Source organism: Shouchella sp. JSM 1781072 (genome assembly GCF_041949915.1).
Classification (GTDB): domain Bacteria; phylum Bacillota; class Bacilli; order Bacillales; family Bacillaceae_D; genus Shouchella.
This window is the reverse complement of sequence record NZ_JBHFQE010000003.1, coordinates 340,105-801,477: the sequence shown is the minus strand read 5'-3', so window position 1 is coordinate 801,477 and position 461,373 is coordinate 340,105. Positions and strand designations below refer to the sequence as shown.

The following is a 461,373-nucleotide window of genomic DNA, read 5'->3' as shown; positions in this document are numbered from 1 at the left end:
CGCTTTTAGCGTTTGTCTTAACGTTTGTTCAGCAACGTATGATGATGGTGCAAAATAATCCACAAGCTAAGATCTTACTATACTTAATGCCATTTATGATTTTAATCATTGGGGTCTTTTTGCCAGCCGCAGTTATTTTATACTGGGTAGTCGGGAATATCTTTATGATCCTGCAAACCTACTTTGTGACAGGTCCGAATGCAGGAAAAAGAGGACTAGAATCGACTGTAGGGGTTAATCAAGGCGCTCAAAAGGGTAAGAAGTCATCAAGTAATCAATCTAAGAGTTCAACGAAGAAGAAGAAAAGTAAAAAGAAAAAACGGAAATAGGAAAGGGGCATATGATGGCAACAAAAACGGTGAAAGGTCGAACTGTAGACGAAGCTGTTCAAAGAGCGTTAGTAGAATTGAATGCAGAAAAAGATCAATTAATTTATGACGTTGTTGAAGAACCGCAAAAAGGGTTCTTAGGATTATTTGGTGGAAAGCCAGCAGTGATTGAAGTTCGTTTAAAACCAAAGACCGTGGATGTTGCTGAGTCCTTTCTATTAAAAACAACGGAACTGATGGGGATCAATGTGAAGGTCACTCATCAAAAGGATGGAAAACATCTATCTGTTAATTTAGAGGCGATAGAAACCGAGGGCCAAGGAAAGTTAATTGGAAAAAAGGGGCAAACCTTAGATTCTTTGGAACACCTGACAAACCTCGTTGTTTCAACTAAACAAACAGCTGATGGTTCACGTATTCGCTTGAATGCTGGAGGCTATCGTGAAAAGCGGGAAGAGACGCTTAAACAACTGGCGCTGCGTGTAAGTAAAAAGGCAACGTCTACGAACGAAAAAGTTGTGTTAGAACCAATGCCTGCTAGAGAGCGGAAGGTTATTCATACAACGCTAGCGAATAGCAAGGACGTTACAACTGAATCACAAGGCAACGGATCGAAGCGGCACGTTGTCATTGAACCTAAGAAATAAGGAGTGCAACTCGATGCACTTCTTATTTTTTTCGAACTAAAAAATCTGGAAAAGAAAGTTCACTGTCAAGCAATGGCTTTTCGACTATGCGTATGCTATTCTTATTAGTTGAAGCTGTAATTTACGGAGGTGATTAATGTGGATACAATCGCAGCAATATCAACAGCACTTGGTGAAGGAGCAATCGGGATTGTCCGGCTCAGCGGAGATCAAGCTATAGATATTAGTGATAAACTTTTTAAAGGCACATCAAAACTAAATGAAGTGAACACACACACCATTACTTATGGACATTTAGTAGAAGGAAATGACGTAATAGAAGAGGCCATGGTTACGGTGATGCATGGACCTAAGACCTATACACGTGAAAACATTGTTGAGATCAACTGTCATGGTGGGTTGGTTTCGGTTAACCGTGTTTTGCAAGCAGCGTTAGCACATGGAGCTCGATTGGCTGAGCCGGGAGAATTCACAAAACGTGCCTTCTTAAATGGTAGAATTGATTTGTCGCAAGCAGAGGGTGTTATGGATTTAATTCGATCTAAATCGGATCAAGCCATGAACGTAGCAATGCGCCAAGTGGAAGGGCGATTATCGGGAAAAATCCAGCAACTTCGACAGCAATTACTTGAAACAGTTGCTGCGGTGGAAGTAAACATTGATTACCCCGAATATGATGCGGAAACAATGACTCAAGCCATTATTCAAGAAAAGATGGTGCCTGTCATAGAGGAAATAAATAAATTGCTTGTCACAGCTAAACAGGGAAAAGTCTTACGTGAAGGACTGGCTACGGCGATCATTGGCAGGCCAAACGTGGGGAAATCATCGTTAATGAATAGCCTTGTTCATGAATCAAAAGCGATTGTGACAGATATACCAGGAACTACGCGAGACACACTAGAAGAGTATGTCAATGTACGTGGTGTGCCCCTTAGGCTAATTGATACAGCAGGCATACGTGAAACGGAAGACATTGTTGAAAAAATAGGTGTTGAACGATCCAGAAAAGCATTAAAAGAAGCTGAATTAATCTTGCTTGTATTAAATAATAGTGAAGCATTAACGATTGAAGATGAAGCACTTTTTGAAGCTGTTATGGATATGGATGTTGTGATCATTGTAAATAAAACAGATCAAAAACAAGCAATTGATTTAGAAAAAGTCTATCAATATGCTAACGGTCGCCCTGTCGTGACAACTTCTTTAATTCATGACGAAGGCGTTGATCAATTGGAAGAAGCCATTAATCAATTATTCTTTGCTGGCGACATTGAAGGACAAGATCTTACGTATGTGTCGAATGCAAGGCATATTGGTCTTTTAAATGAAGCCAAACGTCGAGCGGAAGAAGCTTTACAAGCGACAGAGGCCGATGTACCGGTTGATTTGATTCAAATTGATGTCACGCGCACATGGGAATTATTAGGTGAAATTATTGGAGAAGATATACAAGATAGCTTAATTGATCAATTGTTTTCTCAGTTTTGCTTAGGAAAATAAATCGCTTATGAAAGGAAGGGAGACTAGGATAAATCTAGTCGAAACAAACATGAATTACCAAGCCGATTCATTTGACGTAATCGTCATTGGCGCTGGTCATGCAGGCGTAGAAGCCGGACTTGCTGCCGCAAGAATGGGTTCAAATACCCTTATGCTTACGCTAAATTTGGACGCCATTGCGTATATGCCATGTAATCCATCAGTAGGTGGTCCTGCCAAAGGAATCGTTGTCCGAGAGGTTGATGCACTAGGCGGCGAAATGGCTCGTAATATTGATAAAACGCATATTCAAATGCGTATGTTGAATACGGGAAAAGGTCCTGCAGTCCGCGCGTTACGCGCGCAAGCAGATAAATTTCAGTACCAACATGAGATGAAAAAAACGCTTGAAGAACAAGAAAATCTCTTAGTACGTCAAGGAATGGTTGACCGCCTGATCATTGAAGAGGGTGAGTGTCGTGGTGTGATTACGAACACTGGCGCTGAATACCGGTCAAAAGCTGTTGTGATTACAACTGGAACCTATTTAAAAGGAAAGATCATTTTAGGTGAACTTTCTTATGAGTCTGGTCCAAATAATATGCAGCCTTCTATTAAATTATCCGACCATTTAAAAGAGCTAGGTTTTGATATCGTTCGGTTTAAAACCGGCACGCCACCACGAGTGAACGGAAATACGATTGATTATACAAAAACAGAAATTCAGCCTGGTGATGAGACGCCAAGAGCCTTTTCGTATGAGACTACAAAGTATATTACGGATCAGCTACCTTGCTGGCTAACGTACACTGGCTCAGAAACACATGAAGTAATCGGTGAAAATCTTGGACGTTCCCCGATGTATTCAGGTATGATAGAAGGAACAGGACCAAGGTATTGCCCATCTATTGAAGACAAGATTGTCCGCTTTAACGACAAGCCACGACATCAAATTTTTCTTGAGCCAGAAGGCCGAAATACGACAGAGGTATATGTGCAAGGACTTTCTACTAGTTTACCTGAAGATGTTCAATTATCGATGCTGAAAACAATTCCTGGACTTGAAGCGGTAAAAATGATGCGTCCTGGTTACGCGATTGAATACGATGCGATTGTTCCAACTCAGCTATGGCCAACATTAGAAACAAAAGCAGTTCCAGGTCTTTTTACAGCTGGTCAAATTAACGGAACGTCTGGATATGAAGAAGCAGCTGGTCAAGGTGTCATTGCAGGTATTAATGCTGCTAGAAAAGTTTCAGGCAAAGAACCGCTTATTTTAGACCGATCAGATGCTTATATTGGCGTCATGATTGATGATTTAGTAACAAAAGGGACGAATGAACCATATCGTTTATTAACATCAAGAGCAGAATTTCGCTTAATCTTGCGTCACGATAATGCAGATTTGCGTTTGACCGAAAAAGGCTATGAGCTTGGCTTGATTTCTGAAGCACGCTATGCACAATTTTTGCGTAAGAAACAAGCTGTTGAAGAAGAAATTGGACGCATTAAAAGTCTAATTGTTAAGCCATCAGCAGACGTTAATGAGCTGTTGGAACAAGTAGGCTCCAAGAAAATGAACGAAGCATTAAAAGCAGAAGCCATGTTAAAACGTCCAGAGATGACTTATAAGGACTTATTAAAAGTGATCCCTCAGCCGGAACAGGAACTTGATGACGAAGTATGTGAACAAGTAGAAATTCAAGTCAAGTATGAAGGGTATATCGAAAAACAATGGCAGCAAGTTGAGCGATTAAAGAAAATGGAACGTAAACAAATTCCTGAAGACCTTGATTATGATGCCATACAAGGCCTAGCGACGGAAGCTCGGCAAAAATTACAACTGGTTAGACCATTATCTGTAGGACAGGCTTCTCGTGTCTCTGGTGTAAATCCTGCAGATGTATCGATTTTGCTCGTGTATTTAGAGCAAGGCCGTCTTGCCAAAACATCATCGTGAGGTTGTTTATATGAGTTACGAGAAGTTTCCAGAATTACTTGCAGAAAAAAATATTATCCTTTCTTCTACTCAAAAAGAGCAGTTCAACCGTTACTTCGAACTGCTCGTTGAGTGGAATGAAAATATTAATTTAACGGCAATTGTTGCTAAAGATGACGTGTATTTGAAGCATTTTTATGACTCCATTACACCGAGTTTTTATTTCCCGTTTACGAATCAGTCTATTTTAGATATTGGCGCAGGAGCTGGTTTTCCAAGTCTTCCATTAAAAATTCTTTATCCTGATTTACAGGTATCCATTATTGATTCTTTAAATAAAAGAATAGGATTTTTGACGTTTTTAGCAGATGAGTTAGGCCTCACAAATGTGTCTTTTTACCACGATCGTGCAGAATTAGCAGGTAAAAGCAGCTTGCATAGAGAAAAATATGATATTGTGACAGCTAGAGCCGTTGCACGAATGTCAGTTCTTGCAGAACTATGTTTACCTTTTACGAAAGTGGATGGTTCTTTTATTGCTTTAAAAGCAGCAGGTACGAATCAAGAGCTTAATGATGGGGAAAAAGCAATTAAACTATTAGGTGGACAAATTGAACATAATCATTTCTTTTCTTTACCAGTTGAAAAAAGTGACCGTCATATCGTAACGATAAAAAAAATAAAATCAACGCCGAAAAAGTATCCTAGAAAGCCTGGAACGCCTAATAAGCAGCCAATTGTTTAAGCAGGCAAATGTACGATACAGCTGTTTCACGTGGAACACATTCGTTTCAACAGAGGAATGACTTTTAAAGGTGTCGAAATACAAATGATGGTTATTTAATAAAAGGTGGTGTCTGAGGCGATGAAGCAATCGTTTTCACGCCTATTTGGCTTTAATGATAAAAATGACGATGCTGATCTAATTGAGAATGAGGAAGTAAAACAAATTCCAATTCAAGACATTGTACCAAATCGCTTTCAGCCAAGAACGGTTTTTGATGAAGAGCGAATCACAGAATTAGCACAAACAATTCGTACACATGGTGTCATTCAACCAATTGTTGTCCGAATTAGAGAAGAAAAATATGAAATCATTGCAGGGGAGCGTCGGTTTAGAGCTGTTTCTTCTTTAGGATGGGAAACCATACCTGCAATTATAAAAGAGTTTAATGATTCACAAACAGCATCGATCGCTTTAATAGAAAATTTACAACGAGAAGGCTTAACTGCGATAGAAGAAGCAGTCGCTTATGCGAAATTAATTGAAATTCATCAATTAACACAAGAAAGCCTTGCGCAACGATTAGGTAAAGGTCAGTCAACGATTGCAAATAAATTGCGTTTATTGAATTTGCCAGAAAAAGTACAGGACGCCATTTTAAACCGCTCCATTTCTGAAAGACATGCACGAGCACTTATTGGATTGAAAGATAACCATGAAGCACAAGAGATGATTTTAGAACAAATCGTTGAAAATCAACTTAATGTGAAACAAACTGAGGAACTTGTTCAACGTTTTTTATATCCTGAAGTAGAAGAACAGGAAGAAGTTAAGAAGAAAAAATCGACACGAAAGTCATATCCAAAAGATATGCGTATTGCGATGAATACGATTCGTCAATCTGTTGATATGGTGATGAAGACAGGCTTGAAGGTCGATACAGACGAAGAAGATAACGATGATTTCTATCAATTTACCATTAGAATACCTAAAAAGTGATCTATCTATTACAAAAGATAGGTCTTTTTTTTAATAGGATTATGAAGAATCTATGCTAAAATAAAGATAATCTATTTGTTTTACGTATAGAAAGTTTTTGCAACGAAGGAAAGTAGGTGTCCAAGTGTCAAAGATAATCGCTGTCGCAAACCAAAAAGGCGGCGTAGGAAAAACAACTTCTTCAGTGAATTTAGCAGCATGTTTAGCACATTTAGGCAAAAGAGTTCTGTTAGTCGATATAGATCCGCAGGGGAATGCAACAAGTGGTGTTGGTGTTGAAAAAGGGGATGTTGATGAATGTATTTACGATGTCCTTATTGAAGATGTACCAGCAGAAAACGTCATTTTTTCCACGGATGTAATCAATTTAGATGTGATTCCGGCAACAATTCAATTATCTGGAGCGGAAATTGAACTTGTTCCAACGATTTCAAGAGAAGTTCGGTTGAAAAAAGCATTAACGCCTTTAAGAGAGACGTACGATTATATCTTTATTGATTGTCCACCTTCACTTGGGTTGCTTACGATCAATGCTTTAACTGCTTCAGATTCAGTTATTATTCCCGTACAATGTGAATATTACGCGTTAGAAGGGTTAAGCCAACTTTTAAATACGGTCCGTTTAGTACAAAAGCATTTGAATACGTCCTTGGCGATTGAAGGAGTACTTTTAACAATGCTGGATGCGCGTACAAATCTCGGTATTCAAGTCATTGAAGAAGTGAAAAAGTATTTTCGCGATAAAGTATTCGATACCATTATTCCAAGAACAATTCGCTTAGGTGAAGCCCCGAGTCATGGCAAGCCAATTATTGAATACGATGCCAAGTCACGTGGAGCAGAAGTGTACATAGACTTAGCAAAGGAAGTGGTTGCGAATGGTTAAATCGGTTGGAAAGAAGGGACTAGGTAAAGGATTAGAAGCTTTTTTCCCAAACGAGAAGGACAACACTCAGGAGCAGGTTACACTTATTTCTGTGTCTGAAGTTAGACCAAATCCATACCAGCCGAGAAAGACTTTTTCTGAAGAATCATTGAAAGAATTAAGTGATTCCATTAAAGAACATGGAATTTTACAACCAATCACAGTAAGAAAATCAATAAAAGATTATGAGATTGTAATGGGAGAGCGTCGTGTTCGTGCAGCAAAACAAGCCGGCTTGGAGCAAATTCCTGTAATCATTCAAGATTTAGATGAAAATAAAATGATGGAAATTGCGCTGATTGAAAATTTACAGCGAGAAGATTTAAACCCGATTGAAGAAGCCATTGCATATGAAAAACTAATGACTCATACAAAAAGTACGCAAGAGCAAGTGGCAAAGCGTTTAGGGAAAAGTAGACCACATATTGCAAATCATATGCGTTTATTGCAGTTACCAAAAGTCGTTCAAGAGTTTATCTCGGTTGGTAAATTGAGTATGGGGCATGGACGAGCTCTTTTAGGCCTACAAAATAAAGACAAATTGTCGCAAGTACTCGAAAGTGTTTTACAGGAGAAATTAAGCGTGCGTGAAGTGGAAAAACTTGTTCAACAAATAAATGAGCATGTTCCACGTGAAACGAAGGAAGTGAAAGTGAAATTGTCGCCGTTTCTTAAAGATCATCAGGAGCGGTTACGAGATTCACTAGGTACATCGGTTATGATTAAACCTGGTAAGAAAAAAGGAAAAATTGAGATTGACTATTTTTCAGAAGACGATCTAGAAAGAATATTAGAGATTCTCATTCAAACGAAAGAATAAGAAGCTAGCCTGTATTAGGCAGCTTCTTTTTTGAAAGGAGCAAGGAATGTATTATTTTGATCAAGCAGCAACATCGTTTCCGAAACCTAAATCAGTTATTGAGGCAGTTGCAAACACAATGGAGCACTACGGGGCAAACCCAGGAAGAAGTGGGCATTTACTATCTAGGCAAGCTGCTGAAATTGTTCAAGAGACGAGGGAAAAAGTAGCATCTTTTTTTCATGCTCCGGCAGCAGAACATGTTTGGTTTTATGCTAATGCTACGTATGCGCTTAATCAAGCGATCTTAGGGTTTCCATTTGATGAAGGTGATGAAGTAGTTACTTCTTATTTTGAACATAATTCTGTTCTGAGGCCTCTTTACACACTCGAAAGTAAGGGAATTAAGTTGAATTTTGCAGGAGGGAAAACAGGGGAAGAGACGGCTGATGCCATCGTTGAGTCAATTACTGAGCGAACGAGATTTGTTGTCATTAATCATGCTTCAAACGTGACTGGAGATATTGTCCCCCTGTCGACGATTGCACAAAAAGCACATGCAGTAGGTGCTATACTGTGTGTAGATGCATCACAAACGGCTGGAGTCATAGATATTGATATGGATAGAGACGGAATTGATTTACTAGCTTGCCCAGGTCATAAAGGCTTACTTGGTCCTCAAGGGACAGGGATGCTTGTGTCAAAAAAAGATTATCAGCTAAAGCCGTTAACGTACGGTGGGACAGGTCATACATCTGAAAGCAAAGACCAACCACGCACATGGCCGGAACGATATGAGGCAGGAACATTAAATACGCCTGCACTTGCTGGACTTGGCGCCGGCTTAGATGAAATCGAGCATTTAGGCGGTACCGAAGCAATCTACAAACATGAAATGGATCGATTAGACCAATTGCTTACTGGATTAAAGAACACGAATGTGACACTAGTGGGTACCGATTCAACAGAAGGACGTTTAGCTGTTGTCTCCTTCGGCTTACCAAGTATGAGCAGTCAGGAAATCGCAATTATTTTAGACCAACACTATCAAATTGCAGTTCGCGCTGGCCTTCACTGTGCCCCTAAGCTACATGAATGGTATGGCTCAATTGATGAGGGGCTTGTACGTGTAAGTTTTGGACCTTACACGACCAAAGATGAGGTTGATTTGCTCTTACAAGCCATTCAAGATATTTCAGAGGCCATGTAAATTCAAAATGACATGCCTTTCTTTTTAAAAAGAGAGGTGTGTTTTTTTAAAGGGACTTGTTCCTGTTGAAGATGTCGATCAGCAAATGTAAAAAGCGTACTCATTTTTTCGGCCATACACATAACTTCATGCAGCCTTGTGCTTTGTAATGTGTGAAAATCCATTAGACCAGCCACGTTCACAACACCTGTCAGAGAGCAATCTCCAACTTCAGGCAAAGTCTTTCCCATTGCAGCGCCCGGCTTCAACGTTCGATTTGAGAGAGTGATGGAGCCGACGTTAACTTGTCTTCCTAAGCACGCATCAACGGCAATTAAAAATGCATTTGGGTGCGCGAGGTGAATGATACCTAAACGGGTTTCTAAATTAACAGCATGCAGCGGTTCAGCGAGTGTACCATACACGGTAAAATGGTGTAAGTTTTGCTCGATAAGCATTGATCCTAATATGGGCCCTAGTGCATCTCCTGTGGATCGATCTGTTCCAATACAAGCGACAACGAGCTCTTTTGAAGATGATCGTTGACATTGGGATAAGAGCGCATTTCCTAATTCTTCTGTAAAATCTTGTTCATCTATATGCATTCGTTGGGAAAATACTCTTTTTTTAAAAGGCCAGAGGTTTGTACTCATATTTTTAACTCCTTCGCCATACTAGTAACAGTATAGTAGATTTGTAAAAAATCTATACATTGAAATATGGCGAGGGTGAGAGCTTTGTGGGGCAATGGACTAAAATGGATGTTTTTAATAGTAGGGACAATCATTGGTGCAGGCTATGCATCAGGCAGAGAATTATGGGAGTTTTTTGGAGCTGAAAGCGGACTAGCTATCATCCTATTTTCAATCCTTTTTTCCATAAGTTGTGCGGTCATATTAACCGTCTCAAAAAGAGAAAAGACGACACATTATTTACCTGTTCTTGAAAAAATTTTAGGGAAGCGATTAGCGAAAGCTTACGATGTCATGATTGTGCTGTATTTGTTTTCGGTAACGGTTATTATGCTGGCTGGGGCAGGGGCAACGCTTGAAGTGTATCATATTCCTTTTTGGCTCGGGATTGTATTAAATAGTGTTCTAGTAGTTCTTATGTTCATAAAAGGGACAAGTGGGATGACAAAAATAAACGCTATTTTAATTCCTATTTTAATTGCTTGTCTAATGGCGGTTTTAATTGTTTATCAAGAATCAGTAGGGTTTTCATTCTCGTTTCAATTAAATGAGCAGCGGAATTGGCCATCTGCGTTAACGTTCACTTCATTAAATATTTTACCTATTATTGCGGTACTTGGGGCAGTAGGGCATCAAGTGAAGCATCGGGGAGAAATTTACATCGCCAGTATTGGGAGTGGGTTAATTCTAGGTTCTGTTTCTTACATTTATAATGAATCGTTATTAACTGTTGCACAAGAAATCATTTTTTATGAGATTCCGTTATTTGTTATTTTGAAACATTATCCATCTGTTATGGTTCTAGCCATATCTCTTGTTCTATGGTTAGCGATCTACACAACGGCTACTTCGGGTGTGTTAGGTTTAATTTCTCGATTGCAAGTAAGAGTACAAGGGGAACCATGGTTAATTGCGATGTTACTAGTGGCGATGATGGCACCGTTAACTCTTTTTGGATTCTCAACATTAATATCAATTTTATATCCTTTATACGGAATTTTGAATTTGTATATCCTTGCTGCACTCTTGTTATATCCAATTTTAAGGCACCCGGCTACAAAAAAGAAACGCTGATACTACAAAGGGAGCATTCCTTCGTGTATAATACAAGCAGAAATACCCGGAGGAGGAAAGAACAGTGGCAGATAAGGAATTTGCGTTACATGATGTCGTAGAGATGAAAAAACAGCATCCTTGTGGAGAGAATCGATGGAAGATCATTCGCATGGGGATGGATGTGCGTATAAAATGCTTAGGTTGTCAACATAGTGTCATGCTACCACGTCGGGATTTCTCAAAAAAACTAAAAAAAGTGATTGAATCTGAGAAAGAGTAACTATTACTATTCGGATTTGAGAATCGATAAATAAAAAGGACGTGACGGAAGTGGCTTTAACGACAGGAATTGTTGGTCTACCAAATGTTGGGAAATCAACGTTATTTAATGCAATTACTCAAGCTGGTGCTGAATCAGCAAACTATCCGTTTTGTACAATTGACCCGAATGTGGGAATTGTTGAAGTACCGGACGATCGTTTAAATAAACTGACGGAGCTTGTTAAACCGAAAAAAACCATTCCAACTGCATTTGAATTTACAGATATTGCAGGGATTGTTGAAGGGGCAAGCAAGGGAGAAGGATTAGGAAACAAGTTCCTATCACATATTCGTCAAGTAGACGCGATTTCCCACGTTGTACGTTGCTTTGCTGATGAGAATATTACGCACGTATCAGGTGGGGTCAACCCGCTAAGAGATATTGAAGTCATCAATTTAGAATTAATTTTGGCTGATCTAGAGTCTGTTGATAAACGATTAACGCGTGTAGCGAAATTAGCGAGAACAAAAGATAAAGAGGCAGTTGCAGAGCTTGCTGTGCTGGAAATGTTGAAAGAAGCCTTTGAGGATGAAAAGCCTGCTCGTAGTATTGAATTTGATGAAGATCAGCAAAAAATTGTGAAACAGCTTCATTTGTTAACAAGCAAGCCAGTTTTATACGTGGCAAATGTCTCTGAAGAAGATTTAGTAGCAGATGAAGACAATGAGTATGTGAAACAAGTAAAAGAATTCGCTTCCCAAGAAAACAGCAATGTGATTGTCGTATGTGCGAAGATTGAATCTGAAATTGCAGAGCTTGAAGGCGAAGAGAAGGAAATGTTTCTTGAAGAGTTAGGCATTGAAGAGTCTGGTTTAGATCAGCTCATTCGTGCAGCTTATTCTTTACTTGGTCTTGAGACCTACTTCACAGCAGGAGAACAAGAGGTAAGAGCGTGGACTTTCCGCAATGGAACTAAAGCGCCTCAAGCCGCAGGAATTATTCATACAGACTTCGAACGTGGCTTTATTCGTGCGGAAACCGTATCCTATGATGATTTAGTTGATGCTGGGAATATGGGCGTAGCGAAGGAACGTGGGAAAGTGCGTCTTGAAGGGAAAGATTATGTTGTTAAAGACGGAGATGTCATTCACTTCCGCTTTAATGTATAAAAGAATTTTTAAAGGTGCGGAGAAATCCGGGCCTTTTTACTATGCAAAACCTATATGTCGAAAAATATCTTTTTTCCATGGAAGGAAAACGAAGGAAAATGACGTAATAAGTAGGTAACCCCTTAGAACACATCGCAACACTCCAACACCTATATTTCCCTATCTTTCAAAATTATTATTTAAAGGCAGGTGATTTTTATTTGAAGCTTGCTCAATTATAGATGAAATGCTATAATCGTGAAATGTGAGTGAATTGATTTTTGCTCCTTGCTCTGTGTCGAAACAGAGCCGTTTAGACCAAGAGGAGGTGAATGGAATGCGTAAGTACGAAATTATGTACATTATCGCTCCAAACCTAGAAGAGGCAGCAAACAAAGAAATCGTTGAGCGCTACAGCAAAGTGCTCACTGATAATGGTGCTGAAATCTTAAAGGTAGACGAGATCGGTAAAAAACGTTTAGCTTATGAAATCAATGATTTCAAAGACGGCTACTACGTTCTTATTAGCGTACAAGCAAACACTGAAGCAATCAATGAATTTAATCGTCTGATTAAAATTAATGATAATGTTATCCGTGTGCTTGTTACAAAAGACGAACAATAATTACGATAAAAAATAAACGAGCTAGGCTGGAGGGATCGCATTGTTAAACCGTGTTGTTCTTGTAGGCCGACTAACCCGTGACCCTGAGCTTCGTTTTACACCAAATGGTGTGGCTGTTGCGAACTTTACGCTTGCAGTCAACCGACCATTCTCAAACCAACAAGGGGAGAGAGAAGCGGACTTCATTAACTGCGTTGTTTGGAGAAAACCAGCCGAAAACGTAGCAAACTTCTTAAAAAAAGGAAGTTTAGCAGGCGTTGATGGACGAGTTCAAACGCGTAGTTATGATAATAACGAAGGCAAACGGGTATTTGTAACTGAAATAGTGGCAGAGAGCGTTCAATTCCTTGAACCTCGTAATAGCCAAAATAATCAAAACCAAAACGCTGGTGGTTCTCAAGGAAACTATGGTTCAGGATCAGGAAATTCAGGTTCAGGTGGAAACCGTTCAAACGGTTACGACAACGATCCGTTTTCAAATGATGGCTCAATCGATATTTCCGATGATGACTTACCATTTTAATGGTTGATAGAAAGGAGAATGTATTATGGCACGTCGCGGTCGTCCAAAGCGTAGAAAGGTTTGTTTCTTTACAGCAAACAAAATCACGCATATTGACTATAAAGATGTTGATTTGCTTAAACGTTTCATTTCTGAGCGTGGGAAAATTCTTCCACGTCGCGTAACTGGAACATCTGCAAAATATCAACGTAAATTAACTGTTGCTATTAAGCGCAGTCGTCAAATTGCTTTACTTCCATATGTAAACGAAGTAAATTAATTTTGCTATAAAAGAGGGTGGATTAAGCTGGTTTTTTGAAAGCCAACTTGATTGCTCTCTTTTTTTAATTTCAAATTTCGTCGCTTTTACTTTGGAAGTAAGTACGATAAAATAGATAAAGGCTGTGAATGGATTACAGCATGTACGTTAAAAGAGGTGACGAATTGGAAGACAAGAAAGTAGTAACGAGAGGGATTATGAACGGCTTACTTTTTGTGCTGTTATATAGTTTGCTTGTTACGGGCATTCCATTAATAAATATACTTGCATTTATTGCACTTCCATTACCGCTTCTCTATATGACTTCTGTATATGGCTTGAAAACGGGAATTCTTACAGGAAGTCTGTCGAGTATCGTTGCTATACTCATATCGCTTATCTTTTCAAGCATTATTCTGCTACCAATTGGATTTGCGTTGATAGGTGTACTTGGTGGTTATTACCAATACATGAAAAAATCAGCTGTCGAAAGGCTTAGTATGTTCATCATTGCTCCCTTTCTATTTTCAGCGATTATCTATGTTGTGATCGAAGGCTTATATGGCATTTCCATTTTAGGAGCTGTTCGCGATACAATGTATGAAACGCAAAATCTTGCAGAAACGTTTGCAGTGGATGTTTATGATGATGCCTTTATTGACGCGTATATTCAAATGTTACGTGATATGATGCCATTTCTATTGCTTGTTTTTGGTGCCATATACGGCTTTATTGTTTATGGTCTATCTACGCTGATGTTTAAGCGTGTAGGCATCACTTATAATAAACTGCCTCCATTTAGAGATTGGGAATTTCCTAGGTACTTTATTGTTTTCTACTTTATCTTTCTAGTCTTAGGATTATTTCCTTTTGAACAGGGATCTTTTATGGCGAGCGTCTCACTCATAGGGTTTAATATTTTTAGTATCTTCCTTGTCTTACAAGGGCTTTCTTTTATTCAAACCTATATGTATTATAAAAAGGCATCCAAAGCTTCGATGATCATGGTGACAATTGGAATTGTTTTATGTATGCTGTTGATCTCGCTAGCTGTGTTTTTTGTAAGGATTATCGGAATGTTTGATATGATGCTTCGTATAAGAGATCGATTTAAGGAATAATTATTTGGTAGTAATGAGTAGGAGATGACATTCATGCCTAATTGGAACAAGCCGTGGTGGCAGCACACGTATGTCATCACATTGTTTGTCCTTGTTTTGTTTTTAACGACGTGGCTTATGTTTAATCGTTGGGAGGCTGGTTTACTCGTAACGGTGCTGTTGCTTGTGTGGTTGTTTTTCTATTTTCGTGCAAAGAAAAAAGACGATCATTATCTTGATACGTATATCTCGACTTTATCGTATCGAGTAAATAAAGCAAGTGATGAAGCAATAACCAAGCTTCCAGTCGGGATTGTGCTTTATAATGAGAGTGGAACGATTCAATGGACAAATCCATTTATTCAAGAACGATTTGGTACAGGGTTAAATGGACTGGATGTAACGGTTATTCACGAGGATTTACAGCAATTTATTCAAGGTGAAACGACGGAAGAAACCATTCAGTTTGATTCAGGTTATTACCATTTCACCTTTGAACAAAACGAACGACTTATTTATGTTGTTGATGTAACAGAGAAAGAGACGACGCAGAAGCGGTATGACCACATGCTACCGTTAATCGCTCATATCTATTTGGATAACTATGATGAAGTAACACAAAGCATGGACGACCAAATTCGAAGCCGCTTATTGGCCCAAGTCACTACAGCGCTAAACAATTGGGCGAATGACTATGACATTTATTTGCGCCGAACGTCTTCAGATCGCTTTTTAGCTGTGATGAATCACAAGACATTGTTGCTGTTAGAAGAAAATCGGTTTGAACTTCTTGATGAGATTCGTGAGATTACCGCAAAAGAAAAGGCGCCTATCACATTAAGTATCGGTGTCGGTACGGAAGAAGCATCACTGAAGCAGCTTGGTGTTTTAGCGCAATCCAGCCTGGACCTTGCATTAGGTCGAGGAGGAGATCAAGTCGCGATTAAAAAGAAAAATGGTCGTGTTCGCTTTTACGGAGGGAAAACAAACGCCGTTGAGAAACGAACGCGGGTCCGTGCAAGAGTGATTTCCCATGCTTTGCGTGATTTCGTTAAAGAAAGCGAGAAAGTCATTGTGATGGGGCATAATCGTCCTGATATGGATGCGATTGGTGCGTCTATAGGCGTATTAAAGTTAGCGGATTTAAATGATCGTGAGGGCTTTATCGTCTTAGATGAGGAAGATACAAATGCAGATGTTCAGCGCTTGCTTGATGAAGTGAAGCAACAAGATCATTTATGGAATCAATTTGTTTCTCCAGAAGAAGCGATTCAGATTGCAGACAAAGAAACGTTGCTCATCATCGTAGATACGCATAAACCTTCTATGGTTATCGAACCAAAGCTGCTACAGATGGTTGATCGCATCATTGTTCTTGATCACCATAGAAGAAGTGAAGATTTTGTTCATGATCCCGTTCTTGTTTATATGGAACCCTATGCGTCTTCAACAGCAGAGCTTGTAACAGAGTTGCTTGAATACCAACCGATGCAGTTTAAAATGGATCGATTAGAAGCAACGGCCCTTTTGGCAGGCATTACGGTAGATACGAAAAGTTTTGCTGTGCGGACAGGTGCAAGAACGTTTGATGCAGCCTCCTTTTTAAGGGCTAATGGAGCTGATACGGCACTGGTTCAGAAGTTGTTAAAAGAAGATCTAGGAAGCTACGTACGTCGTGCAAAGCTAATGGAAAATGCATATGTTTATCGCGACGGGTATGCGATTGCGATGGCAAAAGATGATGAACCATACGATCAAATTATTATTGCTCAAGCCGCAGATACACTGTTGACGATGAGCGGTGTGCGCGCATCCTTCGTTGTTTGTAAGCGAGGCGATGGTCGTGTCGGAATTAGCGCTCGCTCGTTAGGTGATATTAATGTTCAAGTCATTATGGAGCGGCTCGGTGGTGGCGGGCATCTTTCTAATGCGGCAACGCAATTAGAAGAGACCACACGTGAAGAAGTTAAAGATAGGCTAGAACAAGCGATTGATGAGGGATTTGAAGGAGGTACCGAACGATGAAAGTTATTTTCTTAAAAGATGTTAAAGGAAAAGGAAAAAAAGGTGAAACAAAGGATGTTGCAGAAGGTTATGCACGTAACTATTTGCTACCAAACCACTTAGCCAAAGAAGCAACTACTGGTAATATGAAAGATCTTGAAGCGCAACAGAAGAGTCAAGAAAAGAAAGTTCAAGCTGAATTAGAAGAAGCGCAGGCATTTAAACAGAAACTTGAAGAATTAACGATTACCATTCCTGCAAAAGCAGGTGAAGGTGGTCGCTTATTTGGAGCTGTCTCGACAAAACAAATTGCTGAAGCTCTTCAAAAAGAAGTCAAGAAAATTGATAAGCGAAAAATTCAATTAGATGATCCTATTCGTACTCTCGGCTACACGAAAGTACCAATTAAGATTCATCCAGAAGTAACAGCTGTTTTAAATGTTCATGTAAAGGAAGTATAAGGAAAGGTAGAAGCTGACTCAAAGCGAGTCAGCTTCATTTCCGTTACTACTATAGAAGGGGTAGACACTATGAGTGATCTTCTAAATGATCGGACACCACCGCAGAATATTGAAGCCGAACAAGCCGTTCTAGGCTCTATTTTAATAGAAGTAAATGCGCTAACTACGGCGAGCGAACGGCTCCTTCCTCAAGACTTTTATCGAGCGAGTCATCAGCGAATTTATGAAGCGATGCTGGATATTAGTGAAAAAGGTGATCCTGTTGATTTAGTGACATTGACTGCTGAGCTCCAAGGAAGGCAATGGCTGGATGATGTTGGCGGTGTTCCTTATTTAACAGATATTGCTGAAACCGTGCCGACAGCGACCAACGTTGATTATTACAGCCGAATTGTCGAGGAGAAATCGCTGCTTCGACGTTTGATTCGTGCAGCCTCTGATATTGTCAAAGATGGCTATGCAAATGAAGATGAAGTAGGCGCCATACTGGACCATGCAGAAAAAACGATTCTGGAAGTGGCTCAACAGAAAAACTCTACAAACTTCGTGCAAATTAAAGACGTTTTACTTGAAACGTACGATCAAATAGAAGTGTTGCAACAATCACGCGGAGATATTACAGGGATTGCAACAGGATTCTCTGAACTAGATACAATGACAGCTGGATTTCAGCGAAATGATTTAATTATCGTTGCAGCACGTCCTTCTGTCGGAAAAACCGCATTTGCATTAAACATCGCACAGAATGTAGCAACCAAGACAGAAGAGAATGTGGCTATCTTTTCATTGGAGATGGGCGCAAGTCAGCTTGTCACACGAATGTTGTGTGCAGAAGGCAATATTGACGCCCAGCGAATGCGAACAGGTGCGTTAGAAGAAGAGGATTGGCATAAACTATCCATGGCCATGGGTTCTTTATCAAAAGCAGGAATTTATATTGATGATACACCGGGAGTGAAAGTCGGTGAAATCCGTGCTAAATGTCGCCGGTTGAAGCAAGAGAGTGGTCTTGGCATGATTCTGATTGACTATTTACAGCTGATTCAAGGAAACGGTAGAGGTGGTGAAAACCGCCAACAGGAAGTATCGGAGATTTCACGGACTTTAAAAGCAATTGCACGTGAGCTTGAAGTACCCGTTATTGCTCTGTCACAGCTTTCTCGAGGTGTAGAGTCACGACAAGATAAGCGACCAATGATGTCCGATATTCGTGAATCAGGGAGTATTGAGCAGGATGCAGATATTGTTGCATTCCTCTATCGTGATGATTACTACGATAAAGAAACGGAAAATAAGAATACAATAGAAATTATCATCGCTAAACAACGAAATGGTCCAGTGGGAACGGTTGAGCTTGCATTCGTTAAAGAATACAACAAATTCGTGAATCTAGATCGAAGACACGATGAAAGCGATATGCCACCAATGTAATAAGAGTTTTAAACGAATGATAGTAATATTAAATCTATAAACGTTCGGATTTTATTGACGCTCATGGATGGAACTGCTATACTTACAATGGTTTTTAATGAGCGCGGAGGTGTTAACATGTCTTCAGTTGTTGTTGTAGGAACACAATGGGGCGATGAAGGTAAAGGGAAAATTACGGATTATTTATCCGAAAAAGCCGAGGTTGTTGCTCGTTATCAAGGTGGGAACAATGCAGGACATACAATTGTTTTCGGTGGAAAGAAGTATAAGCTTCACTTAATTCCTTCAGGTATTTTTTATAAAGATAAAACATGTGTAATTGGAAATGGCATGGTGATTGATCCAAAGGCACTTGTAGAGGAACTTGCTTATTTGCATGAGCGAGATGTCGATACGAGTAACTTACGTATTTCAAATCGTGCGCATGTGATTTTACCTTATCATATAAAATTAGATGTAGTAGAAGAAGAGCGCAAAGGTGCAAATAAGATCGGGACCACCAAAAAAGGAATCGGTCCAGCTTATATGGATAAAGCAGCACGTATTGGGATTCGTATTGCTGATTTGCTCGAAAAAGATACATTTGCAAGCAAAGTTGCATCTGTTCTTAAAGAGAAAAATCGTTTATTTGAAAAGTATTATGAAACAGAAGGATTTTCGGTTGATGAGATCGTTGAAGAATACTTTGAATATGGACAGCAAATTGCGAAGTACGTTGTTGATACATCGGTTGTTTTAAATGACGCTCTTGACGAAGGACGTCGCGTTCTGTTTGAAGGTGCACAAGGCGTTATGCTTGATATCGATCAAGGAACCTATCCGTTTGTTACGTCTTCAAATCCGATTGCTGGTGGTGTCACAATCGGTTCTGGCGTAGGCCCTTCTAAAATTCATCATGTAGTAGGTGTTTCTAAAGCGTACACGACTCGAGTAGGCGATGGACCATTCCCTACAGAGCTTCATGATGAAATTGGTGACCAAATCCGTGAAGTTGGAAGAGAATACGGAACGACTACCGGTCGTGCGAGACGTGTTGGCTGGTTTGACAGTGTTGTTGTACGTCATGCAAGACGTGTAAGTGGCATTACAGATCTTTCATTAAATTCAATTGACGTATTAACAGGGATTAAAACGTTGAAAATTTGTACAAGCTATCAGTACAAGGGTGAAGTGATGGAAGAGTTCCCTGCAAGTTTAAATGTTTTAGCAGAATGCGAACCGGTCTATGAAGAACTTCCTGGTTGGGAAGAAGATATTACCGGTGCAAAAACATTGGAAGACTTGCCTGAAAATGCACGTCATTATATTGAGCGTGTAAGTCAATTAACAGGAATTCCATTAACCGTTTTTTCTGTTGGCCCAGATCGAAATCAAACGAATACGGTTCGTGGTGTATTTGCATAATTGAACGTGTGGAAAACGTAAGGAAAAGCTTGCGTTTTCCCTTTACTTTCAGTATGCTTAAGACTGGCTTTCGTGGTAAAAAAAGTTTTTGTAAAAAAAGTTTTTAAAAAGTGTTGCGCAGATGATTTATGTATGATATTATAAATCTTGTCGTCGAGAGGATATGACGAAACACGGCTTGCTTATTGCACCGTCTGCTCAGTTTTAATATTTGAGCCATTAGCTCAGTTGGTAGAGCATCTGACTTTTAATCAGAGGGTCGAAGGTTCGAATCCTTCATGGCTCACCATTTCTACAGTGGCCCGTTGGTCAAGCGGTTAAGACACCGCCCTTTCACGGCGGTAACACGGGTTCGAATCCCGTACGGGTCACTTTTATATAAATACATACACAAAATGGTCCGGTAGTTCAGTTGGTTAGAATGCCTGCCTGTCACGCAGGAGGTCGCGGGTTCGAGTCCCGTCCGGACCGCCATTTTTTCTTAGTAATTTTTAAAATAATCATGATGTTATAGCAAGGCTCAGTAGCTCAGTTGGTAGAGCAACGGACTGAAAATCCGTGTGTCGGCGGTTCGATTCCGTCCTGAGCCACCACTTGCCGGTCTAGCTCAATTGGTAGAGCAACTGACTTGTAATCAGTAGGTTGGGGGTTCAAGTCCTCTGGCCGGCATCGAAAGAACTTTATGTGTATGCATAAAGTTCTTTTTGTTTTTGGTAGATATGTTAAACTAGAATGAGGGACAAATTATTCCCCAGGCAATTTTTTTGTGGATAAACATCAGCAGGCGCTGGTGTTTTGTTTAAGTAAACGGTTCTTATACGTGATGATTTAAGATTGATTTACGTTTCAGGAGGAAAAAATAATGGATAAATATATATTAGTTGTAGATGATGAAAAACCAATTGCAGATATATTGAAATTTAATTTGGAAAAAGAAGGCTTTAGTGTTGATTGTGCATATGATGGAAATGAAGCATTGGAAAAAGTGAGCGAGCGAAAACCAGATTTAATGTTACTGGATATTATGCTGCCCTTTAAGGATGGAATGGAAGTTTGTCGCGAAGTGCGGAAGCAATACGACTTACCGATTATTATGCTCACTGCAAAAGACTCAGAAATTGATAAAGTTCTAGGCTTAGAGCTAGGCGCGGACGACTATGTAACGAAACCGTTTAGTACACGCGAACTATTAGCACGAGTAAAAGCCAATCTAAGAAGGCAGCAAGCTGCAACAGACGACACAGGCTCGTCTTCAAAAGAAATGCATATTGGCGATCTATCGATTCACCCAGACGCTTATCAAGTGCGAAAACGTGGAGAAGCGGTTGACTTAACACATAGAGAGTTTGAGTTGATTCACTATCTTGGAAAGCACCTTGGACAAGTCATGACCCGTGAGCATTTATTACAAGCAGTATGGGGCTATGATTACTTTGGTGACGTGCGAACAGTCGATGTAACAGTAAGACGGTTAAGAGAGAAAGTTGAAGATAATCCAAGCTATCCTACGTGGATTATGACCCGCCGAGGTGTCGGGTACTTCCTAGCGTCGCAGGATAATCAGGAGTAATGGTGTAGATGGATCGAAACGTAGGTTTCTTCAAATCAATACGGTTTAAACTCATTATTATTTATATGCTTCTTATTGTCCTGGCCATGCAAATTGTTGGCTTTTATTTCTCGAATTCACTTGAGAGAAGCTTAATGGATAACTATGAAACGGTAATTAGTGACCGGGTAAATTTATTGACCGTGAGCGCGGCAAGAGAATTAATTGACGAGGATTCAGACACACAGGAAAATTTAAATACACTTCTAAACGAAACATTTCCGCAAACAGACGATAATATTCGGTTTGGGAAAGCACAAATTATCGGAAATGATTTTGTGTTGCTAGCTAGCTCTGATCCAAGTGACCAAAGTAGAATTGGTCAATTAACAGAACAAACCATTGTAAGAAGAGCCATTACCGGTGGTTCTTCTCTAAGCGATCAACGGATTAACGAACAGAACCAGGAGCGCTATTTTGTTAAAGCACAGCCGATTCGACCGAATGAGGATTTTTCGAGTGCTTCTATTGATGGAGAAAGCCCTGAAGCAAGTGAAATTCAAGGCGCTGTCTATGTAGAAGCGTCAATAGAAGAAGTGACAGATCAAGCGCAGTCTATTAACCAAATTTTTATTGTCGCATCGACGATTGCTTTGTTAATTACGTTTTTCGTCATTATTTTAGTAGCGAGGACGATTACGGCACCAATCCTTGATATGAGAAGACAAGCTTTACGTATGGGTCATGGGGACTTTTCTAGACAAGTAAAAGTGTATGGATCTGATGAGCTTGGTCAGCTAGCGATGTCATTTAATGAGTTAACGAATAAGCTTCACGATACAACTTTAATGAGAGACCGGGAGCAGAAGCGACTTCGTTCTGTTCTTGCACACATGACGGATGGGGTAGTAGCGACTGATCAAAGTGGATTAATTATTCTGATGAACCGTCGCGCCGAAGAATTGCTAGGCATTTCGCTCAAACACGTACTTAGGAAACCGATTATTGAAGTGTTGAATATGGATGAAACACAAAGCATCTATGATCTTTACGAAAAAAATGAATCGGTATTGCTAGACTTTAGTTATGGCGATAAGCTCGTGTTATTGGAGGCAAATTTTTCTGCGATTCAAGAAGATGAAGGTCCTATGAACGGTCTAATTACGGTTCTTCATGATGTTACGGAAAAAGAGAAAATTGAAGGGGAGCGTCGTGAGTTTGTTGCGAATGTATCCCACGAGCTAAGAACGCCTTTGACTACGATGAAAAGTTATCTTGAAGCGTTAGCGGATGGAGCAATAGAAGACAAAGAAATTGCGCCGCATTTCCTAAACGTCACTCAAAAAGAAACAGATCGAATGATTCGTTTAGTGAATGATCTGCTACAACTATCACGAATTGATTCACAAGATTACGAGATGGATTTACAATGGGTTGAATTAGGCTCCTTTTTACACAGTATCATCGAACGATTTGAAATGATTGTGAAAGATAAAGATATTGAATTTCATCGTCATATTGTGAAGCAGCCTACGTTCGCTAAAATCGATGAAGATAAGTTGACACAAGTTCTAGATAATATTGTGTCTAATGCGATTAAGTATTCTCCAGAAGGCGGAAATGTGACGATTACGCTTCTGCATCAAGGAAATAAAGCAAGAATAAGCATTTCTGATGAAGGAATGGGGATTCCGACTGAATCGCAGGATAAGATTTTTGAACGTTTCTATCGAGTAGATAAAGCAAGAGCACGTAATGTTGGTGGGACTGGACTTGGTCTAGCGATCGCAAAAGAATATGTGCTTGCCCACGAAGGAGAAATCTGGGTTAATAGTGAATACAATGAAGGAACAACGATCTATATAACATTGCCTTATTCAACGTTTAAAGGAGGTAAAGTGTGAAATACGAACAGTTTAAAACTGTCACTTTAGTTGCTTTAATTTGCTTAAGTTTGTTTTTTACTTATCAATTATGGACGTATCAACCAAGTATGCAAGCACTAGAAAGTGAATCGGATGTAAGTGAAAGTTATGCGAATTCCATGATAGGTGAAGAGCGAGCAGTGACAGAGCTTATTCAGCCAAGCTCAATGATTCTACACAAAGATGATCAAGGATACGCGTTAATGAACCGTGTAGATAATCGATTTGAAGAAACGCTGGGGAGCTTAAGAAGTCACGGATTAGAGCATGCCATATCAGCCGATCCTGTCCAGACAAGTGCACAAGGTATTGAGTTACGTTTCCCTGATGAAATACCGCTTCAATCGCTTCTCGCTTTTTTTGATGAAGATTATGATCAAATGAATACGAATCGTGAAGTCGATCGTCTGCTTATTTATGTAGCGGAGGATGAGCATGTGAATTTAACCTTTGCGTCAGCGGAAAAAGAAGATTTCATGTCGATGCGTTCGTCAATGCCAGCGAGTGAACTGAAAAATTTAATTTACGCGAATGACACAGAAGCAGAGCTAGAAACGGAAGTCGTTAAAGAAAATGACTCTGATTATTTGTTGCTACGAAATGATATTTACGTGCCAGTAGAGAAGCAAGTTGTACGTTTATATGACTATACGCTAAATATGGATAGTGACATGCCCATGCTGATTAATCAGCGATTATTTAGTGGAACGGATGTACCGAGAGCCAATCAATTAAATGGAGAATATTTGTTTACAGATGGCAGTCGAACAGTGACGCACGATAGCACGATCTCGTATTTAAATTACTCGTATCCATATTCTACAGATAGCCAAGAAGAGAGCAGTCGTCATATTTTAGAAGTCGGACAAGAATTTATTAACGCAACAGGTGGATGGACGGATCAATATGCAGTCGATCAAGTAAATAAAAAAGATTCGACTGGCCAAATTGAATTTCGTTTACATGTGAATCATCTTCCTGTTCACGAGTATCGTTTAACGACGGCAAGTAGCGATCAAGATCGAATGAAAATGTACATTACCCGTGCAGGGACACAAGTGATAAGCATGGGTCGACCTTTATTTCAACTTCAAGATTCATATACCCATCAAGAGCGAGAAGTCGCTTCAGGTGTAGATGCAGTGGAATTGTTGAAAAGTAGCTCATCGGTTCTTTGGGAAGACGTGAAAGATGTTCGTTTAGGCTATAAAGCAACGATGACCAGCCGAAATCGTGCTGAGCTAAGCCCGGCATGGTTTTATAAAGCAAATGGAGATTGGAAACCAATTGAAAAACCGGACGAGGAGTTACCAGGATGAATTGGAATCGAACAAAATCGATTTTTATTGTCGTTTTTCTCCTGTTGAATGTGTTTTTAGGTTGGCAGTTTGTTGATCGTGTAATGGAAGGTCAGCTTCAAAGTATTGAGCAAGCCCCGGAAATCGTTGAACGATTAAATGACAACAATATCACGTTACCTGATGGGAATGTAAATACGTCAGATGCGCGAGGCGTTGTGTTAGAGGGCTCTAGAATCAGCTTTACAAGCGATGAAATTGAACAACTTGAAGATGAAGGACACACCGTAGAAGCACAAGGGCAAACGCCTAATGAAATTCGAGTTGAACTAAATGAGCCAATAGATATTCGCTCAGCATTAAGTACGAGTACAGATGAAGGGTTCGCTCCTTTTCTAGCAGAGAACATTTTATATAGTGATCAATATGTGTTCTCAAAAAGAGAGGATGATTTGCTTCACTTCAATCAAACGTATAATCAGGTTGATACATTCATAGATAATGACGAAGCACTCACATTAGAATTAAATGATGATGACGAAGTGGTTGCCTATGAGCAACAGCGCTATAGCTTTGATGAAAACCGAGATGAGCGAGATATCATTCCCTATATGGATGCGTTAAGAGTGCTATTAGATAACCATTATCTATCTATGAATAATAGTGTTGAAAAAATTGAGTTTGGCTACTATAGCCTATCAGATCAAACGCCACGCTTTTTTTCACCGATGTGGGCTGTGACAGTTGATCGATCAAGTGCAGATGCAGAAGAGAAAGATATGCGTGTCTACCTTGTAAATGCGTTGCTGCTGGAGCAACATCAATGGTACCCAGACGAATCACAATCAGATGATGAGATTGATGATGAGTTAAGTACAGATGAGTAAATGAACGATCCTCATGATGAGGGAGTGGATAAATCAAGGAGGACTGAAGATGGCTATGCGTTTCAGTGTACTTGCGAGCGGAAGTACCGGAAATGCGATGTATGTAGAAACACCATCGCAAAGAATTTTAGTTGATGCAGGTTTAACTGGCAAAAAAATGGACGAGCTTTTTAAGAAAATTGACCGTGACCCTAAGCAAATTGATGCCTTACTTGTGACCCATGAACATAGCGATCATATAAAAGGTGTGGGGATTTTTGCTCGTAAGCACAATCTCCCCATTTACGCCAATGAAAAAACGTGGAACGTCATGGAAAAACAGCTTGGTCAGTTAACGATCGATCAGAAATTCCACTTTAATCAAGAAACGGTCAAACAATTTGGGGACCTTGAAATTGAATCGTTTGGTGTGTCGCATGATGCCGTTGACCCCATGTTTTATTGTTTCCGACATGAGGGAAGAAAGCTTGTGATCGCAACCGACATGGGCTATGTTAGCGAACGGATTAAAAAAACGATTGTCGGTGCAAATGCCTATGTATTCGAATCAAATCACGATTTAAACATGCTACGTGTTGGTAGATATCCTTGGAACGTAAAAAGACGAATTTTAAGTGATATGGGTCATGTCTCCAATGAGGATGCAGCACTTGCACTTCATGATGTGGTCGGCGATACACAAAGCCATGTTTACCTTGCACATCTAAGCTTAGATAATAACATGAAGGATCTGGCGCGAATGACGGTGAAACAAGTATTGGAGCAAGAAGGGCATCAAGTCGGAAGTTCGATCCATCTTCATGATACCGACCCTTATTACCCGACCGCACTATCTGTGGTTTAAAAGCTGAGAAAAACGTAAATAAATAGGTAGTAGACCTTTAAAATTTGTTTTTTTCTCATGATTGGTCTCTCTTTCTAAATAATTGTTTAAAGAACTACAAAAATCATTTAAATCATTGCTTTAACCTAGAACAATGAATCTAAATGGGTATAATGTAGGAAAATGAGTAGAGACATGGAAGGGGTTAAGGTAATGGGCTATTACGATGGAAATGATTCTCGTTATAAAGAACCTAAGCAAGGAGCGAGTAATGGAAAAGTCGCTGGTTTTTCTGCTTTTGGTGGAGCAATTATTGGTGCAGTACTTGTATTAGTTGCATCTCCGTTATTGTCTAATCTAGCTTTATTTGATGATCGTGTGGAAGAACCAGGAGAAACAACAGCTGCTGAACCGCAAACAGAGCAAGCGGATTCTAACGTCATTAATTTAGATGTTAATTCGGCCACAACAGATATTGTTAATGAAGTTTCTGACGCCGTAGTGGGCGTGATTAACTTACAGCAAACCGATTTGTTTGGTGAGGGCGATGCAAGCGAGAGTGGAACAGGCTCTGGTGTTATTTATAAATCTGAGGGTGACTCAGCTCACATCGTAACGAACCAACACGTGATTGACGGTGCATCAGAAGTTGAAGTAGCGTTAACAGATGGTACTAGAGTGGAAGCTGAAGTGGTTGGAGAAGATGAACTAACGGATTTAGCCGTACTACGCATTAGCTCGGAGCATGTCGATACCGTTGCATCATTCGGAGATTCTGATTCACTTAGTGTGGGAGAGCCTGCCATTGCAATTGGAAATCCATTAGGACTTGAATTTGCTGGTAGCGTGACACAAGGAATTATAAGTGCAACAGAAAGAAGCATTCCAATTGATACAACTGGAAACGGTCAAGCAGATTGGAACGCAGAAGTATTGCAAACAGATGCAGCCATTAACCCTGGTAACAGCGGTGGCGCATTAATTAATATAAATGGTGAAGTCATTGGCATTAACTCAATGAAGATCTCTGGAATTGCAGAGGGGTTAGGTTTTGCGATTCCAGCGGCAATTGTTCAGCCTGTAATTGAAGAACTAGAAACAACAGGAGAAGTTCGTAGACCATCACTAGGCATTACCTTACGTAATTTGAATGAGCTACCAACAGCCGCCTTACAAGAATCGCTCGGACTACCTGAAGATGTAACAGAAGGGATTCTCGTAGTGAACGTTGCTGGAGGAAGCCCAGCTGCAAATGCAGGCATTCAAGAGCAAGACGTTATTGTTGGCATCGATGGTGAAGACATTACAAATGCGCAAGATTTAAGACATATGCTGTACCGTGAAAATTCAATTGGCGATACAATTTCTGTTACGCTGTATCGAGGTGGAGCGGAAGAAACGGTAGATGTAACATTAAACGAACAACCAGACCTTTAAGTATCGAAAGGATCTCTTTCAACAAGAAAGAGGTTCTTTTTTTTTGTGAGAAGCCTTTGGTCTGTGGATAACATAATGGTATACTTGGAAAATGAGAAATGGAAGGACGTGCATGATGATAGCAGCGTGTGAAGAACATATAGAATTAGCGTTAGACGTGGCTGTGGATGAATGGGAAGCCGCTCCAATCGTTGAAAAAGCAAAAGAGGTAGTCACTTGCCAATTCTGTGAGCAACAAGCAACATACACAGTTACGAAATAATCAGATACTCACACTGTTGATATGTGGATAACTTATGTGGATAAGGTGATTCTTGTTGCAAAAACAGTTATACACATGCGGATAAACCGAAAGCGGAAGGACGTTATTCACAAGTGAACATTAGTATTATTACTGTAGGGAAACTAAAAGAAAAATACTTACGAGCAGGAATAGATGAATATAAGAAGCGACTAGGCGCCTATGCGAAGATTCAAGAGATTGAAGTGGCAGACGAAAAAGCACCTGAAAATTTGAGCGAAGAAGACATGAACATCGTAAAGAACAAAGAAGGCGAGCGAATCCTGGCAAAGATAAGTGCAGATACCTATGTTATTGCGCTAGCAATCGAAGGAAAAATGAAAACGAGTGAGCAGCTAGCAAAATCGATTGAACAGCTAGGTACGTACGGAAAAAGCAAAATCGCTTTTGTGATAGGAGGGTCACTCGGACTTTCTGATGATGTTTATGCTCGTGCAGATGAACTGCTCTCTTTTTCTAAAATGACATTTCCTCATCAGTTAATGAAGCTTGTTTTATTGGAGCAGGTATATCGAAGTTTTCGAATTAATAGAGGTGAACCTTATCATAAGTAGTTGAGCTTAAGGAAATTTATAGTGGGTTTATTGCTGAATAATAATTTTTATAATGATTAATGTAAGATATTAATAATACTTTTCTCTTTTTGAACGGTAATTTCCTGCAATGGTGTATTGAAATATAAAATGAAAAGTAGTCTTAATTAAACACAAAATAGTTGAAAGGAAGTAAAGAATGGATTACTCACGTTTAAAAAATTGGAGCAACAAGATTTACTCAATGCCGGAAATTACCAGAGATGATAATTTTGTTGAATCTATATACACCCATTTAGAACTGTTTAAAAATGAAAGTCTAGATGAAAAGATAGCTTTAAGATTGAGAACAAATGGATTTTTAATTAAAGATGAAGAAAATAATTGGAAACTTACTGATATCTCAAAGGAAATTTTAAACACAAGAAAAAATGAGATATTATTTAAACACTTAAGTAATACGGTAGTCTTTTTTGGAGAGATACTATACTTATTAAATCAAAATAGTATGAGTATAGGCAGCCTATTGAAAATTGCTAATGAGGAGTACTTAATAGTAAATTGGAAGAAGAAAAATCAGATTTATACCCGACTGCAGTGGCTTAGAGATTTGGGAGTAGTGGAATATTCCGATTTTGAAAATCTTTATAAAATAAATAATATAGGTCAGAATTATTTAGAATCAATTATTGATAATCTTGATACATACAAAAAAAATAATTCTACTGAACATACTGAAATTATGAATAGCATCCCAAACTGGATAGTTGAAAATAAAAAGAGAAACATAGACAATTTAGGATATATTGCAGGAAGAAAAGAAAAATTCTTAATTACTATTAAAGAAACTATACAGCTGATACAGAAAGAACAAAATGATCTTTCGAACTTTACAGGGAGCTCAGTCTTTTCAGGTCTGAAAGAAAATAGTATAAAGCACCACATTAAAACATTAACAGATATGGATTTAATTGAACGTCAGTCATTAACTACTTACAAAGTAACACCTATTGGAGCGAAGGTTCTATCTTTAAATGACTTTCAGTTTGTATTTTACCTTGATAACATTTTTACATTTGTTATAGAAATTCTACTGTACTTAAATAAAAAACCACAGACTTTAAAAGAGTTAACAGCAATACCTAAAGAGAAGTATTCTATTAACAAAGACAGTATGAGTAAAAGATTGTACTTTTTAGAAAAAGCTAAATTAATATATAAAGTTGATTACTATACATATGCAACCTCTGCTTTAGGACAATCAGTGGTATCTTACTTTAATATTGAATCGTCCCTTACTAGTAATAATGCAAAAGTTAATGAAAATAATATTGACATAGATAGTTTTACTCCAAAAAGCTCAATTGATTCATTAGTTATAGAGCTTAGGCAGGCAGCTTCAGACTCCACTCTGCCTTCACGATTTGAAAAGGTTATAAATGAGTGCTTTATCAACTTAGGCTATGATAGTAAATGGTTAGGAAAATCAGGTGAAACAGACGTGCTAGCACAAACTAAAACAGCTCCCGTTTCACAGTATAAAATAATTATTGATGCAAAATCCACCTCATCACCTACTGTCAGTGATTCACTAATAGACTTTGATACTTTAAAAGAACACAAACAGAAGTACAAAGCTGACTATATTGTCATTGTAGGAATAAAGTTTGGTCATGGAAGAGTAGTTAAAAGAGCTAATGAGCATGGGGTAGCTTTGTTAGACGTCGATGCGTTATCTGGCTTATTAAAAAATCACAGAGAAGTTCCTTTAGGATATAAAGAATATGAAAAGATATTTTCTAAAGGTGGAATTGTAAATTTAAATAGTTTGGAAGAAGATAGAGCTGAACTAATTTATCAAAAAAAATTAGTATATTCAGTTCTAGATGTACTGACGGAAGAAAGAGAGGACACAGTCACTAAAGGGGAATTGTCTGCTCGTGACATATATATCATGTTAAAAACGAATCAAAATCTTAGTCAATCTCCTACAGTAAATCAGATTGAAGGTGCATTAGAATTTTTATCTTCATCATTCATACGAGGAATTGAAAAAACAAAAAATGGGTACTCTGCAACAGGATCAGTTACTGAAATAAGCAACATTTTGAACTTCTTGTCTAGATAAAGAGGAAAAACATCGTTAGAGAAAAGATAGATTTTTAAATATATTATTTTTAGTTTCGTTCCTTGTAACTATTTCGATACTTAAAAACCTCACTTATATTAGTTACGGTGAACCGTACCATAAGTGAGTGAAGTTTTTAAATAGTGTAGTAGAAAAGTCTATGTTAAAGGGGAGAGTTATAACTACTCCCCTTAATCTGAGATTGATGACGAACCGAACAAGAGGATGAACAACTTGCTTCAGGAATTTAATAAAAATGTCGTCAAGAAATACTTTATTGCGCATTCTCCTTATTATCTATAATTTTTCCTTTATACTTCGTAATCAGCTCAAGCAATGAATAAGCACTAACAAGAATAATGACACTAGCAAAAATAATGAGAGATAATTTTAATGAAAGATAGCTGATTAAAAAGCCAGTTATTAACGATCCAAGAGACATACCACCTACTGTAATAACATCTACTGTCGAAAAGACGCGACCACTCTGTTCACTTGGCGTGATTCGTTGTAAATAGGTCCACATTGGGCCATCGCCGATATTTGCAAAAATCCCTAAGAGTGAAACAAATAAAAAAGAAAGGATCATATATTCATGAAAACCTGATAATGCTAGAGTTAGAGGCAAACCAATCACACCTATACTGATTGCAATGTTTAAAGACTGACTTCCAATCATAGCTCCTATGAGTGCTCCAATAATTGAGCCAACACCAATTGCCGTTAATAAATATCCTATTCCTTGATCACCTAAACCAATTAATTGCGATAACATTGGGATAAAAACAAACGTAGAACCAACAATCACATGGTTCAAAAACATTAAGATTGTTAAACTTCTCATATCCCTCTTTTTAAAGATGGCTTTCACACCAACGACCCACTCTTTATAAGTGGATTTAATTGTTATAGATTCATTATGTTTTATAAGGGTGTTACTCCCAATGTTCTTAGGTAAAAAAGATAAAAGACAAAAGCTTAAAATATAAGCGATCGTATTAAATAAGAAATTCCAAGTTAACACGCCTGTGCCTACTAAAAAACCACCAAAAATAGGTGCTATCATCAAAGAAAAAGTCCCAATTGTATTTAATAAAGAGTTTAAAGCTAATCGATCTTCTTTATCAACTAGATTAGGTACTAATGAAAGCTTACAAATCCTATCTAAAGTTGCTGATAAAACTAATAAGGTACCTATTATTAAATATGTAAGTAAAGATTGGTTTTCTGCAGAGGTCAATATTAAAAGGACGGCCATTAAAAAGGCACTTGAGAGATTTGATAGTAACACCAGTTTCTTCTTTGAATATTTATCAGCCAAAAACCCTGCAACAGGTGCAAAGAACATCCCTGATGTCTGTCTAATGACTGACAATAAACCTATGGCGATCGGCCCGAATTGATTAAATAAAAAAGCCGACATCGCTACAAAATAAATCCAATCTCCTAAACTAGTTAAAAAACCAGAAATCAAAAAAGGTCTTGCACCTTTTGATTTCAATGCCTTTTTCAAACTGAGATATAAAGTCAATAATAACTCCCCCATTATTTCCCTTTTTCTAAAGATATCCTCTTTATAAATCATTCATGAAGCTTGTTTCAATCTTGATTTTTCTTTTTTGAGGAATTGCTAAGTATAAAATTAAAAAATTAACTTTAATCAGAATATTACACAGCTCTTTTCTCTTGATTTATAGATTGATCCAGGTTATTACTCACTTCATCTCCAAACACACTCTTCATCCACATATAGCTTATACGTATATGATACGCATACAGTAGAATGTAGTGTATTTATTCATTCAATAGACTCCATTATACCAGCTAGGATCGAGAAAGTAACAAAACAGGGTACCATTCGTTATCATGATATCGGGCAAACAAAACGCAATGATTTATATCAAGACTATGTATACAGTTGTGTGGGCAAGATCGTAAACGATTTACTTGCAGTGCTACCGTGTGAACGAGTGTTTATTAATGCTGTAATTGATTTCTATGATGATCATCTGCCAATGCTGTCTTCTATTTTTCATCTTATATCACTTTTTACTTAAAAAATCACATTCTTCCACAAAAAGGTGATCCATTTTGACAAAGTATTCGTTCTCTTTGTAAGAGGTTACATATTAGCTAGGTATAAGCGTTGAGATTTTTCGATAAAGGAGGCATGAAAACAGCTAAGTGTGATTTCATTAATCATAAGGGAGCGATTTTTCTATGAAAAAAGCAATGATGTTTCCATTAGCGGCAGTATTGGCTGTCACAACTTTTGCAGGTACGGCATCTGCCGATCACGAGGGTCGTGAGTTTTTAGTTGAGCTTAGTCCAGATAATGAAGTCATGGATGTTGAAAGCGATGCAATGGGAAAAGCGCACTTTGAAGTAAGTGAAGATGGAGATACGCTTGAGTATTGGATTCATGCTGAACATCTAGAGGATGCAACAGCAGGTCACTTGCATAGTGGTCCTGCAGGAGAAGATGGTCCGGTAGAATTGTTCTTATTCCATAATGATGAGCCAATGGATTATAACGGTGAGGTGGCATCAGGAACGTTAACTGCGGATGATCTTGTTGGAGATTTATCGTGGGAAGAGTTTTCAATGGCTCTTGTAGCTGGTGATGTCTATGCAAACCTTCATACGGAAGAATATCCAGATGGTGAGATTCGTGGACAGCTTGATAAAAATGCACAGGATGCTGCAATGGAAGAAGCGAACATGCCAACTGATATGCCTCAAACAGGTATGGGTGGTGCACAATCAGGCAACTGGTTTACATCATTATGGGCGAGTGTTACAGGATTTCTCTTTAAATAAGATGTAATCGAAATAAAGACTTTTTGAGTGATCGTCATCACTCAAAAAGTCTTTTTAATGTTTGCAAAATACTACAGCACGGTATAAAGCAGCACAGCAATCCCCAAAGCGACCGTTGGAACGATGGTACAGACAAGAAAAATTGGCCCATATGCGCGCTTGTGTGTTTCCCCACAGATGGCGCGAACAGTCGTGACGACAAAGCCGTTATGGGGAAGGGAGTCTAACCCACCAGACGCCAAAGCGGAAACACGGTGCATTGCTCCTGGGTCAACGCCTCGCTCCATATAATCTGGAGCAATCAGTGGAAGTGCAATCCCAAGTCCTCCTGATGCAGAGCCTGTAATGCCACAGATAACGGTTACGAAAATCGCTAAGCTAAGCAGAGGCGGTCCTGGCATTTCCGAAAGGGCAGTCAAAAAGACATCAAATGCAGGTACCTGTGCAGCGACTGTTCCAAAGCCGACAACGGCACATGTGTTAGCAATGGCAACAATGGAATTTTGTGCACCAATTCCGAGAGAACCCCAAACCTGCTTCACGAATGAGAGATTGAGTAACCATGTTGAAAACACACCTAAAACAAGCGCCACTAACACCGCTGTTTTGGCGTCAATATACAGCGCTAAAATGTTAAGAGAGACAATGACGAGAACGAGTGGAAGTAGAGCAAAAATAGGTTTTGGTAGAATCGTTTCTTTTGTTGCTGCTAATTCTTCTAATGATTCTTTCCCTGCTTGGAACATAGGACTTTCCTTTGGCATGTCAAAGCGTTCACCATTTTTTACAGCACGTTGTAGCATGAATCGAATCCACAAACCACCGACGACCATAATAAATATTCCCATTGCGGCACCAACCCAGCCACCAGCTAATGGTGTCGTACCGAAAAATTCAGTTGGGATAATGTTTTGAATCTCAGGTGAGCCGGGAGAAGTCATGGTGAACGAGATCGCTCCAAACACAATGGCTACTGGTATAAATCGATGCGGGTAATCTGCGAGACGGAATAAAGACACTGCAATGGGATAGACGGTAAAACCGACCACAAATAAACTGACGCCGCCGTACGTCATAATCGCACAGGCTGCAATAACAGCGAACAGTGCCCATTTTGCACCGAGTCTACGTCTCACCCAGTCTGCAATTGACTCAGCCGCCTTCGTATCTTGCATCACTTTACCGAAAATCGCCCCTAGTAAAAAAATGAGAAACCAAGAAGCAAAATAGTTGGTGAATCCGTCCATATAATAACCGCTCATTGCTGTATTGAGATTTAATCCGCCTGTAAGAGCGAGCACAACAGATGAAGCAATTGCGGCTATAATGATGTTAATTCCACGCAGTGTCATGATAATGAGCATGGCGAGAGAGACAATCAATCCAATCATACTTACCATATGCCTTGCCTCCTTAGTGGGAAACAGTCGATTTTCGATTTATTAACTCTTTATATAACGTCATGATGTCTTCCTTAGAGGGAACTCTTGGATTGTTTTGCGGGCTGCCGCTCATTAGTGCATCATCCGCCATTTTGTCTAGTACGCGATGAAAGGCATCTTGGTCAACACCCCATTCAGATAAGGTAGGGATAGCGAGCTGCTGACATAATGATACAATTCGTTCCACAACGATTTCCGCAAGCTGTTCCTCTTGTGTGGTTTTCTCTTCAGGAAACAACACACGCCCAATTTCTGCTAACCGTTTCGTACAATGATTTTGTGTATACCTCAGAACGACAGGCAACAGCATAGCGTTTGAAATGCCATGGGGGACATGAAAAAGTGCGCCAATTGGCCGAGACATCCCGTGTACGAGACAAACAGAAGAATTTGAAAAAGCCATTCCTGCAAGCATGGATCCATAGATCATTTCGTGCCGCGCTTGGAGGTTTTTTCCATCTTTATAAGCAATGAGAACATGATGGTACAGTTTTTCGATTGCGGACAACGCAAGTGTATCTGTAAATGGGTGTGCTTTTTTACTGAGGTACGCTTCTAACGCATGGGTGAAGGCATCGACACCAGTTGCTGCTGTAATATTAGGCGGTGAGGAAACGGTTAAGACTGGATCCACAATGGCTACTTGAGGCATAAAGGCTTCTTGCTTAATCATCATCTTCACAGCTGTCGTTGTATTCGTAATGACTGTCGCATCTGTTGCTTCTGAACCTGTGCCACCTGTTGTAGGAACAACAAGTAAAGGGAGTGCTTTTTTTCGTGCAATCGATTGGTTATTCATGTAGTCACTGATATCACCACCATTTGTTGAAACGACGGCAACGGCTTTTGCTGTATCAATGCAACTTCCGCCTCCAATCGCAATGATATGGTCACATTGGTTGTGCGTAAGTAGTTCTAGAGCCTGATAAACGTATGTATCTTCTGGTTCAGCGTTCACGCCTGTATAGACCGATGCATGAATTCCGTGTTCCAGTAGAAGTCGTATTGCTTTCTCGATATTCCCTAATTGTTCCATAATCGGATCACTAATAATTAGTGCATGAGTGCCCGCTTTCGCAGCTTCAGCACCTAACTGTTTGAAACTATCTTCACCGTAAACGATGGTTGATGGTAAATGATTGACTCTCATATTCATGTTTAATCCCTCCTACTTACCGACTTGCAAAATCTATGCCATAGTAAAAAGCTTTCAAATAAAGCGCTTACATTTCGATGTGTTGCAAATATGCAACATATGTCGCATAAAAAATCGCTTTCCGTTGAATGGAAAGCGACATCATGAGATGGCATATTCTTTCATCTTACGATAGAGGGTGGCACGGTGAATCCCTAACAATTGAGCTGCTTTTGTTTTACTTCCGTTCGCTTGAATCAGTGCTTCTTTAATACGTTTTTGTTCTTGATTAAGCGTGATGTGTGTAAATAGAGGTTCATGAGCCAGACGAATTGATTCTGGAAGGTCTTCACGATACACCTTCCGATGGTCACAAATCGTCATGACATAATCAACGACATTCACAAGTTCGCGAATATTACCAGGCCAATCATAGGCGAGCAAGGTTTGGATGGCCTCTTCCTGAAATTCTTTTTGTTCAACTTGGTAATCATGAGCAAAAAAATCAAGATAGTGTCGAAGTAAACTAGGAATGTCTTCTTTCCGTTCTTTTAATGACGGTAATTTTAAATGAATGACGTGAATTCTGTAATATAGGTCTTTTCGGAATGTCTCTTGTTCAACCTTTTGTTCAAGGTCATGATTCGTTGCAGCAATCAAACGAATATCTACTTGATGTGTTTGACTTCCACCTACTTTGGTGATTTCTCTTGTTTCCAGTGCACGCAGGAGTTTGGCTTGCATCGCTTGTGACATATCGGCAATTTCATCTAAAAAAAGGGTTCCGCCTGTAGCTTGTTCAAACTTACCGATTGCCCCACCTCGTTTCGCACCAGTAAAAGAGCCTTCTTCGTAGCCGAAAAGTTCGGTTTCTAGGAGTGTTTCCGGCATAGCCGCACAATTTACAGCGATAAAAGGACGTTCTTTTCGTGCACTTAGCTGGTGAATGGAACGAGCAAACAGTTCTTTACCCGTTCCTGTTTCACCAGTAATTAAGACGGACGCTGTTGTTCGTGCTGCTTTGCGCGCAAAGCTCTTCGCTGCTTGTAATGATGCGCTTTTCCCAACCATTTTCTCAAATGTGCACGTCTTGACGCTTGGTGAGAGCGCGTCCACCTTAATCTCTTCCGTTTTGCCACTCATTTGCTTCATAATTTGATAGAGTTCAGACACCCCTTCAAAAATTAGCATGCCAATTGCGCCAACGACCTGTTCATTTTGCCAAAGGGGGATGCGATGAACGACCATTTTTTGTCCTTGTATTAGTTGAACCTTTCCTCGCTCAGGCATCCCTGATTTTACAATGTGATGTAATTGCGTATTTTCAATCACATCTTGTACAGGTTTGCCAATGACGGCTTTTTCTGAAATACCGCCAATGAAATTACGATATGCTTGGTTCATTTGCACAATACGTCCTTGCTGATCGACAATGACAATCCCTTCATATGCGGTTTCAAAGATCGCTTCTAAAATTAAACGCTGTTTCTTATTGTCAGCGAAATCACTTTGCGGCTGATTCCAACAGATGGTGCCGAGCATACGGTTTTCATCTCGTACAACGATAAGTGTAGAAGGAGAATAGGGCAGATCTTTTACTAAACAAGTTGGCGTAACGTATGTGATCGGTGTGAGCCAATCGTCGTTCACGTACGATTCAATCGAGTTGTTCAGTTGATGATATGAAGTAAAGTTAGGTAGGAGCGCACCAAGAGCCTCTCCATTTTCATCGAGCACAAGCACTGAATGTGTAGACTGTTCAACAAGAAGCTTCCACTGCGAGTGAGTCCGCAATTGATTCGTCACTAATGTGAAAGGTTGAACGATGTCCATACAAGAAGTAGATGCTGAGTCGAACAGAATACGTTCCATCATGAAGATCACCTGTTAATCATTAGGATTGGATATGTAACCATTCGCCATTTTCACTGGAACTTCCTTTGCTTACATTTAAAACGGTGTCTTCCCGCCATGTGGATAAGATGATTTCATTTTCTGGTGTCCACTGCACTTCTTCCAATCCAAGAAAATATGTATGCGCACGATCTTGTTTTTCGCGCATGGGAATATAAAAATTGATGCCTTCCTCATTGATTTGTCGTAGAAACAGCCCATTTTTTTCATACACATCCATGGTTAATGAAATATCAAGAAATGAATGATCTTCATAATAAGCAATGATCTCCATGTCTCCATTGTTTGATTGAAGAACTACTTGGCTTGATTCAGTGAACATGTCGATAAGGAAAATCATTGTAGCAGAAAAGAATAGAAAGCCCATGGCGACAATCCCAAATATTGTCCGAATAGCTTTAGGATTTGCTTTCAAAAGACCAATACTCATAAACAAAAGTCCATTTACGAACATAAGAGCAAGAACCATGGGAATGTCCAACGTAATTCGCCAAAAATGAACGGTGTCTAAAGCAAAGAAAAGACTATTTGTAAGAATGATGGCTAAAAGAATAAGTGCGGTGTTGCGTTTTGTCATGTCAGCCCTCCTTTAAAAACGTTAACAATCCTATCAAGCGTAACAAATAGATTTGCACAATGTAAAAGAATTTTCTTAGATATGGACGTAGACTAGTAGAAAATTGTGCAGGTTTTCTTATCTCCTTGCTCTTCTCCTGCTCTCGTTTTATGTTTATAGTGGAGGGGTAGAGCGTATTACCAACTGAATAAATTCCAAGCTGAATTCAGATGAATTGTATCGAGACGCTTAGATAATAGAGGAGGCATGACATAATGGAGTGGAAGAAGTTTCAACAATACGTTGAAGATTTTTGTGAAGAAAAGGGATTCGATGAGGTTTCTGATGAAGAGCGCTATTTGTTTTTTATGAGCGAAGTAGGAGAGATGGCGCAGGAGATGTTGAACTATCGCTACACAGAGAGTTTAGAGAAAAAAGCGGAAATGAAACAAGCGCTTAGCCACGAAATCTTTGATGTGATTTGGAACGCAGTAGAAATTGCCAATCGCTATGAGATTGATTTAACAAAAGCTTTCTCAGAAAAAATGGAAATCAATCGGAAGAGAACGTGGTCATAACGTTCTCTTTCTAGCAACCACACTAGGAAGACGGTTCAAACGTGGCAGTGGCGAGATCGTTGTGTTATTGTCAAAATAGTAAATTCATTTAATGGGAGTGGTCGTATTGAAGTTGATGTTACGGAAAGATGTACCCGTTGAAGAGACATGGGATTTAACGCCAATTTATGCATCGGATCAAGCATGGGAAGATGCTTATGTACAGCAAGAGGCAGAACTAGATCAATTGTTGGCAAATAGCCTGTCTGTCAATACCGCTAGTGAATTAGTCACTTCTTTAAATACGTATAATCTTGTTATGGAAACGCAAAGCCGTTTAGGTAGTTATGCGCTCTACAAATACTCTGAAGACAGTACGGATCAGCACAACCAAAGTCGAATGGGACGTTCACAACTACTGGGGAAAAAAGTGTCTTCTTTAAGTTCACGTCTTGTGAACAAATTGCTCGAGCTTCCCGAAGAGAGATTGGCGACTTTTAAAAAAGAAGAGAAGGAACTTATACAGTATCACCGTTTTATCGAGAAACTAAATCTTTCCCGACCTCATACACTAGAACCCAATGTAGAAAAAGCCCTCTCCGCAGTCATGCAACCTTTAAATGTTGGCAATACGATATACATGTCTATCACATCATCCGATATGCAGTTTGAACAAGTTAAGAATAAGGATGGTCAAGATGTCTCGGTGTCTTTATTTACATACATGACGCAAATCGAAACGTCCCCTGACACTGTGCTTAGAAGAAATGCGTATGATTCTCTTTCCGAAGGGTTAAGCAAGTACCAACATGGCTTGGCTCAAACATTAACGAACGAAATCCAGAAAAATGTCGCAATGGCACATTTACGCCAATATCCATCTACCTTAGATTATTTACTGCACTATGCGTCTCCAGCGAATAATCAATTTTATGCAGGAGATGGGGTTTCGGCAGCTTATTTTGAAGATGTGCTAGATACATTCCAGCAACATCTTGCTCCTCATATGCAGCGCTATGCTCGTTTGAGAAAGAAACAGCTTGGCTTGGAATCACTGAAATTTTCTGATGTAAAAGCACCGCTTGATCCTAATTTTGATCCCTCGATTACGTTTGAAGAAGCAGGTGACATTATTGTTGCTGCAGTGGAACCGTTAGGTAGGGAATACCAAGATTTGATGAGGAAAGCATTTACCGATCGCTGGGTGTATAGAGGCAACAATGTAGGCAGAAGAATGATTGCATTTGGTGGCGGTGTACATGGTGTACATGGGTATTCCTTTTATCCGTGGGGAGGCAACTTATTTGATCTCGTTTTGCTTGGCCATGAACTTGGACATGCAGTACATGCGAATTTATCAGCGGATCAGCAAAAAATAATAAACAATGGGCAGTCTTTATTATTTGTAGAAGCCCCATCAACGTTAGTGGAGCATTTAATTGTGTCTTATTTGAAAAAAAATCGTCGCGATGCGCGTCTTCATCGCTGGCTCAATATGTACCTTATGATGAGTTATCATCATAACTGTGTTACCCATATTTTAGAAGCAGAGTTATTAAGGCGTTTATATAAAATGGCTGATGCGGGAACCCCTCTTTCAACTCATGTTATGAATGAAACGAAGGGTGCGATCTTGAAAGAATTTTGGGGCGATACGGTGGAAATAGACGAAGGTGCAAAGTTGACATGGATGCGCCAACCACACTACTATATGGGGCTTTATCCATTTACGTATTCAATTGGTACTTCCGCTTCTACTGTTATCGCCAACCAAATCGAAACAGAAGGCGAGAAAGTTGGAGCGTCGTTCACCAATGTATTAAAAATGGGCGGAACGTTAAGTGGATTAGAGCTATACAAACAGGCTGGGATTGATATGGCTAATATGAACGTTATTAAAGAAGCGATTCAACATGTCGGGCAAATCGTAGACGAGCTGGAGCAGAGTTTTTAATAAAGAGCAATTGGACCGAATTCAAAATAAATCGAAGCAAAAAAAGAGCGCTAGACGGTGACTCCGGCTTAAGCGCTCATAGATCTTGTTAACGGGCAACTGCTTGTTGTTTGCTCTTTATATCTTCTGCAATTAAATCAGCGGTTAGTTGTCCTGATAATGTGACCATCGGGACACCTCCACCTGGGTGAGTGGACCCACCAACAAAATATAAGTTGGAAATAAGCTCGCTTCGGCTTGGAATTTTAAACCCGCCATTTTTCTTTTTATCAGCGACAACGCCGTATATGGAGCCACCGTTAGCTCCGTAAAGGGATTGAAGGTCATCTGGGGTAAACGTCAGTTCAAACTCAATATCATCGCGAATCGTGGTAAGACCATTTCGTTCTAATTTACTTAGCACCGTCTCTCGGTAGCTTGTTTTAAATTTATCCCATGTTTCGCCTTCTTTTAATGGCGGGACGTGAGTGAGAATAAAATGGTTTTCTTTCCCTTCTGGTGCTTGGCTAGCGTCTGATTTAGACGAAATGCCGATGTAGACCGTAGGGTCATCCGCTGGTCGTTTTTCTTCGAATATTTGTTTGAACTCTAATTCAGGATCTTTTGAAAAAAAGAAGTTATGATGAGCCAGCTGTGGATATTCACGTTTCAGACCAAGAAGTAGAACAAGACCAGAAACACTTGGTTCAAATTTCTCTAATTTCTTTTCTTGTGCTTTATGTTGAGGGTGTTCTTGTAACAAATGACGATAAGTCGGAATGGCTTCTAAATTCGAGACAACGATGTCGGCATGGACTTCTTCTCCATTCGCTAAGCGCACGCCTTTTGCAACAGAGTCAACTTGGATAATACTTTTCACCTGTGCTTCCGTGCGGATGGTTACATGTAGTTCAGTCAGTAATTTTTCCATTCCGCGGACGATGTTGTACATTCCACCTTTCACATAAAAATTTCCGAGCCCAAACTGAACATACGCAAGTTGAGAAAGAACAGCTGGTGCCTGATAAGGGGATGAGCCCACGTACATCACAAGGAAGTTAATAAACTGTTTAATATGAGGGTCTTGAATGTATCGTTCTGTGCCCTCATTCAATGTTTTCATTGGGTCAAAGGCCATCAGTTCACGCAACGTGTGTAGCTTACGTAGTTCACTTAAGCCAGAAATACTTCTGTTATAAAAGCTTTTCATGCAGAGTTCATACATCTGCGCACTGTAATTTAAGTAATTCATAAATGGAGCAGCATCATCTGGAGAAACTTTCTTAATTTCTTCCAGCATATCAGGCAAATCACCTTTTAAGTCAATGGATACCCCATCTTCAAAAAACGTGCGCCATTGAGGTTCCACTCGTTCAATTTTCATGTAATCATGGACATCTCGGCCAGCCCGTTTAAACAAAGCCTCCAGAACCCAAGGCATGGTTAAGATCGATGGACCTGTATCGAAGTGAAAACCTTCACCACTTCGAATGTTACATTTTCCGCCAATACGCTCATTTTTTTCAAGCACGGTTACGTTGTGTCCTTGAGAAGCTAGACTGATAGCCGCAGATAAGCCGCCTAAACCGCCACCTATGATAACTGCTTGTTTTTTCCCCATACCTCACACACCTTTTTCATTGTCTATTAATACACCCAAGGGAACAAAATCCAGCGACTTTGTTTCCATGTTTCGTAGTGATTGGGTAGTGTTGCTGTTAGCATTTTTTCTTCTAAGTGAATTCGTTTCAAGAGCACACTGAGCATAACAACTAATGTGACAAGCACACCTATAACCGTTGCGGTATAAATAGCTACACCAAGGACACATAGAAACAACCCTGTATAAAGTGGATGGCGCATCACGCGATAAGGGCCGTTGCTAACTAGTTTCATGGTAGATGACGTTTGAACATGTCGTGAAAACTGTTTACGGAGTAAGAACATGGACCAATAACGTAAGCCAATTCCTGCGCTATAAATGACAACGCCAGCTATTGAGATAAATGGTGCATCTATGCGTGTCCATTCTAAGTACTGCAGGAGAATACAAGCGCAAATACAGATAACTACGCAAGAAAAGATGAGGTAAAAGCTTCTATTCTCACGCTGCTCTTTCTTTTCATCATCCGCCCTTTTTCCTCTAAAAAGGAAGAACTCGCTTACCCATAAAACGGTTAAACAAATAAATAGTACCTCGACCCACGGCAATGTTACACCTCCATTCCTACAGTTATACGTATGTTCAAAGCAGATAAAATAAAACCGATAACAAAGAAAAACTTGTACAAAACGTATTCATTTACGAGGGCGTGGGTGTGTAAAGAGACACCATGAGCGCAAATAGATGTCACGCTTGTGCCTGTGGTGAAAGTTTCTTTGTTTACTAGCTTCATTTAAATCGAAAGATCTTCAGTCTAGTATAGATCCGAAAACAAATTCATCTTAATAAGGACACGCTAAAACGCATACAGTATAGGGGAGAAGTGGCAATAGGTGTTTTACAGAAATAAGGGCATCCTAAGTTTTTGCTTGCCAAATGGAAGTGAAAAGCACTATGATGTGTATAATCAAATAAGTTGTGGAATACTAAAAAAATCAAGCAAAAAGCCGTTATTTCGGGATTTATGAAGAAAAATACGCAATTTACTTCCTTCACACCTTTTTTATCTGGCTCAAATGGTTTATTATTAGATAATAGAGGTTTTTCTAAAGACTAATGGACATAAGGATGAGCGAAATGAGCTATAGAGAAACTAAGTCAGACGTTATTTTAATTGGCGCTGGAGTGATGAGCGCGACGCTAGGCACGTTATTAAAAGAGTTAGCACCAGACTGGAAAGTAACCGTTTTCGAAAAGTTGAAAAGTGCAGGAGAAGAAAGCTCGAATGAATGGAATAACGCAGGTACAGGTCATGCAGCACTGTGTGAATTAAACTATACGTCGGAAAAACCAGACGGAACACTCGATATCAGTAAAGCTGTTAAGGTCAATGAACACTTTCAACTGTCACGTCAATTTTGGTCCTATCTTGTAAGAAAAAAGCTAATTGAAAACCCGAGAGATTTTATCATGCCAATTCCTCACATCAGTATGGTTCAAGGAGAAAAGAATGGCATCTTTTTAAAAAAGCGTATGGAAGCGTTATCAGACAACCCTCTTTTTGAAGGAATGGAGTTTAGTGATGATCCAGATGTGTTAAAAGAGTGGATGCCGCTTGTGATGGAAGGCCGCAAAGACGAGGATGAACCAGTTGCGGCTACGAAGATTGATACTGGAACAGACGTTAACTTTGGGTCATTAACAAGGATTTTATTTGATCATTTAGAGCAGGAAAATGTCGATGTACGTTATGAACACGCTGTAAGAGATATTAAGAAAGCCTCTGACGGGTCTTGGAAATTAAAAGTCCAAAATGTGCAGACGGGTGAAACGGAGAATCACTCGGCCAAATTTGTGTTTATCGGTGCTGGCGGAGGGAGTTTACCGCTTTTACAAAAAACAGGCATCCCGGAATCGCGCAGAATTGGCGGCTTCCCGGTAAGCGGACTGTTTCTTGTTTGTAATAACCCAGAAGTGGTGGAGCAACATCATGCGAAAGTTTATGGTAAAGCAAAAGTTGGCGCACCGCCAATGTCTGTTCCACATTTAGATACACGATACATTAATAATAAGAAATCATTACTATTTGGTCCGTTTGCAGGATTTTCACCAAAGTTTCTTAAAACGGGTTCTTATTTTGATTTAATTGGCTCTGTAAAGCCGAATAACTTATTTACGATGCTTGGCGCAGGCTTTAAAGAAATGGGCTTGACCCGCTATTTAATTCAACAAGTGATGTTATCCAATGAAAAGCGTATGGATGATTTAAAAGAATTTATTCCAAATGCGAAAAGTGAAGACTGGGAAATGGTTGTAGCTGGTCAACGGGTTCAGGTCATTAAAGATACAGAAGCAGGTGGAAGAGGAACGTTGCAGTTCGGTACGGAAGTGGTTACTGCTGAAGATGGATCTGTAGCGGCATTACTAGGCGCTTCTCCTGGTGCATCCACTGCCGTTCACGTCATGTTAGAAATCTTAGGAAAATGCTTCCCGAATGAAATTGATGGGTGGGAGCCAAAAATTAAAGAGATGGTGCCATCTTATGGAAAGCTATTAATGAGCCATCCAGCGCTTTTAAAAGAAATTCAAACATCAACAGCTAGAGCGCTTCAGCTTGAAGAGACGTATGTACAGACAGAAGAGCATTTAGCATAAAAGAAAACGCCCTCCAACGTAACTCTTTAAGAGTAGTTACGGAGAGGGCGTTTTTTTTATGAGCGGAATAGATTTAAGAAGCGTTGCCAGATGCTAAGTTCTTCTTCCTCTTCTACTTCTTGCGTGGGATCGTCTTTCGTTAACGGTTCAGTCTGAATGACAAACTGTACATTTTCAACGAGGTCATCGTTGTTTTCGTGAACAAAGGAAACGGGTTCGAAATCCGACTTGTCATATTGCGAGATCATCTCATCAATCTCCTGCTGCATTTGTTCTGGTATTTCTGCTGTTGCATCATGAAGTTCATTGATACCTGAATGAAGCGATGCACCGCCATTTGCAAGTTCAGAGGAACCGGCTGCTGACTCTTCAATGCCGTTTTGAATTTGATTATACTCAGAAGCTACTGTGGAAACACCTGATGTATAGGAATTTAACCCTTCATGGAATTGTCCATACTGGCTTGCAAGCTCAGCAATACCAGTCGTTAATTCGTCTAAGCCACTATCAAAGTCAAACGAATCTTCGAGGGAGGATAAGGAATTGGATAGTTCGCTCAAGCCATTTCCCATTTCTGAAGTCGATGTACTCATTTCATTTAGTACAGGTTTTACAGAGGTAAAGGCTTCCTTCACACCTTCAAATGTGCCTTTAACCGTTTGGGCGGCTGTGTATGATGAAACTAATGCATCGAGCGTCTCCGTGTCTTCAGTCGTTGCATATAGGTTTGCGATGTCTTCTTCTGATAACGTTGCCTCAGGAATCGCGTCAACAGCTTCTTCTAGTGCGAGATAGCCTTGTTCATGATGCGTGCCTAACTCAGTCAAGCCTCCTGACAGTTCGTCTAACCCTGTGACAAGTTGATCAATGCCATCTGTTAATTCAGAACCAACCGATAGATCCATATCTGTATTTAAATCAGACTGACTTAAGGCATTGTTTAATTCATTGAGTCCAGTTTGTATTTGACTGGAGGATGTCACGAGCTCATCTCCATTTGAGGACAGCTCACCTAAGCCTGTTTGAAACTGAGCGGAACCAGTCCCTAATTCATTTAACCCGCCAGACAAGCCGTCAATGCCTGTTTTTAATTCACCTACTCCATTTGCTAGGTCACCAATTGCTCCTGTTAAGGAATCGAATTCACCGGTAAGTTCGTCTGTATCAGGCATATCAACGGCAAAGGACGACGGTAATGCCGAAATCTCTATGCCATCAAGTTCTATGTCTGTTGCTTCTGCAGAAATACGTAATTCTGCTTCCTCTTCAGGCATGACCGTGAAAGCCAACTGTTTATTTTTTCCTGCATTTGCAACTGTGGCATCAGGAGCATCAACGTCTTTAAACGCTTCACTGTTTAAAGGAACAGATACTTGAAGAAGATAATTTTCAAAAAAACGCTCATTTCCGTCTTCATTCTGTGTGACATCAATCTCTAGTTCAAATGATCCGTCTTGACCAATAACGTCTTCAGGTTCAACGACGTCTCCGTCAAGAATGTAGCGAATATCAAAGTTCCAAGGCAGTTCAGGATTGTCTTGAATGTTTCCTTGATAGTGAAACGTGCCTGTAGATGCTTCTAGTTTTACTTCGTCACCCTTTTGTTCGATCGTTGAAAGATCGGTTAAATTTGTGATGCTGTCATAGTGACCAAAATCAGAGATGGCTCCGTCTTCTGAAACCGTCAAGGCATTGACGATATAAAGCTCTTCAATGTCCCCTTGTGCAAATAAGTTCGCATAAATGACTTCATCTTTGCTTTCAATCGTTCCTTCTGTTTCAGCGGCCGCGTAAGAAAGAGGTGTCAGCATAAGTACACATACAGCAGCGCCAATGGTCCATCGTTTCTTCATCGATCGGTCTCCTCCTTGTTATCTTCATAAAAATTTGGTTTGTACGTTGTTTTTTTAACAAGTTTATCTCCAACTAGTAACAGTGCCGGCAAGAATACGACGACGAGAACAAAGGCGAGCAATGCTCCACGGCCGAGTAAGAGTCCAATTGATGAAACCGTTGGATTGGACGACGTAATCCATAAAATTAACCCAACACTTGATAGAATCGCTGCGGAAATAATGATGGAAAAGAATTTCTCATCTAATGCTTGCTTCATCGCTGGAAACGCCGGCATGCGTTGACGATGGTGTTTATACGTTTCCATCAGGAGAATGCCGTAATCAATCGTTGCAGCAAGCTGAACGGTACTTACCACCAAGTAGCCGACAAATACAAGTGGGTCATTGGTGATGTATGGAATGGCTAAGTTTATCCAAACAGCCGATTGAATCGTCACAAGCAAAATTATAGGGATTGAAATTGAACGAAACGTAATCATCAGGACAATCGCAATGGTGACAATCGTAATCGTATTGACAACCTGATTATCGACTGTGACGGTTTCCTTCATATCATAAAGCGTGACACTTTCCCCTAATGTATAAGCATCGTCACCATAGTAAGACTCGCTTAATTCACGCACGTCTTCCACTAAACCAAACGGAACATCTCCTTCTACACCAGCATCGGTTGAGACCATAATGCGACTGTAGTTTTCGGATTGAAATTCGCTTATAACCGAATCATCGAGGAACTCAGCTGGAATACCTGTTCCAACGACATTGGCATAAGCCATAACTGAATCAACGTAATCGAGTTCTTCTAATTGATTCACGAGTTCTTCTTCTTTTGCAATATCATCATTTGGAACAAGTACAACAATCGGAGTGGACTCACCAAACGTTTCTTCAATAAGTGCAGCATCTGCGCCAGCTCGGGTTGTATCAGGTAAGTCCCCTAATCCATAGATAAAGGACGTACTTCCTTGAGCAATAAAACTTGGCACGATCAATAGTGACACAAGAATAAGCGCAGGGTAGCGTAATTTTAAGATCTTCGCTCCAATTCCTTTAAAGCTAGGCACAATCGACTTATGGCGTGTTTTTTCAATCCATTTATAGAGTAAGAGCGTGAGTGCAGGTAAAAAGACAACGACAGATATAAAGCTAAATACAATTCCCTTCACTAAGTTAAGACCTAAGTCAGCACCAATTTCAAAGTCCATAAACATAAGAGCCATGAAACCGAAGAACGTTGTAACGGCGCTAACAAAAATAACAGGGAATGAATTTCTCATCGCTGCAGCCATCGCCTGTTCTGGTTTTTTCCCCTTGGCTAGTTCATCGTTAAAACTATGTAGCAAGAAGATGGCATAATCCAGAGAGACGGCCAATTGTAAAATAGGAGCGACGGATTGGGTGACAAACGAAATTTCCCCTAAGAAAATATTTGAACCAAGGTTAATTAACACAGAAACACCAATTGCAGTAAGAAAAAATAAAGGTTCTGCCCATGAATTTGTGGAAAGCACCAAAATAATGATGATGACAGGTACGAGTAATGCCGCTGCATAGATCGTTTCTGTGACAGCCATGTTTTGTGATGTTGCGTTGTTGACTGCTTCACCTGAGATCGCATTTTCATCCCCAATAACTTCGTAAAGCGCGTCTGTCGCTTCGACTTCTTCACCGGTCGTAATCGTTAGCGAAAATAAAGCATCCCCATCTTTGTAGTAGGATTCAAGCATACTGTCATCGACCATCTCTAACGGCACTTGCAGATCCATCATGTCATCTAGCCAGAGGACATCCTCCACACCGTCAATCTCTTCAAATGCTTCTTTATAGGACAATGCCTCTTGAATGGTTACATCTTGTACCATGACATTCGTATTTGGGATCGAGGCAGTAAATTCGTTTTCCATCACATCTAATCCTTCAGTAGAAGGGGCCTCGTCCGGCAAATAATCGGTCATATTATAATTCGTTGAAACAAAAAATTGCGCAACAACAGAGATCATTGTTAATGCAGCAAAAATAATGACAACAGCCTTTTTATGTTTAATAATTCGATCGACAAGCAATTCCATTCCCCACCCTATTGACTTCATCTTCATTTCTTTTAACATTATATCTACACGGTGTTGTCCATACAACAGACAGTTGGAGAAGATCTGTTAGCTGAACAACACAATCAATATTTATGTCGGATAAAATTATGAAAAGGTTGTGAACACGTTGTCTGAGAAGCTTGATCGCCGAAAACAATTCACACGAATGGTGCTAAAAGAAGCGTTAATGGAACTGTTAAAAGGAAAACCAATTTCTTCTGTAACCGTTAAAGAACTATGTGAAAAAGCTAACATTAATCGGTCAACTTTTTATAGCCATTATGTTGATCCTTATGATTTGTTAGACAAGATTGGAAAAGAAGTGTTTGACGATATGTACGAAACGCTCAATAAATATAATTTTCAAAAACAAGACGAAGTTCTGCAAATGTCAACGAAGATTCTAGAGTATGTGGCGGAGAGAAGTGAACTGTGCCAAATTCTTTTAAGTAAGAATGGGGACACCTCTTTTCGAAAGCGAGTCACAAAGATTATTCAAAACTTCATTATGAATAAATGGATGGAAGAACATCAGTTAGGAGATGAACTATCTGAGTATATTCCGTTGCTCGTTGTAAGTGGAGGTGTAGATGCGATTGAAAGCTGGCTTGCGAACGGGAAGAAAGAATCGCCTCAAGAAATGGCCTTACTCATCCACCAGTTTATTAACTATGGGTTATCTGGCTTTCGAAAGGGTGATTGAATGTGGGAGTTAGGTGTTTAATTTGTCAGTTAGGCACGTCCAATTACAGCAAATAATCAATTCCTACTAATCCGGTAAAAATTATTTAATTTACTCAACGATATGGTATGATGAAACGACAACAAGGGTAGAACAGGTGATGAAATGGTAAGAGAAGAGGAGCGAATGAAGAAGCGACAAGATAGAATGATTGAAAAGCTGTTAAAAGCTGGTGTTTATAAATATAAAAATACTCACTTATATGAATTGTCGTATGCAGAAGTGGAGGATGCTTTCTTGCGTTTAATGGAAGAAAAAGAAAAATAAATCAAGGAATCCATAAAAAAGTGGGTTAATTTTCTCTTGAAACGGTTAACAATAAAGATACTAGCTGATTTTTAGCAGTAGTACGAAAAGAAAATTCGTTTCATTAAGGAGATTACCTATGAAAAAGTGGATGGTTTTGGCCGGATTAACGTTATTTTTAACAGCTTGTGGTGGTGGCGATGGAGATGATGCAGAGGCACCGGAAACTGATAATGGAAACGGTGGCGAGGAAAGTTCGGAAATGGGTGATTATGATGTGGCCCAAGCAGAACAAACGTATCAGCAGAGTTGTATCCAATGCCATGCTGGTTTAGACGAGGGTGGATCTGGTCCAGCTCTTGCGAATAATAACTTGGCTCCGGATGAAATTAGAGAAATTATTTTAAATGGACAAGGTTCGATGCCTGCACAATCCCATTTAGAAGAAGATGAAGTAGATAATTTGTCTATGTGGTTGGCAGATCAATAAGATATGAAGGAAACTACTCAAACATTTTGGGTAGTTTTTTTAATGTTTAAAGGGTTTTTGACAAATTTTGAAGACCGTTTTTCTTCGCATTGCTTTTTTTTCCAAGCAAAAAAAGAAAATATACGGTTGTTTTGTAAATTGATCCTGGAGATGAGTGTCGGAGTTAGAAATCTGAGAGAAAAAGTTGAATAAATTAAGCTGATTGTGTCGCTAAATCTGTCTCAAAAAAAATTATTCGTTTCCCAGTTGCTTATCGACGTCTTTCGATGGATTCAGTACAAAAACCTAAGTAAAGTAGGGGAAGTGATTCAAGGGGGTCAAGTTAAATGTATGCATGTGCAAGAGAAGATATGAAACAAAAATTAATGAGGAGGCATTAGAATGAAAAAAAGATGGTTTTTATTCGTTTTAGCACTTATTGTATTTTTTCCGTTTCAATCAAGTTTTGCAAATCAAGGGGTAAAAGATGTGGGGAAAGGCAGTTATTCTTTACAATATCCGCCGATTGATTTTGATTCCATTGGTGATCCTGGTTATGCAGATCAACAAAAGGAGCCACCGGAAACAATTTTCCGAACCTCTAATGTAGATGGGCCAATGCCCACCAATAGGTGGTGGAGCTCATTAGCTGTTGATCCATACGCCAACAATCATTATGCGCATCCTTTTAGTGTGAGGCAAAATGAAAAAGGGCTAAACGTATTTTATGATGCTCCTCATAATGTTGTCGTTCACGAAAACAGTGAGGCTGGTACATGGCATATTGTTGGTGCCATTTCAACGGATTTTACAATTGGCCATTCCAATGAAAATAACTTTAATGACGCGAAAGTCGATGATTACGGTGACTGGCATGTGCGATCCTTAGCGGAAAACGATTCATCGTCCTTAGCGCTTACATATGGTGTCGGCATTCCTTATATATATGCAGAATATACAGGTGGACATGCTGTCATTAATTTTCCGCAAAACCCTCAAATATGGGCAGAACAAGGGCATGTGATTGGTTTTTCCACACATGATAACAAGCATTACGCTGCGTTTGCTCCTGAAGGGTCAAACTGGACGTTAAACGGGCAAACATGGGAAAATCCCTCAGAATTTATTAGTGTAGCCAAATTGCCAGATACACGTGCAGAGACGTTAGCACTTTTCGGTGAACATGCGTATTCAGTCGTGCGTGAAACGCGAGCGGATTATGAAGTGAATCACGAAACCAATGATGTTATAACAACATATTCAGCGGAAACAGAAGAGATCAGTGGTGAGTCAGGGAATGGTACCCTGTTTGCCTTATACCCGCACCAATATCGTCATTTATCAGCTGGGAACGTCATTGAAGGAATGGATCTTTTTACGATTCGAGGCGATATGAAGCTTGTGCAAGGTGAGCAGTTTGAAACGAACCTTACCTATACAGGTGTGCTCCCTAGCTTACCTAATGCAGGGGTTGATGCAGAACGTCTAAGCGGATACTTACATGAAGCGCAAGATGACTATCCAACAGGGCAAGATACGTACGAACTTGGAAAATACTTAGGCAAACTCTCGAATTTAGCGCCGATTGCCGATCAGCTAGGTGAACAGGCATTGGGTGATGACTTTAGAGCGGAACTGCAACAACATCTTGAAGATTGGCTGCAGGCGACGGACGAAAGCAACGCCATAAAAGGAGAAAATCTTTTTTACTATAATCAAAACTGGGGCACCTTACTTGGCTATCATGCGGCACATGGGTCAGCTGTCAGGATCAATGATCATCATTTTCACTATGGGTATTTTGTTAAAGCTGCGGCAGAGGTAGCGAGGGTAAATCCAGATTGGGCGCAGAATGATGAATGGGGTGGAATGGTTAATGAACTCATTCGAGACTTCGCTGCCGGTCGAGATGACCCGATGTATCCATATTTACGAATGTTTGATCCATACTCGGGGCATTCATGGGCAGATGGACTAGCCACATTTGATTCAGGGAACAATCAAGAGTCCTCTTCAGAAGCCATGCATGCGTGGACAAATTTAATTTTGTGGGCAGAAGCGACCGATGATCAAGAACTGTTAGATCGAGCGATTTATTTATATACAACAGAGATGAGCGCCATAAACGAGTATTTTTTTGATGTACACGATGAGATTCATCCTCCAGAATACGAACCTGAAATAGTGACGATTAACTGGGGCGGAAAAATGGATCATGCGACGTGGTGGAATTCAGGAGCAGTAGAGAAGTATGCGATCAACTGGCTCCCGATACATGGAGGAGCCCTCTATTTAGGGCATCATCCTGACTATGTAGAGAATGCCTATCAAGCATTGAAAGAAACAAATGGATCAGAGGAATGGAATTGGTGGTCCAATATGGTCTGGAGCTACCGCGCATTAACCGATCCAGGCGATGCGCAGACGCAAATGGAGCAAAGGATTGACGATTATACGGAGTTCGACCCAGGAGACGAAACCATTATTGAACGTGGAAGTACAAAAGCCCAGACGTATCAATGGATTACAAGTCTAGCATCGCTCGGACAAGTGAATCCTGACATTACGGCAAATATTCCAACGTACGCTGTGTTTGATCAAAACGGTGAGAGCGTCTACGTTGCCTACAATTATGACAGTGACCCTCGCTCAATCATGTTTTCAGATGGACACGAGGCGACTGTGGAAGGGAATAGTTATTACGTTAGTCAAGGTGGGAACGGACCGCCACCGACAACCCCTCCAGAAGAACCGGAGCAACCTGGTGATGACGGGAAAGTAATCGAGCGAGATGATTTTACCGTAACGGTTGATGAAAACGAGGCGGATCGGGTCCTTACGTTTACACCAAATACGCCTGCGCGATATGTAGATCTACATTATCGCTTAGATGATGGAAGTCAAGAAAATGTGCGGATGCAACAAGAAGAGGGCAGGTGGTTCTTAATGATCCCAGACGTGGAAAATAAGTCTCTTTCCTTCCGCTTCACGTATGAGAAAAATGGACCACAATACGAAACGGAATGGTTTAGTTATCCGTGATGTGTTGAGGAAAGCTTCTACTTTTAAGGTAGAGGCTTTTTTTTCTCGTGAAACATTTTCATTATTAATTGAGTTGTTTGAATTTTTACATTAATATAGAGGGAAGCATTATAAAAGGGTGGGTAAGATGAGCAATATAAACAAGTTATTTACAAATACGCTAGTAAATGAAAATGGGCAATTAAATGAATGGAGTATTGGCTGGTCTGCTAAAGATGATCTTATTAGCAACATTAGTGGTCGTTTTCTCAGAAAGAAAATGTGGAACTACTGGTGCGTAACGAGTAGCGAACTACTATTTTCAGCAACCATTTCTCATATCGATTATGCAGCGGTTCTTTTTGTCTATATCTTTGACCGTCACACACATGATTTTCATGAGGAGACGCTACTAATCCCTTTTGGCAAAGGTGTTCACATGCCACAACGTGTAAGGGAAACGATTACGTATTCAAGTCGTAACATGACGCTTGCCTTTATTGAATCTACGGAGAAGACGAGGATTGAGGTAACCTGTCCGTCATTTGGTGCAAAAGGTTCTTTAAAAGCTACCATCGTGATTGAACGTGATCTAGATATGGAATCATTAAACGTAGTGATTCCATGGAGTAGTCGGCACTTTCAATTTACATCAAAGCAACCTGCTCTGCAGGCAACAGGTGACATTCTATGGGCAGAGCAACGGTATACATTGGCTCAAGGCGATGGGTTTGCGTGTCTAGATTTTGGAAGAGGGGTTTGGAAATATCGTTCAAAATGGAATTGGGGTTCCGCATCAGGAATGGTAAATAAAAAGCAAGTTGGCATTAATTTAGGTGGGCAATGGACGGACGGTACAGGTCAGAATGAAAATGGTGTCATCGTTGATGGAAGGTTATATAAAATCGATGATGATGTTGAGTGGTTCTATGATCGGACTGATTATCTGAAGAAATGGGAGATCAAAGCTGCGCACGTTGATCTCACGTTTGAACCAATTTTTGAACGAAAGGCAGAAACCAATGCGTTCATCATTCAATCTTCTGTTCATCAGCTGTTTGGCTATTATTCAGGAGAAATTTTACTTGGAACGGGTGAAATCATACGGTTAGAGCGTTTATTTGGTTGGGCAGAAGACCACGTGGCAAAGTGGTGACAGTGAGGGGGATGGACAAAGGTGACTAAACAACAGAAAGAACAAGTTGAATATTGGTTAGCGAATGCCGAATACAATCGCGCTTATGAAGAACTTCACAGTTGGTTAAAAGAAAATCCCGACGATGCCGATCTTAACTATTTGCTTGCATCGACTTGTGATTCACAGGGCAAAGAAAAAGAAGCATACCCTTACTATGAAAAAGCGATAAAATTGGGATTAGCTGATGAAGATTTAAAAGGAGCTTATTTAGGTCTTGGTAGTACATACCGGACGTTGGGCATGTATGAAGAGTCAAAAGCGACGTTTGAAGCAGGTTTGGCTAAATTTCCAACACATTATGCGTTAAAAGTGTTTTATGCAATGACGCTTTATAATCTTAAGGAATATGAGCAAGCGATGGCGTTGCTATTAACGTGTTTAACGGAAACGACAAAGGATGAAGAGATTTTAGCATACCAAAAAGCAATTTCGTTTTACTCAGGTCGCTTGAATGACGTGTGGGATTAAACAAAATGATTAGGGCCGTTCTGTTCATTCAATTCGATTGATCAAAAGAAAAAAAGCAAGCGTTGCGAGAACATGAATTAAAGATAGACGCGATTCCTTTTGTTTAAGAGACGCAATTAGTAAACATAAGTAACACTCGTTTTTGGAAAAGACGGGTGTTTTTTTTGCATTGATAATAAAATAATCTAAAAATAATATTGACAATGATAATCATTATCAATATTATAGCAGGTAGTACATATAGTGAGGGGAACAACGATATGAAACGGATGATGATGCTTTCTACAGTTGGTTTAGCGATGTTGGCTGCATGTTCAAATGGGACGGATGAGTCAGCTAATCATGAAGTGGAGGAGGAACAAGAGCCGATATCAGTAACGGATAAACTAGGAAATGAAGTCACGGTTCCAGCAAATCCACAACGTATTATTGCTTCTTATCTAGAGGACCCTCTCGTTACACTTGGGGTAACCCCAATACGTCAATGGTCAGTTGCAAGTAGATCCAGCACGCAAGATTACTTAGAAGACCATTTAGAGGGCGTTGAACCAATTGATTCTACGTTGCCATTGGAGGCAATCATGGAGGCGGAGCCTGACTTTATTTTTGCATCAGGTGAAGATTCTTTGGCTGGTGGAAGCTATGATCAATACAATAAAATTGCTCCTACGTACGTCATAGATGGGGAAACAAAAGATGATTGGCGCGCAACGTTATCGCTTATGGGAGAAGTTCTTCAAAAAGAAGACGAGGCAAATCGTGCGATTGATGAGTACGATGCACATGTTGAAGATGTAAAAGCACAGCTCCAAGACGAAATTGGGGATAGTAAAGTAGCTGCGCTATGGGTGATTGGTGGTAAGTATTACGTTGTTGCACCTGATGTGGCAAGCGGTGCGGTGTTATTTGAAGATCTCGAATTGACGCCTGCCAATTTGATTGATGAGTTGCCAGAAGACGTGGGTGCCCATTGGAATCCTGTTTCGCTAGAAGCGATTGCAGAGCTTGATGCAGAGTATTTGTTTTTAATTGACAGTGACCCAGAAACGATCGAAAAATTAGAATCAGAGTCAGTGTGGTCAACGATTCCTGCAGTAGAGCAAGGGAATCTTTATAATCGTGATGGCAGCAGTAGCTGGCTCTACAACGGTTATCAAGCAAATATGCAAACCATTGATTCTGTATATAACGCCATTATTGAAGGCGAGTAGAAAGTGAGAGTAGGTGGAGTACCTACTCTTTTTTTGTGTGCAAATTAAAGATGAAAAATGTCGATAATCTGATGAAAAGATAGAGATTCGGGTATAGTAAGGAGTGCTTCATCACGGGGTAAAGGAATTTTTTGAGAGGAAGGCGATAGAGGTGAGATGGTCGAGTAAGCCGATATTAATCGCTGCACCAATCTTATGGGTTGCGGCAACTGTTTTGTTGTTGCTGTTTTCACCTGATTTAGATCGATTAGTTAGTGAAAAAGGGCAGATCGAGATTCCGGATCATTATCCGACGGAACGCTATGAAGCGTTAATTCAAGAAGATGGAGGGTTTCAAGGACAGCAAGTAATTGTTGCCTATTACGAAGAGGATGGATTAACAGAGGATCAGTACAATCAAATTGAAGAAGTCGTTCATGATATCGAAGAAGATGCAGGCGATATTCCTTTACATAATGTAGTATCCCCGTTTGATGGGGAGCAGCAAGAAAATCAGCTTTTAAGTGACGATGAAGAGCTGGTATTAGTGTTACTCGAGCTCGATATAGAAGATGAAGAATATAGCGAGTATCGAGCAGCGATTGACGAAAAAATGCAAATTGATGAGCTCACTCATTACCAAACAGGAGCGCCGGTCATCAATGAGGATATGGACCAGAGCATTCAAGACGGGTTAGCTGTCTCTCAATGGATTACGATTGCACTTGTTTTTGTCGTCTTACTTATTGTGTTTCGTTCCCCTCTAGCGCCAATTTTTCCGTTATTATTACTAGGAACTGCCTACGTATTTTCCATATCGGCGGTATCAATACTCGTCGAATGGTTTGATTTTCCGATTTCGTCTTATACGCAAATTTTTATTATGGCGGTCGTATTTGGTGTCGGGACGGACTATTGTATTTTACTAATGAGACGATTTCAAGAGGAACTCATTTCTCAAAATGATTCAAAAGAAGCGATGCTTGTTACGTTTAAAGCGTCGTCAAAAACGGTGTTATACGGTGCCATCACAGGTTTTATTGGTTTTGCGACTATTATATTTGCGGAGTTTAATATTTTCCAGTCGGCGGTGGGGGTGTCGGTTGGCGTTCTGGTTCTTGTGCTAGGAATTTGGGCACTGTTGCCAAGTATTATGGCTGGGCTAGGTCAAAAAATGTTTTGGCCAAGTAAGCCAAAAGATGATGGGGAAAACAATTGGCTCTGGCGGAAGATGGGGCGTTTCTCTATCTATCGGCCTGGCTATGCTCTTTTGTTAGTTTTTCTCATCGTAACGCCACTCATGCTCTACTACGATAATGATGTTTCGTTTAACAACGTAGAAGAGATTGATGAAAGTTACGATTCGATTTATGCGTATGATTTAATTGCAGATAAATTCGGTGAGGGTGAAATCTTTTTTACGACACTTGCTGTTGAAACACCTGAAGAGACATGGGCGAACCCGAACTCCCTGCCGTACTTAGAATTAATGGCTTTGAACTTGGAAAAAATTGAAGAGGTTGATCAGGTTCGAACGGTGACAAGACCGGAAGGGGAAAGGACCGATCTATTCACAGTTCCCGAACAAGCCGATCAGCTAGCGGACATGATTCGTGAAGCGATTAATGGATTAGATGAAGTGATGGAAGGTCACGACGATTTAATACAAGGCGTTGAGGAAGCGGATCGTGAACTCGATCAAGTTGGACAAGGAATTACTGACTTGCAGAGCGGTGTTGGTGATGCACAAGATGGTGCAGCGGCCCTCCAATCTGGATTAGCTGAATTAGGAACAGAATTATCAGAGGCTCAAACTGCCGTTTTAACTGTTTCAAATGAGATAACGACTTATCAGGAACAAGTGCAAGGGTTAGCAAATGAATTTCCGGATATGCAAGAGATTGAAACAGCTTTAAATGAAGCCGAAGAGCTAAGAACATCCCTTTTGCAATCCATTGATGAGCGGCAACAGCAATTGGCAGAACTACAAACGATTGTTGCCGGATTGGCGTTTGACCCAAATGTCTTTGACGTTGGGTTGAGGGGGCAGCTAGATTCATGGGAGCAAACCGTAAACGAGTTACGGGATCAAGCAGAGGCAGAGGCTGGAGATACGGAGATTCCAGGCTTGCTGCAGCAGTTGGAGGAAAGTTTACAAACTGGTCAAGGGCAACTGCAAGAAGCAATTACGTTTGTAACCAACGTAGAAGAGACGCGGGCTGCCATTGAAGGTGAATTGGCAAGCGCGGTTGCAGAACTGACCGAATTACGGCAATTGCTCACATTTGATACGCCTCTTAATCAAATTGACGTTCCTTCTCCTGATGGAATTGCGAATGAGATTAACGAAGAACTTGGTGCGATTCAAACACAGACAAATGAGCTTGCAGCTGGCTTAGGAGAAGCTGTGACGGCAATCAGCACGTTAGGAGAAGGAGCCGACGAAATTGGTTCTGGATTAGGTGAAGTTCAGGCAGGATTGAGTGATTTAGCAGCAGGCATGGACAGCTTTGAAGATGCACTGAATGAATTTTCCTCAGGCATTCGTGAAGCGCAGGATGGTGTAGATGACGTTCGGAATGGTCTAACCGATTTAGAATCGTTTACCGATCAAATTGCGAATCAACCTGCACATCCGCTCGAAGGGATTTTTATTTCAGAAGATATGCTGCAAGAGGAAGAGTTTGATCAACTGTGGGAGCATTATGCAACGCCAGATAATAAGGTGGTTTCACTGATTGAAGTGACGCTGCATGTTGATCCGTACCAGCAAGAAGCGATTAATGCAGTAAATGAGATTGAAGACGTCGCGAAGTTTTCATTAAAAGACACACCGTTTGAGGATGCTACTGTACTGGTAAGTGGGATCTCAGCACAAAACCGAGACCTACAAGATATTACGAATCAAGATTTTCTTATAACGGCTTCCATTATGCTTGTGGGGATTTTTATTGCGCTTGTTGTTTTATTCCGCTCGCTTATTATGCCTCTTTATGTATTGTTTTCACTTGTTGCCACGTACTTTAGTGCAGCAGCGATAACAGAATTTATATTTACGGGCATATTGGATTATCAAGGACTGATGTGGCCGGTACCGTTCTTTGGTTTCGTACTCTTAATGGCACTCGGTGTTGATTACTCCATTTTTCTTTTAACCCGTTTTGATGAGGAGTTAAAGGAAGGGCACGGATTTAAAGTTGCCATGCATGAAGGAATGAAGAAAATTGGTGGAACCGTTCTATCAGCAGCGCTTATTTTAGGCGGAACGTTTGCGTCAATGCTCGCTTCAGGCGTGTTGACACTTATGCAAGTAAGTACGCTCGTTGTCATTGGCTTATTGTTTTATTGCGTCATCCTGCTTCCTTTATTTGTTCCGGCGATTGGTTCGGCGATCGGCAGTAAAAATTGGTGGCCATTTAAAAACAAAGTAGAAAATCAAAAGCGAGAAGAGCAATAGTATGTAAAAGAAAGCCCTCCAAAGTAGACGCGTAAAAGTGAAAACGTTGGGGGGTCTTTTATGTAAACAATTCCCTCCTATTTGTCAGAGTGATCTCTTTCCAATGTTATACTGACCGCTTATAATGGAGGAATCAAACCTTTCCACACAGGAGCTGTTGTAATGTGACGGAGCTTATTTGGATAATTGGGATCGTCTTGTTGCTGTTGCTTATTTACAATGCAGCAATTCATCCTCGTGTCATGAAGGCGCGGCGCTTAAAGCGTATTGAAAAAAAGTTAGTAGAAAATGATGCGTATAAGGATCTACTTATCGCAACGTGTAAAGCAATTGAAAAAGAACTACGTCGTGCAGACGATGCTGTAGATGAAATAAAGCGACACTATAATTTAATGGGAACAAAAACGAATCTTAGCCTAGAGCAAAAGAGTATTGTCATTGCGTTCGTACAGGACGATGAACAACTTACTTACTCAAATGGCAACTGGTCCTATATGGATCAAGACGAGAATCATTTTGATATTCCGTTCAACCATTATGATGCAGATTTTTACCATCAAGCATCAGATGTTTTTCGTTTACTGCCTTTATGGTGTCAAGCTGCAAATACGCACTACTTCCTTCCAGAAGATGAAGCGAACGTGAAGCGAGAACAAATTGAAGCGAAACTGTTTAGAGAGATTCGAATTTTTATTGATACATTGGCGTCTAAGTATGAGCCAAACCCTTTATTAAACGTCAATTCTTACCAAGAGAGGAACAGTGTGTAGCTGTTCCTGTTTTCATTGGTCTTGTTCAATTTGAATGGTCGCATGCTTAATTTGTAAGTGATGATGTACATATTCGTTTGCTTCTTGAAGGACTTGTTCGAAGGTTGTTTCGCTAGTTGACTCGATGACGATATGTGCTGTTAAACAGTCCATCCCAGATGTGATCGTCCAAATATGAAGGCTATGAACATCTTTCACACCAGATATGGCGGTTAAATTTGCTTTTACGTCATCGATATCAATGCGCTGTGGCGTTCCTTCCATTAAGACGTGAAGCGTATCTTTTAAAAGTCGAACAGCAGAGATCGAAATCATAACGGCAATGAGAATACTTAAAACGGGGTCCGCAGTGTACCAGCCTGTTAAGAGGATAATCACCCCTGCAAGAACGGCTGCGACGGAACCTAATGTATCGCTAAGTACATGTAAATACGCGCCCCGCATGTTTAAATTGTCTTTCACATCCCCACGCATAAGCACGAACATCGCCCCAAGATTTGCAAGTAAGCCAATAAAAGCGAGGACAATCATTCCTCCACCCATGACTTCCTGTGGTTCAACAAAACGTCCGATCGCTTCACGAACGATAAAGAAGGCAATCACCAATAGCATCACGCTGTTTAATAAGGAAGAGAGCACTTCATACCGATGATTTCCAAATGTTCGCGTTTTTGTTGCAGCACGTGCAGCGAGGGTGATGGCAAGAAAACTAATAAACAGATTAGCGAAATCATTAAACATGTGAACGGCATCGGCTAAAAGCGCTAAACTACCGGTCCATAAACCTCCAATAAATTGAATGAACATCCAGCTTCCGATAATAATCATTGCGAAAACTAAATTCTTTTTGTTTGCTTGCCCGGTTGAATGGTGGTGATGATTATGCCCATGGTGGTGTCCCATTGTTGTTCCCTCCTTAATGTATATATGATCAATTATTCATATATTAAACAAACAACGTCACACAGCTTTTAGTCGTGTGTAGCGTGTTCAATCGTTTTTTCTAAAATATCTAAGACATGTTCGTCTTGCGGCGAGTAGTATATCGTGGTTCCAGCACGTCTTGATTTTACTAGTCGAAGGTTTTTAAGGAATCTTAATTGATGAGATACGGTTGATTGTCCAAGCTCTAAATGTTCAACAATTTCGCCAACAGAGCATTCTTTATTCGCTAATAAATGAAGAATTCGGATCCGGGTAGGATCACTTAATGCTTTAAAACTCTGTGAAACGATAAAAAGTGTTTCTTGATCTAAGTCATATCTCGGTTCAGACATTGTTTTTTCCATCCTTATATGAGTATATGTTCATGTTAGCATTATAAATATGATTTTTCAATCGTGTTCTGAATAAAAATGATATATTCATAAGATTCTAAATAAAGTATAGTGAAAGAAAGACTATTGAATCACTAAGCAGAGCGTTAGGCTAATCTTTTCTGTCCTTCTTTGACATGATAGACTAGAGAAATCGTGTAATAAGGGAGATGGGCAGAACGATGACTGAAAAAAAGAGGTATGGACGAAGATTAGGAAGCGCGACGTTTATTGGCCTTGCATTAGGGCTGTCGTTTGGTTTATTTACAGGTTCTCTTGTGTTGTATGTGGGCGCAGGCTTACTATTAGGTTTAGTTGTTGATTGGAATCGTAAACAAGGAAGGTAACGGATCTGATCAATGCGAGGAGGTGCGCTGGTGCAAGTGAAAATTGGATTAATTGTGTTAATGAGCATCGTCTATATCTTGCTGATGAGTGACCAGTCGAATCAAATTGTAAGCGTTGTCTTTAAAATTGTTCCAATGCTTCTTATTGTTCATTTAGCTTTAAGCAGCGTTCGTACACACAAAGCCAACTTGTGGATCCTAGCTGGTCTTATCGTTTGTACGGTTGCAGATGCTGCCATTGCGTTTTCGTTCTTAGCTGGTTTAGTCATTTTTCTCGTCGGACATCTTTTATATATTCCAGGTTTTTATAAAGCAATGTTAAAAAAGAATCGAAAAAAACGGGTTGTTCTTCCTTATGCCCTATACGGATTCTTAGCGGGTTCCATCCTTATTCATTCAATGCTTCAGTCCGGTGAGGGAGCTTTGGTTGTACCCGTTCTTTTTTACATTCTTGTTATTACGTGTATGGGTATTGTCGCTTGCTGGACAAGGAATCGTTTCGCCTTTTTTGGAAGCGTATTGTTTATTGTTTCTGATACAATCTTGGCGTGGAATCTTTTTGTAAATGCTGTACCTCATTCTACTGTCTGGATTATGACAACGTATTATAGTGCACAGCTGTTTATTGCCTTGAGCATGAAGCGTTTACCATAGAGAAATGAGAGGTGAACAAGGTGCGAAATTTATCGTTAACGCACACCTATCCAAAGAAAGTGATGAATAAAGGAAGTGGTTTTTTAACGGGCTATTCACATACATTAAACCCTTATACCGGATGCTCTTTCGCTTGTTCTTATTGTTATGTACGTGAGATGCCTGTTCAGCGTTTTCGAAATAAGGATTGGGGATCATGGGTCGATATAAAAACGGATATCGCCATGCGGGTAAAAAAAGAAATTCAAAATGGGAAGAAGCATGGACCTGTGACGATTTTTATGGCATCAAGTACCGATCCTTACCAACCGATTGAACATCGTGAACGTATAACACGATCAATTCTTGAAGTGATGGTAGAAGAACCGCCAGATTTTTTACTTGTTCAAACACGAAGCGCTCTTGTGACGCGAGATATTGATTTACTGAAAAAACTAGGAAACCGTGTCAGGGTGAGTATGACGATCGAAACCGATCGTGATGAGATCAGAAGACATTTTGCTCCTCAAGCACCGCCAATTCAAGGGCGAATAAAGGCATTAAAGCGGCTAAGTGAAGAAGGAATCCCAACCCAAGTAGCCGTGGCTCCATTATTACCAAGTTCAAGGTCATTCCCTGAACAATTATCAGATGTGGTGGATCGTGTCTGCATCGATGATTTTTTTATGGGGGATGGATCTGGAGGAAAACGGACGGAAAGGTTAAACATTCAAAATTTGTTTTTTGATATTCAAATGGAGCGGTGGTATCAAAAAGATACCATTGACAAAGTGTACAACCGTTTTTTACAGCATTTTTCGAAGGAGCAGCTTTATCTGAGTCAAGATGGATTTCTACCGTAAGTTAAGGGGGAAAAGGGATGCATGCAGTGGAGCGCAAGTTGAGTAACGGCTGGGTTGAGTATGAATTAGAAAATGATCATGGAATGCGGTTTCGTTTTTTAAACTTTGGTGGAATTGTCATAGAAATCGTCGTACCTGATAAAGAGGGGATACGAGAAAACGTTGTTCTAGGTTTAGAGGATGTAGAAGAGTATAAGGAAAATAAAGCATACTTTGGTGCGCTAATTGGTCCTGTTGCTGGGAGAGTGAAAGGGGCAACATTTCAAAAAGGACGAGATGTGTATCGATTCCAGGCAAATGACGGCGAGCATTTGTTGCATAGTGGATCAGAAGGTTTTCACAAGCAGTTGTTTGACGTGACACTTTTTGAGCATGAAGACCGGGTAGGTGCGCAGCTTTCATTAAAGTCGCAACAGAAGAGCCTTTTTCCTGGAGATATCTCGCCTCTCATTACTTATATCGTAACAAACGAGAATGAGTGGATCATTGACTATCATGCAACAGTAAGCGAAATGACACCTCTTGCGATGACGAACCATACGTATTTTAATTTAGCTGGGAGCGGCAACGAATCCATCCATACTCATATAATGAAAATGAAGAGCGACTGTTATCTTGAGTTAGATCACGCGTTAATCCCTACCGGACATATTTGTTCTGTGGAAGAGCAGCCTGCTTTTGATTTTCGAAAGGGGAAGCGAATTGGAGAGGGACTGGCTGCTTTACATAGGCAGTTAAAGATTGCAGGAGGCTATGATCATTTCTTTTTACTAAATGAAAATCGAAGCGAGGCTGTAAGCGTATGGGATCAGCGCTCGGGACGAGTTATGAAAATGACTACGACCCAGCCTGGCGTTGTATTTTACACAGGCAATGGGTTGGATGGGCGCTTGGCTCTAAACAATCGAAAAACTGCGATCAAACATGGAGGATTTTGCTTGGAAACCCAGGGTCACCCTGCTGCGCTTCACGTCAAAGGGTTCCCTTCAATCTGGGTAAAGCCAGACGAGCACTATAACCATCAAACGCGTTATCAATTTACAACTGAATAAAGGGATGATTGAAGTGGTTATTAGCATACTTTTATGTAGTCTACCAACGGTTTTTCTAATTTTCCTCGTCTTTCGTTTGGTTCAGTCCAACTTAATAATTAAAATAGGCTTATCCATATTGATATGCATACCGGGTGTGGGAATGGGCGTACATTTTAGCGGCATGGCGCTAAACAATATGGCGCTTCTACTATTAAGTTTTTTCATTCCTTGGCTATTTTTATTTGTCGGTGCAAGTTTAATAGGCATTGGCGCACTATTTTTCCATCAAAAAACAAAGTGAGCGTGGGGCTCACTTTCACGCTCTTTGGTAAATAATTTCCCCAGTGCCTTCCACATTATAGCCACCTAAGCGAGAGAGCTCATTTTTAAAAGCACTAGAATTTAGGATGGAGAGGCATGTTTCAATAATTGGTTCGGTACGCTCATTTCGCAGAATGACGAGGTCGTACGATTCTTCAATTAAAGGAATAAACGTTGTGCCAGTGGTTTGTGCGGCTTTTTCAATACCTACTCCAACGTCTGCCTGTTTTTCCTTCACTAAACTCGCTACGCCTAAATGAGTAGATTCTTCGTGATTGTACCCTTTTATACGTGAATGGTTGATCTGGTGTAAAGATAACTGCTCATCTAAAAGCACCCTAGCGCCAGACCCTTTCTCTCGGTTGACCATTGTTAGACCAGCTTGGCCAAGGTCGCGCCAACTGGTTAAATCTTTTGGATTGCCATCTTGAACATAAAATCCAGCTTGTCGTTTCACCACATGAATCATAATATAAGACCGGCCTGTTAATAAACGTTTCACATAAGGAAGATTATACGTTTGGGACTCTCCGTCAAAAAGGTGAAGACTGACGATATCACACTCACCTTTGTACATGGAAACAAGACTATTTAAACTTCCTTGATAGGAGCGCAATGTGCGATAGTGTGATTCTTGGTCAAAATAGCGACTCAGAATATCTAAACAGATGTCTTGTCCACTAATAATAAGTTGGTCATGTTGTCGGCTCGCTTGTTTAGTTTGGCTGTCGCTAAGGGGAGAATCTATTTGCTTTTGCTTGTTTTTATAAGCTTCAAGATCAGCATGATCAATCCGCATTTGCTTGCCTACCCGATAAGATGGAAGCTTCCCTTTCTTAATTAAATCATAGACGGTCAGCTTTGAAACTTTTAAGTGTTTCGCTATTTCCTCTGTTGTATAAGATATTTCGCTCATAAGACTACCCTCACAATCCCTTTCTATTAGTTTAACAGCATTTTGAAAAAACAACAGGTTGAATGAATTCCATCAATCAAGACATTTACTTTTGATTTAATTATAACTAAATAAATTTACATATAACTAGATATAACTTATACTACATGAAAACGCATAGAAAAGAGGCTACTGGATGAAAAAGGGAGTGCTACTTTTACTAGCAGGAGTAGGTTTTGCTGGTTGTTCGCAGGGCTCAGAACAGAATGATGAAGTCATGGTGATGGCTGCAGCTAGTCTTAATGATGCGATGGATGAATTAATTGAAACGTATGAACAAGAACATGATGTGGCGATAACGGTGAACTATGGGTCATCCGGTCAATTAAGGCAGCAAATTACTCAAGGTGCGCCAGCAGATCTGTTTTTATCAGCTTCTGTAAGTGATATGGATGAAGTAGAAGAGCAAGAGGGATTGGAAGCATCAACAACTTTGTTGGAAAACAAGCTTGTTTTGATCACGGCTCCTGAGATTTCTACCGAAGTTACCGATTGGGATGACCTTCTAACTTCAGACTATCAAGGAATGGCAATCGGTGAAACAGACACAGTCCCCGCTGGTCGCTATGCAAAACAAACGCTTGATTCATTAGACTTTTTTAACGAAATAGAGGACAAGCTTATTTATGGAAAAGATGTACGACAAGTACTTACATATGTGGAGACAGGGAATGCGGATGTCGGGATTGTGTATCAGACAGATGCGCTGATTGCAGGGGATGCAATTGAGATTGTAGCCGAGGCTCCTACAAATAGTCATGATCCGATTTACTATCCGATCGGACAGCTGAGCGAGAATGATGCTGCGAGCGCATTTTATCATTGGCTTCAAGAAGATGCGGCACGGACCGTTTTTGAATCTTACGGATTTCAAGCAGGTTCTTAAGTGATTGATTCAAGCTTTTGGACGCCGATTTTTGTTTCCTTACAGGTCGTAAGTGTCGCAAGTGTACTCGCTTTTTTACTCGCTTTATGTGCCGCTTGGTTTTTAAAAAAACGAACGTTCAAAGGAAAAGTGGTTGTTGAGACCCTTTTAATTTTGCCACTTGTGTTACCACCTACGGTTATTGGTTTTGGTTTGTTAGTTGTATTCGGTAGGCGTAGCGTAATCGGACAATGGTATGAGCAATTATTTAATCAACCAATTGTATTTACTTTGGTGGCAGCGATTATAGCCGCAACAGTTGTTGCCTTTCCTTTAATTTATCAGATGCTGATGAATGGATTTGAAGCGGTAGAAGATGATCTTGAAGATGCGGCACGCCAGATGGGAGCAAGTGAGTGGGCTGTGTTTCGTTATGTTAGCTTGCCGTTAGCATGGCGTTCTCTCGTCTCCGGTTTCACTCTTGGTTTTGCCCGTGCTTTAGGAGAATTTGGTGCAACGCTCATGTTTGCTGGCAGTATTGTAGGCGTCACACAAACCATCCCCATCAGTATTTATCTAGCTGTTGAAACTGGAAATACTATAATGGCAACGTATTGGGTACTTTCGATTGTACTATTTTCTTTTGTTCTTCTTGCAACCGTTCAACGATTGAAACGGTAAGATGCTCTATCATTAGGCGCAATCAAAAGCAGATTGCGCCTCTTCTCGTTCTATCGATTTCTACCTGTAACCATTCCCCACATATCGCGACGATGATTGCGATTCTGAGGGTCAACACGGCAGTTCATCAACCACTGCGCATGACGATCTCTTTGCTGAGGTGACACAGGAACACCTAAACACTGGGAAAGCTCATCAATCATAGAGCAACATTTACCATAGTGATTTAAGTCTTGGCGGCGTTTGCAGCAAAGGATTTTACAGACATTGTGAAAATGTCTTGGGTTTTTCATCTTCGAACGAAACGTATTCATTAATTGCGGATCAATTGTACTCATTGGATCTCCTTTCAAAACAAATTAGTCGGTTTAACACGGTTGTGTTCTTATACCTTATGTTTGAAAAGGTGAGTTGGACAGGGCTAGTTCCTTGATTCCTTCGCCTTTGTTTTCACGTATTTTTGTTTATAGCGATTGATGGCGACAAGTGGCCATAAAAGTGGGTAGCTATGATAATGAATATAAAATTGCCCAGGTAATCCGCCGCCAGTTGGATACGTTGTGCGGATGTTTGTTGTACAAACCCAATCTAATAATTTATCAAGGGCATCTTCCATTTGTTTAGTTGGTCGTTCATAAAGCGAGATTAATGCGTCTAACACCCAAGCTGTATGGACGACCGTGGAAAATTGTAACGGAATAAATCGTTGTGCCACATCACTTTTACAAGACTCTCCCCAACCACCGTCTAAAAGTTGAATATTTTCTAGCCAGCGCCGAGCTCGTTGTAAGCTATTTGTATCAATGGGTGTTCCTACTGCGCGTAAACCTGTAACGGCAGCCCAGGTTCCATAAATATAGGAAACGCCCCATCTTCCTTGCCAGCTTCCGTCTTTTTGTTGATTGTTTTCTAACCACTCAACAGCCCGCTTTATAGCAGGGTGCTTGACTGTAAGGTGACCATAGTTCCCAAGACTTTCAAGGGTTCTCCCTGTCACATCAGCGGCAGATGGATCATTGATGGTGTCCGTCGCATTTTGTAGAGGCAGTAACAATGTAGCACCACTATTCTTTTCAAAAGCTGCCCAGCCCCCGTCTCGATTTTGTCGCTCTAATAACCATAAAAAGCCAGAACGCCAGGCGCTGTTCGTATGATTATCGTCTAAGGATGCAGACAGGAATCGTAAGCTAGCTTGGGTATCGTCAACGTCGGGATTTGTTGAATTGCTAGCAGAAAACCCCCAGCCCCCGGAGGCATGTTGATTTGCTAAAACATACTGAGTAGCGGCATTGGTTTGTTCGGTATACGTTGTTGAATCTGCTTGGTGAATAGCTGCAGCGATTAAAGCCGTATCCCAGATAGCGGATGGTGAATTTTGAATATGGCTTTCTTTGTTGTTTTCATGCAAGTAAGCGTGGGCCTGTAAGCCAGCCAATGCTTGGGTCAAGATAGGTGAGTGTTTTTTATAGCCTAATGCGAGTAAGGCATACATCATTAAAAACGTTGCACTTGAGTAGCTGTGAAGCGTGCCATCGTTTTCAATATGCTTTAATAGATAGGCTTCAGCCTTTTGGAAGGTTCGCATGGTTTGTTTTGAGAGGGTGCGTCGATGCTGTTTACGTAGCTGCAAATGCTTGGACGTTTTGTACAAATGTTGAATAAGACGATTATGCTTTCTTTTTACATGAAAGCGCGTGTGACCTAATATAAGAAGAGATGCGAAATGGGTTTTAACATAAGAACTATATCGATAAAAGCTAAAAGGAAGCCATCTTGGCAAGCCGAGTAAAAAAAGGGGAAGTGGAAAAAACGTCGGCCACGGATATAAATGGTGTAGCGCAAGCATGGTCTTTGTAGCAATATGTGCGTTTTCAACGCCACCATGTAGTAAAATAAAGGCTTCAGCTGCTTGCATAGTCGGATCGCTTTTTTTGGCAAACCCTGACACGTAAAGAGCAACATACGCCTCAATCGTAGAAGAGAGATGACCAGCATCATCTTCGTAAAGCTTCCAGTAACCTTCTTTCGCCTGAGTTCGGTGAAGCCGATGTGCTATTTTATGTTGTAAATTGTGAGCACAATCAAAGTGAGCTAAAAGCAAAAGCATATATGCGTCCGTCATTGTTCCTGATTCAAAGCAGAGCAAGTACGATCCATCCTGTTGTTGATGGCTCAATAGCTGGTCGATTATTTCTGATTGCTTTTGAGTCAACCGCGTCATCAGGTTCATAGGAGTACCTCCAAACATTAACAAATTGAAGCGTAAAAAAGAGCTTCTTGCACATCCTATGTAAGAGGACAAAAGTCGGAAAGGTGCTCTACCCAAGTAGAGCAAAAAAAGGAGTTTATCATGTTATATCTTATTTTCATCCTTCTTGCAGCAGTAACCGTCTTTGCTGCAGTAAAGCTATCTACATATGCAGATACGATCCAGTTACGAACAGGAATGACGGGCTTTTTTACAGGTGCCGTCTTGATTGCAGGAGCGACTTCTCTGCCAGAAGTGACAACAAACATTACGGCTGGTGTAATAGGTAGCCCTGATTTAGCTGTAGGAAATGTTATCGGAAGCAATCTATTTAACTTACTCGTACTTGCATTAGGGGATTTATGGTTTCGAAAAAAACGAATGTACACGCATGTATCACAAAAAAATGTCATGCCAGGAACGCTTAGCTTAATTTTGACCCTAATTGTTGCGGTTTCTCTACTAACGCAGTTCTCTGTCTCTCTATTTAGTGTTGGTCTTGATTTGATGCTTGTGGTTGCCGTTTATTTTGGTGGCTTGTACTATTTAAATCGTCGGAATATGCTTCCAGATGAACCACCAGCTGCTAAGGATGTATCCATGTCACTAAAAGGAGCGATTACTCGTTTTGTGATTGCAGCCCTCATTATTTTAGCTGCAGGTTCTTATTTAACCATTATCGGGGATCAAATTGCGATTGAGAGTGGGCTAGGTCAGTCATTTGTTGGGTCATTACTTCTTGCAGGAGCAACGTCTTTACCAGAAGTATCTGTCATTTATTTAGCATTAAAACGTGATCAATTTAGCGCCGCTGTAGGTGTCATTATTGGAAGCAATATGTTTAATTTAAATCTACTTGCTCTAGCAGACGTTTTTTATCGTCAAGATGCTTTGTTATTGAGCGCAAGTACGAGTAATTGGATTACGTTAATTGGTTTACTGGTGCTAACAACAGTTGTATTGCTTGGTATTTGGAGAAATGAGAAGTTAGGTCGTTTGTTTTGGCTACCGTCAATTATTATTGTCATTGGTTACTTCATTTCAATGATTACACTTTACATGTACGGTTAAGCATAGTTCACAAGCTCTTCCTCTTTAGGCGCTTTGTCTGAAGATGGTAGAGCTTTTGTTATGCTTAATGCAGATAAGACAGCGCCAACCGCTTGTATCCAACTGCCGACAGAGTTCACAAGTTCTTCATGGTCATCAACGATAAAATCCGATATAGCTGCGTAAGCTTGGATGGCGTTGCCAACAATCTGCAAAAAGTCACCAATGACTGCATAAAGTGCAGCCGTACTAACATCTTCCATTAGGTCTTCATTAAACGTAACGGCTCCACCAGTGGCTTGAAAGAGGTTCCCTTTTATAATGAGGTTTTGCTCGACAGTTTCATCTAATGGAAGTGCAAGTGCCCCTACAATGATTGTATTTCCTGCGGCTTGAACCGCGTTGCCGACCTGATTCATTGAGCCGGTTTCACTTGTATCCGCCATTAAGCCATTTCCTGTTGCTTGTAGGGCGTTTCCATACAAACCAAGATGATTCACTTGTTCTGGAGTTAACCGTGCTGATGGGGTATCGGCAACCGCTGCTACAATGGTACCGATCGCTTGAGTCCATGACCCAAATAATTCCTTTTCAATATCTGACATGGTCTCACTCCCGTCATCTAGGCTTATAACTAACGTATTCATAAATATGGGAGGTGTACGCCTAGATTTGTATGTAACGAAAATTGAGAAATAGAGCAGCGTTCCAATAGAAAAGATAGCGAAATCCTGTTAGACTAAAATGAAAGCGCTTTTATTTTTTCTTACGATTAAGGAGGTCTCGTACATGAATAAAGTCATTGATTCTTTAGAAGCTGTTATGAACCAGATTCAAGATGGGCAAACACTGGTTGTAGGTGGATTTGGTTTGTGTGGCATTCCTGAACATTTAATTGCAGCAGTAAAAAGCAAAGGGGTTAAAGAGTTAACGGTCGTCAGCAACAATTGTGGGGTAGACGATTTTGGATTAGGATTATTGCTTGAAGATAAGCAGATTAAGAAAATGGTTTCGTCTTATGTAGGGGAAAATAAGCAATTTGAACAACAATTTTTAAAGGAAGAGCTTGAAGTTGAACTTGTGCCTCAAGGGACACTGGCTGAGCGGTTGCGTGCAGGTGGTGCAGGTATTCCAGCATTTTACACGGCAACAGGAGTTGATACGCCGGTTGCAGAAGGTAAAGAAGAAAAAACGTTCGATGGGAAACGATACATGATGGAACGGGGCATTGTGGGAGATGTGGCATTGGTCAAGGCATGGAAAGCAGATCCGTTTGGCAACCTCGTTTTTAGAAAAACATCACGTAATTTTAACCCATTAGTTGCAACAGCGGGAAAAGTGACGATTGTTGAAGTCGAAGAACTTGTCGGTATAGGGGAACTGGATCCAGATGACATTCATCTCCCAGGTGTTTACGTGCAGCATGTGTTCGTTGGTGATACCTACGAAAAACGAATTGAGCGACGTACAGTACGAACTGAGGAGGGGGCATAAAAATGAAGGATACAAGAAAACGTATTTTAGAGCGAGCTGTAAAAGAAGTTCAAGATGGTATGTGTGTGAATCTTGGAATTGGGATGCCAACATTAATTGCGAATTTAATTCCAGAAGACGTCAATGTCATGCTCCAGTCTGAAAATGGTTTGCTTGGAATTGGACGGTATCCGAACGAGGAGGAAGTAGATCCGGACTTAATTAATGCTGGAAAAGAAACCGTGACAGCGAAAAAAGGTGCGTCTTATTTTGATAGCGCTGAATCGTTTGCGATGATTCGTGGTGGCCACATTGATTTAGCGATCTTAGGAGGCATGGAAGTCTCTGAAACAGGCGATCTCGCGAACTGGATGATCCCTGGAAAAATGGTGAAAGGGATGGGCGGGGCGATGGACCTTGTTCAAGGCGCGAAGAAGACGGTTGTGATTATGGATCATACGAATAAATACGGTGAGTCAAAAGTAAAGAAAACGTGTGAACTGCCACTAACCGGGAAGAGCGTTGTGGATTTATTAATTACAGATTTAGCGATCTTTGAATTTAACAACGGCAAGATGACCTTGTTGGAATTGCAAGAGGGCGTGACGCTTGATGAGGTGAAGAATGCAACAGAAGCATCGTTTCAAATGGGGATCGGCGTTTAATACCATACATGAACTGTCTTAAAGATCGTTGCTATAACGATTTAAGGCAGTTTTTTCTTTGCAATGAGGTCGTTCAATCTTTGTCTGTTTGCAATTCCTTGTAAATCCAATTAAGCTTAAGCACAGATAAACGGGTGAGGAAAAGGGTGAAAACGGATGACCGCAATCTTATTAATTGAAGATGATCAAGCACTTTTTGCTGAAATAAAACAACAATTAAAGCAGTGGGATTATCGTGTCTATGGGATTGATGATTGGAATCAAGTAATGGAGACATATACGAAGGTGGAACCTGACCTCGTTTTAATCGATATTCAACTCCCGAAATATGATGGGTTTCACTGGTGTCGTATGATTCGGACCTATTCAACAATCCCGATCTTATTCTTATCTTCAAGAGAACATCCAATGGATCAAGTGATGTCAATGCAGCTTGGGGCAGATGATTATATACAAAAACCATTTCATTTCGACGTTTTAATTGCCAAAATTCAAGCAACATTACGACGCGTCTATAACTATAATAGCGAACAAAAACATGCCTTTCTTATGTGGCATGGAGCAACGATAAATGTTGAAAATAACACTGTTTCTACTGAAGAAAGCAAGATTGAGTTAACGAAGAATGAAATGTTTATTCTTAAGCATTTAGTTTCAAAGAAAAACCAAATCGTTTCGCGAGACGATCTCATCCGTGAACTTTGGGACGATAAGCGTTTTGTTAGCGACAATACATTAACTGTAAACGTTAACCGACTACGTAAACAGCTAGGAGCATTAGGTTTAGGGAGCTACATTGAAACGAAAGTCGGACAAGGATACGTAGCGACCGAAGGAGAAGCGTGATGAAAAGACGGTTTATGAAAGAAAGGGGGGCGTGGATTGCCTTCATCTTCTTTCTGCATGGATTTATTTTGTTTATTGCAGCTATCGATCAAAGTTTAGATGTTGAGCAAATTGGCTATCCATTATTGCTTTCATCCATTTTATTCATCATCTTTATTGTGTTTCGCTATTATAAAGAATCACGATTTTACCAGCAGTTAGAACAGTACGATCAACATGAACAACTCTCCGATTTACCAGATGGTCAATCCCCCTTTGAAACGATGGTAGAAACCGCCTTTGAAGAACAACGAAACCATCTTTTTCAAAAATACATGACTCACCGTCAACAAGTAGACAACGATAAAGATGAAATGATGGCGTGGATTCATGAAGTCAAGACACCATTAACAACAATGGGGCTAATCATTGATCGGCTTGAAGAAAAAGAGGCGAATACAGCTCTTCATCTTGAATGGCTACGCATTCACCTCTTATTGGATCAACAACTTTATCAAAAGCGTATGGATTTTATTGAAAATGATCTTTATTTGGACAAAGTAGAGCTCGAGTCGGTGTTTCATCAAGAAATTCGTACGTTTCAGCAGTGGTGCATGCAAAAAGGGATTGGAATTGAGCTTGAGCTGAAAGAACCTTTTGTATACAGCGATGCGAAATGGCTGGCTTTTCTCATTAGGCAAATCCTTTCCAATGCGGTGAAGTATAGTTATTATGGAGACATTTCCATTTCATCTCAATCCCACAACGGACAAATTGAGCTAGTGGTAAAAGATGAAGGCAAGGGAATTGCGGAGCAGGATCTATCACGTATTTTTGAAAAAGGATTTACCTCGACAACGTTCCACCATGAGCAGGCTGCAAGTGGGATGGGCCTTTATCTTGCAAAGAAAGTGGCAGATGGACTTGCGATTCAATTGACGGTTCAATCAACACTTGGAAAAGGAACGACGGTAACAATGTTGTTCCCCCGAAAAAATCAATTCACGTCGCTCACAAGCATGTGACAAGAGTGTCACATGCTTTCGCATATTGTTCGCTCTTTCGAAGGACTCTATTTGCAGATCCTCCTATACTGAAGTTACAGAAAGACAGGGATAAAAGAGGAGTGTTAACGTGGAAATTCTACATGCAAATAAGTTATCTAAAAGCTACGGGAATAAGTGGAATAAACAAGAAGTACTAAAGAAGATCGACCTGCGCATTTACGAAGGTGAATTTGTCAGTATTATGGGTGCATCAGGTTCTGGAAAGACGACGTTGCTCAACGTATTGTCGACAATCGATCGGGCAAGTGGCGGATCGATTTTAGCCAACGGAATGGAACTTACAGGGATGAAGGAAAAACATCTAGCTGAGTTCCGAAAAAAAGAATTAGGCTTTATTTTTCAAGAATACAACTTGCTCGATTCTTTAACTGTAAAGGAAAATATTATTTTACCTTTAACGGTTCAGAAGGTGAGTAAGAAGGAAGCCTCAAGCCGATTTGAGACAATTGCAAAACAGCTTGGAATTGAAGAGCTGGCAAATAAATATCCAAATGAATTATCAGGCGGACAAAAACAGCGAACATCTGCAGCGAGAGCTTTTATCCATGAACCGAGCATAATATTTGCTGATGAACCGACTGGCGCACTTGATTCAAAAGCAGCCTCTAGCTTGTTGGAAAAGTTAAGTCAGCTCAATGAACAGCGCAAGGCAACCATTATGATGGTCACCCATGACCCGGCTGCAGCAAGTTATGGATCAAGTGTCGTGTTCATTAAAGACGGTGAAATTTTTACGAGATTAACAAAAGGTGGGCAATCAAAAAAGGCATTTTTTAAAGATATTATGCAAACGCAAGCAGTGTTAGGCGGGGTTCATGATGAGTAATGCACTAGCCCTTAAGAATTTAAAAAAACACGCAGGCACTTACGCGATGTACTTCTTCTCCATTAGTTTTAGTGTGGCGCTTTATTTTGCGTTTGTCACATTGCGGTATGCGCCGGCAATGGAAGCCGTTGAAGATACGATGCGTGGTACAGCTGGTATTGGCATAGCTTCTGTACTGTTATTTTTCATCATTGCTTTTTTCCTTCTTTATGCAAATAACCTGATGATGAAGCGCCGAAGTCAGGAGTTAGGGCTTTTGCAATTAATTGGGATGACAAAGCAGCGTATTTTCCGTCTCGTACAGCTAGAGATTCTGTACCTTTACCTTATTGCTCTTGTCGTAGGCATTACAGCTGGGTTTTTGTTATCAAAGTTAGTGACGATGATATTATTAAACATCATCGGTGTAGAAGAAGTGGTTTCGCTTCATTTTTCTGGTACAGCTTTTCTCCAGACGTTGCTGGTGTTTATAGGAATCTACTTGTTTGTAATGCTGACGAATGCCTTTTTCCTAAAACGTCGTACCATACTGCAGCTGTTTCATTTTCGAAAGCGTACTGAAATTGTAGTAAAGAAGTTAAGTGTCTGGGAAGTGATTATTGGCATCTTAGGCATTCTTCTTATTGGAAGTGGTTATTACGTTTCAACGATTCTTTTTAGTGAGGCCATTGCAAGTACTGCAGGAACATTATTTTTAGGCATGGGCTACACGCTAGGTGCCGTTATTTTAGGAACGTATCTATCTTATCGAGGTTCCGTTTCCTTCTTGGCAAAACTTGCCCGTAAAAAACAAGCAGGGTATATGTCTGTCACAAAAGTCTTGTCTCTCTCGTCAATTATGTTTCGGATGAAATCAAGTGCGATGTTGTTAACGATTATTACAACAGTTTCTGCACTAGCAATTGGTTTACTATCGTTGAGCTATATTTCCTACTATTCCGCAAGCGAGAATGCTCAATTTAATGCGCCAAATCATTTTGGTTTTATAGATGAGCAAGATCGAACGGACCTTATCCATTTTCTAGATGGAGAACAAATCGCGTATGAGTTAAAAGAAACCGAAGTAAAAGAAATTTATGCCGATGTAGACGATCTTTTTGTTCAAGAGAATGATTCTTTTTTTGTTGATACGGAAGCGATGCTCCTCCCTATGATAAGTGACAAGGACGTAGAAGGAGTCTCTGTACAAGCTGGGGATGTATTTTTTACACCGATGGCGCCGGTCTTAGAAGTTGTCATGGAGCTTAATGATAGCGGCACGGTCTCCATTCATACGCCTGAAGATCAAATTGATTTGACGTTTATTGGGGAAGGCGAAGAGCCAGTAGTCAACTATATCTTAACAGTCGGTGGGTTACCTGCACTAATTGTGGCAGATGAGGTGTATCAACATGTGGACTCGGAAGAAGCGCCACGAACTGAATACGCCGTAAATATTGCGGATCTATCTGAATTGGAAGAAGCAAACAATTGGTTTATGGACAACACCCATTCATTTAACGAGTTGGCTATATCTCAGCTAGAAAGCGAGCAATCTCAAAAACAACAAATGGGGCTAACCATGTTTATCGTAGGGTTTCTTGGTTTTGCGTTTTTATTTACGTCAGGCTGTATCCTTTATATTAAACAAATGGATGAAAGTGAAGCGGATCAACCAGACTATACCATTTTACGAAAAATTGGATTCACGAAAAAAGATTTGCTCAAAGGGCTAAAAGTGCGCCAACTTTACAACTTCGGCATTCCGTTATTAATCGGTTTATTGCATAGTTATTTTGCCGTACGTTCGGGATGGTTTATGTTTGGAAACGAAATGCACATTCCGATGCTCATCGTTATGATTGTGTACACTGCGCTCTATTCTGTGTTTGCCATTCTTTCTGTTGCACATTCAAAGAAAATCATTGATCAATCATTGTAAGCCGAGAAGACAAGGGTGACGCCCTTGTCTTTTTTAGCATTTAATCCGTTAGCTGTAGCCGAGCTTCCTCGAGTGTTTCCCCTACTAACCGAAAGCGATGGTCTCGATTCTCAACGATTTCGAGTGAAAAAACTTGCTGTAGATCGTACGATTCCTCGTCGACAACAAGAAAGAAGGAGAAGTCATGTTCGTCACTAGATACCCACTCATTATCCTCTGTAAATTCAAACGTCATTTCTTCCCCTTTTTTCATAGGTGATTCATCTGCGTTGGAGACACCAGCTAATCCATCTTCGTATTCAATCTCAAATCCATACATCGGAATAGTTGACTCATTGACAATCGTAACGGACATGAACGTTTCTTCTTCTATAAAAGATTGATTTATACATCCACTAGCAAGTAGAGGCAGGATAAGTAGAGCCAAGATCATTTTTCTCAAAAGGGTTCCTCTTTTCTGTTTTTTCTTATTGTATGACTATATTTATCGATTATCAATAAAAAATTATTATTAAAGGATATATTTTATAAGTGAAGTCTTTCTCCTAATAAGAAAATTGGTTGAAGTTTGACTCGCTTTTGTGAATGCAAGCATAATAGATGCAAGAACAAGCTCTTTGGGAGGTAGCGTAATGTATCAAAGTTTAGAGGAATGCGTGCTCGATCTAGAGCAACATGGTCACCTTGTGCGAATTAAAGAAGAGGTTGATCCTTACCTAGAGATGGCATCTATTCAGCGTAGAGCATACAAAGAGGGCGGACCAGCAATCTTATTTGAGAATGTAAAAGGCTCAAAGTATCCTGCGGTCGCAAATCTTTTTGGCTCCATTGAACGAAGTAAGTTTATGTTTCGAAAAAACTGGGATTCGGTGCAGAACATTATTGCGCTTCGGGATGATCCGATGCAAGCTGTGAAAAGTCCGTTTAAACATATTGGCAATGGATTTTCAGCACTAGCAGCGTTGCCAATGAGAAAGCCAGGCTTAAATGGGTCAAAACTAGAAGAAATTGAATTAACCGATATCCCCTTCATTCAATCGTGGCCAGATGATGGGGGTTCGTTTATTACCTTGCCGCAAGTGTATTCAGAAGATCCGGACAAGCCGGGGATGATGTCTGCCAATTTAGGCATGTATCGCGTTCAGCTTGATGGCAATGAGTATGAGGTCGGAAAAGAAGTTGGGTTGCATTATCAAATTCAACGAGGCATAGGTGTTCACCAAACGAAAGCGGTAAAGCGTGGGGAGCCGCTTAAAGTAAGTATCTTCATTGGTGGTCCACCAGCTCATACACTATCAGCGGTTATGCCGTTACCAGAAGGGCTTAGTGAAATGTTGTTTGCTGGTTTGCTAGCAAATCGACGCTTTCGCTATGGTTACGTTGATGGCTACTGTATTAGTCATGATGCCGACTTTGTAATTACAGGTGAAATTTATCCAGATGATACGAAGCCAGAAGGGCCATTCGGCGATCATTTAGGTTATTATAGCTTGACGCATGAGTTTCCAGTAATGAAAGTTCATAAAGTCTACGGTAGAAAAGGCGCGATTTATCCATTTACGGTAGTCGGCCGTCCGCCGCAAGAAGATACGAGCTTTGGTGCGTTAATTCATGAAATAACAGGGGATGCGGTAACGCAAGAGTTACCAGGTGTGAAGGAAGTACATGCAATTGATGCAGCTGGGGTTCACCCGCTTTTATTTGCTATTGGGAGTGAGCGTTATACCCCGTATGAAAAGGTGAAAGAGCCTACCGAGTTACTAACCATTGCAAACCGTATTTTAGGTTTTGGCCAGTTAAGCTTAGCGAAGTATTTGTTTCTAACTGCAGAAGACGAAGAGCCGATTCATACACATGATGAAGCAGCGTTTATCCAATACATTTTAGAGCGTATTGATTTAAAGCGAGACCTTCACTTCCAAACAAACTCTACCATTGATACGCTCGATTACAGCGGAACAGGCTTAAATCGAGGTAGTAAAGTGACCTTTGCCGCTTATGGTGATGTGAAACGGGACCTTTGTAAACAAGTGCCAAATGGAATGAAGCAGGTTAAAGGCATTCAAGATGCAAATCTTGTCATGCCAGGTGTTGTTGCAGTAGAGCTTACGACTGATTTTGAAGAGTATGAGTCGGTTGAAGAAGAAATGAATCAATTAGCAAATGGATTGAGTGAAGTAAATGTAGAGCGGAGTCCACTCATTGTGGTGTGTGACGATAGTGAATTTCTTAGTGAATCATTGGAGAATTTCTTATGGGCAACATTCACAAGAAGCAACCCATCTCATGATATTCACGGTGTTAATGCGTTCATCGAACATAAACATTGGGGTTGTGATGCAGTCATCATTGATGCACGGTTAAAACCGCACCACGCACCGCCGTTAGTTGAAAATGAAGAGGTGGAAAAGGGTGTTGATCGTTTCTTTGAAGAAGGCGGCGTACTTGCTGCTAAGAAAGAAGAAGTGGGAGAAGTATAGAAGAAGGTCTCTGGCTATTATAGGTAGTCAGAGTTCTTTTTAAAAAGTTGGACATAGTAACAAAAGTGAACGTAAAACGATGTATTGACATTTATCTCGAATTAGTTATAATTGAATTAGAGATATTTTACTTTTTGAGGAGGTTTTCATATGAATCATTTAAAAGGTGTTCACCACGTAACAGCAATTACAAGTAGTGCAGAAAAGAACTATGAGTTTTTCACTTATACTCTTGGTATGAGACTAGTGAAAAAGACAGTCAACCAAGATGATATTCAAACGTACCATTTGTTTTTTGCGGATGATAAAGGAAATGCAGGAACGGATATGACGTTCTTTGATTTCCCTGGTATTCCTAAAGGGTCACACGGAACAGACGAAATCTTTAAGACATCATTTCGAGTACCCACGGATGAAGCAATTGATTACTGGGAAAAGCGTTTTGATCGGTTAAATGTTAAGCACACAGGTGTAAAAGAAGAATTTGGAAAGAAAACTCTTTCGTTTGTAGATTTTGACGATCAGCAGTATCAATTGATTTCTGATGAACACAACAAAGGCGTCGCGGCTGGTGTACCTTGGCAAGATGGTCCAGTTCCCTTGGAGTATGCGATTACAGGACTTGGCCCCATTTTTGTTCGAGTTGCGAACGTAGATTTCTTTAAACAAGTGCTTGAAAATGCGCTTTTCTTCAAAGAAATAGCGCATGAAGGTTCTCGGTTCTTATATGAAGTTGGAGAAGGCGGAAACGGTGCACAAATTGTTGTCGAACATAATTCCATTCTGCCTCGTGCGCAACAAGGTTATGGCACTGTTCACCACGCTGCATTCCGAGTAGAAGACCGTGCTGTACTTGATGAGTGGACGAAGCATCTTGAATCTCTTGGCTTCCAAACATCTGGTTATGTGAACCGTCATTTCTTTGAGTCACTGTATGCGCGCGTTTCTCCGCAAGTATTATTTGAATTTGCTACAGATGGTCCTGGGTTTATGGGAGATGAGCCTTACGAAACTCTTGGTGAAAAACTATCGCTCCCACCATTTCTTGAGGCGCAGCGAGAGCAAATCGAAAGTGCCGTTCGACCAATCGATACGGTTCGAAGCACGAAAACGATTGAAAAAGAATACGAATAATGGCCAAACCTACCCTCTGAGGGTAGGTTTTTTCATATGAACATTGAAATCTTTGCGAATTGTGTAGGGTTTGGCTATGATTAGGGTGTAAGGATTTGTTAATGTAGTAATGGAAACGATTTTTTAGCCAATACTAATGACTGGAAATGAATAAAAGGAGTGCAATGACATGTCAGACATGAAACAAACAGCCCATATTAACCCTACAGGAGAGATCGCGGAAACGGTCCTTCTTCCTGGTGACCCGCTACGTGCAAAATTTATTGCAGACACGTTCTTAGAAAATGTCGAGCAGTTCAACAGTGTACGTAATATGTTGGGGTACACAGGTACATATAATGGAAAGAAGATTTCTGTTATGGGTACAGGGATGGGGATGCCTTCAATGGGCATTTACTCATGGGAACTTATCAACATTTACGGTGTTAAAAACCTAATTCGTATCGGTTCTTGCGGTGCGTTACAAGATGACTTAAATTTATACGATATCATTATTGGAATGGGTGCTTCTTCAAACTCAAGCTATGTGAGTCAATATCATATTCCTGGTCACTATGCACCTGTCGCTTCATATTCTTTACTTGAAAAATCAAAGCAAATTGCAGATGAAAAAGGATATCCAGTGCACGTTGGAAACATCCTTTCAAGCGATACGTTCTATAGCGCCGATAAAGAGGCAAATGACAAATGGCGTAAAATGGGCATCCTCGGCATCGAGATGGAAGCAGCAGCGCTTTATATGAATGCCGCTGAAGCAGGCGTAAATGCGCTATGTATCTTAACGGTCAGCGATCACATTTATAAGCAAGAAGAAACAACAGCGGAAGAGCGCCAAACATCATTTACAAAAATGATGGAGATTGCGTTAGAGCTAGGTGAATAATAAATAAAAAGAAGGTTTGGCGCTTATGCCAAACCTTTTTTATATGCGTAACACCAGCGTTGATTGGGCATGATTTAAAAAAGAAGTTTTAAAAAACGAGATGTGGGTATGGGAAAGGAGCTAAGAAAATCAGACATCCCGCTTTAGGTTTAAAGGAGCAGATTATATGGAAGACATGAAGTTTGAATCAAGTTATGAATCAGTTATTGAAGTATCCAACAAACTATTTAAGCTTATCTCCAATAAATTAGGGGTGAACACCGCTTATATTGCAAGAAAAGAAAACGAGTCGATAAAAATCGTAAATGCCTATAATGATGAAGAAACGATTCTTTCTAAAGACTTAGAGCTTGATTATGTTCAATCTAGCTGTAAACAAGTGTTTGAAAATGAGAAAGACTACGCGAGATTCGAGAATCTTATGACAAACCCGCACACGCAAGATCAGCTCGCGGCTAGAGAATGGAACGTACGTGGGTTTATGGGTGTAAAGTTAAAGAGTATGGCTGGCGATACATTCGGTACCCTTTGCGTCATGGATCATGAAGAAAAACGATTCAGTGATGAAGATATTGAATTTCTTAAAACCATTGCGAATGTGCTCTCTTATATTATTGAACTTGATGAAACGTTTGCTGACATTGAACTTTTAAGCGTTCCAATTATTCCGATACGAAAAGGCTTAGCTATTTTAGCGGTTCAAGGAAACATTAACAAAAAGCGAGGAAAGAAGATTTTAGAAGATACGATGAATTATGCACTTGATCATCGTGTGAATCACTTTATTATCGACCTATCTGAAGTGAAGCAGAGTGCATCAAGTTTTGCAGAGTTGCTTCATTCGCTTGTATCAGCATTACGATTAATGGGTGTAAAAGTGATGTTGTCAGGTGTTCCCGTTCAGCTTGCTCATGAACATCATATTCGAGATCAACTCGTCGGATTAGATGTGGCGTTTGTAAAAACGATTGAAGCAGCGTTAATGAATATCGGGTATGTTTTAAAAGATGTAAATGAGGATAATGAATAAGTGATCTTATGATTTGCAGGAGGTTTTTATGTTTGATGATTTATGGAACTCTACGTATGAGCTGCTTTCAGATTCAGAGTTCTGGCTAACCGTTTTAAGTACGCTTGTAAAAGTTATTGTTATTTTAATTCTTGCTCGTATTGTGTTAGGCGTGTTAAAGCGGGTCATTTCACGGGTTTTACAGAAGCGTGATGGAAAGTATGTGAATGTTTCTGAACAACGAAGCAAAACGCTCACATCGCTCTTACATAGTGTTGTAGCAAATGTAGTGTATTTCATTGCGATCTTACTTGTATTGGATGAACTTGGGTTTAACTTGGCATCTGTTCTTGTAGGTGCAGGTGTACTTGGTCTTGCGATTGGTTTCGGTGCTCAAAACGTCGTTCGAGATGTGATTACAGGATTCTTTATTTTGTATGAAGACCAATTCTCGGTTGGTGACTATATTACAACCGGACAGTACACAGGAACAGTCATTGATTTTGGATTAAGAGTAACCAAGATTCAAGATTGGACAGGCGAAGTGAATATCATTCCAAATGGGCATATTGAAGACTTGAAAAACTACTCCAAAGAAAACTCCTACGCAGTTGTAGACATGCGCGTCTCGTACGGGCATGATTTGGAGAAATTGCAACAACTCATTATGGACGCGAGTCTTGTTGTTTACGAGAAAGACGAAAACATGATTGAAAAGCCAGATATGATGGGCGTTACAGATATTAGTGAGTCTGGTGCTGTCATCCGTGTGATTGCCTTGTGTAAGCCTGTTATGCAGTGGGGCGTAGAGCGTGAGATACGTCGAGCAATCCTCGATTCCTTTAATGAAAAAGGAATTGATGTACCATACCAACAAGTAACGGTTCACCAAAAAGAGGCATAAGTAGACAGAAGACCCCCTTGCAGCATGATGTTGCAAGGGGGTTTTGACAATGAAATACGATCTCTTAAATTTATTTACTTCTCATGGCCATTTTTGTTGTCTTTCTAAAGACTCTTCGTCTTATTAAGTTCAATAACGGCTGTCGTTTATCACCAATTAGACCAATAAGCTCAGCAAAGAGCTGAATGAGTACGGTGACAACAAAGAGAAGCAGAAGCGAGAGCCAAAGGTTGGACATGGTCATTAATAGGGCTGCAGTCGCAAATAAAATACTCACTCCATAAATGGTCAGAACAACTTGCTTATGGCCATACCCTTTTTTCAAGAGACAGTGATGCAAGTGCCCTTTGTCTGCCGAACCAATGCTTTGCCTGTTTAATTTCCGCCGGATAATCGCAAAGAATGTATCCATAATAGGCACACCTAAAATGAGGATTGGCACAATTAAACTTACCATCGTCACGCTTTTAAATAATCCAACGATTGATAGAACCGCAATCATATAGCCGAGAAAGAGCGAACCGGTATCACCCATAAAAAGTTTTGCAGGGTGAAAGTTATAAAACAAGAAACCACCGACACTCCCGATAAGTGGGATGCCAAACGCAAACACAAGCCCGTAGGCAGCTGGATTTCCTGAAGCGAGTACAAGCATAGTGGTTAATGCGATCACGCTGACTCCTGCGGCTAGTCCATCTAGACCATCAATTAAATTAATGGAGTTCATAATCGCAACAAGCCAAAAGATCGTAATAATTGTGCTAAGAAAACCGAAATCTACTCTGTCTCCAAACGGGATGGAGATAAATTCAATCGTTAAGCCGGAACTGACGACAATACCTGCTGAAACGAGTTGAGCCAGTAGTTTATATTTAGCTTTAAGAATAAACCGGTCATCGATTAAGCCGATTATGATTAATGGTAAGGCGCCGAGGATAATAAATAGTGTTGTTCTCAGATCGACTTGCAGGCGATCTGTCACAAACAGAAGACCAACAAGCGTACCAAGAATAAACGCAAGGCCACCAATTCGTGGCATCGCTTTTTGATGAACTTTGCGCTCATTCGGTTTGTCGACAAAGCCAAACCGATGTGCAAACCGGATCATAAAAGGGGTAAGAATGAGCGTACTTATAAAGCTGATAAGGCATGCAAGAATTAGAGAGTCCATGATGTGCTCCTCACTGTGCTTCGTCTAAATTGTAATGTGTGGTTAAAGTTTTTTGACCCCATTCCAAGCGTAGCTACAAAAGACAAGGCATGCTTTTGCAAAGGGTAGTGCTTCGTGCTTTCGATAAATCTCCCAATTTTGTTTAGCAGCTTTCCATTTATTGCTCGATATTGAGTTTCCTACTTTGCGGTATGCAGCAAGTTCTTCGTTCATGCCGTATGCAATCGTTCCTGTTCTTAAAATGCTTAGCCAAAGCATGAAGTCTTGTCTTGTTCGAATGGTTGGCATTTCGAGCTTGCCTAATGCTTCTTGATTGAGCATAACCGTTAAACAGCCAATAATGGTATTGGCAAGGAGTTGGTCATAGGAAATTTTTTCAGGCGCTGGTACAACCTTAGATCGTTCGCGCCCGTCTTCGCGAATGATGCGATAGCTTGTAAACGTGAAGACATAATCATTTTCTTCCATGAACTGGACTTGTCGAGCAAGTTTTTCAGGTCGCCATAAGTCGTCACCGTCCAAAAATGCAACGTACTTTCCGTTAGCGTGATGCAATCCAATGTTTCGTGCTACAGCAGCTCCACGATTTTGTGGTAAATGATAAAGATGGATGCGGTGGTCTTGTTGCTGAAACAGATCTGCGATGGTTTTACTTTGATCGCTAGACGCATCATTGATAAGTAATAATTCCCAATTTTCGTACGTTTGATTAAGGATGGACTCAATGGTTTCTGTCAAAAACGTCTCGCAATTATATACAGGTGTAACAATGGAAACAAGAGGAGCTGTCATTGTTCATCGACCTCCGTAACGGTTGTAATTTTCCATAGGTTTTCAACCTTTTTATATTCGACGAGCGTGTTCGACCAGCTTAACGTGACAGCTTGTTCGTTTGCTGTCACAATGGCAGGATCAATTGTCGTTCGAACGGAAAGGAACTGGTTCAGCTCTTCGTCTGTTAGATCCACTGAAACATGTTGAGACAGTTTGCTAGCGTCGTCATGGTTGGCTACAAATGTTGCTGCAAGGTGATGCCGTCTAATTTCCCCAATCGTTTGGTCATCGATGGCTTCGTCGGTCTCTTTGTATGGATTGGCGTTATTACGATCGATGAAGAAGAAACCTGTTAAAAATAGGATAGTGATTGCGCCAATGGCAATATTCCGTAACAAGGAAAGACCTCCTTACTTGGTGCCTGTTTGTGTATATAAGGCTTTTGAAAACACATTCGCTGCTGGTAAAAATCGTCCGTCTACTTTTGTGCGACCAATAGAGTCGTAATAAAAACCGTACGTCAACATCTCTTCTGGTGCGAAAAGATTACGGCCATCTATCACGATAGGTTCATGCATAAGCGACTTAAGTTCATTTAAATCAATGGCTTTAAACTCTGGCCAATCAGTTAAAAGAAAGACAGCGTCTGCAGATTTGACTGCTTCTTGCCAGGAAGATGTTAGCACTAGATTGGGAAGGAGACGTTGAGCTTGTTTTTGAGCAACTGGGTCATACCCGACGGTTGTAGCGCCAGCAAGATGGAGAGCTTCTACAAGATCGATAGACGGCGCTGCTCTCATGTCATCCGTATCCGGCTTAAATGCTAGGCCTAGAATGGCCACTCGCTTTCCTGCAAGAGAAGGAGAATAAACGTTTTTTAATTTATTGAAGAGACGTTGGCGCTGCTCTTGATTGACTTTTTCAACTGCAGGTACAATTTGTAAGTCGTAGCCTGCTTGTTGGGCAACGCGAATGAAAGCTTGAGTGTCTTTTGGAAAGCAAGATCCTCCGTAACCCACTCCTGCTTGTAAATAGGAAGGACCAATACGGTGATCAAGACCCATAATAGTAGCAAGTGCCTCAATATCAGCCCCGACATTTTCACATACGTTTGCTACTTCATTGATGAAACTAATTTTGGTTGCTAGAAACGCATTTGCTGCATACTTTGCGGCTTCTGCTGTTTCAATACTTGTCACAACAATGATTGTGTGAATCGGTTCATGCAGCTGTCGTAATACGGTTTCGGCAACAGCATCTTCAACGCCGAACACAGCTCTTTCCATTTCTAATGTGTCCTTTATGGCGTTGCCCTCTCTTAAAAATTCCGGGCACGATGCAACCGAAAATTGCTGATGACCACAGCTAAATGCAATCCATTGTTTAATCTTTCTATTTGTCCCGATTGGTACCGTACTTTTTGTGACAACTGTTACCCCTGGAGTTAAATAATGACCAATATCTAACGAAACACGTTTAATAAATGATAAGTCTGCCGAGCCATCTTTGTTTGCAGGTGTCCCAACAGCGATAATGATTACTTCTGCCTGTGCCATCCCACGTTTCATATCAGTTGTAAAAGAAAGGCGTTGCTCGTTTCTATTCTGATCTAGACGCTCTTTCAAGCCAGGTTCATAAATCGGCACAACCCCATCCTGTAAGCTTTGTACTTTATGGTGATCTTGGTCTACACAAATGACGTGATGACCAAGTGAACTAAAGCAAACCCCTGTTACAAGTCCTACATATCCTGTTCCGATTACACATACATTCATGACGTAGTCACCTTCGCTTTCAATAATGTAGATTTTTGGCTTGCGATCGAGATCTTTTGACGTGCTAATTCAGTGAGGCCGGCGACGATGACGATGATTAGCCAAAATCGAGGAGAAGCAAAGTCAGCACGATAAAGGCTTGTAACACCTAAATGAATCCAGAGCACGAACGCGACGCTGTAATACAGATGATTGTTACGTGCTTTCCACAAGTACGTCGCAACAACTAAAAACGCTAGTGTAAATATAAGCCCTCCTACTAAGCCATGTTCAAATAGCAAGTCAACAAACACATTGTTCGAAGTGCCACTTACAGCGCCTTGATGACTGAGAAATTTTGTCCGAGCTAAAAAGTCATAACTACCAGGACCAAATCCAAGTAAAGTATTAAAAGGCGAATAATCGAACAGCCAAATGAAAGGAAAAACTAACATATAAAGTCGGCTATGATGCATGACATCAAAGAGTCCATCAAGCCTACCGAGAATTGGCATAAAGAGTGCCGTGAACAGTTGTGGAAAAACTGTAAATGCTGTAAGGGCGATCCCGATTGCACTTAATGCGCCATTCAAGAAAAATTTTTTAGGTACATTTTTTCTCAATACGAGTAAAAGAAAGGTTGTAAGACCGACAATCGCTAAGTTGATATAGCCACTCACGGAAAACGATAAAACCAATACAAGCACTGCAAAAGAGGCGAAGGCGATATACGTTTTTCTAGTAAGGAGCAAGCCTCCAATAATTAATCCGTCTATTAGAAAAGGCACGAGAAAACTAGGTTCGTCTGTGAAAGACGTTAATCGAAAGTTAAATAACACATCGTTATTCACGCTATGTACGTACGCACGGGTCTCAAACCCTGGCATAGGATAGCCTATCGTAAAGTGTAAAAACTGCCAGACGCCCCCAGCTGTGAGAATAATCGTGCCGATTGTATAGCCATACATAAGTGATGTTGTCGTTTGATGGGCATTTTTATAAAGAAACGTTAAAAGACAGATGCTTAAAAGTGAATACATCGTTAAGTTAATCAGCCGATTCAGTAAAGACTGCTCCATATAAGCAAGGTACTCAGCGGATTGAATCGAACTGAGAGCAAAGACAACCCCAAGAAGCGAAAGGAGAGCTGGTAAAGTAACGGCTCCGACCATTAGCAAACCAATTCGATTCATTTCTTTGAGCGACAATACTTCTCGTTCTGTCATCAAAACTAGGATAAACAGTAGACAAGTTAAGAACGTTAGCAAAACAGAAGAAGGGATTGGCAATAGATGCTGGAACGTTCCAATGACGGCAATGGGTGCGCAACTTGCGTAAAAAGATATTGCTACGTAGACAGGAATGGTACGTCTACGAGTTACTGGATAGATGAGTGACTGCATAGATCGATTAATCCTTTCACATTGAACTGCCGTCATCGTAACACGATAAATAACGGCGTTTATAAAGGCTTATTAAAGATAAGATTAAGATTGTAGGGGAGTGACCTTTACGATTTTAATGAAAATGGACATAGAGGTTGATTTAATAGGATCATCCTTTTTAAAACGCGTCATTTCTACGTTTACAATCAAATAGGGGAGGTCTATCATCTCTGTGAAAATCAAGATATAGTGAGGAGAGAATTTATATGGAGGGTGAATGGAAGTGAAAAAAATTATCGTTCTTCTCTCGCTTATCTTTTTAATCGGGTGTGGCAATCAAACGCTAGATGTACGATCAGCTTTAGAAGGAGATAGCTATTTACGTAATAATATTGAGCATTTATCGGAAGAGCAGTTTTTAACGTTTGCCAGCGAGGAGCAAAAGCTAGATCGCCAGGTTTATGAAGAATTTAAAACGAGGTTAGACACCCATGACCAAACGCGCTACCTTCTAGTTGATAACCGAATCTACCGCTATACAGTGGAAGATGAGCTATTATACGTAGCGGATTGGGTAGAAGAAGAGAACCTTCATAAATTAGATTCGCTGACCTTTCCATAAAAAGAAGTCTTCATCGTAATGATGAAGACTCTTTTTCATGGTCAAACCAAAGTTGGGCATACTGTTCGGCACAAGCCTCTACCGTAAATTGCTGTGCGCGCTCTAGTAACTTTGCTGGAGAAATAGGCTGAAGTAGGGCACATTCCATTGCCATAGCGAGTTCATGTGCGTCGCCAACAGGAACGAGGTGTCCATAAGTGCCGTTTGCAAGGATTTCTTTAGGGCCGCTTGGGCAGTTCGTTGAGACAACTTGTGTTCCGGCAGCCATCGCTTCTACAATGACGTTGCCAAACCCTTCGTATAAAGAAGAAAGCACAAAGACATCGGCTTGTTTCATATACGAATAAGGATTGCTTTGATACCCAACAAAGCTAACGCAATCGTTTAGCCCCTGATTTGCTACTTTCTTTTGTAAAGCTTCTTTTTCATCACCATCACCAACAAAAAGTAAGCACGTATCGGGTAAGTGTTCATGAACGATAGCAAACGCATCAATCAAGGTTTGGTAATCTTTTTGCTCATGAAGTCTACCGACAGCAAGAAACACGTTCTTCTCATGAATAGAAAAAAAGGGATGGTCCACACGCCGATTCATTTTCATTGTTAATTCAGTTGTTACAACAGGGTTGTAGATTGTGTGCACAATCGGTAAGTCAGCGATCATTTGAATATCATCAGCGACCCCTTTTGAAACACCAATGACGTGATCGGCGTAGCGATAAGTTCGCTTCACCCATTTTATCATCTGTTCGGAAGAAGGGTTTTGTCTGGCTTGTTCACTTAAATGAACGCGGCTTGAGACAAGTAACGTTGCGTTTGACCTGCTAACTTTTTTTGCAAAGATCACGAGCACATTTAAATAATCTTTCGCTGAAAAAATAATGTCAGGCTTTTGCTTTCGAAAATAAGAAATCATTGCTGGAACAGCGGCTTTTGCTTGCTTTTTTGACAATGAGATTACACGGACACCAGCTGGAATATGGGCGGCGTATTCGCCTTTTGGATTCATCACAATAAGGTCAACACGATACCCGTGCTTGATAAAATACTCTGCTAGATGAAGCGTCATACGCTCAACGCCACCTGCATCAAAAGAGTAAAGAATAAAGGCAAGTCTCCTCATCTATTTCACCTCTCGATTCGCAAAAACAATTAGCTCTTTCACTGCTTTCGCATAATTTGATGCAAACCCATCGATAAATCTTGCTTTCTTAACAAATAAAGCTGTTAGAAAAAGAAAGCCAACAGGCGCATTATACATCGCTTTAAAAAGTGGCCCCTTGCTTATAAGCTGGCTTTCCGACAGTCGGGATTGAGGTGTAGGCTTCTCGTGATAGACGATCACTTCTGGGTAGTAGGTGAGTTGCTTATCGTTTTTAATAAATTGCTTCAGAAAAAGATTCTCTTCACCGCTTGGATAGCGACTACCTAATCCAAATGATTCATGGAACCGTAGTGTCTGAATGGAATCTTTTCGAAAAAATAATTCAATCGACGACGTTCGAAAAATCCGTCGCCCTTTTACAGATGCTACTGATTTAGAATGATAGTGTTTATACGGCTCGTTACGAACAGGGTCATAAATTTGAAAACAACATGCATCTACGCCATTCTCCATACGTTCATAAGCTGTGGCAACAGCATGCGCTGGATACCAGCAATCGTCATCGGAAAACGTTACAATGTCGCCAGTAATGTGTGATAGTCCACGGTTACGCGCTTTTGACAGGCCGCGCTCTTTCATTTGAACGTGTATATGAGCAAGGGGGGTGTTGGCTAACCAACGACTGACCTTATCGTGATTCGCTTGGGAGACGACGACTAGTTCCATTTCAGTCTTTGTTTGTGCTTGAAGGCTATCGAGAAGACGGGTAAAAGCTTGCTCTCGCTGACCTAATGTAGGAATAATGATTGATAACATGCTCGTTCGCTCCTTTTATGTATGCTGGTTTTTATTTACTTTCCGTTTTAAAACCATGTTCGTTAAATCTTTAAAATAGAGGCATCCACAAACGAAGCAGTAAGTCAGTCCAGCGACGATGACTTGTAAAAGAGAGATGCCTAATCGTTCATCACCAGCAAAGGGAAGTGTCGACAAGCCCATAATCGCACTTGCAAACAAAATCTTTACAAAGTCTTTAACTGGGAAAGGAAGTGTCGTTCGTTGTGCAGCAAGAAGCAACCAGCTAGAAATGATGGCGAAAGCATAGGCGGCAACCGTTGCCATTGCAGCACCTTCAAGCCCGTAAAGTGGAATAAGTATGATGGTTAATGCGACATTGACTGTGGCAGCTACCACAACAGGAATGATTTGAATTTTTGTCTGCTTTGTGAGATGAAAAACGATATCAATTGCATAAAGTTTCATTCCTTTCAGCAAAGCGCCGATTGCAATATAGGGGATCAGTAAAATGGCTGTTTCCTGAAATGCAGTTCCTAAAAAGATTGTTGCTATGACATCTTTTAATAAGATAAAGCCGATGGTTGCAGGTATACCGACGCCTAAAAGCAAACGAGTGTTTTTTCTTACTTGAGCCTTAGCGGCTTGTTCCCCACGTTTTTCTAAAGCTCGAACGGCTATCGGAAAAGCAGCTAAGTTAATAATGAGCATAAGAGTGAAAATCGATTGTTCCGTCAAGTCATAGGCAATGGCATACTGTCCCGTAGCTTCTACGCCAATCATTGCATGAATAATAAGGCGATCGGAGTGTTGAATAATGATGCCGAGAAGCAGCGTAATCGTTAAAGGCAGTCCATAGCTAGCGAATTGTTTTAACAGGGTGCCGTTAACTTTTTTAGGTTTCACGCGAACTCCCCATCGTGTAAAAACCATTGGTGCGACTGATAGAAGCAAACCAATAACGAGTCCCACAACTAAGCCGAAAGCGCCGTAATCGAGTGTAATAAGGAGCGTTGCAAACAATAGCCCTGTAATAGCACGAATAAAAGCCATTTTTCCATAGCCCAGAGGATTTAACTCTGCTCGTAATAATGAGAGGTTAAGCTGATACCAAGACTGGCACGATGATAAAAGTAAAACGAGCAAAAGGAACGATGGCGACAGGGAATTTAAGAATAGCAATACTGCGACTCCTATAAGGAAACTACCAACGATAAGCGTAATGAATGCAACTTTTATCGTCATATAGTACGTGGTTTCACCAACGTCACGCTGTTTCTGGATACGCAAAACACTTACTTTTAACCATTCAAACACAACCGCATTTACGATGGCTGCACTTGCAAATATAAGTGCGAACTGTCCGTATTCCTCTGGAGAAAGCAGGCGTGAATAAATGGCGATCCCTAGAAATCCAACTATTGCTGGAATACCGTGCGATAATAAATAAGCAAATGCATGTTTAGTAAGCAAGCTCTACAGTCCTCTCGTTTCGTGCGTTTCAAGATAAGATTGTAGCAGAGTAAGAAGAATTTGAAAAAAAACGCTCATTTACAAATGACATAAAGATTTAACATCATTTACAAAACCTTCATAAATGAGCCTTTGTAATCATTTGAGCACAGGTGCTGGTCTAAATCTGTTCTTCATTTCGGCTAGCTCCGAACATTTTTCGTGAAAGTAAGCGATTACGTTCGAATTTTTTTCTATAGTCGTATAATTGCGCTTTTTAAGACAGCGTTTACACTTAGCGGTACGTGTGTCATACTACAAGCAACGTATGTTATGCTTTCTTAATAAGCCTTGTTAAAGGGAGATTTCAATGACAAAGATCAAAATTGTGACAGATTCTACTTGCGACATAGAGTCATCAATTTTACAAGAATTAGGGGTTACTGTAGTCCCGTTATCAATTAACATAAATGGAAAAAGTTATTTAGACGGGGTAGATATATCGAAAAAAGAATTTGCGCATCTGTTGGTGACGAATGAAGAGTTGCCTAAGAGCTCGCAACCCCCTGTTGGTGAGTTTGTACGAATTTACGAAGAATTACTTGATGAGCCTGATACGCATGTACTGTCTATTCATATGACAAGCGCAATGAGCGGGACAGTAGCTTCTGCGCAGATGGCAGCGGATGAATTAAATGGACGAGTTACAGTTGTGGATTCTTGTTTTATTTCCATTGCGCTCTCGTTTCAAGTGAAACGAGCCGCAGAGCTGGCAAATAAAGGGGCTTCTTTAGACAGTATTTTAAATGAAATAGCGGATATTCGTTCGAAAACATCCCTTTATATTGTGGTGGATACTCTTGAATATTTAGCTAAAGGTGGACGTATTGGCAAAGGGAAAGCGTTGCTTGGGTCGTTACTAAAAATCAAGCCCATCGCTTCCTTGCAAGATGGTTCGTATACACCTGTTACAACAAAGCGTTCCCAGAAGCAAGTCCTCGATTTCTTATCGGAAACATTTGAAAAAGAAACCGATTCAAAAGATGTGGAACACGTAGGAATCGCTCATATTGAAGCAGAATCATTTAGTGAACAAGTGATGGAACGTCTTAAAAAAGTTCGTCAGCACTTTTCTTCGTCTATTTTAGAAACGTCACCTATTATTAGTACCCATACAGGACCAGGTGCAATTGCATTAATGTACTACACGAAATAATCGTGTGGCGAAGTGGTTTACTGAAATAAAAGCAAAAGCCCTTTTCTATTTATGGAAAAGGGCTTTTTTTTCTATTCAAGGGACTGCTCTTCATCAATGATCGCACCTATTTGGGCGTAATGAACCAGTTTGTGCACTTCGGCTTCGACCCGTTTTCGACTATGAGGGGAAACAAACCAGTTTTCCTCTTTTGTACTACGATCATCTACAGGGGCGAGTGAATATGTAATCCAAGGTGGCATATAGGTACGCATGGTTAACCATACTCGTAATGAATGGATGCTTGATGTAACGATGATAAGATGGTGAAGGTGATGAAGATCAAAAGCGCGATCCAGAACGAGCAAGGAGGCAAGTACGTTTTCTTTTGTATGAAGCGACTGTTCCTCCGTTAAAATGTCTTTAGCCGGAATGCCCAGTTGTAGCGCGCGCTCACGCATCATGACTGCCTCTGGTTTTTGGGAAGCATCCCAAGAGACACCACCCGAGAAAAGAAGTTTATTTGCTCGTCCGTCTTGGTAAAGCTGAATGGCTTTTGGTACTTTGTATTCAACAGCTTTACTACTTCCAGGAACAAAGATGCAGTCTCCCGCTTTTCCGTCGTCAGAGGTGGAGTGATAGAGGAGCTTTGTAATTTGCTCATCTGTTAATTGATTGGGCTTTATTTGTGAGAGACGCATGCCATTCCTCCTTATTTCATTGCGTTTTGTAACTAAATAATTTTTAATTGCTGTCTTTGTTCATCGGGCCACCAAGCGCCGCAATCATCTGAAACGACACATGCGGCACATTTTTTTAGGTCATACACTTTCATTCCTGATATAGGTGGGGCATAGAGATGTAGTGTTAAAAGGTCCTTTTGCCCTTCCATCTGATGAACGCTTTGTTTCGGGGCAAAAAAGACAGTACCTTCTGAATGATGCTTTTCGAAAAAAGGTTCTGGAAGTTTGCCTGGTTGTACGCTGAACAGCTGGTTGCGTACGCTTCCGTTCATGACTTGAATCCAACCAAACGAATGACCATGATCGTGAGGAGCACAATCAAGTCCAGACCAGTTCATGAGCAGAAGTTCCACATGATCAGAGTGAAACAGAAGTTTACGATAATAAGGTTTGTCGCTACTTGATTGAATATAAGGAGCCACGTCCTCGTATGTAGCATGGATTTGGTTTAGTGCTTGACGCAATGTCTCGATTGTTGGTTTATGTAGATTGTTTAGAATCTCCGTTAGTCGCTGTTCAAACATAAAAGCCTCCTTTCTTTATTTCCTGCTTTTCCGAAAGGTTAAACTATGGTTTGAGAGCAAGACCCCTCATATAAGTATGATTCCACTAATGAGACTTAGAAGTGAAATGTCTTCTTTCAAAAAAGAATGAGTGCCAGAAATGTTATGCACGATTTAGAGTTGCCCTTTTGGCATTGTATGCTGACGTAAGAAAGAAATGTCCAAGCAATAAAAAAAGCCCCCAACATTTGTTGGAGGCTAAGGGGGATAGGGGAATACGTTACTCATTCTTACCACTTCAATCAAGTCTATACATTCTTTGTGAAAAAATTTAAAATGTGAAGGAATGACAAAACATTAGAATAAAAGCAAAAGGTGGTCCGCTAATGAAAAGAGAATCAGTTACGCTTAGAACACAAACGATGCTATTAAGTGGAGGCGTCGTGTTAGTGGCGTTATTGCTGTTTGGTTTATTCAGTGCGTTTCAACAGGCTACGCTAACACGGGACCATCTTGCAGATAAAGTACGAATTAGTGCCAGCCATTTGAAAGAACATCCTCAGGTTGTTGCCACCTTACAACAAGGAGAACCGTCTGCAGACTTGCTTTATATGGTAGAAGCCATTCGGGAAGAAAATGACTTTCTTTATATCGTCGTCATGGACACGGAGCAAAATCGATACACGCATCCGGTCGCAGAACGAATTGGTCAAACGTTTGTTGGCGGTGATGCAGATCGAGTATTTGAAGGAGAATCATATATATCAGAAGCGGTCGGTTCACTCGGACCTTCTGTTCGTGCCTTCGAACCTGTGTACGGTCAAGAAAATCAAGTAATTGGTGCTGTCTCAGTTGGTATTCCTACCGATGCCATTGTGGAAGCAGAAAATCAAGCTGTCCTCACATCAATTATTGGTGCAAGTGGGAGTTTACTTGTCGGTTTAATAGGTGCGTATTTTTTATCCAACCGAATAAAAAAACAATTGCATGGTCTTGAACCCCAACAGATTGCCAGACTAGTAAATGAGCGGGAGGCAATTTTAGAAGCAGCAGGAGAAGGCATCATTGCGATTAATGAGCATGGTAAAATAATAGCAGTGAATGGAGCAGCTACGACTTTTCTTCGAGCAGCTGGTCATACTCTTGGTGTAGAAGGTAGAGATGTGAATCAAGTGTGGCCAGAATTAGAATTAGAGCAAGTAATAACAGAACGTAAAGGCAACTATGACGATGTGTATCATCGTAGTGAACTTGAAGCGGTTGTCACGAAAGTACCTATTTTTTATCAGGAACGATGCATCGGTGCACTCGCAACGTTTCGCGAAAAAAATCAACTAGATGATATTATGAAGCGGTTAAGTGGCGTAGAGACGTATGCGAAAAGTTTAAGAAGTGAAACCCATGAATTTATGAATAAACTTCATATTATTAGTGCGATGGTTGAAACAGAGTCTTATAGTGAGCTGCAAGAGTATATCGAAAATCTTTCAATGCGCTATCAACAAAAGAAAAATAGTCAATTACCTGATGAGATCGGTAAATTAGTTTCGGATAAAAGTTTGGCACAATTTCTGTCACGAAAAACAAGTATGTTAGAAGAACAAGGAATAAACGTCATTTTTCAATCAGGAACGCCTTGGCCAAAGCTATCAGCAGAATTAATCGATGCGTGGATAACGATTATTGGGAATACAGTGGATAATGCAGCAGAAGCAAGCATGAATCAGCCCCAAGCATTTATCATTATGACGATCAAGCAAGTTGGTGGTGTTCTACGTTATGTGATTGAAGATAATGGAAGAGGATTTTCTCCGCAGCAAGGAAAAGGGGATTGGCCATCAACTAAACAAGGTGATCACGGTTATGGACTAGAAAATGTTCGGAATGAAATCAATCAATACGGGGGAACAATGGATCTTTTATCTAGAGAGGGAAAAGGAACAATTGTGACTGTGCATATTCCACTTGGTTTAGAAGGGAGTAGAGAAAAATGATTCGCGTTACGATGATTGAAGATGAACAAGAAATCGCACATTTCCATTCCCTATTTTTAAAAAAAGTGGACGGGTTTGAGCTTGTATCAAAGGCCTATACGTTTGAAGAAGGGATGCAGCAGTTAAAGACATTTAAGCCTGATTTGCTGTTACTTGATGTCTACATTGGAGACCAAAATGGACTAGATATTCTGAAGCAAGTTCGGTTAGAAGAGCGGAATATAGACGTTATTTTGATCACATCAGCGAACGATACTTACACCGTTCAAACAGGCTATCGATTTGGTGTTATAGATTATTTAGTAAAGCCGTTTTCATTTGCCCGGTTTAAAGAAGCACTTCAACGGTACCAAGCAATGAGACAAGAAACGCAGCAAGGTTCTTTCGTTCAAAAAGAGATTGATCAATTGATTCAGCGGACCGAAAAAGCCTCTCCGGTAGAAAAACATTCGTTTCCAAAAGGAATTACCGAAGTGACAGCGATGCGCATTTTACATGCGCTGGCTGGCGCTGGTGAAGCCTGGCAAACTGCTGCAGAACTTGAAGAAGGAACCACAATTTCTCATGTGTCACTACGAAAGTACTTGCGTTTTTTTGACGAGCAGTCATTTATTCAAAAAGATCTCGTTTATTTAACACATGGCAGACCTTTTAATCGTTACCGGTTGTCAGAGCAAGGGAGAGAATTTTTAGACAAAAATGATTTCGTTTAATTAAAAAAACTAGATTATTCGACACGTCCATGAAAGAATAAGTAAACGCTTTCAATGGATGGAGGAATGACAATGAAGCTCGTCTGGGACAGATTATGGCAACAATCTGAGCGAACAAAAGATCTTTTAAATGTTTTCTCGTATGCAAACAAAGGTTCAGCTGCATTAAAAAAAGAAGCAGCTCAACATAAAGAGAAGAAGCAGTCGAAACAAGTTATGCCTGACGGAGATCAGCAAAAGAAACCCTATTCACGGGCACAGCTTGTAGGGTTAATTCTTGGCCCGTTATTATTTCTTTTAACAATCTTATTTTTTGAACCTGCAGGTCTTTCGGCAGACGGTCAACGAGTCTTAGCCGTCACATTATGGATAGCGACTTGGTGGATGACAGAAGCCATTCCAATTCCAGCCACATCGCTAATGCCGTTAATTTTGCTACCCATTACAGGAGCAATGGAAGGTTCCGATGTTGCATCGTCTTACGGAAATGACATCATCTTCTTATTTTTAGGTGGATTCTTTATTGCAACGGCAATGGAGAAATGGGATCTTCATAAACGAATTGCCCTTTTTATTATCTCCGTTATTGGAACGAGTACACAAAGAATTCTGTTAGGGTTTATGCTTGCGACAGGCTTTTTATCAATGTGGGTATCAAATACTGCAGCCGTAATGATGATGATTCCTATGGCTTTAGCAATTACGGCTCAAGTAGCGGCTGCATTAAAGGATGAGGAACACAAGCGTGACTTACCGAAATTCGAGAAATCACTATTATTTGGTGTCGGTTATGCAGGAACGATTGGTGGTCTAGGTACATTAATTGGAACACCACCAAATATAATTCTTGCCGCGCAGCTCGATACAATCTTCGGTATAACAATTGGATTTGGAACGTGGATGTTGTTCGCAGTTCCGGTCGTTCTTATTCTACTATTCTTTACATGGTTCTATTTAGGAAGAATTAATTTTAAAACAAGTATTAAAACGTTACCTGGTGGAAAAGAGTTAATTGCAAGTGAACGACAAAAGCTTGGAAAAACATCGTTTGAGGAAAAAGTCGTCGGTGCAGTTTTCTTATTTGCCGCATTTATGTGGATTACAAGAGAGTTCTTCTGGGCTGGAGACGATCCGCTCATAGTACAGCTACCTGGAATTTCAGATGGAATGATTGCCATCATTGCGACGATGCTCTTATTCTTAATTCCAGCAAAAGCTGCTACAAGAATCCTTGATTGGTCTGATTCAAAAGATATTCCATGGGGCGTGCTGCTTCTATTTGGTGGCGGTCTTGCCATTGCAGCTGGGTTCCAATCAAGCGGACTTTCAACATGGATTGGGGATCAACTGACTATTTTAGATGGCTTGCATATGCTTCTTATCATTGGTGGCGCAACACTTTTAATTATGATGTTAACGGAAATTACTTCCAATACAGCGACGGCAACAATGATTTTACCTGTTGTAGGCGCACTTGCTGTAGCCATTGATATTCACCCATTCGCACTTATGATTCCTTGTGCAATGGCGGCAAACTGTGCATTTATGTTACCAGTAGGGACACCACCGAACGCCATTATTTTCGGTACAGGTAAGCTAAAGATCATTGAAATGGTTAAAGCAGGCTTTTGGCTCAACGTATTTGCAACCATTCTCATTGTATTAGCGGTATACTTCTTAGTCCCACTTACAATGGGTATTGATCTTACAACATTCCCAACGTCACTACTTGATTAAACGTTAAAGAAAAGGAATTGGGACAAAAGAATAGGTACATGTTGAAGAGACGACTAATTCAGTGGATTAATCGTCTTTTCTTCGTTATCTGTAAGGGTGTTAGAAGAACTAGAGACTGCTGCGGGACAGTACGTGTCTGAAGACACCGTGAGCGCAAGTGATAACGTAGCGCAAACGGATGTCGCGCTTGTGCCTGTGGTGAAAGTGTCCATCCGCGCGATAAGTGATGACGATCATTTGAATGGACCTTCCCATTTTTGGATAAAAGGTGACAGCCTTTCGACAGACCTAATCAATTTATAAAAGCATTGTATCGTGATTCTACACGGAGATGTGGACTTGACTAGTTTTTTTTGGCACTACCTTTTTTTTATGAATACATCATCGAGTGAAAATTTTTTGTTTACGGTAAGATTAAATTGGGAATTAAAAAAATGAATCCGTTTACAAAAAGTGTTTCTCGTACTATAATAGCATCATGTTAATAGAGTAGCTGATGAGTATATGAGAGCAGCTTTTTTTACGGAGCCCTAGGGCGACCTGTGAAAAAAGGTGCTCTTTTTTGTACATAAGCTTCTCAAGAAAGCAGAGGGGGAACAATAATGGCAGAAATTATTGCAGAGTTTGTAGGAACGATGATTCTCATTATATTTGGTGCTGGTGTAATAGCAGCCGTTAACTTAAAAGATTCGAAAGCAGAAGGTGCAGGCTGGATGGCGATTGCCGTTGGTTGGGGCTTTGCCGTTGCTTTAGGTGTATATGTGTCTGGAACAGTAAGTGATGCCCATTTAAATCCAGCTGTTACAATTGGTTTTGCAGCAGTAGGTGAATTTCCTTGGAGTCAGGTCCCTGGTTATATCATTGGTCAAATTTTAGGTGCGATAACAGGTGCGGTCATTATCTTTCTTCATTACTATCCGCATTGGAAGAAAACGGACGATCCAGATGCTAAATTTAGCGTCTTCGCAACTTCTCCAGCGATCAAGCACACACCGTCAAATTTCGGTGCTGAACTAATCGGTACGGCCGTTCTTGTATTTGGATTACTTGCAATCGGTGCAAATCAGTTTAGTGAAGGGTTAAATCCTCTTGTTGTTGGGGTACTCATTATTGCAATTGGTCTTTCACTCGGTGGCCCAACTGGATATGCCATTAATCCTGCACGTGACCTTGGTCCACGAATTGCTCATGCAATTCTCCCAATCGATAAAAAAGGTCCTTCTGACTGGGGATATGCATGGATTCCGATTTTAGGTCCAATTGCAGGTGGTGTTATTGGTGCTATCTTCTTTACCATGATATTTTAATAATGAGATGAGGAGGAATCTATTATGAAGAAAAAGTATATCTTAGCAATTGATCAAGGAACAACAAGCTCGAGGGCAATCCTGTTTGATGAGAAGGGAGCCATTTTGCACACAGCTCAGCGTGAATTTAATCAATATTTTCCTAAGCCAGGCTGGGTTGAGCATAATGCAAATGAAATTTGGACTTCGGTGTTAGCGGTTATTGCCGAAGTGTTTTCAGAATCAGATATTAGTCCAGGAGATATTTCTGGTATTGGTATTACAAACCAGCGAGAAACAACAGTCGTGTGGGATAAGAAAACAGGAAAACCAGTCTATAACGCATTAGTGTGGCAATCTCGTCAAACGGCCGATATTTGTAAAGATTTACGCGAGGCAGGTCATAACGATACGTTTAGAAAGAAAACCGGACTGTTACTTGACCCGTATTTTTCAGGGACAAAAGTGAAGTGGATCTTTGACAATGTTGATGGTGTCAAAGAACGCGCAGAAAACGGTGAACTGCTTTTTGGTACCATTGATACATGGTTAATTTGGAAATTAAGCGGTGGAAAAGCGCACGTAACCGATTACACAAACGCGGCTCGTACGCTCATGTATAACATTCACGAATTAAAATGGGATGACGAATTGCTAGAAATTCTAGATGTGCCAAAAGCGATGTTACCAGAAGTGCGCTCGTCTTCTGAAGTATACGCGGAAACAATTGATTACCACTTCTTCGGAGAAAGTATACCAATTGCAGGTGTAGCTGGGGACCAGCATGCAGCGCTGTTTGGGCAAGCTTGTTTTGAAGAAGGAATGGTGAAAAATACGTACGGAACGGGCTGCTTTATTTTAATGAACACAGGCGAAAAAGCAGTTGAGTCCAAAAACGGTTTATTAACGACTCTCGCTTGGGGCATTGATGGAAAAGTTGAGTACGCTCTTGAAGGAAGTATTTTCGTTGCAGGTTCGGCCATTCAATGGCTTCGTGACGGCGTCCAATTAATTGAGAGCTCTGCAGAAAGTGAGAAGTTAGCAACGCGCATTACGTCTTCAGATGGCGTGTATGTCGTACCAGCTTTTGTTGGGCTTGGTACACCGTATTGGGATAGTGAGGCACGTGGCGCCATGTTCGGATTAACTCGTGGAACAGAACGTTCACATATTGTCCGGGCAACGCTTGAATCGCTCGCTTATCAAACGAAAGACGTTATGACTGCCATGGAAAGTGATTCAGGCATTGAGTCAAAGAAACTTCGAGTTGACGGCGGTGTTGTTGCGAATGACTTCTTAATGCAGTTCCAAAGTGATTTACTTGATGCACCGGTTGAGATTCCATCAATCACAGAAACGACTGCATTAGGTGCTGCCTATCTTGCAGGGTTAGCTGTGGGTGTTTGGGAAAGTAAGGAAGATATTGCAAAGCAGTGGAACATGGATCGCTCGTTCAAGCCTGATATGGCGGAGAAAGAACGAAATGAATTGTATAGTGGCTGGAAAAAAGCAGTTGATGCTACAATGACATTCAAACCTTAATGCTTTACGAATAGAAGAAAAAGTCGTACACTGGACGTAACAAGTTAATACATGAATCTTTGAGACGATGAGGGGATTACAGCACTTAAGTAGGTTTAGCGCCTGCTTGAGCATGTTGTAGTCCCCTCTTTTTTTATTTCCTTAGGAGGGATATAGATGGATTTTTCAACATTTGCTCGTAAACAAACGCTAAAAGGGATGCAAGAAAAACAGTTGGATCTCTTAGTCATTGGTGGAGGAATTACGGGATCAGGAATTGCGCTTGATGCGCAAACAAGAGGGTTAACGACAGGTTTAATAGAGATGCAAGATTTTGCTGCTGGGACGTCAAGTCGTTCTACAAAACTTATCCATGGTGGCTTACGCTATTTAAAACAATTTGAAATTAAGCTTGTAGCAGAAGTGGGGAAAGAGCGAGCAATCGTTTATGAAAATGCGCCTCATGTAACGGAGCCGGTAAGAATGATGCTGCCGTTTTATAAAGGTGGCACATTTAATTCCTTTACAACATCGGTTGGTTTGTCTGTCTATGATCGTTTAGCTGGAGTGAAAAAAAGCGAGCGACGAAACATGATGAATGCGAAAGAAGCTTTGAAAAAGGAAAGCATATTGGCTAGTGAAGGGTTAAAAGGTGCAGGTATGTATGTGGAATATCGTACAGACGATGCGCGCTTAACGATGGAAGTAGCGAAAAGTGCAGCCGAGCGCGGAGCAAAGCTTATTAATTATGTTCAAGCGAATTCGTTTCTTTACGAAGACGGAAAACTAATTGGTGTGCAGGCTACTGATCGCTTAACGGGTGAAAGCCTAAAGATTTATGCTAAAAAAATCATTAACGCTACGGGCCCATGGGTCGATACCTTACGTGAACAGGATCGTTCTAGAGAAGGAAAGTCCATTCACCATACAAAAGGTGTCCACTTAGTCGTTTCTAAAGAGCGATTGCCTCTCACGCGTGCGATTTATTTTGATACGCCATTTAATGATGGACGGATGATGTTTGCCATTCCACGCGGCAAGAAAGTGTATATCGGGACGACCGATACGAACTTCAAAGATGATGTAACAGAACCTGGTGTGACGATTGACGATGTGAACTATATTTTAAAAGCAACAAATCACTTATTCCCAGGCTATCATTTAACGAAAACGGATGTAGAATCCAGCTGGTCAGGAATTCGTCCACTTATCCATGAAGATGGAAAAGATCCATCAGAGATTTCAAGAAAAGATGAGATTTTTCATTCGAAAAGTGGGCTAATGACGATTGCTGGAGGTAAGTTAACTGGTTACCGCAAAATGGCAGATACCATCGTATCCATTGCAGCTGATGAAATCGCAAAGGAAACAGGTAAAAGCTATCCAAGCTGTAAGACAAAAGAGCTTGCTTTGTCTGGCGGAGATGTCGGTGGGTCCGCAAAATACGAAGCATTTAAAGAAAAAGCGATTGCAGATGGAAAAAATAAAGGATTAAGTCATGAAGATGCAAAAGAAATAGCAGAACGTTACGGTTCAAATGCCTCTGCAGTTCATGGGTATGTCAATGATGAAAATGGTTATGGCCTTCCTGGGTCTTTATATGCCATGCTTCGTTATGGCATCGAGCACGAAATGACTGCAACACCTGTTGATTTCTTTATGCGACGTGTCTCGTATCTTTTATTTGATATTGATCAAGTAAAAGTGTACAAAGATCAAATTATGACGGCAATGGCTGATCTGCTACAATGGTCAGAAGAAGAAACAACTCGCTACAAAGAGGAATTAGAACAACAACTAAACCAAGTAACGTTGAGGAGCTTAAATTAATGTTTAATGGTCAGCGCATTTTGCCAGCAGTAAATAATATGAAGGATTTTGAGCGCGTCATGAAAGAAGAAGAAGGTCATTATTTTGTAGTGCTCGATGTTCACCTTTCTCTTTTAGCTAAAATGAAAAAGCTCTCAAAGGAAGCAGGCAAAAAAATGCTCTTACATGCTGACCTTGTACAAGGATTAAAGAGCGACCGCTACGCCGCTGAGTTTATTTGTCAGACGATCCGTCCAGCAGGTGTTATTTCAACTAGGGCGAATATGTTAAAGACAGCGAAGAAAAACAATATTTTAGCGATCCAACGAATTTTTCTGCTTGATACGATGGCGTTAAAAACGAGTTATCAGCAGGTGGAAGAAGTTAAACCCAATATTCTAGAAGTACTTCCAGGAGTCATACCGGATTATATAAAGAAAGTTCGAGACGAGACGGGGATTGAAGTGATTGCAGGGGGATTAATAACAACAGTTGAAGACATCCAAACCGCACTGGACGCAGGTGCACAAGCAGTCACAACCTCAAGAACGGACTTATGGCAACAGTAAAAAAGCAGGTGTTTCATGTGAAACACCTGCTTTTTCTTTCGGTTTATGAAGGCATACCGAGAACAGCTTTTACTTCTAAATACTCTTCAATCCCAAATTCGCCCCATTCTCGACCGATACCAGACTGTTTATAGCCACCAAACGGTGCATTGAAATCGGTTTGAGCATTGTTGACCGTAATTTGACCTGCACGAATATTTGAGGCAACATAGCGAAGTTTCTCTGGATCTTGACCAAAGACATAACCCGCAAGACCGTAAATTGTATCGTTGGCAATCTCAATTGCGTGATCAAGATCATCATAATAAATGAGTGAGATCACAGGTCCAAAGATTTCTTCCTGAGCAATGACCATATCGTTTGTCACATCTGTAAATACTGTCGGTTTGGCGAAGTATCCTTTATCAAGACCATCTGGCTTGCCTGTTCCACCAACTAAAACAGTTGCGCCTTCGTCAATCCCTTTTTGAATGTAAGACTGAACCGTGTCCCATTGTCCTGATGAGACAAGCGGGCCAGCAGTATGACCTTCTTCACGTGGATTACCCATAGAGTAAGATGAAACGGCTTCTTTCATTGCTTCCTCAAACTCATCTTTTTTCGTTTTTGGTACAAGGATCCGTGTCGCTGCCGTACAAACTTGACCAGAATTAAAGAACATATTCGAGGCTGCTGTTTTAGCCGCTTTCTTCATATTTGCATCGTCAAGAATCACGAGTGGTGATTTACCACCGAGCTCAAGCGCAACTTTTTTAATCGTTTTAGCTGCGTTTTGCATGATTTTTTCTCCTACACCACCAGAACCAGTGAAGGATACAAAATCAATATCAGGATGAGAGCTAATTGCGTCTCCTACTTCGTCACCAGTTCCGTTAACTAAGTTAAATGCACCTTTTGGTACACCCGCCTCATGAATGATTTCAGCAAGCATCATAGCAGCATAAGGTGTTTTTTCTGCTGGCTTTAAGACAACGGGACTTCCTGCTGCAATGGCGCCAGCTATTTTTGTTGACGTTTGGTTAGTAGGAAAGTTCCAAGGTGTAATTAAACCGCTTACACCAATGCTTTCTTTAACAAGTGTATGTCCATCTTTTTCTTCTGAAAAAGAGAAGGTATCTAATGCTCTAGCGGCTTGTTTAAAGTGAGCTAAACCCATTTTAAAATGTACGTTTTCTGAGACGGATAAAGGAGAGCCTAACTCTTCTGTCATCACATCGATAAGTTCTTTGCTTCGTTTTTTATAGCCATCAGCAATGGCATTTAGCCATTTGATTCGATCTTCTTTCGTTGATTTCGAAAACTCGGGAAATGCTTTTCGTGCAGCGGAAACTGCTTTATCAACGTCCTCTTTCGTACCTGCACTAATTTTGCCAATTACGTCTTCTGTTGCTGGATTAATGACGTCAATGGTTTCGGAACCTGTTGAATCGACCCATTCTCCATTAATAAAATGTTGAGTTTGATTACGCATAACAATCGCTCCTTTTAATATAAGCTACTGATTTTGGAAAATAAAGCGCTACTGATGGTCTACCCTAATAAAAAATCATTAAAACATTTAAACCTAACACTATTGTAACGGACGTTGTAAAAAAGTGAAACTTAAATGTTTAAAAAGTGAGAATTATTTTTGGGTTCGATATTGTACGCTGGCATAAAGTAAATGAGGTAGGAAAGCTAAACGAACTTGACGGATGGCTATTATTTTACGTATTCTTTGCAAATAAAGATAAAAAGAAAGACGGGTAGGAGAGAGGTTATGCGAACGTTCTATTACTTATTTGCGTTAACGTTAGCAGCTTTAAATTTACGGCCAGCCATTACATCAATTTCCCCACTATTAGAATCCATTCAGGCTGAACTAGGTATGAGTGGGGCAACAGCAAGCTTGTTAACAACGTTACCTGTTTTATGTATGGGCATATTTGCGCCTTTTGCCGCAATCATTAGTAAAAAAATTGGTTTAGAAAGAGCGATTTTCGTATCATTGATTTTTATTACAGTAGCAACATTGATGAGAGGGGTTGTTGGATCTGTTCTCTTACTCGTCGTAACGGCATTTCTTGCGGGTATTGGAATAGGGCTTGCTGGACCATTACTCTCTGGATTCATTAAACAACATTTCCCTACAAAGCCAGGCTTTGTTAGTGTCTATTCCGTTTCTTTAGTAATCGGCGCAGGTGTTGCAACTGGGTTCGCTGTCCCTGTTTATGATGGATTTAATGGAAATTGGCAGCTCGCTTTGGCTGTATGGGGTTCCCTTGGGTTACTAGCGTTGTTTTTTTGGATTGGTTTAATTCGTAAACGGCCAACCGCATTAAAAACAACAGATTCAGCACTTCCGTTCAAAAATAGGCGTGCGTTACTCATTACGTTATTTTTTGGTTTGATGGCAACGGTTTTCTACACGATTACCGCTTGGGCTGCACCAATTGTGATGAGCTTTGGCTATTCGACAGCAATGGCGGCTGCAGGAGTTACTTTGTTTCAATTGATTCAAATCCCTGTTTCGCTCGTTTTACCGAGTATTGTCTCTAAGTATGGCCACATGACGACTGCGCTCATTGGATGTAGTCTTTTAGAATTAGTAGGGGTTATTTTTCTATTAATCGGCTTTCATCCGTTGCTGGCGCTAGGTTTGATTGGGCTTGGTGCAGGAGGACTATTTCCTTTAGCATTAATGATTCCCATTATCGAAACCGATAGTGCCGACAAAGCGAGTGCTTTATCTGCTTTGAACCAAGGCGGAGGCTATGTTTTTGCGGCTCTCGGACCACTGGCGGTTGGCACTCTTTATGATGTATTTGGTACCTTTAAACCTGCCTTATACGTGCTGATCTTTGTTATCTTAATCATGGGCACAGTCCAGTACCTTTTAGGAAACAAAACGAATGCGCAAAAAATAAAAGGGAAGTTAGGTTAATGATCTATGCAGAAAGCAGAGTGACTTCGTATGGATTTCACATTTACGTGCTATACTGTTCGAAAAAAGGAGGGAGAAAGATGAAACGTTCTTTATATGCCATCGTTGCAACATTCTTCCTTACTTTTCTTTCTTCATGTGCACAAGACCACGTTCAGACACCTAGTGAAGAAGGTGGTTATTTCTTAGTTTCTCATCTAAAAGAAGCGTCACTTGGTTTTATTGATGAAAACAGTATGACAGTCACCTCCCTTTCTTCATTGCCGACTGTGTGGGAGCAAATTATAAAAATTAATGAAACAGAATTTCTCATTTTATCTGATCAAACACGTACGTTGTCGCATTTTGACCTTCATACTGGAGATGTGACGCCTTTAACCGAATTTGATGATATGATTTCGGACATCGTTTATGATGCTCGTGCGACAAACCTTATTGTTTCGTATACGAATACAAACAAACTTGCGTGGATTTCGCTAGAAGGGGAAGTCATGGAAACGGTCACAATAGAGAACAGGGCAAATGATTTATATGTAGACAACGATCGTTTATTTGTATTGAATGCAGACGAAGCAAGCGTAGACGTTATTTCCCTAACTTCATTAGAGATCGAGCATACGATTCCTGTTGTTGAAAGAGCATCAGGCATGTTCTTTGATGGAGAGTTGCTTTGGGTCGGCGGGCATGGCCCGACTGGCGAGTTAAATCAATCGGTTGTTGGCTATTCCCTAGCTAGTGAACAAGAAGAAGAGAGAATCCCAATCGGCTTAATGCCCATTGCTCTTGGCGGAAATCAGTCGGAAGCTAGTATGTTTGTTATATCCCATGGCAACGACCATCTGTATAAAATTGATACGTCGTCTCAAGAAGTACTGAAAGAAGTTGAAGTCGGACACAATCCTAATTATCTTCACGTTGATGACGATTACGTGATTGTCAGTAATTTTGATAGTCAGTCATTGTCCGTCTTCTCAAGCGATTCTCTTGAAAGAATTGCTGAAATTGATGTAGGTGCAGGCCCTCATGTTATCGTGTCAGGAGAGATGAAATGAGTCAATCGAGAACGATTCTAGTTGTTGATGACGAGCCAGATTTAGTTAAGCTTGTTGTCACCTATTTACAAAATGAACGTTATCAAACGTTGGAGGCGCAAAGTGGACAAGAAGCGTTGCGCCTATTGGAAACCGATACGGTTAATCTCGTCATTCTTGATGTGATGATGGAAGGCATGGATGGATTTGCCGTGTGCAAAGCAATCCAAGAGACGTATGCACTACCTGTGATTATGCTTACGGCTCGCAGTCATGAAGAAGACAAAATTAAAGCATTAAAAATAGGGGCAGATGACTATATGGTTAAGCCGTTTAGCCCGCGAGAACTAATGGCTCGAGTAGAAGCAACGTTACGACGTGCGTATCCAAAGGAAGAGAACGCCGATAATCTTTCTTTTGGAAATCTCCATATTCACCGTAGTGGTCGCGAAGTCTTTGTAGATGATGCAGAAATTTCGTTAACGAGAAGGGAATTCGATTTACTTCTGCATTTGGCAGAAAATAAAAATCGTTCTTTTACAAGGGAACAACTGTTTACACAAATATGGAGTGACTTAAGCAATAGTTCTTTACGAACCGTGGATACACACGTGAAAACATTGCGTTTAAAACTTGCTGAAGCAGGGAAGAAAATCCAAACTGTGTGGGGCGTTGGTTATAAGTTTGGAGAAAAAGAATGAATGCGCTATCGATTAAAAAGAAGGTCTGGATGGGGATAGGAGTGACAGTACTAGCTGTTATTCTCTTATCAAGCATGTTGATCTTCTTTTTGTATGAGCGGCTTTATGTAGACCAACAGATTGAACAGTTTGAACGAGAAGGACAAGCGTTGGCAGCCTTTTATGACCAAGAAGGCTTATCAGACGAATTTTATTCATTTTTAGAGTGGTCGCAGCAAACGTCAGATGCGGTCTATGTTGTCACAGAAGACCCGATGGAGCTTGCAGGTGGCGCTCCGTTTGAAGATGAATACAGTGAAGAGATGATTTCATTTGAAGAGCGACAAATACTTTTGCAAGGGGAGTCTGTTTACGTTAGAAGGGATCATCCACGTTTTCAGCAAGAAATCATTGGCGTGGCGATCCCGTTTACAGGAGAAGGGAATCGTCTTGAAGGAATTGTTTTTATTTCTCAACCGTTAACGGATCTTTATGAATTGTTTTCAAATGTCTTGTGGTGGGTAATTTTAATTGTTGCGTTAGCTGGTGGGGTTATTTTATTTATGGGAAGTCGATTAACGAAACAGCTTGTTGGTCCGTTGTTGAAAATGAAGCTAGTGGCAGAAAAGATGGAGTCTGGCGATTTTTCAGAACGAATTACTTTAAAGCGTTCCGAAGATGAATTCATGCAGTTAGCGGAGTCTATAAATCAACTAGCAGATTCATTAGAACAAGTGGAATCAAATCGGCGGGTTTTCCTTGCAAATGTGGCGCATGAGCTACGAACTCCTCTTAGCTATATGATTGGTTATATGGAAGGAATTGAAGAAGAGGTTATTGAAACGAAAAAGGGAATGATTATTCTTACTCAAGAAGCCCAGCGATTAAATCGGCTCGTAAATGACTTGTTGGACCTCGCTCAACTTGAGGGAGATAAAGATTCATTTGATAAGCAGCCGATTGTTTATGCAGAATTAATTCGTGAAGCAAGTGAGACCGTTCAGGTAATTGCGAATCAAAAACAAATGCCGATCAAGCTAGATTTGAATGAAGAAAGTATTATTATCGCCGATCGTGATCGGATGAAACAAGTGCTTATTAACTTGCTAACCAATGCAGTGGCTTATAGTGATTCTGGTAACCCGATTTACGTGACGTTACAATCAGTAGATGGAAAAGCAGAAGTTGAGATAAAAGATTACGGTTATGGTATCCCAAAAAAAGACATTGCGCGGGTAACAGAGCGTTTCTTTAGAGTGAAAAGAGGGCGTAGTCGGAGCGATGGAGGAACAGGGTTAGGACTGTCGATTGTACAAGAAATTGTCGCAAAACACGAAGGTACATTCCACCTGCATTCTGTGGAAGAGAAAGGAACCAAGGCAATCATTGTTTTAAACGAATACGATTAAGAAAAAGGTGATGACATTGTGGCGAAAGATCAGTTTCGTGTTCTCCACACTTCTTGTTTTTTCAGCTTGTGTAAATGAACAGTCTGAAACGCCTCGTTCTGTAGATGATCTTGATGTGCATATTCAAGTGCAAGAAGAGCAAAAAGTTGGTGAGGAAGTGCCATTGCAAGTTCAATTGTTAGAAGGGCAAGCGTATGTGGAAGATGTAGACCAAGTTAGATTTGACGTGTTTGAAAAGGAACAGACGGATACCGTTACAACGAAAGAAGCGCGCTACGTCCAGGATGGCGTATTTCGTAGCTCCATTGAGCTTGATGATGCGGGAGAATATGTGGTTGAAGTGATAATAACAAATAATGGAGGGCAGACGAGTGAACAGATGACTGTTGTTCTTTTTGAGGAATAGCATGCTTTATTCATATTCCGTTCATATAAACATTGTACATTTAAATGAAAGAAAAGGAGGAAGGTAGAATGAATTATTCGAAACTCTTATTAATCGTTTCTTCTTTATTTGGTTTATGGGGTGTCCTGATGGGTGCGCACATGGCTGGCGGTGGTTCTTATGCGTTATCTGCCATTCATGCTCACGTCCTTGTGTTAGGATGGTTAACATTATTTGCATGGAGCGTATTTCATAAATTATATAAACCAAAACAAAGGCTATTAGCCGGTTTGCAAGCATGGACAGGCATTGTTGGCGCTTTGCTTCTAACGGTTGGCATGTGGCTCTACTCAAATCAACCATTTGATATTCCAAATGCGTTACAGCTTGGATTGTATATTGGCGGCGGCATGACCGTTGTAATTAGTTTCTTGTTATTTGTGATTTTGGCGTTTTTATCTAGCTCTAAGGAAGAATAGAAGAATAAATGGACTGCCCTCAAAGTATAATGACACAAGGGCAGTCCATTGTTTTATTCATTTGAATAAAATTGATTACATGCTTTAGCAGCATCAAGGTCTTTTTGTGTTAATTTGCCTTGATCAACCGTCGTCCATTTAACGGTAATCGTCGTGTGATCAATTGTGATGAAAGGGTGGTGTTGTGCACCTTCTGAATACGCAGCTAGATTTTGAACAAAATCAATGCCTTCTAAGAAATTACCGAATGAGAAACTTCTTGTAAGCGTTTCATCTTCTACTGTCCAGCCTGATAACTTCTCAGCCTCTTTTTTTATTTGACTCAAAACGACTCCTCCTAAAAATTAGGTTCTTTTTCTTATACCTGTTTTTAGGCTCAAACAAACCTATCTCGTATGAAAGCGTTTAGTAAATTTTCACATAATAATTAGTTGGACATTTTTTGACAAAATGTGATACAATTCTCAAATGACATAATTAGTCAGATAATTTAAACAGTGAGGTGACATATGAACCAATTAGGTGGAATTTCAAACAAGCAAACACTTTATATTGGGTTGATGCTCTTTTCACTTTTCTTTGGTGCTGGTAATTTAATTTTCCCGCCAGAGCTTGGTCAAGATGCAGGAACAAATGCATGGCCAGCCATTATTGGTTTTCTTATTTCAGGTGTAGGCTTGCCTATCCTTGGTGTAATGGCGATTACCTATGTAGGTAGTGACGATGCAGAAGGGTTAGGACGTCGCGTACATCCTTACTTTGCGATTGGCTTTACAGCATTGACTTTTTTAACAATTGGTCCATTCTTTGCAGTACCTAGAACTGGAACGGTGTCTTATGAAATCGCAATATTACCATTCATAGAGATGAGTCAACTTGATCCGTCAAATCGAATCTGGCTTTTCTTATTTTCCATCGTATTTTTTGCGATTGTCTTCTACCTTGCGTTAAGTCCAGGGAAGTTTGTTGATCGAATTGGTAAACTCATTACGCCATTTTTATTAGTTGTTATAGCGATTTTACTCATAACGGTATTATTTAATCCATTAGGAACCTATTTAGAACCTGCTGATAGCTCGTATGCGAATTTCCCGTTTTTCCGGGGGATTACGGAAGGTTATCTGACGATGGACACAATTGCAGCCATTGTCTTTGGAATCATCGTGGTAAAAGCGATTAAAGATCTAGGTGTCACCGACCAGCGTTTGATTAAACGGACGGCGTGGAAAGCAGGCTTGATTGCTGCGATCTGTCTAGGAACAGTATATGCAGGACTTGGTTATCTAGGTGCAGTAAGTGCGTCAGAACTATCAGCTGACAGTGGGGCTGGCATCTTAGCAAGTGTGTCATTTGAATATTTTGGACTTGGTGGAAATGTTTTATTAGGTTTAATTATTTTAGGCGCTTGTATTCCGACAGCAACAGGATTAATCTCTTCTTGCTCGATTTATTTTAATAAATTATTTCCGAGTCTATCGTACAAAGTTTTTGTAGTAATCTTTACATTATTTAGCTTAGGGGTATCAAACTTTGGTTTGAGTACCATTATCGAATTTTCCGTACCAGTACTATCGTTTATTTATCCAATTGCGATTGTCTTAATCATCCTGGCGTTTCTTGAGCCGTTATTTAAAAGAAGAAGAATTGTTTATCAGGTGACAATTTTATTTACGGCGATCGTTTCAATACATGAAGGATTGGTTGCTGCTGGGCTACCTGGTTTCTTAAGCGCCGTTCCATTGCCTTTTGCAGAAATTGGATTTGCTTGGGCATTACCAGCTTTAATTGGTTTTGTTATTGGTTTATTGTTAACGCCGATCTTTAAAGGAAGTGAGCCGAAAGCGTGACGATAATAAAAGGAAAAGTCGTTGATCAACAGACGCGATGCGTACATTATCAAACGCAATTTGATATTGTTGCCATTAAATTTGCTTGTTGTGGTGACTTCTATCCTTGTTATAAGTGTCATGATGAAGCGGTTAATCATAAGAGAAAACAATGGAAACAAACTGAATTTACTCAAAGAGCTATTTTGTGTGGTGCTTGTCACGGACAGATAACCATTCATGAATATGTGCAGGCGAGTTGTTGTCCTTTATGTCAGGCACAATTTAATACAAATTGTTCATTACACCATCATCTTTATTTTGAAGGTATTACGAGCGATTCCGATTCATAGGATTAGAAAGATCGTATGAAGGAGGAACGCAAGTGATGAAACATTATGTCTTGTTATTTTGTGATCCTGGTATTGATGATGCCATGGCAATAATACTTGCGATTATGCATCCACAGATCGAGTTAGTAGGGATTGTCACGAGCTATGGGAACGTAACAAAAGAACAGTCGATTATAAACGCAGACTATATATTGAAAGTAGCAGGGATTGCGCATGTACCAGTCATCCCTGCTGCTTTTCGTTCTTTTTCAGAGTTTGATGAAGAGACTTATCCAGAAATACACGGTCCAGCGGGTCTGGGCTCAATCATTCCGCCGAATCATTTCCCTGGAAATAGAGTAGGGTTTGATACAATACGGTCGATTCTCTTAACATACAAGCAAAATTTAACCATTATAGAATTAGGTAGAATGACCGCTTTAGCAAAAGCTTTTAATTTATTTGAAAACGAATTTCGATATATTAAAAATATACTTATAATGGGTGGAGCGTTTTTCATGCCCGGAAACCGAACCCCTGTTGCTGAAGCAAATATTTATGGCGATTCAGTTAGCGCAAAATTTATTTTCAACTATTTAAATACGATTATTACCCCTTTAAATATTACATCTCAAGCGATGTTTACACCTGCCCTTATACAACGTTTAACAAGTCACCCCAAATTCGGTCAAACGATCCAAGCGCTTCTTTCGGTATACACGGCTTATTATAAAGAAAACCAACCTCAGCTTCCTGGTCCGCCAATTCATGACATTGTTCCGCTACTAGTCATGGTTCAACCGTCTTTATCGACTTACGTGTATCGCGATGTTGATGTCATTACAAATGGAAAGGCAAAGGGGATGACCATGATTGATTTGCGAACAGGAAGCGAAGAGGGACGGCAAAAAATTGCCTGGACAGTGAATGCAAATCAGTTATTGCACGAATACGAACGAGCAATGTTCACTGGCTATGCAGATGAATGAGTTATTGTTATAATATTTTTATAATTAAACGGAAGGGTGATGGCTATGAACATATTGCATGTGTATAATCCAAACAAATCTAAAATAAAAAGGAGATTGTTAATTGATCAAAGGAGACAAAATTGAATTAAGACCTGCTTCAAAGAGTGACGTTGTTAGGCAAGTTGAATGGCGGAATCAGGAAGAAACGGCGCGACTAGCCGCTGGATCCTATGCAGCATTGTATAGTCATGTCACAGTCGAAGAGGTAGAAGCACTCTACGATAAGCGAGTTATTCGAGATCGGAAACAAGAGAATGTGTTTGCAATCTATATAGTGGAAACAAATACACATATCGGAAACTGTGATTATCGCGATGTGAACCCGATTGCTAGAAGTGCAGTCGTTGGGCTTACCGTTGGCAATCCATCGGAACGGGGTAAAGGTTATGGTACTGAAGCTTTACAGTTACTCGTCCATTTCTTGTTTCAAGATCTTAATTTGCAGCGTGTCCAGTTAGACACATGGAGCGGAAATGAACAAGCAATTCGTGTTTATGAACGTTGTGGATTTAAAATTGAAGGGCGACTACGGAGAGCAGAATTCGTAAACGGCACATATTTTGATCAGTTAATTATGGGGCGCTTACGAGAAGGCGTATCATAGAATAGTAAAAAAGGAAGAGATCATGATCTCTTCCTTTGTCTTGAACCGTGTTCGTTCATTTGGTTTTCTAGTGCTATAGCAGTTTGTTGCAAATAAGGTAAAGAGTGGGGAACGAGATCGTCTCTCGTGAGCTTTTTTGCTATCGTAAAACGTTGCCCGTCATCTTCATAAAATCCAGTAGCATTCATGAATGAGGTTTCGTTAAAGCATAGTTGTTTAAATTGATAAAAGGGGACTTTTACAATACCTGCAACTTCTTCTTTTTGAAGCTGAAATCCTTTATCTGAAAGAGATTGAAAATAAACGTAGGATAAAGCAAACTCTTGATCTAAAAACGTATCCGTATGGATGACATCTAAAAATTGGCCAATAAACGAGATGTCTTCTTCCGTTAGAGATAGTCCAAGCTCTTCCTCGACTTCTCGCAACCCATCTAGGGGCGTTTCTTCAGCAAGTAAATGACCAGCCGCTGTAATATCAAATAAATTCGGAAAATCCTTTTTTATCTGACTACGGAGCTGTAAGTATAATTGTGGTTCGTGTTCTGAAACATCCATGATCCACAGGTGAAAAGTCTGGTGCCAGAGCCCTTTTTCGTGAGCTATTTTGCGATCCGTAATGTTAATAGGTTCTCGAGCGCTAGTATACACATGTATTTTCTCTTCATTCATGGCGATACCTCCTTATAAAACGCTAATTAAGTATAGCATAGTGAATGGAGCAAGGAGGATTAAACAGTTGAAACACATACAAGTAAACGATTTAACAGTAAGGCAGCGTAATCGATTTAAAAAAGAGATACTCTTACAAGATTTAAAGCTCACGGTGCGGCACGGTGAAAACGTGAGTATTTTTGGACGAAAGAAAACAGAAACAGAAGCGCTCATTGATTGTTTAGTAGGAATGAAAAAGCCGATATCTGGAGAGATCACGATTGGAAAACATACGATGACAAGCTTAAATGAAGAAGAGATTGCAGACGTTCGGAGAAACGAAATAGGGATCATATCGGCACGTGTACCATTAATACAAGAGTATTCTGTTGAGCGTAATCTAAACATCAATGAGTTGATTTCAACGAAACAGAGGGACGTTCAAGAAGAGCTAATGCCGCTCTTTCACTATTTTAACGTTGAAAACAAACGCAAAGAAAAAGTCCAACACTTAACAACTGCAGAACAAGAAACGGTTCGAATCATACGGGCTTTGCTCGCGAAACCCTCGATTCTTATGATGGAAGCACCTAGTCATGTTGATGGATTACAAAAACTTATTCACTATGCGTGGGGGCGGCAGCTAACATTTCTCTATACGACGGAAGATTGGGAGCGGGCAAAGTTAGCGCATGGGATGTTACACCTGAAAGATGGACGGTTATATGAAGGGTAATTGGAGGATTTAAATGGGCTTTTTTCGATTTATAACGTTTGGACACACCTCGTTCTTACATAAACAGGTTGTCATAAAAATACTTACATACTTAGGGCTTATCCTCTTTACTACATCATGTATTCTTTTTACGATTCAAGTTGGTACACAGACCATTAAAGTAAACGAGCTATCGAGTGATGGGACAAGTGCAGGTCTCTATACGCTGCATACCTCATCAGTGGTTGACGATGATGCAAAAGCTTTCTTCGATGATCATGAATTTGTGCAGCATTCGTTTTTAAGAAGTGAGCTAGAAACGTATACAATGGAAAAGATGGAGTTCGAGTTACAGACGTTAAGCGCTCCTTATTTTTCTGAAACTGGCGCGGAATTAGTTGTGGGAGAGTGGCCGAAGAAAGAGGGAGAATGGGTACTAGATCAAGTTTATGCTGCTAGTTTTGGGGAAAATGTTCAAGTTGGTGAGAAGGTTATTGTTAAAACTGATAACGGTCATCAGAAGGAAGTGAAGATTACTGGGTACTATAGAGATTTATATCTTAATGTGCCTCATGCACCAACAGCATTAACGTTAGGAAATGTTAAAAACGGATTTATTATGGGTGTAACAAATAGTGAGCATATCGCCGAGGTCTCTACAGAGATGCGAGAGCAGTTTGGGTATGCGCTCCATAGAAACCAAATCTATCAAACGTCTACATTGCAACAACTGACTGATAGCCAAGCATTGGTTCCTTTTTATAGTCTGCTCATTGTCTTGCAGTTGATTGCTCTAGGATATTTATGTACGAAATTTGTTTCAATATTCAGGTATGAACGGTACTTGAAGACATTACGTTATTTAGGCATGTCACCACGGCGCATTCGGACGTATTTTAGCATTCTCTTTGCTACGTTTTCAATTGTTAGTTTAAGTATAAGTGTATTCGTTGTGTACATTAGTTTTCAAGCATTTGGAGATCAATGGAGTCATTTGTTTGGGACTTCGCTTTACAATCGAGTTCAGCATATTGAAAATCAAATTTCTATCCCGATTGATTATACATTTATGATCTTAGGTGGGATTGTTTTAGCCATATTTGTAGCCACATTGCTTCACGTAAGCAAAGAAGTGAAACAAAAGAATAAGCGATGGCTTGCGGGAATCGTAAGCATACTCTTTCTGCTTTTTCTCCCAACGGTTTTGTACAATCAAGTAGATTATCCATCGTTTCATAATGAAAATAAGGCAGACATTGAAACGCATTTCTATGTGATGAATAGTGATCAAGCGTTAACAATCTCTTCATCCAGCGAGCGAGATGTACAAATGATAGACGATTTAGCCGCAAACTTGCATGATGAATTGGCGTATCTCTATTTAAAAGAGTTGATTGGTTGGAGAATCTCGACTATGGAGCATGGTCAAGAATCGTTGTATCAATCTCGAGTGCTCGTCATTGAAGATAAAGATTGGCCAGAGTTTTTAAATCAAATCGACTGGAGTAAATCGGAGTGGCAAGAGCTACAACGTCATGATTATCCTGCTGTGCACATTAATGCTACAAGGGATAATGGGTTGGAGGCAGTACAATTTGAAGGGAGTGAAGTTGAAGTCTCGTACATGAACCACGGGGATAATGTTGATCAAGAGACAGAGTTTGGAGAGTCGAGTGAAGAGGAACGTACTTTTCATGTTTATAGTGCGGATACGGAGCTTGGGTTTGATTGGGATACGATTATCATCCCTGCTAGCTATGCAGGTGACTCGGTTCAATCTGATACATTAGCATCGAGCTATTTTTTGCCTACAGACCTTCGGATTGCTGAGTTTGAGTATATTTTTCATTCTCAATATGCTCAAGCGTACCCCACGTTATGGTACGTATCAGGAATTCCTCATGGCACGTGGACCATTGCAACAGAGCACGCGGAGCAACAATTTAATGTGATCGTGATTTTGCCAATCTTACTTACGTTGTGCATAAGCCTGTGGTTGTCTTTTTTAACAGTGTTTTCAAAACGAGGATCAGAAAAAGTGGTGCTTTTTCTTGTTACGGTTGGAAGCTTTTTAACAAGTTGGCTAGGGTTAACAATCTTTACTGATCAAGTTTTGCCAACGCTATTCAGTGCAGTGGTGACGGTTGCTGTATTTCTCGTCGGCATAATAGCTTACACTTATCATAATAAGAAAACCCACGTGACCATTTAATCACGTGGGTTTCTTGTCTTGTAATTGGGGTAGGCGGTAATTTTTAGATCGGGACCGATCACACTACTTTCTGCGAACGTAAGCGCAGTGGCAGAATCCATCGTTTCAATTCCTTCGCCTTCAAAGAAACTTCGTGCACTCTTTCCGCCAATTAGCTTTGGTGCCACATAAATCAAGTATTTCTGTACAAGTTGATGCTCGATAAAAGCGGCGTTGAGTGTCCCACCAGCTTCTAACAACAGAGAATGTATTCCTCGTGAAAACAAGGTTGACATCATCTCATCTAGGTTCACATGCTGCTGACCAGACGTATAAATAACGTCAATTCCCAAATCTTTTAACTGGTCTTCTTTTTCTTTATGTTCCGGCTCGGCTGAAGTGAAAAGATACGTTGGTGCTTCATAATCAGTGACAACTGAACAATCTAGGGGAATGCGTAGCTGGGAGTCGACAATCACTCTTACTGGGTTTCGTCCATTTGGGATACGTGCAGTAAGTGAAGGGTTATCTTTGAGGACCGTTTCAATCCCGACTACAATTCCTTGATGTTCGCTTCGCAGCTGATGTACGTCTTCACGTGCAGCAGAAGAGGTGATCCACTTGCTATGGGTGGTTTTTGTGGCAATTTTACCATCTAAAGACATGGCAGCTTTTAATGTCACAAATGGGCGTCGGTTCACAATCGCATAGTTAAACACTTCATTCAGTTTAAAGGCTTCTTCACCGTAGAGCCCTGTTTCAATTTCAATTCCAGCATCTTTCAAACGCTTTACGCCGTTTCCTGCAACCTTTGGGTTAGGATCAAGCGAGGCAATGATTACTTTTCGAACACCCGCTTCAATGAGAGCATTTGCACATGGACCCGTTTTGGCCGTATGTGAACAAGGCTCTAATGTGACATAAGCTGTAGCGTCTTTAGCGAGGGTGCCTGCCATTCGTAATGCGTGAATTTCTGCGTGAGGCTCGCCTTCTTTTAAATGAGAGCCAATTCCAACGACCCTGCCTTCACGAACGATTACGCAGCCAACAACCGGATTTGCTCCTGTTTGACCAATCATAGCTTTTGCATTTTCAAGTGCAAGCTTCATATAAATGTTGTCAGACATTCCATACACTCCTTAAGATAAATATTGAATCCCTGATAATGACTCTGAAAGCGTCCATAGCTTTTTTGCTTCAGATGTTCGATCGATTTTTTGACGTGTTTGATGAACGCGAGGTGCACCAGACCATTCTCGAAACCCGCTTGGCCCAATCCATTCTCCACCTTGAAGATCGTTATTCGTTGCAGCATAAATCGTTGATGCTGCACCATGTTCAGCGGATTGGATAACGTGTGGCAGAAAGGAGCGAATGAGCCAGTGTGCTTGCTCACCAGAACCTCTTGAAAGCAAGTTTGAATAAGCGAGACCTGGATGACAAGCGACGCTTATCGTCGAGACTTTTATCTGTGCTAGCCTGCGATTTAATTCACAAGAAAATAAAAAGTTCGCATATTTGCTTTGTCGATAGAAATTCATTGCTCGGTAGCGAACCTCTCCGTTATAGTTTTGAAAATCAATTGACCCTTTTATAGCGGCTATACTCGTTACCGTAACAATTCGTGCTTTCGCTGACGCGTTTAAAAGAGGGAGCAGGAGACCTGTTAGGGCAAAATGACCGAGGTGGTTGATCCCAAACTGCATTTCAAAGCCGTCCGCAGTCTTTTGGTAAGGGGGTATCATAACACCAGCATTATTAATTAACAAATCCAATGACTGAACATGTTGTTGAATGGATTCTGCAAAAGCTCGAATCGATGACAGATCAGCAAGATCTACGTAATAGAACGACACATCGCCGTAAGGTTGAAGTTGCTGCACGACAGCCTGACCCTTTTTTTGATTGCGGCTTGCGATAATGACTTTAAATTGAAGGTTCAGTAACATTTTAGCTGTTTCAAAACCGATTCCACTCGTTGCCCCTGTTATAAGCGCCGTCTGCTTCATGTAGTTAGCTCCTTCTAAGCCATCATTGTCTTCATACTATACTAGTCTTATGAGAAATTGCCAAAGGTTAAACGTTGAGGTAGGAAAGCGGGGCTAGATTATGGTTGTTTTTATGCATATGTATATCAGCTGAAACAAACGGAACAATAAAAAAAGCGAGCAGCGATGAGAATCACTGCTCGTCCATATCTATTAACCAAGAGTTCCCACAATACTAGAAACTGATTCAAATAATTGTGTAAGTACATCTGTGAGCATTTGATCCACCTCCTGAAAAAAGTTTTTAGAGATTAAAGGAATTAGCCTAGAGTGCCGATAATGCTAGAAACCGATTCAAACGCTTGAATAAGGATGTCTGTGAACATGAAAGTCACCTCCTGAAAAAAGTTTTTAGAGATTAAAGGAATTAGCCTAGAGTGCCGATGATGCTAGAAACAGATTCAAACGCTTGAATAAGGATGTCTGTGAACATGAGATTCCCTCCTTTTTTCGTTCAGTTTTTCTTACTTATAGAGATAACGCAGGAGGATGTCATTTGGATCACTTTTTTTGAAACTTTTTTTATTGAAGTTAGGAAATCTATGGGAGAGCACAATTATTGCACTTGTTTATCGATGGGTATATCGTATAAGGAGAAAGGGGCGAATCCAGGATGAACGTAGAGATTTGGTCGGATATTGCATGTCCGTTTTGTTATATTGGGAAGAGGAAATTTGAACAAGCTTTAGAGGCATATGATGAGGATGTAGACGTAACGTTTAAAAGTTTTCAGCTTGATCCGAATGCACCAAAAGAATCTAATGAGTCGATGGTGTCGGTTCTCGCTAAAAAATACAATATGCCTGAAGCAAAGGCAAAAGAGATGAACAGTCAAGTAACTGCTCAAGCTGAAGAAGTCGGTCTTCATTACAAGCTCGATCAAGTTCGTGTTGTTAATACTCTAGATGCTCACCGTTTAAGCCACCTTGCTAAAGAACAAGGCAAGATGGGTGAGGTCATGGAAAAACTACTTGATGCCCACTTTGTTCAAGGTCGTTATGTCGGTGATCGCGATACCTTAGTGGAGATTGCAGCATCTGTTGGTCTTTCTAAAGAAGAAGTGAATGGGGTGTTAGACAGCGATCGTTATAAAGATACTGTAGAGCAAGAACAGGCAGAAGGAGCGCAGATTGGGGTTCAAGGGGTTCCTTTCTTCGTATTTAATCGAAAATATGCGGTTTCAGGAGCTCAGCCGAAGGAAGCCTTCCTGCAAGTATTGCAGAAAGTGAAAGAAGAAGAAGGTTCAACTATTCAAGTTATCAATCAAGGGGACACATGCTCTGACGGAAGTTGTTAAAAGGCTTAAAAAAAGAATCTTTATGAGTGAGTAAAATCATTCGTAAAGATTCTTTTTGTTTCAAGCTATTCGTTAAGCTCTTTACTAGAGAGCCATCTCTCTTTCTAAAGGTGTCTATTCTTGATAATGAATAAATGATAATGCTTGTTTGTGCATTTGATACGTAACAGGTGTTTGATCTGTTTTTTCACCATCACTGTCGATATCAAGGGACGGAGACGTCTTCACTGTACACGATTGAACATTCAACATTTCTAATTGTTCGGGATTATCAAGCCATCCTTCGTCTGCTCGTGCTTGATTGTACATATTTTTTACTAGTGTTAAACCGGCTTCTTTAATAATAAAAAGGTGGAGTTGTCCATCATCAAGAGAAATGACATCCTCAAAAAGTCCAACTGTGCCAATATATTGTCCGTTCATCGCCAGAATCATAACGGCTTCTCCACTTTTCTTTACGCCTGTATCCGTTTCAACTTCATACGTAAACGTTGTCGGTTCTTTTAAAGATCGAATGGCGCTTATAATATAGCCAAGTTTACCGAATGAGTCTTTCGTCGATTCCTCAATCTCTTTGGATGCTTCTGTGATAAGTCCAACTCCTGAGAAATTACTGAAATAGCGGTCGTTTTGACCAATAATATCAAGCTCGGTCGTATGTCCAGCAAGAATGGCATCCAGAGCTTCGTCAAGAGTTGGTGCGTTCAAGGCCCTTGATAAATCATTACACGTTCCAGTAGGTAAAACAGCAACAGTTGGTCTTCCTGATTGTTGCATAAGACCATTTACACATTCGTGAACCGTACCGTCCCCACCCATAATAAGAATCAAATCGACTTCACTGCCATATCTAGAGCAAAGATCCTCTGCATCCCCTTGTTGCTCCGTCTGACGAAGTGTAAATTCTTTAATCGACAGCGCTAATTTGGGGACAATTTTTTCAAGTAGCTCAGATGCATCTCCTTGTCCAGCTTCTTGATTGTATATAAGTAACGCTTTATTGTACGTAGTCATTCCTTCACCTCTCTATAAACGTGTATACCCGATCTAAGCGTAAATAACTTAAGATGAAGCCGATTTTTTTTGAACGGAAAACGTATTGTTAAAATAACTACAGTAAAAGACGTGTTCAACGGCAACAATCCCCTTCACTTTCAGCTGTTGACGCACCCAATCTTCCGTAAGGTTAAGAATTTGAAGGTGATCTTTTTGTAATACGCCATCCATAATTAAAGGGAGGGTAAACGGAGTATTGTCGTTTTTCTTGAAAATAGACAACGTCCCTGATGCCTCAAGCATCGCCCAATCGACTTCTTGGACATCTGCAACATTTTTATCTCTTAGCTGTAACATGATATCATCAATATTATAGTTTTGTTTTTCAAGATTTTTTTGTAAAAATTGGCCATCCTTAATGATAATGACAGGTTCGCCGTCAACTAGATCTCTAAACTTTTGATTTTTCACTTGTAGATAAGCAAAAATTCGTTGTAAAAGAATTAAAAGTGCAATAGGTGCCAGCCCACGATAAAGGGGCAAGTCAGGATCATCAATTAAGATAACTGCTAATTCAGCGATCATTAATGTAATAATGACGTCAAGTACACTGACTTCACCAAGTTCTTTTTTTCCTGTTAATCGAAAGAATATTAATACCGCAACAAACATTATAACCGTTCTGATTAGGATGGAGAGTAACTGGTCCAACGTACATCACCTCCATTAAAGTATGAACGAATTGAGAAAAATTTATTTATCTAAAAAGGAGATGGACGTTCATGCATAACGTAACATTGATGGATTTACCAGCTAAAGAACGATATAAGCTGTTGAGTGGCGCTGTCGTCCCACGCCCGATTGCATTTGTCACAACGGAATCAACAGAGGGGAATGTGATTAATGCCGCGCCGTTTAGCTTTTTCACGATGTTAGCAGGTGATCCACCTCTGCTTTCTATTGCTGTTGGTCGAAAACAAGGCGAAATGAAAGATACAGCGCGGAATGTCGTGACGCATAAAGAACTCGTGATTCATGTTGTTGATGAATCTTTAGTGGAAGCGATGAATCAGACGGCTGCGACGTTAAAAGCAGATGAAAGTGAACTTGAGTTAACGGACTTAGCGCTTGTGAACAGTACAAGCGTCCGCGTTCCTGGTATTAAAGAAGCACTGATTCGATTTGAATGTAAACTAGAGTCTCATCTTCCTATAGCAAATGATGATGGCGTTACAGCATTTGATTTACTCATTGTTCGTGTGATTGAGATGCATTTGGATGAACGTGTGTATGACGACGAAAAAAATTATGTTCTGGCTGATCAATTGAATCCTGTCGCTCGTTTATCTGGTCCGAACTACGCTGGCTTAGGAGAGTTGTTCTCGTTAAAACGTCCTGACTAATGAAATAGATAGGTACCACAGACCAAAATACACGTTTGGTCTGTTTTTTTGAGTCGTTTTACGTCATAATGTAGAGATGAAGAATGGGCTTTTCATGCATAAAGAAAGCCAAATCGGGCACATTCACACTAAAGATGCATATAGCTACTATAGGCGAATGTTTTGAAGAGTAAGTGGATGATGACCTTAAATTAGAGGACGATGATAATGAACGAATATATACAACGTTGTGAAGCTTTAATTCAAGAGTTACCTCATGATGCCGTGCGTCAAAATGAACCAATTTATAAACATACCTATACGCAAATGGGTGGATTAGCGGATTTATTTATTACGCCAACGACCTACGATGATACGCAGCGTGTGTTGAAGTTTGCACACAGGAACGATATTCCGGTTACGTTACTTGGAAACGGGTCGAACGTCATTGTAAAAGACGGTGGAATTCGAGGCATCACGCTTTGCTTAAAACATTTGAATAACATTGAAATAACGGATACAAAGGTAGTCGCGCAAACAGGTGCGACCATTATCGGCGCTTCAAGAGAAGCATTGGCAGAATCCCTAACAGGGCTTGAGTTTGCATGTGGCATTCCAGGCACAGTAGGTGGCGCCTTTTACATGAACGCAGGTGCGTACGGTGGACAAATTGCAGACGTATTGGAACGTGTGCTTGTGCTGACGGAAGAAGGAGATTTTCTAACACTCGAAAAAGATGAATTTGAGTTTGATTATCGTAAAAGTGTGTTCTCCAAAAAACAATACATTGCTTTGGAAGGAACCATGTCTCTTGAAAAAGGAGATGTTGTTCAGATTAAACAGAAGATGGATGAACTGACAATCGCGCGGGAAACAAAGCAACCTCTTGAATATCCGTCGTGTGGAAGTGTATTTAAGCGACCACCAGGGATGTTTGCAGGAAAACTGATTCAAGAAAGTGGTCTACAAGGGACGCGTATTGGTGGTGCGGAAGTATCAAAAAAACATGCTGGTTTTATTGTGAATGTTGATGGCTCAACAGCGTCCGACTATATGAATCTTGTTCGTCACGTACAAGAAAAAGTAAACGAAACGTTTGGCGTGATGTTGGAAACCGAAGTCATTACAATAGGAGAAGATCTTAAAGACCCTGTTAATGATTAATTAACAGGGTCTTCTTACGAGAGGTGATGAGAATGCCGGAAGGTCCAGAAATAAGACGAGCTGCATTTGAAGTGGAGCAAGCGGTTGCTAATCAACCTCTTGTGGAAATATCGTTTGCGTTTCCGCATTTACAAGAATATGAAGAGGTTCTTTCATCTGCAAAAATAGAGGCTGTACGCACAAAAGGAAAAGCGATGCTGATTCATTTTTCAAATGGGTACAGCATTTATTCTCATAATCAACTGTATGGAAAATGGATGATTCGCAAGTCTTATACGTACCCAAAGACAAACCGACAACTTCGACTCGCGCTGTATACAGAGAAGCAAGCGGCGCTGCTTTATAGCGCTTCCGATATAGAGGTGTTGAAAACGGACGAGCTTGATCAACACCCTTTTATTATGAAGGCTGGACCAGATGTTTTGTCTGATCAGGTGACGGCAACGACTCTTCTTGAACGCATGAGATTAAAATCATTTCGTAATCGAGCGTGGGCCGCCTTACTGCTCGACCAAGGCTTTGTAGCAGGGAATGGCAATTATTTACGAAGTGAGCTATTATATGTAGCGGGTATTTCACCTGATGCAAGACCTGTAGACTGTTCGGAATCGGAGCAAGAAGTGATGGCTGAAGCGCTCATTACGTTGTCGGAACGTTCGTATGAAACGGAAGGTCTTACCGTTGAAGCGTTGCTAGTAGATGAATTAAAACGTGCGGGTAAGAAGCGCCGTGATTATCGCCATTATGTGTTTAATCGTGAAGGCAAGCCATGCTATGCATGTGGAGAAACGATCTTAAAAATAATGAAAAACGGACGAAGATTGTATTATTGTCCGTATTGTCAGTAAATAACCTTTGCTTTTTTGGCGTCCTTCCGATAAATTAGGGAGGGGTCTGCTGATTAGGCAGAGAGTGAGGTAAATATGTTAAAACGCTTTTTTGCTTACTACGTTCCGCATAAGCGCTTGTTTTATATTGATTTCTTTAGCGCGATCGTAGTAGCAATTCTAGATTTGATTTTCCCGCTTGTGGTGCAGTGGTTTATTAATACACTCTTACCAGAACAAGAATGGGGAACGGTTGTATGGGTATCAGGTGCCCTATTAGGAACGTATCTTGTGAGTGCATACTTACAGTACAATGTAAATTTCCTTGGTCATAAACTTGGAATTAACATTGAAACTGATATGAGGCAGGATTTATTTGAAAGTGTACAAAGACAGTCGTTTCGTTTCTTTGATAATACAAAGACTGGGCATATTATTAGTCGAATTACGAACGATTTGTTTGATATTGGTGAACTTGCTCACCACGGACCGGAAGATTTATTTATTGCGGTCATGACGTTTGTTGGTGCATTTAGCATCATGTTTTACGTTAATCCAAGCTTAGCACTTGTGGCACTAATCTTTGTTCCAATTTTAATTGCCTTAATTACATACACGAATATTAAGATGAATAAAGCGTGGAGAAAGATGTACACAGAAATAGGCGATGTAAATGCTCGGGTAGAAGACAGCGTGTCAGGTATGCGTGTTGTTCAATCGTTTACAAATGAAGCCCACGAAGTAGAGACGTTCCGTGAAAATAATAAACGCTACCGTAACGCAAAAGTAGGCGGCTATAAAGTCATGGGCTACACCTCTTCAGGAATTTTCTTGGCGACTCGTTTGATGATTCTTTCAGTGCTTATTTACGGTTCATGGTTGTTATATGTCGGTACGATTGATGTAGGAGAATTCGTGCTCTTTATTCTTTATATTAATATTTTGTTTAAACCAATTGAAAAAATTAGTGCGATTCTTGAGCTTTATCCAAGAGGCATGGCAGGGTTTAAACGCTTTACTGACTTAATGGATGAAGAAGTCGACGTTGTTGATAAGGATCAGGCAAAAACAGCGCCAGTACTTGATGGAGCGATTGAATTTAACGATGTGACATTCGGTTATGAAGAAAATCGTCCTGTTTTAGAAAATGTCGACTTGTACATTCCGGCTGGAAAAACTGTCGCGTTTGTTGGACCATCTGGTGCAGGAAAAACGACGATCAGTTCATTAATTCCGCGATTCTACGATATTAATAGTGGAAGCATCATGATTAACGGTATGGACGTAACAGATATGACAAAACAGTCATTGCGTTCACAAATCGGCATTGTTCAGCAAGACGTGTTCTTATTTAGCGGGACGTTGCGTGAAAACATTCGTTATGGAAACTTAGATGCAACGGATGAAGAGATTTATCATGCTGCTAAGTTAGCAAACTTAGACGCACTTGTTGAAACCCTTCCGAATGGCTACGATACGCAAATTGGCCAGCGTGGACTTAAGCTCTCTGGCGGGCAGAAACAACGGATTGCGATTGCGCGTACATTCTTGAAGAATCCGCCAATTTTAATTTTGGATGAAGCGACGTCCGCACTCGATACAGAGACTGAAGCGCTTATTCAGCAGTCATTAAAAGAGTTAGCAGAAGATCGTACGACCCTTGTCATTGCGCACCGACTAGCGACAATTCGTCATGCAGACCACATTGTCGTTGTCACAAAAGACGGGATCGTTGAACAAGGTACGTATGAAGAACTAATTCAACAAAATGGTGTGTTTGCCACACTAAACAGCATTCAAATTAAGCAATAAAGATCGATTAAAGCAAATCATCACTAGATGATTTGCTTTTTTTATGCATAAGCTGCCTTCATTTGGAAAAGATAGATGTGAAAGAATGATAAAGGAGCTGTATGTAAAATGGATGAAAAGCATAAGTCCCCTTCATTTGGAACAGGTGTGACAGGTGCAGGCGATTCACTCGATCAGCGCAAAGCATCGAATGAGAAAGACGAAACGCTGACTAACCGTCAAGGTCACCCTGTAAAGGACAATCAAAATGTTCGAACAGTAGGAAACCGTGGTCCGACAACACTTGAAAACTATGATTTCTTAGAAAAAGTAAGCCACTTTGACCGAGAACGAGTACCTGAGCGTGTGGTACATGGTCGTGGCGCAGGAGCACATGGGTATTTTCAATCGTATGGAAAAGTAGGAGACGAAGACATTTCCAAGTATACGAGGGCAAAAGTTTTCACAAATACAGAAGTGCAAACACCGGTTTTTGTTCGATTTTCAACTGTTATACACGGCACACATTCACCAGAAACGTTACGTGATCCACGAGGATTTGCGGTTAAATTTTATACGGAAGATGGGAACTGGGATTTAGTCGGGAACAATTTAAAGATTTTCTTTATTCGTGACCCACTTAAATTCCCTGATATGGTTCATGCGTTTAAGCCAGACCCAGTAACCAACCGTCAAAGCATGGAGCGCTTCTTTGACTTTGTTTCCTCAAGTCCAGAAGCCACGCATATGATTACGTTCCTATTCTCTCCTTGGGGCATTCCGGCGAACTATCGGAATATGCAAGGTTCTGGGGTTCATGCCTATCGCTGGGTAAACGAGGAAGGGAAAGCGGTTCTTGTTAAATACCACTGGGAACCTGTACAAGGTATTAAAAACTTAACGCAAAAAGAAGCGGATGAGATTCAAAGTCAGAACTTTAACCATGCGACACAAGATTTATATGAAGCCATTAAAGAAGGCAATTACCCAGAGTGGGAACTATATGTTCAAATTATTGAGGATCACGAGCATCCTGATCTTGATTTTGATCCACTCGATCCAACAAAACTCTGGTACAAAGATCAATTTCCATGGCATAAAGTCGGTAAAATGGTCTTAAATAAAAACCCAGAGAACTACTTTGCTGAAGTCGAGCAAGCCGCTTTTGGAACAGGTGTCCTCGTTGATGGCTTAGATTTCTCTGATGATAAACTATTGCAAGGGCGTACGTTCTCTTACTCGGATACGCAGCGTTATCGTGTTGGCGCGAATTACTTGCAGCTGCCAATCAATGCACCTAAAAAACGTGTGGCAACAAACCAGCGCGATGGTCAAATGGCGTATCAAGTTGATTCACCACCAAGCAACAACCCTCATATTAACTATGAACCATCAGTAATTGGCGGATTAAAAGAAGCAGAGAAGACAGGGAAAGATCATACCCCTCATGTCTCTGGCGAAGTAAAAGGCGAAGCGATTGATCGACCAAATAACTTTGGTCAGGCTGGTGAGACGTACCGTCGCTTAGCAGATTGGGAAAAAGATGAGCTAATTTCCAATTTATCTGGTGCATTAGCCGATGTTCACGATGCAGTCCGCGAACAGATGATTAAAAACACAACAGAAGCCGATGCAGACTACGGAAAGCGACTGAAAGAAGCGATTACAAAAGAACGAGAAAGCATGGAAGACCGGAAAGAACAAAAGGTCGACGAAGCGAAGCAAGACAGTCAACCATCTGACCCGTATTAAGAAAAGAAGAAGCTGTCTCAGTGGAGGCAGTTTTTTTTTGGATGAAAAACGAGCGTTATGCCTGTTTTGATTCAAAATCTAGCAAACACCCTGACACGTTAATAGTTTTTGCATATGAATAGCATGTGGCGTAAAGCGCTGCATGCTTTTTCGCATCGGTAATGGATGCGGACAAGCACCTAAATTTCAAAGGAGGAGAAAAGAATGACAAGAATTTTTCTAGATCCAGGACATGGGGGAAGTGACCCAGGTGCAGTAGGAAACGGGTTACAAGAAAAAACGCTAACACTAGCAATTGCAACACGTATTCGAGATATTCTACTAAATGAATATCAAGGTGTTGAAGTTCGTATGAGCCGAACAAACGATGTATTTGTCGGGTTAACCGAACGGACACAGCAAGCCAATGCATGGAATGCCAACTACTTTATGTCCATTCACATTAATGCAGGTGGTGGTACAGGCTTTGAATCGTTTATTCATAAGAATGCAGGAGCAGAAACGGCGCGTCTGCAAGGCATTATTCATCCTGCCATTATGCAACAGATGAATGTGACGAACCGGGGTCAAAAACGAGCAAACTTTGCTGTGTTACGAACGTCTAATATGCCAGCAATCTTAACAGAAAATCTCTTTATAGACCGTGCAGCAGACGCAAATCTTTTAAGAAGTTCCGCTTTCTTAGATCGTGTAGCGAGAGGACATGTAAATGGACTAGCACAAGCGTTTAATTTACAGCGAGGTGGTGGCGGTGGTGGAACCATCTACCGTGTCCAAGTCGGTGCATTCTCCGTTCGAGCCAATGCGGACCAACAGCAAGCACGATTAAGAGCAGATGGCTATGAATCGATTATTATACAAAGTGGTTCTCTGTTCCTCGTGCAGGCAGGTGCCTTTTCAGTCAGAGCGAATGCAGATGCACTTGCGAGTGAACTGCGTGGGCGAGGGTATGATGCCACTGTTGTGAGTGGATAACAGGTTAAAATAAACGTGACCTCCGCTTTAAAGCGAAGGTCACTTTTTTCGATAGTTAAGATAAATTTTTATTTAGACTGTCTTTATTTTGTCTTTCTTCCGGTCAGTCGCCACTGTAAATCCAGCAACGCCCAAGGCAATAAGACTAATGAGCGCTGCTAATGTAAAGACATGCTGGAGTCCAAATTGTTCTGCAGCAAAACCAGCTAGGTATGGTCCGATAAAAATGCCGATCGCATAGATAGATTGGTAAAACCCCATGACAGATGTCTTCAGAGACGCTGGGGCAAGACTGGCAATTTGAGATAATAAGAGTGGCAGGACAATCCCAATTGTTAAGCCGATAATCGCGTGCAATAAGCTTATGGAAAAGAGTTCTGTCGCAAGTGGCATACAGAAGAATGTAATCGTTGTAAGGATTAAGCTGCTAATAATGAGCCTTTGTTCCGCATGAGGAGCTACATTCATCACCGCAACAAGGATGGATGCTCCTGCATGTGGCACAAAAAACGCGACCATGACCCAAACCATCGCTCCTTCTGAAATTCCCTGGGCTCCGGCGTAGACCGGGGTGAAGCCAAAGATTGAAATAAACAAAAGTGCGTGAGTGAATAAAGAAATCAATGTGATAGGAATCAGCTTTTTCACTGATAATGTTGAACGAATAATAGAGCGAAATGATCCATTGACACTAGAACGGTTTTTGTTTGGAACAACTTTTACAGATAAAGCGAGAATGAGTCCGATGAATGCTGTGATAATTCCGACCCAAAACGGAATAGCAAAGCCCATCCACTCTACAAGCAAGCCCGCTGTAAGCATGCTAATAAACTGTGGCATGACCGTGGCAAATTGCAGCGTCCCCATTGCTTTTCCGGTTTGATCTGGGCGGAAATAGTCTGCATACATGATGGTGGCCATGACCCACATAGCAGCGGTAACACCGGCGAGAAGCCGACCGATCAATATCCATACGAAAGACGTAGAAAGTAAAAGAATAAAGCCGCTAATGATCGCAACGACAAACCCACCAACATAAAAGTGTTTTTTTAACGTCACGAGTTTGTCGAGTAAGACCCCGAGTGGAAAGCGAAGCAATACTTGTGTGATGCCATAACTTCCAAGAATAATGCCTATCAAGCCGTAACTAAAAGGAATGGACTCTAAATAAAGGCTGAAAACAGGAACGTAGCTATATGTAGCAAGCCAGAAGCAAAAGACAGATGCGAGAAAAATAATGTGATGTATGCGTCTAATTTGTGTATCCACAGGTGATTCCTCCTTACCTCATTTCATCTTAACACCTTTTTTCCAAGTGATTGTAGCAGGAATTCATTTTTTTAAAGCGAAGAAACATAGAATGTAAGGATTGTGATGAAGGAGGATGTTTATGTCTAAGTCAACGGAGATTATTAAAAAAACAGAGGAATATGGTGCTAATAACTATCATCCCTTACCGATTGTCATTTCGAAAGCGCAAGGTGTGTGGGTTTGGGATGCAGAGGGCAATCGATATCTTGATATGCTAAGTGCCTACTCAGCGCTTAACCAAGGGCATTGTCATCCAAAACTAATTCAAACGCTAAAAGACCAAGCAGAACGGGTTACGCTTACGTCCCGTGCATTTCATAACGATCAACTGGCCCCTTTTTATGAAAAAGTGGCAACGTTAACGAAGAAAAACATGGTGTTGCCAATGAATACAGGGGCAGAAGCGGTTGAAACGGCCTTGAAGGCAGCGCGTCGTTGGGGCTACCAAGAGAAAAAAGTGGTGGCGAATAAAGCAGAGATTATCGTGTGCGCCAATAATTTTCACGGACGGACACTTGCGGCAGTCTCACTTTCTTCAAGTGACGAATATAAGCGTGGGTTTGGTCCGTTGTTACCAGGTGTAAAAGTCATTCCTTATGGCGATGAAAAAGCGTTGGAAGAGGCGATTACAGGCAATACGGTGGCATTCTTGGTTGAACCGATTCAAGGGGAAGCGGGCATACTTATTCCACCTGACGGTTACTTAAAAGAGGTTCGTCGTATTTGTACAGAGAACAACATTCTCTTTATTGCGGACGAGATTCAAGCAGGTTTAGGCCGAACAGGAAAATGGTTTGCGTGTGAACATGAAGGCGTCGAGCCAGATATGTATATCCTCGGAAAGGCGCTTGGAGGAGGGATCTTGCCGATATCTGCAGTCGTGGCGAATAAAGACATTCTAGGTGTGTTTGAGCCGGGTTCACACGGGTCAACGTTCGGAGGTAATCCACTTGCGTGTGCCGTATCCATTACCGCGCTGGAAATTTTGGAAGAGGAATCGTTGTTAGAGAATGCTCAGGAACTTGGCGATTATTTTATAAAGGAATTGAAAACGTTAACGCACCCTTCTATTAAAGAAGTACGTGGGAGAGGCTTATTCATTGGAATTGAGTTGACAGAATCGGCTCGCCCGTTTTGCGAGCAGTTGAAAGAAAGAGGACTGTTATGCAAAGAAACCCACGAAAACGTCATTCGCTTTGCGCCGCCATTGATTATTACGAAAGAAGAACTGGAACATGCGTTAGAACAAATTAAAGAGGTGTTATCTGGGAACGATTCAGAGTAAAGACCGACTTAATCGTTCGTGATAGGCTTTAATGACGCAATAAATAATGATAGACGATGAAAGCGTCCATACCGGGCGCTTTTTTTGTTTAGATATGGTTTTGTGAGGGGACCTTATTTGAATTCAAGGAAAAACAAGAGTATACTTTTGTTGACTTATATGCTTGAAAGCGTAAACCATAAAGGAGCAGAAAGATGTCTGAACATATGAAAACAATCTTTGATTTTGTTAAGCCGACTCGTTATCGCTATATCCACATTTGCAAAGAATGTGACCAACCGAGTTTCTCGAACGAGTCTTCTAGCGAGGAGCCGTGCATCCGATGTGGTGCCAATGCTTATCATGTCACGCCTTATTATAATCCCTCTGAAGACTATGCACTTGATGTTGATTATTATGCGATTACGATGATGTATGCACTTTGGAAAGAAGGGCTTCATCAAACTCAAGTTGTTTTTGATGACTTTTATCGGAAAGCCCCTTTTGTTCGAGGCGTTGGCGAATTTAGTACAGAGTTAGGTGGCTATGTCGCGTTCGGTGGACTTGGACATTTAATTGATACAATCGAAAACTTATACTTTAATGAAAGTGATATAAATTACTTACGAGAGCAATCAGAAGGTTTTGATGAAGCGTTTCTCGATGATTTACGAAAGCTCCGTTTTAGTGGTGATTTACATGCTGTTGAAGAGGGCAATATTGTGTTCCCAAATACGCCGCTTATCCGAATTGAAGCTCCAGTTTGGGAATGCATTTGGATTGAAGCGATGTTGTTAAACATCATTAATGCTGAATCACTCGTGCTCACAAAAGGCGCACGCATTAAAACGATTGCGGGCAAAGACGGCTTACTAGAGATGGGCAAAAGACGTGCGCAAGGTAGAGATGCCAGTGTGAATGGTGCAAAAATGGCCTACATCGCTGGTTTTGACGCGACGAGTAACGTAAAAGCGGGTAAACAATTCTCGATGCCGATCACAGGTACACAAGCGCATGTGTTTATTATGTTTCACCCTTCCGAATTGGAAGCTTTTCTTGCGTATGCGGAAGTATTCCCGCAGAAAACCATTCCACTCTTAGATACGACTGACACATTAGGAAGTGGATTGCCGCATGCGATTGAAACAGCTCGTCGACTAGAAGAAAAAGGATATGAGATGACGGCCGTTCGGTTGGATAGTGGGGATTTGGCTTATTTATCTAAAAAAGTTCGCAAGCGTCTTGACGAAGAAGGATTGGAGCATGTAAAGATTGCGGCAACCAACGATTTAGATGAATACACAATTGCGTCACTGAAACAGCAAGGCGCAAGAGTAGACATTTGGGGTGTTGGAACAAAGTTTATCACAGCGTATGACAACCCTGCTCTTGGTGGTGTGCATAAGATTGTAGCGAGACGCCCATTGCATTCGGAATTAGAATCAGACCAATATACAAAAGATGACTGGGTGGCGTTAATTAAGATCTCTGAAAGTATCGAGAAGATTTTAAATCCAGGAAGAAAGAAAGTCTACCGCTTGTTTGGAGACGATGGGATGGCAAAAGGAGATTATGTTTGTTTAGAACATGAATCGTTAGAAGGAAAAGAGGAAATTCTCCTAAAACATCCACGCAACCCATTAAAGGCGAAGCGAATTCGTGACTTCCAAGCGGTGGAATTGTTACAGCCGATCTTTGAAGGCGGAAAGCTAGTTTATGATGTTCCTTCCCTTCGTGAAGTCCGTGACTATCATGCTTTTCAAAAACAATCTTTTTGGGAAGAATATCTTCGCTTAGAAGTACCAGAAGTGTACCCAGTATCCTTATCAGATGAATTGACAGAGATGAAAAACCAGCTCATTCATGAAAAGCGAGAAGGGTAACATTCCTTTCACTCTTTATAAAAAAGTGCTCCATGAGGAATTCTCGCTCATGGAGTTCTTTTTTTATAGCCACTTCTGTAAAAACTCAAATGATTTTTCGTAAGCTGCTAGATTATTCTCGTAGCGAACAAAGAAATGACCTTCATTTTCAAAGTATAAAAAATCTACAGGATGGTTGCGTTGTTGAAGTTGCTCAACAATTTGCTCTGCCTCAGAGATTGGCACACGTGGATCATTTCGACCGTGTAGAACAAGAAGAGGCGCTTCAATTTGATCGACTTTATGGATCGGGTCGATGTTGTCAAAGAAATCAATATCTTCTTCAAGAGAGCCATACTCTGCTTCCCGCACTTTCCTTCTCCATATACTTGTATTCTCTAAAAATGATTTGAAGCTTGAAATACCGACGATATCGATGGCGGCAGCCCACTGTGTTGGGTAATGAGTGATTGCTGCTAGAACCATAAAGCCGCCGTAGCTTCTTCCCATCACCGCAATTTTATCTGGGATGGCTAGCTCTTGCGCTTTTAACCATTCTGCTAGTTCATTTAAATCACGAACCGAATCCATCCTGTTCCGTTTATCATCTAGATGATGAAATCGCTTTCCGTAGCCAGTGCTTCCACGTACATTTGGTGTGCAAACAGCAAAACCTTGTGAGACAAAGTACTGAAGAAATGGGTTATAAACAGAACGAATCTGGCTTTCGGGACCACCATGGACAAAAATAACGACGGGATGCGGACCTTCTTCTGCTGGTTTGTAATAGAAAGAAGAAATCGTTTCGCCATCTGAACTTGTAAACATCACTTCTTCTGATTGCGTTAAGTGTGGGGTGATGTGACGAGCCTTCGTACAGTTTTCAACAGCTTGCAATTGTTTTTTCTCGATTTCATAGCACCAAATAGAGGTTGGATGTAAGGCACCGTTTAATGAAAATAGGACGTGGCTTGTATCTTTAGAAAACGAAAAACTTGAAACAACACCTTTCTCAATCGAAAGTTTCGTTTCTTGCCATGCTGGAATATGGGTAAGGTACGCTTCGGAAACGCCCCCTTTGTTTAGCGCATACGCTAAATATGCCCCATCCTTACTTAACACGAGTTCTTCATAATCATAATTAGCTGTATATAGCCACTCCAGCGCTTTCGTTTCAACGTGAATGCGTGCAACGCCGCTATATTCTCTACCAACGTTACTAATGCAATAGATGTACGTCCCTTCTTTATCAAAACAAGCATTAGTAAAATGAGCTTCGCCGTTATGTAGTGTGAGCCATTCAATGGTTTTGGTTTCTAAATGTAAGAGGCCTAGATCATTATCTAAATTTGTCGATGTTTTTTGGATCAGTAGCTGTTTTCCATTAGGATGAAACGACACTGGGTCGTGGCGACCATCCTCTTCATAGACACATTCTATTTCAAATGTATCGGTACGCTGGGTATAGACATCAAAAAACTGGGGATGCCGACGGTTGCTGCTCCATGCAATCGTTTGTTTATCAGGTGAGAGCCCACCGTATTGATGGATATGAGCGGGATCGTCTGTTAATGGTAGCAGATCCTCCTTATTTTTAACTAGGAAGAGTTGTTGTTTTTCATTAACACCATGATCCATACCGATTAGAATGTCATCACCAACGTATGTGGCAAACATGATTCGTTCGGATGTTTCAATCAACCGGCTAGATGACTGCGTGGTTAAGTTGTATTCGTATGCTTGAGGCAAACCAGATGCATCATTTATGTAAAGAAATCGATCAGATTGAACCGGATGAAAAACAGGACTTGATGCGGTATCAATCGTAAGAAAATCTGAAAGCTGCATGAAAACCATCCTCTCTCATTTAAATTGATTTAATGATAACTTTTTTCGCGCAATTCTTCAAATATCAACATTGAGACTTTAGAAAGTAGAAGCACTAGCCGAAATAGTAGATGAGAAGATAGAGGTGGGGGAAATATGAAGCAGAAAAACATAAGTTTAAAGTGGAAATTAATGTTTGCATTTGGATTGATGTTACTTATACCAAGTCTCGTAATTGGGGTGTTTTCGTATTTAACAACGCGCGATAATGTTGAAGAAACGATGCATGCACAAGCGGAACAAATGACGTCCAACGTTCATTCGTCTGTACAGCAATATATGGAGTTACAGACAGAGTTGGCTTTTTATATGGGGAGTACGGTAGATGGGTCCCAGTCAGCGGATGAACTTGCATCGGAGCTGGACGCTTTGCTTAGAGAAAATGAACGAATTCATGAGCTTTATATTGTAAATAGCTCTGGAGAAGGGGTTGCGATTCAACCGGATGGGAATACGGAAGATGTCGCGAATACGGAAGACTTAGCCGACAATTATGGCATTCATGAATTTACGTGGCTACGAGACGTGATTGCAAGACAAACCGATGTTGCGGTCAGTGAACCATTTTTTAATAGCGAAGAAGATGCGGATATTATTTTCGCTTCGTTATCAAGTGATCGAGAGCATGTTGTCGCGATGCGTGTTGATTTTAATCCGATTTTAAACTATGTGGCAGATGCGTCAATTGGGAGTACAGGCTACTTATTCTTAGTTGACCACCTTTCAAGAGTCGTCTATCATCCGGTGCTCGAATCTGGAGAATACATACCCGCTACTCTTAGTTCTTTATTTGTCGAGGAAGGCGAAGCAGGACAATTTCAGTTTCAAATGGATGAGGGGGAGCCAAGAGAAATTACGTATGATACGGTTTCACCTACAGGATGGATTCTCGCAGGTGCGATGTTGCCGAATGAAGTTCGGCAACTAGTGGAACCAATTTTAATTACGATGATTATTGTTGTTGTCGTGACGCTTATCATCGGATCCGTCATTATTTTTGGTGTAGTTCGTGCGATTGTACGTCCGATTGCCGGCTTATCAGAAGTGGCGGCGGTTATTAGTAAAGGAAATTTAAGCTCTACCTATAAAGTGAAATCAACCTTTAGAGATGAAGTGGGTGTGCTCGCAGAGTCTTTTGATGAAATGAGGCAATCCCTTATTGCGACGATTACAGGGATTCGAGATAAATCAACGTATTTAGCAGCTTCATCAGAAGAACTCCAGGCAAGTACAGAGCAGAATATGCAGGCAACCGAGCAAATTACGTTAGCCATTCAGGAGGTATCTGGCAGTGTGGAAGAGCAAACTTCGAGTATGGATCAAGGCAAGTCTGCTGCAACAACCATTTCAACTGGAATCCATGGCATCCAGCAATCAACGACTCTTGTAACCGAAGCGGTAAAAGACGCTGTACAAGCTGTGCAAACTGGACAAGAAGGGATAAAAAGCAGTGTCGAACAAATGAATACCATTCAACAAAAAGTACGATCCATTTCTACGACTGTTGAAAGCCTAGAGCAACAAGCAGGAACGATTAGCCAAGTTAGTCAAATGATTTCTGATATTGCAGAACAAACGAATTTGCTCGCTTTGAACGCATCCATAGAGGCTGCACGAGCAGGTGAAAATGGACGAGGCTTTGCTGTTGTCGCGGATGAAGTTCGAAAATTAGCAGAGCAATCAAATAATGCGGCCAAAACCGTGCAGGAGCACATCAACAACGTGCAGGACGAGACACAAGTTGTTGTACAAGAAATGATTGCTGGTGAGGGAGAAGTCGGAAAAGGTGTGACCATTATTGAAGAAGCAGGGCAATCGTTCTCTTCAATAAAAGCACATATGAATCAGGTGACAGAGAAGATTTCCCTTGTTACAGAAGAAGTGAAGACAATGGCTAATCAGACAGAGCAGTTCATTCAGTCTTATGACCAAATTTCAACTGCGAATGAAACAACTTCTGCAAGCATGCAAAATGTATCGGCATCGACAGAAGAACAGCTCGCTTCAATGGAGGAAATTTTGAGCTCAACGACGAACCTTGCAGAACTAGCAGATGAACTAGAAGACATGATTGCTAAATTTGAGTGGAACGACTAATTTCGACAGCCTGTTAAATGAGTTTGGCGTCGTTCTATACCAATTCAACGTTTAAGGATGCAAGGAAAAAGGAATGAATAGTACATCCCTGTTGAAAACGAGGTGGACGAAACATGAATAAACTCATATTAGTTTACAAAGATGAAGATTTGAACCAACCAAAAGAAGTTTGGGTTGGTGGTGAAGCAAATGATGAAGAGAATAACTCAACATTTGAGGCAATTGCAGCCGAGTTTGATGAATATAAGGTAGAGGCAACAGAGAAGAATGAACCGCATATTACATTAAAGCTTGAGCCTATTGATGGTGAAGAACCTAGTTCGTATGTAAGAGATATTACTTTAAAAGCAGAGCAAAAAGACAATGTTGTACAAGTATTAAAGCAACGAGTTGAATAACAGGAAGACGGCGCCCCTCTTAATGTACGAGGAGCGCCGTTTTTTTGTAGTAGGTATTGTCCGTTACTTAAAAGAAATCATGTAAAGTAGGTTGTTCGGTTGGTAACGTTTGTAAAAAAGCGTGAACATCATTGCGTTCGCCGGTTATCAGTCCTGTATCTCTAAAAAACTCCGGACGTCTGTAGCCCATTAATAAGCTCGATGCAACTTGTATCGTCATAAAAATGGTCGGCGGTGCACTCGTTGGTTCGCACGTAACATGGCTCTCTTGAATCGATAAAGAGAACGTCTGATCATTCCATGCAGCACATTCATCTTGAATGCGAATCGTAAATTGCCCCTCTTCTTTAAATGGGAGCATGGCTATAAATTGCGAGAAGTCCACGATTCGCGCCATAAAGTACGGTTTCGTTTCCGCTGAAGTTAGCGGGTCCGGTAAGAAAAAATGCATTCCTTTTGATTCAGGTACAGTGAGGGTAGCTTCTTGAAGCATAGAGTCGTGCTGACCAATGAAGTGAAGCAACGCCTTTAAAGCGGCTTGATTTACGTAGACAAACTCTTCTGTTTTCCACTTTGAATTCTCTATGTGATAAACAATGTATCCCATTGGTGTACCATCGGCATCTTCATAAAGAACCGTTTCATTTTCTTTAAAGCCTTCTTGCTTTCTTGCCCACCAGTCATCATCTCGATGGAGCATGCCGTGACAAATGCTTTGTTCATAAACGGTTTTTATACGAGAATCTGTATAGGAAGTTCGATTCAATGAGCCCTCAATGTTTGGGAGAGGAAGAGGGAGTTGGTCTTTCCTTAACGTGTAGGTCACTTCATCACATAAGATCTCCCACCCAAATTTTCGATAAAACGGTACGGAGAATGGGGCTAAATAAGAGATAAGCTGACCGTTTTCTTTCATTTGTTCAAGGCTATGGAGCAAGAGTTTACGGACGCTCCCTCTTCTTCGGGCCTCCGGGTAGGAGGCTACGCTAGCAATTCCACCCATAGGAATGATGGTATTGTACAAATGAATATGTAAAGATAATAATGTTAACTTTGAGATGATTCTGTCATTATCCTTGATACCAAACTGTGAAGCCTTCACACTTGCCCATTGCGTTCGTGCAAATTCCGTTTGTTCTTGCGTTGGTTTTGCTTGAAACGCATAGCGACTCAATTGAAAGGCTTCATCAAAATCAGCCGTTGTTAATGATTTCACTGTCATTCAATTCCCTCCTTCATACGTTCTAGTGTAACATGAGTCGTGAAGGATAAGAGACTATGATACAATCGAAAAAAGAAGAACATTTTGGAGTGATCATGATGACAAGTAAAGCAGTAGATTATTTACAAGCACACCGAGAAGCGATGCTAGATGAATTAAATGAGTTTCTAAAAATAAAAAGTGTGAGCTCCTTGTCAGAACATAAAGCAGACGTAGTGGAAGCCGCAAACTGGTTAGAGCGCCAATTGTTGCATGCAGGGATGGAAAAGGTGGAAGTGATCCCGACAGAAAAACATCCAATCGTCTATGGTGAATGGCTGAAAGCTGGTGAAGATGCGAAGACGATTTTAATTTATGGTCACTATGATGTGCAGCCAGTTGATCCTTTGCATTTATGGGAAACAGAGCCATTCCAGCCTACTGTTCGAGACAATAAACTATATGCTCGAGGCGCAAGTGATGATAAAGGTCAAACCTTCATGCATATTAAAGCAGTCGAAGCGATGCTTAAATCAGAAGGTGAGCTTCCGTTTAATGTGAAGTTTTTAATTGAAGGAGAAGAAGAGATCGGTTCGCCGAATTTAGATGGATTTGTTGAAGCAGAAAAAGAACGACTTCGTTCGGATGTACTTGTAATTTCAGATACACCGATGTTAGAACCTGGAAAACCTGCAATTTGCACAGGTTTAAGAGGGCTTGCGGCGATCGAATTAACGGTTAAAGGTGCAAAAGGGGACTTACATTCTGGCCTGTACGGTGGTGCAGTTCCAAATGCACTCCATGGTTTGGTAGAGCTTTTAGGCACAATGAGAAGCAAGGATGGCGATATTGCTGTTCCAGGTTTTTATGAAGGTATTGAAGCTTTAGCGGATGAAGAAAAGGAAAGTTTAGCTGCACTAGGCAGTGGAGATGAAAGCATGAAAGCCGAAACAGGCGTTTCAGCTCTTGTTGGTGAGAAAGGCTACACATCTCGTGAGCGGACTTGGATTCGCCCAACGCTTGAATTTAATGGAGTGTTTGGAGGCTTCCAAGGAGAAGGGGTAAAAACCGTTATTCCTGCAGAAGCAACAGCAAAGATTACGTGCCGATTGGTTCCTGGACAAGACCCAGAAGATATTTTAGCGAAAATTGAGCAACATATTGAGGCAAATACGCCAGCAGGTATGTCGGTTACGACGCAACGTCACGATACAGGCAAACCGTTCGCTGCACCGGTGACGGATCCAGCTTTCGCTGCGGCTGCTAGAGCGTATGAAAAAGTGTATCAAACAGAAGTAGCCTATACTCGAATGGGTGGATCGATTCCAGTTGTTGAGACTTTTGATGTACAATTAAACGTCCCAATCATCTTAATGGGCTTTGGACTACCTAGTGAGAACTTTCATGCACCGAACGAACATTTCCACCTTGAAAATTTTGATAAAGGATTGGAAACAATTCTTGCGTTTTGGGAAGAATATAACAAGTTAGGTTAAAACAAAAGGATGAGTAAATACTCATCCTTTTTCTCTTTAAAGGCTCTTTTGTGTTGAAGTTCAGAACACGACAGACCATTTCAGTTTGTAGTACACTAGGAGTGGAATGAGTGCATTGTGGGAAGGGGTCATGTAGCATGTCAACGGAAGAAAGACCAGAAATAAAATTAATCGCGCTAGATATGGACGGTACACTATTAAACGATAATCATGAAATCTCTCCTGGCAATCGAGAGGCTATTATCGAAGCGAGGGAATTAAACGTTCCAGTCATGATTGCTACCGGTAGAACGCGGGCAACGTGTGGAAGTTATGCGCAATCGTTAGGTCTGCAAACGTTCTTAGTTACGGCTAATGGCGGCGAAATTTATAACAAAGACGGCGATTTAATCCATGCTACACACTTACACGAAGATGCAGTGAATCATGTATACGAATTAAGAGAGCGATACGGGGCTCATGTATGGGCAGCCTCATCAAATGGACTATTTCGTGGTGACTTACCTGAGGATCGCCACAATTATCAATGGTTAAAGTTTGGATTTGATACAACCGATGATGGCGTCCGTAAAGAGATTGTGGCGGAACTAACTGAAAGAGGACTTACAGAAATAACAAATTCGAGCCCAACCAATATCGAGGTGAATGCCATTGGTATCAATAAAGCGAGTGCCATTAAATTGGTATGCGATGAGTTGGGGATTGATATGCAGCATGTGATGGCTGTTGGTGACAGCTTGAATGACATTGCCATGATTCAAGAAGCTGGACTGGGTGTTGCGATGGGAAATGCGCAAGATCTCGTGAAACGAAAAGCAGATTGGATAACGGCAACGAACGTGAACGATGGTGTAGCGGCCGCTATTCATCGTTGGGTGGTTTTACCGAAGATGGAAGCGAATAAAGAAAACCACAATGGAAATGATTTCTAATTGATTCTTAAGACGTCACTCTGCATACAGCAGGGTGGCGTTTTTTGTACATAGATTGTAAAAAGGAACGGAAAGATAAGGGAATAAGACTAGGTGAGTAGTATTTTTTTCTTTGACAAAAAGTAAATCAAAGTTGTTGACAATTTTGGACAAGGGAATTAAAGTTGCATTAGAGAAACTTTATTGTGGACAGGAAATAAATGTTGATTGTTGCATACAAATAGATATAGCGGATGGGAAAAAAGGAGGAAATCAGCATGAAGAAGCACGTATTAGGGTTTACAGTTTTATCAGTAGGGATGATGCTTGCTGCATGTAATGATGGAGATGACACAGGTGGAACGACGGACGAGACGGAAGGTACCATTGACGTCGTGGCTACGATTGGTCAAATTGGAGAGCCATTATCGGTTATTGCTGGAGATTTAGCGAATGTACAAACACTTATGGGGCCAGGCGTAGATCCACACGTGTATGAAGCGTCTCAAAGTGATATTCGGTTATTTCAGGAAGCAGATCTTATTTTCTACAACGGTCTTCATTTAGAAGCTCAATTAACGGACGTTTTTAATGGCGTGGATTCAAATGCGTATGCGATTGGCGAAACGGTTGATACAGGACATTTGCTTGAAGATGAAGAAGAAGCGGGCATGGATGACCCGCACATCTGGTTTGATGTAGTATTATGGGAACAAGCATTAGATTCAGCAGTTGAAGAATTAAAAGAAGTTTTACCTGAACATGCAGATGAATTAGAAGAAAACAAACAAGCCTATTTTAATGAGTTAGACGAATTATACACATATGCAACAGATACAATCGCACAAATTCCAGAAGAGCAGCGTATCTTAGTAACGGCACATGATGCATTTCAATATTTCGGCGAGATGAACGACATTGACGTTATGGGGATTCAAGGGTTAAGTACAGAATCAGAAGCTGGAATTTCTGATATTCAATCAACGATCGATACGATTGTAGAAAAAGAGGTCCCAGCTGTATTTGTAGAAAGCAGTGTAAATGATTCAACTGTTCAAGCTGTTATAGAAGGTGCTCAACAAGCCGGACATTCCATTGAGCTTGGGGGAGAATTATTCTCAGATGCAATGGGCGAAGAAGGCACTGAAGAAGGAACGTACATTGGCATGTATCGCCACAATGTCGATACCATTCACTCAGCTTTGACAGCCTCCGAATAACTTCTATGAGCGTGTTGAGCAGATTAAGGAGATGAACGACCATGAGTGTACTAGATGTAGCGAACATTAGTGCAGCCTATCGCAAAAACACAGTTTTGAAGAACGTTAGTTTTACGGTTGAAAAAGGTTCCTTGACAGGTATTGTTGGACCGAATGGCGCAGGAAAGTCAACGCTTATTAAAGCGCTACTTAACCTGCATCCACCTTTACATGGTCAAGTTCGATTCTTTGACTCAACATTAAAAAAACAAAAATCTCGCGTTGGCTATGTTCCACAGCGAGGTTCAGTAGACTGGGATTTTCCAACCAATGCATTAGATGTTGTGTTAATGGGGCTTTATCGTCATATTGGATGGCTTAGGTGGCCAAAGAAAAAACATAAAGAAAAAGCAATGGATGCCCTGCGGAAAGTAGGGATGGAAGATTTTGCAAAAAGGCAAATTAGTCAGCTATCTGGTGGTCAGCAGCAGCGCGTCTTTTTGGCTCGAGCACTCGTGCAGAACGCAGATCTTTATTTTATGGATGAACCGTTCGCTGGCGTAGATGCTGCTACAGAGCGAGCGATTATGGATATTTTGAAGCAACTGCGTCAAGATGGCAAAACCGTACTCGTTGTCCACCACGATTTGCAAACCGTAGCCGATTATTTTGATCACGTCTTGTTTTTAAACAAAACCGTCATTGCACACGGCAAAACAGAAGACATCTATACAACGTCGAATATTACGAAGGCGTATGGAGGCGCAGTGCACATTATTAAAGAGGAGGCACTATCTAATGGAGATTCTAGCGTCAATTAATTTTCAATGGGTGCTCCTAAGTGCAACGTTTCTTGGTATAGCTGCTGGAATGTTTGGTACGCTTGCTTATTGGAAGCGACAAAGCTTGATGAGTGATGCCCTTTCTCATGCTGCTCTTCCAGGTGTTGTGATCGCTTTTATGATTATTAATGAAAAGAATTTCTTTATTCTCATCTTAGGTGCAGCCATAAGTGCATTGCTTGGCGCATGGTTTATTCACGTCATTCGTACATCATCTAGAATAAAAGAAGATACGGCAATGGGAATTATCCTGTCTGTTTTCTTTGGAGCTGGTATTGTCCTACTTACCTTGGTCAATCGCTCTGGCGGGGGGAATCAAAGTGGTTTAGATACGTTTATCTTTGGTCAGGCTGCAAGCATGGTGCGAATGGATGTTTATACGATGGTCATTCTAGCTATTGTTGTCATCTTTCTCATTACACTCGCTTATAAAGAATGGAAGTTATTCTTATTTGATCCTGAGTTTGCACGAGGAATTGGTTTATCGTCACGAGGTATGGATATTGTCTATATGATTGGCCTCGTGACAACAATTGTCATTGGCATTCAAGCGGTAGGTGTTATTCTAATGGCGGCTTTATTAATTATTCCTGCCGTTAGCGCTCGATATTGGACACAGTCGTTTAAAGTAATGCTCCTATTATCGGGTGTATTTGGGGGCTTATCTGGAGCGATTGGAACATTCTTCAGTGCGCAAGGTCCTAGCTGGCCGACGGGACCATTCATTGTGTTATCGGCATCTGTCTTTTTCGTTTTTTCCTTGTTCTTTGGAAAAGAGAAAGGCTTAATTGCAGAACGCATTGAATTTAAAGCCCAGCAAAAACAAGCATTTGCCCAGAATGAAGCACCTGGTGTATTGAAAGAAGGTGGAGGCGAATGATTTCTTATGAAGGCTGGATTTTAATTACCGGTGCGCTAGTAGGAATTACGTGTGGAATCGTCGGTGCCTACTTGATCTTACGACGAATGGCGATGATGGCTGATGCGATTAGCCATACTGTACTTTTAGGTATAGTGCTTGCATTTCTGATTACGCAAAGTATGGAAGGTATGCACATGTTAATCGGCGCTGCATTAGCAGGGTTATTAACAACCTTTTTGGTACAGTGGTTTCATTCAAAAGGCGTACAGCATGACGCTTCCATTGGTGTCGTCTTTACGTCATTATTCGCCATTGGTGTTATCTTGATTTCGACTTCGGTTGGAAACGTGCACTTAGATGTACAGCACACGCTAATGGGTGAAATTGCGTTTATCCCGTTTAATACAACGACAGTGTTTGGCTTAGAAATTCCCGTGGCAACGTTAATGCTGGTGATCGTTCTGATCATCGTGCTAGCATTTATTCTTTTATTATATAAAGAATGGAAGTTGCTCGCATTTGATTCCGCTCTTGCACTAAGTTTAGGGCTACCAGTTATGTTCTTACATTATTTATTTATGGGGCTTGTCTCTATCACAACAGTCGCTTCTTTTGATGCAGTTGGTGCAATTATGGTAGTCGCCATGCTAATTACCCCAGCAGCTGCAGCTTATTTATGGACAGAGCGCTTGTCGGTCATGATTGTGCTGAGTGCTTTATTTGGTGCAGTTTCAGCGATAAGCGGCTATTATGTTGCTTACTGGATTGATAGTTCGATTTCAGGATCGATGGCAATGATGACAGGAGTGGTCTTTATTATAAGTTTTGTCTTCTCGCCTTCACATGGCTTATTGTCAAAATGGATTCGACCGAATAAAAAGAAAAACGAAAAAGCGCATGCATAAGCATGGGCTTTTTCATTGTAAGCTTGCTTGTTCCTGTAAAAATCGTAGCTCTTTAGAGAGTCGAGCAAACTCATCATGATTTCGGTCATCCAACGCTTTGTCAATCGCAGCCCGTAACCGTGTTCGTTCATTTTCTACATCCACATAGTCTAAAAAGGCATTGGTTTCTTTTTCGTCTTGTTGATTTTGTTTATATTGACGATAAGAGCGGTGGATAGGCGTTTCAAGCAATTGTCGATACGAATGATGGATGTCACGACCATAAAAATGGACAATCAAATAAATGGGACTTGATGGATGTGTGGTGATGTCATCAAGCGCTTTAGACACATCCTCCGTTTTTTGACCATCATACACGTAGCGGAAACCAGGTTCATCCGATTGAGTACTAGCAACAACAAGTGTGCGTCTTTGAGGTTGAATCGTTTCCGTTAACCGGAGTTTCGATAAAAGATGGGGCGACGATTGAATGTGTACAAGAAGTGCACGTGCGTCGCGATGTTTTAAATAATGATGATCAACAAACCATTTTAGAAATTGTTTCTTTCCTAAATCACTCAAGCGTCGTCCCTCCTCTCCTCGTTCTATTAAAACACGAAAGCAGCCGCATCTCTAGTTAAGAGAGCGGCTGCTGTATGTGTGCGAAAATTAGAATGTGAAGTTTTCACCTTGATTCGTAACCGCAACGATGACCTTACCTTGGTCAAGTTGTTCTTCAAGCTGCTCTGCTTCATTTTCGGAGAAACCTAATTCTTCAAACTTAGCTCGCAGTTCGTCCCCTTTGCTACGGAACGTATTCTTGATTGATGTGCCAAGTCCTGTTTCAGAAGCAGTAATTGTGTTTGCATCTGCATTATCTGCTACACGATCTGTGCGATCATCATCGTGAGTAATAACGTAAATATCGTCTTCCATCACGTTCTTTTCTTTCAATGCTTTAACAATCGTAACAACTTCTTCATCGTTGTAGAATTCTTTGTATACAGGTTTCATTTATATCGCCTCCTGATCTATAAAATACCCTAGGAAAAATTGAATGAAACATAAAAAGGATAGGACATTTGAATCAAAATAAGTTGGGACATCAAATGACTAAGGTAACCCGTTGTTGTTTTACGGTTCAAATCTGCTTCAGGAGGGCGCCCGCGGCTTGTTCACTTCAACAATAAAAAAAGCCCTTCAGCGGCTTCACTTTTTTCAGTGTCGACTTTGAAGGGACATCGTATCTTTGGATCAATTATCTTATAATCGTGTTACCTCGGTCTCTAAACCTTAAAACCTAGATGGCTGGCGGACGTTCTTCATTTTTGATAATCCGTTTTTCTAAAATAAACGGTCCAAAAGGCACAATGGATGCAAGTGTTGCAAGAACAGTCGTCTTTAAAGTCCATTGTTTACTAAAAAAGAAATTCACAACGAAGAGCATGTAAGCAATAAAAAGAACCCCATGTGCCATGCCAACAACGCTAACAAATTCAGGGACGTTCCATATGTATTTAAGCGGCATAGCTAAAAATACGAGTAAAATCAACGAAATCCCTTCAATATAACTTACCCATTTAAACATCAAACCCCACCTTTCTTACTTAGTATAGCAATCTTTTGGGACAATATGTGTAAGGAGTCAATGTGTCATAAGATTTTCACAGGTTTTATGAATCTATTCGTTCTGGCACCCATTGATAGGCATAGGAGACATCTTTATTTAGCTGTTTTGCATGCAGTTCCGCTTCAAAAAGATCATTGAAAACCAAGTCTTCATTGCTATCTTGAAGTTTAAATGATTTTGTTATACCGTCAATGGTACAGACAAGCTTGTACATGTCATCACTCCCATGGAGTTTTTTAATTAAGTATGCTCTTTTTAACTTGTAAAAGATAGAGTGAAAAGACATTTTTAATGAACGTTGTGACCGTTATTGAACAAAAAATAGATATGCTATACTACAGTTGAGGTGAGACCATGCATAAACGTACGACAATTGACCAAACCGTGGTGAATGAAAAAATAGAGAAACAAATAAAACAAGGATATCCTCTTCTTGAAAAAGATTGGTTTCAACTTGACCAGCACGAAGAGGGTACCCTCATTAATATAAACACGAAAAATAATCGCTTTTTAGCGAAAGCTTATATTGGAAAGCAAAATGTTGGCAGTGGTTGGGTGTTAACACGTGATCAAACGGAACAGATTAACCAGTCCTTTTTTACACGAAAGTTGAAAGAAGCGATTGAAAAGCGGTCGTCTTTTTTCCAAGCTAAAGAAACAACTGCCTTCCGCTTGTTTAATAGTGAAGGCGATGGCATTGGTGGGCTTCAACTCGATTACTACGCCGGTTATCTTGTGGTGACATGGTACAGCCAAGGGATTTACACCTTTAGAAACCTAGTGTTGCAAGCGATTCGCGATACGATCTCGTTTGAAGGCGTGTATGAAAAGAAACGGTTTGCCGAAGACGGGTCATATACCGGCGAGGATGACTTTGTAGAAGGGACACGTGGTGAATTTCCGCTGCTAGTAAAAGAAAACGGGATTACGTATGCCACGTACTTAAATGATGGTCCGATGACTGGAATCTTTCTCGATCAACGTCTCGTTCGGAAGCAAATTATGGACAAGTATGCCGTTGGTAAGCGGGTTTTGAATCTCTTTTCATACACAGGTGCATTTTCTGTCGCTGCAGCTATGGGAGGCGCAAGCGAAACAACAAGCGTCGATTTAGCCAATCGTAGTCGAGAAAAGACCGAAGAACAGTTTTCAGTGAACGGGATTGACCCTGAATCACAACGAATTGTCGTGATGGATGCATTTCGCTATTTTCAGTATGCCAAGAAAAAGGAACTCGTTTATGATCTTGTCGTTCTTGATCCACCGAGCTTTGCCCGCTCGAAGAAAACAACGTTCCGCGCTGCAAAAGACTATTCGAAATTAGTGGAAGAAACGATCCCTTTATTAAGCCGCGGTGGCGTACTTGTTGCATCAACGAATGCAGCGAACGTCACATCAAAGCAGTTTAAGCGGATGATACACGATGCGTTCCAAGCACACAATTTGTCGTACGGTATTCTCGAAGAACATCGCGTTCCTGTTGATTTTGCCTCCACGAGCGCGTATCCAAAAGGAAGCTATTTAAAAGTATTATTTATAAAAACAAAAGGATGATTTGATGAAGAAAAAAGCGATTTTAGCAGAAAAGCCTTCCGTCGGACGGGACATTGCCCGTGTACTTGGTGCCAATCAAAAGGGAAACGGCTTTTTTGAAGGAAAGGAATATATTGTGACGTGGGGGCTGGGCCATCTGGTTACACATGCAGACCCTGAACATTACGGAGAACAATATAAAAACTGGCGTTTAGAAGAGTTGCCAATGCTACCAAAGCGTCTGGATCTTGTCGTTATTAAGCAAACGTCTAAACAGTTTCATACCGTAAAAAAGGTGTTAAATCGTCAAGATGTCGGGGAAGTCATCATTGCAACGGATGCAGGACGTGAAGGGGAGCTTGTGGCTCGCTGGATTCTAGCGAAAGCCCACGTGAAAAAGCCGCTTAAACGGCTGTGGATTTCTTCTGTCACAGATAAAGCGATTAAAGACGGCTTTAAGAAGCTTAAAGATGGACGCCAATATGAAAACCTTTTTGCCGCAGCTGAAGCAAGAGCAGAAGCGGACTGGTATGTAGGGATTAATGGGACTCGAGCATTAACAACAAAGCACAATGCGCAGTTATCATGTGGTCGTGTGCAGACACCAACACTTGCGATTTTAGCGACACGAGAAAAGACGATTCAGTCGTTTAAGCCAACGCCGTACCATACGCTACAAGCGAATGTTGAAGGAGGCACAACATTCCGTTGGTATCATCGCAAGTCTGGTGATGAGCGGATATTTAATGAAGAAGATGCAAAAGCCTTAAAAGACAAAGTAAAAGGAAACGCGCTAACGATTACAAGCGTAAAAGCTAAGAAAAAACATACGTCTGCGCCAAATTTGTATGATTTAACAGAACTACAACGTGAAGCCAATAAGCGATATGGGTATTCAGCGAAAGAAACCTTAGGCGCCTTGCAGAAGTTGTATGAACAGCACAAAGCGGTTACGTATCCAAGAACAGACTCTCGTTTTCTTTCTTCTGATCTTGTCGACACACTTAAAGATCGCTTAAAAGCGATTGATGTTCAGCCGTTTCGAAAAACAGTGCTGGAAGCATCGAAACTTGGTATAAACCACGCCAAGAAACAGATGGTAAATGATGCAAAAGTATCAGATCACCATGCGTTAATTCCAACAGAACAAGCGCCACCGATAAGCGCCATGAATGATAAAGAAACCAAGCTTTATTATTTAATCGTTCGTCGCTTTTTGGCCAATTTTTTCCCGGCAAGTGAATCCGAGCAAACGGTTGTTGAAGCAGAGGTTGCCAATGAACTGTTCCGAACAAAAGGGGAGCGCATGATTTCTCAAGGCTGGCGTCAGAATGAAGACGAGGAACAGGCAAAAGAAAGCAAACTTCCGAAGTTTACAGAAGGAGAGAAGCTTTCTCTTAATAGTGTAGAGTTAAAACGTGGCGAGACGACACCGCCTGCTCGTTTTAATGAAGCCACGTTGCTTACCGCGATGGAAAAGCCTGCGCAATTTATGGAAGAAAAAGACGCGCAGATTTCAAAGACACTTGCTGAAGCAGGTGGAATCGGTACGGTTGCGACCCGAGCGGATATCATTGAAAAGCTGTTTTCAAGCTTTTTAATCGAAAAGAAAGGGAAAGATCTTTTTGTAACATCCAAAGGAAAACAGCTGCTTGATCTTGTTCCAGAAGAATTGAAATCACCAGCGTTAACGGCAGAGTGGGAGCAACGACTTGAAAAGATTGTCCAAGGGAAAGAGCAAAAGAGTGCGTTTATTGCCGATATGAAACAATACGCACAATCCGTCGTTGGACAAGTAAAAGCTGATACAACCACATTCCGCCATGATAATAAAACAGGTGAAAAATGTCCTGAATGTGGCAAGTTTCTCCTTGAAGTGAACGGAAAGAAAGGCAAAATGCGCGTCTGCCAAGATCGTGAGTGTGGCTACCGTAAAAACATCGCAATGACAACAAATGCTCGCTGTCCGAAATGTAAGAAAAAGCTTGAGCTTCGGGGTCAAGGAGAAGGGCAAGTATTCGCTTGTGTGTGCGGCCACCGTGAAAAGAAAGCCCAGTTTGAAGAACGCCGCAAACAAAGTAAAAATAAAAACGTCTCCAAACGTGAAGTGAATAATTATATGAAGAAGCAAAACAAAGATGATGATTTCTCAAACTCTGCTTTAGCCGATCAATTAGCAAAGTTAGGGTTAAATAAAGATAAATAAGATACTTCATTTGAATGAGTCTCAGAACTGATCCACAAGGTGAAACGTTCATTTTAAATGACGAACGCGAGCCTCAGCCATTCCGCAAAAAACGCTCCATTGTCTTCATACTCGCCCTTGCCAGCCAGTGTGAAACCAAAAAGAAGCATGTCGTAACGCGACATGCTTCTTTGTCTTTACAAAACGTTTATAATCCTTCATTTCATTCAAACACGGACTTTACATTCTTTTTGTAAAGTAAGGATGTAGGAAAATTAGTGGGTGAGGAGAGGATGACAGATGAAAAAGAAATGGACAGCCTATGGTTTAGTTGCTGCGGTGACAGTTGGATTAATCGGTACAACGACAGGTGCTTCGGCAAGCGACGATGGAAGCGTAAGCGAACCAAGTAACGGTCCAGCTAAAAATGTGATTTTCCTAATACCAGATGGATTTTCGCAAAGCTATGCGAACAGCTACCGAATGTATAAGGAAGAGAGCGAGCCAATCTGGGATGAAAAAGATATGCTCTCTGCTCACGTGAAAACGGAGTCCAATGATGCAGCGATTACCGATTCAGCAGCTGCTGGAACCGCTTTTGCTACAGGACAAAAAACAAACAATGGCGTTATTGGTCTTGGTCCAAATGGGCAGTCGTTGCCGTCGATTGTTGATGTGGCAAAAGAAAATGGGAAACGCACTGGACTTGTTGCAACATCTACGATTACACACGCGACACCAGCCGCTTTTGCAGCAGAAGTAGAGTCACGTGGGAACTACACAGAGATTGCCAAACAAATGATTGAAAATGAAAATATTGATTTACTATTTGGTGGAGGAAGAACAGAATTCTTGCCAGAAAGTGAAGGCGGCATAAGAGATGATGAACTCAATCTCGTCTCGTATGCAGAAGAACATGCCTATACATATTTAGAAACAAGAAGACAGTTGATGCAGTGGGATGGAGAGAGCGAAAAACTTCTCGGTTTATTTGCAGAAGAAGCGTTAGAACCTTCGTTGACGCAGCGCAGTGATGAGCCAAGCTTAGGTGAGATGACAGACACGGCAATCGACTTCTTATCACAAGAGGAAGACGGGTTTTTCTTAATGGTGGAAGGGAGTCAAATTGATTGGGCCGGCCACGACAACGATCCGCTTTATGCGATGACGGATACGGAAGCGTTTGAGGAAGCTGTAAAAGTAGCGGTTGACTATGCTGAAGAGCACGAAGATACGCTCGTCGTCATGGTGGGTGACCACGATACAGGTGGTATGGCTGTTCATGCAACAGACGAAGCCAACCCGACGATGTTAAATCAAGTACACGCACTAGGTGCTGATATTGCTGATTCGGTCACCCATAATTATTCGAATTTAGAAGACGTATTAAAAGAGAAAACGGAATTTGAGTGGACGGAAGAAGAAATAGACGACTTAAAAGAAGCTGACTCTTTGAAGCTTGCCATCAACGGTGCGATTAGTGAAAAAACAGGATTTGGCTGGTCGTCTTATGATCATACAGGCATTGATGTGCCCCTCTATGCGTTTGGCGCAGGAGCGGAGTCATTTGATGGTACGATTGATAATACCGATGTTCCAAAGAAAATGTTAGAAGCACTTGGGTTAAATGGATTATAAGCAAAAAAAGCCTCGCCATTCCAGTATCTTGGAGTGGCGAGGCTTTTCACTTATTTTTTAGATATATTCTCTACTAGTTCTTTAATATCGATACCGCTGGACGCTTTTAATGATTCCTGTAAACCGGCCATTAAGTCGGTTGCGTACCCCGTTACACGGTTGGCGCCACCATTTTCACCTGAACCTGTATCAACAACTGTGATTTTATCAATATTTGATAATGGAGAAGATACTTCTCTTGCGTACTCAGGTAACATTTCAATAATCATGCTAAGTTTCGCTGCTTCACCGTATTTCTCGAAGGCTTCGGCAATCTTTTCTTTTGCTTCGGCTTCAGCAAGACCTTTTAATCGAATAACATCTGCTTCTGATTCCCCGCGAGCACGAACGGCTTCAGCTTCAGCAAGACCATCCACGCGGACTTTCTCTGCTTCCGCTTTTGCCATCGCTTCAACGCGGTATTTATCCGCATCCGCTTCGGCGAAGTGCCTGCTTTTCTCCGCTTCTGCTGATTGTTCAACAGAGTAACGATCCGCATCGGCTTTCTTTTTCACTTCCGCATCATATTGACGCTCACGACGGGCGATTTCTTTTTCTTCTAGCTCAATTTGTTTTTGACGCTCGATAATTTGAATTTGCATTTGTTGCTCGGTTACTTCTTGTTTCGATCGTGCTTCTTGTAAGTGGTACGCTTGGTCAGCCTGGGCTTTCGCTTGCTCTTGCTCGCTGCGATAAGCTGCTACTTTTAATTGGTTATTCTTTTCTGATTCGGCAATTTCAGTTGCTCGCTCAATTTCAGAACGCTTCGCTTGCGTGTTCGCATCAGCTTGGCGAATACGGGTTTCTTTTTCCGCTTCCGCTGTAGCAATGTCTGCATCACGCTTCACTTGGGCAATTCTTGGCTTCCCAAGAGATTCTAAGTATCCATTTGTATCTCGTAAATCTTTAATCGTAAAGGAAACAATGACCAGGCCCATTTTCGCTAAATCTTGTGAAGCGACTTTCTGCACTTCTTGTGAAAAGCGCTCGCGGTTCTTGTAAATTTCTTCTACTGTCATGGAACCAAGGATTGAACGCAGGTGCCCTTCAAGTACTTCTTTGGCTTCTTGCTCTCGATCCTCTCTTGATTTTCCTAAAAACTGTTCCGCCGCAGTTGCAATTTCACCAATGGAACCTCCAATTTTAATGATGGCTGTACCATCGGCAATAACTGGAACCCCTTGTTCGGTATAGACTTCAGGCGTTTGAACATCTAATTTACTTGATAATAAGGATAAAGGCTTGGCTTGTTGAAACACGGGCATCACAAACGTACCGCCACCGCGAACGATCTTAATACGGTTGCCTGCATCATCCATGTTCACGTTTTTTCCACCTAAATAACTACCGGTCACAATAAGTGCTTCGTCTGGACCAGCTGTGCGGTATCTCGCTACAAAGACACCAACAAGCACCGCAAGAATGACGACGACAATCCCGATAATGACTAAAATTTCAATTCCCAACTACAATTCCCCCTTAAAGATTAAGATCATCTCGTGCTAATGTTGCGACGTAGGCAATCCCTTTTTCCATCTTCACAATGACCACTTCTGTACCTGACGGGATCACTTGGTTATGAAGACAAGCTGCCGTTTTTGCGATTGTGCCACTGTCGCTTCGCACAACAACTTCGCCAAACCCATCTGCTGGAACCGTCAAAATGACTTCCCCTTGCTTGCCTTCCAAATCCTCATCGCTGTATGCAACCGACTCTTCTGTATGTTGCAAAGGTGTAAGAATAAATAAGTTGAATAATGTCGCTAAACCTAAAGCGATTGCAATAGCGAGTAGACCAGCAACTAAGCTATCGAACGGCGAGAACCGCTCCAACAAATAAGCAGAAGCGCCAAAAAACGCAAGAGTGGACAGAATTAACGTCGGTGAGAGCCAACCATCAAAAATATCAAAGATGCCGTCCAAAACATCAGACAACAATACATAAATAACGGTCAGCCCACCACTAACTAGAAGGATTGTGAAGTAAATCGTTGTAAGCTCCATAATGTTCCCTCCTCTACCTAAGTCTACTTTATATACGGGAGGTATAGGATCAGAAGTTTCAAGAAAATGAAAAAATATTGAATACACTAATTGATTCAATTTCATCATTCGCGTTTGGTGCGAAAACGACGCACAATCTATTAAAATAGCGAATGCTTTTACCATAGGCACAAGCGCGACATCCGTTTGCGCTGCGTGGTCACTTGCGCTCACGGTGTCTTCTTTGCCTTGGGCACGGCCTCAGCCATTATAAAATCTATATCTTGTTAAGGTTTTGTCGTATCCACATAAAATTTTAGCAAAAAGTATATTGGGAAATATCAAATAAATCTTACATTTATTCTTTTTTACCAGTAAAATGGAACTAGATTAAGGGAGGAGGTGGTAGGATGCGAAAAACGATACCATCAGAAGATGTCGGTGCAAAAATTGTAGAATGGTATAGTTGCATTATTGCTCGATCGATGGACGATGCTGTTTTACTACATGAGGAAATTAAGCAGATGCTGAAGAAAATGGAGCCGAGCGACAGCATTCTTGCCTATTATTCACTTGTGGAATATCGATATACGATGATGAGGGATCAAACGACCGATGAACAAGCCGGTGACGAAATGATTGAACGGGTTTCCCCGGCCGTAAGTGAGTCACTAGACAACATGTTAAGGTATATGTACTATTTTGTAAGCGGTCAACATGAGTTTATACATCACCGTTACCGCTCTGCTATTCGCCTATTTCGCAAAGCTGAACGGTTGCTCGAGTATGTGAAAGATGAAGCTGAAGAAGCTGAATTTCAGTATTATATGGGGCTAGCGCTATTAAAGATTAATCACAATGCCTATGCTTGCTCGTACTTAGAAGAAGCGATTGTTATATTTAAACGTCTCGGTTATACAGAGCGAATTATTTTTTCTACAAACATCTTAGCAGGTATTTACTCAATATCCGATATGCATAACGAGGCAAAAGAAATTCTAAACGAAAACATGTCACTGAGCAGTAAGTATCCATATGCTAGACAGCTCGTAATTAATACTATGGGCATTAATGCTTATCGAGAAAGAGAATTCGAGAATGCAAAAAAACATTTTCAGAATAATTTATTAGCTGTAGAATTCCAAGATTATTTTGTCTTTGCACAAGCTCGTTATTGTTTAGCAAGAGTTCTTTTTTTATTAGGTAATCGAACAGAAGCTGAGGAAGAACTGAAACAAGCCTTACATGAGGTGAAGAAACATAAAAATGAAGAATTTTTGATTAGATGCAACATCCTGAAAAAAATATATGTGGAAAATTTTGAAGGTCTGGAACAAGAATTTGATTTGTTAGAAGAGCATAACATGCTTTATGCTTGTGAAGAGCTTTCTAAAGAGCTGTCGACAGTTTTTCAAGAAAAGGAAGAAATGGAAAGAGCACTTGGCTTTATGCAGCGTGCCTATCGTGCTAAACAAAAATCCCTTACGTTAGGAGTTGGGTCAGATTGAAAAAATATCTAATAGCAATTACTATGATTGGGATGATTGCCTTGTTTCCTTTATCAGATCAATCTGTAGCAGCGGATAGTGAGATTCAATCATACGTACACCCTATTGGTGGCCACTAGATATAAAAAGAGACATTAAGCTCTCACTGCAATAACTCTCGGACAAAAAGACTGAATACTGTATCCAGTATCAGTCTTTTTTGTATAGATTGTCTTAGGTTACTTCACCATCCCCCTTCTCCTGTGCTTCAATCTTTTTCACTTTACGGTAATGTGTCTGCATTCCCACATAAACACCAACAGCAATGACCGTAATCGCTAAAGCGACGATCCAAATCCAATACAAGAGTGAGATAAACATAGCGCCTATACCCATTGAACAACACCTTCCTTTTATTGTCATATCTTATAAGTACCCCTTACCCTACAATCCCTATAGTTAAAAGTATGAGAGAAGAAGAACTGTTTATGAGTTTGATTGATAGATGTGATCAATCTTTTCATAAAATAAATTTTGATCATTTATGACGTTATCTACACCTAAGTGAAGTTCACCATTTTGCTTTCGGACTCTGTACTGAATATTTTTTGAAGTAGCCAGATACTCATATGTTGTGCCGTCTTTAAAAGAAACAATTAGCCCATATGCATTTGAGTCGTCGGCACTTTCGACGCAACAGTTTTGCACTTTTATAGGCGTATAAAATAAGTCATATAGAATGGTTTGTTCGTCAATCGTGACTCGGTTTTCTACAGGTAAGATGGATGATTGGTCGTTAACGGGGGCTTGAAAATATACAATGTCTGCTAGATCAGAGTAAGAGAAGTGGTTCATTTCCATATGTTCCTCAAACAGAGTATGTAATGGTTGTGGTGGCGTTGGTTTGTGAAGATACGTGAAGCCTACATAAGCTAATACAAGAATGAAAGTGACGAGCAGTCTTGCAATTTTTCGATTGTGAATGATCATCGTATGCCTCCATAATCATCATTTTCTAACTATTCATTGATTATAACAAAAAAACTGTGTGCCAGTGGCATCACAGTTTAATCTAGTTTCTTTAATGGCTCTTTTGCAGGTCCTTCAATGACTTCGCCTTTGTAAGAGAAGCGTGAACCGTGGCATGGGCAATCCCATGTTAAGTCTGCATGGTTCCAGTTGCATTCACAGCCCATATGGGTACAGGTCGTATCAACGAGATGGAGTGCGCCTTCGTCGTCTTTAAAAGCGCCTGCACGTTTTCCGTTGTGCTTGACGACAGCCCCTTGGCCGTTGTCCAGTTCTCTCACATCTTCGTAGTCGTTTTGAAGTTTTCCTTGGATGAGATGCTTGGCAACATCTGCGTTTTCGGTAAAGGAATGTTTCATACTTGGATCTGAATGAAAGCGCATCGGTTTATATAAATCGGCATACAGGCTATTGCCATCAACAATCAGGTCTGCAAGGACGTGTGCAGCGGTAACGCCGCCGGTCATGCCCCATTTTCGATAGCCAGTTGCAATAAAAACATTGGCTTGCAGGGAGGACAGTGGGCCAATGTATGGAATATTATCAAGAGTCGTTAAATCTTGAGCGGACCATTCTTGTTCTGCTTGGAAATCATTAAATTGTTCATCGGCAAATGTTCGTAAGGCATCATAGTGATTTCGAGCGTCTATTCCTTGCCCAGCTTTGTGATGATCGCCGCCAACTAAAATGTAATGTTTTCCATTCATGGATACTCCACGAAGAGAGCGTTTTGGTTGTTCTGCACTTAAATACATGCCGCCAGCCCAATTGCCGCTCGATGTACCAGCAACGACGTAAGAGCGATCGGCTTTCATCCGTGACATATATAGACCGCCACCATCAATAAACGGAAAGTGTGTTGCGGCAATGACTTGTTTTGCTGTTACAGTATGACCATCATTGGCATGGACAAGTACGGAACCTTTTTCGTGCGACACTTTTTTACAAACGGTATTTTCAAAAAGGTGGGCACCTTTTTTATCCAACTCATCGCATATAAAAGAAAGATAGGCAAGCGGGTGGAACTGAGCTTGGTTTGGCACTTTTAATGCTGCACGTATCTTCATGTTAATTGGTAGATCCGTTACCCACTCATGTGGAATTGAAAGCTGTTCATACGCTTTCTTTTCACGTTTTAAGCGATGTTCCCCGTGATGAGTTGTGGCATACAGGTATGTGTCCTCGTCGGAAAAGCCACATTCAACGTTATTTTTTTGGACGAGGTTACGTACAAATGTAAGAGCGTCTTGTTGGGACTGATAGTACTGCTGTGCTTTTTCTTTTCCGAGATGAGAGAGAAGTTCGTCATAAATGAAATCGTGTTGAATCGTTAATTTCGCTGTACTATGTCCAGTCGTTCCGCGTCCAAATGAGCCAGCATCGAGAACCGCGACTTTTTTTCCTGATTGTGCGAGTAAATAGGCGGATGTTAAGCCTGTAATGCCACCTCCGACAACCGCGACATCAACTTCAATATCTTGATCTAAATGCGGATAAGGTTTATCGTGGGAAGAAAGTTGCCAAATCGACGTTAACGTTTGTTTTGTATCACTCATGTTCGAGCCTCCAAAGTTTATTCTCTCTTTACGATTGACCATTTTTCCTATTTTTAGACGTAGAGCCTCAGATAAAGGTAGATTGTTCGTGATTTTGCCATGTTACGGTTTCCTGAATTGGAGTACAATGAACAAAAAGGTGGGTTTGTAGGAGGCGAATGTTATGAGTAAGAAGATCGAAAATAGTCTTTTGTTTACATGGGTTGTAGCGCTAGTCGCCACACTTGGATCCCTTTACTTTTCAGAGATTGAAGGGTTTGAGCCGTGTGCACTTTGTTGGTACCAGCGAATTTTTATGTACCCGCTTGTCATTCTTATCGGAGTTGGCATTATTCGTAAAGATACAGGCGTGGCCATTTATTCAGCCATTCTATCTGGAATTGGGATGGTTATTGCCATTTATCATTATTCGATTCAGAAATTCCAGGTGAGTGATGATGATGTGTTGGGGTGCGGACTGGTTTCGTGTTCAGGCGAGTATATTAACTGGTTTGGCTTCGTCACTATTCCATTTCTTGCAGGAATCGCATTTATTCTTATTTTTAGTACGAGCTTGTATATCATTAAAAAGCGTAAGGAGGAAGTGGCATGAAGAAGCTTCTTTGGATTGGTGGAGCAGTCGTTGCTGTTTTTATCATTTTAATTGTCATTCAAAATATGGGGCAAAGTCAGCAACTTGAAAATAATACGCAGTACGATACGGATGATTTAGATCCTGCAACAATTGACCAACTTGATGACCCGAACTATCAAAACGTTATTCTGCCAGACGAACTAGAGGAAAAACTGGAGAACGGTGAAGATGCGATTGTGTACTTCTTTTCACCTACTTGTCGCTTTTGTGTGGAAGCAACGCCTGTCTTAATGGACATTGCTGACGATGAAGATGTTTATATTGATCAATACAACGTGTTAGAGTATGAATCAGCATCGTATGGCATTCAATCAACGCCAACGTTAATTGCGTTTGAAGATGGACAAGAAGTTCGTCGTGTGACAGGGAATCAGGAAGCGGAGACATTCCGAGCTTTCCTAAACGGCGAGGAGCCACCTGAAGCTGAATGATTGTAGAAGAGGTTTAGATAAAAGAATATAAACATAGTGAAAAGACGTATGAACGTCTTTTCGTTGTTCACTATTATGTTGTTATAAGAACCCGAGACTCCTGCAGGAAAGCACGTGTCTGAAGACACTGTAGCGAGTATTCGCGAAAGAGGCTGAGGCCGTGCCTGTGTAAAGCGAAGGGTTCTCTTATAGCGCATAATCATTGTTCATTTTTTAAAAAAGAAGTTTTGCTTTTGTGCGCTCCTCGACTCAGGACTAAAGACGCCGTAAAACGGGTATAGTGGGTAACATACCTAGTTGGAGGAGATTGGTTATGGAGAAGAAATTGCGCACCCCGATAAAATGGACAGGAGGAAAAAGACAACTTTTGCCTGTTTTGCATCAACTGGTTCCGACTTCCTATGGAACGTATATTGAACCTTTTGCGGGAGGAGCGGCTTTGTTTTTCTCTTTAGCACCTGAAAAAGCGCTGATTGGTGATATTAATGATCAGCTAGTGGATACGTATCACGTGATTCGCGATCACTCGGATCTTTTGTTACAGGAATTGTCTTTTCATCAAAATCAGGAGGCATATTATTATGCGGTTCGCGATTTAGATCGCTCGACTAGTTTTCAAACACTGTCTATCGTTGAGCGGGCTTCACGTTTTTTATTTTTAAACCGTGTTGGCTATGGGGGGATGTATCGTGTGAATCGAAAAGGACAGGTGAATATGCCGTATGGCCACTATAAAAAAGTGAATATTACAAATGAACAAGTTGTGCGACAAGCAAGTGATTATTTGCAACGTGCTGAAGTGACATTTGTCCATCAAGATTTTGAAGATACGTTGGCAACTGCAAAAAAAGGGGATTTTGTCTACCTTGATCCGCCGTATTTTTCAGAACGATCAACGGCGTTTAATGCGTATGCAAAGACGTTTACGTTATATGACCACATTCGCTTAAAGCGAGTGTTCACGGAATTGGATCGAAACGGTTGTCACGTCATTCTAAGTTTAGGGGAGTCACCGGTTATTCGCGCGCTCTACAGCGAATACAAAGTGTGTACCGTTGAAGTGACGCGATTAGTCAATTCGGATACAAGTGCCCGTAAAGGAAATGTAGAATTAATCATCATGAATGAGTTTGATCAAAAATCAAACATTGCAGAAGGTAAAATAATATGTTAAGATATTTGCTTGAGTACAGATGAGCGCCGATGATGTATAGTTGAAGAATTAGAGATCAAGAGAGCTTTAAGGCTGTCTCGATGTTCAAAGCGAGCCGACGTCCCTGGCTTTTTGCATCAAGACAGCCTTTTCGATGCGTTTAAGGCGCTTAAATTAAAAAAATGAGGAGTTTTTAAAACTTGACACAGTTTGATCAATTTGGTCTGGACACACGCGTTGTTCAAGCCATCACTAACATGGGCTTTACGGAGCCGACACCTATTCAACAGCAAACAATAGAACTTGTAAAAGACGGTGAGGATGTCATCGGCCAAGCGCAAACCGGAACGGGGAAGACTGGCGCATTTGGTATTCCAATGGTGGATCGTATTGACGCATCACAACCGGTTTTACAGGGCCTTGTATTAGCACCAACTCGTGAATTAGCGAACCAGGTTGAACAGTCCGTAAGACAGTTCGGCCGCGAAAAAGGTGTTCGCACAGTTGTTGTATATGGTGGAGAAGACTTTGGTAAGCAAATTCGTGCTTTGAAAGCGAAGCCGCATGTCATTGTTGCAACACCTGGTCGTTTAATGGACCACATGCGTAGAGGAACCGTTCGTTTGCAAACAATCGAAACGGTTGTGCTTGATGAAGCCGACGAAATGCTAAACATGGGTTTCATTGAAGACATTGAAACCATCTTAGCGGAAACACCACGCGAGACAAGACAAACGCTTCTTTTCTCAGCGACAATGCCTCGCCGTATGGAATCATTAGCGAGCAAATTTATGAAAAATCCGAAACGTATTGCGGTTAAAGCAAAAGAAGTGACAATGGAAAACATTGCACAGCAGTACGTTGAAGTACACGAGCGTGAGAAGTTCGATGTGTTCTGTCGTCTACTTGACTTAGAAACACCAGAACTATCGATCGTATTCGGTCGTACAAAACGCCGTGTTGATGAGCTGTCGGAAGCTCTTATTAAGCGCGGATACCGTGCAGAAGGTTTACACGGTGATTTAAACCAAGCGAAACGTAATAGCGTCTTGCGTAAATTTAAGAGCGGGCTAATTGATATCTTAGTTGCGACAGATGTTGCAGCACGTGGACTTGATATTAGTGGCGTTACACACGTATTTAACTTTGATTTGCCGCAAGATCCTGAGAGCTACGTTCACAGAATTGGACGTACAGGTCGTGCCGGTAAATCAGGGATTGCGATTACGCTTTCAACGAAACCTGAACGTGACCACGTGAAGTTAATTGAAAAAGTATCAAAAAAACGCATGACAGCACGTCCGAAACCAACTTATGAAGAAGCGTTAGCTGGACAGAAACAACTTGTACTCAACCAGCTTCGTGACCTTGCATCTGATGAGGAACAGGACCACTATCGTGTGGAAGCAAAAGAAATTTTGCAAGAAACGGATGCTGTTACAGCGCTATCTGCTGCGCTTAAGCTTCTGACAAAAGAGCCAGACGAAACACCTGTAGCACTTACAAGTGAAGCGCCGTTACGTTCGAAAAAGCGTCAAGATGGACGCGGCGGAAATGGTGGCAACGGTGGAAACCGTCGTCGCGATGGCCGTAGCAAAGATCGTCGTAATGCGTATAATCAAAAGCGTAGCAAGAGTAGCGACCAGCAAAAAGGCGGTCAAAAGCGCCAATGGGCGAAACGCTCGTCTTAATAGATTGAAAAACCTGCGAGATTTTCGCAGGTTTTTTTCTGTAAACCCGTTTCTAATTATGATACGATCATAAAAGCATAATGTATTACATAAGTAAGCAAGGGGACGGAAAAAAGGAGAGATGAAAAAATGATTAAACGAACAGGGGAAAGAGTATTAGGGATCATTGGTCTTGTCATGTTCTTTCTTGGAACGTTGTTTTTGGGAGTTTTAGCAATTGGCGACAATCAGGGCCTTTTTGAAGAAGTTTTTATGGAACTGACTGAAGAAAGTAGTGAACTTGTTGAATCAGGCACCGACCCATTAACTGAAGAGGAAGCAAATGAAGTAATTGAAACGTTCGATATGATTAACTTCACAATGCTGACAATCGGTTCGCTTCTACCTGCGATAGCTGGTATTGTGGCGGTTATATTGTTGAAAAACAAACCTGTAATCGCAAGTATTCTATTTTTAGGTTCCGCCGTTTTCTACGGGGCAACGAGCTTTTTATTATTAGCATTCTTAATCCCTGCCGTTCCGATGATTCTTTATATCATCGCAGGTATTATGGCGCTTGTTCGCAAGCCGAAAGAGCCCGTAGAGCAGCTGTAACATTGAAGAAGACATCTCATCATGAGGTGTCTTTTTTATAATAGTCGAGCACAACGTTGTACGAATTTTCTTGTTGAATAGTATGTTAGATTATCTGACAAATTAATTGCGCGTTCCTCTTTTCCATCATAGAGTAGTAGTAAGAAAAAAAGATGAGACGAATATCTGATAACTAGGGGAGTGTTTCGAGATGGCAACTCAAGCGCCGACGAGAGAAAGTTTGTTAGAGACAATTAAGGAGACAATTGAAAAGAAGAACGTTGAGCTTCTTCATATGCAGTTTGTTGATATTGAAGGAATGCTCAAGCATGTAACGATTACAGCAGAACAGTTGGACCAAGCTGTGAATGGTGAAACGATGTTTGACGGGTCATCAATTACAGGCTTCACGCCAATTAACCAGTCTGATTTATATTTAAATCCTGACCTATCCACTTTCGCTGTTTTACCTTGGACAGAAGAAGAGGGCTACTCAGAGGCGAGGTTTTTATGTAGCGTAAAAAAGCCGGATGGCTCTGACTTTGATGGAGATCCTCGTAACATCTTAAAGAAAACCGTAAAGCGTGCAGCAGACAAAGGATATTCAATCAGTGTCGGGCCTGAGCTAGAGTTCTTTTTATTTGATACAGATGAGTTTGGTCAACCTACTTTACGCACACAAGACGTTGGTGGATATTTTGAGCCGTCACCAAAAGATGATGGTGAAAAAGTACGTCTAGCCATCTATAAAGCGTTACGGATGATGGGCTTTACAATTGAAGCTTCACACCACGAAGTAGCAATTGGACAGCATGAAATAAATTTTAAATATTCAGATGCCCTTGGTTCTGCCGATGCTGCGACAACGTACAAGTGGGTTGTTAAAACTGTGGCGAAGCAGTTTGGTCTTCATGCAACGTTTATGCCTAAGCCATTAGGTGGAGAAAATGGAAACGGCATGCACGTGAATATGTCTCTATTTGATATCGAGAAGCAAGAAAATAGTTTTTACAACGAAGATGATAAGATCGCTTTATCGAAAACGGCGTATCACTTTATCGCTGGATTACTTGATAACGTAAAAGATTTCGTTGCGGTTACGAACCCGCTTGTGAATTCGTATAAGCGCCTTGTTCCCGGTTATGAAGCACCGTGTTATATTGCGTGGTCTGCCTCAAACCGTTCAGCGCTTGTGCGTATCCCGGCAACAAGAGGAGCAGGTACGCGTGTGGAAATTCGTTGTCCAGATCCTTCAGCCAATCCATACCTTGCGTTTGCGGTTGTGGCAGCGGCGGGTCTCGATGGAGTAGATAACGAAACAGAATGCCCGGCTTCTGTTGATGCAGATATTTTCAACATGACTCCTGCTGAAATTAATGAGCGTGGTATTGAAAATCTACCAACAAGTTTAGAAGCGGCGGTTAATCGTTTTGAAGCTGGTGAAATTGGACGAAAGACATTCGGTGAGCACGCATTCGGTGAATACATCGATTTAAAACGTGGCGAGTGGGACGATTTCCGTACAAGTGTTCATGCTTGGGAGCTTACTGCATACCAAAGCAAATTCTAATTGAATGGTCGTCAACAGCCCGTGGGAAATTACCCGCGGGTTTTTTGTGCAAGATTTCTATATAATCGTTAGTAATTGTTTGAACGTCTATGCAAAGACGGAATCTGTTTTAGCAGGAGGAAGTTTTATGATGAAAGGGTTGGTTCTCATTTTTATCGCCTCATTGTTGCTAACGGCTTGTGTAGACAACAATGCTGTAGTCAGTCACACAGGTGTTGTAACGAACATGATTGAAGAAGAAAATGGAATGCGTATTCACGTTGAAGGAGACAATGGTGGAGTGGACAATACCATTTCTTTCCTGCTTACAGAAGAATTAAATGAAGGCATCGATCTGCATGATACGGTAACGGTTTATTATGATCCAGATGCGTTTAGGGAAGACTCGCTGCCCCCAAACCAAGGTGGCGTTGAGAGCGTTGAGGTAAATAAATAATGCGTTTATAAAGGCTACTCTTTTTCGGGTTGTATACCCGCGTGTAATGATACAGGCTCAAACGCAAACAACGAATCAGCCACACCATTATACGGAACAATAATGTACTCTCGGTCAAATGTAAGGTCATCCTCGTTAAAAGGGGCAACGATTAGTGAGTCGTTTGTCGTTGCTAACACAATATGAACCGTGTCCTCATACTGAAATAATAAGTAGTCAGTCTGGTTTGCAGCTTGATACTGGGCAATAAAAAAGGCAAGCTGAGGTAGTAAGACAAGAATGAAAATAATTGCGATTATATGCTTTTCTAGTTTATATTCTTTTACTAAAGCTGGAACGTAGTCACGCCAGTTCCAATCTTCATAAGGCTTGACCATTTTCTCGACAAAGGTTTGTTTATAGTTTTTAAAACTTCCATAAAAGAAGGGTACAGCAAGGTAATAGACTGCAATAAAGAAAGGAACATAATAAAACAAAACTTGGTTGTAAAGAACGCCAAGTGCTAGATAGAAAATAAACCATGGAAGGATACTACTTATTAATTTCGACCAAAAATATGGAAGTTGTTCATAAACCCAGTTTAGTCCCATTTGAATAAGTAAAATGACGATGATAAAGATCAAAACAGCCGTCATCGCGATGATGATGTGATTTAAATAAATTTGTCCAAAAAGAACTTCATTGATCTCGTAATGATCAAATTGTCCCATTTGATAGCGATACGCAACGAGGTAGCCGAGAATGGTTGCAGAGGCAATCAGTATGGCTGAATCAATGGACAATAATTGTTTGGTTAATGGAGGTGTGCGATTTTGCTGAATTCGTCTTGTATGGTCTGCCATGATCGGTTCTCCTCTTCATTTCGCTCATTGACAATTGTAGCACGGTTCCATACACTATAGTTATTAGAATGATCATAATGGAGTGAAGAATATGATTTTTTTGCTTAACCATTCACGATGCATAGAGAGAACGAGGTTGTCCGTTTTGAAATGAATGACATTTCAGCGGGCGGCCTCTTTTTTATAGCTTTAATGAACTAGAGGGGTGAAGCTATGATTTATTTAACGGGAAGTGCTTTGTCATTAGCGAATGTAAAAGCCGTCATTCAAGAAAATGAGCAAGTGGGAATTGATCCATCATGTTTGGACTCGATTCATAATAGTCGAGCTGCTGTGGAACGAATTGTGGCTGATCAACGTATTGTTTACGGCATTAATACGGGATTTGGGAAATTTAGTGATGTGCGCATCCGACAGAATGATGTTGAGGAGTTGCAACGAAATTTGCTTTTGTCCCATGCGTGTGGCGTAGGGCCACTTTTTCCAGAAGACATCACAAAAGTGATGATGTTACTGCGGGCAAATGCACTCGTCAAAGGCTATTCAGGTATCCGGCTTGATGTTATCCAGCGTCTACTCGATTTCGTCAATGCGGACGTTTATCCATGTGTGCCACAACAGGGATCTCTTGGAGCGAGTGGGGATTTAGCTCCTTTGGCTCATCTTGCTTTGCCACTTATTGGAGAAGGAGAGGTGCGTTACCAAGGAAAGAAGATGTCAGCTTTGGAAGCTTTACAACTTCTTCAACTTGCTCCTATTATGTTGCAGGCAAAAGAAGGGTTAGCGCTCATTAACGGCACACAGGCCATGACGGCTACCGGTGTGGTAGCTTATATAGAGGCGGAACAACTGGCATTTCAAGCTGAAAAAATTGCTGCGGTGACGATTGAAGGGTTAGAAGGGATCATTGATGCTTTTGATGAAGACATCCATGTAGCACGAGGCTATCCTGAACAAGTTGCGTGCGCGGCTCGAATTCGCGCTTACCTAACTGATAGTCAATTGACGACGAAGCAAGGGGAGAAACGGGTTCAAGATGCCTATTCGTTACGCTGCATTCCGCAAGTGCATGGGGCAACATGGCAAACGCTTCAATACGTGGAAGACAAACTTGTCATTGAAATGAATGCAGCAACAGATAACCCACTTATCTTTGACGAAGGCGAGAAGGTGATTTCAGGGGGGAATTTTCATGGTCAACCGATTGCGCTCGCCATGGATTTTTTAGGGATTGCAATGGCGGAATTAGGCAATATTTCGGAACGGCGAATTGAACGATTAGTGAATCCACAATTAAATGATTTGCCGCCTTTTCTAAGTCCACAACCTGGTTTGCAGTCTGGGGCCATGATTATGCAGTATGTGGCCGCAGCACTCGTGTCGGAAAATAAAACCCTTGCTCACCCTGCAAGTGTTGATTCTATTCCTTCATCTGCCAATCAAGAAGACCACGTTAGCATGGGGACAATTGGCGCAAGGCACGCACTGCAAATTATTTCTAACGTTCGAAACGTCTACGCGATAGAGGCGATTTGTGCGATGGAGGCGACCACATACCGTGGCATTGAAAAAATGGCGCCACGTACGCGACAATTTTTTAATGAAGCTCGGGAGATCGTGCCAACCATCACGAATGATCGTATGTTTTCAAAAGATATACAGGGAATGACCGAGTGGTTACGGTCAAAAGAAGCAGTGAAAACAAAGTAAAAACGCATAATAAAGATATTATGCGTTTTCCATCGATTATTTCTGTTCAATATTGTATGCGCCGTGAGCAACAGAGCCAACGTACTCATTTAATTTACTGCCGTGCTTAATAGCGGCTGTAACAAAATCTTTTGCTGTGTAAATAGCATCTTTAACATCTTCACCTTTAGCTAAAGAAGCGGCGATAGCAGCAGCAAATGTGCAGCCTGCACCGTGGGTATACGTTGTATCAATTTCATCGGACTCTAAGAGATGAAATTCTGTTCCGTCATACCACACATCAACGGCTTGGGCTGAATCTAATTTACTTCCACCTTTAATGACAACATGATTGGCGCCTAGCTCGTGAATGACTTTTGCCGCTGTTTTCATGTCTTCAATCGTAGAGATTTTCACACCTGAAAGTTGAGTGGCTTCAAATAAGTTTGGTGTCACAACGTAGGCTTTCGGCACAAGCACATCACGTAAGCATGCATCGGTTTCAGGATTTAACGCTTCATCTGCCCCTTTGCAAACCATAACGGGGTCTACTACGAGTTGATCAACGCCGTATTGTTCAACTTTTTCAGCTACAATCTTAATAATATCAATTGAACCGAGCATTCCGGTTTTAACGGCGTCAACACCAATCCCTTTAAGAACGGTATCAATTTGTTTATCAACTACAGCTGGGTCTTGTGGGAAGACTTCATGAGCCCAGCCTTGAAATGGATTTTGAGCAACAATCGTTGTAAGAGCGTTCATCCCGTAGACGTTTAGCTCTTGAAAAGTTTTAAGGTCCGCTTGAATCCCAGCACCGCCGCTCGTGTCGGAACCGGCAATCGTTAATGCTTTATATCGCTTCATGAATCGTCTCTCCTTTTTATCTCTGGTACGTCTATTATAGTAGAAAAAATTCTGAAGGGAAAGCCTGTACAACTAGTGGAAAGAATGGCAGCGTTTTCCGATAAATAAAGAGAGGAGAGAAGGACGAGGAGGGGTAAAATGATTCAAAGGAAACTTGTTCGAGGTTATGTCATCATAGCGGTGTTAATCGTAGCATTTGCAGGGTTGATGACCGCTTTTTTGAGGTCTGCACAGCAAATGTTAGAGCAACTTGGGCAAGAGCTGGAAGGGACAGCGTTTCAACAAGTGCAAGGTCTTCAAGATTCGTTAATGTGGCAACTGGTGAGTGTTTGGGGAATTGTTATTGTGTTGCTTGTATGTGGTGCGGTCATAGCGCGTCAACAAGCGAGAATGGTGCTAATCCCGATAAGGAGACTCTTACGTCGTGCGCGCCATATTGCGGAAGGCGATCGCTCTCGTAAGCCATTGCCGGTCATCGGAGAGGATGAGTTTGCTGAGTTTACGGAAGCGTTTAATGAGATGACGGAAGAACTTAATCAGACGTTAGAACGAGCGTCAACATTAGCGAGCACCCTTATCTCATCGACATCGTATTTAACGGAGCAGTCAACCAAAACGTTACAGTCAGCAGTTTCAATAGAAGAAGGAAATCAACGAATGTTAGATGCTGTTCATGCCCAAGTCGAAACGTCGCAAAAAAGTGTTCAATCAACAGATGACTTATCTGAAAAAGTGGAGCATATAACAATGGCGCTTGCCGCAGCAGAAAACGCAACAGAAACGGTTCATCATCTCGTACAGGAAGGGAATCGTAAAGCAGACGATTCACAATCATCGATGGGTGCAATCGTAAAAAACAATAACAGCACGCTAGCGGTGGTAAATCAATTAAATGAGCGTTCTAAACGGTTAATCGATATGGTACAAACGGTCGAGGCGATTGCCAATCAAACCAATTTACTTGCGTTAAACGCAGAGATTGAAGCTGCCCATGCTGGAGAGCAAGGAAGAGGGTTTGCAGTAGTCGCTGAAGAAGTAAGGAAATTAGCGGCAGAATCACAAGGGGCTGCTCAGCAAATGACCGCTGTGATTGAAACGGTGCAAGATGATACAAAAAGTGTCTTATCTGAGATGGAAATAGGGAATAGAGAGATTCAACAAGGCTTAACGGCAAATACAGAAATGAACCGAGTGCTCGCAGAAATTAACCAAGCTTGTGATCGTTTAAATCAAGATATTTATTCGGTTTCTTCCTCGACACAGTCGATTGCCTTTAGCACCATTTCATTAGTAGACCAACTTGCAGTATTAAAGGAAGCAAGTGTTGAAAGTGGGAAAGAAACGAAGACGGGGGTGGCGCTAGCAAAAGAGCAAGTTCGAACTATGGAAGAAGTTATTGAAAAAGTTCAATCCATTGAGAGAGCGGTGCAAGAACTTTCGAATGTGACAGATTTAGCTGAAGAATCAAACTCAGAAGAAAAAGAAAACGTAAATCTCACTATTTCCCATAGCGCTTAACGACAAGACGATGTATAATGATTCATTATTGCTTATTAATATCCGTTCGGGGGACTTATAATGAATAAAGTATCACTAAAAAGTGCATTAATGTTTATCATTCCATCGCTTATTGGGATCTTCCTTTTTATGACACCAATTCCAATTGAAACAGAGGATGGAACATCGGTTCAATTGCCCGTTATGTTTGCCTCTGATTTCTTAATTGATCTGGTCACAATGGAAGCCTTAACGGTGATCGTGATGATTTTACTCGTTGTTACGGCGATTGTATCGATTATTGCAACCAACGTGAAAAAACAAACACAAAAAGAGTCATTCTGGATTAGTGTTTTTGCGACAACGCCAGTATGGATTGTTGTTCGAATCATCGGTGCCGTCCTTGGTGTGCTCGTATTTATGAATGTTGGACCAGAGTTTATCGTTTCAGAAGATACAGGGCAAGTTTTGTTAATGGACTTGCTACCATTCTTATTTTCCATTTTCTTGTTTGCGGGATTACTGTTGCCACTCCTTCTTAACTTCGGTTTAATGGAATTCGTTGGGTCATTGCTGAAAAACGTGATGAGACCATTATTTCGTTTGCCAGGCCGTGCTTCTATTGATTCTATGGCTTCATGGGTCGGAGATGGTACGGTTGGAATTATGTTATCCAGTAACCAGTATGAAACAGGGAAGTATACAGCGAGGGAAGCAGCGATTGTCGCATCTACGTTTTCCGTTGTATCAATTACGTTTAGTATTTCCATTTTAGGTCGATTAGAAATTTCTCACTTATTTTGGCAGTTCTTTTTAACCTTATTTGTGGCTGGCTTTATTGCAGCTGTTATTACACCTAGAATTCCGCCTTTATCACGTAAGAAGAATACGTATATTGACGGAAGCGAAGGCGAAGTAGAACCAAAAGAAAAAGACGTTCTTCGAAAAGGGTTCGTACAAGCTTCCTTGCGTGCAGAAGAAAGCTTTAAGCAAGGTAAGAATATTCAAACAGGGTTAAAAACGGTTTTTGATCTATGGTTCGGAGTATTGCCTGTAGTCATGGCGATTGGAACCATTGCGGCGGGTGTGGCGAACTTTACACCTATGTTCGAATGGCTTGCAGTACCATTTGTTCCAATTCTAGAATGGATGAACGTACCAGAAGCAGCGGCTGCCAGTCAAACTCTTCTAATTGGGTTTGCCGACATGCTTTTACCTGCTATCTTAGCTGAATCGTTTGGAATTACAAGCGAATTAACGTTGTTTATTATTGCAACGTTGTCGGTTTCACAGCTTATTTATATGTCAGAAACCGGTGGTGTTTTAGTCGCTTCTAAAATTCCAATTACTTTTTTAGATGCTGTAATCATTTTCCTTATTCGTACGATTATTACGCTTCCAATCATCGTCTTAATGGGACATTTATTGCTATAAACGTTAAGAACTGACGTAAGCCGTCAGTTCTTTTTCGAATTTGTCATGAATAAACGATAGGCGTATGATGAGAAAAGAGCAGATAAGTAAAGGAGAAGACAAATGAGTATTTTACAAAATGATTGGAATGACGTTGTCGGTGAAGAATTTACGAAAGAATACTACATACAGTTAAGAGCGTTTTTAAAGAAGGAGTATGCTCAAGAAGTGGTATACCCGCCAATGGACGATTTGTTTAATGCGCTGCATCTCACTCCGTATAAAGACGTGAAAGTGGTTATTTTAGGTCAAGATCCTTATCATGGTCCAGATCAAGCTCATGGATTGAGCTTTTCAGTAAAACCACAAGTAAAGACACCACCTTCCCTTAAAAATATGTATAAGGAATTAGAGAGTGACCTGGGGTGCCAACCACCTAATCATGGGTTTTTAGAATCATGGGCTACACAAGGTGTGCTGCTGTTGAACACAGTATTAAGCGTGAGACAAAAGCAACCAGGCTCTCACCAAGGAAGGGGTTGGGAGTCTTTTACGACGAAAGTAATTGAAAAACTAAATGAACGAGAGGAACCAATTGCCTTTGTGTTATGGGGAAAACATGCTCAAGCAAAGGGGACATTGATTGACGAAAGCAAACATTTGATTGTCCAGTCCCCGCACCCTAGTCCATTTTCTGCGCATCGTGGGTTTTTAGGAAGTCGTCCTTTCTCAAAAATTAATCAATGGCTCGTGTCAAAAGAAATGACGCCAATCGATTGGCAGCTGCCGCTAACGATTAATAAGGCTAATCAAGATGAGTCGTAAGCTACTTTTTTTCGCCACTTCATTTATTATAGGGTGGTTGTTTCAGTTAGCGGGCTTGCCAGCTGGGTGGCTGCTCGGTGCATTGATGACAGGTATGTTTTGGTCGTTTTTTATTAAGAAACTTATTTTTCGTAGTGAACTGTTTACATTATCCCTGGCGCTTGTTGGTATTGTCATTGGCTTTATGGTCGTACCAGAGGAAGTATGGGCTTATCGAACGCTGTTGCCAGCATTTCTGCTGTCGCTTTTCTTGACGCTAGTCGGCGGAATTACGTTAGGGAAGTTGTTCGGAAAGTGGACGAAACTTGAGGGGAACACGGCTTTTTTCTGTTGCTTACCAGGCGGCGCATCAGAAGTCATTGCGTTAAGTGATCGGTACGAAGCCGATCAGCGTATTGTGGCAGCGTTTCATACAGCTCGGATTACATTATTTGTGTTTGCTGTACCGTTAATTGTCGGACTTGGCTCAGATGCATCAAATGCAGCAATAGTAGAAGCCGAACAATCCTTTTTAGCAGATACAGGGCTGGTTATACTCGCGGTTTTCCTTGCATTTCTTGTGTTTTTTGTCAGTCGTTTTCTCTCCTTCCCAGGTGCACCAATGTTCGTGGCGATTATTCTTGGGTTTGCGATTCACCAATTTGTTGTTCCGAATTATTCCATGCCAAATCTTGTCATGGGGATGGCCCAAGTGTTAATTGGTTCATTAATCGGTATGCGATTTGACCGAAAAACGTTAAAAGAATTAAAGCGAATTGGCGGTGCGAGTGCAGTTACGTTAGGTTTATATGTGTTAATGAGTGTCGGACTGGCACTAATTTTTTTCTTATTAAGCCCTCTGCCTTTCTATACGACGTTACTGGCGATTGTGCCAGCTGGAGCTGCGGAAATGGCATCAACAGCCGCAACGTTACAGCTTGATGCAACGGTTGTTGCCACATTACAAATGCTGCGCGTATTAGGTTTATTTTTAGCCCTGCCTTTTCTGGTTCGCTGGTTTGCGAAAAAGCCAACCGCAAGGACGTGAACATCGAGAAGGTGAACCATATGGAAATGAAACAAGCGTATTAGACTATTAGCTAATACGCTTCTTTTCGCTTTTTACTGAAGAGGTGCTTTTGGCTGCGGCATCGTTGCAGGTTGCCCGTTAACCGACTGGTACGCACTTGTCATCGCTTGAGCGTCACTGTCTTTTAACTGTGGCACTTGATAATACTGATGCTTGTTTTGATAAAGGAAAATCTCATAAGCTAGCTCAATAAAGTTCGGTACAGTGTCTGCCACGACTCGACGGACGATGGGATTCGTTATTTCTGAGGCAGCCATTCCCATTAATGATGCTTGTCCTTTAATTAAGCCAAGCATATGGGCAGATAAACCGGCTTCTTTGACTTCAGAAATGTTTCGATTCGGTTTTTTAGGCTGACTTGGCGTAAGCCCAAACTGTACATTATGAGACAACGTCATTTTATAAACGCCTGTTGACTGACTTGGTGGTTGGCCTGTCGAAAATGCTTCTGCAAGAACGTTATATTGGCTTTCAATAAACGTATATTGGCGGTCCAGTAATGAAATTAACTCTTGATCCTTCATAAATGTTCTGAAAATCATATATTGGTCAAGAACATTAATCATGCCGGCAATGATTTCATGACTATCAAACAGATCATGTCCACCGTGATTGATTTTTGGTGTAACTTGTGTGGAGTTTACTTGACTTTGACTTTGTTGATTCATCATTTGAACGCCTCCAATAAAAGTTTTATTTCTCAAGCCATTGTTAGTATGCGAATCCAATTGAAACCCTATGTTGGTCAATATAAGGAAAAAACGTTGTCAGATAAACTGACGGACTTGTGGAACAATTTAGACTTCGGCCTATAATTACGAATATAGACGAAACATGATCAATAGGGGGGATTGTCAATGAGTGGAGATGAAGCATTGGTACTGGTAGACAATTTATGGCTTACCGTTGCCGCTGTATTAGTGTTATTAATGCAAGGTGGATTTATTCTTCTTGAAGCAGGTTCAACCCGAATGAAAAATGCAGGGCATATTGCTGGGAAAACCATTTTTACAGTAGGTGTGGCGTCATTGGTTTTTTGGGCTGTAGGGTATGGATTTATTTATGGCGATGGAAATGCAATTATAGGTCTTTCTAATTTTTTCTATGGTAGTGCAGCAGATGGCATTGGCTCTGTTGATTTCTTTTTCCAACTAACATTCGCAGCGATTGCGTTAACCATCGCATTTGGTGGATTTGCAGAGCGAGGAAAACTCGCGGCATATGCAATCTTTGCTGTTTTATTTTCTGCATTTGTTTATCCTTTGGTTGCTCACTGGATCTGGTCCGATCAAGGTTGGCTTGCCGATCTTGGCAAGCAAGACTTTGCAGGTTCAACGGTCGTTCACTTAACTGGGGCAATGGCAGCTCTTGCGGCGACGATTATTTTAAAACCTCGACTTGGGAAGTACGGGAAAAATGGACAAATCAACAATTTATCCGGACATAACCAAGTCTATACGGCGCTTGGGGTGTTAATTCTTTGGGTCGGCTGGTTTGGCTTTAATGCCGGTTCAACAGGTGGGTTAGATGGCGCGTTTTTTGGATTTGTTGCCTTAAATACGCAGCTTGCTGCTGGTGCAGGAACGATTGCCGCTCTGTTCCTTATCTGGGCATTGAGTGGAAAAGCTGATGTGCCGACAACACTTAATGGAGCGCTAGCAGGACTTGTAGCCATTACAGCATCTTGTGCATTTGTTGATCCATGGGCAGCTGTTGTCATTGGTGCAATTGGTGGGCTAATTGTCGTTCTTAGCATGAAGATGTTCGACAAGCTTAAAATCGACGATCCAATTTTTGCGCTAAGTGTCCATGGTGTGGCTGGTGTATGGGGCACGCTCTCAACTGGATTTTTTGCAACGCCAGAACTGGCTGCTTTAAATGGCGGTCAAGCGGGGTTATTTTACGGAGGCGGATTTGATCAACTTGGTGTGCAGGCACTCAGTGTTGTGGTGTGCGGTTTGTTCGCCTTCGTTGCATCTTACCTCCTCCTACTACTTACAAAAGGGCTTGTTGGAGGCACGTTACGTGTATCTGAAGAAGAAGAGATTCTCGGTCTTGATATGAGTGAGCATGGTTCTTATGGATACCCGGAAAACGTACAAGACGAGCAAGCTTCACGAACAGGTTCGTAATGGCGAAACAATCAGAAGCAGTGCAAACGCGTCTTGATAGTCTTGAGGAGCGACGTGTGAAAACCGTTCAAGATGTAATTACGCGGTCAAAAAAGGAGCTGGGAGAAATCCCTGCTCCCTTTGCATTTTTCTTTATGGGAAGCGCAGGAAGAGAGGAACAACTTTACGACACGGATCAAGATCACGGCATTGTCTATGACGGGAATCAAGAAGATCAATCGTACTTTTTACAGTTAGGTGAGAACATCGTCGAAGCTTTAGAACAAGCTGGCTATGAGCGTTGCCCAGGTGGGGTGATGGCATCAAATCAACGTTGGTGTCAGTCAATTACAGACTGGGAAGCGCAGCTCCTCTTTTGGATAAAAGAAAATAAATTTGAGCATGTACGGTATTTGTTAACTTTTTTTGATGCGCGATGTGTATGGGGACAAGAAACGTTACTTTTTAATTTAAAACAACTGATTTTTGATAAGATAGACGAAGGACTGATGACCATGGATCGTTTTGCTGAGAATACAGGTCGAATTCCTAAAGGATTAAATGGGTTTGGTCAACTGTTGGAAGAAACGTATGGGGAACATCAAGGAACAATTAATATGAAGGAACAAGTCTTATTTCCTTATGTCAATGGAATGAGATTGATGGCATTAAAAGAAGGCATTCAAGCTGCATCGACGTTGGAACGAATGGAGCAAAGCCATTTTATGAATACGTTTAAGAGTGAAATGGAGTCTTTTGTTGCAATTCAAAATTATCGAGTGATGTGGGGAGAACGACACGGAACATTTACGTACGTGTTTCCACAAAGCCTTTCAAAAAAAGAGCGTAAATTCCTTAAGAACTGTATAAAGGAAGGACGGTCGTTTTATAAAAGAATTCAAGAAGATGTTGGGCGTGAGCTGCAATGAATGTGATCCAATTTGTGAGGCAACTATCAAGCCGCTTTTCGACAAATGTATCGGCGACTTCCTCTGATCAAGCGAGTCAGATGGCTCGGTTTCGGCAATATCAAAAAGAGGCGCAACGAGATGTGCTCGATGAACCACTACAGGAATTGCCAATGGTTGTGTTTGATTTAGAGACAAGTGGATTTCAGCCGGACTATGGAGATTCCATCCTGTCGATTGGTGCCGTTAAAATTAAAGGATCTACCATTTTACATGAACATTTTTATAAAACGATTAAGCCGAAGAAAGCACCGTCTGAAGAAATTCTGCAACTAACCGGATTAACCGCTTATGAATTAGAACAGTCAGAAGCATTAAAAGAGGTTCTACTCGCGTTTTATCAATTTGTCGGTTCCGCCACGTTGATTGCGCATCACGCTGCACATGAACGACGCTTTATGCGTCATGCAACCTGGCAGGAGCTTGGGCGAACCTTTACTCATCGCTTAATTGATACATCGTTTCTAACGCAAATAACAGCTGGGCATCAATCTTTTGAAAAGCTTGAAGACTGGTGCCATGCATACAATATCGCTGTCGGCAATCGGCATCATGCCTTAGCCGATGCCCATATGGCTGCCCAACTTTGGGTAAAACATAGTGTTTTAGCCGATCATGCAGGATATACGACCTTATCCCATTTGTATAAAGCCCTTGCAGCAAAAAAGTAGAGAGGTGCTCGCATTTAACTAAATAAGCATGCTATCATAGAGCTGTGTTCGAAAGGAGGACACTATGCTTATTAAAGTTGAAAACTTAATTGATCAAATGGAACGACAAATAGAGAAAATGAAGCGAGCGGCACATCAAGAGGACTGGAATGGTACGAAGGAAGCGGCGTCGATTCTCGAAAGCTATTGTCATGTCATTAAAGAGAACCATCCTGAAAAAGCAAGTACATCGCTATCGTCCTTGTTTCAAGAAGAACCAGCTGTTCAACAAAAGCCGTCTCAAGTGCCTTTACAGACACCGCAGCCACAACCCATTATGAATCAGGTGCCGACGACTTCTGAAGAAAAGAAAGAAAAGCGAAACTTACTTGATTTTTAGAACGATCCGTAAAAGGTTCGTTTTTTTTATGGGCGCCATTCAACAATGACACCGAAATGATGAGATTCCTCGTCATCTAAGTAGTCTTTTTCAATTCTTACAACGGAAAGCCCTTGGTTTAACATGAAAGTCAAAACAGGGTCACTAAGCTTTCTATTTTGAACTTCTTCTACGTAAGCTTCCACAGTGAGTTGATCTGCATAGCGGTGATAGCCGGGAATACGGCTGCCGGCCGCATAACGTTCTAACTCAAGGTCGCGTACGGTTGTTTTTCGAGCTTCGTATAGCGCCCGAGCGATTCCTAGCTTTCGATAATTCGGACGAACACAAAGGTCAATACCGTATAGCGTTTTGCCGTTTGGGTCATGGGTATGGCGGATCGATCCATTGTCACTAATGCCTTCCCACGTATGCGAGTGGCCTGCTTCATTTGTTAGCAAGGAAGTCGCTGATCCAACAATAATTTTATTGTATTCGACAAGGAGCGCGCCTTCCGCAAAGGTTTCTATGTGGGCGGCAATTTGCTCTTTACTCCATAGTTGCGCTTCTGGATAAGGAGGTGGAAATGCTTCTTTTTGGACTTGTAATAGGCCATCAAAATCGGCTAAAGTATAGGGACGAACTTGCATCATAATGAATCCTCCATTCCTCGTTTAGCCCTATAATAGCATGGGTTTTGGTGAAATGCGAAAATCACCATCTGTATAAGAAATGGATTGGTTTAAAAAAGGAGCGAATAAAGTTGGGTAGAATCTTTATTTTAATAGGAGCGATTGTGATGGCGCTCTCAGTAGCAATAGGCGCATTTGGAGCACATGGCTTAGAAGGACGTCTTAGTGAACGAATGCTAAAAAATTATCAAACCGGCGTTCAATATCATATGATTCATGGCGTAGGTTTACTATTTGTCGGAATTCTTTCTTTAAAAATGACAGCCAATCAGATGGTGAATGGAGCAGGTTGGGCTTTTCTTATCGGAATTGTTCTTTTCTCTGGAAGTTTGTACGTGATGGCACTTACAGGCATCACGAAGCTTGGTGCAATTACGCCAATTGGTGGACTTGCGTTCATCGTAGGTTGGGTCTTGCTTGGAATTGCTGCGATGCGTTATGTATAAACAGAGATAGAGGCTGGGCGCCATTTTTAAAATTGACTCAAGTCGTTATAAAAACCTTCATGGAGGAATATCCTCATGAAGGTTTTTTGACGTCTGTATTAACGTGGTGAATACTGTGATAAGCTCGGTTCATACCCGTATTGGTATGTATAATCAATTGGTTCATCAAATGTGATAAAGTCTAAGTTCACCATTAACAATAGATAATACTCTCCTGTTTCAGGATTACCAATAATAATATGGTCTCGACCGGCTTCTTCAATACGACCTCTAAATACACGAGCATTCCATTCGCTGTTTCCTTCAAAGGTTTGATGGACAGTCACAAGTTTTCCGCGATTTAAGCGCAAAATATTTTCAATAAACGATTGTTCGATTGGCAGCATACTCGTGTCACTACCTTGAACAGACGTAGGCGTTTGCTGTTGAGCAAAGCCTGGCGTCTGATAGTTTTGAGAAGAAAAATAGCCCTGACCCTGTGGAGATTGCTGCATCATTGGTTGGCCTTGCATGGGTTGACCTTGCATCGGCTCATGCTGTCCATATCCTTGATTTCCTGACTGGTTTTGCCACTGATTCTGGTACATTCAATCACTCCTTCTTTAACTTTAAAACGTATTAAAGACTTCTTCACATTCTGCAGCTGTCGGTTGATAAAAACAGTGCGCTTTGTACCGTCCCGTATTCCATTGCCCCCACCACTGATCAGGACATGGTCCATCTGGTCGAAAGAACCAAAGTGCAAATTCTCCTGGGTTAAAGCGCTCACCTCTGACAACCCGACGCGCAAGCCTTCTGTCTCGCTCTCTTGCTTTTTGATAAAAATAGCTTTTTTGAACAGCTTCAAATCCGCCTGGTGACTGAAAGGCCATATCAGGTATCGTATTTACGTTGCCAAAATCCATACAACGTACCCTCGTTCGATTGACCATTACGTTGCCAGCCAACAGCATCCCGAGTTCTCCCTCTCCCTCTGCTTCAGCTCGCATTAAGCGCGCTAATACATCGATATCACCAGAATTCACTTTAATAACCGCCATTGAACACCTCCACCAAAGATCGTCTGACTACGTTTGTAATGGGAAGTTTTATCAAACCACATAGGTTCGTTCCATCATATGAACCAAGAAAGACAAATATGTCGTTCTTCGTAAAATATAACGAATGAAAAGCAGAACTAAATAAACATTCAGAAAAAACGCTAAATCATTTTACTTTCATAGATAAGCCACCCATAATAGAGGAGTCGGTTTTTAAACAGCGGGCATTGAAACCTAATCAGGTTGTTGTCCGTAACAAAGAATGAGCGTATAAAGCGCAAAGCGGAAAAAATAGAAAGTTAAACTGTTCGCAAGACATATTTTTTATAAGGGAGGATGTAGAACGTATGACATTAGTTATTGACCATGTAGAAAAACAGTTTGGCCAGCACACCGCAGTAGACGGCATCTCGTTACGTGTAGAAAAAGGGCAGATGTTCGGTATGTTAGGGGCCAATGGAGCGGGTAAAACAACAACGTTTCGAATGATTATTGGTTTATTAGATCCAACAAATGGAACCGTTACGTGGAACGGGAAAAAGCTTTCTTATAAATACACAAATTTAATTGGTTATTTACCGGAAGAGCGGGGGCTTTATCCCAAGTTAACTGTAAAAGAGCAGTTAATTTACCTTGGTAAGCTGAAAGGCATGAAGAAAAATGCGATTATTGAAGAAATGCAATCTTGGCTGGAGCGTTTCAAAGTAACAGAATATGAAAACAAAAAGGTAGAAGAGCTTTCAAAAGGAAATCAACAAAAGATACAATTTATTGCGGCTGTATTACATAAACCAGAACTTCTTATATTAGATGAACCATTCAGTGGGTTGGATCCGGTGAACTCTGATATGTTAAAAGCAGCTGTTCGCCACATTCAGGACCAAGGTACTACAATTGTCTTCTCAAGTCATCAAATGAATAACGTAGAAGAAATGTGTGAAGACATTATTATGCTTAAACGAGGCAAAGCTGTACTCCAAGGAAATTTAACAGAAATTAAGCGGAGCTATGGGATTAAGACTGTTTCAATTGCTGCTGATTATGACTTGAGTTTTTTACAGGAGCATGAACATGTTTCGAATTACACAGAAACAAAAAATGGAGTAAAAATCCAAGTAGAAAATGAAGAGTCCGCGAAAGATATTTTTCAAGTGCTCGCTCAAAAAGGGTTTGTTCGCAAATTTGAAGTCGAAGAGCCGAGCCTGCACGATATTTTTATTGATAAAGTAGGAGGGGATGCAAATGAATAATTTTGGAACGATTGTATCTCATACGTTAAGTTCAAAAATACGTACGAAATCCTTTGTCATCTCTACTGTTTTTATGATGATCCTCATTATTGGATTAACGAATATCACGACGATTGTTGACTTATTTACTGGGGACGACGATTCTCCAACAGAAGTTGCGGTTGTCGATGAAAGTGAAGACGCAGGCATCATTGCGCAAGGTTTAACAGCTCCAAATGAATCCGAAGACGAGACAACATTTGTACTGATGGACGGTCAATCATTAGATGACGTCATTCAAGAAGCAGAGGAAGGTACATACGAAGGTGTTGTTCACTTAACAGGTTCAACCGAAGATCTACAAGCATCATTTTATGGCGATTCAAACAACACAGCGATGGAAGTGGAACAGCAAATCCAACGTTTAAAAGAAGGCGTGCTTACGAGTGAATTAGATATTAATGAAGAACAGCTAGCGGCCGTTTATCAACCAATTAGCTTCGAGCAACTTTCGCTAGAGGAAGGCGAAGCAGTTGAAAGTGAAGAAGAAAGCGCGGCATCATACTTTACAGTCTTTGCAATCACGTACATTATCTTTTTTATTGTTATATTATTTAGTACGATGATCGCAACCGAAGTGGCTACAGAGAAATCATCACGGGTGATGGAGCTACTCGTTTCGAGCGTGAATCCAGTGGTACAAATGTTTGGTAAGCTTACTGGAATTGCTCTTTCTGGTGTTGTGAACTTGGTTACCCTTTTAGTTGCTTTTGTAATTGGGATGACCATTGCAGGCAATAACGTGACGGATTTCTTATCGTCAGATTTCATTGATCTAACCTTGATCGGTTACGGCTTACTGTGTGTCGTGCTAGGCTACTTCATTTTTGGTGGTGTTGCTGCCATGCTAGGAGCACTCGTAAGTCGGACAGAAGAAGTGAATCAGTCGGTTCAACCACTTATTTTCTTAGCTTTAATTGGTTTCTTTATCGTTTCTTTTGGACAAAATGCGCCAGATTCTACATTTGTAAATGTGGCCTCCTATATTCCTTTCTTTACTCCTCAATTGTTAATTTTACGAGTAGGGGCAGGATCCATTGCACCAGTGGAAATTGCGATTTTAATTGGAATTATGGTGGTCAGTGCTATTATCATTAATGTGCTTGCTGCACGAATCTATAAAGGTGGCGTTCTTATGTATGGCAAATTGTCATTTAAAAAGAACATTAAACAAGCATTGGCGATGTCGAAAAAAGAAAAATAATCATTGGAAAACGGATTTGTTCTTGCTTAGTGAGTGTGGTAAGATGGAAATATTGTGAAAAGGTATCGGAGGAGGTGATTGAGGATGATTGATATTTTTCTGGAACTCTCGTTTATTTGGATCTCTGTAGGGTTGTTCCTACCGGTGATTGCTTGTTTAGCTTATGAGAACATTAAATTGCATCATATGCACGTTAAAATGAAGCGACCAGAACGTAAAACGCTAAACACTGGAAGATTGATCAACATTCCTTTTTCACCGACAACTACTCGTATACGTCCAAAGATACCATACTTCCGAGATAAGAGCTGTCAAGATGACGATGACCTGAACTTTGTTGTCTAACGAAACAGCATTGAGACAACAAAGGAGGACATATAGAAAGATATGAAAAGAAAAATATTATTTACAACAAGTTTGCTTTTTATGGCAGTGGTACTGGCTGCCTGTGGAATAGACGAGCCTATTACAGCTGAGTCTGAAGGCTTTTGGAATTCATTTTTTGTATACCCGATGTCATTTTTAATTCAGTTTTTCTCTGATTTGACTGGTGGGCATTTTGGTTGGGGAATTGTCATTGTTACGATACTTATCCGTCTATTGATTTTGCCGCTAGCATTAAAATCGCAAAAGAGTTCCCGTGCGATGCAGGCATTACGTCCTGAAATGCAGGAAATTCAAGAGAGAATGAAAAAAGCACAAGGCAATCCTGAGAAACAACGTGAAGTGCAAACTGAAATGATTGGGTTATATCAAAAGCACGGAGTAAATCCCGCGGCTGGATGTTTACCTGCACTTGTTCAGATTCCGATTGTTATGGCGCTTTACTTTGCGATTATGCGTACAGAAGCCATTGGACAAGGTCCGGAAAGTGACTTCTTGTGGTTTAATTTAGGACAAATGGACCCGGTTTTACCGTTCATTGCCGGGATTACGACATTTATTCAATTTAAGATGTCAATGAGCCAAATGCCTGCAAACCCGCTAGGTGAAGGAATGCCAAACCCAATGAACATCATGCTGTGGATTTTACCTGTCATGATTATCATTGCAGGTCTAACATTACCTTCAGCACTTGCGCTATATTGGGTAATTGGTAACATCTTTATGATTGTTCAAACGTACTTTATTATTGTACGACCAAACATGAATAAAGAAGACGTTCAAAAAGATCGTGCATAAAGAAAAGGTTCATCGCCACTCGCGATGAACCTTTTTTTCTTATACTTGAAAATAAGTGGAGAGCGCATCTTGTGTAAGAATGTTTCCAACGTAAAAGGAGCCAAACTCGCCATAGCGAGCAGATACTTCATCAAAGCGCATTTCGTACACAAGCTTTTTAAACTGTAGAACGTCGTCTGAGAACAGAGTAACGCCCCACTCCCAATCATCGAAACCGACAGAGCCAGAAATGATTTGCTTCACTTTGCCTGCATAGCTACGACCAATCATGCCGTGACTGCGCATAAGTTCTTTCCGATTTTCCATCGGCAGCATGTACCAATTATCATCGCCTTCGCGGCGCTTATCCATCGGATAAAAACAAACATGCTTCCATTTTGGAAGTTCTGGATAAAGGCGTGAACGAACATAAGGATTTTGATAAGGATCCTCGTCAGACTCTTTTGCCAAGTAGTTACTTAACTCCACAACAGAGACATAGGAATACGTCGGAAGTGTAAAGTCTGCCAACCCTGATTTGTCCAAAGCGAGTTCAATGTCATTTAACTCTTCCATCGTCGGGCGCAGCAACATAATCATTAAATCTGCTTTTTGGCCAACGATTGAATAAAGAGCGTGACTACCTTGTCCATTTGCTTCGGTGTCGTTCCATTTATTTAGTAACGCTGTAAATTCTTCAATCATCCCTTCGCGTTCGTTCTCGGGGACATTTTTCCATGAACTCCAGTCAATTTTGCGGAAATCATGCAATACATACCAACCGTCTAAGGTTTTTGCTGCCTCGTTCATCGTACAAATCCTCCTTCAATCTTCTCTCTATCCACTATACCATAAGGAGGACCCATTTCTTAAATGGATCGTCTATCGCTTGCCTTTATTCACAAAAAATTCAAGAGCTTTCCGGTGCTCTTTTGATTCACCTGCTTCACGCTGAGCCGTCACTTCCATTTCTAAAATCTCTGCTAAATGATGGTCATAGCTCTCGCGAAAATTGTTTTTCATTAAACGAAAAGCAGTTGGTGGAAGTGCTAAGCATTTTTGGATGAGCTCCTCGACATGATCAATACGGTTAATGAGTCCCATCGCAAGCGCCTCATCAGCCGAAAAATTTTCTTTTACAGCTAGTTCAAGCGCTTTTGGATATCCGACTAATCGTGGCAAGAAGTACGACATTCCTGCATCCGGAACAAGACCAATTTTCAAAAATCCTAATCCGAAAAGGGCTTCTTTGTTCGCTACACGATAGTCACAAGCCAATGCGATACTAAGACCAGCTCCTACTGCAATTCCATTTATATGGGCAATGATTGGTTTGCCAATATGCGTCATAAGCGTAATTAATTTATTGTACGTTTCCCGCAAGGCGCGGCCATAATTAAAATTTTCCATATCCTTTATATCAATTGATTTTAAATCTGCTCCAGAACAAAAAGCGTCTCCGCTTCCTGTTAAGACAATTACACGAACATCGGTACGTTCATCCGCTTCTTCAAAAGCATCGTAAAGTTGTTCATGAGCTGCATCGTTTAATGCGTTTTTTACGTTTGGTCGGTTTAAAGTGATCGTAGCAATGTTGTTCTTAATATCTAGTCTTACTAGTTGGTCACTCATAAAAGCCTCCTAAAAATGGTTTTCTACATCTTTCGCTAAAAATAGGTGAAAACCCTTTAATTTTAATGTAAGCGTAATCAATGTGTCAATTTTTAAAATTAACGCTTTATGCGAGGCTGTTTCCTTTTTTTCTAAAGCAGGGTATCCTAAAATAGAGGAAGAATGATAACTGAAGGAGGTTATTTACAGTGAGTGATTTATTTGCTGATATCAAACAGCAGGTAGGGTCTCATAAGCCAAGTATCGTATTACCAGAAGGAAACGACGAGCGTGTGCTTGAAGCCGCGGTGAAGCTTGCTACAGATCAAGTCGTTGACCCGATTGTGATTGGAAATCCAGACGAAATTACGTCTCTTGCAGATAAAATAAATGTAAAGATTGATGATGTAACAATTTATGATCCTAAGACGTATGCGCACCTAGATGAAATGGTGGCGTCCTTTGTTGAAAGACGTAAAGGAAAAGCGACTGAAGAACAGGCGCGTGAACTTCTGATGGACGTTAATTACTTTGGAACGATGCTTGTGTATATGGAAAAAGCTGACGGTCTTGTCAGTGGTGCTGCCCATTCTACTGGCGATACCGTTCGCCCGGCATTACAAATTATTAAAACAGAGCCTGGTATTAAGCGTACTTCTGGTGTGTTTGTAATGGTAAAAGAAGATAAGAAATTTGTCTTCGGTGACTGTGCGATTAACATTTCTCCAAATGAAGAAGAGTTGGCAGAAATTGCGACAGCGACAGCAGATACCGCAAAATTATTTGGGATTGATCCGAAAGTAGCGATGCTTTCATTCTCAACTCTTGGTTCTGCGTCTTCACAAGAAACACAAAAAGTTTCTGCTGCGACGAAACTTGCACAAGAGAGTCGCCCAGACCTTGTTATTGACGGTGAATTCCAGTTTGACGCTGCGTTTGTGCCTGCAGTAGCTCAGAAAAAAGCGCCTGAATCGCCGCTTAAAGGTGAAGCAAATGTATTTATTTTTCCGAGCTTAGAATCAGGAAATCTTGGCTATAAAATTGCGCAAAGACTCGGTGGCTATGATGCAATCGGGCCGATTTTACAAGGTTTAAATAAGCCGGTGAATGACTTATCTCGTGGTTGTAATGTGGACGATGTCTATAAGCTTAGCTTAATTACAGCGATGCAAGCCATTACCCAAAAAGAAACGCAAAAAGCGTAATGAAAAGCTTTCGGTCATCGAACCGAAAGCTTTTTTTAGTTTAAACAGCGATTATGCCGCTCAATCACCCGTTCTAGTTGTGTATCGAATAAAAGCGCTTCATCAGCAGAAAAAGCTTGCTCGTTCAGAGTAATATCAAACAATTGAGCAGTTTGTTTTGCTTTTTCAACGATTTGTTCAACGGTAAAGGTTTCATCCAGAAGTTCATTTAAGGACGCCATAACCGTTGGTGTTACGTCAGGTGCAGTAAATTTCGGATTCGGTTCTTTTACAGCGTGGCTGTACATGTCTCGAACAACCTGTGCTCGTTCTGAACCACTGCCTGTAATGCACAAATAAATTTGCACAGCAATCCCGCCACGAATTCGTCGTTGAGAGATGCCGGCGAATTTCTTTCCATCAATACTTAAATCGTAGCTACCAGGACAGTAGGAGCCGACAATTTCTCCTGTATCAATTTTTGCTAGTGGAAACATCGCTCGTATAAACGCAACCATGCGCTCGTACCCACCATCAATGGAAGAAGTGGTTTCTCCAGGAAAGATAAGGGAAAGATTTAAAACGCCGTTATCTAATAAAACAGCTAGTCCGCCTGAATTTCGCACGATGACACGGTAATTATTCTTTTCTAGTATAGTAATCGCATCATGAATATGATCTAAACGGGTATCTTGAGTTCCTAAAACAATGGTGCGGTCATGAACCCAAAAACGCAGAGATGGTTGGTCTGTTTTTCCAGCTAATTGACATAGGGTATCGTCAAAAGCAAACGATTTCAAGGCGCTCTCTGATAGGTAATTTTTACTGTTATCGATCAGTCTCCATTTAGCGTTTAAAGCCTGAAATGGTGAGGGTTTAATCAAACGAATCATTCCTTTCTTACGCACCTTAGTATAACATGGAAAGGCCTAGCCTATAAAAAGGAAGTTGCGTATTTTGATTTCTGCCGTTATACTGAAAAAAGTTTTACAAACGTAGGCGATTCAAAAAAAAGAAGTGTAAAGAAGAAAAAAATAAGAGAATTATAAGAAATTATCAAATTGGGTTTGGGGGAAACTGAATGAACAACAATAAGCTAACAAGAAACATATTACTCGGTTTATTATTAGGGGCTATTTTAGGTCTTGTCCTGCCGATTATTTCACAAGATGTTTTTAACACGTTAAATCAATACATTTTAGACCCTGCAGGTACGATCTTTTTACGTTTAATTATGATGGTTGTTGTTCCGCTTGTATTCTTTTCACTTGTTGTTGGTATTTCCGATTTAGGAAGTCCAAAACAACTTGGCCGAATGGGAATACAAACGGTTATTTTCTTTCTAGCGACATCCGCTATATCCTTAACAGTTGGAATTGTTGCAGCACAGATCGTTCAACCTGGGTCACCAGGTTTGCTAGGTGAAGGAATTGCAGAAGACTATCAGCCGGCGGAATCTGTTCCGATTATGGAAACACTCATTAACATTTTCCCTGAGAATCCAATTGCTTCTATGGCTGATATGAATATGCTACAAATTATTACGTTTGCTTTGTTTGTCGGACTTGCTATGGCGATGCTCGGCAAAAAAGTGGAAACGGTTAAAATTTTCTTTACACAAGCAAATGACATTATGATGAAAATCGTTACATTCGTTATGGCATTTGCACCAATTGGTGCGTTTGCGTTAATTGCGTCTGCTCTTGGTGAAGCAGGATGGGAAGCTGTTGGATCCCTTCTTTCTTACTTCTTAACTGTAGCGGGGGTACTTGTCTTCCACTTATTTGTTGTGTACGGATTAATCGTATACTTCTTAGGGAAAATGAGTCCAGTTAAGTTTTTTAAAGGCTTTGCGCCAGCTATGACGATGGCATTCAGCTTATCAAGCTCAAACGCAGTCTTGCCACTTTCTATGAAATCTGCACAAGAGAACTTAGGGGTTTCGAAACAAGTGTCTGGCTTCGTGCAGCCGCTTGGTGCGACGATTAATATGGACGGTACAGGTATTATGCAGGCTGTAGCAACCGTTTTTATTGCGCAAGTGTATGGCGTTGATTTGACGCTTATGCAAATGCTTATGATCGTCTTAACGGCAACATTAGCAAGTATTGGCACAGCGGGTGTACCAGGAGTAGGTATGATCATGCTCGCCATGGTTCTGACAACAGTTGGGTTACCACCAGACGCGATCGGTTTAATTATCGGTATTGATCGTCTTCTTGATATGATGAGAACCGCAGTTAATATTACAGGTGACGCTGCCTTAGCGGTTATTGTTGATCGAAATGAGAAAAAGCGTGGCGACATTCCGGCTAATTCCTAAACAACGAAGAACCTTTATAAGTGGACGTTCACTTATGAAGGTTCTTTTTTCGTACTTAGACTCAGCTCTTTTCTTCAAAGAAGAGAGATCGTATAATATGAATGATAGAAAAGGGGGGAGAACATGTCTGCGAAGTTGCAAGAAGAAAAGGTTTTTAAAGATCCTGTTCATCGCTACATCCACGTACAGGATCAATTAATCTGGGATCTAATAGGGACAACGGAATTTCAACGGTTGCGCAGAGTCCGTCAATTAGGAACTACGTCGTTAACGTTTCATGGTGCAGAGCATTCGCGCTTTAACCATTCACTAGGCGTGTATGAGATCATGAGGAGGCTTATAACGAATTTTACGGATAAACCGATGTGGAACAACGAGGATCGTCTTCTCGCGCTTAGTGCGGCATTGCTGCACGATATAGGGCATGGTCCGTTCTCCCATTCGTTTGAAAAAGTCTTCGATACCGATCATGAAGAGTGGACAAGGTTTATTATCCTTGGTGATACTGAGGTAAATGCCGTTTTACGTCGAATGGATCCAGCTTTTCCAAAAGAAGTAGCGGCAGTTATTGAAAAAACGTCCGCTAATAAACTTGTGACAAGCATGATATCAAGTCAAATTGATGCAGATCGAATGGATTATTTACTGCGAGATGCGTATTACACGGGCGTGAGCTATGGACAGTTTGACTTGGAGCGAATTTTACGAGTGATGAGACCGATGGAGGATCAAGTCGTGGTGAAAGCCAGCGGGATGCACGCGGTAGAGGATTATATTATGAGTCGCTATCAAATGTACTGGCAGGTCTATTTTCATCCAGTAACGCGAAGTTCTGAAGTCATCTTAAGCAAGATTTTAAAGCGGGTAAAAGTATTGCATGAGAACGGCTATGCGTTTAAACAGCCACCTCATCATTTTAAAGCGATCTTTTCGGGAACAACGACAATTCAAGATTATTTAAAATTAGATGAATCCGTGATGCAGTTTTATTTTCAGTGTTGGCAGGATGAAGACGACTCGATCTTGAAAGATCTATGTCAACGTTTCTTAAATCGTCGCTTGTTTGCATATGTAGAATGCCATCCGAATGAGCGCTTAACGGATATTATGGCCTTGCAAGAATTGTTTTGGGAAGCAGGCATTGAAGCGGATTATTATTTGGAGATGGATTCCTCTTCCGATTTGCCTTATGATGTGTACAGGCCTGGCGAAGAACAGCGAGTGCCGATTCAATTATTAGTGAAAGATGGTCAATTAAAAGAGTTATCCAGTCAATCTGACGTGGTTGAATCCATTTCTGGGAAAAAACGAACGGATCACAAGCTTTATTATCCAGCAGATCTTATCGCATCTTTAGATGAAAAGCCGAGACAACAAATTGAATCTATTCTTAAACAAATGTAAGGAGGGGTAGCTTGCTTTCCAATCATGTGCAGGTGCTAAAACTTTTTTCATTATGCGAGAAAACGATTGAACATAAAAAGCTACAAAAAATCATTTATATAGCCAAATCATTTGGGGCGCCATTTGCGGAGAAATACCGATATCATCGCTTAGGGCCGTATTCTGAGGACTTATTTGTGCGTCTTGAAGAATTATGTAATCTCCAGTTTCTAAAAGAAGAGCGGGATGACAGAGACATTGTGTATATGCTAACGGAGCAAGGGGAAACGTTTCTACATAAGCTTTTAGTAAGAGAAGAGCTTGACGAGTTTACAGACGTTTACAAGGATTTGAATAGCCAACCTTTATCGATACTTGAACAAATGGCGGCGCTACTTTATTTTCAAAAACAAATGGAGAGCGAGGGAGTGCGTGATCCTCAGCTTAATTCACGTTATTCCAATCAAGAATGGCTCCATGCAGAAACCCATTTAATGATGCTACGGGAACGACAAGTCTCCTATGAAGGTTCATAGTCTTACATTTTATTTTACAGCAGTTTTGTAGTTGTGGCGCGCCTTATTGTATACACTATGAGCATTAGAACATCACGACAAGAGAAGAAAGGTGGCGCCAATTTTGCTCAGCTTTACATTAATGCTTCTTATGTTCGCTGTTGGCATACCGTTGATTCTAATCTTATTTTTAGCATCACCAATGATGGGGGTAGTCGTTGTTGCCGCTATCCTGCTCAATTGGTTTTTTATAGCACAATATATCCGCAAACACCATAAAGGTGGGCATCAAAAAAAGGAGTGTTCTTAAAAAAGAACGCTCCTTTTGCTATTATTTATCGCTTTGTCTAATTCCAGCAACACCAAAGTTTGTTGGTTTCATTTCATCAATGACAACAGAGATGCGTTCTTTTGGTGCATCGATTGTTTCTGAAACGGCTGCGGTTACTTTTTCCACAAGTGCTCGTTTTTGATCATCGCTACGACCTTCAAGCATTTGAACGGTAACAATTGGCATAAAAAAACTCCTTTCAAGTAGCATACTTTGAGTATACCAGAAAGGAGTTTTGTTTTATTCACTAAAAAGCGCCAAAGATTGGTTAAACTGTGAATCCACTAAGTCAGCAACGAGGACATAACGCTCAGGCGCAAAGCCGACGACATGGAATGGATAACAAGTCGTTACTGTTAATTGCGCATCATCTGTAGAAACAATGACCGTGCGATCATCTTCATCGACAATGCGAACGGTATGCACTTCGTATGTGAACACGCCGCTCTTCGTTTCAACGATAATCTCGTCTCCTTCACCAACATCACCAAGGTGGTGAAACACCGTATTGTTGTGACCAGATAAGACGCTATTGTCATTTTCTCCAGGAAGGACGCTCCCGTCAAAATGGCCAACACCCCGGTCAAGCTCATCGTCACCAGTGCCGTGGATAATGGGCCAGCTTGAATCCATGGCTGGAATCGTTAACTTGCCCATTACTTCACCTATCGCTGGTTGCCACTCACTCACTTCAGGGTTAACGGTTGAGGCAAGGACTTGGTCGCTTTCCCCTTTTCCTGAAAGGTTGTAAGCGACCAATTTCTCTTCCTCTGGCATCATCTTAAAAAGGGCATAGCCATGTAAAATTTTAAACCCTGTAGTCGTTGTAAGATAAGCACCAAAAGCGATGAGTACAACAGCAAAGACCGATAACACGATCTTTTTCACGTTTCGCTTTTTTGCGCGAGCCATAATTTATACTGCCTCTTTTTTCATTAAACGGCGGAAAACGAACAAGCCAGAAGCCATTAACCCTAAACCGAGTAATGCATAAAGCGGGTAGTAGCTTGATGTCTTAGGCATTTTCGCACCATCTACGGTTTTTGTTAATTTTTCAGTTGAAGTGTTAGTTGTACCAGATGGAGGCGCGTTTGAACCAGAGCCGTCAGATGTAGGTGCTTCTTTTGATGGCTTTTCAACTGCTACTGGTGTTTCGTTCACTGTTTCTTCAACGACTTTCCCGATTTCATCGACTTCTTCAAGAATGTTTTTCACAAAATGCGAATTGAACATTTCAGGTGTGATGTAGAAATCAGCTAAGAATTCGCCAGATTCATTGTATAATTCCACAAGCAATTTGTATTCTTTTTCAATTCCAGATTTTGCGAGAGCAGCTAAATCGACAGGTTGTTTATCTTGTCCAGCTCTATCAACAAAGTATTGTGGGTTTAAATTAAGTAAGTCAATTGCTTTTTCTCCAATTGCGAAAAGTTCAGCAATTTCTTGTGCATTTAATTCAGTAATCGATTCGAACTCTCCATCACGGAAAGCAAATCCACGGTCTTTTAGTGCAGTTAGTTCTTCTGATAAGTGAGGGTTTGACTCTCTTACATCCAGGAAATGCATAACCAAGTTGTAAAATTCTTTCTCACTTAAACTGAACTGCGTTAGATATCCTGATAAATCAACATAATCATCTGGATACATTGGGTATTCAACGTAATCAAATAAAAAGTAAAACAAGTCATCATAGAAAATAAAATAATCCATCGTGACCATTAGTTCTTCTAATAAAGCAAGGAATTCTTCTTCAGTAATGCCAAATTCATCGAGTAAAGCGTAGTAATCTTCTTCAGTTAGTAAATCACCTAACCAAGCCTCTAGCTCTTCAACCGATCCAAATTCATCTAAAGCAGATTGCCAACGATCGTTTAAATAAATTTCAAGCTCTTCTTCCGTCATTTCTATGTACTCTAAGTATTCGTTAAGCTCGTCCTGATCTAACGAATGGGCAAAACTAAGATTCGGTGCAACAAGCGCAAAAATCAAAGTGAAAATAAGTGATAAGGACAGTAATCGTTTCATGTGTTCCCCCTGTATTCAATTGTAATTTTTTTCTTGCAAGATTTAGTATATAGCTAAATTCATTCATTTGTCTGCAAAAAAACGAAGATTTTAGAAAAATTTTAGAATTAGGTGCTGTATACGCTAAAATACGACAAAATGCTTCCAAATCCTCTTATTTGGTAGAGGTGGTTTCGAAAGCTGATCTTGAAAACAACTTATGATACAATGAAAAGATCAAAGTTGAATCTTAGAGAGGGCGGATGATTGTGGATTTGCTCAATAATAATAATTTAAAGAAGGCGAAAAAGTCTTCGAACTTTACGATTCTTAGCAACGAATCTGATTCTACCGATGGCCACGGCGGTTACGGCGCTGGCTTGATAAATTTAGATCATATGACGCCTTTATTTATTAATATTGACGAACAGGAAGCGTTTGTTGATATGGGCGCACTACATGCACGTGCTGATGTGGAAAAACGTGTGAAGTTTATTCCAACATTGGAAGATGTTCCAACAGAAGGAATGAAGCGGTATTGGTTGATTTGGATAACCATTGATACAAAAGATAAGAAGCCATATTACAGTGGGATTGGCGCTTGCTATATGACGGTTAATAAAGCTGCAAAGCGCGGGTATAAGAGTATGCCTGAGCATGTAAATCAGATGGATAAAGCATTAAAAGGAAAAGTATCTGTGGAAAAGATGGATGAGCCATCACGTAAAGTATTGGCTGATTTTTTGAAGGCGCATAGTGAGGATATTTGGAACGAATCAACAACGCTTCATGAAGCGTTAAAAGTTTGAACAAATTGTGACATTAAGATTCGAGCTATTGTTCTTTTTAACAGATTGTTTTACGCTAAGATGGCTAGGACAAAAAAGCAGCCGAGGGTGTACGATACCCCTCGGCTGTTTTTTTATAGTTTTTTCAGTTCATCAACAAGTTCGGCGAATTTTTTCATTGCCGCTTCAATTGGCTCAGGTGTTGTTAGATCAACGCCTGTTGCTTTAAGTAAGTCAAGTGGTTCCGCAGAACTACCGCTCTTTAAGAATTCAAGGTACGAATCCAACACTTCTTGGTCACCGTCTAAGATGTTTGTGGCAATTTGGATGGCAGACGCAAATCCAGTTGCGTATTGATACACATAAAAGGCACGGTAGAAATGAGGAATGCGGGACCAGCCATATTTTACTTCGTCATCAAAGACGATGTCTGGGCCATTGTAAAGGCGGAATAATTCTTCATATAACTCGTTTAAACTTTCCGCATTTAGAGCTTCGCCTTTTTCTGCTTTTTCGTGGGTTTGTTTTTCAAAGTCAGCGAACATTACTTGTGTAAAAAATGTCCCACGGAATTGCTCAATAAAGTGATTGAGCAAGTATGCACGCATTTTCTCATCGGATGTTTCTTTAAGTAAATGGTTGATTAACAATACCTCATTTACGGTTGAAGCTACTTCTGCCACAAAAATACGGTAGTTCGCTGTAATTTGTGGTTGGTGTTTACTTGAATAATGACTATGGAGCGCGTGCCCCATTTCATGGACAAGGGTAAACAAGCTGTTCAGGTCGTCATGGTGATTTAAAAGAACAAATGGATGAACACCGTAAACCCCCATATTGTAGGCACCCGAGCGTTTGGCTGGTGTTTCGCGTACATCAATATAGCGCTTATCTTTAAATTCTTTGAGTCGTTCGATGTAATCGTCACCTAATGGTTGGAGCGCATCAATCATTGTAGCATATGCCTCTTCATAAGGAATTTCAGCTTTGATACCAGGCACGATTGAAGCATTTAAATCGTATTGACGAAGCTCATCAACACCAAGTTTCTCTTTTCTTAATCGACTGTATTCATGAAGTGGCTTAATATGAGTTCGTGCGGCTTCAATTAATTGATCATAGACGGTTGGGTCAATGTCATCAGCAAAAAGCGCTTTTTGCAAGGCGGATTCATAATTTCGAACTTTAGCCATCGCCGCATTGGTTTTAATTTCTGCACCAAGTGTAGTCGCGATCGTATTATTAAGCTCCACGTAAGGTTTGTAATATGCTTTATACGCTTCTTTACGTTTTTCGCGATCTTCATCTTCAATCAACTTCGCGTACATGCCTCTTGTTAACTGCACCTTTTCGCCGTCTTCGTTTGTTACTTCGCCAAACTGAATATCCGCATTATTTAGCATATTGAACGTCGCCCCAGGAGCTTGAAATGATTCGCTTAATTGGGATAAAAGCTCTTCTTTTTCTTTGGAAAGAACGTGGTCTTTAAAGCGGAACGATTTCCATAATTCATCTTCAAAGTATTCCAGTTCCTTTTCTTCTTTTAAGTAGGATTGAAGCGTATCTTCATCTAAACTTAAGAGAAATGGCATGAAGAAAGCCGTTGACTCGCTTACTTTTACGCCTAATTTTGTTGTACGACCACTTAACTTTTGAGCGTGGGAATCACGTGTATCAATATCAGTTAAAAACATCGTGTACGCAAACACTTTTCTAAGATGAAGTGAAAGCTCCTCTTGCTTTTTTAAGTACGCCAAAAGGTCAGAACCATTGTGGATCGCACCATTATACGTTTGTAACTCATCGCAAATGGATTCGCATTCTTCTAGCTTTGTTTGCCATTCTTGTTCGTTCTGAAATAAATCGGTTAAATCCCATTTTTCGTGGTCAGGCACTTCTTTACGAGATGAGTAAGTTGTCATGGTTACACCCTTTCTAATGGAGTAATGCGTATTCGTTCTAGTGTAGCACGCGAAAAGAGAATTATGTTTCAATTTGCTTTTTCGTTATCCTTTTTTTAGGAAAGGTCTGCTAAACTAAATAAAGGAGGAGGTGACGGGGCTAAACCATTAGGGAACGGGCATGTGAAGCAACGGTTTTGTGTACGAGTAACAATTATTAAAAGAATATTTATATTTTTCTATAATCTAATCAATTTCATAACTCCTACATTTTGTCATAAAAATGAACATTCACCTTATTTGTCGAACGCTTTCCCCGGGCACGGTCTCAGCCATTTTCGCGTAAAATCTCGCTCCGATGTCTTCAAACACGTGCTATTCCCGTGGGAGTCGTCGCCAATGTCAAAGGTAATTATCAAGGACCTTTACTATGACTTTATCAACGATCGTCGTTAAACTCTCTTTAAAACGTTATGATGAAATTGATTCAATTAATGGAATGACATAACTAAGAATAGCGAACGATGATTAACTCTCTTTTTTTCTTCAGTTATCTCGAAAAAACGCGTTCCTGTAGTGGCGTTTAAGTGCCACTCAGCAAACCATATCGCCAGATAACGGCAAAAAGATGCTCTTCATCGGAAAAATACTGCGAAAGCGTACCAGTCTATGTACACTTTACGTAAGAAAACGAGAGTAGGTGGCTAGATGACATCCATTCTAGAATTAACGAATGTGTCAAAAGTATATGGAGACAAAAAAGCGTTAAACGAAGTAGATTTGCCCATCCAAAAAGGAGAAATATTTGGACTGCTTGGCCCGAGTGGATCAGGAAAAACAACCATGCTTAAATTGTTAACAGGGCAAATCAAACCGTCCGCAGGGACCGTTCATGCTTATGGGGCAAAAGTAAATGTAGAATCAAGTGAGTGGATGTCTGTAATTGGAATCATGACGGACAATAGTGCACTGTACGAGCGCTTGACTGTGTACGATAATTTAAACTTATTTGCTTCCCTCTTTTCCATTGATGAGAAGGAGGAGCAGATAAACAACGTGCTTCAAGCGGTTCAATTAGAAAATGAGAAAAAAACCATTGCGAAAAACCTATCTAAAGGAATGAAACAACGGGTAATGCTGGCGCGAGCTTTGCTTCACGAGCCGGAAGTCTTGTTTTTAGATGAGCCAACTTCAGCACTTGATCCGGCAACAACGGCTCATGTTCATACAGCGTTAAAGCAATTAAACGAAAATGGAACGACTATTTTTATTACAACACACAATATGGAAGAAGCCGAAACGTTGTGTGACCGAGTGGCGTTTTTGCATGAGGGAGAGATTGCAACGATCGATACCCCGAGAAATTTACGATTAGCCCATAGTGAGAAGAAGATCTTGGTTCACGCAGGTGGAGATGTGCACACGCTTAGTCAAAATGAAGCCGACGCTGAAATTCTTGCATCTTTAATGCGGGAGCAATCGATCGATACGATTCATTCGCAAGAACCGACGCTTGGAGAAATTTTTATTAAGCTTACAGGGGGGCGACTCACATGAGTTTAGCGTTAAAACGAATGACAGGTATTTTCTTAAAAGATACAAAGGATGGGATGCGCAATTTAAATGTTTGGCTCATGCCGATAATCCCTTTAGGTCTTGCCGTGTTTTATCGAACAATTATGGATGCGGAAAGCCTCGCTTTTTTCACACCAGCACTCCTGTTAATCGTCTTTGGAATGAGTGCAGGTGTAACGCAGTCAATGATGATCGCAGAAGAGAAGGAAAAAAATACGCTAAGAATGCTGATGCTTACCCCAGCTAAACCATATGAAGTGTTGATTGGAAAGGCTGGAGTAGCCACACTCTTTACGTTTGTTGCTACGGTTATTGCGTTGCTTATCTTTGAACTGTCTCCAGCAGATATGCTGCAAGTGATCGTGCTGTCTATTCCGATGTTTATCATTTTTCTTCTTTTAGGCACATTTGTTGGGTTAGTTAGTAAAAACGTTTCATCTGCATCGGGACTCGGGTTGCCGATTATTCTCTTATTAAGCATGTTTCCGCTTTTAACAGCGGGCTTAGATTTTGCTTTTATTGAAACCATTTCCCAGGGAATAGCACCTGTTGTCTATTCAGAGCTAATAATTTCTATGATGAACGAAGGTTGGTCGGCAACAAGCGCCATGAACTGGCTTGTCTTGTTTATTTGGCTACTTGCCACTCTTGTGATTACGTATATCGCCTATCGAAAAAATGCGTATGATTAATACTGTTAAGTTTTAAAAATTTTTAAAAAATAAATATTGTTTTGTATGCTATACTGAAGAAAAAGGTGGTGAAAAGGATGCTCGGCCCAGAACAAAGAAAAGCCATCCATACGCTGCAGCAAATCATTGAGCAAGAAGAACAGATTAAGCTGAAGATGAATTGGGGGATGCTAGCGCAAAAAGATCGCTCAGAAGCAGTAACAGAAGACTACTTTCATTATAATGAAAAAGGTGACTTGCTCGGTTACTTAGCGATCTATCAGTTTGGAAAAAAAGTTGAAAGTATTTGTTTAGTAGAGCCAGAAAATCGGCGTAGAGGGATCGCAAAGAGGTTGCTTGATCAAGCGTACAGCGATTGGCATCAGCAGGCGGCGCCTTTTCTTATTAACTGCCCGGATCAATCTACTAGCGGCAAAGGATTCTGTCAGGCAATTGGCGCCACACATCAGTTCACAGAGCATCAAATGGTTTGTCGAGAGATTCCAATGCCTTATACAAAGGAAGGCGTTCGTATTCGTCCTGCCGTATCAAAAGATCTTGAAACTATATTTTGCTTGGATAAAGAGGGATTTGGTTTAACGCTCACAGTTGAAGATCTTCCTACCACCGCCGAGGTCGCAAACGGGACATATATGATCGAAGTAAACGGACAGAGTGTTGGAAAACTGCGGCTGGAACAGCGAAAGCAAGAAAGCTGGATCTATGGGTTTGTTCTACAGAAAGAAGAACGGGGGAAAGGGTTTGGACGAGCAGTATTAACGGATGTCGTCCATCGAGAGGTGAGCAACGGAAAAGTTGTATGGCTCGACGTTGTCACAGAAAACGAGCAGGCTCTCTCCTTATATAAAAAATGTGGCTTTACGGTTGAAGGTGCGCAAGCCTACTATAAATATGAAGCGTAAAAAGAGTATGGACTGATTCGGTTCCATACTCTTTTTTTTAACGCTCCTCGGTTTCACGAGGTTGCCAGTGCTCGCTTTCTTCTTCATTTCCACCAATCCAGCGGAAGAAGCGACGAAAAAGACCGTCATCTGGCTTTGTTTCCTTTTCATTTGGTTCTGTTTCTTCAGGTTCGCTACAAGATTCTAGTGGTTCGGTTCCCATTAAGAAGGCAGTTGGTCTTCCACCCGGACAAGCCTCATTTGAAAGCAAACCAGTATGAGGATCTACCGTTTTCATCACAACACCTGAAGGGCGCGTAAATGGAAGGGTTAATTCATCTTCCATCGCCTGCTGCATAAAATCTGCCCAAATTCGTTTTGCTACTTGTCCCTCTGTAAATTGGTTGATGTCTGTTTTTTCGTCGTATCCTGTCCACACAACTGTGACAAGTTGAGGGGTGTAGCCAATCATCCAGCTGTCTCTCGGAGTCGAGCCGGATTTACCTGCTGTTGGATGGGATAACTTTTTCGAAACACTTCCGCCTGTAACGGACGTATAGCTATTTAGTTCAGGCTCAAAAACCCCTTGCATCATATCCGTCAAAATGAACGTAGTATCCGCTCGAAGAACTTGTTTCTGTTCTTCGGTTTGTTCAAAGACGTTTGTGCCTTCTCCGTCCGCCACGCTTTTAATAAATACTGGCTCCTTCATTTTTCCACCGTTAGCTAATGCTGTATAGGCATTTGCCATATCTAAAATGGACACGGGTTGAGCGCCAAGTGCAAGAGACGGCAGTTGCTTTAATGTTCCTAACCCGACTGACTCTGCAACTTGAACGAGCTGCTCTTCGCCAATGGAAAGATGCGTTTTGACAGCGAAGATATTGTCTGAATACGAAATCGCTTCAAGCATCGTAATATAATCATTGGCGTAAATGTCGTTATAGTTACTTGGTTCGTATTTTTCTCGACCTTCATCAAATGTAAAGGAAGTCGGTTCACTTAAAAAAGTGGTCATAGGTGTAAAACCATTTTCCAGTGCCGCGTAATAAAGGAACGGCTTCATCGTCGAACCAGGATGTCGCTTCGACTGGGTGGCGCGGTTGTATGCACTGTCTTCGTAGTCCTTTCCGCCAACAAGTGCTTTTACTTCATTTGTTCGCGGATCGATCGCAACGAGCGCTACTTGTAACTCGTTTTCTGGCATATGTTGTTCGATTAATTCTTCTGCTTGTTGCTGAAGCTTTGGATCAAGCGTCGTCTGCACGCTTAATCCACCTGCTTTTACTTGTTCCTCCGTTAAGGATGCTTGTTTCTTCATTAAAGCCTTTACATGGTCTTGAAAATAAGGGGCTACTTCTTGAGCTTCTGGTGCTTGCTGGTCAACGAAATGTAATTTCTCTTGCTTTGCTTGGTCGGCTTCTTGCTCTGTAATCGCTCCTGCCTCCACCATGCTTGTTAAAATGGTGTGCTGGCGAGAGGTAGCTCGGTCAAGGTCGTTAAGGGGTGAATAGTAGCTTGGCCCTTTTGGTACGCCTGCAATCATAGTCGCTTCTGCTAAGGAAAGGTTCTTTGCAGGCTTTCCAAAAAAGTGCATCGAAGCGGCTTCAATTCCATAATTCCCGTGTCCATAGTAAATCGTATTTAAATAGCCTTCTAAAATCTCTTCTTTTGAAAAGTTCATCTCAAGACGAAGTGCATAAAGAAGTTCATTCCATTTACGCAAATACGTTTTTTCATGAGAGAGATAGAGGTTACGTGCATACTGTTGTGTAATGGTACTAGCCCCTTGTTCTTTTGAACCAGACTGGACATTCGCTAAGATGGCTCCTCCAATTCGTTTGATGTCAAAGCCATAATGAGAGAAGAATTTTCGGTCTTCAATGGCGATTGTGGCATCTACAAGATAGGGAGACATTTCCTCTAATGAGACAGATGTTCGGTTCTGGCCTGCTTCCTCACTGTCAATCATGGATCCATCGTTTGCGAAGAATTGAGTCGGGAAAGCGAGCTCCATCGGAGGAGGACCTTGCATTCTTGTATAGGATAAGAGAGCAATGATGCTAATGATTACGCACATGAATGCTAGAAATGTGAATTTCGCTAGCCATTTTAGTTGCTTTACGCGCTTATTTCGTCCTCTTGTTGCTGGAATCACTTTGCTCACCCTTTCGTTTTTCATCTCTTTTCTAGTTTGGAAAAAAAAGCAGATTTTTAAACAAGAGTTGCAATTCCGTCCCTATCCGCTATACTTGCTCTTAGCATATAAAACTATGTATGAGTGGTTTAAATTAAAGAGGTGACGATTGTGGAATTTTGGTTTACAGAAAAACAAACAGAACGTTTTGGGATTACAATGAAAATAAAGCGAACGCTGCACACGGAAAAAACACCTTTTCAGCAGCTTGATATGGTAGAAACAGAAGAATTTGGGAACATGCTTTTACTTGATGGCATGGTCATGACGACTGAAAAAGACGAGTTCGTTTATCATGAAATGGTGACGCATGTGCCTTTGTTTACGCATCCAAACCCTAAGCATGTTCTTGTTGTAGGCGGAGGAGACGGCGGTGCAATCCGTGAAGTTATTAAGCATCCTTCTGTCGAAAAAGCAACTCTTGTTGATATTGATGGAAAAGTGATTGAGTACTCGAAGAAATATTTGCCGACGATTGCATCTGCGCTAGAGGATGAGCGTGTTGATGTCCAAGTAGATGACGGCTTTATGCATATTGCGAAATCAGAGAATGAATACGATGTGATCATGGTAGATTCTACGGAACCTGTTGGTCCAGCAGCAAAGTTATTTGAACGTGGCTTTTACGAAGGCATTTCAAAAGCGTTAAAGGAAGACGGGATTTTTGTAGCGCAAACGGATAACCCTTGGTTCCATCAAGAGTTAATTACCAATGTTTATAAAGACGTAAAAGAAATCTTTCCAATTACGCGACTGTACACATGTAACATTCCAACTTATCCAAGTGGCATGTGGACGTTTACAATTGGATCAAAGAAACATGATCCATTAAATGTGGAAGCGTCTCGTTTCCACGAACTTGATACAAAGTATTATACAAAAGACATTCATAATGCTGCATTTGTACTACCAAAATTCGTTCAAGATTTATTGAAGTAAGGAGAGAACAACATGCGTTTTGATGAGTCTTACTCCGGAAAAGTGTTTATTATGAGTCGTGCAACTTACGAGGAAGCGGATGCGGTGATTTACGGCATGCCGATGGACTGGACTGTGTCGTTTCGTCCAGGCTCTCGCTTTGGTCCTGCGCGCATTCGTGAATCTTCCCTCGGTTTAGAAGAGTATAGCCCGTATGCAGACAAGCATCTAGAAGAAGTGTCGTATTTTGATGCAGGGGATATGCCGCTTCCATTTGGAAATGCTGCGAAGAGCTTAGACATGGTTGAAGACTATGTAGAAGGTTTGTTAAACGATGGCAAATTTCCTCTTGGGTTAGGTGGGGAGCATTTGTTGTCATGGCCAATTTTTAAAGCGATGTATCGGAAGTATCCAGACTTGGCGATTATTCACATTGATGCTCACGCTGATTTGCGTGAAGAGTATGAAGGAGAAGTGTTATCTCATTCTACCCCGATTCGTAAAGCATGCGGGCTTATTGGTCCGGAAAATGTGTATTCATTTGGCATTCGTTCTGGTATGCGTGAAGAGTTCGCATATGCGAAAGAGTCAGGCATGAATTTATTTAAGTTTGATGTGGTCGAGCCCCTGAAGCGCGTACTTCCTAAGCTAAAAGGGCGAAATGTGTATGTGACAATTGATATTGATGTGCTTGACCCTGCGTTTGCTCCTGGAACTGGAACGGCTGAAGCAGGCGGCATTACGTCAAAAGAGTTGTTGGAAGCACAAATCCATTTAGCAAATGCTGACTTGAATATTGTTGGAGCTGATTTAGTTGAGGTAGCTCCGGCATACGATCCAAGCGAGCAGACGACGATCGCTGCTAGTAAGTTTGTTCGTGAAATGCTATTAGGTTGGGTAAATAAACGGTAGAGTTTCCACGTACAGGACATCTGTTTTTTCATGAATTGGAAACGCGATTCGATTGCAAGACGTATATAAACGCAGTAAAATGGAGAAGGAAGTAATGATTGTATGAATAATAGAATGGAATGAACAAATGATGAAGAGGAAAGTTCAGATCTCTTTTCAAACCATGACATATTTAGAAGGTCAGCAACCTGACTCCTTCTCTTTTGTAACAGAAGGCGATTTTTATATAAAAAATAACGCCTCTTATTTACGCTTTAAAGAAGCGCATACCCATGGACAAGATGTCTATTCGACCATGAAATGGGATGGTGAGGAATTGATGCTCATCCGTCAAGGCGCCATTATCATGCGTCAAAGTTTTGCCTCTAAGCAAGAAACGCTCGGCCGCTATGTGACGCCTGAGGCTTCGTGGGAAACAAAAGCGATGACGGAAACGCTGTTTGTTCAACTTCCTAAAGCGAACAAGTCTAAAGGGAAAATCTATGTGCGCTACCATTTCTTTTTACAGGGACAATCAACTGGTGAGCATGAGATTCGCATTGGCATTGAGCGAAAAGAAGAATAAACGCGAGGCGAGGAAGCGAGGGTTCGTTCCCTTGCCTTTTCTTTGATTAGAAAACGGTAGACGGAAAGGAAGTACGGAATGAATACAATGGATCAAATGAAACAAACGTTGCAAGAGGAGATTAAACAAGCGATTCTAAAAGCAAATCTTGCTAATGAAGAAGAAATACCAGAGATTTTTCTTGAGACCCCAAAAGATAAAACACATGGTGATTATGCGACAAATGTGGCGATGCAGCTTGCTCGTGTGGCGAAAAAAGCACCTAAACAAATTGCTGAAAGCTTTACAGAGCACTTGGATAAAGAAAAAGCAGGGATTAAAAAAGTGGAGATCGCTGGTCCTGGCTTCGTAAATTTTTTCTTAGATAACAGTTATTTAAGAGACATCGTGCCAACGGTTCTTTCTGCTGGCGAACGATACGGAGAAAGCGATGCAGGCAAACAAGAGAAAGTGTTAATTGAGTTTGTGTCAGCCAATCCAACCGGAGATTTGCATTTGGGGCATGCGAGGGGCGCTGCTGTAGGGGATTCACTCTCGAATATTATGGCAAAAGCAGGATATGATGTTTCAAGAGAATATTATATTAATGATGCAGGAAATCAAATTGATAATTTAGCGTTATCGCTACAAGCACGCTATATGCAAGCGCTGGGCCATGATTTTCCTATGCCAGAGGACGGCTACCAAGGTGCAGATATCATTGATATTGCGGCACAATTAAAAGCTGAAGTTGGCGATGAATATGCAGATTTAGAAGAGCGTGAACGACTAGAAATTCTTCGTAACTATGGACTTAATAAAGAGCTAGAGAAAATCAAAAAAGACCTTAGCGTGTACCGAGTTGCGTTTGACCATTGGTTTTCTGAATCCTCTCTTTATGATTCAGGTCAAGTTGAAAGAGGACTTGAAGTTCTTAAAGAAAAAGGGAAAACGTACGAGCAAGATGGGGCAACATGGTTGCGTTCCACTGAATATGGGGACGATAAAGACCGCGTGCTCGTGAAAAATGACGGCAGCTACACGTATTTAACCCCTGATATCTCGTACCACTTAGATAAATATGATCGTGGCCATGACCGTTTGATTGACATTCTTGGAGCAGATCATCACGGGTACATTCCAAGAATGAAAGCAGCCATTCAAGCGTTAGGCTATAATGCAACGCGTTTTGATGTTGAGATCATCCAAATGGTAAGTCTCTATCAAGGTGGGGAAAAAGTGAAGATGAGTAAACGGACAGGGAAAGCCGTGACGCTCCGTGATCTTATGGAAGAAGTCGGCATCGATGCGACGCGTTATTTCTTTGCGATGAGAAGTGCAGATACGCATTTAGATTTTGATATGGATTTAGCTGTTTCAAAATCAAATGAAAATCCGGTTTACTACATTCAATATGCCCATGCCCGAATTTCGTCAATCTTACGTCAAGGTGAAGAAATGGGGATGAAGGATTATGAGCAAGCTGATTTATCATTCCTTGAAACCGAAAAAGAGTATGAACTCTTAAAAGCGATCGGGGATTTCCCAACAGCTGTAGCGGATGCGGCGAAAAAACAAAACCCGCAGCGTATTGCTAACTATACGTATGACTTAGCACAAACGTTGCACAGTTTTTATAACGCAAATCGCGTCGTTGATAGTGAAAACGAAGGTCTAACGTATGCGCGTTTAGAGTTAATGAAAGCTACACAACTAACGATTAAGAATGCATTGGCTCTTCTTGGAGTTCATGCACCTGAGAAGATGTAAAAATGGAAGTGATTTGGTGGGTACTCATTGCGGTTTTCTTTATAGCGAGCTATGTAGGCTTAATCGTACCGATTGTTCCATCTGTTTTAGTGTTATGGGGTGGCTTTCTTGTCTATATTTTCGGCTTATCCGGTAGCTTAAGCACTTGGTTTTGGATTGGAATGGCTGTCTTAACGATCTTTCTACTAATCGTTGATTTTTTAGCGAATGTGATCTTTGTCAAACGAACAGGTGGCTCGAAATGGGGGGAGCGGATGGCGTTAATCGGTGTCATTATTGGTGCATTCGTGTACCCTCCCTTTGGGTTAATCCTTGTACCATTTGTGCTTGTACTGGCTGTAGAGTTGCTTCAACAAAAGACCTTTTCTGAAGCAATAAAAATTGCATTTGCTTCATTTCTCGCTTTTTTAAGTGGGTCTTTTGCAAAAGCCGTCGTGCAAACGGTGATGATTGTTTGGTTCTTTATTGAAGTATGGATCGGGTAATTAAAAGGTGAAGGCGAAGCCCTGAAAAGGGTTTCGCCTTTTTCTACTTGAAAGCTCTCCGCATCAATGACAACTTACAAAAGATTAACGAGTGGCTTTGTAACGTTTTCTTTGAGGCGATCAAGCATAGGTCTTTGTTTTAACGATTCTTCCGTCACGTTAACGGATCGCGCAAGGTCATGGTGAAAAAGACTCTGTGCTTCAGATATGAACGTTAAATCGCTTGTGATACAGCACATCTCGTCATTTAAATGTATGCTTCTACGATCAAAGTTTGCGGTTCCAATTAAGCACGTAGAGTGATCCACAATAAAGGCTTTGACGTGATAAAATCCTCGGTAATAATGATGAACCATTGCGCCTGCACGAATAACCTCATGTAGAAAAGGAGTCGCTCCGTGCTTTACAAACGGGTGATCCGCTTTTTCTGGAATAAGAATGGTTACTTGCACACCTCGTTCACATGCCTCAAGCAATGCTTTTTGAATGGCTTTGGTTGGAATAAAATAAGGTGTACCTAGTAACAACGATTCAGTAGCAGAATGAATCAAGGACAAGTATTTCTGTTCAAGTCCGACTCCTTGTGTGCTTAAAAACTGTACATGTTGGTCTCCTTGTTCTAATGGAGGAAAAAACGACTGATGTTTCGGCAACTCGTCTACTTTTTCAAAGTCACGCATAAACTGAGTTTGGATCGCTGCGACACCTTCTCCTGTTAATCGAACGTGGTAGTCGCGCCAATACCCAAAGAAAGGATTACGACCAAGGTACTCATCTCCAACGTTGAATCCACCAATGTAGCCAACTTTTCCATCAATGCAAGATAGTTTTCGGTGGTTTCGCCGGTTGAGAGAGAAGAAGACATAGGGCCATTTAAGAGGTGAAGATTTTCGGTAAACCACACCTGCTTGTTTTAATTTCTTTTTATCCGATCTTGAAAGTTTGCAGCCAAATCGATCAATTAAAAGTCTTGTTGTCACACCGGTCGATGCTTTTTCGCACAACGCTTGAATCATCTGTTCACCAATGCCATCACTTCGAAAAATATAAAATTGCATATGAATATGGTGTTTTGCTTCCGTAAGGTCTTTAAATAACGATGAAAATAATTCTTCTCCATCAGAAATGATGGTTGCCGAGCTTGGTAAAGACGATGTCAGCTCACTTTTCTCCTGTTCATGGAGTCGTTTTAGACCGAAAGCATAATCCAATCGCGCCCAAAACAGAAGTAGACCAATCATAACGACTATAAGTATCCAAAGCATGTGAAATGCTCCTTTCTGCTTTTTTATCGTTACCGAAGAAGGGAATGCCCATCCAAATTAAATAAAAAAATTTTCATCGACTGAATGCTCATTCATTAAAGTTGTGATATACTACGCTTAACGATACTTGAGGAGGTATAAAATGGAAGTAAGTTCTGCTCTACTCACGGTGAATTGGGTTTTATTTCTTCTTGTAACCGGTTACGCGGTTTATCTCTTTGCTAACCTTGTGTGGACGAGAGTTCAGTTTATAAAATTAGGCAAGAAAGCTGAATTCGACAATACGATGCAAGAGCGTATGCAAGCGATCTGGAAAAACGTGTTTGGCCATAAGAAATTAATGAAAGACAAAAAGAGCGGGATCATTCATATTATGTTTTTCTACGGGTTTTTAATGGTTCAGCTAGGGGCCATTGATTTAATTTGGAAAGGTCTAAATCCTGGAAGTCATTTACCGCTCGGACCTGTTTATCCATACTTTGTTTTGTTCCAAGAGCTTGTTGTCGCCATGATCTTAATTGCCGTTGTATGGGCATTCTATCGACGTTATGTTGAGAAACTAGTGCGACTGAAGCGGAACTGGAAAGCTGGTCTTGTTCTTATCTTTATTGGTGGATTAATGGTTTCTAAGACCCTTGCTAAAGGAATGGAAATGATTTGGCTTGGAAAAGAACTAACCGGATTTGAACCACTTGCTTCATCTGTTGCATTTCTGACAAGCTGGGTGCCGGTTTCTGTTGCAGGCGGATTATTCTTCGTATTTTGGTGGATGCATTTGTTGTTCTTATTAAGTTTTCTCGTGTATGTGCCGCAATCAAAGCACGCACACTTACTTGCAGGACCTGCGAATGTGTTCTTAGGTAGAACCCACGAAGTAGGAAGATTGGCAAAGGTTAATTTTGAAGACGAAGAAGCTGAAAGTTTTGGTGTCGGAAAAATTGAAGATTTCAATCAAAAGCAACTTCTTGATTTATATGCGTGTGTGGAATGCGGACGTTGTACAAATATGTGTCCCGCAACAGGAACAGGAAAAATGTTGTCGCCAATGGATTTACTTTTACGAATGCGCGATCATTTAACTGAAAAAGGAGCGGCGATTACTTCCCGGTCTCCATGGATGCCTGCCTATGCGTTTTCGGGGACAACAGCGAATACATTAGCTGCAAAAGGACATGAAGAAGCAGCAGCTAGTTACGATGTGAGTTTAATTGGAGATGTGATCACGGAAGACGAGATTTGGGCATGTACGACGTGCCGAAACTGTGAAGATCAATGTCCGGTTATGAATGAGCATGTTGATAAAATTATTGATTTACGTCGTTACCTTGTTTTAACAGAAGGAAAAATGGACCCGGATGCACAGCGTGCGATGCAAAACATCGAACGTCAAGGGAATCCATGGGGGATTAGTAGAAAAGAACGCGAAAACTGGCGCGATGGACGTGACGATATTGACGTACCAACGGTAAAAGAACTAAGCAAGAAAGAAGAAGAATTTGAATATCTGTTCTTTGCAGGTTCTATGGGTGCATATGATAATCGTAGTCAAAAAGTAGCGCAATCATTTGCGAAATTAATGAATATTGCTGGCGTATCTTTTGCGATAATTGGGAATAAAGAAAAGAATTCTGGTGATACACCTCGCCGTCTAGGAAACGAATTTTTATTCCAAGAACTTGCAACCGCTAACATTGAGTTGTTCCAAAAGCATGATGTAAAGAAAATTGTAACGATCGATCCTCATGCGTACAATACATTTAAAAATGAGTACCCTGAATTTGGCTTGGAAAATGTCGAAGTTTATCATCATACGGAACTTCTTGCAAAATTATTGCAGGAAGGAAAGCTATCGCCGACGAAAGAAGTAAACGAAACCATTGTGTTCCATGATTCGTGTTACTTAGGTCGTTATAACGATGTGTATGATCCACCGAGGGAAATTCTAAAGCATATTCCAGGTGTAAATGTCGTTGAAATGGAACGTAATCGTGAAAACGGCATGTGTTGTGGAGCTGGTGGTGGCATGATGTGGATGGAAGAAGACAAAGGACAGCGTGTAAACGTTGCCCGAGCGGAACAGGCACTTGCCGTAGCACCTTCTGTAATTGGAAGTGCTTGTCCATATTGCTTAACGATGCTGAGTGACGGCACAAAAGCTTTAGAAAAAGAAGATGATGTACAGACGTTGGATGTCGCAGAAATTCTAGAACGATCATTGGAAGAACCTGCTTAAGAAAGATTCGCTTTATGCGAATCTTTCTCTTTGTACCAAATTGACCGAGCGTTCGCTCGAAAAGGAGAATACGTAAATGAAATCCGTTATTATTGATGGTGCCCGTACGCCAATTGGCAAAATGGGTGGGGTCTTATCGAGTTTTAAAGCGCCTGAATTAGGTGGACTTGTTTTAAAAGAAACGTTAAAGCGTAGCAAGCTGCAGCCAGATGCAGTAGATGAAGTCATTATGGGGAATGTCCTGCAAGCTGGTGTTGGTCAGCTACCTTCACGACAAGCGATGCATGCTGCTGGCATACCGTGGGATGTAAAGACTGAAACGATTAATAAAGTATGCGCGTCAGGCATGCGTGCAGTTACGATGGCAGATGTCGCCATTCGAGCAGGAGAAGCTGAAGTCATTCTTGCAGGTGGGATGGAGTCGATGTCCAATGCACCCTACTATATGCCGAAAGCGCGATTTGGAGCCAGAATGGGAGATGCGACGCTTGTAGATGGCATGGTTTACGACGGCTTAACTTGTTCTTTTACGAATGTTCATATGGGCGTCTATGGAAATGAAACAGCAGAAGACTTACAGCTTTCAAGAGACGATCAAGATCGCTGGGCTGCACGTAGCCAAGAATTAGCAGTTGCTGCAATTGAAAGCGGTGTCATGAGTGAAGAGATTGTTTCTGTTGAGGTAAAAGGTCGTAAAGGGGAAACAACGGTCGTTGATCGAGATGAAGCGCCTAGAAAAGGAACAACGGCTGAGGCATTAGCGAAATTAAAACCTGTTTTTGGCAAAGATGGGACGATTACAGCTGGAAACGCACCAGGAGTAAATGATGGTGCATGTGCCATGCTCGTGATGAGTGAAGACCGTGCAAAGCAAGAAGGGATGAATCCGTTAGCGACCATTGTTGCCCATGAGCGAATTGCAGTCGACCCGAAAGACTTTCCTAAAACGCCAGGTCTTGTAATCAATAAATTACTAGAAAAAACGTCTGTGTCCCTTAGCGATATAAAACGTTTTGAGATCAATGAGGCGTTTGCTGCAGTTGCGTTAGCAAGCAACCAGTTGGCAGACCTAGATGAAACCAAAGTTAATGTGAACGGTGGTGCAGTTGCATACGGTCACCCAATTGGTGCGAGTGGCGCGCGAATTGTGCTTGCTCTCGCTTATGAGCTAAAGCGAATTGGCGGCGGATATGGAATCGCATCAATTTGTAGTGGTGGAGGTCAAGGTGACGCTGTCCTTCTATACGTAGAGGAGGATGCTTCTTGAAAACGATTATGGTAATTGGTGCTGGACAAATGGGAGCTGGGATTGCAGAAGTATTCGCTGCAAAACAGCATCCTGTTCTCCTGCATGACCAAAAACATGAATTTGCGCAAGCGGGTGTAGACGGTATTGAAAAACGACTACAACGGTTAGTAGAAAAAGGGTACAAAGAGCAAGATGAGCTAGCCTCAACCCTTTCTTTCTTAACGCCAACAGCGGATATTAGACGGGTCAGTGAAGCGGACGTTGTCATTGAAGCAGCAACGGAAAATGTAGCAATAAAGAAAGCGATTTTTAAAGAGTTAGATCAATTCGCCAAAAAAGATGCGATTCTAGCAACCAATACATCTTCCTTACCTATTACAGACTTAGCGAGCGTTACAACACGACCTGAACAAGTCATTGGCATGCACTTTATGAACCCTGTTCCGCGAATGAAGCTTGTTGAAATTATTCGCGGATTGGCGACAAAAGATGAGGTCTTTCAGGAAATTGAAACCCTCACTCATCAGCTTGATAAGGTACCGGTATGTTCGGAAGATTTTCCAGGATTCGTCTCGAACCGAATCTTAATGCCGATGATAAATGAAGCGATTTTCACTCTTTATGAAGGGGTAGCATCTGCTGAAGATATTGATACGGTCATGAAACTTGGGATGAACCATCCAATGGGTCCGCTAACACTGGCCGATTTTATTGGTCTTGATACGTGCTTATCAATTATGAATGTTCTTCACGATGGGTTTGGTGATGATAAGTACCGTCCATGTCCATTATTGAAGAAGTATGTACAGGCGGGCTGGCTTGGAAAAAAATCAGGCAGGGGGTTCTTCCACTATGAGTAGTGTATTTTTCAATGAAGAACAAATAATGATGAAGAAAATGGTGCAGGAGTTTGCTCGTGAACAGATTGCGCCACATATTGAAAAAATGGAAGAGGAAGATTGGTTTCCACGAAGCATTTTGACACAAATGGGGGAACTTGGCTTAATGGGTGTCCCGGTTCCTGAAAAATATGGCGGTGCAGGGATGGATTTTGTCTCGTACATTATAGCCGTTCATGAAATATCGAAAGTGAGCGCTAGTCTTGGCTTAATTATGAGCGTGCATACTTCAGTAGGGACGATTCCCATTGTGCTGTATGGAACGGAAGCGCAAAAACAAAACTATGTGCCGAGGCTCGCGACAGGAGAGATCATTGGGGCATTCTGTTTAACCGAACCGAATGCCGGAAGTGATGCGAAATCCTTGCAGACAAGAGCAGTGAAAGACGGAGACACGTACATTCTTAACGGCTCCAAAGTATTTATTACAAATGGTGGCGAAGCAGGGACGTATTTAGTTTTTGCGGTAACGGACCCTGATGCTGGTTCAAAAGGGATTTCTTGCTTTATCGTTGAAGACGGTACGGAGGGCTTAATCGTCGGCAAGAAAGAAAAGAAACTCGGACTGTATGGGTCTTCCACAACAGAAATTATTTTTGACCAGTGTCGCATTTCAAAGGATCAGTTGTTAGGAAGCGAAGGGGAAGGGTTAAAAATTGCTCTTGCCAACCTGAACTCGGGACGGATCGGCATCGCCGCACAATCACTTGGTATTGCAGAGGCTGCGCTAGAAGCTGCTACGAATTATGCGAATGAACGAAAGCAATTTGGCAAGAAGTTGAGCCAACATCAAGGGTTGGCATTTAAATTAGCAGATATGGCAACGGATACGGAAGCAGCGAAGCAACTAACCTACGCCGCTGCATTCTTAAAAGAAAAAGACTTACCTTGCGCAAAAGAAGCAAGTATGGCGAAATTGTTTGCGTCGCGAACCGCAATGGATGTGTCGACGAAAGCCATTCAAGTGTATGGTGGGTATGGGTATATGAAAGAATATCCAGTCGAACGGTATTTCCGAGACGCGAAAGTGTGTGAGATTTACGAAGGGACGAGTGAGATCCAGCAAATGGTGATTTCAAGACAGCTTTCCTCTTAAAGAGAGATGCGCTTTTTCCCTCCGTGTTAGAATGATAGAATCGTGATGACAGGAGTGGGTGTAATGGCCGGGAAAAAAGTAATACCATCAATGGTGAAAGACGAGAAATTGATCAAGAAACGTCGGGAACAGATGATAAAAGGAGCCGTTAGCCTTTTCATTGAAAAAGGATTCCATCGCACAACAACGCGAGAAATTGCTAAGCAATCAGGGTTTAGTATCGGCACGCTCTATGAATACATTGGTACAAAAGAAGATGTGCTTTACCTTGTGTGTGATTCGATCTATGATGAGGTAATGGAGAGTGTCAAGCGATTGCTAGATGAAACCGGCACACCACTTGATCGTTTGAAGATCGCGATTCGTTCTTATTTAAAGGTCGTAGACGAAAAGCAAGACGAAGTGCTTGTCATGTACCAAGAAACAAAGTCACTGCCAAAAGAAACGCTGCCTTACGTTTTGAAAAAAGAATTAGAAATGGTGACGTTGATGGAGTCGTTTATCGTTGCCTGTGTGCAAAATGGAGATCTCCAGCTCTCAGATAAAGAGCAGCACCTTTTGGCGCATAATATTCTTGTTCTCGGTCAGATGTGGACGTTCCGTCGTTGGTCGATGCAAAAAGAACTTGATATTGATGAATATAGTCAATTACAAATTAAACAGTTGCTTGCTTCGTACGCTTTGTCAGACTCGCAGTAACCGAATACTGTGAGTTTTTTATTATGGCTGGAAATAAACATAAATCTTGTTTATAATGGAACGTATGATTTTAGCAGTAAATGGCTTACACTAATAGATGATTCGATTCATGAAGATAATGGAGGGTGTGCCCGATTATGGTTGATTTGCAATCTTTGAAACAAGAAGAACTTGATGAGATGTCCCTAGTTGAAGCAGCATATGCAATTATGGTGAATAAAAGACAGGCGTTTAATTTTTATGATTTACTAGAGGAAGTTGCAAAATTGAAAGGTCTTTCTAAGTCAGAGGCTGAATCGAGAATTTCTTTCTTATATACAGACTTAAATATCGACGGACGTTTTCTAACACTTGGAGATAACCAATGGGGATTGAAAGCTTGGTACCCGCATGAGCAGTCAGAAGAAGAAATCACTCATTCTGTGAAACCAAAACGCCGTAAAAAAGACGAGGACGAAGATGATTTCGATGCGATTGACGAACTTGAAGAAGACGAGTTTGAAGATCTAGAAGATGAGCTAGATGAACTGGCAGACGAAGAAGATCATGATGAAGAAGAAGACGGAGATGATGACGATTACTCCGATAAAGATGAAGAGGAAGAAGAACTAGGTGAATTTGACGAGGAAGAAGAAGGGTCAAATGAGGAAGAGGAAGATTAAAAAGTCTGCTTGACTTCTCTTCAATAACTAGGTAAAATCATTTTTGGGCTTATCATGAGCTTATATAATGGAGATAATAAACAAAAGTGCGCCCCATAGTATGCCTATGGCGACGTGTCACTTTTGTTTTTTTTTTGATAGATGCATGTGTGGAGCAAGATCCCCTTAAAAGCTAAAGGAGGAAGTAGGATGGCAGCAAAATATATATTTGTTACAGGTGGCGTAGTTTCTTCACTAGGAAAAGGGATTACAGCTGCTTCATTAGGTCGTTTACTTAAAAATCGTGGATTGAAAGTGACGATTCAAAAATTCGATCCGTATATTAACGTCGATCCAGGGACAATGAGCCCGTATCAGCACGGTGAGGTATTCGTAACGGATGACGGCGCTGAAACGGACTTAGATTTAGGACATTATGAACGTTTTATTGATATTAACTTAAGTCAAAATTCAAATGTAACAACAGGTCGTGTGTATTCGACTGTATTAAAGAAAGAACGTCGCGGCGATTATCTTGGCGGTACGGTTCAAGTGATTCCGCATGTGACAAATGAAATTAAAGAGCGAGTTTTACGTGCTGGCCGTGAGACCGGAGCAGACGTCGTTATTACTGAGATTGGCGGTACAGTAGGTGATATTGAGAGCTTGCCTTTCTTAGAAGCAATTCGCCAAATAAAAAGCGACATTGGTATGGAAAATGTCCTCTATTTACACTGTACATTAATCCCTTACTTGAAAGCGGCTGGGGAAATGAAATCAAAACCAACCCAGCACTCTGTGAAAGAGTTACGTTCTTTAGGTATTCAACCAAATGTGATTGTTGTGCGTACAGAACGTCCAGTACCACAAGATATGAAGGACAAAATTGCGTTGTTCTGTGACATTCGCAAAGAAGCGGTGATTGAAGCAGGAGATGCAGATACGCTTTACCAAGTACCACTAGATCTTCAAGCACAAAAACTTGATCAAATCGTTTGCGATCATTTGCACTTAAACTGCGCCGAAGCAAACATGGATGAGTGGAATGCGCTTGTTGAACGTGTAAGCAATTTAAGCAAAAAAGTCCGTATTGCCCTTGTTGGAAAGTATGTTGAGCTACAAGACGCATACTTGTCTGTAGCCGAAGCGCTTCGTCATGCAGGGTACAATGTTGATGCAGATATTGAAATTGACTGGGTCTACTCTGAGCAAGTGAACGACGAAAATGTTGCGGCTCGCTTGAAAGATGCAGACGGTATTTTAGTTCCTGGTGGCTTTGGCGACCGTGGTGTGGAAGGGAAAATTGCAGCAACTCGCTACGCAAGAGAAAATAAAATTCCTTTCCTCGGTATTTGTTTAGGGATGCAGCTTGCATCTGTAGAGTTTGCCCGTACCGTGCTCGGCATGAACGGCGCGCATTCCGCGGAATTAAATCCTGATACGCCATATCCTGTTATTGATTTACTTCCAGAGCAAAAGGATGTGGAAGATTTAGGTGGTACACTACGTTTAGGTCTATACCCTTGTAAGCTTAAAGAGGGATCAATTGCTCGTGAAGCGTATGGAGAAGAAGTGGTGTATGAGCGTCACCGCCATCGTTATGAGTTTAATAACGAATATCGCCAACAAATGGAAGACGCAGGGTTTATCTTCTCTGGGACAAGCCCAGATGGACGTCTTGTGGAGATCGTTGAAATTGCCGATCATCCATATTTTATCGCGAGTCAGTTCCATCCAGAGTTTGTGTCACGTCCAACACGTCCACAACCTTTATTTAGAGAATTTGTGTCAAAATCTCTAGAGATGAAAGAACAATAGGATCGTTTTTCTAAGTAAGAGAAGTACGGTGGGATTCACACGTCCCGCCGTATTTTTTTTATGTTCTTATTTTTTCAGAAGGTTTCTAATTCAATGAAAGAGGGTACAAGACTAAGATTTCAAAAAACCTTAAAGGGGATTGAACATGAAAGCAGAGATTGTTCATACAAACCGTTTTTATTATGATACTTCTGTTGAGCAAAGCTTAAACTCGTTTCGATTAAAACCGAAAACAGACGAGCTTCAGCGGTTACTTTCTTACCGAGTGGATATTAATCCGAATTCAACGACCGCTCAATCAGTTGATATATGGGGAAACAATGTCGAGACGTTCTTTATCGCAGAGTCGCATCAATATCTTGAAATTAAAACGACCTCTGTAGTAAGCGTACAGCGAAGTCCGATCATTAATCATCTCGATTACACACCAGAAAGTAAAAAAATTTTCCACTCTGAAGTATTCAGAAGGCAGTACTTAGCGAGTTTAAAACAAACACCATACACGAACTTATCATTTGAACAATCCGAGGAAATCGTTCAAAAAGTGGGCGATCCATTAAACCCCATTACGTTTTCTCGTGACTTAATGGCATATTTGTATGAAGTCTTTACGTATGACACTGAAGCGAGTAATGTTCAAACATTGGCATCAGAGTCGGCTGATACTTTAAAAGGTGTGTGCCAAGACTACGCCCATGTCATGATTGGTGTATTGCGTTCACAGCGAATTCCTGCGCGTTATGTGAGTGGCTATCTCTATGTAGGTGAAGATTCAGCTTTAATTGGAGATGCGGCTAGCCATGCGTGGGTAGAAGTCATGATACCTGGAATTGGATGGGTCGGTCTTGATCCTACAAACAACGTAGAAGCATTGGAAAACCATATTATTGTATGTACAGGCAGAGATTATGGCGATGTGAGTCCAGTAGAAGGTGTTTATCGTGGAGGCGGGCATTCGTTAGATGTCAGTGTCGGTGTCCATTTACTGGAGAAATAATGAACGAAAAGACTAGAAGCACATCGCTTCTAGTCTTCAATTTCGTTAAGGATGTCGTCTATATTTAAATAAAGTTGGTTCGACAAGTAAAGCGCGGCGAGTAATCCAGGATGTCCGACACGCTCCCCTTTTTCATTTGGTGTTAGGCCTTTTGAAGCCCCGAGTGCAAACAAACTATCTACAAGGTGAGACCCTGTGTACTCTTTTTCTGTAACGATTAAAATGACGGGCGTTCCTTCTTGTTGGCACGTAGATAAAATCGATTCAGTCTCTTGGTCCTGTCCATCTGGCGAAAAAAGGAGAAAACGGTCTAAAGCTGTGGGTGCTTGTTGGTCGTAGATTTTCACATTAGGGAAGGGCTCAAATCCAGACGAGACCGCTTCTTCAAGAGCACTGAGCTCCTTAATTCCCTTGACATAAATCGTCCCATTTGCAATGATCGATTGGGATAAAAGTCTTGCTGCATTCTCTAATTCTTCTAGGTGAACCTCAGTCATCTTTTTTAACAAACCGATTAGTTGAGTCGTATAAATTTTATCCATATCGAATCCTCTCTTACACAATCCTGTTCATATTCTAGTTTCTGCTAAGATAAAATGCAAATTATTAAAGGAAACCCGCGAAACAACACGAATAAGAGTACAATGGAGAGGATGACTAGAGGAGGAAACTATGGAACATAATGTGATGATCGTTGACGATCAATTTGGGATACGTGTACTGTTAACGGAAATTCTACAAAAAGACGGCTATCAGATGTATCAAGCGGCCAATGGAAAAGAGGCATTGGATATTCAAGAGATGGAGGAAATCGATATTGTCTTATTGGATATGAAAATTCCTGGTATGGACGGCGTTGAAATTTTAAAGAAAATGAAGGAACGTCAGCCAACGATTAAAGTTGTCATGATGACCGCATATGGGGAGTTAAAAATGGTCAATGAAGCACTTGAAAATGGTGCGATTAGCTATATGGCAAAACCATTTGATATTGAAGATGTAAGGCAAGTAATTCGTCAAAATCTCTAAAAGTGTCAAAGATTAAAATTGGATCCGTTTACATTTAATTTCTAGCTCTTTCCTGGGTCATATCGAAAAAAGTTATGCTATAATAGATTCGGTTAAAGATTCGTGTGCCTAGGTAGGATGGTAATTTTATAATGATTTGATTACATAACTTTAGTATAAAAGGTTATTTTAACAAAGATAAGATCTACTTATTCGACCTAAGGTAAGAGAAATGAAGGAGGACAATTATGCCTTTAGTATCGATGAAAGACATGTTGAACAAAGCGAAAGCAGAAAGCTACGCAGTTGGTCAATTTAATTTAAACAACTTAGAGTTCACTCAAGCAATTCTACAAGCAGCTGAGGAAGAACAATCACCTGTAATTCTTGGTGTTTCTGAAGGTGCTGCTCGATATATGGGTGGTTTTAAGACAATTGTGGGATTAGTAGAGAACCTTATGGAAGAGTACAACGTTACGGTTCCAGTTGCGATTCACTTAGACCACGGTTCAAGTTTTGAGAAATGTGTAGAAGCGATTCATGCTGGATTTACATCTGTTATGATTGATGGTTCTCACTATCCACTAGAAGAAAACATTGCACTTACGAAAAAAGTAGTGGATGTTGCTCATGCGCTTGGTGTTTCTGTTGAAGCAGAGCTAGGTCGTATTGGTGGACAAGAAGACGATTTAATTGTTGATGATGCTGAAGCAGCTTATGCGATTCCTGAAGAGTGTAAAGCGCTTGTTGAAGCAACGAATGTTGATTGCTTTGCGCCAGCTTTAGGTTCTGTACACGGACCTTACAAAGGTGAACCAAACCTTGGGTTCGATCACATGAAAACAATCGATTCTCTAGTTGGAATTCCATTAGTTCTTCATGGTGGAACAGGTATCCCAACAAAAGATGTTCAAAAAGCGATTGAGTTTGGACATGCGAAAATTAACGTAAACACAGAAAGTCAGATTTCTTCAGCTAAAGCTGTTCGTGAAACACTAGCAGCTCAACCTGAACAGTATGACCCACGTAAATATTTGGGGCCTGCTCGCGACGCGATTAAAGCAACTGTCGCTGGTAAAATGAAAGAGTTTGGTTCTTCAAATAAAGCGTAAGTGTGAACAAATTTTATAAAAGCAGTCAATGACTGCTTTTATTTCCATTTATGAATGAAACCGTTTTTTTATAGGGGGATGTAAAAATGAAATTTTTTATCGATACGGCAAACCTTTCTGAAATAAAAGAAGCACACGAACTTGGAATTTTGGACGGAGTGACAACAAACCCTTCTTTAGTTGCAAAAGAAAATGTTGAATTTCATGACCGCATAAAAGAAATTGCTGCTGTTGTACCTGGAAGCGTCAGTGCAGAAGTCATTTCTCTTGAAGCGGACGAAATGATTCGAGAAGGAAAAGAACTTGCGAAAATCGCAGATAACATTACAGTAAAAGTACCGATGACAGTTGATGGATTAAAAGCGGTTCGTGCTTTGACAGAAGCAGGAATTGATACGAATGTAACGCTGATTTTTTCAGCAGCGCAAGCGTTGTTAGCAGCCCGTGCTGGTGCAACCTACGTATCACCCTTCTTAGGTCGCTTAGATGATATTGGTCATGATGGATTAAATTTAATTACAGATATTCGGACGATTTTTGATACACACGGATTAGACGCACAAATTATTGCAGCGAGCGTTAGACACCCGATTCACGTAAACGAAGCTGCGAAACGCGGTGCTCATATTGCAACGATTCCGCTTAAAGTGATTAAGCAATTAACAAAGCACCCGTTAACCGATAAAGGGATCGAACAATTTCTATCCGACTGGAATAAGTAAGGAAAGCGACATGGATTTGTGCATCACGAATAACTCTGAACATACTTATTCAAAAGGGATTAGGTATAAAAGGAAGGGATTATTATGCATAAACTGCTAATTAAAGGTGGGCAAACCCTCGAAGGAACTGTACAAATTAGTGGCGCGAAAAACAGCGCGGTTGCCCTCATTCCAGCCGCTATTTTAGCAGATAGTCCAGTTGTGATTGATAATCTTCCATCTATTTCTGATGTAGAGCTCTTAGCCGAACTCTTACGTGAAATTGGTGGCGAGGTCACAATGGATGATACGCAGATGAGAATCGAGCCTGAAAAAATGGTGGCCATGCCTTTACCAAACGGCCGAGTGAAGAAACTCCGCGCTTCTTATTATTTAATGGGGGCGATGCTCGGGAAATTTAATAAAGCGGTAATCGGTTTGCCAGGTGGATGTAATTTAGGGCCACGCCCGATTGACCAGCATATTAAAGGGTTTGAAGCGCTAGGTGCTCGTGTGACAAATGAACAAGGCGCTATTTATCTACGAGCAGATGAGCTGCGTGGCGCAAAGATCTATCTTGATGTTGTAAGTGTCGGCGCAACGATTAACATTATGTTGGCTGCGGTGAAAGCAAAAGGGCAAACGATTATTGAAAACGCTGCAAAAGAGCCGGAGATTATTGACGTTGCTACACTTCTCTCAAGTATGGGTGCCAAGATCAAAGGTGCGGGGACAAATGTCATTCGCATTCAAGGTGTAACGGAGTTAAAAGGATGCACACACTCGATTATTCCTGATCGGATTGAAGCAGGAACCTATATGATTATGGCTGCTGCAATAGGGCAGCGAGTTCAGATTGACAATGTGATTCCAACACATCTTGATTCGATTACGGCTAAGCTTAGAGAGATGGGTACGAAGGTCGAAGAAAAAGACGATCAAATGATTGTTGAAGGAATGATTGAAAAGAACGGCGTTGATATAAAAACGCTCGTCTATCCTGGCTTCCCAACTGATCTTCAGCAACCTTTTACGAGTCTTTTAGTTAGCGCAAAAGGCACGAGCATTGTAACGGATACGATTTATGATGCCCGCTTTAAACATGTAGATGAATTAAGACGCATGGGTGCAAATGTGAAAGTGGAAGGACGTTCAGCGATTGTAAATGGTCGTTCTCAGCTACAAGGAGCAAATGTCCGTGCGAGTGATTTACGTGCAGGAGCGGCACTTATTATTGCTGGATTAATGGCAGACGGTGTGACGGAAATTTCTGGGGTCGAACATATCGATCGTGGCTATGAACATCTAGAAGAGAAGCTTCGTGATTTAGGAGCAATTGTGTGGCGTGAAGAGTTAAACGAAGAAGAAATTGAGCAAGTGAATCAATCATAAGGGCTTGAACATTCGGGAGGATACAAAATAATGGAACGTAGTTTATCAATGGAACTTGTCCGCGTGACAGAAGCGGCTGCGCTTGCTTCTGGTCGTTGGATGGGTCGAGGGAACAAAGAAGAGGCAGATCGAGCGGCAACAGAAGCAATGAGAGACGTGTTCGACACGATCCCGATGAAAGGGACGGTTGTTATTGGTGAAGGGGAAATGGACGAAGCACCAATGCTTTATATTGGGGAAAAGTTAGGCAATGGCTACGGTCCTCGTGTAGATGTTGCAGTTGACCCTCTTGAAGGAACAAATATTCTTGCATATGGTCAGTGGAATGCATTAGCCGTTCTAGCGGTTGCGGATCATGGTAATTTGCTGCACGCGCCGGATATGTATATGGATAAGCTCGCAGTTGGCCCTGAATCTGTAGGGAAAGTGGATATTGATGCCCCTGTCCTTGATAATCTAAAAGCGGTTGCGAAAGCAAAAAATAAAGATATTGAAGATCTTGTTGTTACGCTATTGAATCGACCTCGCCATGAGAAATTAATTCATGACATTCGAAAAGCTGGTGCACGAATTAAATTACTGTCTGATGGCGATGTCGCTGCTGCTGTAAATACCGGCTTTGACGATACAGGTGTCGATTTATTAATGGGTTCAGGTGGAGCGCCAGAAGGTGTTCTTGCTGCTGCAGGACTAAAATGTTTAGGTGGCGATTTCCAAGGAAAACTATTGCCACAATCAGACCTTGAGCTTGCACGCTGTAAAGAGATGGGCATTACAGATGTAAATAAAATTCTTCGTATGGAAGATTTAGTTCGCGGAGACGATTGCATATTCGCAGCTACAGGCGTTACGGATGGAGAATTGCTTACAGGAGTTCGTTACAAAGGAACGAAAGCAAATACCCAGTCCCTTGTTATGCGTGCAAAATCAGGCACAGTACGATTTGTCGACGGTACGCATAGTATGAAGAAAAAACCAGATCTTGTTATGCGCTAAGATGTAGTCAATACCATGGCGCGATTCTGCTGTTGTTACGTGCGAATCGCGTCCATTTGATGTAAAATAACCTGAGGGAGTTTTTCTCCCTTTTTTTATTGATTAATTCTAGTAAATATGGTTAAAATAAAGTTTAGTTACTTCCTTCTATAAATACTTTTCTCCATTTTCCTTCCTTGTTAAAAAATTCATGACTAAAGTTAAATGAGTAAATTTTATATATGTAGATAGACGTTTTCGTTCGTCGTCTGTCAAAAAAGGAATAGAACGATAATGATAAAGCGTGGTGACCTTAATGAGCGTAAGTATTTCAGAATTAGAGAATATGACGTTAAAAGAATTGTATCAACAAGCCAAAACGTTTAAAGTCTCTTATTACAGTAAACTAACAAAAAAAGAACTAATTTTTGCTATTTTAAAAGGACAAGCGGAGCAAGACGGACTATTGTTTATGGAAGGCGTACTTGAAATCATCCAAAGTGAAGGTTTTGGCTTTTTACGACCAATTAATTACTTGCCAAGTACAGAAGATATTTATATTTCCGCATCTCAGATTAGACGATTTGATTTAAGAAACGGAGATAAAGTTTCAGGGAAAGTGCGTCCTCCTAAAGACAATGAGCGGTATCACGGTCTTCTTCATGTTGAAGCGGTTAATGGCGATTCACCTGAATCATCTAGAGAGCGACCTCATTTCCCGGCGCTAACGCCTCTTTATCCAGATGTGAAAATCGATTTAGAATCGAAGCCAGGTCGTGTGTCTTCGCGAATTATTGATATGGTCTCGCCAGTTGGATTTGGTCAACGTGGCTTAATAGTTGCCCCGCCAAAAGCAGGAAAGACTTCTTTAATGAAGGAAGTGGCCAACAGTATTGCTGAAAAGCACCCTTCTGTTGAACTGATCGTCTTATTAATTGACGAGCGTCCTGAAGAAGTAACAGATATGGAACGTTCCATAAAAGGAGAAGTTGTCAGCTCAACCTTTGATGAAGTTCCAGAAAACCATATTAAAGTGGCAGAACTCGTGTTGGAACGTGCAATGCGTCTCGTCGAGCATAAAAAAGATGTGGTCATTTTAATGGACTCTATTACTCGTCTTGCTCGTGCGTACAATCTTGTCATTCCGCCAAGTGGACGTACGCTATCTGGGGGGATTGACCCAGCTGCTTTCCACCGTCCAAAACGATTCTTTGGTGCAGCGCGAAACATTGAAGAGGGCGGAAGCTTAACGATATTAGCGACGGCCCTCGTTGACACAGGGTCACGAATGGATGACGTTATTTACGAAGAATTTAAAGGGACAGGGAATATGGAGCTTCACTTAGACCGTCGTTTAGCAGAAAGAAGAATTTTCCCTTCTATCGATATTCGTCGTTCTGGTACACGAAAAGAAGAGCTTCTTATGCCGAAATCCCAGCTTGATAAGCTCTGGACAATCCGTAAAACCATGAATGAGTCGCCTGACTTTACCGACCAATTTATCCGTCGTGTGAAAGAAACAAAAACCAATGTCGAGTTTTTTGAAGAAATGCAGGCAGAAATGACTGGTAAACGTCGCTCTTAAAACTTGATCTTGCAATATGGTGGCTGTCTTGATATAATTTCGGTTATGTGAGGAAAACTCTGTTTCAAATTTGATTCAGGGCAAAAGGAGATGAAATGCAATGAAAGCAGAAATCCATCCAACGTATCAAAAAGTTGTATTCTTAGATACGAGCACGGGCTTCAAGTTCCTAACTGGTTCTACTCGTGGTTCTAACGAAACAGTTGAGTGGGAAGATGGCAACACTTATCCACTTATTAAAGTTGAGATTTCTTCGGATTCACACCCATTCTACACTGGTAAGCAAAAGCTTGCTGATGCTGGTGGTCGTGTTGATAAATTCAAAAAGAAATACAACCTATAAGAAGCAAAAGACAGGCAGTCACGATTGCCTGTCTTTTTTTATGATACACACGCTTTAGGAGGGTCATATGCCACAACTGTTTTTTAAATACGGTGCAATGAATAGTGGAAAATCTTTTGAAATTTTAAAAGTGGCTTCCAATTATGAGGAGCAGAACAAACCTGTATTGTTGTTTACATCTGGCATAGATACGAGAGATGAAGTCGGGTATGTATCCAGTCGCGTAGGCTTAAGAAGAGCCGCGATTTCGGTTTTTGCAGATACGAATATTTTTGAAGTTGTAAAACATGCGGAACAAAAACCGTACTGTGTATTAATTGATGAGGTTCAATTTTTATCAAAAGAACATGTGCGCCAGCTTGCCATGATCGTCGACGAGTTATCCATACCAGTAATGGCGTTTGGATTGAAGAACGATTTTCAAAACGAGCTGTTTGAAGGTAGTCGGCATATGCTCATTTACGCAGATAAAATTGAAGAAATGAAAACCATTTGCTGGTTCTGTCATAAAAAAGCGATTATGAACTTACGCGTGGACGATAAAGGAAAGCCGATTTATACAGGGGATCAAATTCAAATCGGCGGCAACGATCAGTACTACCCCGTTTGCCGCAAATGTCACAGCAACCCTCCGTTGTAAAACAACTGAGAATGGGATGATCATTCTTGTGGAACCCTAAGGTAGCCATATTTCGATATGGTAAAAAGGGGGAGAAGCATGAAGATCGCAAAAGTAATGACAGCGGGGGTTGCTGCCCTTGTACTGCTATCAGGATGTGGAAGCGATATGAATGCGACCAATGCACACGAGAAACATGATCGTGGCATGGGTGCATTTGGTCCAGGTCCACTTAACTTCGGACACATGAAGCATGAGAATGATTCATACCCGCAAGGACAAACGAACCTTGGTGCCAGTTATGTGAATCCAAATGCTAAGCATACGACGCTAGAAGATGATGCTCGATACGTTGAAGAAATCATTGAAAAACATGGCTTCCGATCAGGTGTGGCCATCGTCAATGGCGGTCATATTTATGCGAAAGCACATCCTGATCACGATTGGGACAAAGCGGAAACCGAGCAGCACTATAGAGAATTAGAGAAGGCGCTCAAAAATGAGATTCCGCGTTATGATGTTCATCTCCGCTAAAAAAAGCTGGACCCAGAGGCTCGACTCGAACCTTGTGGGTCAGCTTTTTTGCTTATCTATGCTACGTTCGTCTGCGAGCTGTTTGTTGAAGAGGGTCCCATACGCTATTAAACGGTGGTGAATAGCCTAAATCAAGCTCTTCAAGGTCTTGCATAGTCATGCCGTGGTACAACGCCGTTGCGAGCACATCACATCGTTTGTCGACACCTTTTGTACCGATAAATTGACCTCCTAATACTTCGCCTGTTTTTTCGTTGTATTGAAGCCGAATAAGAAGAGGCTCATGGGTCGGGTAATAAGCTGCTACGTGAGGGAGCTTAGCTTGTACACACTTGTAAGGAAAACCTAATTCTTCAATTTCTCGTGAAGACAAGCCTGTTCGTGCTAACGCTAAATCGAAAAATTGATAAATCTGTGTGCCGACGATTCCTTTAAAGACTCGAGGTTTTCCGCACATATTTAAACCGGCAATTCTCCCTTGTTTATTAGCGTGTGTACCGAGTGGGAAGTACGTATCTTTATCTGTTAAGCGATGGTACTGCGTTGCGCAATCTCCAGCTGCATAGATGTCTTCTACATTCGTTTCCATGTAGCGGTTTACTTTAATAGCTCTGTTTTGATCAAGGTGGATGCCGGTACTAGCTAGAAAATCTGTGTTAGGGCGAACGCCTACTGCTACAATGACGAGGTCTGTTTTACATTCAGATAAATTTGTCACTACCGCAGTCACATTGCCTTGTTCGTCGCTTTTAAATCCTTGAATATCATGATTTAAATCAAGTTGAATCCCTTCATCAATTGCTTTCTCATGAATGTGATCGGTCATTTCTTTATCAAAATTCATCGCGAGTCGTGCGGATCGTTCAAGAATGCGTACTTGGTGACCGGCTTTGCAAACATTTTCCGCAATCTCGAGACCGATTGATCCTCCGCCGATTACTGTAATATTGCGTCGTTTTCCTTCTAGACGCTCAATAATTTTCTTTGCATCTGGAATGGTTTTTAATGTATAAATTCCGTTTAAATCTTTATTCTCCCAATCAGGTATAAAGGGTCTAGCGCCAGATGCGATTAATAATTTATCGTAGGGGATGTCAAAATTGCTTCCTGCTACACGCTTTTCTTTAACATCAATGGATGTGACTTCATGTTGAGTTCGCGCATCAATGCCGTGTTTAATTCGGTACGTGTCTGCGTCACGTGCGACAAGTTTTTCTTCCCCATCAATATCGCCGCCAATCCAGTAAGGAAGTCCGCACTGTGCGTATGAATAATGGTCTCCTTTTTCTAAAACGGTTATTTCTGCTTGGGCATCGTTCCGTACAAGTTGCATCGCTGCACTCATACCTGCCGCATCACCGCCAATTATGACATATTTCACCGTTATCCCGCCTTTTTTCTGAACTTGTATTCGCTCTAGGTAGTATTCCCAAGAGAGGAAGAATACAAACCGCATCATGAGGGTGCATTGACCAGTAGAAGCGCCATATACTATAATAGATAGGATATGTAGCTAGCGGAATAAAGATGAGGTGACGTCGTGTTAGATCGTTTACAATCTGTTGAAGATCGATATGATTTTTTAAATGAACAGTTAAGTGATCCAGATGTAATTAGTGATACAAACAAACTACGAGAGTATTCTAAGGAACAAGCGCAAATAGAAGAAACCGTTCAAGCTTATCGCGAATATAAAGAAGTTCATGAGCAGTATCTTGAAGCAAAAGCGATGCTAGAAGATAAATTAGATGATGAAATGTACCAAATGGTGAAAGAAGAGCTTGATGAATTGTCAACGCGTAAAGAAGAGCTAGAAGCTCGTTTGAAAATTCTTTTGCTACCAAAAGATCCGAATGATGATAAAAACGTTATTGTTGAAATTCGTGGAGCTGCTGGTGGAGATGAAGCCCAGCTTTTCGCATCGGACTTGTTTAAAATGTACTACCGGTTTGCGGAAGTGCAAGGATGGAAAACGGAGATTATTGAAGCTCAAGCAAATGAAATTGGCGGCTATAAAGAAGTAATTTTTATGGTGAATGGAGCAGGCGCGTATTCAAAGCTTAAATATGAAAATGGGGCTCACCGTGTTCAGCGTGTGCCAAAGACAGAATCTGGCGGACGCATTCATACGTCGACAGCAACGGTAGCTGTATTACCCGAGGCGGAAGAAGTGGAGATTGATATTCACGAAAAAGACATTCGTGTGGATACCTTTACATCGAGTGGACCTGGTGGGCAAAGTGTTAATACAACGATGTCAGCGGTTCGCTTAACCCATTTACCAACCAATACCGTCGTATCGTGCCAAGACGAAAAATCACAAATTAAAAATAAAGAAAAAGCAATGAAAGTATTACGCGCACGTATTTTTGATAAAGTGCAGCAAGAAGCGCATGCGGAATACGCAGATGCACGTAAAAGTGCGATTGGCACAGGGGATCGTTCTGAGCGAATTCGTACCTACAATTTCCCGCAAAGTCGCGTAACAGATCACCGTATTGGCTTAACGATCCAAAAGCTTGAGCAAATCCTGCAAGGCCAATTGGATGAAATTATTGATGCACTCATTGTGGAAGAGCAGTCTGAAGCAATGAAGAATGCGGAATCGTAATGAAGAAGACGGTATACGAAGCTCTGAACTGGGCTTCGTCTTTTTTGCGAGAGCATCAGCTTGAAGAACCAGCAGGTGAGTGGTTATTGCGGCATCATCTGCAAAAAGATCGCGCGTCTTTATTAGCGAGTTTTCACGATTTTATGGACGAATCAACGTTGAAGGCGTTTGAAGAAGATGTTAAAACGTTGACGACGGGTGTCCCTGTCCAACATTTAATCGGAACGGAATCGTTCTACGGGCGAGTGTTTAACGTATCAAAAGACGTTCTTATTCCTCGTCCAGAAACAGAAGAGCTTGTACTAGCAATTCTGCAACGGATCGATGGGGCAAAGCGAATTTTGGACATTGGAACTGGTAGTGGAGCGATTGCGATTACCCTTAAACTAGAATCACCAGAATCCCATGTCACTGCGATTGATCTTTCAGAAGACGCACTTGCTGTGGCGCAAAAAAATGCGAAAACGTTAAAGGCCGATGTTCTTTTTAAGCATGGGAATTTGTTTGCGCCTGTCCGTGGCAAAACATTTGATGTCATTGTTTCGAATCCCCCATATATTCCAGAAACCGATCGCGCGTCGCTGGCTGAACAAGTGAGAGAATATGAACCGGCGCTTGCTTTATTTGCTGGAGACGATGGGTTGACGGTTTATCGACAACTTGCGAAAGACGCGCCGTTATACACTCATTCTGGCTCGATGATTGCCCTTGAAGTTGGAGCAGGACAAGGAGAATCAGTTAAAAACCTTTTCCAAGAACAATTTCCGACAGCGGCGATTGATGTCATTGAGGATATTAATAAAAAAGATCGAATCGTCCTCATTTCTGTAACTTAATAGACTACAAGATTGTCGAACGATTCGTTGTTTAAATTGTGAGCGCCCTGACCATGCTATGGAGGAAGGGGCGGTGCTTACAATGAAAGCAAAAGCAATCATTTATCTATTAATCTCTTTATGTGTAGGACTAATGAGTTGGGAAGCGCAAAGCGTTCAAGCGGTCAATCAATTTCATCAAGAAGTTAATACAGATGATGCCATTCGTTTACGCATTCTCGCCAATAGTGATTCAGTCAGTGACCAAATGTTAAAGCGGGACATCCGCGATGAGATAAATGCAGAAATTACAAAATGGGTCAACGATGTTGAAACATTCGATGAAGCAGTAACGACGATTGAAGGAAATATGGATGAAATCGAAGCCATTGTAGAAAACGAATTAGCTAAGTACGGCAAAGACCAGCAATTTAACGTGGCGTTTGATAAAGACGTCTCATTTCCAACAAAGCTTTATGGAAACCTTGTTTATCCAGCGGGCTTGTACCAGGCTGTACTTGTGACGCTTGGTGATGGTGAAGGTGAAAACTGGTGGTGTGTATTGTTTCCGCCGCTTTGCTTTTTAGATATGGATAATGCTGAAGCGAAAGAAGCAGAAGAAGCAGACCCTGTGGAAAATCAAGATGAAGTCGAAACGTCATTTTTTGTTGTGGATATGTTTGAATCTTTTTGGGATCGCTTATTTGGTTAACAGGCATATATGTACAAGCCTCCACATAGAATGAAAAAAAGGAGGGCGTACTTATGCCATTAACCGTACGAAAAATGGAAGAAACGGATGTATTAGCTGTTCAGCACTTGTTTGCACGAGTCGGTTCAGCGACAACACCGAGTCAAATAGATAGTTTTGTTATTGTGGAAAATGAAGAGGGAACGCTAGTTGGAACAGTTGGTTTAGATAAAGTATCCGATGTCGGTTTGCTGCGTACGTTAGTCATCGATAGTAAAAAAACCCATGCAATGGCAGCTGTTGAATTTATTCAGCTTGCGCTAGCGTTTGCACACTCAGAAGGCGTTAATCAAGTGTACGCGCTTAGTGAAGGGAAAGCGTCATTGTTTGAACCACTTGGGTTTGAGCGGGTAGCTGAAGGCCTTATTCCTCCTGAAATTAAACAATTAGACCATTATCAACAGATTGCCCGTTCAACTGACACAATGGTTTGGTCGTATTCGTGTTCGCATATTGGATGATGTTTGTGGATTTGTGTATAAGTCTTGTGAATAAATGAAGATGTGTTGAAATATAGCTCGATTTATCAACTTATAAACAGTTTATCCACAGCGGTGGATAAACTGTTTTTTCTTTTGATGCAATCGATAGATTAGTCTGATAAAATAGAGTGAACGTTAATGTAGCAAGCATTTGAAGAATAAGTGAAAAAAAGTGTTTTACAATGAAAGAGGCGAACAGATAGTGAGTTATAAACATACAAGGGTTTGGAATGTGGATAAAAATAAAACGATTGACGATCAAGCCTTATTCTTACAAGAATCGACAATGTGGATAAGGGAAAATAAGCTTGTTGCATTCCCGACAGAAACGGTCTATGGGCTAGGTGCCAACGCGCTTTCAGACGATGCCGTCAGTCAAATTTTTCAAGCGAAAGGAAGGCCGAGCGATAATCCACTGATTGTCCACATCGGTGAAAAAAAGCAACTCCATCAATTAGTGGAAGAGATTCCTGACCGTGCTCAATGTCTTATGGATGCATTTTGGCCAGGTGCGCTAACGCTAATTTTTAAAGCAAAACCGGTTGTTGCTAAAAATGTAACCGCAGGATTATCAACTGTTGGTATACGAATGCCGTCTCATCCAATCGCGCAGGTATTTTTAAGAGACTGTCAAGTACCGGTCGCTGCACCAAGTGCAAACCGGTCCGGGCGTCCTTCTCCTACGTCGGCTGAACATGTACTGCTTGATTTAGATGGGCGAATTGATGGCGTTGTTGATGGCGGGAAGACCGGAATTGGACTCGAATCAACGGTTTTAAGTATCGTTGAAGAAACGCCTGTTTTGTACCGTCCGGGTGGTGTGACGAAAGAGGAGATTGAAGCCGTTATCGGAAAAATTAATGTGGATCGCTCACTGTTAAACCAAAAAGAACAACCGAAATCACCAGGAATGAAATATACACACTATGCGCCAGAAGCTGCTGTATATATTGTGGACGATGCAAGTCAAATCAATTCCGCTATTCTAGCGGCGCAGGCTAGAGGAGAGCGAGTAGGCGTATTGGCTAAACACGATTATGACCAAGCAGATGAAAGCATCGTTGCTGATTCGGTTCAAAATCTCGCTCACGTTCTTTATGAGGCGTTGCGAGAATTTGATAAAAGAGGAGTTTCCATCATTTTGGTTGAAGCCGTTTCAACCAGTGGAGTAGGAGAAGCCGTGATGAATCGGCTCGAAAAAGCATCAGGAGGAAAGCGCCTGCTGGAGAGATCGTAAAGCGCTATGAACGTGTAATGAATGCTACAATAAGTGAATATAGTGGGATAAGCCTAGCGTGTATGTATGGTGTTTGCAAACTATTGAGTAAAACAAGACTGCGGTGCAAAGGAGCATAAGATGGAGCATTCAAAGCAACGGTTTTCGTATAGGGCGGAAGTGGATCCAGCAACAGAAGTCATTTATGGAACAATTACGATGCAAGTCGATCGTAAAACATGTGAGATCCCTTATTACTTAATTTCGGATGAGGTTTTTGCCCTCGACGAAAGCTATTTTTCCAATCAGCCCGAAATGGAAGAACTGTTAGGGATGATTGAATACTTCTATACGGAGTCAGAACGATTGCTCGACACAGTGGCGGTTTTCCCAAACATTCCAGATGACATTGTTCGTTTGCAATCGTTTGGAGAAATCTTGCAACAGTGGCAGCGGTATTTTTTCCTTAGCAATGTGAAGGATGTTGGGTTTCTTGTTTCTCATCATCAAGGCGGACGTACTCAGTATATGAGAACGTTAGAGGAGCTAGGGTTTGAAGAAGTGCTTTCCTCTGAAGAAGAACAAAAGTCATTTTACTTTTTCAATGTAACCTACATTACCCCAGTCGATTTTCCAAATGATGATGACGGCGCCGTCCTGCAAAGTTTAAAAGATGCAGGAGTCGATATGAGCAAACCTCATGAAGTGGAATTTATTTTACTTTGTTCGAATCGACGAATGGCTCGGAAAGTAGCAAAAATGATTGAACTAGAAGGCTATACCGTCGAAGTCGATGAGGATCGTGACCAAGGCGAGTACGTTTTAGCGTGCACACGTACGATTCCCCTTACACACCAGGAGATTGTTCGAAGGTTAAGAGATTTAGAATCTTTGACTGCAAAATACGAAGTCACCATAGATGGTTGGGGAGCCATGGCTGAATAACACATGCGATGTTCAGAACAAAACAATAAAAATTCAGTGACCAATATAAAAACGTTTTGAGTGAGGAAGCAAAATGAATCCCTCTCATGTAGGTACTTAAAAAGTACAAACATGGGAGGGATTTTTTTATGTACGTGAGGTTCCTTATTGAAAATCTACCGTCCATTCTAAAGGCATGCCATGTTTGTCTACATCCTTTTTAGAAGCGGTTTTTATTAGCCTGTCTAAATTCCCTTACCCGTGCATACATTCGAATAGCATGTTTTTACGGGAGGAGTTAAACAATGCACGAGATTGTGACGATAATGATTATGGCAGCAGCTTTAGGGATGGATGCATTCTCTGTGACTCTAGGTATGGGGATGTTAGGTCTAACAGGGAAACAAATTTTTCGTATAGGGGTCACGATTGGTTTGTTTCACGTTTTTATGCCACTACTCGGAATGTTGACAGGGCAATGGTTGTCGAGTAAATACGACGTAATCGCCACATACATAGGTGGAGGTATGCTTCTCATTATCGGCGTTCAAATGATCTTGGCTTCTTTTTCTGATCAAGAAGATTCGAAATTGAAACCGATTGGGCTTGGTCTCTTATTATTTGCTTTAGGTGTCAGCCTAGATAGCTTCTCTGCTGGTTTGTCGTTTGGTATTTTAGGGACAAAAGTCATGTTGACGGTTTTAATAATTGGTGCAGTTAGTATGTGTTTATCATGGATAGGCTTACTAATTGGGTCGAAATTTCATAAGTTAATTGGCTCTTATGGAGAAGTTTTAGGCGGAATTATTTTGATTGGTTTTGGCTTAAAAATTATGCTTCCACTTTGATGAATCAACGGGGTCACTTGTGCTAAACTAGTGAAACGTTGATAACAATTTAAGGAGTGGAAAGATGAAAAAGCAAAATATTTTAGTGATATGTACAGGGAATACTTGTCGGTCTCCATTAGCAGAAGCCTATTTAAAAAAATACGGCGCCGACCGATATAATGTTAAGTCGGCAGGTGTGCATGCTGATCATGGACAGGTCATTTCTAGTGGTTCAAAGAAAATATTGGAAAAAGAAGGCATAAAAGTTGACCATAAGTCGCAACCACTATCAGACGAATTGATTCACTGGGCTGATAAAGTATTAACGATGTCAGCTTCTCATAGAAAAATTGTTGAAGAGCGTTACCCTCATCAAAGTGTGTCAACTTTGCAAGAAGCAGCTGGAAAAGAAGGACATGATATTGAAGATCCTTTTGGCGGCAGTGATGAGGATTATGAACAAGCTGCGAGACAAATCAAAACAGCTATAAAGGATTTCTTGCGGCAAACTTAATCGAAAAGGATGAATGTGAATGGAAGCAGGGAAAAAGATCTCTAAAAGGTACAAGTTTAGTATTCGAAAGAAGATTGTATTAGGTGTTAGTGCAGTGGCAGGCGTTACGTTTGCTACGAGTGCCATCATTCTGTACTTTTTAGCAGATTACGCTGCTTCAATGTTAAACATTGATCCTGCATGGTTAACGCTTCTAGTTTTATTAGCCGGCGTCATTTGGAGTGGAATTCTGGGTTATTTTTTATCAACGATCATTACGAAGCCGTTGGCGCAACTCGAACATGCGGTGACAGAAGCGGCTTCAGGTGTGATTGATCGAAACGTAGAGTTATCAAAATCCGATGACGAGTTACGAGCGTTAGGTATTGCTTATAATCAAATGCTTTCAAATTTGAACGGAATGGTTCACGATATTGATCGGAACTTTGTGGAAACGGAAGAACGTGTACAGCAATTAAGTCTAGCTACAGCTACATCGTCATCTCAAGCGGAACAGATCGGTTTCACGATGGGAGAAATTGCGAGCGGTGCTGAAAACGCGGCCCAAGCGATTCAAGAAACGGTGTTTTCTCTTGAAGAAACAACAGAAATGGCAAATGAAATGCAACATAAAGCGTCTCGATCCGCCGAACAAGCTAATGAAATGGGCGGATTGCTTGTAACGAGTCGTGAAATGACAACGAGTCTCGTGAAAGGGATTGAAGAGTTAACAACAAAGCAAGAACATTCACTTGATTCGGTCCATCGTCTAGAGGAGCAAGCGCAAGAAGTGGGTAGCATTACAGCGTTTGTCGGTACGATTGCAAAACAGACGAATTTATTGGCTTTAAATGCATCAATCGAAGCCTCTCGTGCAGGAGAGCACGGTCGGGGATTTGCGGTTGTAGCGAGTGAAGTGCGAAAGCTTGCTGATGAAAGTACACAAGCAGTAGAATCCATTAATCAATTGATCTCCACCATCCAAGAAGAAGTGAAGCAAGTTGTGAAAAATATTGAGGAACAAGTGACGGTTGCGAGAGTGCAGTCGGAACAAGGTGAAAAGACGACGAGTGCAATTCTTGAAATGGAATCATCCGCAAAGATCGTTACGGAAATGATTGAAGTCATTTCCAATTTATCGGACAAGCAGAAGCAAGCGATTGAAGCGAGCTCTGTTAAAACAGAAGAAGTCGCTGCGATTGCCGAACAAACGTCTGCAGGTGCGCAAGAGGTTACGGCAATGACCGAAGAGCAGACTACGGCGTTAGAAGAAATTGAATCATTGTCAAAAGACTTGGCAAATCAAGCCAAGCAATTGAAGACAACGATCGAAAAGTTTACAATAGAATCAAACCAATAAAAGCGTCCTAACTAGACGCTTTTTGTATGGGAAAAATGAAGGAGTGTGCACAATGAGAATAGCAATTGCATCCGATCACGGCGGAATTCGGTTAAAAGACGAGTTGATTGAGGTTATAAAGGACTTAGGGTTTACGTACGAAGATTTTGGTTGTAAGTGTGAAGGGTCTGTTGATTACCCTGATTATGCGTTGCCAGTTGCGGAAAAAGTGGCTCAAGGTGATTTCGACCGCGGCATTCTTGTTTGTGGTACAGGCATAGGAATGTCGATTGCTGCGAATAAAGTAAAAGGCATTCGTTGTGCCCTCGTTCACGATGTTTTCAGTGCTAAAGCAACACGTCAGCATAACGATACAAATATGATTGCAATGGGTGAACGTGTAATTGGACCAGGTCTTGCCGGAGAAATTGTGCGCACATGGTTAGGTGAAGAGTTTGAAGGTGGCCGCCATACAAACCGAATCGATAAGATTACAAGTTACGAGGATACGCACCGCTAATGTCGATTGAGGCGCGTTTATATGAAGGGTTGCAAGCTTTTCAACAACAGGTTCCTTCGTTACAAGCAAAACTTTTTGTAGTGGGAGCTTCAACGAGTGAAGTTGCAGGTAAGTCGATCGGTAAAGAAGGCTCCATGGACATAGCGGCGGACATCTACCGGGCGTTAGCTCGATTTCGAGATGAAACCAATGTTCAATTCGCTTTTCAATGTTGTGAGCATTTAAACCGTGCACTTGTCGTAGAACGTAAAGTAGCTGAATTCAAAGGGTTTACAGAAGTGAGCGCCATACCTGTGCGTCAAGCAGGTGGCGCCATGGCAACCTATGCTTTCCAACAACTTGAAGATCCCATTCTAGTTGAACACGTTCAAGCTGATGCAGGAATTGACATTGGTGATACGTTTATCGGCATGCATATTAAGCCTGTATTAGTGCCAATTCGTGTAGGAATTACGACAATTGGTTCAGCGCACGTTACATTTGCGAGCAGTCGTCCTAAGCTAATCGGCGGAGAGCGAGCGAATTACAGAATTGGTGAATAATTTGTAAGTTCACAGAACTTAATTTACGGAAAAAGCTATTATTTTTGCTTCTGATAAGCTAAAATCATAAATAAATTAAATTATTTACGAACAAAGGCGGGGAAGAGATGACAAATTTAAAAACACAAGATCCAACTCTTTTTGAAGCGATTGAATTAGAATTAGGTCGTCAACGAGATAAGATTGAGTTAATTGCGTCTGAGAACTTTGTAAGTGAAGCGGTTATGGAAGCGCAAGGATCCGTTCTAACAAATAAATACGCAGAAGGTTACCCTGGGCGCCGTTATTATGGTGGCTGCGAATATGTTGATATCGCAGAAGATATTGCTCGTGATCGTGCGAAGAAATTATTTGGTGCTGCTTATGTAAATGTTCAGCCTCATTCAGGAGCGCAAGCAAATATGGGGGTTTACTTCACGGTTTTAGAGCATGGAGATACGGTTCTAGGAATGAATTTGTCCCACGGTGGTCATTTAACCCATGGAAGCCCTGTTAACTTTAGTGGTGTTCAATATAACTTCGTTGAGTATGGTGTGCGCGAAGACGATCAACGCATCGACTATGATGTGGTTCGCCAACTTGCACAAGAACACAAACCTAAATTAATTGTCGCTGGTGCAAGTGCTTATCCAAGAGCTATTGACTTTAAGAAGTTCCGTGAAATTGCCGATGAAGTGGGCGCGTACTTAATGGTTGACATGGCTCATATCGCAGGTCTTGTTGCGGCCGGTCTTCATCAAAATCCAGTTCCCTATGCACACTTTGTCACAACAACAACCCATAAAACATTACGTGGACCACGTGGCGGCATGATTTTATGTAATGAAGAGACTGGTGAAGAGTTCGGCAAAAAGATCGACAAATCTATTTTCCCTGGTATTCAAGGTGGCCCGTTAATGCATGTCATCGCAGCGAAAGCTGTTTCGTTTGGCGAAGCTCTTTCAAGTGATTTCAAAGCTTACGGAAAAGCAGTTATTGAAAATGCACAGAGACTTGGTCAAAAGCTTCAAGCAGAAGGTGTCGACATTGTATCAGGTGGAACGGATAATCATCTTGTGTTACTTGATTTGCGCTCGCAAAAATTAACAGGAAAAGTTGCAGAAAAAGCGTTAGATGCAGTAGGGATTACAACAAACAAGAACACGATCCCGTATGATCCAGAAAAACCATTTGTAACAAGTGGTATTCGGATCGGTACGGCAGCTGTCACGTCTCGTGGACTTGATTTAGCTGCTATGGATGAAATTGGTGAGTTAATTGCGCTAACGTTAAAAAACGTTGAGAATGAAGACGTGCTTGAGCAAGTGCGAGAGCGTGTTGCTTCACTCACATCAAAGTATCCAATGTACGCCAATTTATAAAAAATAATGAGCAGTAGTAGGCTTAGCCTATTGCTGCTTTTTCCTGAGAGATTTGCATCTAGGGAACATTTTACAAAGGTTTCTGTATTTGTACACTTGTATGAGCAGGTAGTTTTCGGGTAAAATCGTTCAGAGTATGTCGAGGTTTGACGAATTTTTAAAAGGAAGTGACGAAATTGGGAAAAGTACATGTACTAGATCATCCACTTATTCAGCACAAATTATCTTATATACGCGATAAGACAACTGGAACAAAAGAATTTCGTGAGCTTGTAGACGAAGTTGCTGCGTTAATGGCTTTCGAAGTAACGCGTGATTTACCGTTAGAAGATGCAGAGATTGAAACGCCTGTTGGACCAGCTCGTGTGAAAAAACTTGCTGGGAAAAAGCTTGGCCTTATCCCGATCTTAAGAGCGGGAATTGGAATGTCTGACGGAATTCTTAACATGATTCCAGCAGCTCGTGTTGGTCACGTTGGCCTATATCGTGATCCTGAAACGTTCAAACCTATTGAATACTACGTAAAGTTACCTAAGGATATTGAAGAGAGAGAACTTCTTGTTATTGATCCAATGCTTGCTACAGGAGGATCAGTGGTGGAAGCGATTAATAGCTTAAAGAAGCGTGGCGCTAAGAACATGCGATTGATTTGTTTAGTTGCCGCACCAGAAGGCGTTGAATATGTGCAAGAAGAGCACCCGGATGTAGACATCTATTTAGCCGCTCTTGATGAAAAACTAAATGAAAAAGGGTACATCGTTCCAGGATTAGGGGACGCTGGCGACCGCTTATTTGGTACAAAATAAATAACAAATGCCCCATGAGTGATGAAAAATCATTCATGGGTCTTTTTAATTTTTTCTGTTGGGAATGAAAGTGTCTGACCGCTTGTTATTCGTGCTTTTTGCACAAGGTGCAGCCTTTCTTTTTTTTGCATAAAACGGCACATAAATACTCATACTAAACGTCACGACAAGCAATAGGGGAGACGGAAAGTATGATTAATCAAGGGAACGTGCGGCCGTTATTATTAGGCATAATAAGTATCCTTCTTGTGATTCAAACCTTCATCATACCAATTGGAACAGAATCTGTCTTTGCAGCAGAACGGAGCCCAATTGAAAAAAAGCACACGATTGACGGTAGCAAAAGAGTCGTCATTGTGTCTGCGTCTGGAGACGTTCATCGCGCGGTGCAAGTTGTAGAGGAACGAATTTCTTCAGCATCAATAAGAAATATTTATGAAAATGTGTATGGTGGCTTTTCATTAGAAATTGCCGAAAAAGATATAGATCGATTAACGCAATTAAGCGTCATTGCTCGAGTAGATGATGTTGCTCATTATCAACCTAGTCTGGAAGGAAGCATTCCATTCATTGGGGCTGGCAAAGATCTAATTGATATGAGGGACGGAAAAGAGCGTCATCTCACTGGAAAAGGCGTGAAGGTCGGAATTATTGATACGGGAGTCGATTATAAGCATCCGGATTTACAAAGAAATTATCAAGGTGGCTATGATATCGTCGATCAAGATCAAGATCCAATGGAAACGAAAAAATCACAAGGGGAACCAACGTTACATGGAACCCACGTTGCCGGAATTATTGCGGCTAACGGTAGAATAACAGGGGTTGCTCCTGAAGCAGATATCTATGCCTATCGCGCCCTTGGTCCAGGGGGGCAAGGAACGACAGAGCACATTTTAGAAGCGATTGAACGAGCGGTGGAAGACGAAGTGGACGTCTTGAATTTGTCGTTAGGTAATACGGTCAATGGACCTGACTGGCCGACAAGTTTGGCTTTAGACCGTGTTGTGGAAAAAGGCGTTGTAGCTGTTACGTCAAATGGAAACAGTGGACCGAATATGTGGTCTGTAGGATCTCCTGGAACATCGACAAAAGCAATCTCTGTTGGGGCATCTCTTCCACCAATTGAAGTGCCGTCGATTCAAGTTAAAGGACTTGATGAGGAGCTTTCACTTGTACCAATTTTAGGAGCGAAAAGTTGGAAATTAAAAGAAAGTCTTGATTTAGTCGATGTAGGTCACGGATTATTGTCCGACTATAGCGGAAAAGATGTAAAAGATAAGCTCGTTCTTATTAAAAGAGGTCGATCTAATTTTGCTGAAAAGCTCGCTTTAGCATCTAAAGCAGGTGCGAAAGCGGCGTTAATCTACAATAATTTAGATGGAACTTTTGCAGGAGCTGTTACTGAACCGATTCCCATTACAGGCGCGACGGTTAGTAAGGAAGAGGGCGAAGCATTGGTTTCTTTACTAAAGAATAAAAAGAACAAAGTAAAAGTTGAAACCCACTATGACATCAAACAGGATCTAATGGCGCCTTTTAGTTCTAGAGGTCCTGTAACGGAAACATGGGCTATTAAACCTGACATTGTTGCACCAGGAGTAGCGATTCAAAGCACTGTCCCAAAAGGATACCTTGACCTGAATGGAACGAGTATGGCAAGCCCACATGTGGCAGGGGCTGCTGCATTACTTTTAGAACAACACCCTGAGTGGTCACCTGAACAAGTGAAAGCCGCGCTAATGAATACGACAAAGCGGTTACAAGACGAACAAGGAAATGATTATTTGCCCTTTGAACAAGGAACGGGTCGCTTACAAGTGGATGAAGCGGTCAATACGGAATCCCTCATTTCCCCTGCGACACTTTCGTTTGGTGCAATGAAAAAAGGGAACAGCACCCTTACAAGAGAGTTAGTGATCGACATTGAAAATCTAAGCGATCATGCAAAAGACTACACGATTGACCCTCCTATTGGCGAATTAGATGGCGTCACATGGGAAATGGTTGAAGGAGTAAAGGTTGAAGCGCAGTCAACGCAAGCAGTTACGTTGAAAGCGACAATCGATACGAATTTATTACAAAGTGGCCTTCATACGGGCTTAATTAATGTGAATGAAAACGAGAATGCCATTACGATTCCCTATATGCTATTTATGGAAGAACCGAATTATCCTCGAGTGATGGCGTTTCAAATGGCCCATAGTGATAAGGAAAACGGGTACTATTACGAGTACTACTTACCAGGTGGTGCAGAAGAGTCTAGTGTACATCTGTATGATCCTGATACGTTCGAATACATCGCTACAATTGTTGAAAACCAGAATCAAAAACGAGGCATGGTAAGTGGTGAAATTGATGATCTTAACGTCGAACCGGGGCGGTATCTAGCGTTTATTCATGCGGTGAATGAAGGTAAGTCAGATACCATTGAAGCGATCGTTGATATTGGTGAAGAATGGGTCGGTCCATAATGATAGCAAAAAAATCAATGCAGCGTTGTTGTGTTGATTTTTTTGTGTAGATTTTGGCCATACTGATAAGCGATTGTCAAACAAATTGCTTTTAACTGCTTGAATAGAAAGTCAAATCAATTCATAAGGAGCTTAATTTTCAAGAGAAAATGCTTTGTTCAATCGTGTTGTTAATGGATTTGTAAAGATCTATGACAGTTATGTGAACAATCATTCATTATTTTTAAACTCTTTTGAGATTCTTTCAAAATTCGTTGACAGCGGAAAGTGGCTATTGTACGATTACTAAGGGTTACCATGATAAGGGTTACATATGCGATTGTATAGGTTTTCATTCAATGAAGGGAGACATGTCATTGGCGAAACCAAATAAGAATCCAATGCGAGCGTTTGTGTTAGTTTCAACCATCACATCTTGCATACTTGGAGGAACAATCGGAGGCTTATTTCTTGGATTGTGGCTCGATAGATGGTTAGGTACTGAACCAATTTTCTTTCTAATTTGCCTTTTTTTCGGAATGTTTTCCGGAATGTACGGAATTTACAAAGCGGTTCAGCCTTTTTTAGGAGACGATGACTGAAATGCAACACAGCCATGAACCGATAAGCGCATGGTCACAGATGAAGCGTTATTCACTTGTATCCTTGCTAGTGGCAGCTGTTTTTCTCGTAGGATACTTTATTTCCTCCGCTCAGCATGTCTTTCTTGGTCTGCTCCTTGGTTATGGAGCAAGCTACCTTAACCTTTGGACAACCTATCGAAACGCACGGCACGTTGGAAAAACATCCTCAAGCACCTTTTCCATGTTAATTGTAGGGCTCGGTTATGTTTTTCGAATGCTCCTCGCACTCGTGGCAGTTGGTCTTGCACTCTTGTATCCTGATACGTTTCATCTGATAGCGGTCGTGATCGGGATTGCGCTTATGTACATTGTCATGATGGTGGATTTAGTAATAAAAGCTAATAGGCGAAAGAGGTGAAACAATGGATTCACAAGATATTTATTGGTACGACCCGTGGTTTAACATTCCGTTTAACCTAACAACTGTATTTACGACAACCGTAGCCTGTTTAATTGTATTTTTGATCTCAGTGATTGGTGCAAGAAAACTTGCGATGAGACCAACCGGGTTACAGAACTTTATTGAGTGGGTTATCGATTTTGTTCGTGGAATTATTAAAGCGAATATGGATTGGAAAACAGGCGGTCGCTTTATCGTCCTTGCCTATGCGCTATTATTCTATATGTTCGTTGCAAATATGATGGGTATTCCATTCGAGCTTGTAACAAGCGATTCAAATCACTATGTCATTTGGCGCTCTCCTACATCGGATCCAATCTTAGCTTTAACAATGGCAGCGTTCGTCATTTTGTTAACACATATTTATGGCATTAAGATGACAGGTGTTAGCGGCTACTTAAAAGGATATGTTCAACCTGTATGGGTATTGCTTCCATTCAAGATTATTGAAGAAGTATCGAACTTCCTAACACTTGGAATGCGTTTGTTTGGTAACATTTTCGCAAAAGAAGTGTTATTAATTCTCTTAGTTACACTTGGTACACTTGGATTTAACTACGGTGTATTTCAAGGTGTTGGTCTTGGGATTGTTACGCTCTTACCAACCATGGCTTGGCAAGCATTTAGTATCTTTATCGGCTCCATTCAAGCGTACATTTTCGCAATGCTTGCAATGGTCTATATGTCGCATAAAGTTGAACAACATTAATCTCTGCTCTTTTTAGAGCGATTATTTATAGGAAATAAACCAACTAACCAATTTTGAGGAGGAAAAATAGTTATGACGCACTTAGCAGCAGGTATTGCAGCAGGTTTGGCTGCACTTGGTGGCGCAATTGGTGTTGCCATCATCGTAAAAGCAGTTCTTGAAGGGGTGGCTCGTCAACCAGAACAACGTGGTCCACTACAAACGCTTATGTTTATTGGTGCACCGCTTGCAGAGGCTGTTCCTATTCTTGCAGTAGTTCTTGCTTTCTTAATGTACTTCTTAGGCTAACTGCATTTTTTCATACGGAAATCATGGAGAGGCGACAGCGTTCTACTTTAGAACCTCTCGCCTTTCCTTATGTAAGGACCGACTTCTGATAGAAAAAGGGGTGTAACGATGTTTGAAGTACTTGATTGGGGCTCAGCGCTTTATCAACTTTTTGCTTTCACGCTATTAATGCTTCTTATTGCGAAATTTGCACTTAAGCCATTGATGGGTGTTATGCAAAAGCGTCAAGATATGATTAATGACCAAATTGATTCTGCAGAGCGTAACCGTAAAGAAGCGGAAAAAATGCTTGAAGATCAAAAAGATGAGTTAAAACAAGCACGTGTTGAAGCACGTGAGTTAATTGAAAATGCTAAAAAAGTTGGCGAACAGCAAGGCCGAGATATCGTCCGCGAAGCGAAGGCTGAAGCAGATCGTATTCAGCAGCAAGCGCTTGCTGAAATTCGTAATGAGAAAGAACAAGCTGTTACAGCACTACGTGAGCAAGTCGCATCTCTATCTGTCTTAATTGCACAGAAAGTGATTGAAAAAGAACTTGACGCAAGTGAACAAGACAAGCTAGTTCAAGAGTATCTTAAACAAGCGGGCGAAGAGCTATGAGCAACAAAGCGGTAGCCAATCGTTACGCTGTTGCTCTTTTTGAGTTAGGTGTAGCAAAAGGTCAAGCGGACGATTTTGAACAGGATTTGGAGCTAGTTTCTGAGGTGTTTGGACAAACGCCAGAATTGCAGCGACTACTTGAAGTTCCAGGCCTTTCTCAAGAGAAAAAAGCTCAATTAATTAAGCAAGCATTTCAGAACAATGTAAAGGAAACGACGTTAGCATTAATGATGCGCTTAATGGAGCGCTCGCGTTATTCTGTTATTCCTGAACTTGCTTCTGAATACAAGAAACTAAACAACGAACAAAAAGGGATTGCTGAAGCATTTGTCTACTCAGCAAAACCGTTAAGTGATTCTGAAAAAGAACAAATCGCAGTTGTTTTTGCACCTAAAGTGGGCAAACGTGCGTTAGAAGTAACGAACGTCGTTCAAGAACAACTCGTTGGTGGAATAAAAGTCCGCATTGGTGATCGTGTCTACGATGGCAGTGTAAAAGGACAGCTTGATCGCCTTGAAAAAGGGATTCTTGCAGGGAAGTAACAATTTGTCAGTTAGGGGTGAAAACGAATGGCAAGCATTAAAGCAACTGAAATTAGCTCGCTCATTAAGCAGCAGATTGATCAATTTGAAACCAGTGTAGACGTACAAGACGTTGGTACCGTTATTCGCGTTGGAGACGGAATTGCCTTCGCATACGGTTTAGATAATGTTATGGCAGGGGAGCTTTTAGAGTTCTCTACTGGTGTAATGGGTATGGCTCAGAACCTAGAGGAAGATAGCATTGGTATCATCATTTTAGGGCCTTACGAAAACATTCGTGAAGGAGACGAAGTGAAGCGTACAGGACGTATCATGGAAGTTCCAGTTGGAAGCGAACTTCTTGGTCGTGTTGTAAACCCACTTGGTCAGCCTGTAGACGGATTAGGTCCTATTCATACAACAAAAACACGTCCCGTTGAAGGTGCTGCTCCTGGTGTTATGGCGCGTAAATCAGTACATGAGCCGCTTCAAACAGGAATTAAATCAATCGATTCTATGATTCCAATCGGTCGTGGACAGCGTGAGCTTATTATCGGTGACCGTCAAACAGGGAAAACGTCAATTGCGATTGATACAATCCTTAACCAAAAAGATCAAGATATGATCTGTGTGTATGTAGCAATTGGTCAAAAAGAATCAACAGTATCTGGTGTTGTTGAAACTCTTCGTCAGCGTGGTGCGCTTGATTATACGATCGTCGTTTCTGCAGGTGCATCTGATCCAGCGCCAATGCTATTCTTAGCGCCATATACAGGCGTATCGATGGCTGAAGAGTTTATGTATGATGGCAAGCATGTTCTTGTTATTTATGATGATTTATCAAAACAAGCAGCAGCGTATCGTGAAATGTCTCTACTTCTTCGTCGTCCTCCAGGTCGTGAAGCATTCCCAGGTGACGTTTTCTACTTACACTCTCGCTTACTAGAGCGTGCAGCGAAGTTAAATGATGATTTAGGTGGCGGTTCTATTACGGCGCTTCCGTTTATTGAAACACAAGCAGGCGATGTATCAGCTTATATCCCTACAAACGTTATTTCCATTACAGATGGACAAGTATTCTTACAGTCTGACTTGTTCCACTCGGGTGTAAGACCAGCCGTTAACCCGGGTATTTCCGTATCACGAGTAGGTGGTTCTGCACAAATCAAAGCAATGAAAAAAGTGGCAGGTACGCTTCGTCTTGACTTAGCAGCTTACCGTGAGCTAGAAGCATTCTCACAATTTGGTTCTGACCTAGATGCAGCTACTCAAGCTCGTTTAAATCGTGGACAACGTACAGTTGAGCTTTTAAAGCAAGATTTAAACCAGCCGCTTCCGGTTGAAAAGCAAGTTGCCATCATCTTTGCTTTAACAAAAGGCTACTTAGATGATATTCCAGTTAGTGACTGCTTACGTTTTGAATCAGAATTGTTTACGTTCCTTGAGAGCAATAACAACGAATTACTAGAGCACATTCGCACAACAGGAAACCTTCCTGAAGAAAGTGAGTTCAAAGCAGCAATTGAATCGTTCAAAAAAGGTTTCGTTGCATCGAATGAATAGTCTATTTTCTTAAGTTTTGCTTAGAAAGGCGGTGAACAAATGGCTTCTTTGCGCGATATAAAAAATCGTATAAACTCTACAAAGAAAACGCGTCAAATTACAAAAGCAATGCAAATGGTATCAGCAGCAAAATTGAACCGTGCGCAGGAAAAAGCTCAAAGCTATGAAGTATACGCTAGAAAAATGCGTGAGGTTGTAAACAATATGGCCTCTGCTGGTAGTGACGTCAGTCATCCAATGCTAGAAGAACGTCCTGTCAAAAAAACGGGCTATATCTTCATTTCTTCAGATACGGGTTTAGCTGGTGGTTACAATTCAAGTCTTCTAAGAGACATGATGAAAACCATTCAATCTAGACACTCTTCAACAGATGAATATGCAATTATTGTCTTGGGTAAAATTGGGCGCGATCTGTTACGTACACGAAACCAACCGATTATCCAAGAAATGATTGAAGTGCCAGATCAACCAGGATTTTCTGACATTAGAGGACTCGCAAAAACATCCGTTGAAATGTTTGCAGATGGCGTGTTTGATGAACTCTATATCTGGTATAACCATTTCGTATCAGCAATGACGCAAACCGTTACTGAACAAAAGCTTCTACCGCTTGCTTCTAAAGAAGAAAAAGAAGCTTCGAGCGTTGGACTTTACGAATATGAGCCATCTGAAAGAGAAATTCTTGAAGCTGTTCTACCTCGTTATGCAGAAAGCTTAATATATGGTGCATTATTGGATGCAAAAGCAAGTGAGTTCGGTGCTCGTATGACAGCGATGAGTGCAGCGTCTGATAACGCATCGTCACTAATTGATGACCTTACACTTTCTTATAACCGAGCAAGACAAGCAGCAATTACCCAAGAAATTACTGAGATTGTTGGCGGTGCAGCCGCTTTAGAATAGAACGTATGTGAATTAGGAGGGAACATGATGTCAACAGGCCGTATTATTCAAATTACAGGACCGGTCGTGGACGTTAAATTTCCAAGTGGTCAACTACCTCAAATTAACAGCGCACTTCGAGTAAACCAAACTGGTGGCTCAAACAACGCTGTTGATGTAACCGTAACACTAGAGGTAGCTCTTCACCTTGGAAATGATACAGTTCGCACGGTAGCCATGGGTTCAACTGATGGATTAATGCGTGGAACAGAAGCAGAAGATACGGGAGCTCCAATTTCTGTACCCGTTGGGGAAGAAACACTAGGGCGCGTATTTAACGTTTTAGGCGAAGAAATTGACCTAAAAGAACCAGTACCAGCAGGAACACGTCGCGACCCGATTCACCGTGATGCACCTAGCTTCGATGAACTAACTACTACAACAGAAATCCTTGAAACAGGTATTAAAGTTGTTGATTTACTTGCTCCTTATACAAAAGGTGGTAAAGTTGGCTTGTTCGGTGGTGCCGGAGTTGGAAAGACCGTACTTATTCAAGAACTTATTAATAACGTTGCCCAAGAGCATGGCGGTATTTCAGTATTTGCCGGCGTTGGTGAGCGTACTCGTGAAGGAAATGACTTATATCATGAAATGACAGATGCTGGCGTTATTAAGAAAACGGCAATGGTATTCGGTCAAATGAACGAACCACCTGGTGCCCGTATGCGCGTAGCTCTATCTGGTTTAACAATGGCTGAATATTTCCGTGATGACCAAGGTGCCGACGTACTTCTGTTCGTTGATAACATTTTCCGTTTCACACAAGCAGGTTCTGAAGTATCTGCCCTACTCGGTCGTATGCCTTCAGCGGTAGGTTACCAGCCGACGCTTGCTACAGAGATGGGTCAACTTCAAGAGCGAATCACATCAACGAAAAAAGGCTCTGTTACATCCATTCAAGCAATCTATGTACCGGCGGATGATTATACGGATCCAGCTCCAGCGACGGCGTTTGCTCACTTAGATGCAACAACAAACCTTGAGCGTAAATTAACAGAGCAAGGGATTTACCCTGCAGTAGATCCACTTGCATCAACATCACGTGCCCTTTCTCCAGAAGTTGTTGGGGAAGAACATTACAATATTGCGCGTGACGTTCAGCAGACTTTACAGAAATACCGTGAATTACAAGATATTATTGCGATTCTTGGTATGGAAGAATTATCAGAAGATGATAAGTTAGTCGTTGCTCGTGCGCGTCGTATTCAATTCTTCTTATCACAAAACTTCCACGTGGCAGAGCAATTTACTGGTCAGCCTGGATCTTATGTTCCTGTAAAAGAAACAATCGCAGGGTTCAAAGATATTCTTGCAGGTAAATACGATGATCTTCCTGAAGATGCATTCCGTTTAGTAGGACGCATTGAAGAAGTTGTCGAAAAAGCGAAGGAAATGGCCCAGTAATAGAGAGGAGGAAGCGGACTAAACCGTTTCCTTTTCTAAAGCTAGCCGATAAGGAGGGGTTCTATGGAAACCGTACAAGTAAGTGTCGTAACTCCAGACGGTGCTGTATATACAAGTGATGCTGAGCTTGTTGTTGTGAAGACAACAGAAGGAGAGCTCGGAATTAAAGCAAAACACATTCCGCTTGTTTCTCCGCTCACGGTTGGACCTGCTCGTTTTTTGAAAGACGGCAAAGAAGACCAAGTATCCGTCAGCGGTGGTTTTATCGAAGTTCGTCCAGATCAAGTCACGATACTAGCTGAGACTGCTGAGCGTCCTGAGCAAATCAACACCGAGCGTGCTGAGAATGCAAAAGAACGTGCAGAGAAACGCTTAAATGACAGTGGTGCGCACATCGATAAAGCGCGTGCAGAAGCTGCGTTAAGAAGAGCAGTAACTCGTTTAGAAGTGGCAAAACAATAATAGAAACAAAATCACTAGTCGTTGATAAATCAACAGGCTAGTGATTTTTTTGTTCAAAAAATAGTAAAACTTGTAAAAAAATATAAGTGCAATTCTTCAAATGAAGATTAAATTTTTAAAAGTTCGGGTATGTAAACAATTGAATGCGCTTTACTTAAAGATCATTCTAAATTGTAACCAAATCTTCATTTTTTGTTATGAAAGTGGAAAGATTTCCTTCACGAAAGCGGTAGCTTTTTAAGCGTAAATCCGTTATGATTGAAAATGGATTGCGAACTTTTAGCTTGACTTTAGTTTTATTGGAGATGTAGTAGGAAATGGGGTCATAAGGTTGACAAGCGAATTAGGTTTGGAAGCATTTATACATATTCTATCGAATCTCCTCGGTTTAGTCATAGCATGGTGGGCGTTACAATCGTTTCGCTTTGACTTGTTCGTGAAAAATCCTAAGAGTACCCAAGCAACGTTATTAAAAGTTTTGGTGGCAATTGCACTGGGTCATTTGATTGCTCGTTTTTTTATTGAGTATGCCCAAGCTGTTCGGTACCTTCCATATTTTTTCTAAATAAAAATATGTGATAAGAACCTTTGTTTTTTATGTATGCTTTTTTCGCTTCAGGTAAAAATGGTAGTAAGAAACCTTTTAGTCCTGGAGGGAAATGTTGATATGAATAAAATGTATTCTGTTTGTTTTTTATTGCTTATCTTTATATTCTGTGGCGCATTATTCGCTTTTGATAAAGGGACATCAAAGAACGACGATACATTTTATAATCAGATCAGTGCCTTTCAAGAACTTGTTGAGAGAAATAAAATGACAGTGACTGACTGGCATGTACGTATAAAAAGCAAAACGGAACGTGTGGATGATTTTTCTTTGGAAGTGGAATCGTTTGAAACGGCTTTTTCAGAATTCGAACGGACTGCTGTTGAAGAAAATGGAAATTATATACATGTGACGTTTACAAATGGTTCTTATGAGGAAGAGTTACATGAGAACATAAAGATGTTAGCAACGAAAACATCAAATGGGTATGAAATCGAAAAAACGTATGAGCTGATCTCAAGTGATGGTTCGGTAGTGAAGGATCAACAATGGTTAGAAGACCGAATGAACAAATTAGGTATTGATTTACAATCATCCATGCCTTTTTATGAATTAACAGCCGAAATGGATGATTCGTCTCAAGACTTAGTCATTGAGGCAGAACGGTTTATGAGTGAATTGGGCGCAACAAAATTAGAAGCCCTAGATGAAAAAACGTTTGTGTCTTTATCTGCATATCATGAAGAATGGATGAATGGTATTGCTACAAGCGGTGATAAAGAGATGAATGTTCAAATCGCTTTGCGCGAAAATCAAGAGTTGGGCTCTAGAACAACAGTAACTTTTGGAACGCCTATAATTACGACTGAATATTGATAATATAGAAGAGACAAATATCAGACGCGGAGGGGAATACGTTGGAAAAAATCATTGTCCGTGGCGGCAACAAGCTGCACGGCTCCGTGAAGGTAGAAGGTGCAAAGAATGCCGTACTACCTGTAATAGCAGCATCAATCTTAGCGGAAAATGGAAATAGTGTTATTGAAGAAGTGCCATCTCTTACAGATGTTTATACAATGAAAGAGGTTCTAACCAATTTAAATGTTGCAGTTGATTATGAAGATGGTCGTTTTGTCGTCCACGCAAATCGTACGTTAAAAACAGAAGCACCATTTGAATATGTTCGAAAAATGCGTGCGTCCTTTTTAGTAATGGGTCCATTGCTTGCACGTGTTGGTCGAGCGAGAATCGCATTACCTGGTGGGTGTGCCATCGGTTCACGTCCAATTGAGCAACATTTAAAAGGGTTTGAAGCGATGGGAGCAACAGTTGAAATTGGTAACGGGTTTATTGAAGCTCGCATTGATGGGAAGTTACAAGGAACGAAAATATATCTTGATTTCCCAAGCGTAGGAGCGACAGAAAACATTATGATGGCTGCTGCCCTTGCAGAAGGGACAACAATCATTGAGAATGTTGCTGAAGAGCCGGAAATTGTTGATTTAGCGAATTATTTAAATGCAATGGGTGGAAAAGTAAGAGGCGCTGGAACTGGTGTCATTAAGATTGAAGGTGTAGAAGCGCTTCACGGTGCTGTACACTCGGTCATTCCAGATAGAATTGAAGCAGGAACGTTTATGGTTGCTGCAGCAATTACTGGTGGAGATGTATTTGTTGAAGGTGCCATTGCAGAGCACATGCGTCCGCTTGTAGCGAAAATGCGCGAAATGGGTGTTGAGATTCAAGAAGGTGAAACAGGGCTACGTGTTATTGGACCTGAAGTGTTAAAAGCAGTTGATATTAAAACAATGCCTCACCCAGGCTTCCCTACAGATATGCAAGCGCAAATGATGGCATTGCTTATTCGAGCGGAAGGCACGAGTGTTGTAACAGAAACGGTATTTGAAAACCGCTTTATGCACGTAGAAGAATTCCGTAGAATGAACGGAAACATCAAAATTGAAGGCCGTTCTGCTATTGTGTCAGGTCCGACTTCTTTACAAGGTGCTGAAGTAGGCGCGACAGATTTACGTGCAGGTGCAGCGTTAGTCATTGCAGGGCTTGTAGCGGATGGATATACGCGCGTTACAGAATTAAAGCACTTAGATCGTGGGTACGTGGCATTAACGGAGAAATTGAAAGCATTAGGCGCTGACATTGAGCGTGTAGAAGAACAGTTAGAAAATGAATTTGAAAAGACTGCGGAGTTGCTATAAGTCGTATTTCCAGGGAAATAGTTAGATCTTGTAGAACAATTGTATGAAATCAAGAAAGCATGCCAATATCGGCATGCTTTTTTGCTGTAGAAAAAACGTCTTTTTTATCCATTGTTTTCATAGTCTTTAAAGTAAGTAACTGTTATATGTAGGAGGAATGCCATGAAACGTATTTTAATTGTAGCGATCCTATTAATCGTAGTCATCCTTCTAATACCAGCGGCGATGGTTAGTATGAATGGAAGTGCTCAAGAAGAAAAAGGGCCATTCAAAATAGCTCCTTTAGAAAAGACAAGCCAGTCCAGTGAACCGAAAGTCCAGTCAGAAGTTACAGTACCAGAACTTGAAATTGACGTGTATCGTTCGCAAAAAGAAGAAGTTGAATCAATTCCTTTAACGGATTACGTAATCGGAGTCGTTGCTTCGGAAATGCCAGTTGAATACGAGTTAGAGGCGCTAAAGGCGCAGTCATTAGCTGCCCAAACATACGTAATGGCGCAATTAAGGCTCGATGAAGAGAGTAGAAACGTACCTGAAGAAGCACTCGTCACAGATACCGTAAATCATCAGGTTTTTCTAAATAAAGAAGAGCTTAAAGAAAAATGGGGCGATGCATTTGAGGAAAACTGGTCGAAAGTAGAAGAGGCGGTCCTTGCGACAGCAGGCCAGGTGATTGTGTATAATGAACAGCCCATTACGGCAGCATTTTTTTCTACAAGTAATGGCTTTACAGAGAACTCGGAAGATTATTGGGCTCAGGAAATTCCTTATTTAAAAAGTGTTGAAAGCCCGTGGGATCATGAATCTCCTCGATTTGAAGAAGAAAAAGCAATCCCCGTTCAGGAATTTGAGCAAAAACTAGGCGTGACATTAGCTGGTGATGGGTCAATTGGTGAAATTCAAGCGCGTACAAAAGGTGGAAGAGTCGAACGTGTTCAAATAGGCGATAAGCAATTTACAGGAAGAGACATTCGCGAAAAACTTGATTTGGATTCGTCTGATTTTTCCTGGTTTATGAATGGAAACCAAATATTGATTCAAACGAAAGGATGGGGCCATGGGGTTGGAATGAGCCAATTTGGTGCAAACGGAATGGCAAAAGAAGGAAAAACATATAAAGAGATTATTGAACACTATTATTTCGATGTAACCATAGAAATGATGAAGGAAATGGAAGAATAGGTGATAAACAAGCTGACTTTTCTATAGAAGAGCAGCTTTTTTTGTGTGTAAATCTCTTTCATAAACCGTTGATATGAACAGGTTTTAACGAAAACGACAATTAACAAAAAAATTTTTTGTTCGAATGTATATATTTCTAGTAATTTGCTCAGAATGGTTGACAGAGGTGATGAGAAATGAAAGAAGAAAAAAATTCTTCAAACAAAATCCAAAATTTGATGCGTAAGCGTTGGGTATTGCCAAGTGTTTATCTTGCTGCTGCTGCTGGTCTTTTGAGTACAGTTTTATTTCTTCAAAGTGGTGAAGATACAGAAAGAGAATTAGAGATTAGTGAAGGTCCTGAACAAACAGAAGAGCCAACAGCTCCTGTAGATGTTGCAAATGAATCCTTTCATTTACCAGTAGAGAACGAAGCGGATTTCGATAGAGTTGGAATCTTTTACGATGCACAAGCTGAAGCAGACGAGCAAGAGCAAGCTATTGTTTATTTTAACAACATGTATGTAGAAAACAAAGGGATCGATTTTGCAAGTAAAGATCAGACTGCGTTCCCAGTTATGGCTTCTATGAGCGGAAACGTCACAAAAGCAATGAAAGATTCGTTACTTGGTTTTGTGGTTGAAGTTGATCACGGCGATGGCGTAGTCACTCATTACTCAAGTCTATCATCAATGGAAGTGGAACAAGGTCAAGAGATTTCACAAGGTGATGTCATTGGCGAAGCGGGAAGCAATTCTTATAATCAAGAAGCAGGCGTCCACGTACATTTTGAAGTACGTCAAGATGGTGTTGCTGTAAATCCAATGGATGCAATTGAAAAGTCGGTAGAAGATATCGCTGCTTTTGCACCTCAAGGTGAAGAGAAAGAAAAAGAAAAAGAAAAAGAAAAAGAGAACGAAAAAGAAGAAAATGAAAAACCAGATGAAAATCAAAAGCCTGATGAAAACGAAAAGCCAGAAGAAAACGAGCCTTCTGCTGAAAACGATTTAGAAGGCACAACAGAATAATCATTTTAATTGGCGAGCATAGCGCGTATTTTACGAGCTATGCTTTTTTCATTGTGAGATGACTCCTTTTAAATTAAACGATCTGATTTTTTTGAAAAAGAGATAAACTCTGTGAAAATGTGGTATATCATGCTCGACTTCCTAATACACTTTATCAATCACCTTAACAGAATCAGGGAGGCGAGTCGTGTGCACGATTACATCAAAGAGCGAACCATCAAGATAGGTAAGTACATCGTTGAGACGAAAAAGACTGTACGAACGATTGCAAAAGAATTTGGAGTCTCAAAAAGTACTGTACACAAGGATCTCACTGAACGGTTACCTGAGATAAATCCAGAGCTTGCTAACGACGTGAAAGAGATTCTTGAGTACCACAAGTCGATTCGCCATTTAAGGGGCGGTGAAGCGACGAAAGTAAAGTACCGAAAAGTTGAACAACCCGCTGTCAAGACTCAAAGATAAATATTTCGACAAATAAGGTCGTTTCTCCCTAATTTGTGTTACTATTTATAATAGGTAAAAAGTGCGTCTTTAAATAAAGAATCAGGTACACAATACATAAGAATCGGACGTTTACGCACACCACCCTATAAATTGTGACAAGAAAGAAGGGGGAATAAAGTCATGCTTGGTCGTGATATTGGAATTGATTTAGGAACAGCAAATGTACTTATTTATGTCAAAGGTCGAGGGATTGTTTTAGATGAGCCGTCGGTCGTAGCCCTCGATACGACGACAAAACGAGTGTTAGCTGTAGGAGAAGAAGCCTTTCGCATGGTTGGACGTACACCTGGAAATATTGTAGCTATTCGTCCAATGAAGGACGGTGTCATAGCGAACTTTGAGATGACAGAGTCGATGTTAAAACACTTCTTAAACAAGATCAATGTGAAAGGTCTATTCTCTAAACCTCGGATTTTAGTCTGTTGCCCGACAAATATTACGTCGGTTGAACAAAAAGCAATTCGTGAAGCCGTTGAAAAAACAGGAAGCAAAAACATTTATTTAGAAGAAGAGCCAAAAGTTGCAGCAATCGGTGCTGGCATGGACATTTTTCAACCAAGTGGAAACATGGTCGTGGACATTGGCGGTGGAACAACAGACATTGCCGTGCTATCAATGGGCGATGTTGTGACGGCATCGTCAATTAAAGTGGCAGGCGATCGCTTTGATTCTGACATTTTGTCTTATATTAAAAAAGCGTACAAGCTCCTCATTGGCGAACGGACGGCGGAAGAAATTAAGAAGCAAGTGGCGACCGTATTCCCGGGAGCACGGAATGAACAAATGGATATTCGCGGGCGAGATATGGTCACTGGTTTACCGCGGAACATCACCATTCGATCAGAAGAAATTGAAAAGGCGCTTGTCGAGTCTGTTGACTATATTGTACAAGCAGCAAAACAAGTTTTAGAAAAAACACCTCCCGAACTATCAGCCGACATTATTGATCGTGGTGTGATGTTAACCGGTGGAGGTGCTTATTTGCACGGAATCGATACGTTACTTGCGGAAGAGCTGAAAATACCCGTTTTAATCGCAGAAGAGCCGATGCATTGTGTAGCGACAGGAACAGGCATTTTATTAGAGAATCTTGATCGAATGTCGAATAAAAAGGTTCAAATTTAAGGAGGTCGCACATGTTAAAAGGCTTTTATACAGCAACGAGTGGAATGCTTTCTATGCAGTATCGTCAAGATCAATTATCCAATAACCTCGCTAACTCAAATACGACAGGCTATAAAGCAGATCAATCGGTGACGCGTTCTTTTCCAACGATGCTGATGCAAGCGAATAACGCACAATCCTTACAGAATCGGCAAGTTGTCGGTGAGCTCCCAACAGCAGTGTACTTGCAGGAGCATTTAATGAATGCTGCTCAAGGTGATATTCAACAAACTGGACAAGCAACAGATGTCGCTTTAATACAAACCGGCGCTGAAGAAAACCAAGCAATCTTTTTCGCGATCGACACAGAAAACGGAACGCGCTATACACGCAACGGAAATTTCCAAGTTGATGCGAATGGTACGTTAGTGACGGGAAGTGGTGGAATTGTTTTAGGAACGGACGGAAATCCGTTACAAGTACAAAACGATTCATTTACCGTGCAACCTAATGGAATCATCACAGTCGATGGAGAAGAGATAGGGACCATTGAAGTGATGATAGCAGAAGATACGAATGCGTTAAGTAAAGAAGGCAATGGATACGTACGAGATGATCAAACCATTATGCAATCCGCTTATGAAACAAATAATACGTTTTCGGTGCAACAATATGCGCTTGAAAATAGCAATGTCGATGTGACAAGAACGATGAACGAAATGCTCCAAGCTTATCGCTTATTTGAAGCCAATCAAAAAGTCATTCAAGCATACGATCAAAGCTTAGAAAAAACCGTTAATGAAGTCGGACGGATTAATTAAGGGGGCTCGACATGATATCTGGGTATGGTTCAGCAGCAACGCTTAATCAACTTCAAAGAAAACTGGAGACACTTTCGAATAATATTGCGAACGCCCACACAGTCGGATTTAAAGGACGGTCGGTTTCTTTTTCCGATGTGCTCTCTTCTGAATATACAAATCAACCAAATGAAAGTCGTTCAACGCCTCATGGCTTACGGGTAGGGACTGGCGCGAAAACATCTTTAACAGGCTTATCGATGACTCAAGGAAGTATACAGGAAACAGAGCGGGCCCTAGACTTTGCTTTGACTGAGCCGAATCTTTTCTTTACAATAGCTACAAGTGAAGGTCAACGATTAACGAGAGACGGTACGTTTTATTTTTCTGAAACAGGAGGCGGTCTTTCAGTCGTAACAAAGAATGGAGATCCCGTTCTTGGTGCAGACGGATTAGCGATCACGCTGCCTCAATCAACCACGTCGGTCCGTTTAGAAAGTACGGGGCTCATCGCAGAGCTTGCTGACGGGACAGAGCAGGTAATGCCGACATTTGGATTGACCGAAATTGAACGACCTCAAGCTCTAGAAGCAGTTGGAGAAAATCAATTTTTGTATCAGCTAAACGATGCTGCATTTTTACAAGCAGGAGAGGGTCAAGTGACGCAAAAAGCACTTGAGCAGTCTAATGTGGATATAAGTCAAGAGATGACACAATTGATTGCGACACAGCGACAAATCCAGCTACAAGCAAGGGCATTTACGTTTTCTGATGATATGGCTGGCCTCGTTAATAACATTAGACGTTAAGGCGAGGGGGAGGTGCGGACTTGAGTAAGGAAAGTAGCGATGCTTCAGAAAAAGAGTCAGAGGAAGCTTCGTCCAATACAGATGATGTAAAAGAGACGGATGAGAAATCGAGTGAGATGCCGAATGAAGATACAATGAATCAGGACAGCTCTCACCCTGATAAACAAGATTCTGCAGATGAACAACAGCTTGAGGGAGCTGTTGTTACAGGGGCTGGTATTCACTCAATGAAAGCCGGTTCAGCAGGTGCAAGCGATGAAGTGTCCTTAGATGAGGGAGACGTTCAAAGTGAGGAACTACTCCTTTCAACAGACACGAACGCTTCTAATGAAGAGCAACTAGCCGAAACGGAGGAGCAACACGAATCAGAAGAAGCTACAGCCTCAGAAGAAAAGATGACTAGGGAAGAACGAAAGCGACGACAAGAAGAGGAACATGGTAACCACGAACCTTATAAGCGAGAACGTATTCGTCTTGTTCCAATTTGGTTACGAATCATCATTGTCACGGTTCTTGCGGGTGCAGCGCTCGTACTAGGATTAATTATCGGTTTTTCCGTTATAGGTGGTCAAGACAATACGTGGGAAGTTCTTACCCCTGATCTTTGGTACAACATTATTGATACCATTAGAGGTCAGTAATCACAATTTCATAATGAACAAATGGAGATTGTTTCTAAAGTCATGCCAAAGGCTTTAGGGACAATCTCTTTTTTATTGGCAAAGAAAGATGTATGAATCCAATCAGGTCTCACATACTAGAAAAAAATGGGGAGGGAAGCATGTTGGTTTTTTTTAATAAAGAGAAAAGCAATAACGCAAAAAAACAGGTTGCCTCCTATCGCTCCATTGAAGAAGTCTTAAAACATGCTAGTCAATCAAGTGATTATGTGAAACGAGAAGAAACGAGCCTTGCTCATGAGCAACTCACGATTCATTTCTTTGAATCGATGATTGATATGCAGAAGCTGCCCTCTCATGTGCTCCATCCGTTAACTGGGATTCGCACCTACACGTTTGAAATTCTTAAAGAAAAGCTGTACACAACAGAAATGAAAGAATGCAACACGGCGCTTGAGGCTGATGAAGGGCTACTGCGAGGCTCATTATTAGTTCAGTTTTATGAAAATGGGCAGAAAAAGAACGTATTAGTAGATCTTTCTTATCAAGAAGACCGTGAAGTAACTGTGCCAGAGATTGAATTCAGCGTTTTTGGATCAAAAGAATCTTTTATAGAGTCTGTAGAAGTAAACATGAATTTGATTCGAAAACGTATTCCCTCTTCCGATTTGTATATGAAAAAATATACGGTCGGTACTCACTCAAAAACAGAGGTATACATTGTCTATTGCCAGTCTATTGCGAATGAAGAAAATGTACAAACGGTCACACAGCGCATCCGTGACTTAGAAATTGACCAAATTCAAGATGCATCAATGCTTTTAAACGTGATTGAAGACAGGCGGTCAATCTTCCCGCAGATTATTGACACAGAAAGACCAGATCGAACAGCAGGGGCCTTGTTAGAAGGAAAGGTTGCGCTGTTAACAAATGGTTCTCCACAAGCTTTAATCATGCCGGTAACAGCGTTAGAGTTTCTTTCTGCGTTTGAAGATTATTTTCTTTCCTGGCAAGCAGCTTCTGCCTTGCGATTAGTCCGATTGATGGCCGTGTTTTTTTCTATTTTTGCAACGCCATTGTATGTCGCCATTTTAACGTATCATCCAGAAATTATTCCTCAAGATTTGTTTGCAAGTTTAGTTGTTTCAAGAACGGCTGTGCCATTTCCGCCAATAATGGAAGCCCTCTTTTTAGAAGTAACGATTGAATTGTTGAGAGAAGCGGGAGCCCGTTTGCCAACGAAAGTCGGGCAAACCATTGGGATCGTTGGCGGGATTGTAATTGGAACCGCTGCAGTGGAAGCAGGATTAACGAGCAATGTGTTGCTGATCATTGTCGCTTTAGCGGCCTTAGCGTCGTTTACAATTCCAATCTACCGTATGGGCACAACGATACGATTAGCGCGATTTCCGTTTATTATAGCCGCTCAAGTATGGGGATTGATTGCCATTGCATTGGTTTCGGTTTTATTTCTAAGCCATTTATTATCTCTGACATCATTAGGGAGGCCTTATATGGCACCTTTATATCCGTTCTCGTTACATGATATGAAGGATTCGATTTTACGGCTTCCACAGCCTATGCAAAACCTACGGCCGCGTTTTTTACAGACAAAGGAAAAGGAACGCCTTATTAAAAAACGACCAGAGCCTAAAAAAGATATTGATGACGGATTTTAAAGGAAAGGAGCAGCGTGATGCCTGCTAAGCAAACACCAAACCAACTGCAAGTTCCGGCGTATATGGCTTTTTTTCTTGTACATAGTGCACAATTTGGGGTTGGGGTGTTAGGGTTTTCTCGCTATATTGCAGAAATTGCAGGATACCAATCGTGGTTATCCGTTTTAATTGCTGGTGCAGTGAATCAAATCATTATATGGATGATCTTCAAAACCATTAAGCGGACTCAGGAACAAGATCTTTACTCCATTCAAAAATATTTATACGGAAAATGGCTTGGTGGCTTCATAACTGTACTTTTTAGCCTTTATTTTGCAACGCTTGCCATTGTTGTGCTCCGTACATACATTGAAATTATTCAAGTATGGATCTATATCGAATTAACAACGTGGTCCATAGCCCTTGCGTTTTTACTTGTTGCATACTATGCAATTTTAAAGGGATTTCGGGTGTTAGTCGGGCTAACATTTTTATTTTCCCTGCTGCCCATTCTTTTAACACCAACGATTGTGCCGGTCTTAGAGTATGCGGAATGGTTTCATTTGTCTCCGTTTTTGCCAACTGATGTAAAGAGTCTCTTCCACGCAGCCTTTGTGTTAACGCTGAGTTTTGCTGGAGCAGAACTTATTTATGTATACTATCCATTCTTACAAGACAAGCAAAAAGTCCAGCGATACGCTCATCTAGGTAGCTTGGCCACGACGATATCTTATTTGTTTATTACGCTCGTAACATTTGTCTACTATAGTGAAGAGCAGCTTGAATTAACGATATGGCCTACTCTTAGTGCATGGAAAATCGCCTCTTTTGTCTTTATTGAACGTGTTGAGTATATAGGTATTGCGGCATGGCTAATGGTAATTTTCCCGAACATCGCTTTAACGATATGGGCAGCGAGCCGTTTAATGAAGCAACAATTTAAGGTTTCGCATCGAAAAACATTAGTAGTGACGCTTATACTCGTTTTTGTCATTACAAATCAATTTACGACCCGTGCCTCAATCAATTTATTGAATACGAGTATTAACTACATTGGACCAGTATTTATTTTTGGGATGATTCCGCTGCTACTGTTAATTAGTTTCTTTAGAAAGCGAAGGAAAAAGGGAGGGAAGGCGATATGAAGAAAAACGTGTTCATTCTCGTCATCATTAGCATGTTAGCGATTCTCCCTTCAATTAATAGCTTGCGTACGAATATTATTGACGAACTCCAGCTAATTACGGTCGTAGGTTTTGATCAGGAAGAAGGCGATTTGTTTCGTGGTACAGCAACAGTGGGTGCTTATTCAATTGAGGAAGAAATGAATAATGCGACATTATCAGCGGTTTCAAGTTCTACTAGACAGCTTCGCTTATTGCTAAATGCGATGTCTTCTCGGCCAATTCATGGTGGAAAAATCTCTGCAATTGTTGTGCAGGACAAGCTAGCGGAAGAGGGGATTTTTGCGCTACTTGATACCTACTACCGTGACCCGACGATTGCACTTAAGTCTTTTCTCTGTGTGACAAAAGGAGATGCGCATACGATGTTGAGTCAGGAATATCCATTACAAACTGAAATTGGAACCTATCTTAGCGATATGCTTGACCACAATATTCGATTCGGTAACTTACCACTTACAAATATGCACTTGTTTATGAGGGCTTACTATGAAAAGGGAAAAGATCCGATTATGCCAATGTTGTCTTATACGGACGAATTCCTTCGTATTGATGGATTAGCCCTTTTTAAAAAAGACCAATTCGTAGTAGACATAGATTTAAAAGAGGCCTTCTATTTAAAGTTAATTAAAGATGGCTATCAAAATGGTGGTGTAATTGAAATTTCGCTTAATGAAGGTGAAGAGGTAGCGGTTTTAAGGGAAATTCGTTCAAAACTCGACCTAGATACTGATTTAGAAAAGAATGTATTAAAAGCAAACTTGGAGATAAAAACAAGAATTAGCGAGTATTCAGGTGGATCCATCACAGAGGAAAGAATTACTGAAATCGTAAAAGCGGCAACGGAAAATATTACGTCTGGAATTGAAGGGATCATTTCCTTAATGCAAGAGCATCAAATAGATCCAGTTGGTTTTGGTGCAAGGCAACTAATCAATGGAGATATGGATGAAGACGAATGGTACGACATCTTCCAACAAATGGAGATTGATGTGGAGGTTGATGTAAACATTGTCGAATCAGGCGTGAGTCAATAGCAGTATCTTTTATATACTATCTTTCCTTAAAGTACCTACTGTACATTTTCAGCCATAGCGTTACAATGATAAACGTTCATTTTTTTAGAGGAGGATGAAAAGAGATGGCAAATGTACTAATGATTAATGCGAGCGACCGTTATGAACACGGCGTAAGCGTAAAGATGTATAATCAGTTTGTTGAATCATATAAGAAAAACCACGAGCAAGACACAGTTGAAGAGGTAAATCTTTTTGAACAAGACTTACCTTACTACGGGGAGAAAGCGATTGTTGCGCAAACGAAAAAAGCGCAAGACGCTGAGCTGACAGAAGAAGAGCAGAAGCTTGTTGCGACGATTGAAAGCTACCAAGAGCAGTTTTCGAGAGCCGACAAAGTCGTCATGGCGTTTCCACTTTGGAATTTCACTGTACCAGCTCCACTTATTACGTATTTATCGTATCTAGCACAAGCTGGGTTTACGTTCCGCTATACAGCGAACGGTCCAATTGGCTTAGCAGGAGACAAAGAGGTTGCGCTTCTTAGTGCTCGCGGTGGCGTGTATTCTGAAGGCTCCCCAATGGCGAATGCAGAAATGGCAATGAAACTTGTTCGTCAGACCATTTCATTGTGGGGCATTATTGACCCAGAAGAACTGGTGATTGAAGGGCACAATGCCGCTCCAGACCAAAAAGATCAGATAGTAGAAGACGGATTAAAAGAAGTGGCAGCAGTAGCTGAACGCTTTTAATCGCCACGCATGAAAGGATATCCTTTCATGCGTTTTTTTATAGAAATCGTAACTCAGCTAAGCGTTTTAACCAGTTCGACAAACATGCATTCCAATAATGCCACTCATGATCTCCTGGACCGTCTGAATAAAAAAAGTGAAGGGAAGAATTCTCTGCATGCTTACGAAACAGTTGATTCATCGGATAGAGGAAATCTTCGGTTCCACAATATTGAAAGAAGGCGGTTGAGGTCGAGTTGTTTTTGATGCGTTGCAATTGATAGAGAAGATCGTTTTCCGTTTGCGAGACGTCACATTGTAAACCAAAAATCGCTTGCATATACGGTTGCCTCGATTTTTCTTGGTTTGTTTCATGAATCTTAATCAATTCATCGATAAGAAGGGCCCCGGAAAAACTTGCTGCCGCTCGATAGGAATGTGGGTCGTTTAAAGCAAGTTTAAATGCACCAAATCCACCCATGGATAGACCAGCAACATAACGGTCTTCTGCTTTTTTTGATAAGGAAAAATGCCGCTCGACTAAGCGTGGAAGTTCCTCTCTTACAAACGTGTAATAGTTCCCACCAAAGGCCATATCTGTGTAGTAGCTAAGGCCGACATCGGGCATGACAACAGCTAGTTGGTATTCGTTTGCTAATTGTTCAATTGCCGTGTGGCGCATCCATGCGGTTTCATTGTCACTCCAACCGTGTAACAAATAAAGCGTGCGATAAGGTGCTGCTGCATGATCAGGTAAAATGATTTGAACCCCTGCATCTTTTCCGATCGATTGAAATGAGCTTGTCATATGTATAAGTGCCATTGCATTCTCTCCTTATAAGTGTATCATCTCGTCCAATTGTTTATTCGCTGTTCCTTTTAAAAACCCTCTACCATTTAGGGTTCAAGAAGAAGTTATGATAGAATAAGGCGAACTTAAAGGAATGAAGGAGGCGTCTTTCGTGTTAACAATTGAAGAGATTAAAGCGTTAATCCCTCATCGCTATCCATTTTTATTAGTGGACAAGGTGCTTGAGTTAGAGGCAGGAAAACGTGCAGTAGGTATAAAAAATGTCACGGTAAACGAAGAATTTTTTAATGGGCATTTTCCAGACTATCCGGTTATGCCAGGTGTGCTAATTGTGGAGGCGCTGGCGCAAGTTTCTGGAATTGCCGTTGCGAAAGCACATGAAGAAACTACGAAAATTGGCTTATTTGCTGCCATTGATCAATGTAAGTTTAAACGACCAGTCCGTCCTGGTGATCAACTGCGTTTAGAAATTGAGATTACGCGCATGAAGGGTCCTGTTGCTAAGGCTACAGGAGTAGCTTATGTTGATGGAGAAGTGGCCGCTCAAGCAGACATGACGTTTGCTTTTAAATAAGTTTCATCCAACGTGAGCAATTGTTAAAATCGATATGACGAAAAGCACGTAAGACCGGAGCGTCTTTCAACGTGCTTTTTTTTGTGTCTGGAAATATTGTGTGAAAACAACCGCATGATCCTTAATTTCACATGATTTTATATGATTGCATTACGTCGATCTTTGACCTGTAAAGTGTTGCTGCTTAAGGGATTTAACGCTTTTTCTCTCTTTGTGGATATTTATTGTCTATTATGGATCTCTCTTGTATCATATGTATCAGTAATGAGTGAAGGAGAACGATACGCAAATGAGACAGGTGCTTGAGATTATTAAGCAAGATTTTCGGAATTTGAAAAGAGTCCCTTTAGTTGCGCTTCTTTTGATAGGTCTTGCTTTTTTGCCTGCTTTGTATGCTTGGTTTAATATTGCGGCTTCTTGGGATCCGTACAGCAATACAGAAGGCATTAAAGTAGCGATTGTGAATGAAGATGAAGGAGCAACGGTAGATCATGATGCGATTAATGTTGGAGACGAACTCGTTGATAACTTAGCAGATAACAATCAAATGGGTTGGGTTTTTGTAGACAGAGATCAAGCAGAGCAAGGTGTTCGAAACGGCGATTACTATGCAAGTGTCTACATTGAACCACAATTTTCAGCCCAGCTAACAAGCGTGATTGATGGTGATCCCGAAGCGCCAGAAGTTCATTATGAAGTAAACGAAAAAATGAACGCGATTGCGCCTAAAATGACTTCTGCTGGTGCTTCTGCGGTTGTAGATGAAATTAGCCAGCAGTTTCTTGAAGAAGCTTCTCGATCGTTATTTAGCCAGTTGAATGATATTGGAATCGAGTTAGAAAACGAATTACCGACGATTCGTCGTATTGAAACGCTCATTTTTGAGTTGGAGGATCGTTTTCCAGAAATTAATGATGTTGGCTCTAAAGTGGTGGCTTTGCAAAATGATTGGCCGGAGTTAAGAGAAAAATTAGATCGATTCCTAGCAGTTGAAGATGAGTTTGACACCATTAACGAAGGCGCCGATGTCATTGTACAAATGGAAGGCTATCTTCCTACCGTTCATCAAGTGTCTGATCGATTAGTGGAGGTAGAGCGTGTTTTACCAGAAATAGAAGAGATCGTCGCGCAAGCTAACGATGTAGATGGTCGTCTTGATGAGATTGAGCAACAATTGACTAATACGCTGGAACTTCTCCAAACAGCGGAAGATGCGCTGGTAAGGGCGGAAGAAGCATTGCCGACTGTCACACAAATTAGCGGGAATATGGAGCAATATACGCAACAAATGAATGAGGTCTTAAGTCAGCTTGAGCAAGCGGTTGATCCGTTTATTGAGGTGGTAAACACACAAGCTCAGATTATTGATCAAGCAACTGATCTTATCTTAACAGCGTTAGCACAAGCCGAATCAGGGGAAGGCATCGATAATGCGATTGAACAATTAGAACAAGCAAATCGCTTGCTTGTCTCAAATCAAGAAGCATTAACGAACGCTATTTCGTTTTTAGAACAGTTGCAAATGGGAACATCAAGTAATGAAATGGATGCATTCGTGCAGACGCTACACGCGCTGAACGAGCAAGTCAATCAACTACAATCTGTGGTTAGCGAAGGAATCGAAACGTTAAAATCTACATCTGAACTTGATTCTAGTCAGCTTGATTCGATTCGTAGTCAGGTTACATCGGTTCAAGAACATGCACAGATGGCACAAAGTTTATTTAATGACGAATCAAAAACAACCATAAAGACGGGGATAACCCATCTGCAAGACGATGTAAACAGCGTTGGTGCAACGATTCGGGAACAGGAAGAACGGTTACCAGAAATTGAAGCATTACTCAATCGAGCTGACGATGTACGTGCTTCTGGAGAGGCACAAATCGAAACGCTACTCGCTGAGTTACCGGGGGTTCGAGCTCAGCTACAAGAAGGGCTTGCGTTTATTGAAACGGAATTACCACGAATGAAAGAACTCATTCACAACGTCAACGAATTTTTTGCGAACGATTTTCCTGGTATTGAAGATCAGATTCATCAGGCAGCAGATTTTGTTCGTGAGGATTTGCCAACGATTGAAAATGAATTATCAAGCGTAATTGATGTCATTGAAACGAATTTACCTCAGTTTGAGGAGACATTAGCTGAACTCGCACAGTTTTCGAATGAACAACTACCAGATTTAGAGGAATCGGTCGGAACTGCGGCGGATCGAATCCGTGAATTTGATGAGAATCACGATTTAAACGATATGATCTCGCTCCTGCGGAATGATATTGAAGAAGAGAGTGCGTTTTTTAGAGAGCCTGTCCAACTTGTCGAAAATCAACTCTATCCAATACCAAATTATGGATCGGCAAATGCACCTTTCTATACAGCTTTGTCTTTATGGGTGGGCTCGTTATTACTAGTTAATTTATTGAAAACAGATGTACACCCAAAGGATATGCGTGAAGACTATCGCTATCATCATATTTATTTAGGGCGACTTGTCTTGTTTTTACTCGTTAGTTTGTTGCAAGGAATTATTGTGAGCGTGGGGAATTTATTTCTATTAGGGACGTACGCGGCTCACCCAGTTTATTTTATTTTGTTTACGATTCTAACAGGGTTTGTGTTTATGACGATTGTTTACACCTTAGCCTCTGTATTCGGGAATATTGGAAAAGCATTAGCCATCGTGTTGATGGTGCTGCAGTTATCAGGGGCAGGCGGTACATTTCCAATTCAAGTGGCACCACCGTTTTTTCAAGCAATTAATCCGTTCTTGCCGTTTACGTACGCCATTAATTTATTAAGAGAAGCGGTAGCTGGTATGGTATGGCCGACGGTGTGGTCCATGATCGGATTGCTCATCTTGATCTTTGTGCTTGCGCTTGCTTTTGGGTTATTGTTAAAAAAACCTCTAGCAAAACGGATGGAAGCGACTGCTGCAAAGTCAAAATCAAGTCGAATGATCGACTAGATTATTCGCTTCCCAAAACCTGCTTCGTTGCAACATGTCTATGAAAAGATGTTTTCTTTTTCTTTAAACAGGTATGAATATAGGGAGAAATGGTTTATAGAGGAGCGATCATTGATGACAGAGCCTATCTATGGAAATACCCCCCCTTTTTTAGGGGCAAAAAATGGAACAGTTGAACAGATTCAAGATGCAGATGTCCTTATTTATGGTGTCCCTTGGGAGGGGGCTGTAACATGGGGAGATTACACGGGATGTGAATTAGGTCCTAAAGTGATGCGTCTCTCATCAGGACGCTACTCAGGGTATTTACCTGAACTGAACCACATCGACGTATTTGAACACTTAAAGCTTGCCGATTTAGGCGATATTGACGTGGTTCCTGCAGATGTGGGTGAAACAATGAAACGAATTCAAACATTCGCTAAAGGTGTATGGAAGAAAGAGGCTTTCCCTATTGCCCTTGGAGGCGACCACGGTATTACGTATCCCATTTTAGCTGGATTAGCGGAGCAACATCCTGATAAAAAAATCGGCATTCTCCATTTAGATGCGCACTATGATAACATGCCCCATTTTGAAGGGGAAAAGTACGCGCGTTCTACGCCATTTGCTCGACTTTATGAGCTGGACCAAGTTCGAAACGAAAGCTTGCTGCACCTTGGTATTCATGGTCCGAGAAATAAACCAGAAACAGGGCGTTATGCACAAGAAGCTGGCGCAAAAACGTATACACTTACAGAAATGAAAGAAACGGATAATCTTCGAAAGTTTGCTGCTAAGCTCTATAAAGAAGCAGCGAAAGATGTGGACTTCGTCTATCTATCGGTTTGTAGCGATGTATTAGATGTTGCTTATAACCCAGGTGGTCCAATCGATACGAACGGTCTTACATCCTATGAGTTGCTAACGCTTGTCCACGAATTTACATCAAGAGGAGTAGTAGGAATGGATTTTGTGGAAGTCTATCCACAGCAAGATGCCAATGATGTGTCGTCTCATTTCGCCTCAACACTGGCTCTGTATGCCTTGGCAGGACATATTAAAGCAAAGGGTCTTGTGAAGTGATTGCTTGAATTTCAAAATAGATCGTAATGGCCGAGTCAAAGAAGACACGGTGAGCGCAAGTAATAGCGAAGCGTAAACGACTGTTGCCCTTGTGCCAATGGGGAAAAAGCGTTCGCCATTTTAAATCGATCGTATTGCTTACTAATAATAGCGTCACTTTACACAATAAAAACGGTTTAATAGACTTGGTGTCTAAATGACACCGAGTTTTTTTGTCTCATTAAGCTAGTAATCTACTGATTGGAAAAATTTTTTTCTGCAAAAAACGGGGATAGTATCGGGATTTTGACGTTTTCTCTTACAATTGTAATATTACATTTTGATTACATTGATAGATTAGAAGCGAAATATCGTGTAAAATTTAGTCAATCTTGTCGAAGAAGATAATGTAGTATTTTAACTTACACATTCATGTCATAACAAACTAGATCAATCTTAAAATTTTGAGGAGGCATTCTCTTGAGTAAATCAACTTTAAACAAATTTTTATTCTCTTCAGCCGTTGTTGCTGGAGTTGTAGCAGTTGCTCCACAGGAATCAGAAGCGGCAGTCGGTGATCAGGTATTAAAACAAGGTATGTCTCATCAAGATGTAACAGAACTGCAAAACATACTTAAAGATAAAGGATTTTTTACATATCATACGGCAACAGGTTATTTTGGTACATATACGCGTGATGCGGTATTGGATTATCAAAAAGAAAATAACCTTCGAGTGGACGGCATTGCGGGGCCTGAGACATTCGGTGCGCTATTAGATAAAAAATCTTCAAACACAGAAACAAAGAAAGAAACAACGACACAACAATCAAATTTATTACGAATTGGTAGTAGAGGAGAGAATGTAACAAATCTTCAAGACGAGTTGCGCTCTTTAGGTTTCTTTAACCAATCTTCTACTGGCTACTATGGTTCAATTACGCGTGATGCAGTCATTGCGTTCCAAAAAGAACAAGGGTTACGTTTAATCGATGGGATTGTTGGTCCAGAGACACGTGGGGCGTTAAATAACGTAGATGCTCAACCTGCAGCGTCAGAAACGACTACAACAGAGTCGAAGCCTGCAGAAACAAAGCCTGAAGAAACAACGACGGAAACAGAAACGACAACAGAAGAAACTTCAGAGCCTACAGAGCAAGCTTCAGAATCAACGTCATCTTCTATGCGTGTAGGTACACGTGGGGAAAATGTAACGGAATTACAACAACAATTACGTACACTTGGCTATTTTAATCAAGAGCCAACTGGGTACTATGGTGAGATTACAAAAAATGCAGTTATGGAATTCCAACGCACAAACGGTATTTCTGTTGACGGTATCGTAGGATCAGGTACACAAAGTACACTTAACGGTAGTCCAGCACCTGCAAGCACGGACAGCTCGTCTTCAAGCGAAAGCACAAGCTCAAACAACAGCTCGTCTTCAAGCGAGAGCACAAGCTCAAATAACAGCTCGTCTTCAAGCGAGAGCACAAGCTCAAACAATAGCTCGTCTTCAAGCGAGAGCACAAGCTCAAACAATAGCTCATCTTCAAACAATGAGTCTACAGCTTCTGAGAGCTCAAATGCAGCCGCTCCAGCGCCAAGCACAAATAATAATGCAGCGCCAGCAACAAATACGAACACAAGCAATACATCTACTGCTAGCTCAAGCAATGTTGTTTCAGGATTGATCTCTTCAGCTCAATCAGTAATTGGTGTACCTTATCTATGGGGAGGAACAACAACTGCAGGTTTTGATTGTAGCGGAATGATTCAATACATCTTCCGTCAAAATGGAATTGAAGTACCTCGTACAGCAGCAGCTCAGTGGAATGCTGGAACTTCAGTAAGTTCTCCAAGCGTTGGCGATATTGTGTTCTTTGAGACATATGCAGCTGGTCCGACGCACAACGGTATTTATATTGGCGATAACAAGTTCATTCACACTGGTTCTTCACGTGGTGTTGAAGTGTCTGATCTTAACAATGTATACTGGGGTCCAAGATATCTAGGTGCAAAACGCTTGCATTAAGAGTAGAACTAATAACAAGGCGTGGTATGGATATATGTATCTATACCACGCTTTTTCTTGTTTAAACCAATTTATTGGTTATCAATTTATATATTTTGGGAAAATGCGTGACAAAGGACAAGTCTCACTTATGAAAAAGGAGGCTTGTCTTTTTTTTTGGAAATATTCGGCGGCGATACCAAAAATAAACGAACACATATGCGCATATTAGCTAGTTTAGGAACGTATATTCGGGTATACTATACGAGAGGAGGTAGACAAATGACGAAAGAACAAGCGATTTTATTAATCGATATGGAGTCTTTTTATGCTTCAGTTGAACATGTGGAAAATCCACAGTATGCTGGGAGGCCTCTTGTCGTATCAGGAGACCCGAATCGACGAAGCGGTGTTATTTTAGCGGCATGCCCTCTTGCTAAAGCGAAAGGCATTCAAAATGCAGAACGATTGTATGAGGCCCAGCAAAAATGTGCGGACGTCGTCGTTGTCAAACCTCGAATGCAGAAATACGTAGATGTATCGATTCGAATTTCTAAACTGATCGGTGAATATACAGACTTAGTAGAACCTTATTCAATTGATGAACAATTTATGGACGTGACCGGCAGTCAGCGTTTATTTGGTAGTCCTCAAAAGATTGCCCACACCATTCAAGAACGGATCAAACATGAAATGGGTTTACGAGCGCGAATAGGCATTGGAGAAAATAAAGTCCTTGCTAAACTGGCTTGTGACTTATTTGCGAAAAAGAATAAAAACGGTGTTCATACATTAGCGAAAGATATGATTGAGTTGGAAATGTGGCCGCTTCCTATCGGTGATTTATTTGGAGTCGGGAAAAAGATGGAGCTCCACTTTAAAAGCATGGGCATTCGCACCATTGGTCAGCTCGCGCAAACAGAAGGTGCGCGTATTAAAGAAAAGTTTGGCTTGCATGGTCAGGTTGTATGGATGTCGGCAAATGGTGTTGATTACTCACCGGTAACTCGTGCGGCTCACGCGGGAAGAAAGGGATTTGGAAACGGGATGACCTTACCTCGTGACTATGTAAAAAAAGCAGATTTGCATGTTGTGCTACTGGAATTATGTGAAGAGGTGTGTTCACGAGCTCGTCACGCTGGAAAGATGGGGGCGACGATTAGTTTAGGGTTAAATGGAGCGACCCACGTTGAGAAGCGAAGCATCCATCGGCAGCTAACGTTGCCAATTGAAACGAATATTACAATGGAAGTGTTTAACGGTGTCAATAAGCTTTTAGAGCGATACTGGGACGGTTTTCCAGTTCGGCGTGTAAGCGTAGGGATCACCAATCTTCAAAGCGATCAAAATTGGCAAATGAGTTTGCTTGATGACAATCAAAATCGCGATCGACTTTCTCAAATCGGTTACGTGATGGATCAAATTCGTGATCGATATGGAAAAGTCTCCATTCAGCGCGCATCTTCGTTAACGCAAGCATCTCAATTTCTTGATCGAAGCAAAAAAATCGGAGGTCATTACAAATAAAAAAGAAGCCTGGTTATTTAACAGGCTCCTCCTCGTTATCGGTTACATCTAATAAAGAAGTCATGAGCTTCGTAAAAGCAAGGTCATCAAGAGAGGGCTCGGTTGTTCGAATTGATGCTTCAAAGATTCGATCATCTTCTCGTTCTTTGATTAGCGTAGCGCTCTGAAATGTATCCGTTTCATTGGTTTCTTCTACAAACACATAGTCGAAAACATCGAGCATCGGATATTCTTCTGTTCGTAATTCTTCATTTGATGAGCGTAAAGCATTCACATGCAGATCAAGAGGAATGTCAGGGTGCGTTAACCCGACGATGAGTGTAATTGCACTGAATTCATCATCCTCTCGGTTTGTAAAACTATACGAATTCTCACCTAAAGCGCGTTTCTCGTAGCCTTGTGGAAGAGAAATCGTAATGGAATCAAAAAGAGTGTGCGACTCAACCAAAAAGCTGTGCTCTTCTTCTTTAAAATGAATAGACATGACAGATGAATGTTCATCAACAGTTTCTTCCTGTACATCGTGAGCGGATCGATCCTGTAGTTTATCAAGAAGAGGCATAGAGGCAACACGTTCATCAACAACAAGGTCTTCATCTACATCATTAGCTGAAGACACAATTGCGTGAAAAAGGCTTACAACAGCACGATAAGAATCTGGATCTGTGGCTGCAAATTCTGGTGTATTTAAAGTTGCGCGATACATCTCGTCCGTTTCTTCATCAAAAAGACCGAGTCGATGGATCGTTTCATTATCTGTTTCGATTGAATAATAGTAGTCAAATGGCAGCTCCGGAAAAAGTTCTAAGTCGATGTCATTTGGCTCGTTTTCATTTGAGCGCAAAGATAAAGATGTATAATCCCGCTGTTTAGCTAAATCAATATCGGAAGGAAGAGGTTCAGTCCCCACCGTAACCTGTAAGTCATAGGGCAAAGTAGAAGTACCAGTAAACGTTATTGCTTGATCACTGGTGGATATGTCCATGTCATGGGGTACGGTATACATAGCATCAAACGGGGCTTGTATGACTTCAGCAGAAAGTATTTTGGTATCGTTTCCTACAGAGAAAGATAATTCACTTTCGTCATTCTCCTCGTTTGTTTGACGGTGTTGCTCTTCTTCGCTTTCGTCGTTCTCGTCGTTTTGGCTAATTGATTGGTTATCGGGATCATTGGGATTACTAGGAGCAGGACTACTTTCGGGTGTTGTGCATGCTGCAAGCAACATGACACCAAAAAGAACACTCACAAATCGCAAACGAGTGCAAATAGTGAAGGTCGTCTTCATCGAAAGTCCTCCGTGTAAATAAATTTATAATCATGCAAATCTTTCCCTATCTTAACATGAAAACAAGGACGAAAATATGAAAGATTTTGTACAACCTTAGAGAAGGACGTCTTTGTATTCAGGATGTTGTTCAAACTGTGCGTCGGCATAAGGACAGACAGGATCAATTTTTTGCTTATTTTTTCGAGCGTCATCCACAAGTGCTGCAATTAATTTAGCGCCCAGCCCTTGTTCTCGATGATCTGGTTCTACAAATGTATGGGTGATCGTAAGTGTTTGTTTATCCTCAGTAAATGAAAGTTCAGCAATTTTTTCCTGTTGATCCGATTCCATCCAGTATTGTTCGGCTGATTTCTTTATCTGCATGTCCATCCCTCTTTCGTTTTATATCTTTTTTATCTATACCCAAAATGTCTACTAATTAACACAATAAGACTAGTGTCAACGGGTAAAGGGGGCACTATACATGGATGCAAAGAAAAAGCTTCGAAGCATCTTATAGCCTCCGAAGCCTGTCGCTTTATTTTGCGTTTTGTTTTGATCGGTGAGATTGCCAGCGCCACGAGTCTTCGCACATTTCTAGAAGGCCACGTTCCGCTTTCCAACCTAATTCTTGTTCGGCTTTTGTTGCATCGGCATACGTGACAGGAGCATCTCCAGCACGACGTGGGGCAACTTTTTTTGGAATGGTTTTTCCTGACGCTTCTTCAAAGGCTGAGATCACTTGAAATACGCTGTATCCATTTCCAGTTCCTAAGTTGTATGCTTGAGTTCCTGAGTAGGAATCCAGCTTCTCAAGTGCTTTTAAATGACCTAATGCCAAATCAACAACGTGAATATAATCACGGACGCATGTGCCATCTTCTGTAGGATAGTCATCGCCGAAGACGGAGAGCTCGTCTCTTATTCCGACTGCAACTTGAGTAATATACGGCATTAAGTTATTTGGAATTCCGCTTGGCTCTTCCCCAATACGTCCGCTTTTATGAGCGCCGATCGGATTGAAGTAACGCAATAGTGAGATGCTCCATTTATCATTTGCTGCGGCAACATCGCGTAAGATGTCTTCAATCATAATCTTCGTACGGCCGTATGGATTTGTAGCTTGGATCGGTGCCGTTTCTAAGACAGGGACGTGTTCAGGAATCCCATACACAGTAGCAGAAGAGCTAAATACAAGTTTGTGTACATGGTGCGCTTCCATTACTTTACATAAGTTAATGGTACTACGTAAATTCGTTTCGTAATAATAGAGTGGTTTTTCAACAGATTCACCAACTGCTTTTAAACCTGCAAAATGAATGACCGCTTCGATGGTGTGGTTTTCAAAAACCTTATGTAAGGATTCTGGGTCGAGTAAATCTACTGAATAAAGTGTTAGGTTTTTATTTGTAATCGATTCAACTTCTTTTAGTGTGTCTTCACGACTGTTCGCAAGATTATCAACAACGATCACATCAAATCCAGCGTTTAATAGCTCTACACATGCGTGGCTTCCAATGTATCCAGCGCCTCCAGTGACAAGAATGGACATGAAAAAACTCCTTTGTAATAAGTTAGATTGATTATATCAAATAAAAAAGCGAAAAGTAAAATGCAAGGTGATTCGCGACGTTGCGACAAAAAACATGGTATGATAGTAGGGGTGAAAAGGAAAAAAGGGGGGTATCATGGAACGGGATAAGCATTGGCGTGACCGAATTGATTATACGTTACTCTTCCTAGTGTTTTTGCTTTTATGTATAAGCGCCATGGCCATCTATGCGGGGACAACAGCTCAATATGTTTCAGATGAAGCCTATCGCCATGTCTTTGTTTTGTCACAAGCGCGTTGGATGGCAATCGGAGCTATTTTAATTGTAATCATCATGATGATTGATTACGAATATTTTAAATATTTAACAATTCCACTTTATGCGTTTGGTATGATCTTACTTTTAATTGTAGAATTTTTTGGTGTAACAGTTAATAATGCAACAAGGTGGATTGGTATAAATGGATCTGCCATTTACCAACCTTCGGAAATTATGAAGATTATTTTAGTGCTTACGTTAGCACATCTTGTTTTCTATTTGAACCGGCGCTATCCCGAACAAGGGCTAAGAGCTGATTTAATAAAATTAGGTCTTATTGTAGCAGTAAGTTTACCGCCGATCTTCTTAGTTTTAAAGCAGCCAGATCTCGGTTCAGCTCTTGTTCTTGTGTCTATTGTGGCTGTTGCAATTCTAGTTTCAAATATGTCACTAAAAATGATTTTATCCTTGGCAGGTATGGCGGCCGTTTTTGTGGCGTTCATTTTCTATCTCTTTTTTAACTATGTCGATTTACTTATTGCTTGGGAGATTTTAGAGTCGCACCAACTTGAGCGAATTTACGGTTGGCTCTACCCTGAAGAATATGCATCAAGTTATGCGATGCAAACACTAGGTGCAACGATCGGTATCGGATCTGGACAATTAACAGGTGTAGGGTTCTTAAATAGTGTCCAAGCAGCAAATGCCGCTATACCAGAAATGCATACCGATTTTATTTTTGCAGTAATTGGCGAGGAGTTTGGCTTTATCGGTTCAACCCTTGTCATTTGTGTATTCTTTCTACTTATTTATCGAATGGTCGTGCTGGCAATGGCATGTAAAGATTTATATGGTACATATATTATTGCAGGGATAGCTGGCATGTTGACGTTTCAAATCTTTCAAAATATCGCGATGACGGTCGGGTTAATGCCTGTTACAGGAATTGCGCTTCCATTTTTAAGTTATGGAGGAAGTGCACTCATGACGAACTTGATTGCGATTGGTGTTGTGCTAAACATTGCGATGAGGCAAAAAAGCTATATGTTTGAGACCTCAAGAGAGGCAGCCAATATGGAACGCGTACGAGGATAACAAAGACCTGCTAATGCACATTAGCAGGTCTTTATTAGTTCTGTTTACTTAAGAGAGGAAAGGGCGTTTGAAATCTCTTCTTCACCAGCGAGAATTTCAAATGCTTTTCCGTGTGTTGCTTTGTTCGTGAGAGAATCAATGAGCGCAGTAGCGACATCTGCACGTGTAATGGAATCTTCACCAACATTATTAAATGCATCAGCCACTTTAATTTTCCCAGTAGCCTCTTCATTCGTTAACGGACCTGGGCGGACGATGCTATAAGATAAAGATGTAGACATAAGCATCTGATCAGATACGGCTTTCGCCACCATATAATGCTTAATTTTGTCAGGTTGGCCGTCTGGGTCGCCGGCACCAATAGAACTTAGTTGAACAAAATGGTTGATCGATGCTTTTTCGGCATATTGAAACGACTTGATGGCACCCCATAAATCAATAACCAACGTTTTGTCAGCTCCAGTAGAACCACCTGAGCCGGCTGCAAAAATGACAGCATCAGCTTGTTTAAAGGCATGACTGAAATCATCTTCTAAATCAGCAATAACCACTTCATCTGCTCCTAAATCGTTCATTGTCGCGACTTGCTCTTCTTTACGAACCATTGCGATTGACGTATGTTCACTTTCCTTTAATTGCTTGACAACATGCTTTCCTACTTGTCCATTTGCACCAATTACGAGTACATTCATGATGATCTCTCCTCTAATAGAAATTCAGTATTGTGTGTATGAATTCCCATAGGGTGCTACCCTCAAACCTAAAAAAATGAAAGGATTGTTAACATTCTTTTGAAATCCCGTACCAGAAAACGGTCCAGGCTTCTTTGAATCGGCGTTGAAAGTCAGAGTCATCATAAATGAAGCTTTCGGTAAATAAGCCATCTAATAAACAATAATAAGCGGAATGAAACATCTGTTCAGGGATATTTCGCAGTCGCTCTTCAGCTAAGCCTTGTTGAAAAAGTTGGTGAAGAACCTGATTGATTTTTTGATCTCCTGCTTGAACAATCTCTCGTACGTTCGATCTGAGCTCGGCTGGAGGAAAAAGCATAAAACGTTTGTACATGACACCTTCTTGTTCGTGAATAATAAAGTCACAGCTATGTTTAAGGACGGCATAAAGCCTTGTCTCCACGTCTGTCTCCTCATAATGATTTGCAGTCGTTTGGATTTTCATAACTAACTGATTCGTAATACGCTCGGAGATGAGTAAATAGAGTTCATTTTTACTTTTAAAATGATTGTACATGGACGGTTTTTGAATGCCTACGTTTTTTGCAATTTGGGCCAACGTCGTTCCTTCAAAACCATGCTTTGAAAATGCATGCAAAGCCGCATCAATAATTCGTTCTTTTGTGCTCATTATTCCATCCTTTCAAAAAGTCATTGTCATAGTTAAAAATCGGTGCTATACTAACTACCGTTAGTTAGTATTTTATTTTTTATAAGAGGTGCGTGAGATCTATGTGGATTTTAGTTATTATAGCAGGTGTCTTTGAAGTTGGCTGGGCAACTGGTTTAAAATATGCGAGTTCACCCTTTGAATGGACCCTAACTGCCATTGGAATTGTTATTAGTTTTACTTTACTCGTTCGTGCTGCTACTGTGTTGCCAACGAGTACAGTATACGCAATTTTTGTCGCGTTAGGTACTGTTGGAACTGTATTTGTTGATATTGTGCTATTTAATGCGCCGTTTAATATATGGATGCTCTTTTTTATTGTCTTATTACTCGCAGGTGTGCTTGGGCTGAAGCTTGTGACTGCTGATAAGAAGGTAGAAAGGGTGGATGAAGCATGAGTTGGGTAATGTTAATTATCGCAGGTATCTTTGAAGTAGTTGGAGTTAGTGGAATTCAAATGATTTCAAAAGGGCAAAAGAAAAAGGGATTCGCTGTTTTAATCATTGGATTTATTATTAGCTTTACCCTTCTTGGACTGGCAATGGAAACCATTCCGCTTGGCGTAGCGTATGCAGTTTGGACGGGGATTGGAACGGTTGGTAGTGCGCTAGTTGGCATGGTTTATTACAATGAGTCAAAAGACCGGCTTCGCATTTTCTTTATTGGGCTAGTCGTAGTGGCCGTGATTGGATTGAGGCTCGTTTCTTAGAAACGAGAAAGATAAAAAAATCGTGCTGGTTCAATCAGCACGATTTTTTATTTACGATTCCTTTTAAATGTCTAAATGGCTACGCATTTCATCTCGAACCCGTGCTTTTTCTTCATCGGATACGATCGCATACCATAAGCCATCAATGGTTTGTCCGGTATAATTCACTTCGATTTGTTCAACTTGGTTTAGTGCATCCATATAGTCTGATTGGTAAGACCACATATCGCCTAAAGATAAGTCTGTACGAACAGTCGAGCCAAGTACGTCTAAAATTTCGCCAGCTTTCGTAACGGAACTTAAGGAAGCAGCCTCGTTCATTAATGCTTCGATTACATCGCGCTGACGATTCGCACGGCCGGCATCCCCACGTGGATCATCGTAGCGCATCCGCGTATACTTTAATGCTTCCTCTCCATCTAATTCAATCGTTCCCTCAGGAAATTGAGAGCCGTCCATTGTGAATGATAAATCGTTATACACTTGCACGCCATTAAATGCATCAATTAAACGTGTGAATCCCTCCATATTAATACCTGCGTAATGATCAATTGGAATATTAAACGCTTCTTCTACCGTATTAATTAACATTTCTGGACCACCGTAAGCATGGGCGTGGTTAATCTTTTCAGTTGTCCCTCTGCCAACAATATCAACCCTTGTATCTCTCGGGATCGATAACATTTTTGTTGATCCATCTGTAGGGTTCAAGGTCATCACGACTATGGAATCTGATCGACCAACAACGTCTTCTTCTCGGCCTGGCGTATGGTCCACACCAGCTAATAGTACGGAAATAGGCTCTCCATCTTGAATCTCAATCTCTCTTATTGGAGATGAACCTTGACGATCGCCTAATGGCTCATACATTTCATTCGCTGTACTGCGAATGTCATTAAAAATATAAAGGCCAACGCCAATCACCGCTAAAAAAAGAATGCCGAAGATAAGTGCTGTAACTTTTAATGCCGTCTTTTTCTTCATTTAAATACGCCTTTCTACTATTGGAATGTAAGTGTGTAAAAGTTAATGGAATAATGTCCCTCTTACTAGGATAAAAGAAGCTGTTCAGAAGGACAAGACAATTCTTTTGTAATTTTTAGTAAAAGGTAATCGTGCAAAAAGTTGAATTCCGTCTAATCTTGTACAAAATGGTAGAATCATGAATAAAAAAAGACGACAATTTCGCAATATTACTAGCAAATTGTGATATAATTCGATTTGAGTTATGGTATATGTTTAGGAGGTTAGCGATTAGATGGAAGAAACGATTAGTTTGAAAGAAATCTTTCAAACATTAAAACAACGGTGGAAATTGTTAGTAGCAATTCCATTGTTAGCAATGTTAGCTGGTGCACTTGTTAGTGCTTTTATCCTTACTCCAAAGTATGAACGTTCAGCGGAACTCTTAATCTATCAAGCTGGTACAGAAGAAGGCGTCACGCAAAATGATGTCCGAACAAGCTTAGAGCTGGTAGGAACGTACACACAAATTATTAAAAGTCCCCGCATTCTAAATGAAGTAATTGACAATCAAAACCTAGACTATAGTCTTAGTACACTACAAAACATGGTGTCTGTAACAAACCAAAATAATTCCCAAGTCTTACTCGTTACAGTTGAGGCTGATGATCCAGTCGAAGCGACTGACGTTGTAAATGAACTATCAAGCGTATTTGAAACGCAAATTCCTGATATTTTGAGCACAGACAACGTAACTATTTTATCAGAAGCAGTGGTAGGAGAAGATCCATCGCCATCAAGTCCAAACACAATCTTAAATATGGCAATCGCATTTGTTGTAGGATTAATGGGCGCAGTAGGTCTAGCTTTCTTACTAGAATACTTAGACACTACGGTAAAAACAGAAAAAGATATTGAGAAAATCTTAGACCTCCCTGTGCTTGGAGCTGTCTCAACGATGGATGCAGTTGAAACAACAAGGAAATCGTCATAGTTTAAGAAAGTAGGTGACTCATGGCCAGGTCAACACGTAATAAAAAAGGTCAAGTACAAAAGAAACGACAGTTAATCGCTGATGTAAGTAAACATTCGCCGATTACTGAACAATACCGTAATATCCGTACAAATATTGAATATTCCGCTATCGATACTGACATACGTACATTACTGATTACATCTGCAGGTCCTGGTGAAGGGAAATCAACAACCGCTTCGAATTTAGCCGTAGTGATGGGGCAAAACGGACAAAGTGTCTTATTAATTGATGCAGATATGCGAAAGCCGACGGCACACTATACGTTTGGTGTGATGAATACCCATGGCCTCACAAATGTATTAACAAGACAGCATAAGCTTGTTGATGTTGCTCAAGAAACATCGATCGAAAATGTTAGCTTATTAACATGTGGTCCGATCCCGCCAAACCCAGCTGAGCTGTTAAATTCAAAAATGATGGAACTTGTCATCAATGAAGCAAGCCAAAATTTTGACGTTGTAATCCTTGACACGCCACCGGTTATGGCTGTAGCAGATGCACAAATCTTATCAAGCAAAGTCGATGGGACAATTATTGTGACATCAAGTGGGAAAACCGATCGTGATCAATTGGAAAAAGCAAAAGGAAACTTGGAAAAAGCGAAAGCGAACCTTCTTGGCGTTGTCTTAAACAATAAGCCAATCGATCAAAACACATATTATTATTATCAATAAAAGGAAATGGGGCGAATTGGATGATTGACATTCACAGTCATATCTTACCCGGGCTAGATGATGGTGCGAAAACCATTGAAGAAAGTATTGCCATTGCCGAAGAAGCAGTTAGTGAAGGCATTACAAAAATGGTGGCAACACCTCATCATCATCATCCTAGCTTCCCACTTTTAGACGGATCCCATTTACATGATGCTGTAGCGGAACTAAATCAAGAGTTTGAAAAGCAAAGAATTCCTTTAACAGTCTTACCTGGTCAAGAAATACGGTTATATGGGGACATCCAAAGTGATTTGGCTTCAGGAGCGAGTTTAAGTTTAGGAAACAGTAAATATGTTCTTGTTGAGTTTCCTTCTAACGATATCCCAGTTTACACAAGTCGGTTGTTTTATGATTTAGGTTCTCAAGGATATATCCCAGTTATTGCTCATCCTGAACGTAATAAAGTCATCATGGACTCGCCTAATAAGCTATATGAATTAATCAAAAATGGGGCACTTGCGCAATTAACGTCCTCAAGTTTAACCGGTTATTTTGGAAAGGATATTCAGAAATTAAGTGAACAATTAATGGAAGCAAGCCTTGTTCACGTCATTGCGTCTGATGTACATAACACAGCAAATCGTACGTTACGAATGCGTGAAGCGTATGCGTATGTGGAAGAACGCTTTGATTCAAACCTAATGTACGAATACCAAGAAAATGCGCGGCTAATGATTGAAAACAAGCATATCTATTTAAACCCTCCAGAAAGAGTAGGGAAGAAAAAGAAGAAATTATTTGGGTTCTTTTAATGATCAATTGCTAGAAGCTCTGCTTAGAGTTTCTTTTTTTTTTCGATGTTTTCGTAAAGAATATTGTTTTTTGATGAAAATTTCTGGTTTCTTTATTTTTCATGGTAAAATAAGGATATTTTTATTTCGAAATAGAGGAAAGAATGGGGTTGATTATAGTGAAATTGTTACTAACCTCTAACGGTTTTTACAATGATGCTATCAAAGATGGATTTTTAAAACTCATTAAGGGCAAACCTAACGAACTGGGCGTTGCTATTATCACAACTGCATCGCCACAAAAGGAGAATAATAAGTATGCTCAGAAGGCGAAAGAAGATTATGAGGATATGGGATTTCGAAACATCGATTTCATTGATATAGAGTTTGATAACCCAAAAAGTCTTGCACATAAAGATGTCATATACATTAATGGTGGTAATCCATTTAATTTGTTATTTCATACTAAACAGAGTGGGGCAGATAGTGCCTTTCGAGATTTAGTAAACAAAAATGTTGTTATTATAGGTGTAAGTGCTGGTGCAGTTCTACTTGGTCCAAACATTAAAGTCGTTCATTTCTTCACACCGCAAATGAATACATTAAATACTATGGATTTTTCTGCATTAGGCTTAACGGACAAAGTCGTTTTTCCTCACTATGACCGAGAAGATTTGTTCAAGGATAGTACAAACAAGAATATTGAAGATAGACTAAAAGAATTTGAAATACTTGAAGGATGCGAAGTTACGAGATTAAAGGACGATGAATATATCATAATAGAAAAGTAAATTATTGACCTCTTAAACAGCGTTTTTTCAATGAAATGGTAGGTTCGCCAATTTTAATTCGATCGTACGCCTTTTTTGTACTGATTTGAAATTGCGAAAATCACTTAAGTAAGAATTTTGTAAATATAAATTGCTTGTTTTCTTAGTGGTTGGTAGAATAATAGATAAGAATTTGAAAACGCATACATACATAGAGGGGAAAGGGGTTTTGGCATTATGATGAATACACCGTTAACCATTCCGCCAATGCTTGAACGAGCGGAACGATATTTTCCAACAAAGCAAGTCATTTCAAGAACACTGGACAAGACACACCGCTTAACGTACAAAGATATTGGCAAGCGCACACGAGCTTTAGCAAGTGTTTTGACAGAGCTTGGTCTTAAACGAGGGGAACGAGTTGGGACGGTAGCTTGGAATCATCACCGCCATTTAGAAGCATATTTTGCCGCTCCTGGGATTGGCGCCGTTTTGCATATGATTAATATGAGGTTATCTGCCGACCATCTTGTCTACGTGATTAATCATGCTGAAGATCGAATTCTTCTTATTGATGAAGATCTATTGCCAGTAATTGAAGCGGTTCAAGACAAGTTGACGACTGTCCATACGTTTATTGTGCTGACAGACAAAGAGCAACTGCCTGAATCGACGCTTCGTCCGCTTTATTCTTATGAATCATTACTGGAAAAAGGAAATCCACAGTTTCCGTTTTTAGAAGACCTCGATGAACATGAACCGGCGGCAATGTGCTACACATCTGCTACAACAGGAAAGCCTAAAGGTGTTCTTTATTCACACAGAGGGATTACCCTTCACAGCCTGGTTCAAGGAATGGTTGATACTACGGCGCTTTCAGAAAATGATGTGTGTATGCCGGTCGTTCCAATGTTCCATGTAAATGCTTGGGGACTGCCGTTTAGCGCAACGTTTTACGGGGCAACACAGGTTCTTCCTGGTCCTCAATTTACGCCACAATTATTGGCGGAGTTAATTCAAGACGAGAAAGTTACGTTTACAGGTGGCGTTCCGACTATCTGGCTCGGCTTGTTACAGGTCATTCAAAAAGGAAACTATGATTTAAGTAGCTTGCGTGCAGTCATTTGCGGTGGGTCTGCTGCACCAAAAAGTATGATTGAAACCTTTGAGAAAAAGCTTAAGGTACCGTTTTTTCATGCATATGGCATGACTGAAACATCACCGATCGTATCCTATTCACGCTTAAAAAGCCATCAACAAAATTGGGACGAAGCCGATCGATTTAACGTACGTGCCACACAAGGAATGGCTGTTCCGTTAATTGATCTGAAAGGCGTGAATGAGAATGGAGAAATTGCGTGGGACGGTAAAGAGATGGGGGAGTTGCTAATTCGTGGCCCGTGGATTGCCGATCAATACCATGAAGATGATCGAAGTGATCAAGCTTTTCGCGATGGCTGGCTTCATACAGGTGATGTTGTAACAATTGATGAAGAAGGCTCGATAAAGATTGTCGATCGTACGAAAGATTTAATTAAAAGCGGAGGAGAATGGATCTCATCTGTTGATTTAGAAAATGCGATAATGGGTCATGAAGCCGTTCTTGAAGCGGCGGTCGTCGCCGTTCCTCATGAGAAATGGCAAGAGCGCCCCGTTGCATGTGTGGTTCTTAAAGAAGGACAAAACGCGACGAAAGAAGAGATTAACGACTATTTAGCGCAACAATTTGCGAAATGGTGGCTTCCAGATGACGTTATTTTTATGGATCAACTGCCGCGAACGTCTGTCGGAAAATTTTTGAAGCGAGCGTTACGCGACGAAATCGTAAAGGCGAGATAGGAACACATATGAAAAGCAGTCAATGGCTGCTTTTTGTTGTGTCTACAAGAAAAAATCACTAAAATCGAATTAAAAAGGTGTAGTGACGAAGATGAATGCATTATTTGTATACGGCACGCTGCGAAAAGGTGGTTCAAACGCTGGTTTCTTAAAAGGTGCAGAATGTATTGGGATGGGTTGTGCGGTAGAAGGAGAACTGCATGCTACGCCTTATGACTATCCAATTGCTCGAAAGAGGAAAGGGCAGTTTATTCAAGGGGAGCTCTATAACGTTTCAGCAGATAAGTTAAAAGCCATTGATCGATTAGAAGGATACGAAGAAGGTCGCCAAGAAGGGAATGAGTACGAGCGAGTTGTCATGGACGTCGTACATCAGGACGAAGTTGTCCAAGCGTACGGTTATATTGCAACTGATTTTTTTCAGCAGATCTTTAACCCGATTGAATCAGGCGACTGGATTACTTACGTAAAAGAAAATAAAAAGCTACCAAAACGGTAGCTTTTTGTAGCAAGTGTTAAAAATGAGGTCGATGTTTCCCTACACATTCTTAAACTTTTTACGGTAGTGGGCTAATGCAAGCAATGGGTAGAAGTGACGGTAACTATGGTAGTGAAAATAAATTCTGTCGGCTAATCCCTTTCCGACAGGATAATCCTCTGTCCACGGGTGTTTTTCAATATGAGCAAGTAAATAGCGGATGCCGTCACGAATGGATTTATCAGGAAAGTCAGAGACCGCAATAAGGCCATCTACTGCCCAAGCCGTTTGCGTAAGGGTACTTGCCGCAAGAGATTTGTAGTGCTTGTGGCGATCGCTTAAGCAAGACTCTCCCCAGCCGCCATCATCATGCTGGATTGATTTTAGCCACTTAACCGCTTTTACTATGGTCGATTGTTTAGAAGAGACGTCTGCTGCATCAAGAGCCGTTAATGCAGCCCATGTACCATAAATATAGTTAACGCCCCATTGTCCTTCCCAAGACCCGTCTTTCTGCTGATTCTTTTTTAGCCAACGTGCGCCATCTTTAAGAGCCGAGTGATTGTTCTTCATGTGCGCGAAGTTCCCAAGAAACTCCATTGTTCTGCCCGTTAAATCAGGTGTGCTAGGGTCCGTTAAAATGCCTTTACTTTCTTCGATCGGAAGTAAGGCAAGCAAGCGACTGTCTGTATTTTTTTCAAAAGCAGCCCAACCACCATCTTTATTTTGCATAGAAGATGTCCAAGTGGTTCCTCGTTTCCACGCTTCACGTATGTCCTTATCGTTTAACGCAGATGCTGTTAAGGCGCGAAGGGAGGAGGTCGTATCATCAAGATCAGGCTGTATCGTATTGATCGTTGAAAACCCCCAGCCACCGGGTTTAACAGCAGGATTGTGAACGACCCAATCCCCGTATTTGTAATGCTGTTTATCGAGTAAGTATTCGGTCGCTTTTTTAATTGTTGGGTCTTCTGGCTTCAGGTTCGCTTCTTGAAGGGCATAACTAATTAAAGACGTATTCCAAATAGATGCCGTTGTAAACTGAATGTGAGGGTGCCCATTAACCGTTGTTTGAAACGAGTTAATCCCGTTTACAGCTTTTTGAATAAGGGGATCTTTCTTGGAATGCCCAAGGGCAAGCAAAGCGAAAATCATGAACATGGTAGAGGTGAAGTAACTGAAAAGCGTCCCATCTTCCTCAACGGCGCTCATCATATACTGCTTTGCGCGACTGATCGCGAGTTGATGTAAATGTTCAGGAAGGTCCGTTACTTTTTTCACTAAATAATGAATGGTTCCGTGTAGTTTACGTGAATCGTCCGCTTCTGCCCATTCTAAAAAAGGGTCATGTCTCGAATGTCCATGTAAGTCCGATAAGTCTGGACTTCTCGCCGTTTTCACTTCCAGCTTCTTATCTGCTGCGACAAGAAGCGGAACCATATGAGCGCGTCCGTAAACAGACATGCTAAACAAGTTAAAAGGAAAGGCGATCGGTAAAAGGATCAATTCAATGGGTACAGGAAAAAAGGATGGCCAACGATATTGCCCTGTTAACAAAAGGACAAATTTTGTTAACAACGTCGTTTGTTCAAGGCCGCCGTTTTTTAAAATAAATGCTTTCGCTCGTTTCATACGCGGATCCTCTTTTTTGACATAGCCTGAATACAAAATGGCATAATAGCACTCGACTGTCGTTGTCAGATTTCCGCTTTCTTCATCTTGGACAAGCTTCCAAGCACCATTTTCCTCTTGTAAGCGTAGCATCCGGTTCACCAACGCTTGAATGAGTGTCTCATCATCCTGCTCTAACGTTCGCAACAAAATGACCATATAGGCATCTGTAAAAGTTCCTGCTTCAAACGGATACTGCCACGAGCCATCTTCCTGCTGATCTTCTTGAAGCTTCGTTACCAACCGTTCGATTGCTTCATCAATTTTCATGAAATCCCTCTCTCCGAACTGTCGTTTCTACAACCTATTCAGTCGGAAAAGCTGTCATGCCGACGCAAAGAAAAAAGACAGACTCTCGTAAGAATCTGTCTGTTACCCATGTGTCTAGCCTTTTGTGCCTGAGATCACAACCCCTTGAATAAAATATTTTTGTGCAAAAAAGAACAGGATGAGCGGTGGCAGTACAGCCATTACCGATGCAGCCATAAGCAATTGCCAAGGTGTCGCAGCATATGCAGCTGTGAAGTTTGCTAAACCTAATGACAGCGGATAAAGCTCTTGAGAATTTAAGTAAATCAGTGGCCCCATTAAATCATTCCAGCGGAACATAAACTCAATAATCGCCGCTGTTGCCATTGCTGGTAAGGAAAGCGGCAGGATAATCCGGAAGAAAATCGTGAGATAGCCACCACCATCAATGGTTACGGCTTCATCGAGATCCTTTGGTAAGCCGAGATAAAACTGCCGCAATAAGAAGATTAAAAAGGCACTCCCGGCAATGGCAGGTACGGTTAGTGGTAAATAGGAGTCCACCCAGCCAATGGAGTTGAACAGCAAATATTGCGGAATCATCACGACTTGCTGAGGAAGCATCATTGTACTTAACACGATTGCGAACAAAAAGGTTTGCCCTCTGGCGCGAAAGCGAGCAAAGCCAAACGCAATCATTGCTGAGAAAAAGACGGTCCCGACTACGGTCACAACGGTATACCAAGATGTATTCCAGAGGTACGTGGCAAACGGGTGGTTCTGGAAGACCTCAAGATAGTTGGACCAATTCCAGGTATCAGGAAAAAAAGAGAGTGGATTCGTGACAATCTCATCAAGAGTTTTAACCGATGTAAACACCATCCATACGACAGGAAATAAAAACAAAGATAGACAAGCAAGTAAACCAGCATACGTCAAGATTTTCCCTCCCTTTGATAACTCGCCAGGAGCGTAATGGGTTTTGTTAAACAAATGTTTCATCCGCTTGACCTCCTTGGATTATTTGTCGTATTCGTAATGAACGTTTTTACGGGAAACATATAGTGCTAAGAACGTAAGAACAAAGATAAGGATAAACAAAATCCATGCTTGTGCAGAAGCGTAGCCCATGCGATTTTGGAAAAATGCTGTTTCAAATAAGTAGTACACATAGAAGTAACTCATCCAGTCAGGCCCACCATCCGTAATGACATACGCTTGGGTGAAGATTTGAAAGGATGCAATAATGGAGATGATGACATTGAAAAGAATAATCGGCGAGATAAGCGGAATGGTAATATTTCGGAACCGACGCCATGCACTCGCACCGTCAATGGCTGCGGCTTCATAAAGTTCTTTCGGCAACTGTTGCAAGCTTGCTAAGAAAATAATCATCGTACTTCCCACTGCTGTAAGCTGCATAAGCACAAAGGATGGAATTACCGTATAAGGGTCTGTAAACCAACCAGGACCTGTAATACCAAACACTTCATATAAAAAAGAATTGACGATCCCAAATTGCGGATTTAAAATCCACATCCAGAGAAATGCCACCGAGACGCCAGAAATGATCGAAGGCGCATAAAAGAATGTGCGGAAAAACGCTTGCCCCTTTATTTTTGCATTAAGCAATAAAGCGAGGGCAATGGCCAAGATAATCGTAAACGGAACAGCTAAGGCTGCGTACGCGGTTGTCACAAATAACGATCGATAGAACAGAGGGTCAGAAAAGAGATTCATAAAGTTTTGGAAGCCGACAAATGACGCTTCTCCCATGATGGCATAGTCCGTAAAGCTAAAATAAAGGGAAGCAATCATGGGCCCCGCAATAAAGACTGTAAAGCCAAGTATCCATGGAGAAATGAACAGCCAGAAGTATTTTTCCTCACGTTTAGCCCCAATTGACGTACGTTTGAGTGGTTTTCGACTTCGATTTGGCGATGTGTCTGTTTCCATAGAATTTTCCCTCCCGTCCTGTTAATAGGTAAGTGACGTAATAGTTTCTTGAAGTTCACGCATACCGTCATCGACCGTTTTTCGTCGATCGTAAATCGAATTGATCGTCATGTTTTGATGCTTTAAGACAGGAGCAAAATTTGAAATAAGGTGATTGTCAGTCGGGCGACCATATTGTAGTGCTCCTTCTTCCGCAATGCGCAGGTCTTCAATAGGAATGCCGGTACGCTCAGAAATGAGTTCGAACCATATCTCTTTTAAATCAGAGTTGGCGGGACTTTCTAACGTCATTTCGACCATCCATTTTGCCGCTTTATCAGGATCGAGAAGGAATTTTAGAAATTCCCATGCTTCTTCAGGATGCTTGCTGCCTTCACTAATCGACCAAGGGTCTACGTATAGCGAAATCTGGCGCTCTTCGTTCGTATAAGGATACGCGGCCAATCCCCAGTTTAGCTCGGTAGCTGCATATTGTTTCGTGCCCCATCCACCTTTCATCACCATCCCAACACGGCCACTAAGGAACGGATCACTCAATTGCTGGAGTGCGGCAATTTCACTTTGTGGAGGCATCACTTCATGAATATTAATTAAATCTGAACGCTGTTGAATCGCCTCTCGATTTCGAGGGTCTTCGGTCACAACAGGTTCTGATAAAGTTCCGGTTTCATAGTCTTCATCAGCAAAGAAATCCCCACCAAATGCCCACGCATTTTTATTCGGTGAATCTTCATCTAATACACCATAGACGCGCTGGGTTGGAGGAAGGTCGTTTTTTGTAATCGCCTGAGCAGCGTCAATCATCGCATCATAATTCCAGCTTTCATCATTCCAATCAGTAGGCGGATAAGGAACACCTGCTTCATCAAAGAGATCACGATTGTAGTAAAGAAAAGAGCCCATCGAAAGAATCGGAATTCCATAAACCCCGTCTTCCATCTCATACACATCGGTCAATGTGTCATCAATGCCATCTAACACGTCAGGCTCTTCTTCAAGAAAAGGACTTAAATCTTTTAAGGCACCCATCGCATAGTAACTACCAAAGCCAGAGTCAGCCCAGTTTGGCGACCACACATCAGGTACGTTGCCACCTGCGATCATCGTTTGTAGCTTTTGATCAATTTCTCCTTGAGGAATCGTCTGTAGCTGAACACGAATACCTGGATTTTCTTCTTCAAAGGCGTCGATAACGCGGTGTTCCCATTCAATTAAGTTTGGATCACTGCGCACAAGCCATGTTAAGACGACTTCACCGTTTGCACCTGCAGACTCTTCATCAGCACAACTAGCTAGCAACGAAACACTTGCAACAATAGGGACGAGTAAGACTGCTTGAATCCTTTTTTTCATCACAATCCCTCCATGAGACATTTTAGAAAGCGCTTTCATAAATGCTTCTTGATGATTGTAGAAAATCCTGCATGGTTTCCTGTACATTATGCAAAAATCATTCCTGCTATTCAGAGGTTGAGAAAAATGGGTGAAAAGAATAGGGAAGGTGGTAAAAATTAGCTTCCCTTATTAAAAAGGAAAGCTCACGAGTAAAAACATTAGATAGACATTTTCATATAGAAGAAAACTCGTTAAGGAGCAAAGTCAAAAAAAATAACAATAAAAATAAAGGAAAGTGGAAGTGATAGTGAAAAGAGGAGAGACAGGGTTGGTATAACCTTTTTAGTTGATTTCATGAGTGAATAAATGGAAAGCGTCGTACCGAATAAAATGAGCATAAGAAGAACGTATTCGTTATAAAAATAGCCTGTGATACCAGCTCGTAACGTGATGAACAAGCAGATCAAACCAATAATGAAAGCCGAATATGTCATAATCGTAACGTGTCTGGTCGAATCTGTTTTTGTCATGTCTGACCACGCCCCTTTAACTTAACTTACTTAAATCATACCACTAAAAAAGACTCTAAACAAAGTAGTTTGACAATTCATACAAAACCACTCATACTGCCTGTAAACGATTTTCTTTACCGAAAAGGAGCGAAGCATATGAACCATTCACTCGAATTTCCGCGACCGAAATTTGTCCGTCAAGACTGGGACTTGTTAAATGGCACATGGTCGTTTGCGTTTGATGATGAAAATATCGGATTGAACCAACATTGGTTTGCTGGTGCTAAACTTAAACAAGAAATAACCGTTCCCTACACATATGAGACGAAAAAAAGTGGAATCGGCGATCAACGTTTTCATCCAGTCGTTTGGTATGAACGAAACATCTCCATTCCAGATGAAAATAAAAACAAGACGATTCTTCTTCACTTTCAAGCAAGCGATTACCATACGACAGTCTGGGTGAATGGCTGCTGTGCAGGAAGCCATGAAGGGGGATATACTTCATTTACGTTTGATCTCACTCCCTTTTTAGTAGACGACTCCTCGCAAACCATAACGGTTCGGGTGGAAGATAGTATGAGTACGGACCAACCGAGAGGAAAACAACGCTGGATTAATAAAAACTTTGGCTGCTGGTATGTGCAAACAACAGGAATTTGGCAATCCGTCTGGGTAGAGTACGTAAACAAACACCATTTTGAAAAAGTGGACATCCAGCCAGATTTAGATCAGGCGTCAGTGGCATTTACGTACCAACTAGCTGGAGAGATACAAGGGGTAGAGGTTGAGACGGTGATTACGTTTAACGATTATGAGGTTCGCCGCTTTTCATTTAAACCCGAGCGTCATGAAACCAATATGAAAGTAGCGTTAACCTCCTCGATTCATGAATGGGGTGTAGCGGTTTGGTCACTGGAACAACCAAATCTTTATGATGTCACCTTTATTATTCGAAAAGATGGGGAAATCATAGATCAGGCAACTTCTTATTTTGGCTTACGAAAAATTTCTATAAAAAATGGACAAGTGCTCTTAAACAATCGTCCCGTATACCAAAAGTTAATTTTGGATCAAGGGTATTGGGAAGACACTCATTTAACACCGCCTTCTCTGGAAGCGCTAGAAACGGATATCGATGCGACAAAAGCACTCGGGTTTAATGGGATTCGAAAACATCAAAAAATTGAAGATGAGCGATTTTATGCACTTTGTGATCAGAAAGGTTTGCTTGTATGGGCGGAGATGCCATCCGCGTACTCGTTTTCAACGAAAGCTGTGAAAGCGTTCTCTAAAGAATGGTTTGATGTCGTGGACCAACTGGCTCATTATCCCTCTATTGTGACATGGGTGCCTTTTAATGAATCATGGGGCGTCGGCCAAATCTTTACAAATGAACAACAGCAAGCGTTCACAGAAAGCATCTATTATGGCACAAAGTCCCTTGATTCAAGGCCGGTCATTGTGAACGATGGATGGGAACACACCATTTCTGATATTATCACATTGCATGATTATGAAGAGTTTGCCGATCGTTTCTTAAGGCGATATGAAGATGAAACGGCGATTTTAGGAAATGTTTACCCACACAACCTTGATAAATATGCATTTGCAGAAGGGTACGAATACAAAGGACAACCAGTTATGATCAGTGAATATGGCGGGATTGCATTTACAACAGATGATGGTTGGGGATATGGAAATCAAGTAAAGTCGGAGAAAGATTTTCTCATGCGCTATGAAGGAATGACTGATGCGATTAAAGCATTGCCGTATGTGAGTGGCTTTTGCTATACACAACTTACAGATGTGCAGCAAGAGGTCAATGGCTTACTCGATGAAAATCGCAAGCCAAAAATCAAAGAAGAAAAAATAAAAGCTCTAAACGATAAATAAAATGTGAGGCAATCTTCTTTCATAGGATTTTTTTCTTTGGAAGAGGATTGTTTGTCGTTTGTAGTCCTAAGGACAAACGTTCCCGTATACCTTAATAAAAAGGGGTGATGTGCGGATGAAACGTTTGTTCATAACCATTGCGATAGGATGCTGCCTTTTTAGTATAGGAATTTATTTTTTTCATGCTTACAGTGAGCGGTCACTGGCAAGCCTGATCTATTATAACGAAGAAGATATTATCATTATCGGTGTTACCGTTGATCGAACGAATACAGAAAGGGAAGAAGGCTATGATCATTACCTTGATGAACAAGAAGAAATAGAAGCACTATTAGCGTTTCTTGCTAACTATCAAGTGAAACGAGTATCCCAGTCTTATTATCAAAAGCAGTTACTATACGGTTCTCAACAAGAAGTGTTCATTAGTCATTACTCTCACAATGCCTCAGTTGTGTTCATTGGAGAGGCTGGTGTGCATGTTGTCGATCAAGGAACTTATCGAATCGTAAATGGTCCAATTGATTTAAATGAACTCGAGAACGTCATTGTTAAGTAATGGTGGAAAGGTTTAAGATACGTAAACAAAAGGAAAGGGAGGGTTAGCGAAGGTTAAAGAAAGTAGGGAGCATATGCATATGTTAAACGAGAAAGAGCTGTTATTGAACCAAGCAACGATAGGCAATCATATTTTAAAAAACCGCTATATTGTCGCACCAATGACCCGTGTGTCTTCGTCGGACAAGGGTGTTCCGAATGAGACGGTTCATCGTTACTATGAACGATTTGCAAAAGGTGGGTTTGCGGCCATCATAACAGAAGGGATTTATCCAGATACCGCCTATAGCCAAGGTTATGAAAACCAACCTGGGCTAGCGACAGATGAACAAATGGAAGCATGGAAGCCAATCGTGGAGACGATGAAAGAAAATCGTGCTTTATCCATTGCGCAAATTATGCACGCAGGTGCGCAATCGCAAGGCAATGCGTATACGGACGAAACGGTTGCGCCGAGCGTCTTTACGCCTCCAAGAGAAAAAGTGTCGCTTTACGGTGGACAAGGCCCCTTTCCGGAAGCTCGTCCACTAACGGTTGACGGCATTAAAACGATTAAAACAGACTTTGTGAAGGCGGCGCTTCGAGCTCAAGAAGCAGGATTTGATGGGGTAGAGCTTCACGGAGCGAACGGTTACTTATTAGATCAATTTCTTTCTGAAGCGAGTAACCAACGTGGAGATGATTATGGAGGCTCGACTGAAAATCGCGTAAGACTCATTGTGGAGTTAATTAATGAAGTTCGAGAAGCCGTTGGTGAAACGATGTTGCTAGGTGTTCGTATTTCACAAATGAAAGCAACCGATCCATCATATAAATGGGAAGGCGGCGAAGAAGAGGCGGCCACGATTTTCTCTTCGCTTGGAAAGACAAAAGTCGATTATATCCATCTTTCTGAAGGTGATGCGAAAGTACCAGCATTTGGAGAAGATTCGATGCTCATGGCAGAGGCAGCCAAACGTTATTCAAATAAGCCGATTATTGCATGCGGTGCGCTAGAAGATCCGGTTGAAGCTGGGAAACTAGTAGGAATGGAGCATTGTGATTTTGTTGCGTTAGGTAGACAAGCCCTTGTCCAACCAGACTTTCCGAATCGGTTTGAAAAAGGACAACCGTTAATGGAAGTAAGTCATGTGAAAAATATTTTAACAGACAATACAACGCCACCTGCGGCGATCTCTAAAGCGGAGTTGGAGATTGAACTAATTGAAAACGAAGAAGTGACGAAATAAAAGCGATGAGATTGCACGGTACAAAAGAACCTTGACGAATGGTCAAGGTTCTTTCCTTTTTCAGATGAGACACGGCTTGCTACGTAGAAACGGTTTGATACAGACACATGGTTTCGACTCGTTCATTTTGTTCTGTAACGATGAAGCCAAACGATTGATATAACGGTTTTGCTCGACTTCCTTTAAAAATTTTCAAGGAGATCTCTTCCTTGTCTTTATAGTGTGAAAGGATGTATTGGAAGACTGTTCTACCAATGCCTTGTCCTTGAAAGCCTGGTTCAAGATAAAAGTTCTTTAATTCGACTGCGTGTTCATGTTCCACTATGCCGATACAGCCAATCGTGTTCACATCTTGATCTTTAATTAAATAGATCGACTCTGGTCGGAAATGGTCTTCAAATCGCTGAAGCACACGCTCGCGTGGAAGTTCTAGACGAACAAAATCGTCTTGCAACACATTCATCCTTAATTGTGACAGGTAGGGTTTGTCTTCATATGTACTTTGAACAAATGTATAGATCAAAAGTGAACCTCCTTCTCATTATTTATGTACAAGCTTTAACCACTCGTATACGACTAGATCGGTTTCATTAAAGGGAGAATCCAAAGTAGTGGATAACTGGGAAAAGAACGGTTGATGAACGCTTTTCCAATATGCAAGCGTTTGATCGCCTTCTCCTTCTGCAAAAGCATGTTCTTCTGTGACCTCATTGTACGGAAGGAGATCGATTTTTGTAGTTACCATGATGGCTTGTGCGACGCCATCGCCATCTAGAATAAGATTCATTTGTCCTTCTGTTGGAAGGGGGGAGCCGTCTTTCTCATATTCAAGGAAATAGGAGGACGTTCCTCGCTTTATTCCTTTTACAACAAGATCACATAAGTCGTCTGCCATCTTCTTCGTGCCATCTCCAAATGCCCACGCCTGATAAGGTCTATCCGTATAGGCAGGGTTCTCTTTAACGAATGATTGCCACATAGCGTGAATCGACGGATGTTCAGTCATCGTAACACCTCATTTCTAGTTGTCGAAAATCAAAAAGTATTCCTACATTTTATCATGAAAACGTTTTATGATAAAAGAAGAGATGTTTAGTCAAAATGAAAAACGAGGTGAAGACCGTGAGTTGTATGTTTTGTGGCATCATCAATGATTCTAGTGAATCGAACGTATTATATGAAGATAAGCATTGTCTAGTAATCTTAGACATTAACCCGATCCGTCCTGGCCATACGCTAGTCATTCCAAAGCAACATGTATCAGACATCAATGGATTGAGCGATGAACGTTATGTAGCTATCATGGCCGTCGTGAAGCAAATGAGTCATCATCTGCAAAAGAACCTTAATCCAGTTAAGGTTGGGCTGGCAGTCGTTGGATTAGACATTGATCATCTCCATATCCATTTAGTGCCGATGCATGAGTACCATGATCTGACATCAAAGTTTTATTTAGATGGAACGATAAAAAGGGCGTTAAATGATACGTTAAAAAAGATGAAAGAGAAACTGACAGCAGCCGATTAAAGATGGCAAACACATATCGTTTAATCAAACAGATGTGTTTCAATCCCTTTGTCTTCGAGGAATGTTTCAATCTTTTGTTGTTCTCGACCGTTTACGTGGCTAGGAACTGCATCGATAAATAAAAGCGCATCAAGGTTGATAGAACCAACTAATAGGTCATCCATAGCTTGATCAAACTGATTTACCGAATCATGAAAAGAAGTTAGGAACTCATGGTAGCCAGTTATATATTGTTGGATCCGCTCAACGTTTTCATCGTATCCTTCTGGTAGCGTATTGGATTCAATATAGGTCGAGAAGTTTTCGTCATTTTCCTTTAGTAGGGTCATGACTTCAACAGCTTTGGCCGTTTCTTCTGTTGTAAGTGGATCTTGTGCATCAAGCGTTTGTTCAAACTGAGACATCACATGATCTAGATCTGCACTCGCATTTAAATAATCTTGAATACTTGCATGGAGTTTATCTGTTGATAGGGTCTGGTGTGTAACATCAGACTTAAAAATATGTGTTGGGATTGAGATGGTATCAAGTGATTCAGCTTTCTCGACCTCTTCTTCAACAATCCTTGCTTGCTCTTCTGGAGAACAAGCGGTAAAAAGAACGGTTATACATAAACATAACGTTAGACTAAATGTTTTCAAAAAACCACTCCGATTCACAGGGAATATTTATAGGTTATTCACATGTTTCCATCGAAATCCTTTTAAATTTTTCCTGTCGCTGACCAAACAGCATGGACGAGTAACATGATTTCCCGCAAGGTTGTTTCATCGTAGGCTCTAGCATTAAGTTCGGTGGTGACGTTTTTTCCAGCAAAACTGATGGTCGAAATACCAATCAATATATGCTCGAAGTGGTCTTTCTGGTAAAGCATGAGCTCATCTCGAACGTGAACAGTTGCGCGATATTCTTCACCACGGATGCGGAGAGTGTACTGAACTTTTGAAGCTTTTAGCGCTTCGGCGTTGATCTCACCAATTTTGATTCTGCCTTCATAAAGATCCCACGCATTTGCGCCGAAAGTTGGTTTAAACCCAGTTTGCTCAGCATGATACGAGTCACCTGAGACGTGATCGACGACATCAAAATGTATATGTTGCCACCTCGAGCTTGCACGGAGAGCATTGGCATCTTTGCGCTTAAACGACCCTTTCTTAACGTCATCAACAAAGTAAGGTGTTTCTTCCTTATTGGAAGAAAAGAGTGTGTAGGAATGTTTCACCACGACAGTCTCATCTTCTAGTTGATCACGATGTTTACCTTTCCCGAAGATCCCTCTATAAAAATCATTGGAAGAACGAAAAAAAGTAGGATTGCTAAAAGGATGTATTGAAACAATTCAAGCATGGAAGTCACCTCCTTTAATCATAGTTTACTAGAAGTGGGAGGATATGGATAATGAAAAAGCTTACCGACAAGTGTATGCCGGTAAGCCTCTAGGTTATTCGTATAAGGTTTTGTCTTCTACTTTGCTCGTAATAATTGTGAGGACGAGACCTAATAAGATGATTCCTGCTGCCGCAAAGGTAATCATGCGGAAGTCTAGCCCCATATTTAAGAACAATGTGCCGAGGGTTGCGCCTAGTGCGTTTGCAACGTTGAAGATTGATGCGGCAATCGTTCCGGATAGCATAGGTGCATCTTTTGCTGCTAAAATGACTTTTGCATTTAGTAACGGTGTTGTTCCAAATGTCCCTGCGCCAAATAAGAAACAGCTAACAATGGCAAGAACTGGACTTTGCAGAAGGAACGTAAACGAAAACAAGACAAGTGCCAGGGCAACGAGTGAGAACATTAATGTTTTCGTTAATAATCTTGGTGGTACTCGACCAGATGTAAAGTTGCCGATTACAGCACCTAAGCCGAAGAAGAACAAGCCAAGCGTAACGCCAGGCACGCCAAATCCTGCAAATTCTCGGAGCATCGGTTCTTTAAATGTGTACGCTGTAAAGACACCAGAGAAACCGAAAACAATAATCGCTAGAACCCAAAGTACATTTTTGTTGAATAAAGCTTTTAGTTCTGATTTTAGTTTTGGTGTTTCTGCTTGCTTTTCATTCGGAACGAAAATAGCTAAACCAATGAGTACAAGGGCACCTAGTAAGACTAAGAACCAAAAAACAAGACGCCAATCAAGCATGCCCCCGATAAATGATCCAAACGGGACACCAATCATGATGGCGATGGTTAAACCACCTTGCACAATAGCGATGGCTTGAGTACGTTTTTCTGGCGCAGACATATTAATCGCCATCATCATCGCTAAGCCGAAAAACGGTGCATGCATAGCGGCTGATAGTAGTCGTGATAGCAACAGGACTTCAAAATTTGGCGCTGTAGCCGCCACAATATTACTAATAACAAAAACGGCTGTTAAACAAATGAGCAACAGTTTTGGTGGATATTTAATCGTGATGACACGTAAGAGAGGACCAAAGACAGCTACGCTAATCGCGTATACACTTAACAATAATCCAGTCGTTGAAACCGCGACGTTTAAATCACGTGCAAACTCCGTTAGAAGCCCGGTCACGACATATTCTGTCATCCCTATGGCGAACGTACCTAACATAAAAATTGTTAGTACGATGCGGCGATTGTTTACGAAACGTAACATAAATCTCCACTCCTCTCTCTATTTCCTTTTTTCACAAACGAATTCCTAAGATACAGGAAGATGCTTACGATGTCTAGTCTTTTGATTGAAAAAGTCGCTGTTTCACATATGAAAATGTATGTAAGCGATTAAAAAGTATTTTGGTGACGCAAGAAGGAAAACCATTGCACATGAATAGTAGATGATAGCTCCTCATATATAAAAAAGAAAAGAGACTTTTTAAATGAGGGGAGAGACTGGGTGAATGAAAAAAGCGCTGGCACTTTTCATTCCGATCTTACTCGCAAGCGGGTGTACGAACAGTTTGCTCGAGGAGGAAAAAGACATGAAGTGGTCAAAAGAACAAGCTTTTGTTGAAGATGTAGATAGCCGCGTCTATTATGAAATTTTTGTGCGAGCGTTTGCAGACGGTGATGGAGACGGGATTGGCGATTTAAAAGGGGCTACGGAAAAATTAGATTACTTACAAGAACTTGGGGTGAATGGGATTTGGCTGATGCCGATTAACCCGTCACCTAGTTACCATGGCTATGATGTGACAGACTATAAAGCGATTCATCCTGAATATGGGTCAGTCGAGGATATGAAGGTGTTTGTGGAAGAGGCTCATAAGCGTGACATTGAGGTAATCATGGATTTCGTTATGAATCATAGTTCGTATGATCACCCCTGGTTTCAAAAAGCATTGGAAGGGGATGAGACGTACCGGGATTACTATGTTTGGAGCGATGAAACAACGAACCTCAATCAAGTAGGCGATTGGCAGCAACCGGTTTGGCATGGAGATGGTGAACCGAAATATGAAGGGGTATTCTGGCACGGCATGCCGGATTTGAATTTTGCCAACCCTAAAGTCATGGATGAATTTAAAGATGCAAGTACTTTTTGGTTAGAGGAAGTCGGATTAGATGGCTTTCGTTTAGATGCAGCAAAATATTTATATAGCTCTTATCAAATCGACAATCACCACGATGAAAATGTGGCGTTGTGGAGCGAATTTAGCGAGCATGTTGAATCAGTCAAACCAGGTTCAATGCTCGTTGGAGAAGTGTGGGACAGTGCGTCTATCGTTGGTCAGTATTTACAAGGACTAGACAGTGGGTTTAACTTTGATTTGTCCGCAAGGTTATTATCTGCGGTTCAGCAGGAAAGAGATACAGGCGTTGCCTCAAGCCTGGAAAAAGTCCGAAGCCATTATGCTTCTGTAACAGACAGCTATGTGGACAGTACATTTTTATCGAATCACGACATGGATCGAGTCATGAGTCAGCTTAACGGAAATGAAGAGCACGCAAAAATGGCGGCATCTCTCCTGTTAACATTGCCCGGAAATCCTTATCTGTACTATGGGGAAGAGGTTGGCCTCGAAGGAATGAAGCCTGATGAGCACATTCGCGAACCAATGATTTGGAAGAAGGAAAAAAGTGTGGAAGAGACGAGTTGGATCGACCGAATTTACAGCACGGATCGTGAGAAGGTTGCCGTTGAGACACAAGTTGAAGATGAACATTCCTTGCTTAACCATTATAAAGAACAGGTTGCGGTGAGAAGAAGTCATCGGGTTTTAATGGATGGTGAAGTAGCGGTTTCCGATGTGAAACAGGACGGCCTTGTTACGTTCGAACGAGTGTTAGAGGAAGAAACGTTACTCATCCTCCATAATGTATCAGGTGAAGAGGTTGTTGTAGAAAAGCCAGCCGAATGGAATAGCCTTTATTATCATTCGAATGGATTAAAAGAAGAGAACCATACATTAACAATACCGCCTTATTCAACGGTTATTTACAGCAAAGAATAAAAAAGGCCAGCTGGTTAACCAGCTGGTCTATTTTTAATGATGGAGTTTGCTTTTTAATGTATCGACATGCTCGCGCTGTTCATCGATGATGCGGCGCACGACAGCTAAGCTTTCCTCATCGAGACCGTGCCTCGCGATTTTTTCCGACATCCGAATGCCATAAATGTTTTCGCCTTTAATCGCGTGTTTTAGAATATCTTGTTCTCCATGAGGGTGATCAAATACTTCGCTCATCCAGCGTTGAACTGTACCAAATGGGCCTTCATTTTTCACTGGTACACCGTCAAGATCTCGAATACGGGTTGCGAGTAACGATGCATGGTTTTCCAAATCGTCATGGATATGAGACATCGTTTCGTGTAAAGAGGAGTCTTCTGCAAGATGTTTTAAATAATGCTCATACGTATGAATCCCCATGTATTGTCCTTCCAATAATTGATTTAACGTTTCCACTTCATGTGCGTCCATGTGCATGGGAGTGCCTTCCTTTCGTGCAACTTTTTTTCTTAGTAGTATGGACGTTTTGGCTACTCTATACACGATGTGGCTTACTTATTTGCACCTGCTTTAAGCCCCTCCACCATAAATCGTTGAAACAACATGAACAGAATGGTAATAGGAACTGCCACAAGGACGGCTCCTGCAGCAAATAACGTAAATTCTGTGTTCCCGCGTCCTGTGACCATTTCGAATAAACCGATGGCAAGGGTTTTGTTTTCGTTCGATCGTAATACTAGTCGAGCAAAGATAAAGTCCATCCATGGCCCAATAAAGTTTGAGACGGCAACGAAAACAAGAATGGGCACCGACAACGGCATGAGAACACGTGCAAAAATCGTCGTGTTTCCGGCACCGTCAATTTTGGCCGCTTCTTCTAAGCTTTTCGGTAACGTATCAAAATACCCTTTGACGAGCCATGCATTAAACGGAATAGAGCCTCCAGCATAGACAAGAATCAAGCCCCAGTGGTTATCAAGCAAATTTAACTGTAACAATAAAATGTAAATCGCAATCATGCCCATAAAGCCAGGGAACATTTGCAAAACAAGCATCGCCATAAGCCCTTGTTTTCTTCCAGGAAAGCGAAAGCGACTAAAGGCATAGGCTGCGGTCACAACAAGGAATGTGGATAAAATCATGTTCCAAAACGCAATTTTCAATGTGTTTTTATACCACAATAAATACTGTGTCTCACTAAAAAGGTGGCTGTAATGTGTGAGCGAAAGGCGAATAGAGCTAAACGCTTCTAAAATCGTGCTCGGGCTAAAGTGGCGTACTCCTTCCCAAAACAAACTCCAGTCCATACCAGGTATTAATTGTGCGGCGAATAAAGACGTACCTGGATTAAACGACCCCATGACGATCCAAATGACTGGATATATGGTGAAGATGGCTACAAGAACTAAGAGAAGATGTTTAAAAAAGGAGCCAATTCGTTCTTTGTGTTTGCGTGTCATAGCATCGTATCCTCCTCTTTAAATGCTCGCGTCCGTCTGAAATTCCAAATTGAAATTGCGGCGAGCGCAAGGAAGATTAAGATTGAAATAACTGATGCAATGGCAAACTGGCTCTGGTCGAGTGTTAACTTATAAATCCAAGAAATTAAAATGTCGGTTGAGCCTGCGTAAGAATAGTTGACGTTAACAGGTCCACCTTGAGTAAGTAAATAAATCAAATTAAAATTATTGAAATTGCCTGCGAAATTCATAATAAGCAACGGGGCTGTTGAGAACATCACAATCGGAAGTGTAATCCGCCAAAATCGCTGTCGTCCGTTTGCGCCATCCACCTCTGCTGCTTGATACAACTCACGGTCAATGCTTGTCATGACACCACTCATTAACACCATCCAGAATGGAAAGCCAAACCAAATATTAACGAGGACGAGGGTGAATTTCGCCCAGTTCGGATCACTTAACCAAGGGACGGCAGCAAGTCCAAGAAATTCAAAGTATTGATTAATTGGTCCGAATTCGCCATTGAATAAATTTCGCATAATTAAAATGGAGACGAATGACGGAATGGCCCAAGGCAAAATATAGATGCTACGCCAAAATTTTTGAAAGCGAATCCCTTTTGAGTTGAGTAATACAGCAAAGAATAATCCAACGAAAAACGTTGTAAGGGTTGCTAAGATTGCCCAAATGATGGTCCAAGAAAAAACGCCTAGAAACGTTCGGTTCCACGTTTTCATATTAAATAGATCAATGAACGTTTGAAAGCCGACCCAGTCGACTAACGATGCTGGAGGAATATGGTTGGGAGCTGAATAGTTTGTAAACGCAATGGCGACCCCGAAAATAAGCGGTAAAATCGTAAGAAAAGCAGTAAATAAAACAGATGGCATCAATAAGAAATACGGAAACCCCTTATCTGAAAGGAAATGAAGCGTTTGTTTAAACGTATGAGGCTTCTTTCCCTGATCTCGTTGAAATCCTACTTTACGAGCATCACGTATGGATAAGTAATACATCCACAAAAACAACAGCCCACATAGTAAGAAAATAATCCCTTCAATGAGTAAAAAAATTGAGTGGTCGCCTTGAACAATGTTAAATCCTACTCGTGTTTGCTCGGTCTCGCCTAATGTATAGAGTCCCCACATGGCATTGCGGAAGGGCAAAGTCCAAAATAAAAGTAAGTAGATTTCCAAAGCAATAAAGAAGCAACCTTTTAGATATTGACGGTGGTAAAGCTGTCCAAATCCCATAAAGATAATCGATAGCAGCGTTCCGCGATTTTTATGACTACGCATGTGTCCTCACTCCTTTATAGCGTAGAAGGTATAAGCGATAGATAAGTTGGATATTCATGTACACTTTCAAAAGGGGCGTCGATAAAGCTGTTACCAAGTTTTTGTTTAAAATGGCGGCGTTTCCAGTGGGAACAGTGCCAATGCGCCCACGGAAAGCGTCCGCCAACATACAAATCAACTGGATGGTTATGGCTTTTTTAACATCTATCGATTCTGTGTTTCAATGGCATCTTCAATCTGCTCGCGAGCAGACTTTAAAGCTTCCTCTGGCTCCATGTCATCATTCCAGATAGATGTATAAGCAACTTGCATAGGACCCCAAACAGACATCATTTCCGGCATATTTGGCATCGGAACCGCTTCTAACGCCTGCTCCAAAAATGCTGTTGAAATCTCATCTGCTTGAATCGTTTCATGATCAATTAACGACTCAACAGGTGGAAGCTGCCCGGTAATTTCATAGCGTTTTAACAACATCTCTTCACTGGAAGCAAATTGAGCAAGTAATGTGGCGGCCATCGGGTACTCACTATAAGAGTTTACGTAGTAGGCTTTAATGCCAGAGTACGATTGCGGCGCTTCTCCGTTTTCAAGTAGTGGAAGGGGGGCAACACCAAAATTCACACCAGCATTTTGATGATTGTGCACATCCCAAGGACCCGAAATGCGATAAGCTAAATTCCCTTCATTGAAAAAGGATGAAATGACATCATACGTAATATCTTCAATAGCAAGTGGAAGTAATTCGTCACGCATCGTCTTTAAAAATTCGCCTGACTGGATTGCGCCTTCATTATCAATTCCAAGGTCTTCAGGGTTCGTGTTATTATCGCCAAACACATAACCACCGTAGCCTGCCATAAAGGCGTGGGTATAATAAAAGTTTGCTGGCTCCATCATAAAGCCAAATGTTCGCTCACTACCTGAAGAATCATCTTGAAATGCTTTCGCAGATTCAAACAACTCCTCCCATGTTGCAGGTGGTTCTTCAACGATGTCTTTATTGTAAAAAAGCGCATACGTTTCAATGGCAATCGGATAACCATAGAGCTGATAATTTCCATCTTTATCGGTATACGATGTTCCGCTAATGGCGGCATCCATAAATGTGTCTTTGTAATCGTTTGCATAATAATTCTCGTAAACAAGCCCTGCAGAGACCATTTTTCCTAAATGATCATGGGCGGAGTTAAAAACATCGGCGCCAAGTCCTGCGGGTCCATCTGTTTCTAATTTTGTTGAAGCCTCTGTATGTCCGACTTCTTGTACTTCAACTGGCACGCCGTATTCTGCTTCAAACTCTTCAGCTACTACGGAAGCCCATTCTGCTTCCTCATCGCTATTATCCCAAAGAACAAGGTGAGCGCCTTCCTCAGGCACTAAAGCTTCTTCAGTTGGTTCGTTATTAGGATCACTTGGTTCTGATGTTTCCGTCTCTTGCTTGTCTCCACCATTACAACCAACTAAAAAACTCGTTAACAATGCTCCTGAAATGAGTGTACCAACTGTTTTCTTGAACACCATTTTCGTTCTCCCCCTTGAGTGCATAATAGAAAGCAAACGCATTACTAAAGGTGTATGTAGAAGAAAGAATGTTTATGTTGGACAACTGCTTAAATATAACCGGGAAAGAACGAGTCTAGGCGTGCAATTGGTGCATATATAGCTTGTCTTTCCTTGAAAACAAAGGGCAAACGATTGCATAAATGAGGCGGCATATCATGTTGTAAATATTTTTCGACATTTCACATCGGTTTTGATTTTCGAATCAATTTTATAACGCATGATTCATTCATATAAAAAATTAAACAAAACCTACCGACTTGAGTCGATAGGCTTCGATGTTTAAGACTTTGCGTAATGTGGTGCTTTGATTTTCACAATGAAGGCAATGAGTAGACCAGCAACTCCGAGACTAAACAAGATAAGCTGAATGCTGACGTTTGCTGCCACAAGCGCACTGACCAATCCATAAGCAATCGGATCAAATCCATTCATGGCTAGGAAGATAATACTCATTACTCGTCCCATTAAGCGAGCATCTGTATTCTCTTGCGCTGCCGTGAAAAATGGAATATACACAAACGACATCGAAAATCCAATGAAAAACACAACAATCGTTAGCGTTAATAAGTTTGGTGCGATACTAAAAATGAGTAACGTTCCAACAGAAGCAAACAGACCCATTAACGACGTAAATCCGCGTCTTTTAATTTGAATTGAACTTAGAAGGAACGTACTGATGACCATCCCTACACCTAAGCTTACTTCCATATAACTTAAGTTAATTGGGGTTCCACCGTGCAAGTCAACGAGTAATGGAATTGCAATATGAAGCGCGCCAAAGACGAAAAAGTTCAGTGTAATTAACACGAGCAACCCGACTAATAAGAAGTTGGAGCTTTTAATATAGCTAAATCCTTCACGTAAGTCTTTGAGTGGGCTTTGTTTTACTTGATTTTCCACAGGTGCTTCTTTAATAAATGGTGGGAAAATCACAACGGCAGACAGGAAAACAAGGATTGTGGCGACGAGATAGCTCGTTGCTACAGTTCCAGATTCCATAATTAACCCGGCTAAAATCGGCCCAAGGATGAAGGCAACTTGGTCAACACCTTGGAAATAGGCATTTGCCTGTTGAAGTTGTTCTTTTGGAACAATTTTTGGGATCATAGAAGAACTTGCTGGACCGAAAAATGCATCTAGCGTTCCAAAAATGGCGGCTAATCCTAGTAAAAGGAGGAACGTCATTTGATCTAGGTCAACAAGGAAATAAATCGATAATAATAAGACCCCTTGTGCTAAGTTGGTGCCGAACATGATAGTCGTTTTTTTATATTTATCAGCAACTACGCCACCGAATGTCATCATCAGTAATCGAGGAACCGTTGCTGCTATTAAGACAATCCCTAAAGAGCTTGCAGATCCAAGAATCGTGACCACATACCATGTCGTTGTTGTTAAGAACATGCTGAAACCAACAACGGCAAAAATACCTGCAATGAGCAAGAGCACGAAGGTGCGGTTTTTAAATAAAGAGGTTTGTGCCATAGTATGATCTCCTTTAATGCGATAAGAATAGTATGACCGATTCATGGTTGATCATGTACAAAAAACCTAACGGTAGGTAGGTTTAACGTGTAAGCTGGCTTTACAAGACAAAAAAAAATCAGTACAATGATGGTGTAACCTACCGATCGGTCGTTAGATCAGGATTATATCGCAAACGTTGAATGATGTAAAGGGGAATGATATGCATACTAAAGAAAGAATTAAAAAAGAGAGTTTAGAACTTTTTGCGTCATTAGGATATGAAGGCACGTCGATGGCGAACATCGCTGAGAATGTTGGGATTAAGAAACCCTCGCTATATGCGCATTATAAAAACAAAGAATCACTGTTCTTGGATTTGGTGATGGACATGTCAATGGATTACGTCAAGTTTATTGAGGAATCCCTCGACCAAGGGAACGTAGGAATTGAAAAGCAGCTCTACAAAGCTTTTCTAACGTATGTTCATGACTGGACCCAAGATGACGCAGGAAACCAATTTTACAGTCGTTTCCTACAATATCCACCTCAGCCGCTGGCAAAGCAGTTAACTGATACGTTAGGAGATACAGAGCGTAAGGTACGAAGCCTTTTAACTGAATTAATGAAAGACGGGCAAAAAAAAGGGAACCTGACGAATGAACTAGAAGCAGAGACTATGGCCTACACGTACTTTGCGCTTATTGAAGGGCTCGTCACAGAAGTTGTGTTTTACGCACCTGAAGACATTATGAAACAAGCAAAGAAATCTTGGGAAGTGTATTGGCGCGGAATTAAAGCATGAGGAGCTGTAGGAAATGATCCAATTTTTTAAAGCAAGAGGGATTTTTGTCAAACGGACAAAAGGTGAAATCGGCTCACGAGTAGAGCCAACCTATGCACTCATGTTTGTTAAAGATCGAAGCGATGTTGTCAAAATTGATGGCGTCCGGTACTTGTTTTTAGGTTTTGGAGAGGACACATATGAAACGGTTCAGGCTCTCAGCGAAAGGAGAGCGAAGGAAACGTTTCATTATGAGCCAACATCAATTGATGCGAGTGAAAAGTCCACGAAAAAGAAACGCTATTTGCTCGGCTTTCAACATGAACAAACTAGCGCCTTATCGGTAATTGAAACAGTTTTATCTGCATCGCAATTAAAGAAATTTGATCGTCTAACAAGCTACAGACCCGATTAGTTACTCGGGTTTGTAGCTTTTTTTCTACTCTTTCCTGCAAAAAGACCTTTCCTTAAAAGCTTAATGAAGAACCCTACAAGAAAGGCTGAAAGGATTGTTCCTTCACGAATGCCAACAAGTCCACCGAAAGAAATAAATGACAAGAGGATGCCAACACCGACAAGCCCCCAATCAAACGAAACTTTAACGGAACTAAATGGTTTATTTAAGCGATCCGCTAGCACTTTAACAATGGCTTCGCCTGCATTCATAATTGTTTTTGCTTCAATTTGTAACGTTACTCCTAAAGCGAGGAAGAGGCAACCAATGATTACGAGACTTAGCTTTTCTAGGTAAAAAGATGGGTGGATAAATGCTGTTATGAACATCCCGAAATCAATAAAGAGGCCAAGGAGCGGCGCAATTAAAAGTTGTAAATAGTGTAAAGGTGGAAACGTCGAGCCCAAAATTACTTTCTGTACAAGCACAAAAAAAGCGAGTAGGAGAAATGTGAACGTACCAATTGATAAAGGCAACGACAAACTTAATACGTATGGAACGCTTGATATTGGTGATGTCCCTAATTCCGATCGTGTGGTGAGGGCAATGCCTATGCCCATAAAAAATAGACCGAACGAAAAAAGAGCGTATCGGTTGAATGACTGCAAATAGATCCCTTCTTTATTCTAAGTATTGGCGGCTTTTTTGCCGAATTTTCTTTAAGGTTTGCACATACGTCTGAAGATCAGACTCGCTAATGTCGGCCACGATGTCTTGGTAAAATGCTTCTGTACCTGGAAGAATGCGTTCATATAAGGTAGAACCTCGTTCGGTCAGACTCACATAGTGGGAGCGTTTGTCTTCAGGATTGTTTCTTTTGACGATTATGGTCTTACGTTCTAATAGATCAACGATACGAGTTAGCGTGGCTTTATCTTTTTCAGAAACAGCGGCTAATTCCTTTTGGGGGAGATCTCCATGTGAATGGAGGCGCTTTATGACAGTCCATTGTTCAGGCGTAATTCCGTATGTTTTTAAATAGGCTGTAAACGCGCGAAACATGGTTCGGTGCGTCTGTGCGGTCATAAACCCAATTGACTCATCAAACGATTCAAACACAGCAACCGTGCCCCTTTTTAATTTAGTTTGTGCAACAACTATATCATCAAGGGAGCGGGGCTGTCAATTTAGTTCGTGTAACAACTATTATCGTTGATGATGTTTAAGTTGGAGCATGGAGACAAGCTTGCTATAATAAGTGAAGAATGTTTGATGGAGTACGGAGGTGTTTGTTATGGGGATTTACCGTAAAATTGGCTATGGGTTTATCTGTTTATTAATTCTAACGTTCTTAGTCAATTTTATTGCTTTGTTCGCTGGGGGTGCGTCAAACCCAGTATTTATGGGCTGGCTAATGGCGGTGTTAATGTCTTCAGCCGGACTAGCCATTTTCTTTCTATCTTTAGACCATTATCAAAAAACGGACAAAGAGAAAAAATCACAACGCGCTTTCCTATTTATGACGGTCATATCAGTCTTGTTTATTGGGTTAGCAGCATATGAGGTCATTGCGATTAACAACTATTAAGAACCGTTTTTGCGGTTCTTCTTTACTTTAATTATGAAGTAAAGTAAACTTTACGTATAGTTCGCTTTACATTTGAAGGTGAGATCGATGAAATCACACATAAAAGAAAAACGAAAAACATTACATTTAACACAAGAAGACATGGCGAAGCGATTACATGTTTCAAGACAAACCATCATTTCATTGGAAAATGGACGGTACAACCCATCTTTGATTTTAGCTCATAAGATTGCACAACTATTCGATTGTTCAATTGAAGAAATTTTTATTTTTGAGGGAGATGAGAATCTTGAGTAACGAAGGGTAAAACAAGCGCTCAGGGTGTCTCCTAGGCGCTTGTTGGTTTCTTTATTCTTCTTCAATTTTTTCGTATTCTTCATGCTTGATGACGGTGCGCTGTGTTTCATCTTCGCGACCAGTATAATCGTCAAACTCTACCGAGATGGTATTGTCATATATGTTAATGACGCGTGCTTTTTTATTTTTAAATTCTCCTTGTGTAACAACGACACGTCGTAAATTTTCTACTTTTGCTTCTTCTGGCATGGATATCTCTCCTTTTAGCTCACTTTTTAATTTTTTCCCGTATTTAAGATAAAGAAAACATGATTTGCTTTATTTCTAACATAGGATAGAAGGGAATTTCAAGAATTCTACCCCCTTCTTTTAAAATAATTTTTTCCAAATAAATCGGACATAGGAATGAAAATGAAATTGGTATTTGTTCCTGCAGAATTAAGTGTTAAACTAATCATACTTTACGAATGAAATGGAGCGATCATGGCGGTGTAAACCTTTCTTCTCATATCAGCTAAATAAAACTGAATATTGAGAAGGAGTGAATCGCATTGCGCTCAAAACCTTTTTTCCTATTAATGATCGGTCAAGGCAACAACAGTGCTGTGATGGTGCTGTATATTGTTGCGTTGATGCACATCATTTATCAACAATCGGGATCTGCGTTTGTAATGAGCATGGTTCCAGTTGTTATTACTTTTACTCGCTTTTTTTCTGGCTTACTCGCGCCTGTGCTGTTTACCTACTTTTCTCTCCCTCGCATCCTTTTTTACGCACAAGGTATAAAAGTTATCCTTTTTATTTGTTTATTTGTGGTGATCTTCTTTATGCCCGGTGCAGCAGTCTTTTTTGTGGTCAGCATGATTGCGTTATTAGATGGCGTCGCTGATCCGGCGAGTCAGTCGCTTTTACCACGTATTGTGGCCAAAACGGAGCTAATTAAGGCGAATAGTACAGCTTCTGTTATTTTTGAGACTGTTGGAGTAGGGTGTTGGGCGATTGGAGGGGTGCTGCTTGTCTTTGTAGGGGCAGAAGGCTTACTGCTTTTTGTAATCAGTTTTTCTACGATTGCGACTGTGGCGTTTTGGCTTATGCGTCATGAAGTGCCAAGTCTATTTGAAACGAACGATCCTCATTGGAAAAAATCGATGTTGGTTGGATGGAACGTCGTACTGCAGACAAAGTGGTTAAAACAAGTCATGCTTACGACGAGTCTCGATGCGGTCGCTGGTGTAGTCTGGATGGCTGCTGCTGTCTATCTATTTGTTGAAGAAGTGTTACAAGTATCCGAGGCTTGGTGGGGATGGATCAATGCTAGTTTCTTTATTGGTCTGATTGTGACCGGGTTCTTTCTTTATAAACGAGCTCATATGTTCGAGAAACAGACGTCGCGGCTGCTGCAAATTGGATTTGCTGGAGGCGCAGTTGTAACCGCGTTTTTTGCACTGAACATGATTCCAGTTGTTGCCCTCGTATTATCGATCGGAGTCGGGATGTTTGAACAGGTAAGAGGTGTAGGATTAAATACCATTCTCCAACAGCACATAGAAGCGAAAAAGCTCCCTTACGTCTATGCAGTCCAAGCTTCACTTTCCACATTATCATTTGGAATGGGAGCGCTACTCGTTGGCGTTGTTGCGGAGGCGTTTGATATAAGAATTGTTTATGGGTTATCTGCGCTATTCCTACTGCTCTGTTTCTTTTCATGGATGAAGATAAAAGTGAAATAAGTAAGCTGTGTGTGAACAACAGGAGGCATGACCATGGGGAAAATACACATTAAAGCAGGTGACTCCGTTTCGCTTGTGACGGAAGCAATCCAGTGGAGCGTTTTCGAATTGGAAGCAGCTCAATTATATGAACTTGTGCTAGAAAGACAAGTCGTACAGGGGAGAAATCCATACACGCTTCAAGCAAAAGCGCTTTTCCGTGCGGATGAAAATGGGCAAATTCAACCAGCTGAAGTGGCGCCATTAAAGGGAAGCTATTCAGAAGCTGATTCAATGGGTCTGTTTTGGTCAATGGGAAAAAAAGACACAGAAGCAAAAGCGCCGCCCCTCGATCATGCAAATAAAGTTGATCCGCGCTGTTATACGCTGACGTTAGTTCAAGCAGGAGTAAGACTTGATTCGGTCTTACTCCAACGTCATTGGTATCCAGAACAGATTAAACGACAACCGGTTCATGATGCTGGTCTGATCGGAACGTATTTTTTTGAAGAAGGCATCAGCAAACCAACTATTATTGTGGTTGGCGGGTCAGAGGGCGGTGTGTACGAATATGCTGCAGCTGCCCTTGCTTCAGAAGGATTTCATACATTTGCCCTCGGTTATTTTGGTGTGGAAGGTAAACCAAATCGGCTTGAAGGGATCGACCTTTCTATTGTGGACCAGGCAGTGAAATGGATAAATCAGAGGGAAGAAACGACCGAGAAGATCGGCATACATGGAACCTCCCGTGGAGGCGAATTCGCGCTTTGGTCCAGTGTTTATGTAGACGACGTTGCAGCGTGTGTAGCGTTAAATGGGATGAGGTATTCCATGTCGGCTATTGTGCCATGGTCTTCTGATGAGTGCCTGCCACCAGCATGGCTTTACAACGGTCAAACGCTTCCTTATTTAACACCAAAAAATCCAGTTGAAACAGCGTTATTGTGCAAACGGCTTTTTTCTGAAGGGAAAAATCCTTTTAAAATTTGGTACGACGCGCTTTACGAGCATTCATATGCGTACCCTCAGGCGAAAATACCGATCGAACGCACAAACAAGCCAACACTACTGTTAGCTGGAAGAGACGATGGAATGTTTTCGGCTGAACAAATGAATGATGTAGAACAAAAATCGCATATTCACCAACAGCTCTTTGCTGAAGCTGGTCACGAAATGGGTATTCCGTATCTACCTATTTCCGCTACAGTGTTTCAAGGTGGTAGAAGAAGAGAAACGGCAAAAGCGAGTATCGCGTCATGGAAAACAACCGTGCAATTTTTTCATACACATTTAAAAAATGAACCGTAAGAGCAGTTTGATTTGCAGCTGCTTTTACGGTTTTTTTAGTGGTGACAAGCCAGATTCAATTAATGCGTCTACCAACGTTTGATAGCCAGCATCATTCGGTTGCTCATGATCGGTTGCAAGCAACGTGTCTGTGTTCGTTTGAAAAGCATCATAGGCATTAATAATCTTAACCTGTTTGTACGTTTCTAACTTCATTAATTTTTGATTGTAGCGGCGAATGACTTCATCGAGTAAATCAGCTTCAGGATACGGATTATATAAATTGAAAATTCGGATAAAGTAATGTTGACGTGCATGTTCTTTTATTTCAACAATGTATCGAATTAATGCTTCTAGTGCTTGATACGTAAGCGCGTCCGTTTGTGAAAGAGTACGATCCGATTTAGTAAGCTTGGCGATTTCAAACGCATCAAGAAAATCATTTCTACCGATTGTGATCGTGATAACGGTTGCGTCATAAATGGTTTGTTCATATTGATAATTCGATGCAAACCAGTATAGCTGGCGTGCAGTTGCCGTGTTCTGAACAAGTGTTTTAAGCTGGATGGGCTCTCTTAATTCCGTCTTTAAATGTCGTAAATAAGGGAGAACAAAACCTTGAGCGTCTTCCGATTGGCTAGAAGACCCTTCCGCTGTTGTAAGTGAATCCCCTATGGCTAGATACGTATGCATGAGGGTTCGATTCACCTCCTTTCTATAGTTTACTCTATAGAAGGAAAGAGGCAACGGCCATTGTCCTTAATTAAGCAGAGATGTGAAAATAAAAGCAGAGCCAAGGGATGAGGGCCGCTCTTCTTAATCTACAGTATGTTTGCCAATCATTACGCCAGCTTGAAAGATAAGTGTGATCATGATGAGGAAATAAAGAACTTGAATAAAGGGAGCAGCAGACCAGACGCCAAGTAGGTGCATAAGATTTAAGATAATAAATAACACAGTAGGAACGAATAGTATCATTCGACGTGTAGACATGTTGGTTCCACCTCAATCGTTGGTAGGATGTAAGAAAAGGCTACCACAAAACCTACTTCGCTAGAAAGCCTTTCCAACAAAACAGCTGGGTTAGTAGATGCTTGCAAGTTGTTTTCTATTAATAATTTCTAGGTTTTTATCATAATAGTAAGGAAACATCCCCTTGATGACTACATTTAAGAAGAAAGGTCGTCGTCATATGTCAAAGAGATCTATTGTTCTTCTAATTGGTACGATTGGCCTCATTGTTGCAGGTTATTTCATTCTACCAGTCTCTCTTCCCCTCATCGTCGCGTTTATTACTGCCATTTGCTTAGCTCCTTTTGTCCGACTCTGTATAAAGTATGTAAAGGTGAATCGGATGATTGCTGTTTTGCTTGTATTTGCTGCATTCCTTGTGTTTTTACTTGGGATAGGATATCTTCTTATAACCGTTGTAATTGCTCAAGGAACGTTGTTTTTAGAGCGGTTGCCGACGTATATCACAAACATCAATGAAGCGTGGAATGGTTGGTTAATTTCATTGGAAGCATTATCAGAACAATTTCCACAAGAGATGATTGTCGCGATTAATAGCGAGACGACACATTTGCTAGATAATTTACGTACAAGCGTGAGTCAAATTGATGTTATTGGCATTTCAACAAGTGTGATGGCAAGTATACCTGGGTATTTTATTTCATTTCTCGTTTTTATTATCGCATTATTTCTCTTTTTATTAGAACTTCCACGTATTCAAGCGGGATTCTACCACTATTTAACGAGTGAAACGAAGCAAAAAGTCCATTATATGCTGCAGCGATTTTCTGGCGTCATAATCGGCTTTTTAAAAGCGCAATTTATTGTGAGTATCCCTATATTTCTCGTATCGTTAATTGGCTTATTTATTATTGTTCCTGAGGTTGCGCTAATCATGGCTCTTATTATTTGGATCATTGATTTTATCCCGTTAATAGGGTCGATTGTTATTCTAGCACCGTGGGCTATTTATCAAATGTTTATGGGGCAGATGACTTTAGGCATACAGCTTCTCGTTCTAGCAGCTGTTTTGCTTATTATCCGAAGAACAGTAGAGCCGAAAGTGATGGGCACACACATTGGTTTGTCGCCGTTGTTAACGCTCATTTCCATGTACTTAGGTGCTCGTTTGTTGGGTGTAATGGGTTTATTTCTTGGACCGTTACTTGTGATTGCGTTTACATCAGCTAAAGAGGCTGGGATGATTCGAATGAAAGGCAAAATATAAGGAGTAAAGCGTGGATAGGACGCTTTACTCCTTTTTACTTATCCTGTAATGACGTTTCCTTTTTTGTATTGAATGGTCGATGATTCTGTTTTTGCAAGGGCAAAAGCAAGAGTGACTGGACCGATTCGACCTGCGAACATGAGCATCATGATGATCCATTTCCCAGGTTCACTTAAATTCGCGGTGATTCCCATCGACAAACCAACCGTACCAAAAGCAGATACTGCTTCAAATAGCGTGGCTAAAAACGGCGTTTGTTCAGTAATTGTAAGAAGAAAGACACAGCCGAAAACGAGTAATGCGCTTATCGTTGTAATGGCTAACGCTCGATGAATAATCGAGCTAGAAATGGTTTCTTGAAAAGCCACGGCTTCTTTTCTGCCTTTTAAATACGTGTACATCGCAATAAGAATGACTAGGAACGTCGTTAATTTGATGCCACTACCTGTTGAGGCACTTCCGGCGCCTATAAACATGAGCAAGATCATAAAGAGGAGACTTCCTTCATTCATTGAGCCAATATCAATGGAATTAAAACCTGCTGTTCGCGGTGTCACTGCTTGAAAATAAGACGCCCATAGTTGATCGGTTAATGAAAACGTACCAATGGTGGCGGGATTTTGATACTCTAACAAAAAGATCACAAGCATCGCAATGCTATTGACAATAAGTGTTCCAACAAGCATAAGCTTTGTATGCAGCTGCAGCTTTCGAAACGATTTACGCTTCAAGATATCGGCCAGCACAACAAAGCCAATTCCACCAATAATAAATAAGCACGTAATCACGAGATTCACAAGCGGGTCACCGACATAGCCTGATAAACTGTCAGCCCATGTGGAGAAGCCTGCGTTGTTAAACGCTGAGATGGCGTGAAACGTACTAACGAATAGACCTTCTTGCCAGCCGTATTCAGGTACCCAGCGAATGGCGAGCAGCATGATTGCGATGGCTTCAACGGTAAACGTGAAGATGACAATAAGCTTTACTAGGGAAACCATACCGCCAATGGTAGGTTGGTTAAACGATTCTTGAACAAGCAGTCGACTTGTAAGACCGATCTTTTTCCCTAAAAGAAGCGCAATGACAACTGCAAAGGTCATTAAGCCAAGCCCACCAACTTGCATGAGCATCATGAGCACAACCTGACCGAATGTTGTGAAGAAGCTCCCTGTATCAACAACAACCAATCCTGTCACCGTCGTAGCAGATGTCGCAGTGAATAAAGCATCTGTCCATGAAAGCGACCCTTCAGAGGCAATCGGCAGTTTAAGAGAAATCGTACCAATTAGAATGACAAAGAGAAAACCAAACGCTAGCACTTGAGGCGGGTTTACTTTCATCAAATGGATGTGTTTCACGCAAATTCCGCCTCTTGGAAACGAGCGATATCTTCGTCTCTACCAAGAACAATCAATAAATCCCCTTCAAAAATAGTGTCGTCTACCATTGGTGTAATGTTTAAATCATCTTTTGTTTGTAAAGCGACTAAATTAAGCTGATAGCGTTGTTTAAATGCCAATTCACCGATCGTTTTTTTTGCAATTTGTCGATCCGCTACAAGCTCCGCAATGCTATATTGATTGGACAATGCAATGCGGTCCACAAATGAGGAAGAAACCATATTCTGAGCGATGCGGACACCCATATCCACTTCGGGTAAGACAATATGATCGATGCTTAGCCGTTCAAGTAGTAATCGATGATGTGGGGTTTCTGCTTTTGCCCAAACGGTCGGTACATCAAATTCCTTTAAGTTTACTGCGGCTAAAATACTCGCTTGAATACTTGAGCCAATCGCAACGACACCAATGTCAAACTGATTTAATCCTAACGTTTTTAAATCACGTTCTTCTGTAGCATCTAAACAAACGCTCTGAGAAACGATGTCGCGAACATCCTCCACTTTATGAATGTTGCGATCAACCGCTAAAACTTCATGTCCAAGGCGAATAAGCTCTTCGCAAATGCTTTTTCCAAACGTTCCTAATCCAATAACGATACATGACTTTTTTGCGTGTCGCATGGGTTTCTTCCTTTCGAATGTCTTTCATCATGAGCAGTCGTACTTTGCGATGTGGCCACATCAACGTAGCAAATTAAAGAATAACGTCTTGATTCTAGCCAACAACTTACGCCTCAAAATCATGAAAGTCAAACCTTTTTTTATTTACAAAAAAAGAATAAAAAAGTTCCTTCATATTTATAAGATACGCACCGAGAGACAGGAAAAAAACAAGTATTGACAATGAATTTGGAAACCACTATGATCTCCTATATTAGAGCGAATAGGATGCAGGGGAGATGCAGATGTTGAATCGCATACCGAAATTAATTAAGTTTCCTGAAGAAATTGTTCGAAGGGTAAAAAACTATCAAAACGAACAAAATATATCGACCTTTTCTAAAGCGGTCTATCAGCTCATTGAAAAAGGATTAAATAAGAAAGAACACTCGAAATAACGGCGTGTTTTTTTACATATAAATGTAATCGCTATCGTGGGGTGGTGGGGTGTAAATGACTGTAGATGAATGTGCAAAAACGATTGTAGCTGATCGGTTTCCTTCGTGTGATCTTGCTTTACTTGCAGGCAGTGTATCAAGAAATGAACAAACCGCTACATCTGATTTAGACATTGTTGTGTTTGATCAAAGTGTCACTTCGTCGTTTCGAGAGTCGTTTTACGAGGGCAATTGGCCAATTGAGCTATTTGTTCACTCTTTTACGTCTTATCGGACCATTTTTACAGCGGATCAAGAGAACGGTATTCCTTCCATGCCACGAATGGTTGCGCAGGGACGTGTTCTTATTGAGGAAAATCGCCCGTTTTATCAACAAATTAAAACAGAAGCCCAGGCGATATTGTCGGAAGGGCCGCCGCCATGGTCAACGCAAACTCAAGTGGAAAAGCGCTATTTTTTAACAGATACGCTGGATGATTTACGAGGGGCAACGAGGAATGAAGAATTATGGTTTATTGTGAATCATTTAATGGAACAGCTAGGAGAATTTGTTCTACGAATGAATCAGCAATGGATGGGGCGCTCAAAATGGCTCTATCGAAGTTTGCAGGCATATGATTCAGACTATGCGAAATGTTTCTTTCATTCCTTTCAGCACTTCTATCAAACAGGAGATGTGAAAAAGGTAGTCGCACTCGTTGAGCAAGCACTTGAAGATACTGGTGGACCGATGTTTGCTGGATTCTCAATTGGAAAAACTTAATGAAATCGTGAACAGGAATCTCCTTAATAAAGTGGAATGGGTAAAAAGGTTGTTTTAAGGGGGGAATGTGATGATTCGATTGGCACAACTCGAAGATGCTCAAGGCATCGCCACAGTTCATGTGCATGCGTGGCTGACCACTTACACGGGAATTATAAAAGAAGAGATTCTGGCACGAATGAGTATTGAAGGTCGTACGACACTGTGGAAGCGGCATTTAAATGACCGTGAACAGCTCATTTATGTCTATGAACAGAATGAAGATGTTGTCGGCTTTGCGAGTGCCACGAAGTCAACGGCTAACGTGCTAACGCTATATATTCTAAAAGACTATCAAGGAAAAGGCGGAGGAAAAGCACGACTTAAGGCTTTGTTTAAAGATCTAGTGGATCTCAATCATCAAGAAGCTTCTGTTGCTGTTTTAGAAGCAAATAACAGTAAATTATTTTACGAGAAAATGGGAGCAAGTTTGAAAAAGAGAACCGACGTGCCTGAGTATGGTGCAGGAAATGTGCTGCTTACTTATACATGGAATGAGTTAACGAAAGCGTGAGAGGCGCTTTCGTTTTTTCAATTGGCTACCTGAAGTAGAACCACACCGAGTGAAATCAACAGTAGCGATACATATTTTAACCACCCTCTTGATTCTTTTAAAAATAAAATGCCAATTAAGGCCACGAGGAGAATGGTTGTACCAGACCAAACCGCATAAGCAACGCCGACTTCCATGTATTGAATTGAAAAGGTCAAAGCGATCGTCACAACAATATACGAAAGAACAGCTAAAACAGTAGGTGCTGTTTCTTTAAATCCTCGAGACAGCTTCATAAATAAGTTACCAATAACAGAAAAGAGTATCGCCGTTCCTAAAAAAATATAGCCCACTACACGACACTCCTTTTTTGGTGGAAATGATTGTGGAGATTTAAAAGTACAACACCAACGATTACGAAAATCATTCCAAGCGCTTTCAATAATGAGACAGATTCATTTAAAAACAAAATACCTAATAAGACAACAGCAAATGTGCCTAAACCAGACCATAGGGCATTCACTAATCCAACTTCTAGCTCTTTAAGGAGATAAATGCATAAAACAAGTGCGGTTAAATAGCAGATGAAAACCATGATAGATGGTAACCATTGAGTGAATCCATTTGATTGATTCATAAACATTGTACCCAACACTTCAATTCCAATGGCAAGAAAGAGTAAGATCACGTTTTTCATGTCAGCACTCCTTTCTATTCTTACCCTATCATTGAAAGTAGGAATTGTCAGAAATAAACGATTGGAAAAGGGTTAAAAACAGAAGAACCACATAAATATAGATGAAGGCTATTAACTTGGAGAGGTGTGTTCAAATGAATCATCAAGAGGGAAGCCATCAGACTTTTCCCCCGCCACATGGGTCGTATCGTGATTTACATAAATGGGACCAGGATCAGCCCGCAAGGTTACATTCTCAAACAGTCGGCAAACGAGGACCTATTCTCAAGCAAGACAACATTGAGCACGAAACGCTTCAAACCTTTATCCATGAAAAGATTACCGAGCGACCTGTTCATGTTAAAGGGTCTGGTGCTTTTGGTTATTTTGAAACGTATTATTCCATGTCACCCTATACATCTCTGTCATTTATGCAACAGCCTGGAACACAGGTGCCTGTGTTCGTTCGGTTTTCCTTGGCGGTAAGTACAAAAGGAACGCCAGACACGTCAAGAAATGTTCGGGGTTTTTCAACGAAATTTTATACGAATGAAGGGATTTATGATTTAGTCTGCAACCATATCCCTGTGTTTTCCGTAAGGGATACAATTCGTTTCCCGGAAGCAATTAAAGCATTTTTGCCTTCACCGAAAAACAATCTCATTGATCCCGATCGTTTTTGGAGCTTTGTGGCGCGTGCGCCTGAATCCCTTCATTTTGTCTTACGCGTTTACTCCAACATGGGAACAGTGAAGAGCTTGCGCCACATACCAGGACATAGCGTCAATACATATGTGTGGAAAAACAATCAAGGAGAACGTCGCTACATTAAGCTTGCTTGGTTTCCGTTTGCTGGAGAACAATATATTCGCAATCAAGAAGCAGTGACATTAGCTGGAGAGCAACCTGATAGTGCCGGTCAAGATTTATACGATACAATTGCAGGTGGCGGAGTCGTAGAATACGGATTATACGTTCAAGTCATGGATATGGAGGCGGCGGACCAGTTGCCCTATGATCCGCTAGACGACACAAAAATTTGGGATGAGAAGCAGTTTCCGTTCATGCCCATTGGAAAAATGACATTAAATAAAAATCCAGATAACTATATGGAGCAAGTAGAAAAAGCAGCTTTTTCTACTAGTCATTTGCTCGATGGTGTAGAGCTCTCAGATGATAAGATGCTCCAAGGGAGAGCGAATATTTATTGGGACTCTCAGCGTTATCGAATTGGTCCGGAATTTCGTAAAGTCCCTGTGAATCATCAAAAAGATTGGTCACCGGGAAATCTCGTAACGAGTGGCGATGGTCGTTATGTAGAAGGCGTTTTGCAACGTTCGGATTTAGAAAAGCAAGATGATTATGCTCAACCGCGCATGTTCTATGAAGCATTACCACCTCAAGAAAAAGCTGATTTGGTGGACAATATCGGGTCTCAACTTAAAAGTGTGGCAGGAGATGTTCAGACCGTTGTAATCAATGAGTTGAATAAAGTGTCAACGGACTTAGCCAATCGAATAAAGAATGCGATGCAAGCATAAACACAAGTTAAATACTTGTGTTTTTTTTCGTCTCATTTACGGGTAAACTATACATAGATCAAAAAAAGTGAGGGCAAAGAATGACAGCAAGAATATACGTCATGAGTATGATTCTTATTGTACTAACGTTAACAGGATGCAGTGGTCAGGCTCTAGATCAATATGAATGGGCTTCATTCCCTGAATACATGACGGTTAACGAGGAAATTCAGGGCAATGAGTACGAAGTCAACATTGATACGGATAATGATGGAACCCGAGTGATTTTATTTATTGATGAGCAAGGGATTGAACAATATAAAAGTGTATTTATAAAATCAGAGCAACGGGTTATTATTGTTGATCTGCAGACAGACGAAGAAATTCATAATGAACGTTTATAAAATGAACGCTTTCCCGTTTCATCGGGGTATAGGAGAAATCTAGCGTACCCAGTTGGAACGGATAGTCTGCTTTAAGTATTAATGGTTCATGTAAATAAGGTGCTAATTCAAACTAACTTGACTAAATTTTATAATTATTACAATTTATGTTACACTGGAGGTAAGAAAAGGAGAGGATTTATATGTTTGACATGATGAATTGGGGAACAGCCATTTTTCAAGTTCTAACGTTTGTCGTTCTCTTTGGACTGGGCGGACTTGTCGTGACATTTCTGATTTCAGGAATTCGTTATTTTAATCGCAAGCAATCGTAAAGAAAGAATCTCCGTGATCAACCATGGAGATTCTATTTTTTTAATGCAAATTAGTCTACGCGCTTCTGCGTAAGTGGCTGTAGATCCTCTTCTGAAACCCACTTAAAGTTCTCGATCTCTTCTTTGGAGGTAGAAATAAAATCAACCATGTATACAGTGGTCTCTTGGTGATCAACAATTTGGACATTCGCACCATTTAAGTCTGGAAGAGCATCAGGATCCACTTGAACCAACTCACCGTTTTTAAACGGTTCATCGCGAAATTCTAGAAATTCTTCCGCAAGTACCCATTTATAAGTCATCTGATCAGACCCGTCTGCCAGCGTATATTGAATTTCATAAGCGGTTGTATCGTAAGCACCTTTAATGGTGGCAACGGCATACTGCATACCTGGTAACTCATCGGACTTGATTATTGCTTTTGAACCAATAGGAAATGCAGGTTCGTCCGCAACGGCAAGTTGTTCTGGTACACGATCGGTATAATGGTAACCGACGTCACCAACATCGCGCCGGTCTGACGGCTGATGAAGGGATTGGAACTGATCTGTATGTTCTTTAAGCGGGTGAGGCTTTCCACCATTTTGATGAACGCCACAACCAGAAAAAAGAATGACACCGACACTGAAGATGATCGTTTGTCTTATCAATCGTTTTGTGAGCACATGCTCATCTCCTTCCTACTATTTTCCTTAGATTCTCCATTCTAGAAAAAAGCATGCTCTTTTTTTAAAGAAAGCAATATAGATCAAAAAGAAAGAATAGTTGAGGTGTAAGATATAGATATATGGAGGTGAAGTAATGTCCAATTTTTCACAGGTTTGTATTGAGGATATAGAAAAGCGAATAAAAGAGTCTTTGAATATTAAATTGATGGCGAACAGGCTCGGTTATTCCCCATTCCATTTTCAAAAGAAATTTCAACAAACGTTTCAAATGACAGTTAATGAGTATGTCCGGAAAAGGCGATTGGCTCAAGCCTCGTATTTACTGATTCATACACGAAAGAGAATTCTTGATATTGCTTTACTTATAGGTTTTGACAGCCAAGAAGCATTTACAAGAGCATTTAAAAAAGTGTATGGATTACCACCTGGACGATATCGTTCTTTACTAAACCATATTAGAAAAGAGGACAGAACAATGGAAGTAACGCCAATTAAAGGATGGATTCTTGCTGGGGATGAACCTCAAAATTATGAAGTAGGGCTAGACACAAAAAATGTTCATCAAGGTAAACAGTCGGCTTACATCAAAGCAAATACTGTAAAGCTAAATGGTGGATTTGTAACGTTAATGCAGCAATTTAGAGCTGAAAAATATCGTGGGAAACGTATGAAACTATCTGGATTTATAAAAACAAATGGAATTGAAGAATATTGTGGTCTCTGGATGCGAGTTGAGAACAAGCAATTAGACGTACTGCAATTTGATAATATGTTTAATCGGAAGATTTCAGGTGATACGGACTGGAATATTTATAGTGTGGTGCTAGATATACCTGAAGAGAGTGAATTAATTGCATTCGGCTTAAATCTATCTGGTCCAGGTCAAGCTTGGTTAGGGAGCCTATCGTTTCAAGAAGCAAGTAAGCTTGTACCGACAACAAATTTAAATTGGCATTCAGAAATAAAATTGGAACCCCAAAATCTCTCTTTTGATGATTAAAGATACCAGAGAACACGCGCATTTTAGTAGCCGTGTTTCTTTTTAGTTAACATTATCCATTTGCTACAAAAGTCTTTCGCATAAATGGAAAAGAAAAGGTAAACTGTAAAACGAGTGTACAATTGGGATGGAAAGGGTATTCATGATAAGGCTAGGAGGTGTAGGGGTTGCATACGCTGGAGGAAGACGTTAGAAAGTTGATTAAATTAAAAGAAGCAGGAAGGTTTATTTCTGTTTCCAAGCAATCTCCATTAATAAAGTCGTTTGCAAAAATTGAATTTGATCATAATGGACATGTCGATTTACATACAGTTGATACAGTCATTCGTTCCTTAATTCATACACTAAAAAAGAATGGACAAATAACGTAAAAAGTATAGTCAGATAATTTAAATTAGAGTAAGATGATAAAAAAGTGGAGTGGCGAGGATGGATCGTAATCATGCGATGATTGTTGTATCTAGAAATGTCCGTGCAATTAGAAAAGAAAGCCAGCTATCGGAAAATCAGTTAGCAAATGCGCTTGGAATAACAAAAAAGATTGTCGCCCAACTTGAATCTGGTCAAACCCGAGCCGACTGGACACTTGTGTGCGCTATTTGTGCGATTTTTCAAGAGAGTGAAGTGCTGGAACGGTTATTTGGTGGAGATCCTCTAGAAGTTATTAAGTTGCTAAGTGATGAGCAAGAAAAGATTATTCGTTCGAAAACAAAAGGCGGTAAAATTTGGTGGAAAAATATAAAATCACTTGGGAGATACAAGCTCCAACAAAATGTGATTAGTCAGCACTATCGAATTATAGATGATTTGGATTACCGTCTAAAAAGTACATTTAATAAGGAAACAGCGTTTGAAACATTAGATCAACTGGCAAAAGATCGCTTTGAGAAAAGATAACCTGCACGGAGGATACGAAGTCAGAAAATTAGATCAGGAAAGTTATGACTGCAAAATTTATGTCACACTGTGGTATAGTAAGATTTAGCTATTAAAAGAATTAAAATGCAGGAGAAGATATAAAAATGATCAAATCCAAAGACTATTTAAAACCAATTACCGATGTAATTTTGGATGAAAAGGTTTCACTCGCGAGTATGCCTCCGTCATATGATCATATGGATGAAGCGACATTAATTTCGAAGCTTAAGCCGTGGAGACATGAGCTAATTGAAGTTTATGCAAACTCATTTTTAAAGGATAAAGAAGACTCTGAGAAAGCGATAGAAAAGTGGGGTGAAGCTGTTGCAGGCTTGCTTGTTTCACTCGACCTAGATTTAGATGTCGCGTTAACAGAGATTACGTATTACCGTGATCGTATCGGCGAAATTGTTAAAAATGAAGCCGAAAAAGAAGGATTTACGTTTAATCATTTGTATGACGTGATTTCGAAATTCAACCAAATTGTTGATTTGGCAACTCAGAAAGTCAGTCAAACCTATATGAGGGATTTCGCAAACAATATTGAAGTGGCGAAATATGCAATTGATGAGTTATCGGTCCCGCTTGTTCAATTAACAGACGAGGTTGGGATTATTCCAATTATCGGTGAAATTGATACAAAACGAGCGCAATATTTGATGACGAATGCTTTAGATAAAGGCTCTCAATTGGGCCTTAAGTATATCATCCTTGATTTATCTGGTGTGAGTGTCATTGATACGATGGTTGCTGCACAAATTTTTAAAGTGGTCGATGCGTTAAAGCTTGTTGGCATCGAAACAATGATTAGTGGCGTCCGTCCTGAAATTGCACAAACAATGGTTTCACTTGGAATAAAAGTTGATTTAAAAATATATACGTCGTTAAAACAAGCATTTGGTACAGTTTCAATTGGCCAATAAGTTTGTGAAAAAGATAGGGTAAAAAGATGAAGAATACGCTGATATCTTCGTTTTTTGCCCTTTTTTTGATGTGGATGAATCTCGTAGTATGAATGTAGTAGTTCATAGTAGCATTGAACGAGGATCGTGAACTTGAATGCTCGAATAAAAAGCAACTATCATTTTGATGCAAACAGTGCTTAGTGGCGCTGTTTTTTTGTTAGAAAGGGATTAATAACACAGACATTCCCCTATGCATACAGTTATTATAGAAGATTAATGTAGGGGTTGTGTATCATGGGGGATTTATTTAGAAAACCTAAAAAGTGCTTTGGTGGTATTCAGTTTTTTTCACGGACGGTTACAAATGGCGGTGCATCTTTTTGTGCGGATGGCGTCACAGGAGTAACTGGTATTACGGGGGTTACAGGTGCGACAGGTGAAACTGGACCTAGAGGTGAAACAGGACCTACAGGTTCAACTGGAATGACTGGAGCAACGGGAATTGGTTTGCAATCTTTGGAGCCATTTGATATAAGAAGATCATTTGAATACCAGTTTGGGCAAATTGTTACATTCGAAGGCAGTACGTATATGGTGAACACGAATAATCCAATTGGGCTTCCTAACGAATCAAATGAGTATACGCTCATCGCGGAGGCTGGCTCGATCGGACCGACTGGTGCCCAAGGCCCAACGGGAGTTACAGGATTTAATGGTCCGACAGGGAATACAGGCGTAACTGGAATTACAGGAGCTGCAGGAGTAACGGGATCTACAGGAGTAACGGGAGCTACAGGTGTCACTGGAATTCAGGGAGTGACGGGGTTGACTGGAGCTACAGGAAACACTGGAATAACAGGAATCACAGGAGCCCAAGGTCCGACCGGAGTCACTGGCGCACAAGGTTCAACGGGGGCTAGGGGAACTACAGGGGCTACAGGAATTCAGGGTGTTACGGGATCAACGGGGGCCACAGGAATTCAAGGATTAACAGGAGCAACCGGAGCGACGGGAGAGCAAGGAGTAACAGGATCAACTGGATCAACAGGAGTCCAAGGAGTGACGGGACCAATTGGAGCAACAGGAGTCCAAGGAATAACAGGTCCGACCGGAGCAACAGGAATACAAGGAGTAACAGGATCAACCGGAGCAACAGGAATAACTGGTTTTCAGGGATCAACTGGGAACACTGGGATTACAGGGGCTACAGGACCTACAGGAATCCAAGGGCCGACGGGTTTAACAGGTGCACAGGGACCAACCGGGTTAACAGGAGCCCAAGGAATGATGGGTCCAACTGGATCAACAGGAGTCCAAGGAATAACAGGTCCGACCGGAGCAACAGGAATACAAGGAGTAACGGGACCAACTGGAGCAACAGGAGTCCAAGGAGTAACAGGACCAACCGGGTTAACAGGAGCCCAAGGAATGACGGGTCCAACTGGATCAACAGGAGTCCAAGGAGTGACGGGACCAATTGGAGCAACAGGAGTCCAAGGAATAACAGGTCCGACCGGAGCAACAGGAGTCCAAGGAATAACAGGTCCGACCGGAGCAACAGGAATACAAGGAGTAACAGGATCAACCGGAGCAACAGGTGTCCAAGGAGTAACGGGACCAACTGGAGCAACAGGAGTCCAAGGAATAACAGGACCAACTGGAGCAACAGGAATAACGGGGAATACAGGATCAATTGGAATCACAGGTCCTACAGGTTTTCAAGGAGCAACGGGAGCTCAAGGGCCAACTGGTCCTACCGGAATAACGGGAGCTCAAGGAGTAACAGGATCAACAGGAACAACTGGTTTTCAGGGATCAACTGGGAACACTGGGATTACAGGGGCTACAGGACCTACAGGAATCCAAGGGCCGACGGGTTTAACAGGTGCACAGGGACCAACTGGGAACACAGGAGCGACAGGTGTTACTGGAATTCAGGGTGTTACAGGGTTGACTGGTTCTACAGGAAGTACAGGAGCCACTGGAATAACAGGAGCTACAGGTGTTACAGGAGTTCAGGGTAACACAGGTTTTACAGGTGCAACGGGAGCTCAAGGTTCAACCGGGGCTACAGGGAGCATGGGTGTCCAGGGTCCAACTGGAAGTACAGGAATAACGGGTAACACAGGTTCGACGGGTGCTACAGGAATCCAAGGTCTGACCGGAATCACTGGAGTACAAGGTTCAACCGGGGCTACAGGAAGCACTGGTTCTCAAGGGCCAACGGGAGCCCAAGGACCTATAGGAATAACAGGTCCGACTGGACTAACGGGAGCGCAAGGAATAACAGGCCCAACCGGGTTAACGGGAGCCCAAGGACCTATAGGGATTACAGGTCCGACTGGATTAACGGGAGCGCAAGGAATAACAGGCCCAACTGGATCAACCGGAGTCCAAGGAGTAACAGGACCAACCGGGTTAACAGGTGCCCAAGGAGTAACAGGATCAACGGGGGCAACAGGAGTACAGGGAGTAACAGGACCAACTGGAGTGACAGGTGCCCAAGGAGTAATAGGACCAACTGGAGTGACAGGTGCCCAAGGAGTAACAGGATCAACGGGGGCAACAGGAGTGCAAGGAGTAACAGGACCAACCGGGTTAACAGGAACGCAAGGAATGACGGGCCCAACTGGTGCTACAGGAATTCAAGGAGTGACGGGACCAACTGGAGCAACAGGAGTCCAAGGAATAACAGGCCCGACAGGCGCAACTGGAATTCAGGGAGTGACAGGACCAACTGGAGCAACAGGTTTTCAGGGACTAAGTGGGAACACAGGGGCTACAGGAAGCACTGGTTCTCAAGGACCAACGGGAGCCCAAGGACCTATAGGGATTACAGGTCCTACTGGATTAACGGGAGCGCAAGGTATAACGGGGAATACAGGATCAACAGGAACAACAGGTTTTCAGGGACCAACTGGGAATACTGGGGTTACAGGAATTACGGGAACTACAGGCTCTACTGGTGCTCAAGGAGTAACAGGATTCACTGGAGTTCAGGGTAACACAGGTTTGACAGGAGCTACAGGAATTCAAGGCCCGACAGGCGCAACTGGAATAACTGGGCCTATAGGAGCAACAGGTGTTACTGGAATTCAGGGTGTTACGGGTTTAACTGGTCCTACAGGAATAACGGGAGCTCAAGGAATAACAGGGCCGAACGGAGCAACAGGAATTACTGGAATTCAGGGTGTTACAGGGTTGACTGGTCCTACAGGAAGTACAGGAGCCACTGGAATAACAGGAACTACAGGTTTTCAGGGACCAACTGGGAATACTGGAATAACAGGAATTACGGGAACTGCAGGTTCTACTGGTGCTCAAGGAGTAACAGGCCCAACTGGAGCAACGGGAGCGCAAGGGCCCACAGGGATCACAGGTTTAACTGGCTTAACAGGAACAACAGGTCCTACTGGACTAATGGGAGCGCAAGGTATAACGGGGAATACAGGACCAATCGGAATAACAGGGGCACAAGGTCTGACCGGAGTCACTGGCGCACAAGGTTCAACCGGGGCTACGGGAACTACAGGAGTTACTGGAATTCAGGGTGTTACGGGTTTAACTGGTCCTACAGGAATAACGGGAGCTCAAGGAGTAACCGGATCAACAGGTTTTCAGGGACCAACTGGGAACACAGGGATTACAGGTGCTACAGGAATCCAAGGACCTACGGGTAACACTGGAGCTATAGGAAGTACAGGAGCCACTGGCATAACAGGAGCAATAGGCCCGACAGGCGTAACTGGAATAACTGGACCTACAGGAGCAACAGGTGTTACTGGAATTCAGGGTGTTACAGGCTTGACTGGTCCAACAGGACTAACGGGTCCAACTGGTTCAGGTGCAGCAGGCCCAACCGGACCAACGGGCACTACTGGCACGAATACAACAGCAAATTCCATGTATGCGGGAAATACAGCTGGAACAACGCTTGCTGTGCTGGTAGTGGGGACAACGGTACCGTTGCCTTCCAATCAAAACTTAAATACGTTTACAGTGAATGGGGCAAACAATACGTTTACGTTTCCTGCGTCTGGAAGATATATGATTAGTTATCAACTTAATACAACAGCAGGATTGCTCGTAGGGACACGGCTTTTGCGAAATAACATTGTGATTCCAGGTTCTGTCATTAGTCCGGCTGTTTCAACGGAAGCATTTAACTGCTCGTTGATCACAAACTTTAATGCAGGAGATACCCTCTATTTACAATTGTTTGGCTTAATTGCGACAGCGGTTCTCCTACCTGCTCCTTCAGTGGGCGCTGCTTTAACGATTATTCAAATGAACTAAAGCAAAAAAACTAGTGCTCTCAGCACTAGTTTTTTTATACGGTTGTACGTTCGGAATGTTTGCTTGGTTGCCATCTAGCTAGTGGGTGGCGGAAGGCTTTTGTTAAATAAAGGAGGTACAAACAGCCGATTGTCATCCAAATGAGTCCGACCGTTAAGGTCACCGAGTCTAAAAATGAGACAAGGCTCATCATAATGAGAGCTGCTATCGCTGGCACAAAATAACTTTTAACATAAGACACGTTTTCTTTTTGTTTATAAGCAAGACTTATGACGCAAAGATTGACGAAGAAAAAGGAGGTCAAGGCACCAAAGTTTACAAAGCGCATAGCTGTATCGACAGATAAAAAGATTGCCGTTAATGAAAGTGTACTAGAGAGCAAAATATTGAAAACCGGTGTATTGTACGTTGGATGAATATAGCTGAACATGCGTCCTGGTAAAAGGTTGTCTCGTCCCATCGCAAATAGCAGGCGGGAGACTGCGGTTATAGATGCAAGCCCTTGGGTAAATATCGCCATTGTTAACACAAGAATGAAAATCCCTTGTAAAATCGGTCCTCCAACAGTTGCCATCATCTCTAAGGCTGCGGCATCGAGGTTTAAGAAAGTTAGGGATGGAAAAGAAGATTGGATAAAGAAAGAGGAACTTAAGTGAAATCCACCGACAATGAAAAGAATCATGTATATGGCTCTAGGAATTGTTTTTTCTGGATTTTTCGTTTCCTCAGAAAGGGTTGTAATCGTATCAAAGCCTAAAAATGAAAAGACGACAACAGATGTGCCCATGAATAATGCATGTACAGGGTTGTCTAAAGAAAGAATGGGCTCAGCGAATGTTTGTGTAAATGGTAAGGTCGAGCCATTTTGCATCAAATTAAAAAGGAGTAAAGCGCCAAATCCGCCTATAAATAAAAGTTGAATGGCGACGAAGAGAGCACTAATGTTAGCGGATGCGCCGACGCCTCGAATGGCAATTACAGTGAGTAAGATAAGTAAACTAGTGATCCATACAAAGGGCGGAATAGAAGGGAATTGAGCACTTAAAAAAACGCCAAACGTGATGCATGCAATGATCGGGGCAAATAAATAGTTTAATAGAACGACCCAGCCAACAAGGAAGCCTGCGTTTGGATGAATGGTCACTTTTGCATACGTATACGCAGATCCAGATAAAGGAAGTTTTTTAGCAAGTTTAGCGTAACTAGCACCTGTTAAAAGAATAGCTAGAAAGGAGAGCACGTACGTGATAAGAAGTTGTCCGCTTGCGCTTTCGTAGGAAACGCCAAAGGTTGAGAAATAGATCATTGGTGTATTCCAAGCGAGCCCTAATGCCGTTACTTGCCATAAAGACAATGTTCGTTTTAGTGATGTTTTTGCCATATGATCCTCCCTAACTCTAAACAAAAGCATTCGATAGTCTCTAATCCTAAAAGCTATTCTTTAATTTTCAAGTCGTTTGTCAGATGATTTAACGAACTTTCTGCCTATTTAAAATAGTTTGGTAGAAGATGTTACAAGGTTATAGCAAGACAATAAAATTCATGAAAGACTTATAGGAACAACAAGTAGATAAAGGTTCTAGATAGGACGAAAAAAGCTTTCTAGGGTTCCGCTGCAGAACATGCATGGCTGGTCCGAGAGAGAGCGTGTGGGTCATGGACTTGCATACACGGAAGGAAAAAAGCCTGGGAGACCTAATCGTCTCTCGGGCTTTTATTATGAAAAAGGAGGAAAACAAATGAGTTGGTTTAAGTCGCTACGCCCAGGAGAAAAGTGGTCCGGGATTATTCGAAAAGGAAAGAAGATCACCATAAAAATAAATGGCACAAACGCCAATCTTGGCATGATGGTGTTTTGTGCAGATCGTAAGGATGAACGGTACAACATGCCAGACACGTTAAAAGCACAGCACACGTCGATGTTGACGAAAGGTCATCTTCTTATGAGCGATAATGGGCGAGCCATGGTGAGCATCATTGAAGACTCACTTGGCTGGCACGACCCGATTAGTAGCTATACAACTAGAGATTCAACGAATGAACAGTACGGGGTGACGAGTTTTCAGACAGAGTTAAACGAGTGCAAACGAAACGGAGAAGAAAATTTTTTAATGGAGCTTGTTCGTCAAGGATACGAAAAAAAAGACTTAGGACCAGTCGTCAATTTGTTTTCAAAGCTATCTTACGATGAAAGTGGTGCCATCACGTTTGAGGAGGATCATGGTCAAAGTGGTGATTATATCGTGTTACGAACAGAAGTGGACAGTGTGTTCTTTTTCTCAAACACGCCACATCCATTAAGCCAAAGTCGTCATTACCCAACTGCAGAAATCGAATGGCACATTACCGATGCAGTGGAGATTGGAGACGACGATTTATGCGTGAATCATTGCGAGGAAAATCGTCGTGCGTTTGAAAATACGTGGCAAGACGAACAGCTGGCAGGAAAGTCAAATCAAGATGTATTTGTAAATCAATAAGGAGGCGCTTCAATGTTCACAACGTCACTAACAAAAAGCTCTATGAATCCTGCCGATGCAGTCTATGAAAACGTCGTGCCTGCAGGAGAAGGCTGGATGTATGAATTAAAAGAAGGACAAGTGTTTCGAATCGTCGATGAAACGGGGAATCAGGCGGCGGATACGTTGTTTTACGATACGCACGAACCGAGTGATCATTATAGTGCCGTCAGGACGGTGACCGCTCAGCAAAATGTCTACTTAACAACAGGTAGCGTGCTTCGCGCTGAATCAGGCAAGCCCTTAGTAGAAATCGTGGCAGATACAGTCGGGCGTCACGATACATTAGGAGGCGCGTGTTCTTCACAAAGCAACACCGTCCGTTATGCGCATGATCGGGCGTATATGCATAATTGCCGAGATACATTTATGCTTGAGCTTGCTAAATACGACAAAGGATTTACGAAGCGTGATTTAGCACCAAACGTTAACTTTTTTATGAATGTACCAATTACATCAGAAGGTGGATTGTCCTTTGCTGATGGACTGTCCCATAAAGGGGCGTACGTAGAAATGGTTGCACATGCAGATACAACCGTTCTGATCTCAAATTGTCCACAGCTGAATAATCCGTGCTCAGGTTTTAACCCGACACCAATTAGACTGTACATCTGGAATAAAAAATAGAGAACAGAGGAGTGGAGCAATATGGTACAACGTGTGTTAATTGCAAACCGAGGAACCATTGCAACGCGCATTAGTCGAACGCTGAAAAAAATGGGCATTGAATCGGTTGCCGTCTATACAGAAGCAGATGAGACAAGTCTTCATGTTCAACAAGCAGACAACGCGATTTGTATAGGAGATGGTCCGGTTCAAGATAGCTACACAAATACGGAGAAAATCATTCAAGTAGCAAAAGAAACTCATTGCGATGCGATTCACCCGGGTTATGGATTTTTAAGTGAGAATGATCGATTTGCGGAAACATGTAAAGCAGAAGGACTGATCTTTATCGGACCGACGCCTAGTCAGCTTAGACAATTTGGTTTAAAACATGAGGCAAGGAAGCTCGCGGTAGAAGCAGATGTTCCTTTACTACCAGGCACTGAAGTCTTAACGTCTGTTCATGAAGCAATCGATTTAGCGGAGGACATCGGTTATCCAGTTATGTTGAAAAGTTCTGCAGGCGGTGGTGGGATTGGCATGCGCATTTGCCAGAACCAAGAAGATGTACGAACAAATTTTGAACGAGTATCGCATTTATCCTCTCAACATTTTAATCGAGCAGACGTCTTTTTGGAAAAATACATTGAAACTGCACGCCATGTTGAAGTCCAAATTTTTGGAAGTCAGTCTGGAGATGTGGTTGCAGTTGGAGAGCGAGATTGTTCGATTCAAAGACGTAACCAGAAAGTGATTGAAGAAGCACCGGCGCCAAACCTTAGTCACACGATACGAGAAAAAATGCATCAAGCGGCAGTTGCTTTAGCGAAGACGGTTGGCTACCAAAGTGCAGGGACAGTAGAATTTCTCTACGATGAAAAGACGGAATCCTTTTACTTTTTAGAAATGAATACTCGACTTCAAGTGGAGCATGGTGTGACAGAAGAAGTTTACGGAATCGATCTTGTTGAATGGATGGTGCTGGAATCGATCGGTGAGTGGCAAGTGCCGCCAACACTTGAGGTTAAAGGACATAGCATCCAAGCTCGTATCTATGCTGAGGATGCGCTGCTTGATTTTAGACCGAGTACAGGAACCCTCGATGATGTTCGGCTCAGTTCAAAAACGAGAAACGAGACTTGGGTGGAGAAAGGTACGACCATTTCGTCGTATTATGATCCAATGCTTGGGAAAGTGATTGCAAAAGGAGAGACGCGTGAGGAGGCGCGGTTGAAATTACTTGAGGCGTTAGAGGAGACGCGTTTTTACGGGCTGACTTCGAATGTAAACTACCTCGAAAACATTCTGCGGGATGAGAAGTTTGAAAAAGAGCATGTGTACACCACGTTTCTTGATTCTTTTCAAGCGGAAGAACGAGCACTTGAAGTACTAGATGGAGGTGTGCAAACATCTGTCCAAGATTTTCCGAGTCGATTAGGGCATTGGGATGTCGGGATTCCGCCAAGTGGTCCAATGGATCCACTTAATTTTCGAATTGGCAATCAATTGCTTGGCAACAAAGAGGAGGCAGCGGGTCTTGAGATGACGTTAAGTGGTGGGTCTTATCGCTTTCGAACGAGCGTTGCTTTCGTCGTCACAGGCGCTGATATGAAAGCCGAATTGGATGGCGTTCCAGTAAAACCATATGAGGTCATGGAGGCTCAGGCACAAAGCATTTTATCCTTTCAGCAAGCGGATTTAGGGATGCGTACGTATTTGCTTATCGAAGGTGGCCTTGATGTGGCCTCTTTATTAGGAAGTAAATCTACTTTTTCCCTTGGTGGTTTCGGCGGTCATGGTGGACGAGAGTTGCGGACAGGAGATGTACTGCGAATAGCGCAAGTAGAATCGGCGATGGAGAAACAAATCTATGAGCAGACGCCGGAACTAACGCACGAGTGGGAGATTGGAGCTATTTTAGGGCCACATAGTTCAAGTGATTATATGGATGAAGCGTACATCAAACAGATACTTGAGACAGAGTTTGAAGTGCATTTTAATAGCTCTAGAACCGGTGTCCGTTTAATTGGTCCAGGTCCTTTGTGGGCGAGAGAAGACGGAGGAGAAGCGGGACTTCATCCATCTAATATCCACGATAACGCTTATGCGATTGGTACGCTAGATCTGACAGGGGATACACCGATTTTACTAGGTCCAGATGGTCCGAGTTTAGGAGGGTTTGTTTGTCCAGTGACGACGATAGCAGCGGAACGATGGAAAATTGGCCAACTAAAGCCTGGTGATAAGGTCCGTTTTCAACTCGTCACATTTGAAGAAGCGACATCGTTTTATCACAAACAAGAAACGTTTATAAAAGAGGGATTGCGGTTACCGGCGTTACAAGAAAATAACAAAGAATGGTCAGGGGCGTACCCAATTTTATATGAAGAGGATCACTCACTTCCGTTACACATGACGATTCGAGCTGCTGGAGATGCCTATCTCTTAATCGAATTTGGCGAAATGGAGTTGAACTTACGCTATCGTTTCCAAGCCCATCTGTTAATGGAAGCGATAAAAGATGCAGATGAGTTTCATGTATTCGATCTAACACCGGGTATTCGCTCGCTCCAAGTTCATATTGATCTTAGTAAAACAACGGTCCACGAGGTAACAAAAAGAATTATCGCTATTCATGCTGACTTACCTCCTCTTGAAGAAGTAGAGGTGCCGTCACGAATTGTCCGTCTGCCCTTATCATGGGATGACCCTTCTGCACAACTGGCAATGGAGCGTTATGAACACAATGTTCGAAAAGATGCCCCGTGGTGTCCAGATAATATTGAGTTCATCCGTAGAATAAATGGGTTAGACGAGCGAGAAGATGTTTATCAAACCGTTTTCGATGCCAATTATTTAGTGATGGGTCTAGGTGACGTCTACCTAGGCGCACCAGTTGCGACACCGACAGATCCGAGACATCGTCTTGTTACAACAAAATACAATCCTGCTCGAACGTGGACTCCAGAGAGTGCAGTCGGTATTGGCGGCGCGTATATGTGTATTTACGGCTTGGAAGGACCTGGAGGTTATCAATTATTTGGACGGACGCTCCAAGTTTGGAACCACAAGAAACCTTCGAAGAGCTTTGAAGAAGGAAAGCCATGGTTGCTTCGCTTTTTTGACCAAATTAACTATTATCCAGTTACAGAAAAAGAATTAACAGCGATTCGGAAAAAAATGGAGCTCGGTCAATATGAAGTGGAAATTGAAGAAACAACGTTCAAGTTAGCGGATTATCTGGCGTTTTTAGAAGGAATTGAAGAAGAACGAAAAGCGTATAAAGATCATCAACAGGCTGCCTTTCAACAAGAACGAGAAGATTGGAAGGAAAAAGGCATCGCAGAGTATGTGACAGAAGCGCCATCTGCAGAAGTGGACGAAGAAGCGTTGTTACCTGACGGAGTGGAACCAATGAAAAGCTCAATGCCAGGTAGTGTATGGAAAGTCCTCGTCAAACCAGGTCAATTTGTGAAAGAAGGCGAGGCGTTAGTCATTGAAGAATCGATGAAAATGGAGTTTCCTCAGCTAGCAACACAATCAGGTGTTGTTCACGAAGTCTATGTGAAGCCGGGTGATGAGGTTCAAGCAGGAACGCGAATTGTATCGATTCGAGCAGAAAGCGAGGTCGTTTCATCATGAAAAAAATGACGATCGAACAATTAACATGCGCGTATCGAGAAGGAAGGACAACACCGGAAGATGTCATAACAGAGCTCATTGCGAAAAGTGAAGAAACCTCAGGTTACAACGTCTGGATTACACCACCAACGTTAGAGAGGATCAAGCCTTTTCTTCAGCAGTTAGCCTATATATCGAAGGACGCACCGCTTTGGGGCATTCCGTTTGCGGTTAAAGACAATATGGACGTGTTGTCCCTTCGTACGACAGCAGGTTGTGAAGCGTATGCATATTTTCCAGATGAGACAGCCACAACCATTCAACGTTTGATTAACGCAGGAGCGATTCCAGTAGGGAAAACCAATTTAGATCAGTTTGCGACGGGACTTGTTGGCACGCGCAGCCCTTATGGAGAAACGAAACACGCCTATGAACCAAACTATATAAGTGGAGGATCGAGTTCCGGTTCAGCTGTGGCGGTTGCCCTCGGTCTCGTTCCATTCGCTTTGGGTACCGATACAGCAGGTTCTGGACGTGTACCGGCAAGCTTGCACGGTCTCTATGGGTTTAAACCAAGTCTTGGCGCATGGTCAACGGCTGGTGTTGTACCAGCTTGTGAAAGCATTGATTGCGTAACGGTTTTTACGCATACGATTAAAGAGATGAAACAAGTAGATGCGGTTGTTCGTGGGTTCGACGAGAAGGCCCCTTATTCTAAACACCACTTACCATTAAAATCATCGACGCCTACGCGATATTTGGTTCCAGAAGAAGAAAGTCTAACGTTCTTTGGTGTAGATAAGCATGGATTTAAGCAAAGCTGGGCCGATGCTGTGCAGAAATTACGCCATTTAGGGAAAGTGGAAACGTTTAACCCTAAACAATTGTTTGAAGCATCTGCGCTTTTATATGAAGGCCCTCTAGTCGCCGAGCGGTGGGCGGCGGTTGGTGATTTTATTGACGAGCATCCGGAAGAGGTGTTTCCCGTAACAAAACAAGTAATCGAAACAGCAAAAACCCCTCAGTTTGATGCAGCGAATTTATTTAGTGCTCAGCATCGTCTGCAGGCTATAAAGCGTCAAGTTGAAAGAATGCTAGATGAAGAGTCGGTCCTGGTTATGCCGACAAATGGAGGCACCTATTCGCGAGAACAAGTCCGCGAAGACCCTATTCAGACAAACAGTCAGATGGGGCTATACACGAACCATTGCAATTTGCTCGATTTATGTGCGCTAGCTGCTCCTGCAGGGAAAACAACAAACGGTTTTCCATTCGGCATTTCGTTCTTCGCGCTTCATCATTGCGAAGACTTAATCGTTGGTGCTGCAGAGGCATTCACAACGAACAATGAATTAACGCAAATCGCTGTCTGTGGGCTGCATATGCAGGGCTTTCCATTAGAATGGCAGATGCACGCACACCAAGCGAGATTAATAGAGACAACTCGCACTGCACCGACCTATCGCTTGTACCAGCTTCCGACTGAGCCAGCAAAGCCGGGACTCGTACGTGAGGAGAGTGGCGAGTCGATCGAAGTGGAGGTATGGGAAATGCCCACAAATCAAGTTGGGTCGTTCTTATCGATGATTCCAGCTCCATTAGGGTTAGGAACGATACAATTAGAGAGCGAAAGAGCGGTCGTCGGATTTCTTTGCGAGGCAAGCGCAGTCGAGCATGCTGTGGATCTTACAGCTTATGGTAGTTGGCGTGCGTATGCAAATGCGCAAAAGATAAAAGGATAGAAAACTGGTAATAAAAAGAATTCTTTCCAGAATGTTTAATCGCTTCAATGAACAGGTAGAGAGGAGGAGACACTTTTTTGGAGGGTTCTATTAGATGAAGAAATATGGATTGGTTGGATTAACAACAGCTATGGCCTTGACGCTTGCAGCATGCGGAAATGGCGAAGAAGACACATCAACGAACGGTGAAGATACAACCAATGAAACAACAGAAAACAACACAAATGAAGATGCAACAAATGGTGACACTGACCAAGATCAAGACGAAGGTACAGAGACAGATGAAGATACCGATTCTGCATGGTATGAAGAGTTAAACTTTGCTGAGTTTGAACTTGAAGCAGAATATGACAATGAAGAATATGAAGTGCAATATGACTATAACAATGGTCAACCTCAAGCAGAGATTGAAGATACAAGAGACGGCGAACAGGTTCAATTAGAGGGCGAAGAAGCGCTTGCAGAACTTGAGCCGATGCTTACTCAACTCGACATTGATGAGCAATCAACGGAAGATGAATTAATTCAAGCAAGCATCGATGCATTCATGCTCGATGAAACGTACAGTGAGCTTGAAGTAGAAGTAGAATTCTTCAACGATGATGAAGTTGAGGCAGAAGACGAACAAGAATAACGTGAAGTAGAGGGTTTGGGTGTATGACACCCAAACCTTTTTTCAGTAGAATCACGCATTTGATTGGTAGAAAGTATGAAGGATACTCGCAAGTGACAAAGGTTGGTGCTGGTTCACTTCATGTCCAGCACGATGAATCATGACCATACTGGCTGTAGGAATGCTCTTCATTAATCGGTAGGATGCTTTTTTGTTTGCGACGTCTCGACTGCCGCAAATGATAAGAGTAGGACAAGTTACTTTTTTTAAGTTATTTTGAAAATTAAGATCACCCATTGAACGAGTCAATGAGATAAAATGATTTTTCGTAAAACCGGTTTGTGAAAATGCGCGATTTGGTAGCCATTTGAAGATGTACGATTGCAAATTGAGTAACGTTTTAGGCATCTTATCTTGTGTGCCAATTAAGCATAAAGTCGCAACGTTTTTAGAGTTCTCGATTGCAAAATTCAATGCCAGTATACCGCCTAATGATAAACCGGTTAAATGGAGTGGCTGGTCGTACGAAAGACAAAACGATTTAAATTGCTGATAGAGTGCTTGATAGGTAACTTCTTGATGTTGAAGCAAGTTGGGGAGATGGACGCTAACAAGATCATCCTTTGTTGAGAGGTGCCTTATGGTAGCTGTCCAGCTTGATGCATCTTGACCAAGGCCATGAATAAAAACGTTCATCTGTAATGCCTCCTTGATTCGTTATTTGTCTCCTTTTTGATTGCGAATCACAATCCAGGCGAGGTAGATGAGTATCGGAACCAGGGGTACTAAATAAAGCAGTTCATACATTTCGACTTGAGTAGTTGGATTCGAGCCACTTGTAAAAGAGACAATTAAGAAGAGGATGCCGATAATTGCTATAGCGAATAACGTAATGAATGTACCGATTGTAAACACACCTTTTTAACGGCTGAGTCGTGTTGCATAGTGAAAGTATATCAAAGAGATGGGATGGTATGTTAGTGCGGATTGTCTAAAGCATGATCGATAAACAGGATTTTTCCTCGTTTCGCTCTTATTTTCACATATTATCTCCGTATCTTTTAACTTCCCTTCAAAAATAACTAGTGCTACGATTTGAGTATAAAGCGTTGCGTACTAGAAGGAGAGCAAGATGGACTATACGATTTTTAGAAAGATTAATAATTTATCCGGGGAGAGTGAGTTCCTCGATACGTTAATGGTGTGGAGTTCTGAATATGTCACAATCATACTAGCGCTCGCGGTGGTGGTGTTTATGATTCTTGGCTTCAAGTCACGAACCTCATTACGAACGGCACTATTCACGGTCATTTCGATCGGGCTATCAATGGGGATTGGCTATCTCATTAAAGGACTTACCTATCGGCCTCGCCCCTTTTTAGAGCATGACGTCAATCTTATTATTGCGCATAACACAGCATCCAGTTTTCCCTCGAACCATACGCTGGCTGCATTTACGATTGCCTTATCAATTTTTCTATTTCATAAAAAAGTAGGGACGGTCTTACTTGTGCTCGCGACTTTTATTGGGTTCTCGCGTATTTTCTTGGGCCACCATTATCCATTAGATGTACTAGGTGGATTCGTGATTGCGCTACTGGTCGTAAGCTTGTTGAAGTTGCTCTACAACCAATTTTTTGGTCGAAAAGAGGAGCAGCAATCGAGAAGAGGATCGAAAGAAATCCCCTATTAATAGATGGGCTACTATAATGGAACACATTGGAAAGAGGAGGCGTGTTCATGAGAAATGGATTGATAAAAGGAATGCTCTTTGCGATCCCGCTCTCACTCTTGTTATGGGTTTTAGGATTTGCGCTAGTTGATGTTATGAGTGATGTCATATTTTAAGAGAAACACTTTCCTATTCGAGTTTTGTGATGAGTAGGAGAGTGTTTTTTTGAATAAAACTTTTAACGCGATGTGTTTCGAAACCATGTTAGAATAAAATCAACAAAATGTAAGCGGAACCCAATCTTTTAACAAAACATCAGGTGGCAATAGGATGAAAAAAAGAAAGACGCTGGAGCGGAAATTTAGTCGATATGTTATTGCGTTAATTACACTCATTATCTTGCTTGTAACCGTTGTATATGTCTATTTAGAGCGAGAGCAAGCAAGGAATTTAATCGGCGAGCAAGCGCTAACGACGGCTCTCACTGTGGCGGAAATTCCTGAAGTGAGGCAAGTATTATTGGGAAATGGTGATGAAGCCGCGTTGCGTACGCTCATTGATACGGTTGAAGCCAACGCGAATGCAGAATATATTGTCATCGGTGATACGGAGGGCGTTCGAATAACGCATCCAAATCAAGATCAAGTCGGGCAACAAATGGTCGGTGGTGATAACGATGACGCGCTTCTATATGGTAGAAGCTATACGTCTGTTGCGGTAGGTTCTCTTGGTGAAGCGGTTCGCGGGAAGACACCTGTACGGGCAGAGGACGGGACGATTATTGGTGTTGTCTCAGTTGGCTATATGATCGAATACATTAATTCAACATTTTTAAAAGGATTTGTTATCTTTTGTACGGCGATTGTGATCATTTTTTTAATTGGCTTAATTGGGAGCAGTGCATTGGCACGGAGCATTCGGCGAGACACTTTTGGATTGGAGCCTTACCAAATTGCCCGCCTCTATAAAGAGCGACACGCCGTCATTGAAGCGGTTAGTGAGGGCTTGATTGCGACCGATCAAGAAGGACGAGTAACGCTGTTGAATGCGATTGCCAAAGACGTTCTCCAGCTCTCTGATAGCGCAATTGGCAAAAAAATCGATAACGTGTTGCCTCATTCAGAGATGGCTGCCGTTTTAAACGATGAACAGACGTCCGGGCAAAATGAAATGACGTATCAGGAAAAACGGTTAATCGTGCATTATCAGACGATAAATGAAGATGGGCAATATGCTGGAAAGGTTGCGCGTTTTCAAAAGCGAACAGAATTGCAAGAATTGGTTAATGCGCTCTCGGAAATTCAACAATATTCAAAAGATCTACGTGCTCAAACCCATGAATACACGAACAAACTGTATGCAATCTCGGGCTATCTTCAGCTTGGCTATCACGAAGAAGCCATCGCTTTTATTGAAGAAGAGACAGGCACGCAGACACGTGGCGATCGAATCGTATTTGAACAAATTCATGATCCGACGATTCAAGCGATGCTCATAGGGAAACGGTCGAAGGCGTCTGAGAAAAAGGTGACGTTCACTATTGATGCTTCGAGTACAGTCGAATGGCAGTGGCCACCGGATGCGGCCGCGCCTCTCGTCACGATTATTGGCAACATTATTGATAATGCATTTGATGCGGTGATGGGGAAAGAGACGCCGACAGTGGACATTTTTCTAACAGACTTAGGCAATGAGCTCGTTGTGGAAGTTGCTGATAATGGACCAGGCATTGATGACTCAATAGAGTCGCAGTTGTTTGAGCAAGGGATTACGACGAAAAATGGCAGACGAGGTTATGGGCTGGCGTTAGTAAAAGCCGCGTTAGCGGAATTAAAAGGTACGCTTGAAATGGAGCACAATCAACCAACAGGAACGATTGTCAGCATCTACATTCCAAAAAAGACAGGTGGGGGTACAACGTGAACATTATGATTGCCGAAGATGATTATCATGTAGCAGATATTCATGAAAAATTTTTACAACAACTACAAGGTGTGCACGTGATTGCAAAAGCGCAGTCCGCCAGTGAAACCATCCGTCTCGTAGACCAACATCAACCTGACCTTGTCTTGCTGGATGTTTATTTGCCAGACCAGCTTGGTGTCGATGTGCTCGAACAATTGTATGAAGTGGCTCCACATGTCCAAGTCATTTTAATTACCGCGGCTACAGAGAAAGACATTTTTACCGAAGCGCTGCATCATGGCGTAGTTGACTATCTAATTAAGCCGATTGCATTTGAAAGACTAAAAGAAGCTATTGAAAAAGCGAGTGAGCAACGAAAACAATTAACCCATTCTACACGCATCACACAATCCATTGCGGACACCTTTTTTCTTCGTGTAAAAGAAAGCGGTGATAAAGGAGAGGAACTTCCTAAAGGGATTGATCGATTAACGTTAGAAAAAGTGCGCCAGCTTCTTCACGATCAAAAGGAAGGGATAACAGCGGAAGCGCTTGGGAAAAAATTTGGCGCTTCCAGAACCACATCTCGCCGCTATTTAGAATACTTAATTTCCATTGAAGAAGCGAAAGCGGAATTAGAGTATGGAATCGTCGGGCGACCAGAGCGGAAATATTGGAAAATGACGGGTGGATCTTGATAGAAGCAAAAAAAGGCGATGTTAAATGTTGTTGCTTTAACATCGCCGTTTTCTAAATTAAGGCTTCATTCACATAAATATAAAATCTGTTTGTAAAGTCTCCATCTTCAACTAAGACGCGGTCATCCTCAGTGACTGTAACAAAAACAATGTCATTTCTTCTTCTAGCGAGTACAGGCGCTATAGGTTGAGACAGCGCGTATCTTCCCGGGCTAAGCCCTGCAAACGTGACCGTTCCAGTAGTCCCTGCAGAAATAGACTCGTCGTAGCTGCCGTCAAACGCTACGAGCCTAAAGGTTGCGTTAGAAGCCGTTCCTCCAAATGAAAGCAGATTGCGGATGGCGAGAAAAATAATCGTTAAATCATTAGTAATAATGAAACCCGTGGCAGGTACTTGTACGCCATTAATGGAAACCAACCCATCTGTATCCACAATAACTTGGTAGGTTTGTGTGTCAATATTGTATCCAAATGGAGCGCCTGTTTGCGCAAGTGTATACGTACCTGCAGGGATGTTCGTGAAGAGGCCAATCCCATTCTCATCTGTAGTAACCGTCAACACTTGATTGCCTCCTGTTAGGGTAAAGGTACCATCAGCAATCGGCGTATTTGTAAAAGTAGCCAGTAATAATACAGGCAGACTCCCTGGCGCCGCTCCAACCGGTGTATTTCCAATGGATAAAATCGGCGTTAACACCCCGTTTACATAGACCTCCCGATTTCGCCGAACTGTTGCAACGTACGTGAGTGGGTTAGGAATGTACCCATTTGGTGCGGCAACTTCTCTTATTGTATATGTCCTTCCTGCTGGAACTTGAACCGCAACTCTTCCTCTTTCATTCGAAAAAGCTAGTTTGGATCGACCTGTAGAATCTGTAACTAAAAAAACCGCTCCAGATACAGGCGTACCAGTGGTCGTATCGACTTTTTCAATACGGATTGTCCCAGGCAAATTTAAGGAAGGAGGGCAGACGAATGGTGGCTGACACTTACAGGAACAGTCTCGTTTTGTTTCACAATCGTTCCATTCCCTCTTCTTCATATCGTGCACAACACTCCTTTCTTTATGAATACTAGGATATGTATGTGCAAGGAAATCGCTTTCTGCTTTACCTAAAAAAGAACGAAAATGGACTAGAAGCCGTTTTCCATAAGTGGAGTTACTCCTCCATATCAATATGAATCCACCCTTGAAATCGAGGGATTCGGACGGTTGTTTCATCAAGCCAGTGGTAATCATCAAACCCGAGATAATCCAATGGCTCTGAACGATCGTTGTCAACGTAACTAGAAGAGTGATACTCATACAAGCTTGCGTCTCGAATATAGCGCGAGAGAACAGTCCCTTCTCGATAAAATTGGAACGTATATGAAAGGTCGCCCATAAAGGTGTTGTAGTGTTCATACCGAATGAGCAAGTGATCGTTATTGTTTGGCATCGGAATGGAAGCATATTGACTGTTAACGCCATGCGGCTCATAGAGATGCGCAATAGGAAGACACAACGTAACGGCGAGTACGCCGCTTAATAAGAACATCTGAAACGAACGGAACACGTCTGTGAACGTTAGGAAAAATAAGTAAAAGAACCACGTATTCCCGACAAGAAGTAGAAATAAGAATGAAGCGGTATAGGTTAGAGTAAACGTGAAAAAGAGCTGATTCAGCGGTAATAAAACGAGTACAGCATTTAACGTTAAGAACAGCGAGCACTTTAGCAGCCATTGATTGCGGTCAGTTGTTTCAATCATGATAAGCACCTCATTGTTTCGGTTACCTACATCGTACCATTAGTGGAGTTGATGTTGGTATTACGTCTGGATGTAATCTTGCATGAAACAGATTTCGTTATCTCTTTTCCATAAACTTTATGAACAAAATGAACATTAAATTGAAAACGGTTACATTTTTGACCCTTCCGTGTAAGATAAAAAAAGCTTCAAGATGAAACCCTCACGCCTCTCCTCTTTAAAAATGAAGAAGGAGTTCAGAAACAAGAAGAGAAACAATACAAGATAAAAGAATGTGCTTAAAGCGATGTAAGTTCGTTAAAAAAGAAAAACTAGTTCGTGATTTATTTTCGGACTTTTCAGTTATAAGCAGTCTTTTTATTAGTTTTTGAATGAGAGGTGGCGTTGCAAGCATGAGTAAGATGTTGGACATGACGATTGGGCAGTTGCTTGAAAGTAAAGCAAAGGAGATTCCGGACAACGATGCGCTCGTTTATGTGGATCGTGGCTTGCGTTATTCCTATGAGCAGTTTAATGAGGAATGCCGGCGTGTCGCAAAAGCATTTATAGGTCTAGGGATTCAGCAAGGGGATCACGTTGCCATCTGGGCTTCAAATACGCCAGAATGGGTGACGACCCAACTTGCTACAGGAAAAATGGGTGCTGTACTCGTGACGGTGAATACGAATTATCAAGCAAGAGAACTAGAATATTTGCTGAAACAATCCGATTCACAAACGCTCATTTTAATGGAATCGTACAAAGGAACGTCGTATTTAGACATAGTTTATGAAGTGATCCCAGAGCTGAAAACGTCGGAGAAAGGGAAGCTACAGTCAGAAACGTACCCATTTTTAAAAAATGTGATTGTCTTAAGTGAAGACGAATACCCTGGCATGTTTAACTGGCGTGATGTACTCCAATATGCTGATAAGGTGACCAATCATGCGCTAAACGAACGGTTAAATGAGCTCGATCCTGAAGACGTCATTAATATGCAATATACATCTGGGACGACCGGTTTTCCGAAAGGTGTGATGCTGACCCACAATAATCTAGTCAACACGGCAAAACACGCTGGGGAAGGAATGCGGTTCACCCATGAAGACCGTTTGTGCATCCCCGTTCCTTTTTTTCACTGTTTCGGCTGTGTGCTTGGGACACTCGTTTGTGTAACGAGCGGAGCCACAATGGTACCGGTGCAAGAATTTGATGTCATTGACGTGCTTACCTCAATTGAAAAAGAGCGTTGTACCGCAATTCACGGTGTGCCTACAATGTTTATTGCCGAACTGAATCATCCGGATTACTCATCATTTGATCTCACTTCATTGCGTACAGGGATTATGGCTGGTTCGACTTGCCCGATTGAAGTGATGAAAAAAGTATCCAATGATATGGGCGCATCTGAACTGACGATTGTGTATGGTCAGACCGAAACATCACCAGGTATTACGCAAACGAGGACAGATGATTCGTTAGACATTCGCGTGCAAACAGTAGGAAGAGCCATGCCACATCTAGACGTGCGCATAGTCGATCCGGCGACACGAACTGAAGTCCCGTCTGGTGTGCAAGGAGAGATTTGTTGCCGTGGTTACAACGTGATGAAAGGCTATTATAAGAATCCTGACGCGACAAACAAAGTGGTTGATAAGGAAGGCTGGCTTTACACAGGCGATTTAGCAGTCATGGATGAAGCGGGAAACTGTACGATTACAGGTCGCTTAAAAGATATGATTATACGTGGTGGGGAAAATATTTACCCTCGAGAAGTAGAAGAATTTCTTTATACGCATCCAGCGCTACTTGATGTGCAAGTAATTGGTGTACCAGATCCGAAGTATGGAGAAGAAGTGATGGCTTGGGTTCGGGTAAAGGAAGGCTTAGAGGTTGAAAAGTCAGAATTAATCGCTTTTTGCAAAGGGAAGATTGCTCATTATAAGATTCCTCGCTACATCGAGATTTGTGAAGAATTCCCAATGACGGCATCAGGTAAAATTCAAAAGTTTAAATTAAAAGAACAAGCGATCCAAACAATGAAAACGCTTTAAATGAAAGAAGGTAGTTGAAAGGCTACCTTTATCTAAAATGAAGTTATCAAAGATCTTTTATATCTTTAAAAGGAGTGTGTGCGATGAAAAAGAAATGGCTTGTTCCTCTGGCATTCGCAACCGTGCTAGGAGCATGTTCAATGCCGGTCCAGCACGGTTCAGTTGATGCAACAGGAAATTGGCAACCGGATCGATCGATTGAATTTATTGCGCCTGCTGCTGCAGGAGGTGGGTGGGATACAACTGCTCGGATGCTAGCAAGAACAATTGATGAAAACGATTTATCGGATCAAAGCTTCGGTGTAGTAAACAAACCAGGTGGGGGAGGTGCTGTGGCGTGGGCTTATATTCACAAACGAAATGACCCGCACAATATTTTTATTAGCTCGCCACCGCTTCATTTTGTTGAGTTAGCTGGGCAGTCGCCGTACGGCTACAAAGATTTTACACCGATTGTAAACTTAATTGCCGACTATGGTGCATTTGCGGTTCGGGAAGATGCGAAGTGGGATACCCTTGAGGAATTGTTTGCGGATATGAGAGAAGACCCGACCCAAGTTACGACAATTGGTGTCTCCTCGCCAGGGAGTATGGATCACATGCAGTTTATTCTGTTTGCACAGGCAGCAGGCGTAGATATTACGAAGATTCGTTATGTGTCGGATCAAGACGGTGGAGCAATGACATCGGTATTAAACGGGAGTGTAGATGTCATTTCAACAGGTGTGTCCGAGGCCGCCGAGCAAGCTCGTGCAGGCAAAATGAAAGTGCTCGGCATTACTGCACCAGAACGCTTGGATGGTGAATTTTTGTCAACATTACCGACTGGAATGGAACAAGGGATTGAGGCAGAGTTTGTCGTTTGGCGTGGTGTCTTTGGACCGCCAGATATGACAGATGAACAACTTGCTTATTATGAACATGTGTTTAAAGAAGCTTCTGATTCACCTGAATTCGCTGAAGTGCGAGAAGCGTATGGATGGGATGAGTCTTACATGGGGCCAGAAGAATTTGGTGAATTTTTGGACCAACAATCCATCGAACTAGAAGCAGCGTTAGAAGAGCTTGGCTTCGGTGGAAGATAGGAGGAGAAAATGAAATTAACGGTAAACCGCGGTATTTCCATTGTATTGATGGTTGTAGCTGCTGGCTATTTATTGATGGCGTTTCAGTTGCCAGAGTATGCCTTTGTTCCAGTTGATTCAGATCTTATTCCGAAACTATTAGGAATCTGCCTTTTTGTTTTAGGGGTATGCTTTTTCTTTGCAAAAGATACGGATACGGAGGAACAGAAGAAAAGACGAACCATTCCCAAAAAGGAAACGTACATGTTGCTTGGCATGATGGGCTTAGTGCTCATATATATCACATTTCTAGAAGTGGTGGGATTTGTCATAATGACGGCTTTATTTATTCTTATTTCATCTCGCCTTCTAGGGTATACAAAATGGCTCGTCACCATCTTAACAGCGTTGTTTTTTTCAATTGGTGTCTATAGTTTATTTAATTATGGCTTAGCGATCCGCCTACCGGCTGGCATCCTGCCGATATAGAAGGGGGATAGAAGATGGGAGCCTTTGATGGATTATTACAAGGATTTGCCGCAGCATTTAGCTGGGAAGGAATCTTGTTTGTTTTTATTGGCGTATTATTAGGAACGATTATTGGGATGATTCCAGGGCTTGGCCCGATAAGTGCGATTGCCATTATGATCCCGATTACGTACGGGATGGACCCGACGATTGCGCTGGTAATGATGGCAGGTGTGTATTACGGCTCCATGTATGGCGGATCGACGTCATCCATTTTATTAAATGCGCCAGGAGTAGCCGGTACCGTTGCCGCTTCCTTTGATGGCTACCCGATGGCAAAGCAAGGGAAAGCTGGAAAAGCATTAGCCATATCAGCCATTGCTTCCTTTGTTGGCGGAACCGTCAGCGTAATCTTATTAATGTTATTTGCACCAATGCTCGCGAGCGTCGCGATCTATTTTGGACCACCAGAATATTTTGCACTCATGTTACTTGGCTTGACCGCTATTGCAAGTTTAAGCGACGGCTCGACTTTAAAAGCGTTAACCGCAGCTGTACTTGGCTTTATGGTTGTGACGATCGGGATTGACTCGCAAACAGGCACAACACGCTTTACGTTTGGCAACGTCAACTTACTCGACGGCATCGATTTTCTCGTAATTGCCTTAGGCGTATTTGCTTTAGCGGAAGTATGTTTCTTAATTTTAAATCGTCGTGAGTCCATGAGTGGATTTAAAAACATCGGTAGTTTAAAGTTGAGCAAATCAGATTTGAACGAAATGAAAGGACCGATGACACGGCAATCTTTTCTAGGCTTTTTATTAGGCGTTCTTCCAGGGGCAGGAGCAACGATTTCCTCGTTTATCGCTTATATCTCTGAGAAAAAATTAGCAAAAAAACCAGAAGAGTTTGGAAAAGGTTCGATTAAAGGATTAACTGGACCTGAAACTGCAAACAACGCTGCAACAAGTGGCGCGTTTGTTCCGTTACTCTCACTCGGAATTCCAGGTTCCGGCACAACAGCGGTCATGCTAGGTGCGTTTCTCGTTTTAGGCGTACAGCCAGGTCCACTGCTCGTAACAGAGAATCCTACTGTATTTTGGGGCGTCATTGCGAGTATGTATCTAGGAAACGTGTTTCTATTAATCTTAAACTTACCGCTCATTTCATATTTCGTGAAAGTGCTGTCAATTCCGCGGCCCTTATTAATTTCGCTCGTTGTTATTTTTAGCTTAGTAGGCGTATATGCCGTGAGTTTCAGCACATTTGATTTATATTTGCTCGTCTTATTCGGCATCCTTGGCTACTTAATGCGCATTTTCGCTTTCCCAGCAGCACCCTTTATTTTAGCTTTTATTCTTGGCGGTATGATGGAACAAATGTTGCGACAATCGTTAACCATTTCGGACGGGTCTCTCATGATTTTCGCGCAAAGTCCACTTGCTATTTCGTTAATTGTTTTAACGGTTTTATCTTTGGTTATTCCGGCATGGCGTACCGCTCGAAAACGCCGTGCGAGTCACGACGGTTCTATTGGGATGTAAAATGATTGAAGAAAGCCTTGTGAGCGTTAGACTCATAAGGCTTTTTGTCTTCTAAGCAGAGGGCTTTGTTTGTTTTAAAATGATGAAGACAATGAGAGCTGGTAAACCAATCGTCAATCCTACCAGAATGGCAATGTTCAGCACAATCACCTCTTTTTGTAAAGCTTATCATGATTGATTTTAAAAAAGGAGAAGGGCGGTAAGAAAATCTTTCGACAATAGTTTCGAGTGTTCATGTAGACATTCGACTTTTTAGCTACGTTAGCTACGCGCCGCCTGATTTAAAATGGCTTCGTACACACGATGCCAACCATGATGCCATTCTGGATAAACTTGAGGATCAACAAATGTTCGATCCGTTGCTTCAAACTGGGCATTGAAAAAGTAAACATCCGTTACGTCCATGCGATAAAACGCTTGATAGCCGACTTTTGGGTAAGGACTCGTCTCGTTCCATGTTACGTTGTGCTCATGATTCACTTCAATACAACCCAAAAGCGTACAGTTACCTGAAACATACCCTTCTTCCATACACTCTCGTTTAAATGCATCCTCTGGCGTTTCATTTGCTTCAACGTGCCCACCAGGGAGGTCCCAGCCACGATTTTTTAACTTAACAAGCATGACGTTTCCTTGATAAAAACAAAATCCATGGGCGCTCGTAACCTTTTTCGTAGATAGGAGCGTAGTCATCGGCAGCCATGTTAACTGCACAAGATTATCGCCCCAATAAACATCTACTTTTTTCAAGACCGACTATCCTGCCCTAACTGGTCATGAATTTGTGGCAAATGTTCACCGTCATGATGAACAAAAATTTTCGCAAAGCTTTCTGCGGTAAACGTACGCTTGCCTTTTCCGATCGTAAAGTGTGCCTGTGGATCGACCGCATCTAGCGCTTCAATCAGAGAAGCACGCTGTGAAATAAAACGATTCACAATCTCATAGACAGAAATGCCTTCAAGTTCTTTGACACCGGCTGCATTAAACGAATCATGGTTTGGGAATTCAGGCAATTGTGCACCATCCTCCATACGAGAGACCATCTCTGTCGTGTTGTAAGCATCCCATTTATACAAATGCGCAACAATTTCTCGTAGTGACCATTTTCCTTCTGAAATCGGTTCAGTTAGAACCGCCTCTTCCTGATCCTTTAACGGTTTTACTTCTTCGATCATTAGTGTTAAATCACGAATCGCTGACACAATATCGCCTCCTTTGTGACAGTATAGAGGAAACGTAGGGGAGAAAGAAAGCAGGAGGGGGCACAAGAGCAGATTTCAGTTCATTAGGACTAGAGTCCCTGAATAATGTAGGTAAAGGAAAACGAGAAGTCGTCATACCAACATTTAATGGATAATAAAATAGGTCCTCCGCTTACTTAATAGGCGGAGGTATTTTACTGAAATAAAAAGAAAATTCATTCTATTATTCTTGTAACTGTGATACGCTAAGTGAAATGTTGAAAGGAGGCTTGTATGCGAATTAATTATTTTGCGTTAGCAGGTGTAATTGCGTTTAACCTCATTTTTGTATTAGGAATTGCAATCACCCTTGTGTCTGTGTTGTTTGCACTTTGGGTGATCATTTTCTCGTTTGCGCTATCACCCTTTCTATTAGCAGGCTCAAATCTTTTAGGGATTCAAAGATTTGATGCGATTCAAACGGTTCTTAGTTTTGTCCTCTTAGTGTTAGCGATTGGTTTGTATCCTCTTACATTGAAAGCAACGATTTTTATGTATGGGATGTTTAAAACGTACATAATGTACAATAAAAATGCCGTCATTATGAGGTAGAAAAACTATTGGTCGGTTGCCTTAGGTAAGCGATCTTTTTTGTTATGAGCAGTTAGGAAAAAAAGTCCTTTAAAAGGTGCTGAATCTAAACGTTAATAGAAAATGTTTAGTTCTGTCTCAATTTATCTTACACTAGTAATAACTGAATGAATAAAGTGAGGCGTTAACAGTGAATGAAAGAGAGGCAGAACAGTTTTTAGAAGCGATGATGAAGCTAAGAGAAGACCAAGTCGACTTGGCGAAAAAATATTGGCAGAAGATGATGAAGCCTGTTACATTGCCAATCGGCTTACGTGAATCCTTGCAGCGGCTAACCAAGGATCAATTAGATGCCATCAGAAAAAGCTTGAATGTTCAAAGAGCGAGTCAGTTAAAGAAGAATGAATTAATTGATGTACTAAATGAAGTAATACCAAAATCTGTCCCCGTACTTTTTGAAAAGCTTGACCAGCCGAAGTATGACATCTTGAAAATGGCGGCATTAAGTGATCATGGTATGTCTGATAGCAATTGGGAATTTGATTTAAAACCTTTAATGGAAAGAGGCGTCTTATTTCCAGGTTCATTTAATGGAACAGAAATTTGGTACATGCCTGAAGAAATGAAAACTGCTTTTAATGAAGAAGAATCTTTTGCTATACAACAAAAAATCCAGCGCAATACAGAATGGGTTCAGCTTACAAAAGGCTTGCTGTATCACTACGGAGTGCTATCTACTAGTAAGCTCTTTGAGTTATTAGAAGGGATGGAGGTTTTTGATTTCCTTTCAGAAGGTTTCGATCTCCTGGAAATACTCGACTTGGATTCGGAAATGTTAGGAGATTTCAATTCGGATCATCAATACTTTTGGGATGAAATTGTCGGGGATGTGGGCGAATTAATAGGGAGAGTGAAAGAAAGAGAAGATCTAGACTATCGATTGTTTTCGAAAGAGCAGCTTATCCAAGCTTCGGTACCTATGTATTATGAGGTATCACCTCCTATGCAGGAGTTATTTTCCGTTATTAAAAGAGACTACGAGCTTGATAATGACGAGCAATTAGATGATATCGGCTTTGATTTGATAAATTTCTCTCATGAAAATCTTGGTGTAGACGGAATCATGCTCTTTTTGAAGGACCGTCTAGAGTTCCCGTCAAGGAAACATGAAATAGAGTATGAAAAACTGGTTAAAGAAATTTTCAACAATACGCCAAATTGGGAATTAAAAGGCCATACGCCAAATGAATTGAATCCAAGCAAGCCAAACACAAATGTCATTTCTTTAACGACTGGTCGAAAAGTTGGACGAAATGATCCATGTCCATGTGGGAGTGGAAAGAAGTTCAAAAAATGTTGTGGGTAAAAAGCAAAGGAAGGCCTGAGTACAATCAGGTCTTTTTTTTTTACGCTTTATTTTCACGGACGGTCCAATAATCAGAAGCATCAACTTCTCTTAAAAGCATGCCATTCAATTTGGTAGCAAAAGCTTCCGCTTCATCATAGGTGTCAAAGTATTTAGGTTGTTTTCCACTTGTTAACAGTAACGAGTGACCGTTCACATTTCGGGAAAGAACAAACATTGGGCCCTCCTTTTAATCTCGTGCGATCCGATTGAATCGCCTTGTGATGTAGGAAAAAATTATTTAAACTCAAGCTCTTTTGTTTCGCTGATTCGCGCTCGTGTTTCTTGGATGGATTCCTTCGTTAATGCATTCACCGCAAAAAAGACAATTAAAGCAACGACGCTTGAGCCAACGATGTTCGTCAAATTAATCCCAGTAATTAGGATGAATAGTAGCCAGGTACTAATGGAGATCAGGAACCCGATAATCGTATTTCGTTTCAATTTTCTTCACCTCTTGTATATCTATTCGTGACAAGGTTTATCAGTACTTTTCTAAAGAAAAAATAGTAATCTTATCAAGAAATAATCTATACCCGAAAGCCCATTTATCAAACATTTGATCGCGAAAAGAGGACAGCACCAGGGTTTCTGCGCGCTGTCCATCGTGTTATTTATTTTCTTCGGATTTCGTATGATCGCTTCTTTCTTCATCGTCTCGATCACGATTTTCTTTCGTCTCTTCTTGAGCTTCGGTATAGCTCCGCTGTTTATCTTCTTCATTATCTGAATGCTTCTTTTCTTGTGACGATTCCGGGTTCGTATGATCGTCTCGTTCCTCATCGTCTCGATCACGATTTTCCTTTGTCTCTTCTTGAGCTTCGGTGTTGGAACGGTCACTCTCGTCTTCGTTCGTTTCTTCTTCTTGTGCCTCCTGCTCTAAGCGCGCTTTTTTATAATCAGAGCGTTCGCCGTGCCAGATCAAATCAAAAATTGCACGACCGTTTGTAGGCTGCCCATCTGGCAAGTAGACCGGAATTAAGTCAAAAAGCATATAGTAGAAACAGTAAAAAATAAAGGTTGTCCAAAAAATATTCGGGGAAAGTACCTCGTTTAACACGAGACTATTAACGGAAAAAGCAAAGATCCCAGTCGTTATAATCGGAGCTGCATAAATTAAGCCATGCCAAAAACGATTGCGTGGTTCTAACTCATCGTACTCCATCCAACTAAACATAAAGAAGTAGCGTCGTACTTCAATTGTAGGGATTTTAAATAACGTCGGTCCACTTCCAATAATTAAATGCTTATTTTTCCCTCTAAGCAAGGTGGCGATTAAATAATAACCTGATTCACGTATTACAGTTACAATTGGCAGAATCACAAGCGCTGCCATAATTAGACGTAACCAGTCAGTTGGATTAAACAAAATGTACTCCTTCTTAGCCCTGTTTTCATGTAGTCTGGCAAGTATCGTGAAAAATTATAAGTGCAAGGCTCGGAAAGGACAAGTTTTATGGATGTGGAATAATGGATAATATTAAACATAGATGAGGGAGGCTTGCTATTTCTTTACCCTTTGTGTATGATAATCATAACTACTTGGTTATACAAAGTAGTTATATTTTTAAAAGCTATATGGTTTAACCATATAGTGAGAAGGTGGCAGAATGTCAAGAACGCAAATGCTTAAAGGGATTTTAGATGCTTGTGTCATGACCGTTATAAAAGAGGAAGAAGTGTATGGCTACGAACTTGCTTTAAGGCTCCAAGAGGTCGGACTTCCAGAAATAAGCGATGGCACAATCTATCCCGTTTTACTTCGACTCCAGAAGAAAGGGTTTATCAGCAGCACGATGAAAGACTCGCCTTCTGGACCAAAGCGTAAATACTATTCTCTAACTAAAGAAGGCGAAGAGGAGCTTAAAGCTATTGTTGAACAGTGGAATGCGATTGTCACCCCTGTAAATGAACTTCTTGGAAGGTAGGTTGTTTTATGACGCACACAGAGGCTTTAATAGAAGCAAATAACCAAAAGCGAGAAGCGTTAACAGAAGAAAATAAGCAAATTTACGAAGATTTTTTAATGTATTTACGAACTGATATCCGAATTGCGGAACAAGAGGCAGAAGAAGTGCTCATGGATATACTTGATCACTTGTTAGATGCAGAAAAAGAGGGGAAATCAGCTCCCCATCTTTTCGGAGATGATCCAAAAGCGTACGCAGAAGAACTCATTGCACACTTACCGAAAGAAAAGAAGAGACATTGGTTTCGATTATTGGGTGGTGCGCTAGCTCATACACTTGCATTTCTATTTGTACTACAAGGTATTTTGTATGGGGTCTTGCCATTCTTTACGGAAATCGATCAAACCATTGCTTTAGGAAATACGCTTGTAACCGGGCTTTATGTACTTGTATCAATTCCGCTTGCTATTGTTGTTCTTTTCGCTCTAATTCGCCAGTCCTTATTTAAACAAAATCAAAAAAATAGCGAGAGATGGGTCACAATAAAAGCAGGCGTGTATGGCATGCTTTGGTTTCTTCCTCTTCTCCTATTTTATATGCTTGTACCTGATTTTGGACCGGTTATAGAGATCGATTGGTGGATCTATCTCAGTGTAGCGGTTGTATTATATTTAGGGACAAAGCTATTAAAAAAAAGAAGAAGTAACTGAAGTGGGCTAGGGGCAACACAAAACCGTTTAGAGCACACAATCTTAATTTAGATAAATCCTCAGAAAACATTCAAGCTGCTGAGTCTCGTACCCGTGACGTTGACATGGCAAAAGAAATTATGGAGTTCACGAAGCAGAACATTCTTTCTCAAGCTTCTCAATCCATGCTTGCACAAGCAAATCAACAGCCACAACAAGTACTTCAGCTACTTGGATAATCTTAAAATTAAAGCTCCTTCTTCTGAGGGGGCTGTTTTTTATGGCGCGAAATAAGAAATAACACAGTCAACAGGATGCCTCCTTTTCAGTATGATAATTCAATTTTTAATAGTTTAATTGCTTTTGTCGTGAACTCACAAAGTAATCTTTTCCATTCTTCAATTTAATAGCCACTATTAATCTTCTTCTTTAATGTAAAGTGACTATTGTTTTAGGACCTTATAGTATTTAATGAGAAACACTGGGGCTAATAATCAAAGAATGATGAAATTTTTTGATGGAAACAAGGCATTTCATTTGGGCTTCTAAAAAGTAGATGGGTAGAAGTGTATATAAAATCATTTTTTTCTGAAAATATTATTTATTCATCTTTGGGTAATGGTATAATAGATGTAAATTGTAGGTGGATTTAGGCTAAATTCACAAGGTAGGAGGATTATAATGGAAGATTTTATCGAAAAAATCAAACATTTATCAAAGCGCTTGAGCACATTGAAGGACAATATCACTACGGAAGAAGCGACAAAAACATCTATTATTATGCCGTTCTTTCAAACGTTAGGATACGATGTCTTTAATCCTGAGGAATTTCTTCCTGAATTTATTGCAGACGTGGGCATTAAGAAAGGTGAGAAAGTAGATTTTGCGATTATGAGTGAGGGCAAACCATTGATTCTTATTGAAGCTAAATCCATTACGGAAGCTTTACAAAATCATGATTCGCAATTGTTTCGATATTTCGGTACAACTTCAGCAAAGTTTGCAATCTTAACGAACGGTATTATCTATCGTTTTTATACAGATTTAGATGAACAGAATAAGATGGATTCCGTCCCATTCTTTGAATTTAATCTTGCTGAACTAAAAGAGTCAAGCTTGATTGAATTAGCTAAATTTCGCAAAGGTAGTTTTGATTTAAATAAGATATTTGATACGGCTTCTGACTTGAAATATTCTAATAAAATAAAGAAGTTATTTGATGAGTTGTGGGAACATCCAAGCGAGGATTTTACGAGTTTCATCGTTTCACAAGTCTATAGTGGACGCAAGACAAAAGCTGTGCTAGATAATTTTGAGGTCATTGTAAAAAAATCTTTTAAACAGTACATTAATGAACTTGTTAATGACAAAATTAACGCTGCATTGAAATCAACCTCCACTCCACATGAACAAGAAGAACCTAAAACATTGGAAGAGTTACCTGTAATGGAAGAGCCTGAAATTGTGACGACAGAGGAAGAGATTGAAGGTTATGCCATTGCCAAGATGCTATTAAAAGACACAATTGAAGACGAACGTATTTTCTATCGAGACAATAAAAGCTATTTCAACATTCTGATTGATAATACAATTCGCCGTTGGATATGCAGATTATATTTAAATGGGACCAATAAAATGGTGCAATTTAATGATGAGGAGCGTACAACGGCTACACTTGAGAAAATTGCGGATCTGGAAAATTATAAAGAAAAACTTATTGAAGTAGTAGAGGGTCTTGCGGTTAAGAATGGTTAATTTCCCATGATTCAGATCTTAATGATTAAATGAAGAACAACCAATCAAGTATCTGGTTGTTTTTTTATGGGTTTATAAATTCGCTAAATTAATTTGAAGTAAAGAAGTCTACATCACAAAAGCGGCTGAGGTCATTCTCTGAAAAAGCGTTCGCCATTTTAATTAATTCGACTGAACTAGCGCGAGTTAAAGACTTCAAGTAGTAAAAAGAATGAGTAAAAGAGTTGAATGGAGACGGCTATGCTTACAAGTAGCGTTGATATGAGACGATTTAGCGTGTTTCTGAAAAGATAATACATGAAAATGCTCAACATATAGAGTAGAAACGGAAAAAGATTTAGCTGTTCAAAAGCAAAATCCATTACGGGTTCAGGTTGTCTTGAAAAATAAAAACTCATAAGCACGGTGATGCTCGTGATAAAGATCCCAGATATGAGGAAAAAGAGAGTCATCATGATTGTAAGCTCCTTAATTAAGTATAATTTACAAACTGTGTTTCTGGTTTTAGCTTGTCACTAAGGAGTATCCACAAACATTTGAAACGCTCCCCCATGCTCTCGTAAGGGTATCAGTATTTCATTGGCTTGGACAATTTTTAAGTTTTCGCTGTCTTTACTTTTTGGTGTTAAATTAATTCATTACATGTCAAAAATATTATAAGATATACATACGATTTGATAAGATAGAATGCTCATAGATGAATAAAGAAGGTAAGAGAGGTTATTAGAATGTCTTTCGAAATCGGGATGCTTTTTATTTTGGTTATTTTTATAGTAGCAGTGGTGATTGTGTTAAGTGGTAGTAAAACACAACGCAAATACGTAAACAGAGAAACAATACGGTTTCAAGAACAGGTGGAAAAAGAGCGACAAAAAGAATTAAGGAACTTAGACCAAATAAAAGAACTTCAACGAGTAATTGATGCCCAGCAGCATGACATTGAAGAGAAGCTAAAACAAAGAAATCGCAGATAGTCCAATCATTCTGAAGGGAGTCAAAAATGTTTATTGAAATCATGTTAATTGTATTAGTACTAGCGGTCTTATCGATCATCTTTGGTAGTAAGAAACAGTTAAAGGTTCAAAGAATGAAATTTGATGAAGATATTTCTAATAGACTCGCTGAAGCTCAGGAGAAAAACCAACATCACGAGACTACGATAAAATACTTAGTAAACATTAAAGAGGGAAATGATTGTCAACTCAAAGAAATAGAGTGGTTTGAGGACGGAATAAGTAAATAGTTGCACTATCGATACATTTCTTTTACAAGGCTTCCTTCTATGGTGAGGAAGTTTTTTTATTGTTTTACGGTTCGTTTAATCGTTTGGGCGTAATGTGGTTTCATTTTTTTGAAAAAGGGTACTAAAGTAAGAATTATATGGATAAATATTATCCATAATGAGAGGTTTGGAAGGTTGGGTGATTCATGTTTAAAAAGGAATGGGCTTATATAAAGGATCATAAGATGCTGATGTTGATCATTGCGGGTTTGCTTGTTGTACCAGTGATGTATGCGGCGGTGTTTTTAAAAGGGGTTTGGGACCCGTACGGACAATTAGATGACTTGCCTGTAGCGGTTGTGAATGAAGATGTTGCTGCATCATTTGAAGGAAATGAGCTTCATATTGGTGATGAGCTGGTTGAAAATTTACAGGATAATGATCAATTTGATTGGCAGTTTGTTGATCGAGACAGGGCAATGTCTGGAATTGATGAAGGCGATTTTTATATGGTCATTGTGGTTCCTGAATATTTCTCAGAACGTGCCACGACAGCGTTAGATGAAGATCCTCAAGAGATGGAGCTGGAGTATTATACATCAGCGGGACAAAATTTTATTGCGGAACAAATTGTTGGGACCGCAGCGAGTACAGTTGAGCAGCAAGTGGCCGAAACGGTTTCTCGAGAATACATAGCAACATTATTTGATGTGTTGGCTGAATTAGCGGATGGCTTTGCGGAAGCTGCAGATGGTGCAGATGAATTGGAAGAAGGGGGCGAGGACCTTTTTAACAATTTGGATACACTTGCATCGAATACGCTAACGTTTCAAGATGGGCTCGATGAAGCGGAAAATGGTTCAAATGCGATTGCGACCAATTTATCGGATTTGGTGAGCGGTTCGATTGAGCTTCGTGATGGTGTAGACACCTATACGTCGGCTGTTGAAATGGTGACATCTGGAGCAATTGCTTATACAGATGCGACGGATACGTTAGCTAGTGGTGCGTCGCAGTTCGTGGCAGGCGCAGAGCAATTGGCAAATGGGACAATGGCTTATACCAACTCGGTTGAGGGGGCGTTAGCGGAAGTCGAGCCTGCGCTCTTACAGCTTAGAACGCCTGTCGCTGAGGCACAGGCGACGTTGGCGGCACTTAATGAGAGCAATAGTCTTGTGCTGGATTATACGAATGGCGTCACGACATTAACAGAAGGTGTTGGCACGTACACGACTGGCGTATCGTTGCTGACAAGTGGTGTGGCAGAGACTGCTGAAACGGTCGTTGATGTGAGTAATGGCTTACATCTTCGTTTGCAAGATACGAGTGGATTGGAGAATGTTAGTGAATCGCTCATTAGTGGGAGTCAATCTGTACAAACGGGTTTAGATACGCTTGTTCCTGGCTTAGTTAACGTGCAAAGTGGGTTATTTAGTTTTTCAACTGAGGTGCAGCAATTCAATGATGATGTAGCGGATCTCGCATCAATGAGCGCTTCGGCTTATGGTCGTTTAGAGGAACGTTTGGATGAGGTAGAGGCACCTGAGATTACAGAGACTGTACAGGCGTTAACTTTATTGCGGGATGAGCTGAATGCACAGGACGTGGGAGGTGCAAGTGCGCCTTCCTTGAGTGGGCTGATTCAATTGATCAATGATGTCGATGCTGAATTAGGTTCAATTGATCAACGTGTAGCAGAAGGAAAAGCAGAGCATGATGCGCAAACGATTCGTGCGATTCAGGAGAGTGATGTTGATTTAACGGACGAACAGCGAGCTACGTTAATTTCAGAGATTTCACAGGTTCAAAGTGAACAAGTGCTTCCAACTGTTGTGAGTGAAAGCCGAGAGCGCATCGAACGACTGTTGTCAGAAGTGAACGGAATAGAAGGAACATTTGCAGGGTTAGATGAACTTGCTGATTCGCTCACTCGTATGGAGTCAAGCGTTGAAAGCGGGATTCAGTCGCTAGAAGGAATAGAAGCACAAGTGGCAGATACAAAAGAGTCGATTGCTGATGCAGTTCTAGAAACAGTTGGTGAGGTGAATCGTCGCATTCAAACGGTGGCTGGTGCATCAGAGCAAATGGCAAACGGCCTTGACCAGCTTGACGTCTCAACGCAAGCGCTTGTAGAAGGAGCGGAGGCGTTGCAACCTGGAGCGACGGCTGTGGCGGAAGGTGTTGAATCGGCATCAACAGAGATGCTGGCTTTAGCGGAAAATGCAGAGGCAATTCAGTCGCAATTAACATCCGTTCGTGATGGGGCGAATGAAGTATTAGCTTCATTGGCAACGTTAGATGAAGGGGGCGCCGCATTACAAGAAGGTGCTTCTTCGCTTGAAGGCGCGACAGAGTCGATTGCGGATACAGCAGAAGGCTTTATTGGTGCAAGTGATGGCTTAAGTGCACAAGCAAACGCTGGTTTACAGCTGTTGAATCAATTTGAAGCTGGAACCGATCTGCTTCAAGATGCTGGTTCCACCTTACGTGCTGGAAGTTCGGAATTGCAACAGCAAGGCCAAACACTGACTTCGGGAGCACAAGCTTTAACGGAAGAAGGCGAAACGCTAGCAAATGGTGCGGCGGCACTCAGTGGCACTGGAGCAGAGCTAACAGATGGGGCAGATACGTTGGCGACGGGTTCACCAGAACTGCAGTCGGGAGCTGAGACTTTAGAAGAAGCATTAGGAGAATTATATGAAGGCTCTGGATCTCTTTACGATGGGACCATTGAGATTCAAGAAGGTTCTACAGATATTATTGATGGAGCGGATGAGCTGGCGGTAACATTACAAGATGCGGCGGACGACATTCGAAACGAAAATAAAGAAGACGGCAATGCGGAGATGATGGCACATCCGACAACGCTTGATCAAACAAAAGTGACAGAAGTACCGAATTATGGTCACGGATTAGCTCCATATATGATGAGTGTTGGTTTGTTCGTTGGCGCAGTGATTTTCTGCATTCTGTTCCCAATCAAAGAACCAGTGGTTACACCAACGTCAGGAATAATGTGGTGGTTATCGAAGTTTAGCATTTTAGCATTTGTATCGTTTTTCCAGGCGGTCATTATGATCGGGATTATGGTTTCCTTAGTCGGATTGGAACCAGTTGATACACCGCGAACCTTCCTAGTCGCGATAGTCACGTCATTTGCGTTTATGTCGATGGTCCACTTCTTTTCCGTCTTACTTGGAAATGTTGGCCGATTCATTATGCTTATCTTGATGACGATTCAACTTGGCGGAGCCGCAGGGACATTCCCAATTGAATTATCGAACAGCTTTTTCCAGGCGGTTCATCCATATTTGCCGATGACCCATTCTGTAAATGCCTTCCGGGAGGCGATTTCCATAGGGGGCACGGCTTGGTTTGAAATGACGATTCTACTCGTTCTCTTTGTTGCTTTCCATGTGTTCACGATTATCTATTACACGTTTTCGGCTAAGAAGCGTCAAGAGGAAGCGTCGGAAGAAGAGTTGCAAGCCCAGACATAAAAGCAGAACCTTGGCGTATCATTACGCCAAGGTCTTTTTTTATCAACGATACGCACGCAAAAGAAGAAATCAATTTCTTTTAACAGCATGCGAATGCCGTAGCTTCATCGTATGTAGTGAAGGATCTGGATTTAAAACAGCGTGTTGCCGTTTACATTTCGATAGAGAACAAACATGTTATCCCTCTATGCTCTTGGGCTGACAATCAAACGTCTGAATAGATAGAGGGAATATGTAAAGGAATAGTTATTTTGTATCCTTCCAAACAACATATTTGCTGATGACATCTTGAACAGATTTTTCTGTGTGCAACGTCATATATAACAATTCATTGGTTTGCAGGGAATGCAGGATCATTTCTGGAGAAATGCCTGTCACCACGAGGTTCGCGCCTTGTAATCGTATCACGTTTTGCAAGGTGGATAAATCGACCAAGATGGCGTCATCTACATGGGTCAGACCCGATAAATCAACGATAATTTGTTTCAGCTTCTTTTTTACAATGGCGTCTGTGGTCACCGTTAACACCCGAGAAAAACGCTCGCGATTCATTTTTCCTATTAAAGGCAAAACAGCAATCCCTTCAATAACGGGAACGATTGGACATGCCAAGCTCTCGATTTCCTGTTGAGATTCTAGAAGAGATGCTTCGATTTCCTTTTCATGGGTGACGTCCTTTTGTACGCCGATGAAAAAGTGTTGATCTTCTTTTTCGATATATAAGTGATCAACGGTAAGACTATTCCAGAAGCCTGTGCCGTCTTTTGTATAATTATAGAGAATGACTGAACTCGATTCTCTTTTTTCAATCGCTTGCTTTAACTTCATTACTTCTTGCTTATCGGTCTCTGCCCCTTGCAGAAAGCGACAATTTTGCCCCATAATCTCTGCGGCTGAATAACCAGTCATATCAAAAAAGCCTTGATTGGCATAAATAATTGGATTATCTTCTTGCTGCGGATCGGTAATTAAGACACCCGCACGTGTATAATCTAATGCTTCAAATAAAAGTTCTTTGTTTGCTATAGATCGTATGATAAGCACCCCCAACATTTCGTTTATTATCGTACCATACATACGTTCTAAAATGAAATTTTTTAACAAAAAAGGACACACATTCTCATGTGTGTCCTTTCTACACCTAGAGCGAGAAATAATTAGCTATCAACCGTAACGCGAGGAGATTCTCCGTCACTGTTAAAGTGATATGTAGGATAGGGGACCGCCCCACCCTGTACTAATCATTGACTTGCATCTCTGTTTCTTCAAGAACTTGTTCTAGATGCGTGATCTCTTCCTCGATTACTGCTGAAAAGCGACTATGTTCCTTCGTCGCTTTACCCTTTAGCATCTTGAGGAAGTCCAGTTCTCGTTGAAACAGCGCTCGCTCTAAGCGATTAAGCATAGATATCCTCCTCACTAAGTTGTTAGGTTGATACCTATACTACTTGTCTTCCCGAAATTTAAAAAATAAATCTTGGGATACGGAGAAATCATCTAATGAATGTTATCGGTTTGCTCCTTCAGTCGTTTTCGATTGCCTTCAAGAGCCTTCGCAAATAACGACCAGAACTTGACCAGACTCTATATTGTCTCTTAGTATTTTTGCTTGTTCTTCGTTAAATCCGCAACCCTCTAATGAGTCAACTAAACTGTTTACGTCTCCATCATACTTTACATTGTTTTTAGGTAAACCATAATCTTCATAAGTTTTCGTTTGATCGCTTTCTGGAAAAGGAGCTATCACGTTAATGTAAGCTGTATCGTACTTTAGCTTCATTTGATTGGCAGCTTTTAGTGCTTCTTCTTCATTATCATAATCTTTAAACATTGGTCGTGTCATGTGAATCACCTCTACATTTTTTATCCATCACTCTTTTTCTTACCATTTTTATTAAGATCTAAAACCTCAGATTATGAAACAATCTAACAATAGCCATTGATTAGAACGTTTAAGCCCTATTGAAAAGGGAATTAGACAGGGCAAAAATTTTTAAAATGGTGTATCGTTTAAGCTTTTTTGTTCACACTGAAAGAAAACTTGATCTATACATAAATTTTTTACAGTTCTGGAGTGATCTATTTGAAACAAAAAAAACAAGCTGACCAATCGCTTGTCGATAAACGCATTGTCATTCCCTCGGTCTTAATCATTGGGATTGTGAGTCTGTTGTTCGCTTTCTATACGGAAGAGTCTGCTGAACTTTTAAATACGATTTTTGATACAATCGTAAATCTTTTCGCATGGGGATACCTCTGGTACGCGCTGTTAATTGTTGGGGTTGCGCTCTACTTTGCTTTTTCTAAATATGGACAAGTGGTGCTGGGAGATCCATTAGAGAAACCACGATACACCCTATTTGAATATGCGTCTATCTTAGTAGCGATGGGAGTCGGCGCTACATTGATGCGGACAGGCATGGTTCAATGGAGCGAGGTATCCATTAATCCGCCATTTGGATTAGAACCGGGTTCTTCGGATTCACTACTGGTGGGAAACGCGTATAGTATGTTCCTTTGGAGCTTTCAAACCTTTGCAGTATTTGTTATGGCCGCTCCTGCTATGGGGTATATTTTACATGTTCGAAAAAAATCAAAGCTAAGGATTTCTGAAGCATGTCGTATTTTATTTGGCGATAAATTTACGGATGGTTTTGGTGGCATCGTGTTGGATACATTATTTTTAGTGTCAATTTTGGCTGGTGCCGCTGTCACACTCGGACTTGGAACACCGATTGTCACAGAGAATTTAGCTGCTCTATTAAACATAGATGTGACGTTTCTCTTAACGATGATTGTGACTATTGTATGGGTTCTTGTTTTTTCGATTAGTGCATATGTCGGTTTAGATAAAGGCATCAAACGTTTAAGTACAATGAATATGTACTTGGCAGGAGGTTTTGCATTATTTATCTTATTAATTGGACCCGGGATCTTCATAATGAGCTTTTTTACGGATTCTGTGCGTCAACTCTTCACCAGCTATATTGATTTTTCACTTTACACAAATTCAATAGGAAATGAATCAAGTCATATTGAAGGCCATACTGTATTCTGGTTTGCGTATAACGCTACATGGGCGATGTTGCATGGAGTATTTGCGGCAATTGTTTCCAAAGGCCGGACCATTAAAGAGATGATCCTCACGTACTTATTGGCACCGACTTTATTGTCGTGGATTGCAACAGGCATTCTTGGAGGACTAGGCGTAGAACGTTTTGTAAATCAAGATGTGCCGGTGTTAGAAATGGTAGGTCAAGAAGACCCTGTTTCTGCAGTTCCCGCTATATTAGGCACGCTTCCTTTATCTGGACTAGTGATTGTAGTGTTTATCATCATTTCAACCATTTTCTTAGTGACGACCCTTGATTCCACCACGTACACAATTGCAGCGTATATGTCAAAGTGGGATATGAGTCAAAGAGCACCGTCCCGAACGTTACGAATCTTTGTGGCACTCATCATTACGGTGCTTGCTTTAACGTTAATGAACATTGGTGGGCTTGCTCCATTGGAAGTGTTATCAGGACTAATGGGTATTCCAATTGTCGTTATACAACTGTTGCTTGTTGTGGCTGCTATAAAAATGATTGAACAAGATAAAGCATGGATGACTAATATACGAAAAAAATCTAAATCGCAAGATGATGCTTAAAGAACCATTTCATTTGTCCTCTTATCCGTGTGAAAGCATGGAAAAGTAATGAATCTTGTTTTTGAGAATTGTGTTCCCTTCACATTGCGAGTAGTATGGTGGATTCAATAACTTAGAAAAAGACACAACCTTTGTGAGGAGAACACGCTTATTGTTTAGTCCAACGGATTGGATCCGCTTATTTATGTCCGCTCTTTTTATTCTACCGATTGTGACGGTGATTCGAGAATCTGGGTATTACCTAGCTGTGACGCTATTAAAAGGAGAAAACAAAAACCTAATTATCGGCAGTGGACCGACGTTGTTTAAAATTCCGACGATTGAGGTTAGACGGTATTTCTTTATGTTCAGCTGGATGGAATACGATGGGGTGAAGCCAAGCAATCGGATTTGGCACGGGTTCATCTATGCCGCTCCTATTCTGACAACCGCAATTTTTGCGTTTGTAGCGAATTCCTTAGTGTTAGAAGGGATTTTGCCAGCTAATATCTTTTGGAGCACGTTTATCTTTTATTGTTTTTATTACATGCTTTTTGATGTCATTCCGGTCTATTTACCAGATGGACAGCCTACGAATGGACGTGCGATCTTTGACTTAATGTGGCATGGCGAACGCTCTGATTATAAAAAACAGAGACTAGAACGAGAAGCCAAGGAAGAAGAACAACAGCACGAAGGTAGTGAAGAAGAACGAAGCAGTACAGAAGCACAAGAGGAAACGATGGAAAATCGTGATCGAGATGATCAAGAGCGAGGCGACCATACAACTCCTGAAACGGAAGAAGCAGACGAAACAAAACGTAGTTATACAGAAGCGCAAGAAGAAACAAAAGAAAACCGTGATCGAGATGAAAAAGAACGAGGCGATCATACCGATCCAGAATCATAGGGTTTAGGTGAAACCGGCCTTTAAAAAGAATCATTATGAATGTCATCATTCATAATGATTCTTTTAGTCTGTCTGCTTACTTATTTTGTTTGATTGTGGTGTAAGCAAGCATGCCGAGTGAAAAGAAAAGGGCTATTGCTAAAACGACCAACCAAAGCGTCAAATTGTTCATCAACGTGTAACCTCCAATGTAAGCATCTACTACACACGTATACACGTAATCACCTGAAATGAAACAATTTTAAAAAAACTATTGTATTTTTCTAGATCAATTCAAAAGGGTTTAAAAAAAGTTTCCCTTTTTAAAAGGAAAACCTTCTTTATTGGTCGTCACGATAGTAATACGTTTGAACTTTTTCATAATCAGATACATATGCGGGACGCCCTTGACGATGAAGCATCTCAAAGTCATTTCCTAGTGCGACCACAAATTGCGCATTTTCCGCAAAGCCATTGCGTAAATAGAAGTTCTTCCTTCTCACTCTTTGCGCATAATTATCCGCTTTTTCATCTATTTCTTCTACTAAAAGGATGATTTTATGCTTGCTAAATCGTTCAAGCATATACGCAAGCATCTGTTTTCCATAGCCTTTCGATTGATGGTTTGAATCAATAGCAAAGTAAAAGATATAGAGAATCTCCTCATACTCGGCATAATACATCATCCCAACCAAAGCTTCTTCTTTATAAAAGCCGAGAAAACGACCTTTTCCAGCTTGTTGTTTAGCTAGCAATTGCTCAAAATCCAACCGCTCCTCTGGTGGAAATGAGTCTAGATAGATCGCTTTAAGATGTGCAAGTTCATCGCTGTCAGTTGTAATCGCCTGAATGTCCATGATTCCTCCTGTTGATAGCTAGTTTCACTGTTTGTTTATACATTGTTACAGTATAGGAGAATGATGCTTGTGTCAAAGAAGCGGTTGTCATCAATCAGTGTCTATTGGTATAAGAAATGCCAGCTTGCGAACACGTTTATGCAAGTCTTTTTTCGGCTAAATTATGGGGAGAGAACAACTAGTAGGAGAGTGGCTACATGAAAAGACAACAGGTTTACGATTTAATCATTATTGGGGCTGGTTTTTCAGGTCTATCAGCAGCGGTAGAAGCGGAAAAGCAGCAGATGAACTATGGCGTTCTTGAAGCGACAGAAAAGGCTGGAGGGAAAGTGTCGTCGTATCAACCTGATGGAAAAGGATGGTATTTTGAAGAAGGCGCTCAGTTTGTGAACGAAGACATGAACGAGCTTGTGACTTGGATTAAACAAGCTGGCGGGGAGCTAAGGGAAACAGATAAGAATCCAACAGCGGTATCAATTCTAGCGAATACCAAACAGACGTTAGGCTCTATGATGGCGGAAAATCAAAACGCAAATCCATCCTTTTCTCTTGAAGCGCTGAGAGGAAAAGAAGATCATTCGATAGCGGATGTGTATAAGGAACTCGTTGATGATCCAGACAAGTTTGCTGTCTTGGAAAGCTTTCTGACCCAGTTTCTGAATCAAGACCCAGAAAAATTGAGTGCATATGCGGCGCTGGATACTAAAGAACGATTTCAATCTGAAAAGAGTGATGATACGCACCAGTCTTCAATGCCCTTATCGGATGTTATTGATTATCAACTTTCGCGCTTAACAGGCGACATCCGTTACCAGCAACTTGTGGAATCGATTGACAAAACAAGCGCTGGATATGCCGTACACACATCAACCGATACTTATTTTGCAGAAAAGATCGTTCTGGCTTTGCCGCCAACGGTTGCTAGGAACATAACGTTACCGGAAGAGATTCAAAACCAATTTCAAGATGCTTTAAAGAGCTACTCGAACGGAGCGGTAATAAAAATTCAGTTTGTCTATGATCATCGCTTCTGGCATCAAGTGACGTTTAATGGTGGAAAAATGCGAATTGGTAGCATGATTTGGACTGATCCTAAAGGAATAAGCGTGATGGATTCTTCTAAGAAAAACGAGAATTATGGCGTGCTGACGATGTTTATTGGTGGAGAAAAAGCGGAACAGCTTAAGAACGCTACACGGGACGAGTTGCTTGCCGTTGCATCCCAATTGTTAGAAGACGTTTTAGGTACAGAGGCACAGACCTACTTAGATGCCCACTACGGAATGTGGGTACATCATCCATACGTGGGCGGTGGATTTAGCGCAAGCATTTTAGCCGGTGAACATGGGGACGCGGCCGCATTATTGCGAAAAGGAACAGACACATTCACGTTTGCAAGCAGTGAATGTGCAGAAGCATTTCCATCTTTTATGGAAGGCGCTTTGCGAGCGAGGCAAGCTGCCGTTAAGCGATTGCGGGGAATCGAATCATGATTGAGATGAGGCTACTCTAGGATGAACTAGAGGGCTTTTTTTATGAAGCGGGGTGTTCTTCTTTATTTAGATTCCTATTTGACTACTTCGCTCACAACCGTTTCATATCTTAGCCGAGTGCTGTGAGAATAACCGCAAGCCCATTAAAGGTTCCATGTATGAGGATAGCTGGTAAAATCGAGCCTGTTTTTTCGTAGGTCCACGCAAAAACGAGTCCCGAAATAAAGTTAACGGGAAGCGTATTATATGTAGGAACGTGAACGATTGTAAAAATAAAAGAGCTACAAAGAAGTCCTGCCCACATTCCCCACTTCACTCTAAACCATCTATAAAGAAACCCGCGATAAAAAATTTCCTCGTAGATTGGCGAGATGATGGCGGCAGAGATGAATCCGATACTAAATGTCAGCCAATTCATATCTGCCGTTAACGATTCGGTTTTTTCGTTTTCAGTCGACATTTGAAACAAATCCATAAGGATGACGATCAATAAACTAGCTACGATTAGAACGATTGTCCAAACAATAATCCATTTCCAGTACGTTTGGGAAAAACGCCGTACTCCAACTGCGTGCCAGCTTAGTTGATGCGGTCGTAACGCAATGACATATACGCCTAAAGTAAACACGACCGCCATAACAAAACCTGTCATCGTACCAGCATAGAGGCTGTTTTGAAACAGTTGCTGTAGAAAATTCTGCAAGACCCATTCAATTCCGATAGGAACGATGACGAGCGTAAGCAGAAGCAACAGACTTAGTTCCTTAAAGGACCATCTCATCGATGAAAAAAAGGTTGTCTTCATTCTTTCATTCCTCCAATACCTTCATTATGATACTTTTAAGATAATTGGTTACGTAACGGAACCTGCAAGCATTATTTTAGGAGGATGTTACAGATGGATTATTTTTCAACTGGTGACGTATCAAAGAAATTAAAGCTCTCTTTACGAACCCTACGCTATTATGACCAAATTGGGTTGGTCAAACCTACGCGGAAAGAGCTGAACGGCAAGCGGTACTATACCCCTGATGATTTACTATTGTTGCAAAAGGTTTTATTGTTAAAGGCGACGTCGATGTCGTTGAACGATATTCACAACGTGATCCGCCATGTCACCATCCAAAAAACGCTTGTTGTCCATAAAGAACAGCTTGAACAAACGATCCAGCAGCTACAGCAATCGCTGGCGTATACCCATACTCTTTTGAATATCTTAAAGTTGGAAGGAGAGATTCAGTGGGATCAACTGCTGCCCCTTTTATCAGAAGAGAATCAATCCTTGAAGCAGGAGATCAAAAAGAAAGCATTCGAAACATTATTCAACGATGAGGAACAAGAAGTCTTAGCTGAACTTCCGAAAATGGGGGACGATCCCAATACGATGGCGAAATGGATTAATCTTATTAAACGAATTGATCTATGTATAGAGGAGAACAAATCGCCCATTTCTCGAGAAGGTCAACTAATCGCCCACGATACACTCCTTTTATCAAACGAGACCTTTAAAGGAAATGCAGAATTAGCGGACAAATTCTGGCTCGCGCGTAAGTCGAAAGAAACCTCCGCTGATTTGAATTTGTACCCTGTTCGAGAAGAAGTGGTCGTCTTTATGGAAGAAGCCATCCTTCATTTTGAAAACAATTCATGAAAATGAGGAGAAGATAAAGCAAAAAAAAAGAGACTGACACTGCCATTGGCATTGTCGTCCCTTTTAGTTTTTTATGGTTTAAAGATCGTCTTAATGCTACCTTCTGTCTTTTCATCAAAAACTCGGTAAGCATCCGATGCATCTTCAAGCTTCACTTTGTGAGTGATGATGTCAGTTGGATCGAATGTCTTGTTTTTAATCATCTCATAAAGTTTCGGCATCAAGTGAACCACGGGTGCTTGTCCCATTTTTAAAGAGACGTTTCTAGTAAAGAAATCACCGAGGGGGAATCCATTGGCTTCGCTTCCGTAAACGCCTGTTATTTGAACAGTCCCAAACTTACGGACTGATTGACTTGCCGTGATAATGGGCTGAATTGTGCCGAATTGGTTATCATGTTCGGAACCGTGTGGCTCTCCTTTTGGCACGGTACCATCCATTCCGACACAGTCGATAATGACATCTGCACCACCGTTTGTTTGATCGTAAAGGAGTTGCCCGATTTCAGGGTTTTCAGCGAAATTATATGTCTCGACTTTGTTTGTTTTTTTGCCGTGCTCAAGTCGGTGTGGAACTTCGTCAACAGCGATTACACGTGTGGCCCCTTCTAACCAGGCGAATTTTTGTGCCATTAAACCAATAGGACCTGAACCAAGAATGATTACCGTATCGCCCTTTTTCACTCCGCTGTGCTTAACGCTCCAATACGCAGTTGGAATAACATCAGAGAGAAAAACCACGCTTTCGTCCTCTAATTCACTATCTTCGGGTACTTTAAATGAAGTAGTATCACCATATGGAACTCGTAAATATTCAGCTTGACCTCCGGGATGGTTTCCGAAATCTTCAGCAAAACCGAATAGCCCGCCAGCATCTGAATGAGGGTTGTCATTAGAATTGTCGCACTGACTCTCCATTTGATGGTTGCAGAAAAAGCAGTCTCCGCAGCTGACGTTAAAAGGAATGACTACGCGATCCCCTTTTTTAAGCGTCTTCACTTCTGAACCAACTTCTTCAACAATCCCCATCGGTTCATGACCAATCACATAATCTTGTTCTGGTACAATACCTCCATGATATAAATGAAGATCAGAGCCGCAAATGCCGCTTGCTGTAATTTTTACGATGATATCCGTATTTTCTTTAATAGATGGTGCTTGAATCTCTTTCATCTGAATGTTCTTCTTACCTTGAAATGTAACAGCCTTCATCTTTCACCTCTATAATTCGACTTAAGGCTGTATTTCCTGATTAGCTGATTCCAAAACATGGAATAGGTAAAAATTGATTAATCAAGCTTCCATGATTGTCACAAATGCGATAAACAGTAGGAAAAGTGTGAGCATGATAACGTGAAAAGCGAATAAAAAGTATTTCGTTTTGTCTTTCATAGCAAGGCTTGATCCGATCCCGATTAGTAAGAGGATAAAGGTGGCGACGACCACAAGAGGTAACGGGATATTCTGACTTGAGCTAGACATAAGATAAAAGAAAAGTAATGATAGAACTGCGCAAAAAGCAGAAACGAGAAATAGGGTTGTGTCGCGAATAAGACCACTCCTTCGCTAGCTACTAGTTAAAAAGCTACTTAAAAAAATAAGAAGTATACGTAGATGGAGACAAACGATCCATACATAATCGGGACGGACAAGACAATATTTTGCGTGAGGAGGCCAATCACTAGCCCTAAAAACCATGTACCAAGAATAATAAATGCTTGTGGAAACACAAATGTCTCTCCAGAATAATTCTCAGCAATACCACCTTGAGCGAGGAACATTGAAAGGAGGAGTGCGATAAGAAAGCTTGGAACGGCGTTAATCAAAATAATCTTTCGTGCTCTCGTTTTCATTATTAGAATCCTCCGTTAAATCAGTTATTTTAAAATAGTGTAACATTATTTTCCTATTTGATGGAGGTTGGTGGTTAGGTTTTGAGATCAAAACAGATTAAAGAGTAAGGATCGTTAGGAGGGATTGTGTTGCGAAGAAGGGCATCGGTCATCATTGTTGAGAATTATAGCGTTGCGCTCATTAAAAGAATGAAAGAAAAAACGGTCTACTATGTATTTCCTGGTGGCGGCATTGAACATGGAGAAACACCAGAAGATGGGGCGAAAAGAGAGGCGTTAGAAGAATTGGGTGTGGAGGTTCGTATAGGGGAGTGTGTTGCGAAAGTCCACTATAACGGAACGGAATACTATTTCCTTGCTGAAATCATGAAAGGTAATTTTGGTACGGGACGAGGTGAAGAGTACACGAATAAAAGTAGGAATCGTGGAACGTACTTGCCGGTTTGGATTGATTTAAATGAATGTTCGCTCATCAATATCAAACCGAAAGAAGTTGCATTAAAAGTTCAGCTTTTATTCAATAGAGGAGGGGGAAGGTCATGACTGTATATTCCCATAAGCCGGAAGGGTATGAGTGTCCATTTTGCAGGGTAGTAGCAGGAAAGGAAACAAACAATAAGGGTACAAAGCAAACGGACATTGTGTATCGTAATGATCACGTAACGGCGTTTATTGCGAGTAAATGGTGGCCGAATAATAAAGGCCATGTGCTTGTCGTCCCAAATACGCATTATGAAAATATGTATGAGCTACCTGTTGATATTGCTGGTGAAATTCACCGTGTTGCGCAATTAACAGCGCTTGCGATGAAAGATACGTACGGCTGTGATGGCATTTCCACAAGGCAGCATAATGAACCTGCAGGGAACCAAGATGTCTGGCATTATCATCTCCATGTGTATCCGAGATATGAAAACGATCATCTATATAAAACGAAAGGCTACTCTACTGAACCAGATGAACGACCGTTTTACGCAGACAAAATACGCTCATGGTTGTTCTAAATAACAGAACGAGACTGCTAATGATCTAGCAGTCTTTTTAAGAATTATGTGTTGTTCAGCCAAATAAGTTATCCAAACACTTGAGCGGAAATTGCAAAGAGTTGATTATTTCTTTTGGGGAGATGATTAGCATTCTTCATCATGATCGGTGGTTGATTAACCTCTTCAAATCCAATCTTCATTAAAAAATCAGCTATTTCAACATTCATGTCACCAGGTACATCAATCCTTAGTTTGCCTGTATGATGTTGTGTTAGCTCATGAATGATTTGGGTAGCAATGCTAGCATTTATAGCAACAATGGGTCCTATAAGTAAATGAACGGAGCCCAGAATAGATAGCCCAAATCCAATAATTTCTCGGTTCTTATTTCTCGCAATCACACAACGGTTTGATTGTTTTATTCTATTAACAAGTAACGTCCTCCTACAACCCCCAAAAGCATTTGAATCTAATTGAACGAGCTCTTCAAAATCTTGATCACGATATTCTTCAATAATCATGTTTTGTTTAACGCTTAATTCTATAGGACGACATGTATCGCTCAAATATTTATGTACACGATTAATAGATTTGAAACCTAATGTTTCGTACAATGGCTTACCTTCTTCAGTTGAGATCAACATAATCTTCGTATTGGTGGAAACGGAATCGATACACCTTTTTGTGACTTCTTTTGCTAAGCCGAAACCTCTATACGTTTGATGAACAATGACCATTCCTATTGATGCAAGATTGTTTTCATATGGTACGATAGCAGCACTTGAAACAATTTCGCCATAGTCGTTTTTATGACCATAAATCTCTCCAGAAGCAAGAACCGTATTTATTTCATTTTGATTGTAGTCCCAACCCACTGAAGAAGAAAGTTTTATTAAACCTGATACATCCGTTTTAGTAAGTTTTGATAACGTCAGTCCAGTTACACTGGTCGTCTTCATAAGATCACCTCTTAGTCATGTTACCCTTTTTGATGCCAGTCTTCTAATGTTTGCATATGAAATTCCTCATCAAAATCTAGACGCAAAGGCGTAATGAACTCAATGCTATTACCGTCGAGATCTTTAAAATAAATGGCGGCATGAGCTTGCGGATTATTCGGTAAAACTAATGGTTGTCTATCCGCTGAAAATCCAAAATTAGTAGATACGTCAATCCCTTTTTCGTTAAGCCATTCTTTCGCATCGTTCACCCTCTCATGATGAATATAGAACGCGACATGTCTTATAGAGGGATGATACGGAATGTTAACTGCTTCTGTCTCCCATAGACCTAACCAAATTTTTCCTTTTTCTATCCACATAAATGCAATCCCTTCTTGTTGATGAGCTAGTTCTAATTCTAGTTTTTGATAAAATTTGATCGATTCTTTCAGGTTACTTACTGGTAAATGCGCTTCATACAATCCTTTAATCATAATGTCTCACTCCTGATAGAAATAGTCGTTTCTATCAAGACTATAGTTTAAATTTGGGTAAAGATGATCAGTCAAAAGGCTAATGTTCCCTACAACTTTTGTTGTAGAGGAATTTAAGCACCGTTTAGCGAATATAATTGCGACTCTATCCTTGATTTAGTAAAGGGAATGTTAGTAGAGATATAATAATGGATTGCCTAGATTCTATAAGAAGGGATTATTCACGCTATGAAAAAGAAAATTCTTTTGTTTTTATCAATGGGCTATGGATACTCAACTGCTGTTTTTTATTAATTAGACAATAATTGGTGAAGTCTATCTGTTTAGTAAAAAATTGCAGGAAAACTTATAATGAATAGAGGTAATGTTGTGAGAAAGATTAGTAGAAAGAACCCTAGTGATATGCCTGAACCAGTAGGCGACTACAGCCATGTCACAAGAGTTCCTGCAGGAGCAAGTTTAGTTGTCACATCAGGTCAGATCGGGACTGATATGAACGGAAATGTTCCTAAAGGTTTAAAGGATCAAGTCCACAATACGTTTACAAACATCACAAAAACGCTTGAGTCTGAAGGATTGTCTCAAGATAACATCATAAAAGTGAACATTTGGGCTACAGAAGAAATTGATTGGAATGATTTTGATTTAAAGTGGAACGAACTTTTTGAAAAAGACTATCCATCTATGACGATTGCATATGTAACAGCATTGGGTTTGCCTGAACTGAAAATAGAAATTGAACTATGGTGTGCTGAGATTTAACTATAGGAGGAACGGCAGGTGGCTGTTCCTTTGTCATCAATTTTCCACCTTAAAGCAGAAAAAGCTTTCTCTCAACTTCTGAGAGAAGGCTTTATTTTCTGGGATGTGCCTGTTGCTTACATATGAAGGGCTAGGCTTCTCATCGTCGTTATAGTCTCTTCCTCGTGCTCCACAAAATCGGGGTCGGCGCTTGTTTTCACAATAATTGTTTTTGTTTCTGGATGGATATAGAGGTACTGTCCCCATACGCCTAAAGCGAGAATATCCTTGTTATCGTTAAAGGGAACCCACCACTGGTACCCATAGCCGAATGCTTTGTTCATAGTTGGGAATGACTCTTCATGAACACGGGTTGATTCATAGAGCCATTCTTCAGAAACAACTTGTTTTCCGTCCCAATGCCCTTTTTGTAGACACAGTTGTCCAAGCTTTGCGTAATCTCGTAATGTGGCGTTAAATCCACAAAAAGCATAATCTTGTCCTTGTCGGTCCGTTAACCAAAAAGCCCTATCGGTTGTTCCGATCTTTGACCAGATTTCGTCTTGGAAATAGCGAGAAGGTTGTTTGCCAGTTACATGCGCAATTAACATTCCTAACGCTTGCGTGTCTGAACTGTTGTAATCAAAAGCAGTTCCAGGTGACTGCTTTGATTGTAGAGCGGCCATTACGTCGTCCACACCTTCATTTAAAGCAAGTGTCTTAATAAAAAGCTTTTGAATATCAGAAGTTCGTTTTTCGTAGGTTTCATCAAATTTAACACCAGACGCCATTTGTAAAATATGCTTAATGGAAACATTGTGGTAACCGCTTTTTTTCAACAGAGGCACGTAGGTGGTGATGGGCTCATTAATATCTTTGATAAGCCCTTGTTCGACTGCTTTTCCGACTAGTAAGGAAAGAATGGATTTTGCGATCGACCAAGAAGTAAATGTCGTCGCTTGATGGGCACCTTGAAAATAGTCTTCTCGAATGATCGTTTGATCTTGAATAACGAGAAATCCTGTTGTCTGCGTGCGTTCAAGTAACGCTTCAACGGATTTGGTTTCTCCTTTAAATGAATAAGTGGTCGGGAGTGATTTTGTTTTTTTAGCAAAATAGAACGGAACCATGGCAGGTGCAACGTCAAAACTGGGCATCACTTGGTCCATATGTTGGAAATTGTACGCAATTGTTTCTGGATCAAACAAGGAAAGGGCTCGCTGATTCTGCTGATATTTATAGCCGATAATACCTCCGCCGATTACTCCTGTGAGGTAAAGCATTGCCTTTACATACTTATTCATTACGCTCATCACTCCTTTTGTCTTTGGACCCAATTAGTCCATAAAGTATGACTTCGGTAAAAGCTTCAAATCCTTGTTTATAAGTGAGTTGATGGGTTTCAAGATAATGCGGGCTCAGTAGTTTTTGCATCGTTTCTGTCAACATGGTCCTAATAACAATGGACGCAGTAGGTGATAGCTGATTTTCCACTATTCGCAATAGTGTGTCCCAAACTTGATCTAATCGGCGGTCAATGTACAACATGAGTTCAGGATAATGTTTTTCTAATGCTTCACTGTGCTGAATAAGCCAGCCTACTTGGTACATATCAGGAACACCGTCAAAAAATGCTTTAATTTTGTCAGCTGTATGGCACTGGTTTTCTGCAATCGACATGCTTTCTTTCTGTAAATCAGCAAAGACATAGTCAATCGTCTTTTCAATGATGGCTGATTTATTATGAAACCATTCATAGATCGTGCGCTTACTGATCCCAAGTTCCCGCGCAACATCATTGGTAGTAAACGTAATTCCCTTATGTGCAAACAGGTTCAATAGCTTCTGATAATCATCGTCTGTGAGCGTACGCATGGTTTCCTCCTGTTGGTACTTTATTTATATTTATAGTACCATCAAGGGCGCGAGATGTCTAATTACGGCGATCCTCATAGCGTAAAGAACAGAAAAAACAGGCATCCAAATGGGATAGATGCCTGTAATATATTCGTTATCAATGTAGGACTGTTTTTGCTGATTTTACTCTTCTTCAAGTGTCCCTACAGTAGGTAAGTCTTCTAATACACTCGTACCGTGTGGGGACGACTGAATTTCTTCGGTGTGGTCATGACCAGCAGGTAATCCGCCAGCAGGAGCATGTTCACCATCTGCCCAAGCGCCAACATCTGTCACATCGTACACGACGCCATCAACGGCTACATAGGCATCGTTTCCATCTTGACCATCGTACTCACTGAGTTCTTCCATTGTGAATGTTCGATCTTGATCGGTTGTCTCTTCTTGGTCCGGTGCGTCACCTTCATCGGTTGCGTCTTCTCCGCCACAAGCAGCAAGTAGCATAGCTGAGCTACCTAAAATCAGTGCCAATTTTTTCACAGTACACTCACTCCTTAAAAAAGATCGTCATTCTTTATACATCCACACTACCATTTGTGTTTGATGGTCGATAGGCATTTCACATAATTGTCAGAGTATCCATTTCCTATTTTCCTTCTTGTACGAAAAGATCAATGGTCTCCGCAAGGATTGTGATGCCGCGCTTTAGGTTTTCTTTGGTTTCATAGACAAAAGAGAAGCGAATGGACGGTTGTTCGTCTTGCCCATAGATGGTTCCTGGATTAAAGAGCACGTTTTGCTTTAAACATGCGTGAAAAAGTTTTTTTATCGAGAGGTTCCATTCTTCACGAAAGGTGAACCAGATAAAGAACCCACCTGCTGGAATGTCCCACGAGCCAAATTTAGATAAATGATGCTTTAGCAAAGAGTCGAGGTAATCTCTTTTTTCTTTTAAATGTATTCGTAACCTGCTTAGATGAGCGTCATAATCCCCACTTGCAAGCAATTCTGTACAGATTGCCTGAGTGATGTTGCTTGTCCCATAATCGGTATGCATACGAACGTCGCTCACTTTCTGTATAATTTCTGGCTTTGCTACAATCCATCCTATTCTTAAAGCAGGGCTGAGTGTTTTAGAAAAGCTAGAAAGGTAGATGACATTCCCGGCTTTATCTTTTGATTTTAAGGAGGGATAATGCCCATCGTATACTAAATCTCCATAAATGTTGTCTTCTATAATGGCGATGTTTTTTGTATTTGTGTAGTTGATTAGATCGTCTTGTTCGTTTGCATGTAAAGATAACGTTGTTGGATTTTGAAAAGGTGAATTCACATAAACAGCCTGGTTTGGTTTCATGTCTTTCAGGCTATGGGTGTTTCCATATTGAAGGACCGGTGACGTTCGAATCCCCAGTGAATGAAAAAAGTTCAGCGTATTGAGAAAAGAATGGGTATCGAGATAGATCTGTGAGCCGGTTTGGAGAATAGAAGAAGCAATCAATTGAATGCCATTCAGCGCGCCTGACACAACCATGATGGATTCAATACCGACGTGAATACCTCGTTTCTCTAAGTGTTTCGAAATCGCCTTTCGAAAACGAATATCGCCTTTCCCATCACCATACTCATGGTCTAAAGGTTGCATGGAGGCATTCGTCATTGCTTTTGCGATTAAGGCATCTGGAATGTGTTCTTTTCCTAACACGCCTTTGCTTAACTGAATATAGCTGGCATTGTTCTCGTAATCATTAATCTTTTTGACGAGACTCTTATTACTAGAATAAAACGACCATTGACTTAAGCGATCCCAATTCATAAGGAATTGTTTCAAATCAGCTTTTCTTAATTCGGTGGAAACATAAACGCCACTTCCTTGAACGGCTGTTACATAACCGTATGATTTTAACTCATCAATGGCTTTCACAACCGTACTGCGGTTGACTTGATATTGTTGAGCGAGTTCGTTTTGAGTAGGGAGTTTTGTATAAACGGGCCATTCTCCAGACATAATCTTCTCTTTTAAATCTGTCACAATGCGATGTGAATTTGTCATGCTGCTGGTAACGTCCTTCCAATTTGTTGGATTAACCTTCCGTTCATTTGTTGATTTCAACTGACACACCCTATTATACAATGAACTTCAAATCGATGAGGGGATGGGGTGACAATTCTTGAAGGCGAAGATGAAGATCGTTATTGCTTACGCACTGGCAGTCCTACTGTGGGCTTCTGCGTTTCCGGGCATACGAGTTGGTCTTGAGCATTATTCACCGGAACACTTATCGTTAGTACGGTTGCTTATCGGCTCTATTGGTTTACTTGTATTTGCTTTCATTGCAAAGATTGGACTGCCTCGTTTAAAAGATGTTCCAGTCATATTTGTATTAGGTTTTTTAGGGTTCTCTGTTTATCATACTGCTTTAAGTATAGGAGAACAGACGGTAAGCGCTGGGGCGGCATCATTGCTTGTTTCAATGACACCAATTTTTTCTGCAATCTTGGCGACGTTCTTTCTGAAAGAGAGGATGAGGGGGTTGTCGTGGATAGGCTCTGTCATTGCATTCTTAGGTGTGTTTATCATTATGATCGGGACAGGTGATTCCTTCGTTTTTGAGGTGGGTGTCTTCATTATCCTTATTGGAGCTTTAGGTGAGAGCATGTACTTTGTTTTTCAAAGTCATTACCTCAAACATTATGGGTTCTTGCCATTTACGGTCTATACGATTCTAGCTGGAACCATCTTTCTCCTTCTTTTTATACCCGGATTAGGGTCAGCCATCGCCACTGCGCCAGCTGCTATCAATATGACCGTTGTCTATCTAGGCCTTTTCCCCACGCTCATTCCTTACTTTTGTATTGCTTATGTCACGTCAAAAGTAGGAGCGTCAGAGGCTACGAGCGTCCTTTACTTAACACCTGCTTTTGCTATTCTCATCGCTTGGCTATGGTTGGGAGAGGTTCCAACATTCATTACAATAGTAGGTGGGATTTTGACATTGATAGGGGTAGGCATAACGAACAAGCGAACAATACATGTGAACGAAAGTCTAGCGAATCATTCAACCTAGGCACCACTCTGTTAACAATCTTTTGCAAAAAAAAAGCCGCTTCCTCGGAGGCGGTTTTTTAATATTAATATATGTGTGGGATTGTTTAAGCGTTTATTCGAATAAAAAGACTTAACTACCTAAACGATGCTTTTTAATTAAGGATTTAATCGTTTGTTCAGTTTCTTCAAGTTCATTAGCGATGGTTGGGATCTGTTTTCCTTTTGCTAGTTTTTTTGTGATCTGATTACAGATTTTCTTTTCCTCACCTTGCTCCAATCCTTGTTCTAACCCTCGCTCCAACCCTTTGTCTTCTCGCTGTTGCAACATTTCTTTAAAGGTCATTTCGATCGCCTCCTCTAATTTAGGGAATTGATATAAAAAGAGCAGCAACGGCTACCTTTTAGGAGGATTCATTTCCTAAACGATGCTTTTCTATTAAGGACTTAATCGTTTGTTCAGTTTCTTCAAGTTCATTAGCGATGGTCGGGATCAGTTTCCCTTTTGCTAGTTTTTTTTTGATCTGATTACAGATTTTCTTTTCCTCGCCTTGCTCTAACCCTTGCTCTAACCCACGTTCCAATCCTTGCTCTAACCCTCGTTCCAATCCTTGCTCCAATCCTCGTTCTAACCCCTTGTCTTCTCGCTGTTGCAACATTTCTTTAAAGGTCATTTCAATCGCCTCCTCTAATCTGGTCCGTTCTTCTTGACTAATATGTTTTTCAACGTGTGACTTTATATAGCCCGCTACTTCTTCCTGTCTATTTTTATCTTCAATGTTACGGGCTATACTGAAGACTTTGAGTGCTAGTTCTTTGAACGTGCTTCTGCGGTTCATTAATAAGCTAAAGATTAATGTGGATACATCATTATTGCTTATCATGGTTCCTTGTTCGCTCTTTGTAAGAATGTCGCTTAATTCATCTTCGGCGTAATAGTCGTGGAGAAAAATGAGGGTAGGTTCAAAAATTAGCGAGCCTTGCGTTAATTGCATGACGTAAGTAGGTTTTGGGCGAATGTGACTTGGATAGACAATGTAACTTACTACATAGTTTACCTCGTCTCGATATGTGAAGTAAAGGGCAGCGTTGTACAGTTGAAAACGGGCTGAATCGCTTGCATTAAATTGTGATTGGAACTCAACATTGTGTAGGACATCGTCCGTATCAATAAAGGCGTAATCGATGCGGTGGTTCAACCTGATAGGCACTTCATTTGGGACAGCGGTCTTAAAGCCTGCCGTTTGAATGTGTAATCCATTAAGAGGGTTGTCCCCAGGTTTATAGATGCCCATCGCATATTTCTGCATGGCATCGTTAATCATTCGGTCGGATTTGAAGTCTTTATCCACTAAATGCTCCTTCCAAAATGTATTTGGATGTGATTAATAAAGGTATGATGGGTTTGGAGGTAGCCGTTTAGAATGTGTAAGGTGGGTGGGGGAATTAAGGGTATTGACTTACAGACTAAAGAGGCAAACAGTGAGTGCAAACGTTGTGAGTGAATATTGAGGTTGTAATGAATATACCAAGTAAATCCATTATTGTAAATATATAAATGGTGAGTGCGTAGGAACATTTCTACCTATGTGGACCCATCAAATAATCGTAAAGATTATTTGATGTCATTGCAGATAAAGTAGGTCACATTTCTTATACAAATAATGGGTGATCAAACATATACATTTACCTTAGAATTGACAATTATACATATTAGTTGCTTAATCATAGAACGATATGTAAAATAACAATATACGAACTTATGTTCTTGTTTTGGTGAGGTGTGATTTCATGTCTAGCAACAAGAAAGATCAAGAGGATTCAAGACAACTAGATTCAGAAAAGTTAAAAACGCTCATCTATGAAAAGGTTTCAATTTTAAATAAGGACGAAGCGATTCTAAGTGAAAATAGCCTCACCAATCTCGATTTTCTTATTGATGTACTTGTTGACAGTAAGCTTATATCGGCAAAGGAAGCACTCTTATTACAGAGAAGTCTTAATTTTAAAAGGAATGAAGCAGGTAGATAAAGAAAACGAAAGCACGATGTGCATTACTTATGCTTAGTACTTCCATTTTTATCATGATCTTCATTATTCATATTTTTTCTGTGTATGGCGACATCTAAAACGGCATTGATCATATCTAGATGTTCTTTATTCAACTTTACGTCTTTCCACGTTAAATGTTGTTGCTTTAGAAAGTCGAATAGTTCAGGATTTTTTTCAATTCTCTCATCATCACTAAGACCAAGCAAATAATCTGAGGATACATTAAATAATATAGAAAGTTGCTCGAGGTTATTGATTGAAGGTGTTTTTCGTTCTACTTCATACCCTTGAACAGCAGAGTACGTCACACCTAGCTTATCGGCTACCTCTTGAATGGTTAGCCCTTTTTCTTTTCGCAGCTTTCTTAAGCGATCTCCTCTCATACGACACCTTCTTTTAAAAATATTATTGTTTCCTTGAGTAACATTTTGATTTTTTTAATGTTCTTTCTCTTTATGGATAAGAAAGGATTCGTTATCGTCATTATATCTATTTTTTGTAACAATTCATACGGACCGTAGGTGGTTATTTCAGGTTTCTCGATATAACTTTTTACCAATTATATGTGTTTTAGAACTAGATGTCTAAGAAGAAATGTTACTAGAAGTATTGACAAAAAGGAAACGTATTCTTTATTATATTACCTATGGTAATAATATATTTATTAAAGTTACTTATAGAGATAAAGGAGTGGTGGAGAAGATGTGCAGATCTGTTCATGATTTTTTAGAAAATGAAGTGGATTTTTTTGCTTATGCGCAGCAAAAGGGATTTGTTCAGCCGAACGATCCGCAAAAAATTGATTGGAGCAACGTGTTCATTCCTGGTCAAATAAAAAACGGATACCTAGTTGATTCTGAAGGTGAAGTCGTTACGGGCTTAAAAAAGAGATAACAAGGGAGTTGGTTCGTTGTTTGAATATGAAGAAAGAAAAGATGGTGGGGCAAATGTTTACAAGGAGGGAGCTTATTGTGGTCAAATTATCCCTATTTATGGTGGAGTAGCGCTGAAATTAACGAATGGCCGAGATTATTTTGTTAGTAACAAGCAGACAGCAATTGAAACGTTAAAGATTGAGCTATCTTAAATAATGAAAGGAGAACTTATTTTGACTGTACAAGCACTCATGAAAAAAGAAGATATGAAAGAAATTGAGGCAATTCTAAGAAAATACAAAACCTATCATGCGGGAAAAGTCATTTTACAGGAGCAGCTACAGTCTGTTCTCCCAAGTAGTGTGGAAATGAATGATGTTATGTTAATGAAAAGAGATTTTGACAATGAAACTGAATACCAATTTGCAAAAGAGATTAAGAAAGAATTACAACGGTATCGCTTGATCACCTATGCCGTAGATGTAGCCATCGAACAACTAGATGTGATTGAAAACGAGTTTGTGCACTATCGATATTTTGAGAACAAAGCAATGAAAGAAATTTCAATTGAAATGGGTTATGGAGAAAAGCATCTTTTTAATCTCCGCAAACGTTTGTTAGAAAAGCTATTCATTAGTTTACGCGGTTTAATAAGCTAACATTTCTTGTATGATTGCTCTCATATAACTGACAAGCCAATTGCTGTTGCAGTTGGTTTTTTTATAAGCCAATTTAAGGAGTGTGTGTATGTTTGAATTTATTGTAAAAGGCAGTGCGATGGCAATTGGTGCAGCCATCACCTATTTGTTCGGAGGGTGGGATATTTTGCTACAGTTCTTAATTTTAATTATGATGATTGATTATTTCACAGGACTCTATAAAGCGTATAGCTTAAAAGAGCTATCTAGTAAAGTCGGTTTTACTGGTGTTATGAAAAAAGTACTGATCTTAGTGGTTGTCGCGATCGCACACGGCTTGGACATTGTTTTTACCGAAGAAGGGCTTCCGATCTTCGGTTTTGATTTACCAGTACTACGTACAATCATCATATGGGCGTATATCATTAATGAGCTTGTATCCATACTAGAAAATTTGCGAGACTTAAATATCTATATACCAAAGGCCTTGCATCATGTCTTGGACAAACTAAAAAAAAGTCAAGATGATCAAAATCATGCCCTTGTTCATATCAATGTTCAGACAAAACAAGATGATAAAGACAAAGAAGATTCCAGGTAGTTTTTGTGCAGTTTCATCAAACCATCTATGGGAGATATTCCTTCTGAAATCTCTTTATAGTAAGAGTTGTAACACAATAACTATTTTTTAGGAGTGATTTTATGAGTCGTGTTCTTCGACTAACAGAGCCTTATATGGAAGGATCTGATGTTCGCGCATTACAACAAGCATTGGTCAATGCTAATTACGTGCTATCAGGCGTTGATGGTGTTTATGGCCCTTCTACTGAAGATGCCGTACGTCGCTATCAACAAAACAATGGATTACAAGTTGATGGTATTGCAGGACCTGAAACACAAGCTCACCTAGGTTTATCTGGTGGCTCAGGCGGATCAGGCGGAGGAGGAAGCAATCCAGCACCACGTCCTGGTGAAGGGATTGTGTCCTATATGAATCGAATCGGAATGGATTCCTCTTATGAAAATCGCGAGCGTTTAGCCGCGCAATATGGCATTTCGGGTTATCGTGGAACTGCTGAACAGAATGAACAGCTTATGCAGGCCATCGCGAGTGGAAGTTCAGGCGGATCAGGCGGAGGAGGGAGCAATCCAGCACCACGTCCTGGTGAAGGGATTGTGTCCTACATGAATCGAATTGGAATGGATTCCTCTTATGAAAATCGCGAGCGTTTAGCTGCGCAATATGGCATTTCGGGTTATCGCGGAACTGCTGCTCAAAACGAACAACTTATGCAGGCTATTGCGAGTGGAAGTTCAGGCGGATCAGGCGGAGGAGGGAGCAATCCAGCACCACGTCCTGGTGAAGGGATTGTGTCCTACATGAATCGAATTGGAATGGATTCCTCTTATGAAAATCGCGAGCGTTTAGCTGCGCAATATGGCATTTCGGGTTATCGCGGAACTGCTGCTCAAAACGAACAACTTATGCAGGCTATTGCGAGTGGAAGTTCAGGTGGATCAGGCGGAGGAGGGAGCAATCCAGCACCACGTCCTGGTGAAGGGATTGTGTCCTACATGAATCGAATTGGAATGGATTCCTCTTATGAAAATCGCGAGCGCTTAGCTGCACAATATGGCATTTCGGGTTATCGCGGAACTGCTGCTCAAAACGAACAACTTATGCAGGCCATTGCGAGTGGTGACCCAGGAGATACTGGCGGTTCTGACGGAGGCTCAGGCGGAGATGGTGGTTCAGGAGGCTCGGGTGGTTCTGGACCAAGTGAAGTTGAAGGGGGAAGCATCGGAGACCTAACCATTATTCAAGACTATATCCCTAGCTCAAATGCGAATCGACCTGGATATTCAATGTCTCCAGACTACATTACTATCCATGAAACTGCTAACGAAAATAGAGGTGCAAATGCAGAGATGCATGCTTCTTATGTAAAATCAGGAGCTAGAAACGTATCGTGGCATTTTACGGTTGACAGCGGTCAAACAATTTATCAGCACTTGCCACTCAATGAAACCGGGTTCCATGCAGGGGATGGAAATGGCGATGGGAACCGAAATAGTATTGGAATCGAAATGTGCGTAAATGTAGACGGAGATTTTTCACAGACACGTCGACATGCTGCTGCGTTAGTTCGTCAACTCATGGAAGACCTTGGCATCTCGATCGATAACGTCGTGCCTCACCAGCGGTGGAGTGGGAAAGTTTGTCCTGCTAACCTAATTAATGGCGGTTATTTTGATGATTTTATTGAGCAAGTTAGGAATTCGGATGCGGATGAAGAGGATGATGGTGGAGGGGAAATTGATGACAGACCTGAATTAAAAGACGTTGTAGTAACTTCGCCTTTTGGTTATGAAAAAAGATTTACTCTTTTAGAGAATGAAACTGCTAGTTTTACAGTATCAAATAATTTTAGAATCGGTGCTTTTGGAGGCAATTTATCGGGTACTGTTTCATATGGAAATCCTGACGAAGCAGAATGGGATTTGTCAGCCAATAAGGCTGTTGATGGTGAATTACTAGGCAATTCCATCACCCAAGCAATAACAAATATCGCTTCTGAAATGAGTGTACCAGGTTTAACTGAATATAATGAAGCCAGAGATTTTATAAATCAAATAATTAACGAGGATTTTGAGCAAGTAGCTCAAGTGCGTTATGATGGTCCTAACTTATTGTCAGATAACATTATTGACGACTTCCCCTTCATACTTGATCCGGAGTTATTTTCTGTAGAAATATCTCGAGAAATTACGCATGATATATACGTAATTGAAAAGTTAGTTATTACGGATATCGATTGGGACCGTAACGTATTAAGGGATTTTATTAGAGGATTTGTCTTTATCGCAATCTTGATCTTAGCTATATTTTTGCTTATATCTGGAACTGGTGCCTTTATAACTGCCTTGACGTCATTATTAGCTGTTTTAATAGGTAGAATTTATCTAGAATTAAATGAAGCTTAATTCTAGATGATCTAAAGATTAAATAAAGTATAACCATTAGTCTTAATATACTTTACTTATACAAAGGTAGAGTAAAAAATCTACCTTTGTATATTAATCAAGTTTCAAGAGATCTTTAAAGAGCTCAATATCTTCATTTGTTTTAAAAAAAGTTTTTGGAATAACAAACCTCGCATTTGTTTCAAGGATGAATAAAAAGTATTTGCGGCTCTCTTTAATATTTTTTATCTCATTTTGCTTGATAAACTTCTTCTCATTAAATTTCTCTTGAATTATTTCGTTCTTATTCAAATAGAAAGAGACTTTATTCTCTTCAGGATAGTTAATTAAAAACGTCTTTTTTTCAATTCCAGTTAAAGTTGCAAAAAAAATAATACTTATGGTAAGAGTTACAAATAATTCTGAGGTAAATTGACCCGAATAAAGCATGCCTAATAATAAACGTAATAAACAATATATGATCAATGTGAAAATAGCTGTCGTCATCCAAAAAGGAGTTCGATTTGAATATTTGTAATCTTTATAAGTTAATATACCCACTGCGTGAACAGTTCTGCTGTCATTCATAATAAATTTCCTTTCTTATTATATAAATAGAATGTCAAAATGGAACTTTTATATTATATTAATAAAAAAAACAACATTACTATCGGAGAAAAAGACAATACTAAAGAAACAATTGCGATAAACTTTCCTTTTGTTTTTCGTAATGTATAGATAGAGAGTATAATACCACTTATCGTTAGTATGACTACTAAATCATAATATCCGTTTTTTACATCCAGTAAAGTATGAAAGACAAGAGCCAGACATATAACTCCATTAAGTAAGGCAGCATATTTTACTCTCTTCTTAAAGTCTTCTTGTAAACTCATAATTATATCCTCTTTCCAGAAACTAGAGTTATATAATTATAACACGTATTTGAAGTCATCTAAATAGTTTCGAAATCTAATTGAAAGGGATTAGTCCATCCCATCTCGTCAATCCATTATGACCCAAATCACACTAACACCTGCTACACTGTATGTTCACACATGTCTGTGTTATTGCTGAATTCCTACGATTCGCAAGAATAGGAGAAATCACCTCCGAGCTTGTGTAGTTACTGTCTTCAAGCTTCAAAGATACTGTTTCACGAGTTATGAACGGTGCTAATAATAGATACACTGTTTTAAGGACAGCTATCTTGGAACTTGGTAGCGGGAATGGAAGTCTTTTAAGTGCTCGTGAAAGAAGGGCAATTGGTGAAGCGTTTGTTGATAAAATACTTAATTATGTCAACGAAAATAAATAATTGATATTAAGCCGTCGGTTTAAATCCGCGGCTTAATAATTAAATTTCGTTTGTTCTTGATAGCGCAAGAACCTCGAAACAATAGTTAAAATATAACAACAAGGTGTGAGTTACTATTATTCTGTTGCTGTACTTATTATTCCTGTTCGTTTTATTACCATCAATACCTATTTTTATTATTTACAAATTCATTCTAGTTAAGATTAATAAAAAATATTCAGTTCTTCTTCTTATAATTCCGTCTATCCTTTTTATATTAAGTATAGCTCTATCTTTTTCACCCGGCGATACGCAAACAGATCCAAACGGTATTAGTGATTCTGCAGTGCTGATATTTCCTTTACAAATCGTCTCGTTCACCTTATTTCATATTTCTCTTTTTTTTATTTGGTTAAGGCACAGGAAATGACGGCTTACATATATGGCTCGTTACTTAAACCAAATTCTTGACAGTCGCCTTTCTTTTCCTTTATTGAAAAACACGCTTATTATAAGAAAAATAATTATGAAGAAAATAGGGATAAGTGATGTTAAAAGGACATATCCACCAAACAAGTAATTAGAACCTAAATCAATTGAAAATAAATGTGTATTCTCTCTCATCTCTGTTCTATTTAAATTCTCTCCATAAGACACTAGTTGTTTGCCTGTAACATAAATAACCATGGCATAAAGAAATACACACAAAAATTTTATAGAGCGTCTGAGCTTTAAATGTTTACTTATAAAAATGACAACTGCTGAAAGGAAGAATATGGTGCATGAAGCAATGACTATATAGAATATTGCTGTTAATAAAATAGGGAACATATCAATTGTCAGTATAAGTACCACCTTCTTTCAATTTATAAGCAAGAATCATAGTCATTTAAAAACATCTTGTGCGTTTTTTATAGATAATATTTCTATCAAGAGGTATCCTTACTGCTCGAGAGCTCTCAGATAATCTTCCTAGATCTTTTGACGATGTAATAACGAATTTTTAATCATCTATAACGTTCAACTTTTTCAATTCACTTAATAATCTATCGGCAATGACTAGGAAGACCTGAAGCTTTTATGAACTTTAGGTCTTCTACCCGTATTTACTAGATGCTTATATCCATATCAAATCCATCAGTGAAATTTGCACCCTCTGTATCATTTAATTCTTCAATACTTTCCACTTTACCGAATCTTGCACCAGAAAAACTTAAGGTTAATTGCTCTATTTCTTCCAAATCGGTGGTCTCTGGTACAAATCCTAAAGTCTTAGACGTGTTTGACTCATAACCATCTAGAACATTTGTTGAAGCTGGGTCGGTTACAGCTTGATTAAATCCTAAATCTTCTTCCCCATTATTTATTGATAAAGTAAAATCTGTTTCTGAAAGAGCCAAATATTCATCACTTTGATTAATAAAGTACAAGGAGATTTCAATATATTCAATGATCTCATCATCATCTTTAGAATCCACACTTAGTATATCTGTTAATTCACCTCTTATTAAATTCGTCCTTTCATAGGTTACCAAAAGAGGAGAATCCTTAATAGTTTCAGACTCACCATTAAGTCCTATAAGTTGAAACTCTCCAGTCTCAAGTGTTATCACCTCACCGATTTGACCTTCCCAATTTTCAGGAATTAGTTGTTGTTGTTGTTCCTCTTGCCCATTGTATTTTCCTCCATCATTCCCTTCATTATCAGCACCCTCTTGCTCTGGTTGACAGCCTAACAAAGGAATTAATAGAAAAGTACTCATGATTAGTTTTTTCAACTTTATTCCTCCCGTATTTAACATAGAGCGGCATAACTCTCTTTACCCCAGCCCTTCAAAAGTATGCCTCAAGATCCAAGCATTTCTGACTTTGGACCAAAAAACCGTCAATTATGATAGTTTCAAGACATTCAGCTCTACCTAGCGATAAGCGAGGGATTCGTCACCGACGATACGGTTGCCATTGATGCCACACCTGTGCAAGAATCGTTGACTGCGCTTGTTTGGAAATCATTCTTAAATAAGAAGCTTAAAATGGAACTGAATCCGAGTTAAGAAACCCAAAATCCAATCGGAAGAAAACACCTTGTTTTAAACGTTGAGTTAAATCTTTAATCGTAGGAATTCGTTCAAGGATTCACGCAACTATTGAATAAATAATCGCTGTGTAATGAAGCTGAATTGGCGCACCAGATACGGCTTCTTTTACAGACAACACACAGGATCAGCTCAACATCAATCGTTGAAAAAACCGCCTCAAAATGATGGGCCGGTTCTAGTTCTTATAAATCATGCAGATCAAGCAGGCTTTCTTTTCGTAAAATAGGCATAGGGAGTCTTCCTCCAGTCGGTGGTTTAGTGGGTACTAAACGTATTCGAATTTTGGGGAGTACTCCTTTTTTCGTCTTAAAACCCTTGGGATACTCGGGGTTCGAATTATGAATTTCTTTCAATCGTATTAAAAAAAGCTAGTAATTCAGTTTTGAAATCGTCTGTGAAGTGATCAGGTGCCATCGTAGCCTCAATATAAAGAAACTGTTCGTCATTTAAATCTTTATACAGAACTAAACCCGTAAACAGGTTATCATCTCTTTCATAGACACCGAGGTTCGTTAAGTTCGGAAAAAGGTTTGTGTCCACATCTACTTCAATATAATCATATTCAGCAAAATAATCCCCGGTTTCAAGTTCCCTCTTATCTAGAGTTGTATTTTCTTCGTTGTATCTATTTACGACAATATTCACCTCTTTTTCCGTATGAGTAATAAGGGAGGCATCAGGAATAATAAGTTCTTCATCGCTCAGCTCATATTTTTTTCCAAAATGAAAGGTGACGCCTTGATCTGTGCGAATCTCATGAGTGGGTACTGCTTCAGTCCCATTTTCATAAGGTACATGTACCACCTCTTCTTCTTCTGAAGCATCTGTACATGCGGACAAGAGTAAAAACAGTGGCATGAATAGGACGGGTAAAGCGTGTTTCTTCATAAAAAATCCTCCTGGGTAAGCATCCTACATATATTAAAATCAACCATGCAAATTCTTTAAACGACGAGAAAAAGTTGAAGGGATGGTCAGTCTTACTATAGATCCTCATAATGGTCTAGATGAAGGATTAACGGTATAGTAGATAGAGTCGTAGATTTGAAAACGTCAGTAACCCGTTCTGGCAATTATTTTCATCTATGTGGATACATTATCATAGTTCGTTTCTTATGTTAAAGAAACGTGCTGTCAAGAGAGCTTCTGAGGAGGTGCAGAAATGAGATTTTATTTAATTCCTGTTGCGTTAGTATTCCTTGCCGCATGTAATCAGTCAGCGGAGAGAGAACCGTTGCGAATAGACGAAACAGAACAAGCCACAACGCAGGTCTGGAAGGAAGCATCTGATTTAGGAGAATTTGAAACAGGACCCGTATGGCTTTCAATAAAGGAAATGAGTGTGTTAGATGTTGAATGGCACGTATCGTTTATCGTTGATGGGCTTGATTCACCTGAGGATTCTTACATCTATGTCGATTTTGATCTTACTTCGGAGGTGACGAATGAAGAACTGGCCTTTGATACAAATCATTTTAAAGTGAAGATCAATGGGGAAGAAACGTTAGAAGAGATTGAACTTCATGTTAGCAATACTGTTAGAATGGATTTGATTACTGAGAGATTAATTAACAGAAGAATGTATTTCCCTTTAAAAACGATTCCTTCTAATGAAATTGAGCAAGTCGACTTCATCGTTGAGGCTCCTCTTGATGAGAACGAAGAACGAGTCGATGACGGAATTATCGTTGAAGATGTCTTTCAGTAACGGTTAGGGGACTCTCGTTAATCCGAATATGATGGAAGGAAGCGTAAATTGCAGATGCTTTTGTAAATAAGATCTTTGAATCGTGCAGATTCTAAAAACTTATAAAAGGCGTGATAAAGATATTAAATTTAAGTAGTAGATCCTATATTGCATTCGCTACATTAATCTTGTCTACATTATTAAACTATTTCGTATTCACAACAGTTGGCACTGTTGAATCAATTTTTATTAACTTGCTACTTGGTCTTGTTACAATTGCCTGTATCTTCTTTATTGAGTGGTCCAACTTACTAGTTATTGGTATCCTCCTTACGATTCCTACTGTTCTGTTTTTACTTTACATCGGAATGATCTTCATGATTTTTAGAGACGGACCACTACATGTTTCTGTAAACGTGTACTTGGTTGGTTTAATAAGGTCACTGTTTTAATAGCTCTACGGGCGTGAGCCCTCTAGAATGCGCTATTTTTGGATGAAAAGAAGGGCTTAAAATCGAGAATTAAAACCTTATTAAGGTCGTGGTTAGTATCTTTAAGAAGTTAAAGTTAAAATCGTATATCGCTTTTGGTGTAGGTGCTTTAGCTACAGTGGTCAACGTTTTACTCGTTATAAATTTTCCTGTTCCTTCTGTTGCTTTAATGTTTTTATTCTGTTTCATTACAATTGCTGGAATGTTTTTTATTGAACGTTCCTGGCTATTGGTTATTTATATTTTATTTGCGCTACCCTCGATTTTTTACGTACTATTAATGACATTTTTAATTTTAATTGTGTATGTTCTCTAAGGGAAAATGATAAGAGTTTTTTAAGGATTTCAGTAATAAACAAATGATTCCATTCACAAGGGAAGCATATGTAAGGATCTTTATCCTGATTAAATAAACTTTTTTAGACTCCATTGTGCATGCACCTCCCTTTATAGAAATCTTTAAAACGGAACTTCACATACTTGGCCCAGTCATTCTTCAATCTCAATCGTATTCAAATAAGCTAATAGTTCGGTTCTTAAATTATCGGGCAGACTTTCCACATACACATCAATTGAAACAATAAGGAATTCTTGCTCATTTAAGTCCTTAAACATGACAATTAACGTATGCCCCGTCGTAGGCAACTTGTAAAATCCAAATTGATTTAATTGTTCAAAAGGCTGTGTGTCCATTTCTACATAATCATAGGAGGAAGTAAAATATTCATGGTGATTAATGTCTTTAAATCGATTTTGATTTTGGCTATGTTCTCCTCTCTGAACAAGCACACTAATGTCTTCTTCTTTATGATGAAAGATCGATGCGTCTTCTCGAAGACCTTCTACTTCAGGATCATACTCTTTCCCAAATTGAAACGTAACTCCTTGGTCTGTGCGTATCTCATGAGTGGGTACTTCTTCAGTTCCGTCTTCGTAGGGGACGAGCACAACATCATTACTGGTGTCTTCTGAAGCACCTGTACATGCAGACAAAATCAAAATTAATGGTATGAGTAAGACAGTTAATGCTTGTTTCTTCATAGAAACCTTCCTCCAATCTGTATTTGACTTTGGAAAGCCTTATGGAAAAAGATCATTCATCGATTCGAATGATCTTTGTTTGCTTTTAAGTCTTGTATTTCTTCCAGTAGTCGTTTTTGGTCTGCTCTAATTTCCTCTAGATTTTGTTCAACTTTTTTCCTGTAAGCATTCGCTTCTGCTAAAATTTTCTCATCTTCTTTTCGACGTAGTTGATTCTTTTTAAAAATAGCAGCTAGGAATACGATCGCTACAATGAGTGCAATCCATAACATGAACACTTCCATTCGTTTCACACCTCTTATCTATTCGTTTTCTTCATTTCTTTCAATCGTATTAAAAAAAGCTAGTAATTCTGTTTTGAAATCGTCTGTGAAGTGATCAGGTGCCATCGTAGTCTCAACATAAAGAAACTCTTCTTCATTTAAACCTTTATACAAGATCAATCCTGTAAATAAGTTATCATTTCTCTCATAAACATCTATATTCGATAGGTTCGGGAAAACATTTGTGTCTACATCAACCTCAAGGTAGTCATGATCAGCAAAAAAATTCCCTTGCTCAAAATAATCCATATCTTCATCAATTATATCTTCTTCAATCATATTGTGTACGTTGTATTTGGTTACAGCGATTTGAACTTCTTTTTCTTTATGGGTAATAAGTGAGGTGTTCGTGATAATAAGTTCTTCATCGCTCAGCTCATAATTTTCACCAAAATGAAACGTGACGCCTTGGTCTGTGCGTATCTCATGAGTGGGTACTGCTTCAGTCCCGTTTTCATAAGGGATATGTACCGCGTCTTCTTCTGAAGCATCTGTACATGCGTTCAAGAGTAAAAACAGTGGCATGAATAAGACAGGTAACGCGTGTTTCCTCATATATAAATGCTCCTCTATTAAACGTTCCTTTTCAATTTCCCTATTTTAACAGAATGCTTAGGGTTGTTCCAATTTTATCGGCTATTTGTTGTGTTGGTTTCATTTTCCCAATTGAAAGTTTCATAGAACTAGGATACCGTTAACGAAAGCGCTTTCGTTGAACGAGTTCATTTATGTAAGCGCTTTTATAAGACATTTAAAAGGGAGGCGTTGGTATGAAACGAAAGTGGTTGTTCGTTTTTTTAGTGGCTTTATTGTTTATTCCTACAGCAGCGAGTAGCAACACACAAGCTTCGACTCTTTTCGATACTCTTTATTTAGTAGAAGAGGAGGGCGAACGTGCATTGTCGAGTGTTCAAGGAACGGGGTTAAAGGCAGATACGATCCCTGCAAACGGGGAGGGGAATGTCTACACCATCCAAAATCTAAGTGGGTCGTATGATGGAAGCGGTACAGCAGTTGCAGATTTATTTTTAAATGGAACGGCTGTCGGTATTGGAATTGATGCACGGGTTTCCTATGATTTTAATGGGGATGGACAATGGGATCGGGTCGAGGAAACGGATTTAATCGCAACGGATGGGGTTTTAGAGGAAGGGTCGTATGAACAGTTTACGAGAGAATTGGTTCACGTGGAGGGAGATGCGTATCGAGCATTTGAAAACGGCCGGATACAGATTGAAATCTCGATGCGGTTTGGGAATGGCGATGCAGAGATCAAAGTGAATGCGGCAGAACTTGCTTCAAACTTGCAGCTGCCGTATCAGCTTGAACAAAATAGCGTTGAATCACCAATCACAGGTGAAAATCTTGTGCGGAACGGCGATTTTTCTGAGGGAACAGAATATTGGGATACGTGGGATGGGGAAGGTGGACAGTCCACATTCTCCGTAGAAAATGAAGCAGGGAACATGGAGATCCATCAGATTGCCGGGATGCATCCTGATTGGAACATCCCCATTAGCTGGTCGAATCAATTGTTTCAAGAGGGGATCTCTCTTGCAGGTGGAAGTGTCTATGAATTGAGCTTTGATGTGTCTTCAACAATGGCGCGTCCGATTGAAGTGGAGCTTAATGGCTTGTCCAACAATCCGAAACATGCTTTTGATGTCGATACGAATACGGATACGAAACGAATCGAGTTTTCCTTGTTTCAGGAAAGCGAGCTACAGCTGATGTTTTTATTAGGGAATGTTCAAAATGGGGAAAACGAGACAGAAAATCGCCCACATACCATTACGTTTGACAATATATCCATTCAAAGAATTGGCGGGATTGGCGATAACGAACCCGACAGAGAGTGGGAAATGGTCTGGAATGATGAGTTTGAAGGATCGGAACTAGACCGTTCTAAATGGAATATTGACACGGGCAATGGGTTTTATTCAGGAGGCGACTACTTTCCTGGATGGGGAAACAATGAATCCCAATACTATCAAGAAGAGAATGTTGAACTAAGAGACGGAAATCTTGTTCTTCGTGCTGAGGAAGAAACGGTTAAGGATGAGCATGGGACGTATGACTTTACGTCAGGTAAAGTGCAAACGAATGGCTTATTCAGCCAGGCATACGGAAAATTTGAAGCACGAATGAAGTTGCCAGAAGGTCAAGGGTACTGGCCAGCTTTTTGGATGATGCCTGAAGAAGATCTTTACGGTGGATGGGCGCTATCAGGGGAAATTGATATTATGGAAAACCGTGGTTCTGAAACTGACGAAGTGGGGGCTGCAATTCATTACGGTGGTCAATGGCCGAACAATCAATATTCAGGTGGGGCCTATCGTTTTCCAGAAGGGCAGTTCACCACAGACTTTAATGTATATAGCGTAGAATGGGAGCCAGGGGAACTTCGCTGGTATGTAAACGGAAATTTGTATACAAGATTAACGGATTGGCATTCCGATAACGGCGAGTATCCAGCACCGTTTGATCAAGAATTCTTTCTAATTTTGAATTTAGCCGTTGGTGGCTGGTACGGTGGTGAGCCAGACGCGACAACCGAATTTCCTGGTGAAGTCCTTGTGGATTATGTGCGTGTGTATGAAGAAGTCGGAGCCAATTATCCACAGCCAGGTGAACCAGACGATCGTGAGTGGATTGAAATAGGAGAGGACTTAGTGCGAGATGGCGCTTTTACGGAAACAACAGAACTTGGTAAGCCTGACCAATTGTCGGACACGTGGAATATCCACAACCAAGGTTGGTATGAAGGCTGGGCAGGTTTAGCTGATTTCTCAATTGAACAAGAAACCTTGCGAACAACGGTTCAGCAAGTCGGGTGGGAATGGTGGCACATCCAGCTATTTCAGAACCTAGAAGTGCCAGAAGGTGTGTACAGATTGGCATTTGACATGCGGTCAGATTCCCCGCGCTTCCTTAATACAGAATTAGTCGGCAGTCAATCAGGTGTGAACCGACATTCAATTGGAAGGGAAATGGAGACGCATGAAGCGATTATTGAAGTAGACGAAAATGGCGATTACAGCCTCATGTTTGGATTTGGCAGACGAGCAGGAGATGCGCAACTAGCGGTGCCATATGATATGGAACTAGACAATGTCCGCTTAGTTGAGGTAGAAGAAGTGAAATGAGGATAGAGGATAGATGAAAAACCGCTGCGTCGCAGCGGTTCTTTTTTAACAGTTTAAAGCGAGACTTAAAAACAAGAGCATCTAATGCTTTATGTGTGGCTATCCCGTAAATTAGTTACTATTACTTCATTCTTCATGAGTATATATCTCTTTTAGTTGAGTGTCTTTTATGGATATTATTTCCTTTTTGTCGTACAATTATCTAATAGACGGTTTATCTAGTTTATCAAAAGGGTGACGATGTGGAAAATTTACTCGTTGATAAAATGATGAGAAGGTTTCGAGAAAGCAAGAGGTTTAACAGTCCAAGACCTGACAGATAAGGTGAGAATGTCTCACTCATATAGTAAAAAGTTTGAAAATATCAAAGCGATTTCCGACCTTCATATCATGCAAGCTATTTTAGAAGCGCTCGAATCTGATGTGGAGGATTGGGTTTATTTGGGGAACAAATTAACCAATGAAACGCGAAAAGTTATCCTTTACACGCTCAATCGATTTTAGGTTAGAAAGCTCGACGAAAGATGAGTATAATTGAAAATACAGTATGGAGAATTAGAGATGGCCACTAATAAAAATTTTGCACTCGGCACATTAATGACTTTATCTGCTATTAATTTTGTCACTTTCCTAATTAGACTTATTTATGGGACAGGCTCCCTTTCAGAACTCTTTCCTTCATTTGATGCCTATCAAAATAGTGACGGGTTTATTGATATTATTTTTTCATCTACTTTCAATCAGGCTTTGGTTGAGCACACGTTCTATCAGTTGGTCGTTATGGCGTTATTCATCCTAACGCCAATTACTCTCATGAGGATTAATAAGCTTTCCCTTGGAAGCATTTCTTTTGAAGGAGAAGAGCAGCAAAAAGAAGAGTTTAAAAGTCTTGCTATTTCTTCAGGGACAATAAAATACTTAGCTCAATTTAATAGTCGTGATGCATTTGAGGCAGAAACAGACAGTGCTTACGATTCTGGTGGAATTGCAAATTATTTTAATGAAGTCTTTACTATCGCCATTTCTGAAGTATACGGCGAAGCAAAAGTAGATGTCTCTCATCAAATCTTTGAAACTAGAAAAAGGATGATGGCTAGTCGCGATGTTAGAATAGAACTTAAGAATAAAAAAGAGATTGCTGAATCAGGTCATGTTTCAGAAATAAATAATGATGATCTTGACTTTAGAAAAGGTTACAAAAATCAAATTCTCGTCTATGTTAAATCAATAGTTGATGAAGAATCCCCGCCACTGTATATCGTTATCTCCTCACCTACAAAAGTATTTGATCAGCACGATATTCACTTTTGTAAAGGATTGGCCAACTCGGCTAGGACTGCTTATGATTATGCCTACTCCGTCTCTGTTTTAAATGACGAAGTCTAGCAAACTAGCTGACAACTTATTAATAGTATTATATACTGTGATTATTAGGAGGCGATGCTATGAAACATTTATCAGCTGAACAGAAAGCAAGAGGTCGTGCGAACGTACGCAAGCTTTTCAACTCCGACAAGCCACGGAAAGAACGTCCGGATTTTCAATTACCGGTTATAAATGAAGATGAACAGACTTATATTAATATGTACGGTCGTCGCACGCATAAAACAAACGAAAAAGCTGGAGCGCGTTAACGTGGCTCTAGCTTTTTTGTTTCTTTTTTACTCCAAATTCTTTGCGCATCTTATCAAGAAGTTTTTTATCTGCTTTTGTAAATTTAGCCGCATATTCCATCTCTACATCTGTATACAATTCAATAGGTGGTCGATCTTTTTTTGGCGTATTATGTATACGGTTTTTTTCTGCAAGAACGCCTTTTCGATTTAGGTTTTTCATCTACTCACCTCTATCAGACTATTATGCAGCGTCTCCTAGAATTAGAAGTCAATAATCTGAGATGATCAGTGAGACAGCTGCATCAACAAGTCTAGGCGATTATATGCGATTGTAAACATTCATGGTGATACAATCTTACTTCTTTATAGTAGAGAGTAACTAAACTTTTTTCATTAATTATTCACCTAGTATCGATGTAGTCATTCAACAAAATCCGACAAAAACATACACATCCTCTACGTCTGCACCAAATCATTTTCCCAACATGAAAAGTGTTAATTTTCCTGTAATTTCCTGTATAATGGATATTAAAAAGAGATAACGAAATGAGGGTGTCTATGAAAGCTTTAGCGGTCGAGGATGTCGGGCAGAGGATCGTGGAATGGTACAGTTGCATTATTACAAAAGACGTCAAACAAGCAAAAAAGTTAAAGCCAGAGGTAGATTTGATGATCGTTAATATGGAACCCGATGATAAGATGCTGGCTTATTATCAACTGGTTTCGATGCAATATGATTTATTAATGTTGAAAGTGTCACCCGCTGAAGCAAAAGCAAATTTGGATGTAACAATCTTAGAAAACATTGCAAGTCAGTCCGATGATTACTTGAAATTCATGTATTACTATGTTTGGGGAAGGAATGAATTTTATCACAAGCGCTATAAGTCAGCGATACGTACGTACAAAGTTGCTGAAAGGCTTATTGAAAAAGTAAATGATCCTGTGGAAAAAGCGGAATTTTATCAGAAACTGGGGATTAGTTATTACCATATTGATCAATATACGTTCGCTTTTTCCTATATTGAACAGGCTTTGGAAATTTTTGAGAAAGACCCAAGCTATATTATTAACGTTTTTACCTGTAAGCATATTTTATCAGGTATCTATAGTGAGCTTCATCAGCATGAAAAAGCTGGAGCAATCTATAATGAGTTATTGATTGACACTGTACCTTATCCCTATAATTATGCCATAACGAATTACAATATAGGGGTTAATAAAATAACAAAGAAAGAATATGGTAACGCTATTGAATACTTTATGCGAGCTGCTGAAATTCAAGAATTTCAATCCTCAGTTGTTTATTATAAAGCTAAGTATCATCTAATAAATTTACAAATGAGGTTGGGAAACTATACCGAGGGACTTGAAAAACTTGAGGATGAATTACATAATAAAGGTAATAGTGAGATAATCGCAAAATTAATGATTTGTCGTGGTCTTTATTTGGAGGATGATTATTCACTTATTGAACAAGGATTAGAAGTATTAGAGTCTAATGAGTATTTCAATGAATGTCGAGCTATGGGGGAGGAAATATCAGAACATTACGAAGAAAATGGAGACTTGAAGACGGTTGCATATTTCGCTGATTATATAAAAGAGATGAAAAGTAAAAATATTTTAGGAGTTGATCAAGCATGAAAAAATTCACTTCAATGATAACTGCTTTGTTTATTGTAAGTTTATTCAATTATTCTATAGAGAATAATGGGACCACAGCTCTAAATCAAGTTAGTGGGCTTATGGAAGTGTCAGGTGAGTTTCAAACAAATAATAAGAATGAAACTGGTTATGATTGAGGATCTATCATCTAAACAATAAATGTTTGATTGGTAGAACCGTTTATTTTTAGTGAAATACCTTCCGTGCTAACTGCTCTGTTTGTTTTAAGTTCACTTACTTGCATGTTTGGAATAAAGGAATCGTCAACAGTGACACAGGGTAACTCTGTATCTGAAGCTTTGGCTGAGATCCAAACAAAAGGAAGAGGAGAGAATGGTTACGTTTAACTCGTTTGAAGGTCCATTTTGATACAACCAGAGTCCTTCTGGTTGTTTTTTGCTGTTTCTATTCATTTATTGAAGAATTTAAACCTGCTGGGAAGTCTTGTTCGATCAAATGTTCATGGTTTTTTCTTGGTTTTAGTAAGAAATAAGAGCGTGATGGTTATTGAATAAATGAGCAAAAACGTAATGGTTATTTGTGTCCAATCCAATCTCAACTCCTCCTTTCTTATAGGTATTTTACCCGAATGAATATTTTGTAAAAATTTTCCTTTTTCATAGACGTTAGAAAGAAACACCCTGCTTATGACTTAAACTGGATGAAGAAGGTAGGAGAGATGGGGCGGATTGTACTCACGCTCCTTTCTGGTCTTGCCTTTGTGCTCTTCTGAATTGTTTTTCATTCTTTTGCTTTTCATTCAAATGGGCTTGATAGGGGGGATCTTTATGCTCCTTTTTTATCATCGTTTATTTAAAAAGGGTGTTGCAAGTGGCATTAAGAGGTAGTCGCGTATGTTGTTTTTCAGTTTTGTCTTAAATTGATCTTGTTATTGGAAAGTGAGGTCTTCATGAATCTTATTTTTACTAAAGCTTTGTTTAAAAGAGCGGGCTATTTCTTTTTATTTACTCTTATCGTAATCTTCATCACGTTTATCGTTGCTGCTTTCGTTAGCCCTGATTTTGAATCATTATTTGGCTCACTTGCATCAGGTGGTAGTGAGAGTGATCACTCTCAGTGGGAGCGGTTTTGGCTTTATGTAGTCAATAATGGGGTCTACGTTCCTATGCAGATGTTTCTATTCGCGCTTATTCCTATTCCGTTTCTATATGTATTTAATCTCGTATCAACGAGTATTTCAGTAGGGTTGGTGTTGTATTTACCTATGGCACTAAGGAGTGAAGAGCTTGTGTTCTCCGATATTTTGATGGGAATTGTACCTCACATTTTTGTTGAGTTTTTAGGGTTTTGTTTGGTTGCGTCGCTCTTGTACCAATTAAATCGATCTATTACTCGATGGTTGACCAATTTGTTCAGAAAGGAGAAAAAGGAACAAGTCTCGATTTGGAAGAACATGAAGATGTTCTTTCTTGGGTACCTTGTTCTAGTTTTGCCTGTCTTAGTGTTTGCTGCTGTAATAGAAGCGTTTATTACGCCATTACTTGTTTGAATAATCATTTTACAGCGTTAAAGCAAAGAACAGTTCTCTTATTGTACATTCTTCCGGCATGTAAAAAAAGCTCTTGGTTTGAAGTCCTTGTCGTACATTTCTTTAAAAAGGACTTGAATCTGTATACCAACTTTCCATATTCAAGAAAGCATAAGACGTTCTATAAGGAATCCGGAATCCGTCTCTTCTGTTAAGTTTGTTCTTATCTGCAAGTAAGGTATAATAAAGTAAAGTCAAGGGAGGTGTATCATGAGCATACCTCAAAAGAAAAACACGTATACGTACAAGCAATATCAAGACTTAAATGAAGATACACAATTTGAAGTGATTGATGGTACGATCTATAATATGTCCCCATCTCCTAATGTGAAGCACCAAGAGATTGCGATGCAATTATCTGTTGAGTTTGGTTCGTTTTTAAGAGGGAAGACATGCAAAGCTTATTATGAATTAGATGTATGTTTAACGGATGAAGAAGATGAAAAGAAGATTACGGAATGGGTAAAACCTGATCTGATCGTTGTCTGTGACCCTGATAAAAGGAAGGCAAATAAGATCATTGGCTCTCCAGATATCGCAATTGAGATCCTCTCAAAATCGACTCTGAAACTTGATAAGATGATCAAGTTCCATCACTATCAAAAGGCTGGAATCCATCAATATTGGATTGTCGATCCAGTGTACGAATCCATTGATGTGTTCATCTTAAAAAATGGTGTATATCAAAAAGAAGGGACCTATGCAAACGATGATGTGCTCTCGGTACCATCGTTTGAAGGGTTCGACATTCATATGAAAGACCTATTTGTATGAGGATCATCTGCGGATGGTTCTTTTTGTTTGTCATAAAGGAGAGAAGACTCAGTAGATCACGCCCATAGCTAGACTATAAAGTTGGATTCGCCATAATAGGTATGGCGTTACTATTATGGGCACTGTCTATGGGAGCTTTCATTAGTTGGGCAGGTTTTTTAACAGGTGGAGAACTAACTGAGATTCTAACGAAACATTATTAGAGCAAGAGCATTTATCACCTAGGTAAACGCTCTTGCTTATTTATTGTCTTACTTACGTTTGGGCCATTTACTTATGTGCGTTTATCGTAAACAAAAAAGCTTGCTGGCCGTCTTAATGAGGCATTATGGTACGATTTGGTAACATTTTAAACGGCTAACACTTACAGTTAGTTAATCTTAAAAATGGACAAACGTGCAGTTGTAAAAGCACCATTATTCTCACCTATATTAATGGGTCGACCGCTAAAATTTAATAATCTTATAACTGCTCCTGCTGGCAAAAATCTTGTGATACCAGAAACGATTACTTGTGGTCCTGCTGTTGGACCATAATGTGTGCCAACTAAGCGATCAACACCAGGAATTTCTACATTAAAATAAACAGGTCCAAGCTGAGAAGCAGACAAAGAGATTGTTGCTGACACATTATAGACTCCTGGAATCTGAATAATGAATCCATCTACGTTATTGAACGTAACGTTTTCTGTAAACGCAACCACTGATGAGTTCGTGAATAATACATTCTGCAAATTTCCAACTGTCTGTTCAAAAAAAACTTCAACCTTTCCATAAGCACTGGATAATGGTGGACCTGTTACTCCTGTAGATCCAGTAGCACCAGTTAATCCAGTTAAACCGGTAGTGCCGGTGGGTCCAGTAGTGCCGGTGGGTCCAGTAGTGCCAGTTACTCCTGTAGCTCCTGTAGCGCCAGTGGCACCTGTTTGTCCAGCGGGACCCGTCAGACCCTTATCATTAGTATAATTCCTTTTAAAATATTGGATATTCCCACATGCGCATTCTCTTTGGTTGCAATAACAACATCTCATTACGAACAACTCCTCTGATCTGATCATTGTACATACTATGTTGTTGAACATTTAGCGTAACACCATTTGCGGATTTATGAGAAAACAAGAAACGATGCTCTTTTGAAGACATATAAATGTGCGTGACTACATTAGATATGAATCGGGATTTAATAAAAGCATCATAATCAGTGCTTAAGTATTTTCTTGTTGACTATTTACCAAACAGTTTGATCTTGCTGTTTGGATAAACAATTTATCCTGAATCAAATTTATGGTAATTTAAACGAAACATTCATAATAGACAAGTTAATAAATCTTTGAAGGGTAATCAGATGAAGAAATTGAATGAATTAACGAAAAAACGGAGCATCATAAAGTATTTAGCTTTAATTATTGGCACCGCATGTTTGTTTTTAACTTTCGTCACTCCTACAAGAGTAGTAATGATTGGTTCCATATACGGTGATTACATGGTTCTAGCCCTTTCCGCAATGGGTGTTATCCTTTCAATCATTTCATTAAAAAAAGAATTAAGAAAATTTCTACCTATCTTATCCTTAATCCTATCTTTGTCATATCCGATACTTGTAGCGCTATGGTTGATCTTATTTTTTCTGGGATAATTGATTTTGCACCGTGATTCATTGGCTCTCCAGATATCGCCATGGAGATCCTCTCAAAATCGACTCTGAAACTTGATAAGATGATCAAGTTCTATCACGATCAAAAGGCTGGAATCCATCAATATTGGATTGTCGATCCAGTGTACGAATCAATTGATGTGTTCATCTTAAAAAATGGTGTTTATCAAAAAGAAGGGACCTATGCAAACGATGATGTGCTCTTTTCCATCTTTTGAAGGGCTCGACATTCATATCAAAGACCTATTTGTATGAGAATCATTTGAGGATGGTTCTTTTTGTTTATTCATAGCAAGAGAGTATCATGTGATTCAAAACATTTTTGATACATCGTTTTATTATGCAGTATGGTCATACTGTCTGGTATGAACACAATTCAAATTAACTCATTTAGTGAAGGTATCATCTTACTTTTGTAGAAAATACTTAAATAAATAATTAAGAGGTGAGCGCTTTGAATCTGTTAGAAGAACGATTAGCATCAATGAATTTTAAGATTATAGCTTTGAAAGAAATAAAGGGTCTATATGCGGGGAAAGTATATCGCATTCATGTACTAAGTGATTCTCAAATAAAGCAAAGTTTTATTTACAAAGAACTTGCTCAAGAACGTAATAACGAAATTAGTATCTATAATTCTTTATCTCCATATCTTAAAGATTACTTCCCTCTTATAAAAATTTGGCAGAATACGCCTCAAGCTATTTTAATGAATGATTTAGGGGATTCCGTAAAGATATCGTGGAAAAATCTAAATAGCTCTACTAAAGTAGATCAACTACGCACGATTATTCAAAGCCTTATTTCTATCCATTCAATTAATCCAGATATTATTAAAAATAATTCTATTGTAGATCACAGACTAACAAAAGAATGGCAACATGAATGTACAAAAAACTTGTTGAAATTGGCTAATCAAGTAGATTGGGTAAAAGAGGAGTGGTTTCAATTAATCGAACAGGCTTATAACCAGTTAGAGCTTTTTACCCCTAGCATACTTAAAGTCATCACACATGGAGACCCACACCTGGAAAATATCTTCTATAATAACGGCAAAGTGAAATTCATTGATTGGGAATGGGTAGCAATGAGTTCCCCTTTAAGAGATATAACTATATTACTCCAAGATATTTATGAACTAAATATAATTGATAAAATAATCTTAATTAGTAAGGAACTTCTCAATAAGGAAGGTCTGAACATGACAAGCTTACAATTTAATACTGACTTTTATATATTTTATTCCGACCATTTAGCAATGATGATGTCTTGGGAGATTGAAAAGTTCTTTTTTGATCTGCATACAGAACAAGAAATAAAAAATATACTTGATTTTAAAATGATTGAATTACAAAGGATAAATTATCAGATGAATGATCTATCCTGACGTTCTTTAGCTACTGATAGGGAGTATCTTCTAAGTTAATCTGTTTACCAGACAGTTTAAATTTACTGCGCAGTTTATGGAAACTACGAGGCTTTCTTTATAGAGAAGGATTTTCGTTGTATTGCTGACGGGGCAGGGTAATTCAATAAGTATATGTTTCCAAAAAATACATAGGAACATACATTCTTGTTATAATCTCCTTATAGATTTATTTAAAGGGGGATATGATGAAGTTGAAAAACATTAACATTGAAGAACGAATGGAATTTTATAATGTGAACGGTTTAAGTATTGCACTTTTCGAAAAGGGGAAAATTAGTGTAACAGAAAGTTATGGTTTACTTGAAGTTAAAAGTGATAGAAACGTTCGTGATGATTCAGTTTTTAGTGCGTGTTCCATTAGTAAGTTCTTAACTGGAATGATAGCAATAAAGTTAATAGAAGATGGGTATTTTAAGCTGGACGAAAATGTAAATGAAAGACTTGTAACTTGGAAAGTGCCTGAAAATGAATATACAAAAAATAAGAAAGTTACTTTAAGAAACTTGCTTAGTCATCAATCTGGAATTAAGGACCCTGTTGATAGTTTTTCAGAACTAAATTCAGATAAAGGTCTTCTTTCAATGGTTGAATTATTAGAGGGGAAATCGGATTATTGTAAAGTTCCCATTGAAGTTCAATTCGAGCCAGAGAGTGAATTCAATTATTCAGATGCAGGCTATTGTATTATTCAACAACTAATAGAAGATGTAACGAAAATGCAGTTTTATCAAGTGGTAAATGAGTTCATATTTAAGCCGTTGGGAATGGAAAGTAGCTTTTTAAATATAACGATGTTTAAGACAGATAAAAAAGAATTCAGTTGTGGTCATAATAAAAATGGTAATTTAGTAGAAGGGAAATACCCTTTCTACCCTTATCCAGCAGCTTCAGGTTTATGGACAACATCACTAGATTTAGCATTATTAGTCCTAGAATTAATGAATGCACTAAAAGGAGAAAGTAAAATTGGTCTTTCAAAAAGTTTAGCTAAAGAAATGATAACTTGCCAAAGAGGAAAAAGCTGGACTGGCTTAGGTGTATTTCTAGATGGTTCTGAAAAAGATTTAGAAATTACATCTATGGGATGGGGAGTAGGTTTCCAGTGTATGATGGTAGCGTATCCAAGCGTAGGTAAAGGTGCCGTTATTATGACGAATGCGGAATTAGGTGTTCATCAATTAGAAGGGATTATCGGAGAGATTTATAAATCTTTATAATCGTAAAAATTGTGACGCAGGAGGGGATAGAGTGCAGATAACTTTAGAAAACCCAAATCAAATAATTGAAGTTTTAACTTTCTTTAATTCTGATGAGTTGGTATGTCCTCTTGGAATTTAGGCAGCTATCTTGGGGAGAAACTGATTTTATTATTAAAGACATAAACAACAACGCAATAAATTATTAGAATATTTATAATTGATAAATGACATATGGAATCCAAGGTCCTATTATGGATTTTTGTAGAAACTCACACCATATATACTATTTGTTAAGAAACGTATATGTAACCTAAGTTAAGGGGTTATTTGGTTGATTTTCTTGATTAGCTTTTACTTTTGCTATACCTTTTATTAAAAATACAATAGTAGAGCTTGAAAAAAGTATCATACACACCATATTAATTAGACCTTCATACCGTATAAGACTAAAGAAAAAGTAAATAGAAGCACACTAAAGATCATCAATGATATAGTTTTATATTTCATAATTTCACCTCCTTTTTCCAGTTTAATTCCTTTTATATAAGGATTCAAGCGAATAATCAGTTAATTAGTTGTTGTTAAAAATAATAATAGAATCCAAACCTGTAATACTTATATTTATACAACTAACGGGAGCTTTCCTAATATTAAGGATTCCCTTTTGTCAAAAAGGTTAGTTGAGAAAAATGATACAATAATGTTTATACTTACCAAATATATAAAATAATCAATTTTCATTTAAGGGGTTGAAGCATTTTGAAGATTATAGAGAGTAGGGTGGGGTTTGATTTAGATACATTTATGTTGAAGCCATTATTTGCCCATCTTTCAACAGCATCGTCAGAAGGACCCAGAGATTCTCCCGTATGGTTTCTTTGGGAAGATAATTGTCTGTGGATTATAGGCGGCCCTCAGGATACTTTCCCATTAAGGATAGAAAATCATCCAGCGTGTGCAATTGGTATTGTTGATTACAATAATAAAACAGGAAAAGTGCTTCACGCAGGTTTTAGGGGCAAAGCAAGGGTAGAACCCTTTAACACTGAATTAGCGAATAAACTATTTACCAAATATCTAGGTTCAAACAATAACACTTGGGATCTGAGATTCAAAAATCAAGATCCTAACAGCGTCTTTATACGGTTTGTGCCTGAAACAGTTGTTATAAGAGATCAATCGTACACTATTGGTAAATAATCTATGTTTAACAATGAGCAGATAAACATCTATAGCTTAGGGGGGGGGACGGCAAGCGATTTTAAATAAACAGATTCAATATTTTAAAAACGGTGCAGTTTATTTTAATAAAGAGTTCCTTAAAGTTCGTAAGCTCCTTAATTACAAAGATTAACGTGAATGGAGGAATACTCGAATGGAAGGTCTTAAAAGAGGTACAGTAGCCCTTATAGAGTACAAAGAAGAATGGACCAAAATTTTTAATAGAGATAAAGATATTATTCTTCAAATAGTAGGTAATAAAGTTGTAGATATACAACATGTCGGTAGTACAGCAATACCAGATATATCAGCCAAACCTATAATAGATATCCTAGTTGGGCTTAAGAATATTTTTGAAGCAGATCACTTCATTCCAAAATTTGAAGAGAAATCCTATGAATTTAGACCTCATGCAAGTACACAAGACAGATTTTTATATATAAAAGGCGGAAAGAATTTTAGGACACATCATATACATGTTGTTCAATATGGCAGTAATGAGTGGAATAGGATGATACGTTTTCGTGACTATTTAAGAGAAAATCCAAAGGTAGCTTTGGAATACAAGGAATTGAAGGAAGACCTAGCAAACAGATTTTCGAATAATAGAGAAGAGTACACTAAAGGGAAAGAAAATTTTGTCTACCAGATTGAAAATCTATTTTGACACTGGAGCAGCAGAATAATCACATAAACCCTGTTCTTACACAACGTAGAGGATGACGGTTTTTTATTCGATGCAAACTAAAACCATATTTAATAAGCGTACGAATAATGGATTTTAATTACGGGATTTTTAAACACTTTGACTAACGAGGGCGTTCCTATTAAAAAGAGTGTCTTTCATTGTCACAAACGGGGCAGGTTGGCTGAAGAGCCTAGCCTTCAACATAATATATATTATTATCTATATAGAGAGGGAAAAAGGTGAATCTGAAGTGGATGATACATTTACATTAAAAGAGGTATTCCTTAATTTGGAAGAAAAATTGTTAAAACCAGAAATCAGGGCATCAAAAGATGAGATTACTCAATTACTCTCAGAAAACTTTTTTGAGTTCGGAAGTTCTGGTAAGGTTTTCTATAAAAATGAGAGTATTGATGAAGTGAGTCTTAGTAAGGTAAGTATGAAATTAAGTGATTTTGAGATTCATCCATTGTCTGAACAAATCGTGTTAACAACTTACAGAATCTATAACGAAGTAAGTAAACAACATTCCTTACGTAGTTCGATATGGAGCTTAACTGATGGAAAGTGGAAAATGCAGTTTCATCAAGGTACACCGACAGCTCAATCACATTAATTCCTAATGCGCTAACGGGGGCTTAGCATAACAAGAGCATGTATCGTTGAGATACATGCTCTTGTTGTTTTTATATTTTATAGATGTCATTCTCCTATCCATTCTATTTATGTGTTGAATTGTTCCCCTAATTCGTTATTCTCTTCTCCTTCTTAATCATAAAATCCGTGATAAACCCGACTAACAAACCAGAAATAAAAGCACCTATATGTCCTACAATAGAAATATCCGGAATCGTAAACGTCATAATGAAGCCTATTGCACTAAATGTTGTTATGAATCTTCTGTCATCTTGATTCAATTTATCTTTATTGAAAACGACATAATATATATAAATTCCGATTAAGCCATAGGCGATTCCTGAAGATCCTGCTAAAGGATAATTGCTAAATTGAACGAATTCAACCGACATTCCAGCCAATACAGATAGTAAAATAAGGATCAACGGATAGAGGAAAATACCATAATAGTTCTCTAAAGGTCTTGAGAGAAGGATTAGAAACGGTATATTTAAAATCAGATGAAACAGGCTCATATGTCCAAATGAATAGGTAACGAATCGCCAAAGTTCTCCACTTTCAATGCTGTTTCCACTCAAAGCCCCCATACGTAATAATGATTCTTCACTATAGCCATGAAACACGATCATTATGATTAGGGAGAAAACGATACATATGCATACATAGATCACCGTTATTGGATACATGCGCACAAATTGCTTGAAGTTCTTTTCGAAATTAAAAATAGTCATCATTCCTTCTTCGATATTTCTTGTGAAAAGTTTATAGATAATGATAAAAGACGATGTTTCTATAGTTAGGGAAGGCTTCTTCATTAGCTTATACTAAATTCCCTGTCAGATTCCATGACAATTGGTGTCGAAATAAAGGGTTTTATCGTCATCATCTAGAAGATATAGAGATGAAAATGGCTATTGGGATTAAGTGTAGGTTAGAAAGTCACGTACATATGGATAATACTTGAAGCACCTGTTAAGATTTTCATGGAAAAAGGTGTCTTTTATTTGAAAAGTTTGCTAGCCTAAACTTCTGAATTGTGGTAGATTATGAGTAGCGCTGTCATAAAACGAAAGAAAGACAGAATAAATGTCAAAAAAAGTGGTAGGAATCCACTTTTTATTTGTTTGAGGGTGCTGAAATTAAATTCAACATATGGTCATGTCTTCAATACCATTATCAATGAAGGCACTCGGCTATGCTAAGGGTACACACCTTAGGCGCAGGTCGCCGACGGCATGGTGTGAGGAGAGGTTTAATGCCTCTGGTCAATACGACCAATAAAAAAAACAGTTAGAAGAGCGCTTACATTTATAATGTAGGAATTTTTCTAACTGTTTTTTATTGTCGGAGTTACATTAAAAGGGGGAGTTTTCGAAATGACAACAGTTAAAAAAGCAATTATACCCGCAGCAGGACTTGGTACACGGTTCTTACCTGCAACAAAAGCGATGCCAAAGGAAATGCTTCCGATCGTGGACAAGCCTACAATCCAATACATCATTGAAGAAGCGATTGAGTCAGGGATTGAAGACCTAATCATTGTGACAGGAAAAGGGAAGCGCGCGATTGAAGATCACTTCGATCATTCCTTTGAGCTGGAACAGAATCTCTTTAATAAAGGAAAGCTTGAGATGCTTGAGAAGGTGGAAGCCTCCTCGAAGATTGATATTCACTACATACGACAAAAAGAGCCAAAAGGACTCGGCCACGCAGTTTGGTGTGCGAGAAAGTTTATTGGCGATGAGCCATTTGCGGTTCTTCTAGGGGACGACATTGTCCAAGCGGATACACCGTGTTTAAAACAGTTGATTCAACAATATGAAGAAACAGAGCGCTCGGTTATTGGGGTGCAGTCGGTTCCTGATACGGAAACCCACCGTTACGGCATCATTGATCCTGAATCAAAAGACGGTCGCTTGTACGGCGTATCCCAATTTGTGGAGAAACCAGCACAAGGGACAGCCCCATCAAACTTAGCGATTATGGGTCGCTACATCTTAACGCCAGAAATCTTTGAATTTCTAGAAAAACAAGAAACTGGTGCAGGTGGCGAAATTCAACTGACCGATGCGATTCAAGCATTAAACGATTCTCAAAATGTGTATGCCTATGACTTTGAAGGCTCTCGTTACGATGTTGGGGAGAAGCTTGGCTTTGTGTTAACACAAATTGAATTTGCGATGCAGCGAGAAGAGTTAAAAGATGAGTTACTAACGAAGATGAAGGAATATCTTAGTGCAAATTATTTAGTGAGAAGGTAGGTTTCAAAATGGAAAATGTAAGAAAGGTTGTTGAGACGAATAATATCAAGCAGCAAAAAATATTGACTGAGGAATCTAAATTCTACACTTTTGCAAAAAGGTCTATGGATTTAACGATCTCTGTAGTCAGTTTTATTTTCCTAATGCCCTTATTAATACTCATTTCGCTACTTTACTTGTTAGAGAAGAAGAAAGGTAATGTGATCTTCAAGCAAAGAAGAGTCGGTAAGAATGGGGAGTTTTTCAATATTTATAAATTCAGGTCTATGGCAGTCGATGCAGAGAGCAGATTAACTCAAGATAAGAAGCTATATCAAAAATATATTGACAATAACTATAAATTAGAACCTGATGAAGATCCTCGTATTACAAAGTTAGGTTCCTTCTTGAGGAAAACAAGCTTAGATGAGTTACCACAATTAATAAATGTAATTAAAGGCGATATGTCCCTCGTTGGGCCAAGGCCAGTAGTAGAACAAGAATTGGTTGAATATGAAGACAAAGTTAGACAATTTCTATCCGTTAAGCCTGGAGTAACAGGTTATTGGCAGATATCAGGAAGGAGCAACATAAAGTATCCAGAACGTGTTGGTGTAGAGCTACATTATGTACATAACAGATCGCTTAGTTTCGATATTGAAATTCTTTTTAAAACATTTATCAGTGTGTTATTTAGAAAAGGTGCGTATTAATTTGAAAGGTGGTTATATTAATGGCTCAACGAATTGATCTATTAATTAATTCGTTACGTGGAGGGGGAGCCGAGAAGGTATGCACCACCATTGCTAACGGTTTAATCGAACAGGGATTTGAAGTTAATCTAATAGTTATTGACCTCAATAAGGCTGTTTATTTAAATAGATTACATGCTAATGTGAACCTAGTTAATTTAGAGACTAAAAGAGCTCGAAGTTCTTTTAGTGCCCTTTTAAAATATGTAAATAAGTATGAGCCTGAAAAGATGCTTGTATTCAATTATGAATTAACATTTATTTCTTTATTTGCGCGTGCCATATCAAAAAAAAGGTTTCATATTATCTCAAGGAGTATTAATACACTCTCTGAAGTTAATAAAGAAGACTCCTCACAAGTGAAAAAAACGTTTAAAAATTTTCTCGTAAAAAAAATATACTCTAAAGCTAATTTAATAATTGCACAGTCTGAGGGGATGAAAGGCGATTTAGTAAAGAATATTAAGATTCCGTCGAAGAAAATAGAAATTATCCACAATCCTATAGATTTTAATATATTGAAAAAAACCTTAAAGGATGACTACAAAAAATCAACTGATTTTTTGTTTATTGGGAGATTAGAAACACAAAAAAATTTATTTCAATTACTTGATGCTTTCAGATTATGCTTAATTGAAGTTCCTAATTTGAAATTACGTTTAGTAGGAGAAGGTTCTTTAAAAGATGAATTGATAGCATATTCTAGTGTAATTAAGATTGAAGAAAACGTCCAAATTGATTCATTTGTTGAAGATGTAATACCTGTTTATAAATCAGCCAAAGTAACCGTTTTGTCATCTAATTATGAAGGGTTTCCTAATGTCTTATTAGAATCCATAGTACTTGGAACTCCAGTAGTTTCGTATGATTGTCCTTCCGGTCCTGCTGAAATTATAAAAGATAAAGAAAATGGATTTCTAGTAGAAAATGGAAATGTAGAAATGTTAGCTGAGAAAATGTTAAAGGCATTAGATTTTAATTGGAATAAAGAGAAACTAATAAAGTCAATGGAACAGTTTATGCCATTAAATATTATTTTGAAATACGTAAATATCATAACAAAATAATTAGGGGAATAATATTTTGAAAATAGTCTATATAGTATCAACATTAAAAGGTTCAGGCCCTATTAATATACTCTATAATATTACAAAGTATATTAATAGGGATAAATTCTCGCCTGTAATTATTACATTATCACCGGAGCCTAAGGGGTCAATGATTAATAAGTTTGATGAGTTAGATATACCTGTGAAAAAATTGAATTTGTCAAGAGTTGAAGGTGTTTTAATCGGTGTTAAAAAAATTAAGTCAGTATTAAAAGAGATAAATCCAGATGTAATCCATACCCATGGGCACCGTGCTGATATTATGGCTACTTCTATAAAAAGTGGTTATCCTATTGTAAGTACAATTCATAACTATCCTTATGAAGACTATATTATGAAGTATGGGAAAATTGTCGGAAGTTTAATAGCGGTAGCAAATGTAAGAGCTTTTAAAAAAATGGCTCAACCAATAGCATGTTCTAGAACAATAGCAAAATTAATGGAAAATCATGATGTTAAAGCAGAGTCAATTCAAAACGGTGTAGATCAAACCCTCTTTAGTCCACAATTAATGGAAGAAAAGATAGAACTAAGGAAGAAGTTGGGTATTCCAATAAATAAGACCGTCTTTATATCAATTGGTTCTCTAATAAAAAGAAAAAACCCCGAGATGGCAATCAATGCTTTTAAAAAAGCTGAAGTCAATGATCAAGCACTTTTAATTGTCTTAGGTAATGGAACCTTGAAGCAGACTTGTATAGATTTAGTAGAAAATAGTGAGTCTATAAAAATTCTTGGGCATGTAGATAATGTAAACCAATATTTGAGGGCATCGGACTATTTTGTTTCAACATCTTTATCTGAAGGTTTGCCTAATACTGTCTTAGAATCATTAGCAACGGGGGTTCCGGTGATATTATCTAATATTGATCAACATAAAGAAATTCTAGTATACAAAAAAGAGGCTGGAGTATTGTTTGATGTCAATAATTCAGAACAGCTTAGCCATACTTATAGAGATACAGTTAAAAGTTTAAATGACAATACCAAAAAGGATGCTGCGCTGAATATAATTGAAAATCATTTAAATGCTAAATGTATGACAGTTAATTATGAACGTGCATATGAGAAGGTTGTGAAAGAATTTGGGTGAATATAACAGTACGGAAAGAAAATTAGCAATCTTTTTAGATCGTTTCCCGAGCGCAAAAAAAATGGCTAAGAAAGCTTACCAACGAATAAATTATGCTCGCTATCGTCAAAAGGGTTTTACTTTTGAGATTAATGATTTGGTGGAATTAGAAGAGGCAAGAACGAATTTTAAGGTCTCTGAAAGTACAAAGGAGTACTTTTTTGGGTATTATGATAAAACTCCATGGTCCCCAGATATGAAAAGTGCAATATATCAAGAAAAATTGGACAATGGATTATTAGAAATTGTTCTCTATGATATTAACAATGGGAAATTTTCTATTGGTAAAACAAAAACTTGGAATCATCAGCAGGGGAGTATGGCACAGTTTTTACCGAACTCTAAAGGAAATATTGTTATTTTTAACAGTATTAAGGATGACAAACTGGTAGCAAATATAACTAATTTAGATGAAAAAACAGATGAGATTTATCCATATCCAGTGCAAACAGTTCATCCTGATGGCAAAGAATACTTGTCTATCAATTATAAGAGACTACAGCTTATTAAACCAGAGTATGGGTATGAGCCAGAATGTGAGAATTTCGAACCTAATGGTAAAGAAGATGAAGATGGAATATGGAGGTTTGATCTTAATAGTAAATCTGTAGAAACAATTATTAACATTAAACAATTAAAAGATCTAAAACCTAGAACAGAAATGAAAAATTGTCTTCACAAAATAAATCATGTTATTTATTCACCAGATGGAATGCATTTTGTTTTTATGCACAGGTGGTCTGGTTCGAATGGAAGATATTCCCGTTTGCTAGTCTCTGATAATTTAGGAGAACGCATAGATATATTATTAGATGAAAATATGATTTCTCATTATCATTGGATTAATAATGAAGAGATAATTACCTGGGCAAGAACTCGTAAATTTGGTGATAAATATTACCGTATCAACATTCTTACAAAGGATATTTCAGTAATAGGAGAAGGACAACTAGACAAGTTCGGAGATGGGCACCCAACGATTTCTCCAAATGGAGATTGGGTCTTAACAGATAGTTACCCAGATAAAGCCCGCCAAAGACATTTATTAATGTACAACCTTAAAAATGGGGAATTATATAAAATTGGAAGATTCTTTTCACCATGGAATTTTGATGGAGAGATTCGATGTGACTTACACCCAAGGTGGAGTCCGGACGGGAAAAAAATATCAATAGATTCCACACATGAAGGGATAAGAAAGAGTTATATTTTGGATGTTTCTTCTATTGTAATTTAATCTATAGTTAATAGTGGAGTTGTGATATTTATGAAACCTAAAATAACAGTAATTATGGCAACATATAATGTTGAGGAATTTATTGAGGAATGTTTAGAAAGTCTAGTTAGCCAAACTTATAAGAATTTTATAGTTAAGATTATTGATGACAATTCTTCAGATAAAACTGCAGAAATCATCCATGATTTTAGCTCTAGAGATAGTAGAATTCAGTTAATATGCAAAAATAATTCAAATCAAGGTCTCACAAAAAACTTAAATCGTCTTAGCAAATTAGTTGATACTGAGTATATTGCGCGAATGGATGGAGATGACGTTTGCCTTCCTAAACGATTTGAAAAACAATATGAATTTTTAGAAAAGCACACAGATTTTGCAGTTGTAGGATCCTGTGCTTTTGATGTTGATGAGTTTGGTAATATTATCAAGAATAGAATTTTCCCCGAAACAAATGAACAAATAAAAAGATCAATAATAAAATATAACCCTGTTCTACATCCATCAGTGTTGGTAAGAACTAAAGATTTGCTTGATATAAAAGGTTATGATGAAAGTTACAGATTTGTTCAAGATTATGATCTATGGTTCCGCATACTTGGAGATAACAAAAAAATTTACAATATGAGAGATCAATTATTGCATTATAGGGTCATAACAACACACCACAAAAAAAGAAATTTTAGCTATAGAATGATTGATGCTAAGATTAGATGGCATGGGACAAAAGCAATAGGGTGCAATGTATATAGTCGGTGCGTAAGTGTTATGATTCCTTTTACTTTAGGAATAATGCCGGTTTTTTTAAAGAAATATCTTGTAAGGTTTAGCCATGGTGGATAATAAGTAATATCTACTTTTTAAAGTTGAAACAGTTATGTGGACTTGAATAGTCACAAGTTAATTTAAGTGCCTATTAGAAACAGGTGTGTGTTTATGAAGAAGAAATCGTTTGTTCGTAACGTCATGACTTTAATGACGGGGACTGCTATTGGTCAAATTTTAACAATAGCTAGTGCACCGTTATTGACACGTTTATATAGTCCAGAGGATTTTGGCGTTTTAGGATTATATATTTCTATAATATCAGTTGTAATAGTTATAATGACATTAAAATATGAACTAGCTATTGTGTTACCTAATGATGAGAAGGAAGCAGCAAATTTGTTTTGGTTATCAGTAATAATTATAACCATAATTACCGGGATCCTATTACTTTTAGTTGCATTGTTTAGAGAAACAATTTCTAATGTATTAGGTGTTCCTGCTTTATCAAAATGGCTTTGGTTTGTTCCAATTAGTGCGTCTGCAATGGGGTTGTACAATTCTTTTAATTATTGGTCTACAAGAAAAAAACAGTTTAAGAGGTTATCTAATTCCAGGGTCACGCAGAGTAGTGGAATGGTAGGAACCCAGTTGCTTGGCGGGGTTATTAATGCAGGGACTTCGGGGCTAGTAATTGGTCAAATAGTTGGTCAATTAGCTGGTGTAGGAGCTCTCTGGTTACAAGTTTGGAAAGAGGATAAGCGTCTCTTAATTAATTCATTTGATCTTAAGCAAATTAAAAAATTGGCAAAAGAATATGTTGATTTCCCGTTGTTTAATTCCTCGCAGTCTTTATTAAATTCATTATCACAGAATGCGGCGCCTGTGTTATTAAGTTTTTTTTTCTCCCCTATAGTTGTAGGTTATTATACTATGGCTTTAAGGTTGATTAAGATGCCAATTAATTTAATATCCGAATCTTTTAGGCAAGTGTATTTTCAAAGAGTTAGTGAATTATATAATAAAGGACAAAATCTAAGTAAAGAATTACAAAAAGCCACATTATATCTAGCAGCTATAGCTATTATTCCCGCTGTCTTAGTTTTTTTTATTGCTCCTTCGACTTTCGCTTTAGTTTTAGGCGAAGAATGGTACATAGCTGGTCAATATGCTAGTTGGTTAGTGGTATGGCTATATGGAGGGTTTATAAATAGGCCCGCGGTTTCCACTATACAGATTCTAAAAAAACAAAAATATTTACTTCAGTATGAAATTATTTTGTTCGTTGTAAGGGTAGTATTATTAGCTTTTTGCGCACATTACTATAATGCGTTAATTGCAATCGCTATTTATAGTATTTCTGGCGCTTTGTTTAATTTTTTATTAATCATACTGACCATATTTCTTTTGAAAGAAAACGAAGTAAAAAGATAGAATGGTATGTTTTTATGAATAGACCTAGCATTCCATATAATAGTTGGAATTGAGATAGTATGACGAGCAATTTATTAATTTGGTTAGAACAAGAGGTAAAATATCGTGTATATTCTCAATAAAAAAAGAAACGTTACTTATTATTACACTCCTATATTGTGTTTCTACTTATTTACTTTGATCTGTCTTTATCCATTCGGTGTTGAGATAGGAGGTGTCTCGTTACGCCTTTCTGATTTAATTAGTTTAGCTCTTGTTCTAATAGGAAGTATCTATTTATTAAAGATAGGCAAAGTTAAAAAAGAGATCGTCCTACTATTGATCATTGCACCATTTTTTTTGATGGAGCTTATATTGCCTATTCTCGGCTCATTAATGCACTCGGATTCTTTTGTTGTTTCAAGTTTAAAAACTATTATTACTTACTTACCACTGATATTTTTATTCATATTCTATGATAATAATTCTCTAACTGTTTTAGATAAGAAAATTGAGAACGTATTAAAGGTTGCTCTAATAACACAGTTGATTGCTTCACTTGTTCAAATACTTGTGGTCTTTAATTATTTGCCAAGGGAATTCCTGATTCAAGAAATATTAGAACAATGGTCTGTCGATCACCATTATGATGCTGTTGATGGTGTTCGTGCAAGTGGACTTACTAACAATGGTATAGAGCTCTCCATGATTGGGATTTTAATATTCGGTTATTTCCTCAGTAAATTAAATACTGATTTTAGAATAAGTTATTTGATATATGTTTTTAGTGCATTAACGCTTATTATTTTGTCAACGACAAGAGCTGCAATACTTGCAGCAGTAATAATTTTTTTGGCACACGTTCTTTTTTCTAGAACCTCTTTTAAAAGCAAAGTTAAAACTATTACTATGTTGACAACTTCTATACTAGTATTGTTTTTTATTATCAGTCGTTATTTGGGTTTGGAAGAACTTTTCTATAGATTTATACGTATCACCGAAGGTGGTTTAACAAATGACTTTTCATACAATTACAGAAACGAGGTTCTGTGGCCGCATGTACTAGAAGGGTTAAGATCCTACCCCGTAGGTACGTTAATAAATCCGTACAATGTATTTGGTGTTATAGATTCAGGGTATCTATCGTACTATGCTCAAGGTACATTCTTATTCACCATTGCTTTTATAATCTTAGTGATAGGATGCTTATTCTTGGGTGGAGTAAGTGTTATGAAAAAAACAAACGTTCATCATGGATTGTTTCTCATTAACATTATGATATATGTGTTAATAGCAATGTATTTTTATAACTTAATGAGATTACCTATTGTAATCTTTTTTATAATGTATGCTATTGCGAATATAGCTTTGTGTAAAAAGAAAGAACTATATGAAGGTAAGATGTTAAAATAATTTCCAAAGAATAATATTGAAAAGTATTAAGCTGGAACAGTGTGGTGAGGACTTATAACTTTAAAAGATGTAGTTAAAAAAAATGAAACTGCTATAAGTTTATATGATAATATTCTCAATGCTTATTATAAAACAGTATCTGATGAATCTATGATTAGAAAGAGATTCAAGAAAGAAAGAGGCAGAAGTGTTAACTTAGAAACTCCAGTATTATTTTGTGATAAGTTACAGTGGTTGAAACTAAACTGGAGAGACTCGCTAGGTACAATTTGTTCTGATAAATATTCTGTAAGAAATTTTGTTAAAGAAAGAATAGGTGATCATTATTTAAATGAAGTCTATGAAGTCTATGATAATGTTAGTGAAATAAATATAGATAATTTGCCAGAGTCTTTTGTACTTAAAGGTACACATGGCTCTGGATATAATTTAATTTGTAAAGATAAAAGTAATATGGACTGGGATAAAGCTTTTAAAGAAATGAGAAGGTGGCTTAAGAATAATTATTTTTGGAAGAACCGAGAATGGGTTTACAAGGATATCGAGCCCAAAATTATTTGTGAAAAATTTTTAAGAGAGAAGGATAAAGAGGCTCTAGTTGATTATAAGTTTTATTGTTTTAATGGGGTCGTGAAATATTGTCAAGTAATAAGAGGTAGGCAAACTGAAGAGACTATAGATTTTTACGACGTTAATTGGAGTATAATGCCATTTACAGGATTGAGGAATTTGCCCAACTCCAATGAAAGTTTTCAAAAACCTTCTAAGTATAATGAGATGATTGAACTTGCTCAAAACTTAGCCAAAAACTTTCCTTTTGTAAGGGTAGATTTTTATTATGTTAACGAAAGAATCATTTTTGGAGAAATGACATTCTTTCCAACAAGTGGATATGGAAGCTTTTATCCTTCTGAATGGAATAAGAAAATTGGAGACCTACTTAAGCTTCCAAGGAGTAGGAATCAATAATAGTTTTCTGGTTGGTAACTATCGATTAATTTAGTACTTTTTATATATTAATTTATCTAGGAGAGATGGAATGGTTATTTTAGTAACGGGTGCGGCGGGTTTTATAGGCGCTAGTTTAAGCAAAGTATTAATTGAAAAAGGATATACAGTCCTTGGAGTAGACAATCTTAACAATTACTACGATTCTCAATTAAAGCGAGACCGATTAAAGGAATTAGAAGATAGTAAACTTTTTAAATTTGTGGAAATGGACATAGCAAATTTAGATTTACTATATTCTATTTTTAAAGAAGAAAGGGTCACCCACGTTTTGAATATGGCTGCTCAAGCAGGTGTCCGCTACAGCATAGAAAATCCACATGCATATATTCAATCAAATTTAGTAGGGTTTACAAATATCTTGGAAGCATGTAGACATAACAACGTGGAACACCTTATTTATGCTTCTTCGAGCTCCGTTTACGGTGCTAATAAGAAGATGCCATTCTCAACTTCCGATGCTGTAAATCATCCAGTAAGTTTATATGCTGCGACTAAAAAGTCAAATGAGCTTCTTGCTCATACTTATAGCCATTTATATAACCTCCCAACAACTGGACTTCGTTTCTTTACTGTATATGGTCCTTGGGGGAGACCTGATATGGCTTACTTCTCTTTTACAAAGAATATTATTGAGGGGAAAACGATCAAAGTTTTTAATAATGGTGAGATGATGAGAGATTTTACTTACATCGATGATATTGTTGAGGGAGTCGTGCGATTATTGGATCAAAAACCTGAATCAAATATAGCATTTAATCATTTAAATCCAGATCCAAGCTCAAGTCATGCACCATATAAAGTGTTTAACATTGGCAACAATTCTCCAGTAAGGCTTATGGATTTTATCCAAACTATAGAACATCACGTAGGTAAAAAAGCTAAGCTTGAATATTTACCGATGCAACCAGGTGATGTAAAGGCTACTTATGCAAATATAGATGAATTACAAGAAGCTATTGGCTTTAGTCCGAGTACTTCAATTGAAGAGGGCATAGGCAAATTTGTTGAATGGTATAGATCCTATTATAAATAAAGGTTGATTTCGAGATTAGAAAAGGTGGATTCTAGCCTCTTTGGATTAAGTTTTTTTATTTTAGAAACTATAAAGGAGATTGTTAATGAAAAAAATAGCTGTAGTAGGTACTGGCTATGTCGGACTCGTCACAGGAGTAGCACTTTCAGAAATTGGACATTATGTTGCCTGCGTAGATATAAATCAATCTAAAGTTGAGAGTATGCGAGCTGGTAAATCACCAATCTATGAACCTACTTTATCGGAACTGATGTTAAAAAACGTTGAAGCAGGTCGCCTTTCTTTCACAACAAAACACAAGGATGCTTTTGAAGGCGCTGATGCGATTTACATAGCTGTGGGCACACCTCAAAAAGAAGATGGTACGGCAGATCTTTGTTTTATTGAATCCGTCGCCAATAACATTGCCGATCATCTAAGTAACTACGCCGTTGTTGTAACAAAGAGTACAGTTCCTGTTGGGACGAATGATTATATTAAGAGATACATTGAGCAATTAACGGATGTTCCTTTTGATGTGGTGTCAAATCCTGAGTTTCTTCGCGAAGGATCAGCTGTCCATGATACATTTAAAGGTGATCGTATCGTAATTGGTGCGGATAGTCGAATTGGTGGGGATTTAATTGAGGAAATTAATAAACCTTTTGATATCCCTGTTTTCCGAACGGATATTCGTAGTGCCGAGATGATTAAGTATGCGTCTAATGCGTTTCTTGCGACGAAGATTAGTTTTGTTAATGAGATTGCGAATTTGTGCGAGAAGCTTGATGCGAACGTGGATGATGTTGCAAAGGGAATGGGACAAGACAAGCGTATTGGTGATAAATTCTTGAATGCTGGCATTGGTTATGGTGGTTCTTGCTTTCCTAAAGATACAAGTGCTTTGGTACAGATCGCAGGCAACGTGGAGCATGAGTTTACGTTGCTCAAAGCGGTTATTGAAGTGAACTACAAGCAGCAACGTTTACTTGTGGAGAAGGCAAAAGAGTATTTTGGTAGTTTACGTGGTAAGAAGATTGCTCTCTTAGGACTAGCCTTTAAACCGAATACTGATGACATGCGCGAGGCTGCTTCTATTACTCTTTCTCAGGAGTTAGTTCTTGCAGGTGCACAGGTTGTTGCTTATGATCCAATTGCAACCGAGAACGCGAAAGCACTACTTCCTGAGGCTGTCGATTATGTGGAAAGTCCGAATCAAGCAATTAAAGGAGCTGATACAGCTTTCGTTGTAACGGAGTGGGGAGACATTTGTGCGTTGACGCCGGAGGACTTTAAAACAAATTTAAAAGAGCCTGTTGTCTTTGACGGGCGAAATTGCTTTGATTTAGAGGTAATGAAAGAAGCAGGTCTTAATTATTATTCTGTAGGTCGACCAGTTGCGAAGATGGAAAAGCAATATGTGTAAGAATAACCCTGCTACATGCTTAAGCATGTAGCAGGGTTATTAATTTATCATCTGTAAAAACCAATTATATAAAGAGATGTTTTATTGGAAAAACCTTATAAACCCATCGTGAATACCTTTTGCAGCATTTTCAAGAAATGTTGGAGATTTGAGTTTTGCCGCATCACTCTGATGATCTACAAATCCCACTTCAACTAACGCTGATGCCATAAGTGTTTCACGTATAACGTGGAAGTTGCCTTCCTTAACTCCCCTGTTACGCATATCAATTTGGGAAAGCATTCCGTTTTGTACATGGGTTGCTAAATTACGACTTTCTGTTCCAGCGTATCTTTCTTGCCAAAAAGTTTCTGTACCTGTTCCGCCGCCTGCATTGTTGTGAATACTAACAAATGCATCAGCATTAGCGTTATTCGCTATAGCTGCACGTTGAGCTAACGTCAAGAAAACATCAGTTGTTCTCGTCATAATTACTGTTGCTCCGGATGATTCTAATTGTCTTTGTAATCGAATGGCGATATCAAGGTTAAGATCTTTTTCGCGTAACCCATTCGCAACAGCACCTGGATCATTACCACCATGCCCCGCATCAACTACAATCAATTTTCCGAAAAGTGGTCCTCTGTTAATTACTTCATTTAATTTTCCAAGTGTAGCTGGACCTACAATCCCATCAACTACTAATCCATAAGCATGTTGAAAGGCACGTACCTGATTAGCAGTCTGTGAACCAAAATAATTATTCGGAGTATTAGAGACGTTAAACCCAGCTTTAGCTAAATCGTTCTTAAGTTTTATAACATCATCACGATAGATACCTTCTCTGAGGTAGCCATTCGCTAATTGTGATAATCTTTCTTGGGTGTTTTTATCTGCTACTCCAGTTACAGATAAACCATATTTAGCTTGAAATGAGCGAACTTGTTTCTTAGTTTCTGTACCAAAAAAGTTATTACCGGAACCTGGAACAACGAAACCCATTGTAGCTAAGTGTTGTTTAAGTATAACAACACGAGGATCGTTTAAACCTTCAAATAAATTTTGTGAAATGACTATGTCTAAAGCTGATAGTGTTTCAAGACCAGCAATACCATCAACTCTCAGATTTTGAGCCCTTTGGAACGCGCGTACTTGTGAGTCTGTTTGTAATCCAAAGTAGTTGTTAGGCGAAGAGGAGACTGGAAAACCAGCACGCTCTAAGTTCCTTTTTAAATCTATAACGTCATTTCTATACATACCTACTCGTAGATAATCATTTGCTAAAGATTCTAATAGAGTTAAGATATTTTGGTTTACGAAGCCCGTAACAACGAGATCTTGAGACTCTTGAAAACTTCGTACACTACGCTCGGTCTCATCTCCAAAAAAATCATTACCGGAACCAGGTACTGGAAATCCAAGAATTGCTAAATATTTTTTCAACTGGACAACTTTTGCATCATGCACACCATTGTAAAGGATTGAAGAATTTATATTCTCTAATGCTTTCCATGTATTGTCATCAGCTATGCCATTAACGGTTAATCTATATGCCTGCTGAAAAGCCCGAACTTGTTGCTCAGTACCAGGCCCAAAATAATTGTTTGTATTCCCAGGGACGGGGAAACCTGCTCTTGCTAAAAATTGTTTTAATTGAATTACATCATCACGATACATGCCGAATTGTAAGGGTTGATTTGCTTCATTTCTAATACGATCATATGTAGATTGATTAATTGCTCCCGTTATGGTTAGACCACGTGAGCGTTGATAGTTGCTTACTGCCTGTGCTGTTTGAGGACCATAATGTTCAGTTGGATTTTGAGAAATAGGAAATCCAAGGATTTCAAGCCATCTTTTTAGTTGAATGACACGTTGATCTCTAACCCCATTATAAAAAAGCTGATTATTTGATGCCTGAGATGTGATAATTTTTTTACTTTGCTGAACCGTTTTTGATTTAGATTGATTACTTTCCTTTGTTTTATCTTTGTTATAAGCCTCTTTTACATGGACAGGTGTAAAAACCTCTTGATCGGTCTTCGTCACGTCAGAAGAAGAGTCCTGCTCATTGGTAGAGTCAGAAGAATCCGAGTTAGCCACATCAGAAGAAGAGTCCTGCTCATTGGTAGAGTCAGAAGAATCCGAGTCAGCCTCATCAGAGGAAGAGTCCTGCTCATTGGTAGAGTCAGAAGAATCCAAGTCAGCCACATCAGAAGAAGAGTCCTGCTCATTGGTAGAGTCAGAAGAATCCGAGTTAGCCACATCAGAAGAAGAGTCCTGCTCATTGGTAGAGTCAGAAGAATCCGAGTCAGCCACATCAGAGGAAGAGTCCTGCTCATTGGTAGAGTCAGAAGAATCCGAGTCAGCCACGTCAGAGGAAGAGTCCTGCTCATTGGTAGAGTCAGAAGAATCCGAGTCAGCCACGTCAGAAGAAGAGTCCTGCTCATTGGTAGAGTCAGAAGAATCCGAGTCAGCCACGTCAGAAGAAGAGTCCTGCTCATTCTCAGAGGCATCAGAATCTTTATTGTCTAAGGAAGACTCATTGTCAGTGTATTTTTTGTTTACTTGGTCAATATGGTCTTTGTGTTCTTTAACAAAATGCTCTAACCACTCTGTAATTTCTTTACATGTCGTTTCTTTTATCATCATAGTCTCCAGTTCTTCAAGATCTGGAAATTCTTCTTCCCATATTTTTAGTAGGTCTTCGATAAAGTTATCTTCAAATGAACAGTTAAGTGAGTCAAACCACTCTATAGTGTTAATGTCATTTTCGTTTTTTAAAGAAGCACTGGCAATAGTGGGGGATATGATAAGTGTAATACTTAATACGAGGCTAAAGAATAGCTTTTTACTAAACAATTTTTTCTCCTTTCAAGATCAGGCTTTTAATAGTGTATACTCTGATTATTCTATTACGAATCTATCATAAAATCTATGATATTATGAAAAAGTATAAAAATAATAGTAATAAAGAATTATAGTTAAGTAGGTATAATTGGAGGGGTTTACCATTAATGCTATAAAATTAGGCTTATTTACTTCTGCAACGTTTATGATGATTTCTTCAAGCGCGGTTGTACAAGCTAAAACAGAAATAGAGATTTATGCTCATCTTATCGGTCTTTCACATGAATATAGTGGGGATGAGGTTATTGAATTGCGAAAACTGTTAGAAAGTATAGATGTAAAAACAGGAGAATTAAAGCACACTTTTGACAACAACCTTGAATTTAAAATAAAAGAATTTCAAGAAAGTCATGATCTTAATGTGTCAGGTGTTGTTGATGAAGATACTATACAGACCATAATTATTTTATTAGACGCGGTTAATAGTAAGGCGATTGAAACTGTTGAGCAAAATGAACTAGACGTGGACGCTGACTATGTAGATAAAGATTTTGAAGAATATCAAGGTTCCGTGATAGAGGATCATCTATTAGAAGTTGAAACTAATGAGAGTGATACGCAAGAAAAACATTCCAATACGGAGTCGATAGAAGAACTTAATGAAGATTCTGAGGAATTTGAAAAAGTAGACGAAATAAAAACTATTACTAAGAATGATTACCAAGAGTTTAATTCTAAAACTGTTACCAGTGCATCTGCGGCTGAAAAAGTGACAATCAATCAACGAGAATTAATTTTACGTAACGGTGTTTACCATCAGCGAGTTGTTACGTTAAAAAAGAATTTAGCCGTTCTTGGGTTTCTTGTTCAAGGTAGTTATACAGATCACTATGGACCGCTTACGGCAGAACAGGTACGAGCATTTCAACGTAGTAGAGGCCTAGCGGTGACTGGTGAGGTAACCTTTAATCTTGAAAAACAAATTGAAGAGTTGGCGACCGGGCCCCTTAGAGTAGGAATGTATCGAGAGGATGTCGTTAGTTTTAAAAAAAAACTCGCAGTTACTGGCTTTTTCGTTTCTGCCAACCCGAATACTTATTTTGGACCAGACACAGAAAAACAGTTAAAAGCGTTTCAAACAAAGTACGGGCTGAATCCAGATGGAATTGCTGGACCTATAACATTAGATAAATTGAATCAGGTTAGTAGTGGGACACTGATGGAAGGGATGACTGATGAACGAGTCGTTTCACTAAAGTGGGGACTTGCGACAATGGGCTTTCCTGTTTCAGGATCTGGAAATGCTCATTATGGTCCATTAACAGCTGAGCAAGTTAGGGCTTTTCAAAATAGTGTTGGCTTACCGGCGACAGGCATAGCTGATCCCAAAACAATTGAACAATTAGATCAGTTAGCAAATGGTAATCTACAGACGGGTATGTATCGCAAGGATGTAATTAATTTAAAGTTAATGCTTGCAGAAGCAGGTTATTTTGTATCCAAAAACCCTAATATTTATTTCGGTCCACAAACATCTGAGAAACTTAGAGCCTTTCAAAAAGCTTACGGCTTAATAGCAAATGGAATGTTTGACGGAGCTACAGAAGAAAAACTTAAAGAAGTTTCCAGTCAGGCTTTAAAAGATGGTACCTATAATGAACGAGTTATAAAGCTAAAGGAACATCTTTATATCTTAGGGTATCCTGTTCCGGGAAGTTTCACTAATCATTATGGCCCATTGACGGCCAATCAGGTCCGTGCATTTCAAGTAAATTACGGCCTAAGCCCTACGGGTATTGCTGATGTTAATACGTTACTAAAGATCGCTGAATTAGCAGAAGGTCCATTGCGGTTTGGAATGAATAGAAGTGACGCTATTCAACTAAAACTAGATTTAGCAAAAGTGGGATTTGAAGTCTCTATCAACCCTAATGAATATTTTGGTGCTGCAACTGAGCAGTCAGTACGATCTTTTCAAAAAGCCTACGGGCTTCCTATTACTGGTATTGCAAATCAACAAACATTAGATCGCCTAGCTCAGGAGATCTCAAGGCAAACGACGGTTTATGAATTTTCGATGAAAGAGCGTTTTGGGCATGGGGTTGGAATGACTCAATGGGGTGCTTATGGAATGGCTTTAAATGGGCACAATTACTCTCAAATTCTTAACCATTATTACACGAATGTATCAGTTGGTTTCGATCAACAGTATGTGAATCAATTAATACGAGTAGCATTAGGCGTTCAAATTAATACAACGACCATTTCTTCCTCAACACGGTACTCAATATTTGATATTAATGGAAAGACTATCGCATCTAATATAACAGGAACAACTACAATTCAATATGGAGCGGGGGGGAGTGGAGCTTTTGTAATTACAAACGGAAATCAAACATTTGAGTCGAGAGATGAACTATCTATTCGTACCGATGCTACTGGAACCGTTCAGTATAAGGGGAATTACTACCTTGGCGAAATGCGTCTTTTGAAATCATACGTCTCCACTGGAAATACTACTGTTAAAAGCAATTATGTAATGGACGTAGTGAACGTTGTAGATATAAACGATTATTTAAACGGAGTAGTTCCCTATGAAATGGTTCCTAGCTGGAATCAAATTGAGGCTTTTAAAGCACAAGCAATTGCATCGAGAACATATGCCTTATACCGTCTTCGTCAGACAGGGAATTTTGATGTTTATGATGACACACGATCACAAGTGTACCATGGAGTCCCACAAGGTGATCGTAATAATGGCTTAATGCGAAGGTCCATTTCTGAAACAAATGGTATCGTCATTAAATATAATAATCGCTTAATTGATGCTATTTATTCTGCTTCTGCGAGCGGTCATTCTGTTGATGCGAGCTATATGTGGGGGAATGATGTAGCCTACTTAAGGGGTGTATCAGATCCTTATGATGTTTCTCGGTTTAATAATGTATCGACAATTTATGAAATTAATCTAACGGATTTATCGAAGTTGGGTGGGTTCTCATCGATGAATTTAGGTGAAGTACTAAATTTAGAGTTTACAAATCAGTTTGAGCGTTTAATTAATGTAAATGTTACGTTTGAGAGGGGTTCTAGTAGTTTTACCGCTGATGAATTTAGACAAATTGTAGGGACTAACTATTTACCATCTAATATTATGTCTATTCGTACTAAATAATACAAAAAAGCAGGCACTAATAAACCTGCTTTTTATGAAACTAATTCACATTGAAGGATTAATTGGTAAACTGAATCTTTCTCACCGACAGATTTACATGTCCCCGGTGTGAGGAGAGAAGGGATTTGAAATTGAAATACTAAGTAATCCTAAATCTGTTAAAGTACAAAATTAAAACTAGAATTATTAATTGTAATGCCATACCTATTCTTGCTAACTGCTTTAACTCATCATTAACATGAATATCTTTTTCTCCAAAATTATCCTCAATGTATAGATGGGCTTTGGTAATTTTAAAAGATCAGAGAAGCCCATATTTTTAGCTGGAGTATGCAAACGATAACCTGCTGATTTTGATTAGCAGGTTTTTGTCAATCTCTACTTCATAATTGCTTAGAATAACTCTATCAAAAATTAATTGTTGGTGAATTGCTTTGCAGACAAATTTATCGTTTTCTATGCTTTTACATAGAAAATTTCTTTCCCTGGTTCTGACTCAATTAAATATGTACTCGCTATTTTCTTTCCCTTAATTCACTTCTACCAGCTAGATAATCTAAAGACACCCCATAGAAATCAGCTAGAATTAGCAAACCTTCAAAATCTGGGTAACGATCGCCTGATTCGTAGAATCGATATGCTCTTGGAGAAATACCAAGTGCGTCAGCAATTTCTTTCTGTGGTGTTTTATGCTCTTTTCTTAATTCTTTAACGCGAACTGAAAATAAATTGCTCATAAGAAAATCCTTTCATTCTTTATTGACAGGAACTTAAATTACCTATATATTGTAAATAGGTTCTTAAAGTACCTTTAAACGAAGTAATTAATCCTAAGATTGGAGGGTGACAATGTCGAACATCTATTCAAGGTTGCTTCTTGCTGAAGTGCGCATGGAATTACTGTTAGTTGCTCATATGCTCGAAGGGAACGACATGAAAGAATTGCTAGAGCACATCATGAAGACAGTCAATAAAATAGACGAAATGGATAAAGATCTTGTGAAATGCTAACGTCCTATTATTTAAACAAAACAGCAATAAGTGAGATGATTATGGGAGTATAGAATTTTTAAACAGAATATTTATAATTTTAAATTATATTTGTTTCGAAAGTTAAAAACGTTAGAAATCTTAGTTAAGTATAGCATCTCATTCGTCTTGTTTGAACATCTAGTTCATTATGTAAGCGTTTAACTAAAAGGGAGGTGGTTGTATCTCTTACTATGTTCGACTTTGTTTAGCAGAAATACGCTACGAACTTCTATCGCTTGGTTATGATTTGAAAATGGATGACGGTCTTGAAGATGCGGATTACCGCAGACAATTATTCAATGTGGTTGAAAAAGTGGAAGAGCTTGAGCGATCGTTTCGGCAAGTGAGATCTAATGGAGATCTGGATGAGATCGGAGGGGACTAAATGAGCGAGTTGTTGCTTGGGTTTTATGGCGATGATTTTACAGGTTCAACGGATGCGATGGAAGCGATGGCGCTACATGGACTGAGGACGTTGTTGTTTATTGAACCGCCACGGCAGGAGGATTTAAGAGATTACGAGCATCTTCAATGTGTTGGCATTGCAGGGACAAGCCGATCGATGGCGCCAGTGGCGATGAATGAAGAAGTGAGCAAGGCGTTTCGAGCCTTGGATGAGCTAGAACCTTTGCTTGTCCAGTATAAAACCTGTTCGACAGTCGATTCATCGAAAGAGCGAGGCAATCTTGGTGTCGCGATTGAAGCAGGACGAGCGTTGTTTTCCAATCAGCGCATCCCGTTTGTGGCAGCTTGCCCGCAGTTAGGACGCTATACCGTGTTCGGGCATCATTTTGCGAAGCAAGGGGATGAGGTGTATCGCTTGGATCGACATCCGACCATGTCTGTGCATCCATCGACGCCGATGCAAGAGAGCGATTTGTGTGAGGTGTTACGAGAGCAAAGTGAGGAAGACGTGATGCTTGTGAACGTGCTTGAACTGGAAGAGAGAACATTCGATGAAGGCACGCATGTAGCCGTGTTTGATACGCTCACGTTCGATGACCAAAAACAAGTTGCCAAACGGGTATTGGAACAAGCCTTTGAGCATGAGGGCAGTACGTTTGTTGTTGGTTCATCCGGCTTGAACTATGGCTGTGCGTCGTACTGGCAGGAGAAAGGCTGGCATCGCTCGGTTGTGCCTAGTGGAAGTCGGTTAACGAACGTCACGCAAATCGCGGCGGTGTCTGGTAGTGCGTCGCCATTAACGAAGAAACAGATTGAATATGCGGAAGCGAATGGGTTTTGTTGTCTACGCGTAACGTGGACGGAACGAGAAGACGTGTTGCGTGAGGCTCATATAGCGTTAAGAGCGGGCAAAAGTGTGTTGCTTTATACAGCAAAAGGAAGCGATGATCCTGCGATTGTGGCAATGAAACACGCGTTAAAAGAAGACGGCCTGAGGGATACAGCACAAGCACTCGGGCTGTTGCTCGGTGACTTATTGAAAGCGCTCGTTGAAACCCATCGTTTACAGCGCGTTGCCGTAGGAGGTGGCGATACATCAGGCTTTGTCGTTCGCACTCTTGGGATTCATGCTCTCGAAGTGGAACAGCCGTTATCTCCTGGCGCCCCGCTTTGCTTGGGCTATAAAAAAGACTCCAATGATGCAACGCTGGAAATTGCGTTAAAAGGCGGACAGCTTGGACGAGATTCCTTTTTTCTTGATGTGCTGCAAGGGCGATGTGTTGATGACGCCTGAGAAACCGTTGCTACGAGATGTGGCGTATCAAGAAATTAAAGCGCGAATTCTTAAAGGGGAGCTGTATCCGACGCAAGTGTTATCAGAGCGGTTTTTCATCGAGCTATTAGCGATGAGCAAAACGCCGATTAAGTCCGCATTGGCAAAGTTGGAATCCGAAGGATTTGTGACCGTTACATCCAATCAAGGCGTAACGATCCGTGATTTAACGGTCGAGCGAATTGTGCATATCTATGATTTACGTGTCGCGCTTGAATCGTATGTCGTCGAACGAATTAGCGGGAAGTTGTTGCGCGAGCATGTGGCAAAACTAGAAGCGAATCTATTTGAGTCACAACACGCAATCGAAGAGGGCGATGGGGAAGCTTTTACGGAAATTGATCACACGTTCCATCTTTTATTGTGTGAATGTTTTGGTAATAAAGAGATCTATCACATGCTGTTGCTTTATAATGCCCATCTTCAGCGAATCACGCTCAAACATTTACAGCAAGACATGACGAGAATGGCCCATTTTCACAAGGAGCATGTGAACGTATTGGATGCGCTTATATGTGGGGATGGGCAGGCACGAAGGCTGATGGTGGCCCATTTAGAAGGCGCGAAGCGTCAGTTGTTTCTATAGAAAGGTGGAGAGTGAATGAAAGCTGTGATGGTAAAGGCACCATACGATGTGGTGATTGAAGAGATGGACAAGCAGGCGTTGAAACGAGAGGAAGTGCGCGTCCGGGTTCACGTAGCGGGGATTTGTGGGTCGGATGTGCATACGTACAAAGGGTTGCATCCGTTTCGTGTGCCCCCTGTGGTGATGGGGCATGAAGCAAGTGGCGTCGTCGTGGAATGTGGTGGGGATGTGGACGCGGTTGACGTTGGCGAGCGGGTGACGGTGTTGCCGCAAAAAGGCTGTGGCGTGTGTGCTGACTGTGCGCGGGGACGATCCAATCTATGTGCGAAGCGAGAAGCGCCAGGCGTCGGTGAGTGGATGGGCTTGATGGTGGAAGAGATGATTGTGCCTGCCTGCTGTGTGTACAAGCTTCGTGATGGGATCAGCGATGAGGCTGGGGTGTTAGCCGAACCTCTTGCGGTGGCGGTGCATGCGGTGAAGAAAGCGAATCTTGGAATCGCAGGACGTGTGGCGATATTAGGAGCAGGTCCGATTGGCTTGCTGACGCTGGCGGTTGCACGGTATGTCGGGGTGGCGCATGTCACGATCACCGATGTGCAAGCCGAGGCGTTAGTGCGGGCGCAGGTGCTCGGCGCGAATCAGGTGATTCAGCTTGGTGTGGACGAAGCGGCATTGGCGCAGGAGCGGGGTTTGTGTGATGCGGTCTTTATCGCGGCAGGCGCGCCAGGTGTGGTGAAGCAAAGTATGGATTTGCTGAAAAAAGGCGGACGAGCTGTGGCAGTAGCGATGTTTCCGGGGGGGCAGCCGCTGGATGTCGTGGCGCTCCAGCAAGGGGAGCGAGAGCTGGTTGGCTCGATGACGTATACGCCTGAGGATATGGACGTGGCGCTGACGATGCTGGCGCAAGGGGTCGTGCCAGTGGAAGCACTTGTGAGTCATGTGCTGCCATATACGGAGGCGCGGGAGGCGTTTGCGCTTGTGCACGAAAAGCGGGACGGGGCGATGAAAGTGTTGCTGTCGTTTCGAGATGAAGGAGGGAATGACGATGAAACAAGCAGGTTGGGTAATCGCTAGTATGCTCGTGCTATCTGCGTGTGGCGGCGGAAGCGCGAGTGGTGGTGATGTGACCCTGAGTCTTGGGCATATTGCCAATGAGAAAGATGCGTGGCATAAAGGGGCGATTCGGTTTGCGGAGCTCGTGGAGGAGAAAACGGATGGGAGCGTGACGGTGGACTTGTTTCCGAGTTCGCAACTAGGGAGCGACCGAGACTTGATTGAAGGGATGCAGCTCGGCACGGTGGATTTTGCGCTTGTTGCCGGGGTGTTGTCCAATTTTCACGAACCGTTTTCGATATTGGAACTGCCGTATTTGTTCGAGGATGAAGCCCACTTGGAAAACGTCTTGTATGGCGAGGTGGGGGATGGCTTAAAGGAAGAGTTGTTGGCAGAAACGGATGTCCGCGGACTGGAATTTTGGATGCGGGGTCCGCGGCAGTTAACGGCACATAAAGCGGTCGAGTCACCTGAGGCATTGTCGGGTTTGAAGATTCGGGTGCCGGAAATTCCAGCGTCGATCTCGGCTTGGGAAGAGATGGGCGCGGCGCCGACGGCAATGGCGTTTGGGGAAGTGTACTCTTCTTTGCAAACTGGGGTGATTGACGGGCAGGAGAATCCGCTGGCGCTGATTGAAAGCAATACGCTTCAGGAAGTGCAGGATTATTTGATGCTAACGAACCATGTGTATGGCTATGTGATGTTAACGATGAGCGAGGCGACGTACGAGAAGCTATCGCCTGAACAGCAGGAGGCGGTTGAAGCGGCGGCGCAGGAAGCAACGGAGTATGAAAATGCGCTGGTGGCGGAGATGGAAGTGGAGCTCTTGGCGACGTTGGAAGAAGCGGGGATGACCGTGATTGAGCCAGATACGGAGCCGTTTAATGAGCTGGCGACTGGGGTGCACGGGACGTATGCGGAGCGGTACGGGCAAGACCTGTATGATGCGATTGTGGCGGCGGCTGATGAGTAAAGAGGAGGCGAAATGGGGATGCGAGCAGTGATTGAGGCGATTGATCAGGTGAACACGGTCATTCGCTGGGTGATCGCGGGGATGCTGGCGCTGTTGGCGGTGCTGGTGATCGTGCAAATTGCGAGCCGGTTTGTACTGCCGTTTTCGATTCATTGGACGGACGAGGTGGCGCGCTACGCGATGATTTATGTGACGTTTCTGGGCGCGGCGCTTGCCTTGCGTCATGCCCGCTTAATTGCGATTGAGCTATTGCCAGAGAGCTTGCCGTTTCGTGCGCGGACGGTGCTGAAACTGACGACGCTGGTGCTGTCGATGGGGTTTTTCCTCGTCTTGATTGTGCAAGGCTGGGCGATGGTCGTGTCGGTTTCAGGGCAAACATCAGCGGCGGCGCAGTTTTCCATGGGCATTCCATATGCGGCAATTCCAATCGGGGCGATGCTGTTGTTCATGAATAGTGTGGCGCTCATTCTAGAACTGGTGTTGGCGCTTCGAGCAGGGGAGGAGGCGAGCTAAATGGCGGTTGTGTTAATGGTTGGGTTGCTGTTGTTTTTTGCGATGGGTGTGCCGATTGCGATTGCTCTTGGCTTGTCGTCTGCGATTGCGTTGCTGTGGGATGGAAACTTATCCTTAATTATTTTGGTGCAGCGGTTCTTTACTTCGATTGACTCCTTTCCGCTCCTGGCGATTCCGCTGTTTATTTTAGCCGGGACGATTATGGAAGTAGGCGGCTTGTCGCAGCGTCTCGTCAACTTTGCCAACGCGATTACAGGGCACTTGCCTGGTGGCTTAGGGTTGGTCATGGTGGTGACGTCGTTGTTTTTCTCGGCTATCTCTGGCTCAGGGGCGGCGACTGCGGCGGCGGTTGGGAGTATCTTGATTCCGTCGATGATTGCCCGAGGCTATCATAAGCGGTTTGCGGCGGCGTTACAGTCGGCATCAGGGGAGCTTGGGATTATTTTACCGCCGAGCATCCCGATTATCTTGTACGGGGTGACAACGGGAACGTCGATCGGCGCACTGTTTTTAGCAGGGGTCATTCCGGGACTGCTGATCGCGGCAGGGCTAATGATTGCGGTGTACGGGATTGCGAAGAAGCGTGGCTATAAGCGGGAAAAGCGAGCAACGGCAAAAGAATTCTGGACCGCGTTTCGTGAAGCAGGGTTGGCGCTGGTGATGCCTGTGATTATCTTAGGCGGGATTTACCTTGGCTTCTTTACGGCAACGGAAGCGGCAGGGGTCGCGGTCTTGTACGCTTTTATCGTTGGCTTCTTTATTTACCGCGAGATCAAGTGGCAAAAGATTCAAGACTTGCTGGCGTCGTCCGCGATTACGACTTCGGTAATTTTATTTATTATTTCCAGCGCAGGGTTGTTTGCATGGATCATTACGCGAGAAGGGATTCCGCAACAAATTGCCGGCATGTTTATGGAGATTTCCGACAACCCGATTGTGTTTTTAATGATTGTGAACGTGTTCCTGATTGCGGTGGGGATGTTTATGGAAGCGAATGCGTTGATCATTATTTTGGCGCCGTTGTTAACGCCTGTGGCGATGGAGCTTGGGGTTGATCCGGTTCAGTTTGGCTTAATTATGATTATTAACTTGGCGATTGGCTTATGTACACCGCCAGTAGGGGTGAATCTATTTATCTCGGCACAAATCGCAGGCATACGAATTGATGAGATTACCCTTGGGATGATTCCGTTTTATGTGGTGTTGTTAACAAGCTTAGTGTTGGTAACCTATTTTCCATTTTTCACAACGTGGTTGCCGAGTCTATTACTGTAAAGGAGTGTTGATCCGTGAATCAAGCGCTTAAGGAGATGGGCAAAGCCTTAGCGAAAGCCCGCTATGTGTATGCGTCTGCTGGCAATGTGAGCATGCGTCATGAAGGAGAAACGATGTTGATTACGGCGAGCGGCAGTGATTTGGCGAGTCTTCAGCTCGATGATGTAGGGATTTGTTCGTTTGACGGAACGTGGCGCGGGAGGCGAAAGCCGTCAAAAGAGTGGCGGATGCACGGGGTGTGCTATCAAACGTGGGCAGACGTCGGTGCGGTCATTCATGCGACACCGTTTTATGCGACGTGGCTCGGGTGTATGAACGAGCAAGAGGACTTGTCTGGTCTGTTTGTAGAAGCGATGTATTATTTACGGCGGATCGAGCGGGTGCCGTATCTTGACCCAGGGTCGGAAGAACTGGCGGAAGCGGTTGGAGAAGCGATCAGACGAGGGACTATTCTCTTGCTTGAAAACCACGGTGTGTTAATTGCGGAAACGAGCTTAAAAGAAGCGTGGGCCGCACTTGAAGCACTGGAAATGGCGGCGAAAATGGTCGTGCTGGCACAAGTGTCAGGTGCAACGATGAATCAAGTGGATGACGCGAGGCAGGCGCAATTTTTGCGGTCGGAACGCTACAAGCCTGCTCATCCGCTTCACCAACAGATGGAAGGAGGACGCTAATGTGGAACGGGTGTATGCAACGTATCTTGTGGAAACGCCGTATTCCCTTGACTATGCCGCCGCGGCCATGGCAGGGGAACAATCAACCGGGACGTTTACCGCTGTGCCTGGGGAAACGCGGGCGGTGAAAGAACAGCATCAGGCGCATGTGATCAGTATCGAGTCGTTGGAAACGATGGAAACGCCGTCGCTTGAAACGTCGGTAAGAGGCGAGCGCTACCAACGGGGGCGGGTGACGTTATCGTTCCCGTTTCATAATATCGGCGCGTCGATTCCTCAACTTCTGGCAACGGTAGCGGGAAATTTGTACGAACTCCGGGAGCTGACTGGCTTGCGCCTAGAGAAGCTGGTGCTATCGCCTTCGTTTTATGAGGCGTATCAAGGCCCGCAGTTTAGCGTTGCGGGAACAAGAGCGGCGGCAGGTGTGGTAAGTGGACCGATTAGTGGCACGATTATCAAACCGAGCGTGGGCTTGCGGGAGGACGGCTTGCGAACGGTGGTGCGGGAATTGGCAGAAGCGGAAATCGACTTTATTAAAGATGATGAGCTAACGGCGAATCCGCCATACTTGCCTCTCAAGGAGCGGGTGCGGATTGTGATGGACGAGCTGAACCGAGTGGCGGAGGTGACAGGGAAGCGACCGCTATATGCGTGCAACATTACCGGAGATGTGGACGAGATGGAAGCGAGCTACGAGGCAGTGGTGCGTGGAGGTGGGAACGGCGTAATGGTGAGCGTGAACAGCGTCGGGTTCGCAGGTCTCGCGAAACTGCGCTCATACGCGACACTGCCGATTCACGGGCACCGCAATCAATGGGGGATGCTGACGCGCCATCCGTTGCTTGGCATGAGCTTCGACGTCTATCAAACGTTGGTGCGCCTAGCTGGTGCGGATCAGCTGCATTGCAACGGAATCGACAGCAAATTTTACGAAGCGAATGAGTCGGTGGCGCGCTCGATTGCGGCATGCTTGCAGGAAGAAGATGGGCCACGTCCGCTCATGCCGGTGCTGTCGTCGGGGCAGTGGGCAGGCAGTGCGGTGAAGACGTATCAACTGGCGAAGACGACGGACGTGATGCATCTGGCCGGGGGCGGGATTCTGGCGCACCCGAGCGGGACGAAGGCCGGGGTGCGGAGCATGCGGCAAGGCTGGGAGGCGGCGGTGAAGGGCGTGGTGCTGACTGAGTACGGGGAGGCGCACGGAGAGTTGCGGGAGGCGATCGAGGCGTTTGGGGGGAGGAGGTAGAATTTTTTATAATAATTTTTGAAAAAACTATAAACATATTAAAAAACCATTCGATAAATAGTATAGGGACTCACACATCAGGATGATGGATTGGATCAAGAAGGTCTGATCGGGACCATGGAATACGATTGGAACGAGTCTTATGCTGACCAGAAGAGAAGCAGACGGCATTTTAATCGGAGACGATCGTCGGATGACGGTAACGGAGATTGAAAGAGCACAGGTGAAGAGCTTAGAGACGCACCTTAGGATGTCTCGGTTCATCGTCTAGCGCTCGTATTGGAAGGCGACAAAACGGAATAACGGTTCATTCCTCGCAATGGCGGGTTTGAAAATATAACTATCGTGCACATGGATTCGTGGCGATAAAACAATGACAAGGAGTGTCAATTATGATTATCAACAATAATATGAGCGCGATGAACGCTCACCGTCAACTTGGGGCAAACCAAGGTATGGCAGCAAAAGCACAAGAGAAACTATCTTCAGGTCTTCGCATCAACCGTGCAGGGGATGACGCAGCAGGTCTAGCAATCTCTGAAAAGATGCGCGCGCAAGTTCGTGGATTGGATCAAGCAAGCCGTAACGCGCAAGATGGGATTTCACTTATTCAAACTGCTGAAGGTGGATTGAACGAATCTCAAAATATCCTTCAACGTATGCGTGAATTGGCTGTTCAATCTGCTAATGGTACAAATCAAGATACAGACAGAGATGCAATTCAGAAAGAAATTACTAATCTTACTGAAGAATTGGATCGTATCGCTGATACAACTAAATTTAATGACAAAACACTTTTAGACGGTAAAGTTGGAAGTAAAGTCAATAGCGATGTTGATGTGTCAACTACTTTAGCGGCTGCGGGTGTTGATACTGTAGTATCAAATGGTGCGAAAGCTGGTACCTACACAATTACTCATGATACTACAGATAATACTTTCACTATTACTGATGATGCAGATCCAACAAAAACTCAAACTATCAACAATCCTGGTACAGGAAAGCAATCTTTGAATTTCAATCAGATTGGCGTTGAAGTTAAAACAGATAGTGCATTTACAGATGGAACGGCTCTGGATGATACTAAAGTAAATGTTGCTGGTGGTGGCACACTCGACTTCCAAGTTGGTGCAAACCAAGGTCCTGATCAAAAAATTAGTTTATCGATTAGTGATATGAGTACAGGAGCAAATGGTCTTAATATTGCTAATATTAGTGTTGCTAATCAAGATGACGCTGAAACAGCAATTACTAGTATTCAAGATGCTCTGGATAAAGTATCTACTGAGCGTTCGAACCTAGGAGCAGTTCAGAACCGTTTAGAGCACTCAATCTCTAACCTTAACAACTCTTCTGAGAATCTCCAAGCCGCTGAGTCCCGTATCCGTGACGTAGACATGGCGAAAGAAATTATGGAGTTTACGAAGCAAAACATTCTTGCTCAAGCATCTCAATCCATGCTTGCTCAAGCAAACCAAGCACCACAACAAGTTCTTCAGTTACTAGGATAATACCCATAAGACCCCTTCTAACGAAGGGGTCTTTTTACTGTGCTTCGTGTAAATATGGTGCGAAAATGTGGGTGTTGGTAGTTTATATCATTGTATGAATAGGCTGTTAGCTATTTAGTACATACGAATAAATTTCATAACAAGTAGTATCATTTTCGCGAATGATAACAGAAATATTTTTTGACACATTCGTCTTTTACGAAATACTCTCTAGTTATGACATTCATTCATCCGCTTGAATATAAAAATAATTATACTTTTTGCGGATTTGGTTTCATCGAAATGAAGGTGGGAATAAAGAAGACAACACATTCCTTTAGGAGGTACACGATGAATCATTCTTTTGAAAAGAAAACGGCACTTGTAACTGGAGCAGCATCAGGCATTGGGGAAGCGATCACTAGACAATTAATTGAAGGCGGGGCAACGGTAGTAGGAGCGGATCTAAATGAAGAAGCGCTGCAAAACATGCAGGAGACCTTTAACGATCAGTTTCTTCCGGTCGTAGCGGACGTCACAAAAGAAGCGGACCATGAGCGATTGGTTGAAAAAGCGGTTACGACATTTGGTTCCTTGGATTTTGCCTTTAACGTAGCGGGCGCAAACAAAACGGCACCCATTATGGAACAGAGCGAAGAGGATTGGCGCTTTGTGATTGACCTTGTTCTGAATGGTGTTTTCCTCGGCATGAAGCATCAAGCACGACAAATGAAGAAACAAGGCGGCGGGGCGATCGTCAATGTCTCTTCACTAAATGCGCGTGTCCCGATGTATTCTGGTGCTGCATATGCTTCATCAAAAGCAGGTGTGGAGATGCTTACGAAGAACGGTGCATTAGAGCTAGCCCGTCATGGTATTCGCGTGAACGCCATTCTACCTGGTCTTGTTGAAACACCAATTACGGACTCTTTCACGAAAAATAAATCGGTCAACACGATGTTTATGGACCGAATTCCAATGAAACGAGTAGCGACTCCAGATGAAATCGCGTCGCCATCGATCTTCTTAGTGAGTGAAGCGGCTAGCTATGTAAATGGTGCATCTCTCATCGTCGACGGTGCTTGGGCGACAAGTGGGTATCCAGATTTGAGTTTGCTAGAAGGATGAATAAATAGAAATGATTTTGGCTTGTGTAGACGGTGGCACAAGCTTTTTTAAGTGGTTATTTTTCGGAAAATTGATTTAATTGAAGTGAACAGGGTAAGTGTTCTTTATAAAGGAGCGTGATTTTGTGCATTATGGAGAATTTGCTGTACGTACGTATTATCTAGCTGTATTTATTTTCGCTGCATGTGGAGCCCTGTTTATTCTGCTCCCATTTTTGTTAAGAGAAGGGCGGCAAAGAGCAAAACTCGTATCGATTGTGTTAGGGAGCGTGATTGTCATCCTTTCGATTCTCTTCTTCTTTACAGCGGATGCGTGGGCTGTCTTTAAATTATTTCAATTCTAAATGCGAGCTATTCTAACGCACTAAACGTAATTTTATCTGAGGTGAAACGAATGTCTGGTCATTGGCGAAAGTACGGTGTGTTGGCAAGTATGTATCTTTTCATTGGAGCTGTGATTTTTTATGTTTTTGACGGCAAGGCTTTTCCGATCGTCTTTCTTTCGATGGGTTTCGCTTTTTGGATTAGTTTAGCCATCTGGATAAGCTTGAGTAAGAAGAGGGGAGAGCGTCGTTCGTAATGTTGAAAATTTTAATAGGGTGGTTAATATACCAACATTTCCAAAGATTTTTGGTGGCGAATAAGTGAAATTCAACAATAAACATTACAAATCACTTAACCGATTTAGAGCATTGGTATCTTGCTGATGCTTTTTTGACAGTTATATTAATTAATCATTCTGTGTGGATTAGGTAGTTATAGATTCTAATCGTTTTGATCCGTATGTAATATCAATATCTTGGGCAAATAAGGCTGATGCATGTTCAATTTTCAAGCATAAGATGTAGTCTTCAATAATGTATTCTTATTTATAGTCCCATATATATTGTTTTTGTCCCGTGTGTGATACAATTAATTTGTGGAAAATAGGAGGTGGATATTTTGAAAAAACAAAATGTCATAAATCTGATTAGATATCATGTGGAAAGAAATGAAAATAGTTTCAGAAACGAAGCAATAGAGATCGCTAGAAGCTTTGATAGTATCGGCGACTATCAATTAGCAGAGTATGTAATGGGATTGATTACAGAATCTAATTTATACTCTCCACAAGCTAGTGATTTTGAAAGTGATTTTTTAAGATCATTGGATGTGAAAAAAGTTAATCAGTTAAATCTTCCATTCGAGATAACTGACGATATAAAAGGTATTATCAATGCTGTTAATCATAATATTGGGATAAACAAATTTTTATTTGAAGGTTTACCAGGGAGTGGTAAAACAGAGGCAGCCAAGCATGTAGCTAGATTGCTTAATAGATCTCTATATTATATAGATTTTGATAATTTGATTGATAGTAAATTAGGCCAGACAAATAAAAATATTGCCAGTGTATTTAGTGAAATAAATAAAATACCTTATCCAGAAAAGACTGTAATTTTATTTGACGAAATCGACGTTATTGCATTAGATAGGGTTAACAGTAACGATGTACGCGAAATGGGTCGTGTGACTTCATCAATATTGAGAGAATTAGATCGATTAACGGATTTAAATAAAGGGATTGTATTAATTGCAACAACAAATCTATTCAATAACTTTGATAAGGCATTGTCTAGGCGATTTGATGCTGTCATTAATTTTAACAGATACAATAAAGAGGATTTAATTGAAGTGGCTGAATTTTATTTTTCGGCGTACGTAAAAAATTTTAAGAACATCTCAAAAGATGTAAGGTTGTTCAAAAAGATATTAAGAATAGCAGACGAATTACCGTATCCAGGTGAGTTAAAAAACATCATTAAGACATCTCTGGCTTTTAGTGATGTAGATGATAGTCATGATTATTTAAAGAGACTGTACAACAAATTTATTGGAAACCTTGAAGAGAAAAGCATCAAAGAACTAAATGCACAAACGATCACAGTTAGAGAAATAGAGAAGCTCACAGGAGAATCAAAGAGTACAGTGTCAAGAAAATTAAACGAAGGAGATCAATAATGCCTAATAATGTATTGGAGCTGAGAGGTAATAGGTTTGTTCAGGCAGCTAGGAGTGGTGGCGCAGGCGGAGCTAGTATGAAGAGCAAGGAACGAGTCACTAGTGAAAAAATCATTCGATTACAAGCAAAGATACAGCAGGTTCTTACATTTTGGGCAAATGAAACAAAACCATTTGATGGCGTTCTAATCAGTGTTCACTACAATAAAATTGTCGCAAAAAGCAATAGAATAGGGGGACTCTTTAAGGGGAAAGACTCTAACCTCGCAATTGTTGGTGCAAAATTTAATGAAAGCAAAACGAAACATATTATTACCTACTTTATTCAAGGTAATGATTTGGATGAAAGTCTGCGTCTTCTTCGCGATGCAAAGACTATTTTAGACAGTGCATTTAATGGAAAAATCGACAAAGATACGTTTGATGATCAGAAAAAAATGAATCGTATTTTCTCTACTAAGTATCAACTAAGCAAGACAGCATTCAAACAGATCATAGCTGATATTTCCTATATTGATAATTTCGAAATCGATCTATTCTCACATGAGATTAAAGAAGGTATCGTTACGCTGTATGACACGAATGTCGATGCTAAAGAATTGTTAAGCAGGTTAGGAATTGACATTTTATCCGGAAGAGTTTTGAATGATCAAACGGTATTTTTAAATAAAAATGAATTAGAAATTTTACTCAATAAGGCACCTTATCTTGTAGCAATGGCAACAACAGATTTATCCGAATTGTCACCTGACGATTTTGTTGAGAACTATCAGCAAGATATTATGCATATTCCCGACCCTGACATAGAACCAGTAATTGGAGTCATTGATACGTTATTTGATGAGCGAGTCTACTTTAGTAAATGGGTAGACTATCATGATATGGTTGATGAGAATATTGAGAAAGAAATGAATGATTATAAACATGGTACGGCTGTATCCTCTATTATTGTAGATGGTCCACGATTAAATCCTTGGCTAGATGATGGTTGTGGAAGATTTAAAGTACGACATTTTGGGGTTGCTACAGGGAGAAGTTTCTCCTCGTTCACAATTACAAAACTGATAAAAGAAATTGTCCTCAAAAATAGGGATATTAAGGTTTGGAATATATCACTTGGTAGTAATCAAGAAATTAATGACCATTTCATCTCAGCTGAGGCAGCAACTTTAGATCAAATTCAATATAAATATGATGTCATTTTTGTTATAGCAGGGACGAACAAACCTAATAAGGATATAGAGAAAATAGGTTCGCCTGCAGATTCAATTAACAGTATGGTAGTAAATTCTGTATCTATGAAAGGTCTATCAACAAAATATGCAAGAAGAGGGATCGCTCTATCGTTCTTTGCAAAACCAGATATTAGCTATTATGGTGGTAGCATTGAAAGGTACATAAAAGTTTGCGAACCTTTAGGTGAAGCGAATGTTGCAGGTACCTCTTTTGCGGCTCCTTGGATTGCCAGGAAATTATCTCACCTCATTGATGTCCTGAAATTAAATAGAGAAATCGCTAAAGCAATGATTATTGACGCTGCAAAAGGATGGAGAGAAAAACCGACTCCTGAGGAAATTTCTTTATACGGTCATGGAGTTGCGCCGATTGATATAAATGACATCGTTCGGACAAAAGACGATGAAATTAAGTTTTTAATAACGGACATTAGTGAAAAATGGAACACATACAATTATAGTTTTCCAGTTCCCTTACAAGATGACAAATATCCATATATTGCAAGGGCTACCATGTGCTATTTCCCTATATGTGATCGGTCTCAAGGGGTTGATTATACAAATACAGAGCTAAATATTCATTTTGGAAGAATTAAAAACGATGGCAAAATATATGATATTAAAGGCGATAAACAGAATCAAGAGGATGACTTAACCTCAGAAAACTATTATCTTTTAGAAAAGGAAGCTCGATCAAATTTCAGAAAATGGGATAACGTGAAATACATTGCTGAAATACCCAAGGATCGTATGATGGCTAAAAAAGCTTATACGAATAAAAACTGGGGTATGGAAGTTAAAACAAGCAATAGATTGGATCCTAAGGATGGGGTTGGTCTCCGTTTTGGTGTGGTCGTAACGCTAAAAGAAATTAATGGTGTGAATCGAATCGACGAATTCATTAAAAATTGTCACTTAAATGGATGGCTTGTCAATGAAGTGGATGTTGATATTAGACTTGATATTAATCAAAAATTAAATGAAGAGATAGAGTTTGAATAAGGTCTATACAAGAATCGTACCATCTAAATATGATGCATGAATGAGAAATCAATACAAAAAAAAGCAAAACAACCAGATGGCAGTCTGGTTGTTTTTTTGCGAAAACCTTTGTAAATGAGAATGATACTTAAAAAGACTTTCGCCGGATGACTATACAAAAATAGTAGCCCGCCAAGGTTGCCATTCTTCTTTTATTATATTCCCTTTAATTAATTTTGTAAACGATTGTAGAAAATAAATAGAAAGTTTGACTCGTTATCTATAATGGTGTGAATTTATTTATGCAGGTTCCTGTTCCACTTTTATCTGCTTCCGACTATTTCGGTAACGGATGCAGTGTAGCTCGGTACATGTTCTGGTGTAATCGTCCCATCGTGATAGACGTTTCCATCGGGTGGGTACTTTCCTGTTGAATTTAAAATGTATTGTGTAATCTTCATATCTTCAGGGTCGACAATCCAGTATTCTGGTACGCGGGCTTGTTGGTATTTAATCAGTTTTGTGACTTCGTCATCTTTTCTGTTCTTACTCAAAATTTCGATGATAAGCTTGGGTGTTTTTGTGACGCGATTGGCATCGTCTTCATCAAGATTACAAACGACGAAGAGGTCCGGGATAACAATATTTGTCTCGTTGTTGACTTTAAGAACTAAATCAGTCGGTGCGTCAAACACTTCACATGCTGTTTGTTTTAAAGCTGAGTGGAGCCCTGCTAATAGTTCTCTTGAGATTCTTTGATGTTTAATGGATGGAGAAGGGGTCATATAAACAAAATCGTCAATAAACTCTAGACGTTTATCTTCGTTCGTCCTTTGTTCTCGGAAATGTTCAAAATTTGCTAGCGTCATGCGTGCATAAACGTTACTGGATTCAAATTGACTGATAAGCGCTTGCTTCCGTAACGTCTTTAACCTCTTTGCTTTTTGAATAATGAGATTTCGTCTATTTCGGTTTCTTCTATCATTGAACTCTGACTCAGCCGACATCGATTCACTCCTTTTGCAATAAGATTTGCTTCTTCGGTCATCATACGGTTTATTCTACCATTCCGCAATCGTCAATCCAAATGATTAGCAAAACAAAAACCCGTGTGGTTACACGGGTTCACGCTTATATTTGAAACGAGCGAGTCGTTTGAGCACGATGGTAAGAGTGAAAATGATGATAAGAATAAGGGTAATCGTGGCACCTGGTGGTGTACCGAATTCATAAGAGGTGACTAAGCCGCTCAACATGCCTGTTAGCGCAATGGGAATGCCGATGAGGATGGTGCTGGCAAAACTGCGGCTGATGCGCATGGAAATGGCAGCGGGCAAAATGAGAATAGCGGATACTAAAAGCGAGCCGACAATTGGCATGATGACCGCAATCGTGACCCCAATTAAGACGTTAAATAAGATCGACATCGTTTTTACAGGTAAGCCAGCAGTAAAGGCCGTTTCTTCATCAAAAATTAAGACGTACATTGCCTTTCGAAAGACGATGTAAAGAATGAGGAGGATAGCGGCTAAGATGTACAGCATCCATACTTGTTCTTGGCTGATCGTCACGATGGAACCGAATAGAAATTGGTTGATGTTTAGCGTGGTTCCGCCTTGATTCAAGCTCATCAAGAATAGGGCGAGGGCCATCCCGGCAGACATGAGAATCGCAATCGATACTTCGGAATAAGAGCGATAGAGCATCCGCACGTATTCAAGCAAAATCGCAATTGCTACAACCATGAGCATATTGGTCCACGTTGGGTTGATGCTGACTAATAACCCGAGGGCGACACCAGCTAAAGACACGTGGGCCAAGGTATCTGCCATTAACGATTGCCGACGCAAGATGAGAAACAGTCCAAGCATCGGCGCAATGAGTGAGATCAGGACGGAGGCTTGGAAAGCTCTTTGCATGAATCCATAGAGAAACATCTCCAAGGTAAGTCCTCCTTTCGAACAAGCTCAATGTGCTTGTTGCAATAGTTTCGTAGTTCCGCATGGTCATGGGAGACCATTAAAATACCTTTTCCGTGCTCCTCGCTATTATGTTGCAAGAGCTTGTAAAATGCTTCTCTGGATTTAGCGTCCATGCCTGTTGTTGGCTCATCTAAGATAAATAAATCGGCGTCGGTCGCAAAGACACGTGCAATCGAGATGCGTTGCTTTTGTCCACCTGACAGTTCGCCAATTTTTTTATGGCGCATGTCCCACATGCCAACGGACTCAAGGGATTTTCGTACATGGTCTTTGTCCGTTTGATTCAGGCGTTTAAACCACTTTCCTTTTTGATACCGTCCCGATTGGACTAATTCAAGGACGGTGCTCGGAAAGCCGACATTGAAAGAAGCGACTTGCTGGGGCACATAGCCGACAACGAGTTTTTCTCCAGCTTGATTTGTCGGAGAGAGGGAGACGTCGCCGACAGAAGGCTTTAAGATGCCTAAGATGTTGCGCAATAACGTTGTTTTTGCTGCGCCGTTTTCGCCTGTCAGCATGATGAAGTCTCCTGGGTTTAATTCAAAAGAGATGTTGGTGAGAACGGGCTCTTTTTCATAGTGGAACGATAGTTCATTCACTTTAATGTAGGACACGGGAATCGACCTTTCTTTATGCTTTCTGTATTGCTTATTGAACGCTTTGTTGCAGGGCGTCGAGGTTTTGGCGCATGGCCTCTACGTACCCTAAATCATTTTCTAGTAATTCTTCTGATAGCACTTCAAGGTCATACAAGACGGCAATTTCTGTCCCGGTTTCTGTCGCAACGGTTTGAGCAATGGAGGAGTTTGCTCCTTGTTGATAATAGATAACAGGTACGTCGTATTCCTCTATAAGTTCGCCAATTTCAGCCATCCGTGACGGGCTTGGTTCGATTTCCGTGGATAGGCCACCAATCGCGATCTGTTCTAAGTCATAGCGATCGGCAAGGTAGCCGAATGCTTGATGTTGAACAACGAACGTCCGATTTTCGGCGCCTTCTAATGCAGTGCGAAAGTCTTCATCTAATGCTTGTAATTCATGAATAAACTGATCGGCATTTTTCGTATAGGTTGATTCGCCGTCAGGGTCCGCTTCGATTAATGCGTCGCGAATCATTCTGACTTGATCTTGTGCAAGCACCGGATCTAACCAAATGTGTGGATCTTGATCGTCATGGTCGTCGATGAGGACGTGAACAGAAGGGGATTCAGCATGGACGTTGTGGTCATCATCGTAAAGGACGGCTTTGATATCGAAACTTTCGCCAGTTGTTTTGTGTTCAAAATGGCTTGAGTCTTGTTCTGGAACGGCTTGCCAGTCATCGTCATGCTCTTCTTTTTTGAACCAGTGCCAATCGTCATACGTTACGTCTTTACTGGTTTCGGCTTGGAGTGTGACCACATCACCTGTATGATAGTGATCGGCTAATCCGACAATCTCAATTGGTTCATCGCTTGAAGGGGCGTGATCATGCTCCTCTTCGTCGTGATGGTGATCGTCGTGGTTGTCGATTTCAATCGCCACTGCTTCTGACTCAGCGAACACATTGTGGTCGTTGTCATAGAGAACGGCTTGAACGTCAAAGCTCGCGTCTTCGGCTGTCACAGAAAAGGTGTCTGTGCTCTGTCCAGGAACGGCTGACCATTCTTCGTTTTCATCAGCGCGCTGGTACCAATGCCAGTGATCATAGTCCACGTCTTCAGCCACTTTAGCTGTTAGCGTTACATCATCACCGGTATGGTAATGATCCGCTACTCCTTCAACCGTGATGTCGCCAGCGTCTGCATGATCGTGATGCGCATCTTCCAAGCCATCTGCTGCACGGGCAATAACGAGGTCGTTATTTTCAAGGGTATTAAACAAGCTGTCGACCCAAAATTCCATTTCTTCACTGCTGTACACAAAGACATCGGCTTCGTTGACGGCAGCTACATCTTGTGCGCTCGGTTCATAGCCGTGGGCATCTTGTCCTTCTGACACCATCAACTGAACATTCGCTCGATCGCCAGCTACTTGTTTTGTAAATTCATACATCGGCAGGAAGGAGGCAACGACATTTACATCAGCGTCTTGGCCTGTTGTTCCTTCACTTTGGCACCCCATTAACACGGTCATGGCGGATAGCCCAACGAATAGGGGTTTTACGGATTGTTTCATCTTTTTTTAACTCCTTTACTTGTAACGAAATGAGGGAGGAGGGGCGCATTGGCCTTCTCTCCCTAAGGATTAGTGTGCGAGTTGATCGCGGACAATGCCATCTGCGTCAAGGGAAGACGGGTAGTACGTTGGCCAATGCTCGACTTCATCAAGTAGTTCTTCGCGATCGTCTCCCCAGTAGAGGTGGAAGTGACTAGACTCTTGAGGGGCGATAATATGATCACTGAATTGAATGTATTGCGGCATGTTTTCTGCTTCTTCTGTTAGTGAATAGATAAAGCGGACACCACGGTTTCCTTTTTCGTATGTAAGAATTTCGTAACCGTCGTACGCGTAATCTCCAGAATATTCTTGATTATTCTCATAAAACGTCACATGACCGTCATCAATGGTGATGCGTTCTACATCGGTTTCATAGCCTGTTGTGTAGTAGTCTTTGTATTCTTCTGCTGTCATGTCGCCTTCTTCCGCTTTGTGCGCGAAGACGTCATCTAAGTCGCCATTTTGAAGGTATGGATAGACAGATTGCCAGTCGCCTTCCCAGTCAGATAGTTCTCGGTCCGCTACTTGCTCATCATCAAAATAGCCTTGATAGATTAATTTGCTTTCTTCATCGTGACCATGGTGGTCGTCAATCATGATCGTCACTGGATCGGATTCCGCTGCTACTTCATGGTCATCTCCATAAAGAACCGCTTTTACTTCTACCCCGTCTGCTGCTTCCATTGAAAACGTATCGCCCTCCTGACCAGATGCGGCTTCCCAATCGTCTTGGTCGCTTTCTCTCGTATACCAATGCCAGTGATCCAGTTTATCAGAACCACTTACTGTTGCAGTTAGTTCAACGGTATCGCCTGTATGGTAGTGATCCCCTAGACCCGTAATATCCACTTCAATGGCTTCTTGTTCCTCGCTTGATGCAGGTTGCTCATCTTCCTGAGTACTTGTTTCGTTCGCTCCTTCGTTTGTGTCCTGACAAGCTGCTAGAGTAAGACTTAGTGCGAGTGCACTAAGATAAAATGATGATTTCTTCAACCTAAACGCCCCTTTATTTTCTTAATCGTAATCGTTACGATTTATAACTTATAATTAAATGTGAAACTTGTCAAGGATTAAATCATTTTTTCTGAGAATGATGAGATTGGTAGATGGAGCAATGCTCACATAATAGAAAGAGAAAGGATGCTAAGTTAATCATGATTATAATGAAAAAATTTTTATTCGCATGAAGAGGAGAGAAAAATCGTCTATTGTCAAAGAAAAATGACCATGCTATAATTCGTAATCATTACGATTTACAAAAAGAAAAGGTGGGAATGAGATGGCGAAAAAGTCGAAAGTTGTAAAAGAACTAAAGCGTCAGGAAATGGTTCAGCGTTATGCAGCACAACGAAAAGAATTAAAAGAAAAGGGCGATTATGCGGCACTTGCGAAGTTGCCAAGAGATTCCGCTCCTTCTCGATTAACGAGAAGATGTCGCGTGACTGGCCGTCCGAGAGGAGTATTAAGAGATTTCGAGTTATCAAGAATTGCGTTTCGGGAGCTTGCGCATAAAGGACAGATTCCAGGTGTGAAAAAAGCATCTTGGTAAGAGGGGGAACGATACATGTTAAAAGTCTCTAAGGAGATTTTTAACACGTATGTACATAAACGTTTTGGCATTAGACGTAGAACAAAACATGTTTATAACATTCGCATTTATTCTAGAATGAATGAACCGCTTCCTCCCCCTTCTCATGGTAAACTAGTAGAAAGACAGATGGATGTGGGAGCGGGAGATGGATAGTGTAGAGACGTTAAAACAAATTGCGAAAACGTTAAATGAAGGAGAGCGGTTAGAGGAGATTCTTCAAGCGGTCCTGGAATCACTTCTTGCGACGACGGGGCTTGAAACGGGCTGGATGTTTATTGTATCTCCAGAGGGGACGCAGAAACTCGTGGCACAAGCGGGATTACCAGAGGGCTTGGCCCATCGTCAATGTGCGCCGCTGAAAGAGGGCACGTGCTATTGCGTAAACAAGTATAAAAACGGTGAGCTTCACGAACCGATTAATATTATAAATTGTAAGCGTTTGAAGTTGGCGAAGGAGAACGACTGGGGCGAGACAAATGGATTAGCGCGACATGCGACGATTCCGATTAAGGCAGGTGCTGAGTCTTTAGGATTAATTAACGTTGCTTCGCCAGCGATTGATGAATTTTCGCTAAAAGAATTGGAATTATTTGAAACAGTTGCGTACCAAATTGGGGCGACGATTAAGCGGTTCAATGCGTATACGGAAGAGCAGAAGCAGACGGTTTTACTTGGTCAATTAGGAAGATATTTAGCCCATCAGCGGGATTTGAATCATGAGGATGAGTACTTAGTAACGATTGGTGAGACGCTGCAAACCTTTTTTCAATGGAAGGGCGTTCGGTTAACGTTTAATGATTGGTCGACGTTTACAGGGGAGCGCGGCTTTTATACGAAAACGGTCAAGCTTCAGCTGGAGGATGATGTTTTTGAATTGAGCGTTTTTAGTGACCAGCATCTTACGAGTGTGGACCCTGTCTTATATGAAGTGTTGACCCATATTTCCTTACAGTTAAAGCAGTTTGAGCTGAAGCGACAGCACCAGCAGTTATTGCGTCGAGAAGAGAGGAATCGGCTTGCCCGGGATTTGCATGATAGCGTCAATCAGTTGTTGTTTTCGCTCATCTTGCATGCGAAAGGTGTTGAGCGGAAAATCGAGGATGGGGAATTAAAGGCGTCGATTGGTCATGTGCATCAGCTAGGGAGTCAAGCGTTGGCAGAGCTGAAAAATTTAACGAGACAGCTGCGTCCGGAGGGGTTAGAGTCGGGCATTGCGGCAAAAGTTGAAGCGTATGCACGGCTCATTGGCTTGGATGTCGAGGTTGAAATTGAAGGATTAAAGCAGCTTGCGGAACCGTTGGAAGTTTGTTTGTGGAGATTAATCCAAGAAGCCTTAAATAATTGCCAGAAACATGCGGGAACGAATGATGTGCTGGTACGAATTCGTTTTGCGAGCGAAAGTGTGATTGTCCAAATTTCCGATCAGGGTGTCGGGTTTAACATGGAGACAGTCCAAAAAGGAATGGGTCTATTAAATATGAAGGAACGGGTGCAGGAATTGAACGGCGCGCTCGACATTCGATCTGCATTACATAAAGGGACTACGGTAGAAATCTGTTTGCCGTTAGGGCGTATGGAAGGAGAACAGCGATGAAGATTATGATTGTTGACGACCATACCGTCGTACGAAAGGGGTTAATCTTCTATCTTGAGACGATAGAAGATTTGGAGATTGTGGGAGAGGCGAGCAACGGAGAAGAGGCGCTCCAACTGCTTTCAACCGTGGAACCAGATCTCATTTTAATGGATTTGTTCATGCCTGTTTTAAACGGCATGGAAGCAACAAAGCAGATTAAAGCGCGTTTTCCAGCGATCAAAATTCTCGTCCTTAGTTCGTTTTCGGATAAAGACCACGTCATCCCAGCGTTACAAGCTGGGGCGGATGGATATCAATTAAAGGATATTGATCCTGAAGACCTCGTTGAGACGATGCGCGCGGTTTTGGAAGGGGAAAACAAACTTCACGATAAAGTAACGAAATTCGTGTTAAATCGAATTGCGACGCCGATGTCTGAAGAAGAGCAAGCGATTGGCCACTTAACGAAACGTGAAAGGGATGTTCTTGTTGAAGTGGCGTCAGGGTTCAGTAATAAAGAGATTGCGTATCGGTTAGGGATCACGGAAAAAACGGTTAAAACGCATCTATCGAATGTGTTCTCGAAGCTTCATGTGAACGATCGGACGCAAGCGGCGTTGTTTGCGGTGAAGCATGGCTTGATGTAGATGGCATTTCCAGTAATTCAATGAGTTCGTTGTTGATGCCGCGGAAATAGACAACGTTCCAGCCGTTTTCGAGGGTGTACGGCCCTTCTTCAACTGGGACGTGATGGCGGGAAAAGCGCGCCAGATCTAATTCAAATGTCTCGGTACGAAACGCAAGGTGAATGGAGGAAGAACACGGTTCTTCCTCTTTTTTTGTTTGTGAAGAAACGAGTTCGATCTGCATGGCGTCGATTTGTAAGAAAACGAGTTCTTCTCCGTTCAGAGAGATACGATTGACGAGTGTTGCGTCAAATAAATTACGATAAAACGCAATCGAGCGTTCGATGTCGTGTACATCGATTCCAATATGATGAACGTACATGATCGATGCCTCCTCTACAGCATTAAATGAAGATCGCCAAACTCATGCCAAAGGTATTCGTGTTGCAACGCTTGTTGATAGCTTGCGAGCAGCGTGTCATCTGGCAAAAACGCTCGTAATAAATCAAGATGACTGGAATGGGGTTCGTGTAGGCCAGACAGTAAGCCGTCCACAAGCTGTAACGGTGTATCTTTTTGAATATATAAATGGGTTTCGCCTTCGCACGCATGTGGCGCTTGCGCATACGTTTCTAATGCACGGACAACCGTTGTGCCAACTGCAATGACGCGACCCCCTTTCGCTTTTGCCTGTTGAATGGCGGTTAGGGTTTCAGCAGGAATGGCGTAAGACTCTGGGTGATGCAGTGGATTTGGCCATTGGTTGTTTTCGTAATAGCTAATGCCAGCGTGTAAGGTCAGAAAGCCGACTTGAATCTGCTGGTTTTTTAGTGCTTGAATGAGTGTCCAAGAAAACGCGCGTCCAGCGGAAGGCATTTCAATTGAACCGGGTGCCGTGGCGAAGACGGTTTGATACGCTTCAAGTGGCCATGGCGTGTTGATGTATTCATACCGAATCGGTTCCCCGTACTTATGGAGGTAAGACAACATCGGTTCGTTCACGTGATGAAACATGATTTGTGTTAACGGTGCCTCGCTCCCGGTGCCAAGAAGTTCAACCATCACCCCTTCCTGCAGTGCAATTTGTGAAGCGTTAGCGTCGTTGTTAAGAATCAATGCTTCCCATTTGGTCTCGCTTAATTGCCTTGCCAAACGAATCGTCACTTGTTGCGTTTCGCTAAAAAGTTGAGCAGGAATCGTTCGACTTTGGTTGAAGATGAGCAAGTCGTTTGGTTGTAAAATCTGTGTCAACTCGTTCAATTGGTGATGGTGAATACGGTCCGTGCCCCTCTCTGTATGAAGCAGCTTCACATTTTCACGATGAACGTTCATACGCTCAGGCGGGGTGTGAGCATGAAGATGTGCTGGCAATGTGAAGGCGTCATGTAGCGACATAAGATTCGTCATGATTGGACCTCCTCTAGGTAGCGGTAAATGTCAAAGCGTTTGCCGTTAACTGTTCCTCTGTTTTGTAAAATTTGGTCAAACAGCGGCAGCAGTTCTTCTGTTTCAAGGAGCGGGTAATCGCAATCAGGAACAGCAATGTCATGCATGGCTGTGTTCATTTCTCCGGGATCGAGTAAACAAATTTCCGTTTTGGTGTCGGACAATTCATCTGCCCACGTTTCGGTTAACCCTTCTAGCGCAAATTTGGATACGCCATAAGCGCCCCATTCGGCGAAACCTGTTTTGCCAGCGGCGGACGTGATATTGATAATCAGTCCTTGATTATTTGCGAGCATCGTTGCAAGAGCACGTTTTGTCATGAGAAAAGGGTTTAATACATTTGTGGTGAGCACTTCTTGAAACGTTTGCTCCTCGTAATCGACTAATTGGCGCGGGCCAGAGCCGAAAATGGACGCATTGTTGATTAACACATCGATCGTTCCATAGGTGGCTTCCACGACGGAGACAAACCGGTCCACGTCTTGCGCATGTACAACATCTGCTTGAACAGCCACGACTTCAGCGCCAAGTCGTCGTGCTTCTTCTGTTACGTGTGCTAAGGCTTCTTCATTCCGTGCGCAAAGGGCTAAGCGGTAGCCTTTCTTTGCAAAATGGAGCGCTAACGTGCGCCCGAGTCCTCTGGATGCACCTGTAATGACGATCACTTCTTTCATTTTATCCAACTCCTTCGTTTTGTTACATTCATTGTACGAAAGAGAAGAATGTTTTGAATCGTTGAAAAGGGGGAGGAGGAAGTAAGAAATTTGCATGAGGGGACCTCAGACAAAAGTCGTAGAAGGGGGAACGATTAAATTTTCGTCTTAATGAAGCGAATCAGACGGCGACTCCCGAAGAGTGACAGTCTGAACGGAGGGTTTCGTCTGTCGTCAGAGGTTTTTTTAAAGGCGTATCTCGTCTTCGTTCAATCGTTTCAACCAAATGGCGATTTGTAGCGGAACAGAATCGTCAAACCGTTGTGGGTCGTAGCCTGTGCTGTCGTGAATTTTCTTTAAACGATACACGAGGGAGTTGCGGTGGATAAACATCGATTTGGCGCACTCACCTATATTGCCGTTGTGTGTGAAAAAATGTTCAAGGGTGTCGAGGTATTTTTCCGCTAGGTCTCCTAAAATGGATTCATAGTAGTGTTTTTGCGACTGCGATGGCATTTCACGCAATAACGCTCGCGTTTGAATTTCATGAAAAGATGTGACCGGTCCTTTCCCTAATTCAAGCCCAGCCTTCGCTTCTTGATAAGATGACGCAATCGAAGAAAGGTCATCCCGGGCAGTGCCTGTAGCGATGTGAACCGAGACGTTTTTTTGCTGGAGCAGAGCGTGAAGCTTTTGCACCTTTTTTGATACGGTGTCAGAATGCTGTGCCGTCGTTAACAAATAAACTTGATCCACTGTTGCATAGCCAATTAAGGTCGTTTGTTCATTGAAAATTGTGGACAGGAGATTCAGCAGCACGCTTCGCTTCATGTTGACGGCATTTGCGCGAATTAGGCTAACTTGAAAAGGAGGGACAAGCTGGAACGGTGCTTGTTTTGCCTTATTTGCCAATGCCTGTGGCGACGCGTTTTCCTGAATGAGCTCATGAAAGAGTTGATCGCGTACGCGCTGTTTCCACTCGGATTGTTCAAACAGATGGGCTTGGGTGATCATCATTTCGGTGTTCATTTTGACGAGCTCGCCAAACTCCCAAATCTCAGCTGGATTACCTGTAATGCCAATGACGCCGATTATCATGCCTTGGAATTCAATCGGCAAGTTGATTCCAGGCTTTGCGGTCATCCATTTCGCACGATCTTTTTTGTAGATGGTCAAACTTTCGCCTGTTTTCAACACGTGAACGGCACCGTCATGAATTTGATTGACACGAGTGGGGTCTGATGAGGCGAGAATCATGCCGGTATGATTCATGATATTAATGTGTCGGTTTAATCGTCGTGTGGTTTGTTCCACAACTTCAATCGCAATGTCGTTTGTTAACATGTGCGCGCCTCCTTTTCACAAGGGATGTCGTCTTTTTTTTAAAAAAAATCATTCATACACAAATAATGATACAAAAAAGGCTTCTTTTTTGTCTATCATACACGATGATTAATCCTTCTATGCAAATTATAATGGAAACTATACGAAATAGGTAAGGTGGTTACAACATGAAACTAGTGATTGCACCAGACTCTTTTAAAGGAAGCTTGTCCGCTGTCGAGGTGGCGGCGGTTATGGAGCGGGCGATTTCGAAAGCGCTTCCAGGAGCGGAGACAGTTTTGGTTCCTGCTGCGGACGGAGGAGAAGGCACGATGGATAGCCTTGTTGCTGCGACAGGCGGAAAAAAAGTAGCCGTGATGGTGAAAGGTCCGACGTGTCAGCCGGTAAAAGCCGAGTATGGGGTATTAGGCGATAACGAGACGTGTGTCATTGAAATGGCAAGCGCGTCAGGACTTGTATTGATTTCGTCGGATGAGCGTAACCCCATGGTAACGACAACATATGGAACTGGAGAGCTTATCAAGGCGGCTTTAGATGCTGGCTATCAATCCTTTATTTTAGCAGTCGGCGGGAGCGCAACCAATGATGGTGGAGCAGGTATGCTTCAAGCGCTTGGGATGAAGCTGTTAGATCGAGATGGAAAAGCTGTTGGATTTGGCGGGGAAGAGCTCGGACGCATCGCTTCTATTGACGATTCTCTTTTTGATAAACGAATTGCTCAATCGACTTTTATGATTGCATCGGATGTGCAAAATCCTTTTGTTGGACCAACAGGCGCATCAGCAGTGTTTGGTCCGCAAAAAGGGGCGACGCCAGAGATGGTCGCAACGCTGGATCTTGCTTTAACGAAGTGGGCTGATTTAATTGAACAAAAGACGGCGATTCGTCTTCATGATCGAGCAGGGGCAGGTGCTGCTGGCGGGATTGGTGGAGCCTTTCAAGCGTTCTTCCCATCGTCGATGAAGCGAGGCATTGATCTTGTGATTGACTATACAGGATTGGAGCAAAAACTTGAAGGCGCGGATCTTGTGTTAACAGGAGAAGGGCAGATTGATTACCAGACTGCTTCAGGTAAAACACCGATGGGCGTAGCAGAAGCGGCAAAGAAGAAGGGAATTCCGGTTATTGCGATTGCAGGTTCCGTTGGGCAAGGGATTGAAGAACTCTATCAATACGGAATCACAAGCGTCTTCAGTATTGTAAACAGGCCAATGGATTTGCAGCAGGCGATTGAGCATTGCGAGGAATACGTCGCGTTTGCGACAGAGCAAGTCGTTCGAACGTTTTTTGCATCTCGAAACTAAATAAGGAGCAGGTTGACATGCCTGCTCTAAAAGGGGGTTAGGTTGATGTTATTTTTTATTATTGCCTTAGGGGTTCTGCTCATTATCGTTGCAACGTCCAAATTTAAGGTTCATCCGTTCTTATCCTTATTAATGGGAACGCTATTTGTAGGGTTTGCATCGGGAATGTCATTTGATTTAATCGTTGAAAGCATTAATTCCGGTTTTGGAAATCTGTTAATGAGTATTGGTCTTGTTATTGTGTTCGGTACCATTATTGGCGTCATTCTTGAAAAAGCTGGTGCGGCGTATCGAATGGCAGAGGTTGTCCTTCGAATTGTAGGACCAAAGCATCCTCAGCTGGCAATGAGCATTATTGGCTTTATTGTATCGATTCCTGTATTTTGTGATTCTGGATTTATTATTTTAAACAGTTTAAGGAAAGCGCTATCAAAACGAGCGAAAGTTTCAATGGCTTCCATGTCTGTAGCACTAGCAACAGGGCTTTATGCAACGCATACACTCGTTCCACCTACGCCAGGACCAATCGCGGCGGCAGGGAATATTGGCGCAGATGCTTATTTAGGAACGGTGATCTTCATTGGGTTCATCGTCGCTGTGCCTGCAACGTTAGTTGGTTATCTCTGGGCGATTAAAGTGGCAACGAAGATTGAGGTACCTGAAGATGTATCGGCAACCGGTGAAGAATTCGATTACGATAAAGTCGTTGCTTCATTTGGAAAAATGCCATCAACCTTCTCAGCATTTTTGCCCATTCTCTTGCCAATTCTTTTAATTGCAGTCGGCTCAATATTGACTGTTGCCGAAGTGGATAACGGCATAGCGTCGTTCTTTGTTTTCTTAGGAAAACCAGTCATTGCGCTTTTAGTAGGTGTGATTGCAGCCCTGCCATTACTTCCAGCTTTTAATGAAGAAACGCTGAATGGCTGGGTCGGGCAAGCGTTAAAAGATGCTGCGCCTGTGTTGTTAATTACAGGTGTCGGCGGGTCATTTGGTACCGTTATTCGCAATTCAGGTGTAGAAGAAATTATTCAAAACTGGGAGATCGGCGGAATGTTTACAGGAGCGATGTTTTTGCTCGTGCCATTCTTGATTGCAGCGGCATTAAAGACAGCACAAGGTTCTTCGACAACCGCACTCGTCATCACGTCATCCTTGGTTGCACCAATGTTGCCTGTGATGGGGATTGAAGGAGCAGTTCCATTAGCCCTTGTGGTGATGGCTGTGGGCGCCGGTGCAATGACGGTGTCGCACGTTAATGACAGCTACTTCTGGGTCGTGACGCAATTTACCGGAATGACCGTGAACGATGCGTATAAAGCACAAACGATGGCAACGCTCTTGCAAGGAATTGTCACCATTGTCATAACGATGATTTTGTGGGTCATTCTCGTATAAAAAGAAACCAGCAGAGGATTAGATTCTGCTGGTTTTTTCACGATTCAATTAGTTACTTCTTCTGATAAAAAAGTGGCCAGTTGCTGTTCGTGCTTATCAAGCATGATTTGTTCTGGTTGAACGCCGTTTGTCCGGAGCAGGTTAATCGTCTCTTGTAGAAATTCATCGCTACCGACAATGTAGAAAAGGCCGTTTTCGTCAGACGTGAGTTTTTCCACTTCTTCATAATACGTTTTGCGATTGTCAACGAATTGTGCGGTGAAATGCTTGTCGGCTGTCGTTTTAAAAATGCTTGGGAATAAGTAGTCTTTCGATGAATCGACATTAAGGGAATGAATCTGATTGACGTGATCCGCACGGTCAAAATAATCGAGCACAAGCGGACGGAATGTCGCAAGGCCCACGCCTGCTGATAATAAGTAGACATTTTTGTTTTCGCGCTTTAACGGTACGTTGGAATGGGTTTTAAAAATCGCGACTTCATCGCCAATACCAAGATTCCGTAAGATGGATTTAAATTCTGAGCATTGTTCTTTAATACGTGTCGTAATCCCAATCGATTGTTCATGAGGCAATGTGGAGATCGACATGTGGCGAATCAAGCTGCGGTTCGGCTTTTCGCCAGCATTAAAGCCTTCAAAAGCAAAATGGGTGTGAGAGCCTTCTTCCCACGTGAATCCTTCAGGGGTATCGAGCATATATGTTTTTACTTCCGGTGTTTCATCAATAATCTGATTAATCTTCGTCCAATAAATCTGCATGTGATCGTCTCCTTTTTAATGAGCTATCTGCTAGTCCTTAGTATACTAAAAATGATAATCATTATCAATTAAGTTTGGCGTATTTTTTGAAATGAAAAACCGACCTCGAAAAAAAGAGGCCGGCTATGTCTCTAGCTCAAAAGATTGTACAACACGCATGTATTCATTTAAAAGGTCGTCAGCCTCGATTGAATTAGGCGAGAGAGTAAATTCAATTTCAAACACATGGTCATCGGTTTCATAAAGAAACTGATACTCTTCGAAGCCACTTTTATACTCGATTCGCATAGCAGTTGTGAAGAGCCCATTATCCATTGTTTCGTCTTTGTGCATAGCGTCGATTTCAACGACTTCATCTTCATCATGGACAACAAAGTCCTGTGGACGTTGGGCTCTAGCTTCCGTTTCTCGACTTTGTTCGCCTCGTTCCTCTACACTTACAGACAAGCTTGACACATTATTTTGCTGATCCAACGTTTCAGAGTCTGAATAATAATGAGAGAAATTGAAGCTGTACGGGTTCACACTGGGTGATGAATGGCTAAACTGTGCCATGGACGGTGCCCGAAAGGAGAATTTTGCGTCAGGGAAACTGTCTCCAAATCCTTCTGGATCATACTTAATCGGGTTAACGAAGTCGTAGTTCGGATTGTCTCTAAACTCAGTTGGATCAAATGTAAGATGATGGAGAGCATCATCCATAATTGGCCGATATTCTTCGGTTTCATTGTTCGGAATCGTTACGGTAGCCGTGACATATGTGGTGTTGGTTTCCCCAACAAAGGCAATATGTTCATATGAATCTTCATCGTAATCGATCTGATGTGAAAACAAGCCAATTGGCTCGTCCATTTCCGTAAATGTAGCGTCTTTTAAACTGAATGACAGCATTTCAACGATATACTGCTCCAAGTGCTCATCTGGTGGATTTTCAACCGTTTCTAAAAACTCATCTAACATTTGTTCGATCTCATCATCGTTTGGATTCTCAAGGACGTCATCAACATTTGTGAGGATGAATTGCTGGTACTTGTTTTCTGTCAGAATTTCTAATGTCGGCAACTCGGTTTTAAGATCATCGAGGGAAGCTGTCGTTTCGATGTTTGCTTTCATTTCGTTGAATATTTGTTTATGCCAAAACAACATATTGGATGGCGGGAGCCCAGAATGATAGCGGGTCACGCGATCAAATGACTCATCCATCGTGATTTCATAGGCTGACGGAATAATGTATTGACGCAATTGATCATCCACGTTTAAATCTGGCGTACGGTTATAGACATGGTAGTCATAGCTGTACGTAACCGTTTCCTCGTTTTGGTCTTGGGATGAACAAGCAGATAGGAGCGCAACGGCTAAGCCTATAGGGATAAATTGTTTTTTCATGAACCCTCCATATTTTTTTATTCAAGGTAGTCCCAGTCGTCTACATGTTGGATAAAGGAAAGAAGCTCTTCTGTATTTGTACCATGAAAGGCTTCCCCGTTAATCAAGATATTGCCATGTTCATTAAGTAAGAAGCGGAATGTTTCTTCATTTGTTTGCAACCGAACGGAATATTCCTCTCCGCCCTCGTAGGTACCGTTACGTATGTCCACATCAGTGAGCAAGGAATAAAATGTAGCTGCTACTTCAGGTTCTAGTTGGGTCATACCAAGTTTTAAGTCGTCTTCTTCAGCAAACGAAATGACAGTTATAGAACGAATGTCGTCTTGAGAGGGAAAGCCTTCTAAATCAGTGAAATGACTCGGCTGGTCTATGGTGCACGCACTTAATACAAGCAAACTAAGAAGCGTTAAGACAACTGAACGCCTGCACATTTTCATACTTTCTCCTCCGTTAACAAGGTGTTAGCCATATCGTATCAAAAAAGATGGAAGACGTGTGGTTGAACGCGACATTCTTACCATTATTTTCTTTAAATGTTCACTGGTAATTTGAACGTTTTATAAAGATAATGATATTGATAGTTCGACGATCACTAGAGGAGGAAGACGTGTGGGGTACATACACTCTGAAAAAAAATGGACAAAAACGTGGAGACCACTTTCCATAATCGGTTTTAAATACTTCCATGATGAAGACGGCCATCTATATCGAAAAGTTGGAAACAAACTAAAGCGCGTGAATGAATAAATGACTCTGCAGCCAACAATATGGCTGCAGAGTTTTT

The 461,373-nt window shown here is 40.8% G+C and carries 462 protein-coding genes, 5 tRNA genes, 1 pseudogene and 1 riboswitch (1 of these 469 only partly in view); of the genes and pseudogenes, 322 read left to right on the top strand and 146 right to left on the bottom strand.

The window, feature by feature from the left end:
- From yidC (ACE1TH_RS17990) to ACE1TH_RS17950, 9 genes are all read left to right on the top strand, one after another.
- Positions 1-329: the final stretch of a membrane protein insertase YidC gene (yidC, locus tag ACE1TH_RS17990; RefSeq protein WP_099304928.1), read on the top strand. It extends 490 nt beyond the left edge of the window; the window shows 329 of its 819 coding nt (coding positions 491-819); the start codon falls outside the window, past its left edge; it ends in the stop codon at positions 327-329.
- A gap of 11 nt (positions 330-340) precedes the next feature.
- Positions 341-976 (top strand): RNA-binding cell elongation regulator Jag/EloR, encoded by a 636-nt coding sequence (jag, locus tag ACE1TH_RS17985; protein ID WP_255224307.1) that lies wholly within the window; start codon positions 341-343, stop codon positions 974-976.
- Positions 977-1,108: 132 nt separating this feature from the next.
- The gene (gene mnmE / locus ACE1TH_RS17980) at positions 1,109-2,479 is read left to right on the top strand and encodes a tRNA uridine-5-carboxymethylaminomethyl(34) synthesis GTPase MnmE (RefSeq protein WP_099304926.1); all 1,371 of its coding nucleotides are present in this window, start codon (positions 1,109-1,111) and stop codon (positions 2,477-2,479) included.
- 49 nt (positions 2,480-2,528) lie between these two features.
- Positions 2,529-4,418 (top strand): tRNA uridine-5-carboxymethylaminomethyl(34) synthesis enzyme MnmG, encoded by a 1,890-nt coding sequence (gene mnmG, locus ACE1TH_RS17975; RefSeq protein WP_099304866.1) that lies wholly within the window; start codon positions 2,529-2,531, stop codon positions 4,416-4,418.
- A 10-nt stretch (positions 4,419-4,428) separates the two neighbouring features.
- Positions 4,429-5,142 (top strand): 16S rRNA (guanine(527)-N(7))-methyltransferase RsmG, encoded by a 714-nt coding sequence (gene rsmG, locus ACE1TH_RS17970; RefSeq protein ID WP_099304864.1) that lies wholly within the window; start codon positions 4,429-4,431, stop codon positions 5,140-5,142.
- A gap of 120 nt (positions 5,143-5,262) precedes the next feature.
- Entirely contained in the window at positions 5,263-6,120 is an 858-nt protein-coding gene (gene noc, locus ACE1TH_RS17965; RefSeq protein WP_255224305.1) for a nucleoid occlusion protein, read from the top strand.
- Positions 6,121-6,244: 124 nt separating this feature from the next.
- Positions 6,245-7,006, top strand: coding sequence for a ParA family protein (locus ACE1TH_RS17960; RefSeq protein WP_099304860.1), 762 nt, complete (start codon positions 6,245-6,247; stop codon positions 7,004-7,006).
- Positions 6,999-7,865 (top strand): ParB/RepB/Spo0J family partition protein, encoded by an 867-nt coding sequence (locus tag ACE1TH_RS17955; protein WP_099304858.1) that lies wholly within the window; start codon positions 6,999-7,001, stop codon positions 7,863-7,865. The genes ACE1TH_RS17960 and ACE1TH_RS17955 overlap by 8 nt, the downstream gene beginning before the upstream one ends.
- A 46-nt stretch (positions 7,866-7,911) precedes the next feature.
- On the top strand, positions 7,912-9,054 hold the full coding sequence (locus ACE1TH_RS17950) for an aminotransferase class V-fold PLP-dependent enzyme (RefSeq protein ID WP_375079658.1): 1,143 nt from the start codon (positions 7,912-7,914) through the stop codon (positions 9,052-9,054).
- A gap of 2 nt (positions 9,055-9,056) precedes the next feature.
- On the opposite strand, the gene yyaC is transcribed toward ACE1TH_RS17950, so the two are convergent.
- Positions 9,057-9,686 carry a spore protease YyaC gene (yyaC, locus tag ACE1TH_RS17945; protein ID WP_375079657.1) on the bottom strand — a complete coding sequence of 210 codons (630 nt, stop codon included), beginning with the start codon at positions 9,684-9,686 and terminating at the stop codon, positions 9,057-9,059.
- Between the two features lie 84 nt (positions 9,687-9,770).
- On the opposite strand from yyaC, the gene ACE1TH_RS17940 reads away from it, so the two are divergent.
- The 25 genes from ACE1TH_RS17940 (at position 9,771) to ACE1TH_RS17820 (ending at position 30,858) form a co-directional block, all read left to right on the top strand.
- Complete coding sequence (locus tag ACE1TH_RS17940; protein ID WP_375079679.1) at positions 9,771-10,799, top strand: YkvI family membrane protein; 1,029 nt, start codon at positions 9,771-9,773, stop codon at positions 10,797-10,799.
- Between the two features lie 64 nt (positions 10,800-10,863).
- Positions 10,864-11,061: a DUF951 domain-containing protein gene (locus ACE1TH_RS17935; protein WP_099304849.1), complete on the top strand. Its 198-nt coding sequence runs from the start codon at positions 10,864-10,866 to the stop codon at positions 11,059-11,061.
- Positions 11,062-11,111: 50 nt separating this feature from the next.
- On the top strand, positions 11,112-12,212 hold the full coding sequence (gene ychF / locus ACE1TH_RS17930) for a redox-regulated ATPase YchF (RefSeq protein ID WP_099304847.1): 1,101 nt from the start codon (positions 11,112-11,114) through the stop codon (positions 12,210-12,212).
- Between the two features lie 316 nt (positions 12,213-12,528).
- Positions 12,529-12,816, top strand: a complete 288-nt coding sequence (gene rpsF / locus ACE1TH_RS17925) for a 30S ribosomal protein S6 (protein WP_099304845.1) — start codon at positions 12,529-12,531, stop codon at positions 12,814-12,816.
- Between the two features lie 40 nt (positions 12,817-12,856).
- Positions 12,857-13,339, top strand: a complete 483-nt coding sequence (gene ssb / locus ACE1TH_RS17920; RefSeq protein WP_099304843.1) for a single-stranded DNA-binding protein — start codon at positions 12,857-12,859, stop codon at positions 13,337-13,339.
- A 25-nt stretch (positions 13,340-13,364) separates the two neighbouring features.
- Positions 13,365-13,598 carry a 30S ribosomal protein S18 gene (rpsR, locus tag ACE1TH_RS17915; protein WP_035396877.1) on the top strand — a complete coding sequence of 78 codons (234 nt, stop codon included), beginning with the start codon at positions 13,365-13,367 and terminating at the stop codon, positions 13,596-13,598.
- 164 nt (positions 13,599-13,762) lie between these two features.
- Entirely contained in the window at positions 13,763-14,698 is a 936-nt protein-coding gene (locus tag ACE1TH_RS17910) for a DUF2232 domain-containing protein (RefSeq protein WP_176554461.1), read from the top strand.
- 33 nt (positions 14,699-14,731) lie between these two features.
- Complete coding sequence (locus ACE1TH_RS17905; protein ID WP_099304839.1) at positions 14,732-16,702, top strand: DHH family phosphoesterase; 1,971 nt, start codon at positions 14,732-14,734, stop codon at positions 16,700-16,702.
- Complete coding sequence (gene rplI, locus ACE1TH_RS17900; RefSeq protein WP_099304837.1) at positions 16,699-17,142, top strand: 50S ribosomal protein L9; 444 nt, start codon at positions 16,699-16,701, stop codon at positions 17,140-17,142. Before ACE1TH_RS17905 ends, rplI begins: the two co-directional genes overlap by 4 nt.
- A gap of 69 nt (positions 17,143-17,211) precedes the next feature.
- A complete protein-coding gene (gene dnaB, locus ACE1TH_RS17895; protein ID WP_099304835.1) occupies positions 17,212-18,573 on the top strand; it encodes a replicative DNA helicase in 1,362 nt (453 codons plus the stop codon).
- Positions 18,574-18,690: 117 nt separating this feature from the next.
- Positions 18,691-19,977 carry an adenylosuccinate synthase gene (locus ACE1TH_RS17890; RefSeq protein WP_099304833.1) on the top strand — a complete coding sequence of 429 codons (1,287 nt, stop codon included), beginning with the start codon at positions 18,691-18,693 and terminating at the stop codon, positions 19,975-19,977.
- A 213-nt stretch (positions 19,978-20,190) separates the two neighbouring features.
- A tRNA-Lys gene (locus tag ACE1TH_RS17885) sits at positions 20,191-20,266 on the top strand.
- Between the two features lie 10 nt (positions 20,267-20,276).
- A tRNA-Glu gene (locus tag ACE1TH_RS17880) sits at positions 20,277-20,348 on the top strand.
- A gap of 26 nt (positions 20,349-20,374) precedes the next feature.
- Positions 20,375-20,451, top strand: a tRNA-Asp gene (locus ACE1TH_RS17875).
- 43 nt (positions 20,452-20,494) lie between these two features.
- A tRNA-Phe gene (locus ACE1TH_RS17870) sits at positions 20,495-20,570 on the top strand.
- A gap of 3 nt (positions 20,571-20,573) precedes the next feature.
- Positions 20,574-20,646, top strand: a tRNA-Thr gene (locus ACE1TH_RS17865).
- Positions 20,647-20,839: 193 nt separating this feature from the next.
- Positions 20,840-21,547 carry a response regulator YycF gene (gene yycF, locus ACE1TH_RS17860; protein WP_099304831.1) on the top strand — a complete coding sequence of 236 codons (708 nt, stop codon included), beginning with the start codon at positions 20,840-20,842 and terminating at the stop codon, positions 21,545-21,547.
- 8 nt (positions 21,548-21,555) lie between these two features.
- Positions 21,556-23,430 (top strand): cell wall metabolism sensor histidine kinase WalK, encoded by a 1,875-nt coding sequence (walK, locus tag ACE1TH_RS17855; protein ID WP_375079656.1) that lies wholly within the window; start codon positions 21,556-21,558, stop codon positions 23,428-23,430.
- On the top strand, positions 23,427-24,770 hold the full coding sequence (locus ACE1TH_RS17850; RefSeq protein WP_099304827.1) for a YycH family regulatory protein: 1,344 nt from the start codon (positions 23,427-23,429) through the stop codon (positions 24,768-24,770). Before walK ends, ACE1TH_RS17850 begins: the two co-directional genes overlap by 4 nt.
- The gene (locus ACE1TH_RS17845; RefSeq protein ID WP_255224299.1) at positions 24,767-25,636 is read left to right on the top strand and encodes a two-component system regulatory protein YycI; all 870 of its coding nucleotides are present in this window, start codon (positions 24,767-24,769) and stop codon (positions 25,634-25,636) included. Before ACE1TH_RS17850 ends, ACE1TH_RS17845 begins: the two co-directional genes overlap by 4 nt.
- A gap of 49 nt (positions 25,637-25,685) precedes the next feature.
- On the top strand, positions 25,686-26,480 hold the full coding sequence (locus ACE1TH_RS17840) for an MBL fold metallo-hydrolase (RefSeq protein WP_099304823.1): 795 nt from the start codon (positions 25,686-25,688) through the stop codon (positions 26,478-26,480).
- Between the two features lie 192 nt (positions 26,481-26,672).
- Positions 26,673-27,896: a S1C family serine protease gene (locus ACE1TH_RS17835; protein WP_099304821.1), complete on the top strand. Its 1,224-nt coding sequence runs from the start codon at positions 26,673-26,675 to the stop codon at positions 27,894-27,896.
- A 112-nt stretch (positions 27,897-28,008) separates the two neighbouring features.
- The gene (locus ACE1TH_RS17830) at positions 28,009-28,158 is read left to right on the top strand and encodes a CxxH/CxxC protein (protein ID WP_375079655.1); all 150 of its coding nucleotides are present in this window, start codon (positions 28,009-28,011) and stop codon (positions 28,156-28,158) included.
- A 113-nt stretch (positions 28,159-28,271) separates the two neighbouring features.
- Positions 28,272-28,751, top strand: coding sequence for a 23S rRNA (pseudouridine(1915)-N(3))-methyltransferase RlmH (gene rlmH, locus ACE1TH_RS17825; RefSeq protein ID WP_375079654.1), 480 nt, complete (start codon positions 28,272-28,274; stop codon positions 28,749-28,751).
- Positions 28,752-28,929: 178 nt separating this feature from the next.
- Positions 28,930-30,858 (top strand): restriction endonuclease, encoded by a 1,929-nt coding sequence (locus tag ACE1TH_RS17820; RefSeq protein ID WP_375079653.1) that lies wholly within the window; start codon positions 28,930-28,932, stop codon positions 30,856-30,858.
- 274 nt (positions 30,859-31,132) lie between these two features.
- On the opposite strand, the gene ACE1TH_RS17815 is transcribed toward ACE1TH_RS17820, so the two are convergent.
- Positions 31,133-32,443, bottom strand: a complete 1,311-nt coding sequence (locus tag ACE1TH_RS17815; protein WP_375079652.1) for an MFS transporter — start codon at positions 32,441-32,443, stop codon at positions 31,133-31,135.
- A gap of 635 nt (positions 32,444-33,078) precedes the next feature.
- Between ACE1TH_RS17815 and ACE1TH_RS17810 the strand changes: the two genes are divergently transcribed.
- Complete coding sequence (locus ACE1TH_RS17810) at positions 33,079-33,678, top strand: CHRD domain-containing protein (protein ID WP_255224295.1); 600 nt, start codon at positions 33,079-33,081, stop codon at positions 33,676-33,678.
- A 71-nt stretch (positions 33,679-33,749) separates the two neighbouring features.
- Here the strand turns inward: ACE1TH_RS17810 and ACE1TH_RS17805 are convergent, their stop codons facing one another.
- The 4 genes from ACE1TH_RS17805 to ACE1TH_RS17790 form a co-directional block, all read right to left on the bottom strand.
- Complete coding sequence (locus ACE1TH_RS17805) at positions 33,750-35,078, bottom strand: GntP family permease (RefSeq protein ID WP_375079651.1); 1,329 nt, start codon at positions 35,076-35,078, stop codon at positions 33,750-33,752.
- Positions 35,079-35,091: 13 nt separating this feature from the next.
- Positions 35,092-36,276, bottom strand: a complete 1,185-nt coding sequence (locus ACE1TH_RS17800) for an iron-containing alcohol dehydrogenase (RefSeq protein WP_375079650.1) — start codon at positions 36,274-36,276, stop codon at positions 35,092-35,094.
- Between the two features lie 141 nt (positions 36,277-36,417).
- Positions 36,418-38,130, bottom strand: a complete 1,713-nt coding sequence (locus ACE1TH_RS17795) for a sigma-54 interaction domain-containing protein (RefSeq protein WP_255224292.1) — start codon at positions 38,128-38,130, stop codon at positions 36,418-36,420.
- 19 nt (positions 38,131-38,149) lie between these two features.
- The gene (locus ACE1TH_RS17790) at positions 38,150-38,746 is read right to left on the bottom strand and encodes a hypothetical protein (protein ID WP_255224291.1); all 597 of its coding nucleotides are present in this window, start codon (positions 38,744-38,746) and stop codon (positions 38,150-38,152) included.
- Between the two features lie 254 nt (positions 38,747-39,000).
- Here ACE1TH_RS17790 and ACE1TH_RS17785 point away from each other — a divergent pair, with 254 nt between their 5' ends.
- Positions 39,001-39,303 carry a MazG nucleotide pyrophosphohydrolase domain-containing protein gene (locus tag ACE1TH_RS17785; RefSeq protein WP_099304799.1) on the top strand — a complete coding sequence of 101 codons (303 nt, stop codon included), beginning with the start codon at positions 39,001-39,003 and terminating at the stop codon, positions 39,301-39,303.
- A gap of 115 nt (positions 39,304-39,418) precedes the next feature.
- The gene (locus tag ACE1TH_RS17780; RefSeq protein ID WP_255225420.1) at positions 39,419-41,236 is read left to right on the top strand and encodes a M3 family metallopeptidase; all 1,818 of its coding nucleotides are present in this window, start codon (positions 39,419-39,421) and stop codon (positions 41,234-41,236) included.
- Positions 41,237-41,324: 88 nt separating this feature from the next.
- Here ACE1TH_RS17780 and ACE1TH_RS17775 read toward each other — a convergent pair whose 3' ends face one another.
- Positions 41,325-42,836 carry a phytoene desaturase family protein gene (locus tag ACE1TH_RS17775; protein WP_255224290.1) on the bottom strand — a complete coding sequence of 504 codons (1,512 nt, stop codon included), beginning with the start codon at positions 42,834-42,836 and terminating at the stop codon, positions 41,325-41,327.
- Between the two features lie 26 nt (positions 42,837-42,862).
- The gene (locus ACE1TH_RS17770) at positions 42,863-43,426 is read right to left on the bottom strand and encodes a methyltransferase family protein (RefSeq protein WP_176554460.1); all 564 of its coding nucleotides are present in this window, start codon (positions 43,424-43,426) and stop codon (positions 42,863-42,865) included.
- Positions 43,427-43,955: 529 nt separating this feature from the next.
- Between ACE1TH_RS17770 and mqo the strand changes: the two genes are divergently transcribed.
- Positions 43,956-45,473 carry a malate dehydrogenase (quinone) gene (mqo, locus tag ACE1TH_RS17765; protein ID WP_099304791.1) on the top strand — a complete coding sequence of 506 codons (1,518 nt, stop codon included), beginning with the start codon at positions 43,956-43,958 and terminating at the stop codon, positions 45,471-45,473.
- Between the two features lie 56 nt (positions 45,474-45,529).
- Here the strand turns inward: mqo and ACE1TH_RS17760 are convergent, their stop codons facing one another.
- Positions 45,530-47,326 carry a YhgE/Pip domain-containing protein gene (locus tag ACE1TH_RS17760; protein WP_375079649.1) on the bottom strand — a complete coding sequence of 599 codons (1,797 nt, stop codon included), beginning with the start codon at positions 47,324-47,326 and terminating at the stop codon, positions 45,530-45,532.
- Positions 47,323-49,437, bottom strand: a complete 2,115-nt coding sequence (locus ACE1TH_RS17755; RefSeq protein ID WP_375079648.1) for an efflux RND transporter permease subunit — start codon at positions 49,435-49,437, stop codon at positions 47,323-47,325. Before ACE1TH_RS17755 ends, ACE1TH_RS17760 begins: the two co-directional genes overlap by 4 nt.
- Before the next feature lie 109 nt (positions 49,438-49,546).
- Between ACE1TH_RS17755 and ACE1TH_RS17750 the strand changes: the two genes are divergently transcribed.
- From ACE1TH_RS17750 to ACE1TH_RS17710, 9 genes are all read left to right on the top strand, one after another.
- Positions 49,547-50,122 carry a TetR/AcrR family transcriptional regulator gene (locus ACE1TH_RS17750; protein ID WP_099304785.1) on the top strand — a complete coding sequence of 192 codons (576 nt, stop codon included), beginning with the start codon at positions 49,547-49,549 and terminating at the stop codon, positions 50,120-50,122.
- A gap of 165 nt (positions 50,123-50,287) precedes the next feature.
- On the top strand, positions 50,288-50,428 hold the full coding sequence (fbpA, locus tag ACE1TH_RS17745; protein WP_176554459.1) for a Fur-regulated basic protein FbpA: 141 nt from the start codon (positions 50,288-50,290) through the stop codon (positions 50,426-50,428).
- Between the two features lie 118 nt (positions 50,429-50,546).
- Positions 50,547-50,897, top strand: coding sequence for a c-type cytochrome (locus tag ACE1TH_RS17740; protein WP_099304781.1), 351 nt, complete (start codon positions 50,547-50,549; stop codon positions 50,895-50,897).
- 381 nt (positions 50,898-51,278) lie between these two features.
- On the top strand, positions 51,279-53,918 hold the full coding sequence (locus ACE1TH_RS17735) for a glycosyl hydrolase (RefSeq protein ID WP_375079647.1): 2,640 nt from the start codon (positions 51,279-51,281) through the stop codon (positions 53,916-53,918).
- A gap of 127 nt (positions 53,919-54,045) precedes the next feature.
- On the top strand, positions 54,046-55,053 hold the full coding sequence (locus ACE1TH_RS17730; protein ID WP_375079646.1) for a DUF2804 domain-containing protein: 1,008 nt from the start codon (positions 54,046-54,048) through the stop codon (positions 55,051-55,053).
- A 21-nt stretch (positions 55,054-55,074) separates the two neighbouring features.
- A complete protein-coding gene (locus ACE1TH_RS17725; RefSeq protein WP_375079645.1) occupies positions 55,075-55,563 on the top strand; it encodes a tetratricopeptide repeat protein in 489 nt (162 codons plus the stop codon).
- A 260-nt stretch (positions 55,564-55,823) separates the two neighbouring features.
- Entirely contained in the window at positions 55,824-56,774 is a 951-nt protein-coding gene (locus ACE1TH_RS17720) for an ABC transporter substrate-binding protein (protein WP_375079644.1), read from the top strand.
- Positions 56,775-56,925: 151 nt separating this feature from the next.
- On the top strand, positions 56,926-60,210 hold the full coding sequence (locus ACE1TH_RS17715) for an MMPL family transporter (RefSeq protein WP_375079643.1): 3,285 nt from the start codon (positions 56,926-56,928) through the stop codon (positions 60,208-60,210).
- Between the two features lie 164 nt (positions 60,211-60,374).
- Entirely contained in the window at positions 60,375-60,980 is a 606-nt protein-coding gene (locus ACE1TH_RS17710) for a hypothetical protein (RefSeq protein ID WP_099304763.1), read from the top strand.
- A 12-nt stretch (positions 60,981-60,992) separates the two neighbouring features.
- Here the strand turns inward: ACE1TH_RS17710 and ACE1TH_RS17705 are convergent, their stop codons facing one another.
- Positions 60,993-61,883 (bottom strand): cation diffusion facilitator family transporter, encoded by an 891-nt coding sequence (locus ACE1TH_RS17705; protein WP_099304761.1) that lies wholly within the window; start codon positions 61,881-61,883, stop codon positions 60,993-60,995.
- A gap of 68 nt (positions 61,884-61,951) precedes the next feature.
- The gene (locus ACE1TH_RS17700; protein WP_176554456.1) at positions 61,952-62,257 is read right to left on the bottom strand and encodes an ArsR/SmtB family transcription factor; all 306 of its coding nucleotides are present in this window, start codon (positions 62,255-62,257) and stop codon (positions 61,952-61,954) included.
- Between the two features lie 221 nt (positions 62,258-62,478).
- Between ACE1TH_RS17700 and ACE1TH_RS17695 the strand changes: the two genes are divergently transcribed.
- From ACE1TH_RS17695 to ACE1TH_RS17675, 5 genes are all read left to right on the top strand, one after another.
- A complete protein-coding gene (locus ACE1TH_RS17695; RefSeq protein ID WP_176554455.1) occupies positions 62,479-62,643 on the top strand; it encodes a hypothetical protein in 165 nt (54 codons plus the stop codon).
- A 30-nt stretch (positions 62,644-62,673) separates the two neighbouring features.
- Positions 62,674-63,297, top strand: a complete 624-nt coding sequence (locus tag ACE1TH_RS17690) for a lysoplasmalogenase (protein WP_176554454.1) — start codon at positions 62,674-62,676, stop codon at positions 63,295-63,297.
- A gap of 62 nt (positions 63,298-63,359) precedes the next feature.
- A complete protein-coding gene (locus ACE1TH_RS17685) occupies positions 63,360-64,139 on the top strand; it encodes an SPL family radical SAM protein (RefSeq protein ID WP_099304924.1) in 780 nt (259 codons plus the stop codon).
- A gap of 17 nt (positions 64,140-64,156) precedes the next feature.
- Positions 64,157-65,191, top strand: coding sequence for an aldose epimerase family protein (locus ACE1TH_RS17680; protein WP_099304755.1), 1,035 nt, complete (start codon positions 64,157-64,159; stop codon positions 65,189-65,191).
- A 142-nt stretch (positions 65,192-65,333) separates the two neighbouring features.
- On the top strand, positions 65,334-65,474 hold the full coding sequence (locus tag ACE1TH_RS17675; RefSeq protein ID WP_176554453.1) for a hypothetical protein: 141 nt from the start codon (positions 65,334-65,336) through the stop codon (positions 65,472-65,474).
- A 15-nt stretch (positions 65,475-65,489) separates the two neighbouring features.
- On the opposite strand, the gene ACE1TH_RS17670 is transcribed toward ACE1TH_RS17675, so the two are convergent.
- A complete protein-coding gene (locus tag ACE1TH_RS17670; protein ID WP_375079642.1) occupies positions 65,490-66,410 on the bottom strand; it encodes a substrate-binding domain-containing protein in 921 nt (306 codons plus the stop codon).
- A 175-nt stretch (positions 66,411-66,585) separates the two neighbouring features.
- On the opposite strand from ACE1TH_RS17670, the gene modA reads away from it, so the two are divergent.
- A complete protein-coding gene (gene modA, locus ACE1TH_RS17665) occupies positions 66,586-67,335 on the top strand; it encodes a molybdate ABC transporter substrate-binding protein (RefSeq protein WP_375079641.1) in 750 nt (249 codons plus the stop codon).
- Positions 67,336-67,995, top strand: a complete 660-nt coding sequence (gene modB / locus ACE1TH_RS17660; protein WP_099304749.1) for a molybdate ABC transporter permease subunit — start codon at positions 67,336-67,338, stop codon at positions 67,993-67,995.
- Positions 67,996-68,045: 50 nt separating this feature from the next.
- Here modB and ACE1TH_RS17655 read toward each other — a convergent pair whose 3' ends face one another.
- Both ACE1TH_RS17655 and ACE1TH_RS17650 read right to left on the bottom strand, forming a co-directional pair.
- On the bottom strand, positions 68,046-68,333 hold the full coding sequence (locus ACE1TH_RS17655; protein ID WP_375079640.1) for a hypothetical protein: 288 nt from the start codon (positions 68,331-68,333) through the stop codon (positions 68,046-68,048).
- Between the two features lie 83 nt (positions 68,334-68,416).
- A complete protein-coding gene (locus ACE1TH_RS17650; RefSeq protein WP_375079639.1) occupies positions 68,417-70,225 on the bottom strand; it encodes a prenyltransferase/squalene oxidase repeat-containing protein in 1,809 nt (602 codons plus the stop codon).
- 120 nt (positions 70,226-70,345) lie between these two features.
- Here ACE1TH_RS17650 and ACE1TH_RS17645 point away from each other — a divergent pair, with 120 nt between their 5' ends.
- Positions 70,346-71,314, top strand: a complete 969-nt coding sequence (locus tag ACE1TH_RS17645; protein WP_375079638.1) for a sodium:calcium antiporter — start codon at positions 70,346-70,348, stop codon at positions 71,312-71,314.
- On the opposite strand, the gene ACE1TH_RS17640 is transcribed toward ACE1TH_RS17645, so the two are convergent.
- Entirely contained in the window at positions 71,311-71,898 is a 588-nt protein-coding gene (locus ACE1TH_RS17640) for a DUF6944 family repetitive protein (RefSeq protein ID WP_375079637.1), read from the bottom strand. The two genes, ACE1TH_RS17645 and ACE1TH_RS17640, sit on opposite strands and share 4 nt — an antisense overlap.
- Before the next feature lie 184 nt (positions 71,899-72,082).
- Between ACE1TH_RS17640 and ACE1TH_RS17635 the strand changes: the two genes are divergently transcribed.
- The 6 genes from ACE1TH_RS17635 to ACE1TH_RS17610 all read left to right on the top strand — a co-directional run bounded on the left by ACE1TH_RS17635 (position 72,083) and on the right by ACE1TH_RS17610 (position 78,070).
- Positions 72,083-72,787, top strand: a complete 705-nt coding sequence (locus ACE1TH_RS17635) for a CoA transferase subunit A (RefSeq protein ID WP_375079636.1) — start codon at positions 72,083-72,085, stop codon at positions 72,785-72,787.
- Positions 72,788-72,789: 2 nt separating this feature from the next.
- Positions 72,790-73,431, top strand: coding sequence for a 3-oxoacid CoA-transferase subunit B (locus tag ACE1TH_RS17630; RefSeq protein ID WP_375079635.1), 642 nt, complete (start codon positions 72,790-72,792; stop codon positions 73,429-73,431).
- A gap of 156 nt (positions 73,432-73,587) precedes the next feature.
- Positions 73,588-74,277 (top strand): response regulator transcription factor, encoded by a 690-nt coding sequence (locus ACE1TH_RS17625; protein WP_375079634.1) that lies wholly within the window; start codon positions 73,588-73,590, stop codon positions 74,275-74,277.
- Positions 74,277-75,281: a sensor histidine kinase gene (locus ACE1TH_RS17620; RefSeq protein ID WP_375079633.1), complete on the top strand. Its 1,005-nt coding sequence runs from the start codon at positions 74,277-74,279 to the stop codon at positions 75,279-75,281. Before ACE1TH_RS17625 ends, ACE1TH_RS17620 begins: the two co-directional genes overlap by 1 nt.
- A gap of 109 nt (positions 75,282-75,390) precedes the next feature.
- Positions 75,391-76,149, top strand: a complete 759-nt coding sequence (locus tag ACE1TH_RS17615) for an ABC transporter ATP-binding protein (protein WP_375079632.1) — start codon at positions 75,391-75,393, stop codon at positions 76,147-76,149.
- A complete protein-coding gene (locus tag ACE1TH_RS17610; protein ID WP_375079631.1) occupies positions 76,139-78,070 on the top strand; it encodes an FtsX-like permease family protein in 1,932 nt (643 codons plus the stop codon). Before ACE1TH_RS17615 ends, ACE1TH_RS17610 begins: the two co-directional genes overlap by 11 nt.
- Before the next feature lie 40 nt (positions 78,071-78,110).
- Here ACE1TH_RS17610 and ACE1TH_RS17605 read toward each other — a convergent pair whose 3' ends face one another.
- Positions 78,111-78,512: a hypothetical protein gene (locus ACE1TH_RS17605; RefSeq protein ID WP_375079630.1), complete on the bottom strand. Its 402-nt coding sequence runs from the start codon at positions 78,510-78,512 to the stop codon at positions 78,111-78,113.
- Between the two features lie 190 nt (positions 78,513-78,702).
- On the opposite strand from ACE1TH_RS17605, the gene ACE1TH_RS17600 reads away from it, so the two are divergent.
- The 5 genes from ACE1TH_RS17600 (at position 78,703) to ACE1TH_RS17580 (ending at position 84,480) form a co-directional block, all read left to right on the top strand.
- The gene (locus tag ACE1TH_RS17600; RefSeq protein WP_375079629.1) at positions 78,703-80,550 is read left to right on the top strand and encodes a UbiD family decarboxylase; all 1,848 of its coding nucleotides are present in this window, start codon (positions 78,703-78,705) and stop codon (positions 80,548-80,550) included.
- 150 nt (positions 80,551-80,700) lie between these two features.
- Complete coding sequence (locus tag ACE1TH_RS17595) at positions 80,701-81,684, top strand: ring-cleaving dioxygenase (RefSeq protein WP_099304725.1); 984 nt, start codon at positions 80,701-80,703, stop codon at positions 81,682-81,684.
- A gap of 169 nt (positions 81,685-81,853) precedes the next feature.
- Positions 81,854-82,567: a purine-nucleoside phosphorylase gene (deoD, locus tag ACE1TH_RS17590; RefSeq protein ID WP_099304723.1), complete on the top strand. Its 714-nt coding sequence runs from the start codon at positions 81,854-81,856 to the stop codon at positions 82,565-82,567.
- 166 nt (positions 82,568-82,733) lie between these two features.
- Positions 82,734-83,597, top strand: coding sequence for a GAF domain-containing protein (locus ACE1TH_RS17585; RefSeq protein WP_099304722.1), 864 nt, complete (start codon positions 82,734-82,736; stop codon positions 83,595-83,597).
- Positions 83,598-83,625: 28 nt separating this feature from the next.
- Positions 83,626-84,480 carry a mechanosensitive ion channel family protein gene (locus ACE1TH_RS17580; protein ID WP_099304720.1) on the top strand — a complete coding sequence of 285 codons (855 nt, stop codon included), beginning with the start codon at positions 83,626-83,628 and terminating at the stop codon, positions 84,478-84,480.
- A gap of 70 nt (positions 84,481-84,550) precedes the next feature.
- On the opposite strand, the gene ACE1TH_RS17575 is transcribed toward ACE1TH_RS17580, so the two are convergent.
- The 5 genes from ACE1TH_RS17575 to ACE1TH_RS17555 all read right to left on the bottom strand — a co-directional run bounded on the left by ACE1TH_RS17575 (position 84,551) and on the right by ACE1TH_RS17555 (position 89,618).
- Complete coding sequence (locus ACE1TH_RS17575; protein ID WP_375079628.1) at positions 84,551-85,588, bottom strand: glycosyltransferase family 4 protein; 1,038 nt, start codon at positions 85,586-85,588, stop codon at positions 84,551-84,553.
- 105 nt (positions 85,589-85,693) lie between these two features.
- Positions 85,694-86,443, bottom strand: a complete 750-nt coding sequence (locus ACE1TH_RS17570) for a glycosyltransferase family 2 protein (protein ID WP_099304718.1) — start codon at positions 86,441-86,443, stop codon at positions 85,694-85,696.
- Entirely contained in the window at positions 86,440-86,823 is a 384-nt protein-coding gene (locus ACE1TH_RS17565) for a hypothetical protein (protein ID WP_255224267.1), read from the bottom strand. The genes ACE1TH_RS17570 and ACE1TH_RS17565 overlap by 4 nt, the downstream gene beginning before the upstream one ends.
- A gap of 12 nt (positions 86,824-86,835) precedes the next feature.
- Positions 86,836-88,200, bottom strand: coding sequence for a UDP-glucose dehydrogenase family protein (locus ACE1TH_RS17560; RefSeq protein ID WP_375079627.1), 1,365 nt, complete (start codon positions 88,198-88,200; stop codon positions 86,836-86,838).
- Positions 88,197-89,618 carry an O-antigen ligase family protein gene (locus ACE1TH_RS17555; protein ID WP_375079626.1) on the bottom strand — a complete coding sequence of 474 codons (1,422 nt, stop codon included), beginning with the start codon at positions 89,616-89,618 and terminating at the stop codon, positions 88,197-88,199. Before ACE1TH_RS17555 ends, ACE1TH_RS17560 begins: the two co-directional genes overlap by 4 nt.
- Before the next feature lie 223 nt (positions 89,619-89,841).
- On the opposite strand from ACE1TH_RS17555, the gene ACE1TH_RS17550 reads away from it, so the two are divergent.
- Positions 89,842-90,186 carry a hypothetical protein gene (locus ACE1TH_RS17550; RefSeq protein WP_099304713.1) on the top strand — a complete coding sequence of 115 codons (345 nt, stop codon included), beginning with the start codon at positions 89,842-89,844 and terminating at the stop codon, positions 90,184-90,186.
- Between the two features lie 10 nt (positions 90,187-90,196).
- On the opposite strand, the gene ACE1TH_RS17545 is transcribed toward ACE1TH_RS17550, so the two are convergent.
- The 3 genes from ACE1TH_RS17545 to ACE1TH_RS17535 are packed head-to-tail and all read right to left on the bottom strand — an operon-like array spanning position 90,197 to position 93,559.
- A complete protein-coding gene (locus ACE1TH_RS17545) occupies positions 90,197-91,309 on the bottom strand; it encodes a glycosyltransferase (protein ID WP_375079625.1) in 1,113 nt (370 codons plus the stop codon).
- Entirely contained in the window at positions 91,310-92,107 is a 798-nt protein-coding gene (locus ACE1TH_RS17540) for a glycosyltransferase family 2 protein (RefSeq protein WP_375079624.1), read from the bottom strand.
- 15 nt (positions 92,108-92,122) lie between these two features.
- On the bottom strand, positions 92,123-93,559 hold the full coding sequence (locus ACE1TH_RS17535) for a lipopolysaccharide biosynthesis protein (protein WP_375079623.1): 1,437 nt from the start codon (positions 93,557-93,559) through the stop codon (positions 92,123-92,125).
- Between the two features lie 349 nt (positions 93,560-93,908).
- Here ACE1TH_RS17535 and ACE1TH_RS17530 point away from each other — a divergent pair, with 349 nt between their 5' ends.
- Entirely contained in the window at positions 93,909-94,754 is an 846-nt protein-coding gene (locus ACE1TH_RS17530) for a DegV family protein (protein WP_099304708.1), read from the top strand.
- Positions 94,755-94,825: 71 nt separating this feature from the next.
- Here ACE1TH_RS17530 and ACE1TH_RS17525 read toward each other — a convergent pair whose 3' ends face one another.
- Both ACE1TH_RS17525 and ACE1TH_RS17520 read right to left on the bottom strand, forming a co-directional pair.
- The gene (locus ACE1TH_RS17525; RefSeq protein WP_375079622.1) at positions 94,826-95,434 is read right to left on the bottom strand and encodes a YdcF family protein; all 609 of its coding nucleotides are present in this window, start codon (positions 95,432-95,434) and stop codon (positions 94,826-94,828) included.
- 32 nt (positions 95,435-95,466) lie between these two features.
- Positions 95,467-96,000: a cysteine dioxygenase gene (locus ACE1TH_RS17520; protein ID WP_375079621.1), complete on the bottom strand. Its 534-nt coding sequence runs from the start codon at positions 95,998-96,000 to the stop codon at positions 95,467-95,469.
- Between the two features lie 365 nt (positions 96,001-96,365).
- Between ACE1TH_RS17520 and ACE1TH_RS17515 the strand changes: the two genes are divergently transcribed.
- The 8 genes from ACE1TH_RS17515 (at position 96,366) to ACE1TH_RS17480 (ending at position 105,608) form a co-directional block, all read left to right on the top strand.
- Complete coding sequence (locus ACE1TH_RS17515; protein WP_099304705.1) at positions 96,366-97,973, top strand: ATP-binding protein; 1,608 nt, start codon at positions 96,366-96,368, stop codon at positions 97,971-97,973.
- Complete coding sequence (locus ACE1TH_RS17510; protein ID WP_099304704.1) at positions 97,970-98,686, top strand: response regulator; 717 nt, start codon at positions 97,970-97,972, stop codon at positions 98,684-98,686. Before ACE1TH_RS17515 ends, ACE1TH_RS17510 begins: the two co-directional genes overlap by 4 nt.
- Positions 98,687-98,758: 72 nt before the next feature.
- On the top strand, positions 98,759-100,423 hold the full coding sequence (locus ACE1TH_RS17505) for an SLC13 family permease (protein ID WP_255224261.1): 1,665 nt from the start codon (positions 98,759-98,761) through the stop codon (positions 100,421-100,423).
- A 96-nt stretch (positions 100,424-100,519) separates the two neighbouring features.
- On the top strand, positions 100,520-100,726 hold the full coding sequence (locus ACE1TH_RS17500; protein ID WP_099304702.1) for a hypothetical protein: 207 nt from the start codon (positions 100,520-100,522) through the stop codon (positions 100,724-100,726).
- A gap of 299 nt (positions 100,727-101,025) precedes the next feature.
- Entirely contained in the window at positions 101,026-101,730 is a 705-nt protein-coding gene (locus ACE1TH_RS17495) for an MIP/aquaporin family protein (protein ID WP_099304701.1), read from the top strand.
- Between the two features lie 24 nt (positions 101,731-101,754).
- On the top strand, positions 101,755-103,251 hold the full coding sequence (gene glpK / locus ACE1TH_RS17490) for a glycerol kinase GlpK (RefSeq protein ID WP_099304700.1): 1,497 nt from the start codon (positions 101,755-101,757) through the stop codon (positions 103,249-103,251).
- A 156-nt stretch (positions 103,252-103,407) separates the two neighbouring features.
- Complete coding sequence (locus ACE1TH_RS17485) at positions 103,408-105,060, top strand: glycerol-3-phosphate dehydrogenase/oxidase (RefSeq protein WP_099304699.1); 1,653 nt, start codon at positions 103,408-103,410, stop codon at positions 105,058-105,060.
- On the top strand, positions 105,060-105,608 hold the full coding sequence (locus tag ACE1TH_RS17480) for a glycerol-3-phosphate responsive antiterminator (RefSeq protein WP_099304697.1): 549 nt from the start codon (positions 105,060-105,062) through the stop codon (positions 105,606-105,608). Before ACE1TH_RS17485 ends, ACE1TH_RS17480 begins: the two co-directional genes overlap by 1 nt.
- Positions 105,609-105,651: 43 nt before the next feature.
- Here ACE1TH_RS17480 and ACE1TH_RS17475 read toward each other — a convergent pair whose 3' ends face one another.
- Positions 105,652-107,079 (bottom strand): aldehyde dehydrogenase family protein, encoded by a 1,428-nt coding sequence (locus ACE1TH_RS17475; RefSeq protein ID WP_099304695.1) that lies wholly within the window; start codon positions 107,077-107,079, stop codon positions 105,652-105,654.
- Positions 107,080-107,367: 288 nt separating this feature from the next.
- Here ACE1TH_RS17475 and ACE1TH_RS17470 point away from each other — a divergent pair, with 288 nt between their 5' ends.
- From ACE1TH_RS17470 to ACE1TH_RS17445, 6 genes are all read left to right on the top strand, one after another.
- Positions 107,368-108,531, top strand: coding sequence for an MFS transporter (locus tag ACE1TH_RS17470; protein WP_099304693.1), 1,164 nt, complete (start codon positions 107,368-107,370; stop codon positions 108,529-108,531).
- An 80-nt stretch (positions 108,532-108,611) separates the two neighbouring features.
- The gene (locus tag ACE1TH_RS17465) at positions 108,612-109,583 is read left to right on the top strand and encodes a YncE family protein (protein WP_375079620.1); all 972 of its coding nucleotides are present in this window, start codon (positions 108,612-108,614) and stop codon (positions 109,581-109,583) included.
- Entirely contained in the window at positions 109,580-110,263 is a 684-nt protein-coding gene (locus ACE1TH_RS17460) for a response regulator transcription factor (RefSeq protein WP_099304689.1), read from the top strand. The genes ACE1TH_RS17465 and ACE1TH_RS17460 overlap by 4 nt, the downstream gene beginning before the upstream one ends.
- Complete coding sequence (locus tag ACE1TH_RS17455) at positions 110,260-111,651, top strand: sensor histidine kinase (RefSeq protein ID WP_375079619.1); 1,392 nt, start codon at positions 110,260-110,262, stop codon at positions 111,649-111,651. Before ACE1TH_RS17460 ends, ACE1TH_RS17455 begins: the two co-directional genes overlap by 4 nt.
- Positions 111,652-111,661: 10 nt before the next feature.
- On the top strand, positions 111,662-112,057 hold the full coding sequence (locus ACE1TH_RS17450; protein WP_375079618.1) for a FixH family protein: 396 nt from the start codon (positions 111,662-111,664) through the stop codon (positions 112,055-112,057).
- A gap of 68 nt (positions 112,058-112,125) precedes the next feature.
- Positions 112,126-112,515: a hypothetical protein gene (locus tag ACE1TH_RS17445; protein WP_099304684.1), complete on the top strand. Its 390-nt coding sequence runs from the start codon at positions 112,126-112,128 to the stop codon at positions 112,513-112,515.
- 53 nt (positions 112,516-112,568) lie between these two features.
- Here the strand turns inward: ACE1TH_RS17445 and ACE1TH_RS17440 are convergent, their stop codons facing one another.
- Positions 112,569-112,841 (bottom strand): 4a-hydroxytetrahydrobiopterin dehydratase, encoded by a 273-nt coding sequence (locus tag ACE1TH_RS17440; protein WP_099304683.1) that lies wholly within the window; start codon positions 112,839-112,841, stop codon positions 112,569-112,571.
- 183 nt (positions 112,842-113,024) lie between these two features.
- On the opposite strand from ACE1TH_RS17440, the gene brnQ reads away from it, so the two are divergent.
- The 4 genes from brnQ to ACE1TH_RS17420 all read left to right on the top strand — a co-directional run bounded on the left by brnQ (position 113,025) and on the right by ACE1TH_RS17420 (position 116,308).
- Entirely contained in the window at positions 113,025-114,362 is a 1,338-nt protein-coding gene (gene brnQ, locus ACE1TH_RS17435) for a branched-chain amino acid transport system II carrier protein (protein WP_375079617.1), read from the top strand.
- Positions 114,359-114,694: a CHY zinc finger protein gene (locus ACE1TH_RS17430; protein WP_099304680.1), complete on the top strand. Its 336-nt coding sequence runs from the start codon at positions 114,359-114,361 to the stop codon at positions 114,692-114,694. The genes brnQ and ACE1TH_RS17430 overlap by 4 nt, the downstream gene beginning before the upstream one ends.
- Before the next feature lie 35 nt (positions 114,695-114,729).
- Positions 114,730-115,662 carry a nucleoside hydrolase gene (locus tag ACE1TH_RS17425; RefSeq protein ID WP_099304679.1) on the top strand — a complete coding sequence of 311 codons (933 nt, stop codon included), beginning with the start codon at positions 114,730-114,732 and terminating at the stop codon, positions 115,660-115,662.
- A gap of 103 nt (positions 115,663-115,765) precedes the next feature.
- A complete protein-coding gene (locus tag ACE1TH_RS17420) occupies positions 115,766-116,308 on the top strand; it encodes a GNAT family N-acetyltransferase (RefSeq protein ID WP_099304678.1) in 543 nt (180 codons plus the stop codon).
- A gap of 20 nt (positions 116,309-116,328) precedes the next feature.
- Here the strand turns inward: ACE1TH_RS17420 and ACE1TH_RS17415 are convergent, their stop codons facing one another.
- Positions 116,329-116,979, bottom strand: coding sequence for an NUDIX hydrolase (locus ACE1TH_RS17415; protein WP_375079616.1), 651 nt, complete (start codon positions 116,977-116,979; stop codon positions 116,329-116,331).
- A 67-nt stretch (positions 116,980-117,046) separates the two neighbouring features.
- Here ACE1TH_RS17415 and ACE1TH_RS17410 point away from each other — a divergent pair, with 67 nt between their 5' ends.
- Positions 117,047-117,697, top strand: a complete 651-nt coding sequence (locus ACE1TH_RS17410) for an ATP-binding cassette domain-containing protein (protein ID WP_176554451.1) — start codon at positions 117,047-117,049, stop codon at positions 117,695-117,697.
- Positions 117,698-117,710: 13 nt separating this feature from the next.
- Entirely contained in the window at positions 117,711-119,888 is a 2,178-nt protein-coding gene (locus tag ACE1TH_RS17405) for an FtsX-like permease family protein (protein WP_375079615.1), read from the top strand.
- On the opposite strand, the gene ribD is transcribed toward ACE1TH_RS17405, so the two are convergent.
- Both ribD and ACE1TH_RS17395 read right to left on the bottom strand, forming a co-directional pair.
- Positions 119,885-120,994: a bifunctional diaminohydroxyphosphoribosylaminopyrimidine deaminase/5-amino-6-(5-phosphoribosylamino)uracil reductase RibD gene (gene ribD / locus ACE1TH_RS17400; RefSeq protein ID WP_375079614.1), complete on the bottom strand. Its 1,110-nt coding sequence runs from the start codon at positions 120,992-120,994 to the stop codon at positions 119,885-119,887. The genes ACE1TH_RS17405 and ribD overlap by 4 nt on opposite strands.
- 12 nt (positions 120,995-121,006) lie before the next feature.
- Positions 121,007-121,876, bottom strand: coding sequence for an oxidoreductase (locus ACE1TH_RS17395; protein WP_375079613.1), 870 nt, complete (start codon positions 121,874-121,876; stop codon positions 121,007-121,009).
- 652 nt (positions 121,877-122,528) lie between these two features.
- Here ACE1TH_RS17395 and ACE1TH_RS17390 point away from each other — a divergent pair.
- Positions 122,529-123,212 (top strand): DsbA family oxidoreductase, encoded by a 684-nt coding sequence (locus ACE1TH_RS17390; RefSeq protein ID WP_099304669.1) that lies wholly within the window; start codon positions 122,529-122,531, stop codon positions 123,210-123,212.
- A gap of 114 nt (positions 123,213-123,326) precedes the next feature.
- Here the strand turns inward: ACE1TH_RS17390 and ACE1TH_RS17385 are convergent, their stop codons facing one another.
- Positions 123,327-124,226, bottom strand: a complete 900-nt coding sequence (locus ACE1TH_RS17385; RefSeq protein WP_099304668.1) for a diacylglycerol/lipid kinase family protein — start codon at positions 124,224-124,226, stop codon at positions 123,327-123,329.
- 48 nt (positions 124,227-124,274) lie between these two features.
- On the bottom strand, positions 124,275-124,919 hold the full coding sequence (locus ACE1TH_RS17380) for a DUF421 domain-containing protein (protein ID WP_099304666.1): 645 nt from the start codon (positions 124,917-124,919) through the stop codon (positions 124,275-124,277).
- Positions 124,920-124,990: 71 nt separating this feature from the next.
- Here ACE1TH_RS17380 and ACE1TH_RS17375 point away from each other — a divergent pair, with 71 nt between their 5' ends.
- The 6 genes from ACE1TH_RS17375 to ACE1TH_RS17350 all read left to right on the top strand — a co-directional run bounded on the left by ACE1TH_RS17375 (position 124,991) and on the right by ACE1TH_RS17350 (position 132,099).
- The gene (locus ACE1TH_RS17375; protein WP_375079612.1) at positions 124,991-125,611 is read left to right on the top strand and encodes a flavin reductase family protein; all 621 of its coding nucleotides are present in this window, start codon (positions 124,991-124,993) and stop codon (positions 125,609-125,611) included.
- Between the two features lie 207 nt (positions 125,612-125,818).
- Entirely contained in the window at positions 125,819-126,754 is a 936-nt protein-coding gene (gene murB / locus ACE1TH_RS17370; protein ID WP_099304664.1) for a UDP-N-acetylmuramate dehydrogenase, read from the top strand.
- A 32-nt stretch (positions 126,755-126,786) separates the two neighbouring features.
- On the top strand, positions 126,787-127,602 hold the full coding sequence (gene nei / locus ACE1TH_RS17365; protein ID WP_375079611.1) for an endonuclease VIII: 816 nt from the start codon (positions 126,787-126,789) through the stop codon (positions 127,600-127,602).
- 75 nt (positions 127,603-127,677) lie between these two features.
- Positions 127,678-129,393 (top strand): ABC transporter ATP-binding protein, encoded by a 1,716-nt coding sequence (locus ACE1TH_RS17360; protein WP_375079610.1) that lies wholly within the window; start codon positions 127,678-127,680, stop codon positions 129,391-129,393.
- A gap of 108 nt (positions 129,394-129,501) precedes the next feature.
- Positions 129,502-131,124, top strand: a complete 1,623-nt coding sequence (locus ACE1TH_RS17355) for a catalase (protein WP_375079609.1) — start codon at positions 129,502-129,504, stop codon at positions 131,122-131,124.
- Between the two features lie 204 nt (positions 131,125-131,328).
- Positions 131,329-132,099 (top strand): N-acetylmuramoyl-L-alanine amidase, encoded by a 771-nt coding sequence (locus ACE1TH_RS17350; RefSeq protein WP_375079608.1) that lies wholly within the window; start codon positions 131,329-131,331, stop codon positions 132,097-132,099.
- Positions 132,100-132,171: 72 nt separating this feature from the next.
- Here ACE1TH_RS17350 and ACE1TH_RS17345 read toward each other — a convergent pair whose 3' ends face one another.
- Positions 132,172-133,368, bottom strand: coding sequence for an MFS transporter (locus ACE1TH_RS17345; protein WP_375079607.1), 1,197 nt, complete (start codon positions 133,366-133,368; stop codon positions 132,172-132,174).
- A gap of 121 nt (positions 133,369-133,489) precedes the next feature.
- Between ACE1TH_RS17345 and ACE1TH_RS17340 the strand changes: the two genes are divergently transcribed.
- Positions 133,490-134,695: an ornithine--oxo-acid transaminase gene (locus tag ACE1TH_RS17340; RefSeq protein WP_375079606.1), complete on the top strand. Its 1,206-nt coding sequence runs from the start codon at positions 133,490-133,492 to the stop codon at positions 134,693-134,695.
- A gap of 194 nt (positions 134,696-134,889) precedes the next feature.
- Positions 134,890-136,557, top strand: a complete 1,668-nt coding sequence (locus ACE1TH_RS17335) for a nicotinate phosphoribosyltransferase (protein ID WP_255224245.1) — start codon at positions 134,890-134,892, stop codon at positions 136,555-136,557.
- A gap of 63 nt (positions 136,558-136,620) precedes the next feature.
- Here the strand turns inward: ACE1TH_RS17335 and ACE1TH_RS17330 are convergent, their stop codons facing one another.
- Entirely contained in the window at positions 136,621-138,384 is a 1,764-nt protein-coding gene (locus ACE1TH_RS17330) for a S9 family peptidase (protein ID WP_375079605.1), read from the bottom strand.
- 135 nt (positions 138,385-138,519) lie between these two features.
- Between ACE1TH_RS17330 and ACE1TH_RS17325 the strand changes: the two genes are divergently transcribed.
- Entirely contained in the window at positions 138,520-140,520 is a 2,001-nt protein-coding gene (locus ACE1TH_RS17325; RefSeq protein WP_255224243.1) for a methyl-accepting chemotaxis protein, read from the top strand.
- Between the two features lie 113 nt (positions 140,521-140,633).
- A complete protein-coding gene (locus tag ACE1TH_RS17320) occupies positions 140,634-140,918 on the top strand; it encodes a hypothetical protein (RefSeq protein WP_099304649.1) in 285 nt (94 codons plus the stop codon).
- A 67-nt stretch (positions 140,919-140,985) separates the two neighbouring features.
- On the opposite strand, the gene ACE1TH_RS17315 is transcribed toward ACE1TH_RS17320, so the two are convergent.
- A complete protein-coding gene (locus ACE1TH_RS17315; RefSeq protein ID WP_375079604.1) occupies positions 140,986-142,140 on the bottom strand; it encodes a GNAT family N-acetyltransferase in 1,155 nt (384 codons plus the stop codon).
- 98 nt (positions 142,141-142,238) lie between these two features.
- On the opposite strand from ACE1TH_RS17315, the gene ACE1TH_RS17310 reads away from it, so the two are divergent.
- The 6 genes from ACE1TH_RS17310 to ACE1TH_RS17285 all read left to right on the top strand — a co-directional run bounded on the left by ACE1TH_RS17310 (position 142,239) and on the right by ACE1TH_RS17285 (position 148,334).
- Positions 142,239-143,615, top strand: a complete 1,377-nt coding sequence (locus tag ACE1TH_RS17310) for a dipeptidase (RefSeq protein ID WP_375079678.1) — start codon at positions 142,239-142,241, stop codon at positions 143,613-143,615.
- Positions 143,616-143,752: 137 nt separating this feature from the next.
- Positions 143,753-144,547: a Cof-type HAD-IIB family hydrolase gene (locus ACE1TH_RS17305; protein WP_099304646.1), complete on the top strand. Its 795-nt coding sequence runs from the start codon at positions 143,753-143,755 to the stop codon at positions 144,545-144,547.
- A gap of 257 nt (positions 144,548-144,804) precedes the next feature.
- The gene (locus ACE1TH_RS17300; protein WP_375079603.1) at positions 144,805-145,746 is read left to right on the top strand and encodes a metal ABC transporter solute-binding protein, Zn/Mn family; all 942 of its coding nucleotides are present in this window, start codon (positions 144,805-144,807) and stop codon (positions 145,744-145,746) included.
- 41 nt (positions 145,747-145,787) lie between these two features.
- A complete protein-coding gene (locus ACE1TH_RS17295; RefSeq protein ID WP_099304644.1) occupies positions 145,788-146,546 on the top strand; it encodes a metal ABC transporter ATP-binding protein in 759 nt (252 codons plus the stop codon).
- Positions 146,524-147,447, top strand: a complete 924-nt coding sequence (locus tag ACE1TH_RS17290; RefSeq protein WP_099304643.1) for a metal ABC transporter permease — start codon at positions 146,524-146,526, stop codon at positions 147,445-147,447. The genes ACE1TH_RS17295 and ACE1TH_RS17290 overlap by 23 nt, the downstream gene beginning before the upstream one ends.
- Positions 147,447-148,334, top strand: a complete 888-nt coding sequence (locus ACE1TH_RS17285) for a metal ABC transporter permease (RefSeq protein ID WP_099304914.1) — start codon at positions 147,447-147,449, stop codon at positions 148,332-148,334. Before ACE1TH_RS17290 ends, ACE1TH_RS17285 begins: the two co-directional genes overlap by 1 nt.
- A 12-nt stretch (positions 148,335-148,346) precedes the next feature.
- Here the strand turns inward: ACE1TH_RS17285 and ACE1TH_RS17280 are convergent, their stop codons facing one another.
- From ACE1TH_RS17280 to ACE1TH_RS17265, 4 genes are all read right to left on the bottom strand, one after another.
- Entirely contained in the window at positions 148,347-148,895 is a 549-nt protein-coding gene (locus tag ACE1TH_RS17280) for a YpiB family protein (protein WP_099304641.1), read from the bottom strand.
- Between the two features lie 87 nt (positions 148,896-148,982).
- Positions 148,983-149,327 carry a YflT domain-containing protein gene (locus ACE1TH_RS17275; RefSeq protein ID WP_099304640.1) on the bottom strand — a complete coding sequence of 115 codons (345 nt, stop codon included), beginning with the start codon at positions 149,325-149,327 and terminating at the stop codon, positions 148,983-148,985.
- A 286-nt stretch (positions 149,328-149,613) separates the two neighbouring features.
- On the bottom strand, positions 149,614-149,901 hold the full coding sequence (locus ACE1TH_RS17270) for a DUF3817 domain-containing protein (protein ID WP_099304639.1): 288 nt from the start codon (positions 149,899-149,901) through the stop codon (positions 149,614-149,616).
- Between the two features lie 85 nt (positions 149,902-149,986).
- Complete coding sequence (locus ACE1TH_RS17265; protein ID WP_176554447.1) at positions 149,987-150,157, bottom strand: hypothetical protein; 171 nt, start codon at positions 150,155-150,157, stop codon at positions 149,987-149,989.
- A 140-nt stretch (positions 150,158-150,297) separates the two neighbouring features.
- Between ACE1TH_RS17265 and ACE1TH_RS17260 the strand changes: the two genes are divergently transcribed.
- From ACE1TH_RS17260 to ACE1TH_RS17250, 3 genes are all read left to right on the top strand, one after another.
- Positions 150,298-151,497, top strand: coding sequence for a class I SAM-dependent rRNA methyltransferase (locus ACE1TH_RS17260; RefSeq protein WP_375079602.1), 1,200 nt, complete (start codon positions 150,298-150,300; stop codon positions 151,495-151,497).
- Positions 151,498-151,501: 4 nt separating this feature from the next.
- A complete protein-coding gene (locus ACE1TH_RS17255) occupies positions 151,502-153,682 on the top strand; it encodes a DNA topoisomerase III (RefSeq protein ID WP_375079601.1) in 2,181 nt (726 codons plus the stop codon).
- A gap of 279 nt (positions 153,683-153,961) precedes the next feature.
- Positions 153,962-155,299: an alkaline phosphatase gene (locus ACE1TH_RS17250; protein ID WP_099304635.1), complete on the top strand. Its 1,338-nt coding sequence runs from the start codon at positions 153,962-153,964 to the stop codon at positions 155,297-155,299.
- A gap of 50 nt (positions 155,300-155,349) precedes the next feature.
- On the opposite strand, the gene ACE1TH_RS17245 is transcribed toward ACE1TH_RS17250, so the two are convergent.
- The gene (locus ACE1TH_RS17245) at positions 155,350-156,804 is read right to left on the bottom strand and encodes a flotillin lipid rafts scaffold protein FloT (RefSeq protein WP_303708977.1); all 1,455 of its coding nucleotides are present in this window, start codon (positions 156,802-156,804) and stop codon (positions 155,350-155,352) included.
- 13 nt (positions 156,805-156,817) lie between these two features.
- Positions 156,818-157,342 carry an NfeD family membrane protein gene (locus ACE1TH_RS17240; protein WP_255224238.1) on the bottom strand — a complete coding sequence of 175 codons (525 nt, stop codon included), beginning with the start codon at positions 157,340-157,342 and terminating at the stop codon, positions 156,818-156,820.
- Between the two features lie 389 nt (positions 157,343-157,731).
- Between ACE1TH_RS17240 and ACE1TH_RS17235 the strand changes: the two genes are divergently transcribed.
- The gene (locus ACE1TH_RS17235) at positions 157,732-158,829 is read left to right on the top strand and encodes a response regulator aspartate phosphatase (protein WP_255224237.1); all 1,098 of its coding nucleotides are present in this window, start codon (positions 157,732-157,734) and stop codon (positions 158,827-158,829) included.
- Entirely contained in the window at positions 158,826-158,948 is a 123-nt protein-coding gene (locus ACE1TH_RS17230; RefSeq protein WP_255224236.1) for a hypothetical protein, read from the top strand. Before ACE1TH_RS17235 ends, ACE1TH_RS17230 begins: the two co-directional genes overlap by 4 nt.
- Positions 158,949-159,042: 94 nt before the next feature.
- Here the strand turns inward: ACE1TH_RS17230 and ACE1TH_RS17225 are convergent, their stop codons facing one another.
- The 3 genes from ACE1TH_RS17225 to ACE1TH_RS17215 form a co-directional block, all read right to left on the bottom strand.
- Positions 159,043-159,204 carry a hypothetical protein gene (locus ACE1TH_RS17225; RefSeq protein WP_375079600.1) on the bottom strand — a complete coding sequence of 54 codons (162 nt, stop codon included), beginning with the start codon at positions 159,202-159,204 and terminating at the stop codon, positions 159,043-159,045.
- Between the two features lie 90 nt (positions 159,205-159,294).
- Positions 159,295-159,798, bottom strand: coding sequence for a hypothetical protein (locus tag ACE1TH_RS17220; protein WP_255224234.1), 504 nt, complete (start codon positions 159,796-159,798; stop codon positions 159,295-159,297).
- Positions 159,799-159,875: 77 nt separating this feature from the next.
- Positions 159,876-161,393 (bottom strand): FAD-dependent oxidoreductase, encoded by a 1,518-nt coding sequence (locus tag ACE1TH_RS17215; RefSeq protein ID WP_375079599.1) that lies wholly within the window; start codon positions 161,391-161,393, stop codon positions 159,876-159,878.
- Between the two features lie 163 nt (positions 161,394-161,556).
- Here ACE1TH_RS17215 and ACE1TH_RS17210 point away from each other — a divergent pair, with 163 nt between their 5' ends.
- The 7 genes from ACE1TH_RS17210 to ACE1TH_RS17180 all read left to right on the top strand — a co-directional run bounded on the left by ACE1TH_RS17210 (position 161,557) and on the right by ACE1TH_RS17180 (position 167,881).
- Positions 161,557-161,985 carry a disulfide oxidoreductase gene (locus tag ACE1TH_RS17210; protein ID WP_375079598.1) on the top strand — a complete coding sequence of 143 codons (429 nt, stop codon included), beginning with the start codon at positions 161,557-161,559 and terminating at the stop codon, positions 161,983-161,985.
- On the top strand, positions 161,982-162,458 hold the full coding sequence (locus ACE1TH_RS17205) for a thioredoxin family protein (RefSeq protein WP_099304623.1): 477 nt from the start codon (positions 161,982-161,984) through the stop codon (positions 162,456-162,458). Before ACE1TH_RS17210 ends, ACE1TH_RS17205 begins: the two co-directional genes overlap by 4 nt.
- A gap of 313 nt (positions 162,459-162,771) precedes the next feature.
- Positions 162,772-163,632, top strand: coding sequence for a DNA adenine methylase (locus ACE1TH_RS17200; protein WP_099304621.1), 861 nt, complete (start codon positions 162,772-162,774; stop codon positions 163,630-163,632).
- Positions 163,633-163,811: 179 nt separating this feature from the next.
- Positions 163,812-165,302: a degradosome RNA helicase CshA gene (gene cshA / locus ACE1TH_RS17195; RefSeq protein WP_099304619.1), complete on the top strand. Its 1,491-nt coding sequence runs from the start codon at positions 163,812-163,814 to the stop codon at positions 165,300-165,302.
- A gap of 129 nt (positions 165,303-165,431) precedes the next feature.
- A complete protein-coding gene (locus ACE1TH_RS17190) occupies positions 165,432-165,896 on the top strand; it encodes a DUF4064 domain-containing protein (RefSeq protein WP_255224230.1) in 465 nt (154 codons plus the stop codon).
- 190 nt (positions 165,897-166,086) lie between these two features.
- Positions 166,087-167,445, top strand: a complete 1,359-nt coding sequence (gene glnA, locus ACE1TH_RS17185) for a type I glutamate--ammonia ligase (RefSeq protein ID WP_099304615.1) — start codon at positions 166,087-166,089, stop codon at positions 167,443-167,445.
- 127 nt (positions 167,446-167,572) lie between these two features.
- Complete coding sequence (locus tag ACE1TH_RS17180; RefSeq protein WP_099304614.1) at positions 167,573-167,881, top strand: hypothetical protein; 309 nt, start codon at positions 167,573-167,575, stop codon at positions 167,879-167,881.
- A 14-nt stretch (positions 167,882-167,895) separates the two neighbouring features.
- Here the strand turns inward: ACE1TH_RS17180 and ACE1TH_RS17175 are convergent, their stop codons facing one another.
- A complete protein-coding gene (locus tag ACE1TH_RS17175; RefSeq protein WP_099304612.1) occupies positions 167,896-168,723 on the bottom strand; it encodes a hypothetical protein in 828 nt (275 codons plus the stop codon).
- A 213-nt stretch (positions 168,724-168,936) separates the two neighbouring features.
- Between ACE1TH_RS17175 and hutH the strand changes: the two genes are divergently transcribed.
- Positions 168,937-170,433 (top strand): histidine ammonia-lyase, encoded by a 1,497-nt coding sequence (hutH, locus tag ACE1TH_RS17170; protein ID WP_375079597.1) that lies wholly within the window; start codon positions 168,937-168,939, stop codon positions 170,431-170,433.
- A 36-nt stretch (positions 170,434-170,469) separates the two neighbouring features.
- Here the strand turns inward: hutH and pdxK are convergent, their stop codons facing one another.
- The gene (gene pdxK, locus ACE1TH_RS17165) at positions 170,470-171,279 is read right to left on the bottom strand and encodes a pyridoxine/pyridoxal/pyridoxamine kinase (RefSeq protein WP_255224228.1); all 810 of its coding nucleotides are present in this window, start codon (positions 171,277-171,279) and stop codon (positions 170,470-170,472) included.
- Positions 171,280-171,417: 138 nt separating this feature from the next.
- Between pdxK and ACE1TH_RS17160 the strand changes: the two genes are divergently transcribed.
- From ACE1TH_RS17160 to ACE1TH_RS17145, 4 genes are all read left to right on the top strand, one after another.
- On the top strand, positions 171,418-172,797 hold the full coding sequence (locus ACE1TH_RS17160; RefSeq protein WP_255224227.1) for a methyl-accepting chemotaxis protein: 1,380 nt from the start codon (positions 171,418-171,420) through the stop codon (positions 172,795-172,797).
- 60 nt (positions 172,798-172,857) lie between these two features.
- Entirely contained in the window at positions 172,858-174,210 is a 1,353-nt protein-coding gene (locus ACE1TH_RS17155) for a YjiH family protein (protein ID WP_255224226.1), read from the top strand.
- A gap of 102 nt (positions 174,211-174,312) precedes the next feature.
- Positions 174,313-175,014 (top strand): uracil-DNA glycosylase, encoded by a 702-nt coding sequence (locus ACE1TH_RS17150; RefSeq protein ID WP_099304606.1) that lies wholly within the window; start codon positions 174,313-174,315, stop codon positions 175,012-175,014.
- Positions 175,004-176,041 (top strand): AbrB family transcriptional regulator, encoded by a 1,038-nt coding sequence (locus ACE1TH_RS17145; RefSeq protein WP_255224225.1) that lies wholly within the window; start codon positions 175,004-175,006, stop codon positions 176,039-176,041. The genes ACE1TH_RS17150 and ACE1TH_RS17145 overlap by 11 nt, the downstream gene beginning before the upstream one ends.
- Positions 176,042-176,115: 74 nt before the next feature.
- Here the strand turns inward: ACE1TH_RS17145 and ACE1TH_RS17140 are convergent, their stop codons facing one another.
- A complete protein-coding gene (locus ACE1TH_RS17140) occupies positions 176,116-176,751 on the bottom strand; it encodes a spore coat protein (RefSeq protein ID WP_375079677.1) in 636 nt (211 codons plus the stop codon).
- 189 nt (positions 176,752-176,940) lie between these two features.
- Here ACE1TH_RS17140 and ACE1TH_RS17135 point away from each other — a divergent pair, with 189 nt between their 5' ends.
- From ACE1TH_RS17135 to ACE1TH_RS17120, 4 genes are all read left to right on the top strand, one after another.
- Positions 176,941-178,215: an ammonium transporter gene (locus ACE1TH_RS17135; protein WP_255224223.1), complete on the top strand. Its 1,275-nt coding sequence runs from the start codon at positions 176,941-176,943 to the stop codon at positions 178,213-178,215.
- Positions 178,215-179,123, top strand: coding sequence for a DUF294 nucleotidyltransferase-like domain-containing protein (locus tag ACE1TH_RS17130; RefSeq protein WP_375079596.1), 909 nt, complete (start codon positions 178,215-178,217; stop codon positions 179,121-179,123). The genes ACE1TH_RS17135 and ACE1TH_RS17130 overlap by 1 nt, the downstream gene beginning before the upstream one ends.
- Positions 179,120-179,833: an exonuclease domain-containing protein gene (locus tag ACE1TH_RS17125; protein ID WP_099304599.1), complete on the top strand. Its 714-nt coding sequence runs from the start codon at positions 179,120-179,122 to the stop codon at positions 179,831-179,833. The genes ACE1TH_RS17130 and ACE1TH_RS17125 overlap by 4 nt, the downstream gene beginning before the upstream one ends.
- A 64-nt stretch (positions 179,834-179,897) precedes the next feature.
- Complete coding sequence (locus ACE1TH_RS17120) at positions 179,898-180,212, top strand: DUF5327 family protein (RefSeq protein ID WP_375079595.1); 315 nt, start codon at positions 179,898-179,900, stop codon at positions 180,210-180,212.
- Positions 180,213-180,238: 26 nt separating this feature from the next.
- Here the strand turns inward: ACE1TH_RS17120 and ACE1TH_RS17115 are convergent, their stop codons facing one another.
- Positions 180,239-180,844 carry a GNAT family N-acetyltransferase gene (locus ACE1TH_RS17115; protein WP_099304596.1) on the bottom strand — a complete coding sequence of 202 codons (606 nt, stop codon included), beginning with the start codon at positions 180,842-180,844 and terminating at the stop codon, positions 180,239-180,241.
- Between the two features lie 110 nt (positions 180,845-180,954).
- Between ACE1TH_RS17115 and ACE1TH_RS17110 the strand changes: the two genes are divergently transcribed.
- On the top strand, positions 180,955-181,329 hold the full coding sequence (locus ACE1TH_RS17110; RefSeq protein ID WP_099304595.1) for a DUF423 domain-containing protein: 375 nt from the start codon (positions 180,955-180,957) through the stop codon (positions 181,327-181,329).
- A 98-nt stretch (positions 181,330-181,427) separates the two neighbouring features.
- Here the strand turns inward: ACE1TH_RS17110 and gerQ are convergent, their stop codons facing one another.
- A complete protein-coding gene (gene gerQ, locus ACE1TH_RS17105) occupies positions 181,428-181,916 on the bottom strand; it encodes a spore coat protein GerQ (RefSeq protein ID WP_099304593.1) in 489 nt (162 codons plus the stop codon).
- A gap of 21 nt (positions 181,917-181,937) precedes the next feature.
- Entirely contained in the window at positions 181,938-182,369 is a 432-nt protein-coding gene (locus tag ACE1TH_RS17100) for a cell wall hydrolase (RefSeq protein WP_099304592.1), read from the bottom strand.
- A 347-nt stretch (positions 182,370-182,716) separates the two neighbouring features.
- Between ACE1TH_RS17100 and ACE1TH_RS17095 the strand changes: the two genes are divergently transcribed.
- From ACE1TH_RS17095 to yidC (ACE1TH_RS17080), 4 genes are all read left to right on the top strand, one after another.
- Entirely contained in the window at positions 182,717-183,619 is a 903-nt protein-coding gene (locus ACE1TH_RS17095) for an ABC transporter ATP-binding protein (protein WP_375079594.1), read from the top strand.
- Entirely contained in the window at positions 183,612-184,862 is a 1,251-nt protein-coding gene (locus ACE1TH_RS17090) for an ABC transporter permease (RefSeq protein WP_375079593.1), read from the top strand. Before ACE1TH_RS17095 ends, ACE1TH_RS17090 begins: the two co-directional genes overlap by 8 nt.
- An 84-nt stretch (positions 184,863-184,946) precedes the next feature.
- A complete protein-coding gene (locus tag ACE1TH_RS17085; RefSeq protein WP_255224219.1) occupies positions 184,947-185,207 on the top strand; it encodes a hypothetical protein in 261 nt (86 codons plus the stop codon).
- Between the two features lie 42 nt (positions 185,208-185,249).
- Positions 185,250-186,044, top strand: a complete 795-nt coding sequence (yidC, locus tag ACE1TH_RS17080; protein WP_255224218.1) for a membrane protein insertase YidC — start codon at positions 185,250-185,252, stop codon at positions 186,042-186,044.
- Positions 186,045-186,083: 39 nt separating this feature from the next.
- On the opposite strand, the gene hemQ is transcribed toward yidC (ACE1TH_RS17080), so the two are convergent.
- Both hemQ and ACE1TH_RS17070 read right to left on the bottom strand, forming a co-directional pair.
- Positions 186,084-186,833: a hydrogen peroxide-dependent heme synthase gene (hemQ, locus tag ACE1TH_RS17075; RefSeq protein ID WP_099304585.1), complete on the bottom strand. Its 750-nt coding sequence runs from the start codon at positions 186,831-186,833 to the stop codon at positions 186,084-186,086.
- Positions 186,834-186,905: 72 nt separating this feature from the next.
- Positions 186,906-187,655 carry an enoyl-CoA hydratase/isomerase family protein gene (locus ACE1TH_RS17070; RefSeq protein WP_099304584.1) on the bottom strand — a complete coding sequence of 250 codons (750 nt, stop codon included), beginning with the start codon at positions 187,653-187,655 and terminating at the stop codon, positions 186,906-186,908.
- Between the two features lie 188 nt (positions 187,656-187,843).
- On the opposite strand from ACE1TH_RS17070, the gene pta reads away from it, so the two are divergent.
- The gene (gene pta, locus ACE1TH_RS17065; RefSeq protein WP_099304583.1) at positions 187,844-188,839 is read left to right on the top strand and encodes a phosphate acetyltransferase; all 996 of its coding nucleotides are present in this window, start codon (positions 187,844-187,846) and stop codon (positions 188,837-188,839) included.
- A 35-nt stretch (positions 188,840-188,874) separates the two neighbouring features.
- On the opposite strand, the gene ACE1TH_RS17060 is transcribed toward pta, so the two are convergent.
- Positions 188,875-189,711, bottom strand: coding sequence for a lipoate--protein ligase family protein (locus ACE1TH_RS17060; protein WP_099304581.1), 837 nt, complete (start codon positions 189,709-189,711; stop codon positions 188,875-188,877).
- Positions 189,712-189,899: 188 nt separating this feature from the next.
- Between ACE1TH_RS17060 and ACE1TH_RS17055 the strand changes: the two genes are divergently transcribed.
- The 4 genes from ACE1TH_RS17055 to ACE1TH_RS17040 all read left to right on the top strand — a co-directional run bounded on the left by ACE1TH_RS17055 (position 189,900) and on the right by ACE1TH_RS17040 (position 193,349).
- Entirely contained in the window at positions 189,900-191,141 is a 1,242-nt protein-coding gene (locus ACE1TH_RS17055) for a dicarboxylate/amino acid:cation symporter (RefSeq protein ID WP_255224215.1), read from the top strand.
- A gap of 123 nt (positions 191,142-191,264) precedes the next feature.
- The gene (locus ACE1TH_RS17050) at positions 191,265-192,545 is read left to right on the top strand and encodes an HD domain-containing protein (RefSeq protein ID WP_099304579.1); all 1,281 of its coding nucleotides are present in this window, start codon (positions 191,265-191,267) and stop codon (positions 192,543-192,545) included.
- Positions 192,546-192,556: 11 nt separating this feature from the next.
- Entirely contained in the window at positions 192,557-193,060 is a 504-nt protein-coding gene (locus ACE1TH_RS17045; protein WP_099304577.1) for a hypothetical protein, read from the top strand.
- Positions 193,061-193,163: 103 nt separating this feature from the next.
- The gene (locus tag ACE1TH_RS17040) at positions 193,164-193,349 is read left to right on the top strand and encodes a hypothetical protein (protein ID WP_099304576.1); all 186 of its coding nucleotides are present in this window, start codon (positions 193,164-193,166) and stop codon (positions 193,347-193,349) included.
- A gap of 21 nt (positions 193,350-193,370) precedes the next feature.
- Here the strand turns inward: ACE1TH_RS17040 and ACE1TH_RS17035 are convergent, their stop codons facing one another.
- From ACE1TH_RS17035 to ACE1TH_RS17025, 3 genes are read right to left on the bottom strand one after another with little or no spacing between them, the layout of a single operon-like run.
- Positions 193,371-193,580 (bottom strand): 2-hydroxymuconate tautomerase, encoded by a 210-nt coding sequence (locus ACE1TH_RS17035; protein ID WP_099304575.1) that lies wholly within the window; start codon positions 193,578-193,580, stop codon positions 193,371-193,373.
- Positions 193,581-193,610: 30 nt separating this feature from the next.
- Entirely contained in the window at positions 193,611-194,282 is a 672-nt protein-coding gene (locus ACE1TH_RS17030) for a class D sortase (RefSeq protein ID WP_375079592.1), read from the bottom strand.
- A 3-nt stretch (positions 194,283-194,285) separates the two neighbouring features.
- Positions 194,286-195,395: a processed acidic surface protein gene (locus ACE1TH_RS17025; protein ID WP_375079591.1), complete on the bottom strand. Its 1,110-nt coding sequence runs from the start codon at positions 195,393-195,395 to the stop codon at positions 194,286-194,288.
- Between the two features lie 242 nt (positions 195,396-195,637).
- Here ACE1TH_RS17025 and ACE1TH_RS17020 point away from each other — a divergent pair, with 242 nt between their 5' ends.
- Complete coding sequence (locus ACE1TH_RS17020; RefSeq protein ID WP_375079590.1) at positions 195,638-196,183, top strand: YwhD family protein; 546 nt, start codon at positions 195,638-195,640, stop codon at positions 196,181-196,183.
- Positions 196,184-196,296: 113 nt separating this feature from the next.
- Here ACE1TH_RS17020 and pepF read toward each other — a convergent pair whose 3' ends face one another.
- A complete protein-coding gene (gene pepF / locus ACE1TH_RS17015; protein WP_375079589.1) occupies positions 196,297-198,084 on the bottom strand; it encodes an oligoendopeptidase F in 1,788 nt (595 codons plus the stop codon).
- 687 nt (positions 198,085-198,771) lie between these two features.
- Here pepF and ACE1TH_RS17010 point away from each other — a divergent pair.
- The 3 genes from ACE1TH_RS17010 (at position 198,772) to ACE1TH_RS17000 (ending at position 201,232) form a co-directional block, all read left to right on the top strand.
- The gene (locus ACE1TH_RS17010) at positions 198,772-199,620 is read left to right on the top strand and encodes an ABC transporter ATP-binding protein (RefSeq protein WP_375079588.1); all 849 of its coding nucleotides are present in this window, start codon (positions 198,772-198,774) and stop codon (positions 199,618-199,620) included.
- Positions 199,617-200,330 carry an ABC transporter permease gene (locus tag ACE1TH_RS17005; RefSeq protein WP_255224211.1) on the top strand — a complete coding sequence of 238 codons (714 nt, stop codon included), beginning with the start codon at positions 199,617-199,619 and terminating at the stop codon, positions 200,328-200,330. The genes ACE1TH_RS17010 and ACE1TH_RS17005 overlap by 4 nt, the downstream gene beginning before the upstream one ends.
- Before the next feature lie 77 nt (positions 200,331-200,407).
- On the top strand, positions 200,408-201,232 hold the full coding sequence (locus ACE1TH_RS17000) for a GNAT family N-acetyltransferase (RefSeq protein ID WP_375079587.1): 825 nt from the start codon (positions 200,408-200,410) through the stop codon (positions 201,230-201,232).
- Positions 201,233-201,269: 37 nt separating this feature from the next.
- Here ACE1TH_RS17000 and ACE1TH_RS16995 read toward each other — a convergent pair whose 3' ends face one another.
- Positions 201,270-203,393 (bottom strand): transglycosylase domain-containing protein, encoded by a 2,124-nt coding sequence (locus tag ACE1TH_RS16995; RefSeq protein WP_375079586.1) that lies wholly within the window; start codon positions 203,391-203,393, stop codon positions 201,270-201,272.
- A 126-nt stretch (positions 203,394-203,519) separates the two neighbouring features.
- Between ACE1TH_RS16995 and speE the strand changes: the two genes are divergently transcribed.
- The 5 genes from speE to ACE1TH_RS16970 all read left to right on the top strand — a co-directional run bounded on the left by speE (position 203,520) and on the right by ACE1TH_RS16970 (position 208,037).
- Positions 203,520-204,347, top strand: a complete 828-nt coding sequence (gene speE / locus ACE1TH_RS16990; RefSeq protein ID WP_099304563.1) for a spermidine synthase — start codon at positions 203,520-203,522, stop codon at positions 204,345-204,347.
- Between the two features lie 12 nt (positions 204,348-204,359).
- The gene (speB, locus tag ACE1TH_RS16985) at positions 204,360-205,238 is read left to right on the top strand and encodes an agmatinase (RefSeq protein ID WP_099304561.1); all 879 of its coding nucleotides are present in this window, start codon (positions 204,360-204,362) and stop codon (positions 205,236-205,238) included.
- A 127-nt stretch (positions 205,239-205,365) separates the two neighbouring features.
- Complete coding sequence (locus ACE1TH_RS16980; RefSeq protein ID WP_255224209.1) at positions 205,366-205,803, top strand: YwiB family protein; 438 nt, start codon at positions 205,366-205,368, stop codon at positions 205,801-205,803.
- A gap of 78 nt (positions 205,804-205,881) precedes the next feature.
- Positions 205,882-207,552: an arginine--tRNA ligase gene (gene argS / locus ACE1TH_RS16975; RefSeq protein WP_375079585.1), complete on the top strand. Its 1,671-nt coding sequence runs from the start codon at positions 205,882-205,884 to the stop codon at positions 207,550-207,552.
- Between the two features lie 2 nt (positions 207,553-207,554).
- A complete protein-coding gene (locus tag ACE1TH_RS16970; protein ID WP_099304558.1) occupies positions 207,555-208,037 on the top strand; it encodes a DUF456 domain-containing protein in 483 nt (160 codons plus the stop codon).
- A gap of 74 nt (positions 208,038-208,111) precedes the next feature.
- Here the strand turns inward: ACE1TH_RS16970 and cls are convergent, their stop codons facing one another.
- On the bottom strand, positions 208,112-209,302 hold the full coding sequence (gene cls, locus ACE1TH_RS16965) for a cardiolipin synthase (RefSeq protein ID WP_099304556.1): 1,191 nt from the start codon (positions 209,300-209,302) through the stop codon (positions 208,112-208,114).
- A 142-nt stretch (positions 209,303-209,444) separates the two neighbouring features.
- On the opposite strand from cls, the gene ACE1TH_RS16960 reads away from it, so the two are divergent.
- The 8 genes from ACE1TH_RS16960 to ACE1TH_RS16925 all read left to right on the top strand — a co-directional run bounded on the left by ACE1TH_RS16960 (position 209,445) and on the right by ACE1TH_RS16925 (position 218,934).
- Positions 209,445-211,535, top strand: coding sequence for a (Fe-S)-binding protein (locus ACE1TH_RS16960; protein ID WP_099304554.1), 2,091 nt, complete (start codon positions 209,445-209,447; stop codon positions 211,533-211,535).
- Positions 211,536-211,611: 76 nt separating this feature from the next.
- Positions 211,612-212,802, top strand: coding sequence for an acetyl-CoA C-acetyltransferase (locus ACE1TH_RS16955; RefSeq protein WP_099304552.1), 1,191 nt, complete (start codon positions 211,612-211,614; stop codon positions 212,800-212,802).
- 8 nt (positions 212,803-212,810) lie between these two features.
- Entirely contained in the window at positions 212,811-213,644 is an 834-nt protein-coding gene (locus ACE1TH_RS16950) for a 3-hydroxybutyryl-CoA dehydrogenase (protein WP_099304908.1), read from the top strand.
- On the top strand, positions 213,637-214,779 hold the full coding sequence (locus ACE1TH_RS16945; protein WP_099304550.1) for an acyl-CoA dehydrogenase: 1,143 nt from the start codon (positions 213,637-213,639) through the stop codon (positions 214,777-214,779). Before ACE1TH_RS16950 ends, ACE1TH_RS16945 begins: the two co-directional genes overlap by 8 nt.
- Before the next feature lie 63 nt (positions 214,780-214,842).
- Positions 214,843-215,478 (top strand): TetR/AcrR family transcriptional regulator, encoded by a 636-nt coding sequence (locus ACE1TH_RS16940; RefSeq protein WP_099304548.1) that lies wholly within the window; start codon positions 214,843-214,845, stop codon positions 215,476-215,478.
- Positions 215,479-215,615: 137 nt separating this feature from the next.
- Entirely contained in the window at positions 215,616-216,140 is a 525-nt protein-coding gene (gene rpoE, locus ACE1TH_RS16935; RefSeq protein WP_099304546.1) for a DNA-directed RNA polymerase subunit delta, read from the top strand.
- 189 nt (positions 216,141-216,329) lie between these two features.
- Positions 216,330-217,937: a CTP synthase gene (locus ACE1TH_RS16930; RefSeq protein WP_099304544.1), complete on the top strand. Its 1,608-nt coding sequence runs from the start codon at positions 216,330-216,332 to the stop codon at positions 217,935-217,937.
- Between the two features lie 145 nt (positions 217,938-218,082).
- On the top strand, positions 218,083-218,934 hold the full coding sequence (locus ACE1TH_RS16925; RefSeq protein WP_099304542.1) for a transglutaminase family protein: 852 nt from the start codon (positions 218,083-218,085) through the stop codon (positions 218,932-218,934).
- Positions 218,935-218,963: 29 nt separating this feature from the next.
- On the opposite strand, the gene ACE1TH_RS16920 is transcribed toward ACE1TH_RS16925, so the two are convergent.
- Complete coding sequence (locus ACE1TH_RS16920; RefSeq protein ID WP_099304540.1) at positions 218,964-219,476, bottom strand: DUF2529 family protein; 513 nt, start codon at positions 219,474-219,476, stop codon at positions 218,964-218,966.
- 130 nt (positions 219,477-219,606) lie between these two features.
- Here ACE1TH_RS16920 and ACE1TH_RS16915 point away from each other — a divergent pair, with 130 nt between their 5' ends.
- The 9 genes from ACE1TH_RS16915 to ACE1TH_RS16875 all read left to right on the top strand — a co-directional run bounded on the left by ACE1TH_RS16915 (position 219,607) and on the right by ACE1TH_RS16875 (position 227,203).
- On the top strand, positions 219,607-219,963 hold the full coding sequence (locus ACE1TH_RS16915) for a response regulator (RefSeq protein ID WP_099304538.1): 357 nt from the start codon (positions 219,607-219,609) through the stop codon (positions 219,961-219,963).
- 227 nt (positions 219,964-220,190) lie between these two features.
- Complete coding sequence (fba, locus tag ACE1TH_RS16910) at positions 220,191-221,054, top strand: class II fructose-1,6-bisphosphate aldolase (protein WP_099304536.1); 864 nt, start codon at positions 220,191-220,193, stop codon at positions 221,052-221,054.
- Positions 221,055-221,140: 86 nt separating this feature from the next.
- Positions 221,141-221,776 (top strand): fructose-6-phosphate aldolase, encoded by a 636-nt coding sequence (fsa, locus tag ACE1TH_RS16905; protein ID WP_099304534.1) that lies wholly within the window; start codon positions 221,141-221,143, stop codon positions 221,774-221,776.
- A gap of 84 nt (positions 221,777-221,860) precedes the next feature.
- Entirely contained in the window at positions 221,861-223,147 is a 1,287-nt protein-coding gene (locus ACE1TH_RS16900; protein WP_375079584.1) for a UDP-N-acetylglucosamine 1-carboxyvinyltransferase, read from the top strand.
- Between the two features lie 30 nt (positions 223,148-223,177).
- Positions 223,178-224,143: a class II fructose-bisphosphatase gene (gene glpX / locus ACE1TH_RS16895; RefSeq protein ID WP_099304530.1), complete on the top strand. Its 966-nt coding sequence runs from the start codon at positions 223,178-223,180 to the stop codon at positions 224,141-224,143.
- A 295-nt stretch (positions 224,144-224,438) separates the two neighbouring features.
- Positions 224,439-225,707, top strand: coding sequence for a transcription termination factor Rho (rho, locus tag ACE1TH_RS16890; protein ID WP_099304528.1), 1,269 nt, complete (start codon positions 224,439-224,441; stop codon positions 225,705-225,707).
- Positions 225,708-225,807: 100 nt separating this feature from the next.
- Positions 225,808-226,050, top strand: a complete 243-nt coding sequence (locus ACE1TH_RS16885) for a type B 50S ribosomal protein L31 (RefSeq protein WP_035394274.1) — start codon at positions 225,808-225,810, stop codon at positions 226,048-226,050.
- 67 nt (positions 226,051-226,117) lie between these two features.
- Complete coding sequence (locus tag ACE1TH_RS16880) at positions 226,118-226,690, top strand: thymidine kinase (protein ID WP_255224206.1); 573 nt, start codon at positions 226,118-226,120, stop codon at positions 226,688-226,690.
- A gap of 78 nt (positions 226,691-226,768) precedes the next feature.
- Entirely contained in the window at positions 226,769-227,203 is a 435-nt protein-coding gene (locus ACE1TH_RS16875; RefSeq protein ID WP_099304524.1) for a hypothetical protein, read from the top strand.
- A 61-nt stretch (positions 227,204-227,264) separates the two neighbouring features.
- On the opposite strand, the gene ACE1TH_RS16870 is transcribed toward ACE1TH_RS16875, so the two are convergent.
- A complete protein-coding gene (locus ACE1TH_RS16870) occupies positions 227,265-228,584 on the bottom strand; it encodes an FAD-dependent oxidoreductase (RefSeq protein ID WP_099304521.1) in 1,320 nt (439 codons plus the stop codon).
- A 159-nt stretch (positions 228,585-228,743) separates the two neighbouring features.
- Between ACE1TH_RS16870 and prfA the strand changes: the two genes are divergently transcribed.
- From prfA to ACE1TH_RS16680, 38 genes are all read left to right on the top strand, one after another.
- Positions 228,744-229,814 carry a peptide chain release factor 1 gene (gene prfA, locus ACE1TH_RS16865; RefSeq protein ID WP_099304519.1) on the top strand — a complete coding sequence of 357 codons (1,071 nt, stop codon included), beginning with the start codon at positions 228,744-228,746 and terminating at the stop codon, positions 229,812-229,814.
- Positions 229,814-230,650: a peptide chain release factor N(5)-glutamine methyltransferase gene (gene prmC / locus ACE1TH_RS16860; RefSeq protein WP_099304517.1), complete on the top strand. Its 837-nt coding sequence runs from the start codon at positions 229,814-229,816 to the stop codon at positions 230,648-230,650. The genes prfA and prmC overlap by 1 nt, the downstream gene beginning before the upstream one ends.
- 82 nt (positions 230,651-230,732) lie before the next feature.
- A complete protein-coding gene (gene spoIIR / locus ACE1TH_RS16855) occupies positions 230,733-231,341 on the top strand; it encodes a stage II sporulation protein R (protein WP_099304906.1) in 609 nt (202 codons plus the stop codon).
- A gap of 53 nt (positions 231,342-231,394) precedes the next feature.
- Positions 231,395-231,841 carry a GNAT family N-acetyltransferase gene (locus ACE1TH_RS16850; protein ID WP_099304515.1) on the top strand — a complete coding sequence of 149 codons (447 nt, stop codon included), beginning with the start codon at positions 231,395-231,397 and terminating at the stop codon, positions 231,839-231,841.
- Positions 231,842-232,064: 223 nt separating this feature from the next.
- Entirely contained in the window at positions 232,065-233,099 is a 1,035-nt protein-coding gene (locus ACE1TH_RS16845; protein ID WP_375079583.1) for an L-threonylcarbamoyladenylate synthase, read from the top strand.
- Between the two features lie 120 nt (positions 233,100-233,219).
- Positions 233,220-234,023 (top strand): ribonuclease E inhibitor RraB, encoded by an 804-nt coding sequence (locus ACE1TH_RS16840; RefSeq protein WP_099304511.1) that lies wholly within the window; start codon positions 233,220-233,222, stop codon positions 234,021-234,023.
- 284 nt (positions 234,024-234,307) lie between these two features.
- Positions 234,308-234,850, top strand: coding sequence for a manganese efflux pump MntP (locus tag ACE1TH_RS16835; RefSeq protein ID WP_099304509.1), 543 nt, complete (start codon positions 234,308-234,310; stop codon positions 234,848-234,850).
- 64 nt (positions 234,851-234,914) lie between these two features.
- On the top strand, positions 234,915-235,346 hold the full coding sequence (locus tag ACE1TH_RS16830; protein ID WP_099304507.1) for a low molecular weight protein arginine phosphatase: 432 nt from the start codon (positions 234,915-234,917) through the stop codon (positions 235,344-235,346).
- A gap of 19 nt (positions 235,347-235,365) precedes the next feature.
- Positions 235,366-236,685 carry a methyl-accepting chemotaxis protein gene (locus ACE1TH_RS16825; protein ID WP_099304505.1) on the top strand — a complete coding sequence of 440 codons (1,320 nt, stop codon included), beginning with the start codon at positions 235,366-235,368 and terminating at the stop codon, positions 236,683-236,685.
- Positions 236,686-236,737: 52 nt separating this feature from the next.
- A complete protein-coding gene (gene rpiB, locus ACE1TH_RS16820) occupies positions 236,738-237,184 on the top strand; it encodes a ribose 5-phosphate isomerase B (RefSeq protein ID WP_099304503.1) in 447 nt (148 codons plus the stop codon).
- Positions 237,184-237,726, top strand: a complete 543-nt coding sequence (locus tag ACE1TH_RS16815; protein ID WP_099304501.1) for a TIGR01440 family protein — start codon at positions 237,184-237,186, stop codon at positions 237,724-237,726. The genes rpiB and ACE1TH_RS16815 overlap by 1 nt, the downstream gene beginning before the upstream one ends.
- 107 nt (positions 237,727-237,833) lie before the next feature.
- On the top strand, positions 237,834-239,087 hold the full coding sequence (gene glyA / locus ACE1TH_RS16810; RefSeq protein WP_375079582.1) for a serine hydroxymethyltransferase: 1,254 nt from the start codon (positions 237,834-237,836) through the stop codon (positions 239,085-239,087).
- Positions 239,088-239,263: 176 nt separating this feature from the next.
- A complete protein-coding gene (gene upp, locus ACE1TH_RS16805; protein WP_099304497.1) occupies positions 239,264-239,893 on the top strand; it encodes a uracil phosphoribosyltransferase in 630 nt (209 codons plus the stop codon).
- Positions 239,894-240,084: 191 nt separating this feature from the next.
- Positions 240,085-242,367 (top strand): S8 family serine peptidase, encoded by a 2,283-nt coding sequence (locus tag ACE1TH_RS16800; RefSeq protein WP_303708942.1) that lies wholly within the window; start codon positions 240,085-240,087, stop codon positions 242,365-242,367.
- A gap of 350 nt (positions 242,368-242,717) precedes the next feature.
- Positions 242,718-242,948: an AtpZ/AtpI family protein gene (locus ACE1TH_RS16795; protein WP_255225416.1), complete on the top strand. Its 231-nt coding sequence runs from the start codon at positions 242,718-242,720 to the stop codon at positions 242,946-242,948.
- Complete coding sequence (locus ACE1TH_RS16790; RefSeq protein WP_099304491.1) at positions 242,941-243,348, top strand: ATP synthase subunit I; 408 nt, start codon at positions 242,941-242,943, stop codon at positions 243,346-243,348. Before ACE1TH_RS16795 ends, ACE1TH_RS16790 begins: the two co-directional genes overlap by 8 nt.
- A gap of 4 nt (positions 243,349-243,352) precedes the next feature.
- Positions 243,353-244,099: a F0F1 ATP synthase subunit A gene (gene atpB, locus ACE1TH_RS16785; RefSeq protein WP_099304489.1), complete on the top strand. Its 747-nt coding sequence runs from the start codon at positions 243,353-243,355 to the stop codon at positions 244,097-244,099.
- A 72-nt stretch (positions 244,100-244,171) separates the two neighbouring features.
- Positions 244,172-244,387 (top strand): F0F1 ATP synthase subunit C, encoded by a 216-nt coding sequence (gene atpE, locus ACE1TH_RS16780; protein WP_099304487.1) that lies wholly within the window; start codon positions 244,172-244,174, stop codon positions 244,385-244,387.
- Between the two features lie 108 nt (positions 244,388-244,495).
- On the top strand, positions 244,496-244,987 hold the full coding sequence (gene atpF, locus ACE1TH_RS16775) for a F0F1 ATP synthase subunit B (RefSeq protein ID WP_099304485.1): 492 nt from the start codon (positions 244,496-244,498) through the stop codon (positions 244,985-244,987).
- Positions 244,984-245,529 carry a F0F1 ATP synthase subunit delta gene (locus ACE1TH_RS16770; RefSeq protein ID WP_099304483.1) on the top strand — a complete coding sequence of 182 codons (546 nt, stop codon included), beginning with the start codon at positions 244,984-244,986 and terminating at the stop codon, positions 245,527-245,529. The genes atpF and ACE1TH_RS16770 overlap by 4 nt, the downstream gene beginning before the upstream one ends.
- A 27-nt stretch (positions 245,530-245,556) precedes the next feature.
- Positions 245,557-247,071, top strand: coding sequence for a F0F1 ATP synthase subunit alpha (gene atpA / locus ACE1TH_RS16765; protein WP_255224205.1), 1,515 nt, complete (start codon positions 245,557-245,559; stop codon positions 247,069-247,071).
- A 39-nt stretch (positions 247,072-247,110) separates the two neighbouring features.
- Entirely contained in the window at positions 247,111-247,974 is an 864-nt protein-coding gene (atpG, locus tag ACE1TH_RS16760) for an ATP synthase F1 subunit gamma (protein ID WP_099304479.1), read from the top strand.
- Positions 247,975-248,001: 27 nt separating this feature from the next.
- The gene (gene atpD, locus ACE1TH_RS16755) at positions 248,002-249,417 is read left to right on the top strand and encodes a F0F1 ATP synthase subunit beta (protein WP_255225415.1); all 1,416 of its coding nucleotides are present in this window, start codon (positions 248,002-248,004) and stop codon (positions 249,415-249,417) included.
- A gap of 63 nt (positions 249,418-249,480) precedes the next feature.
- Positions 249,481-249,879, top strand: coding sequence for a F0F1 ATP synthase subunit epsilon (locus ACE1TH_RS16750; RefSeq protein ID WP_255224204.1), 399 nt, complete (start codon positions 249,481-249,483; stop codon positions 249,877-249,879).
- Between the two features lie 331 nt (positions 249,880-250,210).
- Positions 250,211-250,444: a DUF1146 family protein gene (locus ACE1TH_RS16745; RefSeq protein ID WP_099304473.1), complete on the top strand. Its 234-nt coding sequence runs from the start codon at positions 250,211-250,213 to the stop codon at positions 250,442-250,444.
- A 102-nt stretch (positions 250,445-250,546) separates the two neighbouring features.
- Positions 250,547-251,302: a YwmB family TATA-box binding protein gene (locus ACE1TH_RS16740; RefSeq protein ID WP_255224203.1), complete on the top strand. Its 756-nt coding sequence runs from the start codon at positions 250,547-250,549 to the stop codon at positions 251,300-251,302.
- A gap of 41 nt (positions 251,303-251,343) precedes the next feature.
- Positions 251,344-252,642, top strand: a complete 1,299-nt coding sequence (gene murA, locus ACE1TH_RS16735) for a UDP-N-acetylglucosamine 1-carboxyvinyltransferase (protein ID WP_099304469.1) — start codon at positions 251,344-251,346, stop codon at positions 252,640-252,642.
- 162 nt (positions 252,643-252,804) lie between these two features.
- A complete protein-coding gene (spoIID, locus tag ACE1TH_RS16730; protein WP_375079581.1) occupies positions 252,805-253,824 on the top strand; it encodes a stage II sporulation protein D in 1,020 nt (339 codons plus the stop codon).
- Between the two features lie 176 nt (positions 253,825-254,000).
- Positions 254,001-254,831: a stage II sporulation protein SpoIIQ gene (gene spoIIQ, locus ACE1TH_RS16725; RefSeq protein ID WP_375079580.1), complete on the top strand. Its 831-nt coding sequence runs from the start codon at positions 254,001-254,003 to the stop codon at positions 254,829-254,831.
- Positions 254,832-255,020: 189 nt separating this feature from the next.
- Positions 255,021-255,296: a sporulation transcriptional regulator SpoIIID gene (gene spoIIID, locus ACE1TH_RS16720; protein ID WP_099304463.1), complete on the top strand. Its 276-nt coding sequence runs from the start codon at positions 255,021-255,023 to the stop codon at positions 255,294-255,296.
- A gap of 162 nt (positions 255,297-255,458) precedes the next feature.
- Positions 255,459-256,463, top strand: a complete 1,005-nt coding sequence (mreB, locus tag ACE1TH_RS16715; protein ID WP_099304461.1) for a rod shape-determining protein — start codon at positions 255,459-255,461, stop codon at positions 256,461-256,463.
- Positions 256,464-256,474: 11 nt separating this feature from the next.
- Positions 256,475-257,263, top strand: coding sequence for a flagellar hook-basal body protein (locus ACE1TH_RS16710; protein WP_099304459.1), 789 nt, complete (start codon positions 256,475-256,477; stop codon positions 257,261-257,263).
- 11 nt (positions 257,264-257,274) lie between these two features.
- Positions 257,275-258,051, top strand: a complete 777-nt coding sequence (locus ACE1TH_RS16705; protein ID WP_099304457.1) for a flagellar hook-basal body protein — start codon at positions 257,275-257,277, stop codon at positions 258,049-258,051.
- A gap of 20 nt (positions 258,052-258,071) precedes the next feature.
- Entirely contained in the window at positions 258,072-258,692 is a 621-nt protein-coding gene (locus ACE1TH_RS16700; protein WP_099304455.1) for a DNA-directed RNA polymerase subunit beta, read from the top strand.
- 140 nt (positions 258,693-258,832) lie between these two features.
- Positions 258,833-260,350 carry a spore germination protein gene (locus ACE1TH_RS16695; protein WP_375079579.1) on the top strand — a complete coding sequence of 506 codons (1,518 nt, stop codon included), beginning with the start codon at positions 258,833-258,835 and terminating at the stop codon, positions 260,348-260,350.
- Between the two features lie 17 nt (positions 260,351-260,367).
- A complete protein-coding gene (locus ACE1TH_RS16690; RefSeq protein WP_099304451.1) occupies positions 260,368-261,474 on the top strand; it encodes a GerAB/ArcD/ProY family transporter in 1,107 nt (368 codons plus the stop codon).
- Positions 261,471-262,550 (top strand): Ger(x)C family spore germination protein, encoded by a 1,080-nt coding sequence (locus ACE1TH_RS16685; RefSeq protein WP_099304449.1) that lies wholly within the window; start codon positions 261,471-261,473, stop codon positions 262,548-262,550. Before ACE1TH_RS16690 ends, ACE1TH_RS16685 begins: the two co-directional genes overlap by 4 nt.
- A 104-nt stretch (positions 262,551-262,654) precedes the next feature.
- Entirely contained in the window at positions 262,655-263,281 is a 627-nt protein-coding gene (locus ACE1TH_RS16680) for an FMN-dependent NADH-azoreductase (protein ID WP_099304447.1), read from the top strand.
- A 37-nt stretch (positions 263,282-263,318) separates the two neighbouring features.
- On the opposite strand, the gene ACE1TH_RS16675 is transcribed toward ACE1TH_RS16680, so the two are convergent.
- The gene (locus tag ACE1TH_RS16675; RefSeq protein WP_375079578.1) at positions 263,319-264,083 is read right to left on the bottom strand and encodes an alpha/beta hydrolase; all 765 of its coding nucleotides are present in this window, start codon (positions 264,081-264,083) and stop codon (positions 263,319-263,321) included.
- A 139-nt stretch (positions 264,084-264,222) separates the two neighbouring features.
- Here ACE1TH_RS16675 and fabZ point away from each other — a divergent pair, with 139 nt between their 5' ends.
- From fabZ to ACE1TH_RS16650, 5 genes are all read left to right on the top strand, one after another.
- Entirely contained in the window at positions 264,223-264,645 is a 423-nt protein-coding gene (fabZ, locus tag ACE1TH_RS16670) for a 3-hydroxyacyl-ACP dehydratase FabZ (RefSeq protein ID WP_255224195.1), read from the top strand.
- 289 nt (positions 264,646-264,934) lie between these two features.
- A complete protein-coding gene (locus tag ACE1TH_RS16665; protein ID WP_375079577.1) occupies positions 264,935-267,613 on the top strand; it encodes a YhgE/Pip family protein in 2,679 nt (892 codons plus the stop codon).
- A gap of 114 nt (positions 267,614-267,727) precedes the next feature.
- Entirely contained in the window at positions 267,728-268,678 is a 951-nt protein-coding gene (locus ACE1TH_RS16660; RefSeq protein ID WP_255224193.1) for an agmatinase family protein, read from the top strand.
- Positions 268,679-269,137: 459 nt separating this feature from the next.
- The gene (locus ACE1TH_RS16655; protein WP_255224192.1) at positions 269,138-270,691 is read left to right on the top strand and encodes a C40 family peptidase; all 1,554 of its coding nucleotides are present in this window, start codon (positions 269,138-269,140) and stop codon (positions 270,689-270,691) included.
- A 261-nt stretch (positions 270,692-270,952) separates the two neighbouring features.
- Positions 270,953-272,197, top strand: coding sequence for a DNA polymerase IV (locus ACE1TH_RS16650; protein ID WP_255224191.1), 1,245 nt, complete (start codon positions 270,953-270,955; stop codon positions 272,195-272,197).
- 13 nt (positions 272,198-272,210) lie between these two features.
- Here ACE1TH_RS16650 and ACE1TH_RS16645 read toward each other — a convergent pair whose 3' ends face one another.
- The 3 genes from ACE1TH_RS16645 to galE form a co-directional block, all read right to left on the bottom strand.
- Entirely contained in the window at positions 272,211-273,485 is a 1,275-nt protein-coding gene (locus ACE1TH_RS16645; RefSeq protein WP_375079576.1) for a hypothetical protein, read from the bottom strand.
- A gap of 96 nt (positions 273,486-273,581) precedes the next feature.
- Positions 273,582-273,851 carry a GNAT family N-acetyltransferase gene (locus ACE1TH_RS16640; protein WP_176554443.1) on the bottom strand — a complete coding sequence of 90 codons (270 nt, stop codon included), beginning with the start codon at positions 273,849-273,851 and terminating at the stop codon, positions 273,582-273,584.
- A gap of 154 nt (positions 273,852-274,005) precedes the next feature.
- Positions 274,006-275,019, bottom strand: a complete 1,014-nt coding sequence (gene galE / locus ACE1TH_RS16635) for a UDP-glucose 4-epimerase GalE (protein ID WP_099304431.1) — start codon at positions 275,017-275,019, stop codon at positions 274,006-274,008.
- A gap of 136 nt (positions 275,020-275,155) precedes the next feature.
- Between galE and ACE1TH_RS16630 the strand changes: the two genes are divergently transcribed.
- A complete protein-coding gene (locus ACE1TH_RS16630; RefSeq protein WP_375079575.1) occupies positions 275,156-276,373 on the top strand; it encodes an FtsW/RodA/SpoVE family cell cycle protein in 1,218 nt (405 codons plus the stop codon).
- 44 nt (positions 276,374-276,417) lie between these two features.
- Here ACE1TH_RS16630 and ACE1TH_RS16625 read toward each other — a convergent pair whose 3' ends face one another.
- A complete protein-coding gene (locus tag ACE1TH_RS16625) occupies positions 276,418-277,065 on the bottom strand; it encodes an SDR family oxidoreductase (protein WP_099304427.1) in 648 nt (215 codons plus the stop codon).
- A gap of 88 nt (positions 277,066-277,153) precedes the next feature.
- The gene (locus ACE1TH_RS16620; RefSeq protein WP_099304425.1) at positions 277,154-277,738 is read right to left on the bottom strand and encodes a TetR/AcrR family transcriptional regulator; all 585 of its coding nucleotides are present in this window, start codon (positions 277,736-277,738) and stop codon (positions 277,154-277,156) included.
- 101 nt (positions 277,739-277,839) lie between these two features.
- Between ACE1TH_RS16620 and ACE1TH_RS16615 the strand changes: the two genes are divergently transcribed.
- The gene (locus ACE1TH_RS16615; RefSeq protein WP_141556821.1) at positions 277,840-278,175 is read left to right on the top strand and encodes a DMT family transporter; all 336 of its coding nucleotides are present in this window, start codon (positions 277,840-277,842) and stop codon (positions 278,173-278,175) included.
- A complete protein-coding gene (locus ACE1TH_RS16610) occupies positions 278,172-278,486 on the top strand; it encodes a DMT family transporter (RefSeq protein ID WP_099304422.1) in 315 nt (104 codons plus the stop codon). The genes ACE1TH_RS16615 and ACE1TH_RS16610 overlap by 4 nt, the downstream gene beginning before the upstream one ends.
- A 63-nt stretch (positions 278,487-278,549) precedes the next feature.
- Here the strand turns inward: ACE1TH_RS16610 and ACE1TH_RS16605 are convergent, their stop codons facing one another.
- A complete protein-coding gene (locus ACE1TH_RS16605; RefSeq protein ID WP_099304420.1) occupies positions 278,550-279,470 on the bottom strand; it encodes an LCP family glycopolymer transferase in 921 nt (306 codons plus the stop codon).
- A 274-nt stretch (positions 279,471-279,744) separates the two neighbouring features.
- On the opposite strand from ACE1TH_RS16605, the gene ACE1TH_RS16600 reads away from it, so the two are divergent.
- From ACE1TH_RS16600 to ACE1TH_RS16575, 6 genes are all read left to right on the top strand, one after another.
- On the top strand, positions 279,745-280,443 hold the full coding sequence (locus tag ACE1TH_RS16600; RefSeq protein ID WP_099304418.1) for a YveK family protein: 699 nt from the start codon (positions 279,745-279,747) through the stop codon (positions 280,441-280,443).
- Positions 280,444-280,463: 20 nt separating this feature from the next.
- Entirely contained in the window at positions 280,464-281,159 is a 696-nt protein-coding gene (locus tag ACE1TH_RS16595; RefSeq protein WP_375079574.1) for a CpsD/CapB family tyrosine-protein kinase, read from the top strand.
- 20 nt (positions 281,160-281,179) lie between these two features.
- Positions 281,180-281,953, top strand: coding sequence for a tyrosine-protein phosphatase (locus tag ACE1TH_RS16590; RefSeq protein WP_375079573.1), 774 nt, complete (start codon positions 281,180-281,182; stop codon positions 281,951-281,953).
- Positions 281,954-282,111: 158 nt separating this feature from the next.
- Positions 282,112-282,723, top strand: a complete 612-nt coding sequence (locus ACE1TH_RS16585) for a Type 1 glutamine amidotransferase-like domain-containing protein (protein WP_375079572.1) — start codon at positions 282,112-282,114, stop codon at positions 282,721-282,723.
- A gap of 216 nt (positions 282,724-282,939) precedes the next feature.
- Positions 282,940-284,541, top strand: a complete 1,602-nt coding sequence (locus tag ACE1TH_RS16580; protein ID WP_099304412.1) for a long-chain fatty acid--CoA ligase — start codon at positions 282,940-282,942, stop codon at positions 284,539-284,541.
- Positions 284,542-284,632: 91 nt separating this feature from the next.
- Entirely contained in the window at positions 284,633-285,040 is a 408-nt protein-coding gene (locus tag ACE1TH_RS16575; RefSeq protein WP_176554442.1) for a gamma-glutamylcyclotransferase family protein, read from the top strand.
- Positions 285,041-285,079: 39 nt separating this feature from the next.
- Here ACE1TH_RS16575 and shc read toward each other — a convergent pair whose 3' ends face one another.
- The 5 genes from shc to ACE1TH_RS16550 all read right to left on the bottom strand — a co-directional run bounded on the left by shc (position 285,080) and on the right by ACE1TH_RS16550 (position 290,760).
- A complete protein-coding gene (gene shc / locus ACE1TH_RS16570) occupies positions 285,080-286,960 on the bottom strand; it encodes a squalene--hopene cyclase (RefSeq protein WP_375079571.1) in 1,881 nt (626 codons plus the stop codon).
- Positions 286,961-287,074: 114 nt separating this feature from the next.
- Entirely contained in the window at positions 287,075-287,941 is an 867-nt protein-coding gene (locus ACE1TH_RS16565) for a carbohydrate ABC transporter permease (protein ID WP_375079570.1), read from the bottom strand.
- Between the two features lie 18 nt (positions 287,942-287,959).
- Complete coding sequence (locus ACE1TH_RS16560; RefSeq protein WP_375079569.1) at positions 287,960-288,895, bottom strand: carbohydrate ABC transporter permease; 936 nt, start codon at positions 288,893-288,895, stop codon at positions 287,960-287,962.
- Positions 288,896-288,916: 21 nt separating this feature from the next.
- Positions 288,917-290,248, bottom strand: coding sequence for an ABC transporter substrate-binding protein (locus tag ACE1TH_RS16555; RefSeq protein ID WP_375079568.1), 1,332 nt, complete (start codon positions 290,246-290,248; stop codon positions 288,917-288,919).
- A 233-nt stretch (positions 290,249-290,481) separates the two neighbouring features.
- Positions 290,482-290,760 carry a hypothetical protein gene (locus ACE1TH_RS16550; protein WP_255224178.1) on the bottom strand — a complete coding sequence of 93 codons (279 nt, stop codon included), beginning with the start codon at positions 290,758-290,760 and terminating at the stop codon, positions 290,482-290,484.
- A gap of 138 nt (positions 290,761-290,898) precedes the next feature.
- On the opposite strand from ACE1TH_RS16550, the gene ACE1TH_RS16545 reads away from it, so the two are divergent.
- The 3 genes from ACE1TH_RS16545 (at position 290,899) to ACE1TH_RS16535 (ending at position 294,422) form a co-directional block, all read left to right on the top strand.
- Positions 290,899-292,638: a glycoside hydrolase family 2 protein gene (locus ACE1TH_RS16545; protein ID WP_375079567.1), complete on the top strand. Its 1,740-nt coding sequence runs from the start codon at positions 290,899-290,901 to the stop codon at positions 292,636-292,638.
- 115 nt (positions 292,639-292,753) lie between these two features.
- A complete protein-coding gene (locus ACE1TH_RS16540) occupies positions 292,754-293,194 on the top strand; it encodes a hypothetical protein (protein WP_099304396.1) in 441 nt (146 codons plus the stop codon).
- Between the two features lie 79 nt (positions 293,195-293,273).
- Positions 293,274-294,422, top strand: a complete 1,149-nt coding sequence (locus ACE1TH_RS16535) for an NADH:flavin oxidoreductase (RefSeq protein ID WP_099304394.1) — start codon at positions 293,274-293,276, stop codon at positions 294,420-294,422.
- A gap of 79 nt (positions 294,423-294,501) precedes the next feature.
- Here ACE1TH_RS16535 and ACE1TH_RS16530 read toward each other — a convergent pair whose 3' ends face one another.
- Together ACE1TH_RS16530 and ACE1TH_RS16525 are read right to left on the bottom strand one after the other, a co-directional pair.
- Positions 294,502-294,945 carry a GNAT family N-acetyltransferase gene (locus ACE1TH_RS16530; protein WP_099304392.1) on the bottom strand — a complete coding sequence of 148 codons (444 nt, stop codon included), beginning with the start codon at positions 294,943-294,945 and terminating at the stop codon, positions 294,502-294,504.
- A gap of 18 nt (positions 294,946-294,963) precedes the next feature.
- Positions 294,964-295,428: an ASCH domain-containing protein gene (locus ACE1TH_RS16525; RefSeq protein ID WP_099304390.1), complete on the bottom strand. Its 465-nt coding sequence runs from the start codon at positions 295,426-295,428 to the stop codon at positions 294,964-294,966.
- A 125-nt stretch (positions 295,429-295,553) separates the two neighbouring features.
- Between ACE1TH_RS16525 and ACE1TH_RS16520 the strand changes: the two genes are divergently transcribed.
- On the top strand, positions 295,554-295,949 hold the full coding sequence (locus ACE1TH_RS16520) for an HIT family protein (RefSeq protein ID WP_375079676.1): 396 nt from the start codon (positions 295,554-295,556) through the stop codon (positions 295,947-295,949).
- A gap of 20 nt (positions 295,950-295,969) precedes the next feature.
- Here the strand turns inward: ACE1TH_RS16520 and ACE1TH_RS16515 are convergent, their stop codons facing one another.
- The 3 genes from ACE1TH_RS16515 to ACE1TH_RS16505 all read right to left on the bottom strand — a co-directional run bounded on the left by ACE1TH_RS16515 (position 295,970) and on the right by ACE1TH_RS16505 (position 298,566).
- Complete coding sequence (locus tag ACE1TH_RS16515) at positions 295,970-296,590, bottom strand: NDxxF motif lipoprotein (protein WP_375079566.1); 621 nt, start codon at positions 296,588-296,590, stop codon at positions 295,970-295,972.
- Between the two features lie 62 nt (positions 296,591-296,652).
- Complete coding sequence (locus tag ACE1TH_RS16510; RefSeq protein ID WP_375079565.1) at positions 296,653-297,171, bottom strand: hypothetical protein; 519 nt, start codon at positions 297,169-297,171, stop codon at positions 296,653-296,655.
- A 219-nt stretch (positions 297,172-297,390) separates the two neighbouring features.
- Positions 297,391-298,566 (bottom strand): MFS transporter, encoded by a 1,176-nt coding sequence (locus ACE1TH_RS16505; RefSeq protein ID WP_375079564.1) that lies wholly within the window; start codon positions 298,564-298,566, stop codon positions 297,391-297,393.
- A 325-nt stretch (positions 298,567-298,891) separates the two neighbouring features.
- Here ACE1TH_RS16505 and ACE1TH_RS16500 point away from each other — a divergent pair, with 325 nt between their 5' ends.
- The gene (locus ACE1TH_RS16500; protein WP_255224173.1) at positions 298,892-300,364 is read left to right on the top strand and encodes an alpha-amylase family glycosyl hydrolase; all 1,473 of its coding nucleotides are present in this window, start codon (positions 298,892-298,894) and stop codon (positions 300,362-300,364) included.
- Positions 300,365-300,397: 33 nt separating this feature from the next.
- Here the strand turns inward: ACE1TH_RS16500 and ACE1TH_RS16495 are convergent, their stop codons facing one another.
- From ACE1TH_RS16495 to ACE1TH_RS16475, 5 genes are all read right to left on the bottom strand, one after another.
- On the bottom strand, positions 300,398-300,838 hold the full coding sequence (locus ACE1TH_RS16495; RefSeq protein WP_255224172.1) for a ferritin-like domain-containing protein: 441 nt from the start codon (positions 300,836-300,838) through the stop codon (positions 300,398-300,400).
- Between the two features lie 74 nt (positions 300,839-300,912).
- Positions 300,913-301,821: a sugar ABC transporter permease gene (locus ACE1TH_RS16490; RefSeq protein ID WP_099304376.1), complete on the bottom strand. Its 909-nt coding sequence runs from the start codon at positions 301,819-301,821 to the stop codon at positions 300,913-300,915.
- Entirely contained in the window at positions 301,818-303,119 is a 1,302-nt protein-coding gene (locus ACE1TH_RS16485; protein ID WP_099304374.1) for a carbohydrate ABC transporter permease, read from the bottom strand. The genes ACE1TH_RS16490 and ACE1TH_RS16485 overlap by 4 nt, the downstream gene beginning before the upstream one ends.
- Before the next feature lie 204 nt (positions 303,120-303,323).
- Positions 303,324-304,643, bottom strand: a complete 1,320-nt coding sequence (locus tag ACE1TH_RS16480) for a sugar ABC transporter substrate-binding protein (RefSeq protein ID WP_176554438.1) — start codon at positions 304,641-304,643, stop codon at positions 303,324-303,326.
- Positions 304,644-304,964: 321 nt separating this feature from the next.
- The gene (locus ACE1TH_RS16475; protein ID WP_099304370.1) at positions 304,965-306,170 is read right to left on the bottom strand and encodes an MFS transporter; all 1,206 of its coding nucleotides are present in this window, start codon (positions 306,168-306,170) and stop codon (positions 304,965-304,967) included.
- 202 nt (positions 306,171-306,372) lie between these two features.
- Between ACE1TH_RS16475 and ACE1TH_RS16470 the strand changes: the two genes are divergently transcribed.
- Together ACE1TH_RS16470 and ACE1TH_RS16465 are read left to right on the top strand one after the other, a co-directional pair.
- Positions 306,373-306,954 (top strand): TetR/AcrR family transcriptional regulator, encoded by a 582-nt coding sequence (locus tag ACE1TH_RS16470; protein ID WP_099304368.1) that lies wholly within the window; start codon positions 306,373-306,375, stop codon positions 306,952-306,954.
- A gap of 13 nt (positions 306,955-306,967) precedes the next feature.
- On the top strand, positions 306,968-307,348 hold the full coding sequence (locus ACE1TH_RS16465; protein WP_255224170.1) for a hypothetical protein: 381 nt from the start codon (positions 306,968-306,970) through the stop codon (positions 307,346-307,348).
- Here the strand turns inward: ACE1TH_RS16465 and ACE1TH_RS16460 are convergent.
- Together ACE1TH_RS16460 and ACE1TH_RS16455 are read right to left on the bottom strand one after the other, a co-directional pair.
- Positions 307,345-307,995 carry a YczE/YyaS/YitT family protein gene (locus ACE1TH_RS16460; protein ID WP_255224169.1) on the bottom strand — a complete coding sequence of 217 codons (651 nt, stop codon included), beginning with the start codon at positions 307,993-307,995 and terminating at the stop codon, positions 307,345-307,347. The two genes, ACE1TH_RS16465 and ACE1TH_RS16460, sit on opposite strands and share 4 nt — an antisense overlap.
- A gap of 13 nt (positions 307,996-308,008) precedes the next feature.
- Positions 308,009-308,446: a MarR family winged helix-turn-helix transcriptional regulator gene (locus ACE1TH_RS16455; RefSeq protein ID WP_099304364.1), complete on the bottom strand. Its 438-nt coding sequence runs from the start codon at positions 308,444-308,446 to the stop codon at positions 308,009-308,011.
- A 175-nt stretch (positions 308,447-308,621) separates the two neighbouring features.
- Between ACE1TH_RS16455 and ACE1TH_RS16450 the strand changes: the two genes are divergently transcribed.
- Positions 308,622-308,915 carry a hypothetical protein gene (locus tag ACE1TH_RS16450; RefSeq protein ID WP_375079563.1) on the top strand — a complete coding sequence of 98 codons (294 nt, stop codon included), beginning with the start codon at positions 308,622-308,624 and terminating at the stop codon, positions 308,913-308,915.
- 87 nt (positions 308,916-309,002) lie between these two features.
- Positions 309,003-309,212, top strand: a complete 210-nt coding sequence (locus ACE1TH_RS16445; protein ID WP_255224166.1) for a helix-turn-helix transcriptional regulator — start codon at positions 309,003-309,005, stop codon at positions 309,210-309,212.
- Positions 309,213-309,263: 51 nt separating this feature from the next.
- On the opposite strand, the gene ACE1TH_RS16440 is transcribed toward ACE1TH_RS16445, so the two are convergent.
- Entirely contained in the window at positions 309,264-309,461 is a 198-nt protein-coding gene (locus ACE1TH_RS16440; RefSeq protein ID WP_099304358.1) for a KOW motif-containing protein, read from the bottom strand.
- A 302-nt stretch (positions 309,462-309,763) separates the two neighbouring features.
- Between ACE1TH_RS16440 and ACE1TH_RS16435 the strand changes: the two genes are divergently transcribed.
- Positions 309,764-310,942, top strand: a complete 1,179-nt coding sequence (locus ACE1TH_RS16435) for an MFS transporter (RefSeq protein ID WP_255224165.1) — start codon at positions 309,764-309,766, stop codon at positions 310,940-310,942.
- Positions 310,943-310,975: 33 nt separating this feature from the next.
- Positions 310,976-312,229: an acyl-CoA thioesterase/BAAT N-terminal domain-containing protein gene (locus ACE1TH_RS16430; protein ID WP_176554437.1), complete on the top strand. Its 1,254-nt coding sequence runs from the start codon at positions 310,976-310,978 to the stop codon at positions 312,227-312,229.
- A 24-nt stretch (positions 312,230-312,253) separates the two neighbouring features.
- On the opposite strand, the gene ACE1TH_RS16425 is transcribed toward ACE1TH_RS16430, so the two are convergent.
- Both ACE1TH_RS16425 and ACE1TH_RS16420 read right to left on the bottom strand, forming a co-directional pair.
- Positions 312,254-312,901: a GDSL-type esterase/lipase family protein gene (locus ACE1TH_RS16425; RefSeq protein ID WP_099304352.1), complete on the bottom strand. Its 648-nt coding sequence runs from the start codon at positions 312,899-312,901 to the stop codon at positions 312,254-312,256.
- Between the two features lie 123 nt (positions 312,902-313,024).
- Positions 313,025-313,201, bottom strand: a complete 177-nt coding sequence (locus tag ACE1TH_RS16420) for a hypothetical protein (RefSeq protein WP_375079562.1) — start codon at positions 313,199-313,201, stop codon at positions 313,025-313,027.
- A 199-nt stretch (positions 313,202-313,400) separates the two neighbouring features.
- Here ACE1TH_RS16420 and ytvI point away from each other — a divergent pair, with 199 nt between their 5' ends.
- Positions 313,401-314,447 carry a sporulation integral membrane protein YtvI gene (gene ytvI, locus ACE1TH_RS16415; protein ID WP_255224163.1) on the top strand — a complete coding sequence of 349 codons (1,047 nt, stop codon included), beginning with the start codon at positions 313,401-313,403 and terminating at the stop codon, positions 314,445-314,447.
- 38 nt (positions 314,448-314,485) lie between these two features.
- Here ytvI and ACE1TH_RS16410 read toward each other — a convergent pair whose 3' ends face one another.
- Both ACE1TH_RS16410 and ACE1TH_RS16405 read right to left on the bottom strand, forming a co-directional pair.
- Entirely contained in the window at positions 314,486-315,790 is a 1,305-nt protein-coding gene (locus ACE1TH_RS16410) for a TrkH family potassium uptake protein (RefSeq protein ID WP_375079675.1), read from the bottom strand.
- Between the two features lie 14 nt (positions 315,791-315,804).
- Complete coding sequence (locus ACE1TH_RS16405; protein ID WP_099304350.1) at positions 315,805-316,473, bottom strand: potassium channel family protein; 669 nt, start codon at positions 316,471-316,473, stop codon at positions 315,805-315,807.
- A 284-nt stretch (positions 316,474-316,757) separates the two neighbouring features.
- Here ACE1TH_RS16405 and ACE1TH_RS16400 point away from each other — a divergent pair, with 284 nt between their 5' ends.
- From ACE1TH_RS16400 to ACE1TH_RS16390, 3 genes are all read left to right on the top strand, one after another.
- A complete protein-coding gene (locus ACE1TH_RS16400) occupies positions 316,758-316,910 on the top strand; it encodes a hypothetical protein (RefSeq protein ID WP_176554431.1) in 153 nt (50 codons plus the stop codon).
- Between the two features lie 55 nt (positions 316,911-316,965).
- Positions 316,966-317,673, top strand: a complete 708-nt coding sequence (locus ACE1TH_RS16395; protein ID WP_255224162.1) for a nucleotidyltransferase domain-containing protein — start codon at positions 316,966-316,968, stop codon at positions 317,671-317,673.
- 70 nt (positions 317,674-317,743) lie between these two features.
- Positions 317,744-318,226, top strand: a complete 483-nt coding sequence (locus ACE1TH_RS16390; protein WP_255224161.1) for a GNAT family N-acetyltransferase — start codon at positions 317,744-317,746, stop codon at positions 318,224-318,226.
- Positions 318,227-318,243: 17 nt separating this feature from the next.
- On the opposite strand, the gene ACE1TH_RS16385 is transcribed toward ACE1TH_RS16390, so the two are convergent.
- Both ACE1TH_RS16385 and ACE1TH_RS16380 read right to left on the bottom strand, forming a co-directional pair.
- Complete coding sequence (locus ACE1TH_RS16385; RefSeq protein ID WP_176554435.1) at positions 318,244-318,558, bottom strand: DMT family transporter; 315 nt, start codon at positions 318,556-318,558, stop codon at positions 318,244-318,246.
- On the bottom strand, positions 318,558-318,902 hold the full coding sequence (locus ACE1TH_RS16380) for a DMT family transporter (protein WP_218014800.1): 345 nt from the start codon (positions 318,900-318,902) through the stop codon (positions 318,558-318,560). Before ACE1TH_RS16380 ends, ACE1TH_RS16385 begins: the two co-directional genes overlap by 1 nt.
- Before the next feature lie 134 nt (positions 318,903-319,036).
- Here ACE1TH_RS16380 and ACE1TH_RS16375 point away from each other — a divergent pair, with 134 nt between their 5' ends.
- From ACE1TH_RS16375 to ACE1TH_RS16365, 3 genes are all read left to right on the top strand, one after another.
- Positions 319,037-320,422, top strand: coding sequence for a catalase (locus ACE1TH_RS16375; protein WP_375079561.1), 1,386 nt, complete (start codon positions 319,037-319,039; stop codon positions 320,420-320,422).
- Between the two features lie 80 nt (positions 320,423-320,502).
- Positions 320,503-320,805, top strand: a complete 303-nt coding sequence (locus ACE1TH_RS16370; protein WP_375079560.1) for a hypothetical protein — start codon at positions 320,503-320,505, stop codon at positions 320,803-320,805.
- Positions 320,806-320,987: 182 nt separating this feature from the next.
- On the top strand, positions 320,988-321,119 hold the full coding sequence (locus ACE1TH_RS16365; protein WP_255224159.1) for a hypothetical protein: 132 nt from the start codon (positions 320,988-320,990) through the stop codon (positions 321,117-321,119).
- A gap of 50 nt (positions 321,120-321,169) precedes the next feature.
- On the opposite strand, the gene ACE1TH_RS16360 is transcribed toward ACE1TH_RS16365, so the two are convergent.
- Positions 321,170-321,784 carry a DUF1541 domain-containing protein gene (locus ACE1TH_RS16360; RefSeq protein ID WP_099304338.1) on the bottom strand — a complete coding sequence of 205 codons (615 nt, stop codon included), beginning with the start codon at positions 321,782-321,784 and terminating at the stop codon, positions 321,170-321,172.
- A gap of 136 nt (positions 321,785-321,920) precedes the next feature.
- Between ACE1TH_RS16360 and ACE1TH_RS16355 the strand changes: the two genes are divergently transcribed.
- The 5 genes from ACE1TH_RS16355 (at position 321,921) to ACE1TH_RS16335 (ending at position 328,906) form a co-directional block, all read left to right on the top strand.
- Entirely contained in the window at positions 321,921-322,787 is an 867-nt protein-coding gene (locus ACE1TH_RS16355) for a helix-turn-helix transcriptional regulator (RefSeq protein WP_255224158.1), read from the top strand.
- 167 nt (positions 322,788-322,954) lie between these two features.
- A complete protein-coding gene (locus ACE1TH_RS16350) occupies positions 322,955-323,158 on the top strand; it encodes a hypothetical protein (RefSeq protein WP_099304336.1) in 204 nt (67 codons plus the stop codon).
- Positions 323,159-323,216: 58 nt separating this feature from the next.
- The gene (locus tag ACE1TH_RS16345; RefSeq protein WP_099304334.1) at positions 323,217-323,684 is read left to right on the top strand and encodes a helix-turn-helix domain-containing protein; all 468 of its coding nucleotides are present in this window, start codon (positions 323,217-323,219) and stop codon (positions 323,682-323,684) included.
- A 125-nt stretch (positions 323,685-323,809) separates the two neighbouring features.
- The gene (locus tag ACE1TH_RS16340) at positions 323,810-324,628 is read left to right on the top strand and encodes an STAS domain-containing protein (protein ID WP_099304332.1); all 819 of its coding nucleotides are present in this window, start codon (positions 323,810-323,812) and stop codon (positions 324,626-324,628) included.
- A 276-nt stretch (positions 324,629-324,904) separates the two neighbouring features.
- Positions 324,905-328,906 (top strand): beta strand repeat-containing protein, encoded by a 4,002-nt coding sequence (locus tag ACE1TH_RS16335; protein WP_375079559.1) that lies wholly within the window; start codon positions 324,905-324,907, stop codon positions 328,904-328,906.
- Positions 328,907-328,940: 34 nt separating this feature from the next.
- On the opposite strand, the gene ACE1TH_RS16330 is transcribed toward ACE1TH_RS16335, so the two are convergent.
- Positions 328,941-330,287 carry an APC family permease gene (locus ACE1TH_RS16330; protein WP_255224157.1) on the bottom strand — a complete coding sequence of 449 codons (1,347 nt, stop codon included), beginning with the start codon at positions 330,285-330,287 and terminating at the stop codon, positions 328,941-328,943.
- 210 nt (positions 330,288-330,497) lie between these two features.
- Positions 330,498-330,601: riboswitch (guanidine-I (ykkC/yxkD leader) on the top strand.
- 44 nt (positions 330,602-330,645) lie between these two features.
- Here ACE1TH_RS16330 and ACE1TH_RS16325 point away from each other — a divergent pair.
- The 5 genes from ACE1TH_RS16325 to ACE1TH_RS16305 all read left to right on the top strand — a co-directional run bounded on the left by ACE1TH_RS16325 (position 330,646) and on the right by ACE1TH_RS16305 (position 338,028).
- The gene (locus tag ACE1TH_RS16325; RefSeq protein WP_099304892.1) at positions 330,646-331,386 is read left to right on the top strand and encodes an urea amidolyase associated protein UAAP1; all 741 of its coding nucleotides are present in this window, start codon (positions 330,646-330,648) and stop codon (positions 331,384-331,386) included.
- Positions 331,387-331,398: 12 nt separating this feature from the next.
- Positions 331,399-332,052, top strand: a complete 654-nt coding sequence (locus tag ACE1TH_RS16320) for an urea amidolyase associated protein UAAP2 (RefSeq protein ID WP_099304326.1) — start codon at positions 331,399-331,401, stop codon at positions 332,050-332,052.
- A 21-nt stretch (positions 332,053-332,073) separates the two neighbouring features.
- Entirely contained in the window at positions 332,074-335,673 is a 3,600-nt protein-coding gene (gene uca / locus ACE1TH_RS16315) for an urea carboxylase (protein ID WP_375079558.1), read from the top strand.
- Positions 335,670-337,394: an allophanate hydrolase gene (locus ACE1TH_RS16310; protein WP_375079557.1), complete on the top strand. Its 1,725-nt coding sequence runs from the start codon at positions 335,670-335,672 to the stop codon at positions 337,392-337,394. Before uca ends, ACE1TH_RS16310 begins: the two co-directional genes overlap by 4 nt.
- A gap of 94 nt (positions 337,395-337,488) precedes the next feature.
- Positions 337,489-338,028 carry a YusW family protein gene (locus tag ACE1TH_RS16305; protein ID WP_099304320.1) on the top strand — a complete coding sequence of 180 codons (540 nt, stop codon included), beginning with the start codon at positions 337,489-337,491 and terminating at the stop codon, positions 338,026-338,028.
- A 51-nt stretch (positions 338,029-338,079) separates the two neighbouring features.
- On the opposite strand, the gene ACE1TH_RS16300 is transcribed toward ACE1TH_RS16305, so the two are convergent.
- Positions 338,080-338,703, bottom strand: coding sequence for an alpha/beta fold hydrolase (locus ACE1TH_RS16300; protein WP_375079556.1), 624 nt, complete (start codon positions 338,701-338,703; stop codon positions 338,080-338,082).
- Positions 338,704-338,724: 21 nt separating this feature from the next.
- Positions 338,725-338,922, bottom strand: a complete 198-nt coding sequence (locus ACE1TH_RS16295; protein ID WP_375079555.1) for a hypothetical protein — start codon at positions 338,920-338,922, stop codon at positions 338,725-338,727.
- Positions 338,923-339,139: 217 nt separating this feature from the next.
- Here ACE1TH_RS16295 and ACE1TH_RS16290 point away from each other — a divergent pair, with 217 nt between their 5' ends.
- From ACE1TH_RS16290 to ACE1TH_RS16280, 3 genes are all read left to right on the top strand, one after another.
- On the top strand, positions 339,140-339,700 hold the full coding sequence (locus tag ACE1TH_RS16290; protein ID WP_099304316.1) for an undecaprenyl-diphosphatase: 561 nt from the start codon (positions 339,140-339,142) through the stop codon (positions 339,698-339,700).
- A gap of 309 nt (positions 339,701-340,009) precedes the next feature.
- A complete protein-coding gene (locus ACE1TH_RS16285; RefSeq protein WP_099304314.1) occupies positions 340,010-341,602 on the top strand; it encodes an ATP-binding protein in 1,593 nt (530 codons plus the stop codon).
- 5 nt (positions 341,603-341,607) lie between these two features.
- Positions 341,608-342,282, top strand: coding sequence for a response regulator (locus ACE1TH_RS16280; RefSeq protein ID WP_306345959.1), 675 nt, complete (start codon positions 341,608-341,610; stop codon positions 342,280-342,282).
- A 52-nt stretch (positions 342,283-342,334) separates the two neighbouring features.
- Here the strand turns inward: ACE1TH_RS16280 and ACE1TH_RS16275 are convergent, their stop codons facing one another.
- Both ACE1TH_RS16275 and ACE1TH_RS16270 read right to left on the bottom strand, forming a co-directional pair.
- On the bottom strand, positions 342,335-343,234 hold the full coding sequence (locus tag ACE1TH_RS16275) for an MSCRAMM family protein (RefSeq protein WP_375079554.1): 900 nt from the start codon (positions 343,232-343,234) through the stop codon (positions 342,335-342,337).
- Between the two features lie 208 nt (positions 343,235-343,442).
- Positions 343,443-344,033: a hypothetical protein gene (locus ACE1TH_RS16270; RefSeq protein ID WP_099304308.1), complete on the bottom strand. Its 591-nt coding sequence runs from the start codon at positions 344,031-344,033 to the stop codon at positions 343,443-343,445.
- Positions 344,034-344,434: 401 nt separating this feature from the next.
- Here ACE1TH_RS16270 and ACE1TH_RS16265 point away from each other — a divergent pair, with 401 nt between their 5' ends.
- From ACE1TH_RS16265 to ACE1TH_RS16250, 4 genes are all read left to right on the top strand, one after another.
- Positions 344,435-346,066, top strand: a complete 1,632-nt coding sequence (locus tag ACE1TH_RS16265) for an AMP-binding protein (RefSeq protein WP_375079674.1) — start codon at positions 344,435-344,437, stop codon at positions 346,064-346,066.
- 83 nt (positions 346,067-346,149) lie between these two features.
- Positions 346,150-347,151, top strand: a complete 1,002-nt coding sequence (locus ACE1TH_RS16260) for a tripartite tricarboxylate transporter substrate binding protein (protein ID WP_099304306.1) — start codon at positions 346,150-346,152, stop codon at positions 347,149-347,151.
- 9 nt (positions 347,152-347,160) lie between these two features.
- Positions 347,161-347,619, top strand: coding sequence for a tripartite tricarboxylate transporter TctB family protein (locus ACE1TH_RS16255; protein ID WP_099304304.1), 459 nt, complete (start codon positions 347,161-347,163; stop codon positions 347,617-347,619).
- Between the two features lie 14 nt (positions 347,620-347,633).
- A complete protein-coding gene (locus ACE1TH_RS16250; protein WP_375079553.1) occupies positions 347,634-349,142 on the top strand; it encodes a tripartite tricarboxylate transporter permease in 1,509 nt (502 codons plus the stop codon).
- 261 nt (positions 349,143-349,403) lie between these two features.
- On the opposite strand, the gene ACE1TH_RS16245 is transcribed toward ACE1TH_RS16250, so the two are convergent.
- Entirely contained in the window at positions 349,404-349,892 is a 489-nt protein-coding gene (locus ACE1TH_RS16245) for an NUDIX hydrolase (protein WP_375079552.1), read from the bottom strand.
- Entirely contained in the window at positions 349,889-350,347 is a 459-nt protein-coding gene (locus ACE1TH_RS16240) for a DinB family protein (protein WP_255301217.1), read from the bottom strand. Before ACE1TH_RS16240 ends, ACE1TH_RS16245 begins: the two co-directional genes overlap by 4 nt.
- A gap of 273 nt (positions 350,348-350,620) precedes the next feature.
- On the opposite strand from ACE1TH_RS16240, the gene ACE1TH_RS16235 reads away from it, so the two are divergent.
- Together ACE1TH_RS16235 and ACE1TH_RS16230 are read left to right on the top strand one after the other, a co-directional pair.
- Positions 350,621-350,938 (top strand): DUF1700 domain-containing protein, encoded by a 318-nt coding sequence (locus ACE1TH_RS16235; protein WP_375079551.1) that lies wholly within the window; start codon positions 350,621-350,623, stop codon positions 350,936-350,938.
- 169 nt (positions 350,939-351,107) lie between these two features.
- A complete protein-coding gene (locus ACE1TH_RS16230; RefSeq protein WP_375079550.1) occupies positions 351,108-352,283 on the top strand; it encodes an SEC-C metal-binding domain-containing protein in 1,176 nt (391 codons plus the stop codon).
- Between the two features lie 40 nt (positions 352,284-352,323).
- On the opposite strand, the gene ACE1TH_RS16225 is transcribed toward ACE1TH_RS16230, so the two are convergent.
- The 3 genes from ACE1TH_RS16225 to ACE1TH_RS16215 all read right to left on the bottom strand — a co-directional run bounded on the left by ACE1TH_RS16225 (position 352,324) and on the right by ACE1TH_RS16215 (position 353,691).
- The gene (locus tag ACE1TH_RS16225; RefSeq protein WP_176554433.1) at positions 352,324-352,500 is read right to left on the bottom strand and encodes a hypothetical protein; all 177 of its coding nucleotides are present in this window, start codon (positions 352,498-352,500) and stop codon (positions 352,324-352,326) included.
- Between the two features lie 59 nt (positions 352,501-352,559).
- Positions 352,560-352,766: a hypothetical protein gene (locus ACE1TH_RS16220; protein ID WP_099304294.1), complete on the bottom strand. Its 207-nt coding sequence runs from the start codon at positions 352,764-352,766 to the stop codon at positions 352,560-352,562.
- 166 nt (positions 352,767-352,932) lie between these two features.
- A complete protein-coding gene (locus tag ACE1TH_RS16215; RefSeq protein WP_176554432.1) occupies positions 352,933-353,691 on the bottom strand; it encodes a DUF874 domain-containing protein in 759 nt (252 codons plus the stop codon).
- 241 nt (positions 353,692-353,932) lie between these two features.
- Here ACE1TH_RS16215 and ACE1TH_RS16210 point away from each other — a divergent pair, with 241 nt between their 5' ends.
- From ACE1TH_RS16210 to ACE1TH_RS16180, 7 genes and pseudogenes are all read left to right on the top strand, one after another.
- Complete coding sequence (locus tag ACE1TH_RS16210) at positions 353,933-354,250, top strand: PadR family transcriptional regulator (RefSeq protein ID WP_099304292.1); 318 nt, start codon at positions 353,933-353,935, stop codon at positions 354,248-354,250.
- 8 nt (positions 354,251-354,258) lie between these two features.
- Positions 354,259-354,942: a DUF1129 family protein gene (locus ACE1TH_RS16205; protein WP_099304290.1), complete on the top strand. Its 684-nt coding sequence runs from the start codon at positions 354,259-354,261 to the stop codon at positions 354,940-354,942.
- A pseudogene (locus ACE1TH_RS16200) lies at positions 354,943-355,160 on the top strand (flagellin); the annotation flags it as partial. It lies immediately after the preceding gene.
- Positions 355,161-355,602: 442 nt separating this feature from the next.
- Positions 355,603-356,676 (top strand): type I restriction endonuclease, encoded by a 1,074-nt coding sequence (locus ACE1TH_RS16195; RefSeq protein ID WP_099305668.1) that lies wholly within the window; start codon positions 355,603-355,605, stop codon positions 356,674-356,676.
- Between the two features lie 728 nt (positions 356,677-357,404).
- A complete protein-coding gene (locus tag ACE1TH_RS16190) occupies positions 357,405-357,650 on the top strand; it encodes a hypothetical protein (protein WP_099305685.1) in 246 nt (81 codons plus the stop codon).
- Between the two features lie 41 nt (positions 357,651-357,691).
- The gene (locus ACE1TH_RS16185) at positions 357,692-357,919 is read left to right on the top strand and encodes a hypothetical protein (RefSeq protein ID WP_375079549.1); all 228 of its coding nucleotides are present in this window, start codon (positions 357,692-357,694) and stop codon (positions 357,917-357,919) included.
- A gap of 185 nt (positions 357,920-358,104) precedes the next feature.
- Positions 358,105-361,398 (top strand): YhgE/Pip family protein, encoded by a 3,294-nt coding sequence (locus ACE1TH_RS16180; RefSeq protein ID WP_375079548.1) that lies wholly within the window; start codon positions 358,105-358,107, stop codon positions 361,396-361,398.
- A gap of 246 nt (positions 361,399-361,644) precedes the next feature.
- Here ACE1TH_RS16180 and ytvA read toward each other — a convergent pair whose 3' ends face one another.
- The 3 genes from ytvA to ACE1TH_RS16165 form a co-directional block, all read right to left on the bottom strand.
- Positions 361,645-362,475, bottom strand: coding sequence for a YtvA family blue-light photoreceptor (gene ytvA / locus ACE1TH_RS16175; RefSeq protein WP_375079547.1), 831 nt, complete (start codon positions 362,473-362,475; stop codon positions 361,645-361,647).
- A gap of 160 nt (positions 362,476-362,635) precedes the next feature.
- Positions 362,636-362,803: a hypothetical protein gene (locus ACE1TH_RS16170; RefSeq protein ID WP_176554500.1), complete on the bottom strand. Its 168-nt coding sequence runs from the start codon at positions 362,801-362,803 to the stop codon at positions 362,636-362,638.
- Between the two features lie 138 nt (positions 362,804-362,941).
- Positions 362,942-363,241 (bottom strand): hypothetical protein, encoded by a 300-nt coding sequence (locus tag ACE1TH_RS16165; protein WP_375079546.1) that lies wholly within the window; start codon positions 363,239-363,241, stop codon positions 362,942-362,944.
- Between the two features lie 240 nt (positions 363,242-363,481).
- On the opposite strand from ACE1TH_RS16165, the gene ACE1TH_RS16160 reads away from it, so the two are divergent.
- Positions 363,482-365,053: a BCCT family transporter gene (locus tag ACE1TH_RS16160; RefSeq protein WP_375079545.1), complete on the top strand. Its 1,572-nt coding sequence runs from the start codon at positions 363,482-363,484 to the stop codon at positions 365,051-365,053.
- Between the two features lie 151 nt (positions 365,054-365,204).
- A complete protein-coding gene (locus ACE1TH_RS16155; RefSeq protein WP_375079544.1) occupies positions 365,205-365,942 on the top strand; it encodes a nucleotide exchange factor GrpE in 738 nt (245 codons plus the stop codon).
- Positions 365,943-366,262: 320 nt separating this feature from the next.
- On the opposite strand, the gene ACE1TH_RS16150 is transcribed toward ACE1TH_RS16155, so the two are convergent.
- On the bottom strand, positions 366,263-366,778 hold the full coding sequence (locus tag ACE1TH_RS16150) for a GNAT family N-acetyltransferase (protein WP_375079543.1): 516 nt from the start codon (positions 366,776-366,778) through the stop codon (positions 366,263-366,265).
- A 197-nt stretch (positions 366,779-366,975) separates the two neighbouring features.
- On the opposite strand from ACE1TH_RS16150, the gene ACE1TH_RS16145 reads away from it, so the two are divergent.
- The gene (locus ACE1TH_RS16145) at positions 366,976-368,271 is read left to right on the top strand and encodes a flavin monoamine oxidase family protein (RefSeq protein WP_375079542.1); all 1,296 of its coding nucleotides are present in this window, start codon (positions 366,976-366,978) and stop codon (positions 368,269-368,271) included.
- Between the two features lie 109 nt (positions 368,272-368,380).
- Here the strand turns inward: ACE1TH_RS16145 and ACE1TH_RS16140 are convergent, their stop codons facing one another.
- The gene (locus tag ACE1TH_RS16140) at positions 368,381-369,076 is read right to left on the bottom strand and encodes a CPBP family intramembrane glutamic endopeptidase (protein ID WP_375079541.1); all 696 of its coding nucleotides are present in this window, start codon (positions 369,074-369,076) and stop codon (positions 368,381-368,383) included.
- A gap of 93 nt (positions 369,077-369,169) precedes the next feature.
- On the opposite strand from ACE1TH_RS16140, the gene ACE1TH_RS16135 reads away from it, so the two are divergent.
- A complete protein-coding gene (locus ACE1TH_RS16135; protein ID WP_176554502.1) occupies positions 369,170-369,922 on the top strand; it encodes a MerR family transcriptional regulator in 753 nt (250 codons plus the stop codon).
- Positions 369,923-369,993: 71 nt separating this feature from the next.
- On the opposite strand, the gene ACE1TH_RS16130 is transcribed toward ACE1TH_RS16135, so the two are convergent.
- The 3 genes from ACE1TH_RS16130 to ACE1TH_RS16120 form a co-directional block, all read right to left on the bottom strand.
- Positions 369,994-371,133 (bottom strand): alcohol dehydrogenase catalytic domain-containing protein, encoded by a 1,140-nt coding sequence (locus tag ACE1TH_RS16130; protein ID WP_255224135.1) that lies wholly within the window; start codon positions 371,131-371,133, stop codon positions 369,994-369,996.
- Between the two features lie 81 nt (positions 371,134-371,214).
- Positions 371,215-371,403 carry a hypothetical protein gene (locus ACE1TH_RS16125; RefSeq protein WP_375079540.1) on the bottom strand — a complete coding sequence of 63 codons (189 nt, stop codon included), beginning with the start codon at positions 371,401-371,403 and terminating at the stop codon, positions 371,215-371,217.
- A gap of 107 nt (positions 371,404-371,510) precedes the next feature.
- Complete coding sequence (locus ACE1TH_RS16120) at positions 371,511-371,774, bottom strand: hypothetical protein (protein WP_375079539.1); 264 nt, start codon at positions 371,772-371,774, stop codon at positions 371,511-371,513.
- 129 nt (positions 371,775-371,903) lie between these two features.
- Between ACE1TH_RS16120 and ACE1TH_RS16115 the strand changes: the two genes are divergently transcribed.
- Both ACE1TH_RS16115 and ACE1TH_RS16110 read left to right on the top strand, forming a co-directional pair.
- Entirely contained in the window at positions 371,904-372,317 is a 414-nt protein-coding gene (locus ACE1TH_RS16115; protein WP_375079538.1) for an NUDIX hydrolase, read from the top strand.
- On the top strand, positions 372,314-372,778 hold the full coding sequence (locus ACE1TH_RS16110; RefSeq protein WP_375079537.1) for an HIT family protein: 465 nt from the start codon (positions 372,314-372,316) through the stop codon (positions 372,776-372,778). Before ACE1TH_RS16115 ends, ACE1TH_RS16110 begins: the two co-directional genes overlap by 4 nt.
- Positions 372,779-372,846: 68 nt before the next feature.
- Here the strand turns inward: ACE1TH_RS16110 and ACE1TH_RS16105 are convergent, their stop codons facing one another.
- Both ACE1TH_RS16105 and ACE1TH_RS16100 read right to left on the bottom strand, forming a co-directional pair.
- Positions 372,847-373,719, bottom strand: a complete 873-nt coding sequence (locus ACE1TH_RS16105; RefSeq protein ID WP_375079536.1) for a GNAT family N-acetyltransferase — start codon at positions 373,717-373,719, stop codon at positions 372,847-372,849.
- Between the two features lie 20 nt (positions 373,720-373,739).
- Complete coding sequence (locus tag ACE1TH_RS16100; protein ID WP_375079535.1) at positions 373,740-374,195, bottom strand: VOC family protein; 456 nt, start codon at positions 374,193-374,195, stop codon at positions 373,740-373,742.
- A gap of 351 nt (positions 374,196-374,546) precedes the next feature.
- Here ACE1TH_RS16100 and ACE1TH_RS16095 point away from each other — a divergent pair, with 351 nt between their 5' ends.
- A complete protein-coding gene (locus tag ACE1TH_RS16095) occupies positions 374,547-374,957 on the top strand; it encodes a RidA family protein (protein ID WP_099305715.1) in 411 nt (136 codons plus the stop codon).
- A 116-nt stretch (positions 374,958-375,073) separates the two neighbouring features.
- Here ACE1TH_RS16095 and ACE1TH_RS16090 read toward each other — a convergent pair whose 3' ends face one another.
- The 4 genes from ACE1TH_RS16090 to ACE1TH_RS16075 all read right to left on the bottom strand — a co-directional run bounded on the left by ACE1TH_RS16090 (position 375,074) and on the right by ACE1TH_RS16075 (position 378,846).
- Positions 375,074-376,240: a serine hydrolase domain-containing protein gene (locus ACE1TH_RS16090; RefSeq protein WP_176554505.1), complete on the bottom strand. Its 1,167-nt coding sequence runs from the start codon at positions 376,238-376,240 to the stop codon at positions 375,074-375,076.
- On the bottom strand, positions 376,233-376,811 hold the full coding sequence (locus ACE1TH_RS16085; protein ID WP_375079534.1) for a TetR/AcrR family transcriptional regulator: 579 nt from the start codon (positions 376,809-376,811) through the stop codon (positions 376,233-376,235). Before ACE1TH_RS16085 ends, ACE1TH_RS16090 begins: the two co-directional genes overlap by 8 nt.
- 165 nt (positions 376,812-376,976) lie before the next feature.
- Positions 376,977-377,333 carry a cytochrome b5 domain-containing protein gene (locus ACE1TH_RS16080; RefSeq protein WP_375079533.1) on the bottom strand — a complete coding sequence of 119 codons (357 nt, stop codon included), beginning with the start codon at positions 377,331-377,333 and terminating at the stop codon, positions 376,977-376,979.
- A gap of 106 nt (positions 377,334-377,439) precedes the next feature.
- Positions 377,440-378,846 carry an aminotransferase-like domain-containing protein gene (locus tag ACE1TH_RS16075; RefSeq protein WP_375079532.1) on the bottom strand — a complete coding sequence of 469 codons (1,407 nt, stop codon included), beginning with the start codon at positions 378,844-378,846 and terminating at the stop codon, positions 377,440-377,442.
- A 130-nt stretch (positions 378,847-378,976) separates the two neighbouring features.
- On the opposite strand from ACE1TH_RS16075, the gene ACE1TH_RS16070 reads away from it, so the two are divergent.
- Entirely contained in the window at positions 378,977-379,861 is an 885-nt protein-coding gene (locus ACE1TH_RS16070; protein WP_375079531.1) for a DMT family transporter, read from the top strand.
- Positions 379,862-379,972: 111 nt separating this feature from the next.
- Here the strand turns inward: ACE1TH_RS16070 and ACE1TH_RS16065 are convergent, their stop codons facing one another.
- Together ACE1TH_RS16065 and ACE1TH_RS16060 are read right to left on the bottom strand one after the other, a co-directional pair.
- Entirely contained in the window at positions 379,973-380,185 is a 213-nt protein-coding gene (locus ACE1TH_RS16065; RefSeq protein WP_255224125.1) for a hypothetical protein, read from the bottom strand.
- A gap of 58 nt (positions 380,186-380,243) precedes the next feature.
- Positions 380,244-381,191 (bottom strand): FliH/SctL family protein, encoded by a 948-nt coding sequence (locus ACE1TH_RS16060; RefSeq protein WP_375079530.1) that lies wholly within the window; start codon positions 381,189-381,191, stop codon positions 380,244-380,246.
- 439 nt (positions 381,192-381,630) lie between these two features.
- On the opposite strand from ACE1TH_RS16060, the gene ACE1TH_RS16055 reads away from it, so the two are divergent.
- A complete protein-coding gene (locus ACE1TH_RS16055; RefSeq protein WP_255224123.1) occupies positions 381,631-381,870 on the top strand; it encodes a hypothetical protein in 240 nt (79 codons plus the stop codon).
- Between the two features lie 23 nt (positions 381,871-381,893).
- Here the strand turns inward: ACE1TH_RS16055 and ACE1TH_RS16050 are convergent, their stop codons facing one another.
- Positions 381,894-382,274: a helix-turn-helix domain-containing protein gene (locus ACE1TH_RS16050; protein WP_255224122.1), complete on the bottom strand. Its 381-nt coding sequence runs from the start codon at positions 382,272-382,274 to the stop codon at positions 381,894-381,896.
- Positions 382,275-382,593: 319 nt separating this feature from the next.
- Here ACE1TH_RS16050 and ACE1TH_RS16045 point away from each other — a divergent pair, with 319 nt between their 5' ends.
- The 5 genes from ACE1TH_RS16045 (at position 382,594) to ACE1TH_RS16025 (ending at position 386,389) form a co-directional block, all read left to right on the top strand.
- Positions 382,594-382,785 (top strand): hypothetical protein, encoded by a 192-nt coding sequence (locus ACE1TH_RS16045; protein WP_375079529.1) that lies wholly within the window; start codon positions 382,594-382,596, stop codon positions 382,783-382,785.
- A 16-nt stretch (positions 382,786-382,801) separates the two neighbouring features.
- Positions 382,802-382,978: a hypothetical protein gene (locus ACE1TH_RS16040; protein WP_375079528.1), complete on the top strand. Its 177-nt coding sequence runs from the start codon at positions 382,802-382,804 to the stop codon at positions 382,976-382,978.
- A gap of 21 nt (positions 382,979-382,999) precedes the next feature.
- Positions 383,000-383,425 (top strand): hypothetical protein, encoded by a 426-nt coding sequence (locus tag ACE1TH_RS16035; RefSeq protein ID WP_375079527.1) that lies wholly within the window; start codon positions 383,000-383,002, stop codon positions 383,423-383,425.
- Positions 383,426-383,513: 88 nt separating this feature from the next.
- Positions 383,514-384,005: a phage holin family protein gene (locus ACE1TH_RS16030; protein WP_375079526.1), complete on the top strand. Its 492-nt coding sequence runs from the start codon at positions 383,514-383,516 to the stop codon at positions 384,003-384,005.
- A gap of 101 nt (positions 384,006-384,106) precedes the next feature.
- Positions 384,107-386,389, top strand: a complete 2,283-nt coding sequence (locus tag ACE1TH_RS16025) for a peptidoglycan recognition protein family protein (protein ID WP_375079525.1) — start codon at positions 384,107-384,109, stop codon at positions 386,387-386,389.
- A 93-nt stretch (positions 386,390-386,482) separates the two neighbouring features.
- On the opposite strand, the gene ACE1TH_RS16020 is transcribed toward ACE1TH_RS16025, so the two are convergent.
- The 4 genes from ACE1TH_RS16020 to ACE1TH_RS16005 all read right to left on the bottom strand — a co-directional run bounded on the left by ACE1TH_RS16020 (position 386,483) and on the right by ACE1TH_RS16005 (position 390,652).
- Positions 386,483-386,956 (bottom strand): YcxB family protein, encoded by a 474-nt coding sequence (locus tag ACE1TH_RS16020; protein ID WP_099305739.1) that lies wholly within the window; start codon positions 386,954-386,956, stop codon positions 386,483-386,485.
- Between the two features lie 53 nt (positions 386,957-387,009).
- Positions 387,010-387,264: a hypothetical protein gene (locus tag ACE1TH_RS16015; RefSeq protein ID WP_099305741.1), complete on the bottom strand. Its 255-nt coding sequence runs from the start codon at positions 387,262-387,264 to the stop codon at positions 387,010-387,012.
- Positions 387,265-388,774: 1,510 nt separating this feature from the next.
- Complete coding sequence (locus ACE1TH_RS16010) at positions 388,775-389,443, bottom strand: hypothetical protein (protein WP_375079524.1); 669 nt, start codon at positions 389,441-389,443, stop codon at positions 388,775-388,777.
- Between the two features lie 657 nt (positions 389,444-390,100).
- Positions 390,101-390,652, bottom strand: coding sequence for a hypothetical protein (locus tag ACE1TH_RS16005; RefSeq protein ID WP_375079523.1), 552 nt, complete (start codon positions 390,650-390,652; stop codon positions 390,101-390,103).
- A 274-nt stretch (positions 390,653-390,926) separates the two neighbouring features.
- On the opposite strand from ACE1TH_RS16005, the gene ACE1TH_RS16000 reads away from it, so the two are divergent.
- Entirely contained in the window at positions 390,927-391,472 is a 546-nt protein-coding gene (locus ACE1TH_RS16000) for a hypothetical protein (protein ID WP_375079522.1), read from the top strand.
- A gap of 167 nt (positions 391,473-391,639) precedes the next feature.
- On the top strand, positions 391,640-391,903 hold the full coding sequence (locus ACE1TH_RS15995; RefSeq protein WP_375079521.1) for a hypothetical protein: 264 nt from the start codon (positions 391,640-391,642) through the stop codon (positions 391,901-391,903).
- 528 nt (positions 391,904-392,431) lie between these two features.
- Here ACE1TH_RS15995 and ACE1TH_RS15990 read toward each other — a convergent pair.
- From ACE1TH_RS15990 to ACE1TH_RS15980, 3 genes are read right to left on the bottom strand one after another with little or no spacing between them, the layout of a single operon-like run.
- Positions 392,432-392,983 carry a hypothetical protein gene (locus ACE1TH_RS15990; protein ID WP_375079520.1) on the bottom strand — a complete coding sequence of 184 codons (552 nt, stop codon included), beginning with the start codon at positions 392,981-392,983 and terminating at the stop codon, positions 392,432-392,434.
- A gap of 56 nt (positions 392,984-393,039) precedes the next feature.
- Complete coding sequence (locus ACE1TH_RS15985) at positions 393,040-393,267, bottom strand: hypothetical protein (RefSeq protein ID WP_375079519.1); 228 nt, start codon at positions 393,265-393,267, stop codon at positions 393,040-393,042.
- An 18-nt stretch (positions 393,268-393,285) separates the two neighbouring features.
- Positions 393,286-393,861 carry a hypothetical protein gene (locus ACE1TH_RS15980; protein WP_375079518.1) on the bottom strand — a complete coding sequence of 192 codons (576 nt, stop codon included), beginning with the start codon at positions 393,859-393,861 and terminating at the stop codon, positions 393,286-393,288.
- A gap of 215 nt (positions 393,862-394,076) precedes the next feature.
- Here ACE1TH_RS15980 and ACE1TH_RS15975 point away from each other — a divergent pair, with 215 nt between their 5' ends.
- The 3 genes from ACE1TH_RS15975 to ACE1TH_RS15965 all read left to right on the top strand — a co-directional run bounded on the left by ACE1TH_RS15975 (position 394,077) and on the right by ACE1TH_RS15965 (position 398,086).
- On the top strand, positions 394,077-396,452 hold the full coding sequence (locus tag ACE1TH_RS15975; RefSeq protein WP_375079517.1) for a family 16 glycosylhydrolase: 2,376 nt from the start codon (positions 394,077-394,079) through the stop codon (positions 396,450-396,452).
- A 561-nt stretch (positions 396,453-397,013) separates the two neighbouring features.
- Positions 397,014-397,838: a hypothetical protein gene (locus ACE1TH_RS15970; protein ID WP_375079516.1), complete on the top strand. Its 825-nt coding sequence runs from the start codon at positions 397,014-397,016 to the stop codon at positions 397,836-397,838.
- A gap of 59 nt (positions 397,839-397,897) precedes the next feature.
- Positions 397,898-398,086 carry a hypothetical protein gene (locus tag ACE1TH_RS15965; RefSeq protein ID WP_375079515.1) on the top strand — a complete coding sequence of 63 codons (189 nt, stop codon included), beginning with the start codon at positions 397,898-397,900 and terminating at the stop codon, positions 398,084-398,086.
- 7 nt (positions 398,087-398,093) lie between these two features.
- On the opposite strand, the gene ACE1TH_RS15960 is transcribed toward ACE1TH_RS15965, so the two are convergent.
- Positions 398,094-398,288: a hypothetical protein gene (locus tag ACE1TH_RS15960; protein ID WP_375079514.1), complete on the bottom strand. Its 195-nt coding sequence runs from the start codon at positions 398,286-398,288 to the stop codon at positions 398,094-398,096.
- Between the two features lie 338 nt (positions 398,289-398,626).
- On the opposite strand from ACE1TH_RS15960, the gene ACE1TH_RS15955 reads away from it, so the two are divergent.
- The 4 genes from ACE1TH_RS15955 (at position 398,627) to ACE1TH_RS15940 (ending at position 402,059) form a co-directional block, all read left to right on the top strand.
- Positions 398,627-399,715, top strand: coding sequence for a response regulator aspartate phosphatase (locus ACE1TH_RS15955; protein WP_375079513.1), 1,089 nt, complete (start codon positions 398,627-398,629; stop codon positions 399,713-399,715).
- Entirely contained in the window at positions 399,712-399,873 is a 162-nt protein-coding gene (locus ACE1TH_RS15950; RefSeq protein ID WP_375079512.1) for a hypothetical protein, read from the top strand. The genes ACE1TH_RS15955 and ACE1TH_RS15950 overlap by 4 nt, the downstream gene beginning before the upstream one ends.
- Before the next feature lie 797 nt (positions 399,874-400,670).
- On the top strand, positions 400,671-401,246 hold the full coding sequence (locus ACE1TH_RS15945; RefSeq protein ID WP_375079511.1) for a stage II sporulation protein M: 576 nt from the start codon (positions 400,671-400,673) through the stop codon (positions 401,244-401,246).
- A 249-nt stretch (positions 401,247-401,495) separates the two neighbouring features.
- A complete protein-coding gene (locus ACE1TH_RS15940; protein ID WP_375079510.1) occupies positions 401,496-402,059 on the top strand; it encodes a Uma2 family endonuclease in 564 nt (187 codons plus the stop codon).
- Positions 402,060-402,429: 370 nt separating this feature from the next.
- On the opposite strand, the gene ACE1TH_RS15935 is transcribed toward ACE1TH_RS15940, so the two are convergent.
- On the bottom strand, positions 402,430-403,089 hold the full coding sequence (locus tag ACE1TH_RS15935) for a hypothetical protein (RefSeq protein WP_375079509.1): 660 nt from the start codon (positions 403,087-403,089) through the stop codon (positions 402,430-402,432).
- A gap of 314 nt (positions 403,090-403,403) precedes the next feature.
- Between ACE1TH_RS15935 and ACE1TH_RS15930 the strand changes: the two genes are divergently transcribed.
- From ACE1TH_RS15930 to ACE1TH_RS15900, 7 genes are all read left to right on the top strand, one after another.
- Positions 403,404-403,694, top strand: a complete 291-nt coding sequence (locus tag ACE1TH_RS15930; RefSeq protein ID WP_375079508.1) for a hypothetical protein — start codon at positions 403,404-403,406, stop codon at positions 403,692-403,694.
- 20 nt (positions 403,695-403,714) lie between these two features.
- Positions 403,715-403,930: a Uma2 family endonuclease gene (locus ACE1TH_RS15925; RefSeq protein ID WP_375079673.1), complete on the top strand. Its 216-nt coding sequence runs from the start codon at positions 403,715-403,717 to the stop codon at positions 403,928-403,930.
- 236 nt (positions 403,931-404,166) lie between these two features.
- A complete protein-coding gene (locus ACE1TH_RS15920) occupies positions 404,167-405,099 on the top strand; it encodes a phosphotransferase (protein WP_375079507.1) in 933 nt (310 codons plus the stop codon).
- Positions 405,100-405,326: 227 nt separating this feature from the next.
- Positions 405,327-406,358, top strand: a complete 1,032-nt coding sequence (locus ACE1TH_RS15915; RefSeq protein WP_375079672.1) for a serine hydrolase domain-containing protein — start codon at positions 405,327-405,329, stop codon at positions 406,356-406,358.
- Between the two features lie 741 nt (positions 406,359-407,099).
- On the top strand, positions 407,100-407,540 hold the full coding sequence (locus ACE1TH_RS15910) for a pyridoxamine 5'-phosphate oxidase family protein (protein WP_375079506.1): 441 nt from the start codon (positions 407,100-407,102) through the stop codon (positions 407,538-407,540).
- A gap of 175 nt (positions 407,541-407,715) precedes the next feature.
- On the top strand, positions 407,716-408,228 hold the full coding sequence (locus ACE1TH_RS15905; protein WP_375079505.1) for a GrpB family protein: 513 nt from the start codon (positions 407,716-407,718) through the stop codon (positions 408,226-408,228).
- A gap of 271 nt (positions 408,229-408,499) precedes the next feature.
- Positions 408,500-408,865, top strand: a complete 366-nt coding sequence (locus ACE1TH_RS15900; RefSeq protein ID WP_375079504.1) for a nuclear transport factor 2 family protein — start codon at positions 408,500-408,502, stop codon at positions 408,863-408,865.
- A gap of 127 nt (positions 408,866-408,992) precedes the next feature.
- Here the strand turns inward: ACE1TH_RS15900 and ACE1TH_RS15895 are convergent, their stop codons facing one another.
- Positions 408,993-409,514 (bottom strand): rhomboid family intramembrane serine protease, encoded by a 522-nt coding sequence (locus tag ACE1TH_RS15895; protein ID WP_375079503.1) that lies wholly within the window; start codon positions 409,512-409,514, stop codon positions 408,993-408,995.
- A gap of 747 nt (positions 409,515-410,261) precedes the next feature.
- Here ACE1TH_RS15895 and galU point away from each other — a divergent pair.
- The 11 genes from galU (at position 410,262) to ACE1TH_RS15840 (ending at position 422,392) form a co-directional block, all read left to right on the top strand.
- Complete coding sequence (gene galU, locus ACE1TH_RS15890) at positions 410,262-411,146, top strand: UTP--glucose-1-phosphate uridylyltransferase GalU (protein ID WP_375079502.1); 885 nt, start codon at positions 410,262-410,264, stop codon at positions 411,144-411,146.
- Between the two features lie 8 nt (positions 411,147-411,154).
- The gene (locus ACE1TH_RS15885) at positions 411,155-411,838 is read left to right on the top strand and encodes a sugar transferase (RefSeq protein ID WP_375079501.1); all 684 of its coding nucleotides are present in this window, start codon (positions 411,155-411,157) and stop codon (positions 411,836-411,838) included.
- Positions 411,839-411,858: 20 nt separating this feature from the next.
- The gene (locus ACE1TH_RS15880; protein ID WP_375079500.1) at positions 411,859-412,944 is read left to right on the top strand and encodes a glycosyltransferase; all 1,086 of its coding nucleotides are present in this window, start codon (positions 411,859-411,861) and stop codon (positions 412,942-412,944) included.
- Positions 412,945-412,960: 16 nt separating this feature from the next.
- Entirely contained in the window at positions 412,961-414,079 is a 1,119-nt protein-coding gene (locus tag ACE1TH_RS15875) for a glycosyltransferase (protein WP_375079499.1), read from the top strand.
- Entirely contained in the window at positions 414,072-415,355 is a 1,284-nt protein-coding gene (locus ACE1TH_RS15870) for a TolB family protein (RefSeq protein ID WP_375079498.1), read from the top strand. Before ACE1TH_RS15875 ends, ACE1TH_RS15870 begins: the two co-directional genes overlap by 8 nt.
- Positions 415,356-415,385: 30 nt before the next feature.
- Entirely contained in the window at positions 415,386-416,195 is an 810-nt protein-coding gene (locus tag ACE1TH_RS15865) for a glycosyltransferase (protein WP_375079497.1), read from the top strand.
- Positions 416,196-416,288: 93 nt separating this feature from the next.
- Positions 416,289-417,551 carry a lipopolysaccharide biosynthesis protein gene (locus tag ACE1TH_RS15860; RefSeq protein ID WP_375079496.1) on the top strand — a complete coding sequence of 421 codons (1,263 nt, stop codon included), beginning with the start codon at positions 416,289-416,291 and terminating at the stop codon, positions 417,549-417,551.
- A 105-nt stretch (positions 417,552-417,656) separates the two neighbouring features.
- Positions 417,657-418,943 (top strand): hypothetical protein, encoded by a 1,287-nt coding sequence (locus tag ACE1TH_RS15855; RefSeq protein WP_375079495.1) that lies wholly within the window; start codon positions 417,657-417,659, stop codon positions 418,941-418,943.
- A gap of 150 nt (positions 418,944-419,093) precedes the next feature.
- Positions 419,094-419,912 (top strand): ATP-grasp fold amidoligase family protein, encoded by an 819-nt coding sequence (locus ACE1TH_RS15850; protein WP_375079494.1) that lies wholly within the window; start codon positions 419,094-419,096, stop codon positions 419,910-419,912.
- A 70-nt stretch (positions 419,913-419,982) separates the two neighbouring features.
- Positions 419,983-420,987, top strand: coding sequence for an NAD-dependent epimerase (locus tag ACE1TH_RS15845; RefSeq protein WP_375079493.1), 1,005 nt, complete (start codon positions 419,983-419,985; stop codon positions 420,985-420,987).
- An 85-nt stretch (positions 420,988-421,072) separates the two neighbouring features.
- Positions 421,073-422,392, top strand: a complete 1,320-nt coding sequence (locus ACE1TH_RS15840; RefSeq protein WP_375079492.1) for a UDP-glucose dehydrogenase family protein — start codon at positions 421,073-421,075, stop codon at positions 422,390-422,392.
- Positions 422,393-422,473: 81 nt separating this feature from the next.
- Here ACE1TH_RS15840 and ACE1TH_RS15835 read toward each other — a convergent pair whose 3' ends face one another.
- Positions 422,474-425,233 carry a peptidoglycan-binding protein gene (locus ACE1TH_RS15835; RefSeq protein ID WP_375079491.1) on the bottom strand — a complete coding sequence of 920 codons (2,760 nt, stop codon included), beginning with the start codon at positions 425,231-425,233 and terminating at the stop codon, positions 422,474-422,476.
- 136 nt (positions 425,234-425,369) lie between these two features.
- Here ACE1TH_RS15835 and ACE1TH_RS15830 point away from each other — a divergent pair, with 136 nt between their 5' ends.
- Positions 425,370-428,396, top strand: a complete 3,027-nt coding sequence (locus tag ACE1TH_RS15830) for a peptidoglycan-binding protein (protein WP_375079490.1) — start codon at positions 425,370-425,372, stop codon at positions 428,394-428,396.
- A gap of 515 nt (positions 428,397-428,911) precedes the next feature.
- On the opposite strand, the gene ACE1TH_RS15825 is transcribed toward ACE1TH_RS15830, so the two are convergent.
- Entirely contained in the window at positions 428,912-429,133 is a 222-nt protein-coding gene (locus tag ACE1TH_RS15825; protein ID WP_375079489.1) for a helix-turn-helix domain-containing protein, read from the bottom strand.
- A 112-nt stretch (positions 429,134-429,245) separates the two neighbouring features.
- Between ACE1TH_RS15825 and ACE1TH_RS15820 the strand changes: the two genes are divergently transcribed.
- The 16 genes from ACE1TH_RS15820 to ACE1TH_RS15745 all read left to right on the top strand — a co-directional run bounded on the left by ACE1TH_RS15820 (position 429,246) and on the right by ACE1TH_RS15745 (position 444,341).
- Complete coding sequence (locus ACE1TH_RS15820) at positions 429,246-429,407, top strand: hypothetical protein (RefSeq protein WP_375079488.1); 162 nt, start codon at positions 429,246-429,248, stop codon at positions 429,405-429,407.
- 274 nt (positions 429,408-429,681) lie between these two features.
- Positions 429,682-429,813 (top strand): hypothetical protein, encoded by a 132-nt coding sequence (locus ACE1TH_RS15815; protein ID WP_375079487.1) that lies wholly within the window; start codon positions 429,682-429,684, stop codon positions 429,811-429,813.
- Positions 429,814-431,127 (top strand): four-carbon acid sugar kinase family protein, encoded by a 1,314-nt coding sequence (locus tag ACE1TH_RS15810; protein ID WP_375079486.1) that lies wholly within the window; start codon positions 429,814-429,816, stop codon positions 431,125-431,127.
- Entirely contained in the window at positions 431,117-431,752 is a 636-nt protein-coding gene (locus ACE1TH_RS15805; protein ID WP_375079485.1) for a GntR family transcriptional regulator, read from the top strand. Before ACE1TH_RS15810 ends, ACE1TH_RS15805 begins: the two co-directional genes overlap by 11 nt.
- Positions 431,753-431,767: 15 nt before the next feature.
- Positions 431,768-432,826 carry a zinc-dependent alcohol dehydrogenase gene (locus ACE1TH_RS15800; protein WP_375079484.1) on the top strand — a complete coding sequence of 353 codons (1,059 nt, stop codon included), beginning with the start codon at positions 431,768-431,770 and terminating at the stop codon, positions 432,824-432,826.
- Positions 432,798-433,778: a TRAP transporter substrate-binding protein gene (locus tag ACE1TH_RS15795; protein ID WP_375079483.1), complete on the top strand. Its 981-nt coding sequence runs from the start codon at positions 432,798-432,800 to the stop codon at positions 433,776-433,778. Before ACE1TH_RS15800 ends, ACE1TH_RS15795 begins: the two co-directional genes overlap by 29 nt.
- Before the next feature lie 18 nt (positions 433,779-433,796).
- Positions 433,797-434,291: a TRAP transporter small permease gene (locus ACE1TH_RS15790; protein ID WP_375079482.1), complete on the top strand. Its 495-nt coding sequence runs from the start codon at positions 433,797-433,799 to the stop codon at positions 434,289-434,291.
- Positions 434,292-435,566, top strand: coding sequence for a TRAP transporter large permease (locus ACE1TH_RS15785; RefSeq protein ID WP_099304163.1), 1,275 nt, complete (start codon positions 434,292-434,294; stop codon positions 435,564-435,566).
- Positions 435,567-435,580: 14 nt separating this feature from the next.
- A complete protein-coding gene (locus ACE1TH_RS15780) occupies positions 435,581-436,240 on the top strand; it encodes a class II aldolase/adducin family protein (protein ID WP_099304161.1) in 660 nt (219 codons plus the stop codon).
- A gap of 1 nt (position 436,241) precedes the next feature.
- Complete coding sequence (locus ACE1TH_RS15775; RefSeq protein ID WP_375079481.1) at positions 436,242-437,486, top strand: ribulose-bisphosphate carboxylase large subunit family protein; 1,245 nt, start codon at positions 436,242-436,244, stop codon at positions 437,484-437,486.
- Between the two features lie 392 nt (positions 437,487-437,878).
- Positions 437,879-438,997: a flagellin N-terminal helical domain-containing protein gene (locus tag ACE1TH_RS15770; RefSeq protein ID WP_375079480.1), complete on the top strand. Its 1,119-nt coding sequence runs from the start codon at positions 437,879-437,881 to the stop codon at positions 438,995-438,997.
- A gap of 330 nt (positions 438,998-439,327) precedes the next feature.
- Entirely contained in the window at positions 439,328-440,104 is a 777-nt protein-coding gene (locus ACE1TH_RS15765; protein WP_375079479.1) for an SDR family NAD(P)-dependent oxidoreductase, read from the top strand.
- 124 nt (positions 440,105-440,228) lie between these two features.
- Positions 440,229-440,447 (top strand): hypothetical protein, encoded by a 219-nt coding sequence (locus ACE1TH_RS15760; RefSeq protein WP_375079478.1) that lies wholly within the window; start codon positions 440,229-440,231, stop codon positions 440,445-440,447.
- A 50-nt stretch (positions 440,448-440,497) separates the two neighbouring features.
- Positions 440,498-440,683: a hypothetical protein gene (locus ACE1TH_RS15755; protein ID WP_375079477.1), complete on the top strand. Its 186-nt coding sequence runs from the start codon at positions 440,498-440,500 to the stop codon at positions 440,681-440,683.
- Positions 440,684-441,045: 362 nt separating this feature from the next.
- Positions 441,046-442,104, top strand: coding sequence for an AAA family ATPase (locus ACE1TH_RS15750; protein WP_375079476.1), 1,059 nt, complete (start codon positions 441,046-441,048; stop codon positions 442,102-442,104).
- Positions 442,104-444,341, top strand: a complete 2,238-nt coding sequence (locus ACE1TH_RS15745; protein ID WP_375079475.1) for a S8 family peptidase — start codon at positions 442,104-442,106, stop codon at positions 444,339-444,341. Before ACE1TH_RS15750 ends, ACE1TH_RS15745 begins: the two co-directional genes overlap by 1 nt.
- A gap of 302 nt (positions 444,342-444,643) precedes the next feature.
- Here ACE1TH_RS15745 and ACE1TH_RS15740 read toward each other — a convergent pair whose 3' ends face one another.
- The 5 genes from ACE1TH_RS15740 to ACE1TH_RS15720 all read right to left on the bottom strand — a co-directional run bounded on the left by ACE1TH_RS15740 (position 444,644) and on the right by ACE1TH_RS15720 (position 449,494).
- Entirely contained in the window at positions 444,644-445,327 is a 684-nt protein-coding gene (locus ACE1TH_RS15740) for a Uma2 family endonuclease (protein ID WP_375079474.1), read from the bottom strand.
- Positions 445,328-445,435: 108 nt separating this feature from the next.
- Complete coding sequence (locus ACE1TH_RS15735) at positions 445,436-446,263, bottom strand: metal ABC transporter permease (protein ID WP_375079473.1); 828 nt, start codon at positions 446,261-446,263, stop codon at positions 445,436-445,438.
- Entirely contained in the window at positions 446,209-446,916 is a 708-nt protein-coding gene (locus ACE1TH_RS15730) for a metal ABC transporter ATP-binding protein (protein WP_375079472.1), read from the bottom strand. Before ACE1TH_RS15730 ends, ACE1TH_RS15735 begins: the two co-directional genes overlap by 55 nt.
- A 34-nt stretch (positions 446,917-446,950) precedes the next feature.
- Positions 446,951-448,459 (bottom strand): metal ABC transporter solute-binding protein, Zn/Mn family, encoded by a 1,509-nt coding sequence (locus ACE1TH_RS15725; protein ID WP_375079471.1) that lies wholly within the window; start codon positions 448,457-448,459, stop codon positions 446,951-446,953.
- A 69-nt stretch (positions 448,460-448,528) separates the two neighbouring features.
- Positions 448,529-449,494 carry a metal-binding protein ZinT gene (locus ACE1TH_RS15720; protein WP_375079470.1) on the bottom strand — a complete coding sequence of 322 codons (966 nt, stop codon included), beginning with the start codon at positions 449,492-449,494 and terminating at the stop codon, positions 448,529-448,531.
- A 286-nt stretch (positions 449,495-449,780) separates the two neighbouring features.
- Between ACE1TH_RS15720 and rpsN the strand changes: the two genes are divergently transcribed.
- The 3 genes from rpsN (at position 449,781) to ACE1TH_RS15705 (ending at position 452,315) form a co-directional block, all read left to right on the top strand.
- Positions 449,781-450,050 (top strand): 30S ribosomal protein S14, encoded by a 270-nt coding sequence (rpsN, locus tag ACE1TH_RS15715; protein ID WP_375079469.1) that lies wholly within the window; start codon positions 449,781-449,783, stop codon positions 450,048-450,050.
- 187 nt (positions 450,051-450,237) lie between these two features.
- Positions 450,238-451,686, top strand: coding sequence for a GAF domain-containing sensor histidine kinase (locus ACE1TH_RS15710; protein ID WP_375079468.1), 1,449 nt, complete (start codon positions 450,238-450,240; stop codon positions 451,684-451,686).
- On the top strand, positions 451,683-452,315 hold the full coding sequence (locus tag ACE1TH_RS15705; RefSeq protein ID WP_099304136.1) for a response regulator: 633 nt from the start codon (positions 451,683-451,685) through the stop codon (positions 452,313-452,315). Before ACE1TH_RS15710 ends, ACE1TH_RS15705 begins: the two co-directional genes overlap by 4 nt.
- Here the strand turns inward: ACE1TH_RS15705 and ACE1TH_RS15700 are convergent.
- From ACE1TH_RS15700 to ACE1TH_RS15685, 4 genes are all read right to left on the bottom strand, one after another.
- Complete coding sequence (locus ACE1TH_RS15700; protein WP_375079467.1) at positions 452,224-452,676, bottom strand: VOC family protein; 453 nt, start codon at positions 452,674-452,676, stop codon at positions 452,224-452,226. The two genes, ACE1TH_RS15705 and ACE1TH_RS15700, sit on opposite strands and share 92 nt — an antisense overlap.
- Before the next feature lie 14 nt (positions 452,677-452,690).
- Positions 452,691-453,701, bottom strand: a complete 1,011-nt coding sequence (locus ACE1TH_RS15695) for an S-adenosylmethionine:tRNA ribosyltransferase-isomerase (RefSeq protein WP_375079466.1) — start codon at positions 453,699-453,701, stop codon at positions 452,691-452,693.
- Entirely contained in the window at positions 453,698-454,414 is a 717-nt protein-coding gene (locus ACE1TH_RS15690) for an SDR family NAD(P)-dependent oxidoreductase (RefSeq protein WP_375079465.1), read from the bottom strand. The genes ACE1TH_RS15695 and ACE1TH_RS15690 overlap by 4 nt, the downstream gene beginning before the upstream one ends.
- Before the next feature lie 225 nt (positions 454,415-454,639).
- Entirely contained in the window at positions 454,640-455,737 is a 1,098-nt protein-coding gene (locus tag ACE1TH_RS15685) for a CdaR family transcriptional regulator (protein ID WP_375079464.1), read from the bottom strand.
- 167 nt (positions 455,738-455,904) lie between these two features.
- Here ACE1TH_RS15685 and ACE1TH_RS15680 point away from each other — a divergent pair, with 167 nt between their 5' ends.
- Positions 455,905-457,041 (top strand): glycerate kinase family protein, encoded by a 1,137-nt coding sequence (locus ACE1TH_RS15680; protein WP_375079463.1) that lies wholly within the window; start codon positions 455,905-455,907, stop codon positions 457,039-457,041.
- A 45-nt stretch (positions 457,042-457,086) separates the two neighbouring features.
- Positions 457,087-458,439 carry a GntP family permease gene (locus ACE1TH_RS15675; RefSeq protein WP_375079462.1) on the top strand — a complete coding sequence of 451 codons (1,353 nt, stop codon included), beginning with the start codon at positions 457,087-457,089 and terminating at the stop codon, positions 458,437-458,439.
- A gap of 44 nt (positions 458,440-458,483) precedes the next feature.
- On the opposite strand, the gene ACE1TH_RS15670 is transcribed toward ACE1TH_RS15675, so the two are convergent.
- The 3 genes from ACE1TH_RS15670 to ACE1TH_RS15660 form a co-directional block, all read right to left on the bottom strand.
- On the bottom strand, positions 458,484-459,200 hold the full coding sequence (locus ACE1TH_RS15670) for a dihydropteridine reductase (RefSeq protein WP_255224046.1): 717 nt from the start codon (positions 459,198-459,200) through the stop codon (positions 458,484-458,486).
- A 123-nt stretch (positions 459,201-459,323) separates the two neighbouring features.
- A complete protein-coding gene (locus tag ACE1TH_RS15665) occupies positions 459,324-460,586 on the bottom strand; it encodes a hypothetical protein (RefSeq protein ID WP_375079461.1) in 1,263 nt (420 codons plus the stop codon).
- Positions 460,587-460,603: 17 nt separating this feature from the next.
- The gene (locus ACE1TH_RS15660; RefSeq protein WP_375079460.1) at positions 460,604-461,026 is read right to left on the bottom strand and encodes a hypothetical protein; all 423 of its coding nucleotides are present in this window, start codon (positions 461,024-461,026) and stop codon (positions 460,604-460,606) included.
- A gap of 172 nt (positions 461,027-461,198) precedes the next feature.
- Here ACE1TH_RS15660 and ACE1TH_RS15655 point away from each other — a divergent pair, with 172 nt between their 5' ends.
- Positions 461,199-461,336 (top strand): hypothetical protein, encoded by a 138-nt coding sequence (locus tag ACE1TH_RS15655; protein ID WP_375079459.1) that lies wholly within the window; start codon positions 461,199-461,201, stop codon positions 461,334-461,336.
- The last annotated feature ends 37 nt before the right edge of the window (positions 461,337-461,373 follow it).

Excerpts from the sequence above, each read along its gene's own strand:
- ACE1TH_RS16555 (WP_375079568.1), bottom strand. The coding sequence starts at position 290,248 with ATGAAAAAAAGGATTCAAGCAGTCTTACTCGTCCCTATTGTTGCAAGT.
- ACE1TH_RS17140 (WP_375079677.1), bottom strand. The coding sequence starts at position 176,751 with ATGAATCAACAAAGTCAAAGTCAAGTAAACTCCACACAAGTTACACCA.
- ACE1TH_RS17735 (WP_375079647.1), top strand. The coding sequence starts at position 51,279 with ATGAAAAAAAGATGGTTTTTATTCGTTTTAGCACTTATTGTATTTTTT.
- ACE1TH_RS17620 (WP_375079633.1), top strand. The coding sequence starts at position 74,277 with ATGAAAAGACGGTTTATGAAAGAAAGGGGGGCGTGGATTGCCTTCATC.
- ACE1TH_RS16675 (WP_375079578.1), bottom strand. The coding sequence starts at position 264,083 with ATGGCACTTATACATATGACAAGCTCATTTCAATCGATCGGAAAAGAT.
- ACE1TH_RS16915 (WP_099304538.1), top strand. The coding sequence starts at position 219,607 with ATGGAACATAATGTGATGATCGTTGACGATCAATTTGGGATACGTGTA.
- ACE1TH_RS16410 (WP_375079675.1), bottom strand. The coding sequence starts at position 315,790 with ATGAAAGTAAACCCGCCTCAAGTGCTAGCGTTTGGTTTTCTCTTTGTC.
- ACE1TH_RS16380 (WP_218014800.1), bottom strand. The coding sequence starts at position 318,902 with ATGAAAAACGTGATCTTACTCTTTCTTGCCATTGGAATTGAAGTGTTG.
- ACE1TH_RS16140 (WP_375079541.1), bottom strand. The coding sequence starts at position 369,076 with ATGAAGACAACCTTTTTTTCATCGATGAGATGGTCCTTTAAGGAACTA.
- ACE1TH_RS17675 (WP_176554453.1), top strand. The coding sequence starts at position 65,334 with ATGGGCGTACATTTTAGCGGCATGGCGCTAAACAATATGGCGCTTCTA.
- ACE1TH_RS17505 (WP_255224261.1), top strand. The coding sequence starts at position 98,759 with ATGAAGCTCGTCTGGGACAGATTATGGCAACAATCTGAGCGAACAAAA.
- ACE1TH_RS16345 (WP_099304334.1), top strand. The coding sequence starts at position 323,217 with ATGGATCGTAATCATGCGATGATTGTTGTATCTAGAAATGTCCGTGCA.
- ACE1TH_RS15975 (WP_375079517.1), top strand. The coding sequence starts at position 394,077 with ATGAAACGAAAGTGGTTGTTCGTTTTTTTAGTGGCTTTATTGTTTATT.
- ACE1TH_RS17695 (WP_176554455.1), top strand. The coding sequence starts at position 62,479 with ATGACTGAAAAAAAGAGGTATGGACGAAGATTAGGAAGCGCGACGTTT.
- ACE1TH_RS15985 (WP_375079519.1), bottom strand. The coding sequence starts at position 393,267 with ATGGAAGTGTTCATGTTATGGATTGCACTCATTGTAGCGATCGTATTC.
- mreB (WP_099304461.1), top strand. The coding sequence starts at position 255,459 with ATGCTTGGTCGTGATATTGGAATTGATTTAGGAACAGCAAATGTACTT.
- ACE1TH_RS16190 (WP_099305685.1), top strand. The coding sequence starts at position 357,405 with ATGTCTTTCGAAATCGGGATGCTTTTTATTTTGGTTATTTTTATAGTA.
- ACE1TH_RS17225 (WP_375079600.1), bottom strand. The coding sequence starts at position 159,204 with ATGGGTATAGGCGCTATGTTTATCTCACTCTTGTATTGGATTTGGATC.
- ACE1TH_RS17700 (WP_176554456.1), bottom strand. The coding sequence starts at position 62,257 with ATGTCTGAACCGAGATATGACTTAGATCAAGAAACACTTTTTATCGTT.
- ACE1TH_RS16885 (WP_035394274.1), top strand. The coding sequence starts at position 225,808 with ATGAAAGCAGAAATCCATCCAACGTATCAAAAAGTTGTATTCTTAGAT.
- ACE1TH_RS16680 (WP_099304447.1), top strand. The coding sequence starts at position 262,655 with ATGGCAAATGTACTAATGATTAATGCGAGCGACCGTTATGAACACGGC.
- ACE1TH_RS16445 (WP_255224166.1), top strand. The coding sequence starts at position 309,003 with ATGAAATCACACATAAAAGAAAAACGAAAAACATTACATTTAACACAA.
- ACE1TH_RS16235 (WP_375079551.1), top strand. The coding sequence starts at position 350,621 with ATGCGAATTAATTATTTTGCGTTAGCAGGTGTAATTGCGTTTAACCTC.
- cls (WP_099304556.1), bottom strand. The coding sequence starts at position 209,302 with ATGCTTTGGATACTTATAGTCGTTATGATTGGTCTACTTCTGTTTTGG.
- atpB (WP_099304489.1), top strand. The coding sequence starts at position 243,353 with ATGGATTCACAAGATATTTATTGGTACGACCCGTGGTTTAACATTCCG.
- ACE1TH_RS16630 (WP_375079575.1), top strand. The coding sequence starts at position 275,156 with ATGGAACGGGATAAGCATTGGCGTGACCGAATTGATTATACGTTACTC.
- ACE1TH_RS15685 (WP_375079464.1), bottom strand. The coding sequence starts at position 455,737 with ATGTTAACAAACGACATTGCGATTGAAGTTGTGGAACAAACCACACGA.
- noc (WP_255224305.1), top strand. The coding sequence starts at position 5,263 with ATGAAGCAATCGTTTTCACGCCTATTTGGCTTTAATGATAAAAATGAC.
- ACE1TH_RS16470 (WP_099304368.1), top strand. The coding sequence starts at position 306,373 with ATGCATACTAAAGAAAGAATTAAAAAAGAGAGTTTAGAACTTTTTGCG.
- ACE1TH_RS17175 (WP_099304612.1), bottom strand. The coding sequence starts at position 168,723 with ATGGCAGACCATACAAGACGAATTCAGCAAAATCGCACACCTCCATTA.
- ACE1TH_RS16180 (WP_375079548.1), top strand. The coding sequence starts at position 358,105 with ATGTTTAAAAAGGAATGGGCTTATATAAAGGATCATAAGATGCTGATG.
- ACE1TH_RS17310 (WP_375079678.1), top strand. The coding sequence starts at position 142,239 with ATGACAAGTAAAGCAGTAGATTATTTACAAGCACACCGAGAAGCGATG.
- ACE1TH_RS16480 (WP_176554438.1), bottom strand. The coding sequence starts at position 304,643 with ATGGTGTTCAAGAAAACAGTTGGTACACTCATTTCAGGAGCATTGTTA.
- ACE1TH_RS17570 (WP_099304718.1), bottom strand. The coding sequence starts at position 86,443 with ATGACAGCTCCTCTTGTTTCCATTGTTACACCTGTATATAATTGCGAG.
- ACE1TH_RS17600 (WP_375079629.1), top strand. The coding sequence starts at position 78,703 with ATGTATCAAAGTTTAGAGGAATGCGTGCTCGATCTAGAGCAACATGGT.
- ACE1TH_RS17580 (WP_099304720.1), top strand. The coding sequence starts at position 83,626 with ATGTTTGATGATTTATGGAACTCTACGTATGAGCTGCTTTCAGATTCA.
- ACE1TH_RS15700 (WP_375079467.1), bottom strand. The coding sequence starts at position 452,676 with ATGTACGTTCATCATATTGGAATCGATGTACACGACATCGAACGCTCG.
- ACE1TH_RS16205 (WP_099304290.1), top strand. The coding sequence starts at position 354,259 with ATGACGCACACAGAGGCTTTAATAGAAGCAAATAACCAAAAGCGAGAA.
- hemQ (WP_099304585.1), bottom strand. The coding sequence starts at position 186,833 with ATGAACGAGGCAGCAAAAACCTTAGACGGTTGGTATGTATTGCATGAT.
- ACE1TH_RS16565 (WP_375079570.1), bottom strand. The coding sequence starts at position 287,941 with ATGAAACATTTGTTTAACAAAACCCATTACGCTCCTGGCGAGTTATCA.
- ACE1TH_RS17035 (WP_099304575.1), bottom strand. The coding sequence starts at position 193,580 with ATGCTACTTGAAAGGAGTTTTTTTATGCCAATTGTTACCGTTCAAATG.
- ACE1TH_RS16930 (WP_099304544.1), top strand. The coding sequence starts at position 216,330 with ATGGCAGCAAAATATATATTTGTTACAGGTGGCGTAGTTTCTTCACTA.
- ACE1TH_RS17685 (WP_099304924.1), top strand. The coding sequence starts at position 63,360 with ATGAATAAAGGAAGTGGTTTTTTAACGGGCTATTCACATACATTAAAC.
- ACE1TH_RS17560 (WP_375079627.1), bottom strand. The coding sequence starts at position 88,200 with ATGAATGTATGTGTAATCGGAACAGGATATGTAGGACTTGTAACAGGG.
- ACE1TH_RS17815 (WP_375079652.1), bottom strand. The coding sequence starts at position 32,443 with ATGATTTATAAAGAGGATATCTTTAGAAAAAGGGAAATAATGGGGGAG.
- atpF (WP_099304485.1), top strand. The coding sequence starts at position 244,496 with ATGTTTGAAGTACTTGATTGGGGCTCAGCGCTTTATCAACTTTTTGCT.
- ACE1TH_RS17820 (WP_375079653.1), top strand. The coding sequence starts at position 28,930 with ATGGATTACTCACGTTTAAAAAATTGGAGCAACAAGATTTACTCAATG.
- ACE1TH_RS16590 (WP_375079573.1), top strand. The coding sequence starts at position 281,180 with ATGATTGACATTCACAGTCATATCTTACCCGGGCTAGATGATGGTGCG.
- ACE1TH_RS15850 (WP_375079494.1), top strand. The coding sequence starts at position 419,094 with ATGATTAGAAAGAGATTCAAGAAAGAAAGAGGCAGAAGTGTTAACTTA.
- yidC (WP_255224218.1), top strand. The coding sequence starts at position 185,250 with ATGAAAAGAAAAATATTATTTACAACAAGTTTGCTTTTTATGGCAGTG.
- ACE1TH_RS16600 (WP_099304418.1), top strand. The coding sequence starts at position 279,745 with ATGGAAGAAACGATTAGTTTGAAAGAAATCTTTCAAACATTAAAACAA.
- ACE1TH_RS16150 (WP_375079543.1), bottom strand. The coding sequence starts at position 366,778 with ATGGACATTCAGGCGATTACAACTGACAGCGATGAACTTGCACATCTT.
- atpE (WP_099304487.1), top strand. The coding sequence starts at position 244,172 with ATGACGCACTTAGCAGCAGGTATTGCAGCAGGTTTGGCTGCACTTGGT.
- ACE1TH_RS17070 (WP_099304584.1), bottom strand. The coding sequence starts at position 187,655 with ATGAGTGACCAACTAGTAAGACTAGATATTAAGAACAACATTGCTACG.
- fba (WP_099304536.1), top strand. The coding sequence starts at position 220,191 with ATGCCTTTAGTATCGATGAAAGACATGTTGAACAAAGCGAAAGCAGAA.
- ACE1TH_RS16370 (WP_375079560.1), top strand. The coding sequence starts at position 320,503 with ATGACAGCAAGAATATACGTCATGAGTATGATTCTTATTGTACTAACG.
- walK (WP_375079656.1), top strand. The coding sequence starts at position 21,556 with ATGGATCGAAACGTAGGTTTCTTCAAATCAATACGGTTTAAACTCATT.
- ACE1TH_RS17830 (WP_375079655.1), top strand. The coding sequence starts at position 28,009 with ATGATGATAGCAGCGTGTGAAGAACATATAGAATTAGCGTTAGACGTG.
- ACE1TH_RS17025 (WP_375079591.1), bottom strand. The coding sequence starts at position 195,395 with ATGAAACGATTACTGTCCTTATCACTTATTTTCACTTTGATTTTTGCG.
- ACE1TH_RS17955 (WP_099304858.1), top strand. The coding sequence starts at position 6,999 with ATGGTTAAATCGGTTGGAAAGAAGGGACTAGGTAAAGGATTAGAAGCT.
- ACE1TH_RS16920 (WP_099304540.1), bottom strand. The coding sequence starts at position 219,476 with ATGGATAAAATTTATACGACTCAACTAATCGGTTTGTTAAAAAAGATG.
- shc (WP_375079571.1), bottom strand. The coding sequence starts at position 286,960 with ATGAAAATTGATGAAGCAATCGAACGGTTGGTAACGAAGCTTCAAGAA.
- ACE1TH_RS16125 (WP_375079540.1), bottom strand. The coding sequence starts at position 371,403 with ATGTCTAGCTCAAGTCAGAATATCCCGTTACCTCTTGTGGTCGTCGCC.
- ACE1TH_RS17060 (WP_099304581.1), bottom strand. The coding sequence starts at position 189,711 with ATGATTCGTTTGATTAAACCCTCACCATTTCAGGCTTTAAACGCTAAA.
- ACE1TH_RS17130 (WP_375079596.1), top strand. The coding sequence starts at position 178,215 with ATGGCGAAACAATCAGAAGCAGTGCAAACGCGTCTTGATAGTCTTGAG.
- ACE1TH_RS17395 (WP_375079613.1), bottom strand. The coding sequence starts at position 121,876 with ATGAAGCAGACGGCGCTTATAACAGGGGCAACGAGTGGAATCGGTTTT.
- ACE1TH_RS17640 (WP_375079637.1), bottom strand. The coding sequence starts at position 71,898 with ATGTCAGATATTGAAAAGGAATTATTTGGGTCATGGACTCAAGCGATC.
- ACE1TH_RS17460 (WP_099304689.1), top strand. The coding sequence starts at position 109,580 with ATGAGTCAATCGAGAACGATTCTAGTTGTTGATGACGAGCCAGATTTA.
- ACE1TH_RS16260 (WP_099304306.1), top strand. The coding sequence starts at position 346,150 with ATGAAAAAGAAATGGCTTGTTCCTCTGGCATTCGCAACCGTGCTAGGA.
- ACE1TH_RS16165 (WP_375079546.1), bottom strand. The coding sequence starts at position 363,241 with ATGACACGACCAATGTTTAAAGATTATGATAATGAAGAAGAAGCACTA.
- pdxK (WP_255224228.1), bottom strand. The coding sequence starts at position 171,279 with ATGAAGCGATATAAAGCATTAACGATTGCCGGTTCCGACACGAGCGGC.
- ACE1TH_RS17305 (WP_099304646.1), top strand. The coding sequence starts at position 143,753 with ATGTCAACGGAAGAAAGACCAGAAATAAAATTAATCGCGCTAGATATG.
- ACE1TH_RS17775 (WP_255224290.1), bottom strand. The coding sequence starts at position 42,836 with ATGGGGAAAAAACAAGCAGTTATCATAGGTGGCGGTTTAGGCGGCTTA.
- ACE1TH_RS17595 (WP_099304725.1), top strand. The coding sequence starts at position 80,701 with ATGAATCATTTAAAAGGTGTTCACCACGTAACAGCAATTACAAGTAGT.
- ACE1TH_RS15970 (WP_375079516.1), top strand. The coding sequence starts at position 397,014 with ATGGCCACTAATAAAAATTTTGCACTCGGCACATTAATGACTTTATCT.
- ACE1TH_RS17835 (WP_099304821.1), top strand. The coding sequence starts at position 26,673 with ATGGGCTATTACGATGGAAATGATTCTCGTTATAAAGAACCTAAGCAA.
- ACE1TH_RS16095 (WP_099305715.1), top strand. The coding sequence starts at position 374,547 with ATGAATAGAGGTAATGTTGTGAGAAAGATTAGTAGAAAGAACCCTAGT.
- ACE1TH_RS16340 (WP_099304332.1), top strand. The coding sequence starts at position 323,810 with ATGATCAAATCCAAAGACTATTTAAAACCAATTACCGATGTAATTTTG.
- ACE1TH_RS17355 (WP_375079609.1), top strand. The coding sequence starts at position 129,502 with ATGGATGAAAAGCATAAGTCCCCTTCATTTGGAACAGGTGTGACAGGT.
- ACE1TH_RS16290 (WP_099304316.1), top strand. The coding sequence starts at position 339,140 with ATGGACTATACGATTTTTAGAAAGATTAATAATTTATCCGGGGAGAGT.
- ACE1TH_RS17670 (WP_375079642.1), bottom strand. The coding sequence starts at position 66,410 with ATGAGCGAAATATCTTATACAACAGAGGAAATAGCGAAACACTTAAAA.
- ACE1TH_RS15695 (WP_375079466.1), bottom strand. The coding sequence starts at position 453,701 with ATGACGAATCTTATGTCGCTACATGACGCCTTCACATTGCCAGCACAT.
- ACE1TH_RS16430 (WP_176554437.1), top strand. The coding sequence starts at position 310,976 with ATGGGGAAAATACACATTAAAGCAGGTGACTCCGTTTCGCTTGTGACG.
- ACE1TH_RS16835 (WP_099304509.1), top strand. The coding sequence starts at position 234,308 with ATGCACGAGATTGTGACGATAATGATTATGGCAGCAGCTTTAGGGATG.
- ACE1TH_RS17555 (WP_375079626.1), bottom strand. The coding sequence starts at position 89,618 with ATGACGGCAGTTCAATGTGAAAGGATTAATCGATCTATGCAGTCACTC.
- ACE1TH_RS16850 (WP_099304515.1), top strand. The coding sequence starts at position 231,395 with ATGCCATTAACCGTACGAAAAATGGAAGAAACGGATGTATTAGCTGTT.
- ACE1TH_RS16545 (WP_375079567.1), top strand. The coding sequence starts at position 290,899 with ATGAACCATTCACTCGAATTTCCGCGACCGAAATTTGTCCGTCAAGAC.
- ACE1TH_RS15935 (WP_375079509.1), bottom strand. The coding sequence starts at position 403,089 with ATGAGATGTTGTTATTGCAACCAAAGAGAATGCGCATGTGGGAATATC.
- ACE1TH_RS16135 (WP_176554502.1), top strand. The coding sequence starts at position 369,170 with ATGGATTATTTTTCAACTGGTGACGTATCAAAGAAATTAAAGCTCTCT.
- ACE1TH_RS16375 (WP_375079561.1), top strand. The coding sequence starts at position 319,037 with ATGAATCATCAAGAGGGAAGCCATCAGACTTTTCCCCCGCCACATGGG.
- ACE1TH_RS16050 (WP_255224122.1), bottom strand. The coding sequence starts at position 382,274 with ATGAGAGGAGATCGCTTAAGAAAGCTGCGAAAAGAAAAAGGGCTAACC.
- ACE1TH_RS16500 (WP_255224173.1), top strand. The coding sequence starts at position 298,892 with ATGAAGTGGTCAAAAGAACAAGCTTTTGTTGAAGATGTAGATAGCCGC.
- ACE1TH_RS17525 (WP_375079622.1), bottom strand. The coding sequence starts at position 95,434 with ATGCGTCTCTCACAAATAAAGCCCAATCAATTAACAGATGAGCAAATT.
- ACE1TH_RS17210 (WP_375079598.1), top strand. The coding sequence starts at position 161,557 with ATGAGTAAGAAGATCGAAAATAGTCTTTTGTTTACATGGGTTGTAGCG.
- ACE1TH_RS16815 (WP_099304501.1), top strand. The coding sequence starts at position 237,184 with ATGTCGATTGAGGCGCGTTTATATGAAGGGTTGCAAGCTTTTCAACAA.
- ACE1TH_RS17215 (WP_375079599.1), bottom strand. The coding sequence starts at position 161,393 with ATGAGTGATACAAAACAAACGTTAACGTCGATTTGGCAACTTTCTTCC.
- ACE1TH_RS15860 (WP_375079496.1), top strand. The coding sequence starts at position 416,289 with ATGAAGAAGAAATCGTTTGTTCGTAACGTCATGACTTTAATGACGGGG.
- ACE1TH_RS17360 (WP_375079610.1), top strand. The coding sequence starts at position 127,678 with ATGTTAAAACGCTTTTTTGCTTACTACGTTCCGCATAAGCGCTTGTTT.
- ACE1TH_RS15680 (WP_375079463.1), top strand. The coding sequence starts at position 455,905 with ATGAAACTAGTGATTGCACCAGACTCTTTTAAAGGAAGCTTGTCCGCT.
- ACE1TH_RS17415 (WP_375079616.1), bottom strand. The coding sequence starts at position 116,979 with ATGAATGAAGAGAAAATACATGTGTATACTAGCGCTCGAGAACCTATT.
- ACE1TH_RS17510 (WP_099304704.1), top strand. The coding sequence starts at position 97,970 with ATGATTCGCGTTACGATGATTGAAGATGAACAAGAAATCGCACATTTC.
- ACE1TH_RS17000 (WP_375079587.1), top strand. The coding sequence starts at position 200,408 with ATGCTCGGCCCAGAACAAAGAAAAGCCATCCATACGCTGCAGCAAATC.
- ACE1TH_RS16400 (WP_176554431.1), top strand. The coding sequence starts at position 316,758 with ATGTTGAATCGCATACCGAAATTAATTAAGTTTCCTGAAGAAATTGTT.
- ACE1TH_RS16535 (WP_099304394.1), top strand. The coding sequence starts at position 293,274 with ATGTTAAACGAGAAAGAGCTGTTATTGAACCAAGCAACGATAGGCAAT.
- ACE1TH_RS15930 (WP_375079508.1), top strand. The coding sequence starts at position 403,404 with ATGAAGAAATTGAATGAATTAACGAAAAAACGGAGCATCATAAAGTAT.
- ACE1TH_RS15665 (WP_375079461.1), bottom strand. The coding sequence starts at position 460,586 with ATGAAAAAACAATTTATCCCTATAGGCTTAGCCGTTGCGCTCCTATCT.
- ACE1TH_RS16540 (WP_099304396.1), top strand. The coding sequence starts at position 292,754 with ATGAAACGTTTGTTCATAACCATTGCGATAGGATGCTGCCTTTTTAGT.
- ACE1TH_RS16640 (WP_176554443.1), bottom strand. The coding sequence starts at position 273,851 with ATGCAGATAAAGAAATCAGCCGAACAATACTGGATGGAATCGGATCAA.
- ACE1TH_RS17190 (WP_255224230.1), top strand. The coding sequence starts at position 165,432 with ATGATTAAACGAACAGGGGAAAGAGTATTAGGGATCATTGGTCTTGTC.
- ACE1TH_RS17755 (WP_375079648.1), bottom strand. The coding sequence starts at position 49,437 with ATGTTAAAAGAAATGAAGATGAAGTCAATAGGGTGGGGAATGGAATTG.
- ACE1TH_RS16270 (WP_099304308.1), bottom strand. The coding sequence starts at position 344,033 with ATGATTGAAACAACTGACCGCAATCAATGGCTGCTAAAGTGCTCGCTG.
- ACE1TH_RS16120 (WP_375079539.1), bottom strand. The coding sequence starts at position 371,774 with ATGAAAACGAGAGCACGAAAGATTATTTTGATTAACGCCGTTCCAAGC.
- ACE1TH_RS17100 (WP_099304592.1), bottom strand. The coding sequence starts at position 182,369 with ATGGCGGTTATTAAAGTGAATTCTGGTGATATCGATGTATTAGCGCGC.
- ACE1TH_RS16595 (WP_375079574.1), top strand. The coding sequence starts at position 280,464 with ATGGCCAGGTCAACACGTAATAAAAAAGGTCAAGTACAAAAGAAACGA.
- ACE1TH_RS17405 (WP_375079615.1), top strand. The coding sequence starts at position 117,711 with ATGGGCTTTTTTCGATTTATAACGTTTGGACACACCTCGTTCTTACAT.
- ACE1TH_RS16650 (WP_255224191.1), top strand. The coding sequence starts at position 270,953 with ATGACGAAAGAACAAGCGATTTTATTAATCGATATGGAGTCTTTTTAT.
- ACE1TH_RS17805 (WP_375079651.1), bottom strand. The coding sequence starts at position 35,078 with ATGGTAAGTATGATTGGATTGATTGTCTCTCTCGCCATGCTCATTATC.
- ACE1TH_RS17375 (WP_375079612.1), top strand. The coding sequence starts at position 124,991 with ATGCATAACGTAACATTGATGGATTTACCAGCTAAAGAACGATATAAG.
- ACE1TH_RS16465 (WP_255224170.1), top strand. The coding sequence starts at position 306,968 with ATGATCCAATTTTTTAAAGCAAGAGGGATTTTTGTCAAACGGACAAAA.
- galU (WP_375079502.1), top strand. The coding sequence starts at position 410,262 with ATGACAACAGTTAAAAAAGCAATTATACCCGCAGCAGGACTTGGTACA.
- yycF (WP_099304831.1), top strand. The coding sequence starts at position 20,840 with ATGGATAAATATATATTAGTTGTAGATGATGAAAAACCAATTGCAGAT.
- ACE1TH_RS17780 (WP_255225420.1), top strand. The coding sequence starts at position 39,419 with ATGTTACGGAAAGATGTACCCGTTGAAGAGACATGGGATTTAACGCCA.
- ACE1TH_RS17840 (WP_099304823.1), top strand. The coding sequence starts at position 25,686 with ATGGCTATGCGTTTCAGTGTACTTGCGAGCGGAAGTACCGGAAATGCG.
- ACE1TH_RS17180 (WP_099304614.1), top strand. The coding sequence starts at position 167,573 with ATGATGAAAGGGTTGGTTCTCATTTTTATCGCCTCATTGTTGCTAACG.
- ACE1TH_RS17625 (WP_375079634.1), top strand. The coding sequence starts at position 73,588 with ATGACCGCAATCTTATTAATTGAAGATGATCAAGCACTTTTTGCTGAA.
- ribD (WP_375079614.1), bottom strand. The coding sequence starts at position 120,994 with ATGTCTGACAACATTTATATGAAGCTTGCACTTGAAAATGCAAAAGCT.
- ACE1TH_RS16015 (WP_099305741.1), bottom strand. The coding sequence starts at position 387,264 with ATGAGTTTACAAGAAGACTTTAAGAAGAGAGTAAAATATGCTGCCTTA.
- ACE1TH_RS16995 (WP_375079586.1), bottom strand. The coding sequence starts at position 203,393 with ATGAAAAACGAAAGGGTGAGCAAAGTGATTCCAGCAACAAGAGGACGA.
- ACE1TH_RS16620 (WP_099304425.1), bottom strand. The coding sequence starts at position 277,738 with ATGAGCACAAAAGAACGAATTATTGATGCGGCTTTGCATGCATTTTCA.
- glnA (WP_099304615.1), top strand. The coding sequence starts at position 166,087 with ATGGCAACTCAAGCGCCGACGAGAGAAAGTTTGTTAGAGACAATTAAG.
- ACE1TH_RS16110 (WP_375079537.1), top strand. The coding sequence starts at position 372,314 with ATGACTGTATATTCCCATAAGCCGGAAGGGTATGAGTGTCCATTTTGC.
- ACE1TH_RS16440 (WP_099304358.1), bottom strand. The coding sequence starts at position 309,461 with ATGCCAGAAGAAGCAAAAGTAGAAAATTTACGACGTGTCGTTGTTACA.
- nei (WP_375079611.1), top strand. The coding sequence starts at position 126,787 with ATGCCGGAAGGTCCAGAAATAAGACGAGCTGCATTTGAAGTGGAGCAA.
- ACE1TH_RS15675 (WP_375079462.1), top strand. The coding sequence starts at position 457,087 with ATGTTATTTTTTATTATTGCCTTAGGGGTTCTGCTCATTATCGTTGCA.
- ACE1TH_RS17385 (WP_099304668.1), bottom strand. The coding sequence starts at position 124,226 with ATGACTACGTACAATAAAGCGTTACTTATATACAATCAAGAAGCTGGA.
- ACE1TH_RS16950 (WP_099304908.1), top strand. The coding sequence starts at position 212,811 with ATGGTAATTGGTGCTGGACAAATGGGAGCTGGGATTGCAGAAGTATTC.
- ACE1TH_RS16660 (WP_255224193.1), top strand. The coding sequence starts at position 267,728 with ATGACAGAGCCTATCTATGGAAATACCCCCCCTTTTTTAGGGGCAAAA.
- brnQ (WP_375079617.1), top strand. The coding sequence starts at position 113,025 with ATGAACCAATTAGGTGGAATTTCAAACAAGCAAACACTTTATATTGGG.
- ACE1TH_RS16900 (WP_375079584.1), top strand. The coding sequence starts at position 221,861 with ATGCATAAACTGCTAATTAAAGGTGGGCAAACCCTCGAAGGAACTGTA.
- ACE1TH_RS17125 (WP_099304599.1), top strand. The coding sequence starts at position 179,120 with ATGAATGTGATCCAATTTGTGAGGCAACTATCAAGCCGCTTTTCGACA.
- ACE1TH_RS15865 (WP_375079497.1), top strand. The coding sequence starts at position 415,386 with ATGAAACCTAAAATAACAGTAATTATGGCAACATATAATGTTGAGGAA.
- ACE1TH_RS17785 (WP_099304799.1), top strand. The coding sequence starts at position 39,001 with ATGGAGTGGAAGAAGTTTCAACAATACGTTGAAGATTTTTGTGAAGAA.
- ACE1TH_RS16365 (WP_255224159.1), top strand. The coding sequence starts at position 320,988 with ATGTTTGACATGATGAATTGGGGAACAGCCATTTTTCAAGTTCTAACG.
- ACE1TH_RS15660 (WP_375079460.1), bottom strand. The coding sequence starts at position 461,026 with ATGAAAATGTGCAGGCGTTCAGTTGTCTTAACGCTTCTTAGTTTGCTT.
- ACE1TH_RS16420 (WP_375079562.1), bottom strand. The coding sequence starts at position 313,201 with ATGTCTACACGTCGAATGATACTATTCGTTCCTACTGTGTTATTTATT.
- ACE1TH_RS17155 (WP_255224226.1), top strand. The coding sequence starts at position 172,858 with ATGAATAAAGTATCACTAAAAAGTGCATTAATGTTTATCATTCCATCG.
- ACE1TH_RS17335 (WP_255224245.1), top strand. The coding sequence starts at position 134,890 with ATGTCTGAACATATGAAAACAATCTTTGATTTTGTTAAGCCGACTCGT.
- ACE1TH_RS17350 (WP_375079608.1), top strand. The coding sequence starts at position 131,329 with ATGACAAGAATTTTTCTAGATCCAGGACATGGGGGAAGTGACCCAGGT.
- ACE1TH_RS15745 (WP_375079475.1), top strand. The coding sequence starts at position 442,104 with ATGCCTAATAATGTATTGGAGCTGAGAGGTAATAGGTTTGTTCAGGCA.
- ACE1TH_RS17425 (WP_099304679.1), top strand. The coding sequence starts at position 114,730 with ATGAAACATTATGTCTTGTTATTTTGTGATCCTGGTATTGATGATGCC.
- murB (WP_099304664.1), top strand. The coding sequence starts at position 125,819 with ATGAACGAATATATACAACGTTGTGAAGCTTTAATTCAAGAGTTACCT.
- ACE1TH_RS16490 (WP_099304376.1), bottom strand. The coding sequence starts at position 301,821 with ATGACACGCAAACACAAAGAACGAATTGGCTCCTTTTTTAAACATCTT.
- ACE1TH_RS15690 (WP_375079465.1), bottom strand. The coding sequence starts at position 454,414 with ATGAAAGAAGTGATCGTCATTACAGGTGCATCCAGAGGACTCGGGCGC.
- ACE1TH_RS17005 (WP_255224211.1), top strand. The coding sequence starts at position 199,617 with ATGAGTTTAGCGTTAAAACGAATGACAGGTATTTTCTTAAAAGATACA.
- ACE1TH_RS16390 (WP_255224161.1), top strand. The coding sequence starts at position 317,744 with ATGATTCGATTGGCACAACTCGAAGATGCTCAAGGCATCGCCACAGTT.
- ACE1TH_RS17950 (WP_375079658.1), top strand. The coding sequence starts at position 7,912 with ATGTATTATTTTGATCAAGCAGCAACATCGTTTCCGAAACCTAAATCA.
- ACE1TH_RS17030 (WP_375079592.1), bottom strand. The coding sequence starts at position 194,282 with ATGGCTCGCGCAAAAAAGCGAAACGTGAAAAAGATCGTGTTATCGGTC.
- ACE1TH_RS17275 (WP_099304640.1), bottom strand. The coding sequence starts at position 149,327 with ATGAAACCTGTATACAAAGAATTCTACAACGATGAAGAAGTTGTTACG.
- ACE1TH_RS16695 (WP_375079579.1), top strand. The coding sequence starts at position 258,833 with ATGTTGGTTTTTTTTAATAAAGAGAAAAGCAATAACGCAAAAAAACAG.
- ACE1TH_RS16300 (WP_375079556.1), bottom strand. The coding sequence starts at position 338,703 with ATGAACGTTTTTATTCATGGCCTTGGTCAAGATGCATCAAGCTGGACA.
- ACE1TH_RS16740 (WP_255224203.1), top strand. The coding sequence starts at position 250,547 with ATGAATAAAATGTATTCTGTTTGTTTTTTATTGCTTATCTTTATATTC.
- ACE1TH_RS17705 (WP_099304761.1), bottom strand. The coding sequence starts at position 61,883 with ATGGGACACCACCATGGGCATAATCATCACCACCATTCAACCGGGCAA.
- ACE1TH_RS16485 (WP_099304374.1), bottom strand. The coding sequence starts at position 303,119 with ATGCGTAGTCATAAAAATCGCGGAACGCTGCTATCGATTATCTTTATG.
- ACE1TH_RS17255 (WP_375079601.1), top strand. The coding sequence starts at position 151,502 with ATGAAGAAAAAAGCGATTTTAGCAGAAAAGCCTTCCGTCGGACGGGAC.
- atpG (WP_099304479.1), top strand. The coding sequence starts at position 247,111 with ATGGCTTCTTTGCGCGATATAAAAAATCGTATAAACTCTACAAAGAAA.
- ACE1TH_RS17235 (WP_255224237.1), top strand. The coding sequence starts at position 157,732 with ATGCGAAAAACGATACCATCAGAAGATGTCGGTGCAAAAATTGTAGAA.
- ACE1TH_RS16070 (WP_375079531.1), top strand. The coding sequence starts at position 378,977 with ATGAAGATCGTTATTGCTTACGCACTGGCAGTCCTACTGTGGGCTTCT.
- ACE1TH_RS15955 (WP_375079513.1), top strand. The coding sequence starts at position 398,627 with ATGAAAGCTTTAGCGGTCGAGGATGTCGGGCAGAGGATCGTGGAATGG.
- ACE1TH_RS16055 (WP_255224123.1), top strand. The coding sequence starts at position 381,631 with ATGTCTAGCAACAAGAAAGATCAAGAGGATTCAAGACAACTAGATTCA.
- ACE1TH_RS15895 (WP_375079503.1), bottom strand. The coding sequence starts at position 409,514 with ATGATCGTGTTTCATGGCTATAGTGAAGAATCATTATTACGTATGGGG.
- ACE1TH_RS17655 (WP_375079640.1), bottom strand. The coding sequence starts at position 68,333 with ATGAGTACAATTGATCCGCAATTAATGAATACGTTTCGTTCGAAGATG.
- ACE1TH_RS17800 (WP_375079650.1), bottom strand. The coding sequence starts at position 36,276 with ATGAATATGAGAGTCAATCATTTACCATCAACCATCGTTTACGGTGAA.
- pepF (WP_375079589.1), bottom strand. The coding sequence starts at position 198,084 with ATGACAACTTACTCATCTCGTAAAGAAGTGCCTGACCACGAAAAATGG.
- ACE1TH_RS16825 (WP_099304505.1), top strand. The coding sequence starts at position 235,366 with ATGGAAGCAGGGAAAAAGATCTCTAAAAGGTACAAGTTTAGTATTCGA.
- ACE1TH_RS16690 (WP_099304451.1), top strand. The coding sequence starts at position 260,368 with ATGCCTGCTAAGCAAACACCAAACCAACTGCAAGTTCCGGCGTATATG.
- ACE1TH_RS15770 (WP_375079480.1), top strand. The coding sequence starts at position 437,879 with ATGATTATCAACAATAATATGAGCGCGATGAACGCTCACCGTCAACTT.
- ACE1TH_RS15815 (WP_375079487.1), top strand. The coding sequence starts at position 429,682 with ATGGATGACGGTCTTGAAGATGCGGATTACCGCAGACAATTATTCAAT.
- ACE1TH_RS16580 (WP_099304412.1), top strand. The coding sequence starts at position 282,940 with ATGATGAATACACCGTTAACCATTCCGCCAATGCTTGAACGAGCGGAA.
- ACE1TH_RS15905 (WP_375079505.1), top strand. The coding sequence starts at position 407,716 with ATGGAAGGTCTTAAAAGAGGTACAGTAGCCCTTATAGAGTACAAAGAA.
- ACE1TH_RS17610 (WP_375079631.1), top strand. The coding sequence starts at position 76,139 with ATGATGAGTAATGCACTAGCCCTTAAGAATTTAAAAAAACACGCAGGC.
- ACE1TH_RS16685 (WP_099304449.1), top strand. The coding sequence starts at position 261,471 with ATGAAGAAAAACGTGTTCATTCTCGTCATCATTAGCATGTTAGCGATT.
- ACE1TH_RS16625 (WP_099304427.1), bottom strand. The coding sequence starts at position 277,065 with ATGAATGTACTCGTAATTGGTGCAAATGGACAAGTAGGAAAGCATGTT.
- ACE1TH_RS17635 (WP_375079636.1), top strand. The coding sequence starts at position 72,083 with ATGAATAAAGTCATTGATTCTTTAGAAGCTGTTATGAACCAGATTCAA.
- ACE1TH_RS17260 (WP_375079602.1), top strand. The coding sequence starts at position 150,298 with ATGCATAAACGTACGACAATTGACCAAACCGTGGTGAATGAAAAAATA.
- ACE1TH_RS16645 (WP_375079576.1), bottom strand. The coding sequence starts at position 273,485 with ATGAAGACGACCTTCACTATTTGCACTCGTTTGCGATTTGTGAGTGTT.
- spoIIR (WP_099304906.1), top strand. The coding sequence starts at position 230,733 with ATGAAAGCAAAAGCAATCATTTATCTATTAATCTCTTTATGTGTAGGA.
- ACE1TH_RS17340 (WP_375079606.1), top strand. The coding sequence starts at position 133,490 with ATGTCTAAGTCAACGGAGATTATTAAAAAAACAGAGGAATATGGTGCT.
- ACE1TH_RS15885 (WP_375079501.1), top strand. The coding sequence starts at position 411,155 with ATGGAAAATGTAAGAAAGGTTGTTGAGACGAATAATATCAAGCAGCAA.
- ACE1TH_RS16030 (WP_375079526.1), top strand. The coding sequence starts at position 383,514 with ATGTTTGAATTTATTGTAAAAGGCAGTGCGATGGCAATTGGTGCAGCC.
- ACE1TH_RS17530 (WP_099304708.1), top strand. The coding sequence starts at position 93,909 with ATGACAAAGATCAAAATTGTGACAGATTCTACTTGCGACATAGAGTCA.
- ACE1TH_RS15800 (WP_375079484.1), top strand. The coding sequence starts at position 431,768 with ATGAAAGCTGTGATGGTAAAGGCACCATACGATGTGGTGATTGAAGAG.
- ACE1TH_RS17455 (WP_375079619.1), top strand. The coding sequence starts at position 110,260 with ATGAATGCGCTATCGATTAAAAAGAAGGTCTGGATGGGGATAGGAGTG.
- ACE1TH_RS16925 (WP_099304542.1), top strand. The coding sequence starts at position 218,083 with ATGAAAGCAGAGATTGTTCATACAAACCGTTTTTATTATGATACTTCT.
- dnaB (WP_099304835.1), top strand. The coding sequence starts at position 17,212 with ATGAGTGATCTTCTAAATGATCGGACACCACCGCAGAATATTGAAGCC.
- ACE1TH_RS16100 (WP_375079535.1), bottom strand. The coding sequence starts at position 374,195 with ATGATTAAAGGATTGTATGAAGCGCATTTACCAGTAAGTAACCTGAAA.
- ACE1TH_RS15805 (WP_375079485.1), top strand. The coding sequence starts at position 431,117 with ATGACGCCTGAGAAACCGTTGCTACGAGATGTGGCGTATCAAGAAATT.
- ACE1TH_RS15915 (WP_375079672.1), top strand. The coding sequence starts at position 405,327 with ATGAAGTTGAAAAACATTAACATTGAAGAACGAATGGAATTTTATAAT.
- ACE1TH_RS17200 (WP_099304621.1), top strand. The coding sequence starts at position 162,772 with ATGGAGAAGAAATTGCGCACCCCGATAAAATGGACAGGAGGAAAAAGA.
- ACE1TH_RS17645 (WP_375079638.1), top strand. The coding sequence starts at position 70,346 with ATGTTATATCTTATTTTCATCCTTCTTGCAGCAGTAACCGTCTTTGCT.
- gerQ (WP_099304593.1), bottom strand. The coding sequence starts at position 181,916 with ATGTACCAGAATCAGTGGCAAAACCAGTCAGGAAATCAAGGATATGGA.
- ACE1TH_RS16005 (WP_375079523.1), bottom strand. The coding sequence starts at position 390,652 with ATGAAGAAACACGCTTTACCCGTCCTATTCATGCCACTGTTTTTACTC.
- ACE1TH_RS16450 (WP_375079563.1), top strand. The coding sequence starts at position 308,622 with ATGGGGATTTACCGTAAAATTGGCTATGGGTTTATCTGTTTATTAATT.
- ACE1TH_RS17680 (WP_099304755.1), top strand. The coding sequence starts at position 64,157 with ATGCATGCAGTGGAGCGCAAGTTGAGTAACGGCTGGGTTGAGTATGAA.
- ACE1TH_RS17740 (WP_099304781.1), top strand. The coding sequence starts at position 50,547 with ATGAAAAAGTGGATGGTTTTGGCCGGATTAACGTTATTTTTAACAGCT.
- speB (WP_099304561.1), top strand. The coding sequence starts at position 204,360 with ATGCGTTTTGATGAGTCTTACTCCGGAAAAGTGTTTATTATGAGTCGT.
- ACE1TH_RS16075 (WP_375079532.1), bottom strand. The coding sequence starts at position 378,846 with ATGACAAATTCACATCGCATTGTGACAGATTTAAAAGAGAAGATTATG.
- ACE1TH_RS17135 (WP_255224223.1), top strand. The coding sequence starts at position 176,941 with ATGAGTGGAGATGAAGCATTGGTACTGGTAGACAATTTATGGCTTACC.
- ACE1TH_RS15705 (WP_099304136.1), top strand. The coding sequence starts at position 451,683 with ATGAAGATTATGATTGTTGACGACCATACCGTCGTACGAAAGGGGTTA.
- ACE1TH_RS17475 (WP_099304695.1), bottom strand. The coding sequence starts at position 107,079 with ATGCGTAATCAAACTCAACATTTTATTAATGGAGAATGGGTCGATTCA.
- uca (WP_375079558.1), top strand. The coding sequence starts at position 332,074 with ATGGTACAACGTGTGTTAATTGCAAACCGAGGAACCATTGCAACGCGC.
- ACE1TH_RS16250 (WP_375079553.1), top strand. The coding sequence starts at position 347,634 with ATGGGAGCCTTTGATGGATTATTACAAGGATTTGCCGCAGCATTTAGC.
- ACE1TH_RS16970 (WP_099304558.1), top strand. The coding sequence starts at position 207,555 with ATGGAAGTGATTTGGTGGGTACTCATTGCGGTTTTCTTTATAGCGAGC.
- ACE1TH_RS17520 (WP_375079621.1), bottom strand. The coding sequence starts at position 96,000 with ATGTTTGAACAGCGACTAACGGAGATTCTAAACAATCTACATAAACCA.
- ACE1TH_RS17150 (WP_099304606.1), top strand. The coding sequence starts at position 174,313 with ATGAGTATTTTACAAAATGATTGGAATGACGTTGTCGGTGAAGAATTT.
- mqo (WP_099304791.1), top strand. The coding sequence starts at position 43,956 with ATGAGCTATAGAGAAACTAAGTCAGACGTTATTTTAATTGGCGCTGGA.
- ACE1TH_RS16705 (WP_099304457.1), top strand. The coding sequence starts at position 257,275 with ATGATATCTGGGTATGGTTCAGCAGCAACGCTTAATCAACTTCAAAGA.
- ACE1TH_RS17090 (WP_375079593.1), top strand. The coding sequence starts at position 183,612 with ATGAATAATTTTGGAACGATTGTATCTCATACGTTAAGTTCAAAAATA.
- atpD (WP_255225415.1), top strand. The coding sequence starts at position 248,002 with ATGTCAACAGGCCGTATTATTCAAATTACAGGACCGGTCGTGGACGTT.
- ACE1TH_RS17495 (WP_099304701.1), top strand. The coding sequence starts at position 101,026 with ATGGCAGAAATTATTGCAGAGTTTGTAGGAACGATGATTCTCATTATA.
- ACE1TH_RS16605 (WP_099304420.1), bottom strand. The coding sequence starts at position 279,470 with ATGAAGAAAAAGACGGCATTAAAAGTTACAGCACTTATCTTCGGCATT.
- ACE1TH_RS16210 (WP_099304292.1), top strand. The coding sequence starts at position 353,933 with ATGTCAAGAACGCAAATGCTTAAAGGGATTTTAGATGCTTGTGTCATG.
- ACE1TH_RS17585 (WP_099304722.1), top strand. The coding sequence starts at position 82,734 with ATGGAAGACATGAAGTTTGAATCAAGTTATGAATCAGTTATTGAAGTA.
- ACE1TH_RS17905 (WP_099304839.1), top strand. The coding sequence starts at position 14,732 with ATGCCTAATTGGAACAAGCCGTGGTGGCAGCACACGTATGTCATCACA.
- ACE1TH_RS17095 (WP_375079594.1), top strand. The coding sequence starts at position 182,717 with ATGACATTAGTTATTGACCATGTAGAAAAACAGTTTGGCCAGCACACC.
- ACE1TH_RS16615 (WP_141556821.1), top strand. The coding sequence starts at position 277,840 with ATGTGGATTTTAGTTATTATAGCAGGTGTCTTTGAAGTTGGCTGGGCA.
- ACE1TH_RS15950 (WP_375079512.1), top strand. The coding sequence starts at position 399,712 with ATGAAAAAATTCACTTCAATGATAACTGCTTTGTTTATTGTAAGTTTA.
- ACE1TH_RS15790 (WP_375079482.1), top strand. The coding sequence starts at position 433,797 with ATGCGAGCAGTGATTGAGGCGATTGATCAGGTGAACACGGTCATTCGC.
- ACE1TH_RS16795 (WP_255225416.1), top strand. The coding sequence starts at position 242,718 with ATGTCATTGGCGAAACCAAATAAGAATCCAATGCGAGCGTTTGTGTTA.
- ACE1TH_RS16770 (WP_099304483.1), top strand. The coding sequence starts at position 244,984 with ATGAGCAACAAAGCGGTAGCCAATCGTTACGCTGTTGCTCTTTTTGAG.
- ACE1TH_RS17220 (WP_255224234.1), bottom strand. The coding sequence starts at position 159,798 with ATGATCATTCACAATCGAAAAATTGCAAGACTGCTCGTCACTTTCATT.
- galE (WP_099304431.1), bottom strand. The coding sequence starts at position 275,019 with ATGTCCATTCTTGTCACTGGAGGCGCTGGATACATTGGAAGCCACGCA.
- jag (WP_255224307.1), top strand. The coding sequence starts at position 341 with ATGATGGCAACAAAAACGGTGAAAGGTCGAACTGTAGACGAAGCTGTT.
- ACE1TH_RS16800 (WP_303708942.1), top strand. The coding sequence starts at position 240,085 with ATGATTAATCAAGGGAACGTGCGGCCGTTATTATTAGGCATAATAAGT.
- ACE1TH_RS15940 (WP_375079510.1), top strand. The coding sequence starts at position 401,496 with ATGAGCATACCTCAAAAGAAAAACACGTATACGTACAAGCAATATCAA.
- modA (WP_375079641.1), top strand. The coding sequence starts at position 66,586 with ATGAAAAAGGGAGTGCTACTTTTACTAGCAGGAGTAGGTTTTGCTGGT.
- ACE1TH_RS16955 (WP_099304552.1), top strand. The coding sequence starts at position 211,612 with ATGAAATCCGTTATTATTGATGGTGCCCGTACGCCAATTGGCAAAATG.
- ACE1TH_RS17575 (WP_375079628.1), bottom strand. The coding sequence starts at position 85,588 with ATGATCCGGTTTGCACATCGGTTTGGCTTTGTCGACAAACCGAATGAG.
- ACE1TH_RS16185 (WP_375079549.1), top strand. The coding sequence starts at position 357,692 with ATGTTAATTGTATTAGTACTAGCGGTCTTATCGATCATCTTTGGTAGT.
- ACE1TH_RS16475 (WP_099304370.1), bottom strand. The coding sequence starts at position 306,170 with ATGGCACAAACCTCTTTATTTAAAAACCGCACCTTCGTGCTCTTGCTC.
- ACE1TH_RS16405 (WP_099304350.1), bottom strand. The coding sequence starts at position 316,473 with ATGCGACACGCAAAAAAGTCATGTATCGTTATTGGATTAGGAACGTTT.
- glyA (WP_375079582.1), top strand. The coding sequence starts at position 237,834 with ATGACAAATTTAAAAACACAAGATCCAACTCTTTTTGAAGCGATTGAA.
- ACE1TH_RS16320 (WP_099304326.1), top strand. The coding sequence starts at position 331,399 with ATGTTCACAACGTCACTAACAAAAAGCTCTATGAATCCTGCCGATGCA.
- ACE1TH_RS16105 (WP_375079536.1), bottom strand. The coding sequence starts at position 373,719 with ATGAAGACGACCAGTGTAACTGGACTGACGTTATCAAAACTTACTAAA.
- ACE1TH_RS16550 (WP_255224178.1), bottom strand. The coding sequence starts at position 290,760 with ATGACAAAAACAGATTCGACCAGACACGTTACGATTATGACATATTCG.
- ACE1TH_RS17315 (WP_375079604.1), bottom strand. The coding sequence starts at position 142,140 with ATGACAGTGAAATCATTAACAACGGCTGATTTTGATGAAGCCTTTCAA.
- fsa (WP_099304534.1), top strand. The coding sequence starts at position 221,141 with ATGAAATTTTTTATCGATACGGCAAACCTTTCTGAAATAAAAGAAGCA.
- ACE1TH_RS17020 (WP_375079590.1), top strand. The coding sequence starts at position 195,638 with ATGATTGTGGATTTGCTCAATAATAATAATTTAAAGAAGGCGAAAAAG.
- ACE1TH_RS16575 (WP_176554442.1), top strand. The coding sequence starts at position 284,633 with ATGAATGCATTATTTGTATACGGCACGCTGCGAAAAGGTGGTTCAAAC.
- ACE1TH_RS15670 (WP_255224046.1), bottom strand. The coding sequence starts at position 459,200 with ATGCAGATTTATTGGACGAAGATTAATCAGATTATTGATGAAACACCG.
- ACE1TH_RS16000 (WP_375079522.1), top strand. The coding sequence starts at position 390,927 with ATGAGATTTTATTTAATTCCTGTTGCGTTAGTATTCCTTGCCGCATGT.
- rsmG (WP_099304864.1), top strand. The coding sequence starts at position 4,429 with ATGAGTTACGAGAAGTTTCCAGAATTACTTGCAGAAAAAAATATTATC.
- ACE1TH_RS17445 (WP_099304684.1), top strand. The coding sequence starts at position 112,126 with ATGAATTATTCGAAACTCTTATTAATCGTTTCTTCTTTATTTGGTTTA.
- ACE1TH_RS17325 (WP_255224243.1), top strand. The coding sequence starts at position 138,520 with ATGAAGCAGAAAAACATAAGTTTAAAGTGGAAATTAATGTTTGCATTT.
- ACE1TH_RS15960 (WP_375079514.1), bottom strand. The coding sequence starts at position 398,288 with ATGAAAAACCTAAATCGAAAAGGCGTTCTTGCAGAAAAAAACCGTATA.
- ACE1TH_RS17320 (WP_099304649.1), top strand. The coding sequence starts at position 140,634 with ATGAATAAACTCATATTAGTTTACAAAGATGAAGATTTGAACCAACCA.
- ACE1TH_RS16880 (WP_255224206.1), top strand. The coding sequence starts at position 226,118 with ATGCCACAACTGTTTTTTAAATACGGTGCAATGAATAGTGGAAAATCT.
- ACE1TH_RS16750 (WP_255224204.1), top strand. The coding sequence starts at position 249,481 with ATGGAAACCGTACAAGTAAGTGTCGTAACTCCAGACGGTGCTGTATAT.
- ACE1TH_RS16090 (WP_176554505.1), bottom strand. The coding sequence starts at position 376,240 with ATGAATAAGTATGTAAAGGCAATGCTTTACCTCACAGGAGTAATCGGC.
- ACE1TH_RS17295 (WP_099304644.1), top strand. The coding sequence starts at position 145,788 with ATGAGTGTACTAGATGTAGCGAACATTAGTGCAGCCTATCGCAAAAAC.
- ACE1TH_RS17290 (WP_099304643.1), top strand. The coding sequence starts at position 146,524 with ATGGAGATTCTAGCGTCAATTAATTTTCAATGGGTGCTCCTAAGTGCA.
- deoD (WP_099304723.1), top strand. The coding sequence starts at position 81,854 with ATGTCAGACATGAAACAAACAGCCCATATTAACCCTACAGGAGAGATC.
- rpsN (WP_375079469.1), top strand. The coding sequence starts at position 449,781 with ATGGCGAAAAAGTCGAAAGTTGTAAAAGAACTAAAGCGTCAGGAAATG.
- ACE1TH_RS17115 (WP_099304596.1), bottom strand. The coding sequence starts at position 180,844 with ATGATGCAAGTTCGTCCCTATACTTTAGCCGATTTTGATGGCCTATTA.
- ACE1TH_RS16520 (WP_375079676.1), top strand. The coding sequence starts at position 295,554 with ATGTTTTGTGGCATCATCAATGATTCTAGTGAATCGAACGTATTATAT.
- ACE1TH_RS15725 (WP_375079471.1), bottom strand. The coding sequence starts at position 448,459 with ATGAAACAATCCGTAAAACCCCTATTCGTTGGGCTATCCGCCATGACC.
- ACE1TH_RS17485 (WP_099304699.1), top strand. The coding sequence starts at position 103,408 with ATGGATTTTTCAACATTTGCTCGTAAACAAACGCTAAAAGGGATGCAA.
- ACE1TH_RS15990 (WP_375079520.1), bottom strand. The coding sequence starts at position 392,983 with ATGAAGAAACAAGCATTAACTGTCTTACTCATACCATTAATTTTGATT.
- ytvA (WP_375079547.1), bottom strand. The coding sequence starts at position 362,475 with ATGTATGGTACGATAATAAACGAAATGTTGGGGGTGCTTATCATACGA.
- ACE1TH_RS16325 (WP_099304892.1), top strand. The coding sequence starts at position 330,646 with ATGAGTTGGTTTAAGTCGCTACGCCCAGGAGAAAAGTGGTCCGGGATT.
- ACE1TH_RS16025 (WP_375079525.1), top strand. The coding sequence starts at position 384,107 with ATGAGTCGTGTTCTTCGACTAACAGAGCCTTATATGGAAGGATCTGAT.
- ACE1TH_RS15765 (WP_375079479.1), top strand. The coding sequence starts at position 439,328 with ATGAATCATTCTTTTGAAAAGAAAACGGCACTTGTAACTGGAGCAGCA.
- ACE1TH_RS16960 (WP_099304554.1), top strand. The coding sequence starts at position 209,445 with ATGGAAGTAAGTTCTGCTCTACTCACGGTGAATTGGGTTTTATTTCTT.
- ACE1TH_RS16355 (WP_255224158.1), top strand. The coding sequence starts at position 321,921 with ATGTCCAATTTTTCACAGGTTTGTATTGAGGATATAGAAAAGCGAATA.
- ACE1TH_RS17270 (WP_099304639.1), bottom strand. The coding sequence starts at position 149,901 with ATGTTTAAATGGGTAAGTTATATTGAAGGGATTTCGTTGATTTTACTC.
- rho (WP_099304528.1), top strand. The coding sequence starts at position 224,439 with ATGAGCGTAAGTATTTCAGAATTAGAGAATATGACGTTAAAAGAATTG.
- ACE1TH_RS16045 (WP_375079529.1), top strand. The coding sequence starts at position 382,594 with ATGTGCAGATCTGTTCATGATTTTTTAGAAAATGAAGTGGATTTTTTT.
- ACE1TH_RS15880 (WP_375079500.1), top strand. The coding sequence starts at position 411,859 with ATGGCTCAACGAATTGATCTATTAATTAATTCGTTACGTGGAGGGGGA.
- ACE1TH_RS17540 (WP_375079624.1), bottom strand. The coding sequence starts at position 92,107 with ATGTTATCAATCATTATTCCTACATTAGGTCAGCGAGAGCAAGCTTTT.
- ACE1TH_RS16560 (WP_375079569.1), bottom strand. The coding sequence starts at position 288,895 with ATGGAAACAGACACATCGCCAAATCGAAGTCGAAAACCACTCAAACGT.
- ACE1TH_RS15820 (WP_375079488.1), top strand. The coding sequence starts at position 429,246 with ATGTCGAACATCTATTCAAGGTTGCTTCTTGCTGAAGTGCGCATGGAA.
- ACE1TH_RS15825 (WP_375079489.1), bottom strand. The coding sequence starts at position 429,133 with ATGAGCAATTTATTTTCAGTTCGCGTTAAAGAATTAAGAAAAGAGCAT.
- prmC (WP_099304517.1), top strand. The coding sequence starts at position 229,814 with ATGAAGAAGACGGTATACGAAGCTCTGAACTGGGCTTCGTCTTTTTTG.
- ACE1TH_RS16085 (WP_375079534.1), bottom strand. The coding sequence starts at position 376,811 with ATGCGTACGCTCACAGACGATGATTATCAGAAGCTATTGAACCTGTTT.
- ACE1TH_RS16255 (WP_099304304.1), top strand. The coding sequence starts at position 347,161 with ATGAAATTAACGGTAAACCGCGGTATTTCCATTGTATTGATGGTTGTA.
- ACE1TH_RS17240 (WP_255224238.1), bottom strand. The coding sequence starts at position 157,342 with ATGGAGCTTACAACGATTTACTTCACAATCCTTCTAGTTAGTGGTGGG.
- ACE1TH_RS15840 (WP_375079492.1), top strand. The coding sequence starts at position 421,073 with ATGAAAAAAATAGCTGTAGTAGGTACTGGCTATGTCGGACTCGTCACA.
- ACE1TH_RS15755 (WP_375079477.1), top strand. The coding sequence starts at position 440,498 with ATGTCTGGTCATTGGCGAAAGTACGGTGTGTTGGCAAGTATGTATCTT.
- ACE1TH_RS17650 (WP_375079639.1), bottom strand. The coding sequence starts at position 70,225 with ATGAACCTGATGACGCGGTTGACTCAAAAGCAATCAGAAATAATCGAC.
- ACE1TH_RS16130 (WP_255224135.1), bottom strand. The coding sequence starts at position 371,133 with ATGAAGGCTGTTACATTTCAAGGTAAGAAGAACATTCAGATGAAAGAG.
- ACE1TH_RS17330 (WP_375079605.1), bottom strand. The coding sequence starts at position 138,384 with ATGCAGCTTTCAGATTTTCTTACGATTGATACCGCATCAAGTCCTGTT.
- ACE1TH_RS16840 (WP_099304511.1), top strand. The coding sequence starts at position 233,220 with ATGGAGCATTCAAAGCAACGGTTTTCGTATAGGGCGGAAGTGGATCCA.
- glpK (WP_099304700.1), top strand. The coding sequence starts at position 101,755 with ATGAAGAAAAAGTATATCTTAGCAATTGATCAAGGAACAACAAGCTCG.
- ACE1TH_RS16425 (WP_099304352.1), bottom strand. The coding sequence starts at position 312,901 with ATGCATACGTATCTAGCCATAGGGGATTCACTTACAACAGCGGAAGGG.
- ACE1TH_RS15810 (WP_375079486.1), top strand. The coding sequence starts at position 429,814 with ATGAGCGAGTTGTTGCTTGGGTTTTATGGCGATGATTTTACAGGTTCA.
- ytvI (WP_255224163.1), top strand. The coding sequence starts at position 313,401 with ATGTCAAAGAGATCTATTGTTCTTCTAATTGGTACGATTGGCCTCATT.
- ACE1TH_RS16980 (WP_255224209.1), top strand. The coding sequence starts at position 205,366 with ATGATGAAGAGGAAAGTTCAGATCTCTTTTCAAACCATGACATATTTA.
- ACE1TH_RS16225 (WP_176554433.1), bottom strand. The coding sequence starts at position 352,500 with ATGTTTGTTCTTTCCCGAAATGTGAACGGTCACTCGTTACTGTTAACA.
- ACE1TH_RS16145 (WP_375079542.1), top strand. The coding sequence starts at position 366,976 with ATGAAAAGACAACAGGTTTACGATTTAATCATTATTGGGGCTGGTTTT.
- ACE1TH_RS15965 (WP_375079515.1), top strand. The coding sequence starts at position 397,898 with ATGAAACATTTATCAGCTGAACAGAAAGCAAGAGGTCGTGCGAACGTA.
- rplI (WP_099304837.1), top strand. The coding sequence starts at position 16,699 with ATGAAAGTTATTTTCTTAAAAGATGTTAAAGGAAAAGGAAAAAAAGGT.
- ACE1TH_RS15710 (WP_375079468.1), top strand. The coding sequence starts at position 450,238 with ATGGATAGTGTAGAGACGTTAAAACAAATTGCGAAAACGTTAAATGAA.
- ACE1TH_RS17810 (WP_255224295.1), top strand. The coding sequence starts at position 33,079 with ATGAAAAAAGCAATGATGTTTCCATTAGCGGCAGTATTGGCTGTCACA.
- ACE1TH_RS16020 (WP_099305739.1), bottom strand. The coding sequence starts at position 386,956 with ATGAATGACAGCAGAACTGTTCACGCAGTGGGTATATTAACTTATAAA.
- mnmG (WP_099304866.1), top strand. The coding sequence starts at position 2,529 with ATGAATTACCAAGCCGATTCATTTGACGTAATCGTCATTGGCGCTGGT.
- ACE1TH_RS17795 (WP_255224292.1), bottom strand. The coding sequence starts at position 38,130 with ATGATGGAACGTATTCTGTTCGACTCAGCATCTACTTCTTGTATGGAC.
- spoIIQ (WP_375079580.1), top strand. The coding sequence starts at position 254,001 with ATGAAAGAAGAAAAAAATTCTTCAAACAAAATCCAAAATTTGATGCGT.
- ACE1TH_RS16525 (WP_099304390.1), bottom strand. The coding sequence starts at position 295,428 with ATGACTGAACATCCGTCGATTCACGCTATGTGGCAATCATTCGTTAAA.
- ACE1TH_RS17790 (WP_255224291.1), bottom strand. The coding sequence starts at position 38,746 with ATGACAAAACGCAACACCGCACTTATTCTTTTAGCCATCATTCTTACA.
- ACE1TH_RS17265 (WP_176554447.1), bottom strand. The coding sequence starts at position 150,157 with ATGTACAAGCTTGTCTGTACCATTGACGGTATAACAAAATCATTTAAA.
- ACE1TH_RS16505 (WP_375079564.1), bottom strand. The coding sequence starts at position 298,566 with ATGTTACGTTTCGTAAACAATCGCCGCATCGTACTAACAATTTTTATG.
- hutH (WP_375079597.1), top strand. The coding sequence starts at position 168,937 with ATGATTTATTTAACGGGAAGTGCTTTGTCATTAGCGAATGTAAAAGCC.
- ACE1TH_RS15795 (WP_375079483.1), top strand. The coding sequence starts at position 432,798 with ATGAAACAAGCAGGTTGGGTAATCGCTAGTATGCTCGTGCTATCTGCG.
- ACE1TH_RS17720 (WP_375079644.1), top strand. The coding sequence starts at position 55,824 with ATGAAACGGATGATGATGCTTTCTACAGTTGGTTTAGCGATGTTGGCT.
- rpsR (WP_035396877.1), top strand. The coding sequence starts at position 13,365 with ATGGCACGTCGCGGTCGTCCAAAGCGTAGAAAGGTTTGTTTCTTTACA.
- ACE1TH_RS17085 (WP_255224219.1), top strand. The coding sequence starts at position 184,947 with ATGATTGATATTTTTCTGGAACTCTCGTTTATTTGGATCTCTGTAGGG.
- ACE1TH_RS17465 (WP_375079620.1), top strand. The coding sequence starts at position 108,612 with ATGAAACGTTCTTTATATGCCATCGTTGCAACATTCTTCCTTACTTTT.
- atpA (WP_255224205.1), top strand. The coding sequence starts at position 245,557 with ATGGCAAGCATTAAAGCAACTGAAATTAGCTCGCTCATTAAGCAGCAG.
- fbpA (WP_176554459.1), top strand. The coding sequence starts at position 50,288 with ATGAAGAAGCGACAAGATAGAATGATTGAAAAGCTGTTAAAAGCTGGT.
- ACE1TH_RS16195 (WP_099305668.1), top strand. The coding sequence starts at position 355,603 with ATGGAAGATTTTATCGAAAAAATCAAACATTTATCAAAGCGCTTGAGC.
- ACE1TH_RS17205 (WP_099304623.1), top strand. The coding sequence starts at position 161,982 with ATGAAGAAGCTTCTTTGGATTGGTGGAGCAGTCGTTGCTGTTTTTATC.
- ACE1TH_RS16265 (WP_375079674.1), top strand. The coding sequence starts at position 344,435 with ATGTTGGACATGACGATTGGGCAGTTGCTTGAAAGTAAAGCAAAGGAG.
- ACE1TH_RS15785 (WP_099304163.1), top strand. The coding sequence starts at position 434,292 with ATGGCGGTTGTGTTAATGGTTGGGTTGCTGTTGTTTTTTGCGATGGGT.
- ACE1TH_RS16285 (WP_099304314.1), top strand. The coding sequence starts at position 340,010 with ATGAAAAAAAGAAAGACGCTGGAGCGGAAATTTAGTCGATATGTTATT.
- ACE1TH_RS15980 (WP_375079518.1), bottom strand. The coding sequence starts at position 393,861 with ATGAGGAAACACGCGTTACCTGTCTTATTCATGCCACTGTTTTTACTC.
- ACE1TH_RS16065 (WP_255224125.1), bottom strand. The coding sequence starts at position 380,185 with ATGACCTTTAAAGAAATGTTGCAACAGCGAGAAGACAAAGGGTTGGAG.
- ACE1TH_RS17390 (WP_099304669.1), top strand. The coding sequence starts at position 122,529 with ATGAACGTAGAGATTTGGTCGGATATTGCATGTCCGTTTTGTTATATT.
- ACE1TH_RS16170 (WP_176554500.1), bottom strand. The coding sequence starts at position 362,803 with ATGCTTAATCGCTTAGAGCGAGCGCTGTTTCAACGAGAACTGGACTTC.
- ACE1TH_RS16790 (WP_099304491.1), top strand. The coding sequence starts at position 242,941 with ATGACTGAAATGCAACACAGCCATGAACCGATAAGCGCATGGTCACAG.
- ACE1TH_RS17145 (WP_255224225.1), top strand. The coding sequence starts at position 175,004 with ATGAGTCGTAAGCTACTTTTTTTCGCCACTTCATTTATTATAGGGTGG.
- ACE1TH_RS16395 (WP_255224162.1), top strand. The coding sequence starts at position 316,966 with ATGACTGTAGATGAATGTGCAAAAACGATTGTAGCTGATCGGTTTCCT.
- ACE1TH_RS16945 (WP_099304550.1), top strand. The coding sequence starts at position 213,637 with ATGAGTAGTGTATTTTTCAATGAAGAACAAATAATGATGAAGAAAATG.
- ACE1TH_RS16665 (WP_375079577.1), top strand. The coding sequence starts at position 264,935 with ATGAGACAGGTGCTTGAGATTATTAAGCAAGATTTTCGGAATTTGAAA.
- ACE1TH_RS16335 (WP_375079559.1), top strand. The coding sequence starts at position 324,905 with ATGGGGGATTTATTTAGAAAACCTAAAAAGTGCTTTGGTGGTATTCAG.
- ACE1TH_RS17730 (WP_375079646.1), top strand. The coding sequence starts at position 54,046 with ATGAGCAATATAAACAAGTTATTTACAAATACGCTAGTAAATGAAAAT.
- ACE1TH_RS17300 (WP_375079603.1), top strand. The coding sequence starts at position 144,805 with ATGAAGAAGCACGTATTAGGGTTTACAGTTTTATCAGTAGGGATGATG.
- ACE1TH_RS16330 (WP_255224157.1), bottom strand. The coding sequence starts at position 330,287 with ATGGCAAAAACATCACTAAAACGAACATTGTCTTTATGGCAAGTAACG.
- ACE1TH_RS16280 (WP_306345959.1), top strand. The coding sequence starts at position 341,608 with ATGATTGCCGAAGATGATTATCATGTAGCAGATATTCATGAAAAATTT.
- ACE1TH_RS17050 (WP_099304579.1), top strand. The coding sequence starts at position 191,265 with ATGTCTGCGAAGTTGCAAGAAGAAAAGGTTTTTAAAGATCCTGTTCAT.
- ACE1TH_RS16610 (WP_099304422.1), top strand. The coding sequence starts at position 278,172 with ATGAGTTGGGTAATGTTAATTATCGCAGGTATCTTTGAAGTAGTTGGA.
- ACE1TH_RS17760 (WP_375079649.1), bottom strand. The coding sequence starts at position 47,326 with ATGAAGAAACGATGGACCATTGGCGCTGCTGTATGTGTACTTATGCTG.
- ACE1TH_RS17250 (WP_099304635.1), top strand. The coding sequence starts at position 153,962 with ATGAAAAAGAAATGGACAGCCTATGGTTTAGTTGCTGCGGTGACAGTT.
- ACE1TH_RS16305 (WP_099304320.1), top strand. The coding sequence starts at position 337,489 with ATGAAGAAATATGGATTGGTTGGATTAACAACAGCTATGGCCTTGACG.
- ACE1TH_RS16830 (WP_099304507.1), top strand. The coding sequence starts at position 234,915 with ATGAAAAAGCAAAATATTTTAGTGATATGTACAGGGAATACTTGTCGG.
- ACE1TH_RS17630 (WP_375079635.1), top strand. The coding sequence starts at position 72,790 with ATGAAGGATACAAGAAAACGTATTTTAGAGCGAGCTGTAAAAGAAGTT.
- ACE1TH_RS17890 (WP_099304833.1), top strand. The coding sequence starts at position 18,691 with ATGTCTTCAGTTGTTGTTGTAGGAACACAATGGGGCGATGAAGGTAAA.
- ACE1TH_RS17480 (WP_099304697.1), top strand. The coding sequence starts at position 105,060 with ATGTTTAATGGTCAGCGCATTTTGCCAGCAGTAAATAATATGAAGGAT.
- ACE1TH_RS16310 (WP_375079557.1), top strand. The coding sequence starts at position 335,670 with ATGAAAAAAATGACGATCGAACAATTAACATGCGCGTATCGAGAAGGA.
- spoIID (WP_375079581.1), top strand. The coding sequence starts at position 252,805 with ATGAAACGTATTTTAATTGTAGCGATCCTATTAATCGTAGTCATCCTT.
- rpiB (WP_099304503.1), top strand. The coding sequence starts at position 236,738 with ATGAGAATAGCAATTGCATCCGATCACGGCGGAATTCGGTTAAAAGAC.
- ACE1TH_RS17450 (WP_375079618.1), top strand. The coding sequence starts at position 111,662 with ATGACATTGTGGCGAAAGATCAGTTTCGTGTTCTCCACACTTCTTGTT.
- ACE1TH_RS17120 (WP_375079595.1), top strand. The coding sequence starts at position 179,898 with ATGCTTATTAAAGTTGAAAACTTAATTGATCAAATGGAACGACAAATA.
- rpsF (WP_099304845.1), top strand. The coding sequence starts at position 12,529 with ATGCGTAAGTACGAAATTATGTACATTATCGCTCCAAACCTAGAAGAG.
- ACE1TH_RS17010 (WP_375079588.1), top strand. The coding sequence starts at position 198,772 with ATGACATCCATTCTAGAATTAACGAATGTGTCAAAAGTATATGGAGAC.
- ACE1TH_RS17550 (WP_099304713.1), top strand. The coding sequence starts at position 89,842 with ATGGAAGTGAAAAAAATTATCGTTCTTCTCTCGCTTATCTTTTTAATC.
- ACE1TH_RS17055 (WP_255224215.1), top strand. The coding sequence starts at position 189,900 with ATGAACAACAATAAGCTAACAAGAAACATATTACTCGGTTTATTATTA.
- ACE1TH_RS16710 (WP_099304459.1), top strand. The coding sequence starts at position 256,475 with ATGTTAAAAGGCTTTTATACAGCAACGAGTGGAATGCTTTCTATGCAG.
- ACE1TH_RS16875 (WP_099304524.1), top strand. The coding sequence starts at position 226,769 with ATGAAGATCGCAAAAGTAATGACAGCGGGGGTTGCTGCCCTTGTACTG.
- rpoE (WP_099304546.1), top strand. The coding sequence starts at position 215,616 with ATGGTTGATTTGCAATCTTTGAAACAAGAAGAACTTGATGAGATGTCC.
- argS (WP_375079585.1), top strand. The coding sequence starts at position 205,882 with ATGAATACAATGGATCAAATGAAACAAACGTTGCAAGAGGAGATTAAA.
- ACE1TH_RS17545 (WP_375079625.1), bottom strand. The coding sequence starts at position 91,309 with ATGAGGAGACTTGCCTTTATTCTTTACTCTTTTGATGCAGGTGGCGTT.
- ACE1TH_RS15845 (WP_375079493.1), top strand. The coding sequence starts at position 419,983 with ATGGTTATTTTAGTAACGGGTGCGGCGGGTTTTATAGGCGCTAGTTTA.
- ACE1TH_RS15740 (WP_375079474.1), bottom strand. The coding sequence starts at position 445,327 with ATGTCGGCTGAGTCAGAGTTCAATGATAGAAGAAACCGAAATAGACGA.
- ACE1TH_RS16940 (WP_099304548.1), top strand. The coding sequence starts at position 214,843 with ATGGCCGGGAAAAAAGTAATACCATCAATGGTGAAAGACGAGAAATTG.
- yyaC (WP_375079657.1), bottom strand. The coding sequence starts at position 9,686 with ATGAGTACAAACCTCTGGCCTTTTAAAAAAAGAGTATTTTCCCAACGA.
- ACE1TH_RS17515 (WP_099304705.1), top strand. The coding sequence starts at position 96,366 with ATGAAAAGAGAATCAGTTACGCTTAGAACACAAACGATGCTATTAAGT.
- ACE1TH_RS17470 (WP_099304693.1), top strand. The coding sequence starts at position 107,368 with ATGCGAACGTTCTATTACTTATTTGCGTTAACGTTAGCAGCTTTAAAT.
- ACE1TH_RS17160 (WP_255224227.1), top strand. The coding sequence starts at position 171,418 with ATGATTCAAAGGAAACTTGTTCGAGGTTATGTCATCATAGCGGTGTTA.
- glpX (WP_099304530.1), top strand. The coding sequence starts at position 223,178 with ATGGAACGTAGTTTATCAATGGAACTTGTCCGCGTGACAGAAGCGGCT.
- ACE1TH_RS17845 (WP_255224299.1), top strand. The coding sequence starts at position 24,767 with ATGAATTGGAATCGAACAAAATCGATTTTTATTGTCGTTTTTCTCCTG.
- ACE1TH_RS16495 (WP_255224172.1), bottom strand. The coding sequence starts at position 300,838 with ATGCACATGGACGCACATGAAGTGGAAACGTTAAATCAATTATTGGAA.